Consider the following 455,796-nt stretch of genomic DNA (forward strand, 5'->3'; position numbering starts at 1 on the left):
GGCTCCAATGTACAAGCACCAGCTGCACGAAGGAATCAGCAATGGCGCATCCGCAAACGACGTTCTGCTAACACATGCAATATCTCGAATAATGCTAAACAACCACATCAACAACATCCAAATGTCGTGGGTAAAGGAAGGCCCCAAGATGGCTCAGGTGCTCCTGATGTGGGGCGCAAACGACTTTGGGGGCACGCTAATCAACGAGTCCATTTCCACGTCTGCTGGTGCATCGCATGGCCAGCTGTTGCGACCAAAGGAAATGAGAAGGCTGATTCGAGAAATCGGTCGAATACCTGCGCAGAGGAGCACATCATACGACATACTCAAAGTGTATGATTCCGAATCGGCAGAAGAAGAACTGGACCGAGTCGACGCATCCAAGTTTGGCTCTTACTTTGAGCTAGTCAAGCTGGACAAGTACAGGTACAAAAACCCAAGGGCAAGCTAGTTGTCCGTCTGTGATAAAGTAATTTCTCTTGCGCAAAAAATAAGCGTAGATGAATGTGAATCTGTGTTTTGCACCAAAAAAACAATCACAATACGGATCACGGATTCAGAGATTGCGGAAATCAAGGAAAACCATGACCGCTCAATTGGAATCAGACTAGTCAAGGACAAGAGAATTTCATCTGCGCAGTCCAATGCCTCAGAATATGACAAAATAATACAAGAGGCACTGCATGCAGGAAAAAACCTCAGCCCCCGTGAATTTTGGAAGTCGTTTCCTGTCGGATCTAAAGACACGCCAATAGAGAAAACAAACGACCCCAAGCTTTGGGAAATGGACTCTGCTAGAGCAACTGAGCTTGCACAGTCCATGATAGACCATACCATTCACCAAAAAATTACGCGAATATCTGGCTCCCTAAATATTGTATGTGATGATTTTGAAATCGCAAATACGTCTGGCCTGCACAAGTCGGAAAAATCCACGTACATTTCTGGCCTGATTAATGCGGATTCCGAGATAGGGACTCCGGTGTCCGGAATAGGCCAGGCAAACTCTAGGGTATTGGACTTGTTTGATGCTGCAAAAATAGGCGAAGACGCTAGCCAAATGTGCGTAAGTTCGATAAATCCAGACACCATACAAAACAAGACGGCTAGCATAATCCTTGAGCCGCAGGCGGTAGGGGAATTGCTGTACTTTGTCTTGGGCCCAAACTTTAATCTCAAGACATTTTCTGAGGGGAGGAGCTGCTTTTCTGAGATTGGCGCAAAAATCACAGTCGATGACTTTAGTCTGGTCGATGATCCGCATGCCCCAAATAGCCTTGGCGCAAAATCATTTGATGATGAGGGCGTGCCGACAAACCCAAGACACTACATCAGAGACGGGGCCTTTGAGGGAACATTTTCTGACACATATAACGCACTAAAAGAGAATACAATCTCAACTGGAAATGCATGTAGATTTGGCGTGCCGCTTGGACGATCCACAGACCCAATCCCAGTTTCTGCACCGCACAATCTCTCCATCATACCAGGCAGCCAGACTCGGGATGAAATTATACAAAACACACAGGACGGAATTGTAGTCGGCAGACTTTGGTATACATATCCGATAAATCCAATTAAGGGTGACTTTTCATGTACAGCCCGCAGTGGAATTTTTCAGATCAAAAACGGCCAAATAAAGCCAATCAAGTCAGTTAGAATAATCCATAATTTGCCCATATTATTACAAAACATTTCTGCAATTGGGAATAATTCCAAGGTAGTGTTACCATGGGCAGGCCTGCCAGTGACATGCCCCACAATAAAATGCGATGGAATTCCAGTCTCGTCAATCTAGGACAAGATTAATTATTGTATAATGTTGATTATATCCATGTGCGAAACTCTGGATGAAATACATGCGGCTCAGCTTGCAAATATCATTGCCAAAAGGCGCATGGCAAAGAACGCACAGAAAATCGCAACAGCGTAGTGTTTCTTTATATTGTTAAATGGAGTTTACTGAGGTTTTTTGGAAAAACGCCCTCATTTGCCTATATTCTAAAATGGAAAATAATGGTAAATTTTTGGGAAAAAACTAGACAGAACTAGGCAGTTTTATGCGTATTTTGGGGATGTCGTAATTTAACCTGGTGGTATCGGGGTTAAACTGGACTAGTGTTATCGCATGGTTTAACCACTAGCCTAGCTCAAAAAAATTTACTGTAAATCAAAAAAAACGCAAACTAACCTTAATTAAGGTAAAGTACGGTACCATACAGTACATGAAAGTACGCCTCACATACATACCGCTTGAAGTAGCCGATCAGCTTGGCGACTTTATCATATCGCGCGACGCACAGGTAATGGACGCAGTCAAGGCTCGCGCACGCGATTTTAGCACACTAACAGTGATAAAACTGCTGTACCAGCTGAGCTGCCGACCGCTTGCATTCTCGGAGCTGTACGAGTCATCAAAAATTAGAATGAAGAGGTCGTTTCTAAATTACCTGCACTTCTGCCTTGATTACAATTTCATAAAAAGAGAAACCGCCAATGATTCCGTGTACTATACCATAACGGAAAAGGGCAGAATAATGCTTGGGCTGTTTTTGCAGAAAAGTAATTAGAGACGCAAAAAACCCAAAAAACAATTGGCAAGAAAAATACTGGACGAGTCGGTCCATGAAATAAAAAAGACCCCGGTGAAAAGCCCGATAATATTTGCAGGCTTTGTAGGTCCTGGCCTTGCAGGCCCGCTTGCCATCGGACATATGATAGAAAAGCTGAAAATGTCAGAAATCGGATACTTGAGATCAAAGTATCTTCCGCCGTCAACCGTATTCATTCAGGGGAGACTGCGACACCCATTTCGGTTTTATTCCAACAAAAAGGGAAACATTTGCTGTGTAATATGCGAGGTCCCACTAAAGATGGACGGCCTGTACAATATCGCATCCATAATCTTGGACTGGGCCCAGGCAAAGGGATGCCGGGAACTAGTGATACTGGACGGCGTGGCCTCTGAAGAGCACGACTCCAAGACGTTTTGCGCAGCAGAGGAAGACTTGTGCAGAATAATGCAGGACAAGGAAATATCGATGATTTCTCAGGGCTTTATCTCCGGCATTCCAGGCAGCATCCTAAACGAATGCATTATCCGCAAAATTCGCGCAATCACTTTGCTAGTCAAGGCAAGCCATGCTCATCCTGACCCGCTTGCTGCCGCCACCCTGATTGATTCAATCAACAAAGTCTATTGTACTGTAATAGATACGTCCGAGCTTCGAAAGCAAAAGGAGAAAATAGGAACGGAATTTCGCGAGCTGTCTGAAAAATACAAGGAACACAGGCAGGCAGATTCCGGTATGTACATGTAATATCAGTGTGTTTGCGAGATTTTTACGTTCTTTAGTATTATTGTTGCCAATACTGCCGCACTCATTGTCAGTGCCACGCTGACCATAATAGAAATGTGCAGTCCGTGCAGAAACGACTGGTGAGCCGCATCAAGCAGTATGGTTCCAATTTCCGACGGGAGTGATTTTGATACCTGGACTGCGCCTGCCAGGGTGTCCATTGCCGTATAGCGCGCACCGTCTGGTATTCCGGCAGGAATTGACTCTGCCAGCTCTTTTCTGTACAATGCCGTTCCGACGCTTCCAAGTATTGCAATTCCCAGCGCCCCTCCAAGCTCGGCAGTAGTCTCCGATATTGCAGAGGCCGCCCCCGCCCGCTCTGGCGGAGCAGAGCCGACTACAAGATCAGTTGCAAGCGTAAAGACAGGTGCTAGGCCCAGTGAAGAGACCACCAGTGCAGTCATTATCAGCCAAAATGAGGTTTGTGTGTCGATTTGCATTAACAGTCCAAGGCCTGCCCCCGCAATCACCAATCCTACTGCAATTATTATTCCCGGTCTGATTCGATGCGCAAGCCTTGGTGTAATGGTAGAGCCTGCGACAAACGCAAGGGCCCAGGGCAATGTCCACAGTCCCGCCTGCAGCGGGGACAGCCCCAGTACCAGCTGCAAATATTGCGAGATGAACACAAAGGCGCCAAACGCCACAAAGACCCCAAGCAGAAAAGTAATCAATGAGCCGCTAAATGCGCGTATTTTGAATAATTCCAGGTCTACTAGGGGATCCGGGATTCTTTTCTGCCTGAGCAAAAATGCAAATCCGATTGCCAGGCCCAGGCCAAAAAAGACAACCGGTTCAAGCCCGAGGCCGTCCTGCGCAATTTGCTTTACTCCGTAAATGATTGCAAGAATTGCGCCAAGCGAGAGCGCTGCACTGACTGGGTCCAGTCTTCGCGCTTTTTTATCCCTAAATTCCGGCAGGATCATCGGTCCAAGAATCAAAAGTATTATCATAACAGGAATTGCAAGCAAAAAGACAGAGCCCCACCAGAAATATTCCAGCAATACTCCGCCCACCAGTGGGCCTATTGCAGCCCCTGCCGAAAAGCTGGAAACCCAAACACCTATTGCAATAGAGCGCTGCTTGTCGTCATGGAACATGTTTCTAATCAATGACAGGGTAGATGGTGCAAGTGTGGCACCGGATACTCCAAGCAGTGCACGAGATACGATTAGCATTTCTGCAGTGGTGGAAAATGCCGCAAGTGCGGATGTGATGGCAAACGTGATTGCGCCTATCAGTAATAGCTTGCGCCTTCCAATTCTGTCGCCGAGATTTCCCATGGTAATTAGCGAGCCTGCGACAAAAAATCCGTAAATGTCCATTATCCACAACAATTGCGAGCTGGTAGGATGCAGATCAGCGCTGATATGTGGAACTGCCAGGTGTAGTACGGTCAGATCCATTGCATACAGGACACATGCTAGTGATAGGACTCCAAGTCCAATCCATTGGCGAGATCCTGCCCTAACTATACTCATTTTAAAATCATTTTTCCTGCTGGATTGTGGATTGGCCCTTGGTTATAACTGATCTTGGATCAATGTCTGGTCGACACTGCTTTTGTTTGGAACGCCCGCTGGATAAGTGCAAGGGGTTGTGGGTCGACTCTCTTCAAACTTGACACCTAGTTTTTTTCTGGATCATAGTATTTTTTGTCAATAGTATAGGAAATGGTGTTGTTTGTAATGCTGCAAGTCACTGGCGCCCCCAATGCCCTAAATGCAGAGTCATAGTATGTCTGAAAGTAAATGGACCACTTGAGCCCCATGTCGTGCTTCATCACAAACTTGACAAAATCATCTTCGACTATTTCGCTAAAGTGAAACCCGGCTGCCTTTGCCCTGCTTCGAAGAACAGATATCCATTCTTCGGCGTCTGTCTTTCCGCGCATTGCTAATAGCATGTCCTTTGGGACGTGCTGGCCTGCAAGGTCCGCAACCTCCATTATTGTTTTGTCGTCAAGCCTCTCAAAATACGCCATCAGCACATCCTTTGGGATTGGAATCCATCCTGTTTTTGCTGCCACCACGTCCCAGTCCATTGCATGCGAGAGGAGCTGGTTTATTGCGGAATTTATGGTAATGTTCTCGGATTTTGCATATGATCTTAGCTTGTCAAGTGTTTTTTTGCTTATTCTAGCGGTGATTGTTTCGGTTTTTTCATTTTTTACATATGTTGACACGGGACATCAGATTTCTCTTGTCTTTATCATTAAAGAATTTTTGTGATCTGGAAAATAATTGCAGATGATTACAGTTGATTGAAAATAGGTCACTTATTTCAGCACATTTAACAATGATAAGCGAGCTTTGTTGGCAATGTCCGCAAGGTTGCAGGAATCAGCATGGTCGGAGTACGAATCCCCACGATACGTACCATATACCCTGTTCAATTTCAGAGAGATACCCCAGATTCACAATCTCCCTGAAGAAAAGCAGTTTGAAATTGAGGTGGTGGGAAATGTCCTACCTTTTAAGACCAACAATTATGTGGTGGACAATCTCATAGACTGGAATGAACCGCTCGTCGATCCGATGTTCATCCTTACCTTTCCCCAAAAAGGCATGCTCAAAAAGAGCCATTATGATGAGGTTGCGGCCGCAATAAAGAATGGGAGCGACAAAAAGACCATACAGTCAATTGCAAACAAAATTCGTTACCAGCTGAATCCGCACCCTGCAGGACAAATGGAACACAACATTCCGCAGCTAAAGGACGGCACAAAACTTTACGGAACGCAACACAAGTACAAAGAGACAATCCTGTTTTTCCCAAGCCAGGGCCAAACATGCCACGCATACTGCACATTCTGCTTTAGGTGGCCGCAGTTCGTAGGAATCGAGGAGCTAAAATTTGCAAGCAAGGAAATAGACCTGCTTGTGTCATACCTAAGAGAGCACCAAGAGGTCTCAGACGTGTTATTTACAGGGGGCGACCCGCTCATCATGAAGTCGCAGATACTCTCCAAGTATATTGACTCATTACTTGAAGCTGACCTGCCAAACCTCAAGACAATACGAATAGGCACAAAGTCACTGTCGTATTGGCCGTACCGATTCCTAACGGACGATGATGCAGGCCAGGTCTTGGCTCTATTTGAGAGGGTGGTCAAAAAGGGAATACACCTTGCATTTATGGCCCACTTTAACCACCCAGTGGAGCTTTCAACTAAGGCAGCAAAAAACGCCATTTACAGAGTACGAAAAACCGGAGCACAAATACGAACACAGTCGCCTGTCCTTGCCCACATAAATGACGACCCACAGGTCTGGGCCGATATGTGGCAAAGGCAGGTGAACCTAGGTTGCGTTCCATACTATATGTTCGTGCCAAGGGACACGGGTGCGCAGGAATACTTTGGCGTGCCGCTGGTAAGGGCGCAAGAGATTTTCAGGGATGCATACCAAAATGTGAGCGGACTTGCAAGGACGGTTCGCGGACCAAGCATGTCTGCAAACCCAGGCAAGATCCAGGTGCTAGGTACGGTAGAGATTGGAAAGAAAAAGGCAATGGTGATGAGGTTTTTGCAGGGAAGAAACCCAAAATGGGTTCAAAGTCCGTTCTTGGCAAAATATGACGAAAGTGCAATTTGGATTGACGAGCTTGAGCCGTTTTCTGGAAAAAAATTCTTTTTTGAGGACGAGCTGCATCAAACCCTTGGGATAAATGGTAAGAGCTCAAAGAAACGAAGAAAATCCCACATCATTACTTCGATAAACAACGTAAAGAGCAGCTTCGAGGACAGAATAGGTCCACGCCACTGGAATTTCAAGGGCAAGTTCCCATAGGTGTGTTCGATGGAGACAACAAACGTTTGTTCATTGTGCAACGGCCAAGTTGGAGTTTTTGCCACATGCGGCACCTGCAAGCAGATAACGCAACACATTTGCACAAAATGCCTAAACGAGGTGAAAAATCCATGCATTTGCTTTTCGGTTCAACACAAGCTCGACTTTCTGAGATGAAATGCCGACCATAAAATGAGGATGTTTTCATAAACAGAATAAAATGAAGCCAGAGATTTTCAGATCACATAATACGTTTTCTGGGTTTGGCCAGTACCAGATTGATAGCAGGGCAGATTTGAGCATGTCAAACAACGCCATAATACTGCAAGAAATAGGAGACGGCAAGTTTTCCTATTCCCGCACCTCCAATGATATCACCATTAAGAAAATAATCCAAGGCAGCCTGCAGACAGCCCAGATTGAAATTGTGCCGGTTTTGCCAATACATGTTCCTTCATACAAGACTGATTTTTTCTTTCTGAGATTTGACGAGACACTGTTTGTCGAGTCGGGCTCTACTATGCATCTTGATGTTTGCATCCCAATTGAGGTGGGCGTGTTTGTTCTCACCGAAGGTAAATCAAGCGGGTTTGATTTTTTCAGCTGCGACCCCCTCAATTCACGATTTGGCCTTTATGGAACCCCAGAAGACGGCAAGCTTTGCAAGTACGGCCTCGTTTCCGCAAATGGAGGCACCCCGCAGGAATTCACACATGCGCGATTTGGAATAGAAATCACAAATGAGCTGCATGAATCGACATCAGTTGGAAAAATAGTGTTTCCTGCAACAGACCATGATCTGCACTATCACAATAATGATGTCATCATGGACGGCCTGCACGCCACAATAAAGAACAGGGTAGGCCTGCACGTAATTGAAGCTGTGCAGAATCCCATGGCGACGCCCCGCGGATGGAGGCTTGCCACAAGGGACACCGAAAAAACAGACTACAAGTTTTCAATGGAGCGGGGATTTGACTAATGGTCTTTGATATTTTTTCAGACACATCCACAATCAATGTTCTTGGGACTCAGGTTTCTGTGGCATCCCTTGTAATCGGCGCAATAATTATGGTAGCTGGAGTGGTTGTTGCAAGAATAATCAGCACGCTCTTTAAGAGATATTTTGCCACGAATCTTCCGGGAAACGTAGCTACAAACCTGCACAAGCTGATCTATTACGGAATAATCATTGTAACGCTGCTTGCGGTAATCACAAGCCAGGGAATAGATTTGAGCGGTCTGATGGTGGCAGGCGGAATCTTCGGCATAGTGATCGGCTTTGCCGCACAGTCGGTGGTGTCCAATTTGTTTTCTGGGATATTTTTGATGTTTGATAGGCCTGCAAAGACAGGAGACCTAATCGAGATTCCCCAGAGCAACACCTATGGAAGACTGATGGACATTACTATTTTTTCGACAAGAATAAAGCTCTTTGACGGCTCTATAATGCGCGTTCCAAACGAGAAAATCTTCACATCTGAAATAAGAAACGTTTCTGGAAGCGAGGTAAGAAGGCTGGAGGTAACTTTGGGGATTGCGTACAAAGAGGACATTGACCACGCAATTGCGGTCATAAAAAAGGCAGTATCAAGACTGCCCTACGTCTTGCGCGAGCCAAAGCCCGAAGTCTGGACTGAACAGCTGGCCGACTCGGGCGTCAACCTAAAGGTGCTGACGTGGATCCCAAGGGATGAATGGGACAATGTGGGCCCAATTTTGCTAAAGGAAGTCAAAAAAGACATAGACGATGCGGGAATCGAGATTCCGTTTCCCCAGCGCGTCGTGCATTACGCAAACAATCAAGGAGAGACAAGATGAGCATTGCAAACAACTCCTCAAGGTCAAAGATCTTCATTCTAATCAACTGTGTTGATGGAAAAATCGACTCGGTGCTAGAGCAGATCAAAAAAATAGACATCGTAACCCAGGTTCAAAAAACAGACGGCGCATACGACCTAATAGCAATACTTGAGGCAGACACCAATGACGAGCTCAAAAAAACGCTGATGCATAAAATACGAACCATTGATGACGTAAAATACACACTAACGCTCCGATCAAGTCTGGATGATGAGGTTCTCGGCTAAGCCTTGTCGGAAGCACTAATTGACAAGACAATACTGCAGATTCAGCAGAAAAAATTTGAATATATTGAGCTGTGGTTTGTAGACATTTTTGGCGAGCTTCACGCACTCAACATTCCGTCGTATTCTTTGGGCGAGGAACATTTTCGATATGGGCTGCAAAAGCTTGATGCAAGCTCAATTAGGGGCTTCAAGTCAGTTGACGACTCGGACTTGTTGCTCATGCCGGACGCCTCTACACTGAGAGAGCTTCCCACGTATTATGACGAGAGCAGAAAAACCGCGCGCATTTTTGTCGACATTTACGACAAAAAGGGCTCAGAGGTCTGCAGGTTCAACAAGGATTCCAGAGGAATTGTTCGCAAGGCGCAATCAGAAATGGAAAAACTTGGGTTCACGCAGACCAGGTTCGGTCCCGAGATAGAGTTTTTTGTATTTGATTCCATACGGCTTTTTCCTGCGGCAAATTCCATGTGGTCATCTGGTACAGTTGGATATTCAATAAAATCAGTAGAGGCGCCATGGTCGCAGGAAAACACTTCGCTTGACCCAAAAGACGGCTATTACACAGCAAAGCCAAAGGACACGTTAGACACAATACGAAAGGACATCTGCGACGACATTCACAGGTATTTTGGCGTCAATGTAGAGGCCCACCACCACGAGGTAGCATCCTCTGGCCAGTGTGAAATCAACATACGGCACGACCAGATGCTGCCAATGGCAGACATGATAATCTCAATTAAGAATTTGATAAAGATGAAGGCAAGGCATTACGGCAAAGTCGCGACGTTTATGCCAAAACCGATTTACGGAGACAATGCATCTGCAATGCACATACACCATAGCGTCTTTGCGGATTCGCAAAATGTTTTCTATGATCAGAATGATACGGTTGCAGGCCTCAGTCAGACTGCAAGATACTACATCGGAGGCATACTGGATCATGCGCCTGCCCTGTCTGCAATAGCAAACCCGACTACAAACTCGTACAAGAGACTTGTTCCAGGATATGAGGCCCCAGTAGGCATTTGTTGGGGCCTAAGCAATAGAACCGCCGCAATAAGAATTCCAAAAACGTTCAATGAGAGCAGTGCCTCAAAACGCATTGAATATCGTGTCCCAGATCCCACCGCCAACATTTACCTATTAGAGTCGGCGATTTTGCTTGCGGGAATTGACGGAATAAAAAGAAAAATCGATCCCGGCAGCCCAGTGGAGGAAAGTGTCTATGCAATGACCCCGCAGAAACTAAGGGAACACAATGTCAGGTTTCTCCCATCGAGTCTCAAAGAGTCCCTTGACGCATTGTGCTCAGACAGTGGATTTTTGAGCCAGGTCTTTACGGACGAATTTCTGGATACGTATTGTTCTCTAAAATACAAGGAGTATTCCTTGTTTGCGCAAACGCCCACGGTGTGGGAGATTGCAAAATATTCTGACATGTGATTAGGTTGTATTTTGTATGTCTGGATCTTTTGGCATCTGTGATTTTGCCCTGCTCAGCGCGACAGTAGTAATTATGACTGAGCTTAGTATTACCACAAAAACAATCTGCGGGTAATATTCCGCGTTTTGTAGGCCCATCGTGAGTGGGATTGTTGCCATCACGGCAGCTGCAAGACCCCGTGGAATCATTGCTATTGTGACTAGATTGTCAAACTTGGGGAATTTTTTGCGAAGCGATATTGAGACTATTGGGATTCTTGTGGCATAGATGAGAATTGCGCCTATTACGCCAAATATGATGAATTCTATTCGGCCCAGCGTTGCAAGCAGGCCTACGAACACAAAGAAAAACGAGCGGACAAGAAAGGTCAGCTGGTTGTGGGTCGGATCGTCCAGAGAAATCTCTGGCAGCTTGAATTTGAGGCGTTTTGATAATACCTGCTTGTTGCCAAGCATCAGGCCAAAAATCAGGGGCGCCAGAGCACCGGTTCCGCCAAGGGATTTTTCTGCAAAAAATATCACAAACAATATTCCAATTGTGAGCATGTAGGAGTGTTGCGCATTTTTGAATTTGGTGGTGACATATGCCCATGGTATCCCTATTGCAAACCCAAGCAACAGTCCAACCCCGATTGATTTTGCAAATGACGATACTGCAACTGCCGGATCAAACACTCCTGAAACCAGCATCTCGATTAGGACAAACGCAGTAATGGTGACAAGAATGTCAGTCATTGCAGACTCTAAAGAGAGCATGGATCTTGTCTGATCAGAAATAGGAAACCTTCGCACCAGGCCGAACACAATAATCGAGCTGCTTCCCCCAACTATTACTCCAAGCAGGATGCTTTCGATTAATCCCCACTGCAACCCATAGAATGCAACAAGCGTCACTGAAAATATCGAGGCCAAAAAGCCAAGAATTGCAAGGACCAGCGCATAGTGCGCAGTTTTGACCACATTTCTAATATCCAGATTAAGGCCGCCATCAAACATTATGAGAATAAGTGCAACTGCAGCAAAATACGGCACAACATCAATTACGGTGCTTGTCGGGATTATGCCAAGCACTGGCCCTATGACCACCCCGAGGACCATCAAAAACGCAATGTCCGGAATCCCGGTTTTCCTAAAGAATGCTTCTCCTGCGACGCCCAAAAAAATGATTATTGCGCCTGCAAGCAACAACACCGGTGCAGACATGATTTCACCAATAAGAGGCTCAAACTTTGGCATGGAATCCTGAAATTTGAAGAGGTTTTCCAAAGCAGGCCCAAGATTATTTATGATTTGATCATGTTCCACAATTTTTTGTATCAGGCATCACTTAAAAATGTGAAACGCCCAAATGGCAGATTTGTAAAATCACAAATTAAGATCCGGATGAATCTGCGCAGTGTGAATTTGGAATGTATATGTAGAGAGTATAGAATTAGAAAACCATGATAACCTACAAGTCCGCAGGAGTCGACGTTTCTAAAATCAAAAAAAGCCAGTCTGCAATTGGAAAAATAATCGCGTCGACTCATTCTGGAATGGTCAAGTCTGGATTTGGACACTATGCTGGACTAGTCGGGATTCACGGAGGAAAATACTTGGCGACGCACACCGACGGTGTTGGGACCAAAGTACTGATTGCAAATCTGCTAAAAAAATACGACACAATAGGAATCGACTGTGTTGCAATGAATGTCAATGACATAATTTGCATTGGAGCCAAGCCCGTATCGTTTGTTGATTATATTGCCGCAAACCGAAACAACGAGTCCGTGTTTGTAGAAATCGCAAAGGGGTTGGCAGCTGGTGCAAAAAAATCTGGCGTGCCAATTGTTGGCGGAGAAACCGCAATCATGCCGGATTTGTTTGAGGAAAAGAAATTTGCGTTTGATCTGGCAGGAATGGTTGCAGGCCTAGTTGACAAGACCAAGCTAATCCTTGGAAACAAGATCAAGCCAGGCGATGCAATAATTGGAATTGCAAGCACCGGAATCCACTCCAATGGTTATTCACTGGCAAGAAAGGTCCTGCTAAAGAAATATTCAGTTTCAGATAATGTCAGAGGAGTGGGCAAAATCGGCCATGCAATGCTGACACCTACTGAGATCTATGTTAAGCCGGTCTTGGATGTAATATCGCAATGCGAGGTGCACGGCCTGGCAAACATCACGGGGGGCGCATTTACCAAGCTTTTGAGGCTAAAAAAGACTGGATTTGTGCTAGATATGATGCCAGAACCGCCAAAGATAATGCAGTTAATAGAAAATCTCGGAGTACCATACGAGGAAATGTACAAGACATTCAACATGGGCGTAGGATTCTGCACCATAGCGCCAAAAAGTCAGGTAAACAAGATAATGTCAATTTACAAAAAGCACAAACTAGTATCATATGAGATTGGCCACATTTCTGCAAAAGTCGGCGTCTTTTTGGACGACAAAAAGCTGGCGTAGCGTCACGCTCGTATCATTTTTAATCTATAACATTTTATCAAATTAAGGGAAAAATGGAATCGCATTTCGTTCAGGTTATTATTTCTGTCTGTGTTTTGCTTTTTGCCGCCAAGCTCATGGCGGAATTGTTTGTCAGGATACGACTGCCAATAGTGCTTGGCGAGCTGCTTGCAGGAATGATAGTTGGACCGTTTGCAATTGGCGCATTTTTGATGTTCCAGGGAGAACACCTAGTTGTACTCACAGAGGAGGTAAAGATTCTGGGCGAAATCGGTGCAATAGTAATTTTGTTCATGGCTGGCCTGGAGATGACCCCAAAGGAATTCATCCGAGGCGGCAAGGCGTCATTTACTGTCGGAACGCTAGGCGTTGTGGTCCCATTCTTTGTCGGGTTTTTGGTATTCCAGTTCTTTGGCTTTGACGCATTACAAGCAATGCTGGTAGCAACTGCACTCACCGCAACAAGCATTGCAATTTCTGTTCAGGTACTAAGCGAATTTGGCAAGCTAAAAACTCCGGAAGCTCGACTTATCATAGGAGCTGCAGTAATTGACGACATTTTGGCAATTGCGGTATTGTCTGTTGTGACATCAATTGGCGGAAGCGGAGCCGAAGTGGACATCACAGATGCGGTCTTTACAATATTCAAGGTTCTGGCGTTCTTTGCAGCCATGGCAATTGCTGCGATATTTCTAGTTCCTCGCATGGTCAACTCGAAAATGTGGAAGGCAAGCGGAAGCATTGAGGGAATTGTGACTGCGGCGTTCTTTGGTGCTGCGGGCCTAGCTGCATGGATTGGTTTGTCGCCGATTTTGGGCTCGTTTGTTGTCGGCATGGCACTATCTACTACAAAAGTCTTTGAACGTGTGGAGCACTATATCGGAAAATTGGGTCTGATTTTTGCGCCATTGTTCTTTGCAATAATCGGCGCCCAGGTTGATTTCCGTGGAATAAATGCAGAAGTGTTGTTAATTGGCGCAGTAATAATTGGTGTTGCAATAGCTACCAAGCTGATGGGATGTAGTCTGCCTGCAATGCTGTTTTTGAAAAACAAGGCCCAGTCAAGGCGGGTTGGAATTGCGATGATTTCCAGAGGCGAGGTAGGCCTCATTGTTGCAGGAGTCGGCTTGTCCAGCGGAGTATTGATGCCAAACATTTACACTACTATTGTAATCATGGTAGCAGTAACGTCACTGATTACACCGATTTGGTTAAAGCTGGAATATCGAAAAGACATGCAGCAAAATCCCGCCACTCAGAATTAGATCGCATCGTATCGATAAATATTAAATTAGAGCGACCAAGTCGCTCATTCATTGGCTGATGAAAACTTTGTAGACATGTGTGCCGTCTGCAAGCAAGGCGTTCCAAAAGAAACAATGGTCTACCAGAAAGGACGCGTCTTTCATCCGCAGTGCTTTGAATCTCAGGGAAGCACATTTCCAGCAATAGACCCAGACTTGGCGCAACTATCTGCCAAGACGCGAGTGGAGCTGGTGCAGATGAAAAACCTCAAGGCAAGAGCAGATGCTGGATTGTTATCGCCACCCAAACCAAAGGCTGCAAAGAAGAAATCTTCCAAAAAAGCCAAGAAAAAGACAAAGAATGTAAAGAAAACCAAATCAAAGAAATCCAAGCCAAAGGCAAAGCGCTCCAAGAAACGAGCCTCAAAGAGACGACAATAATTCTAAGAAATTTAAGGCCAGATTCACATTTTCAAGACAATGCCCAGCGCAACATTTTCACAAGCATGTGTAGAGATTTCACAAAACCTCCTCTCAATACAGGATGCCACAAAAGACCAGATCAAATCGCAGATAAAAAAAATCTGCACAAAATATGCCCTGGAGAGAATCCCAAAGAACCACGAGATACTGTCTACAGTTTCCGGAAATGATTACACTAGGCTGCAAAAAATATTGCTAAAAAAACCAGTCAAGACAGCATCTGGTGTTGCAGTGATTGCATTGATGCCAAAGCCATATGCATGCCCGCACGGCAGATGCACGTATTGTCCCGGCGGAATTGAATTTAATTCTCCAAATTCCTATACCGGTAATGAACCGTCAACGATTAACGCAATTGAAAACCAGTACGACCCAAAAAAACAGATCATAAACAAGCTTGACAAGCTTGTAGCATACGGCCACGACCCATCCAAGATGGAATTAGTTATTGTCGGCGGGACATTTCTTTTCATGCCAAAGGACTATCAGACAAATTTCATAAAATCATGTTATGATGCTCTAAATGGATTTGACTCTACCACTCTTGAAGAGGCAAAACAAGCAAACGAAACAGCACAAATCCGCAATGTCGGGTTCACTATAGAGACAAAGCCGGACTATTGCAAGGAAGAACATATCGATATGATGCTTGACTATGGAGTCACCAGAATTGAAATTGGCGTGCAGAGCCTGCAAGAATCGGTGTATAAAATTGTCAACCGCGGCCACACATACTCTGATGTAGTGGAATCGTTCCAGATTTCAAAGGATGCAGGCTACAAGATAGTAGCGCATATGATGCCAGGACTGCCCACAGTCACTCCTGAAACTGACATTTCGGATTTTAAGAAACTGTTCTCAGATGATTCGCTAAAACCAGACATGCTCAAGATTTACCCGTCGCTTGTATTACAGCACACACCAATGTACCAGGACTATCTACAGGGAAAATATACGCCATACTCCGATGATGACATGATCCATGTCCTAATGGAATTAAAGAAAAACATTCCAAGGTGGGTAAGAATAATGCGGGTCCAGAGAGAGATTGGCCCAAATGAAATCATTGCTGGGCCAAAATCAGGCAACCTGCGACAAATAGTGCTTGAGAGACTCAAAAAGCACGGCATGGCCTGCAAGTGCATTCGATGTCGTGAAGTTGGATTTACTACACAGCCACAGCAAGAGACCAGACTCCGCCGGGAAGACTATACCTCGTCTGGCGGAGAGGAAGTGTTTTTGTCATATGATGATTCGCTGGACAGAATATACGGATTTTTGAGATTGCGCAAGCCAAGCTCCAAGGCTCACAGAAAAGAAATAACGCAAGAGGCCTGCATTGTACGGGAGCTGCACGTATATGGAAAATCACTCAAAATTGGAGAGCGAGAAGATGGACAAATACAACACTCTGGTCTGGGCAAGAACCTAATGAGTGAGGCAGAGAAGATCTCGCGCGAAGAGTTTGATGCCAGAAAACTCTTGGTAATATCTGCAGTAGGCACCCGCGAATATTATAGAAAAATTGGATACACTTTAGATGGTCCATATATGGCAAAAAAACTAGAGTGAGTGACTTGTCAGAAGAAGAAAAAATAATCATAGGTAAGGGAACCTGGATTGACAAGCTTGCATCAGAGATGATAGAGCGAGAAGAGCGGTTGGGGCGAGACACAAAACTGCTCAAAGTAGAGTCAGGCCTTGGCGCATCCGGCATTCCGCATATTGGTTCACTTGGCGATGCGGTTCGAGCCTATGGAGTCAAGCTTGCACTGGAAAATCTAGGCTACAAGTCTGATTTGATAGCATATTCTGATGATCTGGATGGCCTCAGAAAGATTCCAGAGGGCCTGCCAGAGACACTATCAGAACATATTGCAAAGCCAGTGTCTCTAATTCCTGACCCGTTTGGGTGCCATGACTCCTATGGAATGCATATGAGCAGCATTCTACTTGACGGATTGGATAAGCTGGGAATAAAATACAATTTCATTCGGGCCCGAGACACTTACAAAAACGGCCTGCTTCGCGACCAAATCCATACAATTCTTATCAATTCTGAAAAAATTGGAAACAAGATCGCAGAACTGGTAGGTCAGGAAAAATACCAGAAATTTTTGCCTTACTATCCCGTTTGTGCAAAATGCAACAGGCTGTACACTGCGCAGTCATACGAGTATGACCAAGAAAGGCGAGTTGTAAAGTACCGATGCGTCGAAGCAGAGATTGGATCAAAAATGCTCAAGGGTTGCGGCCACGAAGGAGAGGCAGACATTTCAAAGGACTTAGGAAAACTTGCATGGAAGGTAGAATTTGCCGCAAGATGGCATGCATTTGACATTAGGTTTGAAGCATACGGCAAAGACATCATGGATTCAGTCAAGGTAAACGACTGGGTATCTGAGGAAGTATTAGGCCATCCGCCACCGCACCACGTAAAATATGAAATGTTTTTGGACAAGGGCGGCAAGAAAATCTCAAAATCTGCAGGAAATGTCGTTACATCACAGAAATGGTTCAGGTATGGAACGCCAAAGTCCATGTTACTATTACTATACAAAAGAATCACAGGTGCGCGCGAGCTAGGCTTTGAGGACATTCCGGCATTAATGGATGAATACAACGAGATAGAGGACGTCTATTTTGGAAAAATAAAGCTGGAAAATGAGGCAAAGCTGCTCAAGACCAGAGGATTGTACGAGTACACAAATTTGCTAAACCCGCCAAAGACCCCTCCGACGCACGTCAATTTCAGATTGCTAATAGAATTATGCAGAATCTTCAAGGAAGACAGGAAAAGTCTGGTGACAAAAAAGCTCATCGACTATGGCTCTATCAAAAACTCCGAGCCCCACATTGAGCAGCTAATCGAGCTAGCAGGAAATTATGCAGACGACTTTGAGGATGAGGAAGCTGCAAAAATAGAAATCAATTCTGAAACCAAAACGGCACTCTCCAAGCTTGTCACAATATTAGAATCAGACAGGGATCCAGAAGACTTGCAGAACACAATTTACAACATTGCCAAAGAGAACAATGTCCAGCCAAAGGACTTTTTCATGGTATTATACCAGATAATAATCAACGCAAGCCGCGGACCAAAAATCGGGCCGTTCATCATGGATATTGGAAGAAAAAAAGTGGCGCAAACAATATCAAAGCACATCTGACATGGCACACAGCGAACACAATAGACCAAGAAAGAGCGGCGGGTTTTTCCTGATAATACTTGGGGCGCTGTTGTTCTTTATCGCACCGACTTGGTTTTCAGGCGAGCCGCAAACAGGAATTGCACTAATTGTAGTTGGGTTCATAGTTGGCGGCCTTGGGTTCTACCTTCGATTCATTCGTAAATAGTAAAATTCATCTTTGCAATACATGGTGATATCACATGGGACTCTTTAGGCGAAAAAAGGAAGAAGAAACTACAACAGAAACACAAGAGATTACACCAGAGCCAGTACAAGTAAAGAGCCCAGAAGAAATCCAAAAGGAAAGAATTGCGGCCGAGCTTGAACAGCTAAACCTAGAATTGCAGTCAAAGACAGAGCACCTCAGGTCAGTGTCTGAAAAACTTGACAAGGTGAAAGCAGAATATGATGATATAGTCAGCACCGTGATGGCGTCAAAAAAAGAGGCAAACGAGAAAAAGTCAGAGATGGACGCCCACCGAGTCCAGTACCAGCAGCTACTCAAGCAAATAGATGCAGCCAAGCTTGAACTGGAATCGACAAAAAGGCAGGCGGAGGAAAACAAGGCCCTCCTATCAGAGGCAAACAGGACCAAGACCGACTTGGAAATAGCAAGAACTGAATACCAAAAGTACAAAACCGAAACAGACGAGATTAAGAAAAACCTGGATTCGGTTCAAAAATCATACGAATCCAGCAGAAAGGCCCAAGAGGCAGCAAACCAAGAGCTGCTTGAGACAAACCACCGCCTGGAATCTGCCAGAATAGAAATAGAACAGATGCGAGCGGAATCCGAGTCAAAGAAAAAAGAAATAGAAAATGCAAAGCGCGAGCTCAAATTCATTGAAAATCAGATGGCAAACGCAGGCGAGCGGGCAGACCAAAAAAGCGTAGTAGCTGCGGCCAGCTCTGTTGTATCATCGCTTAACGCAAAAATCCAGGCAATGCAAAAGGAAATGGAGATAATCAAGACCACACTGCAGCGAGAGCGAATAGAGCACAAGCAGGTAAAGGACCAGCTTGATGAAATACTAAAAAAGAAAAACCTAGCGTAGCTGCTTTAGAATCTCTTTTTTGATAAACAAAAACTCCTCATCGGATAGTGTTCCGGTGTCCTTGAGCACTGCAAGCTTTGCAAGCTGATCCACAATATTGTCCTTGCTTGGAGGAGATGGAACCGGTGTTGCAATCGGGTCTTCCTTTTTGACTGGGATGGATTGAGGGTGAAATTGCGGGGATTTTCCTACCTCTTCAAGATAGGTGTGTCCAGAGCAGCCAACTATTTGCATATGCTGGACTAGCTCCTCTCCTGCAAATTCGATTAGAGATCCGCTAGAGGATCTGTAACCACACATATCGCATACCACAAAGAACTGGCCTGAGGCAAGGTTGGGGATTGTGTCTGCGTCAGTTTTGCGCACATATTCTGCATATCGTGTCTTTCCGCACTGGTGATTCTCTGTTTTGATGTGCTCATCACAGAATTTGAATCCGCAGTAGCTGCACTTTGCCGGCACCTTGTGGGCGTCTCCGCAAAATATGCAGGTATTTGCTTTAGTCTTGGGTTGCGATAGGCTCAATCCTGGCCAAAAATCCAGCGGATTATTAAAAAGGAGTAGCTCGTCTGGGGCAAAATTCGGCTTTGTTTTTATGCAAAGACGGGCAAATACCAGTCATGTCGGCACTGGGCAAAATGGGCAAGGCCTTTGCGTTTGTTGTAATAGGAATCGTCACAATAATCGTAGGCGCATTTATGATTCGGGGAACAATGCACATGTGGGACAAGCCCAAGGACGACCCAAAGGACAAATAACACATTTTGGCTATGATATCATGGTAGGCCCGCGCGACGGAGGATTTGGCTTTGACCAGTCCAAAAAATACACCGAAGTTGAGAATCTTGAGCAGATCTGTGTCCAGTGCCAGGCAGGCCAGCACGCAAAATGCTTGGCAAAGGCAAAGCAGATTCCCAATTGCGAGTGCGAGCACTGTATCGTCTTTGGATAGTGTGTTCAGTTAGTACAACATCTCTTTGAAATAAAATCACACCATACACAGGATACGCTGAGCAAATAGAGCGGCCATCTGTGCTAGACTTTTTGGGTGGCAGCTCAGCTACTAATTTCTGCAGAGCCAAACAATACAGAGAACTGCTTGCACCAGATCAGTGCAGTGTTGTATTTTGTCAAATCAGTTCCCTCTGGAATCTCGTAGTTTTGGTTTCCAATGTTTGCTTTCAGCTCACCCAGGCTGACATAGTCTTGTGCTGTGTCATCAGTTGCCAAATACACATACAGGTCCGGACCGTTGGTCGACTTGAAATCTTCCAGTCGAAGCAGTTGCTGTCCGTCTGCCAGCTTGAGCACCTTTGCTTGTCCTTCCGCGTTGTGGATTCCGTCGTTTACTCCTATGAATTGTCCGGATGCAATTAGCACTGGTTCTTCAATAGTAGAGGTTGTCGTGCCATCGGTTGTAGTTATCGTGCTGGTAATTTCCGGAATTGGCTCATCCGTGGTAACGTCAAAGAACAATGGCGCACCAGTGTATGTGGCAACTGGAATTATTACGGCAATTATTATCCCTATGATTATTTTTTTGTTCAACGCTATCACTAATATCAGATTGTATTAAAGAAATGTTCCAAATTCATTCCAAATTTTGGGCTCCGATTCACTGAATCCGATCATCTTTGATCAAGTCTCTAACTCTTCGTCATCGCCCGATCATGTGTAGAAAATGCAAGTTAAGAGTCTGCTGGAATGAATTAAAAGCAAAGACAGAACAATCACACCCATGGAAAAAGAAGAGCTGCGACATCTAATAGTCCAAGAACTGGAAAAGATTCGCACCCACAAGACTCACCTAGGACAAGGATGTGCTGCATGCCACGTCATGTTTTCACTCAAAAACACACTGAACAGCTCAGAGCAGGACTGTGCAGATTTGGTTTCCCAGACATTATCAGAAGATTCCAAGCTAAACGAGGAGTTTATCGAAACTGTAGAGCAAATCCACATGATAGAGCGAGGCCTCGGTGGCGCATTTGCCATGCGAGAGCGTGAATCAAAGGACTCGTATTTGGATGCATATTTTGCAAATGTACTGGACGAGCTTGGGTCAGATCTTGCGCAATATTCATCAGAGATTTTGCTTCGCAAGATTCTCCTGGCATATCTGTCATTGTATATTGCCCAGACAATTGGCGTTGACTATCACGCAGCAACGGAAGAACTGTATTACATTTTGCGCAAAAACGAAAAGAAAAACATCCAGCTTGATGAGTTTATTGACAAACTACAAGACCGGATAAGGCGCTAGCCTTCAGGCTTGACAAACTTGGCATAGCCATAGTATAGATCAAACGGCTTGCTGTAAATGACCAGAGTATTGTATGTGTCGTGGTCTATTCCTGAAATGTCATAGTTTTGGTCCCCCTGTGATGCACGTAGTGGGCCGATTTCTATTCCCGTTTCTATTGTGCCATCTTTGGTCAGGTATAGTTTTTGATCAATTCCGCTTGCTATCCCAAAGTCCTGCAGTCTCAGAAACGTGGTTTTGCCAGAGACATAGACAGCTGCCTGCCCGCCTGCATCATACCCCTTTACACCGCTTACCGGGGTAAGCTTGATCATGCGAAGCTCAGATGATCCAGAGATTTCTGTCATGATGTCTTTGCTTTCTGCTGCAAAGCTTGGCCTCTCCCTTGCCTCTTCCAGTATGAGATTTCTTGTACTAGATGGCATTGTTTGTATCAGAAACGACTTTTCATCCTCGTCTAGCCCAATGAATTTTTCATATGTCAGATCTGGCCGTATGTCAGACAATGCCATACCAAGCTTGTTTTGTTGTTTTGGCTGCACATAGGACGCCGCCACAACATAATACGAGCCTATCAGAAACGTTCCAATTATTACAGATATGGTGACTGTCCTGAGCATTTTATGCCTCCCTAGATAGTGTGAATTTTGATTTTGATTCCACCTGGACTGCAATCGCAAAGAACGCACCCATCACAACCCCAAACACAATGTGCAGCTCAAGTGAGCTTATCATGATAAGACTAGAATTTGCAAGCAAGACGCCGGACTCGCCAACCATTACACTTGATTGTATGATTGGCATTATGACAAAAAGACTGATTGGCACAAAAAACACTCCAAAGACTACAAGCCCTGTTGTGATTCCTGCTACTGCGCCCTTTTTGATGGAATAAATGTACATCTTTTTGTGCATCCCAGAGCCCAGGCCAAAAACCGTACCCATTAGGCACGCAGTAAGCATGTGCGATACCATCCCTATTAGCGTGGCCTCAAGGCCTGATGAGCCGACTGCCAGACCCACAATTTTGTAAAAAGAGCCCTGGGCAGCACCCAGTGATAGATCGATTACGAAAATGCTCACAAAAATCGCAAATCCGCCGACAAGCCCCGCTACGCAGCCAATCTGTGCCCTCTTTCTCAGAGAGACGGCAGGATCAAAACTGATCATGTCGATGGCCAGTGTTCACTCTCTGTTTTTTCCCATTTTGATTTTTCTTCTTTCTTTGTTTTCCCTTTCATAGAATAATCCTCATAGAGCATAAACGATGCAAACAGGCCCATTATGCTTCCATACAGAACGTGCAAGATGAGCGCACCCCACATTATCTGGTCAGATGTTCCCATCAGAATTTGCGCAATTTGCAGTTGCTCTGATGTCACCATGGAATTTCCTATCACCTGATCAGACAGCATTGGGAACATCAAAAATAAAGACACCGGCATGAAAAATATTGCAAAGACCTGGATTCCTGTGACTCCGCCTGCGATTATTCCCTTTGCAACTCCGGTGATTTGCAGTAACCTATGCATCGTAGAGCAGATGCAGAAAATTGCCCCAATCAGTGCCGCAGTCAGCATGTGTGCAAAAAATCCAAATATTATTGCAGGCAGTCCATCTAGGCCTACAAGCATTCCAACAACCTTGTAGAACGTTCCAAACGGAACTCCCACGTCAACGTCAATCCAGAAAAACGAGCTGAAAAGCGCAAATCCACCTACTAGTCCAGCAATACATCCTGTTTTTGCCATTCGATAGATTTCTGCACCGCTAGTCAATCTCATCACCGAAAGGAACATGACAAACGCATGCGCTTTTCAACGGCATTATATTACATCAAACAAATATAATCATCATCATTTGAATTATGAAAATTTGTTTAATTCATATTCATCATGACTGAAAATTCATTTAGATAAAATTTCAGGATAGTATCGCAAGCAGTGCAATGAAACTTGGTTTCACGCCACAGACCCGGTACGAGCGCATCAGTGTTTGCCTGATACTACCCTTGTTAATGCAATCCCATCCAAGAACAATAAAGATGATCACGTCTGATCTAAACATTTGTCATATTACAAATCAAAAAACAAACAGGTGTTAAGGCTTGCCAAAGAGCGTCTTCTGCCTTTTGTCGGCAAATGACAGCCCCTCCATCCCCAACAACAGCCTAAGCTTGTTTGCAGTCACAGGGCCAAAGCCTTCGTATCGATTGTTTGCCATTATTACTGCATAGGAAATCTTGTCTTGGATCTGCTGTATTTTTTCAATCCAGGACTTCATTTGTGCTGTCCTGTCTTTTTGCAGCTTGCCAAAGTCTTTTTCCTGAATGGTTCTGTCACCAATTAATCTCAAATAGACAAAGTCAGACGTCAGTGGCGCCGTGTTTTGTATTCCTGCAACGTCACTCCAGACAAGGCAGATCTTCTTGTCAGTGAGATATCGTATTGCAGAGTCTGAAAACCAGGATTGGTGTCTTCCCTCTATGACATAATTATTCTCTGGAAAATACGACTGCAGCTGTTCCAGCTTTGGCCTTACCTCTTCAAATGACAACGATGGTGGAAGCTGCACCACGGACAGGAGAAATTTTGTGCCAAGGAATTTCATTGATTGTAAAAACTGCTCTAGATGCGGCGAGGGATTTGCCAGCCTGTTATCATGTGTTATAATTTGCGGGAGCTTGGCCGTGAACTTGAAGTGGTTTGGTGTCTCCGAGTTCCATTTTTTCACCATCATATCACTTGGTATTGCATAAAATGTCGAGTTTACCTCGGTTACATCAAAAATCGAAGAATAATGCCTCAGAAAATCCGACCTAGGCAGATTTTTTGGGTAAAACGGTCCCTGCCAACCATCATAGCCCCATCCAGTGCAGCCGACATTGACTAGCATTATTTTTTCTTGAACAGTCCAAAGCCGAACCTAGAGCCTGGCTGTTTTTCTTTTTTGCCGAGACTGTCAAGGGTTTCATATGTGATTTGCCTGCCGTTTCCCACCATGTTTGATGTCTTTAGCTCGCGGAACTTGAATCGCTTGCCGTTTTCCAAGACTATGGTTGCATCATCAGATAGCGCAAAGCCGGAACCCTCGTCATGAAATGTCATAGAGCCTCCTTGCAGTAGGGTAATTTCGCAGTTATAGTTCATTGTCGTTCCAAACATTATGAGGTGCTTTGCTCGGACCTTGACATTGTTTATCAGGTTATTTACCACTACGGTGTCTGCATCCAAGAATACGGTTTCCCTTGCGTTTGATATTACGACTTTGCCCCTTGGTGCGCGCAGCTCCGTGAAATGCTCTTTTGTTATGTATAGCCCGACTCTGCCCTGAGGGTCCTGCATTGTTTCCTTGATGCCGGTGACATTGCCCACCAGAATGTCGCCGTTTTCTGCAGTTATTTTGACTCCGTGCTCGATAATGAAATTATTTTTTAGAGGATCAACTAGGACAAAGTTTCCGTTTGTTATTGTTATTCTGGTTTTGTTCTCTTCGGCATATGCAAAATACGGGCTGGTTATACTACCAGACATGTTAATCGTTCCAGCATATGTGAGTGTGCCTGCCCAGATTTTTCCCTTGATTGATAGATCCCCTGTCTTTTCTCGCGCAAACTCTACTTCGCCCAATTCTTTTGAGCCAAACAACCTAGAGCCTGCCGCATTGTCGCGTTGCAGTAATGCAACCCAGTCCTGGGCTGCCTTCATCTCTCGCGCCACATCGCCTGATAAAACCAAGTTTCGCCTCTTTCTTTCCTCCTCGGAGTCACCCGTGTAGACCTTGGCTTTTTTGAGCCTTTCATCTTCCGTATCAGGATAGGCTTTTCCTGCCTTGAGGTCCTCGTATGCCTGGATGATTTTTTTGACAATCTCCTCGTCCCCGCCTCTGTCGGAGTGGTGGTCTAGGATAAGCTTGCGAAATGCATCCCGGATTTCTCTTTGAGTTGCGCTGGGCTTTAGCCCCAAGATATCATAATTGCTTTCAACCAAACTATTCTGTATCAATATACTATGATTATGTATTTTTTGAGCTAGCCCTTCATCCCATAGCCGACTAGAACAGAATAGCAGCCTAGGCCGCAGTCCTCACAGATTGGCTTCATAGAGTCGCTTTCTGCGCTGCCAATGCAACATGGTCGCTTTTCTCTTCCCATATGATCCACGGAAAGAATCGCCCAAGTGGGACAGTCAACTGGTACAGTTCCCCGGCCTCCCCAGTTCTTCTTCATTAGTTCCAGCTGGCTGGGCGGGTTTATGATATAGTCGCGGTATTTGTCCCGCATTGCAAGTATACCATCAATGACTTTAGTTCTCTCTGGGCCAAACGGCATCCACAGCGGATCGCCCTTTGCAAACGGGGTGTGGAACTGGAAGCCTATTTTATTTGAATATGGGCGCCACTCCTCTATGACATCTGGTATAGTATGATAGTTTTGCGAGTTTATCGTCATTGTAATCCAAATGTCCTTGTATGCCTTTGGCCCGTTTTGCTGGATGTAATCCAGGACATTCTTTTTTGTGGTTTGGTGCGCCATGTCACCTCTAATCTTGTTGTGTATGTCTTGCGTTCCGTCAATTGAAATCCAGTAAAAATAGATCTTGTCGTATTTTTTTAGCGGCCTAGTGCCGTTTGTGACAAGGCAGACTCGCTTTGGAAACTCGTTTATGAACAATTCCACTACGTCCGGCCGCAGTGTCGGCTCGCCTCCAACCAAGGTAATGATAAAGACGTGGTTTTTCTTGAATTTTTTTTCAATTATTTCTTTCCACTGGTCTAGCGTGAGCTCCTCGTTTTCCTTTCTGTTTAGCCACCAGTAGCAGTGCGTGCAGTGAAGGTTGCAGACGTTGATTATATCTGCCGAGCCGTAAAGCGGGCTTTTTTTGCCAAAGAGTCGGTATCCGGCAAACTTGGTCAGTATATGAAAATAGCACGGGGCCTCTTGTAGTATTTGTTTAGGTCCTCTTCCCATTATCTCCATGATATCCACCTATTTCCCATGGTATGGTTTAGGCGCTAATTCTAATAAATAATGAGTATCTAGGCACGAAGGGCGCTTTTTGTCAATGAGAATCAATGCATGAGTTCATATGCAACATCTCATACATGGATTTTGACGAAGGTCATAAGGAAAGTGGAGGTGTAAAGATGAGTTTTGACGATAATTCCGGACGACGTGATAACAGACGTTTCGGTGGCGGATACAGAGGCGGCGGAGGCGGCAGACGTTTTAACAACGACAGACAGTTTGACGACCGACCAAAACCAGTAGAAACTGGCAAAGAATACGATGTATCAATTACTGAAACATCCAGACAAGGCGACGGAATAGCAAGAGTAGATGGATTTGTCATATTTGTGAAAGGCGGACAGCCAGGCCAAGAGACCAAAATCAAGGTAACACAAGTAGGCAGACGATTTGCAACAGCTGAACTAGCACAATAAATTATTTCTACTTCGGTAGAAAAAATTTAGCGAACCGATTTTTTTAATATTTTTCTAATTTTCAAAACCAGTTTATACTGTGTATTTTTTTGATATAATACCATGATGTCATTGTTCCAGCTCAGCACCAGGAGTTATGATTCTGAGATTCCCCTGGTCAGAAAGGCAATGGCGGAACTAGAGGCAAAATGCAATGTCAAGGACAGCTACAAGATCGGGGCTCCGTTTAACCGTGCTGGCTGGACTTTTTTCGATCTGGAAATTAGCATGGATCTTGCACACATGATAGAGACAAGTGGAATGCTGGAAGGAGCTCTTGGGTTTAGGATTGGGGAGCAGCTCAAAAATTTCATCGGACATTATCTGGAATCATTTGGAAGCCAGGTCAGAATAAAGCAGATAGAATACGACTAGAATCCATCTGGTGGATTTTGGATAAAGACATTACAGAACAAGACGTCTGTTTTTTTGTCCCGGTATTGTACATTGCATGTGACGAACTTTCCCTTTAGTGCCTGCTCTAGGTCTTCGAGTGTCCTTTCTGTTTGCGGCGAGGTGTCGTTTTCTACCTTGACAATTTGGATTTTTTCTAATTTGCTGTATTCCTCGGAGTTATCCTTTCTAAAGTGTGTCACATACATTCGAAACATGTTACCAGAGAGGCAATCCATTACTGGTCCACCGATTCCGTCTCCCATGAAATGAGACTGAATTTACTTGTTATAATTGTAGATTCACTGGCATTCTATAATGTCGGCTCTGTTATAGTGCAATGTGTTATGTATTATTTTTATTATTGCACCGGATCTAAAGGACAAGACCATCATTGTGCCGTTATAGTTTTCAAGCTTGACTAGTGCACCATTGATTTGGTCAGGGGCTGCGGAATATAGATTGTCTTCATCTGGAAAAGATAGCCAATTCTTTCCTATGGTAAGCCTATCGCATTTAGTTTCAGATTCAAAGTCCATGTTGTTACTTTACTACATAATTTTATTTTCTTTGTGAAATAACAAGGCGGATCCGGGGGGACTCGAACCCACGACCTGACGCTCCGCAAGCGTCCGCACTATCCAAGCTGTGCAACGGACCCGCAAAAACAACTCAAATTAAATCCGTAAAAAATGTTCGTACTATGCAGTGCTAGTCTCTGCCTTTTTGACAAAGACATAGTGCATTATCAGGCCTGCAATGATTCCACCAATGATTGGACCTGCCCAATAAATCCAGTGGAAGTCCCAATAGCCAGATGCCAGTGCCGGGCCCAGAGTCCTTGCAGGATTCATTGATGCACCAGTCAGTGGAATTCCAACCAAGTGCAGCAAAAATATCATTCCGCCTATTACCAGACCATACATTCCAGCAGGCGCCTTTTTGTGCACGGCAGTCATGAAGATCACAGTAACCAAAAAGAACGTAAAGACCAGCTCCAATGCAAAGCCAGACATTGCAGAGTTTCCAAGCAGATCACTCGGTCCTCCTTGCGTTCCAAAGTTCACCTTGGCTCCAAGTACCGGAAATATCGCCTTTAGTGTAAATGCCGCAATTATGGCACCTATACACTGGAACACGATATACCCAATGCCGTTTACTATGCTGATTCTTTTAGTAATCATCATGGGTATAGTAACTGCTGGGTTGATGTGCGCACCAGAAACATGGCCAAACGCATAGACCATCAGGCCGATTGCGCCTCCGTGTGCCAGAGATATAATCAATAATCCTTCCAAATTCAGAGAATCGCCAAACATTGTAGATGACACTATGATAGAAAGCGGTCCAAAGAACACCAGTGCAAATGTGCACAGTGCTTCTGCAAACCAGGATCTTCCGGATATCATCTAATATCATGCCCTTTCCGATTTCAATATAAAATATGCGGCCGATCCATAACCCCAAAATAATTAATTGTAGCAAAATCAAAGCAGAGTGATGCTAGCAGAAGGTGACAAGATACCAAGTTTTGAATTAAAAGATGCAGACGGAAATACAGTCAAATCCTCAGAGTTCAAGGGAAAAAAATTCGTAGTCTATTTTTATCCAAGAGATTTCACACCGGGCTGCACAATAGAGGCAGACGAGTTCTCCAAGGAATACAAGAAATTCCAAAAAATAGGCGCAACCATAATAGGAATATCGACTGACAGCGTCGAGTCGCACAAAAAATTCGTAGAGAAAATGGGCATACCATACGTGTTATTATCAGATCCAGAATCCGAGGTATCAAAGAAATTCGGTGTCTGGGGCAAAAAACAGTTCATGGGAAAAGAATACATGGGAATCCAGAGGAGCACCTTCCTCATTGACGAAAAGGGAAAAATCTTCAAGGTCTATCCCAGTGTAAAGCCAAGGGGCCATGCAGAAGAAGTCCTAGCTGCCCTGAAATAATTAAAAAGATAAAAGAGAAAGTTTGGATTTTTAGAAGCCTTTTGGCAGCGTGCCTTTTGGTTTTGCCGGAGCCGGTGCTGGAGGTGGTGTTGTAGGTTTGAATCCCGCTGGCAGTGAACCCCTAGTTGAGCCACTTGGTTGTGGTGGCGGTGGTGGAGGTGCAGCCTTTGCCTGTTGTTGCATTCTTGCCAGGTATTCTTTTTCATATGCCTCTAGCTGTTCCTTTCTTGACGCATTTCCATTTCCACTAGAACCACTCGATTCTGCTGGTTTTGTTCCAGCTGGCAGTGTGCCTTTTGGCTTTGGTGGCGGTGGTGGAGCCGTCTGTGTTTGTGCAGAACCAGTTGCTGTTGATGTGATACCGTATCCTGCAAAGTATTTTGTCCTAGGATGGTATGCAAGCTTTTCTCGTGTTGCAAAGTACTTGTTGGATGGTTGAGTGTATCCTGTTACCTTTGCCTTTTGTAGGTTCCAGTCTGATGTTGGAACGCTTGCTTGTGCAACGTGCTTGCTTGCAAAGTATCGGTTTCCTGCTGGAGAGTATCCAGTTACCTTTGCTCTATAAGAGTGGAAATCCGATGTTGGTGCGCTTTTCCATTGCTCCCAAACTGGGACAACTGCCTCCTCTGGCTTTGGAGCCGGTGGTGGAGGTGTCTGAGCTTGTGGCTTTGGTGCTGGCGGCGGAGGTGTTGGCTTGGTTCCAGCCGGTAGCGTTCCCTGTGGTTTTGCAGGTGCCGGAGCTGGTGCCGGGGCCGGCTTGGGGGCCGGCGGTGGCGTAGTTACTTGCGGTTTTGATTCAAATTGACTAGATAATTTTGCAAGCTTTTCTTCTAATTCTGCAATCTTTGCTTCTAAATCCTTTTTAGTTGACTTAGTAGTTCCAGCCATGTGTTTTTTCTGACACCTCAATAGTTTATTTACATTTTGTTCCCGGTTGCCAAAACAATTAGATTATTTTTTGCCAAACCGCATAATTTTGCAACAATAAAGCCAAAAAACCGCAATTCCAGATTTGGAAGCCGATCTATACAACATAGAATTTATTCAAAAATATGTAAGAAAATATGGAATTTTTTAGAAGCCTTTTGGCAGCGAACCACGAGAAGGATTCTTCTTTGGTGGCGGTGGTGGAGCCGTCTGTGTTTGTGCAGAACCAGTTGCTGTTGATGTGATACCGTATCCTGCAAAGTATTTTGTCCTAGGATGGTATGCAAGCTTTTCTCGTGTTGCAAAGTACTTGTTGGATGGTTGAGTGTATCCTGTTACCTTTGCCTTTTGTAGGTTCCAGTCTGATGTTGGAACGCTTGCTTGTGCAACGTGCTTGCTTGCAAAGTATCGGTTTCCTGCTGGAGAGTATCCAGTTACCTTTGCTCTATAAGAGTGGAAATCCGATGTTGGTGCGCTTTTCCATTGCTCCCAAACTGGGACAACTGCCTCCTCTGGCTTTGGAGCCGGTGGTGGAGGTGTCTGAGCTTGTGGCTTTGGTGCTGGAGCTGGTGCTGGTTTCATTCCTGCTGGCAGAGTTCCTTGCGGTTTTGTTGTTGGTGCTGGTGCTGGTTTTGGTGCTGGTGGCGGTGTTTGAACTTGTGGCTTTGGAGCCGGTGGTGGTGTTTGCGTTGTTGGTTTTGGTGCTGATTCTATTTGATTAGCCAATTTTGCAAGCTTTTCTTCTAATTCTGCAATTTTTGCTTCCAAGTCTTTTTTAGTGGATTTAGCACTAGACATGTGACTTTGGTGCCCGTTGCGGGGTTTATTTACATTTGGGTAAATCTCAGACGGGCAAATCTGATGATAAAGTAGATCAAATTTAATACCACCATCAAGCTATAGACCCCATTGGACGATTTTGAAAAAGAGTTTCCAGACTTTGACTGGAAGAACACTCCGGCATACAAGCACCCGGGAGGAAAGGACTGTCCTTGTCCAAAGCACGAATACGTCAGAGAGCAGATCAACTTTGCAAAGACGGTAAACCAGACCAGCAAAGAGCCGACCAAGGTCACACTCAAGTTCTGCCCTGAACACTACAAGGTCTACATGGAAGAAGTCATACCATCAATGCCGTTCAAGTACAAGCTACTGACAAAAATCGCACTCAAAATCGGTGCAATCCAGCTGGAAAAGCTGACTCACATGCAGTCTGATCTTTGCTTTTACTGCAAGTTCGGCTCCGGCGGACACGGAAAGAAAAGCGAGCTTCCGCCAATAATCTAGACGGGTCCGACCATTATCTTTGGCTTGTTTGGAGTATCATGATGACATCTTTTTCCACATACGGGGCACGTCTTTCTGTCCAGAAATATGCACTGGCAGATGTGGGACTTGAGGTAGCTCTCAGCAGACTTTGTGTGCTCTCCTGAGCCGTTGCAAAACGGGCACTGGGTTCCAAGCAGTTCTATTGTTCCCTTGCCCTTGCAGACGGGACATTTTTGCTCACTCAATTTGATTCAATCCAATGATGCTGATTAAAATGCCTTTGTTGGGCCCAGTCAAGCTTTATACAACATTTGCACAAACCCAAACACATTGCCAATCGAAGACGTCGCAGAACTCATATCAGCACTTGAAAAAGCAGGCGAGTTAAAGCGAATAAAGACGCAGGTCGATTCCGATTTGGAGATTGCTGAAATCCTAAGGCGTGTAATGTATGCAAACGGCCCAGCAGTACTATTTGAGAACGTCAAGGGCTATGACATGCCGGTATTGGCAAATGCGTTTGGCTCGATAAAGCGACTGCAAATCGGATTGGAAATGGACGACTTTACCGAGATTGGCCAAAGAATAGTAGACATGACAAAGATGGAGGTGCCATCAGGATTTCTCAACAAGATCAAAAAGCTTCCAGAACTATCAAAAATGGGCGAAGTATTTCCCAAATTAGAAAAGTCCGGCCCGGTAACCGAAGTAATCGATGAAAACCCATCATTTAGCAAGATTCCAATTTTGAAAACCTGGCACAAGGATGCAGGAAGATTCATCACGCTAGGACTAGTCGCAACAAAGCACCCAGAGACAGGAGTTAGAAACCTTGGAGTGTACAGGATGCAAATCATAGATGATACCCATGCACTGATGCACTGGCAAAAGCACAAGCGCGGAGCACACCACGGAGACATTTCAAAGGAAAGAGGAGAAAAGATTCCAGCCGCAATCATAATTGGCGCAGAGCCCGCAACGGTGTTTTCTGCAATTGCTCCGGTGCCAGAGGGATTGGACAAGTATCTCTTTGCAGGTATAACTCGACAAAAGGGAATCAAGACCGTACAATGCAAGACACAGGATTTGGAAGTTCCTGCAAATGCGGAAATCGTCCTGGAAGGATATGTCGACCCATCCGACATTAGAGACGAGGGGCCGTTTGGTGATCACACTGGATACTACACGCCAGTTGAGCCATACCCCACATTTACCCTAACTGGAATAATGAGAAGGCAAAAGCCAGTCTATCTTACTACAATAGTTGGCAAGCCGATTTTAGAAGACGCCTATGTCGGCAAAGTAATTGAAAGATCATTTCTGCCGCTAATCCGCATGTTCCATCCTGAAGTGGTAGACTTTGCAATGCCGGCTGCAGGATGGTTCCAGGGAATGGCAATCATATCAATCAAAAAGCGCTATCCAGGCCAGGCAAAAAAAGTCATGATGGGATTGTGGGGTACAGGACAGCTGGCACTAACAAAAATGTTCATCGTAGTGGATGATGACATCAACGTCCATGATTTCAATGACGTAATCTGGGCCATTACAACCCGTGTAGATGCTGCGCGCGACTGTGTTATTATCAACAACACCCCAACTGACACGCTGGATCCTGCATCGCCATTGGTGAACTTTGGCTCCAAGCTGGGAATTGATGCAACACAAAAAACCTGTGAGGAAGGATTCACCAGGGAAATCCAGGAAAAGGTTGCAGTCGACGAGCCAACCAAGAATCTGGTTGATTCCAAGTGGTCTAGCTATGGATTATAGTTCCAAAAAACATTACCCACCGTTTTTATCAAAAATTAGATAATTTTTCTCAAAATCGGTGGGTAGTGCTCTAGTACATCTTGACTAGATTATAGAAATTATCCCGCTCTTCTACTGCATATCCTATTTGGTGGATTGCGTCGATAATTTTCTGGCCGGTCAGCTCTGTAGAGCGTGCGCCGGTGCAAGATACCACTTCTTCGCCAATCAGTGTTCCTCCAAAGTCGTCTGCACCATATTGCAGTGCGATTTGCGCCATTCCGACTCCGTTTGTGAGCCATGACGACTGGATGTGGTTAATCAAACCATCAAAGACAAGACGAGATATTGCAATCATCTTGAGCAGTTGCATTCCGCCGACGCCAAACGTGACCAGGTTTTCCCTTTGCATCAGTGTGTTGTTTGGCTCAAAGTTCCATGGAATGAATGCCATAAAGCCGCCAGTCTTTTGCTGGAGTTGTATGATTTTATCAAAATGATTCGCAATGTCTTCTTGCGATTCGACATGGCCGTACATCATGGTGGCAGATGCCGGCAGGCCGATTGTATGCGCTTCCTCCATTATTCTCAGCCAGTCCGCAGACGAGATTTTCTTTGGACTGATTACATCTTTAACGGTATCAACTAGGATTTCAGCGCCAGCTCCTGGAACCGACTGCAAGCCAGATTCTTTTAGTCTGGATAGCACCTCTTTTGTTGATGTCTTTTCTATTCTTGCAATCATGTCGATTTCAGATGCAGACAAGCCGTGAACTCCGACCTGCGGGAACTTGGACCTGATCATCCTAAACGCATCCTCATAGTATTCAATGCCAAGGTTCGGGTTGTGTCCTCCCTGGATCAGCACCTGACGTATTCCAAACATATCCCATGCAGTCTTTACTCGCGCCTCAATCTGGTCTAATGATAAAGTGTACGATTCCGCATCGCCTGGTGAGCGGTAAAATGCGCAAAACTTGCAGTCAGTAACACAGACATTGGTGTAGTTGAGAATGATATTATTTACAAACGAGGCCTTTTTGCCAAATCTTTTCTGAGTCAGGTTTCCTGCAACTAGGCCCATCAGGTGCACATCGTCAGATTTTAGCAGACGCAAAATATCTGACTTTGTGGGCCGAGCTCCGCGCAATGCATTTTCCAAAATGTCGCTTATCTGACTAGAATGAATCTGCTCTGTTATCTGGCTCAAGTGCCTTTGGTGGCCGGACAATGTTATTTAATCCTGACTAGGCTGAGCCGTAAATTATCACCACGCTATTTTTATTTAGGGCAGTCAGGCGAGATCCGCCATGGTCTCAGGCCTGCAAATAAGAATGGACAGAATTTTGCGAAAAGGCAAGATGCTTTGCATCCCAATGGACCACGGAATATCAAGCGGTCCAATTGAAGGCCTAGAAAGCCCCGCCAGAATAATATCGCAATGCGAGACCAAGGGCCTGACCAGCGTCATAATCAACAAGGGAATTCTCAAGACATTACCAAAGCCAGCAAGAATAGGAATTCTGGTACATTATTCATCCAGCACGTCACTATCCATGTCGCCAAACAGAAAGATGCTGTCCGGTACTGTAGAGGAAGCACTCAGACTAGGAGCAGACGGCGTATCGCTTCACATCAACGTGGGTGGAAAGGAAGAGCCTGAAATGCTGGAACAGCTAGGAATGACCGCATCTGAATGCCACAAGTGGAACATGCCATTATTAGCAATGATGTACCCAAGGGGCGAGAATATCAAAAACCCACACGACCCAGAGATTGTGGGCCACGTGGCAAGAATTGGCGCCGAGCTTGGCGCAGACATTGTAAAAACACTATACACAGGAGACATTGATTCGTTTGCAAAAATAGTCAAAAGCACGCCGGTGCCGGTAGTAATTGCTGGCGGACCAAAAGCCAAGACAGATGAGGATGTTCTACAAATGACAGAGGACGCAATGAAGGCAGGAGCCAAGGGAGTAACATACGGCCGTAACATTTTTGCACACAAAAACCCAGACAAGATAGTCGACGCACTGGCTGGAATCATTTTCAGAAAGGAAACTGCAAAAGAAGCAGCAAAAAGAATTGCAAAAAAATAGAGAACTAGTCATCTTGCCAAAGGTGGGCAAGGCGGCCTTGACCAAATTTCTATCAAGCCTAGAGTCAGAGGGAGTCAAAACAGTATATGCAGACCCAAAGGCAATCCCGCCAAAATCAAAGCTTGCCTCAATCTATCCGTCTCCTGCCGCAAAACTCGTAGTATTGGAAAAAGACGCGCTAAAGCCCAAGGGCAAAAAGGCAGGCAAAAAATTCAAGGTATTATCAAATAATGACATTGAAAAAATATTTTCCGAGGCAAAAAAGGGCCTGGACTTTGTAATTATTGAAGTAGCTGACTGGAAGATAATTCCGCTTGAAAACATTATCGCAAAGCTGCACAAAATCCACACAGAGATCTTTGCTCTTGCAAGAACACCGGAGGAAGTGCGCAAAATGTTTTCCATCTTGGAAATTGGAGTGGACGGAGTGATATTCGAGGCAGGTACAATATCCGAGGTAAAGGAAGCAATGGTGTACCTAGGCACCTCAACATTTGAGATGGTAGAGGCAAAGATAATCGACATCAAAGAGGTTGGTGATGGCGAGCGAGTCTGTGTAGACACTGCGTCAATGCTTCACAAAGGAGAGGGAATGCTAATTGGCTCTAGATCAAATTTCCTGTTTCTAGTACACAACGAGTCAGTCGGCTCTTCATTTACATCCCCGCGACCATTCCGAGTAAATGCCGGCGCAGTCCATTGTTATACAATATCGCCTGATGGCACCACAAAATATCTCTCAGAGCTAGAGACAGGTGCCGAGGTGTTGGTGATAAACTCTCATGGAAAGGCAAGGCGCGCAACAGTCGGCAGATCCAAGATAGAGCGACGTCCAATGCTAATGATAAAGGCCCAAGTAGGGGACGAAGTAGGCGGAATCATAGCCCAGGATGCAGAAACAATCCGATTTGTAAGACCAGGAGGACACCTAGTATCTGTCACTCACCTCAAAAAGGGCGACACTGTCCTAGTGCATGCAAAAGGAGCAACAGGCAGGCATTTTGGAATGGAAGTAGCTGACGAGTACATTTTAGAAAAATAAATGGCATACAAGACCTGTGTCAGCATTGCAGAGACTACGCCTGCCAAAGTATTATCCACGCTCAAAAAGGCGCTGCAAAAATCCGACTATGCCGAGATTAGATTTGATTTTCTTGCTCCCAAAGACATTCCCATGGCACTAGAGCTGACAAAAAAATACAACAAACAATGCGTCTTTACTCTGCGCCCAAAAAATCAAGGGGGGAAATTCCAGGGTACAGAAAAAGAGCGAATTTCAATTCTAAAGCTAATCGCAGAGTACAATCCATATTTTCTTGATTTGGAATTTTCCGCAGCTAACAAGGATCTAATAGAATACATCAAAAAAACAAAGACGCAGATTTTGGTGTCATGGCATGATTTTCATGGGACGCCATCTGTTGCAACGCTATCTCAAAAATATCAGAAAATGAAAAAGGTCTCTAAAAACATCAAGCTAGTCACCACTGCAAAGTCAATCAAGGATACTGCATCGGTGTTGTCGCTGTACAAAAAACAGGGTTCAGGCCTAATCGCATTTGCAATGGGTGACTATGGCAGAATATCAAGAATTTTGTGTCTGCATCTTGGCGCCCCGTACACCTATGTCTCACTTGGCAAGCCAGTGGCACCCGGCCAGTTCAGCTTAGATGAGATTAAATCGCTGCAATCCCTGCAGAAATAACAATGGTCAAAACCTTTGCAGTGATAGGAGACCCAATAGAGCATTCGTTGTCTCCTAGCATTCACAATGCCGCATTCAAGGCGCTAAACTTGGACTGCACCTATATCGCATACAGGATTCCAAGGGGCGAGCTAAAAGAGGGAATCGAGTCATTGCGCCAAATAAAAATCGCAGGATTCAATGTTACCATTCCGCACAAAATAGAGATGATGCAGTATCTGGATGATATAAGCCCGGAATGCAAGATGATTGGCGCAACAAACACAGTATCCAATGACAACGGAAAGTTCACAGGCTACAACACAGACATGGACGGATTCCTAGAACCAATCAAGAAAAGAAACATCGGGATTTCCGGCGAGTCTGTCTTGGTATTAGGTTCAGGCGGCGCAGCCCGGGCAATAGTTGCAGGCTTTGCAAAGGAAAAGGCAAAAAAAATCACCATATCAAACAGGACATTACAAAAGGCGCAAGCCCTATCAGAATTTGCATCCAGTCTCGGTGCGGAAGCTGATTACATCAAACTGCAAAATGTCGACGTCTCAAAATACAAGTTTGTCATAAACGCAACCTCTGTCGGACTAAAAAACGAGCCCAGCCCCATTCCCACAGGTGCAATAAACGCAAATCACGTCGTATATGATATCATATACATGCCAATGAACACCGACCTAATCCAGCAGTCAAAGAAAAATTCCGCCACGATAATCTACGGGTATGAAATGCTCCTAGGCCAAGCTGCCCTAGCATTTCAAATATGGCACAGAGTCCAGGCCCCATACGAGGCAATGAAAAAGGTCTTGCTTGGAGGATTCTAGATGAAGGTAAAGGCTACAGTAAACGGCGCAATCTCCTTGGTAAACGCAATTGCCACCTGGAAGGGCGCAACGCTTGGAATAACTGCCAAGGTAGAGGCAACAGTATCCACATCTGAAGGCAAAGGAATCCAGCTGGAGCTTGACAACCAAAACACCAGCTCACGCCTTGTAAACAAGGTGGTGGAATTTGCAGTGCCAAAAAAGGAGCTGGAAAAAAACAAGATAACAATCTCACTCCAGTCCGAAATCCCGACAGGGTACGGCCTCAAAAGCTCTAGCGCAATTTCATCTGTGATATCGCTTGCATGCCACAAAATATTCAAGCCAAATTACACGGATTCCCAGGTCCTAAACGCTGGAATTGACGCATCGCTTGCCACAAAGGTGAGCATGACTGGCGCATACGACGATGCATCTGCGTGCTATTTTGGTGGAATCCAGGTCACCGACAACAAGGCCCGCAAGACAATAAGATCAGACAAGACCCCAGCAAATCTTGTCGCAGTAGTGTTTGTCCCAAAGTCAAGAAAGCGAGGAAATGTAAAGCAGCTCAAAGTACTAGATACAGTATTTGAGCGGGCGTGGAATTTTGCAAAAAACGGCGACTATTGGAATGCAATGATTCTGAACGGGTACGCAACATCTGCCGTCCTAAACTCGGATCCAAAAATAATCTCATCACTGATTGAAAACGGCGCACTGGGGGCATCGGTGTCAGGAAACGGGCCTTCCATTGCAGCAATAGTAAAAAAAGACAATGCACCAAAAATAAAAAAGGTCTTCTCAGAGCATGAGGGAGCAACCATGCTAGCAGAAATCAACAACCGGCGGGCCGAAGTCCATGAAGTGTAAGGTGGAACAATCAAAGCTCAGCGGGACCCTGTCGTGTCCCCCAAACAAGAGCTACACGCACAGGGCAATCTTTCTGGCATCCCTAGTAAATGGAAAGAGCCTAGTCAAAAACGTCCTAAGATCAAGGGACACAAACGCAACAATTGAAATCTGCAGGCAGCTTGGGGCAGAAATCACAGAGGCTGGAAGCAACCTCAAGGTAAAAGGAATATCAAAATTTGAAAAAGAAGATCTGACACTTGATGCGTCAAATTCTGGAACCACCATACGCATAGCGTCCGCGATTTCCGCTCTGCGCGATGCCAAGACAATACTTACTGGCGATGAATCCCTGATAAAGAGACCAATGAAGCCGTTGCTTGATGCGCTGGAATCACTTGGCGCCAAGTGTAAATCAAACGACGGCAGGCCTCCACTAGAAATAACTGGCAGCATCAAGGGGGGCGAAGTATCCATACCAGGAAACGTGTCAAGCCAGTTCATCTCCGCATTATTCATTGCGGCACCACTGACAGAAAACGGAATTACAATTAACATTTCATCAGAGTTGGTCTCAAAGCCGTATCTGGATGCCACAATATCCACAATGAAAAAGTTCGACGTCAAAGTCGAGGTGATAACACCGTACAAAAAATACCACATTGCACCACAAGAATACAAGCACACCACCATCACAATCCCGTCTGACTTTTCCAGTGTCGCATTGTTATTGTCTGCTGCCGCCTTGGTAGGGGAAAAGCTCACAGTCAAGGTCTCAATTGGGGAATTGGCACAGGGCGACGAGGCAATAATTGACATTTTGGGCAAGATGGGCGCAGACGTCTCACTTAACAACAATGCAATCAAGGTGAAATACCCAGAAAGGCTAGCAGGCGGAAGGTTTGATCTATCCAACACGCCAGACCTGTTGCCGCCACTGGCAATTCTTGGGCTAAAGTGCGAAACACCCCTGGAATTATACAATGTAAAGCATGCAAGATTCAAGGAAACAGACAGAATAGCAATTCTGGTCCGGGAGCTAAAAAAACTAGGACTGGAAATAACGGAAAAAGAGGACGGCATGATAATCAACCCGCCAACAACACTTAGGGGGGCTGAGCTAAATTCAGAAGACGACCACAGGTTGTTCATGGCGTTTTGCATTGCTGGCATGTATGTTGGAGGGTGCACAGTATCCGACCCAGAATCAGTTGATGTGTCATATCCAAGCTTTGTTGCAGACATGAATCGAGTCGGCGCAAAAATTGCAACGATATAGGTTATAAGCATCAGGTGCTGATTTTTTACTAATGGCGGGCAGCTCTATTGGTCAGAGGCTAGTGCTCACTAGTTTTGGTGAAAGTCATGGTAGATGCATAGGAGCTGTCCTTGATGGATGCCCGGCAGGCCTAGAACTGGAAGAAAAAGACATTCAAAAAATGCTCGACCAGAGAAAGCCAGGCCAGTCCCTAGTATCTACACAAAGAAAGGAAGGCGACATTGTGGAAATTCTCTCTGGCGTATTCCGCGGTTATACTACCGGCGCGCCCATTGCAATGATAATTTGGAACAAGGACCAGCATTCTCGCGATTATGATAACTTGGTAACAAAGATGAGGCCGGGCCACTCTGACTATCCAGCTCTGGTAAAATATCACCAATATAATGACCATCGCGGTGGCGGACGATTCTCAGGAAGACTTACTGCCACACACGTGATGGGCGGGGCAATTGCAAGAAAGCTGCTCAAGGTAACACTAGGCATTGAAACCAATTCCTATACTGTAAAAATTGGAAAGATTTCCATGAGTGAAAAGTTTGACTCTAAAATGAAAAATGCAATTTACCAAAACGAGGTCCGGTGCCCAAACCCAAAGACCGCGGAAAAAATGCGGGCGGCAATTTTATCTGCAAGAAAAAGCGGCGACTCGCTAGGCGGAATAATAGAATCCACCACAACAAATCTCCCAGTGGGCCTTGGCGAGCCGATATTTAGCTCACTAGAATCAGACATTGCAAAGGCAATCTACTCAATCCCATCTGTGAAGGGAGTAGAGTTTGGATCAGGCTTTGCAGGATCAGAATTGTACGGCTCGCAAAACAACGACCCATACATTTCAAAAAAAGGCAAGGTCTACACCAAGACAAACAATGCCGGGGGAATCCTAGGTGGACTCTCCACCGGAATGCCAATCACAATGAGAATAGCATTCAAGCCAGCATCATCTATAGCAAAAAAACAATCAACAATAGACATCAAGACAAAAAAACAGGCAATACTGCAAGTGCAGGGAAGGCACGACCCGTGCGTTGTACCAAGGGCGCCCCCAGTGGTGGACTCGCTGGTGTCGTTGGTACTAGCTGATCATGCGCTCATCGGCGGATTCATCAAGCCGGTTTTGTAAAAAATGTCAAACATTGACCAGCTCCGAAACAAAATAGACGAAATCACAATACAGATGCTCAAGCTGCTCAAAGAGCGAACCGACATATCAAAGCAAATAGGCGAGCTCAAAAAAAGCAGCGGACTGTCAGTATTTGACGAAAAAAGAGAGGAACAGTTACGCACGGAGGTAGCCAATCTCTGCAAGCAAATTGGTCTGGACGAGTCCATTGGCAAAAAATTCCTAAATTTCCTCCTAAACGAGTCGGTAAAAGTCCAGTCAGACGGAAAACAAACGCACCTGACAATATTTCTCAAGGCAAAGACACTAGAGCAGCAAGGCAAGAAGATAATCCACATGGAGGTAGGCGAGCCGGACTTTATGCCATCGCCAATCATAAAATCCGCACTAGCCGAAGCATACGACAAGGGCCTAGTAAGGTATGGTCCGGCGCAAGGCATGCCAAAACTGCGCGAGGCACTTGCACAATATTGTACCAAGAAATTTGGCGCAAATATCAAGACAGAAAACATCCTGGTCTCACCCGGTGGAAGATTTTCCGTGTTTTTGGCAATCTCTACTTTGCTAAACCCAGGTGACGAAATCATAGTAATAGAGCCGGCATGGCCTGCATACCGAGACTGCGCAGCAAACGCCGGAGTAAAGGTCAGGACCATAGCAACCACACTGGAGAACAGCTGGGACCCATCAATTTCCGAAATAGAAAATACCATCAACTCTAACACAAAGATGATAGTGCTGAACTATCCAAACAACCCGACAGGTAAGGTACTCTCGCCAAAGTTGCAGGACCAGATCATAGAGCTGGCAAAAAGGCACGACCTGTATGTTTTGTCTGACGAGATTTATTCCGAGTATGCGTTTTCAGAATGGAAGTCGATTCTATCAAACAACTATCCAAAGTCGATTGTAATACAGTCATTTTCAAAATCGCACGCAATGACAGGCCTGAGAATCGGCTACACCATCACAGATCCAAAAATAATTGAAAAGATGGTCAAGCTCCAAGCATTATGCATCACAAATGTAGCAGAGCCAGTCCAGTATGCGGCACTCAAAGCACTAGAAGCAGATACTACACAAAACGCAAGAATGGTAAAATCAAAAATCAGTATACTAGTAGATGAGGCAAAGAAAATAGGACTAGAGTTTGCCAATCCAGACGGCGCAATGTATCTTTTTGCCAAAATAAACAAGCCGGGATTTGACGGCCTAGAGTTTACCAACAGGCTTTTAGACCATGGCGTTGCCGTAGCACCTGGGGACGGGTTTGGCAGCTACCGGGGATTCATCAGGATTTCAGCCTGCCAGGACGAGGGCAGCCTAAAGAAGGGAATGATGATATTACATGAGGTTCTGGAGGAACAATAGATGAAAAAAAGCATCACTGTTTTGGGCGCAGGCGGCAAGATGGGCCAGTGGTTTACCAAGTATTTTGCATCAATTGGCTACGAGGTAATTGGCTTTGATTCAGAGGCGCCAATCACGGACAAGTCAGTCAAAAAGGCAACATCGCTAGTCGGCGCAGTTCTCAACGCAGACTTGGTACTGTTGTGTACACCAACAAGACGCACACCGGAAATAATCAGACTAATTGCAAAGGAAATGAAGCGGGGATCATTTCTCATAGAGATAACATCGCAAAAGGCAAAGACTGCAGCTGCATTACTGAAAATTCCATCAAAGATAAACCCAGTTTGTATTCATCCAATGTTTGGCCCAGGCGCAAAAAAGATCAAGGGACAAAACATCATCTCAATTCCAATCAAGGATGCAAAAAAGGAACTTGCCCTTGTAAAATCACTGTTCGAGGGCGCAAACTTTGTCACAATAGACGCAATTGAACATGACAAAAAAATAGCAATCATACTTGGCTTAACACACCTGGTGAATCTGGCATTTGCGAATATTTTATCCAAGGATGACAAGATTTCCCTGACAGAGCGCATGTCCGGCACCACGTTCAAGATTCAAAAGATTCTCTCAGAGAGCATCATGACGGAATCAACTGAGCTGATTGAAACAATAATATCAAATCCAGAAATCAGAAGGGCCGCAGAGGAATTCTGGAAGGACGTAGGAAGACTGCTCACCGCTATCCAGGAGGGAAAATCAGAGGAAATAAACACCTATATCAGAACAGTTCAGGAAAACTTGGCAAAGAACTCGAACCTGGAAGAGTCCTACAAGAAACTAAATACAATGATCAACGCAATCGAAAAGTGATGCGTTCTACAAAAATAGTAACATCCTTTGTCGTATCCCAGGAAAAAATACTCATCCTAAAGCGAAGCAACCACGTAAAATCCATGAAAGGACTGTGGGGCGCAGTAAGCGGAATAATAGAGGGAAACGAGGATCCACTACATCGAGCCAAAATAGAGATTTTCGAGGAAATTGGCGCAAAACCAGAATCAATAAAGCTTCTCAAGGCGGGAAAGGACATGACTGTGTCATCTCCCCAGTATCCAGACCACCAGTGGCACATCTTTCCGTTCTTGTTTAAAATGGAGACTACGGAGGTCCTGCTAAACTGGGAAAACTCGTCCTACAGGTGGATTAGCCCCAACGAGATAAGCCAGTACGAGACGGTTCCAAACCTGGACGAAGTCCTACTCAACTTGCTGTAGGTTTTCGTTTTCTTTGACGTACTTTCTTTGCTGTGGCAGCATCAAGTAGACGCATGCCCCGCCACACATTGTACATGGGACGTTGTTGCCAGTGTGCTGGCCTGTCCTGTTGTGGATTCTAGCTGCCTCTTCCGGATCAATAGATAGTGCGATTTGTTTTTCCCAGTCCAGGGTTCGTCTTGCTTCTGTCATCTTTGTGTCCCAGATGATTGCCTTATCGCGCAGCTTTACCAGGTCTCCCGCATGTGCTGCAATTCTGTATGCAATCAATCCCTGTCGAACTTCGTGCGCATTTGGCAACGCCAGGTGTTCTGCAGGGGTCAGATAGCATAAGAGATCAACGCCCTCGCTTGCCGCAATTGCGGCACCTATTGCACTTGAGATATGGTCATAGCCAGATGCGACATCGGTAACCAATGGTCCCAGCACATAATACGGAACATCGCCAATCAAGGATTTTGCAAGCCTGACGTTTGCGGCAACCTCGTTTAGGGGAACATGCCCTGGGCCTTCAACCATTACCTGCACGTCTTGCTCGTGTGCTTGCTTTGTCAGCCTTGAGATGTTTATCATTTCCTGCACCTGTAGCTCGTCATGCGAATCCAAAATGGAACCCGGTCGCAGTGCGTCGCCAAGGCTAAACGTTATGTCGTATTTTTTGGCAAGTTCCATCAGATAATCATAATGAGTAATGTAGGGATTTTCCTTGTCGTATTTTAGCATCCAGGCGGCAGTGATCGTTCCGCCCTTGCTCACAACGCCCCCATATCGCTGAACCTTGAGGATTCTCTTGGCGATTTCTTTAGTTATGCCAGAGTGTATGGTGGTGTAATCTACGCCGTCTTTTGCATTGTTCTCAAATGCGTTTAGAAAATCATCCTCTGTGATATCTAGTGGATTTTTGTGCTTTTCAACCCCGTGGTTGTATGCCTCATAGATTGGCACAGTACCAAATGTGATTGGTGCGGCCTCTAGTAGTGCTCGCCTAATTGCGCCAACATCGCCGCCATCGGACAGATCCATGATAGTATCAGCATGGTGCTTTACTGCCACCTGCGCCTTTTCAATTTCCTCGTTTAGATCAACTTTGAGTGTAGATGTGCCAATGTTTACGTTGACCTTGGTCTTGAGTCCTTTTCCAATTCCGACCCGGTGTACTTTTTGTGGTCGAACATTGTTTGCAGGTATGATAATCGAGCCGGTTGCCATTCTAGAGCGCAGCCATTCGGGAGTTACTCCCTCGTCTTTTGCCACTTGCTTCATTTCGTCCGTTATAACACCACGACGTGCGGCAGCTAGCTGAGTTCCCATGGTATCATTAGGTCGAGTCTAGATTTAAACAGTAGGCAGAATAGAACTACAAATACTATAATTCAGAGAATCTGCAAGAAATCTCAATGAATATTTTGGCAATCGGCGGCTCTGATCCATCTTCTGGTGCAGGAATACAATCTGACATATTGGCAGCGCAGGCACTTGGTGCAAATTGTTTTTCTGTAATTACCGCAATCACTGCACAAAACTCCAAGCAGTTCAGCTACGCAGAGCCCGTCTCGGCAAAATCAATTGGAATGCAGATTGATTCTGTCTTGTCAGATTTTGATGTGGATGCAATCACAATAGGAATGGTGTACGATACTGCGGCAATCAAGGCAATTCATGCCAAACTAAAAAACGCCAAGATTCCAATAATACTGGATCCTGTGATAAAATCCACTACTGGCGGGGTTTTGCTAAAAAAAGACGCAATCTCTGCGCTAAAAAAACTCTTAATTCCCATTTGCAATACAATAACCCCAAATGTTGCAGAGGCAGAACTAATCTCAGGCGTAAGAATCAGAAAACCATCAGACTTGCTTCTGGCTGCAAAGGCACTAAGCAAGCTTGGCGCAAAAAACATCATAATAACAGGTCATTTCCTTGAGAGAGGTAAAATCAGTGATTTTGTCTTTGACGGAACAAGACACCAATCAATTCCTGGCAAAAAACTTTCTGGGCAAAACCACGGCAGCGGGTGCAATTTTGCTATTGCAGTATCATTATACATAGCAAGGAAAAAAAACATTTTTGATTCTGCCAAATTTGCAAAACAGTTCACGTATGATTCCATAAAATCTGCACAGCGACTTGGCCGCGGACTAAAAATTACAAGGCCTGGCCGGGACCAAATCCAGTCCGAGCTTGCAGAATCCATCAAGAAATTTGAAAACCTAAAGGAGATTCACGCCCACATTCCAGAATGCCAGACAAACTTTGTCTTTGCAAAACCAAAAGCAAAGACAACTGGTGATGTTTTGGGAGTCTCTGGCAGAATAGTAAAGGCAGGAACCCAGGCCATAACAGCCGGCAGCCTGGAATATGGAGGATCAAGACACGTGGCAACTGCTGTTCTTACAATGCAGAAAAAATTTCCCAAAATCAGGTCCGCCATCAACATAAGATACGACGAGTCCACAATCAAAAAGTTCGCAAAATCCAGGGCAAAAATAGCAAGCTACAACAGACTGCAGGAACCAAAATCCAGCAGGCAAAAAGAAAACTCGTCCATATCTTGGGGGGTCAGCCAGGCAATACAAAATCTCTCAACGCCGCCAGACATCATATACCACAAGGGGGATTTTGGAAAAGAGCCGATGATCATTGTCTTTGGCACCGCGCCATCTGAGGTATTGCAGAAACTGGCAAAAATTCTCTAGGGCCGGCGCAAAGATCTTTGTGTAATTGTGCATAAATACTTGGTATTTTGGTATAATTTTATGAAGGCAGTAATTCTGGCAGGCGGCCTCGGAACACGGCTCCAGCCATATACGACATTTTTGCCAAAGCCAATGCTGCCATTGGGCGAAAAACCACTGCTAGAGCACCTCATAGAATGGCTTCGACGCAACAAGGTAGAAGAAATTGTTCTGTGTGTTAGTTATCTGAGAAAGACAATCGAGGATTATTTTGAGGACGGGTCCAGATTTGGAGTCAAGGTAGAATACGCAATAGCAGACAAGCCACTTGCCACTGCAGGCCAGCTAAAGACTGCAGAATCCTTTGTTGACGATACCTTTGTGTGTGTTTATGGGGATTCCGTGTTTAACTTTGATCTTAAAAAAATGATTGCACAGCACAAGGCAAAAAAATCATTTATCACAATGAGCCTTCACCAGTACAAGACCAACCTAAAATATGGCGTAATAGAGACTGCCAAGTCCGGCAAGGTGACGGTATGGAATGAAAAGCCAGAAATCAAGGCAAACATCAACATCGGGTGTTATGTGATGGAGCCCGGGGTATTTTCCTACATACCGCAGGCAAAGCCATACGGAATGGACGACGTAATCAAAAAGGCACTTGCCAGAAAAAAGGACGTCGGCAGCTTTATCATCAAAAACGGCTTTATCGACATTGGAGACAAGGCATCCTACAAAAAGGCATACCAAGAATTCAGGGAAAAGCTTGGCAAGATTTAATGTCTGATATTTTAGTTCGCAAAATCATCGAGTCGGATCTTGACAACGGGTTCCTAGAGTCGCTGGATTCCCTCAGAGCGGCAAGCGACATTGACAGAAAAAAGGCAAGGCAGATCCTAGAGAAGATAAGCAAAAACCCAGACCACGTGATTTTTGTTGCAGAATACAATGACAAGATAATTGGCTCCACGACACTCCTAATAGAGCAAAAGTTCATCCACGACGGAGGCAAGGTAGGCCACATCGAAGATGTTGTGGTCTCAAAGGAATTCCAGTCAAAGGGAATAGGCGTCATAATAATTCGTGCTGTATTGGATTATGCAAAAAGCCAAGGCTGCTACAAGACCATTCTGGACTGTGATGATAGTGTCAAGCCATTCTATGAAAAGATGGGCTTTGCTAGGCATTCAAACGGAATGCGATACGACCACTAGAAGAATTCCTTGATTGGTCGCTTTTTTGTCTTGAACAGTACGGCGCCCGCTGCCATTACCGCAACAGAGATTCCCATGAACAATGGCGGGACCAGCTCAACAGTTGAGATCCTATAGTTTACGTCAATTCTTGGCACGATCGAGTTTGCAATTATCATTCCGACTAGCAATACTGCGCCGCCTGCAACAATCAACATTCCTATTTGTCGCGAGCCATATCTTTTTGACATGATAAACGCAGTTCCGGCCATCACAGATGCAGGTGCGACGCCAATTGACATGTACATTAGCAGCTTTGCCTCAGGTTCCGTCTCTACGTTTGGATGTGTCAGGTAATTGTAAAACACGTTAACTTCGCCTGCAAACATTGCAAAGAGTCCAAGTGATGCAATAGCAATGTATTTTTCAATTCCCGCCATGATTATGCAAAAACGATTTTAGATAAATAAACGGTTAGATTATCCCGACTAGGCCTGCAAGCTCTTTTCTGCATGCGGCACCCAATTGCTCCGCTGCCTTTTCCGGTGCAATCGAGTTGAGGAACACTCCATATCCTCGCTCCAGGCCAGACCATGCAGATGTCAGTGGATATACCTCAATATGCCAGTGGATCTGTCTGCTGTTTTTCTTTTCCGGCGACAGATGGAATGCCAAATTGTATGAGACATTTTTGAGCGAGTTTGAGAGTCCGCCAAGTGTTGCTCGCAAAATCAGAGAAAGATCATTGATTTCCTTTTGGGTTATCTTTGAGAAGCTAGTGGTGTGTTTTTTTGGGCAAATCCAGAATTCGTATGGGTGTGATGGGGCCCACGGACAGAAAGCCAAAAACCCTTCAGTCTGGAGCACCTGCCTTGGTCCGCCAGTCTCGGTGTTCACCGTCTGGCATAGCGGACATGCTCCCTTTTCGTTGAGGATCCTGTGCGAGGATTCCGCCTCGGATTCTATTAGTGGCGGAATTGTGGAAAACGTCACCATGTTGATGTGCGGATGTGCCGTTACACTTCCTGCCTCCTTGCCATGGTTTATGTAAATTGAAACATATGTGACACCGCGCTGGGTGTACAGCCATCGCAGTCTGTCCTGGATTACGACTAGGATGTTTGACCACTGCTCTACAGATATTGTGGCCAGTGATTCCTTGTGCTTTTCAGACGCCACAACAATATAGTGATAGCCGTATGCCGGCTCTGAGTACAATGGTCGCTCGCTGTACGAGTTTTCTGCCGCAACTGTGACTGCCGCATTTTTGCTCTCAAAGACACGAACCGTCCAGTCCTCGATGTAGTTGTCCTCAGAGTCCTGGAGTCGTTGCAGCATTCCGTCTTTGGCAACAAGAGACAACAACGATGGGTTTGTCATGGATTCGTTTCCAGGACAAAAGGGACATTTTTTTGAATCATCGACTTTGTCGTCATTTTGGGAGACAATCACAAATCGTTCAGAAATGTAGTCCTTTCGCATGCTCCCCATATTCGATACTATGAATACGTGTATGATAAAACCTTTTCAAAGATCGCAAATTGATTTTTGGTCAGCTCAAAGTTTAAAGTGATCTTGGATCAGATTTCAAAAAGGGGATTTAGTTGTCGGACAATTCCAAAGTCAAAATAGTTTACGTTTTGCTTGACGGAGTCGGCGACCTGCCACACCCGGATCTGAAAAACACCACCCCGCTTGATTATGCACAAACCCCCAATCTAGACAAAATGACAAGAAACGGCGCAATGGGTGAAGTCATATCAGTGGGAAAGGGAATTGCGCCAGAGTCCGACATTGCGGTGTTCAACATGCTTGGCTACAAGTTCCAGCACTCTGAATACGCAGGACGGGGAGTAATAGAGGCAATAGGAACTGGAATTGATTTTAAGGACGGAGACCTGGCTTTGCGCGGAAACTTTGCCACATTAGACGATTCTGATATCATAGTAGACAGGCGAGCAGGACGCAAAATCGAAAAAGAAGACGCACTGACAGTATCAAGGGAAATTGAAAATAAAATAAAATTCTCAGAGCCTGGCGCATCGGTAGTAGTTGCGCCCACAATTGGGCATCGAGTGGTGGTCAGGATTCGCTGCGAGGGAAAGCAGCTATCATCAGAGATAACAAACACAGACCCGGCATATTCACGGGTGGATGGCATGGGAATTGCCAAGGCAGTAGGCGACTATCTCAAAATAGAGCGATGCTTGCCTCTAAACCAGCTGCCAAATTCTGAATTGACTGCCAGGCTGGTAAACGAATTCACAGAGCAATCACTCAAAATCCTACGGGAAAGCCAGACAAACAAGAATAGAAAAGCACAGGGCAAAAAGCTCCTAAACGCTATTTTGCTTCGCGATGCAGGCAACCACTACCCAAAGGTAGTGCCAATCAACGACTTGTATTCAATGAGATTTTCCTGTATTGTTGACATGCCGGTAGAAATCGGCATATCCGAAGTACTCAAGATGCGCACATTTAGCGCAGGAGGCCTGACAGACTATGAGGAAAAGGCCCGCGTTGCGGCAAAGGCAATGGAGACAGAAAATGCCATCTATGTTCACCTAAAGGGGCCTGACGAGTTTGGCCACGACGGCGACGCAATCGGCAAAATGAAAAACATTGAGGAAATCGACAGAAGATTCTTTGGTACTTTGCTAGACAATATCAATACTGGCAAGGTTGCAATCGTGGTGTCTGCTGATCATTCCACACCATGTATCAACAAGGGCCACTCTGACGATCCTGTTCCTGTCTTGGTTTCAGGAGACATGGTCAAAAAGGACAACAGCACGCGATACACGGAAAACAATGCAAAAATAGGAAGCATAGGACTGCTTGAAGGCGCACAGGTAGTCAAGACGGCAATCCAGATGATCATATAGTAAATAGCGAAATTTTCCCAGAATCCCTAATTGCATCCAGCTTTTGTCTAATCAAGTCCACATTGATTCCATGGTATGATCCAGATGAATTGCTTAGCTTCTCACTTGCTCTGCCCAAAACAGAAAGACAAATCGAATTTTCGTCCTTTTGAAAATGGACCAAAGCCGCAGCAACCAGAATAATTCCCTGAACCAGGTCTTTTTCGCCCTCGTAGCATTTCTTCCAGACTCCTTCCAGAACTTCGTGCGCCTCCCAGAACCGCTCGTCATTAAAGTAAGAAACGCCCTGCTGGATTGCCTCTTCCTTTGGAATGTGTTCTTCTGTTACCAGCCTTGCGTGGTCCAGAGGCGCAATTGGCTTTAGCTTGCCAACCAGATCGTCCATTTTTGATTTGTCAACGGATACATCAAATTCGACGTATTTTGTAGAGACCCGACAGTCGCGTATTGTGCAGTCTTTTCCAAGGTTCCTAGCTTGCAGTAAAAGCTGGCTTGTATCGGATGGAGAAAATCCAGTGTTTCTTAGATGCAGCATGAATCTGTCCAACAATTGGCAAATGTTGAATTTTCTTAAATCTCTTCGCGAAATTCCGGTAATGGTTTATATGAAATAGAAAAACGAGGCAAGAATACATGTCAATGCAAGTAGTAAGCGATGTAAACAACACATTCCTCTCAAGAAGAGAGATAGTGTGCGAGTTTCCAGGCTTAGCAGGCAAGCTCAAAAAGCTAGATGCCGCAGACATGATTTCAAAGCAGTTCAAGCTTGACGGCAAGATAATCATTCCAATTTCGATGAAAAGCCACTCCGGCAGACCAACAGTCCGGGGAACTTTTTATGTTTATGACAATGAAGAGTTGGCAAAAAAACAGGTCAACCCAACCATTTTCAAGAGACTGGACAAGATCAAGGCAGCAATTGCGGCAGCCGCTCCAAAAGAGGAGGCTCCTGCAGAAACACCAGCAGAGGCTAGCTCATAATGGCAGGCAAAAAAGAGGCAGCCAAGGCAACCGGCGTTGCAGCATACTATAAAATTGCAGGCGACAAGGCAACCAAGATCAGAAAAATCTGCTCAAGATGCGGCAAGGGCGTGTTCATGTCAGAGCACAAAAACAGAAAGACCTGCGGCAAGTGCGGCCTGACTGAGTTTAATCAGTAGAGTTTCTTCTTTCGCAGCTTGGATTCCTTTTCTTCGTATTCCAGGATTTTCTGCAACAGCATTGGATCTATTGTAACCTTGGATAGAGATTCTGCAGAAAGTTTTACAGTGTTAGAATCAAGTGCCACGTTTGTGACTGGAAGCTGCTTTGCAATCCAGAGCTTTTCCGTCTTATCTTCCAGTTTATAGTCCTTAAACCCAGTTGGAAACTTCTTTGTAATGTGTGTAAGCAGGGTTTGGTCTGAGAATACTGCCCTTGGCTCAAACAATCTGGTGCTGTCGGCATATGTGTTCTCAAATAAATTCGATGATATCTCGTCTGATAGCAATTCCATTTTGGATATTTTGCGAATCAGTTCGATATAGTGCAAAAATTCATGCGCCAAAATGGCATGGATTGTTCCCTTGAGGCCAAACGCTACAAGTGGCGCAGAAATCTGGATCATCACCTGGAATTTTTCCTCAAAGAACACTGGAATCGTCCTTGCAAACAAAATTCCGTACTGAAACGACATGTCCGAGCTGCTAGTCAAAATTGCGGACGGCTCTACGTACGATATTGGATATTTTGCGCCAGATGCTTTTTCGATTCGCGCAATTCCCTCGGTTACAAGCTCAAATCTCTCGTTTATTGTATCATAGATGTTCTGAGGCAGAACCTCTTTTTGGTGTGCCTCTCTTACCTTTACTAGCTGATCCAACGGTATGACTCTAGCAGGACATGTAAAAAGCCTTAGCGTATCTGTATTTGGTCAAAATCAAATTTCTCTAGCGCACACTTGATTGAAATCAGATCAGAGACATTTGGAAAAATGTTATCCCCATACACAAAGTGCTTTAGCGGAACTCCCCCATCAAGTGTCATTTCCAGTGTAAAGGAATTTGGAGACGTCAATGCATGTTTTACAGAATGAATTTTCTTTTCCGATCGTTTGCCTGACTTTTCATAGATTGCAACTGTGTTGCCTGCAAGCCCGTCAAGCTTTGCAAGACTTTCCGGCGCGATTGGATTTTCTGCGGTGATGTAAAGCGTAACTTTGGATAGAAACTGGATTGGTCCCTGCGGAATCTTGGGTATTTGCTTGAGGTTGTGGATTTTGATCTTGCCAGAGGAAATTGTCTTTGGCAGTACTAGTTTTCTTTTCTTTGGGTTTAGGAGCTTGGCAAAAAACGGCCTGCCCTTGCCCAAGACAAGGCTTGTAGTGTCCTCGCCGCCAATCCAAGTTATCTTTGCCTGAGCTGCGCCGAACTTGTCAAAAAAATACTTGCAGATCATGCCCTCTACGCTGTCAAACTCGGTCATGCCGTGCCTGTGGCAGCTAACGCATCCCTTGCCGAGACAGTTTGAACACGGCTTTTGTTTTTGCGCAATGTCACGGGTTGGCTTGGTGTATCTTCCTGAGAAATAAAGCGATTTAGAGTGAGCCTCGCAGGACTCTGTCTTAAAATCAACTGTCAGAGTAAGGTCCGGCTCGGCCTGGTTTTGCCTTTTGTTGGTTTTGCGAGAAAATTGTTTTGCCAGCTCCCGCGTGATGCTTGTCTTGATTCCATCAATTCCCCTTAGCTTGAACTGGGATCTGATGTGGTCGTCCCTGTCCAGAACCGACGGCCTTAGCTTGGCGCCTACCAGAAACGTCTTGTATTGGTATTGCGATGAAGAGTCCTGCATCTTTTCAATGTAATAGTGTAGAGTATCAAAGACATTTTTGCAAATGTGGCATTTTTTGTTTTGAATGCCTAGTTTTTTGTGGATTTTTTTGCCAAGCAGTTTGTATGACGAGAGGCGCAGTTTTTTTGCAAACAGCCTGCCAAGGCAGTTATCGCACAGATCATATTCCGATAGGATTTTCTTTGATACCACCAATACTGATGCAAACTTGTCTTGCTCCAATGACAAAAATCTGATAATATGACTATTAGTGGTTTGCCTAACCCATTCCCATTTTGCGCAAAAATCCTTGCATCTGTCTGCCCTTGGCCGCCTTCATCATGCCCTTGGAGTTTTTGTAATTTTTGAGCAGCTCCTTTACCTCATGTTCCGGCCAGCCGGAGCCACGGGCAATTCTCTTTATCCTTGATGCATTTAGCAAGTCAGGGTCTGCTTTTTCTGCCTTTGACATGCTTTGGATGATGTAGCGCCAGCGCTGGATTCTAGTTTCCATTTGCTCTACCTGGTCTTCTTTTACCATGCCAGACATGCCCGGCATGTTGTCCAAAAATCCCTTGAGTGAGCCCACCTTGGATACTTCTTCCAGCTGGTAATAGAAATCATCCATGTTCATCTTTCCGCTAGAGATTCTCTTTAGTCTGACATCGTCTGCCTCGTTTTCTAGTCTTTTTGCCAGGTCCAGTACAGCCTGGATGTCACCCATTCCAAGTAACCTGCCAACAAATCTGGTAGGTGAGAACAATTCCAGATCATCGATTCGCTCGCCTGTTCCAATGTACATCACCTTGGCTCCGGTTGCCGCAGAGGCCGCCAGTGCTCCACCTCCCTTTGCAGACGAATCAAGTTTTGTAATTATGATGCCGCCAACTGGGACGGTCTTGTGAAATGATTCTGCCTGGTTGTAGCATTGCTGTCCTATTGTTCCATCTATAACAAGTAGTGCAAGATCCGGCTCTGCTACCTTGCCTATCTCTTTCATCTCATCTAGCAGGTCTTTTTCCTCCTTGTGTCTGCCCGCAGTATCAATTAGCATGATATCTAAAGCGTGATTCTCAAAGTGCTTTAGTCCGTTTTTGACTATACCCGGTGCATCCTTGTTGTTTTCTTCCCCATATACTTCGACTCCAGACTTTTCACAGTTTGTCTTTAGCTGGACTAGTGCACCAGGTCTGTAGGTATCAGCGCCAATTACTCCCACCTTGTAGCCTTGCTTTGTGAGGAATTTTGCCATCTTGCCAGTAACTGTAGTTTTTCCACTTCCCTGGATTCCAAGCATCAGTACCTTGTTTAGCTTGCCTGGCTTGAACTCGAAATTGTTTTCTTTGCCTAATAATCCTGCCAGCTCGTCATATAGAATTTTGATAATGTGATCTTTGCGCGACAATCCGGGCGGCGGAGTCTCATTAATGGAGCGTTGCTTTAGATTTTCTGCTATTCTCAGTGCGAGATCAATTTTGACATCAGCTGCAAGCAGTGACTTTAGAACGTCGTTTGCAAGCTGCTTGATTAGCTCCTCGTCCACCCCGGAAGAGCTGACTATTTTTTTGATTGCTGCTCGAAGGCCGGTCTTGAGATTATCTAGCATTATTTTTCATCTTTGCAGCCAGTATTTCAAATCTTCCTCTGTATCCATCCCAGAACTTTTCATATTGAGTGATTTCTATTGGGCTGGAAAAAATTGGACAGTTTGTCACAAACGTTTCTGCCTCGCCTCCCTCAAAGCTCAAATTGAATTTGGATTTTTCCGATTTTTGTATTAGCTTGTCGAGGTTTTGCGGTGTTATTTTTTTCCCAACCCATGATTCATCCAGTCCATCACAAGAGACTGCAGATATGACAAACTCAAAGCCAGAGTCAAGCAATTCTTTCATGTATTGTTTTTGATCCTTTTTCCAGATTGGTGCAATCACCTCAAGGCCTAGCTCTTGCGCTATTTTCTCAAATTTTGTCTTTTGAAATTCCGACAATATTCCGCCGTGTACCACACCCTCAATTGAATAATCCTTTTTTGCCCGAGTCAACCCTTGCTTTAGCAGCTCCAATTCGTCCTTAGTCTTGTCAGATTTTGACTCTAGCAAAATCTGCGGTATGTTCATTGATTGCGCCTGTACCTTTGTTGCCGAAATATTTGGATGGTGTAACAAATGGCTGTCTGCAGATTGCGCCATAATTGTAATCAGGCATTTTACAGCATATCCCATTTTTTGCGCCCGGTAAATTGCAAATGTGCTGTCCTTTCCGCCAGAGAACAGTGCTGCCAGATTCATGTCATGGTATAGTACATTGAATATTAGAGTCCTTCAATACTCATAATCGTCATCAACAATCAGATGGCTTTTCCGCCCTATCATCAGGACCCGATTTAAAATTTAATGTGTGGTATTAGTAACTAACTCTTTATTCTCATTACCTTGGTGCGTTCCATAACCTTCCAATATTCTACCATCTGGCCTTGTTCAAGCTTGCCTTGGACTTCCTCGTCAATCATTTGAACATCTATTGTCTCAAATGTCTCGCTGTCCATTAACTGGACTTGGTCGCCGGTAATTGAGATGATTTGGCCTGAGCGCTTGTCAATTAGCGGTATGTGCACCTGCATTGAAACCGGACTTACATGTGGTCTTTTTTGTCCATCAAAGATTCCAACCCCGACAATTCTTGCCTTTGCTGCACCGTGCTTTCCCGGCTTGCTGGTATCATATTCGATGATTCTGCACGGCTCGCCAGTTGGCTGATCAGCTACGGGTAATAGAATGTAAGAGCCGATTTTTAGTGAACCAAGATCTGCAGGCTTGCTCATAGTCTGACCAATTTATGCTTCAGTATTTAACATTTATGAAGATCACTTGAGCTTTTCTAAAATCGACAATCCTACCAGATTGTTCATTGTGATCCCTTTTCTGCAAACGTTTCGTCTTGTTTGCTCGCAGTACTTGTTTACACTTTGGTGGCTTTTTTGGCTGGACACCTCCAATACCACAATGTTGTCCTTGTATGGGAATGTAAATTTTGGCGGCTCGGATGAAAATGACGTCATGTTTCCTGTTGTTGCCTTGCTTACAAGATCGTTTTTGGATACTGCCATTGCAAGATCCGACATGTCTTCATCAGATTTAGAGTATTCCAGATAATACACAGACACAAAGTTCATCGTTCCCTCTACGTCGCGCTCAAAGAGCTCTGCGTTTGTGTTAAAGACAAAGGCGGTCTTTTGTTGCGGGTGTTTTTCAAGATCCTTGGTTATTTTGGAGTCATTGTTGAATTTGGCCAAAAGATAGTGGTTTGCGTATGAGGGAAAGTAAGGCTTGCTGTCATCAGAAAACGTGGCAGTCACAAAATACATGTTTTCTACGTTTTTTGACTGCTGCCAAGAATCCTTGATCTCTACAGATTGGTGGTCGTGCATGTACGGAATACACACATAGCCATCAGATGTTGCTTCTGACACTGGAAAAATTCCCTTTCGAGATTATTTAACAGTTTTTTGATCTATACAATTATAGAATCAAGAGTTTTGCGCAAAATTTTCTGATCGTCTAACAATACCTATTTAATAGAAACATTGGCGAATTTTTTTGTCCCAGCCTAGCTCAGCCTGGTAGAGCTTCCGGCTGTAGTGGTTGGCCATCGGCTAACTGAAAATCACAGCCTACTAGGCACACAGATACCGGAGTGTCGAAGGTTCAATTCCTTCGGCTGGGACTACATTCCTTTTTCCAATTATGGCAACGAATAGATCGCCGAAGGCCATATCACAAATTTGAGATTTAGATTGTCCTTCAAAGTTTAATAATATTATATTAGAAAAATAATTATGCTGTTTGGTGTCTTTGCAGTTCACAGTCCAGAATCTTGTCCGTTAAACAATGAGCAAAGCAAAGAGATCTTTTTGGGCATCGAAAAAAAGATTAAAGAAAGCATCAAAAAACACAACATAGAAAGGCTCATCGGCTTTTACATGTCGGTTTTAGAACACCAGTGGATAATAATTCTGGATGCAAAAAACGCACATGATGTAGAGACGATGTGCATAGATGTCGGCATATCTGCCACTAGCACCGTAAAAATTGTCCCACTCAATGAATTTTCCAAAGTAATCAAGAGAATAAGGGCCAGTCAATAGAACATAAGAATAAAACGAGAACGCATGAAGGAACAGGGGGTCGAATCTGAACAACCAAAGCTATTGCGTTCTCGTCTAAGTGTTAGATGTTATTTTTGCTATTATTGGATGCTTAACATTGTTAATCATTGGCTAAATACCAAATACACCGCCATTCTCTAGTTGTCAAAACAAAAGCGAAGTAGAAAGATAAGCGGAAAGGCAATTCTTGCCATAGTAGGAATCATCCTGATTGGCTCAACTGTTGGATATTCATGGATTAATTCAATGATTCCAGTAAATGGTAAAGTGCCTGTTTTAGGGTTTGCAGAAAACGTCGTGATAACCACAAAACACACTGACCAGGGATTTGTGTTTGCATCACAGTCAAGCGGCAAAAAATCAATCAGACCAATTCATATTTCGCCGACAATTCACCTCTCAAAGGGACAGATTGCAACTATTCGTATCATGAATGAAGACAACATATCCAAGCACAATTTTAACATCGATGAGTTCAACGTGCACAGTCGTGATCTTGGATATTTTGAGCCACAAGCAATAACGTTCATTGCTGACAAGACGGGAAAATTCCACTATCATTGCACGATACATCCAGAGATGAGCGGAGAGTTAATCATACAATGATTTTTTCAACTTTTATTAGATTGAGATAGCCATGTCAGGCATGGAGGACTCGGCCCGGCTCAGCATAGTTGAGGTAATTGAAGGATTTATCAACAAAATAAACCAGATACAAAGAACACTAGTAGGCATATCAATTTCCGCTTTGATTTTGGCACCAATGGCAATTGGATTATCCATCTATTTGATTACGCATCCACATTTCTTTTTCATAATGGAGGAATATGATGAGTTTGGCCTCTTTCTTGCCATCTCGCTTGGAGTGATAATTGCGGTTTCAGTCACGTGGCTTGCACTGGGAATACGTCAATACATCATGCTCAAATCTTGGAATACCAACTATTCCAACTATATTCAGAAAAAAGAACAAGTCGACAACAGAATTTCATCCGAATTCAAGCTAGACGAGGATCAAGAGCCGTAGCTTGTTTTGGTCAGAATTGGTCGATTTTCTAGGGAATAATTCCTCGTACGGCTCGATTATCGCTCTGCAAAACTCTAATCCTTTTGCAGTAGCTTTGTAAACTGTGATCGTACGTTTGCCGTCCTCGACGACAGACTTTGATATGAATCCTTTCTCCTCAAGGCTGTCTAGAATATGTTTGTGTTTTTTGAGATTCAATCCGCTATAGCTGACAAGTGCAGTCTGATTTAGTGCCCCATATTCAGCAAGCAAGCTTATGATGTCTTTTATGATGTAGATTTTATCTCGATAGCTTTTGCCTGCCAATGTTTTTTTGTGCAGATTTGAGCTAAATAACTTGTAAGATTCTTTTAGTTACCAATGTTAATCATTTTCTAAATATCATAACAGACATCATATTCCATGAATGATCCAACATTCGGATTAATTCGGCTTGAGAGACTCTCAAATGGGACAATATTTGTCAGATTCAAAAAAAACCATTTGTTCCCAGATACCAAGTTAACAAGGTTAACTAGACATTATAAGCAATGATGGAAAAGCTGCGTCATGCCAATCAAATTTATCTGTAAAGACTATGGCTTTGACTGTGATTTTGTAACCACATCAAAAGATGTGGCCGGAGCAATTGAGGAATACAGCAAGCACTCCAATCACGAGCACGGCATAGAATACTCTAAAGAAATCTTGATGCAGTTTATCATGCGAAAAGGCTGAATTTGTCCCACTGTACTACAAAATATTCAAAAACCACTTGTTTTGTTGGTAAAGTATGAGTGGAGAGGCTTGGTCGAACCTAGACAAAGTCGACCAAAAGATCATTGAAATCCTAAACAACAATGCCCGCACCCCCTCAAAGGACATTGCAGTGGAATTACGAAAGTCTGGGCATGACGTCTCGGATAGAACCATTCGAAAAAGAATAGAGCGACTGGAAAAATCCGGAATCATCAAGGGGTACAAGGCAGTATTGTCAGACGTGGCAGAGACAAACGAACATGAGGCATTGTTTCTCAAATTCAAAGTAACAAAATCACTAGAGAACCTAAAGGAATCAGTGCGCGAGCATGTGGTGTCATTGCCATATTATCTGATGGCAGCAAACATGGACGGAGAATGGAACATGCTTGTTATTTTACGTATGGAGCGGGGCCTCAAAAATCCGGCATCAAGGATCATAGAAAAATTCTCCGAAGACATCATAGACTATAGAATCACAAAGATTGACTTCAAAAACGTCAATATTGTCAATATGTCACTTTTGCTTCTTTGATAAGGAAAATTCAGACTCTGCAGTAGCTAGTGCGTCCTTTAGTTCCTTTATGGTAAACGGTTTTTGGATAAATGCCAAGACGCCTGAGCTGATTGTATCTTTGACTCGTTTTGTGGTTTTCTCATCTGCCGTAATCAATATTATTTGAGCGTCCGGCTTTTCTTCTAGGATTTTGGATGCAATGACGTCCCCGTTTGTGTCAGGCAGACTCATGTCTAGCAATATTATAGGATTTGACTTTAGTATCTTTTTGCATCCAGCCAGTCCTTCGTTTCCCGTGTAAAACTGGTGTGTGTTGGAATAGCCAAGGTTGTTTAGGTATCCCTGGATTTTGAGAACTATAGCCTTGCTGTCGTCTACTATTACGACAGGCCTTGAGGCCTCTTCTTGTGTTATGGTGAATTCTTTGGATTTTTCAAATGCGTCTTTTGCAGAGTCATATTGGCCTGCTTTTAGAAAACATTTTGCCGCACACAAAAACGCAGACTTTGCTGTAAAGCTTTTTTCTTTTTTTGCAAATGTAAAGAACAGTTTTCCTGCCTCCACTGCCTCGCTGGTCGAGTCCTTGTTTTGGCGGTTTTTGCACTCTGATGCCAAAATTAAAGACAGTGCGGCCTTGATCGGGTCGGATTTTTTAAGAGAGTCTGCAATTCCAGTCAGCATGTTGTATGCAGCCATGTTTTGGTGGTTTCGCAGATGTGTTAGTGCCAAATCAAAGTCGGGCTTTTTTGTTACCACAAAGAATCCAAGGTTGTGTTTTATTTTATACTAGTTGTTTAACGATTGAACACACAAGATGAAAATTATGCACCTACTATCCAGTGTATAATAATAGTAGACGCATATGCAATTGCGGCGCTTCCAGGTATTGTAATCAGCCAAGTTGCGACAATTTGTTTTCCCACCTTCCATCTAACTGCGTGTTTTCTCCTAGTAGCGCCGGCCCCCATAATTGAGCCAGTAATTGCGTGGGTAGTGCTTGCCGGAATTCCAAGCGATGCAAATACAGCCAATACAATTCCACCTCCTGTCTCTGCAGCAAAGCCTTGATACGGTCGCAGTCTAGCAATCTTCATACCAAGGGTCTTGATTACCTTAAAGCCGCCAATGAAAGTACCTAGGGCTATTGCAGATGCTGCCGCCAGAATAACCCATATAGGGACTTCAAAAGATGTGAGAATTCCCTCCGACATCAATATCAACACAATGATTCCCATTGTTTTCTGCCCGTCGTTTGCCCCGTGTGTTATTGCGAACCAGGCCGATGAGAGTAATTGCAATTTTCCAAAGACCTTGTTTACTGGTGCTGGTTTTCTTTTGGCAAAGATCGTAATTAGAACAGTCGTAAACAACATGCCAATCAAGAGACCGCCAATTGGAGACGCTACAATTCCGATTAGTACCTTATACAATCCATCAAAGAGTAGTTTTTCATATCCGACAGAAGCCAGTCCTGTACCAATCAGTCCTCCAATGAGAGAGTGACTCACAGATATCGGCATGCCAAAATATGTGCATATTGAAGCCCAAGATATTGCTCCCGCAAGTGCTCCAATTATCATGTAAATTGTGACATCTTCTGGATTTAGGATTCCTTTCGCTATAGTGGTTGCAACTGCGACACCAAACAAAAACGGCCCAACAAAGTTTGCAGCTGCTGCCATCAGCACAGCATGTATCGGCTTTAGGACTCGAGTCCCAATTACTGTTGCAACAGAGTTTGCAGCGTCGTTCCAACCATTGACAAAATCAAATACGAGTGCCGCAATTATAGCACCTATTGCAAGTTCGTACATGACTAAGTGTATTTGAGAACAATGTCCTCGATTACATCTGCAACATCAAGGCATCTGTCCGATGCGGATTCGATTGCTTCATAAATGTCTTTAAGCTTGATTATCGTTACTGCGTCGCTTGTTTCAAATAACTTTCCTACCGCTATTCTATACAGATCGTCAATGTTGTGCTCAATGTCGCTGATTTTTCTGCAGTGATCAATGAGGGACTTGTCTGCCTTTACTTCTTTTAGTCTTGATATGAGAAGCTCGACTTCTTTTATTGCATTTAGTAGTTCTTTAGCAATGTCTAGCATGTATGGAGGTGCGGTTTGCACGTGGTAGCTCTTGATTCTTCCCGCGATTCCTTCGATATAGTCAATTACATCATCGGTCTTGGAGGCAATTCTTTGAATGTCTTCTCTGTCCAGAGGCGTGATGAAGGTCTTGTTTAGTTCTGCAAAGATAGATCGCGTAAGCTCATCCGCCTCTCGCTCTAGTTTTTTGATTTCCTCTTGATATTGATCAGATTTATCCATATTAGCAAGCAGGTTTACCAGCTGTTCGGCAGTCTCTTTTGCCTTGATTGCCAGATTATCCAGAATTGTGAGGATCTCTTTTTCGTTTGACTTTACCCATGATAGCCATTGACCCATAAACGGACTCCGAGGCTCATGTCATTAAAGTGTGTTCTACATATTCTATAGTTCGCTATATAGATGCAGATCGACATGACAGCCCAGGCAAAACAATTTTGTATTATGTAAAAACCACAAAATTATGAAACGCATAGAGGCAGTCATTCCATCAAATAGACTAAACTTGGTAGTCTCTGCAATAGAAGAAAGCGGCGTTACCGGAATCACAACAATTGAGGCCAAGGGGAGGGGCAAGGGAGCAAGGCCTTCGCTTCGAAGCTCGCGTGGGACCAGCACACAAATAGCGGAATACAACAGCTTGGCCACAATAATCACAATTGTCGAGGACTCGAGAGTAGATCAAATAATCAGCGCAATACTGAATACGGCAAGCACGGGTTCTAGCGGAGACGGCAAGATCTTTGTCTCCACAATAGATGACGTAATTGACATTCAGACAAAAAAGAAAGGTCTTACCTAGAATCTGATTGAATTTAGATCATACACGGTCTTTTTGGTTTTTTGCTGCAATACCGGCAGATATTCCAAGATGCAGAAATTAACAAAGTCGCTAAACGATTTGATTTTGTAATTTTCCAACAATATTGTCTTGTTTTGCTCGTAAAACTCTTCAACCTTGGTCAGAGTATATTTTTGCAGTGGCACGAGTCTGCTTCGCTTGGTTGGAGTTGTGACTTCAAGCTCCTTTTCTCCTTCTAGTGTCTGCATGTCCACAATTTCAGTCATCTCCGAGACGAAGATTTTTCCGCCATCAGAGGATTTTATGCCGGATGATTCAGAGATAATTCCAATTACTTTTTTTGCATCAACGTCTGGAATTACCAGCTCAATTTTGAGCAGAGGTATGCTCTTGAGATTTGTGCTTCCTATTTTGGAGCCATGTTGCCTATCAAAGATGTCATTGTTGGATATTTCGTGCTTGGCTATCAGATATGTGCCTATTTTTGAGATCTTGTTTTTTAGCTCGACAAAATTTTGCGCGCGAATTATCGCTTCTATTTTCTTCATTTCTAAGGATTAATGATTGCCCTGCCCAGAATCTTGCGGGACTTGAGATCCTCTAGTGCTACATTTGCATCAGACAAAGAGTATCTTTTTGATATTATTGGGTTGATTACTCCGCGCTTTGCCAGATTCAGCAATTCCACCATGTCGTTATAGTTTCCAGTGTACGCGCCCTGAATGGTGATTGCCTTCAGAGGTATTGATACCAAAGACAAGTCAATTGCGCCGCCAAAGAGCCCTACCAAGGTCATTGTGCCTCGTTTACGAATTACTGCAAGGCCCATCTTTACCGTCGGCGGTGCATTTACAAAGTCAATTATACAGTCTGCACCTTTGCCTCCGCACAAGGTCATTATTTTCTGAACTGCATCCGGATCCTTTGAGTTCACTGCATGATCTGCGCCAAGCTCCTTTGCTGTCTGGAGTTTTGCGTCATCGATATCTACAATTATGATGTTTGCGTTTGTAATTGCCCTTGCAATTTGGACGCCCATCAAGCCTAGGCCGCCTGCGCCAAAGATCACCATGTTGCTTTGTGATGTGGCATTTGATTTTTTGATTGCAGTATAAGCCGTAAGGCCAGAACAGGCAAGAGAAGCCGCTGCATCAAGCTCAATTCCCGTTACTTTGGATAGGAATTTGAAATGTGGAATCAGTGCATATTCTGCATAGCCACCGTTTTGAAAAACACCCAAAGAACGTGGAGTATCGCAAACGTTGTCATTTCCCACTCGGCACGCGGCGCAGTTTCCGCATCCAATCCACGGATACACCAAGACATTATCACCTATTGCTATTCCCTGGACTGCATTTCCTATTTCAGTCACGGTGCCCACTATTTCGTGCCCCGGGATGACTGGGAATTTGACTCCTCTGTCGGTTACCTTCATGAAGCCATCGCCAGTATCATATCCGCCTTCCCATAGATGCAAGTCGCTGTGGCAAACGCCGACTGCTTTTACCTTGATTAGTACTTCGGTTCCTTGCGGTTTTGGAGTTGGCACTTCGGATATCTCTAGTGCCTTTTGCGGCTCCATTATTCTGGCTGCTTTCATCAGATCAGGGGAACTATGATTGCAATATAAGAGTTAGTTGACTGGGGACGGCAAAAAAGTAGAGCCTTCTAGTATTAGTAGACAAAAAGGCACATCTCTTCATTGAGTGAGAACCAAGTAGAAAACATATCACAGGCGCCAGTAAATGTTCTGTTTAATCCAAATACAGTCATAAAAAAAGACGTCTGGGAGATAAACATAATTCAGATCCTAGAGATCCTAATTAGAATTCTAAAAAAGGCGGACAAAAAGGACCTGCGCGTGGCAGGAATGGCTGCTCTGTCATCGTCACTAATTCACAGAATGAAGGTAGAGAGAATCTTTGCACTGCAAAAGGCTGCAATGGAAAAAAAGCCACTATCGCAGAGAACAGACGTTGATATTCAGCTGCTAAACATTCCGTATCGCCACGAGTCAACATATCCAGTCACACTGGAAGAATTAATGGACCTGCTTGAGAACCTGATTGGAACAATCGCAAACCCCCGATCAAGAAAAGGGGGGCAGCTAAAGTTTGAGCCAATAGAGGCACCTGACTTTAAGGAATATTTCGTATCACTTGAATCCCTAATTGGCAAATACGAAGAATTGATACTGCGCAAGCTTGGCCCAGACGGAGTTGGCTTTTTGCACGCAATAATTGCCGATCTAGATACAACTGATTCTATTCGATGCTTTTTTGCCATTTTGTTCCTTGCTAGAGACCAAAAAGTCGACCTAGAGCAAGCAGGCGATGACATCAAAATCACAATACTGCGTGAGGTAACACCATGAAAATAGAGGATGAAGGCGAGGCAACCTCAAGGCTAGAGGCAGCCCTGTATTCTGCCGGAAGGCCCCTGACAGTAGAAGAACTAATCAAGGCATCAGGCACAGAATCTAGAACCAAGACCCTGGCATTACTAGGAATGATAGAAAAAAAGACGAAGTCGGCGTTCAGGGCAATCGAGATAGCCACATTACCTGACGGCTCGTACGTAATGCAGCTAAAACCTGAGCTAAACGACACAGTACGCAAGTTTGCCTCGCGCCCAATTCTTGCAAAAGCCACACTCAAGACATTATCATATATCGCATACATGCAACCAATCTCATCCAAGCACCTAGTAGAAACAAGAGGTAGCGGCGTCTATTCCCACCTAAAAGAATTAGAACAGCTTGATTTCATATCGCACCAAAATGTGGGAAGACTCAAGATTTTCACCACAACTGCAAAATTCCAAAAATACTTTGGAATATCTGGAGACACCGACATCCTAAAGCAGATTCTATTCAAAAAACGAAAATCCACTCCAATATCGCAGCCAATCGCACAACAAGCCTAGATTTGCGCATAATTGTGGCGTTGTCTATAAATTAGACTTCTGTAGAGCAGACTCGTGAAACGATCAGTCGAAAATCTTGCGACAAGCAAAATCACTGGCGGAAGACGCGTCCCACTAAAGACTAGAAGAAAATATGACATGGATAGATTCCCAAATGAAGCAGTATTAGGCGAGCAAGTAACAGTGACACGCGAAGTCCGTGCAAACCACACAAAGACTGGACTCAAGACATCAAATGTTGTGAACTTGGCAATTGCTGGCGGCAAGGTAAAAAAGACAAAGATTCTCAAAGTTTTAGAAAATGCAACAAACAGCGACTATCAAAGACGCGGTGTAATTTCCAAGGGTGCAATTCTAGAAACAGAAGACGGCAAGTGTCGTGTTGTATCAAGACCAGGCCAACACGGACAAGTAAATGCAATTTTGATAAAGTGATTAAATGAAAGATTACGAACATGTCGTAATCTGGCTGGATTATTTTAACAAGAACCTGACAATTCGGGCTGGGCGAAGACTGCCAAAAGAAAAATGCATTTTCGATCCATCCCTCAAAGAACTTCAAGATGCTGCAACCGATGCAGGCCTAGTACTCAAAGAATCCAACGAAAAGGCAAGATTTCCAAGACGGGCGTTTGTCAGGTCTGGATACATCGTAGTACCAAAAACAACACCCAAGGGAAAAATTCTTGCCAAGATTTCCGAGAAGATGGTATCAAAACGCGCCAAACAGTCAAAATAAGATTGACCCTAGCTACAAGCTAAAGTAAAGTTGACAAAAGTCTATGATTAGCTGAGATTCATTTTGAAGAACAATTGCAGGAGATAGGGGAAATTATGCACTTAGCCAGTAGTGGCCGAGTCATCATCAAGTTGACTAGGCCTCTAGATGAAGGCGACTATGTTTGCGACGATTCCGGCAGAAAAATCGGCAAGGTCACAGAACTAATCGGTCCTGTGTCTGCGCCGTTTGCATCTGCCATATCGCTGACAAACAATATCAGAAAATACGTCGGGGCCAAAGTGTACTTCCTTGATGAGCCTGTGATTAAGCGAAATAAATCAAGGAGACACAGAAGATGAATATCACAGAACTAGAAACTTGCTGCCCAGAATGCAAATCATCTTTAGTAGATGATATTCACAATGGAGAGCGAATCTGTTCCATGTGCGGAATAGTCGTCATGGAACAGCTGGCCGATTATGGTCCAGAGTCAAAAAGCTCAAGCCTTGAAGAAAGAACAAAGCTCACGCGAGCAAGCGGACAAACAACTTTTTCGCAACACGACTTGGGGATTGCAACAGAGATTTCCATATCTACAAAAGACTTTTCTGGAAAGACAATCAATTATCAAGTCGCAAGCCAGATGCACAACCTTCGAAAATGGCAACAACGAGTTCGAGTCTCATCTCCAAGAGAGAGACGACTTGCAAACGTGCTGTCCATGATCGGCGGCACATGCCAATCCCTGACACTGTCAGGAAATGTTTTGGAGACCGCATCGATGATCTACAGGAACTTGGACTCCCACATGGAAGTCAAGGGAAAGTCTGTTGCATGTATTGCAGCTGCCGTAATTTACATGGCGTGCAAGCAGTGCAATGTAGTAAGATCACTAGAAGAAGTCTGTTCAGGAACCGGCTCCAACAAGGACCTCAAGATGAGGACCAAGTTGTCTGCCAAGTACTACCGCATGCTAGTCATGGAGCTAGGCTCAGTCACAGCACCAGTCATAACCATGGACAAGTACATCTCCAAAATCTCGAACCTGACAAATACGGATGTTCGAGTAGAGAGACTTGCCTTGGAGATAGCAGAAAAGACAAAGGACATGAACGTCTCAGATGGCAAGGCGCCAAACGGAATTGCCGCTGCCTATCTGTACATTGCCTCAATTCTTTTGGGACAAAACGTATTGCAACGCGACGTATCAAGCGTTGCAGGCGTAACCGAAGTCACGATTCGAAACAGGTGCAAAGAGATTCTTTCAGGCTACAAGCTGAACCTGACGCTAAGACCGAGTTTTGCCAAAAACTAACTCTTTTTCTTTTTGTTTTTTTAGATTAGGACTAGCTAAAATTCATCGAGATTATATACAGAAACGAAACTTTGCGAAAACATGGCAGTCCTAGAAATCAAAGACTTGCATGTGCAGCGAGAGGGAAAGCAAATCCTCAAGGGAGTCAACCTAAAGACCGGCCCAGGCGAGGTCCATGCTATCATGGGGCCAAATGGCTCTGGCAAGTCTACTTTGGCATACACCCTACTAGGACATCCAAAATACGAAGTAACGCAGGGAAAAATTATCTTTGATGGTGAAGACATAACAGAAGCATCAACTGATGAGCGGGCAAAGAAAGGATTGTTCCTTGGATTCCAGTATCCAACAGAGGTATCTGGTGTGGGTTATTCGCATTTTCTTAGAACATCATACAATGCATTATCAAAATCTCTGCAGAGTAGCAACAGAGAGGTATTCATCACAGTTAGAGAATTTCAGAATTATCTCAAGAAAAACTTGCAGACAGTAGGCCTGCGGGACGACTTTTTGGGTAGATACCTAAATGAGGGATTCTCTGGCGGAGAAAAGAAAAGATCTGAGGTACTCCAAATGGCAGTACTAAAACCAAAGGTATCCATACTAGATGAGCCAGACTCGGGTCTTGACATTGATGCAGTTCAGGCAGTGGCCAAGGCAATCAATGACGTCTCCACGCCAGATGCAACAATAATTGTAATTACTCATTATGCGAGAATTCTTAATTTTCTCAAAAAGCTGGACTATGTTCATGTGTTTGCCCAAGGCAAGGTTCTCAAGTCAGGCGATGCAAGCCTTGCGCAAGAATTAGAACAGAAAGGCTACGACTGGATAGTAAAAGCATAGTTGCGATATACTGTTTCAATAGTTTTCAGACAAGACTTTGTTGAGATTGTTGGAAATCACATCACCATAGGAGTTACTGCAAAGCCTGTTGGTGGTGCCGCCAATAAAGAAATCATCAAAAAACTTGCAAAGCATTTTGGTGTCTCTTCTGCAAATATTACAATAAAGTCAGGACACAAATCAAAGGAAAAGATTGTTGATATTGTATAAAAAAATGGCAATTGGCAAAAATGCAAACTGGTCAGAACTGGTCAGGTTTTTGTAATGCATGCGTAAAATCACACCATAACTGGTCAGGCAACGCAATTCAAGGATTTAATCCATGAAATGTAAACTGTCTGATTTTTGTCTAGTGTTAAACGCATGATAAGCTAGATTACCTAAATCTGGAGTCCAGTTTTTGCTGGTGTACCTGCTCTCATTTTTCCAAGGACTCGTATTCTACCATACAGTAATAATCAAAAATCCTCATCTTTTTTGCGCGTGCCTCTGCCACATATTTTTCAATGTCAGATACCAACAATCCTTGCGCTGCCAAGAACGCCTCGTCTTCTTTTCCTAGTTTTTGATAGGCATTAGATTTTGCCATCGCAGTCTTGGTTTGCTTTTCTTGTTGTTGCGCCAGATCATAATACGATACAGCATCAGCATATTTTCCCAAAAATGCAAGCGTGTTTGCCTTGTTTAGCAGAGCAGTTACGTTTGCGGGTTCTATTGCAAGTGCCATGTCATAGTATGATATTGCGTCAGTGTGTTGCCCTAGCTCGTTGCACGCCAGTCCCTTGCTGTTTAGCATCCATGGATTAGACGGATTTTTTGACAATGATTTGTTGCACAAAGCAATTACAGCATCATGCTTATCCAGTCTTTCTAATGCCAAAATCTTGTTTTTGATGGCATATTCATCAAACTCGTTTAGCTCAAGCACCCTATCACAAAAAGAAACTACCTCGTCGTATTTTCCCAGATTCAGTAATGCATTTGATATGTTTTGCAGCGCAACCAGATCCTTTTGGTCGGAGTCCAGCATTTTTTGGCAAAATAACACGATCTCATCCCATTGCTGGTTTGAGTATAGCTTTTTGATTACATCGATTGGGTTGCCAACATATGCCAAGACACCATCATACTAGTATAGACACACATTAAGATTTCAAGATAATTTTTCCCTTTTTGAGGCGCTCATGCAGTTCTATTATAAAATGAAAACCAATTACCTTGGCAAAGACAATGCCAGAAATCAAAGCAATTGTAGTTTGGCCCAAATACAGCAAGTATGCAGTAACACCAGTTGCAGTCATTAACTCCAAGGTAGTACAGGTACAAAACCAGAGCAGCCTGTCTTTTTTCACGGTACAATTATGACATTATTTCAATTAAAGATTCATCCAAATTTGGATCTTAAAGTGTCCAGCCATCATCAGATCTCGCATATGTCAAAATTATTGGCCAAACTCATTTCCAATACCAAGTAAACTTGTCAATATACAAGGCATTGAAGAAAATCCTGAATCAATTATCCATAATTCTTATTTTTCAAGTTTGGTACAAATTGTTATGGAAAAACTTCGTCTCAAACGATTCAGGTTTGGTGATGGTAGCCAATACAGAAAGAAGGGAGACAGGTGTTCTTGTGTATGCCACAGTCCAAAAAATAGCCTGCCTTGTTGTAAAAAATGTAAGGACGATCTTTGGCCGGGCGAGATTTGTGCAATAGAAAATTTCGATGAATCTGAAGTCTATCGATTTGACAATGCTGACGATGCGATAAAATCACCCCATTCTCAAAAGCAGACCTGAATTTGAGTTAAGATTCTAAATTATCGTTAAATATGGTGATATCAAAACCAGACTCATGTCAGAAAACAGAACATTCTTCAACTTTTCATTCTTCAAAATAGACCCAAAATGGCGATGGATGGCAGACCTGGCAAAAGAAGAATCTGCAAAGGAAATCGAGCAGGTGATTAGAAACTCCAAGATAAAGTGCAGGACTTATTCCACGCTAGGCTTGCGAGACGACGCAGAATTCTTGTTCTGGTTTGCATCCGAATCTGTAGAAGAAATACAGAGTGTGATGGCAAAAATCTACTCCACCGTCTTTGGAAAATACATTATTCCATCCCATGTGTATCTGTCATCCACTAGGCCGTCAATTTACGCAAAGATGGGCAGAACTATATCATTTGTTGCAGGAGACGAGCCAAAAAAATACGTAATTGTGTATCCTTTTGTCAAGACAAGGGAATGGTATCTACTACCTTTAGAGCAAAGAAAGAAAATGATGGATGAGCACATTGATGTAGGCCACAAGTACCCGCAGGTATTGCTAAACACGACTTATTCCTTTGGAATCCACGATGAGGACTTTATGCTAGCGTTTGAAACAGATGATCTACCTGCATTCCAAGATCTTATAATGGAGCTGCGAGAGACCCAGGTCTCCAGATACATCGAAAAAGACACGCCCATGATCGTGTGTGTCAAAAAAGACATTGTTCCGCTGATTTCAAGTCTTGGATAAACTCAGGGATGCAAATCTTGGATAAGCATAAATGTAAATTCAGAATCGAGAACTCCAGTATCAAGGTTATATTATGAAATATCGAACTCTGGGAAAAAGCGGAATCAAGGTATCTGAGATAGGATTTGGAGCTTGGACCATAGCTTTAGACTGGTGGGGCAAAAAAATCGAGGACGACGAAGCAAAAAGAATGCTAAGACGAGCATATGACCTTGGAATCAATTTCTTTGAAACAGGCGACATGTACGGAAAAGGCAAAAGCGAAAGGCTAATCGGCGAAGTATTCAAGGGAATGCGAAATGACATTGTAATTTCTACCAAATACGGCTATGAATTCGAAGGCGCTACACAAATAGGACATTCAGAGTTGCCGCAGAGATTTGACCCGTTATTCACAGAGCATGCCCTAAGAAACAGCCTTGCAAGGCTGCAAACTGACCATATCGACGTGTACGGTTTGCACAATCCAAAGATGCACCACATTGAGGACGATGTGATTTTCAACACTCTTGACAGAAAGATAAACGAGGGAGTAATTGGCACATACCAAGTAGCACTAGGTCCGGCAATTGGCTGGACAAAAGAAGGTATTGCTGCAATGAGTCGCAAAAACGTCTCTGCAGTGCAAACAGTTTACAATATTTTGGAGCAGACGCCGGGAAACGAGCTAATCGACGAGGCTGCAAGAAAAAACGTCGGGATTTTGGTACGAGTGCCGGACGCATCTGGAATACTCACAGGCAAAGTAAAGGCAGACACCAAGATAGATGAAAAAGACCATAGATCAGTTAGGCGCGGAGAATGGGTAAAGTCAGCACTAGACAAAGTGGAACAGTTACGACCGATTGCGGAGAGAAACGGCCTCAACATTACAGAGCTTGCAATCAAGTTTATTCTATCAAAGAATCCTGTGTCATCAGTATTTCCAACTGTCATTAGCATAGAGGAAATAGAGCAGTTTGCAGCAATGTCGGATGGGCGATACATTCCTTCTTCAGACATGGAACAAATTTCCAAAATGTACTCTACTTGGCCATCATATGAGCTCAAGGCAACAGTAGCATAACATACCATTTTGGAACCAAAAACACAGATCTGATTCCAATCTCATTATATCACATTACTACGCTCAAATTATTAGGAAGGCAAGATGAACTTTAGTGTGTATCCGGAAGAAAATGTGGACAAGGCGTTTTTGGCCTTTTGTATAGAGATAGTCTTGCTACGAATGGGCATGCCCCAATATGAAAAAGTAGTATCAAAGCTGGAAAAGGAATACCAAACATATCTTCCAGAATGCGACAAAAACCCACTGATCCTGAAGCGAGTCCTCCAGGACATCTTTGGCGACGCATATGACGACATACTAAAAGAGATCAGAACAGAGATTGGTGAGATTGTGTCCAAAAAATACTATACAGACTTTTTAACCGCAATGGTAAAGTAAGCCTGAAATAGAATGCAGCAGGTGCAGATTTCACAAAAGGGCGCATTGCTTGTGTGCCTTGGCATGATGGGCTTTGTTTACTTTCTTGCCAACATTTTCCAGCAGGAAAACTATCCAATAATTGAAAACAGCGTCTATCCTACAGATATTTTCTTTATTGTAGTGTCGCCGATTACAATCATCATAGCCGCAATATTGGTAGTGCGACACGGCACCACCGGGAATCACTCCATTGCATGGATTTTGTTTTTGGCAGGCGCTATAGTCTGGTATGCTGCAGATCTGACATATTATTACAATTCAGAATATGTCGCAGAGAACAACCAGTCGTATTTGGTGGATTACCTGTATTATTCCAGCTATTTTCTGTACTTTGGGTTTATGGTATTTTACCTAAGACCGCGAAAAAACAAGATTTCAAAAAAAATGATCATACTTGGAATAATAATTTCTGCTAGTTTTATTATGCCAAGCTTGTACTTTATTTCGCAAAAACCAATCACCGACAATGCAGAAACTGGCATAAACCTAGTCTATCCGTTTTTGGACTCGATGGTCTTTGTACCGGCGTTTGTTGCGGCGATTTTGTTTTTCAGGGGAGAGGTGAACTTTTTGTGGATCACAGTGACACTGGGAGTAATATGCATGGCAGTTGCAGACACTGTATTTTTGATAGAGCGGTGTCTTGAGATATTTTCTACAAGCAGCATGGCAAACCTGTTTTTTGCGTGGAAGTGGATACTCTTTGGGTTTGGCGCATACAGCCACGTCAAGATCTTTGGCGCAAAACCTAGGCAGTGATTGGCTCTTCTATTGTAAACTCGCTTTCCGTGAAATATTCGACACGCGTCTTTTTGAATTCGCGTGAGCTGAATAAAATTTTGTAGTCATCCACATTGATGTGCTTTTGGATGTCCTTTGCCATTTCCTCTGCCTCTGGAATGGATTTGCAGTGGACCATGGAAAACACATTGTACGGCCAGTCTTCATATACAGGCCTTTGGTAGCAGTGGCTGATTTGCGGAAACGCGCCAAGCTTTGCGCCAACTGGCTCTATTTGGTCTTCTGGAACGCGCCAGACAATCATGCCGTTTGCCACAAACCCCGCATCGCGGTGTCGCAATATTGCGGCATATCTTCTCATCACGCCAATTTCTTCGTAATATGCCAGTTTTTCAAAGACCTGCTCTTCTGTCATTCCAAGCGCATTTGCTGCCGGAAGAAACGGCCTGTCCACCACCGGCAGGTCTTTTTGGAGATGCCTGATGAATTCCTTGTCGTCCTCAGTTGGCGTGAACTTTGTCTCTGTTATCTTTTTCTTTTCTTCCGTTGGGGCGACCTCTTTTTTCTTGTCGTCGACCATGTCCAGTTTTACCCCTATCTTGAAGAGCTTTATTGTTGGAAGCAGCCGCACCTTTAGAATTCCAGGCAACTTGGAAAACTTGTCAACCTCTGTCTTTAGATCAGAGCCTGGCGGCGTTGCAAGTGTAAACCACAAATTGTACTCGTGGTTCCTCTCGTAATTATGCGACACACCGGGGTGTCGGTTAATCTGGTTTGCAACATAGTCCAGCTTGTCAGGGGCAATTGCCATTGCGACAAGGGAGCTCTTGTAGCCCAGTCGTCTTGTGTCAAAAATTGCCGATAGCTGTCGCAATACGCCTGCTGATTTTAGATCTGTGATTCTTTTTTTCATTTCTTCGTGCGTTATGTTGAATTTTTCTGCCAGTGTTCGGTATGGCTCTGAGACTAGCGGAAAGGACCACTGGATTTCATTTAGAATTTCTCTGTCTAGTGCATCCATTACACCATAAAATCCCGGTTTGAATTAAAAACGTAGCGAGATTTTCACAATCCTATAAATACAATTTCAAATCTGCCCTGATCGTGATTGTCGACCTGAACCTCAAGGGCAAGCTAGTCATTGTGGTCGGCGCGGGAGGCGAGGGCCTAAAAAAAGTAAATTCGCTTTTGACGCAAGACTGCCAAATTTTAGTAATATCGGATTCTGCAAACACGCAAATCACAAGTCTTGCAAGGCAGGGCAAAATTCAGTTCAAAAAGACAAAGCTCGAAGACGCAAATTTCCTCAAAGAATACGACCCGATTTTGGTAATGGCATCAACCGACAACAAGGAGCTAAACAGAAAGATTGTGCAAGAGGCAAAAAAGAAAAGGTGTTATGCATACGCATCTGACGATCCCGAGTTTTCAGACTTTGCGCATCCATCCGTCATAAACATTCAAGACACAATCCAGGTTGCGATTTCTACCGGCGGGCGCTCGCCTGCAATGGCAAGAAAACTCAAGCTAAGGGCGGAAAAAATATTCAATGAAATAATAGACAAGGAAGACATTTACCAAATAAAACTGCAAAAAATAGCGCGCGATGCCGCAAAGGCAAAGATCCCAACGGTTCTTGAGCGAAAAAAATTCCTGTACTGGGCTCTCAACGACAAACATATCAAACAGTTATTAAAAGACGACAATTTTTCAACTGCACAGAAAGAAGTAATGAGGAGACTTGGCGAGTGGAAATGAGCAATATCATCAATGCCCGTGTAACTTTTAGAAATTCCCCAATCCACATTCTGGAAAAATTCACGTTCAAGGACCTGGACTCGGCATACGAGTCTTTCAAAAAGCACTCGGGGCTCAAGGAACTGGTGATTTTGCAGACATGCAACAGAGTTGAAATATTTGGTTCAACTGACAAGCCAGACATTAGGAAAATAAAAAAGACTTGGGCATCCCTGTCAGGCCTAGAAGAAGTCGCGTTCAAGGAAAATTTCGAAGTATCAGACGACACTGCAGTCTGCGAGCACTTGCTTAGGCTAACATCAGGCCTTGATTCCATGGTAGTGGGAGAGGAGCAGATCCTAGGCCAGATCCGCGACGCAATAATAGATGCCAAAGAGCGCAAAATGTCTGGCGAATATCTCAATACCTTGTTTGATAAAGCAGTAAAGATAGGCACGCGCGTTCGCAACTCTACTGGAATAAACAAGGGAACAATATCTGTCGGCTCCATGGCAGTCAAACTGGCTGAAGAAAACATTGACGAGTTAAAATCAAAGAAAATCCTGCTGATTGGAACCGGCGAGGCGGCAACACTAGTTGCAAAATCATTGGAAAAGCGCGGCTATCCGTTTTTTGTCACAAGCCGAACAATGGAAAGGTCGCAGGCATTTGCAGAAACGGTTGGTGGAAAGCCAGTCAGCTTTGAAGAGATAATGAAGGGGTTTTCCAACTATGATGTTTTATTTGTGGCAACAGTAGCCCCGTATTTTTTGGTCACATACGACAGAATAAGCGAGGCAATGAAGAACAAAACAGGCATGATGATTCTGGACCTATCCAACCCAAGAACCGTAGACGAAAAGGTTGCAACCATCCACGGCATAAAGATGATGAATCTAGACCAGATAGCGGAAATGGTGGACAAGAACATGCGATACAGAACAAACCAGAAAGACAATGCAGAAAAAATAATTAGTGAAGAAATACAGGTACTAGAGGCCCAAATGAGACGACTCGAAGTAGAACCAGTGGTAAAAGAGATTTTCAAGGACATTGATACGAGGCGCACAAAAGAACTGGAAAAAGCACTGCGCATGCTTGGGGAAACGGACGCATCCAAGGTCAAAATCATAGAGGACCTCACAAAGGCAGTAGTCGAGGGAATAATCTCAGAGCCGATGAACAACCTAAGAAAGGCATCAGAGCAGGCAGACGAGGACCTGCTCAAGGCAGCGTCCAAGCTATTCGATTACAAGAAAAAAGAGTAATCTAGAATTATATTGTATTACAAGTGATTTTTTATATGTCTGCATCATTTCCTACAAAAAGACTGCGAAGACTGCGCAAAAGCGAAAAGATGCGAAATTTGGTCCAGGAAGTTTTGTTTTCGCCAAATGATTTGATTTGTCCTGTTTTTGTGCAAGAAGACCTCAAGGAGAAGAGTTTTGTCAAGTCCATGCCAGATATTGTAAGGCTGCCGTTATCCGATGTAACCAAAGAAGTCCAAGAAATAAGGGACCTAAAGATACCCGCAATAATGTTATTTGGAATTCCTGCACACAAGGATGATTCCGGAACCGGTGCATTTATCGACGACGGCATTGTACAAAAGGCAATCACCCAGGTGCGAGAAAACTTTGGCGAAGACATTGTGATAATGGCAGACGTATGTCTGTGCCAGTACACATCATCAGGCCATTGCGGGATTCTCAAGGGAAATAAAATCGACAACGACGCCAGCCTCAAGACGCTTGCAAGCATTGCATTATCTCAGGCAAAGGCAGGAGTCGATATTGTTTCTCCTTCTGCAATGATGGACGGCCAAGTAAAGGCAATCAGGCAAATTCTGGATGAAAATGGGTTTACGGATGTTGGAATAATGTCGCACTCTGCAAAGCACCGATCCTCATTTTACAATCCGTTCCGTGACGCAGCCGACTGTGCGCCACAATTTGGCGACAGAAAGACCTACCAAGTCCCATTTACCAATCCTAGAGAGGCAATGCGTGAAATCGAGCTCGACATAGCAGAAGGAGTAGATATTGTCATGGTAAAACCCGCATTGTCATATCTGGACCTGATTGCAGAGACAAAAAGAACTCACAACATTCCGGTTGCTGCCTATTCGGTCTCTGGCGAATATGCTCTGGTAAAAGGGGCTGCCCAGCTGGGCTGGATAAATGAAGCAGATATCATGTCAGAGATTTTGTATTCTATCAAAAGAGCTGGGGCAGACATGATAGTTACCTATTTTGCCAAGAAAATGGCGGCCCTGCTTAACAAATGAGAGACGACGAGCGATTCGAAATAGAGCGCGCATATGACTTGCTACCGCATGTGATTGGTGCAAGCTGGGCGTGTGTTTGGTTTAGGACAAATAACATCAAAAAGCCCACAATAGAGGAATTTCGAAGCAAGACTGTCGAATATTTTGAAATCATACAGAAGATGAGTGATGCATATCCTGCAGAGGACAAATTTTTGGACATCATATCATACATGAAAAAGCGTCATGAGCAAGAAGTGGAAAATATCATTTCTGGAAAGAATCCTGAAATTGAAAAAAGATACAAGAGATACGTCGATTACGGGTAATTCCGGATAACAAGTTATGATTTTTGAATAATTGGAACAAATGTTAGATTTCGCTTTTTAATGCAGACAGAAATTCTATCATCAGTCTAGTTCTTTTTTTGGCAAGCGCTTTTCCTGTCTTGGTATTCATTTTTTTCTCCAATAATAACAACTTCCTATAGAAGTGATCAACTGTCCAGGAATGATCATCTGGCTTTCTAGTGCAACAGAAAGGATCCGAATCATGATATATTGACCTGCCTTCAGAGCCACCAACAGAAAATGTCCTAGCTATTCCAATTGCTCCCAGCGCATCCAGTCTGTCTGCATCCTGTAGTATCTTGCCTTCTATGGTTTGAGGGATTTTTCCTCTAGAATAGCTGTGGTCGCGTATTGCATCAGAGATTATCTTGATTTCAGATTCTGCAAAATGATACTTTTTTAGGATTTTTTGTGCCAAAACAGCGCTCTTTACAGACGCAGTCTTGGAGCGAGGATCAGATTTTGGAAACTGGACTATATCGTGTAGTAGGACAGCCGCTAGGACTAACCTTGTGTTTGCTTTTTCGGTTTTGGCTATTTTTTGCGCATTCTTGTATACTCGCATTACATGAGAATAGTCATGTGCAGGGTCGTTTTGGATCCTTTTTTTGACCTCTAATTGTAATGGCTTTAGCGATTTCACTGCAAAAATTTTCCCAAATATACTACAAATAGATTTTTGTTCCCACCACACAAAGCCAGATCAGTGTTTGCCAAAAAATTCCAAATACTAGAAAAGACGCTTGTTTTGCGCTATCCAGTATCATCGGATGCCAGAAATTTGATGAATCTGATAAACTCGCTAGTAAAGGAAAGAGCCGACATTGCCAAAACCAAGCCAGTCACCATACAGCAGGAAAAAAATGGCTTGCAGATTCACTAAAATCTATTCAGGATAAAAACAAAATAATCATACTAGCTGAATTGGACGGAAAACTAGTTGGCAGCTGCGAAATAACGCGAGACAATTATGACGTATCAAGGCATGTCGGCACACTGGGAATTGGAATCAGTAAAGGGTATAGAGGAATTGGGATTGGCACCAAGCTAATCAAACAAACATTATCAGAAGCAAAAAAACTCGGAATAAAACTAGTCAAACTATACGTCTTTGATTCCAATAATGTGGGTAAAAGCATCTACGAAGAATTTGGATTTACAGAAACAGGAAGAATCCCAAAAGGAATCCACCACAACAAAAAATACAAAGACGACATCATCATGGTAAAACGCCTATAGCTTCCAAAACTTGGGCTTGACAAAGCGTATTTTCTTTTCAGATATCAAAACATTCCAGTTCACAGAGGCAAATAAAACCATCATGGCAATGCTTGCCAAGTCCACTACCAACACCCCTACATATCGCTCCTGGAACATTTGCAAAAATGGCGTCAACACCACATCACTTACCGATAGCATCACGTAATATGCCGCAAATCGCCCAAGCCAATATCCACAATAAATCTGGGCACTTTTTGCCCTCATCAGGCCATACGTAATAAACAAGATATTGTCAGGAAGTGGCGTTGCGGCAAAGACAAACGATGTGCCAAAGTATCCAAGTCTTTTTGATTGCAAAAAGTTTTGGATTTTATCAAGGCTTGACTTTCTCTCTGTGCTAAGAAATTTTGTAAAATAGCTGCTTGCCTTGAGCAGGACAAACCTTCCAAGCGTTGCCCCGCTTGCCCCAATTGCAGCCAACGCAATAGGGTTTAGTGTTGGGTCCAGCGCTCTGAATGAGACCAGCACAATCCAGGTTGGCGGCATCAAAATAGGCGCCAAATTCAGTACAAACATTAGCAAAAAGATTCCAAAGTACCACAACTGGTAGAAAATGGAGAAAATCTCTTCCATTGATTGATTTTTTGTGCCTATACTAAATTGGTTTGTGGTTTGCGGCTGCGAAATTGTGCAATTTCAGCTACAATCTTGCAATAATTTGCGATTCTGATCCCAATTTGCAAATTTGTGGACGAATGGTCCAATATATTTAAATTTTAAGCAGTGTATTATATCCCATGAGTGCCCGGGCTTGGAAGTGTTATAGGTGCAGCCTAATTTTCCGGGATGAAATGTCTGCACAAATCCATCGCGACTTGTCGGGCCACAAAACAACCTCCGCTGAGATTGTAGAAGTATAAGGTGCAGAGGGTGGGATTTGAACCCACGAACCCCTAAAGGAAGGGATGTCTTATTTTGATCTTGAGTCCCTCTCGGTTGGCCGGGCTTCGATACCTCTGCAAGAGCAATTTTCTATTCAGAGTATATAACTGCTCTAGCTGGGATCTGCGATGTTTTGGTATGATTTGCAAAAATGTAAATTAATTTTCAAAAACTTAATTATGGAATAATTTGGGATTTAGTTCGTGGTAACCACAGAACAAGCAAAAAACATGCGAAACAAAATCGACATTGAAGGAACCATAGAAAGAATGGGAGAACCACGAACAGTAAATCTCAAAGTTGGCGGAACAACCGAGGTATGCGATGCGTTTTTGGTTGATGAAGCAGGTGAAATCAAGCTAGCACTTTGGGGAGAAGACATCAAAAAAGTAAAGAACGGATCCAAAGTAGCAATCAAAAACGGCTACACAAACACCTTCAAAAACGAAGTATCGCTTGGCAAAGGCAAATACGGCGAGCTAATCGTCAAAGAATACTAGGTAAACCTAGAACTTTTCTTTCTATAATCAATTACTAGAATTATTACTCCAATTATTATTACGATAATTCCAATCATTAGCAAAATTCCAGATATTGCAAGTGGCACCAGCGTCTTGACAAGAGGCGAGTCAGGGTCTGAGAATTTCTCAGATGTTTCCGGATTTTTTGTAAACATCATCATGGTGTTGATTGGCCTAGGTCCGGTGTTTTTTACATGAAAACTGTAAATGTCTGGATTTTCTATTTTCATAGTCTCAAATAGTGCAGGCTGGTCTGACTGGAATGTTCCAAGATCATCGCCGTAAATGTTTGATATTGAAATTGATACAGAGTCACCACTCTGGAAATCCATTATCTGTATGCCCCAAAATACAGAATCAACACCACTGCTGGCATCAAATGAGAATGTTCCCGTCTCGCCAGGCTCGATTTGAGTTCTGTCTGTGACCTCATCGAACATTCCTTCCATCATGTCAGATATGGCAAACTCGGAATCCGGAAAGCCGGTGCTTGAAACAAGAGACATTGCAACTGCAAACGATATCACCACTAGCGATACTCCGCCAACTGAGATGTAGATTCCGCGCTTTTGCATGACTGACTAGAAATTTCGTGTTATAATGAGCTTATCGTCTGGATTTCTTTGGTTTGGCTTTCTTTGCTTTTTTGGCTGCTTTTCTTTTTGCGGCCTTTTTCTTGGCAGCTGCCTTTCTTTTTGCCGCTGCTTTTTTGGCCGCTGCCTTTCTTTTTTTGGCCATTTGTTCTTCTAGCTTGGCAGTAATCTTTGCCAGTGCTTTGGCTGCACTTTCCTCTCGCTTTTCTGCCGTTGCTAGCTTTTTCTTGAACTTTTCAGAATCAATTTTGCTTTCCTTTAGTTGTGTGACAAGAGTGGGCTTTGACTTTGCCTCCTTGTGGATTTTTTGAGTCGTAGCTGATTGGGATTTTTTGTAATCGACGATTTCTTTGTCAACCTTTTGCACTGCCTTTTCCCTTATCTGTAACTCTGATTCTAGCTCTTGGATCTTTTCTGTTGCTATGTCCAGTCGGTATTGGGCGTTTGATTTTGCCTCGTCGGTGTCGGCATTTGCCAGATCAATTTCTGCCTGGTCTTTTGCCTCGTTTTCTTTGATCAGCCTTTCCTGGGCGGATTTTGCCAGCCTCTCCAGGCTTTCCTTTCTTGCTAAAATCTGGTTAAACTCCATGTTAATGTCGGTTAGCTGCTCTTTGTCGTGTTCTAGGTGTCGCTCCAATCTTTTTAGTCCCGATGTTGAGCGCCTTCCAAGCGATTTTGCCTCATCTAGCGCACGCTCGCTTTGCCTTCGAATTTTGGCTGCTTCCATCTTTTGCTGTTTTAGTCTCTCAGCTAGCTTTTCTAATGATGCCAATACCAAAAACTCCTCAAATGATACGCATAAGCTTTGACTATTTTCAGTATTTGACTTGTGAGTTAAGAAATTTAACACTGGTACGAGTTTTTTGGTAGCGGTAAGGGGCGGATTTAGTTAAATTGATCCCATTATACCACCAAAGCATGGAATTTCACCCATCTCAGATCCCAATAATCAAAACATACAGCATCACCGACGAAAAGGCGGCATCCGAGTCTGCCCTAGAGATGGTCAATTTGGGGTTTGAGAACCAAAAGGGCGGATTCAAGGTTTTAATGCCAAAACAGGAAAAGATTGCAAAAAGAATCGGATTTACCATAACTACTGAGATCAATTACATGTTGCGCAAAAAAAACCAAGAGCGAAACCTAAGGTACTGGACCTATCACCATGACGAGAAAAGCTATGCAATCGTGCTGATCAGCGGCAATGTCTTTGACGAGCTAGGCCTCTGACTTTGCAAAGAATTTGTACAGCTTTAGCTTGTTGCCAATTATGGCTGCCAGAGTAGTGCCAAATATTGTTCCGCCGATTACATCCATCGGGTAGTGCTGCAACACATAGACTCGGCTCAGCGATTCCAGAACGGGAAATGCCCAGATCAGGTATCTGCCCCGAGGGAACCTATTAGATAACGCATAGCCAGCAAGCAAAGCAATCACTGCCGCCCTAGTAGCATGGCCTGACGGAAAAGAGCCGTTTGTTCCCAGAACAAATGTGTCCTGGGCTATCTCATATGGCAATTCACTTCCCAAAAATTCCAGTTCTGGCCTAGGATTGTCAATTACGTATCCCTTGAGATAGCCTGCACCAATTGTGCCTGCAACCAGGCTCAAGAGCATCACAAGTCCAATTCTTCTAGTTCTTCGAATAATCAGAATCACTATGCTAAATAGTACCAGCCAGCGCACATCGCCAATTTCTGTTATAATCCACATTGCAAGGTCCAAGTTGTGGTTTCCCCCAATTGACTGGAAGTACAAAACAGTGGAGCGGTCAAAGTCTTGCGTTACTTTGGTCTGCACCAAAACAGACAGCACTATGAATGATATCATCAAGACAAAGAACGGCCTAGATCGTAGGCCAAACAACCAGTTTTGCAATCACACAAAGGCCAGTGCTGTTGCTTTTAATTTTTCTGCAGAAATTGATCGGCTCAAAGATTTTAAGATGGCAAAAAAACACCACAGACGTGAAGATCCTAACGCTTGGAGATTTTGACCTAAAGGGAAAGACAGTTCTCCTTCGCGTTGACATGAATTGCCCAATAGATCCTGCAACCGGCGAGATTTCCGGAGTAAAGAGAATTGAAGAGGCAACCGAAACCATCACTGCACTATCAGAGGCCAAAGTGGTTGTAGTGTCACACCAGGGCAGAGTTGGCAACAAGGACTATATCGGAATGGAGCAGCACGCAAAAATTTTGGAAAAGATGCTCGGCAAAAAAGTCACATACGTGCAAGACGTAATTGGCTCACTTGCCCAAGATGCAATTAAGAAAATGCAAAACGGCGACATCATCCTGTTGGATAATTTGAGGTTTTGTGCAGAAGAAAATTACGAGTTTACACCAGAAGATGCATCGCAGACAATAATGGTGCAAAGACTGGGAAAATTATTTGACCTGTGTGTTCTGGATTCATTTCCGTCTGCACACAGGGCGCACCCTTCCTTGGTTGGGTTCTCCCATGTCATACCCACATGCGCAGGCAAGATAGTAGAGCGAGAGGTAAGAAAGCTGGAAGAGATCCTAACCGTGGCAAAGGCTCCGCACGTAATAGTGCTTGGGGGCTCCAAGGTGACTGACAGACTGGAAGCAATCAAGATGCTAATCAAGCGTGGGCGGGCAGACCAAATACTTCTGACGGGCCTAATAGGCAACGTTTTCATGCGTGCGCAGGCTCGAATCAAGTACCCATTAGGCATCAAGGGGGAAGAGGACGCAGTAGCCAAAGCCCATGCACTAATGGGAGAATACCCAGACGTCTTCTTTACACCAGTGGATGTCGCAATCAGTAATGAAGGAAAGCGAGTCGAGCTTGATGTACGATTATTAAACAAGGGCGACCAGATTTACGATCTTGGGCCAAAGACAATAGAGCACTATTCCAAGATAATATCTGGTGCAGGAACCGTATTCATTTCAGGCCCGCCAGGATTTTTTGAAAAAGAAGACTTTAGCTACGGAACCAAGGCAATGCTAGAAGCGGTTGCAAATTCCATGGCAACAACAATTGTTAGCGGCGGACACCTAACATCTGCTCTAAAAAAATATGGCCTAGCAGAGAAAATAACTCACATCAGTACGGCAGGCGGGGCACTGGTGTTATACCTGACTGGAGAAAAGCTTCCAATGATCCAGTCGTTGGAATCGGCAGCCGCCAGATTCAGATCTAAATAGCTGCATTACACAGGGGACAGTTTTTTTCTTCTGACTTGTTTACTGGGATTTCTGCCTTGCATGCGGGACAGGTTACTTTTTCCAGCGGATCGAATAGCTTGAACCATTGTGTGGTAAAGTTTTGCGCAATGTTTCTCATAATTCCTGCATCGCACAGATTGGCAAAGTACTGTTCCATGTCGTCTATTGTGAGTGATTTTTCTATCTTGTTTGTGTTTTGCAGTTCTGCAAATATTTGGTCGTTTGTGAATCTTTCATCTGTGTTGAATTTTGCAAAAATAGCGTTGCGAATCTCTAATGAAATGTCCGACATAATACCACTAGTATAGGCTTGAGGCTTCCTGTTTTAAGGCATCTGCATTTGCATCTTTTGCTGCCAAATACGAGTACAGGCCGTATTTTAGGACCTTGAGTGAGAGTAATGCGCATTTTATGCGCACGGCCTGGAGGTTTTCGAGGCCCAATTCCCCAAGGACATCATTTTTCTGGATCTTTCGCACGTCTTCGATGCTTTTGCCCTTGACTATTTCGGTCAAAACCGAGGTGCATGCAAGGCAGATTGCGCATCCGCGTCCGCTGAACTTGATGTCAGATACCTTATCGTTGTCAACATTCATGTAAATGTCGATGCTGTCCCCACAAAGAGGATTGCTGTCGTGGTAATGTACCGTCGGGTTTTCAATTTTGCCAAAATTGCTTGGGTGCCTAGAGTAATCCACGATCATTTCGTGGTAAATGTCTGCATTGTCACTCATAGCTTAAACAACCTCGCAGCTCTGGACAGTGAATTGATGAGTACGTCTACTTCTTCTTTTGTATTGTAAATGTAAAAGCTTGCACGAGAGGTTGCCGCAATGTCTAGCTTTTCCATTAGTACTTGGGCGCAGTGGTGGCCTGATCGTATTGCAACCCCGTCTTCATCTATTATTGTAGCTAGGTCATGCGGGTGAATGTCCGCAAAATTAAACGATATTACTCCTCCTCGCTTTGACATGTCCGATGTTCCGTATAGTTTGATTCCGTTTATTTGCGATAGCTTGTCCAGTGCGTATTTTGTGATTTCTATTTCATGTGCTCGCACATAGTCCATGCCAATGTTGTTTAGATAGTCAATTGCTGCGGCAAATCCGATTACGTCCGCAATGTTTGGAGTGCCTGCCTCGAATTTGTACGGCAGATCATTCCATGTTGTTTCGTACTTGTGGACCTCGCGAATCATGTCGCCTCCCCCGTGGAATGGCGCCATTTGCTCTAGGAGTTCTTTTTTTGCCCAAAGGACCCCAACGCCTGTAGGACCTAGCATTTTGTGCCCAGAGAAAGCAAAGAAATCGCATCCAAGCGCATCAATGTCCACTTTCATGTGCGGAACAGACTGGGCGCCGTCAATTAAAACCCGGACTCCTGCCTTTTTGCATTTTGCAATCACCGCCGCAACATCAGTAATGGTTCCCAGCACATTTGACATTTGGCTTACTGCTACTAGCTTGACTTTGCCTGTTGCCAGGTACTGGTCTAGCTGGTCTAGCATCAGCTCGCCATTGTCATCGATTGCAATGTATTCCAGCTTGCCCTTTTTTTCCTGGGTCAGGAGCTGCCATGGAACAATATTGGAATGGTGCTCGTATTCCGTGGTGACTATAATGTCGCCTTCCTTGATGTTTTGCCTGCCCCATGCATATGCTACCAGGTTGATTGCCTCTGTTGTTCCCCTAACAAAGACGATTTCTTGCCTGTCCTTGATGTTGAGGAACTTTGCAATCTTGTCTCGGGTCATCTCGTATGCTTCTGTTGCCTCTTCTGCCAATGCGTGTACTGCCCTGTGGATATTGGAATTGTGATTGGTATAGAAATCAGTAATTGCGTTGATTACCTGGATTGGCTTTTGTGTTGTTGCTGCATTGTCCAGGTATACTAGATTTTTTCCGTTTCGAACCTTTCTCTGTAGAATTGGAAAGTCTTTTCTGATTTGTTCAGTGGAAATTATAGTTTGCATGGCTAAACCTCAACGTAGATCTCGTTGTGATCTATTTTAACATTGTAAATTTTCAGAGCAACTTCGGCCGGCGGATTTTGCGGCTGCCCGTTCTCCAGATTAAAAACAGAAAGATGTAATGGGCATCGAACCCCATCATCTGACAAAAATCCAGTTGACAGGTCAGCCTCTGCGTGCGTGCATATTCTGTCGGTTGCGTAGATTTTGCCCCCTAGATTTGTGATTAGCAATTTTTTTTCTTCAATGTCAACAGAGCACATGTCGTTGTTTTTTAGCTGGTCTTGCGCACATGCCTTTACCCATCTTCCCAAGCTGATCACCTGTACTTGTAGTGGGTTTCTATTTGGTCTGCTTCCTTGTATCTTACTTCTTCCACTTCGACTATGGCTCGAAGATTTTCGTCTGATTTGAGTACGAGGTCGCGTCCTGCCCACTTTGATTCAATAAGATATGCAATCCATGCCCGCACTTGGTACGACATTGTTCTAGACATCGGCTCTAGGAATCCTTCTACGATGATTCTCTCTGCCTCTGCCCTGTCTAGACACCTGCAGCCAAGATAGAAAATCTGCTCTTCATCCACCTGTGCTACGGATGCAGAGTGTGTTGCCTTGACATCGTTGGTCAGGATTTCAAGGCCTGGAATTGCGTCGGATTTTGCGTCTTTATCCAATAGAATAGAACGCCCTGACAGAAATGATCTTGATTGTGAAGCGCCTTCCAGAATTTTGATCATTCCTTTGAATAATGATTTTGATTTGTTTCTTAGAACTGATCTTTGCACTACCTTGCCTTCGGTTGCCTGTTTTTTGTGAATCAGGTTTGCAGACAGGTCAAATGACTGCTCATTGTCGCCAAAGACAATTTCTGCGTCTTCTGCATATGCGCCGACACCGTCAAGGTAGTAGTTTGTCCTGTATCTGGACAGCATAGAGCCAAACAGCCCCAGATACCAAGTTATTTTTGCGTCCTGTGATATGGTACAGTTTCTAGTTGAGAAATTTACTGCTGACTGGTCCATTGCCTGAAATGTAGTCATTGCAAGCTGCGAGTTTGCCTGGGCGTCAACTGTTAGCAGTTCCAGGTATGCTTGCTGGCTTGTGCTTTTTGGCGCGTACAATTCCTGTACGATGCTTGCCTTGCTTGATTGTTCTGCCACTATGACATTTTTGGATATTGTGGATGTGCCGTCTGGCGATATGCAGGACACGATATGAATTGGTTTGTCCAAGATCAGGTTCTTTGGGATTTTGACAAATATCCCAGAGTTGAATGCTGCATTATTCAATGCCGTGTACTTGTCTTCTTTTGGATCCGATGATTCCAGTGCTTTTTTGACCAGCTCTGGATTGTTTTGAATTGCGTCATAAATCGATGATATTACAACTCCTTTTGCCTTGAGATCCTCTGGGAGGTTTATTCTGAAAATATTGGTGCCAGCTTGGATGATGTGGATTTCCTTTTCCAGTTCTGCCAGTCTTGGCTTTAGCGCATCAAAGATTGCGTTTTGCGATTCTGTTACTAGTGATACCTCGGATGGATTCATTCTTTTTGCGTCTGTGTACTTGTTGTATAGCGGCGACACCTCTGGCGGCAGTGACTCATAAATTGCAAACGAGTTTTTTCTGATTTGTTTTAGCCAGTCTGGCTCTTTTTTTGATGCAGAGATTTCATCCACATGAGTCGGATTGATTGTGGATAAAGCGAGTTTTTGCATGGTACAACAAAAAGAATGATAGGCTTTATCCTACCGAGTCGTCCATTTCCAGTTTTATGAGTCGGTTTAGCTCGACTGCATATTCCATTGGGAGCTCTTTGGTAAATGGCTCCATGAATCCGTTTACAATTAGTGTCAGTGCTTCTTCTTCTGAAAAGCCTCTGGTCATCAGGTAAAAGATTTGCTCGTCACCTATCTTGCCTACAGTTGCCTCGTGGGTAACGGTTGCGTCTTCTTGGTTGATTTCCATGTATGGGTAGGTGTCAGTTTTTGAAGTGTCATCTAATAGTAAGGCATCGCATCGTACTGAGGATTTTACGTTTGTAGCTCCCTTCGCCACATGCAACAAGCCTCTGTAGGTGGTTCTGCCGTTTAGTCTGCTTACTGATTTTGATGTGATTCGCGATGTTGTTTCTGGTGCCAGGTGTACCATTTTTGCTCCGGTGTCTTGGTGCTGGCCTTTTCCTGCAAATGCGATGGACAGTGTTTCGCCGTGCGCCTTTGGTTCTAGCAAGTAGATTCCAGGATACTTCATTGTTATTTTGCTGCCAATGTTGCCGTCAATCCATTCTACTTTTGCACCTTGGTATGCATATGCTCGTTTGGTGACAAGATTGTACACATCAGAGCTCCAGTTTTGGATTGTTGTGTATCGCAGCTTGGCGTCCTTGTGTGCAACCAATTCCACTACGGCAGAGTGCAATGACTCTGAGGAATATACTGGTGCAGTGCATCCTTCGATGTAGTGGACTTCGGATCCTTCGTCCGCAATGATTAGTGTTCTCTCGAACTGTCCAATGTTTTCTGCGTTGATTCTAAAGTATGCTTGTAGCGGCATGTCGACTTTGACTCCTGGTGGAATGTAGATGAACGATCCTCCGCTCCACACTGCAGAGTTTAATGCCGCAAACTTGTTGTCTTCTGGAGGAATTATTTTGCCAAAATACTTCTTGAAGATCTCCGGATGTTCTTTTAGTGCAGTGTCCGTGTCTAGGAATAGTACGCCTTGCTTTGCCAAGTCTTCACGCAGATTGTGATATACAACTTCGGATTCGTATTGTGCGCCTACGCCTGCTAGGAATTTCTTTTCTGCCTCTGGAATTCCCAGCTTGTCAAAGGTTCTTTTTACCTCTGGTGGGACATCATCCCAGTTTTTCTCTGTTTTTTCAGAAGCCTTTGCATAATAGTAGATATTTTGAAAGTCGATCATGCCCAAGTCTGGACCCCAGTTCGGCATTGGCTTTTTCATGAACACTTCGTATGCTCTTAGTCTGAAATCAAGCATCCATTGTGGTTCATTTTTTAATTTAGAAATTTCTTGAATTACTTCTTTTGATAATCCTTTTTTTGATAAATGCACATACATCTCGGTGGATTCTTTGAAATCATATTTTGAATAATCCATGTTGAGATTTTCTTGCGCCATGCAACACAGAACTTCGTTTTGTTATAAATAGATTCTACACTGATTACTAGTTGTGAGTCGGAGTAGGGAAAGCTAATGTAGCTCAAGCTAATGAAAAAATATTTTTCATTGCTTCAAAAGCTCCTGGAACAGTATGAACGCCTGCAACTTTTGGTTCGACGTTGAATTTTTTTAATTCCTCTGCAGTGAACGGGCCGATTGCTACGATCTGTATTTTCTCTAATTTTTTTAGCAACTCTTTATTTTCAAAATCAGACATTATCTCAAAGAATCCTCGAACTGAGGATGCTGACGTGAAAACAATTCCATCAATTTTATTTTGTGAAAATAATTCCTTGAAGTCTTTCCATTGGGCATGATCAGAGAACGCTTGCACGTCATACAGGTGGTTTTCTTTTACTATTAGTCCTATTTTTTCTAGAAGCTTTGCCAGAAATTCTGTTGATGCGCCGCTTCTTGGCACTATTACCTTTTTTCCTTCCGCATTTAGCCTCGTGAACTGCTCACCTACGCCAACGGAAGAAAATTTGCTTGGAACAAATGACACCTTGATTCCCTCGTCTTCTAGTGCCTGCTTTGTCTTTGGGCCTACCGCCATCACCATGGTGTTTGCTATAGCAAGCTGCAGTTTTTGGTATTTTCCTGTGTTTTTTGCCACATCAAATAGCAGTTTGACTGCCTTTGAGCTCATAAAAACGGAATAGTCCGGCTGGAATTCTTGTACGTCCTGCAAAAAGTCATCCACTATCTTGTCTCCCTTTGGCATCAGCTCTATTGTCGGTATGGGTAATGGTATTGCATTGTCTTTTGATGCCAGGTCAATGAATTCCTGCGCATCGTCCTTTGAGCGAGTAATGGCTATTGTTTTTCCTGAAATCATTTTCTCCACGCTATTGTTTTGTGTAGTTTGACTACGTTTCCTATTATTATAACTGACGGCGGCGTGAATTTGTTTTCCTTGATCTTTTGCGCAATGTTTGATAAATTTCCGACGAGTGTTTTCTGATCTTCGTTTGTTCCCTTGTATATCACTGCAACAGGCGTTGTCTTGGACATGCCCCCAGCAACCAACTGCTTTGATATTGTACCGATTCTGGATAGTCCCATCATTATCACTATGGTTTCAACTGATTTTGCAAGCTTTTTCCACTGCACCGGGGATTTTGTTTTACCAGGATCTTCGTGGCCTGTCACAAAAACTACAGATGACGAGTATTTCCTATGAGTCAATGGTATGCCAGAGTATATCGCAGAGCCGATGCCAGATGTTATGCCTGGAATTATTTCGAATTTTATTTTGTATTTTTTTAGATATTCTGCTTCTTCACCGCCTCGGCCAAAGATGAATGGGTCGCCTCCCTTTAGTCGTACAACATTTTTGTTTGATTTTGCAAATTTTACCATCTGCAGGTTGGTGTCGTCTTGGTGCTTGTAGTCATCGCCTACTTCTCTGCCAACATATAGCTTGGTCGTTCTTTTTGGAATCATTGCTATGATTTTCTTTGATACCAGTCTGTCATAGAGGACGACATCTGCGGATTTGATGAGCTCAGCTGCGCGTAGCGTGAGTAGTTTGTGGTCTCCAGGACCTGCCCCAACCAAATATACGGTTCCGCTCATTTGTTCCACTCGTCCAACTTTGCTCTCCAGTCTTTGGCAAGATCATTTACACCTTTTCGTTGCAATTCTTCTGCTGCCTCTTTTCCTATTTGGTATGGATTTGACTTGTTTCCGGATTTTTTTACAACTAGTGCTTGCTTGCCATCAATTGAATATGCGATTACTGTGAGGTCTAGTATGTCATCGTTTATTTGGGCAAATGCGCCAACAGGGAATCTGCACCCAGAGTCTACAAATTCGGATAGTGCACGCTCGGATTCCACTGCGATTCTGGAGTTATTGTCTTGGATTTTTTGTAGCATCGATATTGTTTGAGTGTCGTTTTTTCGGCAAACAATTCCCAGCGCTCCCTGTCCTGGGGAGGGTGGAAAGTCAACTATTGGCAGCGGGGTGTGCTTTACGTTTACTCCAAGCCTGTTGATTCCTGCTTGTGCCAGAACAATCCCATCAAATATTCCGTCTTGGACTTTATTTATTCTAGTTTCCACGTTTCCGCGAATTGTCTTTACTTGGAGGTCAGGCCTTTTTCTGGAAACTTGGACTGCGCGTCTCAGACTGCTTGTGCCAATTAGCGCACCTTTTTTGATGGTATCTAGTGTGTCGCCGTTTTTTGAAATGAAAATGTCGTTGAACGGCTCTCTTGGTGGAACACATCCAAGGATTAGATCATCTGGGAGAATTGATGGTACATCCTTGAGGCTGTGCACTGCAAAGTCTACTTGTTTTTCTGCGACTGCCTTGTCGATTTCTTTTTCAAAAATTCCCTTTTGGTTTATCGTAAATAACGGTCTTGCGTCGGTGTCGCCCTTGGTCGTTATTGTTTTGATTTCATAATCTGAATCTGGGTTTTTCTTTTTTAGCTCCGACACTACCCAGTTTGTCTGCGATATTGAAAGCTGGCTTCCCCTAGTGCCAATCAGATATTTCATTGTCTGACCTGCCTTAGTGCATAATCGTATGCATGTATTGTCTTGTCCAAGTCAGATTCTGTGTGTGCATATGATAAAAATCCGGTTTCAAACTGGGATGGTGCAACAAAGATTCCCTCATTTAGCAAACTATGGAATAGTTTGTGGAATTTTTTTCCGTCTGCTCTTTTGGATGATGCATAGTCTGTGACTGGCTTGTCTGTAAAGAAAATCTGAAACATGGACTCTATTGCATTTACTTGGTGCTGTATTCCGTATTTTGTGGCGGATTCGTGGATGGATTTTGCCAGAGTCAGGCATTGTTTTGCCAGTTTTGGATAGATTTTGCTTTTCAGCGTAGACATTGTGCGTATGGATGCTATGCCGGCCGCAACGGAAATTGGATTGCCTGCAAATGTGCTTGCCTCGTACACTTTGCCGCCAGGCGCTAGCTGGTCCATTATCTCTTTTTTTCCTCCAACTGCAGAGATTACAAATCCGTTTGACAGTGATTTTCCAAGTGTTGTGATATCAGGCGTAATTCCAAAGTGTTCCTGTGCGCCTCCCAGGCCCATCCTAAATCCCGTGATTATTTCATCGAAGATCAGTGGAATGCCCGCTTGCTTTGTCATTTTTCTCATGTCATGGAGGAAATTCTTTTCTGGCAAAATAAGGCCCATGTTGCCAAGGACTGGCTCTACTATAACGCCAGCAATGTCTTTGTTTTTTGAAATTACTTTGTCTAGTTGTTCTGAATTGTTGTACTGGACTACAATGGTGTTTTTTGTAAAATCATCAGGTATGCCATCAGATACTGAAATTCCTGCTAGTCCAGAGCCAGCTCGCACCAGCATTGATTCGTGTGCGCCATGGTAACAGCCTTCAAATTTTATTATCTTTTTTTTCTTGGTAAAGCCCCTTGCCAGTCTAATTGCGGTCATGGTGGCCTCAGATCCAGTGTTTACCAGTCGAATCTTTTGCATTGATGGATATGCTTTTTTGATTAAAGTTGCTAGTTCTACCTCAAGCGCGGTTGGCGCGCCATATAGTGTTCCAGTGTTTAGCTGTTTTTGTACTGCAGAAATCACTTGTGGGTGCCTGTGGCCCAAAATCATTGCGCCGTATCCTGTGCAGTAATCTACATACTCGCTTCCGTCTTCATCCCAAATTAGGCTGCCCTGCGCTTTTTTGACAAAAAACGGATATGGCTCAAAATAGCGTACAGGGCTGCTGACACCAGACGGGATTATTTTTTTTGCAGAATCAAATAGTTTTTTTGATTTAGGCAACGAATTGAGGTGGAATTTTTGTTATTATTAATTCTAGACTTACTCACATTTAATCAGAATGTCATCGTCATTTTCCGATACTATGCAAGAGTCTGAATCATCACCACCATCAATGATATCAACACCAGTCATCCCAATTAGGAAATCCTCGCCGGATTGGCCCTTGATTATATCGGCACCGTCTCCGCCGTTGATGTAGTCGTTTCCTTCGTTTCCATATACAATATCATCGCCGTCACCTGCCAAGATACAGTCGTTTCCTTTTTCCGCAGTTATGATGTCGTCTCCTCCAAGGCTGATTATTAGGTCAGCTAGGTTTGTGCCAACTAGAATGTCGTCATCTTCTTTGCCGATTATGACATTGTATGATGATTCCGGCTTGCCGCAGGCTTCCACAGTTACTGTCTGGGTTTTGCTAAGCGAGTTGCCGAACTTGTCCTCGACGGTCCAAGTTACTATAGTCTGTCCAAGTGGGAATGTTTCTGGTGCATCGCTAGTTATGTTTGGCGCATCGTCAGTAAGATCGGTTGCGGTTGCAACACCCACGGATACCGGCGTCTTGAGCGATACTGCATCAGTTACTATACTATCAGGAATGACCAGTGTTGGTGCGGAAGTATCTACCACAGTTACCTTTTGTGTTATGGTGGATGCGTTTCCTGCCTCGTCTGTTGCAGTCCAGGTTACAGTGGTGTCTCCTAGCGCAAAGACATATGGTGCATCGTTTTCAATGTGAACCTCGCTTACTGTATCTTGTGCAGACGGTAATGATAGTGAAATTGTGTTTTGCGTTGCAGATGTTGCCTCTACTGTCAAGCCTTCAGGTTGTATTATTTTTGGTGCAGTGGTGTCTACTATGGTGATTTTCTGGGTGGCAGACGCTACGTTTCCTGACAGATCGGTTGCAGTCCAAGTAACCAGAGTCTCACCTAATGAGAACACGGATGGTGCATCGTTTGTTACTGTAGATATTTCTACTAAATCAGACGCATCCGCCTTGCCAAGCGATACTATGTTTTCTCCAAATGATGTTGCCTCCATGGTAACGTCTGCTGGCGGCGTAATTGTTGGCGATGTAGTGTCTTGTATGGTGATTCGTTGTGTTGCAGTAGCCGAGTTTCCTGCTTCATCTGTTGCAGTCCAGGTAACTGTTGTTTCACCCAGCGAGAATTGTGCTGGAGCGTCATTGGTCAATGAAGTAATATCCAGAATATCAAAGACAGTTGGTACTGCTAGGCTCACAGAGTTGCCGTCCTTGCTTGTCGCTTCTACTGTAATATCAGGTATTTTAGCAAACTTTGGTGGAACCGTATCAACTATGGTAATCTTTTGAGATACAGACTCAGAGTTGCCTGTGCTGTCCTTGGCAGTCCAGGTTACAATTGTATCCCCTACTGGGAAGAATTCCGGTGCATCGCTAGTTATGGATTCAATTCCGACGTTATCCGATACTGATGGCGTCTCCAGGGTTACTGTGTTTTCCAGTTTCGATGTTGCCTCTTGGGTGATATCAGATGGTGCAGAAATTGTCGGTTTTGTGGTGTCCACTATTGTTATTTTTTGAGTGGCAGTGCTTGTGTTTCCAGCAGAGTCTGTTGCAGTCCAGGTGACAATGGTCTCGCCCAATTCAAATGAGTCTGGTGCATCGTTTTCAACTGATACCAGTGCAACGGCATCTTCTGCTTTTGCTTCACCAAGATCTACAACATTGTCAGATGGTGAGGTTGCCTCTTGGGTGATATCAGATGGTGCTGTGATGGTTGGCTTTGTATTATCAGATACTGTGACTTTTTGAGTAGCAGTAGCCGAGTTGCCCGATGAATCACTTACTGTCCAGGTGACTAGGGTTTCACCCAGTGGGAATGATTTTGGTGCATCGTTTGTAATTGTGACTTCGCTTACCGTATCAGATGCTACTGGCTCGCCAAGAGATACTGAATTATCAGTTGGCGATGTTGCCTCAAATGATACATCTGATGGTGCTGTGATAATTGGTAGTGTAGTGTCTTGTACGGTTATAGTCTGAGTTGCAGTGGCCGAGTTTCCAGCCTCGTCTGTCGCAGTCCAGGTAACTGTGGTTACTCCCAGCTTGAAATAATCTGGTGCATCGTTTGTTACTGATACCACCTCGACTAGGTCATTTGTCTTGATGTTTCCAAAATCAACTGCGTTCTTGTCCTCGCTTGTTGCTTCAACTGTGACATCAAATACGCGGATTTCTGGTTTTGTGGTGTCCACAATACTTACTTTTTGCTCTACAGTCGATACTAGTCCGGACGAATCTGTTGCAGTCCAGGTTACAATTGTATCCCCTACTGGGAAGAATTCCGGTGCATCGCTAGTTATGGATTCAATTCCGACGTTATCCGATACTGATGGCGTCTCCAGGGTTACTGTGTTTTCCAGTTTCGATGTTGCCTCTTGGGTGATATCAGATGGTGCAGAAATTGTCGGTTTTGTGGTGTCCACTATTGTTATTTTTTGAGTGGCAGTGCTTGTGTTTCCAGCAGAGTCTGTTGCAGTCCAGGTGACAATGGTCTCGCCTAGCGGGAATGACTCTGGTGCATCGCTAGTTATGGTAACTTCACTTACTGTGTCTGATGCAGTTGGCAATTGTAACGACACGGTATTCTCAGAAGCAGATGTTGCCTCTTGGGTGATATCAGACGGTGCCACAATGCTTGGCGCAGTAGTATCCATAATGGTAATTTTCTGATTTGCAGTCGAGATATTTCCTGATGAATCTGTTGCAGTCCAGGTGACAATGGTCTCGCCTAGCGGGAATGACTCTGGTGCATCGCTAGTAACGGATTCAACCTTGATTGCATCGCTTACTTGGGCATCTCCAATTGATACTTGTGTTCCATCCTTTCCTGTTGCCTCTTGGGTTACATCTGCTGGAACAGAGATTACTGGTGCTGTTGTATCTACGACAGAGATTAGCTGTGTGGCAGTGCTTGTGTTGCCCGAAGTATCAGTTGCAGTCCAGGTTACAGTGGTGTCTCCTAGCTGAAATGACTCTGGTGCATCGCTAGTAACAGATGCTACTTCGACTAGATCAGATGTCTTTGGAGTTCCCAGCTCGACAATATTTCCGGTTGTGCCTGTTGCCTCAAAGACAATATTTGGTGGAGCAGAAATTCCAGGAGCAGTAGTATCTATTATTGTGACATTTTGAGTCTTGGATACGGTATTTCCATAATTATCAGTTGCAGTCCAAGTTACTATAGTGGTTCCAAACGGATAATCCGAAGGACCGTTGTGGCTAATTGATGATACGCCTGTTGCGTCTGTTGCCACAGGCTCGCCAAGTGACACAGTGTTGCCTGCCTTGCCAGTTGCCTCTTGTATTACATCGGCTGGCACGGTTAATATTGGTGCCAAAGTATCAACTACAGAAATTGTCTGGGTTATGGTGGAGTTGTTTCCAGAAACATCCTTTGCCATCCATGTTACTGTGGTATCACCCAGTGGGAAAAATGTAGGTGCATCGTTTGTAATTGTGACAGCTTGAACATCGGTTGCATTTGGCGGAGTCAAAGAAACTACGTTTTGTTTTTCAGATGTAGCCTCTATTGTTAGGCCTGCAATTGGTGCAATGACTGGCTTTGTTGTATCTATTATGGTGACCTTTTGTGTCGCAGATCCGACGTTGCCAGCCAAGTCCACTGCAGCCCACGTTACTGTGGTCTCGCCCAGTGGAAAAGATTGTGGTGCATCGTTTGTAATTGAGGATATTTCGGAATTGTCAGTTATTGTTGGCTGGCCTAATTCCACAAAGTTCTGATCAAGGCTTGTTGCTTCATACGTTATTGCAGACGGTGCCTTTACCTTTGGCGGTTTAGTGTCAATTATTGTTACAGTCTGTGTTGCAGTCGCCTCGTTTTTTGCAACATCGATTGCAGTCCAGGTAACTATTGTCTCTCCAAGTGGGAATGTCTCTGGTGCATCGTTTTCTATTGATAATACTCCCACCAGATCATTTACTGTTGGGTTGCCAAGGTTTGCGGTGTTTTGCGCGCCATTTGCCTCTAGTGTGATATCTGTCAATCCAGAAATTACTGGCGGTGTGGAATCGCCAACGGTTATGGTCTGGGTTGCAATTCCCATGTTTCCGGCATTGTCTATTGCTGTCCAGATTACTGTGGTAATTCCTAGAGGGAATTCCTCTGGTGCGTTACTGCCAAGGGATTTGATGCCGGATTCGTCAGTCGCAATTGCTTGGCCTATCGATACACGGGTCAAGCCTCCTGTCGCTTCTACGTAAAGGTCCTTTGGAGGCGTGACTGTGGGCTTTTTGAGGTCGGTTCCTGTCGGTTTTGTGGTAGTTGTAGTTGTTGTTGTGGTGGTAGTTGTGCTCTCTGTTGCGGTATCTTTAGAGCCAAACTTTTGGATTCTGTGATTGCTAGAATCTACTACGAATAAATCGCCATCAGAGTCAGCCGCAACGTCCTTTGGCATCTTGAATTGAGAGTTACCTGTTCCTGTCTTGCCAAAGCTGATCACTGTCTTTCCATCTTTGTCCAATACCACTATTCTGTTGTTGCTAGAATCTGCAAGGATTAGGTTTGATCCCGAATCAATATCAATTCCATCTGGAGAAATAGCAAGGCCGCCAATTGATGAGTTGTAGCTGGTCACAAATGCCCCATTAGAGTTGAATTTGAGAATTTTTTTGTTTCCGGCATCAGCGACGAAAACATTTCCATCTGAATCCACCGCTATGCCGAGTGGTGTTAGAAATCCGCCATCGGATGTTCCGCTAGAGCCAATAATGGATACAAATTTTCCAGTAGAGTCAAATTTTTGGACTCGCGAGTTGCCCGTATCTACTACAAAAACAAAATTGTCTTTAGACACCGCAATACCGTTTGGAAGCTTTAGCTTGCCTGCCTCGGTCCCTGTTCCTCCCCATGAAGATACAAAGTTTCCATTGGTGTCAAATTTTTTTACAACGTTTAGTTCGTGGTCTGCCACATAGACGTAGCCACCGCCCACTGCAATTCCTGCAGGTGCGTGAAATTCAGACTTGCCAGTTCCCTTGGAGCCCCATGCATGCAAGAATTCGCCATCGTTGTCAAATTTCTGGACTCGCGCATTTCCAAGGTCTGTGACATAGATGTTGCCAGAATCGTCTAGTGCGGCATATTGAGGATAGGTAAATGCTCCGGTCTTGACTAGTCCTTGGGTTCCAAAGCTGGACACATACGGATAGTTCACGGCTGCCAGCGCAGGCTGGGATAATACCATAGTAAAAACAAAAAACGCTACTAGCGTAGCTATTTTTAGCTGCATTTACGCATTGTTGGCTTTTTTGGCAAAAGATCTGCCAAGTTAGGAATAGTTGAAGTTTAGGTCAATTTTTGACACTTAGAACGGTTTGTTGACTTCGCGCGTAAAGACATAGCTGGCAATGACTAGCATCGAGACCACAAATGCGCCAATTATGCCCAGGCTCACTACAGCAGATACTCCTTCCGTTACGCCCGTCATCATTTCCCGCACCAGAAGAACCGTATAGGTAACAGGGTTTAGCCTAGCAACTGTCGCAAGCCAGTCTGGGAGCAACTCCAGTGGGAACAAAGCTGGGCTGAGCATGAAAAGTGGCATTCCAAGAAAATTGATTATTCCCCAAAATGTCTCCTGTGATTTTGCAGTGGCCGCCACAATTACGGAAATTCCGGAAAACCCAAGAGAAAATAAAATCACAAGTGCCATTATTGGAATGATTACCAAGAGATTTGAAAATGTGACACCAATTAGAATAGCAATGCCAATTATCAAGGCAGACTGCATTGCAGAAATCAGCGATATTGCAAGCATCTTCCCAAGCGCTATTGATGATCTTGACGCCGGCGACACCAGTGCCTTGTTCATGAATCCATACCTTCTGTCCCATAACGTGTTTACGCCGCCAAAGATGCTGGTAAATATTGCAGTCAGAATTATGACGCCAGGTGCCATGAATTCCAGATAGCTTCCATCAAAGCCAACAGACTGGATTAGCGGCTTTGTTCCAGCAAAGGTATGGCCTATAACAATTATCCATATTGCGGGCTGGATCAGTCTTATTAGAACTCCGCTTCGAGACTTTCTGTATCTTTTCAGCTCGCGCCAAAACACAGTATAGGTGTCGTATAACATCATGTCTTCATCCTCTGCATTTTGCGGTATTCCTTTCTTCTATCGTATGATTTCTGAGTGCTGTCGTCTCTCAGGTCATGGCCGGTAAAAGACAAGAACACGTCATCCAGCGTTGGCTGCGTTATGGACACGGATTTTATTGCAATACCAAGACTAGAAGAAAGAGAAAATATCATCGGGGCAACCTCGGTTCCCTTTGCGGAAAAAACTGTAATGGTATCGTCCAGAATTGTGGCATCGCGCACAAACTCGATTTGTTTTATCTTGGAGACAAGCTCGGCTTTAGCAGGATTTTCCTCTATTGTAAGGGAAATGACTCCTCCGCCAAGCGCATTTTTGAGGCTGGAAGGCGCATCTATTGTCTGGATTTTGCCATGATCTATTATTCCGACTCGCCCGCAAAGCTTGTCGGCTTCTTCCATGTAATGGGTGGTAAGAAAAATAGTCATCTTGTACTCATTGTGGATTTTTTTGATATACTCCCAGATTTTCTGCCGGGTTTGTATGTCAAGGCCCACAGTCGGCTCATCTAGGAATAACACCTTGGGCCTGTGCAAGAGTCCTCCGGCAATTTCCAGCCTCTTTCTCATTCCGCCAGAATATGTGATTGCTGCATCGTTTGCCTTGTCGTCTAATTCCACTAGATTCAGTAGATCCTCGATTCTGGAATTTATTTGGTCTTTTGGTATGTGGTTTAGTCTTGCCTGCAGCAAGAGATTTTCCCTTCCTGTCAGATACTCATCAATTGTTATGTCTTGCTGTACATAACCGATACTTGCGCGGACATTTTTTTGCTGGGTTGCAACATTGTATCCTGCGACAAACGCCTCTCCACCTGACGGCTTGAGCAGTGTGGTCAGGATCATCATTGTTGTGCTTTTGCCTGCGCCGTTTGGCCCAAGAAATCCAAAGATCTCGCCTTCCTCTACGTCAATAGATATTCCATCGACTGCCACCGTTCCTGATTTGTAGATTTTTTTGAGATCCTTGGTTTGTATAGAATACACTGATACTGGCCCCAGATATTGCTATAAAATGCTAGGTTTTTGCACCACAGCAAAGCCCGCACAAAAAAATTAAAAATAACAAATTTGTTTTATCAAGTCATGAAAGGACTGTGTCATGTGTGTAATTCCTCAAACGTGGAGACAACACTGCAAAACGGCATGCCGGTTTGCGCCGCCTGCAAGTCTAAAACAAAATAAAAATTAATGTAGGTTCTTGAACTGATCTTTTGTCAGCTTCAGGATTACTTTTTCACCGACACCCCAAATGTCCGACTTGGTTACGATTCTTGTGTGGATCAGACCATCAGATACTTCGATAGAGTGCAGTTCATTTGTCTGCGGGTCCTTTACCAGTCGCTTTATCTTGCCTAGTTTGTGGCCGTCAATGTCGACTACCTGGACGTTGGTCCTGACTGGCGACCTTGAGAGCAAAAGTGTCTCTTCTGTGAAATGGTCAATGTATTCTGCCGGCAAATAATAGTCCTTGTGAAACCCTTGGTGTATTGTGACTCCAGATACCGCTAGGGTCTTGGAGTTGATGTGGATGTGCTTTACCTCGCCGTACTTGATGCCCTCTCGGTCAACTACGCGCTTGCCTGTGAATGTGTCTGCGGTGCAGTTGTTTTGTGGTATTTCTTCTAGTGCTGCCATGCGGTACGGTTTTGAAAATCCTTTATCCAAACCAAAAATCACAATTTTCAATCAATCGGATTAAATTACTTGACTTTGGGCACGCCTCATGCAAAAAAGCGCTTTTCGAGCCACGCTAACCACAAAAGGTAGAAAGACAGGCGAGCCACATTCCGTTCAGCTACGCGCTGTATGGTATGATAATATGGTGTATTTTTCTCGCAGAAATGAAAATGCGGACTGGCTAAAAAATGCCCTTGCCGACAATTCAGTATCAGTAGAGTTTGATGGAAAAACACATCACGGAATGGCATCGCTGGTAACGGATGAATCCCTTGCCAAGAAAATCTCAGAGCTGAAATACCCAGGAGAGGAGAGAGCCCAAGAAGTGCGCACAATATTGCAGATCAAACTAAGCTGAATCAGACTTTTATATTTACAAAACAAGATCAAACCAGTGAAGTACGTTTTAGTCATCTCTATAGTGGCAGTGTGTTTGGTTTTTGCAAATAATGATGTCTTTGCCCAAAAATCAAAAATCTGCGGAGACACCCTATGCTCAAAGGTGCAGGCATGTCCAATGGACCATGTATTGGACAGAATCACGCTAAAGTGCTATCCAGGCTCTGACGGCTGGAAGATAACAGGATATTACTTGCCACTAGAAAAAGAATTCTTCAAGGACAAATTTCAAACAATACTGGTACAGGGAAAAAAGAAGAACGGCTCTTTTGACTATATTGAGGGAAATTCCACGTATTACTACAAGCAGTTCAGATCAGGATTCCTATCTGATGTAATTGTACAGGGTTCTGGCAAGACAACAGAGTCAAAAATACTGCAAACATGGGCGGATGATTTCATCTATCCAAACGGGGAAAAGACCAGATTCTATCATTTTGGAAAATGCGCATACACTGCGTCTGGCGTTTGCCTTCCACTATCGGAATCCTCGCTCTCAGAACCACTGGTCCTAGTTGCAGTGACAAAGGGAAAAACAGACATGCAAAAAGGAGTAATATCTCATGGAACCCTGCTTAGGATTCCAGACATACCGTCGCCATGGAACGCCAGGACCTACTGGGCAACAGACATTGGAGAATGGAGCGACAAGCACATTGATGTTTTTACAGGATATGGTGCAAAGGCAAAGGCAGACGCATACCGAATAACCAAGCTTCCGCCACAGGAATCAAGCAAAGTCATGGCAGTCGGATTCAAAGACACTAAATGATATGAATAATAGTAGAGACTCCGCGCTTTTCTGTCTCGTAGCCGTTTTCCATTTCTGCAACCGTTATAGTAAATGATATCAAATCCCGTTGCTGTGCCGCAGTCGCATCTAGATACAGGTGCACATCCATCAGATCATATTCCCCCTGAGGAATTCTTGTCTCATCTATGAAGACCTTGGCAGTCGACTCTACTCGGAACTGCTGGCCCTTGTAGTGCTCTATGATCTTGGTCTTTCTTCCGTTTCTGCCTGCCGCCTTGACATTGATGTCTATTATTCCTGGCTTTGAGCTGGTGTATCCTGACTGTTTGTTTACAAATACGCCAAGCTGGAATGGCTGGCCTGCGGTGGACTCTGCCATTTTTTGTATTCCGTCATTCATTGCGACATCGACTCCCTTGATTGTCTGGGAGACCTTGGCAATCCACTCGTTGCTTTTTTGTATTACTGCAGCTATTCGCTCCCGCCTTTTTTTGTCCTCTTCTGGCTCTAGCTGGTATCTATCAACCCAGGCCAAATAGTCCTTGGAAATGTCCTCGATGAATTGGATGCATGTTACCTTGTAATCATCAATAGAATTTGCCCGCTCTGATGCATCATCTGTTCGCATTCCGTCATAATCAGCAGGCATCGCCATGATATCAAAACCAGTACGTCTGTAAAAAACCAATCTTGAAAAAATATAACCCAAATTATGCTGGAAGAATTGTTGAGCTTTACCAGTATCACAACACAGCTGCAGGCGCAGTTAAAATCAAATCTGCCCCAGATTATGATGTTATTGCGGAACAATCCCGCAATGGCGTACACGAAAATAACAGAGATAGGCCTAGATGTAGGCAAAAAATACAACATCCAGCTTTTGGTAAATTTCCCGCAGGAAAACAAGATTAACGAGTTTGACTTTTACGGCAAGCGTGACTTGTCCATTATAGTAGACAGGCAAAAAAGAAACTTTGCAATTCCGCGCCAGACAATCAAGGATGTCGCTGCCAAAATTTTTGGCCCTGCCAAAATAGATGACGCATATATGTATGAGGGAAAGGAAGGCGTTCGCGTGACATTTGATGGCGGTAGAATAGACATTTTGCCGCATTCCTTGCACATTTGGTGTTTCTTTGATGATAAGGTAAACGAGTTTTGCAACTGGCTGCTAGAGCATGTCTATGACAGGGCTCAGGGCTCTAGTGCTACCAGCTCATAAGAATAATCCAGTGCGCCGTCTATTGTATAGTATTGCGCTTTTGCAGGCAGTGGAATATTGTTTGCAATCCAGAGCTTGTTTTCAATGTCGCTTATTTTGTAAGACACCACAAATGTTTTGAGTGTGCCAAACTCAAACTCGGAGTCCACATATTCTGTTACCTTTAGCTTGGGAGTGAATTTGCCGACATAGGTTGTGCCCCATTCTGCGCCAACCACCAGATACTTTGAGCCGGTCAGTGTGTCCCTAACTGAAAAGACGGATCTGTCAAGTGCCAGAATGTACGGTTTTATCTCGTCACTTGGTCCGATAAAGACAAAGGCCTCGCCAATTTGCAGCTCCTGCTCTATGTGCTGGCCTGTCTTTTTGTCATCTATTGTGAGATGGATTTTTTCAGTGTCACCTGTCTTTTCCAAAAACGCAATCTTTGCCAAAAACTCCTTGCCCTGATAATTTACCAAATATTGCAGGACTGGCTGCTCTTCTACTCCTTTTCCCACATGCCACTGGCTTGCAAATCTAGGAATGATGTTCTGCTCGGACCCCGGAATACCAGTCAGGAAAGGAAATGAAAGTCCAATTGCTGCAGCTCCCAGCATTATTCCTAATGGTATGAAGAGTGCTTTGCGAACCAATTGTTCGGATTTTCTAGGACTTTAATTTGATGATTCCGTTTGTTATTAGATACTGCAGGCCGTTGACAAAGTCCTTGTCGGTTGTCTGTCCCTCTGACCAGAACTTGGCCGCATCTTTTACCCACGACGGTATGACGTCGCTTTTTGCGCCAGTAGATGTGCTGGTTGGAATCTTGATGATTTTTTGGTTAATCAAATATTGTATGCCAGAGACAAAGTCCTTGTCTGTGATGCTGCCGTCTGACCAGAACTTGGCGTTTGTCTTGATCCAAGAAGGAATTACTATTTCTCCTGGCTTTGGTGTTGTTGGCGGTGGAGTGGTCGTTCCGGTGCCTGCCTGAACATCTACATCAAATGTGATAAATCCTGCCTTTAGTGCATCTGGCGCAACCTCAGGACCCGTTCCCTTGACTAGTATTGCATAGGTAGTCTTGCCAGACTCTTTGATGTCAATTGTGGTTCGAACCTGGCCGCCGGTTGTAAAGAGGGCATTGCGCTTTGCCTCGCCTGCAATTGATCTTACCACTTCTGTTCCAGATGCGCCTGCTTTTACCACCAAAATATCATAGTGGACCTCGTTTTCAAATTCCTCCTGGTTTACCTTGCGCTTAAAATCAATAATCATGTCCATCGGGCATCCTTGCTTGGGGCTCTTTGGGGAATATTTTACGCTGATAATCATGGTGTTTGTGTTTGTGTTCTTGGTGACATATGCAAAGTCCTCAGTGATTACAGGACAGTTGCCTCCTGTAGTTACGGCGCCAGTGTCTACAATTTTCTCAAATGGGTTCTTGGTGATATCTCGCTGGAAACTCAACAATTCAAATCTGTACTCTTGTGGCGGAACGCCTTCTGCCACATGTGCATATGTGTCAGCCTTTACTGGGAATGGGAAATTGTCCACAATCCAGACATTGTTTACTTTGCCGCCCGTCTTCCATGTTATTCTGACTGTGTCAAATACACCTGCCGGGACCGGAATCTTTTCTTCGGCTGCAGGAATGATTTGCTCGCCTCCAATGTTTCCAATTTTGCCCCATGACGGCATGGAGAACTTCTTTGGTCCTTTGCCTGTCAAGTCTCCAGTGTCTGCTGTTGCATATGCAGAAAGCCAAGATAACGATGACTTGAAAGCTGCCGCGTGTGGGATTAGGTTCTTGGTGCTTCCAATTGGCTCAGCTGCTATTTTTCCCACATTGATGGTACCTTTGTGGATTTTGCCGCCATCATACACTACAACTTGGAGCTTCCACTGGTCTTCGCTGCCGACTTGTTGGCTGCCCTCTACCCAAAAGTCAATCTTGAATGGGGTGCAGTCCTTGTAGTAAACATGGCACAGGTTGTAGCTGAACTGATCTCCTTTTTTGAGGCCTTCGCCAACATACCAAGAGCCTTCCTTGTTTACTCCTCCCGCCTGGAGCTGGGCGCTGGCGCCATGTGATAATCCGGATGCTAAAAGTGATATGGCAAGTAATGCAACTAAAAACGTCTTCAACTATACATCATAGTTGATTTTGGTTAGTTAAATGTTGTTTATCTAAGCTAAGCAAATATAGAGGCAATTTGGTTTTCCAAATAGAAATGTGCGAATGCGCCAAAGTTCACATGTTTGAGATAGAATACAAACTGGCCGGAATGGTCGTGGTTCCAACCCACAAAAACTGTGGCAACGCACTAAACGAGACCCAACTGGAGAAATTCCAAAAAGAACTGGTAAAATCATGGGGCCTTGATCCTGAAGACGAGAAACTAATCTAGGTACAAAAAATAAAAACAAAAAGTAGGTTAAGTTTAGCTTAACTGTGATACTGCTTCTTTGCAAACAGAAGCCTTGCATTTACAGTCTGCGCTACACAGGCAGTGACCTTGCATTTCACAATCGCATTGAAATTCTGGGTCGCCTGTTTCTGTTTCGCATCCGCAAGCTTGATCTACCATAAACTAAGAACCGCTCGGAGGGTTTTAAAGGTTGTCTAGATTGTAATGAAAGAATAACCTTATGCGTAATTTTGCAGGTGAACTAGTTCGTTTGCTATTTTGTGCAGTAACATGGCTTGCTGCTCTAGCTTGATTGTGTCATGTTCCAAATCCATTGCTGTTTTTAGAATGTGTATCAGCTCTGGTTTTTTGTGGATGGAATCCCGTATTGATATGATGTTGTTTTTGTTGATGTAGCCTAGGTAAAAGTAGCAATCAGACAATAACGAGTTTGCTGTTAGGTATTCGTATTTTTTCTGGATTATGATACCATGTGAAGAATTCTCAGTCATGTCTGAGAATCCTATGGTGGATTTTGCCATTCTTTCCAATAGAGAAGGGGTTGCCCTTTCCAGTCCAAGAACTTCGGTTATATTAGAAAAGTATTGGTTTTTGTTGTTTTTTTGGAATTTGCGGATAAATTCCAGCATGTGTGTTGGACTGCGCTGCTTTGAGTTTAGCAAGACCAATCCATCGCAAATCAGGTAAGCTGCGCACTTTGTCCAGACTGCGGCAAACTCGTCGTCGATGTTTTGCTTTGCCCTTGTTGCAAAAAATGTCGCATCTATTAGCGAGTTTTTTGCCACGGAATTTCGAATCTTTTCCTGCTTTTCTTTTGTTTTTGATAGTAACGCCCGAAGCTCCCAGGACGGATCGGAGAGAATCTGCATGGAATCGTATTTTTGCAAAACATCGGGATTTGTTTCGTTTACTGTACCATGATGGACTTGTACGAGTGCGTCATCTATGGTTTTGAGTTCGGTTCCGGATTTTCCGTCAAATATTGTAATGTCGTATTCGCAACACTCGAGAGTTGTTCCGTGTGCCTTGCAACCGCCAAGGCCTACTATATCATTTGATAAGGAAAGCTTGTTTGCTATATCTTGTACCTGCAATGACAAAAATCGATTTTTAATTTTCTTAAATGTAGCAATGATTATTTTTTAACCAATCAATCGAATACCATTCCTTTAAATTGCTAGAATCCACGGCTTTTTTTGAAGCTCCTGTGGTGTAGTCCGGTTAAGCATACTGCCCTCTCAAGGCAGTGATCCCGGGTTCAAATCCCGGCGGGAGCATCTTTTCCTTACAACTAGACAGAACTAGACAGGTTTTGTATTACACCACAACTATGCAGAACTAGGCAGTTTTGTGCGTGTTTTGGTGGTATCAGAAATTAACTCCAGTAATGCTGGTGTTAAACTGGATTAGCATGGTCATGAAATAAGTGTGAAAAAAATAAGTCATTGAAGAAAGCTTGGAACCTTCTTCAGGCGAGATGCAATAGAGATTCTGCCAGCACCAGTCACTATTATGAACAGCGTCATCGCAACTAGTGCCAGGTCATAGTCCCAACCCCCTTGCGCTATGAAAAACCCGTTGTTCCACCGGATGTGAAATATCGCATCAACTAGGATTACGCTAAATATCGCGCCTGTGATTCGAGTCAACACTCCGATGATCAGTGCAATTCCGCCGATAGTTTCTGCAAGCGCAACTGGGATTTGCAGTTCAGGCGGCAGGCCGAATCCCATTAGGTGTTGCCTCCAGATTGGATCAAATTTTTGCAGGCCGTATGCAACAAAGATGACTCCAACCGAAGCCCTAATTCCCCAATAAGTTATCTCGTGTAACTTGTTGGTTTGGATTGTGTTTTTGCTTGTAAGCATACTATAATGTAATATCACATATAGTAAAACAGGCTACTTTACAATTGTAAAATCACACCAGATCATACATAACAATATATCTTTACAAATGTAAAATCAGTTGTCTTGGTTTTTCCTAAACGAGTCAATTCCTTCGGATGCCAAAAACTCGAGTGCTTTTGAAAAACTCCAAGACTTGTTTGTCTTTAGCATATACCAAGCCTGGACTTCCCTGATTTTCTGTATTACATCACTATTCATTGTTGCCGTGATTCGTTTTTTTCTGATCATGTCTATAAAAAAAGAAGAATGCTGAAGTCACATTCCGGCAAACTGGTAGCCTAAGAGTGATTCAAGCAGACTTGTTATCTCGGGGTTTTGTCCCACATGGAGGACTATTAGCTTGCCTTTTGTGTAAAAGTGAGGAGTATCCACCCATCGAATTATGCTAGTACCAATCTCAGTTCCATCCTCAGATACGGTGAGGCTTGATGCTACTGCATCCGATTCATCAGCAAATTCAAAGACTTGGATGTCGGATCCGCCAACAGAGATCACCTTGGTCGGCACGGAAAACAACGAGATTTCGGCTGCGAGGTCTTCTTTGTGTTGTACCAAGACTCCTCGCGACTCTATTGCATCAACCAGTGAGGCATAGTCTGTGACTGCTCCCTCAAATGGTATGACTGGCTTATCGTGGGACGGTAGTTTTGATTGTGGTTTTTTTAGCACGTATTGATGGTTTAGCTCATCCCAAGAATCATCAGTTACTGCGGAGATTACATTTCCTTCAGACACTATGATGTCCGTTTTGTGATGAGTAACGACTTGGGCCAGCATTTGTCCGGTCCTGTCTCCAAATCCAGCATTTGCAGAATCAAACGCGATTCGGATTCTGTATGATACGGGATCGGTTTCCAAGACAGCGATTTCCTCTACGTCGATTGTGTTTGGCAGTCCGTCAAACGCAAATGTTGGGCTGGTCACTATGTACCTTTGAGCAACGCCAAGGGCATCGGACTTTGCCTGCTCCTCAGGAGTCATCGGGATCATAGTCAGGGTGCTTTGTGCTGGAACAAAATATGCCCCAGCTGCGCCCGCAATGATTACTCCAATCACGGCCACAGTTATGGCAAGTTTTTTGTGTTTTAGATGTTGTGACATTTTCTTAACAGATATGGATATGGTTTGGTTATAACCTTTGATTAAATTTCATTTTAACTAAAACTGACCAGTCAGTCAGTTATATTTTTATATGGCAATGTTTGCTATCCAACAATGAATACTCAGGTGATCCACACATCCGAAATATGGATGAACAACCAATACTCAAAACCAGACCTTTTGAGATTCTACGGACCAAAGTATCCCCACTTTAGGTTTGCGTGTCCTGCATGTGGATCACTTGAGGTATTCGTCTCTTTGCGCAACGACAACACAGAAGGCAAGTGCCTTGACTGCAATCACGACTGGAATGAGCAAAGCCAATGATAGAAAATCAGCTGATCAGAGTAGCAAGTTGGAAGGACAGATTTCTGGCAGGACTAATTGACCATGCGATTCTGGCAGCAAGTGTTGCTATTCCATTGCACTTGGCAAACTATGATCCAATGATGGCTTGCCCAAGTTTGGCGCTCTATGGATATTATGTACTGGCAGAATTCAAGTACGGCCAGACACTTGGTAAAAAAATACTGCACATCAAGACTACGCGGCCAGACGGTGCAAAAATCAGTCTAAGGCAAAGCGCACTCAACAGCATTGGCAAGACGTTTTTGCTGCCAATCGACTTTGTAGTAGGCATCATATTAGTAAAGACCAGAAAACAACGCCTCTTCAACAAGCTAAGTGACACCATAGTCATAAAGACAGAAGATAAAGCATCCCAGAAACTGGACTGATATTATGCCCAAGGTCTCGCAAGAGCACAAGGACAAGATCAAACACCTCATCTTTGAGGCCGCGCTGAAGAATTTCTCAAAGTTCGGCTATTATCAGACAAAAATGGACGACATTGCAAAGTCGGCAAATGTAAGCAAGGGCACACTATACCTATATTTTCAAAGCAAAGAAGACCTTTTTTTGCACATGTGCAGGCAAAACAGACAAAACCTAATCCACGTCAGAACCGGTCTCTTCCAAGACAAGAAAAAACTCGCATCCGACCTGGGCAAGTTCTACGACGATCTGACGTCAATACAAAAAGACACAGAGCGAGCATGGCTTGAGGGAATCGCAGAATCCATAAGGAATCCAAAGCTAAAGCAGACTGTCATTTACCAGCGCGGCGAGCTTGAAGAAATTGTCACGGAATTTCTAAAACAAATGAAAAAGGATGGAGATTTTTTCAGAGACGATGTTGATTTAAAAACAATGGCAAGGGGAATAATCGCGTTGTATCACGGCCTTACCATAATGAGAATAACCAATCGCAACGATAATACCGTCAGGGATTCATGGGTAAAGACAATGCTTTCAATATTTGCAGGTGCCGAAAAATAGAGTGAATTCGATGGACATGCCCACACAAAACAAGGAACTAATCAAAAGATTTTACGAATTATTCAAAAATAGCGACCAGGCTTATCGAGACCTTTGCCACAAAGATATCGAGTGGACGACGTTGGACGGCATGCCGCATGGTGGGAGATACGTGGGAGTAAAAGCGGTTTTTGAAGGCTATTTTGTAAAAATGCTCTCGAATTTTAAAGAATTTCATGCCAATCCTGATGAGTTTGTCGGAGTTGAGGACAAGGTAATTGTTTTTGGAAGATATTATGGAGAATCAAAGTCGGGCAAAAAATTTGATGTGCCTTTTTGTCATGTCTATACAGTGCAAGATGATAAAATTTTACGATTCAAGCAGTTTACGGATACCAAAAAGATCCAAGAATCCCTCTAGGCTTTCCAGTGATGCGCACTGTCCAGCAAAACCTGGCCATACTGCTTTCCAATGTCCGATTCTGTTTCATAAGAGACTGCTCCACTAGCAAGCAATTCACTGACCTTAAAAAAGTAAAACTCTAGATCCGGAGGACTAATCACAAGAGCGTGTCCACCATTTTTGCCCACAACAAATCTGTGTGGAGCCCCTTGAGGAACAAAAATCACGTCACCTGACTTTCCCATTATAGACTTGGTATCCAGCACGAACTCATAATCTCCTTCAATAATATAGAAGATCTCTGGCCCTTTTGGATGCATGTGCAGCGCAGGTCCCAGATTAGGTGGATGAATCACATCAAGTACTGTATATCTGCCGTTTGTTTCAGATGTAAGAGCCTTGATAGTGAATTTTGCGCCGTGAAAATCAAATGGTTTGTCCTTCACAAAAGAAATTACAGATTTGACGATATATCCTTTCTAGTTTGCGGTATCTAAACCTGCAAATACAGACCTAGCTGCGCTTTAGTCCCTCATTGAGAACCTGGTTTACCAAGGCTGAAAAACTGATATGGTTGTGCTCTTTCATCATTTGGTATTGTTTTTCTTTTAGACGCTTGTTCAGATCAATATTCATTGCAATTGTGACTCGCGTCCAGTCTCGCGCACTCATCAAAAATCTACTCCATTTGAAAAATTAGAGAAAAATCGCAAATGCATAGCGGGAGATAGGGGGAGCGCTATGCATTTGCCACGCAGGCATACGGCATCGAAACGATGTTGTTTGTGCAATAGTGGTATACGTGACGGATTATGTTCTCGCAGCATTTGCAAACTCTCTCAATTGGGAATTTGCAGGATCTGCAGTTTGAGACTACTAGTTCTGCGCCACATTTCCTACAACTTTCTTCCCGCATTTTGCAACCACCTTACGCTTTGTTGGATTTTTGTTACCAGTTCCCAAGGTAGTTTTGATGCATTCATCATGTTTCACCTACTCGATCGTCACTGCTTTTCCCTTTGGTTTTTGCTCGACTAGTCTGAATGAGACTTCGAGTATTCCATTGGAGTATGTTGCTTTGGTGGAATTTTCATCGATTTTGTATTTGAGAGGCACTTGTGTTTGGTATTTTCTGTCTCCATGTTCTGCACTGATCTTTACGTGTTTGTCCTCTATCGTTACCTTGATGTCTTTTTTCTCAACTCCTGGCATTTCTGCTAGGAGTTTGAGGGTGTTGCTGTTCTTGTCGACGACTTCGTCGACAAATGGTTCTCTTACATCAGATATTGCCAAGCCTGGAATTTGTGTTCCATACTGCTTGACAAGTGGCCTCCCATCATTCCCCACTGTCACAGTGTAACCATAGAAGTATGGTTTGTTTGCAAATTTTGTTAGTCCAAAGTCGTCATCCATGTTAAAAAATCGGTCTGACAAACTTCGAAACATTTGGTCGAAATGTGTATCAAACCACATATTTGATCACTTGGTATATGTAATATACATGACATTATTTTAATTTTTCTTTGTTCAAGATAATTAAATTACATATAGAATATTTTCTTACAAAAATTTATAAATTATTTTGTTAAATTACATCCCGGTGCTTTTATGACAACACCACAAATAGTTCTTCTCAAGGAAGGAACTACACAAACAAAGGGTAATGATGCCCAAAAAAACAACATCAGCGCTGCAAAACTCATAGGCGAACTGGTTCGAACTAGCCTCGGTCCAAGAGGAATGGACAAGATGCTAGTCGACACGCTAGGAGACGTGACCATCACAAATGATGGCGCAACCATCCTCAAGGAAATCGACGTGCAGCACCCAGCTGCCAAGATGATGGTTGAGATAAGCAAAGCAACAGACACCGAGGTCGGTGACGGAACAACATCAACAGTCGTTCTTGCCGGGGCCCTGCTTGAAAAAGCAGAAGAGCTCATTGGCAAAAATGTACATCCGACCGTAGTTGTCGATGGCTTCAAAAAAGCATCCGAAAAAGCAATTGCAGAACTACAACAGATAGGCATCAAAGTCGATCCACTCGACAAGAAGCTTCTCAAAAAAATTGCAGTGACTACGCTGTCATCAAAGCTGGTCTCATCAAATTCCGATGAGCTTGCAGACATCATAGTCGATGCAGTCTTGTCTGTGGCAGAAAAAGTGGGCGACAAATACAAAGTTGACATTGACAATGTCAAACTTGAGAAAAAGGGCAGCTCCTCAATTAAGAACACAGAGCTTATCCACGGAATAGTGTTGGATAAGGAAGTAGTCCATGGTGGAATGCCAAAGAGAGTAGAGAATGCAAAAATAGCATTGCTCAACGCACCACTTGAAATAGAAAAGACAGAGTTTGATGCAAAAATAAACATCAACTCCCCAGATCAAATGCAGATCTATATCGACGAGGAAAACAAGATGCTCAAAAAGCTTGTAGACAAGATAGTAGCATCTGGTGCAAACATTGTCTTGTGCCAAAAAGGCATTGACGATATGGCCCAATACTATCTTGCAAAGGCAAACATCCTTGGTGTCAGAAGAATCAAGGAAAGCGACCTGACCAAGCTTGCAAAAGCAACAGGTGCAAGAATTGTCACCAACATCAACGAGCTGACAGACAAGGACCTCGGATCGGCAAAACTTGTCGAGGAAAGACAGGTTGAGGCTGACAAGTGGGTCTTCATCGAAGGATGCAAGAATCCAAAAGCCGTCTCTATTTTAGCACGGGGTGGCTCGCAGCGAGTTGTCGACGAAGTAGAGCGCTCCATCCATGATGCCCTCATGGCAGTAAAGGATGTGGTGGAATATCCAGTAATCCTAGTTGGTGGAGGAGCCCCAGAAGCCAGAGTTGCGGCAAAACTACGCGAATGGGCAAACTCGCTAGAAGGACGTCCACAGTTAGCAGCGCAAAAATTCGCAGAAGGTCTTGAGACAATACCTTTGGTTCTGGCAGAAAATGCCGGAATGGATCCGCTGGACACACAGGTTCAGCTCAGATCAAAGGCAACAACAGGAAAGGCAACATTTGGAATTGACGTAAGCAATGCCAGAGTTGCAGACCTAGAATCTCAAAACGTCATAGAGCCACTTGCGGTAAAAGAACAAGTGGTAAGTGCGGCTACAGAGGCCGCATGCATGATTTTGCGAATCGATGACGTCATTGCGGCATCAAAATCCTCAAGTCATGCTCCAAGTCCTGCCGGTCCACCTGGAATGGGTGGCATGGGCGGAATGGACATGTAAACCTCTTTTTTCATTTTTTTAATAAATAAAAATGAAGATTCCTAGAGAGTAGCTAGGAATGCTCCAATTCCTGCGCCAACGCCAATGCCCAGAGTGAAAAACAAAGTGTCCCAGGCAATGACCTTTTTGAATAGCGCCCTGACTTCGTAATTCCAGTGAGTTGTTTTTGTGTTCATATTTGTACAATTACAGAAAAAATTGATAAAAATCATTCAACAGGGATTATGAATTATCAGCTAAGATGTTGATTTTTACACTCATGCCAACTAGAAACTAGATAGAATTAATGCGTGTTTTTATTGGTAAAATTTTTAGCTTTTTTACTAATTTTGAATTTTAGTGTTTTGCAACATAGTAATAATTGATTGGGTCGTGATCTAGCTTCTTGACGGTAACATTTGCAAATCCAGCATCGTTGAGCATCTTAATTGCAAGCTCCTTGCCCCACATTGCCCCAAGCCCCTTTCCCCCCTGCGCAAGAGATACAGTCATGCAGTGAAGGCATGATGTAGTGTACAAAAACGGCGCAAGAGGATGATCCATGTTGTTCTCAAGCCTAGAAGAAGCCCCAATGTCCTGCATCAAAAATATGCCGTCAGTGTTTAGCGACATTCTGATGTTTTGCAGAACTTTGTCTGGGTCTGCCTGGTCATGTATTGCATCAAAGGCAGTTATGAGATCAAAGTGTTCTTTTTTGACAAAGGCAGCAACGTCTGATTTTTCAAAATGCGCATTGTGCAATCCTAGTTCTTGGGCTTCATTTTTTGCGTTTTGAATTGCCTCAGAAGAAAAATCACAGCCCAGAAACTGCTGTTTGAGAAGGTTTTTGCCATTAGATTGATGGCCCTTCCGCTACCGCAACCCACATCAAGTACGGCGATTCCTTTTTGCAGTTTTTCAATTAGTCCTGGAACTATGGGAAGAATCTTGTTTACTAGTCCGGCAAGAACAGTTTGACTGCTTTCTTCTGCCATCACAGCGTGGAATCTATTGTATGATTCGTAAGTAACGCCGCCGCCGTTTTTGAAACAATTAACAATACTATCTTCGACTTGAGCCAATGCTGGAATCCACTGCATCGATGAGGCAAAGTTGTAAAAACCAGAGTTGGTCAGAAAATCTGCTTTCTTTTTTGATAGAGAAAACAAGTTTGTTTGTGGATCATAGTCGATTATTTTAGATGTGACCATTGCCCCAAGCCATTCCCGCACGTATCTCTCATTGAGATTTGACTGTCTTGCTACATCATGGCTAGTGGACGGCGGGATTTTGGATAAAACATCAAAGAGTTTGGTTCTGTGGCCCACTGAGAGCATCAACGCCAGAGCAGACTTGTTCATCACATCCAGCATTTGGCTTTCAAACGAATCGCTTGACATTATTTTTGGCTAACATTTGGGTCTTAAAAAATAATTTCAGTATGAATGTAATTTGTAGTTCAGCTCAAGTCAAGCTTGAATGCTTTAGCATACTGGTCAAAGCCCAAATGAGAATAGAACTTGTGTGATTCCTTTCGTGCATGCCCAGATTCCAGCCGGATTCTAAAGCAGTTTTTCTTTTTTGCCACAGATATGGCGTGATTAATGAGGGCTTTGCCAATTCCCATTTTCTGATGGTTCCTAGACACTACCAGTTCTGGAACGTACATTTCCAACCTGGTTTGGTTTAGTCTTGGCATCAGAATCATGTCTATTACGCCAACCATATTAGAATCAACCGTGACTACTGTCAGCTGCTTTTTCTTGATGTATTGCAAAATTTGTTTTTCAAACATTGTTTTTTGAGATTTGGTTCTAGGTTTTGGCCTGCCAAGCTCGTACAATAACAGCAAAACATCGTCAATGTCGTTTTTTGTTGCAGCTCGAATTATCATTCTATAGTATTGTACTCTACAGTGGATAAATTTTGCACTTAAATAACATCAATGCCCAAAGAAATTGTGGCACTCAAGGATCTTTCACTGAAGCTGCAGTACCGAACTGATGTAGACAACCTAGTAACAGAGTTCTTCGTTCCGTGTCTTTCAAATGCCATAGAATACGACAGGGCAGTACAATATGTCACGCTAAAGAGCATCTCTACTTTATCATTGGGACTGCAAAACTTTGCAGACCATGACGGAAAGATACGAATCATCACAGGTCATCGTTATTCCACTACAGACTTGGACATTTTGGGTAAAATTTTCAACAAAAAAAACGGTACGTTCTCGCTTGGAGCAATACACAGTCACAAACTGGAAATTCTGCAAAGGCTAGTTCAAAAAAACAAGATTCAAATCAAAATAGCAATTCCAAGATCCGAGCATGTTGACGGTTCTTTTTCTGAGAGAATAGGAATATTTCGAGACGAACAGGGAGAAATGGTGGCATACACAGGCACATCCAATGAAACATTTAACACTGAAAACCGCAATTTTGAATCCATTGACGTCTACACATCATGGAATGATAGGCCGCGCGTAGACATCAAGATTAGCGACTTTGAGCGATTATGGAACAACGAGACAAAATACGTCCAGGTTCACGACTTTGCATATGCATACCAGAACAATCTTCTAAAATACGACTCGCACTGGGCAATAGAGACACTTAGCTAAACACAAAGCCAGACGAATCAATGTTTTTTGTGTTTTCCACAAACTTGACATTGGAAATTTTGTAGTATATCACCTCACCTCGCCTTTCAATCACGGCAAGTATTGGCTCTTTTCCCATCTTTGTGATTTCCTCGATGTTTTTTTGCAGCGTTCCCATTTTCTCCTGTTTTCCTTCGGCTAGGCCAAACACCAGATATTTTGCGCCCTTTTCCCCAAATTGTCCGCGCTCATAAACACGAAAGTCAGCCCCAAACCCAAATCCGTCTTTGACTGCATAACCACGAACCCGCAAATCGCGATAAATCAGAAATTTGGTCAGTGCGGCCTCGTCCTTTTCTGATGCAATTGATACCATCTGCTCAAAGTCGATTTTCTTTTTGCCCTTGGTCAGATCAAGTTTTTTGTAAAACAGAAAATACATTGCCTCAAACGGCTTTAGCAGGAATTTTCCCTGTCTTGTCTCGCCGTATCCCTTTGACTCTAGCTGGTTTTGCATTTCCTTGTTTTGTATAATGATGTGATCGTCAAGCAATACTCCGGCAATGTTTGGCTCCGCATCCGAACTCATTTGCAAAAAATCCCACAAATTTCCATATAAGCGTGATCAGAGGCGCAAAAGCTGCTCCATCGTTAAAATATGGGAACTTTGGGGTTTTATTGAGTCATAATGCACGGCGGATGTTACAGAATAGGAAACGGACAACCTTATGCTCGCAAAGAGTTCATCAAGGGTAAACCCCAGCCAAAAATCGCAAAATTCCAGGGCGGAAAGCGGGGCGAATACGACTTTATCGTGCAGTTGTGCTCAAACGAGAAAATGCAGATTCGCCACATGGCAATAGAATCTGCAAGACTTGCGGCAAACAAGACCCTAGAGCAGACTACCGGTGAAACAGGCTACTTTTCGGTTTTGAGAATTTATCCGCACATTCTACTTAGAGAAAACAAAATGATTGCAACTGCAGGAGCAGACAGACTTCAGGAAGGAATGAGACGCGCCTTTGGTAAAGCAGTAAGCCTTGCAGCCAGAGTTCGAGGTGGACAGTGCATAATGGAAATGCATGTCAAAAAGGACCACGTTGAGGCAGCAAAAAAAGCGCTAGTCGGCGCATGTGTAAAGCTGCCAATCACTCCAACAATCAAAGTCATGCCAGCAAAGAAAAGCTAGAGTTTTTCTAAAATTTCGTTTTTCCTACTAGACAAGATTTCTAAAAATTCCGCAAATTCTTGCGGCGTTGGATCACGCGCAAGAATTCTTCTGCTCTGATAGTAAAATGAGTTATACAGTCTGCCAATTATTATTCCGTATTTGAAATCGGTACCGGTCTTTTCTGCATCGATTGATTTTGCTATTGTGTTGATTTCAGAAGTGTTGCTTAGCGCATCAGTAATTTTCTGGTGGATTTTTTGCTCCAGCCTTTTGTCCATGCTACAATACAGTCCAAGTTGGATTAAAGGTTAAACAATTGATTTTAATAGACTCTGTTTAGTCTATTCGATCATGCGGCTGTAGTATAGCCTGGCCAGTACGCGGGATTGCCAATTCTGTGACCCGGGTTCAAATCCCGGCAGCCGCATTTGAAATTTCATCAACAATTCAAAACACATTCTACAAAAAATTACAACATCACAATTAAAAGCAGGCCTCATTTGAAGATCAGATGTAATATTTGAATAAATTAACAGTGTTTGCGGAGGCTCGCCGCGCGGCGTGGCTTTCTGTTTGGACATTATTTGGAATTGGAGTAGCCGAAGTATCCATATCGACATACACAGGAAGCCTGACGCTACTTGCAGACGGGCTTGATTCCATGGCAGATTCTCTGGTGTCGTTTATTGTGTGGTTTGGAATCAGAATGCTTCACAAGCCAAGAAGCAATCTGTTTCATTTTGGATACGCCAAGATAGAGAGCTTTGCCGCATTCATTGCAGCCATAATAATCGTAATACTTGGAATCTTTATTGTCTATCATGCATATGAAAACATACTACATCCAACAAGGGCAATAAATCCAGAAATCACGATGATCACACTGATAGCTGCCGGAAGCATTTCGCTGCATCGCGCATTTGTGGTCAGAAAAATTGCAAAAAAGCACAACCTTATTTCACTAAAGCTTGATGCAAAGAACTCCATCAAGGACGGATCCGCTTCATTTGTAGGGTTTGGAAGTGTTCTTGCGGGGTATTTCGGGGTACCCTACATGGATGCAATTGGAGGCATCATAATTGCAGGCTACATATTCTTCATGGCATATACTGCAATCAGAGAATCCACACTGGTTTTGCTTGATGCGGTCAAAAACCCAGAACTTCAAGAGACAATAACAAAATTTGTGGAAAAAGAGTTCAACGTAGAGGTGGAAGATGTACTAGTAAGGCCGCTCGGTCATGCCTTGTCAATACAGGTGCACATATTCCTGGACAGAAGCATGACTTTGGACAAGGTCAACAACATTGTCAACAAAATGCAGGATGCCGTAGGCAAGAAATTCGAGGCAGAAGAGACCCTCATAATCCCAGATCCAAGATAACACATTTGTAAAATACCAAATCAGAAAAAAGACGGTAGAAAAAACTTGCGATGAAATTTGGACATTGGTTTATTATTAATTAAAACAAATTAGGATCATGAAGGCGCACCTTGGCATTTTTGGCATGATGGTCCTTGTTATGGGCATTTTTGCCTCGCCATTATTGGCTAGCGCGCAGACCCACCAGCAAGTGGTATCAACCGACATAGGCACACTCAAGGTTGGCGTTTCCACAGAGCCTGCATCACCAAAACCAGGCGAAACATCAAAGATGAAAATCGACTTTCTAAATCCACAAAGCGGTAACATACAAGAGCACATTGACTATACTGTTCTAGTTACAAATGGTGGCAATGCTGTCTTTGGGCCAATTCCATTGACACATACATCTCTTGGCTCTGCCACAATTCCAGTCCAGTTCAAAGACGGTGAGAATAAAGTCGTAATTGAAGTACAGGGAATTTTGTTTAGACCAATTCCAACAGAAAAGGCCTCATTTTCAATCACACTGGGCGACAAATCAGCTGCTACAAAAGAATCACCGAAGGTAGCTGAAAAGTCTAAGCAAAAACAAGCAGACAAACCAAAACCAACAGAAACAAAAGACAAAAAATCAGACAAAAAAGATCTAAAGAAGGATTCCAAGAAAAAGACCGCCGATAAAGAGGAATTAAAGAAAAAAGAAACCAAGAAAGACCCTAAAAAAGACAAGAAAAAGGATACAGAAAAGAAAGCCGTGAAGAAACCAGTTAAGAAAGCAGAAATCTAGCCTTTTGCCTGCAAGCCCTTTTTGATTATGTCTAGGGCGTTTGCTATTTTTTCAGGCCTTGGAAGTTGGATCATAAACACATTGTCTTTTCCTACTTGTGAGTGAGGAGACGACAGTGCAAGCATCGACGTAGTTGCCAGCGACTCAAAAAAATCAAGCGACTCGTTTGCATATAGCAGAATTTTTTCGTCTATTCCGCCTTCAGAAAAGGTGAGTGCCATTTCCACAAAGACATTGCCTAGTCCGTTTTGCAAAATGTTGAGGTTTGTGTCAACAGACAGGGGCTTGCCAGCGACTTTGGCCATTATTTCATCAAATCTTTTTTCTGCTAGAATCACGCACGGTACTTTTGTTCCATTATAGTTAAACGAGGTAATTCCAACGTGAACCTTGTCCATTAGTTCTTTCATTTCATCGTCCATGATCATTCCTCCGCTGTCTTTGCAACAATTTTGTCACTAGCCCTAATTAAAAATGGTGAGATAAATGCCGAAATGATAGATATGATTCCTATTAGCGGGAACAAAAAGCTGCTAACCACACCAATATCTACGCCTGTTTTTACTATAACAATAGAAAATTCCCCTCGTGGGCCTGCAAGCGCAAATGCAGAACGTAGTGATTTTGCCTTGCCCTGCCGGAACAGGTATGTTCCTAGCATTGCGCCTCCAAACTTTACTATGATTGCCAAAGTAATTATTCCAAATGCCAAGAAAATGTAGTTTTGCAGCTCTGAAATGTTCATGAGTGCGCCAACAGAGACGAAAAATATTGCAACAAACATGTCCTTAATCGGACTGGACAAAATCTTGGAGACCTCGGCAGATTTTGATTCGGCAACCAATACGCCTGCCAAGAATGCGCCAATTGCGACAGAGAGTCCCACTATGTTTGCAAATAACGCATAGCCAAAACACAGACCAAGAACAGACAGCAACAGAATTTCCTTGTGCTCAGTAGCTGCCACTCTATCAATTAGTTTTGGAATTGTTCTTGTTCCAATGGTTAGTGTGCCACCAATTAGTGCGGCCGCAACTATAAGCACAGTGACTATACTCTCATAAGAGACGTTTCCTACCAGCGCAACAGATTCCAGCGTTGCAATTAGGATCACCGCTATAATGTCTTCTACAATCAGAATTCCCAACACCAGAATTGACGATTCCTTTTTTATTTTGCCAGCATCTTCTAGAATTTTGACAATTACTGCAGTACTGGTAATAGATAGAGCAGCCCCCAAAAAGAGCGAATCCATAAAATTTAGTCCAACCATTCCTGCAACATAAAAAACAATACCCAGCGTCAAGAACAACCCAATTGTTCCTGCACCGACTGCAACTTTGCCTATTGAGCGGATTTTAGAATATGGAAATTCTATTCCAATTACAAACAAAAGCAAAATCACTCCAAGTTCTGCAAAAATATTGAGCAGTCCAAGGTCTGACAACAGTCCCGCCTGCCCAAATCCCATAAAGTCCTGGCCCTCAGGCAAAAGCGAGGTCCAAATTGGAGAAAGCGGGCCAATTAGCATTCCAGCAAACAGGTATCCAATTATGAGAGGTTGTCGCATTTTGAAAAACGCCAGTGTCGCAACCGATGCCAAAATCATGATTATTGCCAAATCCGTGATAAACGAGGAATGTGGGATATCTGGCGTGACCTGTTCTATCATGGATTGGACGCCGGATTGCAGAAAATAATTTTGCATCAACTAGCCTAAAATAAAATCATTAAAATGATTTTGGGTTGAATTGTGCTAAAATCTAGTCATAACTCTAAAATGTCATTTTTGATCTTTAGAACAATCTGATCATAAAATTCATCAGTTGTTCTGGTTATTTTTTGACAATCACGTCTTGTCTAACAGTCACTATTCTTTTGCACATCACTTGTGATTTCTCTTTAAGAATATCCACAGTATCTTTAGAAGTTATTGGAAGCAAGTAGGGATCGTTTGTCTGATTGGTTGTGATACCAGTGCAAACAAAAAACCCAGTATACTGGTGGAACAACGATTTTGAGATGACCAATAGTGGTCGCCTCTTGTTTTCTGATTGATCTTGGTATTGAGGATCTGCTAAAACTATATCCTTGGGATGAATTTCAAATTTTGAAACCAAGCGCTAGATTTTCACAAAGCCTATTTCATAACTGTTTTTGCCAGAGAATCTAGATCATTTTCAGCTTGTTCAATTGGCTCATTTTCTGAGATTTCGAGAGAAACTATGCGTTTCTGAACTTTTGTAGTTGTGGCCATGGTTTACTTTTACCTTCATTAGTAATAAACACTTGTAGATATAAAACACATTCTGATGTTTGTGTCGTATGTTTTAGATTACCGAGATTGTTTTTGCCAGGATTTTGACTTTTTCTGATTCCGGCTCATCAAGCTTGCGCTCTGTGTACTTGTTGCTAAAGTAGAGCAAGTCAATTACCTTGGATTTGTCCACATTTACTATGGTAGCTAGGTTTGACTGTGGGATGCTGGTGTTTGTTATGATGATTAGCTTGTCCACAAATGCCGATGATTTTACCACATTGGAGATTATCTCAAAGTTCTTTGCATGATTGTCGTTCATGACTACGGCGATTCCTATTTTTGTGCCAAATGGATCGGAATACACCACGTCAAAGGAAGGGTTTTGCTTTGCCGATTTTGAGACGTTTCCTATTTCATGCGCATAGTTTACCAGGTTTGCGATTGCTTGCTTTACTTGGTCCTGGGTGGCTCCTGCAGTTCTTTTTATTTTGATAAACTCAGAGATTGGCACCTCCATAATGCTTCCTTTGATTTTTAGTCCCGGATAGGTGTGTTTGATGGTTTCATCAATTACTGCCTCTGTTATTTCAGATGCGCCTAGCTCCGAGCCTTGCTCTATTGCATGGTTCAGTATGTTTATGATAGAGCGGACGTTTCGGAATTCCGGGAATTCATCGCATAACACTCGAATCTTTGCTGCCAAGTCGTGCTGTTCTTTTTTGTTAAATCGCTCTGTTTTGTCAGCTTCCTTGATGTATTCAATTGCAATCTCGATTAGCTCGTCTACTGAGTTTGCGCCTGCAAGATCAATTTTGTAGTTTGCCTTTTCCAGCCTGTCAAAGACTGATGGGTTTGCCCTTTGTATGTCCAGGTATAATGATGGCGTTGTAATTAGTAACAAGACAGATGCCGGAATGTGAGCGTTTATGAGTGATTTTACAAATTCCAGTGAGCTTTCTTGCGCATCAAGCTCATCCAGCTCAAAAAGCGTTACTTTGCCCAATAGATTATGGAAGAACTTGCATACTGCTGCCAGTCGTCCGTGAAGATCGTCCAGATTTGTCACCTTGTCAAACGAGTTGGAAATTATATTTTGTATTACGGCCGATTCATGCTGTGAATAGTGAGCGCCCAGATAGATGCGCAGAATCTCTTGCGAGATGGTGTTCTTGTCATAAATGATGTCTTCAGCCTTTTGTTTTATGGTGATTCCCTTTAGTCTGTCCAGAAATCCATAGCCAAGTGCCTTTTTTGCCAGTGCGTCTCCCTTTTGTGCTCGCTCACAGATCTGCATCAGGAACTTTGCTCGCAGCTCTGAGAACATTTCACGACTAAATCCGCGTATTATGGCAGAATAGATGCTCTCGTTGGTCTTTGGCGATATTGTGGACAAGTCAACATATGCAGTGACAATGTCCTGTCTTGTCTTTAGCGTCTTGATGTGCAATGCAAGATGAGTCTTGCCAGAGCCCACATCCTGCACTACCGTGATTAGCCTAAAGTCATTTTCATCAGAATTTCTTCGCGATGTTTGCTTGTACAGATCAGAGATGCATTCTACTATCGAGTGTTTTGCCTCTTGGTGTTTTGTTCCACCCAAAATCTTGGCATCCTGCTCAGTAGGTGTTGGGCTGCTAGGATATGGGTTGGATTTTAGGCCGTATGGGTATGTCATAGTCGTCTAATGTATCCATGTAGCATTCCGCGCACATGGATTCCCTCCACACCACCTGTCGACATCTCATATTTTGTCGGGTTTTGTTCTATTATTGCAGATACCTCGGAATAGAATTTTTCCTGTGTAATGTCCAAGATTTGGCAAACTTTGGCCCGCACATCTGCCAGTGGAACCCATCCCAAGGATGATGAGATTTCTGATATGCGTTTATCAAAATGAATCTTAAAGTCGGCAGTATTTTCTGACTTTGCCGGGATTTGCGAGATTTTTGCCTCTAAATTGTTGACTAGTCTTGCTAGAATCTTGAATTTTGGGTCGTTTTGTGACACATGGGACAAATAATTATCCTTACTCCACACATAGTGCGCAACGCCCTTGTTGTCCACTATTACTTTATCCTCTTTTGCAAGCTCGCTTATTGTATTTTCACAGTCTGCGCCAAAAATCTTCTTTAGTTCCGCCTTTTTTATTCCGCAGATTCCTGATGATTCAACTTTCTCAAGAATCTGGGAATTCATGTGCTAGAATCCCTAAAATTTTTTTTAATGGGAAAGGTCGACTTGTATTACTATTTTGTGAATAATAATTACCTAGGCTGCACCAAGAATTATTAGGCATTATGTCACAACTTCGCTTGCAGGGTGATGATTAGGTCATCTGAATTTTATGTAGAATGAGACCTGGGGTATCTGACTGCTCTAAATCAGCTTAAGCCAAGCTCTTTTCGTATTTCGTCCACGCCGCGTATCCCAAAAATGTCGCGCACTTGATTGATGCGAATGTTTTCCTTGACTAGCTCTTTGCCAAGCTTGTTTATCAGAACATTAAACAAATCAGAGAATCTTATTTCCCACTTGTCAGCACAGTCAAGCATTTTTGATATTGCCCACTGGCGGACCTCTTGCGGCAGCGAGATTTTATCCTGAGACTCGATTGCCACCTTGTCAAATAGATTGACAATGTCTGATGTTTGCTCTGCCATTTTCTCAATGTCTTTTAGTTCGCCATATTTTGATTCTGACAAAATTCGAATGTTTGACTGGAACTCTGATAGTTTCAGTAATGCAATTACCTCCTTTGATGCAGTAGATGAGGACTTGGTTGTGGCGCTTTTGATGTGCTGTACTTCTTGGACTAGATGGTCTGCCTTTTTGTGGAACTCGGATGATGCGGCATCTGCTCTCTTTAGCAGCTCCGATATTGAAGAGATTTTTTGGTCAATTGTGTTTGTCTTGCCAAGGATGTGGTCCTTAAACGATGCAAGGTCAGACTGGACTGATTTTACTCCCTCGCCGACAAACGCAGTCGAGTCCGCCCTTTTGACTAGCGAGCCAATCTCTGATTCGATTTTGGCAATTTCCCCGCTAAGATGAGTGATGGATTCAGTCTTTGCCATGTTTGTCACAAGCTCGTTTTGCAGTGATACCAGGCTTGCCTTTAGTTGAGGAATCTCGGATTCTAGGCTGGATTTTGACGAGTTTTCAAACAATGCGTGTAGTTTTTCTTTGATTGCATCTAGTTCTGATTCAATGTTGGATGTCTTGTCTGCCTTGGACGATATATTGACTAGATCGTCTTTTATGGTATCTATTCTCTGGGCAATCTTGATTATCATGTGGGTGTTGTTTTGAATCGAGTTTTGGCTGTCCGATACTGCCTTCATTATTTCCTCTGGTGCAGGCGCATTCTTTTGGGTCTGGACTAGCTTGTTTACCTGTTCTTGAAGCTTGTTTGCATGCTCACCAACACTTGTTATCATACTTGCCTGTGCCCGCACCTGATTTAGTCCAGCATAGAGCCGCTGGTTGTCCTCTTCTATGAGGTTTAGCTGCTTTGATTGCTTTTGGATCTGCTCAAGTGTATCAATTAGGGTATCGATCATCCCCTTCATCGACAGGAGAACCTTTTGGTTGTCGGAGAAGACCTTTGCCATTGATTTGATTTCTTTGGATAATGATTTAGTAGAATCAGAGACTGCCGCCACTTTTTTTGCCAGATTAGCAGTATCTCTTTTTGTCAGTGATTTTTCTGCAGTTTTTGGAGTTTTCCTCGTAGACACTGATTTTATCAGGTCTCAAAGATACTAAAGTTTGGAGCTAAAATAAGGTGAACCACTTGAACACCCATTTTTGCGCCAATCAGAGATTTGCTGTTTCAAAAATATAAAAAAGAGCAGCTACTCGTTGACCAGTTCTGGGCCATGGAGTATCTCATGGAGTGTTTTTTCGGTCAGTCCAGTCATGGATTCGACGAACTGTTTTGTGCAATATTCGCATGCAATCATATAGTACGGTACCAGTACCGTACTAATAATACTGTGGTTATGTCATAATTACTCGTGCCTAGTACGCACAAAATCACGAACAAATCCCGCAAAATCATACGTTCATAGTAAACACACTTGAGCCTATAATCCAAAGTTGCAGACCAAGACTAGCATGTGGAATCGTATCTCGCTTAATTGGAAGTTACAGTTGTTGTTCAATGCGATCGCCATAGTTTCAGTATTGGTAATATCGCTAGGCAATTTCAACATCGCAAGCCAGCTTGTAGAAAATTCTGGTGACGAGAGTCTGAAGGGCCACCTCTCAGAGATGGCCACGCAGGCATTGATTTTAGGGATAACAGTAAACGCAGTCGTAGGCGTTTTTGCGTATTTTATGGCACGCAGAATAACAAAGCCAATCATCAAGGCAACAGAGATTGCCACGCAGATAAGCCAGGGGGATCTGTCAGTCACAGTACAAGAATCCAAGTCCAAAGACGAGATAGGCAAGCTGCTTTATGCAGAAAAACAAATGGTCTCCAATCTAAGAAACATAATATCCGAAGTAAACAATTCATCGCAGTCGGTTTTTGCAAGCGCACAGCAGATTGCAGCGTCCGGAACCGAGATGAACTCGTCAATCCAACAAATTGCGGCAACAGTTGACCAAGTGGCAAAGGGTTCAGAATCCCAAGCACAAGGACTCAACAAGTCAAAGCAAATCGTAGATGAGCTGTCAAAAACAATTAACGAATTATCAAAGGATGCAGTAGAATCAGTTGAAGAGGCAAATCGCGTAGGAATACTATCAGAAAAAGGATCAGAGGCAGCAAAGGAAGCAGGTGAGAGAATGAACAACATTATTCGAGTCACAAACAGTTCTGCAGAAAAAGTGCGACAGCTGGCGCAAAAAACAAGCGAAATCACCGCGGTTTTGACTGTAATTAGAGACATTGCAGACCAAACAAACCTTTTGGCACTAAATGCCGCAATAGAGGCAGCCCGTGCCGGAGAGTCCGGGCGTGGGTTTGCAGTAGTGGCTGACGAGGTAAGGCGCCTAGCAGAAAGCTCATCCAAATCTTCTGAAGAAATCGATTCAAAGCTAAAACAAATCCACGAGGACGCACAAATGGTAGTCGAGGATATTGAGGTCTCCTCAAACGAGGTAAATCAAGGCAAGATGGTAATTGAATCCTCACTAAAGTCGCTTGACGAGATAGCATCCCATGTTAAAAATGTCTCAGACAAGATCAAGCACCTATCAAACACAGCACAGCAAGAAGTAATCAAAGTAAACGAAGTGTCCGCTCATGCAATAGAAATCTCTGCAGTAGCAGAACAAAATGCATCGGCTACCGAAGAGACATCTGCTGCAGTAGAACAGCAAACTGCACATACCCAAGAAATCGCAGCTACGGCAAACCAAATGTCTGCCCTGGCAGAACAGCTTCAAGGTTTGATTTCTAAATTCAAGCTAAGCTCCGAGGAACAAAAAGAGATCTCGCCAGTACAGGCCTAGACGTCTTCTGACTTGTCGTATGCCTTGAGCTGGTCCTTCTTTCTTTTGAGTACTGCAAATATTCCAAGGATTGCAGCAATCCAAATTGAGCTAAACACAATATTTGAAAAACTAGCATACATGTACGGGGTTGCATCCATGATGTTTTGTCGTATCTGAATTGCTCTTAGGTGCAGATCAGACATGGCAGTGCTGTATTCAACTGAGCTCTTTGGCTGGTTTTGTATTGCTTCTACAGATTCTATTAGGGAATCAACGTCTTCTTGGATTCGTCCAAAGTCAGTAGTGTCTGTCGGGAAGATCCAGACAGGATTGCCTTCCTTTGGAAGTTGCGTCTTTATTGCGTTAAGATCCTGCAGCATTTGTTGTGGATTTCCTCCTGTTGCGATTCTGTCCAGATAGCCGCGTGACAAGTCCAAGGGATACACATCGCTTTGGTATCCCTGATATGCCATGTATGCGCCAAAGGTGATTATTGCAAACATGCCGACTAGTGCCATCTGGTAGTAATTGTCCGCCATTTTTTCTGCTTTTGATCTTGGCCTCTCTGATTTATTTCTTTTAAATCTGGAATGCGACAGGCTCTGATACGCAACATACGCAAAACCAATTGTTGGGATTGCAATTATTGGCGCAAAGATTGGGTTTTTGGAAAATATCGCAATCAGTATTCCCATTATACCATATACTGCAAAAAATATCTCAAGTAGCGTTGTCTTGGTAAATGGCAAATTGTATGCCTTGTCACGCCAGTCATCAGTGTTCTTTATGATTCCGTATTTTGGCGTGCGCAAAAACTCATTCTTTTTGCCAAGCAACCCGTCAAAGACTGCCACCGTATTATTCACAGACAAGCCTGCGGAATAGATGAGCAGAAATGGCATGACCTTTGCCTTTTGCTTCCAGTTTTGGCCCCACAAATTGTAAATCACGACCAGATATGCAAATGGCCCCATCGCAAGATATGCCGCAATGGTTAACGCCGGCACGAACTTGAGTACATGAAGGTTAAAGTTTGCAGCCAAAAGTATTGGTAGCGCCAAAAATTGTATCAACAACAATGGATAGCCAATGTGGCGAGTAAGCTGGACAAACGCCTGGATCTTTGCCTCTATTGGGATGTGCCGCTTTATGACAATGTCGCCAAGCAGTTTTACCGCACACTGGATTGCGCCCTTTGCCCACCGGAATTGCTGCCTTTTTGCAGCATTCATCTGGACGGGCAGCTCCGCATCAACTACAATGTCTTCGATGAAGACGCACTTCCATCCCTTCATCTGCGCCCTATAGCTCAGATCAAGGTCTTCAACCAGCGTGGCAGTGTGCCATCCCCCAGCATCCTCAATGCAGTCTCTCTTCCAGATTCCCGCAGTTCCATTGAAATTCATGTACATTGAAGAGTTGCTCTTTGCCTTTTGTTCGACTAGAAAATGAAAGTCAAGGCTTAGTGCCTGCGCCTGGGTCATTGCAGAATAGTTCTCATTTACATGCCCCCACCTGCACTGGACTAGGCCGATGTTGGGTTTGGCAAAATACGGCATTGCCTTTTTGAGGAACCATTCCGGCGGAATAAAGTCAGCATCAAAGATTGCGACATATTCCGTGTCGGTAAGGGTCATTGCATATTTGAGTGCCCCTGCCTTGTACCCCTTTCTTGTTCCGCGTCTAATGTGGACAATGTCATAGCCATCTCTTTTGTAGTTGTTTATCTGATCATACAAGAGATTTGTAGTGTCATCGTCAGAATCATCAAGGACCATTATCTTCATTTTGTCCTTTGGATAGTCCATTGCGCAAACTGCGTCTACCAGCCTTGCCGCAACATATTTTTCATTGTATAGTGGCAGTTGTATGGTAATCGATGGCGTGCCGATCTTTTTTATCTGGTACTTGTCCTTTCTTCGGATTGCCAGAATCGCAAGATAGTAAAAGTTGAACGTGTATGCAGTCAGCAAGATTGCTGAAATAATGAAAATATCAAAGACAAACACTGTAAACGGGTTTACTGCCATTACAAGTCACCCCAGTGCAGGGTATTTACAACTTAGGATTTTCTTTGGAAGATTTTGATTGCTTGTGGTGGGCATACTCCCTCACATGCTAGGCAAAAGATACAGTCCGGCTCGCGTGCCATCAGTGGTTTTTTCTCCGATGCGGGGTTACCAGGCGTGTCAAACCATTCGTATACTCCTACTGGGCATGCGTCAATGCATGCGCCGTCTGCTATACAAATATCAAAGTCAACTGAGACAAATTCTCCCCAAACGCCCATGACTCCGTTGTCCGTTCCCTGCCTTCCCCAGGTCTTGATGACATTTTTGTTTGCAGTAACCGTATATGGTGAGCTTGCCTGCATGTGAGATTTGTATTCAACATCAATTGGTCCTGGCTTGGCACCATCGCGGGCCTCTACTACTTGGGCAGCGGCCGCTGCTGGTGTTCCTTCCGGAATTTCGGCCTTTGGTTTTGGTTTTGCATTTGGAACTATTTTTGCAAGTGGTGTTAGTTCTTCTAGTCGTTTTGTTGCCGCCTCTTGGTCTATTTTTTCTGCCTTCATGAGGCTTTCAATCATTTTATCGGCCAGGATTGTGTTTCGAAGAATTGTGTCGATTATCATTTTTGCATAATAGTCCGCCTTTTTGCGATAGTCCTTTACCCATTGCGGGTCGCCGAACTTTTCAATTGGGAAAATTTGGTAAATGATATCGACTACTTCGCCAGAGACGATCTCTACTGTTATGGAGAGGTTTACCTTTTGGTATCCCTTGGCGTCTGGGTCTGGCATGTTTTCTTCGCTCCAGGTATAGGTGGCAAAGACTCGGTCTGCAAAAGTATCCATGGTAAAGGTCTTCTTTAGGCCTTCAGTAATGGATTTCATTTCTGCAGGATCCTCTAGCTTAATTGGCAAGCGATACAGACCAAGCTTGTATCCGTGTAACGGGTAGACTCCTCTTTTTGCCGTTGGAGACTCCATTGTGTAAACTCGATCTTTTAGTAAAAGTGACATGATGACTTTGCCTCCAGATTATTTTTAAATCTTATTCAATCCGAGTCGTCAGGACAGGTAAGTTCGCGCAGTTCCGTGTATTTTTTCTCCATCTTTTCCGCATGATCCACCACTTTGGCAAGATCATGGTCTTTTTTTGGGTAATACCATCTAATTGGAACCCAGTACCCAATTCCGTCCATGTCGTGAATCATGCCCTTGTCTGCCAGAACCCCATACGTTTCATCTGTGGTCTGCTCGCGCACAGTCAGCCCTCGCTTTGTCCTGTCTTCTAGGATGTGATCGGCCTGGCCATCCCGGATATAGTAAAATGCGCCCTTTTTGAGAATTGGTAGTTCCTGACTCATTATTTTTCTACTGGATTGCCAATCATGTTGCCCCATTCTGTCCAAGAGCCATCATAGTTTCTAACTTGTGGGTATCCAAGCAAGTACTTTAGGACAAACCAAGAATGTGATGAGCGTTCGCCGATCCTGCAATAACAAATGATCTCTTTGTCAGGTGTGATTCCCTTTGGGGCATAGTTTTGCTTTAGCTCATCTACTGTCTTGAATGTGCCATCAGCATCATTTACTGCAGTGGCCCACGGAATGTTTTGTGCTCCTGGCACATGTCCACCTCTTTGTGCATGCTCCATTGGATATTCTGGTGGTGCTGTGATTTCTCCGGTGAATTCTTTTGGAGATCTCACATCCACTAGGCCGATTTCTTTTCTGTTTAGCGCGCGCCTTACATCAAACAGATATGCGCGCAGTCCCTCGTCTGGCGGCTGTGCAGTATAGTTAGTCGGAGATATTTTTGGCTCTTCTGTTATGTATGGTTTTTTTTCTAGCTCCCATTTTTTGCGGCCGCCATTCATTATTTTGACGTTTTTGTGGCCGTAATACTTGAAAACCCAAAATGCAAATGCCGCAAACCAGTTGTTAAAATCGCCATACAAAATTACCTCGCTTTCCGGATTGATTCCGTTTTTGGACATTAATTCTTCAAATTGTTTTTTATCCACAATGTCTCGAGTTACCGGATCATTAATGTCGCGCTTCCACCAAATCAGAGTCGCCCCCGCAATGTGGCCCTTTCGGTAGCCATTTTCAGGATCATAGTCAACCTCTACGAGCTTCAGGTTTGCGTTTGGTGGATTTTTTGACACATAGTCAGTGTCTACTAGAACTTCGGGATGTGCGTAAGTCATTTTCAATTCTATGTCATTTTATGCATAATTAATTTTTTCCATCACATCAAAAAACTACATTTTTTAAACAAACAATACAAAAGCAAAGGGTTGAAGCTTAACCGAGTAGGCATAGTATCCAAGTTTGGCTCTGAAGAATCCGAAAATGCCGCAAAAAAGGTGGCAAAAAAATTCATCTCAAGCAAGGCCGAGGTATTCACAATAGCGCCAGTAACAGTAGAGGGAGCAAAAAAGGTAGAATCAGTAGAGGACCTCAACGACAAAAAGCTTGACCTAGTAGTTACAATGGGTGGAGACGGCACTACCCTTCGAGCATTCAGAAGCCTTGCCGGAGAGATTCCGCTTTTGACAATAAACGTTGGGGGAAACCGCGGAATCTTATCAGAGATAACATTGGACAAAATAGACACGGCGATTTCAGACATCAAATCAAACAAGATCTGGTTTGACAAGAGGACCCGCGTTGTGGCATCCGCTGGTGGAGAAGAGTTTCCGCCGGCACTAAATGAAATCTATATCAACAGGCAAAACATGACCAAGACTGCGGAATTTGAGATCAAATTCCAAAATGATATTGTCAAGCACAAAATGGACGGAGTCATGATCTCAACCCCAAGCGGCTCCACAGGCCACTCTTTCTCACTTGGCGGACCTGTACTGCACGAAAGCCTCGATATTTTGATAATTACCCCAGTTGCCCCGGTTCTCAGATTGTTGCCGTCAATTGTTGTGCCTGATGAAAAAATAGAAGTGATTTGCTCGCATGACACCAATATTGTGATGGATGCACAGGTGATCAAGGCGGCTGGATTTGAGGAGCCGATTGTAATCAAAAAGCACCCAAAGCGCGCAGTCTTTGTCAGACTCAAAAAGCGCGGCCTAAGACAGATGAGCAAGCTTGGCGTCTAGGGTTTACGATGCCAGTGCGTTCTATGCCGGAGTCCCCTTTGCGTCGCCAGAGTTGGGCCTGACAACAACGCTCGTCTTTGAGGAAATAAGACACATCAAAAAAAGCCATGGCGCACTAGAGATTCTGCTGGACACAAACAGGCTGCAGGTACAAGACCCAGATCCAGCAAGTGTGGAATTTGTTTCCAATGAAGCAAAAAAGACAGGTGATGTGCAAAAGCTGTCAAAGGCAGACATTTCTGCAGTCGCCCTGGCACGCCAGCTAAAAGCAACTCTGGTCACGGATGATTTTGCGATATCAAACCTTGCAAAAAACCTCAGGCTCCAAGTACAGCCAATAATGACAAAGGGTATACGCGATGTTGGAAAGTGGCGCCATTATTGTTCAGGCTGCAGAATAGAGTTCTCAGGATTAGAGTTTTGCCCAAACTGCGGCAACAAGCTAAACAGAAAGCTACTCAAGCGGTAGTTTTTTGAAATACCAGTCCACAAATGAGCCATCATAGAGCCTGACATTTTCAAATCCCGCCAGTCTTGCCTGATAGAAAAGGCTGGATGCGCGGTGCCCATGCATGCAGTAACATATTACTTGTTTGTCATGTGGAATTCCTCTTTGTGAGAACAGGTTTCTCAGAGATTCTCTAGAGTCAAGCAGCATTCCGTCCTGGCCAATCCCGTCAGTGAACGGAAACAGGACAGATCCCGGAATGTGCCCCCCAAAGAACTCTTGCGGAGTCCTTGCGTCCAATATTGTGGAATTGCCAAGCAACCCTTGCAGCTCACCAGATTCTATTCTGATATTATTTTGAATTTGCGGTACAAACTGCGTCGGTGCATGTTTCTTTGATGTTTTTGTTATTTCCAGGCCGAGGCTCTGCCAGGCTCCAATGCTTGCATCCAAGATTTTGGTGTTTTTTTGGCCCAGATACTGCAGAGTCCACGCTATTCTGAACACGGACGGATCCATCAGCTCACCTGTGACTATTACAGTTTTGTCATTATCTATTCCAAGATTGCCCAATAGATCCGATGCTTTTTGCGGGTCTGGCGCAAGATGCGCCCCAGCAGGACTGATCTGGATTAGCTGGTCCACCACCAGAGATATGGAATTTGGAATGTGGCCATACGAATACGCAATTTTCGGTCTTGTATCAATTATGACTGGATCATTGATGTGCTCTGCCAGCCACTGATGCGATACAAACATGTTAGAGGTCCAGTGTTTTCTGATTTGATTCTTTGTGTAGCTTGCTTTGCTGATCTAGCATTTGCTTTATTTTTTTGGCGCGCGCCTCGCCTAGCCCCTCCACCTTGGCAAGATCCGCAAGTGATGCGTTTAGCGTCTTGGAAGGTGAGCCAAACTTGGCAAGCATCCTAGTAGCCAGCTTTTCCCCAATTCCGGGCAGACTGCACAAAACAGATAGTTGCTGCCTTGATAGGTCGTCGGATTTTTTGATTTTTTTGAGGAATGGTCCGCGCAGTGATTCCTTTCTTGAGCACATTGATACTAGCATTTTGGCAGTGTGTGTAGCGCTTGGCGTCGGAATGATTGGAATCTTAAAGTCGATTGCAACTGTAGACATTGCTCCATAGAACACAAGTGGGTTTTCCACTATTTGCTCTATTTCCTCTACGTTTCCCTCCATCAGTATGACTGGATGTGCAAAGTGCTCCTTTAGTCGGCTGCACTGATCAAAAAGTCTTCCATCAAATATTGACGATATCAGATCAGATACGGATTTTCGCTCTACAATTGTCTCTGGCGCAACAATATAGTCCCCTACAGGAAGTGTCTTTATCTCCAGATTGATTCCGACTGCCCTAAGTAAATCAGGTATGCCGCTTTTTTTTTCGCGCTCATCCACTACGATTCGAAGATTTTCTATCTTCATGGTGTAGTGTGCTATTGTCTGTTATTTATTGAGATGGGGGTTTTTGTGAGCCATGAATCATTTCGTTGATTTTTGTTTCCTGTTCTTTGATGCTTTCCTTGATTCGCGTTTCCTGCTTTGCTAATACCGTGATTCGTGTGTTTGCAAGCTCTTTTTTCTCTTCTAGTTCTGCAATCAAAGCAGTCTTTGTAGATTTTATGAGAATTGTTCCTGCGTGCTTGTATACAGGATCAGTGTCTGCCGCCTTTTTTAGCTCCTCCAGAGCACGATCGGATTCGACTTGCTCCATGTCTAGCTGTTGCTTTTGCGCCATTATGGATTGCAGGTTTTGCTGAGATTGCTGCAGTTTCATTAATTGTTCCTGCAACCATGGAGGAATTTGCTGGCCTTGTGACATGTCTGTGATCACTTTGAATTTCTTATATCTTTAGCGATTCAAGCGAGTCCGAGCTTGCCTGTATCAATCGAAGTGTAGAGTTTAGGTTTGCCCTCAAGTGCGCAAGCTCATCAGCAGTTATTTCTATATGGATCGTGTCTTTTTTCAGAGTGATTTTTGTTTTTGTTGGGTTTTCCGGATAAAACCTATTGTCAGCAGACAGAGAATCAAAAATTGCTTGTGTTTTACCTTTGTCCCTGATGTACAACACAGCACTAAACTGCGACGTCATATGCGGTTCCAGTAACTTTGTATCCGCATTTTTTGCACGACCAAATTCCTACCGCCTCTCGTCCAAATCGGAGCGAGCCGCATTGTGGGCACTTTCTTTTTTGTTTTAGTACAGAATGTACCGCAGAGAATTTCTTTCTGTGCTTGATTCCGTATTTTTGTCTAAGACCTTTGAGTGATGCGCCTTTTTTGAGCATTTAATTACCTGCCTTTTTTAGGATGTCCCTTATTTTTGCTCCGGTCGCAATTGAGATTTTGCCGCATTGCACCAGTTCTTCTGGCGTGAATCCATCAGTACCACCCTTTTGGATTGCGCAAATGTTTCCTGCGGCGTTTGTCGTAATCGTTATTCTTGCGTCCATACATGCCCATTCGTCTGCATTGGGGTCAACTATGATGTTATTGCCAATTTTGCCCATTGTGACAGAGACAGGGATTGTTGTGATTGGCGGTGCTGTGAATTCGCCTTCTACTTTGGTCACAACCCCATCAGCATAGTTGTATTTTGGAATCTTACAGGAAAGAACGCTTGCAACAGATGCATAAGAGCATGCATCAAAGAGATTTCCATCATAGTCAGTAACAGAATTGTCAATGAATATGCCAACTACGGACTTGTCCTTTTCTAGGACTAGTTGCTTGAGGTCAACCATTCCGCTTTCTCTAATGCCCCTGTCTACCACACGTGCTAGTTCTATTACTTCTTCGCCTGGCGGGCCTGGCTCTGCAGTAGGATCTGCCAGTGGCAAGATTTCCGCAGTGCAGATAAAAATTCCCCTGTCTCCCAAATCCGGAAACGGCTTATCGGGCTGTACCTTGACACCACATACTACTTCGGTATCGCCCAGTCGTACTCGCGCAGAGCCTTCTGCCTTTGGAATGACGCCAGTGTCAATTATCAGCTGCCTTGGCTCATCCAGTGCACGGCCGTCAACTCGCTGTCCTTCTTTGAGTAAAGCATGAATTTTTTTCTTTTTTAGGTCATCTAGTATTGTAGTCGAGGTCATTGCGAATCACCAAAGAATTTTTCCTGTAATGCCTTTTTCTGAACTTCATAAACGATTTTGCATCCTTCCAGTGCTGTATTGACGCATTTTTCATATTCCTGTGGTGTCAATACCCCATCAAGCTGGATCAGTGTAATTTTGCCCAAGTTTGGCATGTATGCTACTGGCATGTCTGCCTGTCCTTCCTGGTCTTCCTCGTTGTTGATGTCAAGTACTATGGTATCAGCTACCTTGCCTGCGGCACATGCAGAAACCATGTCTCGCATTGGAATTCCAGCGTCTGCCAATGCAACGGCTGCAGCATCTAGTGCGGCACATCTAGAACCGCCGTCCGCCTGTAGAATCTCTATGAAGACGTCAACTACGGTTCTTGGGAAATTCTCCAACATTACTGCTGGCTCTAGTGCCTCTTTGATTACTTTGGAAATCTCAATTTCTCTTCTAGATGGCGCCGGATTCTTTCTCTCTCCTACTGAGAATGGCTGCATGTGGTATCTGCATCGCAAAATTCCGCGGTCGGTGTTTGCCAGGTGTTTTGGATGAACATCTCTTGGGCCAAATACTCCTGCCAAGATTTTGTTTTCGCCAAACTCGATATATGCAGAGCCGTTTGCGTTTTTGAGAACGCCAGCTTTAATCATGATTCTGCGAGGCTCGTTGATTTTTCTGCCGTCGCAGCGAATTCCTTTATCGTCTAGTAGTACTATGTCTGTTTTTTTTACACCCATTATTATTCACTATTTGATCCTAACATTTGTTGTATTCTTTCAGTCAGATTTGGAACGTGTGCTTGTTCTTCGACCGTTTTGATTGCTTCCATGGCCTTTAATAATCCCTCTGGCTCCTCGCACGACACCACAACAAATCCGTTTTGCCCTATTGTGATTATTGCTTTTGTTGCGCTCTCTATTGTTTGGATCATAGAGCCGCGCTTGCCAATCAGTCGCGGAACCTTGCTAGGAGAGATTTTGATTAGTTCGCCTTCTTCAATTTTGCCCAAGTCCCTGTCCGCTATTGTGATTAGTGGGTCGCGTGATCTGTCAGAGTTTGCAACGCGCGCCGCAATCAGATCACCTGTCTTTAGTCGTGAAGTAAGATCATCTACCTTTGGGTTAAAGTCTCGGCCAAAGACATCTTGCGCAGGCAATATACCCGCATAACACGAGTTGATGTTTAGCTCCCAAGAAAGAGACGTGTGAGATTTTACTATACCAATGATAAAGTCATCAATTCGCGGAATATACATTCCAGCCAAAGGAATTACTCGAACGCCGCTGTCAAAAATTTCAGAAATGCCAACGGTTGTCGCAATTATTTTGTCGCCATAAAGATGGACGTTTTCTTCTGCTCTATACGGACCGGTTGTTATGACATCGCCAGGTATGACGTATTTTCTTTTGATATCATCCATTACTTGACCATCTCCACTGTTGCAGAGCCTTTGGTAATGGAACCTAGTCTGTCGATCACGCTTGCCCTTGCCCCCGCAGGTATTTCTAGTATTGCTTTAAGTGATCCGTTATTTTGCCATTCTTCTTTTTTTAGCGTGCCGGTCGATTTGAGGACAGCATAGGACTGACCCGCATATTGCGCCGGAACCAAAATTTCCAGCAGCATGTTTTCTGATTTTAGCGGTATGATGCTTCTAAGAGACTCCACCACATCCTTGCACTGCTCTTCAGTGTTTTTGAAAGGATCAATTGAGATTCTTGCCTGCTCTAGCGCTTGCTCTATTCGAAGCGGCGGGTGTGGCAGGTGTGATCTGGGATCGACGTAGGTCTTTGCAATAAACTCGATTATCTGCTTTCTTTTTTCTGTAACCATTTTGCGCCTCTGATCAGTGGTAAGGTTAAGGTCGCCCTTTTTGAGTATGATTTCTATTATAGCATTGGTGTCCTGTGTCTTGAATGCCTTGAGCAGTTTCTCAGTGGATGCCCGGGTTCCCTTGTTGGAATCAGTATAGACCTCATCAGATACCAAAACAGTTGAGACGTCCTTTCTTTTGCCAAGCTTGTATTCCAGGGCAGGATCCGGCTTTACTAGAATCTCGAACTTTTCTCCCGCCACCGAATGCCGAATTACTGTTACGTCAGTCATGGGTTTGGTAATGAAATATTGGTATTTATCTCTGTCAAATTTGGCTCAAAACCCACGCTAGATTTTTATGTGGACTTGGAAAAATTTTTTCAAATTGCCTTCTTTGGAGATAATTTCACAAGACAAAAACCGTATTTCAGTCAAGATAAAGGGCGTAGCACTGCAATACGCAAACGCACTAAGACGAATCTGCCTAAACGGCGTTCCAGTCTTTGCTATTGATACCGTAGACGTAATTGACAATTCTTCCGTAATGTCAGATGAAGGAATTGCCCACAGATTGGGCCTCATACCACTAAAGACAGATCTTAAGAGATTCTCAGAGCCACACCTGTGTTCCTGCAAAAGCCAGGCAGGCTGCTCAAATTGCAGGGTAATGTTGGTAATTGATTCTGGCGATACCGACACCACAAGAACAATCACATCATCGGAATTAAGCTCTGAAGACCAAACAGTAAAGCCAGTTTCCGACAAAATCCCAATTGTCCAGATTGCACCAGGACAAAAGGTAAAGCTAGAGGCATATGCAAGACTAGGACGAGGAACAACCCACGCAAAATGGAATTCCGCCAATGTCTCAGTTCTAACACACACCGACAAGCCAGATGAATTCATCCTTACTGTAGAGAGCACCGGTGCACTTGGCCCAGAGCAAATAGTTACTGCCGGCGTTGACGAGCTTGCTCAAAGACTAGAAGACTTCAAGCAAGTCATTGCAGAGCTAAAAGCCTAATCATAACATTATATTTGGGTTCCAAAAGCGCAATATCTATGACCAATCAGCTAGTCCAAGGAATGGTAAAAGAGCTCAAGACAGCTTCTGCAAAGAACAAGGCTCCAATTTGGGCAGATCTTGCAGAAATGGCACTCAAGCCAAAGATAGCAAAAAGACTAGTCAATGTCACAAAGATAAACCGAGTAACCTCAGACAACGATATCATCATAGTTCCAGGCAAGGTACTAGGAACAGGCAATATTTCTCACAAGGTAACGCTGTGCTCATTTGCAATATCTGCTGCAGCTGCCAAAAAGATTAAGGCGGCAGGTGGCAAAATTGTATCATATTCTGACCTAATTTCCAAATTCCCAACAGGAAAGGGAGTGAAAATAATTGGCTGACCAAGCACAATCAGTCATAGTTGACGGAACAAATCTGCTGGCAGGAAGACTCAGCTCAAATGTGGCGAAACTTCTCCTGCAAGGAAACCATGTAACCATAATAAACTGTGAAAAGATTCTGATCAGCGGAAACAGACGAAATATTATTCAAAACTACAAGAACTTTCTTGGAATTTCCAGCATTTTACACCCAGAGCACGGGCCATACCACCCACGCAGACCAGACACAATCATCGCAAGAATGATTCGCGGAATGCTTCCAAGAAAAAAACCATCCGGAACTGCAGCACTGCGAAGACTGAGAACATATGTAGGAGTTCCAAGTGGAATGGGCACATCCAAGAAAACAAGCTTTGATTCAGCAAAAATAACAAGACCGATTGCAAACTATACCAGCATGTCCGATTTGGCACAAGAAGTAGGATGGAATCGATGACTCCAAAAACTGAAATCTATTTTGCAACAAGAAAGACGTCACGAGCCCATGTCTACATAACAAAGGGCTCTGGCCGAATTAGAATCAACAATGTCCCAGCAGAGATGATAAACCAAGAGTCAGCAAGAGAAGTAATTCTATCACCACTAGAAATTGCAGGAGACCTAAGATCCAAAGTAGACATTTCAGTTCGAGTAAAGGGCGGAGGATTCATGGGTCAGGCATATGCAGCAGCAACTGCAATATCACGAGCACTCACGGGCTGGACAAAATCCAAAAAAGAGCCAAAAGAGCACCCGTTCCCAAAGCAGACAAGAACCGATCTTAGGAAAAGACTAAACGATTTTGATAAACACCTCCTGAGTGGAGATGCCAGAAGAAAAGAGCCAAAGAAGTTTGGCGGACCTGGCGCAAGAAGAAGAAAGCAGAAATCATACAGGTAGATTGAAAGCAGTAATCTTGGCAGGCGGCAAAGGAACGCGTGCAAGACCTTTTACTGATTATTTTCCAAAGGCAATGATTCCAGTGTATGAAAAGCCGCTGATTTTTCACATCATAAAGCACCTTTCCTCATTTGATTTCATATCGGAGATAATCGTAGTTTGTGACTTGAGCGGCTTTGGAGGACAGATAAAGAACTATTTTGAGAAATCAAAGATACGATTCATCCAAGATTCTGCAAGTGGGACTGCAGGAGATCTGATGCACTTGGCAGGCCTAGTAAAAAAAGGGCCGTTCGTTTTATGGTTTGCAGACAATCTTTGCGCCCTTGATTTGAGAAAAATGTACAAGCATTATACCGACAAAAAAAGCATGGCATGCATTGCCACAAGGCAATTCCGCAAAGAGGAAACTGGTTTTGCCCAAGTCGATGACGGAATAATCACCCAATTCATTGAAAAGCCGACCATAAGGATGGAAGATTGTGAATGCACTGGGATCTACATATTGTCAGGCAAAATCATCGACATTATAAAATCAAAATCAAAGAAAAACATGAACCTATCCTATGACATTTTGCAGGAATTATCAAAAAAGGGACAAGTAAGCTCCTTTGATATTGGCAAAACTCCCTGGGTCGACGTAGAATCTCCTTCCATTCTGCAAAGAAAATCAGACGATATTAAAAAAATAATTAATTCAATAAATCACAATGCGTGACTTTTTTCAAATTGGGTAATTTTGTTTTCGTGCTGCAGAGTTACTGCAATGTCGTCTAGGCCTTCCAATAACGTCTTTTTTCGCGATTCGTCAATGTCAAAATGAATAGACTTTGAATTGTATTTTATTGTCTGCGACGCAAGATCCACTTGTACAACAGAGTCAGTCTTCATCAGATCATTTACAATTTCTTTTGGCAGAGATATTGGCAATATGCCGTTTTTGAAGCAATTATTGTAAAATATATCAGCAAACGAGGGCGCAATTACAACATCAAACCCATAGTCCTTAATAGCCCAGGCTGCGTGCTCACGGCTAGAGCCACACCCAAAGTTGTCACCGCTAACCAAAATGTGAGATCTTTCGTATTTTGGATCATTTAGGACAAATTCCTTTCTCAGAGAGTTGTTTTGATCAAAGCGCCAATCATAGAACAAAAACTGCCCAAAGCCTGTTCTTTGCACCAATTTGAGGAATTGTTTTGGCACAATTTGGTCGGTGTCCACGTTTGGCCTATCAAGAGGCGTTATTATGCTGGAAACTAGACCTAGTTTTTCCATCTAGACCCATTCCCGTACATCTACAAAGTGTCCTTCAATTGCGGCAGCTGCTGCCATAATAGGACTAACCAAATGAGTTCTGCCACCAGCCCCCTGCCTTCCCTCAAAGTTTCTATTTGATGTGCTTGCGCATCTCTCGCCGCGTGACAAGATATCAGGATTCATTCCAAGGCACATGCTGCATCCAGACTCGCGCCACTCAAAGTTAGCATCCTTGAAGATTTTGTCAAGGCCCATCTCTTCTGCCTTTTTCTTTACTTGCTGGGATCCTGGGACCACCATCACCCGAACATTTGGTGATGCCTTTCTTCCCTGGATTATGCTTGCGGCCTCTACTAGGTCTTGCAGTCGTGCGTTGGTGCAAGAGCCAATAAAGACACGGTCTATTTTGATATCAGTAATTGGTGTGCCAGATTTTAGGTCCATGTATTGTAAAGCATTTTTTGCAGCAGTCTCTTGACTGGAATCACCCTTGGCAAACTCGGCAGGCTCTGGCACAGATTCTGTGACGTCTGCAGTCATTGCAGGGTTTGTCCCCCAGCTTACCTGAGGTATGATTTGTGATGCGTCAATTGCAAAGGACTTGTCGAATTTTGCCCCGTCATCTGTTTTTAGTGTATTTTTCCATTTTTCCACTAGATCGTCATAGTTTTTTGGGGTATACTTTTTATTCCTAAGATAATCAAATGTTTTCTGGTCAGGTGCGACTAGGCCTGCACGTGCTCCTCCTTCTATCGACATGTTGCATATAGTCATGCGCTCATCCATGGATAGATCCGAGATTGCCTGTCCTCGATATTCCAGTACGGTGCCATTGCCTCCAGCAGTTCCGATTTTTTTGATTATAGACAGTATGATATCCTTGGCAGTAATTGCGTGTGTGTTTTTTCTTTTGCCATCAACTCTTATTTCAAATGTTTTTGGCTTGTCCAAAACAAGGCATTGGGTCGCTAATATATGTTCTACATCAGATGTACCAATTCCCAGAGCAAATGCTCCAAATGCACCATGTGTGGATGTATGTGAGTCACCGCATACTATTGTGGTGCCAGGCAAAGTGATTCCAAGCTCAGGCCCTATGACATGCACTATTCCCTGGTATGGCGAATCCAGGCCAAACAACGGAATCCCAAACTCTTGGCAGTTTTTTTCCAGGGTCTTGATTTGTGTTGCAGCGATTTGGTCAACTATAGGCAATGATCTGTTTGTTGTCGGCACGTTGTGATCCATGGTAGCAAATGTCAGGTCCGGCCTGCGCACCTTTCGTTTGTTCATTCGAAGGCCGTCAAATGCCTGAGGTGAGGTAACCTCGTGTACCATGTGCCTGTCAATATAGATTAGAGTGCGGCCGTCAATTTCGTCTACTTTGTGCGAGTCCCAGATTTTCTCAAACAAGGTCTTGGCCATACGTGTGATCAGCAATCTAGGTATAAAATTGTAAATTAGTCAGGCTTGTACTTGAAGAGGCCGCCCGCCTCAATTATTTTGGCCACAATTTCTGAGAATGGCTTCATGGAATAGGTCTGGTTTTTGGTCAGATTTTTGATCTGGTTTTTTGTTATATCCACTTCGATTTGGTCTCCGTCAGAGATTTTCTTGTAGGTATCCTCATCCACTTCAATTGGAAGCAAGAATCCTCCATCGACTGCATTTCTATAGAATATTCTGGCAAAGGTTACTGCGATTACGCCCTTTATTCCGCATTGGCTAAGGGCAATTGGTGCGTGCTCTCGCGATGAACCACATCCAAAGTTTCGGCCTGCCACCAAAAAATCCCCCTTTTGCACCTTGGAGTGAAAATCTGGGTCAATTCCTTCCATTGCGTGCTTTGCTATTTCGTCATAGTCGTGTAACTTGAGATACTGACCAGGCAAAATAACATCAGTGTCAATGTTGTCTTTTTCGTATTTGATTACTTTGCCCATTACAAATCACGCGGATCAGTTATTTTGCCAGTAACAGCAGACGCTGCAGCAACTAGTGGAGACGCCAGATATGTCTGTGATTCGACATGACCCATCCTGCCAGGGAAATTCCTGTTTGTGGTACTGATGCAGATTTCATCTTTTGCCAATACTCCCATGTGTGCACCACAGCATGCACCGCATGTCGGCGGACCAACTGTGACTCCGGCATCTAGAAATATTTTGAGCAAGCCATTTTCCATTGCTCTCTTGTATATTGATATTGCAGCTGGAAGAACTTCGGTTCTGATTTTTACTTGGCGGCCCTTTAGGATTTTGGCTGCCGCCTCGAGGTCTTCGTATTTTGCTCCAGTACAAGAGCCAATGTAGGATTTGTCCAGCTCAATTCCTGCAACGTCGCGCACTGTTGCAATGTTTTCAGGAGAATATGGTTTTGCTATTGTCGGCTCTAGTTCTGATGCCTCGTATTCGTATACCTTAGCATATTCTGCGTCCGCATCTCCATATACGGGAGTGTATTTTGCGGCGCCTCTTTGGGATAAATAATCAAAGACTTTTTGGTCCGGCTCGATTATTCCGTTTTTGGCACCTGCCTCGGTAGTCATGTTGCATAATGTCAATCTTGATTCTACGGACATTTCAGAAATTCCGCTACCGCCAAACTGCATTGCATAATACGCAGCACCTTCGGTGCCAATATCGCCAATTATTTTGAGTATCAAGTCTTTTGCCATCATGTGATCAGGTAATTTGCCATTCAGCTTAAAGTATAATGTCTCTGGGACCTTGAACCAAATTCTGCCGTTTAGCAAAACATATGCAACATCAGTATGGCCTAAGCCGCAGGCAAATGCGCCTAGTGCACCAGTGGTGTTAGTATGGGAGTCGCCTCCAACATAAACTTCTCCAGGCAAGACCATTGCCTCCTCATGAGACAAGGTATGGCAGATTCCATACTGCCCCATTCCATACTTGAAGTGTTTTTCAATTCCATATTGTTTTGTAAATTTTGTCAGCTTGACAATGTTTTCAGCAGAGATCTTTTCAGCGGACGGCACAAAGTGGTCTTCTGCAACCCAGACTTTGGATGAATTCCAGAGTCTGTCTGTTGGAATTCCTTGTTTTTGGAGCTTTTCAAATACCTTGATTACACCAGGTCCTGAAACATCGTGAATCATTGCCTTGTCCACATTTGCAAATATGATATCGTCTGGTGCAACGCTTGATTTGCCGGATGCACGTGCAAGAATCTTTTCTGTTATATTCACAGAACAAAGATCGAGTCATTTCAGATTAAAAGCTTTGGAGAAGGATAAAAAATGCGAAAACCGCAACAATACCATTGACCAGAATAATTCCAATCAAGACCTCAAGAAAACGATCCAGCTTTGAACTGTATGAGGATATTATAGAATCAGTAAAACCACATGTCTTGGAAACAGGCGACATTATTGTGATTTCAAGCAAATATGTGGCAAATTCCCAGGGGCGATTACTAGACATTACAAAGACTAGGCCGTCGTCGGAAGCATCAGAATTATCAAAAAAATACCAAATAGACTCAAAATTTGCCGAAGTCATCCTGCGTGAATCTGATAAAAGGTTAGGCGGAGTGACGGGATTTGTTCTCACATCAGCAGACCACATCTTGGCTCCAAATGCTGGAATTGACAAGTCCAACGTAGAAAAGGGCACCGCAATACTATACCCGGATTTGCCATATACAATAACAGAAAATATCCGGAAAAAAATTCTGCTAAATCTTGGAGTCCATGTAGGAGTAATTCTAGTAGACAGCAGGCTAATGCCCGCAAGGGCAGGAACCATAGGGGTTGCAATAGCAACATCTGGCTTTGAGCCAATACAAGATGTGCGTGGCCAAAAAGACCTAGATGGAAACCCCTTGCGAGTCACCATGAAAGCAACTGCAGACAATTTGGCAACAATTGCAAACCATACCATGGGGGAAGGCTCAGAATCCACACCGATTGTAATAATCAAAGAATCTGGAGTAAAACTCACATCACGCAAAATCAAGCCAGATGAAATGTCAATATCATCAGATCTCTGCGTGTACATGCGCGGCTTTGCTAACTAATTTAAATAAAGTAAATTCAAAGAATGGCCAATGCAGTATCTGACCAGATATCCAAGGACAGTATCGTTTGGCAGTGGAAAAAACCACTTTATCGACATTGATGCCAAAGGAGTAGAGCAGCTCACAGTTATTGTGAAAAAAAGCGCAGAGGAACTATACAACATAATGCTCAAAGAGGGATTCACCAAAGTAAAATTTGAGCACAAGCAAGAAGCCCAGATAGGGGACGGGCTGTCTCTGAAATTAAAAAAACCATGGGAGATGCATTTGCGATTATTTGATAGAAAAAACGGTGAGGTCGGAATTGAAGCCGAAGTCGAGGTATCACGTGATTACCTGCAACATTTGTTTTGCCAGCGAACCCCAGTCATTTATGAGATAGAAGCACTCTTAAAAAAACACCAAATAGAATACAAAATCTGGCACAACAAGGTAAAAAATCACATCCATGGCATACTTGACAATTACAAAATAACACTTGCCACACCAAACATCCCGGTCTTTGCCTGGAAGCCAATGATATTTTTTATCGGTACTGTAGGCGTGTTTTATCTATGGAAATATCTAGATACGATATTCTAGCTTGAAGACTTAATTACAATTTTTTACCAAACCAGTTCAATGAGTGATGGTTTTCTCTCTGTAGAATTAGGACATTATGGCGTGTCCCCATGGGAAATCGAAGTCATATACGGATTGTTGGCAGAGCGATTCAGAATTTCACAGGACGAGATCACAGAGCGAGATCCAGATTTTGTCAGTGTCGTAGAGATCAACATTCCGCTTGCATTCAATGAAGAATTTTTCAAATGGTTTGAATACCACAGATGGGACAAGATAAAATACATTTTCAAGGAAATGAGGCGACGACGAGGCAGAAAAAACTCGCTCAAGGTAGGCATCGGATTTACAGGTGCACCAAAAATAGCATTCATACTTGATGTTGAGGAAAAAGACACATTTGACAACGCACTTGAAAAACTTGATTTTGTAATAGAGTTGTTATCATATCATCTGAATTTTGAAAATATTGAGGACGTGTCCAAGGTCATTTACAAATTTGATACAGAAACTAGGAAATGGAAAATGCACACATTGTTTGCAAACAACAAGAGATTTGTTTTAGTGAACAACACATGGAAGATGATTATTTAATATCTTTTTCTAGCGGTTCTAGCATTGAGTGTAATTCTTTGTATTTGGAATCCAAAAATTCCAGTGATTCGACTAGCTTTTTTGACTTTCCATATTTGAAGCGGATCAGCTCGCGATGGTGCCAGAAATTTTTCCCATCACTTAGCGACAGTGTTGTAAAGTAATCAGGGCCCTTTACAGAATCTGGAATTTTGATATTGTATGGGAATAAAAATTCTGCAATGAACCATTCATCACCATCCGGATAATCAGAGCCAGTCTCAACATCAAAAAATATGTGCAACAAACTAGATTGCATCAGGCCATCATCAGGTATGGTAGGATGCTTGATGTTTGATTTGCTAAAATCAAGATTCAGCAAGTTTGGCTCAAAGTAACCTTTGATTATGGATTTTCTAAATATCTTGTTTGCTTCAGTCAGATTCAATTACAGAGGGAGTAGTTAGATCGAGGTTATTTTAATTTCCGTTAAGAATTAGTCAATTTATGACTGGTTTTGCAGCCAAAATCTTTGAGTTTCTATGCGTCAAACACAGAAGCAGAATAAATTAAAAACCGATTCTGAACCAACACGAGGTTTGGGGATTTTATTAATAATACAAGCAACACTCATGAATAGGTTTCATATCGTGTTAAATTATAGTTTAACACACGTGATTTAATATTTCTTTTACAAGCTAATTATACTGATAATGAATTCAAAATTTCCGAAAGATCAGTTGTAGGATGACCACTTGAAGAAATTATCTGGGATGCCGGTGGATTTTCCACATAATTTGGGATTTTGTCGGTTATTCTTTTATCATATTGACTAATTGTTTCGTTTTTGTAAAACACACCTATTGGAATTTTTGTGTCCCATTCCAAAGAACGAACCAGTGCTTGTGTGAGTTTTTCATTTAGCTCAATTTCTTCATCATAATGCACTACCGGATCATATCCTGTTTCTTCAAGCTTGTAGATTCTAGGCTTTGTCATTTTTGTGATCTCATCAAATCCAGCATACCAGTCCCTTGTGTTAATGTCATTATATGTAGGACATGGCTGGAGCACATCGATAAACGAGAGTCCCTTGTGTTTTACTGCCGCGGTTATGGTATCTTTGAGATGTCTTACATCATACGCATAGCTTCGCGCAACAAAGGTAAACCCACTTGTAATTGCAAGGCCTATCGGGTTTACGTTATAGTTGGTGTTTGGAGAGGGAAGTGATTTTGTCTTTTCACCAAGCTTCAGAGTAGGCGATGCCTGCCCTTTTGTCAGGCCGTAAACTCCATTGTTAAATATGATATATGTCATATCCAGATTTCTTCTACCTGCCGCAACAAAGTGTCCTGCACCAATTCCAAGACCGTCACCGTCTCCACCAACTGCAATTACAGTGAGATCAGGATTTGCAAGCTTGGCTCCTTGTGCAAATGTTAAGACTCTGCCATGCAATGTGTGGACTCCGTTTACATTGATGTAATGAGAAGTCTTGCCAGAACATCCAATGCCAGAAAATATTGCCGCCTTGTGACGAGGGATCTGCATTTCCGCCATGGACATTTGAATTGCATTTACTATGCCAAAGTCTCCGCATCCCGGGCACCAGTCATTGTGGACATCGGTTTTGTAATCGCCTAGCTTAAGCGCCATGAGTCAACACCTGTCTTGGCTTTGCCTTGTTATCTATTATGTTTTTTATAGAATTGTATATTTCCGTGCTAGTCATTGTGCGTCCAGTGTATTTTAGGATGTAATAGTCAGGCTTTTTTTGCATGTTTTGTTTTAGCATCTCGCCCAGCTGTCCTACGTGGTTTGCCTCTATGTCTATTATGGTTTTGACGTCTTTGAGCAAAAATCCCAGATAGTCCTTTGGAAACGGATGCAACAGTTTTAGCTGTACAAATCCAATTTTGATATTTTCCTTGTTTAACATTTGTATGGCATCAAGTATTGGTCCCTTTGGTGAGCCCCAGCTTATCACAGATATTTGTTCTATGCCAAACGACATTGCTTGCTCTTCGTCAGGCATTGTTTTGAGAACATAGTCCAGCTTTGACTGGCGTTTGTCCATCATTTTGATTCTCAATTCCGGGTCTTCAGTGATGTGGCCTGCCTCGTCACTTTCATCACCAGTGTTCCAGAAAATTCCGTTTTCAAGGCCTATCTTGGATCTAGGCGAGATGTTATCATCGGTAAATGCAAATCTCTTGTAATTCGCATCTGGCGCTAGTTTTTCCAATAGTTTTCCTCGGTTTATCTTTATTTTGTCAAGATCGAATTTTTTGCAGGTAATCACAGAGCTTGCCAAGAATTTATCCATCATGTGTATTACTGGCATCTGATACTGTTCTGAATAGTTAAAGCATCTGGCTGTATCGTAAAAGCTTTCTTCGACATCACCAGAGGCATAGACAATTCTTGGAAATTCCCCGTGTCCTGCATAAACCGCAGACAATAGATCATCTTGGCCGTGTCTTGTCGGCAGGCCGGTAGAAGGCCCGCTTCTTTGGTATAGCGTTACAACAATTGGCACTTCGTTTATTCCCGCCCATCCAAGTGCCTCCGACATTAATGAAAATCCTGGACCGGATGTGCATGTTGCGGATCTTGTTCCAGTCAGCGCACCACCTATTGTCATGCCTATTGCAGAGATTTCATCTTCTGTCTGCACTACCAGAGTAGAGCCTGGCCGATTGTCTTTGACATTTATTATTTCGTTTGATTCCAAAAATACGCTTTCATCTGATGCCGGAGTGATTGGATAGTATGGCTGGAATCTGCATCCGCAGGCCATCTTTCCCAATGCGGTTCCCTGATACCCCTGCACAAGTATGGTATCAGGTGTTTTGCTAGTCGGCTTTAGTGTGAATTTGAAATCAGGAAACTTTGCTGCAGCAAAATTGTACGAAAACGTGGCTGCGCCCTTGTTTAGATCTGCAATTGCCTTCTTTTTTGAAAATATTGCATCAATTGATTCGAGCAGTGTTTGAGGAGGCATCCTCAGTATCCCTAGGGAAAAAGAAACGCCAAGCACATTATACATCCTAATCATTGCCTTGAGCCGTGGATTGTTTGCCTCATCTGCCATCGTAGCAAGTACGGTCTTGAACGAAATTGGGCATAATTTTGCCCCGCGATTTTTGGCATGATCCAGTGCATCCTGTACTATAAGCGCGGGCTTTAGGCTCTTTTCCAGCCTTGACTTGTATTGGGAATCGATTGTGTGAACTTCATCTATTTTGGTTTGTGCAATATCAGAATCATAGATTATTGCCCCATCTGGAGCCATCTCGGAATAATGGCGAAAGATTGTCTCTGCATCAAATGCCACCATCAGGGTGATGTCATCTACATTGGAGCGAATTATTCCATCAGAGACGCGCACCATGAAATAGCTGTGCTCGCCTTTGATGTTGGAATAAAATTCCCTTTTGCCAAAGATATGATATCCCATGGAAGCGCATGCCCTGGAGAAAATGTTGGCAGCAGACTCTACACCACTGCCCTGCGGGCCTCCAATTAACCAGGAAATGTCAGTTGACACAAGGACTGTAGGTCTTATTTGCTTTTAAGAATATGGATGATTTTCCTAACCACCGGTTGCTGCCTCAAATAATGCACACTCGCACTTGTCGCGCTCGCCGCAATAAGGACACACACAGACACATTTTTCAATTGCATTGCCGCATTCTATGCACAAGGCAAATTCCTCCTCATCTTTTTTGTCAGCCAAGCTACCATTGTAACCACAACAAATCTTATAAAGATTTGATCAAGTTTTGCTTTGATGCAGATCCTCCTTACCAGAAGACTACACGACTTTGCAATGAAAGAACTTCAAAAAAGATACAAAATTGTCGTCCATGACGGCAAAATTCCAATGCCAAAAAAAATCCTAATTGAAAAAATAAAAAATGTCGACGGCCTCATCTGCTTTCCATATGATACTATAGATAGAAAAATAATAGATAGTGCAAAAAATCTCCAAGTAATCAGCACATATAGCGTCGGATACGACCACATTGACTTGGATGCTGCAAAGAGAAAAAACATCAAAATCGGCTACACGCCTGATGTCCTGACCGGTGCTACTGCGGATCTTACCATTGGGTTGATTTTGGACTTGATGCGCAGAATAACAGAGGGGGACAGACTAATTCGTGCTGGAGGATGGCGCCAGATATTTGGGCCCCATGACTATGTTGGAGTCGATCTGGAGGGGAAAACACTTGGGATTTTGGGCATGGGGCGAATAGGCCAGGCAGTCGTAAAAAGAGCCAAAGGTTTTGGCTTGAGCATACAATACCATACCAGGACACGGCTGCCAAAAAGCCAGGAAAGAAAACTTGGAATCAAATACGTCAGATTCAATGATTTACTAAAAAACAGCGACATTTTGTCAATCCACACTCCGTACAGAAAAGAAACTCACCACATCATGAATTTGAAGACCATGAAAAAAATGAAAAAGTCTGCTATTCTTATCAATACTGCGCGAGGCAAGATAATCAATGAAAAAGATTTGGTCAGAGCACTGGAGGCAAAAATCATTGCAGGTGCAGCCCTAGATGTATTTGAAAAAGAACCAATTGGGAAAAACCACAAGCTGACAAGAATGCAAAATGTGGTACTGGCACCACACATTGGCAGCTCTTCTGCAGAAACGCGCGCAAAGATGGCCCAAATAACCATACAGAATCTGATTTTGGGACTGGAGAAAAAGAAAATGATCTATTCGGTATAATTATAGCATCTCGCGTACTGATTTTAATTGAATCAGATCATCGGGATCTGCCTTGATGCAATCGGTACCAACTGGCTTTAGTGTTTCAAACTTTATTTGTCCCTGTGGAACAGAGCCGGCCTTTTGCAGGTCTCCAAGTTTTTGGTAAATTGTGTCCTTGTGTTTTGCGCATGTAACGCCTACCATGTATTCGTCTTTTTGTGCCAAAATAGATATGACAAATTCTGGAGGATTGACGCACTGTCGTCCTTGTTCTTTAATTGAGCACCTGTCTGGCAGCAACAAGAAAGATTCCGGGAAAATTCTATGTAAACGTACCCCCCCCCCCCCCATATTTTACACATGGAACTAGGCAGAATCTAGCTTGGAAAAATTCCAGGCGTGTGGCTTTTGGGCCTTGTCCAGTTTTATTATTCCTGAATCTGATAATTGTTGTACTAGATATGCCGAATATGCAGGCGCCCCAGTTGCGCCAGGCGAATTGTAATTAATAATATGCAGGGAATTACTAGACTGTAATTCCAGAGTTTCTGGCAGGAATGTTCCGTTTTTTGTAATTATTGGGGTGCGTATTCCCGCGGTTCCTCGTGAAGTAAAATACTGGGGCTTTATTTTTGGGATGAATTCCTTGACGTGTCTCACCATTGCATTTTTGGAAATAGAGCTCTTCCACTCTTTTGATACCAGAGATAAAAATTCTGAATTGAATAACAGCTTTTTTGAGCTGCCAGAAATTATCTGGCCTAATTTTGATGCTGTCTTTGACACACCGCCGATTCCAGAATATGCCTCTGGATCCGATACTGGTACGGCATTTGGTCCAATTTCTACTGTACCGTCTGCGCGCCTGATCCAGTGCGGATCTAAGAATGGAAAGCTGGCAAATTTTGCCACGGTGTAAATGTTTGTGCCAACCAGATCCGCATACTGTGGTGCTATTTTCCAGTATTCTCCCCTAAAGTGAAGATTCGAGTATTCCCTTGCCAGGCCTAGCTGTTTTGCTATGTCTAGTGAGTATCCGCCTGCGCAGTTTATCAGAAAATCAAATTCAATTGATTTTTTATTTGCAAAAAATATTGTGTTGTTTTTTATTTTTTGCACCATATGTGAGAAGAGAAATTGTGTTCCGTTTTGCTTGGATTCCAGAGATAGCTGTTCGGTGAGCATCCCATAACTAGTTGATGCATCTTTTTTGCAGTAAATCCCGGAATGGCATTTTACGTTTGGCTCCCTTTGTGTTATTTGTGTGTGATCTAATAATTGCAGATCAGATTCTGCAAGTCCATTTTGTGTGCCCCATTTTAGGTATTTTTCTAGCGTGTGGTGCTGGGATTCGTCCAGTGCAATTTCTATTGTGCCAGTGTCCTTCCATTGAATGTTGTGCTTTTTTGCAAAAGTTTGCCACAGATCATGTGACTGCAAGGCAGCCTTGGCAATTTTTTTCTTTTTTTGCGGGTCTAGGTAAAATGGCGAGTGTACAACTCCCGTGTTTCTGCTGCTGGCGTGAGCTGCCACCCTGTCTTCTTTTTCAATTACGCATACTTTGTGATTGGTAAGAGCAGAGAGCCAATAGGATATAGTGATGCCCAGGATCCCCCCGCCAATTATTGCGACATCAAACTTCAATGATACAATACAATACCACAATCATTAATTGATTATGAAAAAAGGCGCCGGGAGAGAGATTTGAACTCTCGAACCCTTGCGAGTACGCGCTTTATGGTTTGTGTAATTTCCAGGCGCGCGCCCTACCAGGCTAGGCGACCCCGGCACTAGTCTTGCGACAAAAATTCTAACAAATTATTCATTATATAATAGGTGATTATCCTTTAATGAAATCCTCAAGGGCTGCCTTTGCCTGGGGATCACTCATCTGTCTTGGAGGATGCTTCATCAAATATGCGCATGCCGGAATTATTGGCCCGCCCATTTTTCTCTCCAGTGCTATTTTGGCCAGTCTTGCTGCATCAATTACTATACCTGCCGAGTTTGCCTTGTCGTCTACCTCTAGTCGAACTTCCATGTTGTATGGTATGTTTGCCCACTGGCGTCCCTCTATTCTCATGAACATTAGTTTTGTATTTCCTAAAAATGGGATAAAGTCTGACGGCCCGACATAGATTTGGTCGTCTGCCAGTCTTTGCGATAATTGTGATTGGACACTTTCTGTTTTGGAGATTCTCTTGCTTACTAGTCGCTCTTGCTCTTTCATGTTCAGAAAATCGGTGTTGCCGCCGACGTTTATCTGGTATGTCTTTTCTATTTTGGTTCCTCGATCATCGCATAATTTTGCAAGTGTTCTGTGTACAATTGTTGCTCCAACCTGTCCTTTGATGTCGTCTCCCACCACCGGAAGCTTTTTTGCCGCAAACTTTGCGCCCCATTTTTTGTCAGACGCAATAAATGATGGAATGCAATTTACAAATGCGGTATTTGTGTCAAGGCACATCTGGGCCCAGAACTGGGTTGCCTTGTCTGATCCTACTGGCAAATACGATACAATGATTTCGGCGCCGGTTTTTTCTATTGTCTTTTTGATTTCTTTTTTCAGCTGGTCAGTTGACTTTTTGGATTTGATTGGCTTGACCCTGTTTTCAACCCAGATTCCAACGCCGTCCAGTGCCGGGCTTTCGTATACCTCTGCCTTTGTTTTTGGCATCTTGTTTTTTGGAACCCAGTTGACCATGTTTGGGTATTCGTAAATTGCCTCGTTGATTGTCTTGCCTATCTTGTTGTTTCCAACATCAAAGCCTGCTACAAAGTCTAAATCATGAATCGAATATTTGGTGATTTTTTCATGCATTATTCCAATTACCTTTTGCCTTGGATTTTGCCTATAGTATTCAATACCCTGAATTAGGCCGGAAAAACAGTTGCCTATCCCCACAAGACCTACTTTGATTTTTGCCAAACCTAGACTTGTTCTCGCTAAACGCGTTTTAAGTTTTCCTACTTGAGCAGATCCAGTGTAAAGCTGTCGGAGATGCGCTTGCCGGACTCGTCATGTGCAATTATTTCAATTACGTATCGTCCTTCTAGGATTTTGGAATTGTCGTTTTTTTGTTGGTTCCACTCAAAGGTGTGTTTTTGTGCAGGCTCTAGTTGTTCCGATAGTGTTGTTGTGAAAAATACGGTTCCATCCAACGCTCGCACTATTATTCCAGGCGAGTCGTCTGAGAATGCAATCTTTGTTGTTCCTGAATTAACTATATGAATTTGTATTGTGTCGCCAAGCTTGTAGCTGTTTTGTTCCACATGGCCTGAGACCGAAGGGCCCTGGACAAAGACAACATTTTTTGAGTTTAATTGTTGCAGGTATGCTCCAAGTATTGCGGCAGCTAATACCCCAGTTATCACACAGATGGCCAAGCTTTTTGGAATCATTGCTCTGGTTTTGGTTTTGTGCGCCAGCTTTTAGGATATGTGTTTGGCGCCATTATGATTCGCCTTGTCTGAAACGCATAGCCTTTTACTGCATCCTTGATTTCGTCCGTGCTCATCATTGATTCTGCCAGAGCCACCACCTCGCCTTTTTGCGTGTAAATGCCGACTAGGTCGCCCTTTTTGATATTTGGGGAAAGCTGCAAAATTCCTGGAATTGCCAGCTGGGCTCCATGGCACAGCGCATCGACTGCAGAATCCCGAATTACTACTGATTTTATTTCAGTCAGTGCATATTCTATTGGCAGAATTATTTTTTTGAGCTTGGAATCATCGTTTTTTTCCTCCCATGTTGCAAAGGCGTCTGCTACCTCGTGCAGTGTCACCAGCTGGGATTCGTGGAACTGGTGCACTCGGGATCGTCTCAACTCTACCATGGTGGCGCCTGGGCCAAGGATTTCTCCAATATCATAGTATAGCTTTCTGATGTAGGTTCCTGCCTCGCATAAGACCCGCAATAACAATAATCGCTCTTTTTGCTCTACTACTTCTAATTCATAGATTGTTCTTGTCCTTGTTTGGCGCAAGACTGCAGAGCGCTGCGGGGGCTTTTGGTAGATTTCTCCGATGAATAATTTTAGTACTGATGTGAGTTTTTCCTTGTTTGGTTCTGAGTGCAGTCGTCCTAGGCCATAGTATTCTTTGGGTCCCATAAGCAAAACTCCCAGTGCCTTTGTCGCCTCGCCTAGTCCCAGTGGTAGGACTCCTGAGACTTGCGGGTCTAGTGTTCCGCTGTGGCCAATCTTTGGTAGCTTGAGAATTCGCTTTGCCCAGGCAACTGTTTCATGGCTTGTGGGTCCAGGTGGTTTGTCCAGAAGAATCAGGCCGTAGTTTAGGAGGTCTTTGACTGATCTTTTGTCATATGGTATTCCATAGGCGTCATTTGTGATATCCTGGTCTATTTGGAGCAGGTTTTGGAGTTGCGGCAGGCTCAAGAAAGATCCCTTACCTTTTGTATTGCTGTATCCAGGACTGCATTGGCATCGAGGCCGTCAGTGTTGATTATGATATCAAAGACTGAGAGGTCTTCGCCAAAATCAAATCCGTAGAGTTTTTTGTATAATGCTCGGTTTTCCTCGTATCGTTTTTTTACAATGTCTAGTGCGTTTGATAATTCCATGTTGTCCCGGGCTTGCATTCTCTTTGCGCTGTTTTGCCTGCTTCCGCCAAGCCAGATTTTGATTCCGCCGGAGACAAGCCATGGTAGGGTGTAGCTTGTGATTACTGCGCCACCCTTTTGGAATATTTCCTTTAGCTTTTCATCTACCTTTTTGTCAAATTCGTAATTGTCTTTTCTTTGTGAGAGAAACTTCATTCCCTCGTCGGTATCCCACCAGTCATCGCCTTTTGTCTGGAATCCTTTTTCTTGGGCCATTTCCTTGAGGACGTCACCGCCGCTAAGATTTTTCATTCCAAATTCTTGTGCTAGGCCCTTTGCTACTGTAGTCTTGCCGATGGCAGGTGGTCCTGAGATAATAATTGATTTTTGCAAAGCTAGGTAAGATCCATCGAGGTCTTGGTGATCTTCATTATTATGCCGCTAAACGCAATTGAACCAAGAAAATACCAAGCCCAGAAATAAACATCATGTTCATTATGACAGATTTTTCCATCGATTTTATCTGCTGGACACGTCAGCGAAAAGAAGTCACCGGGAATGATATTCAAAGAGATAGGAGATAACGCTACAGTGTATGCAAACAGTGGCGGCAGGACAAAATAGAAGATCAGAATCAGTGGTACAAACGTAATCATCATTGGGCGCATGTTCATCTGCATCATTTCCTGGTTTAGTCGAGTCATGTAGGCTGACTTTTTGTTGAGCTCTGCCTGTTTTTCGGCATCCTTTGATCTAAAGGCAGCCATTCTTTCTTTTTGCCAGGCTCTGGTTTCCTTCATTATTCGCTGGAGTTTTTCTTGGTCGACTAGCTTGCGTCGTACTACTGCATTGAATAGATTCAACAGAATTGAGAATCCCAAGATTCCAAACATGGATGGAATTATTCCTTTGACTAGTGGGTCTGCGCTACCAAGTGGGCCTTGGTGCATCCCAAAGAGATCACCTTGCAAAAAGATCGATTCCAGAAATTGCAAAACTATGAATTCCATTTTAGAGACCTATTGCGTTTATTACCTCAAGAGCAGCTTCTTCAACCTTTCCTTCTGTGTTTAAGACTGATTTCATCGGTGAGCCGGTAAGAACTACGCAGCTAGAAAGCATTGCGTCTTGGACTGCAAGCTCTTTTTTGATGTTATCTATGGATATAATGTCTCGGTGTCTTGTGCTGTCCTTCATTCTTCGGTTGTAGATCTCCTCTGGCCTTGCAGAGACTGCGATGAAATTTGCCGGCCTTAGCAGTTCCAAGACTGGGTATGGCAATCCTGGGTAAAATCCCTCCTTTGTGGAGATGAATGCGTGGGTGTCAATTATGACCAGATCATCGGACATTGCTGCAATTTTTTTGGCAGCCATTGCCTGGAGTTGTTTTTGCTCGTCTACTGCTAGCTTTCGGAGTTCGTCTCGGTTTTCGATTCCAAGCTTTTTTGCCTCTTCAAACATTACTGTGCCAAAGCTATGAACGCTGACGCTTTTGTTTTTGCTTTTGAGAACCTCAACTATTTTTGATACAAGTGTTGTTTTGCCTGCGCCGGCAATGCCTACGATTACTACTTTTTTACTTTCTGCCAAGCAAAGCACCCAGACGAGGCATGACGACTTCGACTTGTTCTCGAACTAGCTGTTGATAGTAGTTGATCAGAATATCGACCATCAGGAGGATTCCAATACCTGTTCCAAATACTCCAAGCACGTCCGATGCACCTGCCAGGGCGCCCAATATTGCAGAGCCAATAATTGTAACAGATGGGATGTACTTGGCAAGTAGCGACTCTACTGGTTGGTTTGATCTTCTAAATCCTGGGACTTGGACATCTGCATCCAAGAGGTTCTTTGCCGCGCTCTTGGGTGACAATCCTCCAAGCTCAACCCACAGTCTTCCAAATACTACGACAATTCCAATCATAAACAGAACATAGGCCACTGCCCTTAGCGGATCCAATGCTGCCAAGTCTAGGCCTCTTGGTGGTGTGATATAGTATACTAGGCCGCCAATTGGAGTTGATGGGCTTTGCGGATCAAACTGGGCTAAAAAGTTGAACAATGCGTTGTTGTTTCTTGGGTTAAAGTTTGCCCACATCATCTGCCCGATGAATATGGCGTTTGCGGTAAGCGCTGAGGCCAAGATTACCGGGATGTTAGATACATACATGAGTTTGATTGGATAAGTAGCGGAGAATCCCCTATACTTTGTAGATACGATTGGGATTTCGACTTTGATTGCCTGCGTATATACCAGAATTAGCAAGATTCCTGCCGTAATTCCAAGGCCGAACAAGCTTGGTAATTGATTAGACCTAAAGAAAATACTGGAAATGTCGCCCTGTGCAAACGACTGGGCTACAAACGGCGCAATGCCAATTAGCCCACCGTCACCCGCAGGCAGTGGACTGAAAATACTCCACAGAATCTGCTGGGCTACGCCTGCCATGATAAACAGACTGATTCCGCTGCCAAGACCCCATCCTTTCTGGATTAGCTCGTCTAGGAACATGATGATAACAGATGCCGCAATTAGCTGTCCAATTATAACATACAATACGCTTGGGTTTGCAATACCTGGCCCATACACTGCTATGGCATACACTATTGATTCTACTACAATTACGATATAGGTGACTAGCTTTGTTGCTGTTTGGAACACTCCTCGCTCGTCTGGCTTGGTAAAGTCGAACTTGAGAATCTCAGATCCCTTTAGCAGCTGCATCAAGAGTCCTGCAGTGACTATGGGTCCGATTCCTAGTTCGACTAGCGTTCCTTGTTGGGATGCGAAAATTACTCTAGCAAATGCCAAAAAGTCAAACTGGGGTGCCGTTGCTCCAAAAAGAGGAGTCTGGCCCATAACTTGGTAAATCAGTAGTGCCATTCCGCACCAAATAAGTCTGGTTGGAAGCGATAGTTTCTTTTTTGGTTTTGGAACCTGAACCAGATATGGTTCTGTTTTTTCTACAATACGCTTGATGATTCCAGTTGTGGTGTTCTCAGTCAACAGCTAACACCTCGCCCCCGGCCTTTTTGATCTTTTCTGCTGCAGATTCAGTGTATCTTTCGATTTTGACAGAATAGGCATTCTTTGTTTGCCCACCGCCAAGAAGTTTATCGTACCCAAGGCTTGCAAGGTCAAGCAGTTTTTTGCCGCCCTCTTGTTTGCCGTGTTTTGCGAAAATGTCGTCTAGGTCTCTTACACTGGTCCATTTTTTGGTGATGATCGGGTGAGGTGGATGAGTAGAATCGTGACCAAAGTGATCAGGATCGTCTTTGAGTAAAGAGCTGAACAGGTGCTTGTGCATGCCAGACTGTCCAAGTCCTCCTTTGTGGCCGCTTGCTCTGTGTTGGCCGATTTGTCCCCAGCCGTGTGTTCTGGAGCCGCGGAACTTTCTTGTCTTGCGGAATCGTGTTGCCAACTCAGATCATGCTCCTTACAAGCTCGACTAGCTCTTTGTTTTGTCCTAGCACTCCACCTTCGCCGTATGTTTTTCTGGTGCTTCGCTTAAAGCCCTTCTTTGGTGGAGCAAGTGCAAACCAAGGTTTGATTGGTTTGATTTTATTCATAGATGTTTTACCTTCAGAAACAGATGATGCAAGATCGTCAATTGATTTGAAGCCCAGTGGTGTCAAGTCCTCGTTTGTAATTTTTTTGTATCCTGACTTTCTTCCCTTTTTGCTGAATAATTCTTTTGCAATGTCTGCGCTGACTTCTTGCCAAGAAACATAGTGCTTTACTCTGTTTAGCATTCCAAGTGTGTTGTCTTTGGCTGGAATGATTGTTGCTCTGAATTTTTTGTCTAGTTTTAGTAATGTCATGGTGTTTTTTGCCCAGTGTGGGACGTTGATTTGTCCAGTCATTCTAACAACGAGGTATGCCTTTGCCATTTTGCTCAACCTTGACTAAATGTCTGCCTTAGACATTCTAGGATTGCCTTTGACGTAGAGTTCATCGTTGCAGTAGAGCCCTTTGCTGTGGTCCATGCGTCCTTTAGTCCTGCTAGCTTGAGGAGGTTTCTGATTTTGCCTCCTGCTACAAGACCAAGGCCTCTTGGTGCCGGTACAATTTCGACTACGACGCTTCCGCCTTTGCCTCGCACTTTAAACGGTACAGAGTGGGATTGGTCGCATCTGCATTCCCAGCTTCCACAACCTAGTTTGATTGGGCTGACGTTAAGATAAGCATTAGTTGTTGCCTTTTCGATTGCAACTCTCATTTGTTTTGATTTTCCCTGTCCAATTCCTAGCCAGCCGTTTTCGTTTCCTGCTGCAACTAGCGCCTTGAACTTAGTTTGCTGGCCGTTTGGTGTCATTTTTTGCACCATGCCAACGTCGATTACCTCGCTTTTCAGATCCGGCAGTAGTTTTTTGATGATTCCTGCTTCTTGAATTCGTAGTCCTTGAGAGTAAATTTCATTCATGTCAGTAATTAGGCCTGCTGCCACCTTTTTGCCAAGCTCGGTTCGTGGTACCCATGGTGCCTCTTCTTCTTTTCTTGGGCCTCTTCCCTGTCTTGGTGGCCTGTCGCCTCGTGGTGGTCTGTCTCCGTGTGGCCTGTCTTGTCTTTGGTTTTGTGTGGTTTGGCTCATTTTACTTTGCTCCACTGTCAATTGCTGACTTTATTTTTGCAATGTCGTTTTTTACTTTGAGATGCTCTCCGTTGATTCGCTCGTTGGCTGGCAGAGTTTCCTCGCTTGCCGGAATTTCTAGTCCTGCATCGATTACTCCTTTGAGGGCGGCTGCCATTCTTTGTGTGTATTTTCTGGTGCCGCTGTACAAAATTGCGCTAGTTGTTCCGGAGGCAAGTGCCTTTTTTCCTGCCATGTAACCCGTAAGATAAGCTGCTGGGACGTTCTTTCTTGAGCCTTTCCAGCCTTGAGAAATTAGAAATCTTGAATGTGCTGATGCGACTACCTTGTCGCCTGTGAATTGTGGCTTGTGGATTTGGACCAGTGTGTTTTCATTTGAGATCTGAACTGTAACAAAGTCTGCGCGGCTCATGAGCATTAGCTTGCGCTTTTTATAGTTGGTCTTCTCCTCACGTAATCGTCGTAGTATTACTGAATAAGCCATTGCGATATTGGTGAACTCTTGAAGTTGCTCTTATAAACGATTAGATGCGCAACGACGCAAGTAACGCTTTTTGCGAATGCAGTCGATTCTCTGCTTCATCCCACACTACAGATTGCGGGCCGTCAATTACATCCGATGTTACTTCTTGATCCCTCTTTGCTGGAAGGCAGTGCATAAAGATGCAAGAGTCTTTTGCTTTTGCCATTAATGCAGAGTTGACTTGATACTTTGGAAGGAATTGCTTGAGTCGTTTTGGATTGTCGTGAATTGAGACAAATGTGTCTGTGACTATGATGTCTGCATTCTTTGCTGCCTTGTTTGGATCTTGGCCCAGATCAATGTCGACGTGTTTTTTGCATTGTTTTACCAAGGTTGAGTCTGGCGCAAACTCTTTGGGTGTTGCAATTGACATTGATATTCCAACCTTTGAGCAACCAATTATCATTGAATTGCAGACATTGTTTCCATCGCCGATCCATGCTAGGTGCAATCCGTCGATCTTTCCTTTCTTTTCCTTTATTGTCATAAGGTCGGCCAGAATCTGGCACGGGTGATAGGAATTTGATAGTCCATTGATTATTGGTATGGTTGCGTTTTCTGCCAATGACACTAATGTAGAGTGCTCATAAACTCGCGCCATTACGACATCGACGTATCGTGACAGAGTTTTTGCAGTGTCTTCGATTGTCTCGCCTCGCGAAATCTGCAGATCTTGAGCGGACAGGTTGATTGCGTGACCGCCCAGCTGGAACATTCCAGTTTCAAAGCTTATTCGCGTTCGAGTCGATGGCTTTTGAAATATCATTGCAAGTGTTTTGTTTTTGAGTAACGGCTTTGCAATTCCCTTTTTGCGATCTTTTTTTAGCTTGATTGCAAGATCGATTGTTTGAGTGATTTCTTTTTTGTCTAGCTCGCCTAGTGTCAAGACGTCTTTAGTTTTGATCATTTCTTTAACCAACCGAAAAGTCCTTTCTTCTTTGGCTTTTCATCCTTTTCTTTAATCTTGTCTTCTTTTTCTTCTTCCATGTCTTCTGGTTCTTCCTCTGGTTCCTCTTCTGGTTTCTCTACCTTCTTTTCTTGGCCTGGCTTTGGACGGCCGCTTGCAATCCATTTTTGGATTTTCTCAGCCATATCAAATGCATCATCATCAGTTTCTGGGGGCGGAACATCGTAGAGGTCTGCATATTTGGAAATGTCTGTGTCTGAGATTCCTTCGAAGGGATCGTCGCTTTTCTTCTTCTTTGGTTCTGGTTTTGGTTCTGGTTTTGGTTCTGGTTTTGGTTCTGGTTTTGGTTCTGGTTTTGGTTCTGGTTTTGGTTCTGGTTTTGGTTCTGGTTTTGGTTCTGGTATCACCGCAGTAAAACCTTCGCCAAAGACAGTCTCTAGGAATAGTTTCTTATCAAAAGGCCTCAGATCCGCATATTCTTGACCCATGCCCACATACATGACAGGCTTTGCAGTGATTTTGACAATGGATAATGCCGCACCGCCTCGTGCATCTGCATCGCTTTTTGTCAGAATAGCGCCATCAAATTTTGTGTGCTGGAAAAATTCGCGCGCTTGATTGACAGTGTCGTTTCCTGCAAGCGAATCACCCACGAAGATTTTCAAATCAGGATTTACAACTTTGGTGATTTTCTCGATTTGTTCCATCAGGTTTTTGCTTGTCTGCATTCGACCGGCAGTATCAATTAGAACACAGTCAATTTTGTGAGACTTTGCGTAAAGAACTGCATCACGTGCAACGGCAGCCGGGTCTGCACCATAGTTTTGTGCTACGGTTTTGATGTTGAGTCGATTTGCGTGCTCTGTTAGCTGCTCAATTGCGCCTGCTCGAAATGTATCAGCTGCCGCAATAACAACAGAAAACTTGTTTTGTTTTAGAAGATATGCAATCTTGGCAAGTGTTGTGGTTTTTCCAGTGCCGTTGATTCCAACAAACAAAACAATGCAAGGCTCATTTGTTGTCTTTTTGGAATTGATTTTGGCAAAAAGATCCACAGCTCCTGCTTCATCAAATAATGCAGAAATTGTTCCAATCAGATTTTCCTTGATGAATTTTTCAATTTGGCTTTTGTCGACCGATGTGCCGGTTAGTGTTTTTTTCAGGTCCGCCTTGATAGAGTCGATTACCTCTGTTGCAACATCTGATTCCATTAATGCGATTTCTAGCTGGAATAAAACATCATCAATGTCACTTGCCTTTAGCTCTTTTTCGCTAAACGATTTAGCAACTGACGAGAACGCATTTCGTAATTTGTCAAACATAATATCACTTATTGTTTAGGAGCTTCAGCCTGCATTAGCTGGTTCATCTGTTCTTTTAGGCCCTCTAGCTGCATCATTGCTTGGTGTTTTTGTGCAGAGGTTTCATTGAGTGCCACTTGGAGTTCTTTGATTCTGGATTCTAGATAATTCATGGCAGATGCATGGTCTCGCTCTACTGCGATTCCTGCCCCAATATCCACAATTACTTTGGAATTTGCCGGAATGTTTGCCTTGGCATATGCACCCAAGCCAAGAGGCACAAGCGATTCTACTTCCTTGTCGCCAGAAAGATTCCTAATTGACTCAACGGACGCCATTGCCTCTCGCAGAAAGTTCACAATTACTCCTTCTTTTTGATCCAAGCTTGTCACTATTGATTCTAGCATTTGCATCCTATAGAGAAATTGCTGGGCTTGCTCTTCACTCATGTACAAAAAACCTTCCAGTTGGCTAATAAATGCATTCATTAAAAATTTGGTTTGAGCATGGTTCAAAAATCTGGAAAGTTTGCCAGGCCAAAATCAAAATGGGTTTTTCCATACAAAAAAGAACATCCAACAGACCAGCTCAAAATCAAATTACTCCTAGATGAGAAAATCAAGGGAAATAGAATTGTTGGATTGGAAGCAAGAATAGAGCCAGGCCACTTGCATCAATTACACATACATGAAAATGAATACGTCTTGGTGTATTCACAAAGTGGAAAGTGTCTTGTTACAATAGGAAAAACAACGAGGACAATTTCACCAAAGACAATGATGTTCATTCCGCCCAAAGTACCGCATCGATTCTACAACAAGTTTTCTGCACCATGGGAAGGAATTGCATTTGCAATAGGTACCAACAAGAAAATTAATAACATCTGGATGGAAAATTAAAAAAGAAGAGTAAGATTATTTTGCTTTAGAGTAGCGCTGTTCTACTTCATCCCAGTTTACAACGTTCCACCAAGCACCAACATAGTCTGCTCTTTTGTTTTGGTATTTGAGATAGTATGCGTGTTCCCAAACATCAAGACCTAGCAGCGGTACAAGTCCCTCCGTTCTTGGGCTTGTTTGGTTTGGCATTGCCTTGTACTCAACGTTCTTTGTTTTTGGATTGAATACCAGCCAGCCCCAACCGCTTCCTTGGATTGCTGTGGTTTTTGTGGAAAACTGTTCTTTGAATGCGTTGAAGTCTCCAAATGCCTTGTTGATTGCGTCTGCAATCGAGCCGCCTGGTGCCCCTCCGCCGTTTGGTTTCATGTTGTTCCAGAACAATCTATGATTGTCGTATCCGCCTCCGTGGAAGTTGATTGCCCCACGTACTGCCTCTGGAACTGCAGATATGTTTGCCAAGACATCAAGTAGGTCTTTGCTTTGCATGTCTGCTGGAAGTTTTTCCCAGTTGTCGTTTAGGCCATTTGTGTATGCTTGGTGATGCTTTGAGTGGTGAATCTCCATTGTTTTTGCATCAACATGTGGCTCTAATGCGTCGTATGCATATGGTACTTCAGGAAGTGTGAATTTTCCCATAATGCCGCTGCTTCGTTTTCTAATTTAATGATTTGTCTCCTAGGACGTAAGTTTTTGCGGATTTTTGGACGACACCAAAAATAAAACAGACATCAATTCAGCAGTATCTGAAAACAAGATGAAAAAAACAAGGCTGCTGATGTTTTGCTTTTCTTTGGTTATAATCGGTGTGTTTCTTTTTTCTGCCAAAGTCCAGACAGATCCCGTATCGGAGGTTCTCTTGGACAAATCGGCAAAACATGTTGGAGTGCAATATCCACATAACTTGGGATTTTATGGCAAAGACATCAAAATTGCAGTAATTGATACAGGTGTTGATTCTGGCCATCCAGACTTGAGCGACAAAATAATTGGTGGCTATGATTTTATTGAAAACGACATCACTGCACAAGACACAAACGGACATGGAACCGAGGTTGCTGGAATAATTGCTGCAAACGGCAAGATGCGTGGCGTTGCACCGGAAGCAAAGATTTTGGCTTATCGCGTATCTGACACTGGAAACTCGGTATCATCGGATCTCATAGTAAAGGCAATTCAAAAAGCAATAGAGGACGATGTAGACATTATCAATCTCAGTCTTGGGGTAAATAGAACCAATGACAAGATAGAAGATGCAATAAATGATGCAGTAGAAAAAGGGATAGTCGTAGTAGCAGCTGCTGGAAACAGCGGCCCTGACCTTAGAACGATTGGAAGTCCTGGAAAAGATCCTCACGCAATCACAGTTGGTGCAACATACAACAACATTACTGCAAGTCTTGTTGCTACACTTGACATTGACGGAAAGCGATTCCAAGTTTTGCCAATGGTAGGAATCGTTCCTCTCTCGGAGTCATTGACTAGCGAGATTGTTTTTGGAAAATATGGCAAAGAATCTGACTTGGCAGGACTTGATGTCAAGGACAAGATCCTGCTAGTGGAGCGAGGAAGTGACATAAAAGATGAACTGTTGTACTTTTCCGTCAAGGAGAAAAACGCCGCAAATGCTGGTGCTCGAGCAATCATTGTGTACAATAACGAGCCTGGAATCTTTCTTGGAGACCTTAACAACAAACTTGAGGGTCCTGAATACAAGCCACGAATTCCGGCAGTATCAATGTCAAAAGAAGACGGGCATGCACTTTTGTCGATTCTTCAAAACAAGACAACTGGAACAATCAATACGTTCTATCACCCAGATTTTGTGTCGTTTTTTAGCTCCCGTGGGCCCGTATCACCGTTTTACATCAAGCCTGACCTTGTGGCACCCGGAGTCTTTGTAAACACGACATCCATCCAAGGAAGATACAATCTTACCAGCGGAACTAGCTTTGCAGCACCTCATGTTTCTGGAGCTGCTGCTATTTTGCTAGAAAAGAATCCAGGCCTTTCCCCAAGCCAGGTCAAGGCAATCATAATCAGCACTGCAGATCCTGTCTCAGATACATTTGGGACTCTGTTTCCACAAGAGATTAGCGGAGTTGGCAGACTAAACATTACGCGGGCATTTGATGCTAATTTGGCAATCAGTCCTTCTTTTGCCATTTTTGACTTGTCTCCATTTACAAAATCCCAGACACTCCAATTCAAACTGGAGACGATAAACGGTACAAGGGCCCAGCCGCAAATTGAGATCACGCCGGCTAGTTCTGCAGTAAAGTTTGATCATTGGATTGATGGTACTACTCTTTTTGTAAAGGCTGAGCTGACAGAGCAAAAAACAGGCCAATACCAGGGAAGTATTGTGATATCGGACAAGGTAGTACAGCGCATCCCGATTTTGCTTAGAATCTCCGACGGTGCAATCGAGGTTTTCGAAAATGATGGCATGCTTGATTTCAAAATAGACTCTGAGGAGAAATGGTCCTATGCAAAGATTTCACTATACAATGACGACGGAAGACTAGTCGATAGTATTTCTCTTACACCCACAAAAGACCAGTCAATCACAGTCGGCACTCCTGGAAAATATTGGGTCCAGGCTGAGCTCAAAACAGAAAACGGCACAGCATCAGTGTACAACACCATAACTGTACAGTCTGCAAATCGCCAGACACTTGACATCGGCATACCATACCAACCATTAATCATACTGGGCGGAATTGGAGCTATAATAGTTCTAGTCGGATTGCTGATTCGTAGAAAATAGATTATGCTTTTGGTCCTGCGTTTACTATAGCAGGATCGACTGTCTTGAATTTCTTGAAATTGTCCACAAACATCTGAGCTAGCTTCTTTGCTGAGAGATCATATGCATCACGGTCTTGCCAAGTAGATTTTGGATCCAATACCTCGGATGGGACTCCTGGGCATTCGGTTGGAACATCCAAGTTGAACAAGTCGTCGTGTCTGTATTTTACAATGTCTAGTGCTCCTGTGAGTGCAGCTGTTACCATTGCGCGGGAATGCTTGATAGAGACACGCTTGCCCACTCCGTATGGACCTCCGGACCAGCCGGTATTGATTAGATACACCACGGTATTGTGATTTCTGATTTTGTCGCCAAGCATCTTTGCATATACTGATGCAGGCCTTGGCATAAACGGCGAGCCAAAGCATTCTGAGAAGGTTGCCTTGGGCTCTTTGATGCCTCGTTCTGTGCCTGCTAGCTTGCTAGTATAGCCAGACATGAAATGGTACATTGCGCCTTCCTTTGTGAGCTTGGACACTGGCGGCAAAACACCAAGTGCGTCTGCTGTTAGGAATATGATTACTTTGGGGTTGCCTCCAACGCTTGGAAAGATTGCAGTTGGGATGTATTCCAGTGGATATGCGGCCCTTGTGTTTTCGGTCAGTGAGCCATCATCAAAGTTTGGCTTGAGTGTTTGCTTGTCAATTACTACGTTTTCTAGCACTGCACCTGATTTGATTGCGTTCCAGATTTGCGGTTCTGATTCTTGGTTTAGGTTGATGCATTTTGCATAGCATCCTCCCTCAAAGTTAAAGACACCCTTGTCGGACCAACCGTGCTCATCATCTCCAATTAGCATTCGGTCATTGTCTGCAGAAAGTGTTGTTTTTCCTGTGCCGGACAATCCAAAGAAGAGTGCGGTGTCTCCGTTTTTGCCAATGTTAGCAGAGCAGTGCATCGGGAATACTCCCTTTTTTGGCAAGAGATAGTTCATTACTCCAAACATGGATTTTTTCATCTCACCTGCATAGCTTGTTCCTCCAATGAGGACTAGCTTTTTTGTCAGATCAATTAGGATGAAGACGTTGGTTCCAGTTCCGTCTACTTCGGGAATTGCCTCAAATCCATTAATGCATAATATAGTAAAGTCCGGCTCGTGTTCGTCTAGCTCTGCCGCAGAAGGTCGAACAAACAGCTGTCTTGCAAAAAGGCTTTGCCAAGCATGGTCGTTTATGACTCGTATGGCTAATCGGTGGTCCTTGTCTGCCCCTACAAATCCGTCAAAGATGAATAGTTCCTTGCCTTCTACGAATTTCTTCATTTTTGCGAAAATCTTGTCAAATCTGTCAATTGGGAATGGGTGGTTTACTTTGCCCCAGTCTACATTGTCGTGGGTTTCATCGTCGTCTACTATGTATCTGTCGTCTGGCGATCTGCCGGTGTATTTGCCTGTCTTTACCGCAAGAGAGCCTGTCGATGTAACTACACCTTCGTTTCTTTGCACTGCCGCCTCGACCAGCTTCTCAGGTGTGAGGTTTCTGAACACCTGGGATGGCTTGATTCCAAAGGCCTCTAGCTGCGCGATAAATTTGGGCGTAAGTGTTGTTTTAGAGTCCATATTTTCACCACATCAATGAATCTGGGGTCATTGAATATCCACACCGACTCTGCATTATTATTATCTCTTCCTTTTTGCGGCTGATCTCAGGGCAACCTATTTATTGAAAAATCCAAAGAGTGCATCTATTGACCATCAATAAGGATCTGTTGGCATTAAGAGAAAAAGTCGACGAGAAAAGGCCAGACTTTATCAGACAGGAAAGCTGGCGTTATCGCAGACTAGCCAAGTGGTCTTGGAGAAAGCCAAAGGGAATCGACAACCACCAGCGAAAGCAAAAGTTTCGTGGCAGGCCAGGCCTAGTCAAAGTAGGATACGGCGGTCCAAAAGTAGCAAGAGGGCTGCATCCATCAGGATTTACAGATAATTTGATTCACAACGTAAATGATTTGCAAAAACTAAACCCAAAGACCGACGGGATAAGAATTGCCCACGGTGTTGGGACAAAGAAAAGAGTAAAGATAGTTGCAGCAGCAACACAAAAGAAATTCAAGATCTTCAACGCAAGAGTGAGAACAAGTGGTAGTAAATCTTAGAACCAAAAAGCGACTCGTATCGCGAGTCGTGGGAGTAGGTCTATCCAGAATCAAGTTTGACCCAGAAAGATCAGACGACATTGCAGATGCAATCACAAGACAAAACATCCGAAGCCTCATCACATCTGGCGCAATTACAATAAAGTCTTCAAAAGGCACTTCACGTGGAAGAGCTGAATACAAGAGAACCCAAAAGAAAAAGAGAGGAACCACGACAGGTTCTAAGAAAGGCCGCAAGGGTGCTCGCGTAGGCAAAAAAGAGGTCTATGTAGTAAAGGTCCGAGCACTGCGACACAGACTCAAGGTAGCAAAGGACAGAAAGGAAATCACAAATCCGGAATTCTGGACAATTTACAAAAAGATAGGCGGCAACACAGTCAGAAACATTGCTCACCTCCGAAGCCTAATTGAGGAAATCAAAGAGCACAGAAAGTCTAGAACCTAAAGACTGTTTTTTCCCAATCTTTTATCTTGCCATCTGAAATTTTTATGCCTTCATGAGACAGCATTTTTGTCTTGACTTTTTCGCCATAGTAATAGCCTCCAATTTTGCCGTCTGACTTTACAACTCGGTGACACGGAATTACAACAGGAAATGGATTGCGATTCATTATTTGCCCTATGACTCGCTGGCCGTTTTCTAGCCCTACTGCTTTTGCCAGCTCGCCATATGTCGTGACCTTGCCCTTTGGAACTGCGAGCAGCTTCCTGTAGACTTTTTGGTCCAGTTTGTTCAAAGTCTGATCACTTGGAGAGATGTGGTGCTCAGCAGGTCAAGTACTTTTTGTTTATGAGGACCCAAGCCTGCCCAATCAAGGAGTGCTGTTTTTGCTTCCTTGTTTTGCGACATTATATGTGAGAAGAGCTCGTCGTCTAGGAATTCCAATGCATGTTTTGGCATCACCGTTCCTAACGCATGGGCTCCGTGGATCATCTCCTCTGTGAATTTTTCTGGATAATGCGTGCTGCCAAAGCAGATAGCAACTGGGGATTTTTTGATTGGCTCGGACATTGTTTCTAGTACTAGCTTTGCCACAGAATTGCACAGGGACTCGTCTGCCCATTGCTTTTCTGTTGTGCCAATTTCGATGAAAATTGTCGGCTTCGATAGTGCGGTCGGTCCATGGTGCGTTGCCTCTATTATTACTTGAAAGTCGGAAAAAGAATTCTTGTTTTGGTGCAATTTTTGCATGTAGGCCTTTTGCAGGTGAGGATGAGGAATTGCCACTTGTCTTTCGTTTCCGCCAAACTGGGCAGTCGAGAAATTTCCTGTACTGTGACAGGTAAGTGCAAGCTCGCCTGACTGGGCGGCGTGTTTTGATAGAAAAACAAATCCGTCATAGTGATGTTTTTGCTCCAGCCAGTCTGCAGAAATCGCAGGGCTGGAAATTATGGCCAAGTCGAAATTTTTACCCCTGAAAACATCGCCGTCTTTTGTCATGTTTTTTGAGAGAAACTTTGCCATGTTGTGCCCTGCTGGGTCTTGCTCGTATGCAACCAGTAGTTCCATGTCCCAAAAAATATAAGGACACCATATTAAACTCCACCAATGGATCTGAATCAAACCATAAAGAACATGGTAAACACCATGAAGCTTGCCAAAAAGTCCGACAAGGAGGACTATATGCAGCACCTAAGGCTAGTTCTCTTGGGAATAGGCGGTATCGGGGCGATTGGATTTATAATTCAGTTTGTATTTTCGGTCTTCAGATTCGGATAGATGGAATTGTCTCAAGAAATCAAAACTCATCTTTTTGCAATAAGGACCACGGGAGGTCAGGAAAAGGTAGTCATGAACCTGCTCCAAAGCAAGATTAACAACGGCCAGATCAATCTGTATTCAGTTTTACTAGTGGATAATCTCAAAGGGTATATCGTAGTTGAGGCAAAGGATGCAAACTCGGCATTCAACTCCTTACAAGGAATAAGGCACATCCGCGGACAGCTCCGTGGCGAAATGGAATTCAAAGACATTGAAGGATACCTCGTTACAAAGAGCACCGCACCTACAATTGCAGTAGATAACGTAGTTGAGATCATCGGCGGTCCATTCAAGGGCATGAAGGCAACAGTAACTAGAGTAGACAATGACAAGCAAGAAGCAACAGTCATTTTGCTTGACGCGCCATACCAACTTCCGGTAACTGTAGACTCTAACTATCTGAAAATATCTACATCCGCTTAGGAAGGATTAAATCGTCATCTAAAAGAGCACAAATATGGCCGATACACAAACAGTTTCTGCACTAGTAACAGGTGGAGGCGCATCCGCAGGTCCACCATTAGGTCCAGCATTGGGTCCACTAGGTGTCAATATCATGGAAATCATCAAGGCCATCAACGACAAAACAGCAGACTTTGAGGGAATGAAGGTTCCAGTCACAGTATCAGTCGATACCAAGACCAAAAAATGGGAAGTGACTGTCGGAATTCCATCGGCATCTGCACTTCTTCTAAAGGAGGCAGGAATTCAAAAAGGCTCTGGAACCAGCGGCGCGACATGGGTTGGCGACATCAAGGTAGATTCCATTGTCAAAGTTGCCAAGGCAAAACTAGAATCATCATATGCTACTTCGATAAAGTCAGTTGCAAAAGAAGTTGCAGGAACCTGCGTATCTTTGGGAATCAAAATAGAAGGCAAAAACCCCAAGGAATTTGCTGCCGATGTAAACGCAGGAAAATACGACGATAAACTAAAGTAAATTATTTAGCTACTAGATACGACGGCTCTTTGTCCGTTTTTTGCAGTTCCACGAAGGTTTCCGTACTCTGTATTCCTTCTATTTTGCCGATTTTCTCAATTACTATGGTGTGGAGCTCTTCTAGATTTTCTGCGTGGACAGAGACCATGATGTCAAATCTGCCGGTTACTTCAGATATTGACACTATTTCTGGGGTTTGGAGTAGTTGCTTGTGAATTGCATCCTTTAGTTTTGGGTCCCGGTTGATGCCAATTGTTGCCTTGACGCCTATTCCCAACTGGGACTCATCCACCATGATTGTGAACTTTTTGATTAGTTTCTTTTTTGTGAGGCGCTTTATCCTGGAATACAGAACAGAGGCGTTTATCCCCATTTTCTTGGACAGATTTGGAACCGAGATGCTTCCATCGCGAGTAAGCTCGTATAGGAGCTTCATGTCCAGATCATCTAGTTTATGCAATGTTTTCAAAAGAGTCGGTTTGATGTTAATAAACGTAGGTTTAGGCGTGGAAAATTGCACATAATGTAATACGCTGCGTGGAAATTAGAAAATTTTACATTTTCCTGCAAAACCCGTGCCTGCCAACACTAACGATTTTAAAGAGGCCTTTTTGCAAGATTTTCGTTGATCAACGAAGCTGAGCTAGCTAAAATGATAAAGGATGCCAAGGACACTGACAAAGAACGCAAGTTCAAGCAGACCTTGGAAATGTACGTCATCCTAAAGGATATTGACGTAAAGAAAGGCTTTGCCATGAACGAGACAATTCAGCTTCCAAAGAAACTCTCCAAGCCAACAACGGTTTGTGTTATGGCGGGAGGAGACATGGGCCTCAAGGCAAAGAGCGCAAATGCCGACAGAGTAGTTTCTGGTGATGAGCTAAACACACTTGCGGCAAACAAGCGAGAGGCTCGCAAATTTATCAATAATTATGATTTCTTTTTGGCAGACACACAACTCATGACAACAGTCGGTAAGGTGCTAGGTCAGCTGTTGGGTCCAAGAGGAAAAATGCCAATCCCAGTTCCATTTAATGCACCAATAGAATCATTCCTTGACAGATTTAGATCATCGATTCGAGTAAAGGTAAAAAATTCCTTGTCCATGTCATGCAAAATTGGAGATGAGTCCATGGATGACGGCGACCTGGCAGCAAACGCTCATGCAGTACTAAACGCAATTGAGAAAAAACTTCCAAGCGGGGACAAGAACATTAGAAGAATTATTGTAAAGACGTCAATGGGCAAGCCAGTAAAACAAGTACAGCAGGCGAGAAAGTAAATGCACGAGAACAGAACAACTTATCCTGCAAAAAAGACAAGAATGTACCAGCAGCTGCAAGAACTTCCAGCAAAATACAAAGTAACTGCCCTTGTCAGAATGGAAAAGGTCCGCTCATCACAAATGTTGCCACTAAGAAAAAAATTCCTAGGCCAAGTCGAAATCATTAGCATCAAAGACAAGGTAGCACAAAAGGCACTCGAAAAGCTAAACATTCCTGGAATTGCAAAGATGGTAGAAGCCCTGACAGGTCAGTGTGTTTTGATGTTTACAAACATGTCACCATTCAAACTCAATGTGTTACTAGGCAAGAACAAAATCATGATGTTCGGTCGTGGTGGGGACATTGCAAGTGTAGATATCAACGTACCAGCAAAGAACACAGGCATTGCTCCAGGTCCAATGCTTACTGAATTCAAGGAAGCTGGCATTCCAACCAAAATCGACCAGGGAACAATTTGGATTCTAAAGGATTCTACTCCAGTCAAAAAGGGTCAGCCAATTCCTGACAAACTTGCAACATTACTGCAAAAGCTAGACATCAAGTCAGTAGAGGCAGGAGTCCTACTTGATGCGGCACTAGAAGAAGGAATCCAGTACAAGCGAGAAGAACTGATAATCGACCTAGAATCATACAGAGGCCTATTTGCACAAGCACACCAAGAAGCAGTATCACTGTCTATTGAGGCAGGATACATCACAAAGGACAACATCAAACAAGTCTTGGCAAAGGCTGCACATGGCTCACGATCCGTTGCGATCGAGGCAGGCTACATCACAGAAGATATCAAAGAAGCAGTCCTCCAAAAAGCAAATGCCCAAGCCCAGTCTGTTGCCTCAAAGGCAAAAGGCTACACTCCTGCTTAGAATTATTTTTCTCGCGCCCTAGGCAAATTCCAGTTGTACTTCATAGCTACCAGTCTTAGTATTGTAGTCACTATGATTCCAATGATTGACGTCAGGTATAGTGGGATTTCTGCCACAAGCAACCCATAGAATATTACAACTCCGACAAAGCTTGCGGTGACATATAGTTCTTTTATAAAAATGAACGGCACCTCATTTACAAAGACATCTCGCAGTATTCCACCGCCTACTGCTGTCAGAATGCCTGCAAATGCGATTGCCAAAAAGTTCAGGCCGAAAATATGGTACGCAAATGTCGCTCCAGTAATTGAAAATACTCCAAGACCAATTGCGTCAAATTTCAGAAACAGGTTCCAGTGCTTTTTGAGATACGGGTGCAAAAAGAACAGAGCAACGCCAGAGGCCACGCTGATTCCAACATATAGTGGATCTACTATGGAGTTTGGCGGAAATCTGCCGATTATCACATCACGGATTGTTCCGCCTGCCACACCCGTAATTATTGACAGAATCAAAATCCCGACAATGTCTGACTTGTGCTCGATTGCCTTGAACGCGCCAGTTACTGCAAAGGCCATTGTGCCAAAAAGATCAAAGACATAGATCAGAAACAGAAACGGTGTGTCTGCCACTATACCGTATGGTATATTGTGCTAGATAAAGGTAAAAATGAAAATTTTGAGGAATTAACCGAATAGTGAAGCGAGGCCTTCCATTGCTTGCTCTTCAGATTTACCTGCTGGAGCTTCTTCTTTCTTTGCCTCAGCTGCTGGAGCTGCGCCACCTGCACTTGCTGCTGGAGCTGCTGCAACGGCAACTGGAGCTGCCTTGATTGCTTCTTCAATGTTTACATCAGCTAGTGCAGAAACCAATGCCTTTACTTGGGCATCACTTACTTCTGCGCCTGCTGCTTTGATAACACTACTAACGTTAGCTTCGTTAATTTCCTTCTTTAGTTTGTGCAAAATTAATGCAGCGTAAACGTATTCCATTGTATCGTGACTTTTTTTGGGGATAATATAAAACTACGTCTAGTTTAGGATTTTGAGGCTTCTACATACAGAATAGAGATTCTGCTTTAGGTTCTTGTCGTATAGAGTATCCATTCTTTGCTTGAGTATTCTCTTTGCCTGGTCGCGCTCTGCTCCTTCTGGTAGTGATAATACATTGTTGATCAGCTCTGGCAGCGATTCGCGAATCCAGCCGTCCAGAACATAGAATGATTTTTCAGACATTTCCACCACATTGTTTTCCTTGACATTGAGGGTGTCATTGAATGTGTCATGCTCGGTTCTGTATACTAGTCCGAGAATGCAGCTTTCCGGTGTTGGGTTTTTGAGAATTTCTTCGGATCTTGGCCCTGCCTTTCCCTGTGAGACTTTATTTTTGAGGCCTGCCATGTTTATGATTAGGCCGCTAACGCCGATTTTGTCTCCGTCGATTCCAGTTACTGCGCCGACGATCACATTGGTGTATTGACCGTCTGGCTTTGTCGCAAAGACATAGCTGCCTTCTTGGAGCTGTTTTGGTTTTCGGCCGAACATTGATCAAATTGTAAAACTTGCGTATTTAATTGATCCTAAACGGAGTTCTGTTAATTACTTGGAGGTTGGGCTTCTGAAATCCTTCGTGTTAATTTTCGGAGATTTGAGTGATTAGTGAACCCTAATTTTTTGTGCCAAGTTTTAGAAGTTTAATCAAACGTTAACTCTTGAGGAAAAAATACATCATTTGCAATATTATATTCAATAGTTTCAAAATATTCAAAGCCCATTATGTCTTGATAACTGATTTTCATCGTTACTGGATCTTTACTTTTTTGTATGTTTGTTGCTTTGAATGCCATTCCTTGTTCCTTCTTTAGTCTTGGAATTGGAGTCTGATGGGCTGAGCCATTTTTATCTAACACTTCGATTTTTACATTTAATGCATCACCGATCCCAAAATTTTTTATTATAAACTGATAGTGATGATGCTCATCATCTTCACCTATCTTACTATGATGAATTGTTGTGGGTCGCGGTCTTATCATAGTTCGTGACATTTCTTTTGTAGCGTCACTAACTTGTTCAGTTGCCTTAACAACATTTCTAGTGGCTTTGTAGAGTGCGACTGTTGCTATGGCTACTAAAAACGAACTAAATGCAACACAGTTATCCACGATTCGTTTATTTCCAATAAGATTACTTCGCTGAAGGTTTCTAATAGAGGTTTTTGGTTAGTTTTTTTTAGATGCCAATTTGATCAAACTCTAAACGGTAATTCTTAATATTAGTCAGCCAGAGTTTTCTTCAGAATGAACAAGGATGAGATTCTTGCCAAGTTTTCGGCAGAGCCGGAGCGGTATTACAAAATCAGATTGTTCCAAGAGCAGGGCTTTGCAAGAAAATCATGCAGTGTTTGCAAGAGATTTTTTTGGACTTTGGATTCTGCCAGACACGCTTGCCCTGATCACTCTGATGACACTTATTCGTTCATTGGCAATCCGCCGACATCAAAACGATTTGACTATACCGAAGCCTGGAAGCAGGTAGAATCATTTTTTGTCAAAAATGGCCACACTTCAATTAGCCGCTATCCTGTTGTGTGTCGATGGCGAGACGACCTGTATTTTACTATAGCATCCATTGTTGATTTTCAAAGAGTCATGGGCTCCAAGGTCGTGTTCGAATTTCCTGCAAACCCCCTAGTTGTTCCGCAGACATGCCTTCGCTTCAAGGATATAGAAAATGTTGGAGTAACCGGTAGGCACTTTTCCAGCTTTTGCATGATTGGCCAGCACAGCATCCCAAACAACAAGGGCTACTGGAAGGACGAGTGTGTTGATCTTGACTTTAGGTTACTGACTGAATCATTTGGAATAAACAAAAACGAGATCACGTTTGTAGAAGATGTCTGGGCCGGCGGTGGCTCGTTTGGCTCTTCACTGGAATATTATGTCAGAGGATTAGAGCTTGGAAACGCAGTCTTTACTGAATTTCAGGGAGAGCTTGGAAACCACACAACACTAGACCAGAAAATCATAGACATGGGTGCAGGCCTGGAAAGATTCGCGTGGATTACAATGGGAACGCCGACTGCCTATGACTGCTGTTTTGGCCCAATCACGCAAAAACTATTCCAAAAAATAGGAATCGATACTGACTCGCAAATCCTGACAAAATACTTTACTGAAATTGCAAGAAATCTGGAGAAATTCCCAGATTTATCCCAAGTAAGAAAGGCCGCAATCAAGGCATCCAATTTGTCAGAGAATCACCTATCCAAGATGATTACACCACTTGAAGGCCTATACATGATTGCAGACCATCTGCGAACACTGATCTTTGCAATATCGGACGGCGCATTGCCAAGCAATGTAGGTGGCGGATACAATCTCAGAATCATCCTGCGAAGAATAATGGCTACAATAGACAGACTAGGACTAAAATTGGATCTGGACGAGCTGATTGATGCCCACATTGACTATCTCAAGCATACATATCCAGAACTGGAACAATACCGAGCCGAAGTCAAGACCATCATCAACATAGAAGTCGGCAGATACCACGAGTCAAAATCCAGAATGGAAAAAATTGCGCAAAACCTCAAGGCTCAGAAAAAAACACTAAACGTAGACGACATGATCCGCCTATACGAATCAGACGGAGTAACACCGGACTATCTCAAAGAATATGACGTGATATCAGAAATTCCTGACAGCTTTTACAGTAAACTGTCTGATCTGCACCAGTCTGAGAAGAAAAAAGCTACAGAGGAATTTGACCTAGCTGGAATTGCAGACACTGATCTGTTATTTTACAAAGACGATCCGCCAAAATTTGACGCCAAGGTACTCAAGGTAATCAAGGGAAAATTTGTCATCCTAGACAAGACGTCATTTTATGCAAGGGGTGGAGGACAGGAACCAGACCATGGAAAGATCAACGGCCAAGACGTTGTAGATGTAACAAAGCACGGCAATGTTGTGTTACATGAGATCAAGGGGACTGCGCCAAAGGAAGGCGATACTATACATTGTGAGATTGATGTTGCAAGGCGCACAAACATAACAAAACACCACACCAGCACCCACGTGGTAAACTCGTCTGCAAGAAATGTCTTGGGTTCTTGGGTCTGGCAGCATTCTGCATACAAAGAAAAAGACTATGGAAGACTGGACGTGACACATCATTCCAGTTTGTCAGACGATGAGGTCAAAAAAATTGAAAACTATGCAAACATGATAATTCAGAAAAACCTTCCAGTTACAATACAGGAATACGAGCGCGGCCAGGCAGAACAGACATTCGGATTTAGGATATACCAGGGGGGAGTTGTGCCTGTCAAGGCAGTTCGAATCGTCAAGATAGAAGACTTTGATGTTGAGGCTTGCGGTGGAACACATGTCAAAAGAACAGGCGATCTTGGATTAATCAAAATCACAAAGACAGAGAGAATTCAGGATGGAGTGATTCGAATGGAGTTTGTGTCAGGCCAAGCTGCAATTGACTTTGTGCAAAAGCAGGAAGGCGATGTAATGAACATAATAAAATCACTTGGAACAAACAGAGAAAAATTGCTAAAGTCGTTTGAGCATGCAATGACTGACTCGGAAGCCGCCAAGAAAAAGCTAAAGCAGCTAATCAAGCGAACAAGCACAACATCCGCAAAAGAGGCAATAGAGTCAGCCAAAGTTTTTGGTCCTGTAAAATTCTATAATATAATAGAAGAAGAACTGGATGATGAATTCCACATTGCAGTAGGCGATGAGGCAATCAAGGCAGACCCAACTCTGATTTATTGTGCATTGATTGTGAAAGGATCTGGAATTAGAATAATCGTGTTTGCCGGAGAAAAGGCAAGCTTCAAGGCAGGAGATCTAGTCAAAGAGATCTCGTCCAAGCTTGGCGGCTCTGGCGGAGGTGATGCAAGATTTGGCCAGGGCGGCGGAAAAGACACATCAAAGCTAAATGACGCATTGGACCACGCAGAATTTTTAATCAAAAAGACAGTGAACGCATGATTCCCTGGAATGACATTGAGACAAAATGGCGCGCCAAGTGGGCACAAGAAAAAGAATTTGAAATAGAACCAGACTCGAGACCAAAAAAATTCATCACAGTTGCATATCCGTATCCCAACTCCCCTCAACACATAGGCCACGGCAGAACGTACACTTTGGCAGATGTCCACGCACGATTTTTGCGCATGAAGGGCTACAACACTTTGTTTCCGATGGGATTCCACTATACCGGCACGCCCATACTAGGCATGGCAAAGCGGGTCCAAGAAGGCGACAAGGAACTAATCGAGAATTTTGAAAAACTGTACCATGTTCCGCCAGAGACCATCAAGGAATTTGTCGAGCCAGTAAAGATTGCAGATTATTTCCACGAGGAAATCAAGCAGGGGATGATAGAGATGGGTTATTCTATAGACTGGCGGCGTGAATTTACCACAATAGATCCAGTGTACAAAAAGTTCATCGAGTGGCAGTTTAGAAAACTAAAGTCGCTTAATTTTGTAGTGCAGGGGTCACATCCTGTTGGCTGGTGTCCCAAGGACCAAAACCCAGTATCACAGCACGACACGCTGGGCGATGTAGAGCCGGACTTTACCGAATACATTTTGGTAAAATTTCACCTAGATGATGTAATAATTCCAACTGCCACACTACGCCCGGAGACAATCTTCGGCGTGACAAACCTTTGGATAAACCCAAACATAAAATACAAAAAAATCAAAGTAGACAGCGAAACCTGGATTGTCAGCCCAGAATGCGCATACAAGCTGGAATTTTTGAACAAATCCATTACAGCGATTTCCGAAGTTTCCGGCTCTGATCTGGTAGGAAAAACCGTTTCAATACTGGACAAAAAGATTCCAATGTTTCCTGCAAGCTTTGTTGAATCACAGACAGGAACCGGCATAGTAATGTCAGTGCCTGCCCATGCTCCATTTGACTATCAGGCACTAGTTGACTATCAAAAACAGAATTCCAGTATTACAATACAGCCAATTCCAATCATCAAGACAGAGGGATTTGGTGAGATTCCTGCTAAAGAAATTGTCGAGAAAATGGGCATCACAAACCAGGACGACCCCAAGCTGGATGAGGCTACAAACGAGGTCTATTCCAAGGAATTTTACTCTGGAGTACTGCGCGAGAACACGGGCAAGTTTGCAGGACTCAAGGTCTCAGAAGCTAAAGAGACGATAAAGGCCTGGCTTGCAGAATCAAAAAATTCCGATATTTTGCTAGAGCTAAACAACGGACCCGTCAGATGCAGGTGTGGGGCAGAATGTGTTGTAAAACTATTGAACAACCAGTGGTTTCTCAATTATCTTGACCAGACTTGGAAGGACAAGACAAACCAGTGCTTTGAGAAAATGAGCATTCTGCCAAATGAAATCAGAACGGAATTCAATTATGTTGTCGGCTGGCTGCGACAAAGGGCGTGTGCAAGACAGCATGGCCTAGGAACCAATCTGCCGTGGGACCAAAATTGGATTGTTGAAAGCTTGTCGGATTCCGTAATCTACATGGCGTACTATATTTTGGCAAAATACGTCAATTCTGGAGAACTAAAGGCAGACTCGCTTTCTGATGAATTTTTCGAGTTTGTGTTTTATGGAAATGGTGATGCAAAACAGACAGCTGCAAAATGTGGCGTGCAGGAAAACATTTTGCAAAAGATACGGGCAGACTTTGCATATTTTTATCCAGTGGATGCAAGACATTCCGGGCGCGACCTAGTTCCAAATCATCTGACATTTTTTGTTCTAAATCATGTCGCAATATTTCCAGAAGCACTCTGGCCAAAACAGATCGTGGTAAACGGCTCTGTACTGATGGATGGTAAAAAAATGTCCAAGTCAATGGGAAACATCATCCCGCTAAGAAAAGCAATTCAAGATTATGGTGCAGACCCGATTCGACTGGCAATAATCATATCTGCCGAGCTGCTCCAGGATGCGGATTTCAATCTGGAATCTGTAAATACAATCAAGGGCAAGCTAGAGGCAATCTACGAAGACTGTGCCAGGCACAAGCCAGGCATGCCTGCAAAACTGCAATCAGAAGACAGTTGGATTCTTGGAAGACTTGACCACCTAATCACGCAGACAACTGGCGCAGTGGAAAAAATGAGATTACGAGAGGCCCTGCATCACATTTTGTTTTCGTTTGAATCTGACTTGCAGTGGTATCTCAAAAGAGCAGAAGCTAAAGGAAGGACTGATGTTTCCGGAATATTGCACAAGATATTAGCTGTTCGGGTCGCAATGCTGTCTCCGTTTGCACCACATCTGACAGAAGAAATGTGGGAGCGACTGGGCAATTCTGGCCTAGTATCTAGATCAGATTGGCCTGCACCAAACAACTCTACAGATTCCTCATCAGTGCAATCAGAGGAATTGTTGCAATCCACAATAGAAGACATCAAAAATGTCCTCAAGGTGACAAAGATCACTCCACAAAAAATCGTCCTGTACACTGCAGACCCCTGGAAGGTCAAGGCGTTTGGAAAAATCGCAGCAAGCGTGGTTGTCGGCCAGACAAACATTGGCGCAATCATAAAAGACCTCATTGCAAATCCAGAAACCGAGAACATCAAAAAAGACCCAGATTTTGTCAAAAAATCAGTCAATTCCATTCTAGCAGAGCCTGAGGAAATGAGAAAGATCAGAGCAGAGTTAAAACCAATCAACGAAACTGCAGTCTTGTCTTCAGAATTATCAGGGCTGGTCAAAAAGGAATTTGGAGTCGACATGCAGGTCTTTGCAGAATCGGATACTGCAAAATATGATCCAAAGAACAAGGCAAGGATGGCACGGCCGTTCAAGCCTGCACTATACATAGAATAGGCAACTACCGTAAACTTTTGTGCGTAAATTTTACGGTTTTTTGGGCATTTTGCATTTTTTGTAAGATGTGACTTCATTGTGTAATACGGTCTGCAAAATAAAACATGCTGGTTATTGTACAATAACGCCGACCACTGCTGCCAATCACACCAAAATACCTCACATTCTATTTATTAGACCAAGGAAAATTTCAACTTGATGAAAATAGCTGTAGTGGGGATTGGAGTCGCAGGCGGATATCTAGTATCCAGGCTCAAAAAAGACCACGAGGTAGTAGGCTATGAGCGCATGACAGAAGAAAACCACGATTCCATCTGTGCATGGGGCACATCTGCAAACGAAATGCGGGAGTTGTGCGCTAAATCTGGAATCAACTTTGATGATTTCATCATACACCATGGAAAAGACATGCACATTGATATGAACAATAATGAGCGATTTGATATCAAGCTAAAGGGCCTAGTCACTTTTGACAAAATTGGCCTTATCAAAAAAATGTCTGAAGGCGTAAAAATTCACTATGGTGTTTCTCCAAAACTTGCAGACTTGGAAAAAGAATACGACATGATTGTGGATTGCACGGGATTTTATCGCAGCTATTTGCCAAAAATTGAAAAAGACTTTTTCCTGCCGACATACCAGTACAAGATCCAGTATGACGATAAAGTTCCAATCGATGACTTTTTTGTAAAGCCATTTGCAAAAATGACCGGATATTTCTGGTATTTCCCATTAAATGACAATATGGCACACATTGGTGCCGGCGACTACAAGAAAAACCACGTAGAGGAAACTGACAAGTTTTTCAAAAAATACGGCGGCAAGATAACAAAGACGGTTGGCCGTCCAATCAGACTTGCTACGCCAAACATGTGCGAGCCGTTCTACCACGGAAAGGTAGTAGGCGTTGGCGAGTCAATCGGTACTGTCTATCCGTTGCTTGGAGAGGGAATCATACCAAGCATGATTTGCGCAGATATCTTTGTGAGAAACATCAACAATTTGCCAAAATACAGAGAAGAGGTCTTGGAATATTTTGCAATTTATGGCAAGGTCCTCAATTTTGTCCGGGCCAAAATGCACGGCAAGTTCTCAGCCATTCGTAGCATTGCGGATCTTATTTCCATATTCCGTTACATGAAGAAAAACGAGCAGCGCTTTGGGATGGAAATTCACATGCGCGACTTGATGAAAGTAGCTAAAGCCTAGTAATTTTTGGATTTATTTAGATTTGAAATTATTTTAAAACCAGATTTAATATTGCGCCGATCTATTCAATTTCCAGCATTGCAATCCGGCAGTCTTCCGTATTTTTCCTGAAATGCGTCCAGAATCATTTTTTTCTTTTCTGTCGGATTAGGGGTAAACATTCTCTGGTATGCATATGTTTTTTGCTTGCACGGCTCTCCCTCAAAATTACCATCCAGGTATTTTGCAAATTGGCTCTGCAGACTATTGGACTCTCCAACGTATATGGCATCAAGCTTTTTGTCATATAGAACATAGATCCCGGGCTTTGATTGTACGAACCTTGCGCTGTCTATCCAGATGTGGACTTTTTCGTCTAGTATTTCCATTATCTTTTAGAATGAGTTTTCTCATGCTCCATTACTTTGGAGAACTTGTCCATTGTACCTGTCCAACGGAAATTACAATATTTGCAGGTGTAGATCATTTTTCCCCGTCTGATTCTGCATATGTCGTGGATAGTTTCTGTTGTTTTGGTTTTGAGAATAGATTTTTTATCACACTAGATTATGTCATCACTACGATATAAGGGACAAATAGATCACAATTGATAGGTCACAATCTGAAAATTCGCAAAATTATTCCAAAATTTGCAAAATAAGCATGCTTAATAACACAAAAACAGCGTAACATGTATGGCAGCAAAAGCTAAAAAAGCATCCAAATCCAAGGGCAAGAAAAAATCAAAGTGACCTAACAGAGGTCTGTTTTCTTTTTTCAGCTTAGAATCTTTTTCTCTGAAATTTCGGTTTTTGGTGCATCGGCAGGCAGTTTTTGCAATAAGACTTGTTGTCTGGTCCGAATATCACAGTCAATCTTCCACAATCTAAACAGAATCTCTTATCGTGTGTCATGGTGTTGTAATGGTATCATTGGCATAATAACCGTGGTAATTTGCTTGCTCATTACCAAGGGTTAATAGTGACGCTATCGGTGCAGTGCGTTGACAAAAGGGCGACAAGACCACAAAACCCTGATCAAAAGTTTAATTGATCATTTTTCCTCGCTCGGCCTTGAAATCCAGTATGCAAATTATGACGGTTATCAAAAACCATTTGTCATCAGCAGGCACGCACCAGATGTCATAGCATTTGACCGTGCAAAGCATCTAGGCTACATAGGTGAGGCAAAAATGTGCACGGAGCTTGAAGAGCCAAGGACAAAAGAGCAATTTGATGACTTTTCCAAAAAGTTGATGCGCTCTGGCAACTCGGAGAAAGCAAGATTACCATTCTACATTGCAGTTCCGCACGAATGCAATTCCAAAGCCACGCAGACGCTAAAGGAAATGCATTTGGATTCTAGGGACAACATCCACGTACTTGATTTTTGATGGTAACTCATACGTTCAGCTCAGAGAAAACCTGCAGACGGTGCAAGGGAATGATGATAACTGATGGCGTCACAGGCGAGCGATTTTGTCATAATTGCGGACTGGTAATAGAAGAGCAGATCCAAGAGACTGGGCCTGAGCGCAACATATCAAAAGAAGAGCGTGACGATAAGACACGCGTTGGAATGCCAACCTCGCTTGCAATCCATGACATGGGTCTTGCCACAACGATTGGAGTCATGGACAGGGATGCTACAGGTAAGCCACTCTCAGCTCATGCAAAACACGAAATGAGGCGACTTCGCACGTGGGATAGTCGTAGCCAAATGAGTGAGCAAAGCGACAGAAACCTAAGGTATGCATTCACTCAGCTAGACAAGCTAAAGGACAAGCTGACGCTTTCTGGCGCAGTAGTTGAAAAGGCAGCTTATCTGTACAGAAAAGCCTTGCTAAAAAGCCTAGTTCGCGGAAGATCAATAGAGGGAGTTCTTGCGGCCTCGGTTTATGCCGCATGTAGGGATGTGGAAATGCCGCGAACCTTAGACGACGTCTCTAAAGCAATTAATATCAAAAGAAAAGATCTGACAAAAAATTACCGCATGCTCGTAAATGAACTAGAGCTCAAAATGCCAGTCATGAGCTCAGTTACTTGTTTATCAAAAATAGCAAACAAAATTGGTGCAAGTGAAAAAGTAAAACGCCATGCTCTTGAGATTCTAAAAAACGCAAATGATCAAAGACTCACCGCAGGAAAAGACCCGATGGGAATGGCCGCATCTGCACTTTACATTTCATGCGTAAAACATGACTTTGATGTTTCACAAAAAGACATTGCACTGGCCGCAGGCGTGACTGAGGTCACCATACGAAACAGGTACAAAGACATGAGAAAATCACTGCATTTGTAGTAATGTCCTAAATGGACAGAACTAGCTGATTTTTAATACGCAACCATCATCTTGGTTCCTTTCTTTATCAGGAACGGTGCAAATATCGTAGTCAATACTACAACCATGCCTACAATCGGGAAGAGGAACGAGCTTGTAGCGCCCAAGTCTTGGCCCACCATCAATACAATGAATGAAAACTCGCCCAGCTGTGCCATAGACAAGCCTATTCCCATGGCATTGTTTGGTCCAAGCTGGAACAGTCGCACACCCAAATACACAGATGCAGTCTTGCCCACAATGGTAACTAGCGTGATAATTATGATTGGAAGCCAGTATTCCGCGATAATATTGATATCCATTAGGGCGCCAATTGTGACAAAAAATATTGCAATGAATACTTCGCGAATCGGCGTAATCAGATTAATGATGTCTTCAGAGAATCTAGAACCTGCAAGGATCACACCCGCCAAGAATGCACCCGTTACTGCAGAAAAGCCAAGCTCGTGTGATAAAAACGACAAACCAAATGCAAGGCCTAGCGCCACAAGAATTGTAATTTCGTATCTAGGAATATTTGATAATAGTGAGAAGACCTTTGGCATCCCAAGGCACCCAAGTGCTACTGTTCCGCCAATGAACATGCTGATTTTTGCAACCTCCCAGATCATTTGATCAAAGCTAAATGCTCCCGACAAAACTGAAGAGTGTAGTGTGGAAATTAATACGGCCGCAATAATGTCCTCTATTACCAATACTCCAATTATCAGCATGGATGACGGTTCTTCAATTACATCCATTTCCTCCAGAACTTTCACTATGATTGCAGTTGAGCTAATCGACAGTGCAGCTGCCAAGAACATCGAGTCCATGGTAGACCAGCCGAACGCCCAACCGACTGCAAACCCGATTCCAAGCATCGCAAGTACCTCTATTATGGCAATTACTGCTCCAATCTTGCCAATGTTTCTAAGCTGAGTTATTGGAAATGCAAGGCCCACCCCAAACAGTAACAACACAATTGCAATCTCTGAGAAATTAGTCAGCATTGTGGTGTCCTTGATCAGACTAAATGGACCGAACGGACCAATCAAAATGCCGGCTACCAAAAATCCCAAAACTAGGGGTTGTTTTAGAACATATGCAATAATTCCAATTGCTGCTGAAAACAGTAACAGGTATCCCAGATCTCCGATTAATTCTATTCCCGCAGCCAAGTTCTGAATTGGTTTTTTCTTATAGATTATTCTAGGATATAGTCAAAATTACTTTGCAATGCGTGAGATTTTATTTAGTGTCTGATGAGCCTGTCCCTTTTGATTCTAGTCGACTTGCGAGCTTCCAGCCGTATTTTATCAGGTATGGCGAGATGAATGTGCTGATTATGGTCATTGCGCCAACCATCGGCAAGACAAACGAGCTGGTAGCACCAACGTCTGCACCTCCTTTGGCTGCAACTAGTGCGAGCTCACCCCCAGATGAGGACAGGCCAATTCCTGTCTTGAGTGACGTTGTCTTGCCAAGCCTTTGAGCTCGCGACGCTGCCCACACTGTGATGAACTTGGCGGAAAACGACACGATAATCAGAATCACCGCCGGTATGATGAATAGTGGAAGCTGCTTGATGTCCATTAGTGCGCCAACCGAGATAAAGAACAATGCGCCAAACATGTCACGAATGGGAGTTGCGATTATTTTTGTGGCAATTCTCATTTTTGATTCTGCTACCAGAACTCCTGCAAAGAACGCCCCGGTAGCAACCGAAATGTCCAGCTTGAATGCAATAAAGGAAAGACCAAATGCAACGCCCAAGACAGCAATGATTAATAGCTCGCTATGGTTTGTCTTACCCACAAGATCAACGCATCTTGGTACGATCTTGGAGCCAAGCACAATTACCCCAACGATAAACGCAATTACAAGTATTATTGACATTCCAACTTCATTTATGGTCAGATCCCCAGTAGATGCAACAGATTGGAGCACCGCAAGCAACGAAATTATGATTATATCCTCAATTACAGCAATGCCGACAATAAGATAGGTGGCCTCGTCTTTTATCATGCCAAGCTCTTCTAGTACCTTCATGATGATCACAGTGCTTGTAACAGAGATTGCCAAAGATACAAACAAGCTATCAAAGAATGTAAAGCCCATCGCTTGAGTTACAGCAAATCCTGCCATGAAGGTACCAGACGCCTCGGCAACTGCTATGAAGGTTGCTTTTTTACCAACATTTTTGAGCTTTTCAATTGGAAACTCCATCCCAATCACAAACAATAGTAGTATGATTCCAATTTCCGCAAAGACATGCAGTATTTCCACATGTGTAATCAGGCTAAATGGAGGTGTGTTTGGGCCTATAATCATTCCAGCTATAATGAATGCCATTATCATCGGCTGCTTGAGCTTGTACGATATGAGCGCCATAATTGATGCAACGATCATGATTACCGCAAAGTCCTGAATGATGAGCTCAGATGAGGACGGCGTTGAGGAAATTTTGTCTAGAATAGGGCGCACAAACTGCTGTGCAAACTCTAACTCCACAAAATTATCTAGGCTTCATCATAATTAAATGATCAGACTAGATGAAATTTTGAAAATGAGGTGAAAAAAATTTCCGCGTCAGACAAAGCTTGCCTGGCTGTATCCTTCTCGTGTGGTCCTAGTGTACTGCATGTTGTATTCGTATATGGATTTGGAATAGTCCGTTAGCACTTCTTTCATTGGTTCCAGTGAATCGGCTAGGTAAAATCCAGGGCAGTCGCCCGTAAATTGGTATGTCGAGTGCACCCGCGCCTTTCCGTTTTCGTTCTCAAGCCAGGTAGAGAACGGATACAAATAGCACACTCCGGGGCGATTCGGGTGCATAGAGCACGCACCCGCCTCATTTAGGAATCGACACTTGATGTGGGTGCCGTCGTCCGCTTCGGTTTCGTCTGCTTTTCTTTTGAGATTAATTGATGTCATCAGGACTCCGTTTCCTGACGGGCCTGCTTCCATCCACGTAGCAATTATTGTTTCATTTTTGACGAAGTCGGATATTTTCTGATATTTCAAACCTTTTCCTATTGTGATTAGATCATCTGATGTCAGAGGCAGTCTGCCCTGTCGCTCGCAACAATTGTGGCAGTCAGGCCAGTAGCATTTCCATAAAATGTATTTTTTTTCACCTGTCAGATATGGAATGTGAAATATTACTTGCTTTACCTTGATTGCATGGTCTGTCACATCTGTTCTTTTTCCAAGCATGAAGTCTTCTAGTATTGGATCAACGTCCCAGTTTTTCTTTAGTAATTCAAGTGATTCAGAAATGTGAGAGGACAAATGCAGTTATAACTAAATTATTTAGATTATTAATATTTGAGTGACAAAGGCAAGTACGCATCCGGAACGCAGAACAGAAGATTCGTCTGGAAGGAAATTGTCTGGCCCATTATACTGGAGCTAAACGATGTCTCATTTACTTTACAGCAATACCAAAAAAGGCGAGACATTGTCTGCAAACAACACAACCTGCCGCTTGCGGTATCATCAAGGGGCCTAGTCTCACTGATTCAAAAAAATATTTTATTCAAGGAAAACGATCTGTATTCCATTCACTATAGGCTAATCCCATACATGAGACTCAAAGCAGAATGCGACTATGCAACTGCAATCAAAGAAGTCCGAGTCAAGTAGAAATGTTATATTGCTAATGCTTGGGAGTTTTTTCAGTAGCCCGATAGTCTAGCGGCCAAATGAATTCTTCAGGTTAGGGATTCGGCGCTCTGGATCATTAGAGAGGATACGCCGAGACGGCAGTTCGAATCTGCCTCGGGCTACTTTTCTACTACAAAAAATCCCAGCAATGGTGTCAAAAAGCCGATTAGAAATAAAATCAAATCAGTATGGCATGCTGCCCAGAAATTCAGGAATACCTTTGCTCCACAGATGAAAAACAGCGAGATTACAATTGAGGATATTCGAATACTCGTAAAACTTGCAGCCGTAGACATAGATACTTTGTCTGATAGTGTTGCAAGAATTATGAATGAATTGGATTTTAGATTGCAGAATACGATTATCTAGATGCCTGGGCTACGCGCTCTAGCTCGTTTTTCTTTTTGACAGAAGGAGCTGCCGCGTCGTTCGCAGCTGCCGCAATTAGATGCTCTGCCAGGTATTCTTCCATGGATTTTGGATTTGAAAATGATGATTCCTTGACACCATCAGAGATGAATCGTAGTGCCAGATCAACTCTTCTTAGTGGTGAGACATCAACTGATACGTGGTATGCAGTACCACCATACACTATTCTTGTGGTGTCCTCGTTTGGTGACGAGTGTTCAATTGCTCGCACCAAAACCTCGATTGGGTTTTTGCCCGTCTTTAGGTGGATGATTTCAAATGCAGCTTTTACGGTGTTCATGGTTCGAGCCTTTTTGCCTCCCATTCTGCCGGTGTTCTTTGCATATTTTTTGCCAAAGTGCATAAGCTTGTTTGCAAGTCTTTCTACAATGTTGACATCGGCCTTGTTGAATTTCTTAAGAGCTGATGATCCAAATGTGTGTGGGTATACTACTTTGCGCAGAGAGATTACTGTCTTGAGGCCTGGGTCTTTGATTTCTACTCCAGTCAGGTCCCATTTTCTAAATAGCAAAAGATTCTGAGTCTCGGCCATGTCCCTATCTCCTTGGCTTTTCTTTTCTTCCGCGGACTAGCTCTCGCAGTGAAGTGCCATTAACCTTGAAAACCTTGAATCGTACACCTGGGATATCACCCATTGCACCGCCTTGTGTTGCACCCATTCCCTCTACGTGGACCTCGTCGTGTTCATCAATAAAGTTCATTGCGCCGTCTCGTGGCAAAAATGCAGTTACTGTCTTGCCGTTTTTGATCAATTGTACTCGGACACATTTTCTGACTGCAGAGTTTGGCTGCTTTGCCTCAACGCCAACTTTTTCCAAAACAATTCCTCTTGCCTGTGGAGAACCACCAAGTGGGTTTGCCTTTATGTTTAATCCTAATAGTCTGCGCTTGTAGGTGCCAATTTGCCAGCGTTGTCGCTTGCGCTTTGCCTTGAGTACGCGTCCTGCGAATAATCCTAGTGGTGACTTTGCCATATCTACTCCATCATCCTGTCCGGACTGTTAATTAAAACGCTTGTAATCTCAAAGTAGCGCTTTGCAAGCAGTCTTGCCTTTTCTGCGTTTCTGCCCTCTCTACCCACCACGATTCCCTTCTTTTTGGCATCAACTAATACAATAGCCTGAGTAGAGCCGTCAAGGCGCTTGTTCAGTTTTACATCGGTTACAAGTTTTGGATTTAGCATGTTTTTCAAAAATACAACTGGGTCATCTGAATATTCAACTAGTTCTACTGATTTTTTGACAATGTTTTGCAGGTTTCGAATATGGGTGCCGCCTTTTCCGATTGCTAGGCCCATTTTTCCCTCATTTACTACAAAAATTACTCGGTTTTGCTTTTCGTCTTCCACACAATCACGCGCAGATGCGCCGGTTACGTTTTGAAAAAGCGAGATCAAACGCATTTGATCAGTTGTTAGTTTGATTGTTTGTGGCATATCGACGGATTATCTCAGACCGAGATGGCTCTCATTTAAACTTTCAGTGGTCATTTGGATTCTTCTTTTAGAATTGCCTTGACATTAGAGTCGGCAATGGATGTTAGTGAAGCTGCTGAAACTCTATACTGTAATCCGCACAATTTTCCTAGTGCGATTGATGTTCCATCAAAGTTCAGTGTGGAAATTTTTCCGTCACTAGTCGAGTCTTGGATTTTTTTTAGTTCTTCTGGTGTTACTGAATTTGAAATTACGACTAGCTTTGCGCCCTTGATTGACTGTATTACTTGCTTTGAGCCCAGTACACACTTGTTATCGTTTAGTGCGTCCTTGAGTGCTTTTTCTAAGAGTTTTCCCAATTATATCACTGTGTAATGTCGATCCGAAATAGCTCCTTTATAGATTTACCCTTGGATGTTTTGATCAAATGTGAGGTTTTGCGATTTTAACTAAAAATAAGAAAAGAGATTACTGTGACGCTACAACAGTGTAGCTTACAGTGAATGGTTCGGTAGTTTTTGTGTGTACTGCAAGTGCGTTGCCTACAAAGCTCCATGTGCCGGATGCTGTTTGTGTGTCAACCAGTGTCAGCGCAAATTTTGTTTTGCCGTCCGGTGTCCAGATTGGCTGGCCCTTGTCTTCTCCTTCAGCAAGAGGTCCAGTCAATGCTACTAGCTGTACTGGCTCGGATGCTGAATATGTGAGAAGTCCGCTGTATGGTTTCTCAGATGGTGCTAGGATCACTGCTAGCTGGTGCGATTCGTGTCCAACTCCAGGATCTGTTGCAGACGTCAGAGTGCCGGTCTTGATGGTTTCTGCAGATTCCTTTTCCATATAGCTGACAGTATAGCTTACGGTAAATGGCTCTGCATTTCTTGTATGAATTGCAATTGCATTTCCTGCAAAGCTCCATGTGCCGGATGCTGTTTGTGTGTCAACCAGTGTCAGCGCAAATTTTGTTTTGCCGTCCGGTGTCCAGATTGGCTGGCCCTTGTCTTCTCCTTCAGCAAGAGGTCCAGTCAATGCTACTAGCTGTACTGGCTCGGATGCTGAATATGTAATCGTACCTTTGTAGATTGACTTGCTTGGCGGCAAGACCAACACTAGCTGGTGTGATTCGTGGCCAAGGCCCGGATCAGTTGCAGAGGTAGCAGTCTTTGATGTTATGGTTGATTTGTGCGCCATCGGTTTTTCTGCTGGCTTTTCTTGAGGCTTTGTTGGTGCCTTGCATTCTCCTTTGTATGCAAGTTCCATTCCTTCTGCCTTTAGCATGCATTCATTTCCATATGTGATGCCGTTTACTCCGCAAACCGGCATGTACTCTTTGGTGCATGCTACTGGTTTTGCTTTTTCAGACGGCATTTCCGGTTTTGTAGTAGATTTCTTTACGTCCTTGCATAGCTTGTCGCCGCAAATTTTGCTTGCAGTCTTTGAGCCAAAGGCCTTTGCGCCTTGGCTTTGTGGCGAGCCTTGTGCCTTTGCGGCATCGGCTGCTTGCACTGCAAACGATGTGAAAAATGCGGCAGACAACAATACACTTACTGTCAATATTGACAGCATTGTTTTTGCCATTATACTCAGAATGTAAGATCAGATATAATATTCTTGAGTGTTACTTTACTGAATTGTTACGGTTTGCACTTGGGCTTGTGCTAGTGGCGATGCGTCATCTAACGATTTCCACACAAACGCCTCTACTGTGTACTGGCCTTTGTGCTTTGGAGTCCAGGACTGGGATATCTCAAAGTTTTGGCCCGCGTTCAGGTTGCCGACAATCCAAGATAATGAGACGACTGCGCCGTTTTGGTCAGTGATTTGAATAATATTGGTAAAGTCTTGCTTGTGTGATTCTAAGTTTTGGATGTGCGTTATGATTTGGAACTGCTGATTTTGTTTTGGGTTTTGGATTTGTTTTCCTTGCGAGTCTGCCAGATAAATTTCATCAATTGCAATTTTTGATGCGCCAGGAGAGCCGGAACCAACTTGTGATTTTGCAATTATGTCCAGGTCATCTCGTATGGAATTTGGTGCAGGCAGTGTCCTGTCTTTGTATATTGCAGTGATGGTATCACCATCTAGTGCACGCAGTCTGTTACCGCTGGAATCGTCACTTTGCGTCAGAATTATTGTTGCCTCAAAGATTCCAGACTCGTCATCTGTTTCTGTTGCAATGACTTTGATTCCTGCAGAATCCGAATCAGACGATACGTCGATTTGCACATCATCCAGGGTTTCTGGATTTAGGTTCATGTCAGGATCAATTACTTGAATCAAAACTTGGTCATTCTCCAAATAATTTGGATTTGAAAATTCAGCTTCAGCAATATTCCATTGTATTTGGGCAGACTCTGTTAGGACAACCCCATCTGCAAATTCAAACGATATAGTCAATCCGTCATCACGGTCTGTTTCCAAAAATCCTCCAGTTGGACCACTGCCACTTGTTCGCGGCGTGGTATCATCATCGCCGTCTCCGTCTGCATCATGTGCAAATCCAGACAGAATTATCTCTCCGGTAAAGACTCCGCTGTTTGGACTAGTCTCTGTTAGCTTGTATTGATTCAAGGATGCAGATGATGTGGAGATTTTGATTGGATGATCGAAATCATCGCCAATTGAATCAATTCCGTATTGATTTGCGTTCCATGCAGGCGCTGCAATTGTGATTCGAACCTTGTCAGTCCAAGAATAGATATCTCTGTCAAAGTAGATTGGCGCATACGGTTTGTAATAGTCAGGGATTTGCTCTGCAAACGCGCCTGAAAAGAGTAACGGTACTAAAAATAACGCTAGCAATGTTTCGTAGAATGCGCTGCTGGCTTTTGAAGATAACTAATGATTAGTTCTTGGATACTTGCATGTAGAGATCTACTGTTCCAGAACCAACTGGAATGTTTGAACCAACGATTACGTTTTCTGTAACTCCTTTGAGCTCTTCGATTTCTCCGGTCAGTGCAGCCTCTGCAATTGTTGGGACTGTGATTTCAAATGCAGCCCTTGCCAATACGCTGTCTTTGGTTCCTGCGATTCCGTGTCGACCGATTTGTTGCAGGTATCCACGAGAGCACATCATGTCTGATACCAGCATGATGTATCTGGAATCGACTTCCAGTCCCTGGTCTTCCAGAGTTGTAGATAATTCGTTGATTAGTGCGTTTCTTGCAGCTTCGATTCCTAGTGTTGCCGCAATTTCAAAGACGTTGTTTGTTCTAACGTTTCTCTTGTCGATTCCGTCGATTTCCAGCACCTTTGCCAGATTAGAGCCGGTTGTCTGGATGACCCATTCGTCGTCTTTTTGTGCAACTGTTACACGAGTAATGTCTGGCACTCCCTTTACTATGGAGTTTAGTACCTTGTTTCTAATTGCAATTGCAGTTGGAGCATCAGATTCTTCTGCCAGTGTCAGGGTAATGGTGTTGCCGCTAGTCTCCATTTTGAATTTCTTGTTTGATGCAAGTGCTGCCTCGACTTCTTCTACTGTGCAACCTCTCTGGGAGAGTGCGGTTGGACTAAGCTCAATTGTGATTTGTGTTGCATAGTCGGTTTCTACGTTTTCTACCAGTGCGGATATCTTGGTCTGTAGTGTGTTTCTTGCAACCTCGATTGCCTTCTCTCTGGATTTTTTGTATTTTTCTTCCAGGTAGATGTCCATGGTCGGTGTTACTGGCTTTTTTCTTGCATCGACTAATTCGATTAGTCTTGGCAGACCTAGTGTTACGTTTCGTTCTCTGATTCCTGCAAAGTGGAATGTTCTCAGTGTCATCTGGGTTCCCGGCTCTCCGATAGATTGCGCAGTTACAATTCCTACCGCTTGTCCTGGCTCTGCCTTTGCCTTGTGGTACAAGTCAACTGCCTTTTTGAGTACTTTTTCTGTTCCCTCTTTGGATAATTTTGAATGTAGGATTGACTCTTCGACTAGGCGGGTGAGTCTTGGGTTGAATGACTTGGTGTATTTCTTTACCATGTCTTCTGCTTCTTCTTTTGTGATTTTCTTGCCAGTGTCTACGATTGTCTCTGATTCGATCAGTCTGTTTATGTTGAATGCCTCGCCGTGGTCGGACTTTGCAACATCGATTCCGTCTTCACCATACAGGAATTGGATGATGTGTCCGTGTGGGTCGCGCACTGTATTGTCGTATTCTAGCTTGATGTGCTCTAGCGCGTTGACTAGTCTTCTCTGCATGTAACCAGATTGTTGGGTTCTGACTGCAGTGTCGACTAGTCCTTCTCTTCCTCCCATTGCGTGGAAGAAGAACTCTATTGTGGATAATCCGTCTCTATAGTTTGATTTTACAAATCCATGTGCGTCTGGGTTGTCGTCATTTTCCTTAAAGTGTGGCAGTGCCCTGTTGTTGTAGCCCTTGTTTAGTCTATTACCACGAATTGACTGTTGTCCTAGTGCGCCTGCCATCTGGCCAATGTTTAGTGATGAGCCTCTGGCTCCTGTTGTTGCCATGATTCTTGCGGCATTGTTTTTGTCTAGCTGCTGGTCAGCTGTGTTTCCTGCCTTGTCTCTTGCCTTTGATAATTCGTTTACGATATAGGCTTCCAGTGCCTCGTCTGCAGAAAGTCCTCTAGTTAGCTTTAGTGTGCCTTTCTTTGCCTGTGAAATCAAATCATATACTGTGTTGTATGATTCGTCAGTTCCTGCGTGGATGTCGGATCGTACTTTTTCTGATAATTCCAGATCAGAGTAACCATAGCTGAATCCATAGTGAGTGATGAATTGTTTTGCCACAATCAATACAGAGTTGAGGAATTTCTTTGCAACCGCATTACCATAGTCTTTAGCAACTCTGTGCAAGACACTTTCCGGCTCTTCTGCGCCAATTGATGCCTTGTCGATTACTCCACTAATCAGCTGGCCATTCTTGATTACAACGTCTTTTTGTGTGCCTTTTGTTCCCTTGGACCACTTTGATGTGATTACATAGTTAAAGTCTGATGGCAAGAACAATGAGAAGAGTTGCTTTCCAGTGTACATTGGGCCGTCTTTTCCTTTTGCTGCTGGCTCTGGGAATGTTCCCTCGTATCCGCCAAGCATTGCATAGTTTGCAAATTCTTGCGGTGTGAGCATCGTGTCATCTTTGGTTAGAAGGTATGATCCAGTGATAAAGTCTCGAAGGCCTCCGATGATTGGACCGCCATATCTTGGTGAAATAAGTTGGTCTTGTACTCTCATCAGTAGAATTGCTTCTGCTCGGGCTTCCTCGCTTTGTGGTACGTGCAAGTTCATTTCGTCCCCATCAAAGTCTGCGTTGTATGGCGGACATACTGATGGGTGTAGTCTGAATGTTTTTCCTGGTAGTACCCGGACATAATGAGCCATAATCGACATTTGGTGAAGTGATGGTTGTCGGTTGAACATTACAATGTCGCCGTCTGCTAGGTGTCGCTCCACTAGATAACCAACTTCGATGTTTTGTGCAATGATAGAGCGGTCCTCTACGAAATCCAGTCTGATTTTGACGCCGTCTGGTCTTACAATATAATTGACACCTGGGAACTTGTCTGGTCCGTTGATTACCAGCTCTCGCATTCTCTCAATGTTCCATTCAGTTACAATCTCTGGGATTGTGAGCTTCTTTGCTACTGCTTCTGGCACACCAACTTCTGACAGATCAAGGCTTGGGTCTGGCGAGATGACGGTTCTGCTGGAAAAGTCTACTCTTTTGCCGGACAGTGATCCTCTGAATCTTCCTTCCTTTCCTTTGAGTCGCTGTGTTAGTGTCTTTAGTGGCCTGCCAGATCTGTGGTGAGCTTGCGGGATTCCAGAAACTTCGTTATCAAAGTATGTGGTTGTGTGGTATTGCAACAGGTCAACTAGGTCTTGGACGATTAGTGGTGGTGTACCTGCGTCCTTGCTTTCCTTTAGTCTTTGATTTACACGGATGATGTCGACCATTTTGTGGGTCAAGTCGTCTTCTGATCTGATACCTGTTTCCAGGATGATTGATGGTCTAACTGTTACTGGTGGCACCGGCAATACCTGCAAGATGAACCATTCCGGTCTTGCGGTGTTTGGATCATAGCCCAATAATCTTAGGTCCTCGTCTCGAATTTGTGTAAATCTCTCTCGTATTGTGATTGGTAATAGTCTGTGCTCGCCAATTTCGGTTTTTTCGATAAATATTGTTGGTTTTGTGAAAATCATGTCGTATTGTGGTTTTCCACAGTGCGGGCATTCCTTTGCTTTTTTGGCCTTGTCTAGGATTTCATCGGGAATTCTCTTTTGTGAAATTATTGTGTATGCTGCTTCCTTTTTGAGAACTTGGCCATAGTTGTCAAGATCTTCCTGTGGAAGCTTTAGTCTGGAGCAAGAACGACACGTTGCTAATAGTAATTTGTGAATATTGTCAATAAATGCAATGTGTAATACTGGCTCTGCCAATTCAATATGACCAAAGTGGCCAGGGCATCTTGCCGCGGTGTTTCCGCATGTGAGGCATTTTTGTCCAGGCTCTAGTGTTCCTAGTCTGCCATCCATGAGTCCACCTTGGACTGCCATTCCGTCTTCGTCGTATGTCTCCGGTGCCGTGATTTCAGCTACAGAGTATTTTCGAATTTCAGTTGGTGACCAAACTGAGAATTTGATTCCGTCAATTGATTTTACTGTTTGAACTGACAATTACACTCTCTCCTTGATCATTAGTCTTGGCGCTACGTTGAGGCTTTGCATTTCCTGGAGCAATAGCTTAAACGCATATGCCACGGAAACTGATGAGACCTTTGCCTTGTCTCCGCAGACTCGGCAAACGTATTTTCTTTGTTTAACATCATGATATGCAACTAGTCCGCATCGCTCACAGACATAGATCTCAGACTTGTCTGATTCATCCAATAGTCTGTCTTTGAGAATCATGGATGCGCCATATGCGATTAGGCAGTCTCGTTCCATTTCACCAAATCTGAGTCCTCCTCCTCTTGCACGACCTTCTGTTGGTTGCTTGGTCAGCATTTGGACTTGTCCTCTTGCTCTTGCGTGAATCTTGTCTGCCACCATGTGGTGCAGTTTTTGATAATACACAACTCCGATGAAGACTTCTACTGGGAATGGTTTTCCAGTTCTGCCGTCGTACATTATTTCTTTACCAGAATATTTCAGTCCAGAGCCTTCCAGTGCTGCCTTGATTTCCTCTACTTTTTCTCCAACAAATGCAGAGCCGTCAAATCTTGCACCTCTAACTGCAGCTGCCTTGCCAGACACAGACTCCATAAACATTCCAACTGTCATACGTGACGGGAATGCGTGTGGGTTGATCAATACGTCTGGAATAACTCCTTCTGCGGTATATGGTAGGTCCTCGTATCTTGCCAAAATTCCAACCACACCTTTCTGTCCGTGTCTTGATGCGAATTTGTCGCCAATTTCTGGAATTCTCATGTCTCTAACTCTAATCTTGTACATTTTGCCGCCCTCGTTGGATTGTGTCATGACTACTGTATCGACTACGCCAGTCTCTGATGGTCTAACGCCAATTGATGTGTCTCTTCTGTATGGTCCCTTGGACTCGAACTCTCTGTACTCTTCCATGAATCTCGGAGGACTGGTCTTGCCAATCAGAATGTCTCCGCCAACTGCGTTTGACTCTGTTGCAATAACTCCGTCTTCTTCTAGTAATCGATATGCCTTTTCTCCTTTGTATCCTCGGATGTTGTCCTCGGCGTTTGGAATCTCAAAGTTGTCTCTCATTCCGCCTGGGTATTGTTTTGCTTCAGCCTCATAGATTCTGTAGAAGAATGTTCTTCCAAGGCCCCTGTCCACTGCAGCTTTAGAAATTACAATTGCGTCCTCAATGTTGTATCCGTCAAATGGCAATACAGCAACTACACAGTTCTGTCCTGCTGGTCTGTCTTCCATTCCAAGCAGGTTTAGCGCTTTTGTGGTAACAATTGGTGTTTGTGGGTACCACATAAAGTGCTGTCTAACATAGGTGCTAGTGTTCATCATTGGTGTTGAAAATCCTAAGCTTTGCTTTGCCATTGCAGACTCGTATGTGTTTCTTGGGGACTGGTTGTGCTCTGGATATGGGATGATTGATGCGCCTGCTCCCAAGATTGCCGATGGGAATATTTCTAGGTGAGTGAATTTCTTGGTGTCCTTGTCATCTATTGTGATGTAACAGTTTTCTTCCTCGTTTGCATCGTTTAGCTCAATGATTCCCATTCTTAGAAGGTCATTCCAAGACATGAGCTTCTTTGATACTTTGTCAATTAGCTCTTGTGTGAGTAGTGGCTTGCCATCTTTAATCACAATTAGTGGCCTCAAGACACGGCCTGCATTGCAGTTAACGTAGAGTCGCTTTGTTGCGCCTTCCACGTTTGGCTTGAAAAATGAAATGCCTACGTGTGGGTGAATCTTGGAGTTTCTTCTCAGATCACGCAGTGACTCTACCAGCTTGTCGCCGTCCTTGTAGTAGCCAACCAGTCTTCCATCGACAAAGACACGGGTTCCGTCTCGTTTCAGATCTTCTTTGGCATCAGTAAAGTGTACCGAGCCCAAGTCGTAGAGTTTTTCGATTATTTCTTCTGGTGAAACATTTACTGATATTATAGCAGATAATGCCAAGTTCTTGACTAGACCACAGTTAGAGCCTTCTGGTGTTTCGCTTGGGCAGATTCTTCCAAAGTGAGTTGGGTGCAAGTCTCTTGCCTCAAAGTTTGGCTGTGTTCTGGATAATGGAGACTGGATTCTTCGAAGATGAGAAATTGTGGACAGATAGTTTGTTCTGTCTAGGAGTTGTGTTACGCCGACACGACCTCTGCCCCAGTTTCCTGTTGCAATTGCGTTGTTTAGTTTGTCTGATACTATACCTGGTCTAATGGCAGCTGCTACTGCATTGATTCCTCGTTTTTGTCCGGATCTTTCCAGTTGGTATTTCATGTCGCGGACCAAGTTTCTAAATGCAGTTCTGAACAGGTCAGCTAGCATTTGTCCTGCGAATTTGATTACTTTATTTCCATAATGGTCCTTGTCGTCTGGAGAAATCCAGCCCAACTTTAGCTCGATTAGCTTGCATGCTGCCTCGCCTAAGAACTGGGCCTTTTCTCTTCTGTTTTCTTGATGCTTTCCTAGGTGTGGCAATAGTCCCCAGTCAAGCAATGTTTCTGCTCGCTTGATCTGGAATTCTTCTAGCATACCTGGCGCAATTCTCTTTGAAATATACACAATGGAATCCTTTGATGTTTGGACTTCGGCTACTTTTTCAAATGATGCTTCTAATTCATTTTGGATGGATTCTACCAAAGAAACAGCTGCTGCAATTTCCCTGTCGGATTCTAGTCCGAGTGCCCTCATCAATGTAACTACTGGAATGTCTACTGGAGATCCTGGAATTCTTGCTACGATCAGTCCGTCGTTTTTCATTACTAGTTCTAGTTTTGCGCGATAACCAACAATCGAAGAATAGACTTTGGCCTTGTAGACATCGTTGCCGCCAACCTTTTCCTTGTCGACGATGATCTTGTTGTAGGACAGATCCTCTAGTCCTACTATAACTCGTTCAGAGCCGTTGATGATAAAGTATCCACCAGGATCGTTTGGATCCTCGCCGTGTTCAATTAATTTTTGAGTAGAGAAATTGTGCAGAATGCATGCATTGGATCGTACCATGACCGGAATGTCTCCAATGTGGACAAATCTTGATTCTAGGATTTTTCCGTCTTCTACTACGCTTGCCTCCATCATTATTGGCGCAGAATACGATACGTTTCGCAGTCTTGCCTCTGTTGGAGTAATATGAGTAATAGAGCCGTCAAGTTCCATCATTCTTGGCTGTTGCAGTTTTACTTTGCCAAGCTGAATCTTGTATGGATATTCTGCGTTTTCAATTTCAATTTGTGCCACTTCGTCAATGATGCTTTGCAATCCTCTCTCCAAGAATTCATCAAAGGAGTTTAGGTGTTGTCTTGCAATTCCCTCTCTTTTTAGGAGGTCTTGTATGATTGGCCAGCGCTTGTTAGATGGGTCTGTCATTTAGATCTCCACCACATATCTGTAATAGATGCTCTCACCCGCAGTTGGGCTCTTTCTTGTAATTCTTATCATGTCTCCCGGTTTTACGCCAAGTCCGATAATTGCTGGATCGTTTGCAAAAATCAATGGCATCTCAGTTGGTTTGCAGTTGAATTTTTTGAGGACTTCTTCTGCATCTTTTTTGGTCATGATTTCGTGTTTTGGCACGTAAATGTGATCAGGTACTAGAACGTGTGTTTTTTTAGTTGCCACTTTTCTCACCATGGATAGCATTAGCTAAATCTTGAAAATTACCAAACAAACTAAAAAAACTCTAAAAAGACTTTATATATAGTTAATCAAGATCCATGCAAAAATCCAATATTTTTCGTTATTAGTCAATGATTTTTTTCCTAAGCTTAAATAGTATTCGTTAGAACGAAAAAGCAAGATGAATACTCTGTACGCAACACTAGCGTTGTTTACAATTCTGGCTACAGGCTCAGTAGCAGTACCAGCTTTTGCTCAGGAATTTGTAGATGCAGTCACAGTTAGTACCGACAAAGAGGCATACGAAGATGGAGAAACAATCACAGTATCAGGTTCAGTCAGAGAAAGACTGTCTGGATATGATGTGACTTTGCAAGTCTTTGCAGCCAACGGAAACTTAGTTACTGCTCAACAACTGCCAGTTTCAGATGAGAATACATTTGGAATTGACCTGACTGCTGGCGGTCCTCTGTGGAGATCTGCTGGAGAATACACCATAAAGGTGCTATATGGAACAGCAACAAGAACCGCAGAGACAAGCTTTGAGTTTGGTGGCTCCGGAGACGTAATTCCAGGACCAAAAGTACCACAATTCTCGCTGGCTAACCCAGACGATGGATCAGTTGGATACAAGATAAAGGGCGGTAAAATACTCAGCATTACTCCAGACGTCCAAGCAAAGTCCCTAATCGTAGAGATAGAGACTACAAGTGACGGCGAAGTAACCCTGATTATTCCAAGAGGCATCCTTGATGCAAGACTTGGTCCAGACGGAATGAGCGGTGAAGATGACAGCTTTTTCGTCCTAGTAGATGGGGCAGAAGTGGACTTTGAGGAAACAACCACCTCCGAAGATCGCACTTTGACCATAGAATTTGAGGACGGAAACACTCAGATCGAGATCATCGGAACCTTCGTGATCCCAGAATTCGGCACAATCGCAGTAATCATTCTTGCAGTGGCAATTGTATCAATAGTTGCCATATCAAGAAGCAGACTAAGTATCCTGCCAAAATACTAGATCTTCAACTTTTTTCATTTTTTAAATATACATAAATAGTCAGCATTCTAATCGCCAATCAAGATGAATAGTTATGCACTATCCGTGCTAATTGCCATAATGGCTGCAGCAGGCACTTTAGCAATAGTACCAACTTATGCATCTACCTTCGACGAAGAGGCATGCCCAGATTGTGGCAGCAACGACATTTACACAAAAGCCAACTTGGCAGCTCAAAACGACTTGCCAATTGCGGTTTGGACAGACAGTCGAGTCTATGACCACGAGTCTGAAGTTGTAGTAAGCGGCACCGTTGCAAACATCAAACCTGGCTTTCCAGTAACAGTCACAGTGATTGGTCCACAGAACAACATTGTGAGCGTTCATCAAGTCGAAGTTTCAGAGGACAACACATTTGAAACAGTGTTTAGCACCTCAAGCGCTCTCTTTAAGGCAAATGGTATGTACACCGTTCGAGCACAATATGGCCCACAAGAAATCAACGACAAGGTCATGATTGAGCTCGTAGGTGAAGCACCAATGGGAGAGGTAGCATGTGGTGATGGTGAGCTTGCAGTAAAAGGCGGTGGAGAAGTCTACTGCGTTCCATTTGAAGCAGATGGAGTAGTAGTGACAGGATCCTCTGTCAGCAGTGCAACAAAATCACTCATTCTGAAAATCGAAACTGAAGGCGACGGATTCGTCTCACTTGCAATCCCAAGAGATGTCTTGGATGCAACAGAGGACGGCTCTGATGTGGACTTCATTGTCCTAGTTGATGATGAAGAAGCAGACTATGAGGAAGTTGATAGCGACGATTCAACAAGATGGGTCGAGATCATAGTTCCAGACGGCGCTTCACAGATTGAGATCATAGGTACTTATGCAGTTCCAGAATTTGGCACAATGGCAGCAATCATTCTCGCAGTAGCAATTGTATCTATAATTGCTGTTTCTGCAAGAACACGACTTAGCATCTCACCAAGATACTAAAGTCTCTATACTTTTTTCATTTTTTAGTACAAATTCCGAGAAAAAGAAATATACGATTATCATAAAGTTTTGGTGTGAAGTTTAACCACGTTTTGGTTTTGTTTCTAGTTGCATTTGCACCGCTGAGCTATGGCTTTGCATCTGCCCAGATAGAATGCAAGCAGGTCTGCGTAGCCAAGCCGTTTTACTCTGAAGGCGAGGCAGTCATAATATCAGGCAAGGTGGATGCCTTTTTGCCAAACACACCTCTGTTAATTCAGGTATTTCGTGATACAAACCGCGTACACATTGCTCAGGTCGAAGTTGCGCAAGACGGTACGTATAGCTATTCATTGATTGCAGACGGGCCATACTTTAAGCAGGACGGAAAATATCTAGTTCAGGCATCATACGGGGTCACTGGAAATGTCTTTGAGGCAAGCTTTGAATTTCAAACTACTGCGACAGGACAAAATCCATCGCAAATCTTTGAGGTAAGGGCAGGAGACCAAGGAACGTTTGATGTGCCATATACGATAAACGGTGGCACAGTAAAGAACATCATAGTAGACCCGGCAATCTTGGGCCTAATTGTTACAATACAGGCAGACAATGACGGCTCTATAACACTAGACTTGGGAAGACAGTGGATTGACGCAAAAACAGGTCCCAATGGTAGGACTGGTGATGATGACAAGTACATCATCTATATTGATGGATTGGAAGTTCCATACCAAGAGTCCTCAATAAGACCAGAGTCAAGACTCATCACAATACAATTCCAAGAGGGCGACTCGGACATTGAAATAATTGGAACTTTTGTAGTACCGGAATTTGGCCCAATTGCAATACTGATACTAGTAGTCGCAGTGTCATCCGTTTTGGTATTATCAAAGAAAAATACGTTTTTGCGATTTAGCTAGAACCCGTATTTTGCCTTAAACGGGGAAACCGAACGCAGTTCTGCAACTATGACTTTTAGAGAGTCAACTGTCTGATCAATTTCAGATTTTGTGTTTGATATGCCAAGGCTTAGCCGAAGCGAGCCGGTGATTTGCTCATGAGAAAAACCCATTGCCAGTAGAACGTGCGATGCCTTTTGCGTCTTGACAGAACATGCAGAGCCAGTTGATGCTGCAACACCATGTTCGTCCAGCTTTATTATGAGGTCCTCGCCGTTTACTCCAAGAAACGTAAAGTGTGCATTGTTTGGCAGCTTGTCCTTGTTGCCGTTTACTGTAACGTGTGATATTTCTGATGAGACTCGTTGCACCAAGTAATTGCGAAGGTTTTCCAGACTTTTGGAATTTTCATCCAGATTCTCTTTGGCAAGCTGGCATGCTTTTCCAAATCCCACAATGTTTGCCACATTTTCTGTGCCAGAGCGCATTCCGTTTTCCTGCCCACCGCCCAAGACGAACGGATCTAATGTGACGCCAGTTCTTATGTATAGTGCGCCTATCCCCTTTGGCCCGTTTATCTTATGAGAGGATATCGACATCAAGTCAACTCCAAGTTCCTTTACGTTGACTGGGATTTTTCCCACTGCCTGGACTGCATCTGTGTGTAAAAGCACGTGATGTTTTTTGCAGATTTTCGCAATTTCTACAATTGGCTGTATTGTTCCAACCTCGTTGTTTGCAAGCATTATGCTCACTAGAGCGGTTTTCTCAGAAATTGTCGATTCCAGCTTTTGCAGGTCAACTAGTCCAGTGGAATCAACTGGAAGATAGACAACATCAAATCCAAAAGATTCTAGCTTTTTGCACGGCTCTAGTATTGCGTCATGCTCAATTGATGTAGTGATAAGCTGCCTTGATTTGTTTTGGTTCATTATTCCATGTATGGCAGTATTGTTGGATTCTGTTCCGCCAGACGTAAAGAGAATCTCGCCAGGACTGGCACCTACTAGCTCTGCTACTCTTTTTCTTGCAGACTCGATTGCCTTGGTAGCTAGTCTGCCAAATCGATGAATCGAGGAGGGGTTGCCATAGTTTTCCTTTAGATATGGCATCATTTCCTGCAGTACAGAATCGGCAATGGGAGTAGATGCCGCATGATCGAGATATATCAATCAGCAATCACGTTGATTTTGCCCGGCCTGTATCCAGTTTCGTCTATTGATACAGATTCAAATCCAATTGACTTTAGCTTGGATGTTAATTCCTCAAGATTTGTGTTTTGGAGTAGGTATAATTCGTCTACACCTATTTCGATTTTTGCTGCACCATTTATGTCACGAACACGCACCTGGCGCGCGCCGACTGCTTGCTTGACAAATATCTCACCCATCTCAATTCTTGCCAGTCTTTCTGCTGTGACTCGCTGCCCCCATGGAATACGTGAGGCGAGGCAAGAGTTTGACGGCCTATCATATACAGAGAGCCCGACTGATTTTGCTGTATCTCGCACCTCTTTTTTTGTCAGGCCAGACTCTACAAGTGGGCTCCTAATGCCGTTGTTTTGTAGCGCAACTATGCCTGGCCTGTAATCACCAAGATCGTCCAGATTTGTCCCATCCACTATTGTCTCGATGTTTTTCTCTCTAGCTAGTCTGATGAGGTGGTCTGCAAGCTCGGATCTGCAATGAAAGCACCTATTCTGGTCGTTTTTGACAAAATCCGGATTTTGCAGCTCGTCATATGAAATGATTAGGTGTGCAATGCCAATTTCTTGGCAGATCTTTTTGGCAGATTCTAGTTCTTCTTGTGCCAGTGTTTTATAGTCAGCAGTAACTGCGATTGCAGATCTTCCAAGGGTGTAATATGCAGAATATGCAACCAGTGCGCTGTCCACTCCGCCAGACAGTGCCACAAGGACACTTTTCTTATCAGAAAACCAATTATTCAGAGAGTCGAGTTTCATTTTAGTTGCTTTCTTACTTCGGCTTTGATTAATTCTTCGGTTTGCTTGAATGTCAGGACTAGATTCTCAGAGATCTTTTCGATGTCGTCGTATTCTATTTTGAAGGATTTGCCTGCGGTTTTGCATCGCACCGTGAAATCCTTGTTTTGTATTTTTACTTTAATTGGAATGATTTTTCTTGGAACGATGAATCTCTCCGATGAGCGAATTCGTATTCCCAGCGTTCCAGTCTCTGAAATCAGGACATTTGCTAGCTTGTCCACATCTTTCGGAGAGCAAATAACAGAGATCATGTGGCTCGGCCTTCCCTTTTTGGTCATTGTTGGGACTATAGAAACGTCCTTTGCACCACTTGACATTGTCTTGTCAATTACGTGCGCAAGCACTTCGCCAGAGACATCATCGACGTTTGTCTCCAAGATGCTCACAGTATCAGATTCCAGATTGGATTGCTCACCTAGGACCAGCTTCAAGACATTGGAGAATCCTTCAAAGTTTTTCTGGCCTGCCCCATACCCTACCGAGTCTATCTTCATTAGTGGATAATGCTGGACACATCTGTCTACCATGCTTACAAGCATGCAGGCTCCAGTAGGCGTGGTAAGCTCGGATTTTGCATTGTTTCCAGAAATCAATATGCCTGATTTTGCAAATATTTCCAAAATTGCCCCTGCGGGATTTGAAACAATTCCATGTGAGAATGAGACCGTGCCGTTTCCCACAGCAACCGGCATTGTAATTATTTGGTGATCAAAACACTTGAGATCATCTAGCGCTATTGCGGTGCCAACAATGTCAAGCACAGTGTCAATGCTTGCCGCCTCGTGAAAATGAACGGAATTCTTTGGTACGCCGTGGATTTTTGACTCTGCAGAGATTAGTGTCTCTATGCTATCTTTGGCAAATTTTGCAGTCCTCTCAGATAATCCAATTTTTTGGACAGTCTTTACAATACAGTCTTGGATTTCGGTTCCCTTTCTTTCGTGGTGGTGCTCATCTAATTTCAAAACCAAAGAAGTAGCATTTACTCCGTGCTTGTCTGTTTTTTTAAAATCAATTTTTGTTATTTTGGAGCGATGTAGAAATTTTTCTGATGCTTTTACTCCGGAAATAATTTTGGATTTTTTTGCTCCAAGATCCACCAAACCGCACAGCAACATGTCTCCAGATATTCCAGCAATCTGTGGATCTATTACAAGAACCATATCATCAAGGCTTCAAAAATGCATATAAATTCTCGGTAGCAATCAAAAAAAATTTCCACACAATCACAATAGATTTAATTACAGAGCAAAAAAGTCGCAAAATGTAAATGATTACAATTATCGGCTCAGGCAAGGTTGGCGGAGATGCAGCATTGTTCTCTGCACTAAAAAAAGTCGACAAAGAAATTCTACTATTAGATGTAGTAAACGGACTGCCGCAAGGCGAGGCAATGGACATCAACCACATGCTATCAGAGCAGGGAATTGATGTTGCTGTCCGAGGCTCTAACGACTATTCCGAAATGAAGGGCTCCAAGGTAGTAGTAGTTGTGGCAGGCTCGGGAAGAAAGCCAGGCATGACTAGAATGGATCTGCTCAAAATCAACGCGGGAATCGTCAAAGGCGTAGTTGAGAACATCAAAAAATACGCAGACGACTCTATCATAGTTCCAGTTACAAACCCGCTGGACCCAATGGTTCACATTTCATTTCAGACATCAGGTTTTGAGAGAAGCAGAATAGTAGGAATGGGTGGAATGCTGGATTTATCAAGATTCATCCAGTTTATTCACGAGGCAACTGGCCACTCTAGAGAATCCATTCGTGCACTAGTCATAGGTGAGCACGGAGAAAACATGTTGCCATTGCCAAGATTTTCCACAGTTTCAGGAATTCCGCTAAATTCAATGCTTCCAAAAGAAAAGCTTGCCGAGCTGGTCCAGAACACAAAGCAGGTGGCAGCAAAAGTAATTGAGCTCAAGGGAGCAACGGTTCACGCCCCAGGAAACGCAATATCTACAATAGTTGACGCCATACTAAAAGACAGAAAGAAGGTAATCCCGGTTGCAACACCGCTAGACGGAGAATATGGCCAGTCCGGCGTATCAATTGGCGTTCCAGCAGTGATTGGCAGAAAAGGAGTAGAGAAAATAATCGAGCTGGACTTGGATGCGCAAGAAAAGGAAAACTTCCTCAAGGGAGTAGAAAGTGTCAAGTCTGCACTTGCAGGCATCTGATCAGTTTTTTAATTAAGTCAATCAAATCCAAAATAATGGAAGTAACAGATGTTTTAGAATCACTCAAAATCGGCAAGATTACTGTGTCAGAGGCAAAAAAACTCCTTTCACTATATTCAATAGAAAAAATAGAAGACTTTGCCCAAATCGACATGGGCAGAAAGCACCGCAAAGGCATTCCCGAGGTAATATTTGCGGAAAGAAAAACCTCGGATGAAATCAAAAAAATCATTGTACGGGTAATGGAAAAATCAAACTCTGTCCTAATATCTAGAATTCAGAAAAAGGACTATTCTGGAATAGTCAAATTTGCAAAGGCAAAAAGGCTCAAAATCAAGGACGGCAAGAACACCACCACCCTTTTGATCTACAAAAACACGCTCAAAAGCACCGGCGGCAAAGTGGGAATTGTCACTGCAGGCACATCAGACATTGGAGTTGCAGAAGAGGCCAGACTCACATGTGAGGCAATGCACTGCGATGCGATAACAGCACATGATGTTGGAATTGCTGGCATGCACCGAATATTTCCAATCATAAAAAAATTCATCGAGTTCGACGTTGACGTAATTATTGTGGCGGCAGGAATGGAGGGAGCACTGGCATCCGTAGTATCATCCCTGGTTAACGTGCCGGTAATAGGTCTGCCAACATCCGTAGGATATGGCTATGGGGAAAAAGGAGTAGCTGCTCTAGCATCAATGCTTCAGAGCTGCTCTCTAGGATTATCCGTAGTGAATATCGATAACGGCATTGGTGCTGGGGCAGTTGCATCAAACATTGCAAATCGGGCTAGACGTCGATAATTCCAAGATTTGCAAGCTCGGAACCAATTCCAAATCCAATTAGCGCAATTCCAGTTCCTAGGCCTGCCATTTCAAGGCCACCTTTGATGATGTTTGTTTGAGCAAGCCTTGACTTTACTGCACCGACTGCAAACGATGTGGACAAGCTGATTCCAATTGCTATCATCAATGGAATGTATCCTTGCGCAAAGAAAAACGGAATTATCGGCAATATTCCGCCGATTAAAAATGCACCAAACATTCTCAGTGCGCTCTTTAGTGGATTGCCAAGTACATCCACATTTAGCTTTAGCTCCTCTGTGAGCATTGTGTCCAACCAGACTTTTTTGTCTGATGTAATCTTGTTTACGATCATTTCCAGATCCTTTCCCTCAAAGCCTTTTGCCTTGTAGATTTCCTCTATTTCCTGGCGCTCTATTTCCGGCTTGTTCTCAATTTCCCATTCTTCGCGCGCAATTTCGGATTTGAGTAATTCCCTCTGGGCTTTGACTGCCAGATAATTCTGAACTGCCATTGCTTTTGCCCCAGTAAACATTCCTACCAAGGCAGCTAAAATGATAATATTTGATGAAACGTCGGCACCTCCCACTCCCGCAGCAATACCAAGTGATGTGTTGATTCCATCCCCAAACCCAAACACAAAATCTCTAACCCCGCTGGACTCTGACATGTGCGGCTCCATATGACGTGGCTCGGACACTTCTTTCATGGTATGTGTAGATTTGATTGCAATTTAAGTTTGAGAGCGGGAAAATAATTTATACCATATAGAAGGTCAGTGGTTAGTTGGCTGGCAAACGTATTGTTCTTACTGCTGACCGCAGTTTAATGACAAACTATCGCGGAAATTTCCTTTACGGGTTTATTGCTTGCGGTCCGTATGAGCTGCTCCCAGAATGGGTCTTTGACAAGGTTTTTTGTCCAGCGGTAGAGACAGACCCAAACACCGGTGAGGCAAAGGTAGCCCAAGTCGGATTAAGAAGAGTTGAATCCGCATTGCTCCAAGGATATAGGCGAGACGAAATCTTTGTTGCCAACCCAGATTACCTCTCCAAGGCAATTGGCCCAGACACCAAAGTAGTCGGCATCAATGTAATGGACCCACTTGGAATGGCTCCAGTCACCACAACCATGTCTCCTGAAAAATTATCCTATGTCGCAATGAAGTTCAAGCGCATGTGCGCAAATATTATCCAGTTAAAGAAAAAATATGATTTCAAGGTAGTAGTCGGCGGAAACGGCGCATGGGAGCTTGCAAAATCCGACAGAATGAAGATTCACGGAATTGACACAGTTGTGGTAGGCGAAGCAGACGAGCTTGCACTGGATTTATTCAAGGATCTGGAGGGCGGAGACGCACCAGAGCTAATGCACTGCTTTGTCAAAAACATACAAAACATTCCAGTAATTGAAGGCCCAACCGTCAACTCGCTAATAGAGGCAATGCGAGGATGCGGCCGTGGATGCGACTTTTGCGATGTGAACAAGCGCTCAAAGAAGGACTTGCCAATAGAGCGACTACAGCATGAGGCAAAGATAAACCTCGATTACGGATTTGATTCCATTTGGCTGCACTCTGATGAGATGCTGCTATACGGTTGCGACAACAAGGATTTCCAGCCAAACAGGGACGCAATCACTGATCTGTGGAAAAACCTCAAGGGCCTAGGAGCAAACTTTGTTGGAACAACACATATGACATTCTCAGCAATTGCGGCAGACCCAACACTACTAAAACAAATGTCAGAGATCAACGAAATGCACACAAACGGTAGATGGCTTGCAACAAACCTAGGAATAGAGACGGTTGCGCCAAGAATGGTCAAAAAGCACCTGGGTGTCAAAACAAAACCATTCTCAACTGACGAGTGGGGCTGGGTTGTGCGAGAAGGAGCAAGAATAATGAATGAAAACCATTGGTTCCCTGCAGCCACACTGATCATCGGCTGGCCAGACGAAACACCAGATGAGACTCAATACACTATAGACTTAATCGAGGATTTCAGAAAGACCAACTTTAGGGGACTGGTCGCACCATTGCTGTACCAGGACTTTTCAGAAAAGAACTCGATGCACTTTGGAAACCTCAACGAAGCCCAGTTCACATTATTTTGGAGATGTTGGGAGAACAACTTGCGCGTAATCAACGATATTGTTCCAATAATTCTGAGAAACAAGACCTACGGTCCGCCAATGAAGATCTTCATGTATGGTTTGATCAAGGCAGGAACCTGGGCCATTATGAGATATCTGCGAGGACTCTGCAAGGACCTATTCAATGGCAAGCTGCCAGAAGAGATTGTCGAAAAATACGCAAGAAGCAGATCAGTAGCTGCCCCAACATACACGAGATAATTATCTGATTTCGTAAGAGAATTTCTTTATTGCCTTTCCAAAATAGTTTATTGTGATTTCGTATTTGCCAGGTAGAGTCTTGTCTGTTATCTTGAATGTATAGTCCAGCTTGCCCTTGCTGTTTACTAGGACTTTTTGCGTGTCTGTCTTGCAATTGTGTAATAGTATGACATCCGCCTTTTGGCCTTTCTTGTACAGGTCCGGAGGGATTCGGACAGTTATTTTTTCAATGATTGCTTTGCCCTTTTTTATCAGAATTGTCTTTGAGGCCGATTTTTCCTTTTCTATTTCTGATTTTTTGCCCCAGCCATCGTCGCCATAGATTTCCTTTAGCTTGGCAATATCTACAGGCATTATCTCCATTAGTTCAGGATCCAGCGGAGTGTGGCTTGGGCTTGCCAATATATCCAAGATTGGCACCATTATCGAGGACGGATGTCCTAGGCCTCCGGTGTAGAGGAGTTCTTCAGAAATGTAATGCCCCAGGCCCATAGCATGGCCAAGCTCGTGTCGCAGAATTGCCTCCATTGCAACAATTAGTTTTGGCGAGTCCTGCTGGCACGTATACCAGTATGTCCACTGAGAATCCTTGGTCTCGCATATTCCGTATCCTTGGTAGTAGATTTCAACGTGGTTTATGTTGTCTTTGAAGTAGTGCCTTCCAAGGATTTCGACTCCTTCCAGTCCTTGCGGCGGGGTTTTCAGAAATGATATTATCACATTGCACTTGGCATAATCAAAGCTTGCCTGCTTGCTTCGCGGAATCTCGACATAGTTTATGTTCCATTTTGCGTCGCGCTGAGAGGATGATTTGAGTGGGCCTATCCAAGCATCTAGGTTTGCCTTGGTCTTTTTTAGAAGAATTGGAATGATGCTTTCTGGGACATTTGGATCCTGCGCGGGCTCTTTTGTGCAAAATGTCGGTGTTCCTTCAAATCTGTTCGGCAGTGGTTCATATTTTATCTCAAGTCTTTTTGCAGAGGCAGCACCTACACTTGATAAAAGCAGGATTGCAAAAATTACAGCGACTAGTTTTTTCAATGGTATAGTTTGACGTTGCTTTTTAAAAAAACTAGCCTAGCTTTTTGATTGCCTCATCGGCAATTGTGTTTCTCTTTGGAGAAATGACAATGAAATATGTCTTGTCTGCTCGCTCTATTGCGGCTACCTTTCTGTACGAGTTTGCGTTGATGTCAAATTCCAGGATTCTTCCGTCTAGTTCTGCCTTTGTGTATATCATCAGGTATACGTCGCCGCCATTGTGGGTCAGTGGAATAAACGCAAAGACATAGCCCTTGTAGTAGTTGATCGGCATTGTGTTTTTCATAGGTGGCATGACAGCTGCCATGTATGAGAAAATGTCAGTAATGGAAGAAAATTCCTCGTATTCTACGTGCATGAAGTTGATTTGATAAAAGGGGATATAATCCTAAAGGCGTCTTTTTTGAAGCAAGCCCTTAACTTTGACTATGACTAGCGCCGGTGCGACAAAGTACATGCCAATGTTTAGCAGTATCACACCAACACCATAGCCCAGCATTTCCTGCTCAGAGTCAATGTTGGCATAGTTCAGTATGGACATTGTCGACAGCATTGGAGTGATTGCAGTCTTTACTACTTCTTTGAATAGTGGACTTTGTCTTTCCAGGTCTGCCACTGCTGGACTGAATGCATAGTAGAATTCGTTGAATCCTGCCATGAATGTTGTTCCTGCGCCGGTGCTGTATAGAACGCCGTCTCTTACCTCTCTGAGTAGCTGTACTTGTGGTGCAAGTTCAGTTCCAAAGGCCGCGGTTGCAATCAAGCATCCATTCTTTTCACCTGTTTTTGCATCTGGAACACAAATTCCGTTTTCAGCATGAGTTCCTGGGCCGCAAACTGGTTGCTGTGGTTCTGGTCCACCAGTCTCAACACATTTACCATTAACTAGTTCCTCTCCCGGAGGACACTCTACTGTTTCTGGTGGAGGTGCCACTACACATGTGTTTGTTGCTGGATCAAGTACTGTTCCAGTACCACAAACAGGTGTTGTTGGTTTTTGATCTGGTGGAGTAACACATTGATTATTGACAATGACTTGTCCTGGTCCACATTGTGGTGGTGGAATTACTACTGGCAGATCCTCACCGCCATTATAGAAGAACATTGTTTCTGCCTTTTGAGGGCCATAATTTACTATGATTTTGTAGTCGCCTTTTTTGTTCCAAAGCGGGCCGCCTACGACGAAGTTATCTGCAAAAGTACCATCCAAGAGTGGCCTTACTTGTTTAACTGTGACAATATTTGTAGCACCTGTTCCGTTAACAATAGGTCCTACGATTCTGACTGTGACATCTATGAGATTATTGACATCAGGGCTCTTGATTACGCCGCTAAAGACTACTCTGTCACCAGATTCGTACAGTGGGAGTTCTGTTGAAACAGAAAGTGGCGGTATTTGTGAAGACTGTCCAAATGCCATAGATGCGGTTGATGTAAACAACATTACGGACAATAAAGCTACTACGAGTCTCCCAGCTCCTCTCATGTCTAGGCTGATACAAGAATTCAGGGTATTTATGTATTCTATGAAAGAAAAGTTGACTCGAATATGGTTTTGTTGAACCTTTTTTGACCCAGTCATCTTGATCTAGTTTTGCAAAAAAATTATTTTTTCTTTACCGTAAAGGTCACTTTGCCGATGTAATTTTTCAGATACTCAATGTCAATTGAATACTGACCCGTTGGCGAATTTGGTTTTAGCATGACGATTGTTTTGTAGCTGCCACTCTTTGTAGCAACTGCATAGAGAACAGAGGACTTTCCATCAGGAGTCTGCAGTGTGAACTTGATCTTGGTTCCCGGCTTGTAATCTTGGACTTTGCCTGTTAGTATAACGTCGGTTGTTTTTCCAGGACTAGGCAACACATATGACTTTGAATCAAGCTTTGCAGAGCTTGGAGCAGATAGCTTTGCCTTTGTTGGTGTCTTTGTTAGACTAGATATGCTTGCCTGGCCTGATGAATCTCTAAAGTCATGGTATTTCAGATCGACTGTTCCACCTGCTGGAGAAATCAGAGCAGTTCCTGCCTTGTTGCAGATTTTTGAGGGCATCTTGAATACTCCTTCGAATCGTCCAGTGTTTGATCCTGTTTCTATTAATGAAAATCCGCTTGCTGCAAGTCCGCCAGTTTCCACGCCGCCTATTGTGCAACGCTTGTACCTAATGTCCTTGATTAGCACCTCAAGTAGGATTCCTCCGCTTGAGCTGCCCACGGTATCGACGTTTGTCGATGCTGGGTCGTCTATTACAGAATAGATATCGATTGAGTCGTGCTTCATGTTCAAGTCCGGGTCCACCAAGACCACGGTTACTGGATGGCCAAATCTAAAGACGTTTGTAGTCAGCGATGCGCTTCCGGTGTGAGTCCTAATGTCGGTTTTTGATGACACTCCTGTTGTGGTGCCGGTTTGTGCAACATCAGAATATGCAATGTTGATTCCTTTTTCATCAATTAATCTTTGGTTGACAAAAAACTTGACATCGTCGTCTATTGTGCGAAGTGTCTTGATTGTGTTTGCGTCAAACTGGTTTAGCTGGTTTGCAATGGTATATTCCATGGTACCAGTGAATATTCCAGAGCTGGACGATGTCTCTTGTAGTTCAAATCTATAGATTCCATTGGTAATGTCGGCATTGTTTTTGCGGCCAAACGAAAACAGATCAAATACTATTGGCTGCGTGTCTGTTTCTGATGATACAGAGCCTTGCGCCGGTGAATTGTTTGACGAGTCAAAGTTTACTACCAAAAATGCAGTGCCAGACTTTGCTGCAATTGCATCAACTGCGGCATTTGGCAATTGCACAAATCCTCGTGCTCCAGTCATGTTTGCAGGGCTGACCAGTGTCACAGGTGTCGCATCGGTTAGGCCAAAGAAGAGTTGAATTGTGGCGTCTGCAAAGTCAGAGATGCCGAGCTGGTTTTGCAATGATCTGAAATCATAGTTTACCCAGTTTGTTCCTTGGTCGCCAGAGTTTAGTCTTATCAGGAGATTTTGCAGTGTTGTAGCGGAAAGTCCCGTGCTTGCAGACAGTTTCTCAAAGCTCTGGTTTGCAATACCGGTGGACGGTCTTGTATCTAGAACTAGTCTGTCAGAGGCAGCGTCCGGAACAGATGATGAAACAGATGTGCCTCCAGTCAGTGCGTCAGTAGACAGGGCATAGATCTTGACGCTTCCTGCTCCCTGCAGCGTGCCTGGATTTCCTATTGTGAGACTAGGAATCAAAGCAGTGCTTCTAAAGACGTCGAGCTTGTCCTTTGCGCCAGAGTTGACGTTTTGGTCTGGGTCGTTTACCGTAACTGGAACCTTTTGCCCAGAAACAGGCTGGTTTGTGCCAAGTGTAATGCTTGCGTCTCCTAGGCCAGACACTATAGAGTATGATTTTCGGTCGTACTCTATTGTAGCAGACTGTCCACGCGGGGCGTTTGACTTGATTTTAATGGTAGACACATCAGAAAAGTCAAAGTTCTCAAATGTGGCCGAGTTTGGCTGGGATTCTACAAAGGTTATGATTTGTGAAAATGTTGTGGTGCCATCGCTTGCGGTTGCGGTTTGGTGTCCGTTTGCCTGCAGTTCTGCAACGCTGCCAAGGCTCATTGCTATTTTGCCATTGTTGTCAAATCCAAGCGAAGATAATTGTGATGATAGGTTTACCAGTCCTGCACCGCCGGCTGCCGCATTTGCGCCATTTTCCGTAAATGCCGCATAAAAGACAGTTTGCGGCGAACCAATGTTAAATGTCCAGGAATCCCTAGATGTCGGGTCTTGGTTTAGCTGCATGTCCCGAATAGTTACAAAAACTTGGGAGTTTGGAGGATAGTTTGTCCTGTCTAGCGATGTTGCAATGTTTGGTATTTCGTCGTATTGTAGTGTGACAGATTGCGTTCCGCCTGCCGCATTGTATTGTATTGTAACATCATTGTTGAAAGAATATAGCTGAATTATTGGCCAGACTGCAGAGTTTAGGCTTATCTGTCCTGTCGGGATTGCCGAGTTTGTGTTAATTGATCGCGGACTGCGGACCACATTGTTCACGGTTGCACCTGCAGGAACACTAGTACATGTGGAAAACCCAGAGTTGCCGTTTGTTGCGCCGGCCGCACCTGTTTTTGGTATTGCTATACCGTCAGACTCTGAAAATGACGGGCCAAACACAACGGTATCCTTGCTGCAAAATTCGCCAAAGTCAAGGCCACGTCCCGCAAGACCGACTGTCTGGTCCGCTATCTTGGCTTTTTCCAGATTTGCAAAATAGCCATACCACTTTCCGTCGGTTGCCTGGACCATTCTGATATTCTTGCCGTTTAATGTGACATCCGGCTCGCCCTTGCCTACACTGGTATCAGAAAGGGACGGATCGTTGACTACTACTTCTATTACCATCGAGCCTGTAAAATGATTGTTATAGTACGAATTTTCTGCAGAAACATACAGGTTCGGGTTGGCGGCGTCTGCCTGTGCCAAAAACGGCACCAGTAAGAATCCCAACGCTCCCAGCAATGCCAGCTTGTTCAATTTATCTGGGTTTTGTGCCCATCAAAGATAACGTTTCCGTATGATTTATTCGTAAACCAATAGATACTGCTTTGATGGAAAATGTCTTTTTGAAAAGGACCGGAGCACTCAAGATATCGCTTGCGGCCATTTTGTCGGCATTTGTAGTAGAGTTCGTCTTTGGAGTGTTATCGAACAGTCTGGCATTACTCACAGACAGCATTCATGCATTATTGGACAGTGTTGTGACAGTTGTGTTGCTATTGGCAGCAAGATTTGCCATCAAGCCTCCAGATGCAGAGCACACCTATGGCCACGGAAAGGTAGAGTCTCTTGGGGGAATGATTGGTGGAATTGCGATATTTCTGATTGCCTGCTTTTTTATTTTTGAGGCGATAATGAAGATACAAAGTCCCACTCACATTACTGTTACCAGCACCTTGGCGCTTGCTGGTGCAGCCTATACAATTTGTGTGGATATTTTCAGAATTGTTCTTTTGAGACGTGCCATATCAAGGCTAGGAGGCACTACGCTCAAGGCCGACTTTTACCACGCGTTTTTGGATTTGGGATCAACGCTTGTCGTCATTGTAGGAATTGCACTGGTGTCATTTGGATTTGACCATGGTGACTTCTTTGCGGCAATAGTGCTTGGCGGACTGCTTTGCGTTCTTGCAATCAAGCTAGTATACAGAACAGCCCAGGATCTAACGGACATCATCTCGCCAGAGCTGGTAAACAAGGTCCAAAATATCGTATTGTCCACAGAGGGAGTGGTGAGCACAGGCCCGATTCTTATGAGAAGGTCAGGCGACTCGATATTTGCAGACGTCACAGTATCATTGCGGGCAGATGTCAGCTTTGAGAAGGCGCATGAAATATCGACTGCGGTTGAGAAAAACATCAAGGATCACATCTCAAACTCGGAAATCACGGTACACTTTGAGCCTAGCTGGAAGGGAGTTCCATCGGACTCGAAGATTTACGAAATCGCATCCAACGTCCCAGGTGTAAAGGGAATACACAACGTAAGCCAACACACGTCGGCTGAATCTACATTTGTTAGCCTTCATGCGATGGTGGACAGACAGATGAGTCTTGATGATGCGCACCGCATATCAGAGATAATTGAGGAAAAAATCCGAAAAGAGCTGCCAGAAATAGACCGCATCACAATACACCTAGAGCCATACATTACAATGCCAAAGGACCTAAAATCATATGACACCAACGATGAAAAAATAATTCAGCTTCTAAAGGAGCACGCCGAAGTCAAAAAGGTAGGCAGTATTGTTACCTTGAACTTTGAGGACTTGATCAAAATAGACATCGACTGCTCATTTGATAAGGACCTCTCAATTGAAAAGGTCCATGATGCGACATCAAAAATAGAGCAGAGCATTCGAAGTCATTTCAAGAATTCCGTCATAACAATACATCCAGAGCCCTACTAGATCAGAATGCTAGTCACGTACATGATTATCATTCCGACTGCAATTCCTGCGGCAGTCGGTGCAGACAAGAGCCCTTGCTCGTCTTGCCTTATCCATTTTAGAATGGCCACTATGACCTGAAATATTGCGCCAGCTCCTACCGACAAGAAGATAATTGCAGAAATTGGTGAATACTGGAATCCACCAATCCATGCGCCAAATATTGCCGGCGCCCCTGCTATTACTCCCATTGCTGCTAGTTTTGCAATCATTGGTTTTTGGCGAGCCATCGGGGCCGCTATTGCCAAGCCCTCAGTGGTATTATGGATTGTAAAGCCGACTATGAGAAATGTGCTCAGTGCTATTTCGCCTAGGCCGATTGCTGCACCTATTGCCAAGCCTTCACCCAAGTTGTGCAGTCCAATTCCTATTGAGACCATCAGGGCAATGGCTACTGACTTTGATGCGGATGAAACACGGCTGACTAGTTTCTCAGACACATAATACAATCCGACAAAAGAGCCGACAACCACAGTTGCAACAAGCAGCTGCCCGTTGAATGCGCCAGAGAGCCTTTCTGCAGAGATCTCCATTCCTTCTTCTATTGCATCTATTCCCAAGAACAAAAGTAGGCCTGCAGTCAGTGCCAAAAAGAACTTGTATTTTGCAGGACTCATCTTTGCAATGAACGGGAACCAAAGCAATCCGATCAATACTGGAATTATTCCAACATAGGTGCCAATCACTGCAAAGTACGACACAAGATCAATGCTTGGCTTGATTGCAGGAGCCGCCGCCTCTACTGAATGAGCAAAGCGAGTTCCGTCATTTATTGTGAGGCCAATTTCGTACGGCTCTGCCTCATTCCATGAATACGGAATTCTGACCAGAGCTGTTTCAAATCTTGCCAAATGCTTGTCTGGCTCTATTGCTGCCGGCTGGATTCTGTCGTTAACGTCGGCCTGTGCAATGGATACATCAATTGGCCCTGTGTTTCTTGCTGTGACTTGGATTTCAGATTCCACAAAGTCGACTCGCTCTATTGTGATGTTTGGGAGTGGAGTTCCAAAGTTTACAAGCTCGGCGCCCGGTCCAAAAAGATACACAATCATTGCGGAAAGCAATACTAATGGGATTATTCCAGCTGCTGCGATTTTTGCCTTGGATGTTTTTGTAGATTCCATTATTGTACGACCTCGTCTTGCACTAGGAACAGTCCGGTCCAGCCTTTTTCTGCAAACTCGGTCTTGTGTGCATGAAACATGAACTTGCCTGGAGTGTCATAGGTAAACTCCATTATTCCACGCTCGCCTTGCGACAAGGTAATCATGTCGGTAAATGCGCTAGGCACGCTGTACGTGCCTGTTGGGTAATAATGGTACAGATTCCCATGAAGGTGGAAATTGTTTATCTGGTCAAATTCCAGTATGTTTACCACATAGATTCTCACAAGTTCACCTTTTTTGATCTGGATTGGGTGGTGCTGATAGTAAAACGGAATGGTGTTTGCGCCATAGAAATTATTTTCTGCATCAAAGTCAGTGTCAAACCCATTTAGGACCATCACCATTTCATCTGCTGGGGGGCGCGGCTTTTTTGGATCTACAATGTACACTCCGTACAGTCCGTGCGAGATGTGCTCTTCTAGTGGCATCACATGACAATGATATGGATGAACGCCTGCTGGGCCTGCCTCAAACTCGTACGTGAATTGTCCCCCACCAGGGCCTACCGGCTCAAAGACTCCGTCCATTTCTGCCGCATGGAATCCATGAAAGTGAATCGTGTGGGTTTTAGATCCCATGTTGATGAATTTTACCTTGACCCAGTCCCCTTCGGTGGCACGTATTGTGGGGCCAGGCACCGTTCCATTAAAGGTCCAGACATTGTAAAAGACTCCCGGCGATATCTCCATTACCTTGTCGTCTTCTGCAATTATGGTGTATTCACGTACTGTCTTGCCGTCAACACTTGATGTTCTGCCATAGTTAAACTCGCGAAGATACTTGTCGGGATCGATTTCTACTGTTTGCGCAGTGTATATCGGATCCAACACATCGCCAGATGTTTTGATTACGCCGCCAGTATGTGTCACAAAGATCTTTTCCTCTTTTGCATCAGATGTAATTGGATAAACAAAGTAAAGCGCAGCTAGAGTAGCAGTTGCTGCTATGGCAAATAACATCTTTGAGAACGGCTTCAAGACAATCCTGGTTGGTTTTTTGTTTATTTAAATTTAGCCTAGGCTAAATTTCTTAACCAAGGCTAAATTTTGAGGCTGCAATACCAATATAGAGGCTCAAAAAGAGGCAAAGGCATGATAAAAAAGTCTCACCTGATCCTCTTTGTGGGCGGCGCACTAGTCGCAATCGGGATGGTGCTATCATACACTGGTGCATCAGTCATTTCTGGCCAAGTATCCATTAAAGAAGCGCTAGTCAACGGAACGATACCTGCAACACTTGAAAAAGAGCTAGACCCGTCAGTGACATCTCAGGGCGCATTTGTAGTACGGGCAGAAGGTGAAGAGCGAGTAAACCTTGTCGCCACTGTGTACGGTCCGTTTGGAGAAGAAATTGCATCAAAGAAGATAACCGACGTTTCAACTGAGGATTATTTTGACATTGAATCCAAGGGAACGTACAAGCTCGAAATTAAAAACAGTGGCCAGGAAACTCCAGTGGTATTAGGCCTGACTCACATGCCAGACAAGTCCATTGTTGCGCTAAACATGTTGGGACAATCCATGATCATAACAGGGTTTGTAGGAGTCGGAGTTGCCGCAATATATGCGCTGAAAACAAGAAAGTCTAGTTGAGATAGCTGTCTAGCTCCGTTAGACCGTCAACTACGCCCTTGTAGTTTTCGTCATTTTCCATGAATTTGGCCAGCTTTTCAGAGTCAACCGAATAGGTATTGCCAGACACAATGACAAATCCCGTCTCTGCAAGATACGCCAACCTGGTTTTGATTTCAGATTCTGTAATTCCAAGGCTTGAGGACAGGACTGTAGATTCTTTTGGTCCAGATTCCAGCTCTGCCATTATTATCGATACGTTCTGATCAAAGAGTGCTTCTGCTACTTTGGCCTTGTCATATGACATGGTTTTGGCTAGTTTTTTGAGCCTAATATCTTCTTGGTGTTGTATAGGTAATCAATCACCAGGACCTTGTCCATGTTGTTTTGGTTTATGTGGTAGGTTTTGCCTTGGAGTATTTTTTCCATCTGTTGCACGTATTCTAGCAGCTCCGATTCCTCGCTGACTACAATAGAATCAATCTGTATGTTTTCTCGCAGGCATTTTTTTGCCTCCGATACGGTTCGCTCATCTACTTTGGCATCGACTTTTTTGTATCTGTAACAAAGGTAGACCTGTGCTCCCTGAGACTGGTCGATTGCAAGGTTTCTTTCCGATTTTATTTTGGATAGTAATGGTTCGTTTGGCACGTAAAAGTTGGAATACGGCTTTTCTGAGAGAATCGCATTCTTTTGGGAATCATTGTCAACAAAGCAGGCACTGGGCTGGCCGTCGGTAATCATTACAATTCTTTTGTTTTTTGTACTTGTCTTTTGGAGGAGTTTTTTTGCCAGCCTAAATGCAGCCTGATAATTGGTATAGTGGAGGAATTCGTCGTTTGCGTCATATGTCTTCAAAAACGGAATGTCAAACGGATTGATTATTGATGCCATGGAGGCAAAGCCGATTATTTTGATGGAATCGTTTGGAAAGAACCTATTGTTCAGAACATAGAGGCTCCACAACGCTCGCTTTGCTGCCTCTATTCTGCTCATCCCAGAGCTAGTCAGAGATGATTTCATAGTAGAGCTCAGATCAATACAGTACACAATTGCGGCCCGGACATCTTCGGTTGTCTCAAATTCCTCAAAGTCATCAACATCCAAGTCCAAAGGAAAATCAAGTGTTTTTCCTTGCTTTGATAGCCTTTGTATTGTGTTTAAAATGCTGGCAGACACATTTAGCAGCTTGAGTTCTCCTCCAAGCTCGAATTTTTTTGTGGTATCAAGTATGGTGGTACCAGTACCCACGGATTTTGTCGCATGCAGCCCAAAGTCGCCGGTTTTTAGTTCTGCCATCAAGTCCCTGAGGATCTGGTTTCCTATTGCAAAGAATCCTTTTTTGGTGAGCCAGTTTTTTTCGTCCTTGAGATAGCCGTGCTCTAGAAGATACTTTGTGATGGGCTTTGTGTCGTCGCTTTTTGGGCTTTGGTCGGATTCTGTTTGGGTCTGATCGGAGTTGGCTTCATCGATGTTTCCCTGTAAAATAGATTCCAACTCCTCAAAGCTTGGCGCCTTTTCCCGCATCGATTGGTTTGCCAGGGATTGGAGTAGTTTTTCTATTGTCTGCTTGTCTAGGTCTTTTGATCCATCAGAGGGTTTTCTTTCTTCTGTGCTTGACTGGTAGACGAATTTTTTTAGATTATGCTGCAACATAGCCTGCGTCTTTTTTGTCTATTATCTTTGGAGTGGAATAATGCAAGCCGTCAAGGATTATTTCCAGTATTGCGGCTTTTAGCTCGGCTTCCGTATTTTGTGATATTGCAATGTTTTTGGCATCGATGTCTTTTGCAAGGCTTGACTGTTCTGGCATTATTTGCTCTAGCTTGGATTGAACCAATTTTGATAGATTTGCAAAATTTAGAAGCTGGTTAGAATAAGAGACTTGGCCGTTCTGCCAGACCATTCCCTGGGATACCTGGAAGGTTTTGCCAGAGAATTCCTGCTTTATTGCATCAAGTGTTTCTTGCTGTATACCCTGGATGTATTCTAGGCACGTTTCGCGAATGGAATCATCAAGAATAGAGTCGAATATTTTTCTGCGGTTTTCCATGGTGTCGTCAATTTCAGATAGTTCAAACTTGGCAATCTGTCCCAGGCAATACATATCAGAGTGTCTCGGAACAGGAATTGTCTTGTGAAATATTGCGCGAGTTCTTTCTGATTCTCCCACCAGCAGCTCCAGTCCGTGGATTCCAAATCTCACACTCACTCCCTTTGCCTGGTTTATTTCGGAATTTGCGCGAGCCTTGTGGACTAGTCTTGCCAGAGTTTTTAGTACAAAGACCGGAACTAGGCAGCTTGCAAGTTTTGCCTCTTGCAGAATAATTTGCATTTCATGCTCTATTGTTTTTGGATAGTGGGTGTGTATGTGGGATTTTAGTCTGTCATAGAGCGGCTCTATTATTTTGCCAGAGTGGGTATAGTCAATTGGGTTTGCAGTTGCAAAAAACACAGTCTTTGGCTCAAAAATAACCGGATACGATCCTGTGGTATATCTGCCCTCTTGCAATACCGACAATAATGCTACTTGCTTTCTTGGGTCCAGAACAGGCAGCTCATCAATGCAAAAGATTCCGTGCTTTGCCTGGAGCAGCTGCCCCGGGGAATACGAGTCTATTTTGTACATTTCGACTCCTTTTTTTGCAACCTTGATTGCGTCGATATAGCCAACCAAGTCCTTGACAGAAATGTCTGGTGTTGCCAAAACATATCGAAACCTCTGCGAGCCTTCAACCCAGTTTATCTTGGTGTCTAGCTTGTTGTCTTGGATTTTTTTTGCGCTCTCTGGGCTGATGTGAAATGTGGGCGATGCACCTGACGGCTCTTGGCCTTCTAATAATGACACAAGGTCGTCTTGCGGCAGATCCATCGGGGTATCATTTGTAATGGAGCCATCGATTACTGGTATTGGCGATAGGAGATTTTTTGCAATTACCTCGACTAGTCTTGTCTTTGCCTGGCCGATTTGCCCAATCAAAAATACGTCATGGCATGACAAAATAGCTCTGTCCAGTGCAGGAACCACATCATCGTCATAGCCTACAATTCCCGGATATTTGGTTCCGTTTTCATTCATTGTGCGAATTAGGTTTTGCCTGAGCTGCTCTTTAGCATCCAACAACCTATAATTGATTTCTAGTAGATCGCCAATTGTTTTTAGCGACTGATAGTCTTCTGGCAGTCCTGCCTTGATCTGCGTGTACTTTGGTTGTGAGCCATAACACTTTGAGACTAGCTGTGAGGCTTCCAAGTGATATTACTTGGTTTATTTTATCTAATAATATTGCGGAGATATCATAATTGCCAAGGCAGGGTTTTTATCGGGGTCGCTTGGATTCCCCAATTACTTGTCAGCACAAGACTATAGACACATTGTAAGAATTGTCGGAAAGGACATTCCGGGAGACAAAAAGCTCTCAGTAGGCCTAACCCACATCAAAGGTGTCGGATACAACTTTGCCAATGCTATAATCGGTGCACTGGGCTTGAACCCAAACAGCAATATTGGCTTTTTGACCGAGTCCCAAGTCGAGTCCATTGAAAAGACACTCAAGGACCCAACTACAGTGAAATTTCCATCTTGGTTACTAAACAGAAGAAAGGATGTTGAGACAGGCACAACCACACATCTTATCACATCAGACGTGGCATTTACAGTTAGAAACGATATTGAACGAGAAAAGCTCTCAAACAGTTGGAGAGGCTTTCGTCATACTTATGGATTAAAGGTTAGAGGACAGCGAACCCGAACCACTGGTCGTAAAGGAGCATCAGTTGGTGTAAAGAAGGGAGGCAAAGTACTACCTGCCGGAGCTGCACCAGCAGCTGCCCCAGGAGCTGAAGCGCCAGCTGCCCCAACTGCCGGAGCTGCACCAGCTGCCAAGCCAGCTGCAGGAGCTGCTCCAGCAAAACCAGCCGCGGCTCCAGCTGCAAAACCAGCTGCTCCAGCAAAGAAATAGAGGGAATGTGAATGGGAGATCCAAAATATCCAAGCCGAGTCTGGAGAAAACCAAAGCGTCCACTGAACTATGACTTCATGATGGAGGATCTCAACACACTTGGCAATTATGGTCTAAAGAACAAGCGGGAATTATGGAAGGCAAGAACCGAATTATCTAGGGTAAGACACCAGGCAAGATCACTGCTTGCACTCAGACAAGAAGTTCGTGCACAAAAAGAACCAATCCTGATGAAGTCACTTGCAAAGATCGGCCTAGTAAAGGACGATGCAACATTAGATGACGTTTTGAACTTGGCAGTGAACAATCTACTCGATAGGAGACTGCAAACAATAGTTCAGAGAAAGTTCACACTAAAGACACCATACCAGGCAAGACAGGCAATTGTCCACGGCCACATTACAATTGGCGACAGAGTCATCACAGTCCCATCATACACAGTAACGGTAAAAGAGGAAAACAGCATCCAATTATCACCAAGATTCAAGGTCCAGGCACCAGCCCCAGCAGCCGAGCCTGAAGTAAAAGAAGAAGCACCTGCAGAACAATCCTAAGACAAGCTTATCTTTAATACACCATTTTACTAGATCAGTACAGAAAATGTGTTCTATTATCGGCTATTATGGCGATTTGCCGGCAGCGCCAATTTTGGTCAAGGGCTTAAAGCGAATGGAGTATCGCGGATACGACAGCGTAGGCGTTGCCACAAAATCCGACAATGACATTGTGGTCAAAAAGGGAGTAGGCAAAGTAGAAGTAGTGAATAATGCGCTACACTTGGATAATTTGCCAGGCCATGTAGGAATAGGCCACACCAGATGGGCAACACATGGAAATGTTACCGATGTCAATGCGCACCCACACCCTAGCAGCTCTGGCAAAATAGCCATTGTACATAACGGTATAATAGAAAACTATGAGGAGCTAAAGGCAGACCTCGAAAATAGAGGCTATCGCTTCCAGAGTCAGACAGACAGCGAGGTGATTGCAAATCTGCTCCAGTTCAACTATGACCAAACCCACGACATAAAACAATCCATGATAAAGACAGTATCCAAGCTAAAGGGCCACTATGCGTTTGTCGCAATGTTTGAGAATGGAATTTTGTCAGCCGCAAGATACCACGAGCCACTAATAATTGGAATTGGCAAAAAGGGATTTTTCCTATCAAGCGATGTCTTGGGATTTATCGAAAAGACCGATGATGCCATCTATTTGGACAATGGCGAGCTGGTAATACTGGACAGAATTGGAATTCAGATTTACGATTTTGATGGAAATGCAGTAAAGCACCAGGTGACAAAAGTATCAAAGGAATTTGCAGACGCATACAAGGGAGACTATGCGCACTTTACATTAAAGGAAATATCAGAGCAGCCAGAAACTATAGTGTCAGCTGGTGAAAAATCTGCAGACGCAATCAATACCGCAACGGAATTCATTAGGCATGCGCGGAGCATCTATGTTACAGGAAGCGGTACAAGCTACAATGCAGCGCTGGTTGCAAAATATCTGTGGCAAAAATACGCAAAAATCAAAGTAGAGCCAATCATATCCAGCGAATTATCATTTACGCCAGAGACAATAGAGCCAAACTCTATTCTAATTGCAATATCCCAGAGCGGCGAGAGCGCAGACGTACTAGAGGCAGTCAAAATAGCCAAAAAGGCAAACGCCAAGATTCTATCTATAGTAAACATTTTGACATCATCCCTGGCGCAAGAGTCTGCAGTAGTAATTGGAATGGGTTGTGGTCCAGAAATAGGCGTGGCGGCAACGAAGAGCTTTACTGCGCAGCTTAGCATCATCTACAAAATTACCAAAAAACTCTGTGATGGATGCATCAACATTGATGGTGAAAAGATTTCATCGGCTGTTGCCAAGGCACTAGCTGATCACACCAAGATCAAGGAAATAGCAAAAGAGCTCAAGGACGTCCAAGATATTTACATTTTGGGCAGAGCAGTCCACTATCCTATCGCGACAGAATCTGCGCTAAAGCTAAAAGAGCTATCATACATTCATGCAGAAGGGATTCCAGGTGGTGAGCTAAAACACGGGCCGCTTGCCCTTATGGACTCTAGCGTCTATGTTGTGATAATAAATCCAAACGACTTTACCTATAACGACACCCTTACTAGTGCTCGAGAGATAAAGGCGCGCGGTGCCAAGATCATAGGAGTCTCTGACAAGCCAAGTGACGTCTATGATCACTGGATACAGATTCCAACCATAGATGATGCCCTATACCCTCTAATTGAGATAATTCCAATTCAGCTGCTATCGTATTATTCCGCAATAGAAAAGAACACAGACCCCGACTATCCAAGAAATCTGGCAAAATCTGTTACTGTGAAATAGTTTCCAAGTATTGTTTTTCGGTTAGCGCAAGTAATTGATCAGAGTCGATTCCAATTTTCAGCATTGCTGCAAGCGATGCCCCGCCTGCGCCGACTCCTTCCTTTACGAACCCATTTGCAAATGCACGCAGTCCTTGGATTTTGGATTTGCCCAGCGCTAGCCTGACTGAGAACACTGGGATTTGGTCTATTTGGGATATCATGTTTACAAGATTTGCCGTCTTGTCGTCTGTCACATATGATGTTGTGGCAATTGCGACATTGTCTCGATTATACCCGGTGATTCTGCCAAATGCCAGAACTGCTGCCATCTGTGTGCCACCTGCCAAAATAACCTTGGTTTGGGCAGATGCGGTACTGAGAATTCCTGCAACTGTAGGTATCATTGGGTCGCCTCCGTTTGAGACAACATCAAATTGATTTTTTGATTCGGTTCTTTTTGCGACATCGTTTGCAATTTTTTGTTTTAATGATAATGGATTTTCCTGCATGCTGCTACTGACTGATCCGTCTATTCCAAGAGACGTCAGGACTGCCTGTGCAGTGGTAGTGCCTCCAGGGATGCTCTCACCAATCACAAGACAGTCAGTAGTGGAACCAAGTGCTCTGCCAATCATCCTCCCGTATTCTACTGCATGGGTTACATCGTCAATTGACATGGCAGGCTCTACTGTGATGTTTTTTCCATGAGTCAGGCCGGTTTCAAAACACGGCATCTGTGGAGCAATTTTGCTTCCGGCATTTACTATGATATTTGGGATGCTTGCTGACTCTAGCGCAGTCTTTGTTAATAGTGCTGGCGTCGGCTTTCCATCAGGAGTCATCGGTATTGCATCAATGCATTTGCAGTATCCAAAGTTGAGAAATTCTGCATCTGCAGGAGAGGTATACGGAAGTACTTCGGGTGTTTTTCCAGCCACGGTGATTCCGGGAATTGTGCAGGTTTCAGTGTACGATATTACCAGAGAGAAGAGAAATTGCTTTTTTTCTAGTTGCTCTAGGAATTTTTCTCCATTTTTTTGTACAAAAACATCTACATCCTTGTGCAATTAGCCAATACCCATTATTTCCAAAAATTCAGCTTCTGTTCTTGGCTGCATTACAAAATTCATCTTTTTTTGTGTGCCCAGAGTCGAGGTCGGCGCAGAGCCATAGTTGTGCCCAGGATACATCACGAGATTATCGTCCATTTTGCGCAAAATATTGACTATACTATGATACAGCTCCCTTGCATCTCCCCCAGGCAGATCCACCCTTCCGCATGTTCCAACAAAGAGTGTGTCGCCGGAGAAAATCTTGCCATCACCTACAAGGCACATGCTGTCCTTGGAGTGGCCAGGGGTGTGAACTACGGTAAGCTCGGAGCTGCCAAATTTGATCTTGTCTCCATCAGAGACCTCCAGGTCGTGCTTTATTGTGGATGTCTTGTATTGTAGTATGGGTGCACCCGTTTCATTTTTTATTGTGTCATTTCCTATTGTGTGATCAAAATGATGGTGGGTGTTTACGATGTATTTTACTTTGATATTGTTTTTCTGGACAATTCTCATTATTTCATCCAGATCCCAAGACGGATCAATTATGATTCCCTCACTTGTTGACTCATCTTCCAAGACATAGGTAAAGTTCTGCATGCTGCCAACAGGAATCTGATGAACTATCATAGTACACCTATTTCGGCTTCTGGTGGGATGCCAATCTTTTCAACAAAGATTGTTCCGCACAGGTCCTTTCTTTTTGGCATGCCTCGCTTCATTTTGTGAAATGTCACAGTCATGTCTGCTGTTACGTACTTGTTGGCAGTGTTTCCTGTGTCTGGGTCAACGCCAGAAGGAACATCGACTGCTACTTTGAATGCTTTTGTTTTGTTGATAAGATCAATTGCCGACGCATGTGGCTCACGAATGTCTCCAGAGATTCCGGTGCCCAAGATTCCGTCAATTATGATGTCAACATCAAAGTTTGCAGCGTCGTTTGGGCCAAACCCAAGCTGAATCGAGTTCATCTTTTCTAGGACTTGCCAGTTTGTTCTGCATTCTATGGTCTTGATGTCCGACGGATTTCCCAGCAGTATTACGGTTACTTTGCTTCCGTATCCTGCCAGGTGTCGTGCAACCACTAGCGCGTCGCCGCCATTGTTGCCAAGGCCTGCAAAGACTAGGATTTTTTTTGATGATATGTCTGGAAATTTTTCCACTATTCTTTTTACCATCGAGGCGCCAGCGTTTTCCATCATTAGCTGCCTCGGAAAGCCCATCTGGTGGCCGTTTTCCTCGATTTGATACATTTGTTTGACTGTGATTTCCATAATACAGCTAAATTTCTGACATAAAATAAGTTATTTGAAAACGACTTTATCCTAGGTTTGCAGAACAAGACTATGGATTCAACAAAGAAATATCTGGACAAAATCTCAAAGGCACTAGAAAAAAACCTAGATGAACGAGAAAGTCTGATCAAAAACACAAGACAGATCATCACGTTGTGTAGCGAATCCATAATAGATTGCCACAAAAACGACACAAAGGCAGCTGCAAAAAAGATCTTGCAGGCAAAAAGACTTCTAGAGCAATACCGCAAAAACATCGACAAGGCACTATACAAGTATCTCATACCATCTGAGCAGGAATTCGTAGAGGCATCATCGTTTTTGGCACTAATCCAAGGCAAAGAGATCCCAAGCCCAGAATCACTCAAGGTAAAGGACGAGTCCTATGTTTTGGGATTGTTGGACTGCATCGGGGAGATGCGAAGAGACGTCTATGACAAGATCCGAGTCGGCAAGTCAGAGGACGCAAGAAAGATGTTTGAGAAAATGGATGAGCTGTATTTGATGCTGTATCCATTTGCGTATTTTGATAAGATCGTCAAAGAGGCAAGAAGAAAGCTTGATGTTGCAAGAATTCTAGTCGAAGAGACGCGAATTGCGATTACTGAAGAGATTAGACGCGCAGAATTAATCAAGTCAATGAAAAAGTGAGGAATGCGGGAAGTGGGATTTGAACCCACGAAATCCTAAGATACTAGCCCCTCAAGCTAGCGCCGTTGGCCAGGCTTGGCGACTCCCGCAGCAAAATTCCATGGATGGTTTTTATAACCTTACTTGATTTTTGTCGTTGTGTTAATCCCAGTCAGATGTTTCACTTGTGGAAATCTAATTGCTGATAAATACGATGATTATCAAAACAGGATCAAAGCTGGAGAAGAACCAGTCAAAGTTTTAGATTCACTTGGTTTGAAAAGATATTGCTGCAGAAGAATGATGTTGACAACCGTAGAGACGATGCAACAAGTCATTCCATTCTACGAGGCAATCCAAAGACGTTACTTGGAAGTTCAATCTGAGCTAGAGTAGCTTGCCAAAGATCACATCGGTAAGAGGCAGACTGCTTTACAACAGTCGCGGTAGCAAGACAATCGAAATAGATGTTATTTCAGACAAAAAACACCTTGGCCGAGCCTGCGCCCCATCTGGTGCAAGTGTTGGAAAATACGAAGCGCAAAGCTTTGCAGACAACAAGCCAGAAAAAAGCCTCCAAATTCTAAACAAGAATATCAAAAAATTTGTCGGCCTAGACTCGGACGACCTAAAGTCAATTCAAAGAGAGATAAGAAAAATAGACTCTACCAATAATTATTCAAAAATCGGCGGGGCAGTGGCATATGCACTTACCATAGCGTCAATTGACTCTGCTGCAAAGGCAAGAGACGAGCCATTCTTTAAGGTAATTTCGCAGACCAAAAAATGGAGATTCCCATTTCCGCTAGGAAACATTCTTGGGGGAGGAGCCCATGCAGGTCCCGGAACCCCTGACATTCAAGAGATTTTGATCTGCTCAATTGGGGCAAAGACACCAAGAGAATCAATAGAGATGAACTTGGCAGTCCACAAGGAGCTTGGCAAGGCGCTCCAAAAAGACAACCCTCGATTTACCAACGGCAGGGGCGATGAGGGTGGATGGGCGCCAGAGATGGACAACGAAAAAGCACTAGAGATCTCTGCCCAGGCAATAGAAAACCTTGGCTACACCCTAGGAAAAGAAGTAGCGTTGGGCGCTGACTTTGCATCATCTACGCAATGGGATGGGAAAAAGAAAAAGTACGTTTACGACAGGGCAGGCTTTGAGAACACCCCAGAAGAGCAAATCGACTTTGCCGCAGACATCATAAAAAAATACAAGCTAATCTATGCAGAAGACGCAGTACACGAGGAAGCATTTGATGACATGGCTATACTGGCAAAGAAATTCCCAAAGACGTTTGTCACAGGCGACGACCTAACAGTCACAAATCCAAAAATTCTACAAAAAGCTGTAAAGAAAAAATCATGCACCGGTGTCATTCTCAAGGTAAACCAGGCAGGAAGCCTCTACGATGCACTAGAATTTGCGCAGATTGCCTCCAAGAACAAAATAGGAATCATAACATCGCACAGATCAGGCGAGTCCACAGATTACCAGATTTCTCATATTGGAGTCGCCACTGGTTCTAAAATGCTAAAGGTGGGCGTAGTGGGCGGCGAGAGAATAGCAAAACTAAACGAATTGATTCGTCTCTCAGAGCATGGTTTAATATCGGGTATGGCAGAGGTTTAAAATCGTAAAATGAGTCAGCAGACAGAACCACAAGACATCAAGAAAAAGATCCTCTCTACAGGAATAAGAGTAGGAACTACTGTCAAGACAACCTTCATGCAGCCATTCATCACAAAGGCAAGCCCTGAAGGACTCTACATGATTGATCTGGACCAAACATTGGCAAGAATCAAGACTGCAGCTAAATTCATCAACAGAATAGAACCATCACAAATACTGGTTTGCTCTGGACGAGAATATGCAAGCACCCCAATTGAGAAGTTCTGCGAAATCACAGGTGCTAGAAAGATGCTAAGCAGATTCATGCCAGGAACACTGACCAACCCATCATTGCCATATTACACTGAACCAAAACTAGTCATTATTTCTGATCCTCAAGTTGACTCGCAGGCAATCACAGAGGCAACAAATGCAGGAATTCCAGTCATTGGCGTATCAAATACCGACAATGTCACATCAAAAATCGACGTAGTCATTCCAGCAAACAACAGAGGAAGAAAATCGCTTGCCACAGTATTTTGGCTGCTGGCAAGAGAAATACTAATCCAAAAGGGAAAGCTGGGCGAAAACGACCCAATGAAATACGAAATCGACGATTTCGAAACAAAGATTTCTGAAGAGGAACTAGAATAGATGCGAATTAGAACACCAGCAGTTGCTGGCATGTTCTATCCAAAAGAAAAATCAAAACTCGAGCAATCAATTACTAATTCCATATCAAGCGAGTTTGGAATAGGCCAGATTCATCAAAAAAAAGAAAAGATCTATGGAGCAATCTGCCCTCATGCAGGCTACATGTATTCAGGCCCTGTGGCCACTCATTCCTTTGAGAGTATTGCAAGCCAAGACTTTGACACTGCCGTAATTTTGGGCCCAAACCACTGGGGTATTGGATGCAACATTGCAACAATGAAGGACTGTTCTTGGGAGACCCCGCTAGGACCAGTGGAAGTCGATTCGGATGCAGCAAAACAAATCAACGAGATATCAAGAATAATTGAAATTGATTATTTTTCCCATACAAGAGAGCACAGCATCGAGGTTCAGGTACCAATGCTGATGCAGTTTTACAAAAAACCGTTCAAAATCTTGCCCATCATCCTAAATGATCAGGACTATGAATACATGCAGGAAGTGGGCAATGCCGTTGCCAAGCTTGCAAGGGAAAGAAAAACCATCATAATTGGCTCATCCGACTTTACGCATTATGAGCCAAACGATTTTGCATACAAGCAGGATAAGGCACTCATCGAACCGATACTGAAATTAGATGTTGAAAAATTCTATGAAATATTGAATGAAAGGAGGGTAAGTGCGTGCGGATACGGAGCAATTGCCTCAACGATGATTGCATGCAAGGAACTTGGAGCAACACAAGGAAAGCTGCTCAAGTATGCAACTAGTGGCGATATTGCCGGAGACAAGAGCTCCGTTGTCGGATACGCATCAATCGTGTTTAGTTGAAGTCAATAGCATCTGCTCCTGCCAAAGTGATCTTGTTTGGCGAGCATTTTATCGTGTATGGCGGAAAGGCAGTTTTATGCGCAATAGATAGGCGAATAACAGTAGAGTCCGAGCTTGTCGATTCCAGTACAATCCAGATAGACTCTGCGCTTGGAACTATTTCCATACCAAAAGACGAGCCAATCAAAAATGTCGATGCAAAATTTAGGCCAGTGGTATTTGTTGCCCAAAAAATTCTAAAGCAATTCAACTCTGAATCAGGACTTGGAATAACAATACGATCAGAGATCCCGCCCGGTGTCGGCCTTGGTTCATCGTCTGCTTGTTGCGTTGCCGCAGCAAGCTCAATTTCCGGCCTTTTTGCAAAATTTTCCAAAGAAAAAGTATCGAGCCTTGCACTGGAAGCAGAAAAAACCGTCTTTGAGAATGCGTCTGGGGCAGACACCGCAAGCTGTACCTTTGGCGGAATAATGGAATATACAAAACAAGGAACAAAAAACCTGAATCTTGCGCCCAAGTTTCAGCTAGTCATTGCCAATTCAAAGATGGTTCATTCAACCAGTGAGGTAGTATCGCGAGTAAAACAGTTCAAGGAGAAACATCCTGACGAGTTTTCCCTTCTTTGCCAGAACGAATCTGCGCTGATTGAAGAGTCCTTGGATGCCCTGAGGGCAAATGACCTTGAAAAAATTGGGGAGAAAATGATCGTAAACCAAGCACACCTGCAAAAAATAGGTGTATCAAACCAAACCCTGGATTCAATGGTGCAATCAGTCAAAGACATATCATATGGTGCAAAGCTGACTGGCGCAGGAGACGGCGGATGCGTCGTAGTACTAGTTGACGAGTCCAGTCTGAAAGACACACTTGATGCACTATCAGAATACGAATGTTTTGCAACAAAAATAGACACCGCCGGTGTTGAGCAAAAAGTATAGTACCACTCGATACTTTTTAACTGAGGCCATTTCTGAGGTCAATTATGATTCTCATCAAGCTTGGAGGCTCTATCATAACCAACAAGGAAAGACCTCTTTCTCCAAGAACAAAGACCATAGACAGCATTGCAAGACAGCTAAAAAAGATCTCAGAACCCTTCATCATAGTGCACGGCGGGGGATCATTTGGCCATTACTGGTCTGTCAAATATGACATGCACACAAAGCCCGCAAAATACGACTACCATGGCGTTGCAATAGTCAAAAACTCGATGATTCAGCTAAACAAGATAATTCTGGATTCTTTTGCAAAAAACAAGCTAAACCCGTACTGCCTTCCGCCAACTGACTTTATGGCAGGAAACACACCAATCATACCAAAGGTAAAGGAAGTCAAAAAAATTGCAGAATCCAATTTGGTTCCAGTAACATTTGGCGATGCGTTGTGGTACGGCCAGAAAAAATCCTACATCTTATCAGGAGACAAAATTATGAGCATTCTGGCAAAAACATTACGCCCAAGGCTCTCAATATTTGTCCTAAATGTGGACGGGCTGTATTCCGATTTTAAGACAAAACGGCTAATCCACGACATGAGGGACCAACAAGCATCAATACAGGACATACCAATGGATGTCACAGGCGGCATGAGGCGCAAAGTCGAAGAGGCAACCAAGATTTCCAAGATGGGCCTAAAGGTCTTTTTTGTAAACGGAAACAAGCCGCAAAGAATAGTCGATGCAATACAAAAAAACAAGTTTGAGGGAACAGTATTTCGATAGACATGGCAGAAGAATTTCTAATCCTAGTCGATAGCAACGACAACCCAATAGGCACAGAGGAAAAAGTAAAGTGCCACCTTCCAAACGGCAAGCTTCACCGCGCATTTACTGTATTGCTCTTTGACAAGGACCACAGGCTCTTACTTACAAGAAGGAGTGAAAGCAAGATGCTCTGGCCAGGAGACTGGGACGGCACGGTCGCAAGCCACCCAAGAAAGACAGAGACCTATGTGTCGTCTGCAGAGCGAAGACTACCAGAGGAAATCGGCGCCCAGTGCAAGCTGGATTATCTCTTCAAGTTCGAGTATCACGTCCCATACAAGGATGTGGGATCGGAAAATGAGATCTGCGGTACATTGATCGGCCTAGTCCCAGATGATTTTCAAATGAAACTAGTCAAAGACGAGATTAGTGAGATAAAGTGGGTAGACGAAAAGGAATTGCTCTCAGACATTGACAAAAATCCTCAGATTTATTGTCCGTGGATGCTAGTTGCCCTGTATTTTCTATATGCGTCAGATGAGGCAATGATTCAAAAACACAAACCAGTCTTTGACAAATGGATGAGGCCAGAGCACAAGCAGATACTGGAAAAATCACTCAAATACCACTTTCCAACAAACAACTGGAGGCTGCTAAACTAATGGTAAAGACACTCCCAAGCACTGCAAAAAAGATCAATTCCTATCTAAAGTCAAATCTGAACGGTAGACCGGATGTTTTGTACAAGGCAGGCGCTCACCTAATTGTCAACGGCGGCAAGCGACTTAGGCCATATTTGGTACTGAAAAGCTGCCAAATGCTTGGCGGCTCGACAAAAGACGCACTTCCGGCAGCTGCTGCAATAGAGATGGTTCACAACTTTACTTTGGTTCACGATGATATCATGGACAATGATGAGATGCGACACGGCGTTCCAACTGTACATACTAGATTTGGCATGCCGCTTGCAATACTTGCAGGGGACGTTTTGTTTTCAAAGGCATTTGAGATGGTTTCCACAGACAGGGTCAGAAATCCGCAGGTATCATCAGGCCTTGTTGCAAGGCTAGCCAAGGCGTGCGTAGACGTGTGTGAAGGCCAAGTCCTTGACATCAAGATGGCCGAGGGAAAAAAGATCCCTACCAAGGCAGAATACATCACCATGATAGAAAAAAAGACATCGGCCCTCTTTGAGGTATCGTGCGCAATGGGCGCAATTTGCGCCAAAAAACCGCAAGACGTTGCAAACTTGGCGTCATTTGGAAAAAACCTCGGCGTTTCATTTCAGATAACAGATGACTATATCGGAGTCTTGGGCGACCCCAAGATCACAAAAAAGCCAGTAGGAAACGACCTGCGAGAAGGAAAGAAATCCCTGCCAATACTGCTTGCAATACAAAAGGCAGACCCAAGATCCAAAAAAATAATCCTCAAAGTATTTGGAAATCCAAGGGCCGCAAAATCAGACATTGCAAAGGCAATAGAGGTGATGCGAGACCTGCACATAGAGCAAGAAGTAAGGAAAGCAGCTCTGGATTATGCGCAAAAGGCAAAGCGTTCTTTGGCAAAATATTCAGGTCCTGCAAAATCAGAAATGATTGCGCTTTTGGATTTTGTTGTAACTAGGAGCCTGTAGATTGAGTGAACAAGTAAGAAACAAGATACTAAGAGCAGCACTGCAAAACGCACTAGACCACGGCAAAACCCAGGACAAAATAGTCCTAGGCAAAATTCTCGGAACAGAGCCGTTACTTCGAACCCAGGTAAAGGAAATAATGCCGGCCATAATCGAGATAGTAAATTCCGTAAACCAAATGTCGCAGGACCAAATCAAAAGACAGATCCAAGACAAGTTCCCAGACCTGCTTGCAGAAAAGCCAAAAAAGCAAGAAGAGCGAGAAGGCTTGCCCCCACTTGAAGGAGCAGAGCACGGCAAAGTTGTCACAAGGTTCCCACCAGAACCAAACGGATATCCACACATTGGGCACGCAAAGGCAGCCATAATCGATGAGGAGTATGCCAAAATGTACGGCGGCAAGCTGATTTTGCGATTTGACGATACAAACCCAGAAGCTGAACGACTGGAATATTACGCGGCAATCAAGGTAGGCCTTGACTGGCTTGAGGTAAAGTACGATCGAGTAAAGAACACATCAGACGACATAGAACTACTCTACAAAAAATGCCAGGAAATGCTGGATGGCAACTATGCGTATGTCTGCACGTGCAAGCAAGAGACAATCTCTGCAAACAGGCGAGAGATGAAGCCATGCAAGTGCAGCATGGGCGAGCTTGAACAAAACAAGGACAGATGGGACAAAATGTTCTCAAAATTCGGACAGGGGGACGCCATAGTCCGATTCCGAGGAAACATGAGCTCAGAGAACACCGTGATGAGAGATCCAGTGATGTTTAGAATCATAGAAACAAAGCATCCATTGCTTGGCGACAAGTATAGAGTCTGGCCAAGCTACGACTTTGCGGTGGCAATTGAGGACAGCGTTGATGGAGTGACACATGCATTTAGGACCAAGGAGTACGAGCTGAGAAACGAGCTGTACTATACAATTTTGGATCTGCTAAAGATGAGAAAGCCAAAGGTCATCGAGTTCTCAAGACTTGGCTTTGAGGGAATGCCAGTATCCAAGAGAGTTTTGCGACCGTTAATTGAAGAGGGCAAGGTCTCCGGATATGACGACCCAAGGCTTCCAACGCTAGAGGCACTAAAAAGACGAGGAATACGACAGGACGCAATCAGAAAATTCGTATTGTCATTAGGATTTACAAAGGCAGACACACTGGCACCGTTTGAAACCCTAGAGTCGTTTAACCGCAAAATAGTCGACCCAGAAAGCATCCGGCTGCACATGGTCAAAAATCCAGCCTCAATTAAGATCAAGGATTTACCATCAAGTACAATCACCATGCCAAACCACCCAACCAAGGACATGGGCAAGCGCACAATAGAACATGATGGCGGATTTTACGTAGAGTCAGAAGACGTCGACAAGCTAAAGCCAGGCGATGCAATTCGCTTTATGGGCCTAGGCAATGTCAAAATAACAAGCCAGTCCCCACTAGAAGGCCAATACATCGGAGACGGGTTGGGAACAGATATTCCCAAAGTTCACTGGGTTGCACAAAAAAATGCGCAGAAAATCAAGGTCCTCATTCCAAGCCAGCTCTTCATCGGCGAGGAATTCAATGCATCAAGCCTGCAGGAGATCAACGTTTTTACAGAACCCCACTATAACGAGCTAAAAGAGGGAAAGGAAATACAATTCGTAAGATTCGGATACTGCAGAAAGGATTCTATGCTTCAAGCAATTTACACACACAAGTGAGAAAACAATGAAGATTGGCAGATTTTTGATTGGAGGCAAGGAGACTTATGGATTTGTCAAGGACGGACAAATTGCAACAAAAGAAGAAATCATATCAAAGACAGGAATCCCAATTCCGTTATCGATTAAGGAGTTTTTGTTTGACGGCTGGTACAAAGAAGTCGTATCGCAAAACCCCAAGCTTGACTATTCCGTAAAGTTATCCGATGCAAAGATCTTGGCTCCAATCCCAAATCCGCCCAAGGTGATCTGCCTTGCATTCAACTATGTGGATCACGCAAAAGAGCAGAACCTAACACCGCCAACAGAGCCTGCCATAGTAATAATTCCAAGGACTACACTGAACGGTACAAATTCCGAGATTGTCTGCCCTAGTTTTGTAAAACAGCTTGACTATGAAGTAGAGCTTGCAATTATCATATCCAAAGACTGCAAAAACATACAAGAAAAAGACACAATGGACTCTATCTTTGGATACATGGTCTTCAATGACGTATCGGCAAGGGACATTCAGGCACAAGACAAACAGTTTGGGCGCGCAAAGGGATTTGACACATTTGCGCCATGCGGACCATGGATTACAACTGCGGACGAAATCCCAGATCCCCAAAATCTCAAAATGACCACAAAGGTAAACGGAGTATTGCGCCAAAATTCAAACACCGCAAACATGTTCATAAAAATCCCATCAATTGTGGCAAAACTGAGCAGAGTGATGACACTAGAGCGCGGTGACATCATATCTACGGGAACTCCTGCAGGCGTGATGCTAAACAAGCCAGACGCAGTCTTCCTAAAGGACGGGGACAAAATAGAGATGGAAATAGAAAAGATAGGCAAGCTGGAAAACACAGTCCGATTCGTGCATTAGATTTTTAAGAAATACCAAAACATCATGGAATAATGGGCAAAATCATTGTAGGCAAGACATCAGAGATTCCGCCAGGAAAGATGACAAAGGTAACCGCGGATGGACGAGAGATCCTGGTTGCAAACATTGACGGAAATTATTTTGCCTGTGACGACACATGCACACATGCAGGAGCAAGTCTTTCAGGAGGAGTCTTGGAGGGTGGAATTGTCACGTGCGGATGGCATGGTGCCAAGTTCAACTGCATGAGCGGCAAGCTGGAAAAGTTCCCAGCCAAAATCAGGGACCTCAGGGCATATAGAACAATAGTAGAATCTGACAACGTTTTTGTGGAGTTCTAGGGTGTAGATTTTAAAACTAGTGTCAATATTACAAAATGAATTAGGCATGGCAGACAAAAAGGCTCAAAACCAAAAATCACTTGAAGTGGCAATCCAGACACTAACCCAGGTTGCCTCAAGTCCTACGACACCAAAGAACATCAAAAAGAATCTGACAGACTTGATTACCAATCTCAAGTCGGGCCAAGACCCAGTTTCGATTAGAGCCGCAAATGCAATATCCCAAATTGATGATGTGACGCAAGACCCGAACCTGCCATCATACGTGCGAGTTACACTATGGCAAGCAGTATCAACCCTAGAGAGTATTAGAGATTAAATTTCCCCAAGTCACATTTCCAGTGTGAAAATAGAGGAATACATTTCGTCATTGCCAGATTCTATAATTTCAGGCCAAGAAGTTCAGCTATTGGATGATTCATTGCGAGAGATTTTCAAGTTTGCAGGCCTTGGTGCAAACGATGTTTTCTATCACCTGGGATGCGGAACCGGAAACAGCCTGCAAATAGCTGCCAAAGAATTTGGAGCCCGAGCAGTCGGAATCGACAATGACCCGGAAAAAATCTCACAGATAAAAAAAGATCCAAAGATAATCGCATTACACCAAGACATAACGGATGCAGACCTATCAGATGCAACAATAGTCCTGTTTTGGTTTTCAGATGAGGCCATAATCGCAAAGATGCTTGAAAAATTCTCCAATTTGAGGCCGGGATGCAAGATTATCACCATTTTTGATCCATTACCTGGAGTAATCCCAAACAAGGTCAGATTTCCATATCTGTTGCACCAGACTCCATTTATCCTAGCAAAGAGTCTCAAGGACCAGATAATGGCAGTATTTGAGACAGAATGCATTGACTTTACCACCGCATGGGAGCATGCAGAGCGATACACCAAGGCAGTGGGCTCGCCAGACACAGGAAACGACAGGTTTCTGACCATACTGCAGACAGTAATGATCTGGATAAATGCAAAAAATCTCGGACTGGCCTGCACTCAGGAGATCCCAGCTCCTGTCAAAGCCTACATCGAAATACTGGATAATTTTTTTAACATAGAGGTAAGGCATCTCATAAAATAGCGAACCTTTTATTTTTCAGCCACATAAGCAAAGCATGCGACTCAACATCAACGTTTCTGCTACGGATTATGACAAGTCTAGCAAGGAGATAATCAGGACATTGTCAGGCCTAGAGGAAATGGTTCATGAGAAGGACGGCTTTACTATTACCGATTCGGAATTTGCGTTTGGCTGGCATTTTTACGTAGTTTCTGTGCGCTCTGATTTGGTGCAAAAATTAGCAGACCAGATGGGGGCTGATTTTTCCAAGCTAAAGGGCAAGGGAAGCGAAAAAAAGTTTCTCTCCTGGCTTGCCCAAAAAATGGAAAAGACCAGCCTTCGAGTAAAGTTTGCCATCAAAGAAGAAATGGAATCAAGCAAGTACGGAATCTTTTAGGGCCTAAGAAAAATTTTGAGTCGACCTGGACTTTTTGCTGCATCTAGCGCTTCATCTAGTTTGTCCAGCGGATAGACAGTGTCAATTAGATCATCAACATATACTGTGCTTGTTACCAGGGCTTGGATTGCAGGCCTGAACGGACCGCACCTAGAGCCGATAAAGGTTATTTCGTTTACTATGGCGGCAGTCAGGTCTATCTTGTTCTTTGATGACATGGTGGATTTTAGTACAACCGTGCCCCTTGGCTTTGCAAGTCGCATGGTATCTAAGAATCCGGATTCGCTTCCCGTTGCCTCCACTACGACATCGAATTTGTGTTCATCTTCTGCTGAAATGCCAATTTTTGTCTTTACTCCAAGCTTGGCCAATAATTGCAGTTTGTTTTGATGTCTTCCAAAGCAGGTAATGTTTTTGTGGTGTATTCCAAGCACTCGTGTGATCAGCTGAGCCAGTCTTCCGTCTCCAAGTATTGCGATTGCCGAGTCTTTGTCGATTTTCAGTTGCTCTTCAATTTCAAATGCAGCTGCCAGTGGCTCTACAAAGACGGCCTGCTCATCAGAAATAGAGTCAGGTATAACGTGTAGGTTTTTTTCAGGAAGTGATAGATATTGCGCAAATGCTCCGTCTCGCTTGTATATTCCAAGTACTGTTCTATTTGGACAGTGTCGTTCCAATCCGGTTGTGCACATGGAGCATTTTCCGCAGCCTGCATTAATTTCGCCTACAACGCGTTTGCCAATCAGATTTTTATTTTCAGAAGATATTACCTCGCCGACAAATTCGTGGCCTAAAACGCCGGTGTATGAGGCATAGCCCTGAATCATCTCAAGATCTGTGCCACAGATTCCGGCCAGCCTGACTTTGACTAGGGCTTCCCCGGGTTTGGGATTCGGATAGTCATTTTGCAGTGATATTTTGGAGCCATCAAAGTAAGCAGCCTTCATGTTTTTTGTAAATACAATTCTGAGGGAATTAAAGGTGTAGGCCCTCGAGGGGAATCGAACCCCTGTCCGGGGATCCACAGTCCCCTATACTAGCCACTGTACTACGAAGGCCGCAAAAACCAAAGCCGACAGATCCACTATTAACCTAACTACAGCTAAAAATCAAGGACAAATTTATTATTCCCTATAAAAAAGACCGATTATGCAAGGCAAGGGCTGGTTCATTGGAATGGCAATAACTGTAGCCGTAGTTTGGTGGGGCGTAAACTACCTATTTCCGTGGGTTCACTAGTCAGCAAGCCATTTCTTCTTGTAAAAATAGGCATACAATAGTCCAGATGGAATCATAGATAAAATCAGCATTATAATTAGTGCCGTATATTCCCCAAGAAACGTCCAGCTTCCTGTCTGGATTCCGCCTGGCAGGTTTATGTTCATGCCATAGATGGCGCCAACTACGGTCGGCGGAATTGTTAGCGTGAATATTATGGTAAGTGTTGCAAGTATTTTGTTTGATTTTTCAGTAGAGAGTAGAAAGTCAGTGTCCTTGTAGATCTCCATTGTTTCTTTTGCCTCGTCCAGTGTTTCTGCCACTTTGTCAATGTGATCAATTACGTCATCAAAATGAATCACCAGATCATCATCGGGATTTGAGAAGCGTTGCGTGTTCTTTGATGTTTCCAGTACGGTTTTTCGCAGCGGATGGACTATACGACGCAGTATTGTGATTTCACGCCTCAATAATGAAATCTTTTTTGGTGTGGACTTGTTTTCGTCAAAGACATCGTCTTCTATCTCATCCAGATTCTCCACAATTCTGCGCAATGTATGCAGTAGTTCGTCTACTAGAGCATCAACTATTTTGTATAGCAGAAATCCAGACGACTTGCCAAGCAGTTCATTTCTGTACTTGGAATCGTCTTTGCAGCGACTTACCATTTCCACTAGCGGTTTGAGCTCTCCATAGTGTATGGTAACCAGATAATCTTTTCCGATGAATACTGCAAGCTGGTTAAATCGCGACATGCCGCGCTTTAGTGCAAGTGGTGGAAAATGCAGGATGATAAAGGAATGATCGTCATAGTTGTCTATTTTTGCAAGCTGGATCTTTGAGATAGAGTCATCCAGGTTTAAGGAATTAAAATTGTACATTTGCCCCAGCTTTTCAATTTCTGCGCGGTCTGGGTTTTGAATGTCAGTCCAAGTAAAGCCATTTCCCTGGATGGTTTCCAGCTTGCTTTGGATTATCTCAGCAGGCTGAGGATGTCTTCGCAAATGTGGCAACCTGGAGATGAATAGTTCTTTTTTCAATTCAGCTAAACCTCTCTGAATTTTAATTTAAGTTTTCATTATGATATCGCAAACAAATTTTGCACAAACTGCATAATTTTTGTGAGATAATGTGCGGGCGTGGCCCCAAGCGTAGAACATGAGAGAATACCTCTCTGTACCATAACGCCTTAGCGTTCATGGTTCACTATATCGTTCTACTGAGCCACGCGCGGACTATTTGTTGGATTTTACATCCTTCCGCATTATTCTTTATAGGAATTTTTTGTATTTAACATTTTGTATGAATTTTTATAATAAAGATCTGAACATAATGAAATAATTTTTTACATTAAAACCAGGCTCAACTCCAAAAATGAAAAATTAAGTAAAACCAAAGCACAAAAAACATCATGAGTTGCTCAGGCGAGTTTGTAGAAAATGATATCATTCAGATCAAGTCATCCATCCAGCAACAGCTCAAAAAGGCCAAGTATGGAGTATCAGATCATTCCACTGTAGAACTGTGTCACTGGACAAAAAAATCCTTCAAAGGAGAAGAAAGCTGCTACAAGCACAAGTTCTATGGCATATCAACACACCAGTGCATGGAGTTTTCTCCTGCAGGAATGTACTGCGAGAACAGGTGCGTCTATTGCTGGCGCCCAATGGAGTTTTATGACTCACTTGAGATGAGCCCGCAAAACGTGGCAGAGCCAAAAGACATCATAACCAAGCTAATGGCAGAACGAGAAAATCTGATCATGGGCCATTATGGTGATCCAAAATCAATCCACAAAAAACTGGACGAGTCATTATTGCCGGCGCATTACGCAATATCGCTTTCTGGCGAGCCAACAATGTACCCCAAGCTTCCAGAACTGATAAAATACCTCAAGACACTGCCTGCAACAAAGTCAATATTTCTTGTAACAAACGGCCAAGAACCACAGATGCTCAGGCGCCTCCAAGACGAGGATGCACTGCCAACACAGATCTACCTATCCACAAACGCCGCAGACTGTGATTCATTTATGAGAATAAACAAGCCAAGATATTCGGATTCATGGGAGAGATGGAACCAGTCTCTAGAATTATTGCAAAACATGGACACACGAACGGTCCTTCGAATGACCATGATCAGAAACCATAACGATTTTGAGGAAATGATTCCGGCGTTTGCAGACATGATAAGGCGCGCAAATGTGCACTTTATTGAGATAAAATCCTATATGCACATTGGCCGCTCCACAAACAGGCTTGCCCGCTCCGACATGCTGGAATTTGAGGAGGTCAGCTACTTTGCAGGCAAGCTGGCAGAAAAAAGCCAGATCTATTCAATAGTTGACGAAAGTATCGCATCAAGGATAGTATTGTTGCAGAACCAGCAAAGAAAGATCAGCCCCCTTATCTCCGCGTACGCACAAACCAGCTAGCAAATTTTGCCAGCGCGCGATACCTATGGGATATGGCGTTCTTGTCAGGAATTTGCGCATATGTCTTGGTTTTCCCCCTTGGGACAAATATTGGGTCATATCCCCAGCCCTTGCCTGAGATCTTTTTTGCAATTTTGCCTGGAGTGATTCCCTCAAAAAGAATCGGTTTTCTCTTTTTGTCACAATACGATATTGTGGCATGGAATTTTGCCGACCTATTTCCCTTTACCAGATCAATTACCCCCTTGTTACCAATGGTGTCAAAGACATATGACGAATACGGCCCTGGAAAGCCGCCAAGCGACGAAATGACCAGAGCATCATCTTCTATTATTACGGGTTTTTTGCATTTTGAAAATGCATCCAGTGCCTTTGTCTTGGCAATCGCTGATAAAGAATCAGACTGGATTTCCAGCAAACTTGCCTGGAAGAATCCCAGCCTTATTCCAAATGAAGACATGATTTCCTTTGCTTCCAGATACTTGTGTTTGTTTGAGGATACAAAATACACATCATTCCATTCTTGCATATCTTCCCCTTCCCTCTATTATCGATAATTGAGTCAGTACCTTGTTGAATCGTTCTGTGCCTATAATTGACTTGTATCCTCTCAGAAACGCATCCCATAACTCTTGCATTATTTTTACATGAGCGCTGCCAAGAATCTCTTTGTATAGTCGCAAATCCACGGCGTGGTCTTCCACTCTGATTGATTTTTGTGCAAGGCCAAAATCAATTGCATAGATTTTGTCGTTTTTGGATATGAAATTTGACGTGGTAAGATCTCCGTGTATTATGCCGTTTTTGTGCAGTGTGGCAGTTATTCTGCCAATTTCTGCGCATGCAGATTTTAGCTTGGCGTCTTTTAGGTCCCTGACTATCACTCCATTGATTTGCTGCATCAGAATAGTACAATCGTTAGTGTTTACCTGATAGACCAGAGGCGTTCTGATCCCAAAGGATTTTGCCTCAGAAAGAATTGATGCTTCCCGTATGGTTCGCTGCTTTCTTATTTTATTGTCCAGTATCGGATGTCGGTATGGTTTTGTTTTTCGCGTCTTGAGAATTGCAGGCGTATTATCAAATTTAACAAGATAGATGTCGCCTTCGGCACCTTTTTTGATTAGCTTCACTATCAGTATAATTTTTCAATCAGATATTAGGATTAAAGAAAAGAGTTAGCGCCCTTGGCGGGATTTGAACACGCGTCTCAGCCGTGACAGGGCCGAATTCTAGACCGGGCTATACTACAAGGGCTTGAATTTTGATCAAAGAATTTCCTTTTTTAAAGTTATCATCTCAGAGAATTTCTTCATCCAAAGACTAAATTATACACGGTTTTGAGAATTTGCGAAGGGTTCGTAGCTCAGCCAGGTAGAGTACCGGACTTTTAATCCGGCTGTCCGGGGTCCGAATCCCCGCGAACCCGCTACCTACTCAACAGTCTAACTTTGGCAGACAGTTTTTCAATTGCAGAAGTTATTAGAGCACTGCGCCTTGCCATATTTTTCTGGTATTGCCGTATTGTGAACTTGCGCTTTGTAATTAGTCGCTTTTGTTCTGCTATTCCGGCAGATCCAAGAGAAGACCTGCTCTGAAGCGAAGATTGAGCATTAATTGAGGAGATGATTTTGCCTAGCCTTTTGGCGTCAAATTCCCGCTCTGAGACAGACCTTGCCACCTCAGATGCAGTAAGCTCGGATAGCGAGATTTTGGATTCGTGTGCAATTTGGACTAGCTTTCCTACAATTTTGTGTGCTGTTCTAAATGGCAGGCCTTCCTTTACCAAAGCCTCTGCAATGTCCAGTGCCGCCAGATATCCCGAGTCCGCTATCTGGTTCATCTTTTGCTTGTTTACCTTTAGTGTCGCAAACATGGAATTGAGTACCACAAGTGCAGATATTGCAGTACTCGAGCTCAAAAAGACAGACGGCTTGATCTCTTGCAGATCACGGCCATATCCAGAAGCCAGCCCCTTGAGATTAGACAGTATGGCAACCAGATTTCCAATTACTCGCGCTGTCTTGCCACGCGTCAGCTCCAAGATGTCTGGGTTTTTCTTTTGTGGCATGACACTAGACGGTGATGAAAACTGGTCAGACAGCTCCACAAACGAAAATTCCGACGTGGACCAGATTACCAGATCTTCTGCTATTCTAGACAGATTTGTCATAAGTATGGCAACATGTCCTACATATTCAGCAACAACGTCCCTGTTTGATGTGGCATCAATCGAGTTTTCCACTATTCCAGAAAATCCAAGCATCCTAGCAGTGCTGTTTCGGTTAATTGGCAACGATGTCCCGCCAACAGGTCCTGCACCTAGGGGAGAATGGTTGACTCGCCCAAATGTGTCATAGAATCGCTCAAAATCACGCAACAATGCATCGGCATAGGATATCAAAAAGTGCGAAAATGTGCCAATTTGCGCCTGTTGCAAGTGAGTGTATAGAGGCATTGCAGTGGCCGTGTGCTTTTCTGCCAATACAACCAGTGTCTCCACCATATCCAAAATGCAATTACAAATGGTGTTGATGTCGTCTCGTATTTTCATGCGTAAATCCAGCGCAACCTGATCGTTTCTAGAGCGTGCAGTGTGCATTTTCCCACCTGCCGCAAGGCCAGTCCTTTGTATGACCAGAGTTTCGATTAGCTCATGAATGTCTTCGGCAGAAGACTTGTCAGATAGGTTTTGTTTTTTCAGCTTTTCAAGCGCGACTAGAATTTTTTTTACTTCGGATTTGCTGAGAATTTTATTTTCATACAACATTATAGAGTGAGCTTGGCTGCCAATGATATCATAGATTGCAATTTCAGAATCATCAGAAATTGACGAGACATAATCTAATGTGTGCTTGTCCAGGTTCTTGTCCAGTCGAGACCGATACATTCCCAACTAGAGGGTTATAATGGTTATATATAGCATAGATGATTTGCCGTTTATGTCACAAGACCTACAAGAGCTCAGAAGAAAAATCTTTGACGAGTTATCCGGAATAGTTGATCCAGAAATAAACACGTCGATTACTGATCTAGAGCTCGTAGACAACGTCGACATTTCAGGTTCCGCAGTCAAAGTGGACTTGCACCTTACCAGCCCGTTTTGTCCAGCAGTCTTTGGATTCAAGATTTGCCAAGACATTCACGATCATCTGCTAAAGCTTGACGGGGTAGACGATGTCAAGGTAAATGTCTCAAATCATTTCATGGCAGAGGCAATCAACAACCAGGTAAACAACAGCCCAAACCCAAAAAAGGCAGCCTAGGTTATTTTCTAAATCCCAACAAATATCCACGCAACAGCTGAATTCCCATTGCAGGATCTACGCCCTTTGGACAGACTTGGCTGCAAGAGCCGGCAAAGTGGCATCTCCATATTCCATGGGATTCATCAATGATTTTGAGTCTAGAGTTCTTCCCTTTATCGCGATTGTCAGCAACGTATCGGTATGCCTGGCCTAGTGCCTGCGGACCCAAAAATGACGAGTCTGTTGCCATCGTAGGGCATGCGGAATTGCACAGACCACACTTGATGCAGTTTGCAAACTGGATGTATTCTTCTAGCTGCTCTGGCGTCTGGTTGAATTCCTTGGTCGGTGCAGTTATCTCTGAGTCTTCTCGTATTACATATGGCTGCATTTTTTTGTGGTTTGCAAACATTTTGTCCAGTTTTACCACCAAGTCCCTGACAATCGGATAGTTGTTCATCGGCTCTACAGTCACAATATCAGAGTTTAGCTCCGAGATTTTTGTAAAGCACGCAAGCCTTGGCCTGCCATTGATCTTCATTCCACAAGAACCGCATGATGCCTGCCTGCATGAATATCGCACCGCCACTGAGTGGTCCAGATGCTTTTTGACATCAAGTACTGCATCCAGAACTGTAGTCCATCTCTCATATGGAACTTTGAAATCAACATACTGCTGGCCGGAATCGCGTTCCGGATTGAATTTTGCAATGCGCAGTGTTACTATCTTGGATGAAGAGACCTCAGTCGATGATTGTTCTTCCGCTAGCGCTGTTTCGCTCATTTACGTAATCCCCATGCTTGCCATCAATATAGTCCTTGAACCATATGCTATTAGGCCTGCCATTCCAGCAATGCATCCGTACGTTACTGCTTTTTCGTATGATCGTCCCTGCTTTAGCTCCAGCAATATGACACGCAATCCATTGAATCCGTGTACCGACAGCAACACCAAGATCAGCTCCAGCATTATCGCATATGGAAGGTACTTGTAGTTTGCAAGGACGTTCTCATATGCCAGAGAATCCTCATAGTTCATCATTGTAACTCGAAACAAAACATGTACTGCGACTAGCACTACGGCAGCAAGGGCTGTCCCATAGTGGATTTTCATTATTGTACTTTCGCGCATTTTATTCACCAAACAATACTGACATGCCATACATCATTGCAAGTGCTGCAAGACCAATTGATGCGTAAATGCAAAGCTTGTGCATGTTGTTTTGTGACGCCGGAGTGTATGGATAGTCAGGTCGTGCAGGCTTGCCAACGCCGAACCCGCCGTGTCCTAGCATAACTCGAATTCCGTTTGCAGTATGAAATACACACATGCCAATTACCAGTGTCAGAACCACATGTCCCTCTGTGGTTTGGGTAAGGCTAAGGAAATTATCCCATGCCGTCTTACCGTTGACAATGTTGCTTGTCTCATAGACATGCCCAATCAGATATGCCAAGAGGCCAAGACCCGTGATTCTCATCAGCCAATAGGCAAAGCGCTCTATTCCGTATCGGCCTGGGTTTGCCATGCCTTTGATTCCCTCACGATTTTCGTTTCGTTTCATTAGTATTTTCTCTCCACTGGTTGGTATCTAGTTATGGTTACTGGGTGCTTTTTCATTATTGGCTCTTTTGGATCATAGTAAGCAAGTGTGTGGTGTAAAAAGTTTGCATCGTCTCTGCTTGGATAGTCCAGTCTTGCATGGGCCCCACGAGATTCGCGCCTATTGATTGCACCAATTAGCACTACTTCGGCCACTCTAAACATCGAATCAAGCTCCATCACATTGGAAAAGTTTGTGTTGTATTCCTTTGCCTTGTCATCCACATGCTTCCAGGTCCTTGCCTTTAGTTCGCGCAGTTTTTTGAGTCCTTCGACCAGATCGGATTCTGTTCTGTATACGTATGCCTTATCATTCATTGTATCGGTGAGCTCTTGTCGTATTTCGTATGGGTTGTATTCTCCTTGTCCGCGGAATATTCCGTCATAGATTCTTTTTTCTTCCAGTGTAACTAGTTGATGCGGGAATTGCGATGAGGTCTTTGCGTTTAGTGCATATTCTGCTGCATTTTTTCCCGTGATCTTGCCCCAAACAATACATTCAGACGTAGAGTTTGCCCCAAGTCTGTTTGCACCATGGACGGAATTGCATGCAGCTTCGCCTGCTGCCCAGACTCCTTTGAGTTCTGTTGCGCCATCGATGTTTGTGTGAATTCCACCCATCATGTAGTGACATACTGGTCTGATGTCAAGGGGCTCCTGCGCAGGGTCTATTCCAGAGAACTTGATTGATATTTCTCGGATTGCACCTAGTTTTTCCTTGATTGCTTCGTCGCCAATATGTCGCAGGTCTAGCTTCATGCAGTCAACCCCTGTTTCGTGTTTGAATCCACGTCCCTCACGGATTTCACTCATAATTGATCTTGATACTATATCACGAGGGGCAAGTTCCATCTTGCTTGGAGCGTACCGCTTCATGAATCTCTCACCATCCTTGTTAAGTAAGTAACCGCCTTCTCCTCGAGCTGCTTCTGTAATTAGAATTCCAGATGGCAAGATTCCAGTTGGATGAAACTGGACAAATTCCATGTCCTTTAATGCAAGGCCTGCCCTGTACGCCATATCCAAACCATCAGGTGTTGAAGACAGCGCATATGTAGAAAACGAGTAAATTCTTCCCGCTCCGCCTGTTGCAATTATCATTGCTTTTGCTCGAATTGTGTAAAATGTACCACTTGACAACTCTATTGCAGTAACTCCCATGAATTGCTGGCCATCATGAATTATTGCGGTAACAAACCATTCGTTGAGAAATGAAATGTTATCAAATTTCAGACAAGTATCATAGAGTGTCTGCATTTCAAAAAAACCAACCTTGTCTGAGGCAAATGTAGCGCGTGGGAAGCTGTAACCCCCAAAGTGTCTTTGCGCAATTCGTCCGTCCTTTCTTCTAGACCATGGCATCCCCCAGTGCTCTAGCTGATAGACCTCTCTTGGCATTTCCTTGCAGAGTCGCTCTGCAACATCTTGGTCTGCCAAAAAATCGCTTCCTTTAACGGTATCATAAATATGAGACTCTATACTGTCTCCTTCTTCTTCAAACAGTGCTGCAGCTGTTCCACCCTCGGCAGAAACAGAGTGAGAACGCATTACCTGAACTTTGGATATGACTCCTATCTTTAGATTCGAGCTTGTCTTTGCTGCCTCTATTGCCGCTCGAAGACCTGCAAGACCCGATCCAACAATAATCAGATCATATTCGATAGAATCAACCATCTGCTATTGGACCTCCAAAAATCGGATAAATATGTATTCAAAAGAAAAACGCCAGAATTTTCGCATAATCCTTATATTTATCGCTAGTGATATCGCTAGCGATGGTATCAGAGTGGTTTCAGCGAGTAGGAAGCTCAGTTCCTCGAGGATTCTCCAGGCATTACATTTTAGAATTATTGTCCACGAAACCGCACACAGGCAAAGAGATCATCGATTCAGCAGAAGCTCAAAGTGAGGGAATGTGGAAACCATCACCAGGATTGATCTATCCGCTTTTGGGAAGACTGCTGGACGAAGGACTAGTTGAGGAGACAAAGGATGGAAAATACCAGATAACAAAGAAGGGCAAGGCAACATCCGAAGACCTAGAAAAGATAAACCAAGTGATAAAAAATCAGCTGGACGTCCTAATGAGAGTCAAAAACGTGGGAAGATTTGTAGCAATGGACCTAATTGAGCGAATGAACATGATGGGCACCCTGCTATCATCTAATGTCTCCAAGATGACCAAAGACGAAATGTCAAAATACAGAAAGTTCCTCCAAAACGAGCTGCAAAAGATAGATGCTCAGGAATCAAAGCAGGGAAAAGAGATTAAAATCGACTAGGAAGCATGACCCATGCTTCTTAGCATGTCTGCAGTGTATGTAGATACGCATGCCACCGCACCATTATTTCGGGTGACCTTTTCATAGCCATCACGGCACTCTATATTTTGCAATGGGACCTTCTTTTGTAGTTGTTTTAGTGGTGGTGGCGGTGGTGTTTTTGCTGGTGGCGCTAGCTTTTCAGTAATGTCTTTGCCACCTACTTTGATTGCATCATACAATACATTATAGCCAGTGTGCCTTTTTGCATCCATTGTTTGGATTATGATATCAGAATTATCTAGTGATCGTAGTATCTTAAATGACATTTCAACTTTGGTCCTATACGAGTCAACCTCAGATGCAGTAATTGCGACATCCTTGAGCAGTCCCGTAGGATCATCGACTTTGGTGGTCTGCGATACATCAGAGTTCGAGGCAAGAGGCCTGTTCAACAATCCAGTAAAGGGTTGTTGAAATGATATTGTGGCAAGTATGTTTTTGTGTCTGTCATCCTCAAAGCTGCCTATTGATAGCGAGACATCTCTAAGATAGGTTGCGCCAGAATTTTCATATGTTATAATCTTGACATTTACTGGTTGCCCAGTTCTAAGTGCGGTTGTTGGCACTGTTTGTGTTCTTTCTGCAACATCAAATGACTTGTCGTTAATTGTAAAGCCTTTTTCGACTACTTTTTGTCCAGTGTATAACACACCAAGTGTTGGTGGTTCGCAGTCCCTTCGGCATCCAGTGTCTGCAAAACTAGTTGAGATTAATGATACGGAAAATAATGCAAGGACTGCAACAAAAACAATCTTTATCATCAGTTTTTGGGTAAGATGCCTGATAAATAAATTCTATGTAAATAGAATAATATCATATAATAAAAAAGCAAAAAGAAATGGTTGTAGAATTATTCAACCAATCCCCATGCTCTTAGTGTGTCTGCAGTGAATGGATAGACGCATGCTGGAGTGCCAGTTACGCGAATTACTAGTTCCAATCCTTGTCTGCATTCTACATCTTGTGGAGCAATTCCATCATTTACTTGCTGTAATGGTGGAGGAACATATGGTGATTGTACAGGAACATATTCGATTATCTCTTCACCGGTTGCTTTGACTGCGTTGAGAAATACGTTGCTTCTTGAGCTTCGCTCCTCATCCCACATTTCAACAACTAGAGCAGAGGTCTCAAATGGCTTTACTGGCTTGAATGAATATACTACCTCTGTACGCCATTGGTCAAGTTGTGTTGCCTTGACATTGACGTCCTTGACATAACCATTGGCATCCGTGACCTCAAATGACTGCACACCGTCAAAGGTCTGGTCAAACGAGATCAGGACTTTGTCGTTTTGGTTTTTGTCATCCATATAGTCAGTTATTGCTATTGAGGCGTGTCTGAATTCATCCACTCCATCATTTTCGTAAATCATGAGCTTTACCTTTGCAGTGTTGCCTGTGGTAAAGGTCATGGTTGGATTTGTCTGAATTTGGTGGTCTACCTCAAAGGTTCTGCCATTAATTGCCAACCCATAATCAATTACTCGCTGTCCACTGTCTGTGACGCCAAGGGTTGGTGCTTCACAGTCTCGGCTACAGTTTGCATTTTCTGATGCATAAACATTAGCTGTAAACAGTGAGATTGAAAGAATTCCTGCTGCAATCAATACTTGTAATAGCTTGGTCATTGATTTTGAGTCGAGTCCGGCGATAATTAAATCCTATGTAGAATAGGTAAGTGTTTTTGCAAATTATGGATCAAATGTAGCTATTCATAAATAACAAAGTCAACCATGTTTTTTGTTGAAGACCCTCAAGCAGCTTATCAATGATCCATCAAAACCGCTTGTGATTCCTGGCGTCTATGACGCAATTGGTGCAAAAATTGCGCAAAAGGTGGGCTTTGAGGCGATGTTCCAAACTGGATACGGTACATCTGCCACATTATTTGGAATGCCTGACTATGGATTCATAGGAGCTACAGAGACCACCGAAAACGCAAGGAGAATTTGCAGAGCAGTCTCAGTTCCGGTGATAGTTGATTCCGATACCGGCTATGGGAATGCATTGTCTGTATGGAAGCTTGTAAACGAACTACAGTCTGCAGGTGCTGCCGGAATATTCCTAGAAGACCAGAGATGGCCCAAGCGGTGTGGCCACATGGCGGGAAAAGAAGTAATTGAAAAAGAAGAGTATGCAGAAAAACTTCAAGCTGCAGTTGACGCCAAAAAAAGCAAGGACTTTATCATTGTTGCAAGAACGGATGCTCGGGCAACCAGGGGCCTAGATGAGGCAATAGAGCGCGCAAAATACTATAAAAAAATCGGTGCAGACGCAGTCTTTGTAGAGGCTCCAAGATCAATTGACGAGATGAAAAAAATCGGCAAAGAGATCAATGCGCCACTTGTTGCAAACATGATAGAGGGCGGAGCAACACCGGTCCTGTCTGCCAAGGAACTGCACAAAATGGGCTTTAAGATAATCCTGTATCCACTTTCGGTTCTTTATGCCAATACGTTTGCCTCACTTGCTATTCTCAAGGAGCTAAAAAAATCAGGCACGACAAAAAGACTGGCAAAAAATGTCGTTACCTTTGATCAATTCAACGATATTGTGGAACTATCAAAATTTCGAAACATGGAAAACCGCTACAAAAGTGGATAAATAAAAAAGTCCAAGTAAAGAAACGATTAAGATGCGTTTCTTTTTACTTCGATTTCTATTGTGGATACGTTTCGTGACTTGCCGTCTTTGGATTCTAGTTGTTCAGAGCCTATCTTGATTTGGCCAATGGAATATCCAGCATTTTCTGTTTTGCGTGAGATGATTTGTGCAACATCTACTGCGCGTCCAATGCTTAGTCCTCTAGCCTTGATATGCACTGATGGAAGATTAGCCAACTGAATAAGCGTAGATGTTACATACGCCATCAATGGCTTCTTGCCAATGAAAATTACGTCTCTGTTTTCGGACATGCACTAATCACAGACATCGATAATTTAAAGCTAAAAACAAAATTCTTGCTTGCAATTCAAAAATTTCTTATTTGCTTACATGTGCAATACACAAAGGATGGATTCTGAGCAATTCAAAAAAGTCCTGCAGTCTGGCTCAAAGGAAGACAAAATCATTGCGCTAGAATCATTATCAAATTCTACCAATGGTGAGATTTTGCAGTCCATAATTTCCATATTTGATGATGAAGACATTGAATTAAGGGGTGAAGCATTTAGTACTCTGCTTTTAAATGACAACGACATTTCCGAGGTTTTGCTTGCAAATCTGAAAAGCAAAAGCAAGAACATTCGTGGATATTGTGCGCTGGTATTGGCAAATAGAAACGATAGAGTGGCAGTATCAGAAATAATTCAGCTTACTGAAGACAGTAGTGCGATGGTACGCTCCTGTGCAGTAGGCGCATTAGGCTTTCTTAGGGCGGTAGAAGCCACATCTGCAATACAAAAATGCCTCGATGATCCGAACTTGGAAGTAAAAAAAAGCGCAATAAAATCAGCAATCGACATCGGCGACAAGTCTTTGCTGATGAGATTAGAGAATCTAACGCATGACGGAGATCCGGAGATTAGCAGTCTGCTAGTTATTGCCAGAAATAATTTGTAAGTGGACCGGGAGGGATTTGAACCCTCGATCTCACCCATGCCAAGGGCGTATCCTACCAGTCTAGACGACCGGCCCACAAAACCAAACTGGTTCGCCTTTGAAGTTTTCAGATCGATTATTAACGTTTAGCTGGAAAAAAGAAATTTGATTATCATTTAACATAAAATATTTAACCGTCAGCAGACAGGTCTTGATGTGGTAGTAGAAAACAAAGCAACCATCACTTATATTCAATTACTAAAAGAAGACTTGGCGATTTTCCGTCTTGTTCCAAATGACGGAGTGATTCCAGATTACAAGGCTGGTCAATTCCTGACAATTGGAATGAATGTTCCAAGTGAGGGTAAAGTAATCCGACGAGCATATTCCATTGCATCAAATCCGGAGAACAAAAAATACATCGAGCTTGTAATTAGATGGGTAAGAAAGCCACTTCCAGGACGACTAACTACGCAACTGTTCAATGCAAAGGAAGGCGACGAGGTGACTTGGATTAGGCCAACAGGCGCGGCATTACTAATTAACGACAAGCTTCCAAATGGACAAAAAGACGAGCGAAGAATTGTTTGCCTTGGAGGCGGAACAGGAGTTGCTCCATTTGTCAGCTTTGCACAACATTTGCACGCAGTAGGCGACAAACGCGAAGTTGTTGTTTTACACGGGGCAAGCTATGTGGATGAGCTAAGCTACAAGGAACTCTTTACCAATCTTGAAATGGAGAGCATCGACAAAGGCCGCGACAAGTGGAATTTTAGATATCGTGCAGCAGTCAGCAGACCACAGGAATGGTTTAACCGTTCTTGGAGTGGGCAAACAGGTAGGGTAGAAACATTCCTAAGATCAAAGGACGGCGAACCATCACCGCTAGAGCAGATGATTGGCGAGCGAGTGACTCCGCAAAACACAATGTTTTACATTTGCGGATGGCAGGGAACCATCGACGGCTGTATGGATTATCTTGGTGCCAAGGGATTTGTCACAGAGAGAAACAAGCGCCCAGATGGAAGCTTTGAAGTAAAGTACGAGTCTTACGGATAACTCAAAGGTAATATTGTTTAGTTTTGTCCCAAATTCGGGGACGTAGGTTAGCTTGGTATACTGCCAGCCTCGGGCGCTGGAGATCATGGGTTCAAGTCCCATCGTCCCCACATTAATTGAAATAGTACCAAAAAATACCAAATTCGCTTGACCGTTGTAATTTACCTTGCACACCTAAATCCACTGACCAACGCACATGTAGAAATCATAAATGACCTAAAAAAAGAAGACAAAGTAATAGTGATGCCCGTTGTATTTTTGGATGACGGCGTTGAGATAAACAGCAAGAGTTTTCCATTCAGCTATGAGATACGAAAAAAGATGCTGTTTTCGGTGTTTGGTGACTCTATTGGGGTATCCTCAAACTATACGTTTCATGCCCCGTTTTACCGATATTTTCCACCTGTCTTGTCCCCATACTCATGGAAGCTGCGTTCACAAATCCTGGACGGAGTAGGGAATGACTATTACACATACACTGGCGATAAAACCGAAGGCCTAATGCTCAAGGCATACAGGCTTAATCCACGGGTGGGCGCACGTAGGGCTCTGTCGGCATCCTCAGTCAAGGACAAACTGTACGAATCTGCAAATGGAAAAAAGACAGACTGGAGAAGCGATGTTCCAGAACAAGTAGCAAAAATAATTGAGGAAAACTGGGCCGTTGTTGAAAAATACGCAAATTCTGAAGACATGACTACCAGAGTTGCGGGAATGAAATTCCCAAAGGCCGGCCTCAAGACAAGATAGATTAATGCCATTGCAAAAATCACACTATGAAATTTGACATTTCCAAATTTGTCTGGTTTGACGGCAAATTTATTCCGCTAAACAAGGCAAACGTGCCAATCACAACACACGCCATACATTATGGCACATCAATCTTTGAGGGAATTCGCGCATATTGGAATTCAAAGAATTTGTACATTTTCAGACTAGAAGACCACATCAAGCGATTCAGACAGTCTGGAAGATTCTATTCTATTTCTCTGAAATTCTCAAATGAACAAATAATGGATGCGCTAATACAATTATGCAAGAAAAACAACATGAGAAGATCCTGCTATATCAGGCCTTTCTATTTCGTTGGCCAATATGGAATCAATTTGCACATAAATGAAAACGCCCCGACTCATGTTGCTGCATTCATGTTTCCGTTTGGTGACCTCTTTGACAAAAATGGAATCAGTGTCGGGATTTCTTCGTGGCGCAAGTTCAGCGACCAGTCAACGCCGCCCCTAGCAAAGATGGGTGGGAACTATCTGAACTCTATTTTGGCAACACAGGAATGCAAAAGAAATGGATATGATGAGGCAATCCTGCTTGATTTGAACGCAAATCTGAGTGAGGCGCCTGGCGAGAACGTTTTCATTGTGAAAAATAATACGCTCATTACACCGCCACTGGAGTCCTCCGCACTAGAGGGAATAACACGAGATTCTGTACTGAAAATTGCAAAAGATCTTGGCTATTCCACAAAAGAAAAGACAATCACGCGTGGGGAAGCATATTTGGCAGATGAAATGTTTCTCACCGGAACTGCCGCAGAGATAACGCCGGTGATCAGCATTGACGGTAAAAAAATCGGCACCGGAAAGCCTGGAAACATCACAAAAGAAATCGTTTCGACGTATTTGGATATAGTTGCTGCAAAAAACGACAAATATTCCAGCTGGCTAAGCCCTGTGTATTAGCTTGAAAGTAGCACAAATAGGAGTTGGAGGGTGGGGCAAAAACCATGCCCGCGTTTTATCCCAGCTTGGCGCCCTAGTTGCAGTGTGTGATGCAGACGAAGCCAGGGCAGGAGAAGCAGGTCAGAAATACAACGTAAACCACTATACCTCGCTAGATACAATGCTGGAGTCAGAGCAAATCGACGCAGTTTTTGTCTGCACGCCAACAGTTACGCATTTTGATATTGCGTCAAAACTGATTCAAAAGAAGAAATCAGTCTTTGTGGAAAAGCCAATGACATACAAGTCCGAAGAAGGCCTCAAGCTTGCAGAGCTTGCCAAAAAAAATGATGTCATCCTTACCTGCGGATACATTGAGCGATTCAACCCAGCAGTAGAAACAGTAAAGGAATTTGTCAAATCAAAAAAGTACGGCGAGCTGATCATGCTAGAGTTTCACAGAGAAAACAGAATGCCACTTCACATCAAGGATGTCGGCATCATATACGATACATCAGTGCATGACATTGACACTGCGATGTATCTATTCGATGATGTACCCCAGGTGGTATTTGCAAGATCCGGCAAGATACGACATGAGCATGAAGATTTTGCAACAATAATGCTTGGCTTCAAAGACAACAAAGTAGCTGTAATATCATCAAACTGGATAACACCGTCGCGTGTCAGGCACTTTAACGCAGTGTGCACTGAAGGAATAATCTCTGGCGATTTTATCACACAAGAAGTCAAGATAGAAAAAGATCAAGGCTCTGAGACTCCAAGAAAGGAAAAACAAGAACCACTTACCCTTGAGATAAAGAGCTTCTTGGATGCGCTAGAGTCAAAGAACACCCCACGAGTCAGAGCAGAAGAGGCAGTAAATGTGACCAAGATAGCAGAGGCAGCGTTATTATCCAGCCAGAAAGGAGTTCCAGTGTATATCGATTTAAAATGAACAAAAAAATGATGGACATGTTGGTATGTCCAATTGACAAACAATTTCCTCTGGAATTACACGAGACAAAATCAGAGCAAGAAGTCATTATAGAAGGCGCACTGTTTTGTTCAAAATGCGCCAGATTCTACCCAATAATAGAAGAAATACCAATAATGCTTCCTGATGAGCTCCGAGACAAAAAGCAGGACATTGACTTTTTGGAAAAAAACAAGCAGAGTCTACCTCAAAAAATAATTAAAGACGCAAATCCATGGCACCTATAGTTTGGTAACCAATTTTATTTCCGATAAGGCAAAGATAGGAAAAAACGTCAAGATTTGGCATTTTACATATGTTGGAGACAACACCATACTAGGCGATAATGTCAAAATTGGCTCACTTGCCCATGTCGACTATAATGTCATAATTGGCGATAACACCATGATCGAAGGCCAAGTATACATTCCGCCACTATCAAAAATAGGCAAAAATGTATTCATTGGTCCAGCAGCTGCGTTAACTAACGACCCGTACCCTCCAAGCCAGAAAATGATAGGAGTCACAATAAAGGATGGTGCAGTGATTGGATCTCGCGCAGTCATAAAGGCAGGAGTCACAATTGGAAAAAACAGCGTAGTTGCAATGGGCGCAGTAGTAACAAAAGACGTGCCAGATGACACCGTAGTCGCAGGTGTGCCAGCCAAGATAAAGTACAGCAGATCAGAATACGACAAAAAGCAGGCCCAGTGGAAGGCCTAGGCCTTGATCTGTTTTTGAAATATTTTGTTTTTCAGTTTTGATAGCACAATTACCCAGAACACAACCAAGACCAGAGCAATCGCCGCCTTGATTAGAGACGCAACAAAAAAGTCCATTTGTTCTCCATAACCAGAAATTGAGATTTTTGAAACTAGTGTAACAAGAATACCTCCGCCTGCCAGTATCAGAATCCACATTATGCCAATGAATGCAAAAATCAAGAGCTGGGCCAAACTACAACTCCTGATGCAAATGCAGTAATTATTGCCAAGATTCCCGAAAATATAGCCAGCCTAAAGATTGCAAAGCCAATTTCCTTTTCTGTCAAGGGTTTTGCCGCTACAATCAGCCTTACCAGTGTGACTGGCGCATCCAGTTCCTTTGTAGCAGTTATTTTGTGGTCTTCCGTGTGTGTAGTAGGTCCTTTGATCTGCCTGTGCTCCACAATTCTCTTTACGCTTGATAAAAACAAGAAAGAATTGATTATGGCAGGCAAAAGTGCAATTGCCGCAATCACCTCGACGCGGCCCACAATAGCAATTACTCCATATGCAGCACCAAGTGTCAGAGCCCCCGAATCTCCTGGAAATATTTTGGCTGGAAATCTGTGATACCTAAAGAATGCAAGTGATGCAAATGCAATGGGCAGTGTCATTATTGCAACGGAATAGTTTTGCATAACAAACAGTACAATTGCAAGTGAAAATGATGCAATCATCATAAATCCGCTTGCGATCCCGTTCATCACATCAATAGAGTTTATTGTGTTTCCAGTAATTGGGATCATGAATATAATCAGGCCTAGGTATAACGCTGGGATTTTTACCTCCCCAAAGAGCGGAAATGCCAGATTCGGCTCATATGCGCCAAGTGCAATAATCGGAATGGCGGCACCCGCCAGTGCAAGTGGTTTGAACCATCCCCCCATAACTCGCCTATCGTCAATAAATCCAATTACAAATGCCGCAGACGTTGTGATTAGAAGAGCAGTGATTCCTCTTGTGATGATTTTTTCCTGCGGCAATAGAAAATAAAGTGATATTTCAGCTGCGATTATTCCTGCAAGTATCGCAGGCCCACCAGGCCTTGGCACCATTGCGCCGCCAACCCTGTTTACATCCTTGACTGCCCAATTTTTCCTAGTCAGGGCTTTGATGAGTGGTGGAACCATACCAAAAACAACAAAAAACGCAATTGCCGATGTAACCACTGCTGCAATGATAAACTCTTGCAATTATCTCACTTTTTTGAGTTGAGATTTAATATTATCTGCAATGGTTGGGCCGATTTTATCAATTTCTGCCAGCTTGTTGACTGGAATTTGTTGTAGATCGGACACTGTTCTTATTCCGTGATCATACAGTTTTCGTGCGCGCACGCGCCCAATTCCACGTATTTGGACTAATTCTACCAGTTCTTGCTTTATTCCATAAGAGATCCTCTTTCGTAGAGTAGAGAGCTCCTCCAGCAGATCTGCACGTTCTGCCAGCTTGGCAAGCTCATACAGACAATACACGAGCCAGTCGGCAGTCTCCACCATCCTGTGCATGTCACCGGATTCAATCCCAAGATTGTCAGACAGGTGAATCTCTGATGATTCCGATATCCAGGAATGTAATGCCAAGAGACTTCGGTTGCAGTCATATTCTGATATTGGTTCTATGAGCTCAGATGACTTATTCTCAATTAGCGTGCTTAGTGTTTCGTAATCCTTGTTTCTTAGGGAAAACTTGGGAAAGAACTCTTCGCAGCTCGACACTAGGTGCAAGAACCCAAATGTGTGGGCATTGTTTTCCGATACGGCTTCCAATCCGCGCTTAAAGTAAATCGCAGTAATTGGGTCAATGTACAGCATTGACACCTTTTTGCCAAACTCTGTTGCGGCAAAACGCTCTGCTTTTTGTACGATGAGGTTTTCGCGAAGCAGGAATTTTTTTGCAATTTCTATTGAAAACGAAAGTGTGTTTTTTCTTATCTGCAGGCCTGCAAGAGTTTTTTGAAAAAATCCAAGTATTTCTTCTCCTTTGATTCCAGGATTTGACACAATATGGCTCAGAATGTGGATTCGAAGCGCCTTGTCGTCTGCCAATTGCGATTCTATTGGCTCGGGTGTGCCGTTGATGTAGTATTCAGTAAGATCAGACGAGTTTGCATTGCCCACAATTATTGCCTCGCCGAACTTGTCGTATTGTGGCCTGCCTGCCCTTCCGCACAATTGTTTGTATTCTAGAATGCTAATTGGCTTGTTTGCGCCCGCCTTGACGTCATATCTCACAATACTAGATATGATAACGCGCCTTGCAGGAAGGTTTACGCCTGCAGCAAGAGTAGGAGTTGATGCCAAGAGCTTGATCTTGCCATTTCTGAATTCCGTCTCTACTATTTCCCGGCAGTTTTGGTTGAGGCCCGCATGATGGAATCCAACTCCTTTCTTTAGTAGAGAGGAAAGCGTTTTGATTAGATCAGTGTGTTCGTTGTTATCTAGAATTTTTTGCGATATTTCTTCGAGATATTTTTTCTCTGAATCTGATAGAAATTTGAAGACTGCATCAGAGCCTTTTGCGGCAAGTGACGCAGAACGAGTTCGTGTCTCTGCAAACACCAAGGATTGGCCGCCTTTTTTTATGGTATCAAGGCAAAGATCTATTGGCGGACCCCTAATGCTGGATTCTATTTCGTCCGAGTCTCCATTGTTCCACAGTATTGTTCCGCCATCAAAGACTCCCTCGGCTAGTGGAACTGGACGCCAGTCACTAGACACTAGCTTGCACCCAAGCCACTCGGCTAGCTCATTAGAATTTGTTATGGTGGCAGAAAGGCCTACTATTTGCGGCTTTGCTGGAAGCTCCTTTAGTTTTGTGAGTACCACTTCAAGTGTTGGGCCCCTGTCCTTGTCACCGATCAGATGGACTTCGTCTGCTATTACAAGGCCAATTTTGTCAACCCATTCTGCTCCATGGCGGATTAGCGAGTCCATTTTTTCATTTGTAAGTACAACAATGTCGGCGTTTTCTGATTCCTTGTCCACCGAGTCAAAATCACCAGTAGATATTGCTGCCTTGATCCTGCGTCCAAAATCGAGTTTTTCCATTTTTTTAAATTCCGAGAATTTTTCTGAAGCCAGAGCCCTGAGCGGTGTCAAGTAGACTATTTTGCCTTGTTTTGTGCTCAAAAATTCCATCATTGCAAGCATCGCAATCAGGGTTTTTCCGCTTGCAGTAGGGGCTGCGACCAGTATGTTTTGGCCTTCAAGCAGGCCTGCTTTTACGGCATCTGCCTGCGGAGGATATAGTTTTGTTATGTTTTGCTCAGCTAGAAATTCTTGTGCGGAGTGGTTTATGCCAAGTGTCTCTATTCTCATACACGATTATAGTGGCCAGGCTTGGATTCATAAATTGATGCTTCTCGCAGCATTCTTCGAATAAAGTTCCTTGCCTCTTCTTCTGTGAATTTGCCTGTTTTTGTTAGCTCCTTGACGAAGAGCTTTTCCTCAACTGGGGTCTTGCTGTCGCCTTCAAGTGATTTTAGTACATCCATGAACAGCTGCAGTTTTGATACCTCGCTGTGTGGCCTTCCTTGCAGTACACCAAGGTCTACTTTGCCGGTGTTTACATCAACGCCTGCGTCTTCCAGCATGCTTTGGATTAGAAATATTGCTCGCTCTGCGTCTTCTGCCTCCACTTGGTCCTTCATTAACAGTCTTGCTCTTGCAGTTGCAAGTCTGATCAATCCACCAAGCTGTCTTGGTGTTACTGTGATCATTTCCTCAGATTCTACATTTCTCATCTTTAGGTAATAGTCAAGAATTTTTTCCTCTGCCTCTGGTGTTAACATTGGATCTGATCTTTTGCAATATGCCAGATATTTTGTGAAAATGTCTGCATCAATTAGCGATCTGGTGTCGGTTGCAGATTTTTTGTGCAGTCCTATGATGTGTTGTGCAATGTTTCGGTCTTTTTCCTTTGAAGGAATGTCTCGCACAACAAAGATCAAATCGAATCTGGTCAATAATGGAATTGGCAATGCGACATTTTCTGTGATATTTTTGAATGGGTCGTACTTGCCATACATTGGGTTTGCGGCAGCCAGAATCGAGGTTCGGGCGTTGAGCGTAGCCACGATTCCACCCTTTGCAATACTTGCGGACTGTTGTTCCATTACTTCGTGCAGTGCGCTTCGGTCTTCAGGCTTCATTTTATCAAATTCGTCAATGCAGACTAGGCCTTGGTCGCCCAACACAACAGCTCCTGCCTCCAGCATCATGATTCCAGTTTTGTCACGAACCACGGCTGCTGTGAGTCCGGCAGCTGTTGAACCTCTACCTGATGTGTAAAGTCCCCTTGGTGCAAGTCTTGCACAGAACTTGAGCATCTCTGATTTTGCTGTACCTGGATCGCCGACCAAAAATACGTTAATGTCGCCTCGTATTTTTGTGCCATCGCCCATCACTCTTTGGGTAGAGCCAACCATCAAAAGCAAAATTGACTCTTTGATTATTGCGTGGCCCTGAATGTGCGGAGCAAACGAGTTGATCAGTCTCTCGTAAATGTCGGCATTTTGGGCCAGGGATTTGATTATTTTTTCCTCTTCCGGTGATATCTCTTCCCTCTCTGAGCGCCTCGAGTTTTTGCCGCCCCTTCCTCCCAGAAATTCAATATTGTTTCCTTCAATTCGTAGTCGGTGCAGCCCGCTGTTTACTCTGGTTCCAGTGATTTGCTCTTGCTCTATTCTGACAATTCCAGTAAGGATGATTCTGTCGCCGGGGCGCGCATTGTCCACAAGGTCTTGCTTTATTGTAACATCAATGTAATGCGGTAGCTGTCCCGGAGGAAGATCTTCTGGAAGCTCTTGCAGCCTTACAATTTGAAAGTCGATGAACTTGCTGTTTTCTGGATCAATTCGAATATCTCGGTGTGCGCATTTTTCAGATGAACACTTGCTTGGCGTGTAAATGCTGAGGCCTCGCTCCAGCGGAACCTCTGTAATGTGTCCTTCCGGACACTTGTAGACTACATTTCTCGCAAGTGGTTTTACTTCTGATGAGCGAACGACCATGCCTGAGACGCTTGTCATCTTGCCGATTACTTCGGCATTGATCTGTCTGAGGCTGCGCTGAATTGGATAGTTTGCAATTCTTACTCTAATGTCATCAGAGATTTTTGCCGCATAATCTGGAAATCTTTCTTCTAGAATGTTTTTGATTGCCCGAGAAAAGGCATAGAGGATCTCGTCTGGTTCTAGGTTGAACTTTACCTCAATATCTTTGTGAGACACTATATCATTATAGTCGACTACGATGAACTTTGCCTGCTTTGCCATCATTTGGTCGATTTCTTCTACATAGTGGAATTGTCCTGACTTGTCCTTAAACGAGGAAAGAAAGTGCTGCACTTGGTCTATTGTTGCACTGCGAGACTGGGTTTCAAGCGTCAATGTTTTTCACCAAAGATTTGTTTTACGAAATCGGCACTGTTGTTGTGAATGGTATTGTATAAAGAGCGCTCCTCAATTGAGAGTTTTTTTGCCAGGTCTGCAGTGAGTTCCATAGAATTTGCCCTAGGAATTAGCTTGCCAAGTCTTTTTCTGATAAGTGTGTTTAACAGGGATTCCAGCTTGTCATATTCTTTTTCTGATTGCCTTGCCATGTAACCTCTAACTTTGATGTAAAAGTCGGGCTCTAGGTGTGATAGCTCTTCGCCTTGGAAATTTTCCTTGGAAATCGACTGGGTTAGCTCTATTCCCATGTCGGATTCTTGGATTTCCGCATGAGAGTCGGATTCCAAGGTTTGGGCAATCCAGCGCGGCATGTTGATTACTTCGCCTTGCTTGCCGGAAATTGTGACGCCAGAGACGTCGATCTTAAAGTCGTGATTAATGACTGTCTTTACGTCTTCTATTTGATAACCTATGGTGTACACTTGCAAAAGCTCGTTTATTTTCAATGGTTATCAAACTTGATTCAAGGATTTAATGGATACGATCGATCAAATGTGTTTACAAATAGCTTTGATCATTTGATCCTCAGGCGTGATTTATTAATAATGCAATCTAGGGTTTAACAATGTCGGATTCCATAATGTGGGTTGAAAAATACCGCCCGCAAAAAATCACGGATCTGGTAAACCAAAAAGAAATTGTTGGAAGTCTGACTGCATTGCTGAAAAATGTCACAGAGATTCCACACTTGTTGTTTTCCGGATCTGCAGGAGTAGGCAAGACAACACTTGCACTATGCTTGTGCAGGCAAATTCTAGGAGAAGGCTGGAAAGAATACACGCTGGAATTGAACGCATCTGATGAGCGTGGAATCAACATGGTTAGAGAGAGGGTAAAGAAATTCTCCAAATTTGCAGGCCTCGACACAAACATTCCATTTAAGATCATAATTTTGGATGAGGCGGACGAGATGACATCTGACGCTCAGACTGCCTTGCGCAGAATCATAGAGGATGCCTCAAAATTATGCAGATTCATCCTAATTGCAAACAACATCTCCAAGATAATAGAGCCAATCCAGAGCAGATGTGCTGTATTCAAGTTTACCAGAATCTCTGAAAAAGACGTGATTGCGCACATAAAGGACATTGCAAAAAAGGAAAAGGTCAAGGCAGACGAAGACGGCCTCAAGGCAATCTACGACTATACCGAAGGCGACCTCAGACACGCAATCAACCTGATGCAGGCAACTGCAAGCCTTGGCGCAATATCCGAGGAAAATGTCAAGGCATCGGCAGGCCTTACCAAGACCAAAGATGTAGACGAAGTACTCAAGATGGCAATTGCAGGTAAAATTACAGATGCAAGAAACAAGATGATTGAACTAATCAAGGTCTATGGTATGTCGGAATCGGATTTTCTAAAATACATCAATGAAGCAATATACAGAACAAAACAGGCAAACCTAGTTGAGATTTCAGGAGTAATCGCAAAATATGATTACAGAATTTTGTCTGGTGCAAACCCGGAAATTCAGCTTTCTGCGCTTTTAGCAGAGATGAGCAAATTTGGAAAATAAGCGCAGAGAGAGGGATTTGAACCCCCGGATGCTTGCGCACACAGGCTCTCAAGGCCCGCGCCCTACCGAGCTAGGCGACCTCTGCGAAGTTCGATGAAAAGAACTGGTTAAAATTTGTTTTAGTAATTTAGAAAATTAAAAGAAAAGAAAAAAGTTATTTTTCTTTAGTCGTGTGCGTGTGGATTTTCTCCACCTTCTAGCTTGACATATGTTCCTGCTGCTTTCTCGTGGTGCTCTAGGTTTGATTGATCAACCTTGATAGCTTGAGGTGGGCAGACTGAAACGCATGCCATGCACCAGATGCAATCATGTTCTCTGATTGGATCTGCTTTGTCGGTGTAGTCTTTGCGCTCTTCTTTTACGGAAGAACCGGTACCTGCGAATGTCTTTCCAACAACATCTTTTGCTGGAATGTCCATCTCAGTTCTGTACCATTGGAAAACTTGTACTGGGCAAGCTTCGATGCATGCACCGTCTGCTACACAAGAATCCCAATCGACTGCGACCATTGTGCCACTGACACCTAATGGAACTTGTGTTTCACCGCGGGCTTCGTAAGCTGCGATTACTTCATGGTTTGAGAAACATTCAGCATCGCTTCTTCCTGGACCCCATCTAAAGTGAAAGTGTTCGCCATCAGAGTGGAAAATTTTTCCAAGTGGCTGTAGTCCTTGTGGGAAATGCTCATCTATTGGCATGAGACTGCTCTGATGAAATGTTATTTAAATCTAAACAAAATTAGTGGAAACTAAACTTGGATTTTGCAAAAAATTATCGCATTATAACACCGTTTGAGTGTGATCGCACCTTTACGTTCATATCTTTTTGTTTGCAAAACTGGTAGTTGGATATTTACAAATATGATGTGTATCGGGGCCCAAATATCGGCATTTACACAAAGACAAATGATGAGTTTGTTTTTGTGCCAAACGGATTTGCTGATACCAAGGCAAAGACTCTGGCATCTTATCTGAAAGCAGAATACGTCTTTGCATCAGTAGCAAACACTAGGGTCTTGGGCACAATGATGGTAATGAACAACAACGGAATATTACTGCCTAGCCTGTGCTCGCAGTGGGAAATAGACCACATGAAAAAAACAACCAAGCTCAACATTGGAGTTTTGGATACAAAACACAATGCGCTTGGGAACCTAATCGCGGCAAATGACAGGGGCGGAGTCGTGTCTCCGAAAATTCCAAGCGAGGCAGTCAAGACAATCAAGGACACACTTGGGGTCGAGATAATTCAGAAAAAAATTGCAGGCTATCACCAGGCAGGCGTCATGGTTTGCGCAAACAACATCGGAGGAATAATCCATCCAGAAACGGACGAAGACGACATCAAGTCAATTTCTGATGTGCTAAAGGTAAAGCTGGAACCTGCTACAATAAACGGCGGAATTCCATACATTTCATCAGGGATATTGGCAAATAACAAGGCAATAGTTGTCGGAAACATGACCAACGGTCCTGAGATAATGATGCTCACCCGCGCATTTACAGAGTAAACAGAGAGTCTACATTAGAAAACAACGAGTCTACTTGTGTGATGGCTTCCTTGCCGTCAGACATGTTTTTGATTATAACCTGATTTTGAGAGTATTCCTTTGGCGCGATTATTACCGCAAATTTGGAGTTTGACGCATTCTCCATTTGTTTTTTGAATGGTCTTCCCAGCAGATCAATTTCTATTGCAAGACCTTTTTCTCGCAGTCTTGATGCAATGTTCATTGCCGGCCTTGCCATCTCTTCATTAACAAACAACACCGTAATTGGGATCGCAGATTCTATTGTTTGCAGTCCCTGTGCTTCTAGCGACAGAATTATTCTTTCCACCCCCCCTGCAACGCCGGTTGCACCAATGTCTTCTCTACCAAACGCCTTTGGCAGACTGTCGTATCGTCCGCCACCGACCAATGCCCCAAAGCTAGTCGAGCTGTCAAATGCCTCAAAGACCATTCCAGAGTAATAGTCAAGGCCGCGAACTATGCCAAAGTTGATGCGAATGTTTGCAACGCCCCTGTTTTTCAGAGAAGAAAACAGTTCTTTCAGCTCGGCCCAGGCTTGGATTCCAGAGACATCAAAGACAGACTCGACTTCGTCTGGCTGGCCCTTGATTTTGGAGAATTCTAGGACTTGTTCTAGCTTTTCTTTGGAATAGCCCCTTTGTGTGTATTCAGATATGATTTCGTCCTTTTTCTTTTTCTGGATTTTGTCTATTGCGCGGAAAATATCGCCAATCGTTTGCGAGTCTGCAGAGCCAAAAATTCTGCTTACGACAGACTCGACTAGTTTTCGGTGAGAAATATCAATTGTGATATTTTTGAGATTCAGCTTTGAGAAAAACTTTGATGTGAACTCGATTATCTCTGCATCTGACTCTAGACTGGGCTTGCCATAAACTTCCAGATCCCATTGATGAAAGTACCTATACCGGCCTTTTTGCGGCTCGTCATATCTCCAGACTCCACCAAACGCGGAAATCTTGGCAGGCATTTTCAATGACTTTTGTTCAACCACATATCGAGTCAGGCCAACTGTAAAGTCAAATCGCAGCGCGATTTCTCTATCACCCTTGTCCTTGAAAAAATAAATCTCGTCTCGTATTGCTGGGCCAGATTTAGCTTCTATGACGGAAACAAGTTCTAGTGGCGATGGGGCCATGAAATTAAACCCAAATGATTTTGATGTTTCTAGAAATTTTTGCCGAACAAATTCGATTTTTGACTGCTCAGCAGAATCAAAATCTTTCATTCCTCGTGGCAGATTCAACTTGGAAAAACTTTCATGCTAATGGATTTAGATGTTGTTGTTTTGTCTTACTTTTAATAACAGAAAACACAACCCGAACCAGTTGAGCTACAAGAGCCTAGAGCATGCAACGGACGCAATCTTTGAAGTAAATGCGGAAAACCTAGATGATGCGTTTGTTGCAGCGGCAAAATCGGTAATAGAGACAATTTTGGATATTACTACCATAGAGGAAAAAGAGGAAAAAACACTTGCAGTCTCTGGAAAAGATCTTCGGTACTTGCTGTACAACTGGCTTGAGGAGCTCATAATTTTGACCATAACAGACGGATTTGCGGCAAAAACAGTCACAGTAAAGGTAGAGAAAAACTCGGAATACCATATTTGTGCAAAACTTCGGGGCGAAAAAATAGACATCAAAAAGCACCACTTTAGAGTTGAGATAAAGGCCCCGACATTTCATGAGATGGAGATTAGGCAAAACGGCGCAGTATACATGCGATACTTGCTTGATCTGTAGAAATTAATATTTCAAATATAGAAAAAAACCATGGACGACCCGGAACTAGAAAAAATAAAGCAAAAAAAGCTTGCAGAAATGATTGCGCAACAGCAAGAGTCCATTGCACAAAGCCAAGTCCAGGTGGTTGAGCTAAATTCTGCAAACTTTGATGCAATTACATCGCAGGGATTGGTTCTAGTCGACTTTTGGGCAGAGTGGTGCGGTCCGTGCAAGATGATGCACCCAGTTTTTGAGAGAATGGCAAAAAAATACCAACACATCAAGTTTGCGCGAGTAAATGTGGATCAAAACCAAGATATTTCAATGAAATTTGGGGTTCAGGCGATTCCCACATTTATCATGTTCAAGGACGGCAAGCAGGTGGACAGAATGATGGGCGCAGTAGGCGAGCCGGGAATTCACATGATTGCCAAGAAATATCAGATATAGCCGTAAGAGGCGTCCTTTGCGCGCAATAACGCTACAATCTCATTGAAGACAGATTGCTGTTCTGGGCTGAGCTTGTGCATGAATTGCTCCAAGATGAGCTTTGCCTCGCGAGAATTCGGCATTGAATAAAACACGTCTTCTTCTGATATTTGGCGCCCTATGGTGACATCCTGAATGGAGCAGGCTACTTCTTGGCCTTGTGTTGCAGTGTCGATTGATTTTTTGCCGTCCTGGAGCTGGTGTATTCTGCCAACCTTTTTTCCGTCACTTTTCATGATTTGGATTTTTTGCTTTACTTTTCCGGCATCCACACGTATGCCAAACACTGCCGGGTTACTGTTCCTAAAGATAAAACCCTTGAGAAATGTAAACTTGCAAATAGGCGTGATCTCTGAAAAGACTGCATTTTCCTCGTTTGCCTTGTCGTCATCAACCCATAGCGTGTAATTGTCAATTAGGCTGTAGATTACTTGGTCGTTGAAAATTTTGATGTGGTGGTTGTCTGCTTCTTCTTGTGCGTCAGGCAATGTTTTCACATTAAACGCTAATATCACTCCGAGGTGCCTGTCGTTTTCTTTGATTGCCTTTGCCTCCATTACATCGCGCCTGTTTACGTGGCCAATGTCGGCCTTTGCTACTGGAATTTGCTGGCGCCTTAGCATCTCAGTTATTGCCTCCAATGAACCAATTGTATCACATTTGAGGATGACTCCGTTTGTCTGGGTATCGATAAAGACAGACTTCATTTCAGACTCGATTATCCTTTTGAATTCTTCAATCTGGGATTCCTTGTTGGTGACATAGAGAGTGCTTCCAGGTAGGACTCCTTCTAGATCGGGCGAGGCAATCTTGATTCCAGCTGCTGCAATGACTTCGTCTACGGGCTTGAATTTGTCTCGAGGATCGCGCATTTCATCAAGCGGCTTTGGCAGCAATAGCGCCTTTGGTTTTATCACAATCACGGAATCGCGCTTTGCCACAACTACAGAATCGCCTTTTTTTATCTGGCCGTCAATGAGTATCATGTTTGCCGTGGTCCCAAGGCCTACCTCATCGTTTACTTCGAGAATAATTCCGCGGTTTTGCTTTTCTTCTTGGGATAGTCTTTTTTGCATGTATTGTTGTGTTAGGCCTACCAGTACAGTTAGTAATTCTGGAATGCCGACGCCAGTTCGTGCACTCACTGGGACAATTGACACTTCTTTTCCAAAGTCCTTTACCCTATAGAATGCCTCTGACTGGAACCCAAGAATTGAAAGTGTGCCGACAACGTTGTAGATTTGCTCATCAAGCGTTGTCTGGATAAACTGGTCCTGCTTTTTTATTGCCAAAGAAATGTACGGAGTGTCTGCTGGGCGCCAGCCTGGAATCTGGTCTACTTTGTTTAGTGCTACAACAAACGGGACCTTTCTTGCTTGGAGGATTTTTAGTGACTCGTTTGTTTGCGGTTGGAATCCTCGATTTGTGTCAACTACTAGTATGGCAATGTCTGCTGCAGAACCGCCACGTGTCCTAAGATTTGTAAAGACTTCGTGGCCTGGCGTGTCAATTACCAAAAGGCCTGGCACGTCGTGTTCCGTTTTTGTGAGCTTTTCTGCGAGCTGGCCGCACATTTGCTTTATGGTATCAGATGGCAGAAAGCTTGCGCCAATGTGCTGTGTGATTCCGCCTGCCTCTCTTCCTTGGACGCCTGTTCCGCGGATTTTGTCTAATAACGAGGTCTTGCCAGAATCTACGTGGCCTAGAACTGCCACAATCGGCTGTCGAATTCGCAAGGTCCGCTCACTCGAACACTACCTTTGCTTCTTTTTCAAAATTTTCCTTAGAGTCAGATGCGTGAATGATATTGTCTGATATGCCAAGACCAAAATCGCCGCGAATGGAGCCCGGGGCTGCCTCGTACGATTTTGTGGCACCAACTAGAATTCTAGTCGTTGCAACTGCATTGTTTCCTTCGATTACTGCAACCACTACTGGGCCGGATGTGATAAAGTCGACTAGCTCGCCAAAGAACGGCTTGGTATTGTGCACTGAATAGAATTCCTGGGCTTGTGCTTTTGTAAAAGTGAACATTTTCAGTTTTAGAATTTTGAATCCTTTGGTCTCAAATCTTGCAATGATCTGTCCTACTAGCTTTCGAGCTACTGCGTCGGGTTTTACTATGAATAATGTTTGTTCGCTCAATTTGATTCAGAAATTATTTCTTGATAATTCCGCCCTTTTGGTATTTTTTGGTCCACTTTAGTGTTCTTGGATCTCGCTTCAATACCAACATGTTCTTTTTGCATTTTGGCGAGCAGAACCACAGCACTGTGCCATCGTTTTTGACTAGCATTGTACCTGAACCCTTGGCTACTGGTCTGTCACAAAAACTGCATGGTTTAACGATTAGACTCATTTAATCACCTAATTTTTTTGGCCTCGCGTTCTGTTTCTCGAAGCATCAAAGTATCAGACAGTCGTACTGAACCCTTGACATTTCTTGTCAAGACTCGACCCTTGTCGCGGCCTCCAAGAACCTTAACGCGCACTTGAGTGATTTCCCCTGCAATGCCAGTCTTGCCAACAATTTGTATTACTTCGGCTGGCACTACCTCATCAGTCTGGGGAGTACTCACTAATTGCCACCTTTAAGTTTCTTAATTGAAGCTACTACTTCTTCGACAATGTGGTTTGCGTCGCCGGCATCCAAAATTGCAGCTGCTGCAGAGGTCACATCAATGCCTAGTGCTTTGCCTAGTTCTTGCTTTGATGGTACAAACGCATATGCGGCATTTTGCTCTTCACAGATAATTGGAAGATGTGCTACCACCTCTGGTGGCTCTACATCTTCTGCAATAACGATGAGTTTGCTTATTCCGCGCTCAATTGCCTTTGTTGCCTCATTGGTGCCTTTTCGTACCTTTCCGCTGCTTGATGCAACTCTGACTGCTTCCAGAATTGGATTAACAAGATCAGCTGGTGTCTCGAATTTTACATAGTAAGCTTTACCCAATTAAATCACCCGTAGGGATCATCTCCATTCCTTCAGTCGATTAGAATCGCCTTATTAGTGTTATCAGCTGCCAAGCACGGACTTTACTTTTTTGAGATATCTTGACATGGTTTGCTCAAGTCTTGGTTCCGAGTCGGCCTCTGCATAAATTCTCGCTATTGGTTCGGTTCCGCTTGGCCTAATCATCACCCAGTTTTTCTCATCAAAGATTATTTTGATGCCGTCTGTTGTGTCATAGTTTTTGTGTTCTTTTTTTAGGGCGTTGATTATTTTTCTTGCTTGGTTCCGGGTGCAAGAAACCTTGTCCTTTGTGGTGTAGGTTTTTGGGATTTTTTGCATCTCTTTTGTAATTGTATGATTAGAGCTTGCAAGCAAGTCCAATGCAAGTGCCAGTGCCATGCATCCGTCACGGACTGCGTTGTGCTTGCCATACATGAATCCGCCGTTTTCCTCAAAGCCGATCAGTGCCTTTTGTGGGACCATTTTACGCGATACCTCAACGCTTCCCACCTTGGTGCGAATGACTTTGGATTTTGTTTTTGCCGCAAGCGTTTCAATTGCAGAGCTGGAATTAAGGCAGGTCACTATCTTGGATCGCGGATATTTTTTCAGAATGTGATTTGATAATAATAATGCGGATTTGTCACCTGTGAGAATTTTTCCCTGATCATCGCAAAAGATGCTCCTGTCTCCATCGCCATCAAATGCAATTCCAAGCGCCGCCTTGTTTTTGCTAACCGCTCTGGTTAGCTTTTGCAGATTTTGCGGGGTCGGCTCGGATCCTCTGCCCGGAAACTGCCCGTCTATTTTGTCATTAATCAGAAATGTTCTACATCCCAATTCCTTGCACAAGACTGGTGCCGCAACTGCTTGCGCTCCATTTCCAAGATCCAGGGCAACTTTGAATTTCTTTGATCTTATTTTTTTCCAGTTTACCTGCGACTTTATTCCGGAAATATAGGTCGGAATTATTCTTGATTCTGTTCCTGTTTTTCCTATTTTGGAGAATTTTGGCCATTTTTTGGCAAAATAGATTTTCTCTATTTTTGCCTCATCCTCTCGAGATATTTCCACGCCGTCCTTTGCCACGGGCTTGATGCCGTTGTACTGTGGTGGGTTGTGAGACGCAGTAATCATTATTCCGCCAGAATAGCCAAGCTTTTTTGTTGCATATTCTAGCGCAGGGGTTGGGACTAGGCCTCCCAGATTACAGTCTAGGCCGCAATAATTCAGAGCGGAGCATACTACTTTTGCAACCAAAACACTAGAGTCTCGCCCGTCGTATCCTACCAGAATTGGGCCTTTTTTGAAATAAACAGCAAACGATAGTGTCAGATCATGGACAAATTCCAGAGTAAAGTCTTTGCCAAAAACGCCTCTAACTCCGTTTGTGCCAAAAAGCTTGCCCATTGACTTTGGATTTGGGCGGTTAGATTTGTGCTTTGTTGACTGTCCTTTTTGCAAAAAAGGTGCCTGTTGCCACAATTATGATGGCTGCTATCAAAAACAACACCCAGTCATAGCCAATCAAAAACACAGTCTTGCCCAAAAACGGGATCAATAAAGGAAACGAGCTGCCAAGTGTACCTGAGAGCAACACATCAAATGAGACATGAGTCAGAACTGACGCAATCGATATCGCTCCAAGTCGATAGTCCTTTTTGCCCAAAAAATACATCATTAGCGGAACGGAGATAATTGCAAAGACAAACGAGTGGCCCAGTCTTGGGATTGCCTCTAGGTCCAAAAACTGAATTAGGTGATCCGCATCAAGCGCAATTGGAAACAGGCCTGCCAGTACAACATAACGAATGCTCAGAGATGCAACACCCACAATAAGACCAAATGCAATATGCCCCATTACGTGTTCTAGAGATATTCCGCTTACCTCTAGGGGATTGCCAATCACATATGGCTTTGGCATATAGTCGCCAAATATTGGAAACAGTCCAATTACTGAAAACGCTGCGGAAATGCCAGCATACAGACCGCTTGACTTTATGATAAATTTGAACAGACATAGACTTGATTGCGCTGTAATTTTTAGGAACCGATCTTTTGCACCAAATGGTAAGCAATAAGTTTGTGTGGAATTTGAGCAATGATGCGGGGGTCGCCAAGCCCGGTCAACGGCGTAAGGTTTAGGCCCTTATCTCTTAGGGGTTCGTGGGTTCAAATCCCACCTCCCGCACCATTTTGATTTTTCTCAGGCTCAAAACCTAACTTAATAAAGTGAAATTGCAAGACAACTCCATGAAAAAGATCCGAATAGGAATCACGGTTGTCGGCAAGGACCGCGAGGGAGTGGTTGCGGCATTTACAAATTTGATTTTCCAAAAACAAGGCAATATTGAAAAGATAAACCAAAATGTCATCAAGGGTCTTTTTGGCATGCACCTAGAGGCGTCATTTTCCAAGGAAATTGACGTAAAAAAGTTCGATAAAGAACTCCAAGACCTAGGAAAGCAGCTTGCAATGGGGGTAAGCGTATACCATGAAATCAATTCCAACAAAAACATTGCAGTCTTTGTGACAAAAGAACCGCACTGTCTAGAAGCACTGCTTGCTGCCAGGGGCCAGCTAAAGGGAAAAATCAGCGTCATAGTAGGTACAGAAAAAACACTAGAGCCAATTGCAAAAAAGGCAGGCATACCATTTGTGCTAGTTGATGAAAAAGACCAGCAAAAGGCAGAGGACCACCTAATCGAGGTTGCAAAAAAATACGACATTGACTTGGTGGTACTTGCAAGATACATGAGAATAATGACTCCAAACTTTGTGTGGCGCTATCCGCACAGAATAATCAACATACATCCGTCACTTCTTCCCGCATTCCCGGGAGCATTTGCATATGCGCAGGCCTTTGAGCGGGGCGCAAAAATAGTCGGAGTCACTGCTCACTATGTCACAGAGGAGCTGGACCAGGGACCAATCATTTTCCAGGACTCGTTTAAGGTTGATTCTTCCGATACTCTGGAGACGATTAAGAAAAAGGGCCAGGAACTAGAGGCGCAAACACTTCTCAAAGCAGTCAAGATGCACCTTGAGGGAAAACTAGAGGTCTCTTGGAGAAAAGTATACACAAAATGACAGAGATTAGGAACCTCTCCGATCCCGTAATCCGCAAAATCCGCTCAAAGTCGGCAATAATCCCAGTAGGCTCACTAGAACAGCACGGGCCGCACCTGCCAATTTCTACTGATTCCGATATAGTAACCGAGGTGGCAAAGAGCCTTGCCAAAAAATGCAAGATGCTTCTTTGCCCAACCATACAATATGGTGTGTCCTTTGAGCATGCGCCATTTGTCAATTTCAGCATCAGGGACAGGACTTTACAGAACTATTTGGTGGACCTTTGCGTGTCACTAGACCAAAACAACATACGCAAAATAATAATCCTGAATGGCCATCATGGAAACCAGAATGCGTTAAGGTCCATTTCTGGCAAAATAGCCAGGATCACCAATGGCAAGACAAAGGTGTTTGTTTTCTCTTATTGGCGATTCATGGACCGCGAATTTGATCATGCGGGATTTGCAGAGACATCCCTGATGCTTGCGCTAACAAACAAGGCAAAAATGAAGCTTGCGAGAAAAGGCCTCTCCACACAAAACATGACCATACCACAAAGACAGAAAATCTCCAAGCTTGCATCAAAGAAATTCATCAAGGCAACAAAAAACGGAATCTGGGGAGACCCCACAATAGCCAGCAAAAAAGCAGGACAGGAAATTTTTTGCGAAATCATACAGAATTTGTCAAAAACAGTGTCAAAGTTGATACACTGACTAAAACTCTATTGTTCACCACTGAAACTTTAATATATTAACGGCATAGGGGAGTCAATAAGTGAATTAAATGTCAGTTGACATGGCAGTAAAAGTACTGGACGAAAGCATAGACAAGGTAGTTCTAATCAAGCTCAAGGGCGGCAAAACCATTCGTGGCAACCTAAGAGGCTTTGATCAACACATGAATCTGCTACTCGACGGCTCAGAAGAGATCCCTTCTGATGGCGAGGCAAAAAGCATAGGAACCATAGTTGTGCGTGGAGATAACGTAGTAATGATATCTCCTCCACCGGCATAGTGGTGTCTGATTTATGGGTCGTGGAACTCCCTCGATGGGGCTTTTTACAAGAAAGAAACCCCACATTCGATGCAGAAGATGCGGAAAGAACTCTTATCACAAAAGACAACACAGATGCTCTAGCTGCGGTTTTCCAGATGCAAGAATTAGAAAATATTCTTGGATCAAATGGTACGCCTAAATGGAACTAGCGCTAGTTCTTAGTTCTCTAGCAGGCGCTGCAACTGCTGCAACAATTTCCAAGTTTCCTAAAGGAAAAAACAAGATACCGCTCATGGGAGCCAACTCTCAGATTCGATCACAAATAGATGCACTTCGAATTGAAAAAGAGATTCTGCAAAAGACAATTTCACGATTATACGGCGAACCAACTACGCTTACCAAAGTACAGGTTGACAAACTATTATCAAGATACCAATACCAGTTAGGGGTCATTTTAGCTAAAATTGAAAAACTAGAGGAGGCATCCAAGTATCCGGACCTTGGCCCGCTAGGCGACGGCCTGATGACTCTGATGGACCAAAAACTATCTGCACTAGACAAGAGACTGGCAGACATTTCATCCAAGATACAGGTAGCCCAGACAGTCCAGATCAAGCCCGAGATCAAAGAAATAAAGAAGGAAGAAGCCAAAATTGAAAAACCAATTGTAGAGACAAAGCCCGAAATTACCACCACGCAAAATATTGAGGAATTAATCAAGTCGTTTGCAAAGCCTGGCAAGAGAATTGAATTCACAACATTGACAGAGATTCCAGATGTGCCTGTTCCTCTAGTAGAAATCGAGACTAGAATAGAGCAGCCAGTAGATACGCCTGAAATCCACGTTCAGACAATGGCGGAAATTGTACATGCACCAGAGATAATACCGGTAATAGAGACAAAGCAGGAGATAATACAACAGGTTGCCGAAACAGTTCAGCCGGAAATAATCAAGCCAGTCTTAGCAGAGCCAATCGACATTGAGCAAAAAGTAAAGGCAGAGCCGCCAAAGCTCGAATTCAAAGAGCAGGAAAAGAAAAAGCCAAAGGTAAACCTGCCAGAGCCAGAAGAAGTAGAAGACGACGAAGACGATTTAGATTCCATCAAACGTGAAATAATGAAGACACTATCGAAGCTAGAGCAGGCCGAGGTAGAGTAATTGTCATATGATGATGCCATTGAGGCATTATCCAAGGACGCATTAAAATTTGTCAAAAACAATTCCGTTTTGGGCCTAGGCAGTGGCCGGGCAGCAACTGCATTTGTAAAACAGCTTGGCGGATACATCAAGCGAAAAAAACTAAACATCCGAGGCGTACCGACATCCCTGCAGATAAAGCTCATTGCAGAGCAGGCTGGAATTCACCTAATATCTGCAGACCAGGTCGAAAAAATCGATGTTGTCTTTGACGGCGCCGACCAGATTGACTCTAAAAAATATTTGATCAAGGGAGGCGGCGGGGCATTGCTTCGGGAAAACATTCTGATCTCATCAGCTGAAAAAATAGTGATAATGGCAGATGCATCCAAATTTGTCAAAAATTTCACCAGAACCGTACCAGTCGAGGTCCACCCCTTTGCAAGAAACACGGTTCAAAAATTCATCAAAAAACTTGGCGGAAAACCGCAAATCCGTACAATAGAGCGAGGTTATCCGTTCATCACAGAAAATGGCAACATCATCTATGACTGTGATTTTGGCACAATCAAAACCCCAGGCTCACTTGCGCTCAAAATAAAGCAAATCCCAGGCGTAGTGGAAGCCGGAATTTTTGTGCGAAAACCCGATGTGATTTACAAGGCAAAGGAAAACGGCAAATTCGAAATTATCTAGATCTGTCCACTAGTTTGCCATGCCCCAGCTTTCCGACCAGCTGCATGTCTTCTGTTACTGGTATTCCCCTGACCAGAGTAGTTATTGGCCAGCCCTTTAGCTTCCATCCCTCATACACAACATAATCTGAAAATGCACCAAAGAAATCAGAGCGGACCTGTTGCTCTTTTTTCAGATCTATTAGGACTATATCTGCATCAAATCCTAGTTGGAGTGAGCCCTTGTTTTTGAGGCCAAAGATTTTTGCGGCATTCCCACTGGTAAGATGTGCCAGCTGCTGGAGGTTGATCTTGTTTTGGTTTACTCCCTCTGATAGCAGAATAGGCAGTGAGGTTCCGATTCCTGGAAATCCTGCCAGAGACGACCAGACATCGGTTCCCACCTTGAGCTTTAGTCTGTTTGCCACATGGTCGGTTCCTATGGTATCTATTGCGCCAGAGGCCATTGCGGCCCAGATCTTTTCATTGTCTGATTTTGTTCTAATTGGCGGCATTACCTTTGCCAGATAGCCGCTTTGCTTTTCATACGATAATGTGAGATAATGCGGGCAGGTCTCGACAAAAATCTTGGTTCCTTTCTTTCTTTCTTGCTCTATTGTGTCTAGCGCTACTGCAGATCCAATGTGGACAAAATAGATGGTTGTTCCATATTGCCGGGCAATCTCGCATACATTTTTGATGCTCTTTGCTTCCGAGTCTGGCGGCCTGCTTTGCGACCAGGCAGCTAGTCCGTCCTTGTTGTCCTGCTTTGCCTTTTTGATTCCGCACTCGCACATTTGATAGTCTTCTGCATGTACTAAAACAGGACAGCCAAGTCTAGCTGCATTTTGGCAAACCTTTTGGAGGGTTGCATTTTCTAGCTGGACTTGGGCATCAAATAGGCTAGTGGAGCCTGGATCCATGTCCATGTAGACGTGGCCCACCTCGCCCCCAAGATTCATGTAAATTTTGAATGACGTGATGCCGCTTTCTGCGCAATACTGCATTTCGTCTGCCTGCTTTTCATCAAATATTGTGGCGTGAAGTGTATAGTCGACATAATGGTTTGAGCGCGATGCGACTAGCTGAGCTTGGAGGTATTTTTTGTAGGATCGGCCCAGTCGTAGCATCCGCATCATTGTGGTGACCCCGCCAAGGGCAGCTGCTCTTGATTCTGTTTTTGCGGCCTCTTCAATTGGGGAATATACCCCATAATGGACGTGCGTGTCAATCAGTCCAGGTATTGCAACTAGTCCCTTTGCGTTGATTTTTTTGTCACATGACGGAACGTCTGTTGTAAAATCTGAGATTTTTCCATCATCGATCACAATGTTTCGCTCTAGCATTCCCTTTGGTGTTATGGCCTTGGCATCCACAATAACGCAGTCTACTGTCAACTAGAATGATTCAAAATAATCTGGCTATTATTCTTTGATTACCAGATGGTTTGGTACTGGATTTGTTTTTTGGTCAGCCTTTCTAGTTTGATGTTTTGTGAGTCCAATGCGTCTTGCGCTATTTGGTTGTCAATTTCTTCGGGTACTGGATAAACTTGGTTTTTAAGATTTTTGTGATTTTTTAGAATATACAGAATAGAGTACAGCTGGTTTGAAAACGACAATGCCATGATTTCTGCTGGGTGACCTTCTGATGCAATCAGGTTTGCCACGCGCCCCTTGCTCACTAGATAGATTTTCTTTTTGTTTGGCAAAATACACTCGTCAAGATGTGGCCTGACCTGCCTGACTTTTTGCGATAGGAGGAATTTTGCGTCAATTTCCACATCAAAATGGCCCACATTGCCCAGTACTGCACCATCCTTCATGGACAAGATATGTTGCTTTGTTATGATATCGCGCATGCCAGTACATGTGATGAAAATGTCACCTAGTTTTGCTGCCTGACTCATCGGCATTACCTCAAATCCATCCATGTGTGCTTCTAAGGCTTTGATTGGGTCGACTTCGGTTATGATGCATTTTGCGTCCATCCCCTGACACCTTTTTGCGACTCCCCTTCCAAGCCAGCCGTATCCCGCAATTACAATTCTCTTTGATGCAAAAAGCAGATTCATTGCTTGTAGGAATCCGTCAATTGTGGATTGGCCTGTTCCGTATTGATTATCAAATAACATCTTTGTTCTTGCGTCATTTACTGCAATGATCGGGTATTGCAACCTACCTTTTTTTGCCAGGGATTGATAACGCGTTATGCCTGTCGTGGTTTCTTCTGTTGCGCCAAAAATTCGAAGCTTTGCCTTGTGGGCCTTTATGTTGAGGTCTCCGCCGTCATCAGTTAGGATGTCTGGTTTTTTCTGCAGCACCATATTTTGGCACCAGTCATATTCTGGCATGGTTTGATTTGACCAAGCAAAGATCTCTAATCCTTGTGAATCAAGATATGCCGCAATGTCATCCTGTGTGGTAAGCGGGTTTCCTCCACAACACACTATTTTTGCTCCAAGCTCCTGCAGTCCCATTAACAATACCGACGTCTCTTTTGTTATTTGCAGGCAAACCCCAAGTGTTGTGTTTTTGAGAGGTCTTGATTTTTTCAGCTTTGTTATGGCATGAGTCAGGATTTGCATGTGGTCCTTTGCCCATCGGTATTGGGTTTTTCCCATGTCTGCCAAAGATGGGTCTTTTATCTTGCTCAATTGTAGTGCATGATGCTCGGCACAAAATAACGATTTGTTAAAGACTAGAAATAGAAGTGCGGTTTTTTGTTAGTTAGGGCTGGTGGCTTAGTGGTATAGCGCTGCATTCGCAATGCAGAAGTCGAGAGTTCAATTCCCTCCCAGTCCACTATTTTAGTATAAAAATCCAAAATTTGGATTTGACCATAAAATCATAACTGGACAGCTTTTAGATAGGCCTGCGTAAAATCTGGCTCTAACTGGACAGCTTTTACAATTCAAGGATTTAATCCAAGAAATTAAACAATTCTGATTTTTGTCTAGTAGAAAACACATAGTATGGGTTAAACGCTTGATTTGTTCAGATACACTTTACAATTGTAAATTACTGTAATTAAATATCAAGCAACCCATCAAATATCATGCAATCCCTAGAGACAAAAAAGTTCCTAGTCGTGTCCTTGTTCGTGTTGTTTTCATTTGTGTTTGTAGGAATAATTTTCTCATTTACAATTGGTATTGTTGGCGCAAACAACACTGTATCATACAGCAGCTGGCTTGGAATTGCGTACGTTGCAGGCCTATCCATGATAATTCTTCCGTGTACCATGCCAGTCGTGTTTGTCATAGTCCCGCTCAGCATGGGGCACGGATACAAAAAGGGCCTCGGCATGTCGCTTCTCTTTGGAGCAGGCCTAGTAGCTACAATAACCTTGTACGGCCTTGGCGTTGCCATACTGGGCAATACTGCATCCTTGGACCAGATATCATTTACAATGTTTGTAATAGCTGGAATAATTGCATATGTGTTTGGCCTCTCGCAGCTAAGACTAGTTGATCTGAGAATTCCGACATATTCCGGGACTCCAAAATTCATACTAGAGTGCGGCGATTACACCAAGTCACTTTTCATGGGATTACTACTTGGAAACGCAGGAGTCGGCTGCCCAAACCCAATGTTTTACTGGCTTTTGATCTACATTGCAGGAACAGGAAGCGTAGAGATAGGCTCATCGCTTGGCTTGGTCCACGGGGTGGGCCGTGCAATACCGCTGATTCTGATTTCTGCACTGGCAATAATAGGAGTAAACACCACGAAGGGCCTTGTCGCAAACAGACTAAAAATTGAAAAGATGACCGGATGGATGCTCGTGTTTTTGGGCTCTTTTCTGATAATTAACGGAATGCCTGGAGGACACCAGTGGTACGAAGATACCTTTGTGCACATAATGTGGAACAATCTTGTTTCCATGACTGGAATTCCTCCGGAATTTCATGTGGGCCAGCACATGCATGATCCAATGCCAATTGAAATACCAAGAAATATGGTTCCGGCAATACTGGCCGCTCTTTTGGCAGCGCCAATCATGTGGAAGATTTACATAAACAAGAGGACGAAAATTACAACATGAAAGATCCTGTGTGCGGCATGGAAGTTGGCAAAAAAGGAGAGCCAGTCATTCGTGACGGAAAGGAATACTATTTTTGCTGCGCCACCTGCAAGTGGGCTTTTGAGCAAAACCCAGAGCAATTCACAAAATAGGACGCAGTTTGGACGTCCATGCGCATTTTGCGTACAATTGTAAATAAGCAATTCACATCCAATCAAGACATGACAGACAAGCAGGCAAAAGATGCCATAAAGTTACACCAAAAGCTAAAAGGCAAAATCACAATAGAAAGCAAAATTCGCAATCTAAAACTGAAAGATATTCAGTTGATTTACACACCTGGAGTCGCAGCCGTCTGTGAGAAAATACACAAAAACCCAGATCAGAAATATTACCTCACATCAAAGGCAAACAATGTAGCAATAGTTACCGACGGCACAAGAATACTTGGCCTAGGCAATATCGGCCCAGATGCAGCACTTCCTGTTATGGAAGGAAAGGCAGTGCTGTACAAAAAATATGGCAAGGTGGACGCATTCCCAATTTGTCTTAACACTACAAAAAAGCAGGAGATCATCACAGTCATCAAAGCAATAGAGCCAGTGTTTGGCGCAATTAACTTAGAAGATATCGAATCCCCCAAAGTTTTAGAAATAGCAGATGAGCTCCAAAAAGAATTATCAATTCCAGTATTTCATGATGACCAGCATGGTACTGCAGTAGTGGTACTTGCGGCACTCTTAAACTCGCTAAAGATTGTCAAAAAGAATACCAAATCAGTAAAAATTGTGATTGCAGGAGCTGGCTCTGCAGGATACGGAATTTGCAAGTTACTAAGTTTTGCTGGATGTAAGAACATCATTGTTGTGGACTCGTCTGGGGCAATATATCAAAACAGATTGGAAAACATGAATAACTACAAGAGCGAAATTGCAAGAATTACAAACCCAACAATGCAAAGGGGAACCCTGGAAGAGATCCTAAAAAATACAGATGTAATCGTAGGAGTTTCTGGAATGAGTGGAATTCTTTCTGGCAAGACAATTCAGAGCATGAATAAAGATCCGATCGTATTTGCACTAACAAACCCAGAACCAGAGGTAGACCCAAAAATAGCCAAAAAGGCAGGGGCCAAAATCATAGCAACTGGAAGCTACCTATACAAAAACAAGGTAAACAATGCCATTGTCTTTCCATATCTGATGAGAGTGGTTCTAGATAGGAAAATCAAAAAGATAACTTTGGAGATGTTGTATCGTACAGCAAGAGCAATAGCAGATTCAGTGCCAAAAAAAGATCTGACACATGATAACATCATTCCAGAGATTACAAATCCAAGACTATACAAAAACATCAGTTCCAGCCTGAAAAAATTAGAAATCAGCTAGTCAAACAACTAATGTTACGACCTAGTAAACATTATAGGTCTACAAAGCAAAATTCATTCCATGAAGGTCTTCAACGGCAAACAGTCAGCCCAAGACTACATGTCTGCACATACCCTGGCATTTTCCACGCCAGAACTCACACTAATGAGGTACGCGTTTTGGCTAGGAGACATAATTCCAGACCCAAAGGACAAAAACAACACCATCCCAAGGATAATGGCCTACGTTGAGGAAAAAGACTTTGCACCAGTCGAGATAATCGACGAAGAGCACTACGAGCCAACAGGCGCCGTGCGAATAACAGGCACATACGGCAATGTCAACAAGGTCTCAGGCGATGGCAAGTTTTGCTCAGAGTGCGGCTCCAAGATCTCTGCATCGGCCAAGTTCTGCACAGAGTGCGGCGCAACCCAGGATTAGAGAATCTTTATCTCAAGTTATTATTGTATAGTATCATGGCAAAGAAAAAGACACAGGCACCAAAGACAAAGAACTGGGATTCTCTATGGAATGAATACTCGAGTCTGCTCAAAAAATGGGCGCAAAACCTAGAGACCCTGCAAAAGACAAGCTCCGATGTCCAGGCAAAATACAACGAGGTAATGCTCAAGGCCGCAAACGAGTCCAGCGAAAAGACACTAAAAGAATTTCACAAAAACTGGCAAAAGGCAATGAATGACGCGGCACTGGAGGCATTCAAGCAATTTGACAAAAACTGGCAAAATATCACATCCGAATCAGGCATGGAACAGCTAAAGGCATATGGCGAGCTCATGGACAGCTTTGCAAAAACCTGGCAGAAAATGTGGCAAAAGTGAATTTGTGTCTAAAGCGGTACTGCTTTAGCAAATTCTCGATTTAGTTTTTTATTTCCCTGCGTGTCAATCCACGTAAGGGATCCGTCGTTGTTTATGACGATTTTATTCTGATATGCCAGATATGCGATAATCGTGTTCAGTATGGTGGATTTCATTGTTCCATCTAGTTTTCTGAGCAGCTGACTCCTAGAATCAAACTCGATATGCTTTTTGAACAAGCTTTCAATTTTCATTATGCTAAGTAAAGTGGGATTGTTTTTTTCTGCCAGATTATGAACAAATTCTTCTAGTTTCTTTTTTGCAATTAATTTTTGCAAGAAAACATCACCACTGGAACGAGTGTTTTTACTTGCTAGCACATGTATATTATCTACTTAATAGTATATAACTAAATCGTATACATCAATGAGATTTCTTTTTAAAATAGCCAAATTGCTTGTTGTATTCATCATGAGAAAGCAACTTTAGAAATAATGCTTCTTTGTCATCATTAGATCTAGATCTCCTCACAGTATACATCAACCTATGATGATTAGGCATCTCAAAGTGATAAAGCGTCTGAAGACTGAATCTTGCAACATAACAAGTTGGAATCGTATTCTTTTGGTGATGAATTCCTAGAGGTTGGTTTGATTGTTCTAGTTGTTGTTTGACGGTTTTTATTGCATCCAACATTGTCTTGTTTTGTTCCTCATAAGTAATGAGTTTGTGATACATTGGCATGAAACTTTCTTGATGTGCCATTACTTGCAAGATTGTTTTTTGATGAAATTCTGATTAATAAGATGCAGGTAATTATAATGTCAAAAATACAGATCTAAACTTTGGTTCCGCACTTGGTGCAGAACTTGGCGCCTGCTCGCAGCTCGGCACCACATGACTTGCATCCAGATCCTGAGGATTGCACGGATGATCTTGGCGCCAGTGCCGGATCCGGAGACGGTAATGTTCCTGGCGCAGAAAACGCTTGTTGTGCAGAAACAACAGATGGCGGCCTTCCCGGTGTTTGTGCAGGCATTACTGGGACTCGTCCCGGCATTCCCAGTCCCGGTGCGCCCATTCCAGGCATCAACCCTGGAGACTGTGTTCCGCCAAGATTTCCAGCGCCTGCCCTGTCGAGCGCTTTTTTGAGCTCAAAGATCACCTTGACTGCCAAAAACTCTAATGCTGAATATGCAACGGTATAGTCACCTAGCTTTTCAAAGAATTCCTTGTCTGATAGCTTGCCCTGCTTGTACATTGTGTTTGCATCCAAAAACGACTCATAGTATCCTTGCGAGTCCTTGAAGAGATTGTCTAGCTTTTCGGCTAAAAGATTGAGTGTGTCTACCTCGCCTAGCGACATGCAAAAAATCCGTTCAAACTGGTATTAATTACTTGGGATCAAAAAAAGAGTTTAGGCGTTTGCCAGCGCGCGCTCTATCATGTTTTTGTAAGATTCCTTGGAAGCTGCGCCTACTTGCTGTGCAACGACTTGGCCCTTGTTTAGCAACATTAGTGTCGGAATGGAAAAGATGTTGTATTTTGCTGCCAGTTCATTGGCCTCATCTACGTTTACCTTGACAAACTCAACTTTGCCTGCGTAATCCTTTGCTAGCTCCTCGACTACAGGTCCTACCATTCTGCATGGTCCGCACCATTCAGCCCAAAAGTCCACAAAGACAGGCTTGGCAGAGTCTACTACCTTGGTCTGCCAGTCTTTAGCGTTTGAAACGTGATCTAGTCCCATTTTAATCAAAATTGCTCCATTCTAAGAGACCTAAAAATCTTGAGGTCAAATCCGGAACAAACAACATATACTTTAATTGGATCTGGCCTCGATTTGGAATTATGAGCTCTGAGCTTCGCCTAAAAAAACTACGGGGATCCGGAGGATTCATCATGGCTCAAGTCACAGATGACCAGCAAAGAAAGGGAAACCTTGGTGGACCAGACTTGTTTTTGGCCCCCATTGGAAGACTGGACGTTCAGCTAATTTCAAAATATTTCTGCAACACTTGTGAAAAAGATTATGAGGGAGGCCCAAAAATCGAATTTGAAAACCCAAACGAGGAGGTAGCGCAAAACCTAATCCTAAAAGAGCGCGGGCAATACGTATGCACCACGTGCGGCAGTACAATTGCAGAATACAGGGAATTCCAAAAGGTTGGCGAAGTGGGTCTTGCAAAGCCAATAACTCCAGAACAACCACCCATGCCAACAGTAAGCTTTGAGCAGCCAGCTGCAATTCCAACACCTCCACCGGCAGTCAACACGACGCCAGTCCAATCGGCAGATTCCACATTTAGCTCAATTACCGGCATGACAGTGTACGATTCCAATGCAAAAAAGGTGGGAATTGCAAAGCAAGTTGGAATCAATTCTTCGCACCAAGTAGTTCTAGTTATCACCAAAAACGACGGCTCTGATCAAACAATAGAGTGGGCCAAAATCAAGAAAATAGGCGAAATCATTCTGCTTGGCGACGGATCGCAAGAATCAAGCGCACTGTGCAAGTGCGGCTTTGAGAACAAGCCCGGCTCCAAGTTTTGTGAAAGCTGCGGAACCAAGCTGTAACATGGCAAAGACAAAGAGCATCATCAAGGATGTCATAATTGTAACAGTAGGAGTTGCCGCAATCTGGATTGGCCTCCAAGTGGTCTTTGGAACGCAAAATCCGTTCTATGTCGTGTCTAGCGGAAGCATGATTCCCGTTTTGCAGGTATATGACGTTCTGGTAGTAAATGGAAACGAGCCTTTTGAGAACATACAAGTAGGCGACATCATTGTGTTTAATCGACCCAACGGACACGACAGGGTAATTGTGCACAGGGTAGAGACAATATTAGATGACAGGTCAGAGTCCAAGACAATACGCACAAAGGGAGACGCAAACCCAATCTCTATTCCTGGAACCGACTATCCAATCACAGAAGAAGAATACATCGGCAAAGTCTTCTATGTGGTGCCGCAAATCGGCTATGTCACAAGGATTTTGGCCCCGCCAATCAACTATGTCATAATTGCAGTCATCATAGGAATAATGATAGTAAAGCAATATTCGCAAAAATCAAAGGAGAAAAAAGAGCCGAAATTTGAGACAGACCCCGCAAAGGATCCAGTCCCGCCAAAAGAGGAATTTACAAAGCAAGACGACACGCCATACAACGATTCCAAAATGCCCGAAATTGATGAAGATTCAGAAAGAGACAAGACCCAAGTTTGATCTCATCTGTGAACATAAATGATCGTGGTTGAGACGTAGCGCTTAAAAGATATTTTTACAAAATATATGAGCATGTTTGAGTTTTTTCGTCATAAAACAGATTCCCAAGAGCCAGACAACGACAAGAAAAAGATCTTTGTTCTGCTAAACTGCTACAACGGAGGCATGGAATACACCATGGAACGGCTAAGGCAAATCGACGCAGTAACTGACACCATAAGAACCAAAGGCACCTACGACATAATTGCTGAGCTAGAATCAGATTCCAACCAAGAATTGCCGGATCTGGTGCTGGGCGACGTAAAGAAGATCAAGGTGGTCCAAAATGTCCTTGCACCGCAGATTGGAGTCCAGAAAACAAAGATATCAAATTAAAAAATAGAAGAAAGATAGGACTTAGAGTCCGTATTTCTTTTTGACGAGTTCTTGGGCTTTTTGTGCTTCCACCAGCTTTAGGTATGCCTTTTGCTGCTCAGCCTTGTACGATATTGGTTTTATGGGCTGGTCATCAAATGACTTGGCAGTGATTACTTTGGTGAATGTCTTTTGGCCATAGCTTTTTGGAGACAATATCTCTGATGTGTCTGCTTTTTTTGCCTCAGCTGAAGTAAAGCTAACAGAGACTAGTGCCACTGCCAAAAGCGCTGCAAGAGATACGATTTTGAGTGATTTCATAAGTTCACCTCCTTGCTTGGTGCTCTTTGGAAAGAGTTTTCGTTTGATTTTGTTTTCATGACTATGAAATAGTATAACAATATTAGTCAATACCCAACAAAATGCGGTATGCCTTTTGATACGGAACTGGCACTAAACCACAATAATTTCTTGTTCTATTAGGTATTGAATTCCCAATAAAAAGTCCTCAGTTGTTATTTGGTTTTTGCTGTACCAGCTTGCATTGTTTTTGAACCAAAACGGAATTGTCTTGTCTCCGTTGTTCTGTTTTATGATTTGACCATCTACTTTGATGACATCTTGTGCTATGAGATTTGATATTCTGTCAATAAACAAAACGTCATCTATTTGTCCAGCTGACCACAACTGCGCATATTGCTTTATCCAGTCTGGCACAGTTGCCATGTTTTCTTCGGTTACATTCACTACATCGTAAATTGATTTTTCTGGAAATTGGCGCTCAAACCACAATGCAAAAAGATCCTCGTTTTTGTACCTATCCATGTAATACTGCGGGGAATAGGCCTGATCTGGGAATCCAGCCACGTGTGTAGACTTGTATCCCACCACACTTTCTATTTTCCTTCCTGCAAACATAGAGTCGAACCAAGTTTTGAATTCTGCATTGTCCTTGTATCTGTCATAATAATATTGAGGGGATTTTGTCGGATCTGGGAATCCCTTAATTTCTACTTTGATTTTTGCCTTTTCTTGGGTAGGCGTTACTTTGGGTTTTTCTTGTATTTGCTTGCTTGGATGTGACTGGGCCGGTTTGGTTGGCTCGGAGATAGCTGAGAATTGGAATGTTTTTTGCGCAGTTTGCCCTGCATACGAGACCAATACAGTATATGTTCCGGATTCTTGCCATTTTGATCCTTCAGTGTTAAACGTGGTAGTGAATTTACCAGAAGGTGAAGGAAATTTTTGGTCAATGGCAACTATATCTGATGAGCTCCTCAGCTGAATTATAATTGGTAAGCCTTGTTGGTATTCCACGCTTCCAGAAAGAATAATTGTCTGACCAACATTGTATGATGATTTATCCAAATACATCGATATGTCAGCAAAAGCACTAGTTGGCAGGAATAATCCTGCAAAGATTGTCAAGACAATTGCAAATATGGTTCTGTAGATCAATTTGTAAGAATAATCTAGACTGCTATTTGATCATTACTAATGATTTACCCAACAAATGCCAAATGGATTGTCTTGTCATTTTTATCTAGTCCAGGATTTTGTAGTTAGCACTTCGAGCTGACAATAACAGAATTCGTGATTGTCATACATTATTTTTTGGCCGCATTGCATGCAGATTAGATCTATTGGATTTTTGCATTCTGTGCAATAGCTGTCTGCAATCATAATACCGTTGCAGATCTCACAATCGTGGAATTTTTTGTAGCCAAGTTTTTCTCCTTTTTTATCTGGAACACCTGAGACCAGACTTTTTTCTGGCAAAGGATGCCAGTTTTTTATTATTTGTTGTGACATGTAATGACAAAAGAGATATGTTATTTGTCAATAATTTTGATTATGCGGTATGCCAATATTTCCAGCAATATCTGATATATACAAATTTTAAATCAGCACAAAGATTGAGACTAGGTTCGAAGCGGTTCAGTTTTAACATCAGGCGCCTTTTCTCAGACACATTTCTTTGCAGGCATGTTGATCATTTTTTGTCTCTGCATAAACAGACTAAATTATCAGGTACAACACCCAACAGCGTGCAAGATAGTCCTAAAGATTTTGTTTGCTGTTCACACAAGTCTAGAAAAAACTCGGACACAGACCAATGGCAAATGGGGATTTGATGCACGAGTTAACTGGTCAATTTGAGTTTGACTGCTTGGAGGCCATTGTTTGTGTCCATGTAAGATTATTGTCGTAAAGTTATTAGTGCATAATTATCAATTTGCGGCGTGCCTTGCAATCTGAAAAAAGGCATACCGTATTGCGGTGTACATGTTGATATTATTAAATCACACACATACAGTCATGTCAACAATCCAAATCCAAGGGGAATGGGAACCTTCCCCGGCAAAAACTCTGGCAAGTTGCTGGCCAGTAAAAGAAGGCAAAACACAACAAGCAAACTTGTACAGATGCATAGTTTGCTCCAACTTGAAGACTCCTTGTACCTTCGATGAAAACGACAAGCCACTTGTTTTGAGATGCATAAAATGTGGCCACAAGTCTTGGGCCAATGGGTAACCAAGATTTGTGCATTTTCATTAGTTTGCATATATGATAGAGATTTTACGAAGAGACAAGATTCTTTGTGCAAAAAACGTAATAGAGTTTTTTGATAAAATAGAGATAGGTGCTCCTGCAGAAAAGATAATTGAGTATTCACATAGATGGCACTTTGTAATTACTATGGGATCAAAGCGGTCAGGCCTGAGAGCCAAGTATTATTTGAGAAGTGTCGCAAATGAAGTGCTGAAAAATTCGCCAGTTCCAGTTCTAATAGTAAAATAGTATTTTGTAGATCCACACCAAAGATAATATGCGCATATCAATGTAGAATCATTGCAGATTGGATGCCAAAAACGAGATTGTTTTTTGCCACGCATCCCTTGTTTCCTCAGGTGCATATCTCTGTCCTGACGGATTTGCAAACGCATGATCCACATCCGGATAGATGTGAATTTCATTTTGTATTCCCAGCTCGTCTAGTGCCTGCTCAAATTCATTAACAGACTCTACTGGAATTCCCTGATCAAGGCCGGCAAAAATTCCAAGGACTGGCCAGTTTATTGCAGATAGCTGGTCCTTGTCTGTTACTAGCCTTCCATAGTAAATGACGGTTGCATCCATGTCAGTGTTTAGCGCCAAGTTTAGGGATTGTGCTCCTCCAAAGCACCAGCCAATTGACGCAATTTTCTCAACTCCATGGTTTTCCTCCAAGTATTTTTTTGCGCCAATCATGTTGGCCGTTCCTTTTTGCTGGTCGTATGACGCAGTCAACTGTCTTGCCTCATCTGCCATTGTTACTGCTGGCTTGCCATAGAGATCAACTGCAAGTACAACATATCCGTGCGATGCCAAGTTTTCCGCCGTCTGCTTGATGTTGTCGTTTAGCCCCCACCATTCATGAATTATGATTATCCCGGGATAGCTCTGATCCTGATTTGCAGGTGCTGCCAGATATCCAACATAATCCTCAAAATAATTCACATCGTGCGCCTCAACTTTGAGGCCTCCCAAGCTTCCCTCGAAGAGCTCAGAGTTGTTGTCTGTATTAGTATAGTCAGGCAGGACATGTAATGCCCAGCCTCGATCGATTAGCAGAGTTGCAGTATGTGGCCTAACGCATGCAGGCGTGCCAGTGCTTTTTTTCATTACAAGGTCTAGTCCCTCTGGACACGAAACCATGTTTATGGAGCCAGACTTGAGAAACTGCATTCTTGGCGATTCAGATACCACAAAATGGATATGCGAGTCGTCGTTTGTCTGGACTGCTTTTGCTGGAATTACAAACACCGAGAAAAGCAATGCAGTCATTATACCAACTACAAATATTCCAGTACGGCGCATCATTGGATTAACTACATTATAGTTAATTAATTATGCTCACAATCTTTGCAAGAATTCAAAATCAGGGCAAAACAGACACAGATTTGACGCGCATTAATTTCATTATGAATTAGGTCTTTCTTAGTTCAGCAAACGAAGAATCTAAAACATGTTTTCGCACAACTCTGACGCACTGGTGCATTAGAGTTTTGATGTCTTCAGAAAGATCTCCCAGTATTTTTACGACTAGGCCGCAATCTTCTGGCAAAAACGAACAGCCACTTGTCAGATCAGAATTTTCCAAGACAGAATTGATCTCGTCTGAGATTTTTTGCAGTTGTTCCTTTTTTGTTATAATGTACATGGTTCCAAAAACGGACTTGGTTCCAAGAATTCCCATTCGGCTGAATTCATGCTTTGGATCAAGCTTGAGAGAATCCATGAACAAGGTCTTGCCATTTTTGTTTTTTGCAACCATCTTCAGATAGCATAAATCATAGTCAAATAACTCACCCATTGCCACACGTCCAGGCATTACTATCTCTGAATACACTATAGTAGAATCGGCTCCAGCCGTCATTTGCACCCGCTGAAAATACCTGGATTTTTTGTACGGAATTATCTGGTCTGGTAAAAACTCTAGATACGCATTATCGCCTACTGTGATGTCTATGAATTGGGCGGCATAGTTTGACTCCATTTTATAGATTCTTGTGGCTCCTTGCGTAGTCACGTTTGCAATTGCATTGTTTTGTACCGATATCTGGATGTGATGCCTGTCTCCCTGAAGAATTCCGCCAGACGAAGACATCAAGAACAAATAAGCCATGGCGGGATTTGCCACATCATAGTGCAGAGCCTTTTGCGTCAGAAGCGGCGCCTTGGAATATTGATGCACTATTATTGTCTTGTTTTTTGCCTCATCCATTGCAAGTGTGATTTGCAGGTTGCCGACTTTTTCAATGTCAGAATTATTTTGCAAATACTGGGCAAATTCTTCCGGTATCTTTTCTGAATTTATCTGAATCATTTCAGTTGCGCCTTTGGAGGCTCCTCAAAGAGCAGATCTTCAACGATATGGTCAGATACTTTTTCTATTCCGGTTTGGTCCATGCAGTTTACAAATACGTGCGGCCTGCCCTTGCGGATTGTTTTGGCGTCCCTGTCCATTACTGAGAGGTCTGCATTGACAAGCGGCGCAAGATCGATTTTGTTTATTACAAGAAGATCGCATGACTCTATCCCAAGGCCTCCCTTTCTTGGATACTTGTCGCCTCCAGAGACATCAACGATGTAAATGAAATAGTCCGCCAGTGCAGGACTAAACGTAGTCATCACGTTATCGCCCCCGCTTTCAAGAATTATCAGGTCTAGCTCAGGATGGTTTTGCTCAATTTCCTCAATTACTGCCAAATTCATCGACGGATCTTCGCGTATTGCTGTGTGAGGGCATCCCCCGGTGGCAATTCCAATGACCATGTTTTCAGGAAGCAATCCCTGTGTTGTTGCCAGATTTTTTCTTATTCTGTCGGCATCTTCCTTTGATATTACATCGTTTGATATGACGCAGATCCTATAGCCACGCCTTGCAAGCACTGGAACAATTTTCTCAATTAGCATGCTTTTGCCAGAGCCGACGGGGCCTCCAATTCCTATTCGCGGGATTCTTTTTGCCATGGTTTTCACGTTATGAACATTTTTGCTTCCATTTTTTCATGGTGCATCTGCAAAATGTCTGCTTGTGGCAAGAACTGCCAAATTCGGTCTGGGGACTTTGAGATGTATTTTCTTACTTGGTCACTGATGACTGGTTTGAGTGAGTTGATTATTTGCTGGCTTTGTATGTGCTGTATGATTCCAAGACGCAATGCAGCCCCGACCATACTTGTTGCAAACCCATAAAACAACATAAGACATGCGTCTTGTTTTGAGATCCCAAAAAGTTGGGCCGCAATGGAAAAGGCAACAGGATATGTGCCAGGGGTTTTTGACTGTAGAATCTTTTCATGATATTCCGTGGCAAATGAATCATCAACAAGGGATAAAACGCACTTGATTAGCTGTTTGCCAGATCGCACGGATGCCTCCCGTTGTTCTCTTACCAGCTTGGTTTTGTAGATTGTGTCATCAATCTGTATTATCTCATCTAGGCTTTTAGTGGCAGCAAAGTCATATGCATTTGCAAGCGCCACGCAGTCAGCAGGTCCTACTTGCTGTACATAATACATCTCGATTAGATTTTGCACATCAGTTGGGCCGGTTATCATTTTTTGTCGATGCATTGCCTCAAGCCCATTTGACATGGTGTAAAGGCCGGCCGGAAAAAACGAGTCCGACAGCTGCATTATACTAAGGCTTGAAAAATCAGTGTCCATGTACATCCATGGATTTGTGAGGCTGAAAAATTTTTTCTTCCTGTACTAGCTCGATTTTGTCTGCCAGATCCCGGAATGCTGAGCGAAACATGTCAATTTCTGCCTCAGAGTGAATTGGAATCGATATAGAGTCGTTTCCAAGCGAGACAGGCCTGTGCAGATTACCTATGATGTGCCCAAGTAAAATGAGGGATTTTGGCTCAAGGCCTGCAAATCTGACTGTGATCGTAGGCTCTGGGACCTGCCGTATCAGAACTTTGACGTCATCCCCATACAGGACATCCCCGTGTGTCATTTTTTTGTCATATTCGATGTTTATTCCGATTGCCGTGCCGTCGGATGCTTTTTGCTTTAGTCTTGTTTTTTCAAGATCATGGCGTAAAACATGTATGGTTTTGTAATTTTCATTATGTGTGTTGGACTCGAATTCTTTTGCAATAGCGGGATCATCAAAAATATTTCCAATTATTCTTTGAACTTTGAGCAACAGCAATTATAGAATTTTTATCAAGTTATACTTTCTCTTAATTATTAAATACAAGATCTGACAAAACAAAGCATGTTTTTGACTCCAAGAGAGATTGACAAGTTACACATTTTTTTGGCCGCAGAACTTGCGCGCAAAAGAAAAGCAAGAGGCCTCAAGCTTAATCACCCAGAAGCAGTGGCACTAATTACTGATCATATACTAGAGGGGGCAAGGGACGGCAAGTCAGTTGCAGACTTGATGAGCTCCGGAAAAAAAGTCCTAACAAGAAATGATGTTTTACCCGAAGTTCCCGAAATAATTCACACTATTCAAGTCGAGGCCACATTTGATGATGGAACGAAGCTAGTCACAGTTCACGACCCTATTGTGTAATGCCATGATACCAGGACAGTACTTTATCTCTGAGAAGCCAATAATTGCAAACCAGGGAAAAAAGACAGTAACAATATCGGTCAAAAATACAGGAGACAGGCCAATCCAAGTCGGCTCTCATACTCATTTTTTTGAGTCAAACAAGGCACTCGAGTTTGCGCGAGAGGAATCATATGGATTTCATCTCAACATTGCCGCAGGCACATCAGTTCGATTTGAGCCTGGCGAGACAAAAAAAGTCGAGCTGACCGAATATGGCGGAAAAAGAGTCGTCTTTGGGTTCAGCGGGCTGGTAAATGGGCCGCTATCGGAAAAAAAATCAGAGGCGATGCAAAAGGCCAAAAAGGCCGGGTTTAGAGGCGCATGACGCTAGAGATTCCGCGGAAAAAATACGTTGATCTTTTTGGTCCCACAACAGGAGACAAAGTCAGGCTTGGAGACACTGATCTAATCATAGAAATTGAAAAAGACTTGATTGGATATGGGGATGAGGCCGTCTTTGGCGGAGGAAAAAGCATCAGGGACGGTTCGGCACAAGCAAGTGGTGTGATTTACGACGACTCGGTGGATCTGGTCATTACAAACGCAATCATCATGGATCCAGTTCTTGGAATAATCAAGGCAGACATTGGAATCAAGGACGGAAAGATTTTCAAAATAGGTAAAGCCGGCAATCCAAACACCACAGACGGAGTTGATATCATCATATCGTCAAACACGGAGATAATTTCTGGCGAGCACTTGATCTGCACGCCGGGAGTAATAGACACGCATATCCATTTTATTTCTCCACAGCAGGCAATAGACGCAATTTGCGGAGGCACCACCACCATGATAGGAGGCGGGACGGGGCCTGCAGACGGAACCAATGCCACCACATGCACACCAGGAAAATGGAACATGCACAGGATGATACAGGCAACAGAAGAATTCCCAATCAATTTTGGCTTTCTTGGAAAGGGAAACGACTCTCAAGAAGAATCCCTAATTGATCAGATCAGAGAAGGCGCATGTGGCCTCAAGTTGCACGAAGACTGGGGTACTACGCCGGCAACAATAGATGCCGCGCTACGAGTAGCAGACAAGACTGATACCCAGATTGCCATACACACAGACACGCTAAACGAGTGCGGTTATGTGGATGATACCATTGCAGCAATTGCCGGAAGGGCAATCCATACATACCACACAGAGGGCGCCGGAGGAGGCCATGCCCCAGACATAATGAAAATAGCAAGCGAGCCAAACGTCCTGCCCTCATCTACAAACCCGACTAGGCCATATACGGTAAACACACTTGATGAGCACCTAGACATGATGATGGTTTGCCACCACCTCAACTCGTCTGTTCCAGAGGACGTCTCGTTTGCAGAGTCAAGAATTCGCGCAGAGACAATTGCCGCAGAAGACATCCTTCATGATGTTGGGGCAATAAGCATGATGTCATCAGACAGCCAGGCAATGGGAAGAGTTGGCGAGACGACCACCAGATGCTGGCAAAGCGCAGACAAGATGAAGAAAAGTTTTGGCAGACACAAGGACGAAACTGCAGAGAATGACAATTTCAGAGTAAAGCGCTACTTGGCAAAAATAACAATAAACCCGGCAATAACTCACGGAATCTCTCAACATGTCGGCTCGCTAGAGCCCGGCAAAATTGCGGACATTGTGGTGTGGTCGCCGCAGTTTTTTGGCGCAAAACCCAAAATGATAATCAAGGGAGGTATGATTGCGTATTCTTTGATGGGAGATCCAAACGCCTCAATTCCCACAACAGAGCCAATCTACTACAGGCCCATGTTTGGGTCCCTGGGACGGGCAAAGCAGGCAATCTCGTTTGTGTTTACGTCAAGACTTGCACTAGAAAACGGCATCGAGAGCAAGCTTGGGATAACAAAAAAGTTTCTTGTCGTAAAGAACTGCCGTAACATTGGGAAAAAAGACATGGTCCTCAATGACGCCACGCCAAAAATCGAGATCGACCCAGAGACATACCAAGTAAAAGTTGACGGCAATCTAGCAACAACAAAGCCTGCCACAAGCGTTTCGCTTGCAAGGCTATACAACTTGTTCTGAGTTATTTTGTGATTTTGAAGACTCGCTTGAAATAGTCCGAGTTTTCTTTTGCGTCTTCTGGATCGTCCTTTACGTTTGCCAGATTCTTTGCAAGAGTTTTCTTGTAGCTTAGCTGCATTTGTCTTGCGATTTGGATTCTCTGTGCCTGTGGCGAGCCTGCGCCGTGCATTGATTCTGTCAGATAGCCTACTGCGTTTCTGCCCAGAGTCATGTTTTCAATTAGTCTCAAGATCCTCATTCTGTTTTCTACGTCAGTTCCCTTTCTGCCCGCCAGGTATTTTTTGAGCAGTGGTCCTGTTGTTGGGTTTCTAAAGTCTTGCTCAGAGGGCAAAGTAACGACTAGACCCCCCGCGATGTCTTGCGCAAGTCTTGATATCTCATATGGGAAGCGGGTTACGTTGTGCTTGCATACGTTTGCCAGCATGTCGTCATTTAGCCAGACACCGGACTTCATTTCCTGTGCTTGGTATGACGAGGATATTCCTGCAGCATAGATTGATTCGTTAAGATGCGTCATCTCGACTAGCTTTTCTCGTATGTGGGATACGTCTGGAATACCGTTATAGTCAGAAATTGCAGCTGCTGCTCCAATTAGAACATCGCCTAGGCCTGTCTTGCAAACATAGCTTCGCCTGTGATAGCAGGTAAATCGCTCAACTAGCATTGCGGCAAACTCTACTTCGCCGTTCATGAAAATCAGATCATTTGGAATGAACACATTGTCCAGTATGACCATTGCCTCTTGGCCTGCAAATTGAGAATTGCCTGCATCAATGTCGCCTCCCTCCATGCTTCGCGTGTCGCAGGACTGTCTTCCGTAGATGTATGTGATGCCAGGTGCGTCAACTGGGATTGCGCCGACAATGCCCCAGTCCTTGTCTTTTTCTGTCAAGCGTATTGTGGGCATTATTATCATCCAGTGAGAGTTGATAACTCCTGTCTGGTGGGCCTTTGCTCCTGTTACGTACACTCCTTCCGGTGTTCGCTTAGTGACATGCACAAAGAGGTCAGGGTCTCCTTGTTCGGATGGTGCCTTGCTTCTGTCGCCCTTGACATCAGTCATTGCGCCTCCGATTACGTAGTTGTTTTCCTGCATTTTTTTGATAAATTCCAAGAGTCTTTTGTGATAATTGGTATGATACTTTTCATCGATTTCAAATGTAGTGGAGTGAAGCGAGTTTAGCGCATCCATTCCTACGCATCGCTGAAAACATGTTCCGGTCAGCTGGCCTAGCTTTCTTTGCATTTTGTTTTGGAGTACCAAATCATTTGCAGATTCCGCAATGTGCAAGAATCGGTTTACTCTTTTTCCCGCTATTTTGGACATGGGGGATGCAAGATCTTCTTCGCGCACCGCTAGATCGTATGTTTCTGCAACTGCGTTAATTGACGGCCGGATCATCGGATGTTCGACTGGATCTTGTATTTTTTCTCCAAAAAGATAGACAGTCAGATTTCTGCCCTTAAGACTATTGATGTAATCTTGGCCAGTCCTAATTGCCATGCAAATATCCCATCGAACTTGTATAAATATTGACCATCTGTTGACTGTTTTCGTTTTTTGTGTCGGTTTAAAAATGCGATAAAAAATTGCTAGTGCCTAAAGCAGTTTTTTGTATGGTCGTTTACAACACCGACTGCCTGCAAATATGCATAGATTATTGTGGTGCCAACAAAGCTAAAGTCGCGTTTTTTGAGATCGGAACTGATCTTATCAGAGAGTTCGGTTGATGCGGGAATGTCGGAGTGTTTTGTAAAATTGTTTTTGATAGGCTTGTTATTGACAAACCCTCAGAGATATTTGTCAAAGCTGCCAAACTCTTTTTGGATTTGCAGGAATTTTTGCGCATTGTTAATTGCGGATTTTATTTTTAGTCGGTTTCGGATTACTCCCTCATCGGATAGCAATCTTGTGATGTCTTTTTGCGTGTATTTGGATACTTTTTTGGGATCAAACCCATCAAATGCAGCCCGGTATGTCTTTCTGCGCTTTAGTATTGTGCTCCAAGACAAGCCTGCCTGTGCTCCTTCTAGTATGAGCATTTCAAAGAGATTTTTGTCGTTGTGAATTGGTATGCCCCATTCAGAATCATGGTACTGGATCATCTCGTCCCCCTGCGCCCAGTCACATCTTTGTTTCATCTATTTTACAAATTTCTTTTTGTATATTATTCCCACTATTGCAGCTCCGATGAATGGTGCAGTCCAATATAACCACAGATCTTTCGTTGCACCAGTAAATAGCGCAGGAAACAGCGATCGAATTGGATTCATTGATGCACCAGAGACGGCGCCTAAGAAAAACACATCTAGTGCAACAGTTCCAGCAATTATGGCGCTGATAAGAACAGTCTGCAGTCCCCTTATGTTCACTGCAATCAATATGCTTCCCATCAAAAATACAGTAGCTAAGACCTCTACGCCAAAGAACCCCCATGCCGGGTATTGATGGTTCGGTGAATTGAGCCCAAGTCTTGCAAAATCCCCAATTACATATTTTACAAACAGGCTTCCCAAGAACGCACCTATTGCCTGTGCCGTAACATAAACTAGGATTTGTTTTGCGCTGATGTATTTTGCAATAAAATATGCAATTGTGACTGCAGGATTAAAGTGAGCCATCGAGTATCTGCCAAACAAAAATATCATTGCCCCCAATCCAACAAAATGGATCATGGCAATAAAACCAATACCAAGTGCATTTCCCATCATTCCATCATATACAATAGAGCCAGTGGCTGCGACAAGCAGCCCAAATGTTCCGGCCAGTTCTGCCAAAAATATGACAAAATTGGACTTGTGCATCAGTTCTGGCCTTCTTCAAGTTTTTTTACCAGCTCCAGTACTTTGAGCTCGATTTGGTCGCGGATTTTACGCACTTCACTAATTGACTTTCCTTTTGGGTCAGAAATGTTCCAGTCAAGAACGTCCTTTACAAACAAGGCAGGGCATGACTCCTTATCCATACATCCCATGTTGACTGCTACAGAATCGCTCAGCATTTCATTTGTTAGGGATTTTGGAGTGTTGTCTTGAAGATTAATTCCGACCTCTTTCATTGCCTCCACGACCATGGGGTTGACTTTGGAGCTTGGTTTTGTGCCAGCGCTTGATGCGTAAAATTTGTCTGGAGCATATTTCCTAAAGAACGCTTCTGCCATCTGGCTTCGGCCTGCGTTTTCAACGCAAACAAAGAGAATTTTTTTCATTAGATCGATCGTTTTTCTGCCTTTATTACAAGGCTGACAATCTTTCGTCCGCCGACTTTTTCTCCTTCCATGTAGGTTCGCTCTTCCAACACCTGAATTCTCTCAAATCCAGCTTGCTCCATGCACAAGATGTAATTTTCCTTTGTCATGGCTCCATCTATGCATGCACACCATTGATCAGAGCTTATTTGCTCTTGTAAAATCTCGGCATCAGTGATAAGATCAGAAATCACCATTCTCCCCCCATGTTTTAAAATTCGATAAACTTCTCTGAATGCGCTAGTTTTGTTTGTTGTAAGATTGATGACGCAGTTGCTAATTACGGCATCAACTGTATTGTTATCCAAGGGAATGTTTTTCTCAATATCGCCTTTTTTGAATTCAACATTGGAATAATTTCCCTTTAGTGCGTTTGCTCTTGCTTTTTCTAACATTTGATCTGTCATGTCGATTCCTATTGCTTTGCCTGAACCAGATACTTTTTTTGCGGCCAGAAAGATGTCAATTCCGGCTCCAGAGCCCAAATCAACCACAATTTCGCCCTCCTTCAGATCAGCATGATTTAGTGGTGCACCGCAACCAACACCAAGGATCGATTCCTGTGGGATTGATTCAAGGTCTTTTTGATCATAACCTATCAGCTTCGTTGCGTCTATGGGTGAGTCTCCACTTTTACATTCGCCCGGCATGCAACAGCAATCAGAATTTCCAGATAACGCTATTTTGCCATATCTTTGTTTGATTTCTTTTTTGATTTGTTCACTCATGTGATTGTTTACTAGGTAAACCATTTAAGTTGTCAAGTATAAACTGGTATAGTTAGTGTAATTATGGAAACTAAAAGAAAACAGATTCCGATCATTTCTGATGCGTGTAGTTTTCAAGGCTATGATGCAGCTTCGCTCATGTTGGAAACATCAAAGCTGAGAAAAATAATCACAAGGAGGGGAACTCTTGAGATCTTGATTCCTCTTTGTTGCACGACGGAATCCGTACGATACAAACAATTCCGTCAAGCTTTACATGGCATAAGCAGTAAGACATTGGCAATCAGGCTCAAGGAGCTTGAAAAGAGTGGAATTTTGCAAAGACAGTCGTTCAATGAGATCCCGCCACGTGTAGAATACAGGCTGACAAACAAGGGTCAGGATCTAGTAGAATCCATAATAGCATTATTACAATGGATGAAAAAATGGTCCAGTACAAAAAAATAATCTCTCACATAATACTTAAATTTCATAAATTATCAAATAGTTTAGTGTTTACATTAAACGGTCTTACATAAAACAGATTTTCTAGACATGTTCGTACACTGCATTTTATCTCTCATTTTGTTGCTTAATGCAGTTATTTTCATGATAATGAAGAAAAAGAAAAACACCGCACGTATCGTGGACAATTCCAGTGTAAACTATACATTTACGAACAATGCTTTGATCCCAAATCAAACAAACGAACCGGTCAAAGAGAGATCATCGCAGAAACCCAACATTACAAAAATGACAAAAAAGGATCTCAAAAACCTGAATCGCTATAAAGCAAACAGCAAGACTGCAAAATCAATGCAGAATCACTCTCCCGTATACGAATAACTATGCTTATATGGATAACAAAAATTCCAATTAACTATATGCCGACAGTAAGACATTCTGTTTCATCTGCATCTGTTGTTAGCATGAATTCCGTAATCCCATAAAGCTTTTCGAGTTGATTTGATGGACATATTACAGTTAATCCAAGATAATATTCTAACACCCATAGTGTTGTTTTTCCTATTGGGAATAGTCGCAGCTAGGATCAAATCTGATTTGAAAATTCCAGAGGCAATATCGGAATTTTTGCCAATCTACCTCCTTGCAGCAATAGGACTGCATGGTGGAATTGAGATGAGAAAAACAGGATTTGAGACCATGCTGATTCCAATGCTTGTCGCAATCGTATTATCACTATTGATGACTCTAAATCACTATCAGATCCTAAGAAGGCTTGGAAAATTCAACATATTTGACTCGTATGCGCTTGCATCCACGTATGGTGCAGTGGGTGCAATAACCTTCTCTGTTGGACTGTCTTTTTTGAAAAACCAAGGAATAACATCAGAAGGATACATCACTGCAATACTGGCAGTCCTAGAGCCCCTGGCGTTCATCCTAGCCATATTTCTGACAAATATGGCTGTTGCAAAACAGATTCGTGCAAAAAAACAGACGTTTACGGAAGATGCTGACTCGGATAGTTTTGATGCTTCAAGTGGGCAGGCCAAGACTAGACTGTTTCAGGTATTACGTGAATCCATAACGGGTAAAGCAATTGTGATCTTAATTGGTAGTATCATAATCGGATACACCATAGGATATGGCGGATTTGCGCCAATTAAGATCCTCTTTGAAGATCTGTTTGTAGGTGCAATTGTGATATTCCTAATAGAAATGGGAATAATTGCAGGACAAAGACTAGACGACGTAAGAAAAGTCGGAGCATTTTTGATAGGATTCTCGCTGATAATTCCAACCATGAATGGGATAATCGGCGTCTTGGTGGCAACTTATCTAGGATTGAGTGTAGGCGGAGCGGTAATGTTTGGTTTGCTTTTGGCAAGCGCGTCCTTTATTGCAGCTCCGGCAGTACTAAGAACTGCAATACCGCAGGCAAAACCAAGCCTATACATCACATCGGCGCTTGGAATAACATTCCCATACAATATCATCATATTGCTTCCAGTGATGCTGACCATATCCACAATGGCCCACAGCAGCGAAACAATAAACTTATTCGATTATCTGAGGCAATATTCATAATGAAGCTCTACAACGTCAAGATGCTTACCATAGTATGTGAGATTCTTGCGCAAAAAAATATCATCGGTATTCTTGAAAAACATAATGTATCAGGATACACAACCTACGAAACAGACGGGAATGGAGCAAAAGGAATTCGCGGTAGAGGCTTCAAAAATGAAAAAAACGTAAAAATCGAAGTCATATTGAGAGAAACTACTGCAGAAAAAATAATTGAGGACATACTAAGCAAACTAATATCAGATTTTGCTATAATTTTCTACATGAGTGATGTCCAAGTTGCACGATCGGAAAAATTCACCTGAATTGTGATTTAGACTAGATGTGATTCGATGCCTTTTTGGCCTTGTAGAAGATTTTAAAGCCGCTCTTGGATGCCTTTAGAGTCTTTACCAGTTTGACTGAGAACTTGACTATTTTGAATGCAGTCAAAAACGGAATCAAGGCCAACATTACTATTTCATGCCAGTGTTTGTTCAAGAAAAGTCTCCAGTCGTTTAGCTTTTTGTATTTCAAGTATAGGTCCAGCACCAGCAATCCAAAGAAGACCCACAACAAAACCTCAAAATAAATTTCATATTCGTGTGGAATGTGATACGGCGCTTCCTTTAGCAGTAATGATTCGGGATGAAATGACACAAATCCGACAAAATACACAATTGCCATTGCAAGCAGTACAAAGTCTAATGATTTTGCCAGAGAGCCTCTTTCTACCATGTGCCTTTGGCCAGCTAGTTGCAAAATAAAGCATTCCTATTTTGGCAAGAATGCATGCCAAGGCTGTGCCCAAACTGAGGAATAGGGTGCTTGGGCACACTTGAGCATACGCGCACACTCATTGGCTGAAAAAACATGTGCGATATCACTAGTGGAATCTGATTCATAGGCATCTCTAAGCTAGTTTGATTACAAATCAGCTAAGTTGTTGATCCGATCTAATATCTGGCATATTGCTAGTCACAACATGCGAATAGATTTATGCAAAAAATGTGGAACAGAACTACGCGAATATGACGAGTCAGAGAGATGCCAGAGTTGCGGAAAAGAGTTCACACAATTTGTGTGTGTGCGATGCGACATAGTAACAGAGCCACAATACCACATACACAATACAGAAGACGCTCTAAGGATAGTGATTTGATGAATAATCTGCCAAGACACAGAATTGGTTTTTACTCGTTTGTCGGCGTTGCAATTGCCGCAGCGGTTTTTCTAACTATATTCTAAGACAGTCCGATTCGGACATCTAGGACTTTGCAGCCTTTTCCTTGTTCCATTACAAGTACTGGGTTCATGTCAAGCTCCTTGATTTCCGGAAAGTCAATTAACAACGCAGACAGTCTTTGTATTAGCTCTGATAGCTTTTTCTTGTCTGCTGGCTTTTCTCCGCGGACTCCCTCTAGTAATTTTTTAGTTCTGATTGAATCAATCATGTCGTCTGCTTCCTTGTTTGTTACTGGCGCCAGTCTGAATGTGACATCTTTTAGAACCTCTACGTAGATTCCTCCCATTCCAAGCATTATGACCTGGCCAAATCCAGGCTCTTGCTTTGAGCCAATGATGAGCTCTTTGCCGCCCTTGACCATTTCCTGGACGAGTACGCCCTTGATCTGCGCGTTCTTGTTGTATTTTTTGGCGTTTTTGATTATTACATCAAATGCATCTGTTACTGCCTGCTCGCTTGCAAGGCCTACCTTGACTCCTCCCGCATCGGACTTGTGGATTATTTGGGGCGATGCAATCTTCATTACAACTGGAAATCCAATTTTTTTGGCTGCCTTGACCGCCTCTGCCGGTGTTTTTGCCAGGATGCTTTGCGGTAGTGGGAATCCATACGCACGCAGTACTTCTTGGCCTTCCTCTTCTAGGAGGTTTGTTCTCTTTTGTTTTCGAACAGAGTCAAAGACCTTTTTTGCGGCTGCCTTTTTGGCTGCAAACTTGGTAATTGTTCCTTCGGTGGAGCTGACCCACTTTGAGAATCGAAGCATTGCCCGTAGTGCGCGAATTGCGCCCTCTGCATACGTATAGTATGGAACGCCGCCATCCGCCAGAATTTGCCTGTTTGTGATTCCCTCGTCTAGGCCCATCAAAGACGCAAGCATCGTCTTTTTGTATTTTTTAGACATTGATACTATGACTTCGGCCAGCTTGTCATAGTTTAGAGTGGCAGAAGGAGTACACATGGCAATAACAGAGCCGACGTTTTTGTGCGCCAAGACATTGTCCAAAACTCCGCTGAATCGGTTATAGTCAGCATCGCCCACTATGTCGACTGGATTGCGTGAGCTTCCCCACGGAGGAATCACTGCGTTGATTTTTGGCCTAATGTCCTCAATTGAGGCCATCTTGATTCCATATTTGGAGCAGGCATCAGTGGAGATGATTGCAGGACCTCCTGCGTTTGACACTATAACCAAATCGCCTTTTAGCGGCAGTGGTTGCTTTGAGAATGCCACTGCGTAATCGAATAGTTCTTCCATGGTGTCAACACGAATTGCGCCAGACTGGTTTAGAACAGCATCATAGATTTCATCAGAGCCCATCAGTGCACCAGTATGCGACATTGCTGCCTTTGCTCCCTCTGGGCTTCTGCCAGACTTTAGAATGATCACTGGCTTTTTGTGTTTTTTAGTGATAGTTTTGCAAACCTTGAGGAACTCTTGGCCGTTTCCCATGTCTTCTAGATACATGACAATTACCTTGGTCTGCTTGTGTTCTGCAAGCATCTTGAGAAGATCAATTTCGTTCAGATCAGCCTTGTTTCCAACGCTGATTACTGCAGAAAATCCGATTCCCTGCGCGCTTGCGTCCTCAACTAGTGCTGCGCATATTGCGCCGCTTTGCGAGACCAGCGCAATTTGGCCAGACTTTGGCGTAACTTTGAGAAAAGTGGAATTCATCATTGTATTTGGGTCCAAGTTCATGACTCCAAGGCAGTTGGGGCCAATCATGCGGATGCCGTATTTTTTTACTATTGTCTTTAGCTGTTCTTCTAGCTTTTTGCCTTCCTCGTTTACCTCCTTGAATCCAGCTGTGATGACTATGACTCCCTTAATTTTTTTCTTGCCGCATTCTTCCAGTACTGCTGGCACGACATCATTTTTTGTAACAACAATTGCAAGATCGATTGGGTCTTTCACATCAAGGACTGTCTTGTATGCCTTCATGTCAAATACAACGTCACGTGTTGGAGAAATTGGGTAAATCTTGCCCTTGTATCCTTTCATAATATTTGATGTTATAGTACGGCCGACACTTCCCTCCTTGTCGGATGCACCAATAATTGCAATAGACTTTGGCTCCAAAAGAGAAGTCATGTGTTTGGCTCAACGCTGATTCGTAAATAAAGTTATTCTTAGATCTCTAGCTGCCAAGCATTTTTCCGGCCAAGTTCTGAGCTCGCGGAATCCAGATTATTTTGAGATCGGGAATTTTGCCCATCAGGGACCACGCCTTTCTTGCAAGCTCGCGCAAGCTTTCCGAGTTTATCGCAAACTCGTGATTAAGCTGAGATACTGTATTTTTGGAATCAGAGTAAATCGTAATTGCGTTGCCCTGCCCCCCAAGTCTTTCCAGTGCAGATATTATTCCCAGGTATTCCGCCTGGTTGTTTGTGATTCCGGGCTTTTTTTCATAGAAGGATTCGCCTGTTTCCTTGACAAAATACCCATAGCCGGCATTGTCTCCCCCAGAGCCATCCACGTAGACGCTAAGTTCCATCTTTGTACAGCTTGGTAAGCTTGACTCCTAAATTAACAATGACCAGATAGACCATAGCAGATATGACGTGCGTAATTATCGAGGCCGCATACGGCTCATAGTTAATTGTGAGAAGATAATATTGCAAATACCACCTAATTGCAATGTACACTATCTCGCCTGACCCAACCGATGTGATTATTTTTAAGAGATCCTTTCTGAGTCTTGGCGAATCAATTTTGCCAGATTCTGTAAGGTATTTTTTTCTATTGTCTACATAGTACAACACACCAAAGGTAGAATAGAAAACAACAAGGTCCACTAGTAAAGTATAGCTGCTGTTCAGATAGTCTTCTTGTTCTGCCAAAAGTTGTGCAGACACAGCAGATACTATTACTGCCACAACAATTGACAAAAACAGGTTTTTGTTTAGCTTCAGATATTCCGCATATTTTTGTCTCATAAATTCTTGGAAAAAAAACTTGCAGATAAACTAGTCTTATATGATTCTTTTAAAATCTAGAGGAATTGCAGGTCAAGGCCAACAAAATTTCCGCTTGATATGACATCATACAAAATGTCAATTCCTATTACAACACTAATAGAGCCAACCACATAGCGTAAAATTTTGTTAATTTTACCAGAGTTGCGCGCCAGCGAAAACGGCAATCCTATTACACTACTCACCAACATCATCCCAACAATAGAGCCTGCGCCAAACATTATCACAAGTGACAGGATGTTTTCCAGATTATTCAGTGTCGAGAGCGCCAATACAACCAGGCTTCCGCTGCCGGCAAGGCCATGTATGCATCCAATGATGTATGATTTGTGCCCGTGTGTGTGGGAGTTGTCGTGCGAGTGAGGGTGCGTGTGCACCAGATTGTCATGGGCATGAGGATGGATGTGTTTTTGTCCAATCAAGGCTTTTTTGCGGTATGTAAAAACGCCAAGTGCCACAAGCATCAAGCCCACCCCAATCTCAAAGCTGCCAAAGACCTTTTCTGGAATGCTCATCGAGAACACAAAGATCAAAAGGCTCACTAGGACAAGTGCGGATGTGTGTCCTGCCCCCCACAGTGCCCCCAGGATAGAACTTTTTACGGCAGATGCGCCAATTTGATAAAATCTCGAAGGCGAGCCTTTCTGCAATAGCTTGGAGTTCTGCGTTGCCACTGCAACCACATGATCAGGCTCAAATGCATGAGATAGCCCTATCACAAATCCGGCAACAAGCGTAAAGAAGGGCGTTGCAGTTGGTAGTTGTTTGACTAGTTCTTCTATCATTTTTGCGCCTCAACTAGACTTTATGATATAGTCAGAAATGCGAATTGGCGTCTCCAAAACAACCATCCTTGTGATGCAGTCATCAAGTGTAACCTCAAAGGACATTTTTCTGAGTGTTTCAGGAACCCCTATCATAACTTGCTCTGGCCTTAGTAGACAAGACGCATCCCTTTGAATTTGCTCTATTGGCATATCATTGGATAGTCCAGATATTACAAACGCCGAATACAGGGCAATGCTTTCATTGATGTTGATTCTAAGATTTTTGTCAAGCTTGCTTTTGACCATGGCAACCAAGTTGGCAGCTATCTCCTCATCTGTTTTGCTAAGGTATGAGATATCACTAGTAAAGGGAGGAATGTCTTGCTCCCCTTTTACTGTTAGTTTGATGTGGATCAATCCCGCTTGGGTATCTTTGGTCGCGGAATATTTTTGTCAAAGTGATACGTGTTCCCTGTTCCGCGGTAGTTGTGTGGTCGTACAGGATCGCCGTTTTCCAGTCCTCTCTTTGTAAGTGATAGGCCAGCCAATAGCTCTATGATCAGTCGCTGGCCAAGACCGGAGGTAATGCCTCCGTTGTATGAACTACTATCACTTACGTCATATGCAGGAGCTACTTCGACTAGATCCATTGCAAATCTGTCGGGATCAAATGATTTTGATAACAATCTCACCATTCTCATTCCTTCTCTTGATGTTAGGCCGTTTGGTTCTGGTTCACCAGTTCCTGGCGCATATGCAGGATCAAAAGAGTCAATGTCCCAGCTTAGGTATACTGCATCGGTGCCATCATTGGCTCTGTCAGCTATTTCTTTTGCAATCATGTCAATTCCCAATTCCTCAACATCAAGCATTGTAAACCACTGGAAATCCTGGTCTGACATCCACTTGTACAGGTCACGTCCCGGCCAGTAGCCTCTTGGGCCAACCAATGTGTAGTTTTTTCCTTTGAGGCAGCCCATCTCCATTATTCTTCTAATGTGTGCACCGTGATCATACTTGTAGCCAGTGAGTCCTTGCGGTGCGCAGTCGGCGTGGGTATCAAAGTGAATCATGCCGATGTTTTTGTATTTTTTAGCAAAAGCGCGAACATTTGCAAATGTTATAGAGTGGTCTCCCCCAAGCATGACTGGGATTCCCTCTTGGTCTAGGACTTCCTTGACTTTTTGGGTCATCCTTTTGTGGGATTCTATTACGTCGCCCGGAGAAACCTGGACGTCCCCATAGTCAACGGTTTTGAAGGTTCCAAATGGGTCTGCGCCAGTCTCTATGTTAAATCTCTCATATGGTGGTGAAGGAATGGTAGAAGCAGCACGAATTGCACGTGGCCCATATCGAGCGCCTGGGCGAATTGTGGTTCCAAAATCAAACGGCTCGCCAATGATTGCAACATCGGGTTTTGCCTGGACTAGTTCCTGGTGTGTCCTAATCCAAGGCAGGTGCAAAAATGTGTTTATTCCAACAAATGGCGCAACATCAGGCCCGTTGTAATCATTACCGTAAAATTCCATTCCCATTTTTTATCAAAAATATTATCGTGGCCAAATAATTAAACATTCCAAGTAAACTACGTATTGCATTGTGTAATATGATATAATTTTGTCTGAAAAACAAATAAAGTTCAATCAAATATGTGTAAATTACTTTTTTTGAATTTCAAAAATTTACATCAAATGTAGTTACAATTGCAAATAACAAAATCAAATTATTTTGGAAAAAAAATTACAAAATTTTTATACATGTTAAGCATTCTACATAGACATGACCAGGGTCAGCACAAAAGAAGACATTGAAAGAGAATCAAAGCGAGTGATTTCTGCCCTATATGGAGATGTGGCCGGTTTTCGAGTCAATGAGACATTCCAAATTCCTGAGAAAGGACCCAGAGAGGCATGGGACGTTCAAGTAAATTTCATGCTAAACGGTCTAAAATACACAGTGGATCTTGAAATACAGGAAAAGGATGGTCAAGTAACCAATGCTAGGCTACTAGATACAATGACTCCACTTTAATTTTTTTTACTTGTAAAATCCAGATTGCTTGAAATGTTTGACAGAGTCAGAATTTCCCTTGCTGCCTTGATTTTATTGGACAGCTCATTAAGATACACATCGGCAAATTTCTCAAATGTCGGCACCGGGTATTTTCCCTTGTTGTTAGCCTTGAATTTCGCATATTCTTCCTGAAGCCAACCGAAATCAGCCTCTTTTAGCCGAATTACGTGATTTTGGGAGTCAAGTTTTGACTCAAAAAGATTGGCCAGAAAATAGCTGGTAAATCTGCTAAATCCCTTGACATTGTATTTTTTCTCATAGTCCTCGCTCATCTCTTTGTAATTCTCCCTCAGCCAATCTGAAACATCCAGTCGTATTGTAATGGAGTTGTATCGCCCAGACAGATCTAGTCGGAGGTTGTGCAAGTTTACAGAATAATATCCACGTTTAACTTCGTTCATCAGTATTATCAGCGTGCTTGGTAGAAACATTCCGGGATAATACACATTAGTTATGTTTTGCAGTCTTGTAAGAATGTCAGGCTTTAATCCAATTGTAGAATATCCTTGACTTGGCACACACAGTTTGGCACAGAAGTTATATTAATTTTGATGTTTTTTGGAGAAAAATTATTCCACTGCAATTGCCCGCAAAATTGTATGATTATGGAAAAAAATTATTTCTTTTTCAAATCCCTTATTATGAGAACCACTATCCACGCCGACGCCATTGCAATTGTGCCAACACCAAGTCCCACAGTAAAGGCATCGCCAGGTTTGAATTGAGTTAGGCCAACTCCCAACAAAATCAGTATCACGGCAACTATGTTTTGCTTGCTTACCACTGAAAATCAAGATTAGCCCAAATTAATAAAACTTCTATGTGTTATTATGTACCGGACCAAAATAGACAAAAAATAAATCCAAAACAAACCACAACAAAACTAGTGTTCAAATTTTTTCACAAGGGCTCAGACGATCCGCTCAGCAAGGGCATCTCATTGGCAGCAAAAAGCAACTTTGCTGAGGCAATACCGTATTTTGATCTGGTCCTAAAGGAAGACCCAAAAAACACGTCTGCTCTGTTGCAGAAAGGATTGGCGCTCAGCCGTCTTGGGAGGACAGAAGAGGCAATAGCAAGTTTTGACCAAGTTCTAGAGGTAGAGCCTGAGAATTCCTCTGCCCTATACAACAAGGGGCTTGCACTAGACATGCTTGGAAAAAGTGAAGAGGCCAAGTCGTATTTTGACGCATCTTTGAGCATACAATACAACGAATCGGCAAATTTGTATGATGAGGGAGGCAGGTTTCAAAGGCAGGGCAAATACCAAGAGGCACTTGCTTTTTACTCAAAGGCTTTGGAGAGCAACCCAGAAAACGTTCACGCGTTGATCTCCAAGGGGTTTTTGCTTGATCTGCTCGGCGTGCGCCCAAAGGACGCCATGTCTTTTTTTGACAAGGCATTGGAGATTCAACCAAACAACACAGAAGCATATCTCCATAAAGGATTCATGCAAAACAGAATGGGAAAATACCAAGAAGCAATATCATGTTTTGAAAAGGCTCTAGAGATAGAGCCAAACAATGTCCGCGCCCTCTACAGCAAGGGAGTCGCCCTTCATTTCCTAAAAAAATATGACGAGGCCATTTTGTATTGTAGCAAGGCCTTGCAGTCAAACCCAAATCACGTCAAGGCTTTGTCTACCATGGTTTGGCTTTTGGCTCACCAAAAAAAGTATGACAGCGCAATGATGTACTGCGACAGGGCAATTGAGATAGACCCAGGATACGTCTATGCGCTAAGCTACAAGGGATATCTGCTCTTTGAGCGCGGCAAGCTAGATGAGGCACTCAAATGGTACGACAGGGCACTAGAGCTTGATCCCAACAACCCCAGAGCCCTGCACTACAAAAGCAAAATACTGGACAGGCAAAAAAAGCGCCGTTTCACAAAGTGACTAGATTGCAGTAGATTTGGTACCGTCTCCGGCCAGCTTAAAGTGCTTGAGGTCTTCGCCAGATATCAAGTCTTCTTCTGGAGGCACATAGTCGTTGACATCGTGCCTTTCCTTGCCGGGCCATTTTTTCTGAGTTGCCAGCGCCACTATGATGAAGAGCGCAAACGATATTGGCGGAGGTATCATGGTATCTAGTCCTGCCCATTCCAGAGGAACAACAAAGAACATCAACATTCTTAGCGCAGAGCCGACAATAAGCGACGTTACGGCGGCAGGCATGTTTGCCTTTTTCCAGAACAGTCCAAGTGTGAGTGGGGCAAGTGCTCCGGCAAACACAATGTCAAATGCAAGAATAAGATAGATTCCAGGCTGGGGCATAATATAGCCAAGAGTGAGCGCAGATATCATGACTGGAATCACTGCTAGTCTGGTTATCCATAATAATTTAGAATCATTCCAAGCCTCCTTGCCTAGCCACCTTCGCCTGATTATTCTTTGGAGCAGGTTTCTAGATATCACACTAGATACTGCAAGTAGTCCGCCGTTTGCAGTAGACATGGATGCGCCAAGGACTCCCATCAAAAGCGCCGCACCTATTGCAAACGGCATGTGGTTGAGTGCCAAGCTCGGCAGTGCATGGTACGGATCCTCAAGTCCCGGCAAAAAGTGAATTGCCACTATACCAAGCATGCCGACAGGCAATACCGTAAAGAATGTCAGTCCTGCTCCCATGAACGCACCACGTCGAGCCGTCTTTGGATCTCTTGCCGCAAAGACTCTTTCCATAAAGTCCAGTGCAACAATGTCGCCCAGCCCCAAGGCAAGAATTCCTGCCCAATTGATCAGAGCGCCGTTTGCCACATCAAACAACCCAGATAGATCAAGATGTGACGGTGGAGAGCTAGCTAGTATTGTGTCAAATGGAACTCCAGAGAATCCTCCTGCAAAGAACAAAAATGCCGCCCAGAACGAGCCAATTGCAAGATATATCTGGAAAATATCAGTATATGCAGAGGCAAATAGCCCTCCCGCAATTGTATATGTCATTACTACTAGGGCCGCAATTATTATTCCCCACACAAATGGTATGCCCAGCGTAGTTTCCAAGATAAAGCCGCTTGCGGCAAAATTTCCTGCAACCAATATGGTGAAGCTGATTATCATCAATACGCCAGACATTCCTTCTGCGGCGTTTCCGTATCGTCTAAAATAATAGTCAGGCAATGTAAACATGGACATTTTGTTGAGCTTTTTTCCATAGACTAGGCCAGTCATCAAAAGACAGATTCCCAGCCCTATTGGAATTACTGCACCGCCCCAGAAACCAAACTGGAAGATTAGCGCCACGGATCCTAGTGACGAGTTTCCATCAACGGACTGCGCCACAAACATGGTTCCAACCATTAACAGCGGTAGGCTTTTTCCTGCAACGATCAGCCTTTTTCCACTTTTTTGAACTAGTCTGTACGTGAGGCTGCCAATAACCAGCGAAAATACAAGAAACGCAATTACGGCAATCCCATATCCCCCAAGCTCAACCATCGCAAAGTTATGATTGAAAAATTATATAAATATTGAAAAAATCAAGTATTATACGTATTACGATTCCAAAACAATATAAGAAATTCATATTTTTTGGGAAAAAAAATAATTATTTCCAAAAACTTACGTACTATACATTTTACCAGAACCATGCCAGCAAAATAATCGAATCGATCAGCTACAAGACATCAATGTTAGTCTGTTTTGCAAAAAGATCAGAAAATGATTTGTTAAGATCTGATCATATCGCGGTATAAGATTTAATAATTTAACGAGTTTTCTTTTGAGGATGAAGTATCCAGAACTGCTCAATCATGATGTAGCGCGAGTCGAAGAGTCTAGAAAATTGAATTTGGTTGTAGGCGGAATAATTCTGGACGTGATCAGAACCAGTTTTGGGCCTCGAGGCATGGACAAGGTCTACATCGATATTCTAGGCGACGACACATGCACAAGGCACGGCGGAGCCCTTCTAAGAAAGGTCGATCTCAAGCTTCCAGCTGCCAAAGCGATCATCGAGGGAGTCAATGCAGTAGACACCCATGTTGGCGATGGGACGATTTCTTCTGCTATCCTCATCGGAATGCTGCTAAGAAAATCCGAGGAACTGCTGAAAATGGGAATATCCCCCCCAACAATCATCCGCGGTTATGAAAAAGCCCTGGAATTTGCACTAGACACGCTAGATAAAATCAAGAAAAAAGAGGACAACCGTGACAAAAAAATCATGCACAGGCTTGTCACCTCGTGTCTTGCAGGAAAGGCAATTGCAGACCTAGTCCCCGAAGACATGCAGATTGTCGATTTGATTGTGGATGCGGTTTTTAGCATAACAAACTTTCAAAAAAACTCACTAGACGTAGACGACATAAAGATTGAGGAAAAGGCAGGAAACACAAACAAAATCCAGCTGGTCAGAGGAACAGTAATCGACAAGACAATTGATGATTCTGCCATGCCGCGCAGCATCGAAAATGCCAAAATTCTCCTGCTAAACGAGCCACTAGAAATGATGCGCACAAAAACAGATGAGCAAATTCAAATCGACTCCCCCGAGCAGATGGTGCTTTATTTGAATCAGGAAAAAATAGACATACTTGCCAAGGCAAAAAAAATTGTCAGTTCCGGCGCCAATGTAGTAATATCAAGAAAGGGAATCAATTCCATTGCGCAGGAATATTTCGCAAAGAACGGAGTGATCTCACTCCGCAGGGCAAAGATAAACGATCTTTTGTGGCTAGAAAGATCAACTGGGGCAAAGACGTGCAAGAGTGTGGAAGACATTTCACAGGATGAGCTTGGATTTGCAAAAAGGGTCTATGAGAAAAATGTCGGCGGCGACAAGATGTTGTTCATAGATGGATGCAACGATTCCAAATCCCTGACCATACTTTTGAGGTGCAGCTCCAAGCGTTATCTTGATGAATTCCACCGTGACACGCTAAACGCAATCTATGTTCTGCGAAATTTTATCGAAAATCCGTTTATTGTCAGGGGATGCGGCTCAACTGAAGCAATCATTGCAAACAATGTAAGGAAGCAGAGCGCAACAATAGAAGGGCGAGAGCAAATAGTAATTGAGAAATTCGCAGATGCAATAGAGGAGATTCCGATAACGCTTGCAAGAAACGTAGGGATGGATCCCATAGACACACTCACGCAGCTTAGATCAAAATACGCAAACTGCCAAGATGGATCGCTAAAATGGTACGGAATAGACTCTCAGAACAGAAAGGTCTCAGAAATACCCCCAGGCGAAATTATCGAGACGCTTGCGGTAAAGCAGCAGTTCATCAGAACGGGAGTCGAGATAGCCAACATGATACTCAACGTCAACGACATATTCATGAAGGACGAAATTGACAACACTCACTGCCACATTGATGGAACCGTCCATGCTCACCATGACGGAGGAAAGGCGCACAATCACTTTGAGCAGGAAGGACTAGAACAGCGCCAGATGCACCATTACTACTAAAATGATTTGCGTAATTTATTGGTAAAGTACGTCTAGTTTTTTGTACATGAGATTCGTACATTACGTAATTGGCAAAAACAAAAAACATCCACAAATGTGCAAACATTTTTACGTAAAACAAGCTTCTCTATTGCATGAAAACAATCAAGAAAATTCTTGTAGCAATAGGAAACGAATCTAGCTTAAACAGATGTTTGAATGTGGCATTACCAATAGCTAAAGGCGTCGGCGCCTCAATTACAGGCATTTACGTTCTTGCCCCACGACCCAGAAATCTCTACGTAGCATTAGAGCAAAGCTGGCGCAAATATGAAAAAGAAAACGCTCAGAAATTTTTAGAAATTGCAAAGGAAAAATGCAATAAAGAGGGAGTGGAATTTGACCAGATCATTGCAAAGGGACAACCAAGAGAAACACTCCTAGAACACGAAAAAGACTTTGATCTAATTGTGCTTGGCAGGGCCGATTGGGGTTCTAAGCTTCTTGGCAGTGTTTCGCATGGTGTCGTGTCCAGCTCAAAAAAAGAAGTCTTGCTTGTAAAATAGCCAGACTAGATATTCATTATTTGATTCTAGACAATAACGCCTGGTAAAGAAACGGCAGAATTGTAGTTACCTCGGCATGTATTGTGGTTTGCTTTGCGTTTTGTGTAACCTTGCCCCACGAGATTGCCTCTCGGACCAAAGCTCCACTCAGGCTTCCGTCAAACTCCTGGGCAGTGGTGATGTACACAGCATAATCTAGGCCATCCCTATACTGGTTCCACCACAGGGTGTGGTGTTTTGATATTCCACCGCCCAACATGAGCGAGCCGGATTTTTTTGCCTTAAAGACAAGCGAAGACAATAGTTCGCTGTCAGATACTACATTTAGCTTAAAGTCTCTGTGCTTTTGCGTAAATAACCAAATCTGGCTGCCCACGGCACCGTCTACAATTCCCGGCACTATTACTGGGATGTTGTTTTTGTACGCCCAATAAAGGAACGAGCCTTCGCCAAGATGCTCGCCAATCATTTTAGTAATGTCTGCAGTTGACATTTCTCTCTTGCCGGACTTGTAGGCTTCTTCTAGAAACATTTGCATTTTCTCTTCAATTATTGGCCCGTAGCTGTCCATTGGTACAAGCACGTTGCCCAGCCTGTGAATGTTTTCTTCCAATAATTTAGAGTCATCCAAGGTAAACGAGCCTTCCAGATAATGCGAAAAGTATCTAGCAATGTCGTGGTCCAGTGCGCCGCATGTAGTAATAACAACATCAAACATTTTTCTGCGAAGCATGTCAGTAATTATTCCCCGAAGGCCGGTGGACGTGATTGCGGCAACAAACGAGAGAAACTTGAGGCAGTCCTTGTCGTTTATCATAGTAGAGAGAATTTCAAGGCCGTCGGCAAGATTTCTTGATTCAAAGCCGCCCGATTCTGAGAGCTGCCTAAAGATGCTTTGAAGGTCATCATCTTTGTTAATTGAAATGTCCTTTACTTTGCGGTGCTCTTCCATCCATTACCAACTTTGTACACGGTATAAATTCTTTGAAAATTTGCCTTTTGCGGATTTTGCATGTCTCTGAGAATTATTTTTTGCTAAAATAAGTCTCGGACAGATCCTTGTAGTATTGGTCTAGTTTTTTGTACAGTCGTTTTGGCTTGCGGGTTTTCTGCGTGCTTAGTGCATAAAGGCACAGTACAGGAAACGCAATGGTGGCATCCGCATAGACTACAACTACGTCCTCATGCGAATCCTTTACTTTGCCCCAGCTCTTTCCCTCTTGTAGCGTGGCGCCGGACAGGCCTCCTGTGTCAGGCCTAGCATCAGTAATTTGAATAATGTAATTTTGTCCGCCATGTCCTAGGCCCAATATCTGATCCAAGAGCGGGCCTGTTTGTTGAGCGGTGTTTTTTGGAACACCGCCGCCAATTTCGACAATTCCAGCCTTTTTTGAATTGTACAGAATTGCCGCCTGCTCGATTATCTCTCGCACAAAATCCAGCTCAAATGGCTTGTTGGCAAGCCTAAGTGGTGCCAGATCAAGCGCAAGTGAGGAATCCTTGAGTGTCGAGATGTAAAGCGGCACATCATAATCATATGCAGACACGACGAAGCTTTTCTGCGGGCTCTTGGAATGTTCTTTAGAATATTTGCCCATCCAGTTTGCAAATTCCGCAGTGGTGAACGGCTTGTCAAAAAAGTTGTTATCAAACATTTTTTGCACGATTTTGTCTTGTTTTTTGAGCGTTTCTTCGCCTTTGATGTACACGTCCCTTATTCTGACAATGTCTTTTTCGTATAGAACCATGTCATCGACCTCAAAATGTCCCTGCTTTACGGGCAGGTTCCATGCAAAATGGTCCTCGTGGTACAGATTAGAGCCAGTCGATATTATCCAGTCAACAAAGCCTCTTTCGATTAGAGACTTGAAGAGCCCCCCAAACCCAACTGGCGTCATGGCACCAGCTATAGTAAGGCAGATTGTTGCGTCATCCTCAATCATTTTGCCAAAGAGCTTTGCAGCTTCGCCGAGCTGTCTTGCATTGTATCCAGAATTGGAATAAATTTCTACAAGATCTTCAATTTTCATGTTTGGGCTTATTTGTACATGAGGAATGTTTTTTCCATGAAAATGATGATGGCTCATCTATTCATAGCAAACTCCACTAGATAATATATTTAATGATGCAAATTTTTTCGATAAAAAATTTAGGAAAAAGATTACAGATCTGAAATGAAAAAATTATTGCGAAAAAAAAATTACAGACGATGATTTGATTTTTGCAATTTGATCCAGAATTTGGTAAATTACGTATACCAAAAGTATAGAGAATCCATTGCAGACTAGTCAAATTTGATTTCTTCTTGGTGTGCTGATGCATTGCAGTGCGCACATTTTTCTGATGCCGTCTTAAAGTACACCATATGACATTGTTTGCAGGCTCGCAGATCGCTTAGTCTAACCATTGTTAGTCTGGCCTCAGACACATACAAAAATCTTGTTTTACTCATGATTTGTGGCTTTTTTTGAAAAATCTGATCCCAAGCTAGTCCATTGTGATTTTAAGAAATATCAAAATTCCTGCAAGCTCGGCAATGTGCACCCCAAGCAAATATGGAAAGATCTCAGGTGCAAACAATGTCGACATGGAAAAGTACGCATATGCTCCAATGGTATTGTGCAAAAACAGCATTACAGAAAACAATATCATGCCAAGTGGAAGTTGCGCCTTGGTTCTGACATACATTCTTCCAAAGACAAACATCAGAACTCCAAGCACAATCATGTTTGCTATCGATACGCCAGATAGGATTGCTGATGTTTGTTCCATGTAGAGAAAACCACCTTTGCTATACTTATTTACTTTTTTCCAGTTTTTGCACTATTTCCAAAAACGAGTCCATGTTTGCCTCCAAAAACCCAGAGACAAAAAATGTGACATTGTATTTTTCCCCAATTCGTAAAATAATGTTATTTTTCTCCAAGACCTCCACATGGTGAATGATTGCCTTGTAATCCAAGCCCAGTTCTTTTGCAAGCTGGTTTGCATTTAGCGGCGTTTGCCTGATTGCCTGCACGAGCCTGAGCCTGTTCGCGCCTCCGCGAGATCCCGCAAACACAAACCAAAGTAGCCTCTTTGCATACGGATCATTTGCCAATGCCCTCAAAGGTTTCGAGAAGCTAGAAAAACATAGTGTACAAAAATAATATTACCAAATTCACCTAGTCATATCATGATGCTAAACTATGATTATCCACTGTATAGGCCGCCATCGGAGGCAGACTCGCTCATCTTCCAGGTTACCTTGGGCTGCTCATTTAACCAGTGCTCGTTTTGCGACATGTACCGATCCAAGGAATATTCAGAGCGACCATGGGAAGAGGTAAAAGCAGAAATCGACATGATGGCAAAAATGCTTCCAGACACAAGACGTATCTTTTTGGCAGATGGCGATGCACTAAATCTCTCAGTAGAATACATGCAAAAAATAGTAAGATACTTGCGGGAAAAATTCCAAAACTTGGAGCGAATCGCATGCTATGCAATGCCGATGAATGTTCTCAAAAAAACGCCAGAAGAGCTAAAACTATTACGAGAGTCAGGCCTAGACATGTTTTATCTTGGAATAGAGAGCGGCTCTGATCTAATACTAAAAAAAGTAACCAAGGGTGCAACATCTGCCACAATAATTCGCGCATGCAAAAAGGCAAAGGATGCAGGCTACATACTGTCATGCATGATAATTTTGGGCCTAGGAGGCAAGACCCACTCCAAGGAACACATTCGCGGAACAGCCCAGGTCATCAATGCCGCAACGCCTCACTATGTAGGCGCCCTGACTTTATACTTGGAAAATGGGATCAAGCAAGAGTTTTTGGACAAGTTCGGCGAGCCTTTCATTCCCGTTTCTGATGCCGAGGCGCGAGAAGAGCTGGAAGACCTAGTATCACAAATCAATGTTACAGATCAAATAATATTTCGAGCAAACCATGGCTCCAATGCCTATACTATCAAGGGAACCTTCCCCCAGGACAAACAGATGATGCTAGACAAAATAGCTTGGATGAAGCAGCACCCCGAAGTAGTCAGGCCTGTCGGTCTTCGCGGCTTTTAGAATTCAAAAATTCTCATCTATTGTTATTTGACTAGATTTTCAGACTACAAGCTGTCAATAATTGGCTTTAGATTTTCCGGCAGATCCGGCAGTTCGGTATGTGAGGTGTTGTTTTGCAAAATTTCTGGTCCTATTCTGCGCACCCGCTGGGTTCCAATCAAGGTATCGATGCTTCTTTGCGCATCTTTTTCAGATAGCACCGTCTTTAGCTTCTCAAGCAATACAGTCTCGTTTTCGTATTTTTGAATGGCATATTGCACTATGACTAGTCTGTCGTTGAATGAGAAATCTGCCAATTCATGGTTTGTTGCATGCTGCAGTAAAAATATTTTTGTGGCTCATCTGAGGTTTTTCTGATCATAGAATCGGTTTTCCTGATTTTTTGTCCTAAAGACCTTGAGATGATGATACACCCCAAATGCAAAAAACACGTACGCCCACAGATATACAATGTCAAATGGATGGCCGGTATAATACAGGTCATCCTGAGACAACACCTGATAGGCAGAGTCCGCCACGACAAAGCTGAACATGCCAATCAGCAAGAGCAGCCAAGTGAAATTGACTTGGCCTCTCAAGAACAGCATCAACCCTATTACGGTTGGGGCAAGGCATATTGCATCTCCTATTGGATATGTAGTCAAGAGTGCGGTCTCAAATTCAGGCAAATCTGATTTTGCAATTGCGCAATAAACCAGAAAAGCCATCAACGTAGCAGACACAGACGTGGCAAGTGCAATAGTTTTTGGAGTTATTGAATTTCTGAATGGCCGAATATACAATATGGCAAACGCAAAATATGCAGGATAGCCAAGCAGCCAGAAAAAGTCGGCCACAGACGGAAACGGATCCTTTTGGAACACTAGCTCGTCTGCTGCCCAGATTATCTCGCCAACTGACCAGCTAATGGCAAACACAGCAAAGCAGATCCAGGCTTTACCGAGGTTTCCCGCAGTTTTGTTGCGTCCAACCAAAATCAGGGAAAATACAACAAATGGAGCAATGATTCCAAGGTTTAGTGCATTTGAGGCGAGTATGAGATTGGCCTGGCCAAAAACATTCAATATTCCAATTACCGCAGCTATTACTCCCAGTGAAACAGCAAGAGGCCACTTGATTAGCCCAGTATTGGTTTGCAAGACTATTTTAAAATCACACCAAGAAAGTTTGATATTGGTTTTTGGTCTTGTAGCTCATCTAGTCTTTTTCGGATTTCAATCGTAATTGATTTGTAGCTGTCTCCAAACAATTCTTCCAGTACCTCTCGAAGATATTGCGGGTTTTGCAGACAGTCAGAAAAGTAACATCGGTGTTTTTCATATAATCTGTGGCCTACTTCATCCAGCGCAAGCTGGCCCACATTGAGAAGAACTCGCTCTATTACAAAACTTACCAACGCCTTTTGGGCGTCCTCATGTGAGTCACTTGCCATATGCACTATTCCAAAAATTCCCTTAAAAGCATTAAGCTTGCAAAACAAGAAATACCTCAGATCTCCAAGTTGAGTTCTTGGAGCAGAAAACCGTAAACGACTCCAAAGTCGAGGTAATAGCAAGAATGTTTCCCCATGACGCGAATCCGGCAGGAAATGTCTTTGGAGGAGAGATACTCAAACATATTGACATTGTCGCAGGAATTGTGGCCCACAGGCATTCCAGAAAAAACGCAGTAACTGCAAGCATAGACCGGGTGGACTTTCTCAAGCCAGTCTATGTTGGAAACGCATTGATTCTCAACGCAAGACTAAATGCGGTCAGAAAGTCTTCAATGGAAATCGAGGTGCGAGTGGAAGCAGAAGACCTGATCCGCGGGACCAAGACTCTGACTGGAACCGCACTGGTAACATCGGTAGCACTGGATGAAAACGGCAGGCCAACACAAGTTCCAGAACTAGTCCTCAAAACCAAGGAAGAAAGGCAGAGATTTGTCCAAGGCATAAAGCGAATGAATCAGAGAATCAAGGAAAAAAAGCGCAACAAGGCAAAAAACTAGTCGCCAGATCCCCATTCAGATTTTGTGTGACCAGAGTTTTGCTCCGATATTGTTCCCCACCTGAATTTTGGAGTCTTTGTTTGTATTTCCATGAGTAATTATGTTATTACAGTATAGTAAGGTGCTGTATGTTTAATGTGAAAATGGGCCCACTGGGATTCGAACCCAGGGTCTTCGCCGTGTAAGGGCGACGTCATAACCAACTGGACTATGAGCCCAGCAAAATTCCTTTTCAGAAACCATTTAAACTTTGAGAGATTCAACACAAAAATCATTGAACCAAAACATCGGGTTTTTCTGCAGCCCAATAGGACTAGGACATGCAACACGCGATGTCGCAATAGCGCAGTTTTTGCAAAAACCGCCAAAGTTTCTCACAGGAGCAGGTGCTGCCAAGCTGATCTCAGAGTACGGATTTTCGGTAAATGACGAGTATACCCCGCCAAACTTTGATGTGCAAAATGGAGTGCTACAGGGCTCGCTAGGCTGGCTTTGGAAATACTATCAGTACTACAAGGACTGCAAGAAAATATCAGACAGATTCATCAGTTCTGAGCGCCCCCAAATTATAGTAAGTGACGAGGATTTTGCTTCGCTGGCAATAGCGCAGCAAAAAAACATTCCAACCATACTGATCACAGACATTTTGGAGACCAGATTCACCAAGGGAATAGGCTCGATTATAGAAAAAAAGATGAACAAATCCATGAGGGAAATCATCCAAAAATGCGACATGGTAATACTCCCAGAGTCAGGCCAAGATCAAGACAACATTAGGCGAGTCGGCCCAATAGTAAGATCCACACAATACACCAGAGAGGAGCTACGAAAAAGGCTCGGATTTGAGAAAAAAACCATAGTTGCAAGCGTCGGTGGGACAGATGCAGGAAGATTCCTAATCCAGAAAACAATCGAGGCGGCCTCCAAGCTAAAGGATGTAGACTTGGTCCTCGTCAGCGGCCCAACACTGAAAATCCAAAATCAAAACGTCAGGAACTTGGGCTTTGTAAATAATTTGCATGAGATAATTTTTGCATCAGACCTGGTGATCTCACTTGCCGGCAAATCCACAATAGACGAATCAAAAGCGTATGGCACGCCGGGAATTTTCATTCCAATCAAGGGCCACTTTGAGCAGGAAGACAATGCAAAAGAGGAAGGCTATTTCTTTGATGACATTTACAAGCTAGATTCTCTGATTCCGCAAAAGCTAGAGTCAAGGCGTGCACAGGTGCAGACCGACGGCGCAAAAAAGGCAGCCGAGATTATTTTGCAATATTCATAGCGTACCCTTAAAAGTGGTTTTAATTGCAACCAATCTTACTTGGAAAGACTTGTAGTAGCAAAGTTTGGCGGAAGCGCAAGCGGAATTGACGGCGAGTTTGTATCAGATATTGTATTACGAATAAAGCAACTAAAGCAGGACTCTAAGGTAATTGCAGTTTTTTCAGCTCCGCTTACAATGCACGAGGGAAAAAGAAAATCACTCACAGACCTAGCATTATACATTGGCAGAAAGGCAGAGGAGGGTGCAATGCCAGACATTACACCAATCAAGCAATCATACCAGAAAATCCTATCATTAGTGTCGGATCAGTACAAATCCGAATGCCAAAAGACAATAGATTCATTTCTTGCAAGGGCAACCCAGACGTTTTCTGAGGCAAAAGACAAAAAATCATTTTCAAACGAGGTCCGCTCACGTGCACTTGCGTTCTCAGGCGAGATCCTCATGTCGTATGTGATGAGCTACATCCTCAAGAGTGCCGGCCTAAAGTCAGACGTTGCAAGCTATGACGCCTGGCCTATCATTACCGACAACAATATCGAGTCGACTAATTTCCTTGCATCAGAGTCTGCCGCAAGGCTAGGACCGCTAGAGGATCTAGTCAAAAACAATGAAGTGGTATCCATTGGAGGATTTATCGGAAAAACTGCGGACGGAGTCGAAACAACATACGAGCGTGGAGGCTCAGATAGAACAGCTGCAGATCTTGGAATTTTGTTCCACAAAAAATATGACACTAGAATCGACTTTGAAAAAGACAGTGCAGTGGTGTCAGCAGACCCAAGAATAGTATCAAAGGAGCTAGAAGACATTACACTGCTGTCATACAATGAGGCAAGAATTGCAGGCATGTTTGGCATGAAGATACTGGATCCAATTGCAATCAAGGAAATTCTGGAAAACGGAGTAGACATGCCAATCATAATTACAAACATGAAGGATCCCAGCAAAACCACGACAATACTGCGCAAATCAGACAACCAGAATGGCCACCCACTAAAGATAGTTACAGGCAAAAAAAACTGTGCAATTCTCAAAATAGAAAGCGTCGCCGCCGAAGCACTCCTAGAATCGCTGGAAAAAGAAAAGCGTTATTCCGAGTTTGTGATTTTGTCGCCATTTACCAAGGATGACATCGAGTTTACAAGAATTTTATTCCTGGATGCAGACTATGTCAAGCGAAACGAGCGATACTTTCTTGGGTTTGACTCGCTAGCTACCATACAGTATAATCGGGGCGTCATAACACTAATTGGCGACCAGATGTGGCGAGTCCACCAAATCGTGTCCAAGGCAAGCTCCAGAATAGGAGACGCTGGCCTCAACATCCTGAACATGGATGCGCAGGAAGAAACGTCACGAGTCATAATAGTAGTCGATGATTCTGCAGATAACATAGAGACAGCGATTCGTGCTGTTCATTCCGAAAGGTCAAAAATCACCTTCTCCTGAATAGTACAAATCGCATATGGAGCCCTTGGTCATCCAAGAGTTCCATGCTGGGTTTGTTCATGGGCCATAGTCTAGAATTAGCCCGGCGTTACCCAAAACACGCGCTGATAATACTATGCGATCGGAATATTTAGACCTGATCTATATAGTTCCTCTAGAACTTTTTGCGAGCTAGGCACGAATCCTAAAACTTGGTAAAGCTTAGAACCAGGCCTGCGGCAATCAGTGCGTACCACTTGAAGTTACGCCTATCTGTAAAGACATTCTTTGGGCTCATCTGCTCATCAGTCCTAATTGAGGCTCGAATCTTTTTCATCTCAAAGCCCTGCCCAATTAGGCCTGCGGCAACTAGGCCCATGGCTAGAATGGATGACGCTATTTCCATGGTATCATAATGCCAATCCCACTATTTAGTTGTGCATGGGCTTTTCGGATAATTTTTTAATTAGTGGCGCTTTTCCGACATTCTATGAAAGAGATAGGAAAAATCTGGATGAACGGCAAGCTGGTACCATTCAAGGATGCCAAAGTCCACGTACTGACTCATGCATTACATTATTCAACAGCAGTCTTTGAGGGAATTCGCTGCTACAACACCCCAAAGGGCTCTGCAATATTTCGACTGCCAGAACATGTTGATAGGTTCTTCAGGTCCGCAAAACTGTATTCGATGAAAATGGAATACACAAAAGAGCAGATAACAGACGCCATAGTAAAGACAGTAAAGGCAAGCACCCTAAAGGAGTGCTATATTCGACCACTGGCATATTACGGATATGGCACCATGGGCCTGACTCCCACTCCAAACAAGGTTGATGTCTCCATTGCATGCTGGGAGTGGAAGATGGGCGAATCAAAAGCAGGAAAGCAGACCGGTGCAAAATGCAAAATATCCAGCTGGCTGCGAATCGACTCCAGATCACAGCCAATGCAGGCAAAGGCAGCATCAAACTATGCAAATGCGGCTCTGGCAAGAGTAGAGGCACTCAAAAACGGATACGATGAAGCAATCATGCTAAACTATCATGGAAAAATAGCCGAAGGCAGTGCAGAAAACATTTTTGTTGTAAAGGATGGCCAAATTTACACGCCGCCGCTAACATCAGGATGCCTTGCAGGAATCACACGAGACTCTGTAATCCAGATAATAGAATCAAACGGCATGGACATTGCAGAACAAGAGCTAGAGCGAGACGATCTATATTCAGCAGACGAGATATTCATGACCGGAACTGCAGCCGAGGTCAAGTCGGTATCCCAAGTAGACGATGTAACCATAGCAGACGGCAAAATGGGCAATGTCACCAAATCCCTGCAAAAATCATTCATGGATGTAGCAATGGGCAAAGACGAGCGATTCATCCACTGGTTACAATACCTCTAAGGTTTTTTACATATTATATCAAATTACAATCATGGACTCGTGTTCAGTCGGTGGAAGCACAGACAGGATTTGCTGGTTTTGCAAAAAAGGAAGGCACTCTGAATGCATGAAAGAAATGGCAGTGGATGCCAGATCAGAAGGCCCGCACGACTGTACATTTGACACCAAGATGGTTCCCTGCCAATGCCAGCACTAGAATATTGGGATGATTACGCAAAGAATCATCTTGGCAACTTTAACTATGAGATGGCAAAATTCATCCCCGATTTGGCAATCTCACTGCGGGCACAAAGCATTCTAGAAGTAGGATGTAGCGCGGGAAATGACCTAAAGTTATTTCCAGACGAGTCAAACGTTAACGGAATCGATATTTCTGAGCTGGCCATTACGCAGGCAAATGAAAATCTGCCAAAGTTTAACTTTCAGACTGCAAACATTTGTACAATTCCATTTGAGGACAATTCCATTGATTTGGTATTTACAAGAAACGTAATGAATTACCTTGACTCTCAAGATATCAAAAAGGCAGTAGCCGAGTTGTTTCGCGTATCAAAAAAATACATTTTCAACATAGAGTTGTTTTCTGAAAATGAGGAAAAGATCAGCGACAGTCCAGTCACATATGGGCGAAACATGAAAAAACATTGGATGGATTATAAGGTGAAAGTAATCAGCAACGTAGACATGCATGAGGAGATCGAGCCTAAAAAGTCCAGATTTACGTTACTAAGAAAGCTTTGATTATTTTATTTTGGACTCTATTGCAGTTATGTATTTTGATAAAAATTCGTGAAACATCTCTATTTTGGACTGGTCCATGGCTTGGGCGCCAGAGAACTTGGTCATTTCCTGCTTTGCTTTCAAATGTTGTGACAAAATCTCTTGCAGTTCCGACTTGGATTTAGTATCAAGATTTTGTATCAGGGTGTTTGTTTCTTTTTCCAGCTTTTCCTGTAGTTTTTGGTCAGCTTGCGGCATCTCACCCAAAATGTCCTGTATGGTATAGTTCTCAAAGACGCGAATGTCAAGATTGACCATTAAAAAGACACTCTAGCCGATTTAATAAAAAACTATTTTTGAATTTCAGGTATAGTAGCGGGTCTGGTGGTTAGTCCGTATCCCAATACCACGCAGTATGCGCGGTTCATGCCTCGGTATGGGTATGATGTTCTGATGATTATACTTTTCTATTTTCTGTTATAATGATTTACAATGTAAAAATTTTGTCGATTACTGCGCAGATTAGATCTAGTTGTTTAGGTTCCCCATTATTTGGTAGAAAATCATAATATCCTTCATTTTTGTAATTCCGTTTCATACTTTTTAGATCGGTTTCTTCGCCAGTGCATCCAATAAGATGAATTTTATGATCAGTGCCGGCAAATGCGCGTTTCACATCTTGTGCAATATGTGCATAATGTGTTTCACCATTTAGATCATCATCTACAATAATTATTCGTGGCTTCTTCTCTTGTAAGAACTTGATGAATGTGTCAGAGTCATATTCATTCAAAAATTCTATTTCATATTTCCTCGATTTAAAATAATTATCAAGAGCTAATGTTATAGCTTGGTCATCATCAATGTAGATAATAAGACTTTGACTCATCTCAATATCTCAGATTTAGGAAATACAATCTTAAAGGTTGCTCCAGTAGCAAGTTCAGATTTTTCAATTGAAATATCACCTTTATAATCTCGAATTATTTCTTTGATTATTGGTAATCCTAACCCACTACCGCTTTTTACAGATTGATGAGATGCGGCTCTAGTCCAGAACAAGTCAAACACAAGACCTCTGTCGATGGTTGGAATGCCAATACCGTTATCACTTACAAACATTGTAATGTCGGTTTTTGTTGTGTAAGTTGAAATTCTTATAATTCCTTTTTTACCCAGTTCTCGTCTTTCGGATACCAGAATTTTTAATGACTTGATTGAGTTTGAAATCAGATTAAGCAGAATGGATTGAATATCTGCTTTGTACATGTACAATTTTGGTAATTGTGAAGGCACTTTATTTTCTAGTTCTATGTTCCATCTACTGAATATTCCAGATAATGATTGTTTTATTTCCTCTATTTCATTGTGTAAGTTAATTTCTTTCTTCATACGAAATTCTTTTTTGCGACTAGATAGATCAGAGGTAAAACCGCTAACCAAAGTCATAAAGCTTGAAAGATTTTCTACTGATGGTGCTATAATATCAAGACTTTGTTTTAATTTTTCTTGATCAATTGTTGTACCATCTATTGTTCGTTTTAGTACTCCGGTATGCAAGAGAATTTTCTTTAGATAGTCTTTAACTTCGTGAGATACAGCACCAGTGGTTATTCCTAATGATGCTAAGTTCCTATATGCTCCCAGTTCATCCATCAATGAGGTTTTAGTTGCGTATTCTGTTCTTTCTTCACCTACTAATTTTTCTTGAATTTCATTTAGTGATCCCAGTAACTTTTCTTTTGTGCTCTTGGTCATACTAGAATCCTCTTCAACAAATTTTGTGAGTTTGACTACTAATGAGGGGGTTTTTTTCCGAGTTTCTTTTTTGATTATTTCTTGACGTCGTTTTTCCGAGAAAACATAGTATCTGCGCATAGACTCTGTGACAAAATCTTTGAGATCATTGAATGCCTCATTTTCAATAATTTTTTCTCTTGTGGTAGTATCCAGAACATTAGAGTTTTTGTCTCTAGAGATCTCTACCCAACCAATGATATTTTTTGGTGGTAGTTTTCCAGCTGCTGCACGTGCACTAGAACCAGTTCCTAGCCAATCATTGTTTAGATCACCATACGGTCTTACACGAAATCCATCTCTGTAGATCTTGATTCCTGACGCATATTCAACATCTTGTTGTATTTGTTCCACTCTTGTTTTACCATACCAATCAGACCATCCCAAATCTCTGCCAGACGGATCAAAGGGATAGCCGTAAAATGTTAACTTTACTGGGCCGCATTTTGCAATTGCTGCTTCTCCTAATCTAGTACCATCAACATCATATCGCACAAATGGAAATACATCAAGTAACTCATTGTATTCTTTTTTACGCTTGTTTGGAATGATTTGCTCATCTTTATACCAAAATGAGGTGAATCTTATCATAGAATCTTCTGAGAGTATGGATTCAAACTTGTATGGTGCTATTTTGAATAGACTGCTTTCTACTTCAATATTTAGCTCTTTTCCGTTCATCTGATAAACGACTTTTACTTCAAAGTTAGAGCTAGCGTGTGATTTTGGTAGGATTAACATTGATAGTTGATTTAAAAAATTCTTAATTTTTTTCTCAGTCCACGCTTCTCGCAAATCTTCCAACAATATTGTTAACCCATGATCAGATGGATCTTTTTTCATGTACGTTATTGGAATTTTGACATCGGTAAGATTTTTTGCTCTCTCAAATTCACTCCAATCACACGTGAACATGATTGTTTGATTATAGTTACGTGGTCTAGATCGTAGAGTTACTTTGTTAGATAGTTTCTCTACGGCAAATCTTCCTACCCCCTTTTCACCTACTACTCGTCTTCCTTTTGATGTGAGTATCTCGTGTTGTTCCTTGCTTACACCTATTTTCATCCATTTGTTTTGTATTTGATCTATTGTCATGCCATTACCATTATCAGTGATCAAAATCTTTGTTTTTTTCATTAATTCATTGACGATGTGTTCTTGTTCGAGATATTTAGGATCGTTTTGAATTAGTCGTTCTATTTCATCTAATGAAAGACTGGTCTTGGAGGCTCTAAGTGCGGATAAGATTTCACTGTAAATTTTTTCTAGTTTTTTGTATTCTTTTTGAAAGGAATCAATATTTTCAAATTTTACAATTACCTTTGTTGCATCTGCATCATAGGAATTTTTTACTAATTCAAATAATGCTGCTTCATCAGTAGATACTGATTCTCTACCAAGTAATTTTGTTAATCTTCCAGATACAGAATACTTTAAGGAATCGGGCTTGTTCATTAAACGCTTGTATTATCGAATCTACCATTTTAAATTCTCTCTATTCATGTGGAGTTTGTCTAATATTCCCTCGAAAAAGTCTAATCTTTTTATCTAATTATGTTAAAGATCAACCGATAACACCAACAATCATGACAAATATTCTCATTCATTCAGATTCGTTATCCGTACTAAAAGATACAAGTTCAAAAAAAGCGAACCTCATTTATCTTGACCCGCCATTTTTTACAAATCGCTCATTTGAATCAGACAGCTATGATGGAAAAAGAATTACATTTGATGATGTTTGGAAGAATGGAATTTCCGAGTATCTGAATTTTATGAGAAATGTGTTACAAGAATCTTTGAGAATTTTGCATCCAACTGGTATGCTTTTTCTTCACTGTGATTGGCATGCGAGTCATTATCTCAAAGTTGAGTTGGATAAAATATTTGGATACCACAACTTTGTAAACGAGATAATTTGGAAAAGGCATAACTCACAGAACAACTCTAAGCAAGGTGCAAAAATTTTTGGACGAATGCATGATACAATTTTAGTTTATTCAAAGACTAAGGACTACACGTGGAATCAGATCTATGACAATTATTCTGATGAATACAAAAAAAGAGCATACAGAAACGTAGATGGAAAAACGGGGGAACGCTATGCATTAGGTGATTTGTCTGGCCCTGGTGGTGCATCCAAAGGCAATCCCAGATACGAATTCCTAGGATTCACCAAGTACTGGCGATACAGTAAGCAGAAGATGCTACGTCTTTACAAAGAAGGAAAAATAGTACAAACCAGACCCAACACAGTTCCAAAGCTAAAACGATATTTGAAAGACATGAAAGGCATACCACTGAGTGACATTTGGTCAGACATCAATAATCATCAAATAAAAAATCGTAAATCCATTTTGTATCCAACTCAGAAACCAATTGAACTACTAGATCGCATAATTAGATGCTCTACTAAAAAAGGCGACTTGGTGTTAGATCCATTTTGCGGTAGTGGAACAACTCTGATTTCTGCGCACAAATTACAGAGAAATTGGGTTGGAATTGACAAGAATCATGTTGCAATTGATATTGTAAAAAGGCGATTACAAGAGAGTGGAGTTCTTGAATCAGAATACAAATTACTTGAAGAACCATTAAAGATCAATGGCACAAAACGAAGAAAATTCATCGATAATTAGTGCTAAACCAAAAAATGATTGGGTATGAAATCATATGATTACTTTGCCATTCAAATCCAACCATTTCCTTCTTTGTTCATAGTCTGGCATGAATCTATGAACCAGATTCCAGAACTGATGTGAGTGTTCCTTTATTTTGATATGGCATAGTTCATGCAATACGACATAGTCAATTACTGGTTTTGGTGCTTTTAGCAAGTCCACACTTAGATTGATGGCATTATCTTTTGTAGTACTGCCCCACCGCCCCCTTAGTTTTTTGAATACTATCTTTTGTGGTGTGACTTGCAATTTGCCAGAATAATGTCGTATACGCCCTCGAATGAATGACTTTGAATATTTTTTTATTGATACTTTGTTAGGTTGCTTTGCAAATTCTAGTTGTTTTTTGTATATCCATTGCTTTTTGCACTCGATGGTCTTTTTGATTTCGGAATTGGTCTTTTTAGCTGGTACTCTGAACACCACACCGCCCTTATCAACTTGAATCTCTGATGTCTTTCTCCTATTGCTTTTGATTACGTGATACTGGATTACGCTGTTGCCGTACCTTATTTTGCCGATCATATTCGATGCTTTGCTATCTCTATTATTTTTGCAGCAAATCCGTCAAGTTTGTCTTCTGGAAATCCAATGTTGCCCAGCTCATCATAAATTATTTCCATTATCTTTTTCTCGCTGCTGGTTTTGTGTTTCCACCCCACAATCTGGGTTTCTTGGTATAATTTTGCAAAGATTGCCTTGGTAGCATCAATTGACTTGTCTCTGTTGTCCAGTATTTCTTGCAGCTCGCTGTATAATGCAAACTCGAATGGGTGTGCCTCATAATCACCAAAGACCATTTTGCGCTCCTTTTCCTCATGGACTGCCGACTCGTAGATCTCCTTGTATTTGCCAAAATAGTCAGCGTCTTCTTTGCGTCTGGATTTTTCCTCTTCAATTATTCTTTGTAGGCGCTCCCATAATTTTTCATAGTATGCGGGATTGTTGCCCTTTAGTTCTTGAATGACTTGAATTGCCTTGTTTTTGACAAGTGCGGTTCTTGCACGATTTGACTTGAATTTGTCAACAAAGGCTAGGAAATTCTCGTATGTAATTTCCATTGGGTTGATTAGTTCTTTGACGTTAAGTGATCTGATATGATCATCAATTAGTTGCTGTATCTTTTTGGCATACGGCTTGGTGCTGGGCTTTACTCCCTCATAGTATGTGCGTATGGTTTGCCTTGCCATGCTCAAAAACTTGAAGTCATCAATGTACGGGTCTGACTCTTTTGATGGCATTACCGCATCCAGTGCTTTTGAGAATGCCTTGAAATCATATTCGAATTGGTCTCGTATGTCGATTGGCTCAAACTTTACAATGATTTCATCCTTGGAGTTTTTGTCAACGCCCCTAAAATGCGACATTACTTGCAAGTGCCTTAGTCTTAGCTCTTGCAGTTCCAGATCAATTGGTTCCAGTGCACCTTGAATGTCCTGCTCTTCGAATATTTCCAGTGCCTTTTGCAGATCTTTTGTTATTCCGCAATAGTCCACAATCAGACCATAGGTCTTTGCCTCATCATATGGTCTGTTTACTCGAGCAATTGCTTGAAGCAAATTGTGTTCTTTTAGTGATTGATCCAAATACAACACTTGGACAATTGGTGCATCATAGCCAACCAACAACATGTCCACCACGATGAGAATCTTTGTTGGATCTTTGGGATCCTTGAATTTTTCTGCTTCTTGTTCTCGTTGCTCATTTGTTAGATAATACTGATCCCATAATTTGTCGTCTTTGCCCTTTTCACCCAAGTGTGAGGTCATTATGATTTTACATGATACATTGAGTTTGTCCAATTCTTGTTTGTATAGGACTGCCGCCTCCCGTGATGGGGCAACTAGCATTGCCTTGTAGCCATTTGGTTCTATGCGTTGGGAATAGTGATTGACCAAGTCCCATGCAATCTTTTTGATTCGTGATGGCGCCTCGGCAATTTTGCCCTTGGTGACGTATTGCTTTTTGAGCTTGTCCTTCATTTCTTGGTCAAGGTCGGAAAACACTCGCTCAAAGACTTGCTCTATTGTCTCCCCGCCCTCGACAAACAATTCTGGTAGCCTTCCCTCGTATCGGATTTGCAGTGTTGCGCCATCTGCCTTTGATTCCTCAAAGCCATACTTGTCTAGGAGTTGCCCGAATACTTTGTAGTTGTTTCTGTCCTTTTTGTCAATTGGTGTTCCAGTAAATGCAAAAAACACTGCATTTGGCATTGCCGCCCGCATTGATTCGGCAGTGATTTTGAATTGGGTTCTGTGTGCCTCATCAACTAGGACAATTGCCTTTTGGTCTGTATGGATTGGTGCATCCGTTGCAAATTTTTGGATTGTAGTCATTATGGTTTTGCCCTTTGGGTTTGCTAGCAATTCAGATAGGTGTTTTGCAGAATCTGCTTTTACTGGTGCTGGATAGCCACAACTCTCAAAGGTGTCATGGATTTGCTTGTCGAGTTGCTTTCTGTCTGTGACTATGATGATAGGTGGATTGTTTAGTTTGTTTACTAGTTGGGTTGCGAACCAGAGCATCGTATAGGATTTACCAGATCCTTGTGTATGCCAGATCACCCCGCCCTTGTCTGCTATGTCATCACTTGTTTGTAATCGGGCAATAGACTTGGTTACTGCTCGGTATTGCTGGTGTTTTGCAATTTTTTTGATCTTTTTGTTGTTTATCACATCATAAATGACATAATTTTCCAGTAGGTCTAGCAGATGTTTTTTTGAAAACATGCCAGCAATGAGGATCTCTTGCTCTCGGAGTGTTCGGTTGCAAATTCGCTCTAGTTCATTATCTTCAAACGGATAGGCTTTGCCCCATCTTGCATAATAATTCACATCAGAGAGTATGGTTCCATGTCTGGCTAGTGTTCCACATGTTGCCACTAAACAATGATTGTAAAAGAATAATCTTTCATATCCCAGTCCACGTGTCTGATAATGATCAAAGTTCTTTTCCACGGCTTGCTCTATTGGCTTTGGAATGCTGGGCGACTTGCATTCAATTACAACTAGCGGTATCCCGTTTACAAATAACACAATGTCTGGAAATATTGGATTTTTGAGACCCTCCAGTTGGAATTGATTTGTTACTAGGAAATCGTTGTTGTCTGGGTTTTCAAAGTCAAACAGTTTGACTGTTTTTGGTTCTGCACCATCACCATAGTTTTGGATTACTGTTATTGGTTCCAGTCCTTCCGAATTTGATAGCCCAACCAGTTTTGCCCGAATCTTTTCGTTTGTATCAACTGGATCTAGTGTTCTAGGATACGAGTCCTCTCGGATTTGTGCTAGTGCATCTTGGATTCCATCCTCGTCAAACTTTGGGTTTAATCGGCGGATTGCTTGTTCTAGTCTGTCATAAAGCAGAACTTGACGATAATCAGATCTGGTTTTGTTTAGTTCTAGTTGTGATTTGTATTCGTATCCTAGGTTGTGCAGTAATTCCAGTGCTGGAAGTTCGGATTCTTGTGCCTCATCACCATCACCCACTACAAATTTGACCATTAGACTTTGACCCGCATCTGTCCAGTGAGTAGTTTTTGCATTAATCCTTTTTTAAGATTTTTGAGATGGGATTCAAATTGTAGATTAGCAAGTAATTTCTTTTCGACTACGGTAATACTTCTTGTTATTCTTTTTTGTTCATCGATTGGAGGTAATGGCATTTTGAGATTTAACCACTCATCTAACAATAAAATGTATTTTTCTATGTGAACTCCATGTGTGGTAAGAACTATTGTTTTATGGAATAAATCGGTTTGTGAAAAATAATCAAAATAATTTATGTCAAGTTGACGAGTACCGCTAAATATTGAGTACTCATTTGAAACTACCGCACCATCAAACTGTTTTGGTACAAGTCCGCATGCATTATGAATAATTTGTCTCCTAGAAATAATGAATTCGCCTGCATTAATTCTAAATTGATTTTCAGTTAGAATTTGTTTTCCATACACTTCATCTCTTAAGACAATTCCGTCATGTCTTCGCTTAACAGTTATTCTGACGTATTTTTGAGAGTCCATCAGATCTATAGAATTCTGTTGAACAGAAAGAATTTTTTTAAATGGTTCAACTGTCCATGCTTTAGGAATTTTAACAGTTAAGAAGGGTTTCCCAAGATTAACTTTCTTAAACTCGGTATGTCCAATTCCTCTAGTCAGTAATTTCTGCATCAAACCTTTCTTGAGTCTTTGAGTTTGTTCGATAATTTTCTGAGTTTGACTGATCAATGAATCAATATTTGATAATATAGAAGCGATTTTTTGTTGCTCTTTGAGAATAGGGAAAATAATTTTCTTATTTTGTAGTACATTTACAACGATTTGGGGTTGCGCAGAACCGGTTATGTCTGCGTAAAATTTAGAGTTTTTTAAGAAATGATAGAAAAAATTTGGTTCTAGTTCATTTTTTTTCTTTGGTATTAGTGCTATTGAATTGTTACTTACCCAGCTAAACCTATCTGTAAAGTGAGTTGCTCCACAATATTCACCTCTGCAAGAAACAAGGACAGTTCTGTCTTCATGCATGTATTGATTAGAATATCCAATCACACCATTTGCACCATAAATTTTGAATTTTCCACTTGCGGTTTGAAAACTATCTAGGTATGTGCCTTGTTTTAAATCAAATACGTCTTTGAGTTTTTTTATTTCCCATTCATCTGGAATTTCAATTTCTTTTCCATAATTCCAGTTTACAAGCTTGTAACCATGTCTTGCTTTTTGCACTTGCATTATTCTAAACCTTCAGGCCTAGTTCTTTGAGGTCTTGTTGCACTTTACTTTCAATTTCTTGTCTTTCTTTTTCCAGTTTTTTTAACTCGTTAATTGTGCTTTGAATATCAATTTCCTCTTCTGGCTCCGAAATGTCTACATACCTTGGAACATTAAGGTTAAACTCGTTTTCTTTGAATTCGTCAAGTGCTGCAACGTGACAATATCTATCTACATCTTTGAAATCAGAAAATGCCTTTACAATATCATCAATGTCAGAGTCTCGTAGTCGGTTTCTGCTTTTGCCTTCTAGGTAATGCTCCTCTCCCGCAGCATAAATGAAAATTATCTTGTTCTTTCTTTTCTCTGGTTTTTTCTTGTTTAGTATCAAAACGCATGCTGGGATACCAGTTCCAAAGAACAAGCCTTCGGGTATTGCAATGATTCCTTCAATGACATCATCGTTAATCATGCCCTCCCGAATCCTTGATTCCTCACCACCCCGAAACAAAATTCCTTGAGAACAGACAATTGCCGCTTGACCCTTCTCGTTCAGACTTGCAAGCATGTGCTGGATAAACGCAAAGTCTGCCTTGTCTTTGGCTGGTGGAATTCCATACTTGAAGCGGTTGTATGGATCTTTTTCTGCTCCAGCATTATCCCAGTCCATTGAAAAGGGAAAATTAGCCAAGACCCTATCATACAGTTTTAGTTTTCCGCCCTCGACAAGTTTTGGATTTGATAGCACATCACCATATTCAATGTTAAAGTCAATGATTCCATGCAAGACCATATTCATCTTGCACATTGCCAAGTTACCATAGTTTGATTCCTGTCCGTCAAGTACCAGATTACGTGGATTACCGCCATGTTTTTCCACAAATCTCCTTGATACAATCAGCATGCCACCAGAACCACAAGTTGGATCACAAATTTTCATTCCTTCCTTTGGCTCTACTATGTTTACCAGCAGTTTGACTACTTCACGTGGCGTGAAAAATTCACCGCCCTTTTTCTTTATTTCATCTGCAAAGTGTTCCAGCAAATACTCGTATGCATCGCCAAAAATGTCCTCTTTTACTAAATCAGAATTGCGCAGTCTTGGCTGGTTAAAATGGGAAACTAGCGCCTTTAGCTTATCATCGGGATATTTTCTTTTGTCATTGTACTTTGTATTGGTTAAAACTCCGTCAAGTTGCGGATTTTCCTTTTCTATTATTTTGCATACTGCATCAATCTCCTCACCGATATTTTTTGAAGCATCAGATAAAACAGACCAGCGGGCGCTTTGTGGAATGAAAAAATCGTGCAAGAATTTTTGTGAATAGATCTGCTTTTCCGTCTTGCCTTTTTTTAATAATGATTCAACGTTTTCTTCAAATCTGTCGTTTAGTCGCTTTAGGAATAATAACGTCATTACTGGCTGTCTATATTCCGAAGCATCAAGGCTTCCACGTAGAATGTCTGCTGCCGCCCAAATGTGCGAGCTTAGAAACTCAAAGGTTACTTTTTGGTTCGACACAGTTTCTCTGTTATTTTGTAGTTTATAGAGGTTGATTGGCGAACAATTGAAAGATCATTTCAACAAGAATGACTCAAGGGAATAGTCCTTCTAATTTTTGGGCACGATTCAGTCCACTATTACAGTGTGGACATTTTAGTGGTCTAAATTGAATATGAAAAATGGTGCCACATTCCATGCAACCATAAACATTTTTCGTGTGAATCATACATCAACCCCCGAAATACCGCCAAGACTTGGCATGAGCGGTTGTGGGATTGTGTCTGTTGCGTATTTCTTTCTGAAAACCTCCAAACTCCATACCATTGGGGCTCGTAGTAGGTGTTTTAGGTGAGCTTCTCGTACTGTAGTAATTTGTTTTCTGATTTGTAGTACTAGTTCGGGGTTGCCCTTGACGTCTGGCTCTTCCAGCATGTCATGCAATCTTGCCAAGTCTTGCAACAGTCCATCAAGTGAGTCTTTGTAAATTCTGGTAAAATCTCGTTCCGCTAGGTCTGTCATCCATTGTTTGCTGGCTTCCCGCATACGTCTGCACTCACGATAAACTGAACTTATCGAGGTGTTGAGTCTTTTTGCCACCTCTTCTTGGGTTCTTCCTTGAAGAATTCCTTCTCTTATTGCTAGTTGTCTTTGGAGCTTTGCCTTCATTTTTTGTGTCTAAAAATGATTAGTTCATTCAAGTACTTTAGCATATTTTGTACGATGATGTAACCGAAAATTGTTACATGTTATCAATATGAGATGTACAAAATAGATTCTAATGTGTAGAAAAAGAATGTAAATACGGTTACACAGACACAAATGTAACCACAATTAATGATATTTCGGTTACAAATCAATAAAATAACAAACAAGGTCTGAATGTAATAAAATACGGTTACAAAACTAGAGTGTTTGGTCTACGCTGGACTTTCCCGCTAAATTCCATCCCAGATAGACCTTGACTGGTTTTCCATTCACTCTTTTTGACATACTTTTGATATCAAGCTCCCTTGCGAATTTTGCAGGAGAAAATTCTTTGTTAATGCCATTTTCCTTGCGGAACTTGTCAAATGCATCATAAACATCGGGTGGCATGCAGTATTCTCCATCATTTTGATACATGTAATTTTCTTTAAAGTGTCTGACTGGGTCTCCTAATATTTCATAGAGTATAGCTTTTTCATTGGTGTTCATATCCAATAACGGATTCTTGGCACCAGATTTGGCATAGTCAATAGCTGTGATAAGGAATCTGTCTAGATTGTCTTCGGTCAGAAGTGCTTTTTTCCATACGTCATTTTTCTCAAAGTGATTTCTGCAAGGTATTCGAACTATTCTTTTTGCAATACCCGCTTCACCCATAATGTCTGGAATGCCGTTTGCTCCACCAACATGAAGAACTTTGTTTGGATCATATGTAGCGAATTCCTTCTCGTACTTCCATGCTTCTTGCTGGACAGTTCCGTCAATGGTTTGTTTGAATCTGTCTGGATCACTGATGCAGTTTTCAGCCTCGTCAGTTACATTAAGTCGGCAAGTGCATTTTGCAAGCAATCTCGTCTCTTCTTGTAATTTTCTGATGTGAATCGATGTAAAAATGCCAACAAATGTTTGCAGTATTTCCAATAATGTAGTCTTGCCAGAATCTGGGGCTCCATCAAATATGGGCATTTTTTTGACATTGTTTTTGCCAGTCAACAAGATTACACATATGGCAAGAAACTTGTCGTATTGATCATCAAGTATCTGTTTTATTGCAGTTAGTATTTTGTCTTCCAAATTTCTTAATTCTGGTCTATACCGTCTAGGCAAGAATGAATTAACATACGCAGTAGTGGTAATTGGTTCAAATGTATTTGGATCAAGAACCACGTTTGATAATCCAATTAGATCATTATCAAACGGATTAGGTTCGCCCATTGGAATTTGTGATTGAATGCCAATGTTGAATTTCAAATCATTGTAATGTTGATTGCTAATTATTATTCTTCTAAGCTCATCCTTTAAAATTCCATCAATTCCAAGTTTGTGAATAACTCCATCTCGATAATAAATGTCATTTGTGTTGTGAGGTGTAACTATATCGTATCGTCTAATAAAATAGGTAATGAATTTCTGTATCTCGTCCTTAGTGTGTACTGGATTAATTACATCTTCTTGGTATCCCCATGTAGGCAACACTACATTTTGAAAATATTTTTCTGCATCTTTGAAATTATAATCCAGCTCGTCTTTGTCCAATGGCTCGTCTTGTGTATCATTGATTTGTGATATGATTTTTTTAATTTCACGGGGGGATTTTTTCATTCGTCTAAGTTTGCAGTAAAGCGATTTTTGTTTCCTCCTTCTTTCTCCCCTAATCCACGGTTCATGCATAAGTTCTTCAATAGTCCAAGTGTTGAAATCATTCTGAATCTCGTTATTCCATTCATTCGGTGATCTAAAACCAATTTTATTCAGATTTTCAAGGACTAATTGTAGATCAAGTCGTTTTATGGTTGTGGTGTTTGAAATTATTTCGTATGGATTACCGTTTTCATGAATAGATCCAGCCTCAACGCACTGTCCAGTTACTTTAAAATCAATCTGGTAGATGTTCTTTTCATCTTTGATGTAGATCAACTTGCTTGTTTTAGGCGGTATTTTTTCTAGTTTTACCAAAATGTGGACGTTCTGGGAACCAGTTTTAGTGGTAAATGTCTCATTTAGGCAATTGGGAATGATTCCATCAATGAATCCGTCTTCTAATGGAATGTGTTTTGGTTTTGGATTCTTGCTCCAATAGTCATCTGGATCTATTTTTTCAATATCAAATACTGTTAGATTGTCAGATGTTTTCCCGCATATGACGCCATAATTCTGCTCTGTTGTTATTTCATCATCATACAACTTTTCACCAGTAAGATACTTTTCAAAGTCAGGAACGTCTGGTTTTTTGCTATGCATTTTTACTGGGATTATTTTGACGCCTTGATCTTTGAGGGTTTTGATTGTTAATTGTTTGTCATTCATCTTCTAATTTCTCCTCTGATTCAAATTCCATTACATCAAATCCATCATCAAATGATTCATCCATCGGCGAATATTTTGAGATAGATTGATCTACGGATTCTTTTATCAATTTGATGATATCAAATGGATGATCACATTTCATTTCTTCACTCAAGTATTCCATAAATTCCCAAACAGCAAACTTTAGTTTCTGATCACATTCTTCAAGTTTCGCAAGTATCGGATCTTTGGTGTAACTTTCCCAGTTAAGCGAAATGGCAAAGGTAGGAGTCATGTCTTGACCTCCAATTCTAATGATAATTCCTTGATGTGTGTTGCAACTCTTTCAGTTTCCATGTAAAATTTCATTGCAAATATCCTCCAAAAACAACAGTCAGAATTTTGCGCAAACAAAATGCTTGTAGAGGTATTTTATTTGGCAATTCAATACCGTACGCAGGAATTTTTGCGATTCCTATTTTCTTTTTTATAATTTTTAATTTCAACAATAACCCTTAAACCCACTAGCTTGAATACAATTTTATGACTAGAATTAGATTCTATTCTAGGACATCACAGGTGGATGAGCCAATTTTATGGGATAACGAATTTCCTTATGGAACAGTCCCAATATTCATTGGAAAAAAGGCAAAAAACGCCATGGATTTGCTGGCATCATTGGAATTGTGTGGAGCATCTACTACTACAGACATTGCCCGCTACGCCATAGAATCACATTATTCAAAGGGTGAGATTGATGGGATGGGAATTCATTTTCTGAAAAGGCGTGAGCACTACTATTGGAATCACATTTGGGGGTATGTAAAAAACAGACGGGCAAAAAACGGAATGAAATATCATGGTTTGATAAAAGAAGAATATGTCAAAAAAGTAGATTCGTTAACAGAAAACGTTCATGTTTATGCTCCCACATTGAAGGGGCATTTGGCATCTTTGGGATACAAATTCAAGGATGATGAATTAATCAAGTTCATCAAAAATGCTTCAAGAAATTCTTTGTATTTTGCATTTCTCAATCACATAATGGAAAAAATATCATTGGATTTTATTAAAGAGATTTTTTTATTTCCAGTAAAACACATGATAAGATATCAAAGGATCCGTTTTGATGACGACTATAGACTAAATTTTGATTTGATTGCAAGTGCTACAGCCATAAGAATAGAGCGAGCAATTAGGTTGTCTTGGGACGAAATCTATAGGCACATGCCAGCATCAAGTAGAATCCGAATGAAAGCAAACCGAGTTCTTTTAAAACAGATAGATGTTTTGATGCAAAATACGTGGTTTGATTTGCATGCAAATTCCAAATGGTTAGGACATCTAATCGAGTTGTACTATCCAACAGAAGAGCAACGCGTATTTTATGAAAGACACAGTGATCCATCAGACAAAAACCTAATTTACAAAGTTATGAGAGAAATCCATCTAGCCTATTACAACGGATATGAGGAAAAAATACCCAACAAATACACACAGAAATTCCCATTACCAATTAGAAGAAACAGAAAAAAGACAAACAAGAGATCTGGTAAAAAGCATGCCCTTAAACTAAAGCTGACTAAGTATCATTTTGACTAAAACAAGTCACGCCGTTCTTTTTGTGTTGTGTCATGATCAGGCTTTGATATAACAAGGATCCCCATGTTTTTCAATTCTCTCGATCTTTGCCCTTAGTTGCTCTATCATTAGTAATGCGTTGTCCTTTTCCTTGATTGTACGCTCCAAGTGTCTGTTCTCATCTTGTACTAGTGCAAGTTTTCTTTTTGCCCGATATTCCTCAGAAATCATCAGCTCCGGCATTGCTTGTAGGTATTGCTGGATGGATTCTTCAATTTCGCTAAAGAAATAGGAATTGTCCAACTTTGTTACGCCAGTCTTGTGTCCAAAGAGTCGCTCTTTTCTAATCAGATTTGCGTGCGAGTCCTCGTTGATTTTTTGCTCGGACATTATCTTGTTCCATCTTTTTCTAAAGCCATGAGTCAGTGGAACCTCATAGTTGCGCTCATCTTTTTTCATGTGTTTTTGCACACCAGAGCGCAGAATTACTTTGTTGAGCTTGTTGCGCACGCCATTTCTTGTAAACGGCTTTTTGCTTCGATTCAGAATCAATTGGTCTTCTGGCGCTGGCTCTCGACCAAAGTGTTCAGTCCACTGCTTTTTTACTACTTGTAGTTTGTCCCACGCCTCGATTGAAATCAGCCCCACGTACTTGCTACTGGTCTTGTCATAGACTACCATGCTTGCACATATGATTCTGGAATCAGCATTTGCCTTGGCAATATCATGTGTGTAGACGCCGGCGCCAACCTCATAGATTGGTCTGATATTTCCCCACACTTGATCTTCCCATGCCCCGACCCTAATCCCAGATGAGGACTCTGCCAGTATCAAAAACTCGGTAATTGCATCAGTGGTATAGTCCAGTATGTGTCGGATTTCCTCGGTGGTATAGCCCCGAGTCTGCCTTGAGTTGTTGATTTCTGGAAAGGTTGATTCTATGATTGCCCACGCTATTGGGATTTCGTTCATTTTGAGGAATTTTTTGATTCCCTTGAACTTGTTGGGAACCGTGGTCGGGTTGAGGTATTGCGGGTTAGATGTAGGCAGTTGCACCCGCTCTTTGAGATATATGGCATAGGCTTGGAGTAGTTGCTTGGTTTTGTCTGGGTCTTTTTTTGCAAGTTTGGCAAACTGGACAGTTCTGTTTTCATATGTGCCAGTAAAGTCTTCAACCAAAAAAAGAAAGTCAGTCAGTGTCTTTCGGTATGCGTCCTTGGTGTCTTGTGCCTTGATACCAGAATAGAATTTTTCTAAAGGATCAGCTTGCTTTTCTGCTTGGATTTTTGCCAAGGACAATACTGGCTTTACAGATTTTTTTGGTATCACTGTATCTTAGAACCGCAAAATTGTGTTGCATCTTTTCCCAGAATGACGGGTTTCTCGCCTTTTTTCCCCAAGATGGTAGTATTGGAAGTAGCGGGTCTGGTGGGATGTTTTACTATATAATGCGATTTTAGGTTCCATACAATTTATTCAAATGTCTTTAAGGTAATAAGTACAAATACAAGATTATCAATTTTTGTCTTTTATAATATCCGCAATGTCTCTTTCAAATGCTCTCATTGAATTCTGTGAACTCGTCGACGCCCATACAGCATCCTCCTCATCCTTTATCTCAGATATTTCAAGAAGTCTTTTTTTGTATGATTTTTTCGCTTCAACATAAATCTTCATCACGCTATCTTTATTCATTTTTAGATACTCTGTAAGAAGTCGTTCAAGATTCAAAACATGTACTTTAAAATGTAGAATATCTTTGTGAAGACGAAAATCTGTTTCTAAAATGTCTAAAATTTTACCTAAGAGTATGTGTTGTTCTGTATTAAGTATGTCTCCACTAACTGTCAATAACGGATAAATCCTAGACTTCCAATCTCGTATTTGTTCCCATATCGATTGTAGTTTATCGTATTTTTCCAGTTCATATTCTGGTTTTTTAATTTCAATTTGATCAATAATAATATTATAGAATAATCTAATTTTTTTTCTTAATGGTATGATTGTGTCTCTAACTATTGTATTAGTGAGTAAATCGCCTCTTGATTTTTTTCTGTTTTTTTCTCGTTTAATAAAGATCCAAGTTATTGCAATACCTCCAATAGCGCCTACAATTAATTCAATTTGCATTGTCGCAATGTTTGTGAGATCTGTGCATGATGAAGTATAATTCAAAAAATGACAATCCATCGTTTGATTTAGGATGTTTTACTATATAATGCGATTTTAGGTTCTAGTTTCTGAATAACTCAATTCTCCATTTAAGATGATGCTCATTAATTTTGATAATGTCAAATAACCATATTTCACCAAGAATTGATCCCTATCATCTTCAGGATCCTTGTATGCATGAAAAAGGTTATTTCGAACACTATACCAAAATTCCACCATATTTTCCCAATCATCTAAAGAGTGAATAATGCCTTTCTGTTTCCTTGTATCTTTTTCAGTTTGATTATCCAGTTGATCATATTTACAATTCCACCATTTAATTTCCGAAGATTCGCCAGTTTCATTAGTTAATGGTTTTTCAGTTAACTCTTCCTGAATTCTCTTCCAACTATTTCGCAGATCTGAGTTTTGTTGAATATCTTGAAGGTATGTTGTTTTAAGTGTTTGATATTGTTTTAGTTTCTGTATTGCATTTCTGTCCATTTCAGTTGATGGAAAGAATTTAGTTTTAACTTGAGCAATAAAAGACAGATATTCAAATACAAATCTGGAAAAATCATCATTTTCATTTTGAGCTTTATTGTGCCATTTTATAATTAGTTGTTCATAATTCACAATAATATTTTAGTGATCTTTTAAAATAATTCTTTCGATAGCGATTAATTAGATAGCATTCACTTTGAGATTAAATTAAAACATTGAAAATACAAATTGATAATGAGATTTACTCCTGCACAACATATTATTAGAAATAATGAATAAAGTTATCTATGAACAGATACAAATTAAATCCCAATTGGATTGGATTTGCTGCTGTTTTAACTACCATTTATTTTGTTATCATGTTAGTGTTACCACAGATAACAGGTTATCCGAAATTGAGTAATGAGGATGTTCAAACAATTCTAGGTGGATCTGGTATAGTTTTAGGATTGGTGATTTTTATTATTCAGGCATATCAAAGTAAAGAAATTGAAATAATAAACAAAGAATTACGAGATCTTTTAGACGTAAAGCGTAGAGTATACGCAAATGCGATTTTAGGTTGGCTCTGGTTAGTTGTAGAGCAGAAAGATAGTTTGTTAAATGCACATAACGGTACAACGCCAATTAATTTTGTAAATGATCAGGCAAAAAAAAACTTCATAGTTTCTGAATACAAAAGATTACTACAAGATCTTAAACCAGCTAAATTACAGTTTGATGATTTAGTTGGAGTTTTCAAAGAGGATGTACTGGAACCGTATGGGAAATTAGAAAAAATGTGTAGAATATCAATAACTCAATTTCCATCTACAATTGATAATATTGTGAATGAATTTAACAAAGGATTTGAATTAGTGTTAGAAACTAAAAAAGCATTATTACCTTATGCGTCAGACGAAATTAGAAAGCTCTTTGACTGATTTTAGAAATGGCGATATCGTAGTTTTTATCTCAAATTTAGTTTTCTCTATAAAATTTACCACGTCTGAAAAATCAATAGAACGGACAAAAATTTGAGCATCTTTTTTGAATTTAGGATTCAACATGAATCCGTCTAAGATTTTAGAACCAAATTCTGGGATTAAAAGTATGGTTGGACATTCAAAGGTAATCGAATATGCAAGTGATTGATAGATGTCGCTTGTAGATACTTTTTCTTTGTATTTTGTATCTAATATTAGAATGGAGTCTTTTGATTGCTTATTTTTAATCACAATATCGGGCTTTAGAATCACTCTTTGAATTTGATTTGTTGTGTAATTGGGTTGTTGAATATGAATTAGCATATCGTCATTTTTTAATTCAGCATACACATCATAACCAATTAAGATTTCTTGAACAATCTTTGTCACAAATTTTTGATATAATGTATTCATGTTATACAAAAATCCGTAAATCGGTAGATTTTCTTCTCTGGTGAAATCATTATACCAGATTATTTTTAAAATAAATTCACAGAGCAGTAAAGCTTTTTCATAATGTTCATTGTGTTTCTGTAGTGAAATTGAGTCTAAATGATATGATTCTAGAAATGTAAGTGATACACCATGATTTTCAAAAAATTGTTGTATGTGATTTAGTTCGTTACCAACATCATCATTTCTAATAAAAATAGAAAGTAAATGTGTACAATACAATAAAACTTGATTTTCCATGATGTTTTCAGTTAATTCATCGTGTTCACACCAAAATTTTTCATGAGTTAGACGTGGATGTCGTATATTTTCAGATAACAATAATCTGCCTTTAACAGCTGGTATTTCATCTATAATTGGTACATAGTTTTTGTAAATTCCTTCTTCAATTATTGGTCTAATAGTATCGACAAATAATTTGCCCATAAAATAGACCAAATCCTTGCCTTCAGATGCATAAACAGGATCAAAAAACTGAATCCCATCATAATTTTCACAATAGGTTAACATTTTAAAGAAATTTAGATTGCCAACTTTTGGTTTTATTGTAATTGAATGCGATGTAGGAAGTTTTATTGTACCAATCCAACTTGTTGCTTTTAGATAATATTGATCATTTCCTTTTGTTAGGATTTCAATTTTTGAATTGGATTTTCCTTCATTGACTTTATCGTTTAAAAAATCAATTTCTTGTTTTGTAAGATTAACTAAATCAGATGATTCCCACTCATTAATTGTAATTGATTTTTGCATTATTTTTCAATAATTGATTCTAATAGATCATCTAATTTTTCTTCATCAAAATCAAGAATACCCTGTTGAACATCAATGATTTCTTCAGATAGAATATTTGTCAATTCATCAAATTTAGAACTATAGAATTCTTCCAATAGAGGCAGTATTTGATATTTCCAGACAGTTAGATATTGTTCTGCATCGTCAACAATTTTTAAAAGATAAGTATGGCCAATTTGTTTTTCTCGACCCATTCTTATATCAGAAATTATTCTCTCATTAATTTTTTTGATAGCCAGAATAGATAAGATAATTCTTCTTTTATGAGAATCAAAAGTAGATAATTTTTGTACTATGTTTTCATCTTCAATATCAATTGGGATTCCAGCACGGTTAAGTATGACATCAAAATCCGGCATCAGAGATACAAAAGTAAATCTTCGTCTTAATGCACTATCAAATAATGAAATACTTCTATCTGCAGTATTCATGGTTCCTATGATCAGCAAAGAATCAGGCACAGATAGCATGTCGTTATTCCTATCTTTATCGAATTCAGAGTATTGTAAACGAATTTTTTCATTTCTATACTCCAGTGCATAAATTAATTCTCCAAAGATTTTTGAGAGATTTCCTCGATTAATCTCATCAATTATCAATACTTTGGTTTGAGAAGGTGAACCAGTTCCCAGAAAGCCATCAATAATGCCACATGCGAATATGCCGCCCTTGGCATCATTATAATAAAAAAATGGCACTTTGCCTTTGTTTATTGCCGCAATAATCTGTCGTGATCCTGGAATTCCTTCTTTGAATTCGTATTGTTTACCAACTACATCGCCATATGGATTAACAGTTGATTCAACACTTCGCAAAATAAAACAATTTGTAGGAATTGTAATATTGTCAAAAATACTAATTCTCTGTCCATTTGATTCAACATGTGAAATAATTTTCGAAAATTGTTCTGAAGATATTTGGTTGATTCCATATCGTTGTAGTTTTATTCCAACAGTAGTATCGTAGATTGGTTTGTTGATGTCCTCATGTGATACAATATTTGCAGTTGGTTGTTTTGTGTCAGTTGTTTTTGTATAACATAATTTTTTAAATATTCCATCCCGTATTTCATACGAAATCATTCCATCCTTTGTAGTTGGTTTAATTCCTTGAACAAAATCCTCGTATGAATAGCTAGGATGGAATTGAACTAGTTCGGCTTTTCCTTCACTTTGTAATTTAGCAAATAGTTCTGGAACATTATCATCTGTGACATTTTCACTAGATAATAATGAAATAGCGACTTTTTTTGCAGTAAATGTCTTACTTGTTCCAGGCGGGCCATAAAGTACAATTTGTTTATTAGTAATTAATTTACCAACAATATTTTCAATTACTGGATCAGAGTCTTTCATCAAGTTTCCCTCCAAAATACGATTGTATTGGTCCTTTGTAACTGCTTCAACTGTAATGTACCATGTAGACTGTTTTGGAATGTCTCTTTCAGTAATATCAAACCAATCTACTGGATATGCATGCTTGAAAGTAAGATCATTTCGGTATTGGTATTTTCCGGAAACTCTTCCAATACCGACAATTTTACTCATGCCTTTATTTGCAATTATGATGTCTCCCTCCTTTATTTTCAGAAATAATTTGAATTGCCATAATGAATTAGAGTCTGGATGATACTGTCTAATAGAATCACGAATAGAATCAATCGTTCTTCCGGTAAGATCACCTACTTCATTCCATCCTATTGCAATTACTTTGTTTTTTAGTTGCTCATCCCAAAGTTTTGCTTTTTCTCCAGGAGATATTTTCCAATAATTAATTTGAGCTTGCGAAGTTTGCGTCTGTAGATATTTCCAGTCATCATTAAGCTCCTTTACATAGACTCGTTGTTGTATGATAATTGGGATTTTTTTATCAGGATCGTATAATTCAAGAATTGTGTGTGGAAATGGCCTACACCTCTTGATACTTTGCATGTGAATATAGAATTTGTAATCGTCTGAAGGATATCCTAGCTCTTTTGGTCTGAGTGTTAGATCTTCTTTTGTAGTAGATTCTGCTGAAGTAATATCGATAATTGTTGCAATTGCGATTATCTGTTGTTTATGGTACAGGTAACCCTTGATTGGATAATCTGATGTTTGAACTTGTGTAGCTCCCCAATTTACACCCCATAGAGCCTTGCCATTAGCTTGAATAACCTGAGAGAATTTTTCAATTTTTTCACCATCAATATCAGTTGGCCAACAAATAGCGATTTTTGATCTCTTTGAATTAAATTCATTAATTTTCTGTTCGCAGATTTTGATTAACTCTTGACGTTGAGATTCAGATGTGTTTTTATCGAGATTTAACAGATAGTCTGAGGTTTGACTATCTCTGAGAACCAGATTTCTGCCAAATTTACCAAGTACTTCTTTTTGTACATCATAAGCTATTTGGGCATAATCTTTGTCATCAAAATTGTTTGCTTCTTTTAGATTTTTTGTTATAATATCACGATGGGCTCGATAATCCGGAGAATTTAGTAGTGTTTTGATTATTACGGGTTGATAGTTTGCAAACATTGTCATTTGACTAGTAAGAAAGTTTTTCAGCTCAACAAATGATATTGTCTGCTTGTTAGATTTTGAGAACGTAACTTGATTACTTTGTAAATTGATGTTTGTTTTTGTCCAACCTGACTCTAATACTAAATTCATCAATGGGTGTGACGGGTTATTTGACCACCAAGCATCATATGAATAAGCAGAAGTCGGTAATGTTTCACCGATAATTTCTTCGATTTGTTTGAAACTACATGTAATAACACTACTTGGTTGGTTGTTAAGAAATTCAATGAATTTGTTATATTTTGACATAAACCAACATCTGGATTATTTTGTATTCTTCATGAGGTCTAGCTCTCGTCTCCACCATTCAATTACATCATGACAATCTCTACATACAGAAACTACTCTGTCATCTAGTTCTATGACATGATGTTTTGTTATGTTTTCTTTTGTTTTTCTACATACTATACAAATTCCTCTATTCCCAGACACGCTACATTACCAAATCACATAGGATTAGTTAAGAATTATTGTGGTACGATCATAAGAAAATAGGATCAAATATTTATTTTAGTAATCCAAAGTGTTCAAAAGCTTCTTTGAGTTGTGGTAATCTCTTTTTTGGGCATGGCCACGGTCGTTTTTCTCCAATAGCGTAAGAGGGGTTTCTAACAGGCAAGCCATAGATTTGTTTTGCATGTGAGATCCACGCATTTTTTGGTTCAAATCCATATTTAGTCTTGATATATTGCTTCAAATCGTCATTTGTTATCATCACACATCTCTTAATTTGATATGAGATTAGTCTTTTAAAATATACTGAAATGATTTTTAGGCATTCAATAATGGTTTAACAATTTTATTAATTTCAGAAATATCCGATTTTAATGATTCTCTAATTATTGATCTTATTTTTCCAGTTGATTTCTGTGTGATTGAGGCCAACATGTGTTCTACCTTATCATGACAATTTTTTGAGATTGTCGCTAATCTAATGTGATCCGAATTGGCTGAGTCATATTCTGGAATTGGGAATGTTAATGGAATTTTCATTATGTGACGTGGACCAAATGTACCTGCAGATTGCAATGGTTTTATCATTTGATCCAGTACTGTCGAATTTAATATTGAAGATAGATAATGAGCCTCTTCGGCAGAATTAGTATCATAATAAAGAATTGTAGAATCCGCTATGAGACCAGTTGTCGTTAATTTGTTATTATTGACTTCAAATGTGAATTCTTTTTGCGGCTCAATAACACAGCTTGTCAGATAAGTTGCAGATGCCACATACAGAACTTTGAATTTTGGATATGGATTCTGTACTGTGAGCTTGTTTCTATAATTTAACCATTCATATGCGGTAATAGTTTTAGCTTTTTCTTTATTATGTTGTAACCACAATGATTCAATTTCTTGTAAAATTTTTCTTGTACTTTGAAATTCTAATCCTATTTCATTAAAATTATTAATTAGTTTTATTTTTCCATTATTCATAAAAACTGGTAGAAACACCAAATGTCGTCTTAAACTACCAAACGGAATTAAATCAGTGCTCAAGATACTGTTAAACAAAAATTGTTTATCCAGGTTTCCAGTAATTTTTATTTTGTTCCATGGCACTTTTGCATTTTTATTGAATTCGCTTTCAACAAATGGACTCTGTGGATCAAAACCTAAAAATGAATTATTCTTTACTTCCATGAACCAAAAACATCTAGGTATTATGTCTGCACCTTTTGAGAATTTAGTATGATAGATACTATGATCTGTTGAACGCTTGGCAGGTTCAAAAGAAGATGTGTTCAACTTAATTATTTTTTCAGCATCCGATAGATGAGCATTAGTAGTTTGCAGAACCCCTGAAAACATTTCTTTTGTAACCGGATAGACCGTTAATTGAGATTTTTTAGCAAAAATTACGCATGATGGAATTCTAAATAATGGTTCAACTTGTTCAAGATCATATATTTTCTCAACTTTCATGTTTGGTTTTTTAAATTTAAGAAAATTTTCATGTTGCGAACCTATCAATATAGAACGTGGCATTACGAACCCAATACTGCCGTGATCGCGAAGATAGATGTCAGAACATTGACAAAAGAATAGAGTGGCAAGATCAAGATTAGGTATATTATGAATTTTTTTACTGTCAAATAATTCGTATGTTTTACTTCTTTCTTTCAGATAATTCTGATATGTTAAATTTTTCATCGCTTGTTGTGCAATCCATGGTGGATTTCCAAGAATTGCATCAACTTTTCTAAGCGAAACTGCAATGGGTTTATACATATTTCTTAAAATATACGGCCAAATGGAGTCAGATTCATCTTTTATCATTTCGAAAAGTGTTTCAACATTATGAAGCAATAATTGTTTCATGGCATCATTTTTTACGTTTGATATTGCTTTGTCAAAACTTCTGATTAGATTTTTTGCAGTTTCATTGATGTCAATTTTGTAAGAAGATTTTTTGATATCATCAATGTGTTCTTCTAACTCATGTCCATGTACCTTCATTTTCTCAATCACATCATCCATATTCACAATATTATCCACAATGTCCAAAGGAAATGCAAATTTTTTACCATCAATTTGAGTATCAAATTCGAAGGTAGTTATTGCATTAGTTACTTCCATTTTTTTTGTTGGTAATTTTAGAGAATCACTCAGATAAACAGGAATCGTGATTGGTCCTCTTCTATAATGCAGAATGTCACGCATGGCTAAAAGGTAATTTGTTTTTGCAATTAGTGCAGCTAATGGATGAATGTCAAAACCTATAACATTTTCAAGAATATGTGTCAAAACGTCTTCTTTTTTTAAGCCTACATCTACAAGTTTCTTAATTTTATATGATATAGTTTTGAATAGAAACGTTCCAGAACCACATGATGGATCTAAAACACTTTTTGATGGGTTTTCCTGAAGTATTTCATTCACAATTTTCTCTGCAAGCCAATCTGGCGTGTAAAACTCTCCAAGCTGTTTTCGTATGGTAGGATGTATTAGATCTTGATATAGTTCTTTTAGTACATCTTCATCAATTAGATCTAGATCATAGATCTCTAGATCACGCAATAATTTCTCAAATATCTCACTGGATTTTCGTTTAATTGATGGATACATGATCCAAGTAAATAGATCTTCTTCAACAAAATTTCTAATTCCATAATTTGCGAAAATATATCCTTGTAAAATTGGTGGAGCATCATAATTTCTAAACTGATTCTTGCTAGAAAGTTTCAGGTAGACAAGTAGTTTTGCAAAAGTTGAGAGATAGGTATGAGCTATGAATAGATTTATCTCGTTTGGTTTATCTCCATAAACAATTTCTAAATATCTTGTCCAATTATCATATTTTGTTTTTACTCTGCGTTCATCCTTAACTTTATCAAATAATTCTAACAGTTCTTGTCTTACCACCGCATATGTAGGACTGTTGTAACCAAAGCTTTGTTTCAAATGTTCTGACGTTGGGATAATTTTTTTTGATGTGAAGAAATACGAGTCAAACCAATTAAAAATTACTTTGACATCAGATGTCTCAAGATCAATATTGCCAATTTCTTCTATGTCGGTTACTATTCCGTTCTTCTTAATAGGTTGAAAAACTTTGAATTTGATTCCATCATTAGCTATTCCGATATATTTCGAAGTAGGGAATTTTTCAATTAATGACTGAAAATATTTTTTTAGTTCATCTTTTGCCTCTTCAAGACTCCTGGTTAAATCTCGTTTAAACTCAATCACTATATTTTCAAAAACTGCGTCAATTCTTCCCCTTAATTTCAGAAATTTACTTTCGGTAGGGACTTCAAAATCCATCTTTGAAATATCGATTTCAAAGACTTTTTGAATAAACGACGAAAATGCCACTGCTTTAGCATTTTCAGAGTGTTTATTTTTCACATCTTGAATGTATAGTGGTAGTTCTTTTTCTAAAATTTGAAGTGGATCTGCCAAACAACACAAATTCTATAAAACCAGAATTAAACTTTCTATTACAAATAACTGTAAAATTTTATTTAGTTTACTTATTCTCATGCAATATGGAAATCAATACTGAAAATGCCAAAAGAATTGATTCCTATATATCAGATTATCCTACCTGTAAGACAGACTTCACAGAAAAAGTAACAATACAGGACAAAATTACTCGCATTCCGGTCTATCGACTTCCTCTGAATATGCTTTTTTACAATGTTCAGAATGGAAGATTTGCTGCTGAGTACATTGAGCTAAAAAAGAAGTTAGGTCGAGAGCTTGATTCTCAAAATCCCAACGATGCAAAAGAAATAGAAAAAATGCTAAGAGATCAAAATGACTCTAAGACTAAATGGCTTAAAGAGGATATTCGCAATAATGGTCAACGGGATTCAGGCATAATTACACATGATGGTTTTGTTATAAACGGAAATAGACGTATGTCTGTTTTGAATCTTTTAGCTAAAGAAGATCCAAAATATGGATACATGGAAGTAGCTAGATTACCACCTCATGTCAGTGAATCTGATGTTTACAAAATAGAAATAGGAATACAACTTGCAAGAGAAGAACAACTAGACTATGGTCCAATAAACGAGCTACTCAAAATCAAACAGGGAGTCACATCAGGTTTAACAGAAGAGCAAATAGCAAAAACACTTAGCGGATTTACTGTTGATGACATTAAAGAACGATTAGAACGTCTAACACTAATTGAAGAGTATCTGGACTTTATTAAAAAGCCTGGACAATATTTGGCAGCTGACGGATTAAATGAGCATTTTATTGATTTTCAAAAATCTATACTATCTAAAAACAAAAATAAAAAATCTCCAATTTTTGGCCCATTGGATTTACTAAATATGAAACAAGTTGCATTTTCCGTAATAAATCAAGGTGCAACACATATGGAAATTAGAAAAATTCCAAATGTAGTTCTTAATCAAAAGATTAAGCCAATTTTTATTACTGCGGCTCAGAATGTGAGCGCTGATCCAAAAAGAACAAAAGAGATTTTTGAAACATGTCTTGAGAGAGTTAAAGCAGAGGAAAATCGTGATAGGCCATATCAGATCCTTAACACCATATTGGGAAATCTTGAAGCGTTAGATTATACAAATCCTGAGCTGAAAAAGGCAGAATACGATCAACTAATCAAAAAAATTCTTGGTTATCTACAAGAATTACAAAAATTACAATAGTTACATGCCCGCAATATTTTTAGATAATCAGAAAATTCGAATATCCTTTTCTGATATTAAAAGTTCCGAGATAGATAATCAAGTTAGTCTTTTTTTCAAAAGCATGGGATCTATATTTGATGAAGAGACAAATTCATTTACCTTTGATAGACCTTCAAATCTTTCATATTTACATACTGTTCTAAGTGATACAATACAATTTTTTGAAAGTAGAGGGTGGAAAATTGCATTAGATGAAAATTGTAAACAGCTAATTTCCAGACATTCTGAAGATGAATCTAGCTATGAAAAAGCGTTAGAGATAGGCAGATCAATAAAAACATCTGAGGAGACTTTTATTGAATTACCAGTTATTTTTAAAAGACAATTAAAGGAATATCAGAAAAAATCTGTCAAACATTTAACAGAAATTGGAAATGCAGCTAATTTTTCTGTTCCAGGTAGTGGCAAGACCACAATTGCATATGCTGCATATTCAATTCTAAAACACAAAGGAATTGTAAATAAGATTTTTGTGGTTTGTCCCAGAGCTGCTTTTGTTCCATGGGAGGAAGAATTTCAGGCATGTTTTGGATACAAACCATCTTCGATTAGATTAGAAGGAAACAGAGTCGATTCCCACATACTAACAGATACAAACAACAAAGATCTGATCCTTTCAACTTATCAGCTACCACCAAATCATTCTTACGCAATTAGCCAATTTTTAGAAAGAAACGACGTGTTAATGATCTTAGACGAGTCACATCAAATTAAAAACATTGAAGGAGTTAGATCAAATGTATTAATCGATCTTGCACCATATGCAAAAAGAAGATTCATTCTATCTGGAACTCCGATGCCAAATAGCTGGGAAGACATATGGACACAATTTAATTTTCTTTGGCCATTATCTAGCATTCTTGATAATCCTCAGATCTTCAGAGATTATACTAAATTAAAAAATGGATTAGGAAAATATAATGAACGAATAAATCCTTTATTTACAAGAATAGCTAAGAAAACACTTAATCTCAAAGAACCAAAATATGAGAAGATTTACTATCCACTTCAACCAATTCAAAAGAGAATTTACGATTCAATTGAGTTAAGAACATTCGAACAGATAGAAAAAATGCATGTAGAGTCAATTGTCGAAAGTGCTAGAATGCAGAAATGGAGACGTGCTAAAATGGTTAGACTGATTCAAGCAGCATCCAATCCCGCCTTACTAAATAGAACAGATACAGAATTTGAATTAGAACCAATTTCTGATGATGGAATTGATGTGGCTGAACTCATTGAAAATTATACAACATACGGAGAAACACCATCAAAACTACAAGAGGCGACAAGGAAAGCCAGAGAGTTATTAGAAAAAGGCGAAAAAGTTGTCATCTGGACAAATTTTGTGCACAATATCGACATGCTAAAAGATCAGCTTTTAGCTGATGTCAAACCGTTGTGGGTAGACGGTAGGGTATCAAAAGACGAATCTGAAGATATTGAACAAAATAGAGAAAAAATGATTCAAGAATTCAAATCAGATTCCAATCCACGAGTTTTAATTGCCACGCCTGCTTCATGTGCAGAATCTGTTTCTCTCCATAAATATCAAAACAAAACAGTTTGCTATAATGCCATTTACATAGATAGAACATACAATGCCGGCCAATATATGCAGTCTTTAGACAGAATACATAGAATCGGAATGGATTCCGATACCCAAGTGACATATTGGTTATGCATAGCAAAAGACACCTATGATGAATTAATTGATCAAAGATTAAATCATAAAATCCAAAATATGTATAATTTATTGAATGAAGATATCAATGTGTTTGATTTAGATGTTAATGAAACACAGGTATCAGAATCCGAAATTGAAGATAATTATAAAGAATTAATTGAATATCTTAGAAAAAAAGTGAAATAAATGTTAACCAACCTGAAGGAAATTAATCGACTCCTTCTTGCTATCAAACAAAGAGAATTGAATGAAGACGTAGCAAAGAAGCTAGATGTAATTGATGAATGCAAAAATATTGTATTAGGTGGAATCATACCAGATCATAATGAAACAATTTCGTTTTGTAATTCTATGAATATTATTAATGAAGATGCTGATCTATTGTTTCTTACAAATACTGGTAAGCAATTATTTTTGTTAAATAAGGAAAGACAATATGAATTAACATCAGATCAAAAAGAAGTTTTGATCAAACAATGTTTTCTTGAAAATGACCATAAAGAAAAAACATTACAAATCTTAAAACAATTTTATGTTGATCATAGACGCCAAACATTCACATATTCTTTAAAAAATGAAATTCCATTAATTGCAGATCCTGTCTTTTTATCATTACTCAAACAAACAGAATTAATTGTAGAACATGGATATTTGTTAATTGTAAATGAAAAATTTGCTGGATTAATTTCTGCATTACTTATGCCTAAACATCATATTACTGATGATGAATTAATGGAGATACTAAAAATTGAGAAAATTATAGGTAAAATTGCTGAAAAAATTGTTTTTGAGCACGAAAAGCGACGACTTTATAGCGACGAAAACGCAAAGGCTGAATCCGACTTGGTACAAAACATCAGTAGTACTTTTGTTAATGCTGGTTACGACATCAATTCATTTGATGGTAAAACAAGAGATTTGAAATTCAATAGGTTTATCGAAGTAAAAGGATCTACAGGAAAGAGAATTTCTTTTTTCTTGAGTAGTAATGAAATAGACAAAGCCAAAGAACTCGGCTCAAAATATTGGATTTATTTTGTATCTGAGATAGATATAAAATCAAAATCACATAACGGTGAAATAATTAAAATTCAAAATCCAGTCATCAATATTCTAAATAATGAGGAATATGAACAAGAATGTGTCAAGACGCGAATACATCTAAAATAGTGATTGGATCTAATACAATGATTTTCTGCTAATAATTTAATTTTAAAAGAATAATAACATGGAAAAAATTATTTCATAATAAGGTAGTATGAAGAAACTAAATCTCAATAATGTATATCATAAAGATTGTCTAGACATGTTAAAGAAACTAGATGATAATTCTATTGATTTCATAATAACATCTCCGCCATACGCAGATAATAGGAAAAAAACCTATGTCGGTGTTCCAATAAAGGAATATGTTCCGTGGTTTTTACCAATTTCTTTAGAACTAAAACGAGTACTCAAATCAGATGGCTCTTTTATTTTGAACATAAAAGAACGAACTGTTGATGGTGAACGTGGGACTTATGTGCTAGAGCTCATATTAGAAATGAGAAAACAGGGTTGGCTTTGGACTGAAGAATACATTTGGCATAAAAGGAATACGTTCCCAGGTAAATGGCCTAATAGATTTAGAGACGCCTGGGAAAGATGTCTGCATTTTACGAAACAAAAGAAATTCAAAATGTATCAAGATGAAGTCATGGTACCGATGGGCTCTTGGGCTGAAAAACGTCTGAAAAATCTATCAAAAACTGACAAAAAAAGAGACGAATCTAAAGTTTTAAGCGGTTTTGGTAAAAATGTATCAAATTGGCTGGATAGAAAAACAGCATATCCTACCAATGTCTTACATATGGCAACTGAATGTTCCAATGTAAACCATAGTGCGGCATTTCCAGTATCATTGCCAGAGTGGTTTATCAGATTATTCACAAAAGAAGGCGATATAGTACTTGATCCATTTATGGGAAGTGGTACGACAGCAATTGCAGCGATTAATCTTAACAGACAGTTTCTTGGCTCAGAAAAAAATACAAAATACTACAAACATGCTCTAGAAAGAATTAAAGAGATTGGAAGAGAATCATTAAAAAATAAAACGAAGAATATGCAAAATAAAAAACAATCTACAATGACATTATGGCAAGAATAGATGGTAACAAATTAGAATGTTTAATTGAAAAATGCCTAAATGATTTCTATGAGAGTAGACTTGCTAGGTTAGAGGAATTAAAATTAAAAATCATACTGCGACGAAAAAATCCATATCTTTTCAAAGCACTCAATACAGAAAAAGCATCTGATTTAGTTGAACAAATACTCATGGCGTACATTTCATCATCAGATGAGACAATGTTTGGCGATAAATTTTTTGAACCAATTGCCAAACAAGTATCGGGAGGAGTAGTATCTCCAAGCGAGGGTGTAGATATAGCAGTAGAAACCAATGATCGATACACAGCTTATGCTGTAAAATCTGGACCGAATCCATTCAACTCTTCTGCTAAAAAAAGACAGAATGATGAATTCAATGAATTACGTAATAGATTATATAAAATTAGAAAAGAATTTGATCCGGTACTTGCATATTCTTATGGAAAAAAAATAATCCCTCCAAAAAAGAACAAGAGTTATAGAGAAATTGCTGGTCAAGCATTTTGGGAAGAGTTAACCGGAGATTCTGATTTTTACATCAAATTGATTCGACTTATGGGAGATATCCCAAGAAAACACATGGAAAAATACAAACCACAATTAGAACATGCAGTGAATCGTTTTACGCTTGAGTTCACCAAGGATTTTTGCCAGAAAAATGGTCAAATTGATTGGGAAAAACTAGTTCAATTAGTAAGCGAAAAACCAAAAAAACTGTCTAAAAGCAGATAATCAAATAGATCAAGTTTTTCTATATCAAAAAGACGTTCATTTTATTGTCTACCAAAATCACATTCTATGGCGGAATTAATGAGATTGGTGGTAACAAATTTCTAATTGAGGATAAGGGAACGAGGATTTTTCTAGATTTTGGAATGCAGATGGGTAGAGCTAACGAATTTTTTGGTGATTTTATGCAGCCAAGAACACTCAATGGGATGGGAGATCTTTTTGAATTCGGACTTCTACCTAAGATTGAAGGGATTTACAGAAAAGATTACGCAAAGCACACAAACATGGCGGACCATGACAAGGAGACAAAATGCGATGCTGTGTTATTGACTCATGCTCATGTTGATCATGCAGCATACATCCATTATCTAAGGCCTGAAATTCCAATTTACTGTACAGAAGCAACAAAGCTGATTATGAAAACATTTCAAGATACGGGAAGTGGAGATGAGTACATCAAGTACAAAGAAAATTTTAGAATTTATGAAAATGATAAAGGCGAAATAAGTCGAGCTAAAAAAGACAAAAACCGAGACATCATAGAACGCGACATTAGAATAGTAACACCATACAAAGAATTCAGTATTGATTCAATTAAGGTAGAACCAATACCTGTAGATCATTCTTTACCAGGGGTTTGCGGTTATGTAATTCACACTTCAAAAGGGTCAATAGCATATACTGCAGATATTAGATTTCATGGTAGACGAAAAAATGAAAGTGAAAAATTTGTTGAGAAATGTGCTTCATCAGATCTAGATCACCTGTTGTGTGAGGGTACTAGAATCAACGAAGCTACATCCACAACGGAATTTGAAGTGGAAAAAGACATTGGAGATATAATTAATACAACTAAAGGATTGGTAACAGTTTCATATCCAACAAGAGATCTAGATAGGCTCCTTTCTTTCTATAATGCTGCAAAAAAAGCCAATCGATTTCTTGCAATTGATCTAAAGCAGGCATATTTGCTAAAATTATTTCAAGAATCCGAATCATACCGAGGAATTTATCCGAGATTAGATGATAATACGATCAAAATCTACATTCCCAGAAAAGATTGGGGACTTGTTGATAAAAATTCTGAATATTGGACTGAAAAACAAATTCAAGCTGATTACGATATGTGGGAACGGGAATTCTTAGATTACGAGAATTCAATTGATTATAGAAATATCCAGGAAAAACAAAGCGATTATGTTTTTTATTGTAGTGATTATAAGCTCCAAGAGCTAATTGATGTACGACCTGAAGATGGCTCTAGTTATGTGAGGTCTTCTACTGAGCCATTCAATGACGAAATGCACATAGATCATGCAAGAATAAAGCGATGGCTAGTACATTTTGGATTATTGAAAAGTGAAGATAATTGGAATGTTACTCATGTATCAGGACATGGCTCACGCGACCAAATCAGACACATTGTACAAGAAACAAAAACAAAGAAGATAATTCCAATACACACGGTTCATGAGGATTATTTCAAACAATGGCATAGTAATGTTGCAACCGTGCAACTAAATGCTTCATTGATGCTATAGCTCACTACACATAGAACGGACCTTCTTCATGGAAGTCGATTTTCACGTATTCTGCCAACCTAACTATATCATCTATTACTGTATCACTTAGCATATTTTCAGGTTGATGGAATACTAGCCAGTTTCTGATATCAGTTATGCTGTATGGCACTCCAGTTTGTAGCAGCTTACGGAAGTTGTTGATTAGCTTTTTCTGATCGCTAGGATAACTTAGTACACGGTTGTTTATTTCGGACCACTTTAGCGATTCAAGGAAAGTAATCAGCCGCTCATCCATCTTTTCCAGTGTCAGTTATTTTCACCTCCTTGTGGCATCGACGTCTTTACAGACGTTATCGTGAACCCACTTACTGCCAGTTTTCGTAATGTGTTTTCAACAACAGCAGGTGAACTTGGATCTACACTATCAGTCATGTCAAACGACATTGCAAGAGGCAATGGTTTTTCCATCTCTTGTTTCGCCACACGGCATGCCAGTGCAAGTGCCCATAGCAAATCATCATGGCCGCTTGCAGGATGTTTGAATTTCACATTTCCCGCATCTGTGATAGTTCTTTCTTGTTCCTCAAGCTGCTGGATTAGCTTCTCCGCACCCTTTGATGGTAGTATCAGTTTGCCTTGTTGTCGCAATAAGATTATGTGCTCAATCATCTCTTCCTTGGCCTTCTGCGTGAACACAATCCCTTCTGCATTCTCTGCAGCATATTCTTCTATGACAGAGTCTCCTATGCCGCCCCTGTCCACTCCGAGTTTTGTCCAGTAAAAGTATCTGAAGTATCTCTTGGTGTCTGCGATTACAGTTTTGTAATCAACATGATCCCACTCCTTCAGGAATACAAGTTTGAGGATCTCGTTGTTTATGCACTGCAATACAACCAGTGCAGAATAATCTCGGCGTTTAGCTAGATCTTGTCCTCCAAAAGTCTCTATCAGAGGTCCATCACTTGTTTTCCAAGATGTGATCATAGACTCACCAATTCATAGTCCTCAAGCGTCTTACTTGCAAACAGTCCTGCAGGGAATGCCGCATTCTGCGATGTCGTAAACTGGCAGTTGAACTCCTGCTCAAAGTCGATTCTCAGGTCGTTTTTCTTGGAATTTATGTATGATTCTGACAGTAAAAGTCCATACGATACAGTGTATGGTTGTGCAAGTTTGTAGTATTCATTTTCCTCAATCCACAAGTCGTAAAAGAAACCACGCCTGCCATTAGGCGTGGAAATGCAAATGAAATCTCCTTCAGTGTTTGCTATGTTTGGTTCCAGAGCATCATAGATTACTCTGTCATCAACTAGCTTGAAATGTGCCGCCTCATCCAGAAATACACATACAACATTCTCCGAGCCCCTGAGTGCCTCCGGTGCCGCAGGGAATGTGTGAATTGTAGTACCATTAAAGAACTCCAAAGTTGAGCTTGTCTTTTTTATTATGAGATCCGAGTATTTCCATTCGTTTCCATTCAAATCAACAAATCCATTCCAGAACAGCTTGTCAAATCTGTCCAACAATCTATCTGCCTGTCGTTGTCTATTACCTGCGACTATCATGATATCCCCTCCTGCATATCTATCAAAGCAGTTCTTTGCAATGGATCTGAGTCCCGTCTCTGTAGCACCAATCTTTCGGGACTTGTTGAGCATGACTCGATGGTACTGGTTGATTATTCTGTCAAGCTTGCTTTGGTAGTCAAAGATTTTTGTTGGCTGTTTTGTCTTTGGATGGATCGGCGGTCCTATCATTTCATTGAACTGCACAAAGTCTGCAGGCACCGACGGTGTGGATGACGACTTTTTGATCCTTGCCTCTAGCATCGATATCCGCTTTTGAAGGTTCATGCTAGTCATGCCTGTCTGCAACCTCCCTCGTCTTTCCACCACAACGACGGCAGTTGCCAAAGATCCACTGCAGCTTGCCGCATTTGAGGCACCGTACATTCTTGAGAACCATTCCGTTGGATGACACAGGCCTTGGCGTCGGAAACCTGTTCATTTGATGCCCAACCTCATTTCCAGCTCTTCCACACGCCCTTCCAGAAACGAGTTTTCCTCGTCCTTGATGAGGGAGGCCTGCACGCTGACCAAGTAGCCAATGGTTTTTGCCAAGGCCACACTTTTGCCAAGGTCCGACTCACCATCGAATCGCTGCTGCAGATTTTTGATGGTCTTGTGCATCATCTTTCCATAGGAACCCCTTGAACGCCAGCGTGGAGGGCTCAAATTTGTGCCTCCAGATGAGTGTCAAGTGTAGCTGTGTTAGGCACAACCGCCTCACGACCCCCACTCATCCCGTTTTTTTCTAAATTTTCCTGAGATAATTTAGAAAATCTTGGGTTGAGTATTGCCTTGAACTCGTGCCAGTATCCAAGAAACTCCGTGGACAGAAACCAGTCGAATTCCGGCTTTAGCTTTACCGCCATGATGGGCTTTGTTTCTCCCTCCACTTCCATCCTCTGTGCAAGTCCTATCTTGACTAGTCTCTCCATCTCCTTGCGTGCCGTTGCACGCGAGACGCCTGATGCTTCCATGTATTCATCTGTGTTTAGTTCTCCATCATGCTCAATCAAAAGCCGCAGCAGCTCAACACGTTCCCTTGCCGCACTTGACAGGGCAACCGGGACAACTACCCTGAGATCATCCGGTGCTACATGGTTTCTGCCATTGAGCACTGCATGGCCCCTGGCCAGGTTGTAGAGTGCACTGCTTGCTCTGGAAGGATTCTCTTCTATTGGGGTTTCAAAATTGTAGCTTGCACCGCCTGAATCGGATTCTGCCGTGTGCCATGTCGGCACTGATGCCCTCAGCTTTGCCAGGATCATTGCCATTTGGATTATTTTTTCCAGTGTGGCTTCATCGTCTTTTTCAGAGTCCCAGCAGACTTTGCGGTTTGACACAGACGCCAAAAACAATTGCCAAAATTCTTTGACATTTTCTTTGCAGGACTCGAGCTTTGCTGCATACGACTGGCCCTTTAGGATTTGTTTTATCTCGTTGATTTTTTCATTGCCGGATTTTTGGTCTGACGGAAGCCGCAGGAAGTAGATCTTTGGTCCCAGATTGCCCAACAACTTCCACACCCGATGGGGTATGTCAACAACTGCACCAAGCCAGGTAAACGAGTAGTCTCCCTGATAGCCCCTGCTTCCGTGGACGCCAGAATCAGACTTGAATCCACGTCCGTCCAGAATTCGTGTTAGCATGCCGAAATACTCTACGAGCTGGTCTGGATTGCCCGAGAAAAGCGGTGCCAGCTCCGGCGTGACCAGCGTTTTGTGCCTGATTCTGGGCAGGAGGTCCACTTTTTCTAGGTCCTTCTTTGAGGAGTTTGCGGAATGGCTCACAAACGACTTTGGGGTGAAGGAATCCGACACGTAACATTCAGGCAGTGCGGCCAGTATCTCAAGCACCGTCGACTTGTAGCTGGATGGATTACCCATCAATATCAGAGTGAATACCTGCGTCACCCCTTGAATGGACATTTGTGCCTTTATTGCAAGACACACAGTCACTGCAAAGATTATACTGGGAAAAGAGGATCGGATTGCTTCATTCATTCTGGACAAGGCGGTTGAAAGAGGTTCTATCGAAGTAACAATTGGTTTGGTTTCAACTGCAGTTGGGACTTTGTCGTCATCGCCTAAGAACGACATGATTTCGTGGCCTCGCGACCTACATTCAGAAAATACCGGACTGTCTTCCGATTCGGCCTCTTTGTCATCAAATCTGCATCTATAGAACAACACCGTCATCTCCATGTTTGTTGCAGACGCACCTTACTTCGAATTCAAGTCCAGTTGCACAATCTCTTTTGAGAATTTTGTCACAGTGGTTTGTACAGTTAGAGTCGATGCAACCGCTGCACAACATCTCAAGAATTAGCTTCAAAACAACTTCTCCTCTTGCTTGCAGTTCAAGTCAGATGTCTTGAAGCCGTTTTTTTCCAGAGACTCAGTTAATAGAATTCTCAGTGCTGCCGAAATGTTTATTCCATGCAACGTCGCAAATGCTTTTGTCTGGGACCAAACATTACGGTCGATTTCAATTAGAGTCCTAACATTTCTTATTTCCAATAATTATCTATAGTCAAACGTCTATCAAAGAATGACTTGGATTACATTGTGGGGGTCGCGGTTTGGCAAGAGGATTAGACAAGAGGCAGAAAAAAGCAGTTGGAAGATCAGAGCACAAAATCATCAAATATGTTAGCAAACATGAGCCAGTTCTGTTTAGACAAATAGTGTCAAACAGTGGATTGCAGGATCACAAGACAGTACGGAAGAGACTCTCAGAATTGATCGCTAAAAAACAGATAGGCACAACCAAATTGGTGTATACTACAAATAAGAACAAGGGAAGAGAGTTTTACTTTTCAATTCCACCCTCTAAAAAAATATCTGATTTATTGCTCAGAGAGGACATCTTTAGGAAAATTGGGACTGACAAGTATTATTACGGCATACGAGACGATGTTCCACTACCCGTACAGGCTGCTCATAAACTCAGATTGCTGATGTTAGAGTTTCAGAGATTGAAGCAGAAATTCGACAGTAAATCCAACTGCATTGTGGTAAAAATCAGAGATAGTGACGGTAAATCAATGTATGATTTTGAATCAAGTAATGCTCAGCTTTTAATAGATTTTGCAGCAATTGTAAAAAGCAGTACATCTGATTCTTATTTTGGTTTTAAAGAGTATTATGATAGTGTTCTACGAGATATTATTTCCAAAATGGATGATATGTTTCAGAATTATAAAATTCTCTACGGGAACGGAATTTTTGATGGTCCAATTAAGACAATCATAGCTAGATTGCTAATCGAAAATACGAAAAGCGGTGCGGCAAGCCAATTACCCAAGCTTTTGTTTGGTGATTCTAAGATAAAACTAAAGAAATCATTTTGTTTGAAAATTGCATCAGAGATTGAACGGGAATTATTCAACAAAGACGGCTCTCCCAACATAGACAGGATTAATCAAAATAACATCAACACGATTGGGGTGAAAGAATATCTTCCTCTTATCTTGTCTGGTGAGGCACTATACGAAATATGGAAAAATAACACTAAGGCCTAGTTTTCCAGCCATCTCTGTAGAGCTCATCCTTGATTCTAGCAACAGCGTCATTCACAAGGGAAGGTATTTGTTTCTCCAATTCAGATTTTTCATTTCTTAGTTTTTTGTTTTCTACTTTCATCCTTTCCTCATCCGAGATAGTCAAGTTTGGCACTGCATTCAGGTATTCCTCAATCAGCTCAAAGATGTGTGCCTGATAGTAGTTCCTGTCCAGCTTGACCAAGCCGGTGTGGTTCATCATGAATTCCTTTTTGATCAAGGCTGCCAAGTGGGAGTCCTTTGATATTGTCTCCTTGTTGACTTTGTTGAAAAATCTCCTAAAGCCGTTCATTGCCGGAATTTCATGTCTTCTCTTTCCCTTTACCAACGGAGTCCTGAGTTGTGCCCTTTTGAGTATGTCGTCAATCCTGGCCCTGACAGCATTTGGTGGAAGCTTTCTTGCAAAGACTCCATCTTTTTTGAAAAGAGGATCTTGCAGTTTTGGTTCTTTTCCGGTTTGTTGGACCCATTCTTTTTTGTAATCTTGTATTGCATTGTATGCTTCAGGAGTGATGAACCCAGGATACTCGTCAGGTGTGTTCTTGTATATTGTTAGTATTGCACAGACGACTTGTGCATGGGTTTGTTCGGATTCTGTTATGTCAAAAGCTAGCTTGTCACCTATTCTGTAGACTGGTCTCATGTCTCCCCATGTGAGATCAAATCCTCCCACGCGTATGCCGGAACTTGCAGCAACTAGCACTATTGCCCTGTCGATTGCACCGTTGCCAAACCTGAGCATGTCTGCAATCTCTTTTCTGGTGTAGGCCCTGCCTTTGTCGTTGTTATCCAGTTCCGGAAAGGTCGCCATCACCCTTCTCCATACCAATGGAACATTGTTCATCTCAAACAGCTTTCTCACAGGCTTGAAGTAGTTTGGAATAGTGGATGGATTGAGGTAGTTTGGGTCATTCTTTGGAAGCTCTGATCTTTCCTTCAGCTTCTTTGATAGTGCAAGTACCACAGACATTCCCCAGTCAGGGTCTTTCTTGGTCTTGTTGACAAGCTGCGAAGCCCTTTCCTCAAAGCTTCCCTCCAATACATTTTCCAAGATATCATTGAGTATTCTTCGCAAAGTCCTAGTGTACTTGTCCTTGGTTTCCTTGGACTTTATTCCATGATAGAATAACTCTAAAGCACTATGGTTTGTGATCTGCAAATCCTTGTTCTCTATCTTCATAATACTATCATGTGGTCTGGAACCATAAAAAGCACTTTATGATAGCGGGTCTGGTGGGATTCGAACCCACGACATAAGGATGTCTCCAAGTAATTTTAAGAGTCCTTCGCTCTACCTGGCTGAGCCACAGACCCCCACCAAGCAAAAAACAATGGTACGGTTATTTAATTGAGATGAAAAATTTAGTTTGAAGTTTTTGCTTCGATTTCGCTGTATTTGTCCAGAATAGCAGTCAAAACTGTCGAAACTGGGATGTTGTTCATCTTTTTCTTTTCTGCCAATAGTTTTTGGTATGCATCCAGTGTGATGTATACTGGTATGGAGCCGTTTCCTTCTAGCAGTCCTCGGACTCTGAAGAGTGCGCTTTCCATTCCTTTTTCAGCAGTCTTGGCGAATTTTACCTTGTTTAGGATTCCGCCCAGTGGACCAAACGGCATCTCATAGTTTACCGTCATTGTGACAGTGGTTAGTCGCTCTGTCTTTGGCGTAAATTCCGTGGTAATATCCCATTTCTTGAATGGTCCTGAGATCATTTTTGCAGAGATCTTTCTTTCCCTGACAAATTCCGTTGTCTCGCAATCCCATTCTAGTCTTTTTCCGCTAAAGTCGCCTACGATTCGAAATGTTGTTCCAACACCCATTCCCTCTTTGATATCCATTGGAATGACTGTCATTCCTACACCCTTGTCAGACATTTGGTCAGAGACGTGCTCTGGTCTTGCAAAGTATGTAAAAACGGTGTCAACGGGAGCTTTGATGTCGATTGATTTGCTAACTGTGGTCAACGTTGGGCCTTTTTCAAAGTCTGCATTTAAAGCTTTTGTCAGTTTCCGAATAAATTCAAGTTGCATTATATTGATCGCAGCGATCAGAAAATGATGCGCCAAGTCGCATTTTTAGCACTAATAGTTTTGGTGTTATGTCCCATTTATGACGCCCATGGCCACGCCTTGTTCAATTCCGCAGAATCCACCATAGGAAACAATCGGGTCCAAATAGCAACAGATCCTGAATTCCCAAGTGCAGGCCAAAAGGCAAAGATCCTAATGCATGTAACCGATCTGGAGCTAAACGACGTCAAAGAGTTTGTCGTAGGAATCAGGATTTTTTATGACGATGTCCAAGTGGATGGAATCCCGCCACAAACAGTTGACGGTGGCTATTGGAGCTTTGACTATACATTTGGCGAGCCCGGCAACCATGTCTTTCGGGTGGACTTGTACGGTGACGACGGCAAGGTAATCACTCACACGTTTAATATGAGCACTCAGAGTCCCTTTGGCTATATCTTCATCTATGTAATAGCATCAGGTGCGATAGGTGCCGCAATCATTTTTGGCTATATCTATTTGCCAAAGAGACTAAAGCGCTAGGCCTGCGTGGATACTGCCTGCCTTGCCATCCTAAACGCAAATATCGCAGTAAGCAGAGTCATTGCAAAAAGCAAGATCCCAATTCCAAGGTGTACAGCAACCAGTACAGCATGCAGTTTTGCCTCTATTACCAGTGCGCCCAATGTTATCTGGGTTATGACAAATATTGTTGCCAGGGTAGATGTCATCTTGATTTTTCCATCGGATTTTTTGTTGAGCCAGACTCCAACGGTTGTCGCAATTATCAAGCTGCCTGTTGTTGCCGCAACGAATCTGTGTACCCACTCTATGAAGAATTCATCATCAGGCAATATTCCATTAGGGCATAGCGGCCAGTCAGGACATGACAATCCAAGGCCAGATGCGGAAACATATCCGCCAATGAACATTAGCGAATACAAGACTATCAGGGATGCTAGGGCTAGGTATTGAAGACGCAAAATTATTCTACTATAAAGTTGCCTTGCATTCCAAGTGCCGCATGTCCTGGAACGGTACAAATGTAGCTATATGATCCTGGGGCTCCCGCAGTAAATGTTACTTCTTTTGCCTCTTTGGGCTTGATTGGATTGTTCATAGAGCCGATTGCAGAGTTGAAGACAATGCTGTTCACATCATCAGGATTTGAGACAACACCAAATGAGTGGAATGATATGCCGTTGTTTGCTGATTTTATGGTAACAGTGTCGCCAGACTTGACCTTTATTTCCGGATTGTGGCCTTCCTCGCCAGGCAGTGCGTTAAACGCTAAGGTCTTGAAATCAGCAGACTCTACGAAATTGAGGTCAAACGTGTGACTAATGCCCGTAGGAGCTGCTGCCTTTGGGGCTTCGCCTTTTGGCCCTACCACAATTTCACCTACCATTCCCATTTCTCTGTGTCCTGGAACTGTACAAATGTAGTAGAATGTACCCTCGCTTGTCGGTATGAATGATGAGGTTCCACTTTCTCCTGGTTTTAATGGGTTGTTCATGCTTGCAACCTCAGTTCCTGCAAGTATGTCGCTAAATCCTTCCTTTGCCGGAGTGACGCCAAATGCATGGAATGATACGCCCTTGTTTACTATGGTGAATTCGACCTTGTCGCCAACGTTTGCCTGAATGGTTGGATTGTGTCCTTCTTCGTTTGGAAGTGCATTGAATGCCAATTGCTTAAAGTCAGATGATTCTACGAAATTCAGTGTAACTGGGATTGTCTTGCCGGAAGCAACTGCCGGACCTGGGGCATGATCTCCTGTCATTGCCTGTACTCCTGGCGGCATTGATATCCAATAATCCCAAAATGCAAAGAATAAAGCGCCACCTGCGATGCAGACACCGCACATGATTGCCATCATTTTTGCGGTTCTTGCAGGAGTTGTCCTATAGATTGGTGTTTCGTGCGACATTTGTATCTCCTAGTGGTGTGGGGTCTTTGCCTGGTGCGGGAAGTAGTATTTGCCTCCAAGGTTCCACGGATCGTCCATGTTTGCTTCCTTGCCTCTGGCAGAGCTGTAAATCATGTTAAATATCCATAGTCCCATGCTGACGCCAATTATCATTGCGCCAACAGATGCTATTTGGTTCATTACTATTATTTCCGGTTGCGGTATGTAATCAAAGACTCTTCTTGGCATGCCGTACAGTCCAAGCACGTGTTGTGTAAAGAAGACCATTACTGTTCCTGCCATTGACATGATAAAGTGAATCTTGCCCATTGTCTCATTGTACATTCTTCCAGTAATGAACGGGAACATGTAGTATAGGAACCCAATAGAGCCAAACGCTATTGTTCCCATCACAAATAGGTGGAAGTGTCCTACCACCCAGTACGAGTCATGCGTGATAAAGTCAAATGGCATTGCGGCATTTGCCACACCGCCTGCTCCTGCAGAGAAGAACAATGCGATTCCTCCGACTGCCCACATCATTGGCGTGGCAAATCGAATTCTTGCACCCCACATTGTTGCAATAAAGTTAAAGACGTGCATTGCAGATGCCGGGACTGCTGCCAATGTTCCTATCATAAATACGGTCTTTTCTGTAAACGACATGCCAGTTGCATACATGTGGTGAGCCCACGATGAGAACCCGACTATTGACAACATTACAAATGCAAAGATTCCAGAGCTCTGGCTGAAAATAGGCCTCCTTGAGAATCTAGGTATTATTTCATACATCATTCCGATTGCAGGAATTACCAGCACATACACCTCAGGGTGGAACGTAAACCAGAACAAGTGCTGGTACGCAATTGGGTCTCCGCCCTTGGCAGGATCAAAGAATCCAGAAACGCCCAGTCTGTCTGTTAGCAACATTACAAGGGCAGCTGCAAATGTTGGGACTGCAACTATGATGATCAACGATGAGCTCAAAAATGACCAGGCAAGCAACGGTACTTTGCTCAGGGGCAAGTCAGGATGCTTGCATTTTAGTATTGTAACTATGAAATTAATTGCGCCTAGAATCGATGACACGCCAAGGATTTTCTGGGCAAAAATCCACATGTCTGCTGCAGGACCCGGAGAACGAATTGCAGAGTATGGAGGTGTTGCATACCAAGTAAAGTCTGCAAAGCCAAGCCAGATTAGTGCGCCTGCCGGCGGAATCATCCAGAATGCGACTGCATTTAGCTTTGGGTATGCCATGTCTTTGTATCTAACCATTATAGGAACGAAATAGTTTCCAACTGCAGATGCAAATGGCAAGAGGAATAAGAAGATCAGAGTTGTTCCATGGACTGTAAACATTCGGTTAAATGTCATCGAATCTGCAATTATCTGACTTCCAGGAAGGAATAGTTCTGCCCTGATTCCTAGCGCCAGTGCGCCACCTAGGAAGAAGAATGTCAGCGACGTGATTGTGTATAATAATCCGACATCGGTGTGGTGAGTCGAAAACATTATCTGCCAAATTGGGCGCGGCTTGGATAGCTCTAGTACCATTTAGTTTTCCACCTGATTTTGTTTTATTAAGTTACTGTGCAATTTTATTCCTCCACATAGAGGGTTGCCCTCATGTTATAGTGTAATAGCCCGCAGTATTCCCTGCATTGAATCATGTATTCGCCTGCCTTGTCGGGGGCAAACCAAACTGTGTTGACACGTCCTACAATGGCATCCTGTAACACGACATAATCATGAATGTTAAATGCGTGGTTGACGTCCTTGGCCGTTATTTCAAATTTGTACGGTTTTCCTTTCTTGACGTGCAGCTCGCCTACTTCTTTGGTTCCATCTGCGTGCTCAAAGGTCCAAAACCACTGCTGCCCTACAACCTTGATTACCTCGGCTTCGGCAGGAGTGTGCTCTACGATTCTTTCGACATTCCATGCCTCTGCGCCCACATATGCCAATAACACTATAACAACGCCAATGTAAATCCATTCAGGCCAGTTAGAGTGTCCGCTCATTTACCACTCACCCTTTTCTTCATATTTAGTTGGCTTGGCTTTGGGGTGAGACTCTCTGAATCTCCATACAACCCAGATAAGTGTGCCAGATACTACTGCGCCAACTGTAAACGCTATTGTCATCATTTTGAAAAATAAATTCCAGATCTCTGCCTTGCGGTTGATGTATTGGCCTGCCTCTGTTGGCTCGGCAAACACAAGCTGTATCACAGGTAAAACTAGTAAAACAGTCAAAACTGACATTAATACAATTGCTCTTGCCATGACCGATTACAGCTCGTGGTCTGCAAATTCTATTTAAGGCTTTTGTAGATTATTAGAAAGGTCCTTGGTTGTATCGATCAGGATTCATTGCATTAATTGCAGACAAAGAAAACTTGCCCTGTTCCTCTCTAAGTATTGTCAACGATGCGTTTGCAATTATTAGCTCAAATAGTGATTGGGCATTCAAGTTCAAAACATTTGAGATCATTGCTTTTATCGGATCCATGTGTGTCACAAGTAGAACATTTTTTCCAGAGTGTTCCCTTCTGACGTGATCCACAATGCTCAGAACCCTGTTTTTGACCTGTGCAAATGTTTCCACCCCGTTTTCCTCAATTGTTGGATCGCCCTGATAAAATTTCAAAAATACATTTCCGTGTTTTGCAAACAAATCATCGTATGCCATGCCAGAAAACCTGCCCATCTCCAGCTCATAGAGACGTTCATCCACTGTTGTTGGCAGTCCAACATGATCGCCTACAATTTGGGCAGTCTTGTGCGCCCGCTCTATTGGGCTTGCATAGATATGAGAAATGTCAAGTGATTTTAGGAATCTGCCAATATCATTGGCTTGTGTGACTCCTTTTGGTGTGAGTGCAACTCCAGGCGCACGCCCTGCCAAAACTCGAGAGGTGTTGTTCTGCGCTTGTCCATGACGCAAAAATATTATCAATCCCATGGATTTTCAAATTTCTCCATAAAGATAATAATAACATTGCCTGCCGTGGTTTAGTTGAAAATAGGAATTATTGGCGGAACTGGCGGCATGGGAAAAGGCTTTGCACTGCGCTGGTGCAAAAAGCACGATATTCTAATTGGCTCGCGAGATGCGCAAAGGGCATCTGATGCCGCAAAAGAATATTTGCAAACAGCAAAGCAAGCATTTGGAAACATCAACGGGACAATTTCCGGTACAGACAACAATTCAGTTGCAGCTCAAAGCGATGTTTTGATTTTATCAATACCATATGAGAACATTGATTCTGTGTGTTCTGGCCTGCTTGGAAACATCAAGGACAGCTGTACTGTCATATCACCTATAGTTCCAATGACAAAGACCGACATTGGTTTTGAGTTCATACCGCTAAAGGAAAACAAGCCATTCTCACACCAAATGGTGCAAAAACACATGAAAAACAAAAACAAGCTTGTATCAGCATTTCATGTCATATCGGAAAAAAAACTTGTCGACCCAAACTTTACACTGGACTATGACATTTTTGTTTGCGGTGACGACAAGGAATCTATTGATGTGGTAAATGGCCTAATTGGAGAGATTAGCGGCCTGCGACCAATATTTCTGGGCTCTGGCGCACTGGCATATCAGGCAGAGATTGCAACTCCACTGCTACTTAATGCCATGATCAAAAACAAAATGAAAAACCCTGGAATCAAAATCCTCTAAATGAGTCAACATTATCCGCGCAGGGGCAGAAACTGGTATTCCGCAATGGGGGTGTTGTTTGTAGTGGTTGGTGCAATTGTATTGGTGCAGAATTTGATAATCTGGAGTCCGGAATTTGTAGTTGATTTTATGTTCAATGGTGAAATAACAAACGAAAAGGTCTCACTAGGCATGTTTGCATTTGGTGGATTTTTGATTCTGTGGGGATTTAGGAAAAAATATGCGTAAAGAGACTCTGCTAAAAAAACAAAAGGTCATGCATCTTGCGACGATTGATTCCAGGGGAAGCCCGCATCTGGTTCCTGTTTGGTATAAAAAAATTGGAAAAAAATTCTACATCGGCACAAACACAAGGACTGCCAAGGCAAAAAATATCTCAAAGAACAACAAAGTCTGCTTTTGCATAGATATTGGCGTTTGGCATCCAATTGATGGAATGATGATAACAGGCAAGGCGAAACTTCTCAGAGAAGAAAACAAGGTAAAAAAAATCGCAGGGCAAGTCCTGCTTCGTTATTTCAAAACATTACAGGAAAAATCTGCAAAGCAACTATTAGACCAGACTGATTGTGTAATAGAAATCACGCCGCTAAAAACAACTAGTTGGCATTACTGACAGAACTTTTCTATTTCGTTTAGCGCAAAGTCAAGTGTATTGATATCTGGCAAAAATACGATTCGAAAATGTCCGCTGCCATATTTAGTTCCAAATCCAGAGCCATGAACTGTTAGCACGCCAGTTTTTCTCAATAATTCCATTACAAACTCTTGATCAGATTTGTATGGGTTTTTTTCAATTTTCGGGAATGCATAAAATGCTCCTTTTGGATTAGAGCACGACAGTCCAGGAATTGAGTTTAATCGCTTTACTACAAAGTCACGTCGTTTTTTGAGCTCTGATACAAATTCAGAGACATATCCTTGCGGTCCGCGCAGTGATTCCAGTGCTGCATACTGGACTGGTAAATTGGTTGAAATTCTTACACGTGCAAGCTTGGGCAGATTTTCTCGAATTGGAGCAAGTTTTGGTGAATGGTTAAATGCAATATAACCAATTCTCCAGCCCGACATTAGATGAACCTTGGAAAATCCGTTTAGCAGTATGATTGGAGAATCTCCAGAAACCTTGCCAATTCCTGTGAATTTTTCATCAAATACAATTTGGTCATAGATCTCATCACATATTATGTACAAGTCATGTTCGTTTGCAATGTCCACTAGCTGTTTTAGCGATTTTTCTGAAAATACAGCGCCTGTTGGATTGTTTGGCGAAATTAAACAAATTGCGACTGTTTTTGGCGTTATCTTTGATTTGATATCGTCAATGTCTGGTGTTGAATTCTTCAAATCCACTGCAAATTCTACTGGCTTGCCTCCATGCAGTCTGACATAGGATGCATATGGAGGATAATATGGTCCTGGTAAGAGTACTTCGTCGCCTTCTTCCACAATTGAAGACATTACCATGTCTAGTGCTTCCGATACTCCGTTTGTAACCAAAATATCGTCCGCAGATACAGACAGGCCTTTTGCTTTTTCCTTTAGTGCAATTTCCTCTCGTAGTTCTGGCAGTCCTTCGGATTGTGCATAATAGTTGTGGCCTTCATTGATTGATCTTATCATTGCCTCTTTGACATTTGTTGGAGGCTGAAACCCATATTGGATTGGATCACCAATATTCAGGTATGTTATTTTTTTTCCCTGTTTTTCGACTTGACGTGCGGCAATTACAATATCACGAATTGCATATTCTACTCCTGCTACTTTTTTTGATATTTTCAAGGGCAGCTAGACAGATATTTAGCCCCGTTAAAGTGCTTTTGGACTCGTAGCACAGTCTGGATAGTGCGGGCGGCTTCGGACCGCCAGGTCGAGGGATCGAAGCCCTCCGAGCCCTTGAATTATTAAGAGTTATCAGAAGATCATGACAATAAAAAACTCAGTTTTCGATTCAGCAGTTCTTGCGGAGTTAATTCTGACAATACATGTTTTAAAATAAATTCATTAATCGTTATATCTCCATAGAATCCATTGAAGGACATTGTCACTCAGTTTATCAGATTTGGATAGATTTGATTCTCACAAAATGCATGAGATCTATGATAAATGGCCAGATATAGCGGAGAAAAACTACCGCACAGAACTCGGACAGGTCAATTTTGATAACATAAAACATTTGGTCTTTGCTGGAATGGGAGGATCAGGCGCACTGCATGATATATTTGCAGCAATTCTATCAAAAACCGACGTTCACGTAAGCATCGTAAAAGGATATCATCTTCCAAGCACCATAAATTCCGATACCTTAGTCGTAACAACTAGCGTGTCTGGAAATACTACTGAAACTTTGACGGTTTTGGATTCATCTAGGCGATCCAAATGCAAAATAATTGCATTTTCAAGTGGTGGAAAAATGCAAGATTATTGTTCGCGATACAAAATAGAACATAGAAATATTCCAATGTATCTGAATCCACGTTCATCATTTACATCCTATTTGTTCTCAATGATCAGAGTTTTAGAACCAATAATACCAATAAAAAAACAAGATGTATTAGAATCAATTAATGAATTAAAAAAACATAAGAAAAAAATATCATCCGATAATCTTTCTAAAGATAATCCGGCATTGGATTTAGCAAATTGGATTAAAGATATACCAATAATTTATTATCCATGGGGGCTACAAGCAGCTGCAGTTAGATTCAAGAACTCGCTACAGGAAAATGCGAAAATGCATGCAATGATAGAAGACATCATAGAAGCTTCACATAATGGAATTGTAGCATGGGAAAAAGAATCAAGAATAAAACCAATTTTGATTAGAGGACACGACGATTACATAAAAACAAAGGAAAGATGGAACATAATTAAAGAGTATTTTGATCATAAAGCGATTGAGTATAAGGAAATTTGTTCAATTGAGGGTGGAATATTGGCAAAGATAGTAAGCTTGATCTATTTGTTAGATTATTCTAGTATTTATCTTTCTGTAATTTCTGGCATTGATCCAAACCCTGTAACTGCAATAGATTTTATAAAAAACAGAACATCTAATGCCAATCATGGGTAGCAATTTGAATAAAGAATTAAGACTGGCAAGAGCTCAAAAAAAAGATACACGATTTATTTATCAAGTTGTAAAAGAGTGGTTAGAGCATCACGCAGATCATTCAGTCATTACGCTCAAAATGCCGAGTTTTGCAAAGTTTTCAAAGACAAAGACCACAAAATACATTATCAAAAAAGGAGACATGCCCATAGGATTTGTACATATTTTGGCAAATAATGAAATCGGATATTATGTGATTCCTGAATTTCAAGGGATGGGACTTGGGACTTGGGCGGTTATACAATTAATGAAAAAACACCCAAGAGAACGATACTATGCTACAGTAAATAATAAGAACATTGCATCCGTGAAACTAATAACTAGTCTTGGTTTCAAATCAAAAGCAACCATTTATGAGAAAATAGGAATTAGTCGTAAAAAAATTAAACGATAGATCCTAAATTTTCTGAAAGAATTTGGACAAATTATAAGATAAGAATATGTATTATTCATTTTTGTAAGATATTTCTAATATTACAAATAATAAGATGAAAGATATAGATTCCATCTAATCATAAATACAGATATTTTAAAAAAAGTTTTACATAACAGTTGTTTTTATTTATTTAGTGACCATTGATGTTTGATCCTATAAAAATCCAACGCAATTTAATGAATAACAAAATTTTGAGACGTTTAGTTCCCAAACATTCACTTGAAGAAGTTCAGGATTATTGGAAAAATCAGAACATTGGAGACAAGAACGCATTCACAGATTACCTCAATAATGTTGAAGGAAGTGAAATTTTTGTGTCTGTAGTGAAGAAGTATCTTCCAGATAACAATGATGCAAGGGTTTTAGAGATCGGTTCTAACGTAGGACGTAATCTTAATGCGATGCTGAAAAATGGATATATGGATTTGTCCGGAATTGAAATCAATTCAAATGCAGTCGAGGCAATGAGAACATATTATCCAGAACTTGCTAAAAAAGTCAAAATATACAATACCACTGTTGAAGAAAAAATTTGCGAATTTGCAGATAACGAATTTGATCTAGTTTTTACAGTTGCGGTTTTAATGCATATTCACTCGGAGAGTGAATGGATATTTTCCGAGATGGTAAGAATTGCAAAAAAATTCATTATTATTTTTGAGGATGAAACCGGTAATGCTACAAAAAACTTTCCAAGAGATTACAAGAAAATCTTTGAAAATCTAGGTATGAAACAAATTCAATACATAGATAGTTTACCACATTGGAGACCAATATACAAAACCCGAATCTTCAAGAAATCTTCCAGTCTATAATAATACTGTGAACATTTTTGATTTATGTTCAATCACATTAGGTGTACATTAGTACAGGTAATCAGTTTATTATAGAAGGAGCTCCTTTTGTTGATCATGCCAGGAATCGGCCTTATGAAAAGAAGACTGGAAACAGAAAAACAAGCTGTGGCTCTGGCGATTTCCGGAGTCATAAAACAATACAATGTTGATCAAAATAATATCAAAATACTAGAAACACAATATGACGCTGATGTAGGTGACTGGTATGTTGCGTTAGGCTTTGCAGACAAGCATACAGTCGTAAGGATGGATTCTATTCACGCGACCATTTTGGAAATTAAAGAAGTGTGATTATTTTTTGAATTGGACGTTTGGTGTTTCTGCTTGTGGTATTATAATCAGTCCTCCGTCACGAAGTTGGCCAATTAATTGGATGACTTCTTTTTCCACTTGAGAACGTCGTAGGCCGGTTTTTTGAGCAAATATTTCTACAAGTTCTGTTATTTTTCGTTGCCCATTACATGATCTCCAAAAGTCAATAATTGCTTGATTTACCATAAACCCCTGATTATGTTCATTTGCCAAAACCATTCCTCCATCTTCTTGTTGTATCACAGATCCAACACCTTGCGGCATGGCAGTTTCGTAATCAATTGGTGCGGGCGTACTTGAAGACGACAAATCCTTGAGTTTTGCCTTGGCAGTTTCTGACATCCTATCCATTGTCCATGGAGGATTCCAAACAATGTCAACTTTGACATCATTTACTCCGGGTACTTTTTTGACATATCTTGTTACATCTTGAACTAAGGTTTGATGTAGTGGACAACCTTGAGTTGTAAGTGTCATTTTGATACTGACATCGTTTGACGGCGTAATATCAATTCCATAGATTAGACCCATTTCCACAATATTTAGTGGAACTTCTGGATCCATACATTTGGTAAGAGATTCCCTCACTTGGTCTACACTTACAGTCGACATATTTTGTGTGTAATTCTAAAAATGAATAAAAACTTTCTATTTCTTAGCTTCAAATAATTTTGGAATAGTTTCATCAAATGGTGGTTTTGCGACTCCGGCTTCGGTTATTATGCCTGAGATTAATTCAGGCGGAGTCATATCAAATGCTGGATTTATTACATGGATACCATCTGGAGCTGTTTTTCTATCACCAATTTGTGTTACTTCGGTTCCCTTTCTTTGTTCAATTATGACATCATCTGGAGTACTTTTCATATCAAAGGTGGATAATGGTGCTGCCACATAGAATGGTATTCCGTGTTGTTTTGCCATCAATGCTACTTGATATGTTCCGATTTTATTGTAGACATGTCCTGTTCGTAGTACTCTGTCTGCTCCCACTACTACTTTGTTTACTAGCTTATTTGCCATTGAATAACCAACAGCAGTGTCTGGAATCAAACTGACATCAAACCCGTCATGTTTTAGCTCAAATGCAGTTAAGCGTGATCCTTGTTGTACCGGCCTTGTCTCTGTTGCAATAACTTTGATGTTTTTACCACTTTCTTTAGTGGCACGAATTACTCCCAATGCAGTTCCATATGCCACAGTGGCTAGAGAACCTGCGTTACAATGCGTCATTATTGTATCGTTGTTACTAAATAATTCAGAGCCATTTTTTCCCATGGTCATGTTAATTTTGATATCATCTTCTGCCATTTGTTTTGCGGTAGTGACTATCAGATCTTTAATTTCTTGTACCGTATTACCTTTGTTTGCAACATTCATTATCTGTTCTAGTCCCCAAGATAGATTTACTGCAGTAGGTCTTGTATCATGGAGTATTTTTCTTGCCTTTTCTAGATCAGCAAGTAATTGTTCTTTTGTTGTTGCATTACTTTGCAATGCTGCTAACGCCAAACCAAAAGCTCCAGAAACACCTATTGCAGGTGCGCCACGCACTATCAAATTCTTAATTGCATAAGCAACATCATTGTAATCAGTATATTTTACGTACAATAGTTCAGTGGGAAGCTTAGTCTGATCTATCATAACAACTGAATTATTCTTCCATTCCACAGTTCTCAGCAAGGTTTGTTTTGATTGTTCCAAGTTTGATTCTTGTCTTTCCTTATCACAATTAATAGATTATGACTTAAGGTCTAGACTGTTGGTGCGTCAACATTTCTATGATCAACATATTTTGAATTAATTAATAATAGATCAGGTTGATTTTTTAAGAGATCAAGTATGTCGGTCATGTAAGGGATCGGTAGTTTATTAGCCAAATTTTGGTAGATTTTTTTTATAAGATCATAATCTTCAGGATAATCCAAAGTGAGTCTGATTCTAGACAAATCCTGTTCATTTTTTATGTTTAAAATTTTAAATTTTTGTTTATTTTTTGTAATATAAAGTGGAAACCATTCTCTAAGATCTGGCTCCTTTATCTCATCATTAAGTCGTCGTAGTACATCATGTGAATATACTTCAATATCCAATCCATGTGGGAATGAGTGGATTTCACAGTTTGTTACCAAGTCACAGATATCCTTATTTTTTACATATATTCCCACAAGTTCATCTACCAGTTTTGGATCAACTAATGGGCAATCAGATGTGATTCGTACAAGAGCATCTGCATCGAATTTCAAAACAGTTTGATAGAGTCTTTGTATAAGATCCATCTCGCTTCCAGAATAATACTTAATTTGATTTTTTTCTGCAAAATCACAAATTTCTTTGTTCTGATCATACTCTCCGGTTGATATAACAACTGCAGAAAGATGCTTGCAATGAGTAAGTCGATTGTATATGTGCCAGATAACAGGTTTGCCAAGAATATCCAGCATGACTTTTCTAGGAAGACGCTTAGAGCTGAGTCTTGCTTGAATTACTGCTATTACTCTCAAGTAAGGATTCTAACCATCAGTCAATATTAAACGTAAGAAATGATTTGCATAATAAAACAAAGCATTGTTAAATAGAATTAGAAAAAATAAACATCATGAAATATCGTTGTGCAGTAATTGGGCTTGGTAGAATTGGTTGCGGTTTTGATGATAGTCCAAATGCTACATTAATCAGCACCCATGCAGGTGCGTATTTTCGCAATGAAAAAACTAACTTAGTGGCTTTTTGTGATGTTGACGAAGATAAGCTAAAAAAATACGGTCCGAAATATGGCGTCACTAAATTGTACACTGATTACAAAGAGATGTTTAGAAATGAGAGTTTAGATTGTGTTTCAATTTGTACTCATGCTAATTCTCATCTAGACATTGTAAAGGCCGCATGCAGATTTAACATAAGAGGAATTTATTTAGAAAAACCAATTAGTGAATCTCTCAAGAATGCTAAAACAATAATTGATATTTGTAAAAAAAATAATGTCAAATTACAGGTAAACCATCAACGGAGATTTGATCCCTTTTATATCAAATTAAAAAAACTTGTTATTGAAAAACAATTTGGGAGAATTCAACAATGTAGCATCTATTATGGTTCCGGAATTGCAAATACAGGCTCCCATATTTGTGATTTGATACGATATCTTTTCGGTAATATTAAATGGGTACAAGCTATAAAAAGTCAAAATCCATCCAATAACGAAAACGACCCAAATTTAGATGGAGTGATAATGTGTGATAATGGAATCAAATGCAGTCTTTTGAGTTTTGATTACAGTAATTATGGAATATTGGAGTTTGATATAATTTCAACTAAAAAAAGGATAAAACTGAATCTCACCACAGGAAAAATTGAGATATTCAAATCTACTTTGCCAAAAATTGGGCTTTATTACAAAGAATTAGTACCACAGACAGTGACGTTTCCTCCTAGAACAAGTGCAATCTTTAATGGAGTGGAAACTCTTTTGCAGTCAATTCAGACAAACAAAGAACCATTATGCACAGGGGAAGACGGTTATCTTTCACTTGAAGCAGTAACTGCATTGATTAAATCGTCGTCATTAAATGGTAAACGAATAGCAATACCATTGAAAAACACTAATTACAAGATTCATTCCAAGTGACACATAGTGAAAAAATTAGCTGTTTTTGGTGGAAGTAAAACAAGGGAGAACCCGTTTCCAAAATATCCAATCATAACACAAGATGAGAAAAATGCAGTGCTGGAAGTTCTTGAAAGCGGAAATCTTTCCACATTTATCGCTTCACCAGGAGAACAATTTTTGGGTGGTAAAAAGATTAGAGAGTTCGAGAATAAATTTGCCAAGTATATCGGCACTAAATTTGCAGTAGCGTTCAATTCTGCAACTTCCGCGCTTCATGCAGCTGTGGTTGCGGTAGGAGTACGACCGGGTGAAGAAGTCATTGTTCCTCCATATACATTTACATCAACTGCGACTTGTGTTCTGATGCACAATGCTATTCCAGTTTTTTCAGACATTAAAAATGATATTTACTGTCTTGATCCAAAAAAGCTTGAAAATGTAAGAACTAACTTAACACGTGCTGTTATCCCAGTACATCTTTTTGGTCATCCTTGTGATATGGACGAGATTATAGAATTTGCATCAAAACACGATTTAAAAATAATAGAAGATTGTGCACAAGCACCTGGTGCCGAATACAAAGGGAAAAAAGTTGGGACCATTGGAGACTGTGGAATATTTTCATTTCAAGAAACCAAGAACATGATGACCGGAGAAGGCGGAATGTTAGTTACTAATGATGAAGGCATAGCAAAAGCTGCCCAAATGGTAAGAAATCATGGTGAAATGATAAACCTTGCAGAGAAGATAAGATCTTACAGGTCTGAGATTTTGGGTTGGGGATATAGAATGACTGAACTTGAAGCTGCCATAGGCATAGCTCAATTATCAAAACTTGATTCATATAATGAACATCGTATCAAGCTTACAAGCTATCTGACTGAGAAACTAAAATCTGTAGACGGTATTAAACATACCAAATATGATTTTGTTAAACATGTCTACTATGTATACTCTTTTTCATATGATGTGAAAAAAATAGGCATTACAAGAGAAAAATTCTGTGAAGCAGTAAGAGCTGAGGGAATTCCAATTTATGGCGGATATGTTAAACCACTCTATCTTAATCCTCTCTATCTTGAAAAAAGAGCATTTGCGTATAAGCATCACAGTGGAACAGTGAAATACGAAAAAGGCATATGCCCAGTAGCTGAATCACTGCACGAAAATGAACTTATTATGATCCCAATATGCAGACCGCCGGCTACAATTGACGATATGGAAGATATTGTTAACGCAATTCGCAAAGTGATAGAAAATAAAGATGAGCTTTTACATGAGTAATAAAAAAATTAATGAGACATTGAGAAAATTGAATGATTATGCGAATTTGTAAGAGATGTATCCAACCAGATACTAGACCTGGGATTTATTTCACGGAGGACGGAATATGTGGAGCTTGTTTATGGGAAGACGAAAAGAAGGTAATTGATTGGGTAAAACGAGAAAAAGAATTACAAGAGATTGTAGATTGGGCTAAAAAGACTACAAAAAGTGCTTACGATTGTGTAATTGGAGTAAGTGGCGGCAAGGACAGCACGAAGCAAGCACTCACTGCACGAGACAGATTAGGACTGCGATGTTTACTTGTAAACAGTGAACCAGAGGGGATTACAGAAATAGGAAAACATAACATTGAGAATTTGAAAAATCTTGGTTTCGATGTGTTATCATTGAGACCAAATCCGAAAATTATGAAAAAACTAGTAAAGCGAGATTTTTACAAATATCTAAATCCTGTCAAGATCACTGAATACTCTTTGTGGTCATCAGCGTACATCATAGCTGATCAGTTTAACATTCCATTAATTGTTCAGGGTGAGAATGGAGGCCTTACGCTAGGTACTCGCCTTACAGGGCTTGGAACAGATTCAGATGCTTTAAAGGCCAATGAAATGAACACAATGTCATCAGGATTAGAAGAATACTTGGAGATTGAAGGCATAACTGAAAAAGATCTTTTCATGTTTCAATACGACCGAAAAAGATTGCAAGAAAAAGGAATTCGTGGAATATGGCTACAATATTATCTGAAGGAATGGTCATTTCGTGGAAATGCAGAATTTTCAAAAAAGCATGGTCTAATGTGGCGTCCAGATGATTTTGATCCGGACTCTATTGGTACCTATGTGCCATTTTCTCAGTTAGACTCTGATCTGGTACAAGTAAATCAGATGCTAAAATGTATTAAATTTGGTTTCGGTCAGTGCATGGATCATGTCTGTTATGATTTACGTGATGGAATAATTACTAGGGAGGAGGCCATAAAATTAGTTCGTCAGTATGATGGAAAATGCTCTGATTACTACATAAAACAATTTTGTGATTACATAGAAATTTCATTAGAAGAATTTTGGCGGGTTGCAGATCAATTTAGAGGTAAGATGTGGTTCAAGGATGAGAACTCTGTTTGGCAAAACGCTTATTGGAAAGCATTAGCAGAGCAAGGCAAAATTCCTTAGCATGATTAGAACCAATACAAAAAGACAAGGTTTTTTATTACAATTTTGAAATCTGAATTAATCTTGTTTGATGGTAAAAAAGTACTGATCACTGGCGGTACCGGCTCACTTGGCACATCTCTGACAGAAAAACTACTTAGAACAGATGTCGATACGATTCGGATCTTTAGTAGGGATGAATGGAAGCAAGTACAAATGAAATCAAAGTTTACCGACAAAAGATTACGATTCTTTATTGGTGATGTTAGAGATAAAGAAAGATTATCACGTGCTCTTGAAGGAGTTGACATAGTTATTCACGCTGCAGCGCTCAAACATGTACCAGTTGCAGAATATAATCCATTCGAGGCAGTAAAGACCAATGTACAAGGAACGCAGAATCTCATAGATGCTTGTCTAGAGAATAATGTGCAAACAGCATTAGCTGTAGGTACTGACAAGGCAGTTTCACCATTGAATACTTATGGAGCTACAAAATTGCTGATGGAGAGATTATTTGTTTCAGCAAACTACTACAAAGGAAATCATAAAATCAAATTCATTTGTGTGAGATACGGCAATGTACTAGGTAGTAGAGGTTCACTTGTACCCACATTGGTTGGACAAATACAATCAGGGAAAAATATCACTATCACTGATCCAGAAATGACAAGATTTAACATAACCATGGATGAAGCTTTGGCGCTAATTTTAAGGGCAATTAAAAAAGGACGAGGAGGAGAAATTTTTGTTCCTAAATTAAAGGCATACAAAGTTAAGGATATGAGAGATGCGATTATTGAACTGCTAAAGAGCAAAAGTAAAACCGAAATCATATCAATTAGACCCGGTGAAAAGTACCACGAATCTTTGATCATTAAAGATGAAATTCGAAATACATATGAGAATAAAGAAGACTATGTTATTTTTGAGAAGGAAACGCAAGAACATGAATTGTTACCAGAATTTAAAAAATCCACTCTAAAAGACCAATACTCATCTGATAGAGTAAGTCTATTATCAATAAATGAATTAAAACAAATTCTAGTTAGAGAGGAACTGGCAGTTATTTAGTATCATTTTGTATTTTTTATTTTTTTAATAAATTCAGATGCCAAAAATTCGAATTTTTGTTTTTCTAACTCTAGAAAAGTATTCATTTTTGTTTCAGGTATTTCTACATCAACCAAAGATCCTCCATAGTAGAAATAATCAGAATGAATTTGTACAAATCCATCAAGATCAAAGTTGAATGATATTTCATCTATGTAGCTGACATATTCATTTAGATCTGAGACATTCACAGTGATCTTAAGTGATTCTTTAATTACGCTAGGTAGATCTTCTAATGAACGTACTCTCCGAACAGATGGAAGTGTGGAAAATGCAGTGTCTGACAGTATTATTGACGGTTTTTGATAAAACGCAGCATCAAAGCCATTTGTTCCAGATATTGTAATAACAAGAGAACAATTTGTTATAAGATCATTTGGCTTGAATTCAGGATGGATTAATTCTACATTTGGCAGATTCATTATTTGCTTATAATTCGAAATTGATCTCCATCCACGTGAAAACATAGTCGGATGTTCTTTTACATATAATTTGTATCCGATCGGTAATGATTGTACAATATTGGCAATCATTTCCACTTGATTTGTATAATATGGTGCGAGTATGAGTAATGAACGCTCCTGTTCAATATGTAATGGAAAATAGATAAACTGTTTATTCAGATCAGGATCTTTGACAAGATTTCTATCTATGTAGTATTTCCTATATTTTGTTTTAAGCGAATAAATTATTGATTTTATTAGAACTTTGAATTTAGTTCTTCCATAATACGTATAGTGAGTTTTTGCATTACTGTTATTTGATACAAATAAAAACTGAAACACAGACTTGAGAAAGCCAGATTTAGATTTCTGAAACTTTTCTTCAAACTCGGTAGCTTGTTTGTATATGCTAAAACTTGCAAGATATTGTTGTAGCTCTTCAAAAGTTCTATTAGTCACAGTGAATGATTTTTGTTTGTAATTCAACAGTTCGTCTTCATCTGTAATTATACACTTGTAGCCAACTCGAGTTGTCTTGAGAAGTAAAACATTGACATTACGTGCCTTACAGATCTTATAAAACAGATAGTTATGATGAAATGCTGGTTGATTTAAAATTACAAAGTCTGGTTTTATTTCATCTAGGACTTTTTCATATAATCTACATTCTTGTTCTAGTATAGACAGTACTTCATCTTCAGTAAATTTGCAATAATCATTAAACCTGTAGAAAATTCTCTCATTATACGCAAATTGCCATAAATTAATCGAATACTTTTCTTCTATCTTTTTTAAATATGAAACATCAGGATTAATTTTTTTGATCTGATCGTGATAGAACCAAGTTTGTTTGAAGGGCACTAATTTTTGAATTTCAAAAAAAGTTTTTGTTCTGTCTGCGACATCAATTATAGCAAATAAATCACATTCGTGTTTGTCATATAGAAATTTGGCAATTCCAAATTGTATAAGGGTTTGATCTAACCAGAAAAGTATTTTGTTCTTCATGTTACTAACTAGGATTTTGATTGTTTTTTATCATTTTCTAATGATTTTTGATACCCTTCAAGAGAATTAGTATTTTTGTTAATTTCTAAAATCTCAGGTTTGTTTTTTAAGACATGTAGAATGTCAGAAAGTAAAATGGGCGTTTTTTTAATATTTTTGTAGATTTCTCTAACAAAATCCAAATCTTCTTTTCTGTCAACTGTCCAATGTAAATTTGAAACATTTTCAATATTTGCCACATTACCAATGCAGAATTTTGTTGGGTTGGTATAGATATATGGGGTTACGTGTTCTCTTTCAGACGGTTTCTTTGCATTTTCCCATGTTTTTTTTAATGTTTCAAAAGAAAAGACTTCAACCTCAGTACCAGCAGGAAATGTTTTTTTGAAAAAATTACTGACATAATCAAATTTATTGTTTTTGTAGAATAATACAACTTTGTCTATTATTTGGGGATCAATGAACGGTGCATCTCCATTTATTCTCACAATGTGTTCCATAGAGTAATGTTTTGCACAATTATAATATCGATCAAGTACGTCTTCTTCATTTCCTCGAAACAAATTCACTCCTAGAGATTTTGTCAATTCTTCTAAGACATCATCATTTTTGTTTATCGTTGTAGCTACAACAATACTGTCAAGTAGTTTTGAATGTCGGAGTTGGTTCATTTGGAATTCAAATAACGACACTCCATTCAGCTTCAGCAACACTTTTCCTGGTAACCTTGTGGATCCAACACGTGTTTGGACTATAGCATGAATCTTCATATCAATAATTGGATCATTATTGTTTTAAAACTATTAACCATAGAACAAGTTATAAAGTTCAAAATATCACAAAAACAAGATTTATTGAAAAAAATACCAGAGATTAATGTTAGGATAAAACCTGTGTCTAAAGCAGATTATGTTTTTTTGTATCAGTTATTAGCAGAGCGAGAGTCTAATACGAACATAAATCACAGAAGAATGCCGACTTTTGCCGAACATGCTAATTTTGTATCATCAAAACCATATTCAAAGTGGTATACGATCATGGTTGATGATACAAAAGTTGGTACAACATACCTCACAAACAAAGATGAAGTAGGTATTTTTATAAAAAAGGAATTTCACGGTATGAAAATAGGACATAAGGCTTTGAAATTATTAATTCAAAAAAATTCACGTAAGGCATACTATGCTAACATAAATCCAAGAAATAAAAAATCAATTAGATTTTTCAAAAATAACGGATTTCAATTAATACAACATACGTATGAATTAAGTAAATAGTAATGGTGACGGATTTGATAAAATTATTCGATCCTGTAATAGGTAAAGAAGAAGAAAAAGCAATTAGAGATACTCTTTATAGTAAATTTTGGGCCTCAGGCGCAGGTACAGGAAATGTCTCCAAATTCGAAACAAAATTCAAAGAATATACACAATCAAGGACTTGTGTTGCTGTAAACAACGGTACTTCAGCTCTTCATTTAGCTCTATCATTAATTGATATTAGTGGTAAGGAAGTAATTTTACCATCTCTGTCTTTTGTATCAACTGCTCATGCTGTTTTGTATAATGGTGGAATTCCAGTTTTTGTTGATGTTGAGCCAGATTCTTTATGTATAGATCCAAATGCGGTAGAAAAATCCATAACAGAAAAGACAAAAATTATACTCCCAGTTCATTTTGCTGGTATGCCGGCTGCACTTGCAAAGATAAAGAGATTATGTAAAGATCATAATTTGACTTTGATTGAGGATGCTGCACATGCAGCTGGTTCCACATACAAAAATAAGATGATTGGTAGCCATGGCGACATTGTATGTTTTAGTTTCCATCCTGTAAAGAATTTAGCAATGCCTACAGGTGGCGCAATAACTTTGAATGATGGTAATTGGAAGAATACCGAAGAAATTTTGAAGAGTAAACGTTGGTGTGGCATAGCAAATAGAAAAGGAGTCACATATGACGTGCCAAGAATTGGATGGAATTTTTACATGAATGAATTTTCTGCGGCAATTGGGCTAGTACAATTAAAGAAATTAGATTTATTGAACTCAAAAAGAAGAAAAATAGCGAAACGATACAATGATGAAATGAAAATAGAAAAGAAAATGCCATACAGCAAAGACTGTTCTTATCATTTCTATTGGATTAGGGTAAAACATAGAGAACAATTTATGAAAAAAATGAAAGAAAACGGTATTGAAACAGGCATACATTACAAACCAATTCATCAGATGAAGTATTACAATAAAAAAATAAAATTAACTAATACTGATATAGTTGGAAATGAAATTGTATCTCTTCCTACACATCCAAATTTATCAGAAAGTGAGATATCTAAAGTAATAAAATGTGTAAACTTGTTTGCATGAGTCTCTATTCGTAGTCAATTATACCTTGACCAATGGAAATACTTCGTTTTGCTTTTTTTCCTTCTACTTCAGATAGAAGTCTTGCATCTAGTCCGCGTGATTGTTTTCCGGGTCGAAGAATGGCAAAGTTGACTCCTTCCTTTAATACATCACCTTTTGAAATATTTTTTATGGCTTGAAGAGAACGTGTTGCAAACTGTCTCAACTCCTTTTCATCTTCAAGAATTTCTTTATTTCCACTGCCTTTAGCTTTGTCAGCATTTCGAATTGACTGAATCATAAGTTCTAGTTCAGACGGCATTAAAGCAAATTTATGATCTGGACCTGGAAGGTTTTTGTCAATAGTGAAATGTTTTTCAATTATTGTTGCACCATACCCTATTGCCAATACTGGCGCCAGTAACGGCTCAGTACTATGATCCGAAAGGCCAACTGGAACTCCATATCTAGACTTTATTGTTGGTATTACACTAAGATTTAGTGATTCTATAGGGGATGGGTATTTTGAAGTGCACTGTAGTAATGCGATCTTTGAATTGTTATTTTGTTTGATCAGATTTACTGCAAAATCGATTTCAGTAAATGTACTAGCTCCTGTTGAGACTATAATTGGTTTTTCTGTTCTTGCTAGGTGCTCAACTAATCTTACATGATTTATTTCATACGAAGCAATCTTATGAACATCAACGTAGGGTTCAATCGCTATTGCATCATCAACAGAAAAGGGCGTAGACATGAAAAGTATGTTTTCTTGTTTGCATGTCTTCGCTAGTTCTGGGATCATTTCATTTGGCATCGTAAGATAATCAAACATATCATTTACAGTTTGATCTATTCCATTTTTTGAAAGATAGTCACTTTTTCCAGCATCATATGCATAAAGCGAATTGGACTTGAATGTTTGAAATTTTACTGCATCGGCTTTTGCTTTTGAAGCTATTTTTATCAGTTTTTTAGCCTGTGCCAGATCTTCTTCAAAAGTTCCACATTTCCAGTTAGAACCAGCCTCGGCTATTACAAAAGTATGTTCCTTATTGCTTAATCGTTCATAATTAAAATTCAAAGCGAATCAATTAGGTTGCGTGAAAAATTGTATAATAGGTTTGTTATATTTTAAAATGAGTAATAATTCAAGCAACATATGGGAAAAAGTGTCTCCATTCTAATTAGAACATCTGGTGGACTAGCTCCAAAAAAACAATTGGGGTTTGGCCATATTTATCGCTCAATTAATTTAGCTGATCAATTAAAACCAAACAAAATTCACTTTCTTGTAGAGGACTTTGGTGGAGCCAAAGAGATCATAAGATCAAGAGGCTTCAAGAGAATTATTTCATTAAAAAAAGAAATTTCTTTGAAAGAAGATATTGAGAATACACTCAATGTTGTGAAAAAGAATCAGATCGACATTTTAATTATTGATAGATATAAACTGAAGAATCAATATGTAAGAGCATTAACAAGAGTAGTAAAAACTGTGGTAATATCTGATCTTCGAATCATAGACTTTCCAGCACATCTTGTAATCAATGGTTTCATCGGATTTACAAATCACAGAAAATATAATAGATTTGGAACTAAGTGTGTTCTAGGTCCGAAATATCAAATTCTCAATAAAAACTTTCAGACAAAACTAAAAAATGTAAAAACAATTACTTTATTGGCCACATTTGGAGGTTTTGACGAGAGTAACATAACAAACATGCTACTGGATTCTGTAAAGCCATATCTTGATTCTATGAAATTGAAGATTATTTTGGGGCCTGCCACCAAACGCAGTAAGAAAATCGTTACTTTAAAAAATAGATACAGAAAAAACCTCACAATAGTTCAAAAAACAAACTTTATGCATAAAGAAATTGCACGGGCCAAATTTGGCATATGTTCGGGTGGAATTACATCATATGAGTTTGCCAGATATAATATTCCATTTGCAATTGTATCACAGGTCAAACATCAGCTCATTACATCAAAAGAATGGCAAAAGAGAAAACAGGCATATGATTTAGGAATTGCTAATAAATCAACAAAGAAGAAGATTACTATATTCATCAATAGGATTATGAAAAATAGAGTTAGGACAAAAAATCACATTATTGTTGATGGGCTAGGTGCAAAAAGAGCCTCAGATGAAATTTTGAAACTATTGTAACTACTTTATGTTTATAACCGTCTAGAAAAAATTATTTTTAATTCAAATGAAGATCACTATAACTGGCGGTTCTGGATTCATAGGCAGTAGCTTAGTGAAATCATTGTTGAAAGAACAAATTACTATTTTTGATACAAAAAAACCGAAATTTGATGTGAATTTTGTTGAGGGGGACATCAATAACATAGACAATGTGATTGTTGCCACAAAAGATGCAGATGTAGTTATACATCTGGCTGCTGCCCTGGGTGTTATAAATACCGAAAGAAACCCAGTTAAAACTTTAGACACCAATATTGTTGGAACTAGAAATGTTCTGGAGTCATGTAGACTAAATGATGTGAAGAAAATAATTTTCTCATCATCATCCGAAGTTTATGGCGAACCAATAAAAGTTCCAATTAGTGAATCTGACAAACCTATTCCAATTACTACTTATGGGATAAGCAAACTAGCAGCTGAAGAATATATTAAATCATATTCAAAGAGCTATGGAATCAGATACACGATTCTAAGATTGTTTAATGTATACGGCGATGAACAAGGTACACAATGGGTAGTTCCTGAATTTGTTAGTAAGGCAGTAAATAATGATGATATCATAATACATGGGACTGGTTCTCAGATACGAGCATTTTGCTATGTGACAGATGTTGCAGATGCATTTAGGATAACCCTAGAGAAAGGAGATGGTGAGACCTTTAACATAGGCAATGATAAAGAACCAATTTCAATTAAAAATCTAGCAGAAAGAGTCATCTCTTTAGCTGACTCTAAGAGTTCCATTCGTTCAATACCGTTTGAGAAATCAGATAGAAATAGAAGCGAGATAATGAATAGGGCTCCAAATATTGAAAAAGCTGACAAATTGTTGGGATATCATCCAGTTGTGTCTCTTGATGAAGGCATTCTTCAGATCATCAGAAATAAAAAACCTAATTAAAAATAATGTAGCTCACATTTGTTCCAGATGCGACAGTATTTCTTTTGATGCATGTCCTTGATTTACAAGATAATCTTTTACAAATCTCCTGCCATTCTCTACAAGTTGTGTTTTAGATTCTCTATTGGAAATGATTTGTTGTAAAGTACTCTCAAGTTCGTTAATTTGTATTTGAAGACATGATTGTGATCTAAAAATGGAAGGTTTACCAAAATCATAATTTTTGACAGAAATTGAGATGGTTGGTTTATCCATCATCTGAGCTTCAAGTATAGTAGTAGAGACATCTATTGACAAGAGTATCTCGCAGGATTTGATTAATGATAAACTACTACCGCTTTTCAGCACTTCAATATTTGGGTTAATTGACTTAACTAGATGCGTTATATCGAGTTCATCCTGAAATGGATGAAGCTTAATGATTAGTTTTTTATTTAATTTGGAAACTGTTTCACATATTGTTTTTATTGCATTTTCATAATTAAACATGCCTTCTACAGTAAGATCATTGATTTGATTTTGTCCAGGGGATGTTGTGGTTAGTAAAATGTAATCACCATCATAGGAATCTGTTACAGATACTGGCTTATCATAGAATTGACTTCCAACGGCGTATGTTTTTTGTCCAAAATTATTTTGTTCTGCATATTGACGCATAATATTACCCCAAACCAGAAACTTGTCTGATTTTTCAGGAAAAATTCCAACAAATTGATTGTATTCTTTTGCTTCCTGAGTATCATAGTATAATCCATGTTGAATAAGAACTACTTTGATGCCAGCTTGTTTTGCTAGATTAAGTATGATTTGTTCGTTGAAGCCACACTCTGACCACAGTAATACTGATGACAGGTTGTATTTTTTGAATAATCTCTTGGCTAATTCGATTTCATGAATTGCCTCTCTAATTCTTTTTTCGCATAAATTAATGAATCGTGATTTAATTATTGGCCAGAATTTTATTGCATTTATTACAAAAAAATCATTAAAGAAAGATTCTTCCTCTAAGAGAATGGAGACCTTATTTTTGATTTCATTCTCATAAGATATATTTTTTGTATTTTGGGAAGATAATTCACGATGGGTGATAATTGAACAATCAGAATTCCTCAGAATTGAGAGAGATTTGTTGTTCCATACATATGGCCTACGCCTATTGTAAAGAAGTAGATTAGAATATCTTGTGGATTTATTTGTTAATAGCTGTTCATATCTTAATGTATCAAGCTCAACCAGCAGGCATGATTTTTTATGTTTATCAATTTTATTGTTTAATCCAAAAATTATACTAACTATTTTTTCAGATAGATTTTTTAATTTTACAAATGTTGATTTCGTGAGTGTAATATTTATTGATATATTACCAAATTTTATTGGGATTTTGACTTTATCATAGAGAAATTGTTCTTGTTGTTTTGTGGTATCAAATCTTGAAACGGTGGTAGTAAAAAAATTAGCTATTTCGTATAACGAGTTTGAAACAATAAAAGTAGAGTTCTGATTTTTTTGTACTATTTTTTCAATCTCAGTTATTTTCTTTAAAAGTGGCAGAAGCATGTAATGGAATTCAATATAGAATAGATTCCCAACGTTGATGTTTTCATAAGTTAGTTTTGTTGATATTTGTTGTTGTTGAGCCCACATGGCAAGACGATAACTTATTTTTTGTAATGTTGTATGGTCACTTTTTTCAAGTAAATTATCGGATATTTCGTGGCTAATTTTTTTGTCTGATAAAAGTATGTGAGATTTATAATCAAAAGTGTATATTTTTGATTCTTTAGTAACAATTTTGAGAAGATCCTCTATGTCACTTGATGAATCAAAAAGAATTATTTGCATACTTAGATGGATCTAAATTTTTTCCATTTACTCCAATCATAATCGTCAAAGGTTAGATTTTGCATTTCGTTATCATTTGGTTTCCAAGCTGGACTAGCTAATGTTAACACGCTTGCAATTTTGTTACCAATATTAATGTGTGCGGAAGGATGGTTTTTTGGAATCTGGACTAGAGTTGGATTATTTTCTCCGGATTCAATTTCGTGATATTTACCTTGTAAATCTTTTGCAATGAACACTACTGTGCCCGTTATACAAATAAAATAACTGTCTCTTTTAGTGTGTAGATGAGGTCCTTTTATCTCTCCTGGATTAACTGAGGAGACATAGACCATTTGTGGAGTAACTTCCAAAATATTATCCCAGTCTCTCCAAACAACAGTCAGTGAGCCATTAACATGTCCATCATTGATGTCTTTTGTTTGATGAGTCTCTAATTTCATACTCCTAATAGTATCATTTTTCATTACATCATGCTCCATATTGTAACAATAAAAATATTGAGTAGTAAATATTCAACTAATCATTTTATGTTTATTATGTGCAAATTAATCATACACAATAAATACTAAGAATCAGTTTGGATGTTAATTTGTATAGAATATTTTCACAGGGGGAATAAAATTGAGAGCATTAGTAACAGGAGGTTTAGGATTCATTGGAAGTAATTTCATCTTGGAGTTGATACGAAAGTATCCCTCTATCAAAATTACAAATTTGGATGCAAAATTGTCGGGATCTAATGTCAAAAACTTGCACGAGGTGGAGAAAAATAAAAGATACAGCTTCGTACATGGCAACATCACAAATCAAAAACTAGTGGATAAGCTTGTTTCGACATCAGATGTTGTTTTTAACTTTGCAGCAGAATCACATGTAGATCGAAGCATTTCCAATCCAAAACCGTTTATTGAATCCAATATTGTTGGAGTATACACCATTCTAGAAGCCATCAGAAAATACCAGAAAAAACTAATTCAGATTTCAACTGATGAGGTTTTTGGTAGTTTGAAAAAAGGAAGTGCTGATGAAGATCACAATCTAAATCCGTCAAGTCCTTATTCATCATCCAAGGCATCTGCTGAATTATTGGTGCACTCATATCATGTCACGTATGGAGCAGATGTTTTAATAACAAGATGCACGAACAACTACGGACCCAGACAACATCAAGAGAAGCTTATTCCCAAAGTTATAATGTTAGCAAAGAACAATAAAAAAATCCCAATATATGGAAGCGGAAAACAAGTTCGAGATTGGATTTTTGTTACTGATCATTGTGAAGCTATAATGAGAGTTTATGAAAAGGGCAAATCTGGCCTATCATACAACATTGCGGGCCACAATGAATTAGACAATAACACCATAGTTAGAAAAATTTTGAAGATGATGAACAGGCCATTTGATTTGATTGATCATGTACAGGATAGGCCTGGACATGATTTTAGATACAGTATGAATTCATCTAAAATAGAAAGAGAATTGAAGTGGAAGCCGCGGTACGATTTTGAGAGAGGATTAAGAGATACAATCTCATGGTACATGAAAAATGAAAAATAATTACAGTCATTTACAATTAGGTGTAGGAACTATATAGACTGATTTTTGTGATGTAGTTAATGAAAGGAATTCTTCTTCATGGAGGTCATGGAACAAGATTACGCCCTCTTACACATACAGGTCCAAAACAACTTTTACCAATAGCAAACAAACCAATGTCACAATACTGTCTTGAGTCAATACGAGATGCTGGTGCAACCGAAATTGCCATAATAATAGGCGGTATTGGTTCCAACAAAGTAAAAGAGTATTATGCAGACGGAAAAAAATTCGGAGTAAAGATTACCTATGTAGAGCAAGAGTATCCAAAAGGTATTGCTCACGCGATTAGATTGTGTAAAGATTTTATTGGAAGCGAGAAATTTCTCGTGTTTTTAGGCGACAATATTATTCAGAAAAGCATTTTAGATTATGCTAAAGATTTTGAAAAATCAGATGCCGAAGCTTCAATATTATTGTGCGAAGTAGATGAGCCTTCCAGATTCGGCATAGCCGATATGAGAGATGGAAAGATTACAAAAATAATGGAAAAACCACAGAAACCGCCAACAAATTTGGCAGTGACTGGGATTTATTTTCTCACACCAAAAATATTTGAAATCATAGATAGACTAAAACCGTCCTGGAGAAACGAGTTAGAGATAACAGATGCACTTCAGATGCTATTGGAGGAAGGCAACAAGATCACATATCATACAATAACAGATTATTGGAAAGACACTGGAACACCGGATGATATCATTCATGCAAATAAGGCCATACTGCAAAGCATGAAGCCATACTTTCATGGAAAAAAAGATGACGCCCATGTTACTGGTAACGTCATGGTCGGAATGAATACTCAGATTCACAACTCTAAGATAGGCGGCCCTGTGATCATAGGCAATAACTGTGTAATTGATGGAGTTAACATAGGACCAAATACCAGTATTGGTGATAATACAAAACTATCATATTGCAACATATCTGATTCTATAATTATGTCAAATTGCATATTAAGTGGAAATCTGAAAATTAGAAAGAGCATTATTGCCGCAAATTCAAATATAATTTTAGAAGATGACAGTGATGAAAAAGTGTTCCTACTCGGAGAGGGAACAAGAATAACACTATAAACCATCTAGAAATGATAAATCTGGATAGACCACTAATCAGCATCATCATACTAAATTACAATGCAGGTAAACTTTTGCTGAATTGCGTTGAATCAATACTTCATTCCAATTACAACAATTTTGAGATCATAGTAGTAGATAATATTTCAAATGATGAGAGTCATAAACATTGTAAGGAAAAATTTGAACAGATTAATCTAATAGAGAATCATGAAAATCTAGGCTATTGTGAAGGAAATAATGTAGGGATAAGAAATGCCAAAGGGGATTTTGTCATAATATTGAATCCAGATACTGAAGTTGATCCTTTGTGGTTAGATGAGCTTTTAAGTGCATATAGAGAATTTGGTGAAGGGATCTATCAGCCAAAGATTTTATCGGTAGATGAGAAAAATGTTCTGCAAAGCACAGGCAATAAGATTCACCTGTTTGGATTTGGTTACTCAAGAGATCTTGGTATTATTGATACAAATCAACATAACAAAATCGAACATATAGGTTATGCAGCTGGTACGTGTTTGTTCACAAGTGTTGGAATTTTACAGAGGTTGGATATGTTTGATCCATTCATTTTCTTGTATCATGATGATCTAGATCTTGGATGGCGAGCTTGGCAACAAGGCATAAAATCGTATTATGTACCAAAATCTGTTATCTATCATGTGAAAAGCTATAATCTGAAATGGAGTGCACAAAAATTCTTTTGGTTGGAAAGAAATCGAAAGTATTGTCTTTTAACTCATTATTCAAAAGAAACATACAAGAAGATGGCCTTCTGGCTTGCATTAGCAGATATTTTGATATGGTTTGTGTATCTTACGAAGGGATTTGTGAAGGCAAAGATCAGAGCGGAACAAGAAATTAAAAAGAATAAGGACAAAATTGCAAAAAAATACATTGAGTTAGAGAACAAAAAAATAGTTTCAGATAAAGAGGTAATCAAAAATTTCTCTGACACCATTTTTGTGTCAGATAATATTTCCAGAGGATTATTGAGCTCAATTTTTAATTCATTACTTGGGTTCATGAGCAGACGTGCAAGAAAATCTATTTTATCTGGCTAGACTTAGATCTTTTCTGAAATTACTACAGCTACCGCAAATTCTTTTTCATGACTAATTGAAACCAGAAATCTATACTTCCCAAGTTTAGTGTTATGCAATCGGATAACTGGTCTTGAATTATGATGAGAAGTTTCAACATCAAGAAATGAAATTTGTTTTTTTATTGATTTTTTTAGTGCTTCCTTACATGCAAATTTTCCAGCAAAATGTTGGGCGGGATTTTTGTATTTTAGGCAATATTTTATTTCAGATTGACAAAATAATTTCTTATAAAATGTTGGTTTATCTTGAAATTTTATTTTCTCAAATCTTTGTACGTCAACTATATCAATTCCTATACCAAAATTCTCAAGCATAGTTTTCTTTGTTATTGTCTTACTAGAACTTTTGCCAAACCATCTATCAAACACTTGCCGGTTTGATTTGCTATAGTAGTTTTTAGCGTAATGATTTTAGTAGTTTCATGTTTTTCTATGACCTCTCCTTTAATCACTATTTGATCATCAATAAAGCACGGCAATCTAAAATTCAGTGTTTGTGAAAAATACAATGCGTTTTTACCAGGAAGATGCATTCCTACCAATCTAGATAAGTAAGAAGCCAACAACATTCCATGACAAACTCTTTTCTCAAATTTGGTTGATTTTGCATAATCATCATCCATGTGTAATGGATTGTAATCTCCAGAAAGCTTGGCAAAATCATTAAGCGTTATTTCATCAATTTTTATTTCAAATTGTACTGTTTGGCCTAGTTTTATGCTCTCAAATGTCATTGATGAGACGTCAGTCATCTAGTGCCACACCATGAATTTTCAAATAGTATTTTATGTCTGCGACATTTTTCGTACTTACTACCTCATCGATAGTAAATTGGGTCTTGAATTCTGACTCTAGCTCATCCAATAAAACATACGAATTAAATGAATCCCAGCTTGGTATTGTTTCTGGACTAGAGTTATCATCAATTATAGAAATGTCTACTCCCATTACTTTTGCAATCAAAGAATATAGTTTTTTAGACATTATTTTTCATCAATGGTAAGGAATCCAGGTGCTTTGAAATCGGGTTTTGAATAATACCAGTAATCACCCTCTTTAACGAATCCACAGTCAGGGAGAAAACTCTCAACTGGTTTATTTTTTTGAGTCGGGATATATTGTGCTCTTATTCTTTCAACGCCATTTTCTTTTGCTTTTTTTATAATATGACTGATAATTGCCTTTTCGACCTCTCTTCCCATCACACGACAGCTGAGCAGAAACGTATCAAGTGTCCATTGTTTTGGTGTATCTTTCTTTACGATAAAAACTCCAGTTATTCCATTATCGCCAAATTTATCTTCTACCTGTGCACATCCAACCAGAAATTGGTTATTTTGTACAAATTCACGTATTTCTTCTTCTTGATACCTATGTGTGGTCAGATTAAACTGGTTTGTCTTCAGCGTTAGTTGAGAGATTCTAGGTATGGTAAATTGATCAGCTGGAAGAATTGACACTTTAAGATTTAGTTCTTTTAGAAAATCCTCCAAGTTTGTAGCAAAGCTTTCAAATTGTTTTCTTTGTTGTTGTTCTAGATACATCTTTCCTCTTTTGGTGTCTTCCTCAGTTATTGACAGGGTATTGAATTCGCTCATATTTTGTAGTATCTTTGAGTATTGTGAGGGATCTTTTGGTAGATCCACTGTAAGTACCTGCGGCAGTCTTGTTTTCACAAACTCCCTATTTACCGGATCATCATCAAAAAAAACCATATAATCAAGTCCAAAATTGAGATCTTCTGCTATTTCTTTCATATTGGTTACTTTGTCATCCCAATTTATTTTGAGACAGGCAAAGTGCTCTTTTTTCAAGATCATGTCAGGATGTTCATTGATTACTTTGAGCGCATCTTCAGGGTTGTTTTTACTGTTTATTGCCAACAAGACACCTCTCTGATATAATGACAATAATACACGTTGAAATTCCTGATATGCATTTCCAGGAGGTGTATTTCCTAGTTTTATTCCATCAAATCCATCTTCACCTACAATTCCACCCCACAGTGTATTATCCAGATCCAAGACAATGCATCTCTTACCCAATCCTAATGAAGCAATCACATAGGCCATGAGATCATTGACTAGATGAGGGATGTAATCAAGACAGACTTTTATGTCGCCAAAGAAATATTGCTTAAAATCAAACATGTTATTTTCTCCAAATTTAGCGACAAAGCTGTTAAAGTCATAAATGTAAACAGAGTCATTTTGCATAAATTCTGATTCCAGTTTATTATTTAGATCAATAATCATACTTTTGAGTCCATATTCTTGTTTTGTTTCAGATATTCCATAAGGTGAAAAAGACGGTATAGAAAAATTTGTTACTATTAGTTTTGAGTTTGTTTTCTTTGTAAATGTGTTTATGAGATTTGATAGTTCTTTGAATTTTGTTTCTATAAAAGTAGTTCTTTCTGATGACGAAATTGAATATGGGAAATGGAATAGATTACCCAATATACTTCTGGTGTCCAATAATAGGAACGTTAGATCAGGAGAGAATTTGTACAAATCACTTTGATCATCCAGTATGTTTTGAAAGTATTGGTTGTATCCTGCCAAATATGTTTGACATTCAATATTTCTTTCAGCGCATTTGACTCTGAATGTTTCTTCAATTCCGTTTATCGTGAAGCTGCTCAGAAGCGCAATTCGAATTTTTTTATCATTATCATTAATTTTTAATTCTTTAGCCTTTGTAATGTAATAAGATAATTTTTGTTCCATATTATACAATGATATCCACTTTGATATCTATTTGTAATTTTGTTCGCCATCTTTAACCTAACCGTAGATTTTATCAGATAGGTTTAGATTTAAAACAATTTTTTAGACCAGCTATATGCAGAGCGAGGATCCTACAGATGTTAATGAACGCGAGTTAATGGAGTATTATGGATACAAAGGAAAAATAGGAAATACAAAGATGAAGATGAAATTTTTTCGTTCTTGGGTTCTCCACTGCATTGCATATTCATGTCCACTATCTAGTCTAACTTCAAGAATTCAACGTATGCGTGGGGTAGAAATTGGGAAACATTGTCATTTCTCACCATACGTACAACTGGATCTCATCTACCCTCATTTACTGCACATAGGCGATAATGTCACGTTTGGATCAAACGTGATGATTTTTGCTCACAACAATCCTGCTGCCAACTTGTTTTTAAAACGAGGGGAGTATCCAAGAAAAGTAGCAGAAGTGACTATAAAATCTGGTGCAGTGTTGTTTCCTGGCGTAATAGTAACAGCAGGAGTTACAATTGGGGAAAATTCTATTATTTCGGTGGGAAGTGTGGTAACGCAAGATATACCAGATTATTGTGTGGTTGTAGGGAATCCGGCAAGAGTTATTAAAAAAATTGATCATTAAAGTTGGATTTAATAATAAATTTGACATAATTGAGCTAAATTGAATCTTTTAGGCATAGATTTCGAAGAATGGTATCATCCTAAACTAATTCAAAAATATTTGACGAATCAGAAAAAAAATTTATTGATAACTAATGGAATCGATAAAATTCTTGACTGGTTAAGAAAAAATGAAACATATGCTACGTTTTTCATTGTTGGTGAAATTATTGAATCAAAACCAGAAATTCTTGACAAAATTCTTTCTGATGGACATGAAGTCGGATTTCACACTATGCATCATGATGGATTAGAATCTTTATCCTATGACAAATTTGATAATGAGCTCAAGACTTTCAATAAGTTAACATCCGGGAAATCTGTTGGTTTTAGAGCCCCAACATTCTCTCTTAACCACACTACATCTTGGGCCATAGACGCATTAGAGGTAAACAACTACTCATACGACAGTAGTCTAATTCCAGTAAAATCGTACATGTATGGGGTTTCAAGCAATGAGCTTGGGCCATACAGAATAAAGAGTCAGAATATAGAAAGAAATCATGAGGACGGCAAAATTCTTGAGTTTCCACTGCTTACATCAGATTTTTTCATAAGGCGCATACCCATTGCAGGTGGTTTTTACCTAAGAGCATTACCTACAAGACTATTATTTGATGCAATTGAGAAATATGAAAAAAATGAAATTCCGGCCACTATGTACATACACTCTTGGGAACTTGTGCCAGAGCTTATGCCCAAAATCGACTTACCTTTCAAGGAGGAATTCATAACATATCACAATATCAAAAAAGCATTCCCACGTATGGACTCAATTCTTAAGAAATTCAAATTTACTTCTTTTACAAGATATATTGCAAAAACAGATTAGGTTAATGATGAAAAATAATCCAGAGTCTTTTTAATTCCGTCTTTTACAGATATTTTTGGTTTCCAACCGAGCCCTTTTAGATTAGAATTATCTACAACAAAGTTTCCAACATCAACTTTTTTTGTATATTGTGGAGAATCGATGTACTGCACTTTGGTGTCTGTGAGATCCTCAAGCCACTTACCTATCTGATAGAACCATGTTTTTTTATTAGAAGAGATCCAGTAAAGATTACCACTCTTGCCTTTTTTCATTATTGATTCAATACCACTTATCACATCAGAGATGTAGATTACATCACGGTAGAACTTACCTTTGTTATAGATTGTAATTTTTTCTCCTTTGAATGCCTCATGTATTAGATAATTAATTGCGTTTTTGGTAGGGATAACTTGCTCTTTTGGGCCAAACGAGTTCGTAATGCGAAAAATTATCGAGTCTAGACCATATACATTATTGTAGATTTTGCAATAGTGCTCACTTGTTAACCTATTTGCACCATAAATTGTTGTAGGATTACAGATAGTTTGTTCGTTTACAGGTAGTTTATTGGGTTTTCCTACCACAACAAATGTACTGCCAAGTATGAATCTGCATGACAGTTTCATTTTTCTGATTTTTTCTAAGATGAATAAAGTTGACCGTGTATTTGCATCTACATCGTACATTGGATCTTCAAACGATTTAGAATGTGAGGTTTGGCCAGCCAAATGAATTAGAGCATTTGGTTTGTATTTTTCTATAATTGAGCCAAATTTTGGAAGATTCGTAATGTCTACTTTCTCTAGTATTACGTCTTTAGCAATTTCAGAAATATTTTGTTTTTTTGCATAATTTCTAGTCAATAGTATGAGTTCGTGATCTTTTTTGACAAGACTGTGTGAAAGGGAGCTACCAACAAACCCTAATCCACCGGTGATCAGTATTTTCACGATTTTTTTGTGTTAATAGTTCGTTATAAAATTGAGGGGAATACAATACTGCAAAATGGTGGAGAGATTTGCAAACCTTTAGATTTAATTGATTGAATGTGATATAACTGTGAAGAAGAGGTCACCTAGTAAATTTTCAATTTTATTGAAATGTATAAAATTAGTTAGTAATTGGCACGTAATACCTTTAACACATTATGGATTAATGAAAGATGAGTTCGTCATTGTAAAATTAAGAAATGGATTAAAAATAAAACTGCGAACAGATTCTACCGATTTACAGGCATTCTTTAACGTATGGATATTACAAGAATATCAAAGAGAGCACGGTTTTAAGATAAACGCCGATGATGTTATCATCGACATAGGAGGCCACATTGGTCTGTTTACATTATATTGTTCCCAATTCTGTAAAAACGGTAAAATTTTTTCCTTTGAACCAATTAGAGAAAATTATGAAATACTGTTAGAAAATATTAAACAAAACGATATTAGAAATGTAAAACCATCTAATATTGCAATATCTAGCAAAAATGGTAAAATTCGTATTTACCTGAGTGATGATCAGGCAGCACATAGTTTTTACAAAGTAGGCGAAAAATCGGTCGAGATAGAAACCACTACCTTGGAGAACGTAATCCAGTCTGAAGATATAGAAAAATGTAATTTATTGAAATTAGATTGCGAGGGAGCAGAATATGAGATAATAGATTCTCTTACTGACGACATAACTAAAAAAATAGAAAAAATTTCTCTAGAATATCACCATGCAGATACTAAATCATCCCTCTTAATTGATTTAAAAAATAAACTGAAGACAGAATATCTAATGAATGATCACCCATCTAATAATGGCATGGGAATTTTATTTGCAAAACATATGTGATGTATACGTAGCAAAGACTTGAAAGGAGATAATAATTAGAAAAAAATAGCAGATTCAATGAAAATCGCATTAACTTGCCCTGCATCATTGCCAGCAACACAATTTGGTGGTATCTTATTTTTGGCTGTGGACATAGCAAGAGAGTTATCAAATGTAGGACATGATGTGAAGATCTATACAACTGATCTAGATTTTGCAAATAATCCAAAAACGTTTAACAAAAATCTACCAAGAATTGAAAAGATTGACAAATTCACAATAATTAGGACACATGTATGGTTTGCAGTTAACTTATTTTTTATTAATCCTGGAATGTACTTTCAGATGTTAAAAGACAAACCGGATGTGATTCATTCTATTGGTGCACGAAGTTTTCAGGCAGTTATAGCGGCACTTGTGTCTAAAAAGAAGAAAATTCCTTTAGTTTTGTCTGATCAAGGAGGTCTGACTACCCATCCAGATTTAACAAAAGTAGGAATTGTAAAAAAAACACTGTATAAGATGCAGATGCCTTTAGTGAGGTTTGTTATTAACCAAGCAACAAAGATCAGTGTGGGTAACGAATACGAAAAGGATATTTTTTCAGAATTTTGCTCTCAGGACAAAATAGTAATTGTTAGAAATGGAATTAACCTAGACAATCTATATGCTTCCAAAGTAGATTTTAAGAAAAAATACAACATAGAGAATGATTTTTTCTTATTCGTTGGCAGATTCAATAAAGTGAAAGGAGTAGATATTCTACTTAACGCAATCAATTTAATAAAAAATTCGCAGGAAATGAAAGAAAAAATCTTGGTGATAATGGGAGTTGACTTTGGTTTTGAATCTGAGATGTTTGAGATGATAGATAATCTAAAACTTCAAGACAAAATTTTGGTAATTAAAAACCCTCCACGCGAAGATGTCATATCTGCCTATAACTATTGTAAATTCTTGGTTTTACCTTCGAGATGGGAGCTCTCTCCTTTGACTCCCTTGGAAGGCTTTGCCTTCAAAAAAGCAGTCATAAGTACCAACGCTCATGGTATCCCATACATCGTAAGAGATAAAGAAAATGGCTTGTTAATAGAGCCAGAAGATTACAAGTCACTTGCTTCTGCAATTATTGAATTATTAAAAAATGAAGCAATGTGTAATGAGTATGGTCTAGCTGGATATAATTTAGTTCAGAACATTTGTAATTCTACAAAGATGGCTAATAGCACTTTAGAAATATACAAACAAATTATCAATAGATAAATTACAGCATTTTTCAATTAATCCAGTGAAAATCAAAGACGCTTTTAATGATAAATCAATTAAGGTCCCATTTTTTGCCCCTGAAATAACTTCTGAAGATAAAAAAGCAGTATTATCAGCATTAAATTCCACACTTCTTACAGATGGTCCAAAATTAAGAGAGTTTGAGAACAAATTTGCCAGTTTTACTGGAGCAAAATATGCAGTAGGCGTATCCAATGCAACATCTGCACTTCATTTATCACTCAAGGCATGTGGTATAGGGAAAGGAGATGAAGTGATTATTCCAGATATGACGTTTGTTGCTACTGCAAGCGCTGTTGTTTTGGCTGGAGCAACACCAGTTCTGGCAGACATAGAAAGAAAAAATTTCAATATTTCTTCTGAATCTATTGAAGAAAATATAAGTTCTAGAACTAAAGCAATTTTACCAGTACATTTTGCTGGCAAGGTATGTGATATTGACAAGATTAGAAAGATAGCAAAAAAACACAACTTGAAATTAATTGAAGACTCTGCTCACGCCATAGGAACCAAGTTTGGGGATGACCATGTCGGAACATTTGGAGATGCTGGCTGCTTTAGTTTCTATCCTACTAAAAATATCACTACCATTGAAGGCGGAATGGTAATTACTAATTCAAAAGATATAGCGACTTATGTTAGAACGTTAAGAAACCACGGCATATTGAAATCACTGTCAGAAAGATATTCCAAGGGAAGACCATGGGAATATAACGTCTTAGAACCCGGATATAATTATAGATTAGATGAGATAAGATCTGCGTTGGGCATTAGCCAGTTAAAAAGAATCAATGCTTTGAATTCTAAAAGAAAAGAAGCCTTTGCTTATTATAATAATAAGCTGGAATCCAGCAAAGGGATCATAACCCCGTCAATACCCAATGACAACTCACATTCTTTCCATCTTTACATAATTAGAGTATTAAAAGAACAACACGGATCATCGAGGGACGCGGTATTCAAGAAACTTGTCAAAAGTGGTGTGAGAGTATCGGTCCATTACAAACCAATACATCAATTCACCACATTCAAAAAAATAGTCAAGATAAGAGGAAGTTTAGAAAACACAATGCAGGTCTATAAAGAAATACTAACTCTACCTCTATATCCACAGATATCTAGAAGATTACAAGACATAGTGATCAAAAGCATATTGAGTTAGTGTGTATTTTTTGAATTATTTAATAGGAGATTTTATTATAGTCAGGATGAGTTTCTTTGGTGAACACTGATTGAATATTGTAATTGGCATACCAGCATATAACGAAGAAAGAAAAATAGGAAAACTTGTATCGGAGTTAAAAAGAAGATTCGATAACATAGTAATTTGTAATGACGGTTCAACAGATGCTACATCTAAGATTGTTCATGATCTAGGTGTAGTTGTAATTGATCATGAGAAGAACTTAGGCTATGGTGCTGCAATAAAGAGTATTTTTTTAAAAGCTAGAGATCTGAACGCAGATGCGCTAATAACATTTGATGCAGACGGCCAACATAGAATAGAAGATATCAACAAAGTTCTTGATCCAATATTACATGAGGATGCAGACATTGTAATTGGTTCAAGATTCATGAATGAAAAAAGCCAGAATATTCCAGAATATCGAAAAATAGGCATTAAGGCATTGACAAAAGTTGCAAATGTCTCATTGAGCGAAAAACTCACAGATTCACAAAGCGGTTTTAGAGCATACAATAGAAAAGTTCTCTCTGAGATAACACCGACAGATTCTGGTATGGGTGTATCAACAGAGATTTTAATCAAGGCAAATAAAAATAAATTCAAGATAATAGAAGTACCAATAACAGTTCTTTATGACGGTGATACTTCAACTCATAATCCAGTATCGCATGGGACCTCTGTTTTGTTGAGCACATTAAAGTATACAGCAATAGAACACCCCCTGAAATTTTATGGTATTCCAGGAATGATTCTTTTAGGCATAGGATTATTCTTTGTTTTATGGACTATTCAATATTATGGGGAATTTCGCGTTTTTCATTTGACTTTAGCTGCAATAGCCACTGGGACAATGATTTTTGGATTGGTGGCATTGACTACGGCGGTATTGTTATTTTCTTTAATCAATGTGATAAGAGAAAACAAGAATTGAACAAGTTAAGATATGGATGATGTTGTAGATAATATTAAAAATAAACTAGTTGGCCTAAAAGGACTGGCCTCAATTGGATTGGCAGATATAATAGGAAACGCAATTACTGTTTTGTTTTGGTTTTACATAGCATCGAGATTAGATCCGCATGATTATGGCCAGATTCAATATTTTCTTGGAATTGCTGGAACTGCATCTTACATTTCTTTGATTGGTACACAGAATACAATTACAGTATATACTGCAAAAAATATCAACGTTCAATCTACATTATACTTAATATCACTACTAGTAGGATTAGTTTCTTCCATCGCAATAATGATAATTTTTTACAGAATCGATGTAGTTTTGCTACTTTTTGGATATATAATAAACACATTAGCCATAGGAGAACTACTAGGGAGAAAAGATTACACGATTTATGCTAGATACACCCTGATACAAAAAGGACTTACTTTAGCACTTGGGATCGGATTTTATTTTGCTTTTGGAGCAAATGGGATAATTTTTGCATTAGCACTTTCATACATAGGATTTTCCATTAGAATCTATAAAAGACTTAGAAGTAATAAGATAAATTTTTCATTGGTAAAACAACGATCTAGATTTATTGCAAATAACTATTTCCTGATTTTAGCTGGTGGACTTGCAGGTCAAGCTGACAAATTAGTTATAGCACCATTACTAGGGTTTGCTATTTTGGGTAATTATTCACTAGCAGTACAATTTTTTGGTGGACTCATGATATTTTCAAATATTATTTACAAATACATAGTTCCAGAAGATTCCTCAGGAAATTTAAACAGAAAATTAAAGATCTACACAGTTGTGATTTCTGTAATAATCACAACGCTGGGGATAACACTGCTTCCGTATCTGATACCAGCATTTTTCCCCAAATTTACATCAGCAGTAGAAGCAATACAGATTATGAGTTTGGCCATAATTCCCACTACTATGAACATGATATACGTTTCAAAGTTTTTAGCTTCTGAGAATAGTAGAATTCTATTAATAGCATCAGTTGTTGCTTTGAGCGCAACAGTTTCAGGTACAATAGCATTTGGTCACATGTTTGGGACGCGTGGAGTGGCTTCTGCCTTTGTTCTTTCTGCCTCGTTAGAAGTGATATTTTTGATTTTTGCAAACCACAGACAAGGCAAATTGCAACAAATGCAATGATCTACATGTAAATACTTAAAAGATGGATCATAAGATTTTAAAATAAAATTGTCATTTTCCAAAAATTTAGGGTTATTGTATTATTTGTTTCCGTTCATTTTTGTGACTAAAAATAAAATCTCATTAATTTTATCAATACTTCGTGGAGCAAAATACCATAAGATAAAACTGTTAGACGGCACAGTTGTAAAATTCCATTATTTGCAATTTAATACAATGCTTGCATTTCTTGGCATTTTGACATTTGCTAATTCTTATTCAGTAAAGCAAGACAGAAAATTAGAAGTGGTGTTTGGTAAGAGGAGTAAATTCACTATTCCGTTAGACAACATGACATTTGAAGATAGTAATCTAATATTGACGTTATTTGGTTGCCTAAGACATGGTGCAGATTTTGTTACTAATGAAGAAGACTTTAGATATCGAAGAGATAAGACAATTAAGATAACAGAAGAAAATGGAAAGAAAATTCTTGAGCTTGCTAATGGAATAAAATTCTACATCGATTCCATTCATCCCGGAAATACGATCACCGCAACATTTACCCAAGACATCCACACCATGAATAGAGAAAAAAATTGGTCTGGAAAAACAGTAATTGATGTTGGGCCGGAATGTGGAGATACTCCTTTGTATTACGCCAATTTGGGAGCTAGAGTATATGCATTTGAACCAATAAAGGCACATTATGATGCTATGATCAAAAACATTGAGTTGAATCCTCATTTAGCGGAACGAATAACTCCAATCAATGCAGCTATTGGAAAAGATGGTATGCTAACATTCTATCAAAATGCTAAAGCAAACATTGCGGAAATGGCATCATATGTGTACAATGTTCACGGGAAGGATGTTAAGACTACTCAAGTCAAAGGGTATAGTTTTAGATCATTATTTACGGAATTTAAAATTAGTCATGTAGATTTGTTCAAAATAGATTGCAAGGGATGTGAGTTTGAGCTTACCCCTGATGTTTTAGAAAATGTTGACGCAGTGAAGATCTCTAACACATATGATGAAAATCCAGAACGCAGGCAAGAAAAACTTATTGATATGTTAGAGAGCGCAGGATTTAGATGTGTAGCATATAGAGTAAACCCCAATAGAGATCGTCAATCCACTAGCAAGACAGCGCAAATTTATGGCATTAAAGTACCAAAATGAATCTAAATATCTAGATTGACAAGTTAAAAGGCACCTAACAAAAAACAAAGATATGAATGCGTCGTATGCAGTCCGAATTATAGAAAAAACATCACTGTTACTTTTACTTGCCATTGTTTGTGGATTAATTATTAGATTACTGTATTTTCCGTATAATATTCCAATAATTTTGGATGGTTCATTGTATTTTTGGTATGCAATAGATACAAGTTTACTCGGTCAACTCCCTACAGGTTATGATTTTCCAAATAATGGCTGGCCTTCATTTTTGGCCATATTTTTTTCATTTCTCAAATCACAGAATTTTTTGGATTTTATGCACTTGCAAAGAATTTTAACAGTTGTAATTTCATCACTTACCGCAATACCAATTTATTTACTTGGTACGAGATTTTTTGAAAAAAAATATGCAATAATTGGAGCTTTTATCTTCATTATCGATCCAAGAATAATCATCAATTCATTGTTAGGTATCACCGATACCAGTTTTATTTTATTAGCAGTTTTATCATTGTTCTTCATTTTAGGTAAAGATACGAGATATTCCTTCATTGCATTTGGTTTAGCTGCCCTTGGAGCATTAACAAGATATGAGGGCATTCTTCTTCTTGTGCCACTTTCAATATCGTATTTTTTGAGATTTAGAAAAGAGAATAAACTTATTTTAAAATACTTTATTGCGATTGGAATTTTTGCAATTGTCTTACTACCAATGACATATGAGAGAGTTCAAACAATGGGCAAAGACGGTTTCATCAGCCATATTTCAGCTGCAACAAAAGCTCACCAATACATATCAGAGTATCCCGAGAGTGGTTCAGATTACTACAAAAAAACTATCATACAGACGATTAAGATTTTTTTTAGTTATTTAGGATGGATAATGATACCTACTTTTGCATTTCTTGTTCCTGTAGGGATCATAATATTTTTCAGAAAAAAATTACAAAAGATAACAGATCTGAGAATTGTAACGATAATTCTATTTTGTATTGTAATGCTATTGCCTGCATTATACGCATATTCAAGAGGATATCATGAAACCAGATATCTGTACATAATTTTTCCAGTTTTATGCTTGTTATCCACAATTACATTAAGAGAATTAATTCATAAATTTACTAATCAAAAATTAATTGCCATAGTCATATGTAGCGGAATTATTGGTGCATCTATTGCATATTTGGATATTAGAGGGCCAAATACAGATCATGAGCGTGAGTCTTTTGAAATTGCACAAAAAATTTCAAAAGTATCAAGAGGAATAAATCAATTTTCTGAAATTGAATATGTCAAATCCACATATATTTTGAATCAGAATTTCCCAACTATTAAAAAATCAGTTTTGGAATCACCAAAAATAATTACATATAGTGATGAAGAAACCGTTTTAGAGTTTATTAAGAAAAATCAGAATAACGGATTAACACATATTGTTTCTGATGATTTGTTTGGAATTAATTCAAAAATAGAAAGATCATTAAATGATGTTTTCTTGCATGAAGAAAAATATCCATATTTGAAGAAAATTTATGACTCAGATCAAGAAGGATACCACTACAGAATCAAAGTTTTTGAAATAGACTACAATGCACTTTCTTAATTTTTATTATTCCCAAGCTAGGGCAACAGCTTGTCTTTTGACATCTTTTACAATATACCGTGTACCATGCCATGATTTTGGTGTAGATGGTGGGAAACACACTACAGAATTATCAAGATTATATGGCTCAAAGAGTATTGTGGATTCGTCTTCTTTTGAAGAGATGTAGGTTCCTCCTGGATCGCCTTTTTGCCAACCTTTGCTGAAATAAAGCAACATATTCAGTTTGACAGTTTTGTCTCCATCTATGTGAGGTAGTTGAAAATCTCCTTTACGCAGGAGAATAAAGCTAAAGTATTTTATTCTTTTAATCGGAATTCCACAGTATTTTTTTACATTGGCAGTAAATTCATCAGATATAAAATACCTCTTGATTTTGTTCCATTCCTTGCTCAATGTTGGATCATCTACTTGGTGTTCTGGCCCTACATAGAACGTATCATTAAAGCGTCTTCCGGCAGCAGAACGAGCAGGCTCATTGTTAACATACCAGTTTTTATCAAATTCCGGATATGTTTTGTATAATTTTTCATAAAACTTGCGCTCAAAAAACTCTTCCACAAATCCATATTTTATCGGTTTATTTTTTTTAAAAGTGGCAGAATTACTGTATAGAGTTTCCCAATTTACAAGATTGCTGAAATCTTCCATCGTCAGATCACCTTTGTTTTGTTATTTGAAATTATCGTAATTTTCATTTTTATTGTGCAAGTGCTTCTGTGTTCATTTTGTACAAGAGTCCAGTCAGAAATTGCCTATAGCTATTTTTTATAGGACTACTAAGAATTCTATACTTTAATGCAATTTTAAGATCAGCTGTTACTACAACTTTAGTTCCAGATTCCATTTTGTCATATAATATATACAGTATACTTCCTTTAAACGGTCCTTCAATAATTTTTGTTTCAAGTCGGTTTGGTTCAATGACTTTATGTATAGATTTTTGTTTTATTTCATGTTTGATAAAGCTGGTAAATGTGAATATTTCTTGTGTTGTTGTTGTGGATTCATTTTTTTCAGAAATAGTTATTGACTTGATCAAATGGGGAAAATATTTTCTGAAATTTTCAAAATCAGTAGCTAATTTGAACAATTTAGTTGATTCTGCTGGAAGATTAATCGTAAACTCTAGTTTTGCCATTTATTCGACTGAATTTTGATTATTATATAAAGTTAGTATAGAAAACCAATCGTATAACAATCATGGAATTCCTATTGTCAAAAGCTTTGAGTTGTTAAAATTATTTTTGTTAAGAATATTTCTTCCGTCAAAGATAAGTAATGGTTTGTTTGCCTTTGAAAACGAAGATTCATCTAGTTTTGAATATTGTTTATGATCAGTAGATATGAAAATCAAATCGGCCTTGTGAATAGTCTTTCCAAGATCAGATGACAGTTCCACATTAGACGGTAGATCATCATCTTGGAGAATATATGGATCATGTACAGATACTCTTAGCTTCTTTTTTCTGAACTCATTAATCACTGCATATGATGGAGATAGTCTAGAATCAGTTACATCTCCCCTAAATCCCAATCCTAACACAGCAATTTTGAGATTTTTGGTTTTTTTGTTATTTTTTAAGAGTCGAATTGCATCTTTCACACATTGTATTGGCATATCATCATTAATTTTTCTTGCAAATTCTGTTATCTTCATATTTTTACCTAGTTTTGCAGCCTGTTCAATTACAAATCTTGGATATACTGGTATACAGAGACCACCAACTCCGGTTCCAGGATAATGTAAATGACAGTATGGTTGGGAGTTTGCTGCTTTTCTTGCTTCCCAATAGTTTATTCCAACATCTTTACAGAAATCCACTAGCTCATTTGCAAGAGCAATATTGACATCACGGTAAACTCCTTCAAACAATTTTTCTGCTTCTGCTGTTGCAAGTGATGACATTGTCAAGACTCCTTTTTTTGAAATTAAACTTAGCAAATTTTGGGCAAGATCAGTGCTTTTTTTGCCAAGCCCAGATACAATCGCAGGATAATTTTCTTCAATGTCCTGTAAAGCTCTTCCCTCATAGATTCTCTCAGGATTGTAGATCAGACAGAAGTCTTTCTCTCCCTTTAGTTTACTTTTTTCCAATATCGGCAGGATTATTTTTTCTGTAGTGCCTGGAGGTAAAGATGGACAAATTATCACCGTATCATTTTTCTTCAGTCCCCGCGTAATGTTTTGTGCAACGGTAATAATGATACTAAGATCTATCTTGTTGTTTTTTAGTGCGACTGGTACCGCTACGATCTTTATTTGAGAATCTTTTGATGCTTGAATTCCATCAGATGTTAAGGAAAGTTTGTTGTTTTTTAATGCAGTTGAAAAAATCTCTGATATGAATGGCTCTTTTTTGTGAGATTCTCCATTTCTTATTTCAGTAAGTAGTTTAGTAGATACATCAACGCCAATTACGTTAGCTCCCGCCCTTAGCCAAGCAGCTGCTAACGGCCCACCAACATTTCCCAGTCCATACACCGCAATTTTTTTGTTTGTTATTATTGATGCAGGTTTTTTTTTAGTCAAAATCACAATCTTTCCTCCATTATCGATGATTATTCTTTAACCAAGAAATAGTTTTGTTTAATCCATCTTCAAGAGATGTACTTGGAGTCTTTCCAAAGGTTTTTTGTAATAATGTCGTGTCGGATACAAAATTACCAATTTCACCAGGACGTGAAGGTTGGAATTCTATGTTAGGTGATACTTGTAGGATTCTAGATATTGTATTAATAACATCCAATATAGTAGAGCCAACACCGGTTCCAAGATTGAACACTGAATTGTCTGCGTTGTTTTGCGACACAGCATAATCAAAGAAAGGAACAATGTCTTTTATGTATACATAGTCTCTGATTTGATCTCCTTTGCCAAATACAGTCAGAGGCTCATTTTTGGTAATTTTTCCATATAACGAAGGAATGAGTCCGTTTTTTTGGTAGTCACCATAAATATTGAAAAATCTAAAAACTACGAAAGGCAGTCCATAGAGTTCATAATATAATCGCAGATAGTGTTCTGAGGTAAGTTTTGTTATTCCATATGCAGTCTTTGGTTTTGTTACATGGGTTTCCGATACTTTGTAGGTTTGCGGCTCACCTACAAGTGATGATGCGGATGTAAAGATTATTTTCTTTACTTTGTTTTGTCTACAGGCTTCTAAAACATTGAGTAGTCCGATTATGTTCACTTGTGCGTTCTGGATTGTCTGATCAATTGATGATACAAGAGAATGTGCAACCAGATCAATTACGACATCAACATCTTTGACGGTATTTTGGACACTTTTGTAGTCAGTAATGTTAAACTTGACATAGTTTTGATTTCGCGTGCTGTCAATTTGATCTGCAGCTGTAACGTCATATGATTTTCCCAGGTCTTGAACCAGATTGTTACCGACAAATCCTTCTGAACCCAAGATTAAAACTTTCAATGCCACGAGTGAATACTGATACTCTAAAAATGTTCGTGTCTTATAGTATTAATATGAATAATCTAATAAAAAAATCAGATGGCAAAAAAATTGATTCCACTTGCTGTACCAGATGTAGGCGAGGAAGAACTTGAAGAAATTCGCAAAGTTTTGGCAACTGGATTTCTGACTGAGGGTGTAACAACCCAAGAATTTGAAAAGAAAGTCGCTGAATATGTTGGAGTCAAACATGCAATAGCAATGACATCATGTACTACGGCCCTACATACGGTTTTGGAATGTCTAAATATCAAGGGTCAAGAGGTAATAGTTCCTGATTATACATACCCTGCTACTGCTGAAGCAGTCATTTTGGCTGGCGGAAAACCTGTTTTGGTAGATGTTGATTCAGAAAGCATGAACATGACAACTGAGACACTAGAGCAGGCCTATGATAGTTCCATGACGGTCTTCATTCCGGTATCTTGGGCAGGAGTTCCACTAGAATCAAAATTATATAAGAAATCAAAAGAGCTTGGCCTCAAATGTTTGGAAGATGCTGCTTGTAGTTTAGGTGCTAAGATTGGTTCAGAATTTGTTGGAAAGATTGCGGATTATTCCTGTTTTAGTTTTCATCCAAGAAAGGTAATCACAACAGGAGAAGGCGGAATGATAACTACTGATGATGATTCAATGGCCGAAAAATTTCATTCATACAAACATTTTGGCGCAAAAGGAACTACGTTTGAAACTATTGGGACAAATTACAAGCTTTCAAACATTTTAAGTGCGCTTGGAATAGTGCAGATGAGAAAAATTGAAAAGATAATACAGGTAAGAATAGAAAAAGCCAAAATCTACAATGAGTTATTGTCAAAGATTAATGGAATAAGACCAGCATATGTAGGAAGTGACACAAGACAGACATTTCAGACATATGCATGTTATGTTGAAAAAGACGACTACAGAGATAAGATAAGAAAATCACTTGCAGATGAGAACATTCAGAGTCAAATTGGTACATACGCATTACATCTAGAACCAGCATATAGGAATTACAAGAGAATAGGTAAATTGAAAAACTCGGAGCTATTGTTTAGAAATGCTTTGTCTCTTCCACTACATAGGAGCTTGGAATTGGAAGATCAGAATCGCATATGCAAGATCATCAGTCAAACACTTAGTGAATGAGATAATAACAAAGTTTTTTTCAATAACAATCACTTACATTATGAGTGCAATGGGACAAGTAGAATCATTTTCCAAGGCAGTGATTGAGAGTTCTGAGGCCTTATCAATAAAATACAATACCATTGTTTACGAAAAACAAAGAAATGGGGAAGACATAATAATTTTATCATTAGGAGAGGCTTTCTTCGATATACCGCTGTTCTCTTTTGAGCCCCTACCGCATTCCAAGATCTATCATTATTCCCATTCAAGAGGCATTCCTGAATTAAGAAGAAAATTATCAGAATATTATTTTCAGAATTATAACGTTAGTTCAGATTATGAATCTGAGATTTTAGTTACTGCAGGATCAAAAATTGGCATTCATATGTCACTTATGTGTATGTTAAATCCAAATGATGAAGTTTTGATTTACGAGCCTGCATGGGTTAGCTATACTGAGCAAGTAAAATTATGTCACGGCATTCCTGTCCACATACCATACGACAAATCTGTTTTTGATTTTGAAAAATATATTACAAAAAGGACTAAGATCATAATAATAAACAATCCCAATAATCCAACTGGGAAAACTTATGAAAAAGAAGAGATGCTGCACTTGTATAATTTAGCAATAAAACATAATTTGATGATTTTATCAGATGAAGCATATAGTGATTTTACATCAAAGGACAAGTTTTTTTCCATAGGCAATTTTGATGTGGGAAAAAACCACAGCATAATTATCAATTCAATGTCTAAGAATTATGGAATGTCGGGTTGGCGTATTGGGTATGTAATCTCAAATCACAAATTCATATCACAGTTGTTGAAGGTCAATCAACATTTGATTACCTGTCCTGCTACAATTTTGGAATACTATCTGTCACACTACTTTAATGCCATAATTGACATAACTATTCCACAGATCAACAAATTACTTGAAATTAGAACACAAGTAAAAGATTACATGGATTCAATTTCTCTTGAACATTTACCAGGTAATGCAACGTTTTATTTTTTTATTTCAATTAGTGGCTCAAAATTATCATCTGATGAATTTGCTATGAGATTATTAAATGAGTATAATGTCAGCGTTGTTCCAGGCATCGGTTATGGGAAAAGCTGTGATCAATTCATCAGAATATCAATAGGAACTGAGAGTTTAGAACGAATTAAGAGAGGGTTGAACACAATTAAAGAGTTAATTGTAAAAACATCGTAGGAGGAATTTCGAGTCACAATTAACGCCATGGACCATAACAGAGAAACAATAGATAGATACAATAGACGTTTGATAAAATTTGGATATAATCCAAAAACATTAGGATGGATCAAAGGTAGACAGGGAATCAGATTCTCCGCCTTGATTTCTATTGGTAACATTAACAATTCCAGTGTTTTAGATATAGGATGCGGATTTGGAGATCTTTATGGATTTTTAAAGTACAAAAAACTTAGATTCAGTTATTTGGGTTTAGAACTGAATCCAAATCTCATAAAATATGGAACAGAGCAATATCCAAAAGCGGATTTTAGAGTTTTTGATATTGTAAAAGATGACATAGATAAAAAATACGATTGGGTAATTATCTCTGGATTATTTAATTTTAAAAGAAAATCACCATATCAGTTTATAGAATTAGTATTAAGAAAAGCATTCAATTGTTGTAGAAGAGGAGTTGCTACAGATTTTATGACAACCTATGTTGATTTTAAAAATAAAGATGCCAATTATGTAAATCCAGAGAAAATAATGAAAGTTTGTAAGCAAATTACTACAAGGATAACACTGAGACAAGATTACATGCCATATGAATTTTGCATTTATCTTTACAAGAACAATATAAAAACTCAAAATGGAGTGTATAGTGAACATTACTCATCATTAGATCCAGAAATTAGAACAAACAAGTGGCTCAATATGAAATCTGGATAAATATTTACAATTCTTTATGGCGTATGTGTTATAAATTGAAAAATGAAATTCTTTTGGTTTTATCAGCAGATGTTTATTTTGACCAAGCGAACTCTCATTTCAAAGATGAGCATTCATTAGAAAATCTTGAACTTTTGCCCGATATTGCCAATACCGTCAGTCATGTACTAAATTCACACTGCAAACCAAAGATATGCTGGTTGGTGTCAAATAATGACATAATATTAAAAAATTTTATACAAAAAAAGGACGATGTTATGTTAAATAATGACGAAATTGGATTGCATTGTCTAATATCAAAAATGTTTGATATAAGCTCAAAATCCAAATTAGAAATTGAAAGATACATTGAGAATGCAGTAAGAATGATGAATAATTATGGACTGATACCACTTTCGGCTAGAATGGCAGGTTGTTCAATGAACAATAATTTGTTAGCGGCACTTCAGAAATATGGAATAAAAGTGGATTCTTCAGCATTACCAAAGCGTAAAAGAGATGAAACAATCAGTTTTGATTGGTCAGTAACAGAGTCCACACCATATTTTCCATCTGTTACAGATTATCGAATTACAGATTCAGATAAAACAAAATGTCATTCCATATTAGAAGTTCCATTGACTACAATTTCTACTAAAGCACCTTATGACAAAGAATCAATCTTCAGATATCTAGATTTATGCTTTAAACCAAAAGTCATTGCAGATGAAATTACTAACATTGTAAAAGAAAAAGAAATTATTGTAACAATTATTCACCCTATGCAATTATTAAAGCAGGAAAATAAAAATGAGCTATTTGGAACCGGTATTGACGATTTTAAAACTAATTTAATTCATCTTCGAGATAGTTGTGAAAAATTTGGTAGAAAAATAAAATGTGTTAGTTTCATGGATTTGTATAAATTATTTACAAATTAAATCTTAACATAGTAATATATTGTGATGATTTCCCTGTTCTTCATTGCAAAAAAAGCTCTTGATTTTGGGTGGAGGGGTATCACACTTGGCAATAATCAATATTGCAAACAACATGGGCTTACATACTGTTGTAATGGATAAGAATCCAGCTGCAAAAGGACTCAAAATAGCTAAAAAAGCAATTAATCTTGATGGAGGAAACAAAGAACAAGTTCTAAGCGTTGCCAAAGCTGAAAATATAGATGGGATTTTATCTACAGGTGATTATTCTGTGATTCCAGCTGCATATGCAGCAGAGAAAATTAACCTAGTTTCTTTAGGAAGTAAAACTGCAAATTTGGTAACAAACAAAGGCGAATTATTTTCTCGTTTTGCAAAACATGGTGTACCAATACCGCCAAGGAAAGTAGTAACTAATTTTAAAGACGCATTAGGAGTTGTAAATAAAATAGGCTTACCTGTAATACTAAAACCTGAGTACAGTTATGGTGCAAGTCGTGGGGTGATAAGAGTCAACTCCATAGAAGAGTTTGAAAAGAAATTTAAATTCACACAGGGGTTTTGCCTAAAGAAAGGGATCATAATAGAGAAGTTTATCGATGGTTTAGAGCACACAATTGAAAGTATTACCATAAACGGAAAAACTTCAGTATTAGCAATTTCAGATAAAATTCGAACAAGTAATCCATATTGTGTGGCCACAAGTTTGGATTATCCATCAAAACAAAAAAAGGACATAGTAAGAAAATTGAAACTAGCTGCAAAAAAAGCAATAGCTGCATCAGGCATACGAAATGGAGCATCGCATATAGAAGCAATTTCTTTAAGCGGACAAGTATATGTTATCGATTTTGGCGGCAGAGGAGGTGCAGGTGGTTTCATACCTTCTGTCGTGGTTCCAAGGATAAACGGTGTGAACATGATGGAAGCTATGATCAAAATCGCTTTAGGAGAGAAAGTTGGATCATTGAAACCACAATTCTGGAATAGTGTGATTTATCGATTTTTTGTTGCTGAACCAGGAATTGTCAAAAGTATCAATGGAATTAGAAAAGCACAAAAAATTTCATGGGTAGTAGATCTAAAAATTCACGTCAAGAAGGGAGATCGTATTGAAGTACTGTCAAATCAGTTACTACGTCCAGGTTATTTTGTAGTGGTAGGTAAGAATAATCAAGAAGCGGAAAAGAGAGCAAAATTAATCCAAGAACTAGTGAAAATCAAAACAAAATGAAGATTCACGATTATAGAATTGTCTTTGGACTAATTTGTTTTGTGATGAATAACTGATAGTATATTTCCAATGCTAAAATCGATACAATTTTACTCAAATATCTGATATCACCATCACTATCAACTCGGTCGAACGCGTTTAGTATCCAACCATAATTGATGATATTATTTCCATACACATAGCTCTTCTTATCAAGAAGGATACGCTCAGCAATTTGTTTCCCATTTCTATTCCAATCCAGCAATAGATCTGGGCTGAATCCTTTTTTCTCATCGATATGTTCTACATTAAGTCGATTAGTTATTTTCCTCAACGTTAGCTTGCCTTTGTTGGAAACAGCATTGTATTTTTGGTCTAATCGTAAATGAAGTCCAAAATTAACTACATTACTATCTAAAAATGGAGATATGCCAAGCAGGCCATAATGTTGTAGAATTTTTTGTCCAGTTGGAATAAAGTCATAGATTAGCTTTCCATTAAAATCTGCCAAAAATACTTGTTGAATTGGTTTTAATGAATTTCTAAAATAAGGTTTAAGATAATTATAGATCACATTCCAGTCAAACTTGATTTTTTTTCCAAAAATATTTTTTTGATCAGGAACCCAATCTCGATTATGACACTCCAGATAATGGATTACTTTAGTTTTCCAATCATCAGTTAATTTTGATAGATTAAGGAATTTATGATATCTGAATGTATAACCGGCAAAAACTTCGTCTGCACCATCACCATTTACAAGAATGTTGCTATATTTTTTAGCCTCTTTTGCAACATAGTGTTGATATGTGTTCCATCTTGGCTTTTTTGCAATTGATATCAATTCAGGCATATTTTTGAATATAGAATCCACAGTCACAATTTTAAATGTAGAATTAAATTTTTTAGCTATTAATCTTGCTTGTTTTGATTCATCATAAGCATCTTTGAATACCACACATATTGAGATTAATTTTCTGGATGGAAAAATATGGCGTAATAATCCTAAAGTTAGACTTGAATCAATTCCACTACTAAGAGATAGGGCAAGCGGTTCATCGTTGTCAGGTATTGATTTCTTAATTGCTTTTTTTAACAATAGTTCAGTTTTATGACCTCCAGGATCAGAATTTGTATTTAATAAATCAGATGATGGGATTTTTTTATGAATGTTAATTTCTTCCGGATTATATCGTAATGTCAAATAATTGTGGATTAATTTAGATGTAATTTTATAATTCAACATGATAAAATAATTTTGAAGATTAATAACCTTTAATTTTTATAAAGATGATTGTTGGGCAAGACAAAAGTTTTAGCAATAGGTGACACTGCCGACAATATCTTTACTCTCAAAAAGTTTGTAAAAAATGTAGATATTCATTTGATTAATTTTCCCCGAAAACAAAATGCGTTATTAACATATTCAGAAGAGGGAGTAGAGTTTTTTGATTCATTATTAATCTCTAAACAAGTTAAAATGATCAAAGAAATATGCACTAAATTTGATTTATGCTTGGCCATGTCTTGGGCAGGAGCAAGAGTAGCATATCTGGCAGGATTAAATTACATAATGTATTTTGTTGGTGGTGATATAGCAACTCCTCCCTTTCTAAAAAAGTCTAGAGATCCTTTTACAAACACCATAGTTTATGATTTGAATTTTATCGAGCGCTCATTCTATAAAAGAGTCTTCGATACCGCATTAACATGTATTGGAGGACAAATCGAATACAATTATTTGATAAAGTATAGGAAAGACGCAATAAGATTGGACAGGGTAATTGTTGATACAACACTATTTAATCACGAGATAAAACCTGTAAATCTTAAAAAAGAGAAATTCACATTTTTGTCGGCCCAGCGTTTTGGTCTTGCAAAAGGATTCGACATAATTTTGGAGGCATTAAGACTATGCAAGACAGACTTTAAGGTCTTACAAGTAAAATGGTTTATTGAGAATTCCGAGGAAGAGAAAAGAATCAATAGAGAATTAATAGATAAATGCCCAAAACAAGTTGAGTTCATTCCACTAATAAAGCGCAAAGAATTAGGTAGTTATTTCACGTTCGCTGATGCAATACTAGGTCAGATGCGTATCGGTGCACAAGGAGCGATAGAGCGAGATGCTGCATTTTGTAAAAAACCAGTAATTTGTTTTACCGATCAAAATAAACCCATGATAATAGATGGTAAGGAAGTTGTGCCACCGTTTTTACCCAAAACACAAGATTCTCATGATCTTGCAAATCTAATTGATTCCATAGTACAATCAAAAGAATTTAGAGATAAATTAGTAGAAGAACAATATTCTTATATCAAAAAACTTTCGGATCCTGATGAGGTTGTAAAAGAATGGGAAAGAATTTTTGAGGCCATGACTAGAAAAAATAAAACAATAAAACGAAAGTCAAAAACAATAATATTTGAAAATTTGTTAGCAGTGTTATCGGAAAGACTGATTTATTTACGAAAAATGAGAATGAGGAATATTAAATCATGGGGAAAAGAAGAATATGAAAGGCTTACTAAATGATCATTTTACTTTGTCGGTCTTTTCTCTGTGACTTCCTACATATCCACCTTTTACCAATAAATTAATTTTTTCTTCAATGGATTTGATTATAGAAAGCTCTTCATCAGTGATTTTTTCATTTTTTGAGATTTTTACAAGTAATTGTGCTATGATCCCATATAACGGGAAGACAACTTCTCGTGTCCATCCTGGCTGTAGCTTGTAAAAATATGGATATGATTCTACATTAATGTCAGCTTCAGCAGAATATGCTGAGCTTCGTTTGTAATGCACATATCCTACGAAGACAAGAAATGGTATACCAAGCCCAGCAATCACACTCACATATATGAAAAAGCTTGGAAATACAGTTTTTAATGCAGGGATATTTTCTATTGCCAAATAATATGTTGTAACCATAGTATTTACTGCCGCGAAGATGAAAGCAAAATACGTAGTCCAGCCTTGTCTGAAATAAAACCAAGCACGAAATCCTAATTTTCTTCTAGCAATCAACAGATAGATCTAAAATAGTATAAAGGTAAATGTGATTGTGAAGACAGGTTAATTAATTAATCAAAATTATGTTTGTTTTTGATGTATTTGTTTCATTCCTAGTTTTTTGAAAGTAATTTTCACGTTTTATTACTAATTACAAATGAATTCATGTGATAAAATCATAGGAGAAATTCATAACCATAACACGTTTAATATAATCAGTTGAATATTAAAATTCAAAATTGAGATTGCTTATTGGTGGAGCTAGTAGTAAGTTTTTTCATCTTAAGGAATTTAATGATTCTTTAGAGAGACTTGGTGTAGAAACAAAACTAGTTTTAGATTCAGAAATTTACGATGGTTTTCCAAGCAGAAATCTCAATAACTGGTTTCAGACTAGAAGAAAATTTAAAAAACTAATTGGTGATTTTAAACCCGAGTTAATTTTTGTAGATAGACAAAGGCATTTTTCTGTTGCTGCTGTTGAGTCAAAAATACCTACACTAGTACACCTACGGGGAGATTTTTGGAGTGAAATACAATGGGCAAGAGAAACAACATACAAGTCATTTGTAAAAGGTATTGTTCTTTCCGAATGGGAAAAAATGGGAAAGAAATGCTTTGAGTCATCAAGTGCAATTTTGCCAATATGTGAGTACCTTGCAGACATTACCAAAAAACATTATCCTTCAAAGAATATACATGTTTTACGACAGGGAATAACACCATCAAGGTGGTTTCAAACAGACAAGCTCAAGCTCAAACATCCCTGTGTCGGATTCTTACAAAGTGCAATTATTTGGGGAAAGGCAAAAGAGATGCTAATTTTACCCCGGATATTAAAATCAATGCCAAACATTATGTTTTATTGGGTAGGTGATGGCCCTTACAGAGAACAAATTCTAAAACCTCTAAGAAAATTTGAAAATTTCAAGTGGTTGGGCCCAATGAAATATCCAGACGAAGTAAGAGACTATCTTTCAGAGATAGATATCTATGGACTAATGAGTGGGATTGATATGTCCCCGTTAACATTACAGGAAGCTCAGCTTATGAAAAAACCAGTCATAGCAACAGATGTGGGAGGAATACCAGAAGTGATGGTAGACGGTAAGACTGGATTTTTAGTAGAAAAGGAAAACCCTACAGACTGGATTGATCGAATTAACCTCATACTTGAAGATAACGACAAAGCAAAGAAAATTGGAATGGAAGGAAGAGGGTTCATCGAATCCAACTTTAATATGGATAAAATAGCTAAAGATTTTTTATCAATTGCAAATAATTATATTTAAAATTTTAAACAAGTCTTGTTGAATGTTTCAATTCTTTAGTGATAAACAATTTATACCAGATTTCAAATGCTAACAGTCCATATAATTTGTTAACAGTTCTTGCATCAGTATCTTTTATTTTCAATTTTTTTCTTATCCATTCTCTATTGATCCAGCCATCTTGTATAATTCTAGCATCATAAAGATAATAGTCGCAGATTTCTTTACCATATGACTTCCATAGATTTACAGTATCTATAGAGAATCCTTGTTTTCCTTGTGAAACAAATCTTTCCAAGTTTTCTTTCTTAATTATTTGTCGTAATATGATCTTGCCAGTTTTGCTCTGTTTATCGTATTTCATATTTGATGGAATATGGGTAGCATATGAGATCATTTCTTCTGACAGCAATGGTGTTAATGTTTTAATCCCAAAATGTTTGTTAATTGCTGTGTTTACTACTGAGAAATTATGTCTTAATTTACCGTTAAAATCAGCTAGGAATACTTGATTTAGTGGATTTAATGGATTGCCAAAGTATGGTTCTATGACATTATAGATTTCTTTCCATGAGAAGTTCGAGTTTTTACCAAAAACTCTTGGCTGATCCGTAACCCAATCACGTTCATGACATTTTAAATAGGATAGAATTTTGTTCTGTTTAGTTGTATTTTTTTTAATCAATGAGAGGAATTTTTTGTAACGGAATGTGTAGCCTCCAAATAGTTCATCTCCACCATCTCCAGACACTATGAATTTGGAAATAGAGCTTGCTTTTTTTGCCACATGATACCAATGTAAATCCCATATGGGAAGTTTTACTATACTTATTGCTGCTGGCAAGTTTTTAAGATAATTCGATACGAAAATAATTTGATTATCAACGCCTAATCTTTCTGCAAGTTTAGAGGATTGTTTTGTCTCATCAAAACTTTCAGCAAATTTTACAGACAGGGTCTTTATTTTCACATTTGGTACAGCCCTGATTAAAGAGCTTAAAACTAATGTTGAATCTATTCCACCACTCAACGCCAATGCGATTTTATTTCTAGCAGAATTTTCGATGTTATCTTTTACATAACTAATGATTATTTTTTCTACCTGATCAGCAGATATGTTCTGCTCTTTTTCAACGAAATCTTTCCAAGATAACTTCGGAATTTTTGATTTGATTTCAGTCGAGTATCGTAATGTCAGAATATGTTTGATTAATTTCGGGTTTACTCTAGATCTTACCACGGCCTAATCCTCTAAATATCAGATTTGCTTTTTTTGCTGCATGTCTATCCACTACACCCCTAGAGTCAACAAGTATAGGAGTTCTCATTCTTGTAGCTAAAAATATTGGTTCCAAATCATGAAATTCTTTATGTGCAGTCACTATAACTATAGCATCAGTATTTTTTAATGCATCAACAAAATTACTTTCTGTGTGTATTCCATATACGTTTGTAGATTTGTAATACGGATCATAGATTTTTACTTTGGCCTCACCCGCAAGCAATTTTTCTACGATATGTTTCGCAGGGCTTAGCTGGATATCTTTTACATCCGGTTTGTACGATATGCCAAGGATTAGTATTTCTGAACCTTTGATGCTCTTATTGGCCTCTAAAAATCCATCATTTAGTAGGCCTATTACATGATCAGGCATCGATTCGTTAGCAATACGACCAGCTTTAACAATATTTAGATTTCCATTAACACGTTTTGCAAGATTAAGCATTTGGTAAGAATTAACTGGAAGACATGGCCCACCTACTCCCGCTCCAGGATAATGAACTTGAAAATTGTATTTTGTTTTTGCAGCTTCGAGTACTTTCATAATATCGACGCCTATTTTTTCAAACAATATCGCGAGCTCATTTACAAAAGCAATGTTAATGTCACGAAAAACATTCGTGGTAAGCTTTACTGCATTAGCAGTCTTACAATCAGGCATCGGAATTAGATCAACAGTGAACACATGCCTATAGATCTTTGTAATGATGTTGGCAATTCTATCATCAATTGCACCTACAAGTCTTGGCAATCTTTCAAAATCATTAAGAATTTGTCCTGGGTTTGCAGTTTCAGGACATACTCCTATTCCAAAGTTCTTTCCTGCTTTCAGTCTGGTTCCATCCCCTTCTATTATAGAGATCAGTTCATCTTCCACAAATCCCGGTTCTATTGTACTTTCTACAATAACAAGTGATCCGGGAGTAAGCAGTTCATGTAGTTGTTTGCCTACAGATTTCAATGCAGAATAATTAGGAATGTTGTTTTCATCCATTGGGGTTGGAAGTGATAATAGTATCACGTCAGATTTTGGAACACCTTCCTCGATCTTCGTAGTTGCAGAAAAATTTTTTTCTTTCATTACATTTTCAAATATTATGTCATAACCAGGCTCATCTTTAAGGGGAAATTCACCCGAGTTAATGGAGGCAACTAGGTCTGAATTGATATCCACTCCAATTGTTGAGAGGCCAGAATTTGCAAAGGATAGTGCAGTAGGCAATCCAATTCTCCCCACACCAATAACACAAACCTTGAGATTGTTGCTCTGAATCGCTTGAATAAGCTCCTGTGAACTCATCTCCATTATTGAATTGGTCATCAATGCATCAACTAGTTTGATTTTCGATGATCATTCTTTATTTAGTTTTGTCTAGTTTTGCTCAAGACTTAAAGATATGACAAATTTATCACGTCATGTGAAATTTGCTGTAACCGGTGGGGCTGGTTTTGTTGGAAGCTATTTGGTAAAAAGATTAATCAAAGAAAATCACGATGTGATTGTAATAGATAACCTTTATCGAGGTAAGCTAGAAAATCTAAAAGAAGTTTTTGATAAAATACAATTTCAAAAAATCGATATCAGAGATTTTGATTCTATGAGAAATATCATAAAAAATACAGACGGTGTGTTTCATGAGGCAGCACTTACAGACGTACAAGAGTCATTTACAAAACAAGACGAATATGTAGATGTAAACGTCAAAGGTACTGAAAATGTATTCAAAATAGCAAGGGAATTCGGGACCAAGATAATTTATGCTAGCAGCTCTAGCGTTTATGGTAATCCAGAAAAAACTCCAATCGCCGAAGATAGTAAACGTACCCCGATCAATCCGTATGGTAACACGAAACTAGAGGACGAATTTTTGGCCGAAAAATATGTTGAAAATGGTGTTTCAATAATTGGCCTCAGATACTTTAACATCTATGGAAAAGGCCAGACTGGATCTTATGCAGGAGTAATAACCAAATTCATCAACAATCTAAAAGAAAAAAGGCAGCCAGTGATTTTTGGTAACGGTGAACAAAAAAGGGATTTTATTTTTGTAGAAGACGTTGCAAGAGCAAACATTGCAGCCATGAAGAGTAATGTCAAAAACGGATTTTTCAATGTAGGAACCGGTATGGTCACTTCCATAAAACAGCTGGCAGATCAGATGATTGAGCTTTCTGGATTAGAACTAGAACCAAAATATGAGAAACCATTAGTTGGAGATGTATTCACTAGTCAAGCCGACACAACTCTAACAAAAAAACTACTCAATTGGGAGTATCAAACCGAACTAAGCGATGGCTTGAAAATATTTTTCTCATTGTGATTATTTTAAGAGTTTTTTATAAAATTCAATATATTTTGGAAGCCAGATAGTCCATGTCATGTTTTTGTTTACAAAGTCAAATGCAGCATCAGTCAGTTTTTTTATTTGCTCTGAATCGTCTAATAACGAGTTGATTTCAGACAATAATGTTTGAGGTTCTTCTGGTGGAACTAGAATGCCTGTTTTTTTGTTAGTGACTAGTTCTGGTATTCCACCAACATTTGTTGCAATGACAGGGATTTTCAGATAAAATGCCTCTTTGATTACAGTAGGTAAACTTTCCATTCTTGACGGTACAACCAATACTCTTGAGGATTTGAGTGTGGACATTGCCTTTTGCCAAGGAAAGTCTATACAATAAACGACATTGCCTTTGATTTGTGATTCTATTCTGCGAAGAATATCAATTCCTTTCTCGTAACTATCTCTGCCAGCATAGATAACTTGGTTGTCTTTTTTTTCTGTGTCTGGAATATCATCTAGTTTTTCCGTATCAATTGGGCTTGGTAGATACTCGAAATCCAGTCCTAGTTTTTCTTTGTAGGCTTTTTGTGTGATTTTTGAGTCAGTTGTTAGCATGTTTGCCCATCTGAGAGCGCTTTCTTCGGTGGTTTTGGCAACTTTTCCCAGAGCACTTGAATGTAGAATGTTTACCTGATCACTGAAAACACCATGAATTGAGAGTACTCTTTTTTTTGCACATGCTGTCCGCATCGCAAAAGCAGACGGCACATTGAACGCATGCACTATATCATAACTACCCTTAAAGAAACTCGAGATGGAGCTGGTAACTACAAAGCTTGGATTTTTAAAATTTTTAATTGGAATTTTTGGAGGATCAAGAAAATCAACATGAAATCCATGTTTTCGTAGTTGGTCTGCAAGCATAGCTGCATGGCCACCTATACCACCAGAATACCTTGGAGAAATGAAAAGTAGTTTCAATGAATCAAAATTAAATTTATGATTTTAAAAGGTCTTGGATTAATTTACACTAATGCTTGAGATGCTGCATGCATCATCTGGCTTTTTGCACAACCAGCTGCGAGCTCGTCTCCTTTTCCTCTTCTCATTAGGCCTCTATACAAGCCGTCTTCTAGTTTGACACCTTCTCTTTGCTCCCATTCTTCCACTGTAATGGAATATTTCTTTTGGATTCTGTCCCTGTACCATTCTGGAATGACATTGAATGCGCAGAATGGAATGATTCTAAGATCTGGAGTCAAATAGTGTATATCACATCTTTGTAGTCTTTCTAGGTCTTCATTGTACTTGTCTTGAAAGTGCATCATGCCCAAGAATAATCCCTTGACGTGCCAAGAGCCTACTGCATCAAATGATCTCTTCATTAGAATATTGCCAAACATCTTTGCCAAGTCTAGGCCTGCTGGTTGCTTCTTTTTGTCAACGAAACTAGAAAGCTTTCTTACAACCTCTAGCATGGTAAAGTACTTGTTTTTACCAGAACGGATTTCTTCTGCTTTGTCTTCGAATAATTCCAACATTCCTTGAATGTCTGCAAATCTTGGCAGTGGGACGAATTTCTTTGTCTCTGCGTCTTCGAAGACATAGGTGCCTGCACCACATGCAAAATGAATTGATAATTCGTATTTTGGTTTGCTAGAGAATGCCTCAATTACGTTAGTCAACGGCATGCAGCTTGGAACTGGGAACCAGTCATCAACTGTAACCTCGCCATTTGTCTGCTCTTCGATTCTTTGGATGCAATCAGGAATGGTGATTCTGTATTTTTCACGTTCTGCTTTACCCATTCTACCAGTTAGTGATACTGGTTGGAAGTTTACTGCGTGAACTACGTCCATGTTCTTTTGGGCATATCGAATGATACCGCCTAGTTCATGGTCGTTGATTGATTTGATAACTGTCGGAACAAAAACTACTGTTGTGCCTGTCTTTCTGCAGCTATCCAGAGCATATGGGATCTCCCAGTGGTTCTTTGGATTTGTTCTTGCAGTGACACCGTCAAAGCTCAGGTACAGGTTATTGCAGCCTGCCAGTCTTACCTCTCTTGCCGCTTCTGGGTCCATTGCATGTCTGATGCCGTTTGTATTCATCTGGACATGGTCAACACCTTCTTGTTTCATTATTTTGATAATATCGGTAATGTCATCTCGCAGCATTGGCTCACCGCCAGTGATTTGGATAGAGTTGCCCGGAATTGGTCGCTCTGCCTTTAGGGTCTTCATCATTGCACGAACTTGGTCGTGTGACGGCTCGTACATGTATGCTCCTTCAAGGCCCTTCTTTACGTAAAAGAAGCAGTACCAGCATGTCAGGTCACACCTGTTGGTTACGATCATGTTTGCAAGACCGCTGTGTGATAGGTGATTTGAACATAAACCGCAGTTATTCGGGCAAGAACATTTCTCGATCATTACGTTTGGTGCATGTGCGCCCTTGCCGTCAGCCCAATAGGTGCTGAATTTTTTGTACATTTCATAGGAACCAAAGTACAATTCTTCACATTCGCCATGTGTTGGGCATGTTTTGCTCATAAAGACGCGTCCGTCTCGCTCAAAGACCTCTGCATCCAGAATCATGTTACAGTCAGGGCAGATGCTCTGGGTGAATCTGATTGTGGATTTCTTTCCAAGCGTCTTTGTCGAGTTTCTTGAGAGCTGAATTAGCGACATGTACTAGTTGCAGTTTTTCAAATTGATATTTAATGTATTTCCCACTCTGCCCCGTTGTATTCAGTAGATTGATCGGTTCTGTGTTTAAATACTGAAAAACCACGCATAAGATCGGATGAGTATTTCTGATAATACGCGCAAGTCGCTTGAAAAGATTGGCCTGACAAGCTATGAGATCAGGACGTATTCTTCTTTGCTAAAAGGAGGCGAGCTTACCGCGTCTGATCTGAGTCAAAAGTCGGGCGTGCCATATTCCAAGATTTATGAGGTGCTCGGATCGCTTGAGGAAAAAGGCTGGATCGGCTCTGATGATTCCAGGCCCACAAAATATTTTGCAAAATCCCCAGCAACTGCGCTAGAGGCAACAAAGCAAAAGATAGAATCCGATTTTAAGGAAAATGAAAATGTTGTTTTGCGGGAACTGGTGCCATTATACGAGAAAAGTGGTGTAAGTGAGAGGCCAGACATTTGGGTTTTGTCCGGCATAATGAATATTGCATCAAAAATCCTAGAAATGGTTGATTCGTGCAGAAACGAGGTTCTGATCGCCCTGCCAAAGGCAAACGAGATGCTCGTAAAGCAGGCATTGCCGAAATTGCGCCAGCTGCATGACAAGGGTGTTGTAATTACCATATTGATGTCAGATGAGATGGACCGAGAATCGCTCAAGGCTTTGGCCAGAGTATCCACAGTCAAGGTCAAAAAAGGACTGTTTGGAGGAGGAATAATTTCGGACAAGCGCTATGTAGTGATTTTGCTTGGTCCAATTAATGATGCCTCGGAAGGAGAGGCAGTTGCAATTTGGGCAGACCATGCAGGTTTGGCTGTCTTTGCAAGAGAATACTTTGAATATTTGCTCAAAGATGCAAAGGATGTATCATAATGGATTCGATAAATGATGAGATACTGTTCGTTGGAACTGCCGAAGCAGAACATGTGGAGATGTACCTAAAAGCAATCTGGCACATCAAGGAGAGAAACGAGCCAGTCAAGATTAGTACAATTGCCAAGATGCTAAATGTCAGACAGCCAAGCGTAGTCCAGATGTTAAAAAAGCTAAATGAGCAGAATCTGGTAAATTACAGCAAGGCAGGTGTATCTCTGACAGAGGGCGGAGAAAAGGTAGGTTCTAGCATGATGCGAAACAGTAGACTGCTTGAGGTCCTTATGGATAGCGCGCTAAAGGTCGAAATCGATGAGGAAATGGTCTGTGGAATAGAACACCACATGAGCAAGCAATTCACAGACGCATTATGCACAATGCTAAAGCATCCACGCAAGTGCCCACACGGACATGCTATTCCACCAGGCTCTTGCTGCTCTGCGTAAAGTTATATCATAGAATGTAAAACTTCTAGCATGGCATGCTTTTGCGGATGCAAGACATTTGTCAAAGATGAATATGGATTCAAGGTAGGTTGTGTCAACTGTACACATGGTCCGCAAAACCATGATGATGAATTTCGATTGGCCTCTCGCAAAAACGAAAGCGCCAGTCAGAAGCGAGACGCAGATTTCGGATAATTATTCTCCGATGATTTTGACTAGAACTCGCTTTGGTCGCATCCCATCAAATTCTCCATAAAAAATTTGTTCCCAAGGCCCAAAGTCCAGATCGCCATTAGTTATTGCTATTACGACTTCGCGCCCCATGATCTGTCGCTTTAGGTGTGCATCTGCATTGTCTTCTCCTGTGTCATTGTGTTGGTATTGGTTTACTGGATCATGTGGTGCTAGTTTTTCCAGCCATTTTGCATAGTCTTTGTGAAGACCGGATTCGTTGTCGTTGATGAAAACACTTGCGGAAATATGCATTGCATTGACAAGACATAGGCCTTCTTTGATTCCGCTTTTTTTGACTAGTTGACGCACCTGTGGTGTAATATGTACAAATTCTAGTCTCTTTTTTGTGTTAAATGTCAGATATTCGGTTAGGGATTTCATTATTCTTAGAAAACAAATTTTGGATTAAATCTTTTAGCAAAAATGCAGGCTCAGAACTCAAGATCTATATCATTTTAGAATCAATGGGATAAGGTCATCAACGCCTACTATACAATATAGCAATGAGGGATTTTTAAAAGAAGCTTGATAAGGCGCAATGCCAGTGCTAAAGAAAATGGTTGCAATTGACGCTCCAGCCTCACTTGAAAGCTTTAGACGATTCATCATAGCAAGCACATGCAGCTCATACATGCCCCGAAGCTATCTTGAAGACCCGGAGGTATTTCCAGAGCGAGAAGAATCGCTGGGTTCCATCTACGTAGAGGCAGCAGACAAGGTAACGCTAAAGAAAATTCGCGACATTACGTTTGTAAATGCGCGCGATGTCTTGGGCATAATTTACAATTCAAAGAGCGGCAATACAACACTCAAGTGGAGGCAGCTTAGAAGAAGGGGCGGCAAAGTGACTGGCGAGGCATCATCGAATTCGCTTGTCAATTTGGCAGAAGGCGGGGTAATCACGCCAGACTGGGTTGATAATTATCTGAAAAAGAAAAACATGGAAAGCACCAGTACTGTATAATATCGCTCTACACAATACCACTCCATGATTACAAAGATTATCGATGACAGTACTGTGTCGTTTTTAGTCGAAGAACCAGATGATTTGCTGGTATTGCGCAGAATTATAAAAAATCAGGATACCATAATCTCAGACACTACACGCGTAATAAAACAGGACAAGGATTATTCTAGGCCCGACAGAGGTGAGCGAATCAAGATTCGCATAGCACTGGAGGTTGAGAAAATAGCGCTGGATGCAGTTTTTGACAAACTGCGAATCCATGGCACCATTACAGAATCAACAAATGAGGCAGTATCAAAAGGACTTCATCATTCAATTCTGGTAAGAATTGGGGATTCGTTTAACGTTGTAAAAAAGAAATGGCAGCCGCTTGAGCTAAAACTGATAAAGACGAAGGACGAAAGTCTTGGGTTTGTCTTGGTTGCAATAGACAGGGGAGACTGCGGAATAGGCAAGCTAAAAGGGACTCACTTGGAGCTGATGCAAAACATGTATTCTGGCTCCAGTGGAAAACAATACAAGACTAGCTTCAACATTCAGACATTTTTTGAAAGTGTCGCAAAGGCGCTAAACACAACACTCAGAGAAAACGACAGTCTAGTGATTTTTGGCCCTGGTGAAACAAAAAGACAGTTTGCCAACTTTTTGGCAAAAAGCCCCATCTCAAAGGCCCACAAAATAGAGATAGTTGACGGAATCGATTCTGGAGGAGAAGATGGGATTTACACGTTTATCAAGTCAAAGGTAATGCAACAAATACTGAGCCAGAGCAAGCTTGCCAAGGTCTCATCCATACTAGAAGAAATAATGATCAGGGCAAACAACAAGAGTAGAAAATTCACAATGGGTTTTGAGGAGACAAAAAAGGCAAACGACCTTGGCGCAGTAGAATCGCTGGTTTTCTCAGAGAAAATAATCCAGACTCATGATGAAAACCAAATAATACAGTTCCTAAACGATGTTGAGTCCAAGGGAGTCAAAGTCTACGCATTGGATGCGTCAACAGACATAGGCCTCCAAGTATCCGGCCTTGGTGGAATTGTATCCCTTCTTAGATTTGCAGTGGATGTCTAGCCAGTAGAGTCAATCAGCCATTGTAGATATGGCTTGTTTAGATCAGCTAGTGTTATTTCTGCAATTTCTGGGACTTTGTACGGGTGCGTGAGCTTGATCTGTGCTTTTAGCTTTGATTTGTTTTTTTGTGTAGTTTTGAATACTGCCAAGATTTCATCTGTGTTTTCTATTTTGCCTTGCCAGGAATATACCGAAGATATCCTAGTCATGTTTACGCATGCTGCAAGTCTTGATCGTACAAGCTTGTTTGCTATTTTTTGAATTGACTTTTTGTTCGGATATGTGGATAATATCACTACCCCTTTCATAGCAAACGATAAATGGGCGTCATTAAAAAAAGTAGCAATTAATTTGAACTTGGATTTTTTATCACAGAACGCCATAATCTATGTTTTAATGGCTTGGGGAATCATACTTGGATTAACCAAAGCACTCAAGCTGGAAAAGCACGGATTTGAGGTAAAACCGTACAGCCTGACATACAAGAACACTCAGGTTCAGGTAGCACTTACCAAGATGCTCGGCAGAACTAGGCGAGGCATACGTGTGTTTGCCGATGTAAGTGTGGTTGCAGGTTTTATCATGATGGGTTTTGGATTTTGGTTTTTGATAGACAATGTAACTAAATTCTTTGACAAGCCGGAAGAATTCTCAGAGCTTACAGTGCTGATCCCAGGTGTCACACTGACATCGTCTTCTGCAATTTTGTATTTTCTGTTGTCAATTCCAATTGTACTGGTGATACATGAGGGGGCCCACGGCATAGTTGCAACTCTGGAAAAGATCCGAATCAAGACGGGTGGATTTGCCATATTCATTGCAATGTTTGCCGGATTCGTAGAACCAGACGATGAAGAATTCAACAAGGCAAAAAAGATCTCAAAGCTTCGAGTAATTGGTGCAGGAGCTACTTCAAATGTGATATTTGCACTGGTGCTTGGCGCCATTTTACTGACAAACCCGTTCTTTGCAATTGTTGTGCCAGAGCCAATACGAAGTACGTTCTATGAGACCCCGCAAGGAGTAAACATACTGGGCATAATGCCTGGCGGAGGTGCAGAAAAGGCAGGACTACAAATCAATGATGTCATAACATCAATTAACGGCATTTCGGTGGTAACGCCTCTTGATTTTACCAAGGTAAAGCTTGTACCGGGAGAGATTGCCAAGGTCACAGTACTTCGAGACGGAGTCAGCATCGATCACCAAGTAGAGGTAATGCCTTCTCCTGATGATCCCACCAAGGGTTTGATAGGGATAACACGCGACAATTCCATATCATACAAGCCAATCTACAACTTCATAGAATGGAAGAGTCCTGAGCTGTCAATGTTTTTGCTGTGGCTTTGGATGATCTCATTTTTCATAGGAATAATCAACATGCTTCCATTGCCAATCCTTGATGGCGGCAAGTTCATCCACAGCATAATTGACAAAAAGCTTTCAGATTCAATGGTAAATCGCACAATGTGGGCAATCTACGGCTTTACCTTTGCCTTGTTTGGCCTAAACATCGCGCTATCATATCTAAAATCAGGCTGGTTTACAATCTAGAGTAATTATCGTTAAATTTGGGCTACTGGCACCAAAGCCATGAAATGCGACAGATGTCAAAACACCGCAGCCTATTCTAGGAAATATTCCGGTGAGAGCCTATGTTCTGAATGCTTTTCAAATTCCATATTGCGCAAAACTGCAAGGACCATTTCAAAATACAACATGATCCAAAACGGTGAATTGGTTTGTGTGGCAGTCTCTGGAGGAAAAGACTCACTTGCATTGTTACACGTATTATCAAAGATGGCAAAAAATCACAATTTCAGAATTCACGCAGTGACAATAGATGAGGGGATTCCCGGATATCGCGATGAAGCATTGGACATAGTAAGGGATTTTTGTGTAAGGCTTGGAGTAGAACACACCATATATCCATACAAGGACTTGTTTGGTTTAACATTGGATGAATCTCTAAAACAAAACGAAGATGACAGATTGTCATCGTGCTCCATTTGTGGCACATTTAGAAGGCGTGCAATGGATCATGCAGCAATGCAAATTGGGGCAGACATTATTGCGACAGGTCACAACCTAGATGACACACTACAGACATTTGTCATAAACACGTTATCTGGAGACACCAACAAAATTGGTTGGATGGATCCAGACACCTCCAATAACACCCTGCGAAAGATAAAGCCGTTTTGCGAAATTTACGAGTCAGAAATCGTCTTTTATGCATTCACAAATAATTTGCCATTCCAGACTGAACCATGTCCCCACACGAATGAAGGAATTCGGACAGAGATTCGCGAGTTTTTGAACAAATTAGAAAACAGCCATTCAGGAATAAAGAATAACATGTACCGATCTGTTCTAAAAATATCACAAACCATGAAGGATGCCAACCATAAAGAAAAGATCAAGTGTGCAAATTGCGGCGCAGAGTGCACAGGCAAGGTTTGTTCTGTGTGTAAGATGATTGTAGATCTGCGTGACTAAACCTTAATGCACATATAACATTGTATCGTAACCATATTTGGTAGTAGGTAGGATCGGGGCGCTAGCCGTGCCCTTTTCTGAAACCGGCTCTATGCAGAGGTCAGTAACTGCTGGATAAACTTCCAGATGGATAATTCCCGCTTGATGTACTGAAATGAAATCACGCCGAAGCGGGTGGATACAGGCACGTGATTGCTCGAAGGAGTAATCTTAGTGTCGAATTGCCGAAATGGATGAGGTCCGGGAGGGAGCAATCCTAAGGCAAAGTATTCACGCTACTTCGTCAACGTGGCGGATCTTGTGCATCTTGAGATGGGGTTACTTGTCGGGATCGGAACTAGCAGATCTACTACCACTTGAATTATTTAGTATTATACCAGCTCACAAACATGGACGGATTGTCTTTGGGGCCAAAAAGAAACTATGAGGACTTCAAAAAACAGATACCAAAATCACTATTTTTCATGTTTGACTCACTAAGGGAGTATTGTCTTTCACTTGGAAGCAATGTTGTAGAAGATGTTCGTGCACATAGAATAGTGTTTGGCAAGTCGCTTTCATTTAGGTGGTTTGTGGACCTCGAGCCAGAGGGAAACTCCATAATTGTCAAGATACAACGAGACAGAAAGGAGTCGTTCCAGACCAAAACAATAACAAACGAACAGGAATTGGATGCGCTCAAGGCTACAATTTCTGATGCCTATAACACCATACACTAGTACAATACTTCAAACTTGGCAAACTCACCTTTGAATTTTTCATTTCGTATTTCTACGTCTTCTACTCGTGCATTTGCAGGGCCTGCGTGGCACCACTCCACCACATTACTGACATCAAGATCTTCGCCTTCGATTATTGCCTCGACTCGGCCGTCCTTTAGGTTTCTAACCCAGCCTGTTGCGTGATTCTTTTTTGCAGTCACCTTCATTGCCTGGCGAAAAAAAACGCCCTGCACTTTGCCCTTTATGAAAAGATGAACACGCTGTTTTGCCATTTAGGAATTGATCTTGTCTTGGTCTTAATCAATTTTAGGGTGCAGAAAAATTGGATTATGCTCTTTCTTTGACTCGAGATCGTCCAGTCTTTCTTGCCGCAATGCTTCCTACCTTTGCTCCTGGTGGTGCATCTCTTGCGACTGTTCCTCCACCACCCATGTGTTGGTGTCGTCCTCCTCCGTGTGGATGGACATATGCTGCTTGGGCTACACCCCTGACTATTGGATATTTGTGGCCCTTTGATCTGTATCTTCTCCATTTGTTTCCTGCATTAAGGAATGGTCTGTCTCCAGCTCCTCCTCCTGCCAGTACTCCAATCATGGCGCGATTCTTTGGGTTTAGTGTAGTAAATGCTCCAGATGGTAGTTTTATGATAACACCGTCTGTACCATGCGAGAATACGGTTGCAGAGCCGCCTGCGCTCTTTGCAATTGCTCCACCGTCGCCAAAGTGCTTTTCAACGTTGCACACGACGGTTCCGTCTGGAATGTTTTGAATGCTAATTACGTTTCCTTGCTTGAGATCTGCGTTTAATCCAAATTTGATAGTACTGCCAATGGATGTTCCAAGAACCGCTGGAATCATGGAAATGGATCCGTTTTCAAAGCGGACTCGTGCAAGCGGTGTGTCCCGGCCGCTCTCATGGACAAGATCGACTACTGTGCCGGTGTGATCTTCTGCCAAGTCAAAATACGGGTATTTTGCTGGTGAGATCTTGCTAGTTGCGGCTGCTCTGAATTGCATGCCTCCCCGGCCACGTCTTCTAACTAATGGTCGCTTACCCATTTTTGGTGATGGTTGGGACTTTGGATTTTAAGCTTTGTTTTATGTGGATCAAAAAGGCCAAAGATATAAAAAATACGCTGAGATGTTAAACCTATGAGCCAGAGCGCCCTTTCTCTCAAAGTTCTTGAAGCATACACCCGAGATGTTGGGCGCGGGGTGGCAAGAATTGACTATGATTCTATGGATACGCTAAATGCCTCAACTGGTGATGTTATCGAGATTAAGGGAAAAAGAAGGACAGTTGCAAAATGCCTTCCGTTATACCCATCAGATGAGGGAAAGGGAATCATACGAATTGATGGCTTGGGTAGAAACAATGCTGGCATTGCGATTGGCGATACCATTACTGTTAGAAAGATAAAGGCGGTGGCTGCCGAAAAAGTAGTAGTTGCGCCACTAGAGGCAATTCCTCCAATTGATGAGAGGTATTTGGCTGATGCTCTAGAAAGCGTTCCACTAATCAAAGGTGACAATGTAATGGTGCCGTATTTTGGCGGACGATTGACATTTCAAGTAATTGGTGTTACTCCAGCAGCTGATGCAGTACTGGTGACACAGAAAACAGTTTTCCATATTGCAGAAAAAGGAGAAACACTAAGAGGAGTACCACAGGTAACATACGAAGACATTGGCGGGCTCACTGATGAAATCAAAAAGGTTCGCGAAATGATCGAGTTGCCACTACGACACCCAGAGATATTTGAAAAACTCGGAGTCGAAGCGCCAAAAGGCGTGCTTTTGTATGGTCCACCAGGAACTGGAAAGACATTGCTAGCAAAGGCAGTAGCAAATGAAAGCAATGCTCACTTTATCAGCATTTCAGGTCCGGAGATAATGAGCAAGTTTTACGGTGAAAGCGAAGCAAGACTCAGAGAAATATTCAAGGAGGCCAGAGAAAAGGCACCATCAATAATTTTCGTAGATGAAATAGATTCTATTGCGCCAAAAAGAGAAGAAGTAACTGGCGAAGTAGAACGACGCGTCGTATCACAAATGCTATCATTAATGGACGGACTGGAAGCAAGAGGTAAGGTAATTGTAATTGCCGCAACAAACAGACCAAATGCAATCGATCCAGCGTTAAGAAGACCTGGACGATTTGATCGAGAAATCGAAATCAAAGTACCAGACAAGAAAGGCCGAAAAGACATTCTCAACATTCACACAAGAAACATGCCGCTTGTAACAGAGGAAAATGACGCAAACTATGTCAATATTGACAAAATTGCCTCAGTTAGTCACGGCTATGTGGGCGCAGACTTGGAATATCTCTGCAAGGAAGCAGCAATGAAGTGCCTTCGAAGACTATTACCAGAGCTAAACCTAGAGGATGAAAAGCTACCACCGGAAACACTAGACAAGCTTATTGTGAACAATGATGATTTCCAAAAAGCACTCATCGAAGTAACCCCATCTGGAATGCGAGAGGTATTCATTGAAAACCCAGACGTAAAATGGGACGACATTGGCGGACTAAAGGAAGTAAAGCAGCAACTCCAAGAGGCAGTAGAGTGGCCAATGAAATATCCAGCACTATACGACAAGCTTGGCCATCGAATGCCAAGAGGAATTCTATTGCACGGAGCAAGTGGTGTTGGAAAGACATTGCTAGCAAAGGCAGTAGCAACTGAGAGTGAGGCAAACTTTGTCTCAGTAAGAGGACCAGAATTGTTATCAAAATGGGTTGGAGAATCAGAGCGAGGGATCAGAGAGATATTCCGACGTGCAAGACAGGCATCACCATGTGTTGTGTTTTTCGATGAAATTGATTCTATTGCACCAATTAGAGGAGCAGGTGCAGAAACGGCAGTAACTGAACGAGTAGTAAGTCAGCTTTTAACAGAACTGGACGGAATGGAAAACATGCATGGAGTAATTGTTCTTGCCGCAACAAACAGGGCAGATATGATAGATCCAGCATTGCTAAGACCAGGACGATTTGACAAGATTATACAGATTCCAATGCCAGACAAGGACAGCAGGCGACAAATTCTGGAAATCACCGCAAAGAGCATTCCTGCAGTATCTGACAAAAACCAACTTGACTATGTCAACTTGGACAAGATAGCAGAAATCACGGACGGAATGAGTGGAGCAGATGTGGCTGCAATTGCAAACACTGCAGTATCCATTGTAATTCACGAGTATCTAGACAAGCACCCAACAAAGGAAGAGCTTGAAAAGGCGTCGACTGATGCCAAAGTAACCATGAGACACTTTGAGGAAGCAGTCAAAAAGGTAAAGACCCAAAAAGACCTCAAGATTGGTCAAAAGATAGCAGTGCCGTACTATAGATAACTAAAATAACAACAAAACTTAGTTTTTCGTAAATGTCAGAATATAGAGGCTACAATGGCAGAGCCCTAGAATTCCTAAAACAAAACAAGGTCAAAGTAGGAGACACTGTCAAAATTATAACGGATTTTGAGCAGACGGCCACAATAATGCCAAGATATGAACACAGCGATGATTCGCATATTGTTGTAAAATTCAAGAGTGGTTACAATGTTGGCTTGGGACTAGACAAGATAAAAAAAATCGAGTGTCTATCCAATGCTTCGTCTACTTTAGAAAGTAACAATATCATAAAACACAATCCGGCATTGCCAAAAATTTTGTTGCTGTCCACGGGTGGAACAATTGCAAGTAGAATTGACTATAGAACAGGCAGTGTCACACCAGCACTAACTGCGCAAGAGCTAAATGCATCCGTGCCAGAACTGGCGGAAATTGCAAATATTGATGCTGAGGTGTTGTTTTCTGAATATTCAGAAAACATTACACCAGAACACTGGATAAAAATTACGCAAAAACTAGACTCGCTTGCAAAATCCGACTATAAGGGAATTCTGGTTGCGCATGGAACTGACACTATGCAATACACTGCAGCATTTTTGTCGTTTGCACTGGCTGGCTTTCCAAAGCCCATAGTTCTAGTTGGCTCGCAGAGATCATCAGACAGGCCGTCATCCGATGCCGCACTAAACCTAATTGGTGCTACAAAATTCATTGTAAAATCAGGCGCCAATGGGGTCTTTGTTGCAATGCACAATTCTGAGAATGATGACGATATTGCATGTCATCTTGGAACGCGTGTGCGAAAAAACCACACTAGCAGGAGAAATGCCTTTGAGACAGTTGGTGCAAAACCTGCATTTGTTGTATCTGGTGATTCAGTAATTCAGAACTTTGCTAGACCATATTATAACCAAAAAGACTATACCCCAAAGATAGGCCTAGATTCCAAAGTGGCGCTGGTAAAGTATCATCCTGGATATGATTCAAAACTAGTCGAAAATCTTCTAGACAGTGGATACAAGGCAATAATCTTTGAAGGAACAGGCCTTGGACATGTCGGCAGAACAATGTATGATGTTATAAAAAAAGCAAAACAGCGAGACGTTTTTTTGGGAATGACATCGCAATGCTTGGATGGCCAGGTAAACATGGCAATCTATGAGAGTGGAAGGGATCTGATGCATTTTGGCGTGGTTCCTTTGTCTGATATGATTTCTGAGATTGCACTTGTGAAAGCAATGTGGTCACTAGGCACAAATGCCAAAAACATCAAAGATATTATGCTAAAAAATATCGCATCTGAATTTAGGGAATAAGATTTAAGGCAATCGCAGTTAGGTTTTGTGTGGAGCCTCAAATAGACAAAATCGGCCTAAAGATAGGCCTTGAGATACACCAGCAACTGGCAACCAACAAAAAACTATTTTGTGGCTGCAGGCAACTAGAACTAGAAGAATATCCACTCCGATTTACAAGAAAATTGAGGCTGGCAAAAAGCGAGCTTGGCAAATACGACCCAGCCGCGCTCTTTGAATCATCAAAGTCAAAGCAAATCCAGTATTTTGCAAATCCACAAAGTAGTTGCCTTGTGGAATATGATGATGAACCCCCCCACAAGCTGGACCAAGACGCAAAAGACACTGCGTTGATCATTGCTTCTGCATTAAAATCGGATATTTTTGATGAAAGTTATGTTATGAGAAAAATAGTAATCGATGGCTCCAATACATCCGGATTTCAGAGAACCATGCTAGTATCACAAGGCGGACACATCAGAGTAGACGGCCAAGATGTTGGTGTCCAGACAATTTGCCTTGAAGAGGATGCTGCAAAACTGCTCAAAGATACAGATAGTACTAGAGAATATGCACTTGACAGACTTGGAGTACCGCTTGTAGAAATCGCACTAGAGCCAGTTGAAGGCAATCCAGTATTTGTGAAAAAAATCGCACTGACCCTTGGGAGACTGCTCAGAGTGACTCGTAGAGTGACTCGTGGAATAGGATCAATCAGGCAGGACGTAAATGTCTCAGTGTCTGGTGGTGGAATTGTAGAGGTAAAAGGAGTCCAGCAGCTAGACCAGCTTGAAAAAGTGATTTTGTATGAGGCAAAACGACAGCATGGATTACAGATAATAGCACAGAAGCTGGAAAAAATAGATCTTGACTCTATATCAAGGGAGCAGAGTGTTGATGTTACGTCATTTTTTGCAGATTGTAAATCAAAGATAATTCAGAAATCAATCAAGGACGGCTATACCATCAAGTCGCTGGGAATCAAAAATTTTGCGGGCATGTTTGGATATGAGCCGTATGAAGGAATACGATTAGGAAAAGAGCTTGGGCAACAAGTGCGATTTTTTGGAATTGGGGGAATTTTCCATTCTGATGAGCTGCCAAACTATGGCATAGAGCAAGACTATGTTAACAAATTGCGTGCACTACTAAAGTTAGAAAAAAATGACGGATTTTTCATAATTGCAGGTCCAAAAGACAAGCTAGAGTTTGCGTTAGATGCAGTAATTAACAGAATTAAAGCTGCAAAAAACGGAGTTCCTGCAGAAACCCGCGCTGCAACAAATACCGGTGAGACGGTATTTTTGAGGCCGAGGCCTGGCTCATCACGAATGTATCCAGAAACAGACATTCCTCCAATACTAGTAAGCAAGCAAGAACTTGAATTTGCACAAAGAAACGTTCCAAAATCTTGGGATGAAACAATAGCAGATCTACAAAAAAAATACGGACTAAACTTGCAGTTAGCAGAACAAATCTTTGATTCTGATTATTTAGAATTGTTCGAGTCAGTTTGCACAAAATACAAGAACCCAAATTTTGTGGCATCCGTCTTGTGTTCTACTATAACTAATCTGCAAAGACAGGGGCTAGATCAGATGTTGCTCAAGCCAGAACACATTACAAGAACATTTGAGTTATTATCAGATAATAAAATTGCAAAAGAGTCAGTCGAAATTATCTTTGAGAACATAATGTCTGGCAAAATAAAGTCGCCGGACGAATTTGCACAGAACCAATCTTCCTTTGACGATCTGGAACTAGAAAAATTCCTAGACAATCTGGTTCAGAACAACATCGGCATAATACAAAAACAAGGCACTCATTCTACAGGCATGCTCATGGGAATGGCAATGAAATCGCTTCGCGGCAAGGTTTCAGGCGAAAAAATAAGCAAATCCCTAGAGTCAAAAATTGCAAAAATATTAGAAAAATAAGAAAAATTAGTTTATTCTAACTTTCTTCTTCCTGTTCCTCTACCCATTGAAACGTAGCGACCCTTTGCAGAAGGTTTCTCAGTTTCTGGAGTATCACCAAGTTTTCTTTTGCCTGTACCACGGCCAGACACAACATATTCGTCCGCTGCTTTTTCCTTCATTTTTTTCTGGTATTCTCTGAACTTTTCGCCAGCCCATTTTTCATCGTCGGATTCTGCTTCTCTTCGTGATGTGCCCCTGCCGCCAACTTTAATGATTTTTCCCATTGGGAAACATTAGAACTAACTATGGTTTAAAGTTGTTCATAGTTTTGGTTTAGTTTTATGATTTATGCGGGAGGTGGGATTTGAACCCACGAACTCCTAGGAGATAAGGATCTGAACCTTACGCCGTTGACCGGGCTTGGCGACTCCCGCAAACAATGGTCTTTGCATCCAAAATAAAAGTCATTTATTAGCAGCACATCTGGACAGGTACAATTGGAATTCAAGGAGATATACTGCAATAACTGCAAAAAAACACTAGGGCGCTATAACATCAGGTATTTTTCTGACGCCAAGATTGCCGAGCTGATAAAATCAACACATACAACCCATTATAGAAACGGCCACCAAATATCAATAAGAAAGATCAGCAAATAGATTATTCGAAGGTTTTACCGAGTTTTTCTAGCAATTCCTTTTGCTGCTTGTTCAGTTTTGTCGGTATGTCTATTACCAGTCTGACATACTGATCACCTCTTCCCCTAGAATTCATGTATGGAAGGCCTTTGCCCTTTAGCTTTGTAATTGTATTTGGCTGTGTTCCTTCCTCGACTTTGACTTTTTCTGGCTTTTCTAGCGTGGGCACTTCGATTGTTTTGCCAAGACATGCATCGACTATAGAGATCTTGGCATCATAGAAAATGTCTGCGCCATCCCTCTTGAAATATGGGTGTGGTTGAACTCTGACTCGAATTACAAGATCGCCATTTTGGCCGTGTGGTATTGATTCACCCTCGCCAGAGATCACATAATCGCCGTTGTCAATTCCTGGCGGGAGATCAAATGAAATATGTTTGGTACCGCGAGTTTTTCCAGATCCCTTGCATCCAGAGCAAGGCTTTGAGATGAATTTTCCTTCGCCATGACACTTTGAGCACGGCTGAACAGTAACAAATGTGGAGAATCCCATGTTACGTGTAATTCTTACTTGGCCTTGACCCCTACAAGTAGAACAAGTTTCCGGTCGTGTACCTGGTGAACAGCCAGATCCGTTGCAGTCCTTGCAGTCAACATTCTTTTTGATGTCGATTTCTAGCTTTCTGCCCCTAAATACATCATCAAGCGATACTGATATTTCGTGCAAAAGGTCTTGGCCGCGTTGTCTTGAAAATCCGCCAAATCCTCCGCCACGTCCAAACAATGACTCAAAGATGGAATCAAAGCCGCCTGCACCGAAATTAGAAAATACTTCGTCAAAGTTTCCTCGCGCCCCAGAGAAAATATCCTCTGTAGAGTATTTGCCGTCAACTCCGGCATGGCCATATTGGTCATAGAGCTTTTTCTTTTCAGGATCAGAAAGCACTGCATAGGCTTCCGAGATTTCCTTAAAGTGTTCTGCAGCCTCAGGGGACTTGTTTCTGTCAGGATGGAATTTTAGTGCCAGCTTGCGGTATTGCGATTTTATGGTATCTGTGGAATCAGATTTGGATACTCCCAATACCTCGTAATAGTCTCGTTTTGCAGACATTTCTTATTGTAATGGATTGATTAGTAATTAGTTTGTAGGGCCTTTATTCTGCGTGTTTTGTTCAGATGGGCCTGACTGTTGTTCTTGTTGTGGTGGCTGTTGGACATTTTTGTATAATTCGGTTGTGATTTGGTTTACCAGAGTTTTTAGTGTCTCAAGTTTTGGTTTGATTTCATCTGGGGTTTTATCCAAGACTTCTTTGAGCTCCTTGATAGACTCGGAGATTTTGATTCCTTGTTCTTGCGTCAGCTTGTCTTTGAGGTCTTGGGTCAGAAGCTTTTCAGTAGTATAGACAAAGCTTTCTGCCTCGTTTTTGATGTCGACTGATTCTTTTTTCTTTTTGTCTTCTTCGGCAAACTTTTCCGCATCTTGTTTTAGCTTATCAATTTCTTCCTTGGATAGTTTGGTGCCTGCCTGGATTGTTATTTTTGCTTCCTTTGATGTGCCTAGATCTTTTGCTGTGACATTTATGATTCCGTTTGCATCAATGTCGAACTTGACCTCGATTTGAGGAATTCCTCTTGGTGCGGGCGGGATTCCGGCAAGATTGAAGCTGCCAAGCGATACATTGTCCGCTGCCATAGGTCGCTCGCCTTGAACTACATGAATGGTAACTGCCGTTTGATTGTCTGCTGCTGTTGTAAAGACTTTGGTTTTTGAGGTAGGAATTGTTGTGTTCCTTTCAATTAGTGGCTCTCGCAGGCCGCCTAGTGTTTCAACTCCTAAGGTTAACGGGGTTACATCCAACAATACAATATCGCTGGTAACATCACCTGCGATTATTCCTGCCTGTATTGCGGCACCCATTGCAACTGCCTCCATCGGATCCACGCCAGACTCTGGGCTCTTGCCAATGACGTCACCTACGAATTTTTTGACCATTGGGATTCGTGTAGGACCGCCAACCAGTACAATCTTTGAGACATCTGTTGCAGAAAGCTTTGCATCGCGCAATGCGTTATCAATTGAGGTTCTGCATCGCTCTACAATTGGTCTGATTAGTTCTTCAAATTTTGCTCTAGTGAGTTTTAGCTCTAGATTTTTTGGACCTGATGACTGATCATATGAGATAAACGGCAAGTTAATGTCAGTTTCCATTACTGTGGAGAGTTCTATCTTTGCTTTTTCCGATGCCTCTCGAATTCTTGTCATTGCAGTACTGTCTTTGGTCAGATCAATTCCGGTCGTTTTGCGAAATTCGTTTACGACATGATCAATTAGGACTTTGTCCATGTCTGTTCCGCCCAATTGTGTGTCTCCTGATGTGCTCAGTACTTCAAAGACGCCACCGCCCATTTCCATTATTGTGACATCTAATGTTCCTCCTCCAAGATCAAACACAAGAATCTTCATGTCTTGGCCTGCCTTGTCTAGGCCAAATGCCAATGATGCCGCTGTTGGTTCATTGATGATCCTTACAACATCAAGGCCTGCAATTGTTCCTGCATCCTTTGTTGCCTGTCTTTGGTTGTCATCAAAATATGCAGGAACTGTAATTACTGCTTTGGTTACCGGTTCGCCTAGGAATGCCTCGGCGTCTTTTTTGATTTTTTGTAAAATAAATGCAGAGATTTGTTGTGGTTTGTAGTCTTTGCCCTGTACTTTGAAGATATGATCAGATCCCATCTTTCTTTTTGCCGCAATTATGGTATTGTCTGGATTTGTGACTGCCTGTCTTCGTGCTGGCTCGCCTACCAGTAGTTGGCCTTCCTTTGTAAAGGCGACAACAGATGGGAATGCTTTTCCACCTATTGAGGTGCCTTCGGCAGCTGGAATCAAGGCTGGCTTGCCTCCCATCATTACAGCTGCCGCAGAGTTACTCGTTCCAAGATCTATTCCAATTATTTTTGCCATTTTTTCACCATTTGATTATTTTATTGCGATTTTTTTGATATTTCGACTAGTGTCGGTCTAAGCGTCCTATTATGAGAAATATATCCTTTCCTTAATTCTTTTGTAATTGTGTTGTCATCCAGAGAATTATCGTTTATGACAGCAATTGCCTCATGCAGATTTGGATCAAATATCTCTCCTAGTGCATTAATTGGCGTGACGCCATAGCTTTCCAAGAGCGAATCAATGTTTTTTAGAATTCCATCTAGGCCTTGCGCTTCTGGGTTTTCCTTTTTTAGGACTTCCTTTGCACGCACTAGATCATCATATATTGTTAGGAATTGTATCATGAATTTGTCTAGTTTTTCTGCAATACCGTTTTGTATGTCAGACTTGGTCTTGCGCTCTAAATTGATATAATCAGCAAGCGATCGCTTAAGTTTGTCTTCGCAGTTGGTCAGGCTTTGTTTTAGCTGCTCAATTTCATTGTTTAGGGTTTGCTCTACAGAAGAAGCAATTTGATCTTCATTTTGTTCTGACACGACAAATGATTTTTTGTATTCTAGTTTTATTCTTTGTGCGATATTTCACACAGCGGATTTCCTTTTATTATTATGAGATCGTTGTCTTTCTTTTTGCGCAAATGCTCATAGTCCGCTTTTGAACATATGACAAGAATTGTTGTTTTATCATTATGGAATAGATCCAGATTTGGATCCTCATATGCTTCCACATCTCCGATATAGTCGCGCAGTTTAGTGATCAGACTTTGTAGCATCTCTATTTTGTCTCCTCGCATTTCATGTTGGTCCAATGACCACGACAGTGCAATCTTTGTTCTGCTTGCCTTCAGATCGTTTTTCTTCAGAGTTGCACGGATTTCATCTATCAATCTTTTTATGTAGCCATCGATTCCCTTTAGGCTTCCATTAATTAGATACATCAGCGTGTTTGCGCCTTCAAATGAAGTGCCAAGTGAGCGCAGATCATAGAGTCCATTTACCATGTCGTCTAAGAACAGGTTTTGAAAATCGTCTGATTGTAGGTCTGTCTTTGTGATATCGTCTTGTGCGAACTTGCATACCTCAAGAACGCTACAAAGAGTGGAAAATCTTGAGAGCACGTTTATTGCATGGAAATGTTCTGATGATGAAATTCCTACAAACGACAGTTCTTTTTTGGAATTGGTAAGAAGATTTGCAAGGACAGGATCTGATTTGTTGTTAAATGAGCCTATTACCTTGGGTGGTTGATTTCCCCCTCCAAGTGGATAATAATAATACGAAATTGATTTTCCTACTTCAAGCCCAGTTACGTGTTCTAGTAATGAAATGTTTTCACCATTACCACCAATTCCAGTCGGTAGAGTATAGACGACAGAGCTGCCCTTTTTGAGCGACGATGTAGCGTCTTTGAATTTGGAGTGAACTTCGGTTTTTGTTTCCTGGCCTGTCTTTCTTATTCTTGGTGCAAAAAATAGGTATTGCGCCTTGGATATTGCAATGTCAATTGGCTCCATTGCAAGCAATGGCTCGTCTTCTTTTAGCGCAGAAACATTAGGATAGGTCTTGGCAATCTCTGCCTTGAGCGAAATTGCAGACTGGGAAGACTCGTCAATGATAAAGACATTAGCTCCATTTATTGCCATTTGACATGCAATAGAGTAGCCTTCTGTACTCAAACCATAAACTACTACTCTATCAGATGCCAATTCAATGGGACTAGGCACAAGACTAAGAAAAACTTATTGTATCAAAACTCAGCAGATTTGATGTCTTGAAGATTTGGTTTGACATTTTGACACCAAAGCAAATCTTGTTTTTTGATCCAATGATCAAACAATTGAGGAAGAACAATCCTATCTTGTGTACAACTAGAAACTATCGTGAAGTAAACGAGCTTTCAAAACTAAAGAAAATGAAGTTGACAGTAGTAGGAAAACACGGTGGAACTACAAAGCCCGGCAAACTAGATGCCTCACTAAAAAGATGTATCAGTCTTGGTGCGATCATAGAAAGATTCAAGCCAGATCTTACCATAAGCTTTTGTTCCCCAGAAGCCTCACGTGTGGCATTTGGCCTTGGAATCAGGCATGTTGCCTTTTGCGATTCACCGCATGCAGAAGCAGTAATGAAACTATCAATACCTTTTGTCGATAAGCTGCTAATTCCATGGATAATACCAAAAAAAGAATTTACAAGATATGGGATTGCGCAAAAAGACATCATTCCATACAAGGCAATTGATGCAGCGATTATTGTTAAAAATGCAATAAGAACAAAGATAAGAAAAGACAAGGAAAAAACGATCCTAATCAGAGTAGAAGAAGAACAAGCTGCATACGTACAAAAAAACAATCACACAATCCAGATGATTCAAAAAATCTCTAATAATCTTCCACAGTACAAGATATCGGTGCTTCCAAGATACAGATCCCAAATTGTTAAACTCAAAAAAACACTAGAGAATAGAGTTCAAATTCTAAATAAAACCATGATCGGCAGCGAATTATTGCAAAATGTGGATGTCTTTGTTGGATCCGGAGGAACTATGACTGCGGAATCTGCTCTGATTGGAATTCCAACAATATCATACAATGCGGCACCAAACTTGGTCCAAGACTATCTTGTGAGAAAAAAACTCGTCGTGCTTGAATCAAATCCAGACAAAATAATTTTGCAAATTGAAAAATTCCTGTCATCAGATAACAAATCTTTGCAAAAAAATGCGCAAAAAACTTTGGCATCAATGGAAGATCCTTACAAAAAACTGATCCAAACAATCAGAAAGCAATAGAAAATATCAATAATAGGGGTTTTTGAGGAGTCATTACAGGAAGCCCGGTAGTGTAGCGGTCAAGCATAGGGGCCTTTGGAGCCCTTGACCCCAGTTCGAGTCTGGGCCGGGCTACTTGGTTTTACAAATCTAATTTTGTGAGAAGCTTTATTGCAACTATGAACAAAATTGTTGCAACACTGACTAGTACTGCCATCTCAAGCATGACAAATTCGTCAAATGTCCCAAAGATTCCCGCACGAATGATATCAACTAGATACGTCAGTGGGTTTAGGTAAAAGCCGGTTGCCAGAGGCTCTGGCGCTCCTTGTGCTGGATAAAATGCGGTGCTCACAAAGGCAAAAAACAGAAAAACCGTGTTGATTATTACGTTGAATCCCTCACTTGATCGAAGCCTAGTTGAAATTATTGATGCAATGGAGCCAAACAGAATAGAGCCAACAATAGAAGCAAAAACAAGAAATGGAATGGTAAACAAGTTGAACTGGACTGATTTGAAAAATAATGGAAAACCAATTGACGTGATCAGAGCAGCACTGATCAACCCAACAATAGCTATTGTGCAGACATTGCTCAAAATGTAATGGCTGCGCTTGAATGGCCCAACCAAAATTTGCTCAAACATTCCATGTTTTCTGTCATTCCAGATTATGATTCCAGAAACCAATGTACTGTTCATTATGTTAAAGCCAATCATGCCAGACGCGATGAACGCTGGATAATCCAGTGACATTTCCCCAAATTGGACAGAATCGATTAATGCGGTATAGGCAAATCCTGCCACAAAGATATACACAATAGGGAATATTACCTGCCACACTAGGAATCCAGGATTCAGAGATATTGTCAGGTTTCTGTTTACTAGCCTAATTGTTGGATTCATTTGTATCCCTGACCATTTTAAGAAAGATCTCCTCAAGCGTAGTCGGCATTGCAGAAAGGTCCTCTATTGCAATATTGTTTTCAATTAGAATCGATAATACTTGCGACAGTACAATTTCCGCCTTGCTTGACTGTATTATGATGTCCGTTCCGGTGTTAAAGTCAATGGTGCACCCAGAGATTCCCGATAATAGATATGATAGCCTGTCGTGTCTGTCCAGAAGATGGATTTTGATAGTTTTTTCCTGTCCAAACGTTGCTTTGAGTTGGTCTGGTGTGTCTACTGCCAGAATTTTGCCCTTGTTAATTACTGCAATTTCATCGCAGAGATACTCTGCCTCGGTTAAAACATGCGTAGTATAAAATATGGTCAAGCCTGCATTTGCTTTTTCTTTTAGATAGTTCAAGAGCCTACGTCGCGCGCTAGGGTCCAAGCCTACTGTTGGCTCGTCCAAAAACAACAGTTCCATTTCGTGCATGAATTCACGAGCTACCTGAACGCGCCTGCGCTGTCCAATTGAGAGATCTTCATTCTTTTTCTTTCTTATTTCTCCCAAGTCAAACACATCGATTAGCTCCTCTGTTCTTTGTTTTCGGGTTTTTTTATCCACGTCCCACATCATGCCATATTTTTCCAGAGACTTTTCCACGGACAAGTTTGGCTCATAGCTAGGTTGTTGCAGTACAACTCCTATCTTTTTTCTTACGTCAAGAGGATTTTTGATCGCATCTACTCCCAAAATTTCAATTGTTCCACTTGTTGGCGGAATCAAAGTTGTGAGCATTTTGATCGTAGTTGACTTTCCTGCTCCGTTTGGTCCCAAAAATCCAAACACCGCACCTGGTTTGATGTCAAGATCTATTCTATCCACTGCCACTAGATCTCCATATGATTTGAAAAGCGATCTGGTTGTAACGGACACTGATCTGATGTGATCTCATCTCTTAATTTACATTAGTGAAATTCTTATTAGTACATCAAACTATGGTAGATCAAATTGTCTGAATTTGATGCACTACTTTCCAAATTGCTGGAGCTAAAACCAGATCTCTCAAAATCTGATGTGGAGGCCCTGATCGCAAAGAAAAAAGAAAAGATCGGTGCTGGCTACCTTACAGACCAGGGCGCATTATTTCTGGTAGCATCCGATCTAGGCATTACAATCTCAGAACCACCAAAAAGTGAGATTGCAATTAAGGACCTGCATGCAGGGGCAAAAGAAGTAACACTGCAGACGCGCGTACTCAACGTATCACCAAAAAAACAGTTCTCAAGAAAGGACGGGTCTCAGTTTTACCTTCGAAACATGACTGTATATGACAAGGACTCGGCAGTAGTTGTAAAGCTCTGGGATGAAAAGGCAAACCTGCCAGAGATGACAAATCTAAGTCCAGGCGACCTAATAAAGATAATCAAGGCATATATCAAGTCCGATCTCAACGGTCAGCTTACAGTCAACATTGGCTCTGGTTCTAGTATAGAAAGAACAGAGACAGAAAGCGCAATTCCATCCATTGATTCCATTACTAAGGATGTTTCTGAGCTAAAAGAGGGAGACAACAATGTAGTAGTGTCTGGAATGCTAGATGGACCAATTACATTTTCAGAATTTACAAACTTTAAAGGAATGCCTGGAACTGCCTTGCGCCTAAGACTAAAGGGAAAAGACGGTCGCTCCATACGAGCAGTACTGTGGGGCAAGACAGATTCAGAGATGCCAAAAGTCATCCCATCGGGAACCAAGGCACGACTCATTGGTGTCAAGGCAAAGACAAACCAGCAGGAACTTGAGATTCATGGAAACGAATCAACAACGTTAGACATTCAGGCAGAAAAACAAGTAGAACCGCTAGTAATCAGGATTCTTTCTTCAAATAAAAATGAAAATGGGCAAAAAATGATTCTGGGCGTAGACAAACAAAAACAACTATACAACATTGTCGACACTGCAAACATAACAGAGTCGTTTTCACAGGAGGATGTACTAGAATGCATGCCATCCAAGCTTTATGGAAACAATGTTACAATAGACTCTGAATCATTTGTTAGAAAAATTGACGAGGACTTGCCAAAGCTTGCGGATCTTCGAACCAAGATTACCGATATCAAGGCGGACAACAACACATACTGCATAGAAGCAATTATTCTAAAGGCACCAGAGAGAAGAAACGTACAAACAAAGACAGGAGAAACAATAACGCTTTCTGAAATGTATGTAGAGGACGACACTGCACAAATTTGGCTCAAAGGGTGGAGAAACCAAGCACGATTACTGGATGAGTGCACCATAGGCGAGATAATCTCAGTTACAGGAGTTACCGCAAAGCAAGGCTTGGAGGGAAGAACTGAGCTGTTCTTGACTCCATACTCAAGCATAAAGAAGAAAAACTAGTCCCAAAACCCTCGCGTAGTCACATACTGGCGTTCTGCCTCATAGATTTGCCGATATAGTGTTTCCTCATCAACCATATTTCTTAGGATTCTTGATGCAGTGTCAACCCCCACTCCATATCCAGACAGAACTATGAGTGCAGTTTTTCCAAAATTTTCCAAAAGCGACGCCGCCTTCCATGCACGGGAAAATCTGCGATTCTCATCTTGGGTGATCTTTTTTCCTGCGGACTTTTTTTGTATGATTTTTGCTAGATCATAGTCAGAATAAAACGTCACAGCTACCTGTCTTGCTTTGCAATATGGGCAGATTGGAATGTTTTCTATTTCATTTGTTTTCATTACTCGTTCCCATTTCCCACATCTGGCACAGATGAACCTGTGTGAGGTTTTGAAGAGGCGTGCTTTTACCAAATCAAGTATTCCTTTGTCAATACTAGTGGGCGATGAGTAGTACTTTGCAGTATGATCCAGAATTGGTTCGGCAAGCTTGGAGAATTTGTTTTGCTCAAGCCAATGGATTTGAATATTTTGGGATTTAATGTCAGTCAGAATCTGTGTTGTCTTTTCCAGATCATATTTGTCATGGAATAATTCTCGCAAGGCTTCCTTGACAAGAGGAGTTTTGATGTATCTCTCAAAGAGAAATCTTGCCGATTTTTTTTCATATACGGCGCCTCGCCCAACAACTCCGAATTTTTTTGCCACATTCCAGGTTCGCCAGCTTACATTATGTGTTCCACCTAATGACGCAGTGACTATTTCGTATAGATCGTATGTGTCTGCAAGAATTTGCTTTACGTGATTTTCCAGAATTCTCCCCTTGGATGACAAGACAATTCTATACGCATCTGATCGTGCATCTACCTGTAGTCCTGTCTTGGAAGAAAGCATTGATGAGAGTAGTGTGGCCAAAGTAGAGTTTGTCTTTGTGCCAAAGCAGCTATGAATCACTATCATTCCCTGGCCGCGCACAGATTCGACTACAATTGTTT

General features: G+C 41.5%; 527 protein-coding genes, 21 tRNA genes, 1 other RNA gene and 1 pseudogene (2 of these 550 cut by a window edge). 254 read left to right on the forward strand and 296 right to left on the reverse strand.

The window, feature by feature from the left end; genetic code table 11:
- From cofH to NAQ_RS04000, 4 genes are all read left to right on the forward strand, one after another.
- A protein-coding gene (gene cofH / locus NAQ_RS03985) for a 5-amino-6-(D-ribitylamino)uracil--L-tyrosine 4-hydroxyphenyl transferase CofH (protein WP_420887500.1) crosses the window boundary here: on the forward strand, positions 1-451 show its end. It extends 797 nt beyond the left edge of the window; the window shows 451 of its 1,248 coding nt (coding positions 798-1,248); the start codon falls outside the window, past its left edge; its stop codon occupies positions 449-451.
- Positions 452-1,798, forward strand: coding sequence for a TldD/PmbA family protein (locus NAQ_RS03990; RefSeq protein WP_100182348.1), 1,347 nt, complete (start codon positions 452-454; stop codon positions 1,796-1,798).
- A 427-nt stretch (positions 1,799-2,225) separates the two neighbouring features.
- Complete coding sequence (locus NAQ_RS03995) at positions 2,226-2,570, forward strand: helix-turn-helix domain-containing protein (RefSeq protein WP_100182349.1); 345 nt, start codon at positions 2,226-2,228, stop codon at positions 2,568-2,570.
- Positions 2,571-2,594: 24 nt separating this feature from the next.
- Positions 2,595-3,320: a proteasome assembly chaperone family protein gene (locus NAQ_RS04000; RefSeq protein WP_100182350.1), complete on the forward strand. Its 726-nt coding sequence runs from the start codon at positions 2,595-2,597 to the stop codon at positions 3,318-3,320.
- A gap of 2 nt (positions 3,321-3,322) precedes the next feature.
- Here the strand turns inward: NAQ_RS04000 and NAQ_RS04005 are convergent, their stop codons facing one another.
- Complete coding sequence (locus NAQ_RS04005) at positions 3,323-4,840, reverse strand: MFS transporter (protein ID WP_100182351.1); 1,518 nt, start codon at positions 4,838-4,840, stop codon at positions 3,323-3,325.
- Positions 4,841-4,986: 146 nt separating this feature from the next.
- Positions 4,987-5,544 (reverse strand): hypothetical protein, encoded by a 558-nt coding sequence (locus NAQ_RS04010; RefSeq protein ID WP_100182352.1) that lies wholly within the window; start codon positions 5,542-5,544, stop codon positions 4,987-4,989.
- Between the two features lie 136 nt (positions 5,545-5,680).
- Here NAQ_RS04010 and NAQ_RS04015 point away from each other — a divergent pair, with 136 nt between their 5' ends.
- The 6 genes from NAQ_RS04015 to glnA are packed head-to-tail and all read left to right on the forward strand — an operon-like array spanning position 5,681 to position 10,686.
- Positions 5,681-7,150 carry a KamA family radical SAM protein gene (locus NAQ_RS04015; RefSeq protein ID WP_245871726.1) on the forward strand — a complete coding sequence of 490 codons (1,470 nt, stop codon included), beginning with the start codon at positions 5,681-5,683 and terminating at the stop codon, positions 7,148-7,150.
- A gap of 9 nt (positions 7,151-7,159) precedes the next feature.
- The gene (locus NAQ_RS10080) at positions 7,160-7,327 is read left to right on the forward strand and encodes a hypothetical protein (protein WP_162858638.1); all 168 of its coding nucleotides are present in this window, start codon (positions 7,160-7,162) and stop codon (positions 7,325-7,327) included.
- A gap of 43 nt (positions 7,328-7,370) precedes the next feature.
- A complete protein-coding gene (locus NAQ_RS04020) occupies positions 7,371-8,132 on the forward strand; it encodes a DUF432 domain-containing protein (protein WP_100182353.1) in 762 nt (253 codons plus the stop codon).
- Positions 8,132-8,971, forward strand: a complete 840-nt coding sequence (locus NAQ_RS04025) for a mechanosensitive ion channel family protein (protein ID WP_100182354.1) — start codon at positions 8,132-8,134, stop codon at positions 8,969-8,971. Before NAQ_RS04020 ends, NAQ_RS04025 begins: the two co-directional genes overlap by 1 nt.
- Positions 8,968-9,240 (forward strand): Lrp/AsnC ligand binding domain-containing protein, encoded by a 273-nt coding sequence (locus tag NAQ_RS04030; RefSeq protein ID WP_162858639.1) that lies wholly within the window; start codon positions 8,968-8,970, stop codon positions 9,238-9,240. The genes NAQ_RS04025 and NAQ_RS04030 overlap by 4 nt, the downstream gene beginning before the upstream one ends.
- Before the next feature lie 3 nt (positions 9,241-9,243).
- Complete coding sequence (gene glnA / locus NAQ_RS04035) at positions 9,244-10,686, forward strand: type I glutamate--ammonia ligase (protein ID WP_245871728.1); 1,443 nt, start codon at positions 9,244-9,246, stop codon at positions 10,684-10,686.
- Here the strand turns inward: glnA and NAQ_RS04040 are convergent, their stop codons facing one another.
- Complete coding sequence (locus NAQ_RS04040) at positions 10,687-11,991, reverse strand: cation:proton antiporter (protein WP_245871730.1); 1,305 nt, start codon at positions 11,989-11,991, stop codon at positions 10,687-10,689.
- A gap of 137 nt (positions 11,992-12,128) precedes the next feature.
- On the opposite strand from NAQ_RS04040, the gene purM reads away from it, so the two are divergent.
- The 7 genes from purM to NAQ_RS04075 are packed head-to-tail and all read left to right on the forward strand — an operon-like array spanning position 12,129 to position 19,109.
- On the forward strand, positions 12,129-13,136 hold the full coding sequence (purM, locus tag NAQ_RS04045; protein WP_100182356.1) for a phosphoribosylformylglycinamidine cyclo-ligase: 1,008 nt from the start codon (positions 12,129-12,131) through the stop codon (positions 13,134-13,136).
- Between the two features lie 53 nt (positions 13,137-13,189).
- Positions 13,190-14,401, forward strand: a complete 1,212-nt coding sequence (locus NAQ_RS04050) for a cation:proton antiporter (protein ID WP_100182357.1) — start codon at positions 13,190-13,192, stop codon at positions 14,399-14,401.
- Positions 14,402-14,452: 51 nt separating this feature from the next.
- Positions 14,453-14,821 carry an LIM domain-containing protein gene (locus NAQ_RS04055; RefSeq protein WP_100182358.1) on the forward strand — a complete coding sequence of 123 codons (369 nt, stop codon included), beginning with the start codon at positions 14,453-14,455 and terminating at the stop codon, positions 14,819-14,821.
- A gap of 39 nt (positions 14,822-14,860) precedes the next feature.
- Entirely contained in the window at positions 14,861-16,435 is a 1,575-nt protein-coding gene (locus tag NAQ_RS04060) for an elongator complex protein 3 (protein WP_100182359.1), read from the forward strand.
- Between the two features lie 5 nt (positions 16,436-16,440).
- Positions 16,441-18,033 (forward strand): lysine--tRNA ligase, encoded by a 1,593-nt coding sequence (gene lysS, locus NAQ_RS04065; protein WP_100182360.1) that lies wholly within the window; start codon positions 16,441-16,443, stop codon positions 18,031-18,033.
- Between the two features lies 1 nt (position 18,034).
- The gene (locus tag NAQ_RS04070; protein WP_100182361.1) at positions 18,035-18,220 is read left to right on the forward strand and encodes a hypothetical protein; all 186 of its coding nucleotides are present in this window, start codon (positions 18,035-18,037) and stop codon (positions 18,218-18,220) included.
- A 34-nt stretch (positions 18,221-18,254) separates the two neighbouring features.
- Positions 18,255-19,109, forward strand: coding sequence for a coiled-coil domain-containing protein (locus tag NAQ_RS04075; RefSeq protein ID WP_100182362.1), 855 nt, complete (start codon positions 18,255-18,257; stop codon positions 19,107-19,109).
- Here NAQ_RS04075 and NAQ_RS04080 read toward each other — a convergent pair.
- Positions 19,101-19,634 carry an SHOCT domain-containing protein gene (locus NAQ_RS04080; protein ID WP_162858640.1) on the reverse strand — a complete coding sequence of 178 codons (534 nt, stop codon included), beginning with the start codon at positions 19,632-19,634 and terminating at the stop codon, positions 19,101-19,103. The two genes, NAQ_RS04075 and NAQ_RS04080, sit on opposite strands and share 9 nt — an antisense overlap.
- Positions 19,635-19,729: 95 nt before the next feature.
- On the opposite strand from NAQ_RS04080, the gene NAQ_RS10085 reads away from it, so the two are divergent.
- Together NAQ_RS10085 and NAQ_RS10090 are read left to right on the forward strand one after the other, a co-directional pair.
- Positions 19,730-19,867 carry a hypothetical protein gene (locus tag NAQ_RS10085; protein ID WP_162858641.1) on the forward strand — a complete coding sequence of 46 codons (138 nt, stop codon included), beginning with the start codon at positions 19,730-19,732 and terminating at the stop codon, positions 19,865-19,867.
- Positions 19,868-19,887: 20 nt separating this feature from the next.
- On the forward strand, positions 19,888-20,061 hold the full coding sequence (locus tag NAQ_RS10090; protein WP_162858642.1) for a hypothetical protein: 174 nt from the start codon (positions 19,888-19,890) through the stop codon (positions 20,059-20,061).
- A gap of 104 nt (positions 20,062-20,165) precedes the next feature.
- Here NAQ_RS10090 and NAQ_RS04085 read toward each other — a convergent pair whose 3' ends face one another.
- Entirely contained in the window at positions 20,166-20,657 is a 492-nt protein-coding gene (locus NAQ_RS04085; RefSeq protein WP_100182364.1) for a DM13 domain-containing protein, read from the reverse strand.
- 190 nt (positions 20,658-20,847) lie between these two features.
- Here NAQ_RS04085 and NAQ_RS04090 point away from each other — a divergent pair, with 190 nt between their 5' ends.
- Positions 20,848-21,372: a hypothetical protein gene (locus NAQ_RS04090; protein WP_100182365.1), complete on the forward strand. Its 525-nt coding sequence runs from the start codon at positions 20,848-20,850 to the stop codon at positions 21,370-21,372.
- Here NAQ_RS04090 and NAQ_RS04095 read toward each other — a convergent pair.
- The 6 genes from NAQ_RS04095 to NAQ_RS04120 all read right to left on the reverse strand — a co-directional run bounded on the left by NAQ_RS04095 (position 21,369) and on the right by NAQ_RS04120 (position 26,350).
- Positions 21,369-21,992 (reverse strand): DM13 domain-containing protein, encoded by a 624-nt coding sequence (locus NAQ_RS04095; RefSeq protein ID WP_100182366.1) that lies wholly within the window; start codon positions 21,990-21,992, stop codon positions 21,369-21,371. The genes NAQ_RS04090 and NAQ_RS04095 overlap by 4 nt on opposite strands.
- 1 nt (position 21,993) lies before the next feature.
- Entirely contained in the window at positions 21,994-22,542 is a 549-nt protein-coding gene (locus NAQ_RS04100; protein WP_100182367.1) for a hypothetical protein, read from the reverse strand.
- Positions 22,539-23,150 carry a hypothetical protein gene (locus NAQ_RS04105; RefSeq protein ID WP_162858643.1) on the reverse strand — a complete coding sequence of 204 codons (612 nt, stop codon included), beginning with the start codon at positions 23,148-23,150 and terminating at the stop codon, positions 22,539-22,541. The genes NAQ_RS04100 and NAQ_RS04105 overlap by 4 nt, the downstream gene beginning before the upstream one ends.
- A 322-nt stretch (positions 23,151-23,472) precedes the next feature.
- Entirely contained in the window at positions 23,473-24,267 is a 795-nt protein-coding gene (locus NAQ_RS04110; protein WP_100182369.1) for a DUF72 domain-containing protein, read from the reverse strand.
- Positions 24,267-25,361 (reverse strand): J domain-containing protein, encoded by a 1,095-nt coding sequence (locus tag NAQ_RS04115; protein WP_100182370.1) that lies wholly within the window; start codon positions 25,359-25,361, stop codon positions 24,267-24,269. The genes NAQ_RS04110 and NAQ_RS04115 overlap by 1 nt, the downstream gene beginning before the upstream one ends.
- Before the next feature lie 41 nt (positions 25,362-25,402).
- Positions 25,403-26,350, reverse strand: a complete 948-nt coding sequence (locus NAQ_RS04120; RefSeq protein ID WP_100182371.1) for a radical SAM protein — start codon at positions 26,348-26,350, stop codon at positions 25,403-25,405.
- 95 nt (positions 26,351-26,445) lie between these two features.
- Between NAQ_RS04120 and NAQ_RS04125 the strand changes: the two genes are divergently transcribed.
- Both NAQ_RS04125 and NAQ_RS04130 read left to right on the forward strand, forming a co-directional pair.
- Positions 26,446-26,814: a TRAM domain-containing RNA chaperone gene (locus NAQ_RS04125; RefSeq protein ID WP_245871732.1), complete on the forward strand. Its 369-nt coding sequence runs from the start codon at positions 26,446-26,448 to the stop codon at positions 26,812-26,814.
- A gap of 102 nt (positions 26,815-26,916) precedes the next feature.
- Entirely contained in the window at positions 26,917-27,228 is a 312-nt protein-coding gene (locus NAQ_RS04130; protein ID WP_100182372.1) for a hypothetical protein, read from the forward strand.
- Here the strand turns inward: NAQ_RS04130 and NAQ_RS04135 are convergent.
- The 4 genes from NAQ_RS04135 to NAQ_RS04150 all read right to left on the reverse strand — a co-directional run bounded on the left by NAQ_RS04135 (position 27,225) and on the right by NAQ_RS04150 (position 28,655).
- Positions 27,225-27,512 carry an immunoglobulin domain-containing protein gene (locus NAQ_RS04135; RefSeq protein ID WP_100182373.1) on the reverse strand — a complete coding sequence of 96 codons (288 nt, stop codon included), beginning with the start codon at positions 27,510-27,512 and terminating at the stop codon, positions 27,225-27,227. The two genes, NAQ_RS04130 and NAQ_RS04135, sit on opposite strands and share 4 nt — an antisense overlap.
- 36 nt (positions 27,513-27,548) lie before the next feature.
- Positions 27,549-27,785: a hypothetical protein gene (locus tag NAQ_RS04140; protein ID WP_100182374.1), complete on the reverse strand. Its 237-nt coding sequence runs from the start codon at positions 27,783-27,785 to the stop codon at positions 27,549-27,551.
- Between the two features lie 47 nt (positions 27,786-27,832).
- Positions 27,833-27,907 (reverse strand) — tRNA-Arg (locus NAQ_RS04145).
- 40 nt (positions 27,908-27,947) lie between these two features.
- Positions 27,948-28,655: an MIP/aquaporin family protein gene (locus tag NAQ_RS04150; protein WP_100182375.1), complete on the reverse strand. Its 708-nt coding sequence runs from the start codon at positions 28,653-28,655 to the stop codon at positions 27,948-27,950.
- Between the two features lie 91 nt (positions 28,656-28,746).
- Between NAQ_RS04150 and bcp the strand changes: the two genes are divergently transcribed.
- On the forward strand, positions 28,747-29,202 hold the full coding sequence (gene bcp, locus NAQ_RS04155) for a thioredoxin-dependent thiol peroxidase (RefSeq protein ID WP_100182376.1): 456 nt from the start codon (positions 28,747-28,749) through the stop codon (positions 29,200-29,202).
- 30 nt (positions 29,203-29,232) lie between these two features.
- Here bcp and NAQ_RS04160 read toward each other — a convergent pair whose 3' ends face one another.
- Together NAQ_RS04160 and NAQ_RS04165 are read right to left on the reverse strand one after the other, a co-directional pair.
- On the reverse strand, positions 29,233-30,090 hold the full coding sequence (locus tag NAQ_RS04160; protein WP_100182377.1) for a trans-sialidase: 858 nt from the start codon (positions 30,088-30,090) through the stop codon (positions 29,233-29,235).
- A 186-nt stretch (positions 30,091-30,276) separates the two neighbouring features.
- Positions 30,277-30,927, reverse strand: coding sequence for a trans-sialidase (locus tag NAQ_RS04165; RefSeq protein ID WP_100182378.1), 651 nt, complete (start codon positions 30,925-30,927; stop codon positions 30,277-30,279).
- A gap of 111 nt (positions 30,928-31,038) precedes the next feature.
- Here NAQ_RS04165 and NAQ_RS04170 point away from each other — a divergent pair, with 111 nt between their 5' ends.
- Positions 31,039-31,416 (forward strand): hypothetical protein, encoded by a 378-nt coding sequence (locus NAQ_RS04170; RefSeq protein WP_100182379.1) that lies wholly within the window; start codon positions 31,039-31,041, stop codon positions 31,414-31,416.
- Here the strand turns inward: NAQ_RS04170 and NAQ_RS04175 are convergent.
- Entirely contained in the window at positions 31,413-31,643 is a 231-nt protein-coding gene (locus NAQ_RS04175) for a hypothetical protein (RefSeq protein WP_100182380.1), read from the reverse strand. The two genes, NAQ_RS04170 and NAQ_RS04175, sit on opposite strands and share 4 nt — an antisense overlap.
- Before the next feature lie 85 nt (positions 31,644-31,728).
- Here NAQ_RS04175 and NAQ_RS04180 point away from each other — a divergent pair, with 85 nt between their 5' ends.
- Positions 31,729-33,171 (forward strand): menaquinone biosynthesis decarboxylase, encoded by a 1,443-nt coding sequence (locus tag NAQ_RS04180; protein ID WP_100182381.1) that lies wholly within the window; start codon positions 31,729-31,731, stop codon positions 33,169-33,171.
- Between the two features lie 70 nt (positions 33,172-33,241).
- Here NAQ_RS04180 and mqnC read toward each other — a convergent pair whose 3' ends face one another.
- Positions 33,242-34,360, reverse strand: a complete 1,119-nt coding sequence (gene mqnC / locus NAQ_RS04185) for a cyclic dehypoxanthinyl futalosine synthase (protein WP_100182382.1) — start codon at positions 34,358-34,360, stop codon at positions 33,242-33,244.
- Between the two features lie 100 nt (positions 34,361-34,460).
- Here mqnC and NAQ_RS04190 point away from each other — a divergent pair, with 100 nt between their 5' ends.
- From NAQ_RS04190 to NAQ_RS04235, 10 genes are read left to right on the forward strand one after another with little or no spacing between them, the layout of a single operon-like run.
- On the forward strand, positions 34,461-35,249 hold the full coding sequence (locus NAQ_RS04190; RefSeq protein ID WP_100182383.1) for a 2-amino-3,7-dideoxy-D-threo-hept-6-ulosonate synthase: 789 nt from the start codon (positions 34,461-34,463) through the stop codon (positions 35,247-35,249).
- Positions 35,236-36,291 (forward strand): 3-dehydroquinate synthase II domain-containing protein, encoded by a 1,056-nt coding sequence (locus NAQ_RS04195; protein ID WP_100182384.1) that lies wholly within the window; start codon positions 35,236-35,238, stop codon positions 36,289-36,291. Before NAQ_RS04190 ends, NAQ_RS04195 begins: the two co-directional genes overlap by 14 nt.
- Positions 36,292-36,954, forward strand: coding sequence for a type I 3-dehydroquinate dehydratase (gene aroD / locus NAQ_RS04200; protein ID WP_100182385.1), 663 nt, complete (start codon positions 36,292-36,294; stop codon positions 36,952-36,954). It begins immediately after the preceding gene.
- A gap of 2 nt (positions 36,955-36,956) precedes the next feature.
- Positions 36,957-37,772, forward strand: coding sequence for a shikimate dehydrogenase (gene aroE, locus NAQ_RS04205; RefSeq protein ID WP_100182386.1), 816 nt, complete (start codon positions 36,957-36,959; stop codon positions 37,770-37,772).
- On the forward strand, positions 37,773-38,624 hold the full coding sequence (locus tag NAQ_RS04210) for a shikimate kinase (protein WP_100182387.1): 852 nt from the start codon (positions 37,773-37,775) through the stop codon (positions 38,622-38,624).
- Positions 38,614-39,882: a 3-phosphoshikimate 1-carboxyvinyltransferase gene (aroA, locus tag NAQ_RS04215; protein WP_100182388.1), complete on the forward strand. Its 1,269-nt coding sequence runs from the start codon at positions 38,614-38,616 to the stop codon at positions 39,880-39,882. Before NAQ_RS04210 ends, aroA begins: the two co-directional genes overlap by 11 nt.
- Positions 39,883-39,913: 31 nt before the next feature.
- Entirely contained in the window at positions 39,914-41,008 is a 1,095-nt protein-coding gene (gene aroC, locus NAQ_RS04220) for a chorismate synthase (protein WP_100182389.1), read from the forward strand.
- A 3-nt stretch (positions 41,009-41,011) separates the two neighbouring features.
- The gene (locus NAQ_RS04225; RefSeq protein ID WP_177585558.1) at positions 41,012-42,379 is read left to right on the forward strand and encodes an aminotransferase class I/II-fold pyridoxal phosphate-dependent enzyme; all 1,368 of its coding nucleotides are present in this window, start codon (positions 41,012-41,014) and stop codon (positions 42,377-42,379) included.
- Positions 42,380-43,234, forward strand: a complete 855-nt coding sequence (locus NAQ_RS04230; RefSeq protein WP_100182390.1) for a prephenate dehydrogenase/arogenate dehydrogenase family protein — start codon at positions 42,380-42,382, stop codon at positions 43,232-43,234. It abuts the gene before it with no gap.
- A complete protein-coding gene (locus NAQ_RS04235; protein ID WP_100182391.1) occupies positions 43,234-43,638 on the forward strand; it encodes an NUDIX domain-containing protein in 405 nt (134 codons plus the stop codon). The genes NAQ_RS04230 and NAQ_RS04235 overlap by 1 nt, the downstream gene beginning before the upstream one ends.
- On the opposite strand, the gene thiC is transcribed toward NAQ_RS04235, so the two are convergent.
- Positions 43,621-44,949, reverse strand: coding sequence for a phosphomethylpyrimidine synthase ThiC (gene thiC / locus NAQ_RS04240; RefSeq protein WP_100182392.1), 1,329 nt, complete (start codon positions 44,947-44,949; stop codon positions 43,621-43,623). The two genes, NAQ_RS04235 and thiC, sit on opposite strands and share 18 nt — an antisense overlap.
- 86 nt (positions 44,950-45,035) lie before the next feature.
- On the opposite strand from thiC, the gene thiD reads away from it, so the two are divergent.
- From thiD to NAQ_RS04255, 3 genes are read left to right on the forward strand one after another with little or no spacing between them, the layout of a single operon-like run.
- Complete coding sequence (gene thiD, locus NAQ_RS04245; protein ID WP_100182393.1) at positions 45,036-46,334, forward strand: bifunctional hydroxymethylpyrimidine kinase/phosphomethylpyrimidine kinase; 1,299 nt, start codon at positions 45,036-45,038, stop codon at positions 46,332-46,334.
- A gap of 60 nt (positions 46,335-46,394) precedes the next feature.
- Entirely contained in the window at positions 46,395-47,096 is a 702-nt protein-coding gene (locus tag NAQ_RS04250; protein WP_100182394.1) for a nucleotidyltransferase family protein, read from the forward strand.
- Positions 47,096-47,530, forward strand: a complete 435-nt coding sequence (locus NAQ_RS04255) for a GNAT family N-acetyltransferase (RefSeq protein ID WP_100182395.1) — start codon at positions 47,096-47,098, stop codon at positions 47,528-47,530. Before NAQ_RS04250 ends, NAQ_RS04255 begins: the two co-directional genes overlap by 1 nt.
- Here the strand turns inward: NAQ_RS04255 and NAQ_RS04260 are convergent.
- Positions 47,527-47,949 (reverse strand): hypothetical protein, encoded by a 423-nt coding sequence (locus NAQ_RS04260; RefSeq protein WP_100182396.1) that lies wholly within the window; start codon positions 47,947-47,949, stop codon positions 47,527-47,529. The genes NAQ_RS04255 and NAQ_RS04260 overlap by 4 nt on opposite strands.
- A gap of 34 nt (positions 47,950-47,983) precedes the next feature.
- A complete protein-coding gene (locus tag NAQ_RS04265) occupies positions 47,984-49,000 on the reverse strand; it encodes a galactose-1-phosphate uridylyltransferase (RefSeq protein ID WP_100182397.1) in 1,017 nt (338 codons plus the stop codon).
- Positions 49,001-49,113: 113 nt separating this feature from the next.
- Between NAQ_RS04265 and NAQ_RS04270 the strand changes: the two genes are divergently transcribed.
- Positions 49,114-50,394, forward strand: coding sequence for a BPG-independent phosphoglycerate mutase family protein (locus tag NAQ_RS04270; protein WP_245871734.1), 1,281 nt, complete (start codon positions 49,114-49,116; stop codon positions 50,392-50,394).
- On the opposite strand, the gene NAQ_RS04275 is transcribed toward NAQ_RS04270, so the two are convergent.
- Positions 50,387-50,929: a DUF309 domain-containing protein gene (locus tag NAQ_RS04275; protein WP_162858644.1), complete on the reverse strand. Its 543-nt coding sequence runs from the start codon at positions 50,927-50,929 to the stop codon at positions 50,387-50,389. The genes NAQ_RS04270 and NAQ_RS04275 overlap by 8 nt on opposite strands.
- 98 nt (positions 50,930-51,027) lie before the next feature.
- Here NAQ_RS04275 and NAQ_RS04280 point away from each other — a divergent pair, with 98 nt between their 5' ends.
- Positions 51,028-51,375 carry a 30S ribosomal protein S24e gene (locus tag NAQ_RS04280; RefSeq protein WP_100182398.1) on the forward strand — a complete coding sequence of 116 codons (348 nt, stop codon included), beginning with the start codon at positions 51,028-51,030 and terminating at the stop codon, positions 51,373-51,375.
- Entirely contained in the window at positions 51,375-51,554 is a 180-nt protein-coding gene (locus tag NAQ_RS04285) for a 30S ribosomal protein S27ae (protein WP_100182399.1), read from the forward strand. The genes NAQ_RS04280 and NAQ_RS04285 overlap by 1 nt, the downstream gene beginning before the upstream one ends.
- Here NAQ_RS04285 and NAQ_RS04290 read toward each other — a convergent pair.
- From NAQ_RS04290 to NAQ_RS04315, 6 genes are all read right to left on the reverse strand, one after another.
- Complete coding sequence (locus tag NAQ_RS04290; protein WP_100182400.1) at positions 51,548-52,255, reverse strand: hypothetical protein; 708 nt, start codon at positions 52,253-52,255, stop codon at positions 51,548-51,550. The genes NAQ_RS04285 and NAQ_RS04290 overlap by 7 nt on opposite strands.
- A 32-nt stretch (positions 52,256-52,287) precedes the next feature.
- Positions 52,288-53,445, reverse strand: a complete 1,158-nt coding sequence (locus NAQ_RS04295; protein WP_100182401.1) for a tRNA pseudouridine(54/55) synthase Pus10 — start codon at positions 53,443-53,445, stop codon at positions 52,288-52,290.
- Between the two features lie 37 nt (positions 53,446-53,482).
- Entirely contained in the window at positions 53,483-54,808 is a 1,326-nt protein-coding gene (locus NAQ_RS04300; RefSeq protein WP_100182402.1) for a signal recognition particle receptor subunit alpha, read from the reverse strand.
- Entirely contained in the window at positions 54,798-55,490 is a 693-nt protein-coding gene (locus NAQ_RS04305; RefSeq protein WP_100182403.1) for a diphthine--ammonia ligase, read from the reverse strand. The genes NAQ_RS04300 and NAQ_RS04305 overlap by 11 nt, the downstream gene beginning before the upstream one ends.
- 122 nt (positions 55,491-55,612) lie before the next feature.
- Positions 55,613-56,023: a translation initiation factor IF-5A gene (locus tag NAQ_RS04310; protein WP_100182404.1), complete on the reverse strand. Its 411-nt coding sequence runs from the start codon at positions 56,021-56,023 to the stop codon at positions 55,613-55,615.
- Positions 56,024-56,065: 42 nt separating this feature from the next.
- Complete coding sequence (locus NAQ_RS04315) at positions 56,066-56,671, reverse strand: hypothetical protein (RefSeq protein WP_320410634.1); 606 nt, start codon at positions 56,669-56,671, stop codon at positions 56,066-56,068.
- Positions 56,672-56,802: 131 nt separating this feature from the next.
- On the opposite strand from NAQ_RS04315, the gene NAQ_RS04320 reads away from it, so the two are divergent.
- The 4 genes from NAQ_RS04320 (at position 56,803) to NAQ_RS04335 (ending at position 58,394) form a co-directional block, all read left to right on the forward strand.
- Positions 56,803-56,925, forward strand: a tRNA-Tyr gene (locus tag NAQ_RS04320).
- A 112-nt stretch (positions 56,926-57,037) separates the two neighbouring features.
- Positions 57,038-57,346 (forward strand): hypothetical protein, encoded by a 309-nt coding sequence (locus NAQ_RS04325; protein WP_100182405.1) that lies wholly within the window; start codon positions 57,038-57,040, stop codon positions 57,344-57,346.
- 162 nt (positions 57,347-57,508) lie between these two features.
- On the forward strand, positions 57,509-57,973 hold the full coding sequence (locus NAQ_RS04330; RefSeq protein WP_245871736.1) for a cupredoxin domain-containing protein: 465 nt from the start codon (positions 57,509-57,511) through the stop codon (positions 57,971-57,973).
- Between the two features lie 31 nt (positions 57,974-58,004).
- On the forward strand, positions 58,005-58,394 hold the full coding sequence (locus tag NAQ_RS04335) for a hypothetical protein (protein ID WP_100182406.1): 390 nt from the start codon (positions 58,005-58,007) through the stop codon (positions 58,392-58,394).
- On the opposite strand, the gene NAQ_RS04340 is transcribed toward NAQ_RS04335, so the two are convergent.
- Positions 58,371-58,700: a winged helix-turn-helix domain-containing protein gene (locus tag NAQ_RS04340; RefSeq protein ID WP_100182407.1), complete on the reverse strand. Its 330-nt coding sequence runs from the start codon at positions 58,698-58,700 to the stop codon at positions 58,371-58,373. The two genes, NAQ_RS04335 and NAQ_RS04340, sit on opposite strands and share 24 nt — an antisense overlap.
- 243 nt (positions 58,701-58,943) lie before the next feature.
- Between NAQ_RS04340 and NAQ_RS04345 the strand changes: the two genes are divergently transcribed.
- Both NAQ_RS04345 and NAQ_RS04350 read left to right on the forward strand, forming a co-directional pair.
- Positions 58,944-59,111, forward strand: coding sequence for a DUF1059 domain-containing protein (locus tag NAQ_RS04345; RefSeq protein WP_100182408.1), 168 nt, complete (start codon positions 58,944-58,946; stop codon positions 59,109-59,111).
- A gap of 55 nt (positions 59,112-59,166) precedes the next feature.
- Complete coding sequence (locus NAQ_RS04350) at positions 59,167-59,667, forward strand: Lrp/AsnC family transcriptional regulator (RefSeq protein WP_100182409.1); 501 nt, start codon at positions 59,167-59,169, stop codon at positions 59,665-59,667.
- Here the strand turns inward: NAQ_RS04350 and NAQ_RS04355 are convergent.
- From NAQ_RS04355 to NAQ_RS04365, 3 genes are all read right to left on the reverse strand, one after another.
- Positions 59,650-60,405, reverse strand: a complete 756-nt coding sequence (locus NAQ_RS04355; protein ID WP_245871737.1) for a response regulator — start codon at positions 60,403-60,405, stop codon at positions 59,650-59,652. The genes NAQ_RS04350 and NAQ_RS04355 overlap by 18 nt on opposite strands.
- A gap of 65 nt (positions 60,406-60,470) precedes the next feature.
- The gene (locus NAQ_RS04360) at positions 60,471-61,463 is read right to left on the reverse strand and encodes an inorganic phosphate transporter (RefSeq protein ID WP_100182410.1); all 993 of its coding nucleotides are present in this window, start codon (positions 61,461-61,463) and stop codon (positions 60,471-60,473) included.
- A gap of 2 nt (positions 61,464-61,465) precedes the next feature.
- Entirely contained in the window at positions 61,466-62,098 is a 633-nt protein-coding gene (locus tag NAQ_RS04365; RefSeq protein ID WP_100182411.1) for a DUF47 domain-containing protein, read from the reverse strand.
- Between the two features lie 124 nt (positions 62,099-62,222).
- Between NAQ_RS04365 and NAQ_RS04370 the strand changes: the two genes are divergently transcribed.
- Entirely contained in the window at positions 62,223-62,561 is a 339-nt protein-coding gene (locus NAQ_RS04370) for a P-II family nitrogen regulator (RefSeq protein WP_100182412.1), read from the forward strand.
- On the opposite strand, the gene NAQ_RS04375 is transcribed toward NAQ_RS04370, so the two are convergent.
- Together NAQ_RS04375 and NAQ_RS04380 are read right to left on the reverse strand one after the other, a co-directional pair.
- A complete protein-coding gene (locus NAQ_RS04375) occupies positions 62,558-63,109 on the reverse strand; it encodes a P-II family nitrogen regulator (protein ID WP_100182413.1) in 552 nt (183 codons plus the stop codon). The two genes, NAQ_RS04370 and NAQ_RS04375, sit on opposite strands and share 4 nt — an antisense overlap.
- Before the next feature lie 2 nt (positions 63,110-63,111).
- Entirely contained in the window at positions 63,112-64,161 is a 1,050-nt protein-coding gene (locus NAQ_RS04380; protein WP_100182414.1) for an alcohol dehydrogenase, read from the reverse strand.
- Positions 64,162-64,263: 102 nt separating this feature from the next.
- On the opposite strand from NAQ_RS04380, the gene NAQ_RS04385 reads away from it, so the two are divergent.
- The 8 genes from NAQ_RS04385 (at position 64,264) to NAQ_RS04420 (ending at position 68,578) form a co-directional block, all read left to right on the forward strand.
- Positions 64,264-64,935: a segregation/condensation protein A gene (locus NAQ_RS04385; RefSeq protein ID WP_100182415.1), complete on the forward strand. Its 672-nt coding sequence runs from the start codon at positions 64,264-64,266 to the stop codon at positions 64,933-64,935.
- Positions 64,932-65,486: an SMC-Scp complex subunit ScpB gene (gene scpB / locus NAQ_RS04390; RefSeq protein WP_100182416.1), complete on the forward strand. Its 555-nt coding sequence runs from the start codon at positions 64,932-64,934 to the stop codon at positions 65,484-65,486. The genes NAQ_RS04385 and scpB overlap by 4 nt, the downstream gene beginning before the upstream one ends.
- A 54-nt stretch (positions 65,487-65,540) precedes the next feature.
- Positions 65,541-65,921: a 30S ribosomal protein S8e gene (locus NAQ_RS04395; RefSeq protein WP_100182417.1), complete on the forward strand. Its 381-nt coding sequence runs from the start codon at positions 65,541-65,543 to the stop codon at positions 65,919-65,921.
- 4 nt (positions 65,922-65,925) lie between these two features.
- On the forward strand, positions 65,926-66,225 hold the full coding sequence (locus NAQ_RS04400; RefSeq protein WP_100182418.1) for a signal recognition particle subunit SRP19/SEC65 family protein: 300 nt from the start codon (positions 65,926-65,928) through the stop codon (positions 66,223-66,225).
- A 74-nt stretch (positions 66,226-66,299) separates the two neighbouring features.
- Positions 66,300-66,566, forward strand: a complete 267-nt coding sequence (locus NAQ_RS04405; protein ID WP_100182419.1) for an H/ACA ribonucleoprotein complex subunit GAR1 — start codon at positions 66,300-66,302, stop codon at positions 66,564-66,566.
- The gene (locus tag NAQ_RS04410) at positions 66,563-67,522 is read left to right on the forward strand and encodes a transcription initiation factor IIB (protein WP_100182420.1); all 960 of its coding nucleotides are present in this window, start codon (positions 66,563-66,565) and stop codon (positions 67,520-67,522) included. The genes NAQ_RS04405 and NAQ_RS04410 overlap by 4 nt, the downstream gene beginning before the upstream one ends.
- A gap of 81 nt (positions 67,523-67,603) precedes the next feature.
- The gene (gene sufC, locus NAQ_RS04415; protein ID WP_100182421.1) at positions 67,604-68,368 is read left to right on the forward strand and encodes a Fe-S cluster assembly ATPase SufC; all 765 of its coding nucleotides are present in this window, start codon (positions 67,604-67,606) and stop codon (positions 68,366-68,368) included.
- Positions 68,369-68,578, forward strand: a complete 210-nt coding sequence (locus NAQ_RS04420; RefSeq protein ID WP_100182422.1) for a DUF167 domain-containing protein — start codon at positions 68,369-68,371, stop codon at positions 68,576-68,578. It abuts the gene before it with no gap.
- 208 nt (positions 68,579-68,786) lie between these two features.
- Here the strand turns inward: NAQ_RS04420 and NAQ_RS04425 are convergent, their stop codons facing one another.
- Both NAQ_RS04425 and NAQ_RS10095 read right to left on the reverse strand, forming a co-directional pair.
- Complete coding sequence (locus NAQ_RS04425) at positions 68,787-69,485, reverse strand: tetratricopeptide repeat protein (protein WP_100182423.1); 699 nt, start codon at positions 69,483-69,485, stop codon at positions 68,787-68,789.
- Positions 69,486-69,513: 28 nt separating this feature from the next.
- The gene (locus NAQ_RS10095; protein ID WP_162858534.1) at positions 69,514-69,720 is read right to left on the reverse strand and encodes a hypothetical protein; all 207 of its coding nucleotides are present in this window, start codon (positions 69,718-69,720) and stop codon (positions 69,514-69,516) included.
- A 503-nt stretch (positions 69,721-70,223) separates the two neighbouring features.
- Between NAQ_RS10095 and NAQ_RS04435 the strand changes: the two genes are divergently transcribed.
- From NAQ_RS04435 to NAQ_RS04450, 4 genes are all read left to right on the forward strand, one after another.
- Complete coding sequence (locus NAQ_RS04435; protein WP_100182425.1) at positions 70,224-70,892, forward strand: chlorite dismutase family protein; 669 nt, start codon at positions 70,224-70,226, stop codon at positions 70,890-70,892.
- A gap of 73 nt (positions 70,893-70,965) precedes the next feature.
- Positions 70,966-71,958, forward strand: a complete 993-nt coding sequence (locus NAQ_RS04440) for an aldo/keto reductase (RefSeq protein WP_100182426.1) — start codon at positions 70,966-70,968, stop codon at positions 71,956-71,958.
- Between the two features lie 84 nt (positions 71,959-72,042).
- Positions 72,043-72,339, forward strand: coding sequence for a hypothetical protein (locus NAQ_RS04445; protein WP_162858645.1), 297 nt, complete (start codon positions 72,043-72,045; stop codon positions 72,337-72,339).
- Positions 72,340-72,360: 21 nt separating this feature from the next.
- A complete protein-coding gene (locus NAQ_RS04450; protein ID WP_162858646.1) occupies positions 72,361-73,140 on the forward strand; it encodes a hypothetical protein in 780 nt (259 codons plus the stop codon).
- Here the strand turns inward: NAQ_RS04450 and ahbA are convergent.
- On the reverse strand, positions 73,130-74,143 hold the full coding sequence (gene ahbA / locus NAQ_RS04455; protein WP_100182429.1) for a siroheme decarboxylase subunit alpha: 1,014 nt from the start codon (positions 74,141-74,143) through the stop codon (positions 73,130-73,132). The two genes, NAQ_RS04450 and ahbA, sit on opposite strands and share 11 nt — an antisense overlap.
- An 83-nt stretch (positions 74,144-74,226) precedes the next feature.
- On the opposite strand from ahbA, the gene NAQ_RS04460 reads away from it, so the two are divergent.
- Genes NAQ_RS04460 through NAQ_RS04475 form a run of 4 tightly spaced genes read left to right on the forward strand, consistent with a single transcriptional unit; the run spans position 74,227 to position 77,454 of the window.
- A complete protein-coding gene (locus NAQ_RS04460) occupies positions 74,227-74,880 on the forward strand; it encodes a precorrin-2 dehydrogenase/sirohydrochlorin ferrochelatase family protein (protein WP_100182430.1) in 654 nt (217 codons plus the stop codon).
- Positions 74,877-76,127 carry a glutamyl-tRNA reductase gene (gene hemA / locus NAQ_RS04465; RefSeq protein ID WP_177585560.1) on the forward strand — a complete coding sequence of 417 codons (1,251 nt, stop codon included), beginning with the start codon at positions 74,877-74,879 and terminating at the stop codon, positions 76,125-76,127. Before NAQ_RS04460 ends, hemA begins: the two co-directional genes overlap by 4 nt.
- Before the next feature lie 35 nt (positions 76,128-76,162).
- Positions 76,163-77,146 carry a porphobilinogen synthase gene (gene hemB, locus NAQ_RS04470; protein ID WP_100182432.1) on the forward strand — a complete coding sequence of 328 codons (984 nt, stop codon included), beginning with the start codon at positions 76,163-76,165 and terminating at the stop codon, positions 77,144-77,146.
- Positions 77,143-77,454, forward strand: a complete 312-nt coding sequence (locus tag NAQ_RS04475; RefSeq protein WP_100182433.1) for a hypothetical protein — start codon at positions 77,143-77,145, stop codon at positions 77,452-77,454. Before hemB ends, NAQ_RS04475 begins: the two co-directional genes overlap by 4 nt.
- A gap of 43 nt (positions 77,455-77,497) precedes the next feature.
- Here NAQ_RS04475 and NAQ_RS04480 read toward each other — a convergent pair whose 3' ends face one another.
- Complete coding sequence (locus tag NAQ_RS04480; protein ID WP_100182434.1) at positions 77,498-78,118, reverse strand: HD domain-containing protein; 621 nt, start codon at positions 78,116-78,118, stop codon at positions 77,498-77,500.
- A gap of 63 nt (positions 78,119-78,181) precedes the next feature.
- Here NAQ_RS04480 and NAQ_RS10330 point away from each other — a divergent pair, with 63 nt between their 5' ends.
- Both NAQ_RS10330 and NAQ_RS10335 read left to right on the forward strand, forming a co-directional pair.
- A complete protein-coding gene (locus NAQ_RS10330) occupies positions 78,182-78,358 on the forward strand; it encodes a hypothetical protein (RefSeq protein WP_245871740.1) in 177 nt (58 codons plus the stop codon).
- Positions 78,359-78,363: 5 nt separating this feature from the next.
- On the forward strand, positions 78,364-78,714 hold the full coding sequence (locus NAQ_RS10335; protein WP_256387171.1) for a GNAT family N-acetyltransferase: 351 nt from the start codon (positions 78,364-78,366) through the stop codon (positions 78,712-78,714).
- Here the strand turns inward: NAQ_RS10335 and NAQ_RS04490 are convergent.
- Entirely contained in the window at positions 78,709-79,329 is a 621-nt protein-coding gene (locus NAQ_RS04490; protein WP_100182436.1) for a hypothetical protein, read from the reverse strand. The genes NAQ_RS10335 and NAQ_RS04490 overlap by 6 nt on opposite strands.
- 289 nt (positions 79,330-79,618) lie before the next feature.
- Positions 79,619-79,716 (reverse strand) — tRNA-Leu (locus NAQ_RS04495).
- A 125-nt stretch (positions 79,717-79,841) separates the two neighbouring features.
- Between NAQ_RS04495 and NAQ_RS04500 the strand changes: the two genes are divergently transcribed.
- Positions 79,842-80,138, forward strand: a complete 297-nt coding sequence (locus tag NAQ_RS04500) for a single stranded DNA-binding domain-containing protein (protein WP_245871743.1) — start codon at positions 79,842-79,844, stop codon at positions 80,136-80,138.
- On the opposite strand, the gene NAQ_RS04505 is transcribed toward NAQ_RS04500, so the two are convergent.
- Complete coding sequence (locus NAQ_RS04505; protein WP_100182437.1) at positions 80,135-80,734, reverse strand: hypothetical protein; 600 nt, start codon at positions 80,732-80,734, stop codon at positions 80,135-80,137. The two genes, NAQ_RS04500 and NAQ_RS04505, sit on opposite strands and share 4 nt — an antisense overlap.
- Before the next feature lie 31 nt (positions 80,735-80,765).
- Positions 80,766-81,524, reverse strand: coding sequence for a coiled-coil domain-containing protein (locus NAQ_RS04510; RefSeq protein ID WP_100182438.1), 759 nt, complete (start codon positions 81,522-81,524; stop codon positions 80,766-80,768).
- A gap of 146 nt (positions 81,525-81,670) precedes the next feature.
- On the opposite strand from NAQ_RS04510, the gene NAQ_RS04515 reads away from it, so the two are divergent.
- Entirely contained in the window at positions 81,671-81,982 is a 312-nt protein-coding gene (locus NAQ_RS04515; protein ID WP_100182439.1) for a hypothetical protein, read from the forward strand.
- Here the strand turns inward: NAQ_RS04515 and NAQ_RS04520 are convergent.
- A complete protein-coding gene (locus NAQ_RS04520) occupies positions 81,971-82,630 on the reverse strand; it encodes a phosphatase PAP2 family protein (RefSeq protein WP_100182440.1) in 660 nt (219 codons plus the stop codon). The genes NAQ_RS04515 and NAQ_RS04520 overlap by 12 nt on opposite strands.
- Positions 82,631-82,719: 89 nt before the next feature.
- Here NAQ_RS04520 and NAQ_RS04525 point away from each other — a divergent pair, with 89 nt between their 5' ends.
- Entirely contained in the window at positions 82,720-83,928 is a 1,209-nt protein-coding gene (locus NAQ_RS04525) for a phosphoglycerate kinase (RefSeq protein ID WP_100183450.1), read from the forward strand.
- Here NAQ_RS04525 and NAQ_RS04530 read toward each other — a convergent pair.
- From NAQ_RS04530 to NAQ_RS04595, 14 genes are all read right to left on the reverse strand, one after another.
- Entirely contained in the window at positions 83,921-84,241 is a 321-nt protein-coding gene (locus tag NAQ_RS04530) for a hypothetical protein (RefSeq protein WP_100182441.1), read from the reverse strand. The genes NAQ_RS04525 and NAQ_RS04530 overlap by 8 nt on opposite strands.
- 7 nt (positions 84,242-84,248) lie before the next feature.
- On the reverse strand, positions 84,249-84,683 hold the full coding sequence (locus NAQ_RS04535; RefSeq protein ID WP_100182442.1) for an iron-sulfur cluster assembly scaffold protein: 435 nt from the start codon (positions 84,681-84,683) through the stop codon (positions 84,249-84,251).
- A complete protein-coding gene (locus tag NAQ_RS04540) occupies positions 84,680-85,921 on the reverse strand; it encodes an aminotransferase class V-fold PLP-dependent enzyme (protein WP_100182443.1) in 1,242 nt (413 codons plus the stop codon). The genes NAQ_RS04535 and NAQ_RS04540 overlap by 4 nt, the downstream gene beginning before the upstream one ends.
- Before the next feature lie 2 nt (positions 85,922-85,923).
- Positions 85,924-86,232: a Rieske (2Fe-2S) protein gene (locus NAQ_RS04545; RefSeq protein WP_100182444.1), complete on the reverse strand. Its 309-nt coding sequence runs from the start codon at positions 86,230-86,232 to the stop codon at positions 85,924-85,926.
- A 5-nt stretch (positions 86,233-86,237) separates the two neighbouring features.
- Positions 86,238-87,638 carry a SufB/SufD family protein gene (locus NAQ_RS04550; protein ID WP_100182445.1) on the reverse strand — a complete coding sequence of 467 codons (1,401 nt, stop codon included), beginning with the start codon at positions 87,636-87,638 and terminating at the stop codon, positions 86,238-86,240.
- A gap of 25 nt (positions 87,639-87,663) precedes the next feature.
- Positions 87,664-89,064, reverse strand: a complete 1,401-nt coding sequence (gene sufB / locus NAQ_RS04555) for a Fe-S cluster assembly protein SufB (protein ID WP_100182446.1) — start codon at positions 89,062-89,064, stop codon at positions 87,664-87,666.
- 82 nt (positions 89,065-89,146) lie between these two features.
- Positions 89,147-89,944, reverse strand: a complete 798-nt coding sequence (locus NAQ_RS04560; RefSeq protein WP_100182447.1) for a uroporphyrinogen-III synthase — start codon at positions 89,942-89,944, stop codon at positions 89,147-89,149.
- Entirely contained in the window at positions 89,941-90,684 is a 744-nt protein-coding gene (gene cobA / locus NAQ_RS04565; protein WP_100182448.1) for a uroporphyrinogen-III C-methyltransferase, read from the reverse strand. The genes NAQ_RS04560 and cobA overlap by 4 nt, the downstream gene beginning before the upstream one ends.
- Positions 90,681-91,613: a hydroxymethylbilane synthase gene (gene hemC / locus NAQ_RS04570; RefSeq protein WP_100182449.1), complete on the reverse strand. Its 933-nt coding sequence runs from the start codon at positions 91,611-91,613 to the stop codon at positions 90,681-90,683. The genes cobA and hemC overlap by 4 nt, the downstream gene beginning before the upstream one ends.
- On the reverse strand, positions 91,610-92,881 hold the full coding sequence (gene hemL, locus NAQ_RS04575) for a glutamate-1-semialdehyde 2,1-aminomutase (protein ID WP_100182450.1): 1,272 nt from the start codon (positions 92,879-92,881) through the stop codon (positions 91,610-91,612). The genes hemC and hemL overlap by 4 nt, the downstream gene beginning before the upstream one ends.
- Before the next feature lie 39 nt (positions 92,882-92,920).
- Positions 92,921-98,176: an HYR domain-containing protein gene (locus tag NAQ_RS04580; protein ID WP_100182451.1), complete on the reverse strand. Its 5,256-nt coding sequence runs from the start codon at positions 98,174-98,176 to the stop codon at positions 92,921-92,923.
- Between the two features lie 75 nt (positions 98,177-98,251).
- A complete protein-coding gene (locus tag NAQ_RS04585) occupies positions 98,252-99,028 on the reverse strand; it encodes an ABC transporter permease (RefSeq protein WP_100182452.1) in 777 nt (258 codons plus the stop codon).
- Positions 99,025-100,032: an ATP-binding cassette domain-containing protein gene (locus tag NAQ_RS04590; protein WP_100182453.1), complete on the reverse strand. Its 1,008-nt coding sequence runs from the start codon at positions 100,030-100,032 to the stop codon at positions 99,025-99,027. The genes NAQ_RS04585 and NAQ_RS04590 overlap by 4 nt, the downstream gene beginning before the upstream one ends.
- Before the next feature lie 201 nt (positions 100,033-100,233).
- On the reverse strand, positions 100,234-100,713 hold the full coding sequence (locus NAQ_RS04595) for a PRC-barrel domain-containing protein (protein WP_245871744.1): 480 nt from the start codon (positions 100,711-100,713) through the stop codon (positions 100,234-100,236).
- Between the two features lie 58 nt (positions 100,714-100,771).
- Here NAQ_RS04595 and NAQ_RS04600 point away from each other — a divergent pair, with 58 nt between their 5' ends.
- Both NAQ_RS04600 and NAQ_RS04605 read left to right on the forward strand, forming a co-directional pair.
- Complete coding sequence (locus tag NAQ_RS04600) at positions 100,772-101,083, forward strand: nitroreductase/quinone reductase family protein (RefSeq protein WP_100182454.1); 312 nt, start codon at positions 100,772-100,774, stop codon at positions 101,081-101,083.
- Positions 101,084-101,119: 36 nt separating this feature from the next.
- Complete coding sequence (locus NAQ_RS04605) at positions 101,120-101,896, forward strand: hypothetical protein (RefSeq protein WP_162858647.1); 777 nt, start codon at positions 101,120-101,122, stop codon at positions 101,894-101,896.
- Here NAQ_RS04605 and NAQ_RS04610 read toward each other — a convergent pair.
- Positions 101,889-102,533: a hypothetical protein gene (locus NAQ_RS04610; protein ID WP_100182456.1), complete on the reverse strand. Its 645-nt coding sequence runs from the start codon at positions 102,531-102,533 to the stop codon at positions 101,889-101,891. The genes NAQ_RS04605 and NAQ_RS04610 overlap by 8 nt on opposite strands.
- A 72-nt stretch (positions 102,534-102,605) precedes the next feature.
- On the opposite strand from NAQ_RS04610, the gene NAQ_RS04615 reads away from it, so the two are divergent.
- Positions 102,606-103,100, forward strand: a complete 495-nt coding sequence (locus tag NAQ_RS04615; protein ID WP_100183452.1) for a hypothetical protein — start codon at positions 102,606-102,608, stop codon at positions 103,098-103,100.
- Here the strand turns inward: NAQ_RS04615 and NAQ_RS04620 are convergent.
- Entirely contained in the window at positions 103,073-103,735 is a 663-nt protein-coding gene (locus tag NAQ_RS04620; RefSeq protein WP_162858648.1) for a hypothetical protein, read from the reverse strand. The two genes, NAQ_RS04615 and NAQ_RS04620, sit on opposite strands and share 28 nt — an antisense overlap.
- A gap of 13 nt (positions 103,736-103,748) precedes the next feature.
- Entirely contained in the window at positions 103,749-105,230 is a 1,482-nt protein-coding gene (locus tag NAQ_RS04625; RefSeq protein WP_100182458.1) for a peptidase, read from the reverse strand.
- A gap of 110 nt (positions 105,231-105,340) precedes the next feature.
- On the opposite strand from NAQ_RS04625, the gene NAQ_RS04630 reads away from it, so the two are divergent.
- Positions 105,341-105,493 carry a hypothetical protein gene (locus NAQ_RS04630; protein ID WP_162858535.1) on the forward strand — a complete coding sequence of 51 codons (153 nt, stop codon included), beginning with the start codon at positions 105,341-105,343 and terminating at the stop codon, positions 105,491-105,493.
- A gap of 239 nt (positions 105,494-105,732) precedes the next feature.
- Here the strand turns inward: NAQ_RS04630 and NAQ_RS04635 are convergent, their stop codons facing one another.
- On the reverse strand, positions 105,733-106,608 hold the full coding sequence (locus NAQ_RS04635; protein ID WP_245871745.1) for a hypothetical protein: 876 nt from the start codon (positions 106,606-106,608) through the stop codon (positions 105,733-105,735).
- 107 nt (positions 106,609-106,715) lie between these two features.
- On the opposite strand from NAQ_RS04635, the gene NAQ_RS04640 reads away from it, so the two are divergent.
- Positions 106,716-106,791, forward strand: a tRNA-Glu gene (locus NAQ_RS04640).
- 165 nt (positions 106,792-106,956) lie between these two features.
- Here NAQ_RS04640 and NAQ_RS04645 read toward each other — a convergent pair.
- The 3 genes from NAQ_RS04645 to NAQ_RS04650 form a co-directional block, all read right to left on the reverse strand.
- Positions 106,957-107,382: a DoxX family protein gene (locus NAQ_RS04645; protein WP_100182461.1), complete on the reverse strand. Its 426-nt coding sequence runs from the start codon at positions 107,380-107,382 to the stop codon at positions 106,957-106,959.
- A gap of 96 nt (positions 107,383-107,478) precedes the next feature.
- A complete protein-coding gene (locus NAQ_RS10100) occupies positions 107,479-107,622 on the reverse strand; it encodes a hypothetical protein (RefSeq protein ID WP_162858649.1) in 144 nt (47 codons plus the stop codon).
- Between the two features lie 57 nt (positions 107,623-107,679).
- Positions 107,680-108,525: a hypothetical protein gene (locus tag NAQ_RS04650; RefSeq protein ID WP_100182462.1), complete on the reverse strand. Its 846-nt coding sequence runs from the start codon at positions 108,523-108,525 to the stop codon at positions 107,680-107,682.
- 114 nt (positions 108,526-108,639) lie between these two features.
- On the opposite strand from NAQ_RS04650, the gene NAQ_RS04655 reads away from it, so the two are divergent.
- Genes NAQ_RS04655 through NAQ_RS04670 form a run of 4 tightly spaced genes read left to right on the forward strand, consistent with a single transcriptional unit; the run spans position 108,640 to position 110,263 of the window.
- Positions 108,640-108,852, forward strand: coding sequence for a hypothetical protein (locus NAQ_RS04655; protein ID WP_100182463.1), 213 nt, complete (start codon positions 108,640-108,642; stop codon positions 108,850-108,852).
- On the forward strand, positions 108,849-109,262 hold the full coding sequence (locus tag NAQ_RS04660; RefSeq protein WP_100182464.1) for an RDD family protein: 414 nt from the start codon (positions 108,849-108,851) through the stop codon (positions 109,260-109,262). The genes NAQ_RS04655 and NAQ_RS04660 overlap by 4 nt, the downstream gene beginning before the upstream one ends.
- A 4-nt stretch (positions 109,263-109,266) precedes the next feature.
- Complete coding sequence (locus tag NAQ_RS04665) at positions 109,267-109,863, forward strand: TetR/AcrR family transcriptional regulator (RefSeq protein ID WP_100182465.1); 597 nt, start codon at positions 109,267-109,269, stop codon at positions 109,861-109,863.
- A 10-nt stretch (positions 109,864-109,873) separates the two neighbouring features.
- Positions 109,874-110,263: a nuclear transport factor 2 family protein gene (locus NAQ_RS04670; protein ID WP_245871768.1), complete on the forward strand. Its 390-nt coding sequence runs from the start codon at positions 109,874-109,876 to the stop codon at positions 110,261-110,263.
- Here NAQ_RS04670 and NAQ_RS04675 read toward each other — a convergent pair.
- The 3 genes from NAQ_RS04675 to hsp20 form a co-directional block, all read right to left on the reverse strand.
- On the reverse strand, positions 110,260-110,691 hold the full coding sequence (locus tag NAQ_RS04675) for a cupin domain-containing protein (protein WP_100182466.1): 432 nt from the start codon (positions 110,689-110,691) through the stop codon (positions 110,260-110,262). The two genes, NAQ_RS04670 and NAQ_RS04675, sit on opposite strands and share 4 nt — an antisense overlap.
- Positions 110,692-110,758: 67 nt before the next feature.
- Positions 110,759-110,917, reverse strand: a complete 159-nt coding sequence (locus NAQ_RS10105; protein WP_162858650.1) for a hypothetical protein — start codon at positions 110,915-110,917, stop codon at positions 110,759-110,761.
- A 321-nt stretch (positions 110,918-111,238) separates the two neighbouring features.
- A complete protein-coding gene (gene hsp20, locus NAQ_RS04680) occupies positions 111,239-111,718 on the reverse strand; it encodes an archaeal heat shock protein Hsp20 (RefSeq protein ID WP_100182467.1) in 480 nt (159 codons plus the stop codon).
- Between the two features lie 135 nt (positions 111,719-111,853).
- Between hsp20 and thsB the strand changes: the two genes are divergently transcribed.
- Complete coding sequence (gene thsB / locus NAQ_RS04685) at positions 111,854-113,491, forward strand: thermosome subunit beta (RefSeq protein ID WP_100182468.1); 1,638 nt, start codon at positions 111,854-111,856, stop codon at positions 113,489-113,491.
- 41 nt (positions 113,492-113,532) lie between these two features.
- Here thsB and NAQ_RS10420 read toward each other — a convergent pair whose 3' ends face one another.
- The 4 genes from NAQ_RS10420 to NAQ_RS04695 all read right to left on the reverse strand — a co-directional run bounded on the left by NAQ_RS10420 (position 113,533) and on the right by NAQ_RS04695 (position 115,364).
- A complete protein-coding gene (locus NAQ_RS10420; RefSeq protein WP_256387167.1) occupies positions 113,533-113,667 on the reverse strand; it encodes a hypothetical protein in 135 nt (44 codons plus the stop codon).
- A 160-nt stretch (positions 113,668-113,827) separates the two neighbouring features.
- On the reverse strand, positions 113,828-114,295 hold the full coding sequence (locus NAQ_RS10460; protein WP_320410638.1) for a class I SAM-dependent methyltransferase: 468 nt from the start codon (positions 114,293-114,295) through the stop codon (positions 113,828-113,830).
- Complete coding sequence (locus NAQ_RS10465; RefSeq protein WP_320410636.1) at positions 114,235-114,870, reverse strand: class I SAM-dependent methyltransferase; 636 nt, start codon at positions 114,868-114,870, stop codon at positions 114,235-114,237. Before NAQ_RS10465 ends, NAQ_RS10460 begins: the two co-directional genes overlap by 61 nt.
- 59 nt (positions 114,871-114,929) lie before the next feature.
- The gene (locus tag NAQ_RS04695) at positions 114,930-115,364 is read right to left on the reverse strand and encodes a GNAT family N-acetyltransferase (RefSeq protein ID WP_100182469.1); all 435 of its coding nucleotides are present in this window, start codon (positions 115,362-115,364) and stop codon (positions 114,930-114,932) included.
- Positions 115,365-115,415: 51 nt separating this feature from the next.
- Between NAQ_RS04695 and NAQ_RS04700 the strand changes: the two genes are divergently transcribed.
- Positions 115,416-116,090: a phospholipase D-like domain-containing protein gene (locus tag NAQ_RS04700; protein ID WP_245871747.1), complete on the forward strand. Its 675-nt coding sequence runs from the start codon at positions 115,416-115,418 to the stop codon at positions 116,088-116,090.
- Here the strand turns inward: NAQ_RS04700 and endA are convergent.
- Positions 116,083-116,658: a tRNA-intron lyase gene (endA, locus tag NAQ_RS04705; protein WP_100182470.1), complete on the reverse strand. Its 576-nt coding sequence runs from the start codon at positions 116,656-116,658 to the stop codon at positions 116,083-116,085. The genes NAQ_RS04700 and endA overlap by 8 nt on opposite strands.
- Before the next feature lie 99 nt (positions 116,659-116,757).
- Between endA and NAQ_RS04710 the strand changes: the two genes are divergently transcribed.
- Positions 116,758-117,258: a 50S ribosomal protein L16 gene (locus NAQ_RS04710; RefSeq protein WP_100182471.1), complete on the forward strand. Its 501-nt coding sequence runs from the start codon at positions 116,758-116,760 to the stop codon at positions 117,256-117,258.
- On the opposite strand, the gene NAQ_RS04715 is transcribed toward NAQ_RS04710, so the two are convergent.
- Complete coding sequence (locus tag NAQ_RS04715) at positions 117,255-117,518, reverse strand: hypothetical protein (protein WP_100182472.1); 264 nt, start codon at positions 117,516-117,518, stop codon at positions 117,255-117,257. The genes NAQ_RS04710 and NAQ_RS04715 overlap by 4 nt on opposite strands.
- A gap of 75 nt (positions 117,519-117,593) precedes the next feature.
- Between NAQ_RS04715 and NAQ_RS04720 the strand changes: the two genes are divergently transcribed.
- From NAQ_RS04720 to NAQ_RS04730, 3 genes are all read left to right on the forward strand, one after another.
- Positions 117,594-117,667, forward strand: a tRNA-Gly gene (locus NAQ_RS04720).
- A 93-nt stretch (positions 117,668-117,760) separates the two neighbouring features.
- Positions 117,761-118,624, forward strand: a complete 864-nt coding sequence (locus tag NAQ_RS04725; RefSeq protein ID WP_100182473.1) for a cation diffusion facilitator family transporter — start codon at positions 117,761-117,763, stop codon at positions 118,622-118,624.
- A gap of 97 nt (positions 118,625-118,721) precedes the next feature.
- Positions 118,722-119,393, forward strand: coding sequence for a carbohydrate-binding protein (locus NAQ_RS04730; RefSeq protein ID WP_100182474.1), 672 nt, complete (start codon positions 118,722-118,724; stop codon positions 119,391-119,393).
- On the opposite strand, the gene NAQ_RS04735 is transcribed toward NAQ_RS04730, so the two are convergent.
- The 6 genes from NAQ_RS04735 to NAQ_RS04760 form a co-directional block, all read right to left on the reverse strand.
- The gene (locus NAQ_RS04735; RefSeq protein WP_100183455.1) at positions 119,390-119,815 is read right to left on the reverse strand and encodes a hypothetical protein; all 426 of its coding nucleotides are present in this window, start codon (positions 119,813-119,815) and stop codon (positions 119,390-119,392) included. The two genes, NAQ_RS04730 and NAQ_RS04735, sit on opposite strands and share 4 nt — an antisense overlap.
- A 2-nt stretch (positions 119,816-119,817) precedes the next feature.
- Positions 119,818-121,101: a cation:proton antiporter gene (locus NAQ_RS04740; RefSeq protein WP_100182475.1), complete on the reverse strand. Its 1,284-nt coding sequence runs from the start codon at positions 121,099-121,101 to the stop codon at positions 119,818-119,820.
- A gap of 127 nt (positions 121,102-121,228) precedes the next feature.
- Positions 121,229-121,513 carry a type II toxin-antitoxin system PemK/MazF family toxin gene (locus NAQ_RS10475; RefSeq protein WP_100182476.1) on the reverse strand — a complete coding sequence of 95 codons (285 nt, stop codon included), beginning with the start codon at positions 121,511-121,513 and terminating at the stop codon, positions 121,229-121,231.
- 210 nt (positions 121,514-121,723) lie between these two features.
- Complete coding sequence (locus tag NAQ_RS04750; protein ID WP_100182477.1) at positions 121,724-123,328, reverse strand: ATP-binding protein; 1,605 nt, start codon at positions 123,326-123,328, stop codon at positions 121,724-121,726.
- Positions 123,325-123,849, reverse strand: coding sequence for a hypothetical protein (locus NAQ_RS04755; RefSeq protein ID WP_100182478.1), 525 nt, complete (start codon positions 123,847-123,849; stop codon positions 123,325-123,327). The genes NAQ_RS04750 and NAQ_RS04755 overlap by 4 nt, the downstream gene beginning before the upstream one ends.
- A gap of 185 nt (positions 123,850-124,034) precedes the next feature.
- On the reverse strand, positions 124,035-125,390 hold the full coding sequence (locus NAQ_RS04760; protein ID WP_245871749.1) for a chemotaxis protein: 1,356 nt from the start codon (positions 125,388-125,390) through the stop codon (positions 124,035-124,037).
- Between the two features lie 418 nt (positions 125,391-125,808).
- Here NAQ_RS04760 and NAQ_RS04765 point away from each other — a divergent pair, with 418 nt between their 5' ends.
- Entirely contained in the window at positions 125,809-127,116 is a 1,308-nt protein-coding gene (locus NAQ_RS04765) for a methyl-accepting chemotaxis protein (protein ID WP_218192572.1), read from the forward strand.
- On the opposite strand, the gene NAQ_RS04770 is transcribed toward NAQ_RS04765, so the two are convergent.
- The 4 genes from NAQ_RS04770 to NAQ_RS04785 are packed head-to-tail and all read right to left on the reverse strand — an operon-like array spanning position 127,113 to position 131,315.
- Positions 127,113-129,128, reverse strand: a complete 2,016-nt coding sequence (locus tag NAQ_RS04770) for a cellulose synthase family protein (RefSeq protein ID WP_100182481.1) — start codon at positions 129,126-129,128, stop codon at positions 127,113-127,115. The two genes, NAQ_RS04765 and NAQ_RS04770, sit on opposite strands and share 4 nt — an antisense overlap.
- A gap of 32 nt (positions 129,129-129,160) precedes the next feature.
- Positions 129,161-130,123 carry a 4Fe-4S dicluster domain-containing protein gene (locus tag NAQ_RS04775; RefSeq protein WP_100182482.1) on the reverse strand — a complete coding sequence of 321 codons (963 nt, stop codon included), beginning with the start codon at positions 130,121-130,123 and terminating at the stop codon, positions 129,161-129,163.
- Positions 130,124-130,158: 35 nt separating this feature from the next.
- The gene (locus tag NAQ_RS04780; RefSeq protein ID WP_100182483.1) at positions 130,159-130,470 is read right to left on the reverse strand and encodes a hypothetical protein; all 312 of its coding nucleotides are present in this window, start codon (positions 130,468-130,470) and stop codon (positions 130,159-130,161) included.
- Positions 130,470-131,315, reverse strand: coding sequence for a sulfurtransferase (locus tag NAQ_RS04785; protein ID WP_100182484.1), 846 nt, complete (start codon positions 131,313-131,315; stop codon positions 130,470-130,472). Before NAQ_RS04785 ends, NAQ_RS04780 begins: the two co-directional genes overlap by 1 nt.
- Positions 131,316-131,405: 90 nt before the next feature.
- On the opposite strand from NAQ_RS04785, the gene NAQ_RS04790 reads away from it, so the two are divergent.
- Entirely contained in the window at positions 131,406-132,224 is an 819-nt protein-coding gene (locus NAQ_RS04790) for an NAD(+)/NADH kinase (RefSeq protein WP_100182485.1), read from the forward strand.
- A complete protein-coding gene (locus NAQ_RS04795; protein ID WP_100182486.1) occupies positions 132,214-132,693 on the forward strand; it encodes an NOB1 family endonuclease in 480 nt (159 codons plus the stop codon). Before NAQ_RS04790 ends, NAQ_RS04795 begins: the two co-directional genes overlap by 11 nt.
- Here NAQ_RS04795 and NAQ_RS04800 read toward each other — a convergent pair.
- The 9 genes from NAQ_RS04800 to NAQ_RS04840 are packed head-to-tail and all read right to left on the reverse strand — an operon-like array spanning position 132,679 to position 137,887.
- Entirely contained in the window at positions 132,679-133,431 is a 753-nt protein-coding gene (locus tag NAQ_RS04800) for a sulfurtransferase (protein WP_100182487.1), read from the reverse strand. The genes NAQ_RS04795 and NAQ_RS04800 overlap by 15 nt on opposite strands.
- A 1-nt stretch (position 133,432) precedes the next feature.
- The gene (locus NAQ_RS04805; RefSeq protein WP_100182488.1) at positions 133,433-134,116 is read right to left on the reverse strand and encodes an ERCC4 domain-containing protein; all 684 of its coding nucleotides are present in this window, start codon (positions 134,114-134,116) and stop codon (positions 133,433-133,435) included.
- 25 nt (positions 134,117-134,141) lie between these two features.
- Complete coding sequence (locus NAQ_RS04810) at positions 134,142-134,513, reverse strand: prefoldin subunit beta (protein WP_100183456.1); 372 nt, start codon at positions 134,511-134,513, stop codon at positions 134,142-134,144.
- A 22-nt stretch (positions 134,514-134,535) separates the two neighbouring features.
- Positions 134,536-134,784 carry a KEOPS complex subunit Pcc1 gene (locus NAQ_RS04815; RefSeq protein ID WP_100182489.1) on the reverse strand — a complete coding sequence of 83 codons (249 nt, stop codon included), beginning with the start codon at positions 134,782-134,784 and terminating at the stop codon, positions 134,536-134,538.
- The gene (locus NAQ_RS04820) at positions 134,768-134,980 is read right to left on the reverse strand and encodes an eL43 family ribosomal protein (protein WP_100182490.1); all 213 of its coding nucleotides are present in this window, start codon (positions 134,978-134,980) and stop codon (positions 134,768-134,770) included. The genes NAQ_RS04815 and NAQ_RS04820 overlap by 17 nt, the downstream gene beginning before the upstream one ends.
- The gene (gene rrp42 / locus NAQ_RS04825) at positions 134,981-135,790 is read right to left on the reverse strand and encodes an exosome complex protein Rrp42 (protein ID WP_100182491.1); all 810 of its coding nucleotides are present in this window, start codon (positions 135,788-135,790) and stop codon (positions 134,981-134,983) included. It abuts the gene before it with no gap.
- Positions 135,787-136,518, reverse strand: a complete 732-nt coding sequence (gene rrp41, locus NAQ_RS04830) for an exosome complex exonuclease Rrp41 (protein ID WP_100182492.1) — start codon at positions 136,516-136,518, stop codon at positions 135,787-135,789. Before rrp41 ends, rrp42 begins: the two co-directional genes overlap by 4 nt.
- 2 nt (positions 136,519-136,520) lie before the next feature.
- The gene (gene rrp4 / locus NAQ_RS04835; protein ID WP_100182493.1) at positions 136,521-137,201 is read right to left on the reverse strand and encodes an exosome complex RNA-binding protein Rrp4; all 681 of its coding nucleotides are present in this window, start codon (positions 137,199-137,201) and stop codon (positions 136,521-136,523) included.
- Positions 137,201-137,887, reverse strand: a complete 687-nt coding sequence (locus NAQ_RS04840) for a ribosome assembly factor SBDS (protein ID WP_100182494.1) — start codon at positions 137,885-137,887, stop codon at positions 137,201-137,203. The genes rrp4 and NAQ_RS04840 overlap by 1 nt, the downstream gene beginning before the upstream one ends.
- A 94-nt stretch (positions 137,888-137,981) precedes the next feature.
- Here NAQ_RS04840 and NAQ_RS04845 point away from each other — a divergent pair, with 94 nt between their 5' ends.
- The 5 genes from NAQ_RS04845 to NAQ_RS04865 are packed head-to-tail and all read left to right on the forward strand — an operon-like array spanning position 137,982 to position 140,603.
- Positions 137,982-138,620 (forward strand): DNA-directed RNA polymerase subunit D, encoded by a 639-nt coding sequence (locus tag NAQ_RS04845; RefSeq protein ID WP_100183457.1) that lies wholly within the window; start codon positions 137,982-137,984, stop codon positions 138,618-138,620.
- A gap of 38 nt (positions 138,621-138,658) precedes the next feature.
- Entirely contained in the window at positions 138,659-139,006 is a 348-nt protein-coding gene (locus tag NAQ_RS04850) for a 50S ribosomal protein L18e (RefSeq protein WP_100182495.1), read from the forward strand.
- On the forward strand, positions 138,999-139,442 hold the full coding sequence (locus NAQ_RS04855; RefSeq protein WP_245871751.1) for a 50S ribosomal protein L13: 444 nt from the start codon (positions 138,999-139,001) through the stop codon (positions 139,440-139,442). The genes NAQ_RS04850 and NAQ_RS04855 overlap by 8 nt, the downstream gene beginning before the upstream one ends.
- Positions 139,439-139,885 (forward strand): 30S ribosomal protein S9, encoded by a 447-nt coding sequence (gene rpsI / locus NAQ_RS04860; RefSeq protein ID WP_100182496.1) that lies wholly within the window; start codon positions 139,439-139,441, stop codon positions 139,883-139,885. Before NAQ_RS04855 ends, rpsI begins: the two co-directional genes overlap by 4 nt.
- Position 139,886: 1 nt before the next feature.
- The gene (locus NAQ_RS04865; RefSeq protein WP_100182497.1) at positions 139,887-140,603 is read left to right on the forward strand and encodes a nucleotidyltransferase family protein; all 717 of its coding nucleotides are present in this window, start codon (positions 139,887-139,889) and stop codon (positions 140,601-140,603) included.
- Here NAQ_RS04865 and leuD read toward each other — a convergent pair.
- From leuD to NAQ_RS04885, 4 genes are read right to left on the reverse strand one after another with little or no spacing between them, the layout of a single operon-like run.
- Positions 140,591-141,163: a 3-isopropylmalate dehydratase small subunit gene (leuD, locus tag NAQ_RS04870; RefSeq protein WP_100182498.1), complete on the reverse strand. Its 573-nt coding sequence runs from the start codon at positions 141,161-141,163 to the stop codon at positions 140,591-140,593. The genes NAQ_RS04865 and leuD overlap by 13 nt on opposite strands.
- Positions 141,164-142,570 (reverse strand): 3-isopropylmalate dehydratase large subunit, encoded by a 1,407-nt coding sequence (gene leuC, locus NAQ_RS04875; protein WP_100182499.1) that lies wholly within the window; start codon positions 142,568-142,570, stop codon positions 141,164-141,166.
- A gap of 35 nt (positions 142,571-142,605) precedes the next feature.
- A complete protein-coding gene (locus NAQ_RS04880) occupies positions 142,606-143,088 on the reverse strand; it encodes a 3-isopropylmalate dehydratase small subunit (RefSeq protein WP_100182500.1) in 483 nt (160 codons plus the stop codon).
- Positions 143,088-144,356, reverse strand: a complete 1,269-nt coding sequence (locus NAQ_RS04885) for a 3-isopropylmalate dehydratase large subunit (RefSeq protein WP_100182501.1) — start codon at positions 144,354-144,356, stop codon at positions 143,088-143,090. Before NAQ_RS04885 ends, NAQ_RS04880 begins: the two co-directional genes overlap by 1 nt.
- Positions 144,357-144,430: 74 nt before the next feature.
- Here NAQ_RS04885 and NAQ_RS04890 point away from each other — a divergent pair, with 74 nt between their 5' ends.
- The 3 genes from NAQ_RS04890 to NAQ_RS04900 are packed head-to-tail and all read left to right on the forward strand — an operon-like array spanning position 144,431 to position 146,341.
- Positions 144,431-145,186 (forward strand): coenzyme F420-0:L-glutamate ligase, encoded by a 756-nt coding sequence (locus NAQ_RS04890; RefSeq protein ID WP_245871753.1) that lies wholly within the window; start codon positions 144,431-144,433, stop codon positions 145,184-145,186.
- A 30-nt stretch (positions 145,187-145,216) separates the two neighbouring features.
- On the forward strand, positions 145,217-145,768 hold the full coding sequence (locus tag NAQ_RS04895) for a hypothetical protein (RefSeq protein WP_100182503.1): 552 nt from the start codon (positions 145,217-145,219) through the stop codon (positions 145,766-145,768).
- A gap of 39 nt (positions 145,769-145,807) precedes the next feature.
- The gene (locus NAQ_RS04900) at positions 145,808-146,341 is read left to right on the forward strand and encodes a hypothetical protein (RefSeq protein WP_100182504.1); all 534 of its coding nucleotides are present in this window, start codon (positions 145,808-145,810) and stop codon (positions 146,339-146,341) included.
- Here the strand turns inward: NAQ_RS04900 and NAQ_RS04905 are convergent.
- From NAQ_RS04905 to NAQ_RS10110, 4 genes are all read right to left on the reverse strand, one after another.
- A complete protein-coding gene (locus NAQ_RS04905; RefSeq protein ID WP_100182505.1) occupies positions 146,334-146,768 on the reverse strand; it encodes a hypothetical protein in 435 nt (144 codons plus the stop codon). The two genes, NAQ_RS04900 and NAQ_RS04905, sit on opposite strands and share 8 nt — an antisense overlap.
- Before the next feature lie 254 nt (positions 146,769-147,022).
- Entirely contained in the window at positions 147,023-147,979 is a 957-nt protein-coding gene (locus NAQ_RS04910; RefSeq protein ID WP_100182506.1) for a 2-oxoacid:ferredoxin oxidoreductase subunit beta, read from the reverse strand.
- Positions 147,969-149,873 carry a 2-oxoacid:ferredoxin oxidoreductase subunit alpha gene (locus NAQ_RS04915; protein WP_100182507.1) on the reverse strand — a complete coding sequence of 635 codons (1,905 nt, stop codon included), beginning with the start codon at positions 149,871-149,873 and terminating at the stop codon, positions 147,969-147,971. Before NAQ_RS04915 ends, NAQ_RS04910 begins: the two co-directional genes overlap by 11 nt.
- Positions 149,874-149,918: 45 nt before the next feature.
- On the reverse strand, positions 149,919-150,062 hold the full coding sequence (locus NAQ_RS10110; RefSeq protein ID WP_162858652.1) for a hypothetical protein: 144 nt from the start codon (positions 150,060-150,062) through the stop codon (positions 149,919-149,921).
- A gap of 54 nt (positions 150,063-150,116) precedes the next feature.
- On the opposite strand from NAQ_RS10110, the gene NAQ_RS04920 reads away from it, so the two are divergent.
- On the forward strand, positions 150,117-151,073 hold the full coding sequence (locus tag NAQ_RS04920; RefSeq protein WP_100182508.1) for a 2-hydroxyacid dehydrogenase: 957 nt from the start codon (positions 150,117-150,119) through the stop codon (positions 151,071-151,073).
- Here the strand turns inward: NAQ_RS04920 and NAQ_RS04925 are convergent, their stop codons facing one another.
- The 17 genes from NAQ_RS04925 to pfdA form a co-directional block, all read right to left on the reverse strand.
- Positions 151,074-151,355: a hypothetical protein gene (locus NAQ_RS04925; RefSeq protein ID WP_100183459.1), complete on the reverse strand. Its 282-nt coding sequence runs from the start codon at positions 151,353-151,355 to the stop codon at positions 151,074-151,076. It lies immediately after the preceding gene.
- 66 nt (positions 151,356-151,421) lie between these two features.
- Positions 151,422-152,699 carry an NAD(P)/FAD-dependent oxidoreductase gene (locus NAQ_RS04930; protein ID WP_245871755.1) on the reverse strand — a complete coding sequence of 426 codons (1,278 nt, stop codon included), beginning with the start codon at positions 152,697-152,699 and terminating at the stop codon, positions 151,422-151,424.
- A 45-nt stretch (positions 152,700-152,744) separates the two neighbouring features.
- Positions 152,745-152,844: transfer RNA gene (locus tag NAQ_RS04935), tRNA-Ser, on the reverse strand.
- A gap of 51 nt (positions 152,845-152,895) precedes the next feature.
- Positions 152,896-153,984, reverse strand: a complete 1,089-nt coding sequence (locus tag NAQ_RS04940) for an inositol-3-phosphate synthase (RefSeq protein WP_100182509.1) — start codon at positions 153,982-153,984, stop codon at positions 152,896-152,898.
- A gap of 38 nt (positions 153,985-154,022) precedes the next feature.
- Entirely contained in the window at positions 154,023-154,442 is a 420-nt protein-coding gene (locus NAQ_RS04945) for a hypothetical protein (RefSeq protein WP_162858653.1), read from the reverse strand.
- A gap of 11 nt (positions 154,443-154,453) precedes the next feature.
- A complete protein-coding gene (locus tag NAQ_RS04950; RefSeq protein ID WP_100182511.1) occupies positions 154,454-155,449 on the reverse strand; it encodes an RNA-guided pseudouridylation complex pseudouridine synthase subunit Cbf5 in 996 nt (331 codons plus the stop codon).
- Complete coding sequence (locus NAQ_RS04955; protein ID WP_100182512.1) at positions 155,446-156,006, reverse strand: cytidylate kinase-like family protein; 561 nt, start codon at positions 156,004-156,006, stop codon at positions 155,446-155,448. Before NAQ_RS04955 ends, NAQ_RS04950 begins: the two co-directional genes overlap by 4 nt.
- A 2-nt stretch (positions 156,007-156,008) precedes the next feature.
- Positions 156,009-156,623: an EMC3/TMCO1 family protein gene (locus NAQ_RS04960; protein WP_100182513.1), complete on the reverse strand. Its 615-nt coding sequence runs from the start codon at positions 156,621-156,623 to the stop codon at positions 156,009-156,011.
- 1 nt (position 156,624) lies between these two features.
- Positions 156,625-157,203, reverse strand: coding sequence for an adenylate kinase (locus tag NAQ_RS04965; protein WP_100182514.1), 579 nt, complete (start codon positions 157,201-157,203; stop codon positions 156,625-156,627).
- Entirely contained in the window at positions 157,190-158,620 is a 1,431-nt protein-coding gene (gene secY / locus NAQ_RS04970; protein ID WP_100182515.1) for a preprotein translocase subunit SecY, read from the reverse strand. The genes NAQ_RS04965 and secY overlap by 14 nt, the downstream gene beginning before the upstream one ends.
- Positions 158,613-159,035 carry an uL15 family ribosomal protein gene (locus tag NAQ_RS04975; protein WP_100182516.1) on the reverse strand — a complete coding sequence of 141 codons (423 nt, stop codon included), beginning with the start codon at positions 159,033-159,035 and terminating at the stop codon, positions 158,613-158,615. The genes secY and NAQ_RS04975 overlap by 8 nt, the downstream gene beginning before the upstream one ends.
- A 1-nt stretch (position 159,036) precedes the next feature.
- Complete coding sequence (locus NAQ_RS04980) at positions 159,037-159,504, reverse strand: 50S ribosomal protein L30 (protein ID WP_100183461.1); 468 nt, start codon at positions 159,502-159,504, stop codon at positions 159,037-159,039.
- A 5-nt stretch (positions 159,505-159,509) separates the two neighbouring features.
- The gene (locus tag NAQ_RS04985; protein WP_100182517.1) at positions 159,510-160,205 is read right to left on the reverse strand and encodes a 30S ribosomal protein S5; all 696 of its coding nucleotides are present in this window, start codon (positions 160,203-160,205) and stop codon (positions 159,510-159,512) included.
- Position 160,206: 1 nt separating this feature from the next.
- Entirely contained in the window at positions 160,207-160,689 is a 483-nt protein-coding gene (locus tag NAQ_RS04990; protein ID WP_100182518.1) for a 50S ribosomal protein L18, read from the reverse strand.
- 40 nt (positions 160,690-160,729) lie between these two features.
- Positions 160,730-161,635 carry an ornithine carbamoyltransferase gene (argF, locus tag NAQ_RS04995; protein ID WP_100182519.1) on the reverse strand — a complete coding sequence of 302 codons (906 nt, stop codon included), beginning with the start codon at positions 161,633-161,635 and terminating at the stop codon, positions 160,730-160,732.
- The gene (gene ftsY, locus NAQ_RS05000; protein WP_100182520.1) at positions 161,632-162,957 is read right to left on the reverse strand and encodes a signal recognition particle-docking protein FtsY; all 1,326 of its coding nucleotides are present in this window, start codon (positions 162,955-162,957) and stop codon (positions 161,632-161,634) included. Before ftsY ends, argF begins: the two co-directional genes overlap by 4 nt.
- 8 nt (positions 162,958-162,965) lie before the next feature.
- Positions 162,966-163,385, reverse strand: a complete 420-nt coding sequence (gene pfdA / locus NAQ_RS05005) for a prefoldin subunit alpha (protein WP_100183462.1) — start codon at positions 163,383-163,385, stop codon at positions 162,966-162,968.
- A 57-nt stretch (positions 163,386-163,442) separates the two neighbouring features.
- Between pfdA and NAQ_RS05010 the strand changes: the two genes are divergently transcribed.
- Positions 163,443-163,835 (forward strand): AraC family ligand binding domain-containing protein, encoded by a 393-nt coding sequence (locus NAQ_RS05010; protein ID WP_100182521.1) that lies wholly within the window; start codon positions 163,443-163,445, stop codon positions 163,833-163,835.
- A 15-nt stretch (positions 163,836-163,850) separates the two neighbouring features.
- Here the strand turns inward: NAQ_RS05010 and NAQ_RS05015 are convergent, their stop codons facing one another.
- A complete protein-coding gene (locus tag NAQ_RS05015; RefSeq protein WP_100182522.1) occupies positions 163,851-164,471 on the reverse strand; it encodes a superoxide dismutase in 621 nt (206 codons plus the stop codon).
- 64 nt (positions 164,472-164,535) lie between these two features.
- Between NAQ_RS05015 and NAQ_RS05020 the strand changes: the two genes are divergently transcribed.
- Positions 164,536-166,602, forward strand: a complete 2,067-nt coding sequence (locus NAQ_RS05020; RefSeq protein ID WP_245871757.1) for a S8 family serine peptidase — start codon at positions 164,536-164,538, stop codon at positions 166,600-166,602.
- 1 nt (position 166,603) lies between these two features.
- Here NAQ_RS05020 and pckA read toward each other — a convergent pair whose 3' ends face one another.
- Positions 166,604-168,202 carry a phosphoenolpyruvate carboxykinase (ATP) gene (gene pckA / locus NAQ_RS05025; protein WP_100182523.1) on the reverse strand — a complete coding sequence of 533 codons (1,599 nt, stop codon included), beginning with the start codon at positions 168,200-168,202 and terminating at the stop codon, positions 166,604-166,606.
- A 128-nt stretch (positions 168,203-168,330) separates the two neighbouring features.
- On the opposite strand from pckA, the gene NAQ_RS05030 reads away from it, so the two are divergent.
- Positions 168,331-168,738 carry a 50S ribosomal protein L32e gene (locus tag NAQ_RS05030; RefSeq protein ID WP_100182524.1) on the forward strand — a complete coding sequence of 136 codons (408 nt, stop codon included), beginning with the start codon at positions 168,331-168,333 and terminating at the stop codon, positions 168,736-168,738.
- Positions 168,722-169,183: a 50S ribosomal protein L19e gene (locus NAQ_RS05035; protein WP_100182525.1), complete on the forward strand. Its 462-nt coding sequence runs from the start codon at positions 168,722-168,724 to the stop codon at positions 169,181-169,183. Before NAQ_RS05030 ends, NAQ_RS05035 begins: the two co-directional genes overlap by 17 nt.
- Here NAQ_RS05035 and NAQ_RS05040 read toward each other — a convergent pair.
- Entirely contained in the window at positions 169,173-169,466 is a 294-nt protein-coding gene (locus tag NAQ_RS05040) for a methylated-DNA--[protein]-cysteine S-methyltransferase (RefSeq protein ID WP_100183464.1), read from the reverse strand. The two genes, NAQ_RS05035 and NAQ_RS05040, sit on opposite strands and share 11 nt — an antisense overlap.
- 5 nt (positions 169,467-169,471) lie before the next feature.
- Positions 169,472-170,248, reverse strand: coding sequence for a D-aminoacyl-tRNA deacylase (locus tag NAQ_RS05045; protein ID WP_100182526.1), 777 nt, complete (start codon positions 170,246-170,248; stop codon positions 169,472-169,474).
- A 39-nt stretch (positions 170,249-170,287) separates the two neighbouring features.
- On the opposite strand from NAQ_RS05045, the gene NAQ_RS05050 reads away from it, so the two are divergent.
- From NAQ_RS05050 to NAQ_RS05060, 3 genes are read left to right on the forward strand one after another with little or no spacing between them, the layout of a single operon-like run.
- Positions 170,288-170,458 carry a protein translocase SEC61 complex subunit gamma gene (locus NAQ_RS05050; RefSeq protein WP_100182527.1) on the forward strand — a complete coding sequence of 57 codons (171 nt, stop codon included), beginning with the start codon at positions 170,288-170,290 and terminating at the stop codon, positions 170,456-170,458.
- 6 nt (positions 170,459-170,464) lie between these two features.
- Positions 170,465-170,923, forward strand: a complete 459-nt coding sequence (locus NAQ_RS05055) for a transcription elongation factor Spt5 (protein WP_100183465.1) — start codon at positions 170,465-170,467, stop codon at positions 170,921-170,923.
- 34 nt (positions 170,924-170,957) lie between these two features.
- A complete protein-coding gene (locus NAQ_RS05060; RefSeq protein WP_100182528.1) occupies positions 170,958-171,440 on the forward strand; it encodes a 50S ribosomal protein L11 in 483 nt (160 codons plus the stop codon).
- Position 171,441: 1 nt separating this feature from the next.
- Here the strand turns inward: NAQ_RS05060 and NAQ_RS05065 are convergent, their stop codons facing one another.
- Entirely contained in the window at positions 171,442-171,900 is a 459-nt protein-coding gene (locus tag NAQ_RS05065; RefSeq protein WP_100183466.1) for an Lrp/AsnC family transcriptional regulator, read from the reverse strand.
- Between the two features lie 165 nt (positions 171,901-172,065).
- On the opposite strand from NAQ_RS05065, the gene NAQ_RS05070 reads away from it, so the two are divergent.
- Together NAQ_RS05070 and NAQ_RS05075 are read left to right on the forward strand one after the other, a co-directional pair.
- Entirely contained in the window at positions 172,066-172,722 is a 657-nt protein-coding gene (locus NAQ_RS05070; RefSeq protein WP_100182529.1) for a 50S ribosomal protein L1, read from the forward strand.
- A complete protein-coding gene (locus NAQ_RS05075) occupies positions 172,723-173,589 on the forward strand; it encodes a 50S ribosomal protein L10 (protein WP_100182530.1) in 867 nt (288 codons plus the stop codon).
- A 2-nt stretch (positions 173,590-173,591) separates the two neighbouring features.
- Here NAQ_RS05075 and NAQ_RS05080 read toward each other — a convergent pair whose 3' ends face one another.
- The 4 genes from NAQ_RS05080 to NAQ_RS05095 all read right to left on the reverse strand — a co-directional run bounded on the left by NAQ_RS05080 (position 173,592) and on the right by NAQ_RS05095 (position 175,750).
- Positions 173,592-174,221 carry a trimeric intracellular cation channel family protein gene (locus NAQ_RS05080; RefSeq protein ID WP_256387168.1) on the reverse strand — a complete coding sequence of 210 codons (630 nt, stop codon included), beginning with the start codon at positions 174,219-174,221 and terminating at the stop codon, positions 173,592-173,594.
- A 54-nt stretch (positions 174,222-174,275) separates the two neighbouring features.
- Positions 174,276-174,581 (reverse strand): 50S ribosomal protein P1, encoded by a 306-nt coding sequence (rpl12p, locus tag NAQ_RS05085; protein ID WP_100182531.1) that lies wholly within the window; start codon positions 174,579-174,581, stop codon positions 174,276-174,278.
- A 39-nt stretch (positions 174,582-174,620) separates the two neighbouring features.
- A complete protein-coding gene (locus NAQ_RS05090) occupies positions 174,621-175,133 on the reverse strand; it encodes a hypothetical protein (RefSeq protein ID WP_100182532.1) in 513 nt (170 codons plus the stop codon).
- 149 nt (positions 175,134-175,282) lie between these two features.
- Positions 175,283-175,750 (reverse strand): hypothetical protein, encoded by a 468-nt coding sequence (locus NAQ_RS05095; protein WP_100182533.1) that lies wholly within the window; start codon positions 175,748-175,750, stop codon positions 175,283-175,285.
- A 135-nt stretch (positions 175,751-175,885) separates the two neighbouring features.
- Here NAQ_RS05095 and alaS point away from each other — a divergent pair, with 135 nt between their 5' ends.
- From alaS to NAQ_RS05110, 3 genes are all read left to right on the forward strand, one after another.
- Positions 175,886-178,594 carry an alanine--tRNA ligase gene (alaS, locus tag NAQ_RS05100; RefSeq protein ID WP_100182534.1) on the forward strand — a complete coding sequence of 903 codons (2,709 nt, stop codon included), beginning with the start codon at positions 175,886-175,888 and terminating at the stop codon, positions 178,592-178,594.
- On the forward strand, positions 178,591-181,437 hold the full coding sequence (gene leuS / locus NAQ_RS05105; protein ID WP_100182535.1) for a leucine--tRNA ligase: 2,847 nt from the start codon (positions 178,591-178,593) through the stop codon (positions 181,435-181,437). The genes alaS and leuS overlap by 4 nt, the downstream gene beginning before the upstream one ends.
- A gap of 198 nt (positions 181,438-181,635) precedes the next feature.
- Positions 181,636-182,646 carry an NAD(P)/FAD-dependent oxidoreductase gene (locus tag NAQ_RS05110; RefSeq protein WP_100182536.1) on the forward strand — a complete coding sequence of 337 codons (1,011 nt, stop codon included), beginning with the start codon at positions 181,636-181,638 and terminating at the stop codon, positions 182,644-182,646.
- A gap of 65 nt (positions 182,647-182,711) precedes the next feature.
- On the opposite strand, the gene NAQ_RS05115 is transcribed toward NAQ_RS05110, so the two are convergent.
- Positions 182,712-183,014: a GIY-YIG nuclease family protein gene (locus NAQ_RS05115; RefSeq protein ID WP_100182537.1), complete on the reverse strand. Its 303-nt coding sequence runs from the start codon at positions 183,012-183,014 to the stop codon at positions 182,712-182,714.
- A gap of 614 nt (positions 183,015-183,628) precedes the next feature.
- Between NAQ_RS05115 and NAQ_RS05120 the strand changes: the two genes are divergently transcribed.
- Together NAQ_RS05120 and NAQ_RS05125 are read left to right on the forward strand one after the other, a co-directional pair.
- Complete coding sequence (locus NAQ_RS05120; RefSeq protein ID WP_100182538.1) at positions 183,629-184,018, forward strand: hypothetical protein; 390 nt, start codon at positions 183,629-183,631, stop codon at positions 184,016-184,018.
- Between the two features lie 53 nt (positions 184,019-184,071).
- On the forward strand, positions 184,072-184,926 hold the full coding sequence (locus NAQ_RS05125) for a transcription initiation factor IIB (protein ID WP_420887501.1): 855 nt from the start codon (positions 184,072-184,074) through the stop codon (positions 184,924-184,926).
- 32 nt (positions 184,927-184,958) lie between these two features.
- On the opposite strand, the gene NAQ_RS05130 is transcribed toward NAQ_RS05125, so the two are convergent.
- The 3 genes from NAQ_RS05130 to NAQ_RS05140 form a co-directional block, all read right to left on the reverse strand.
- On the reverse strand, positions 184,959-186,122 hold the full coding sequence (locus NAQ_RS05130) for a cation:proton antiporter (RefSeq protein ID WP_100182540.1): 1,164 nt from the start codon (positions 186,120-186,122) through the stop codon (positions 184,959-184,961).
- Between the two features lie 70 nt (positions 186,123-186,192).
- The gene (locus NAQ_RS05135; RefSeq protein WP_245871548.1) at positions 186,193-187,455 is read right to left on the reverse strand and encodes a cation:proton antiporter; all 1,263 of its coding nucleotides are present in this window, start codon (positions 187,453-187,455) and stop codon (positions 186,193-186,195) included.
- A 78-nt stretch (positions 187,456-187,533) separates the two neighbouring features.
- Positions 187,534-188,241, reverse strand: coding sequence for a YkgJ family cysteine cluster protein (locus tag NAQ_RS05140; protein ID WP_245871770.1), 708 nt, complete (start codon positions 188,239-188,241; stop codon positions 187,534-187,536).
- Positions 188,242-188,271: 30 nt separating this feature from the next.
- On the opposite strand from NAQ_RS05140, the gene NAQ_RS05145 reads away from it, so the two are divergent.
- Both NAQ_RS05145 and NAQ_RS05150 read left to right on the forward strand, forming a co-directional pair.
- Entirely contained in the window at positions 188,272-188,589 is a 318-nt protein-coding gene (locus NAQ_RS05145) for a hypothetical protein (protein WP_100182541.1), read from the forward strand.
- A gap of 37 nt (positions 188,590-188,626) precedes the next feature.
- Positions 188,627-188,732, forward strand: a tRNA-Gln gene (locus NAQ_RS05150).
- Positions 188,733-188,971: 239 nt separating this feature from the next.
- Here NAQ_RS05150 and NAQ_RS05155 read toward each other — a convergent pair.
- The 9 genes from NAQ_RS05155 to NAQ_RS05195 form a co-directional block, all read right to left on the reverse strand.
- Entirely contained in the window at positions 188,972-189,571 is a 600-nt protein-coding gene (locus NAQ_RS05155) for a 30S ribosomal protein S7 (protein ID WP_100182542.1), read from the reverse strand.
- Between the two features lie 4 nt (positions 189,572-189,575).
- Complete coding sequence (locus tag NAQ_RS05160) at positions 189,576-190,013, reverse strand: 30S ribosomal protein S12 (protein ID WP_100182543.1); 438 nt, start codon at positions 190,011-190,013, stop codon at positions 189,576-189,578.
- 2 nt (positions 190,014-190,015) lie between these two features.
- A complete protein-coding gene (locus tag NAQ_RS05165) occupies positions 190,016-190,474 on the reverse strand; it encodes a NusA-like transcription termination signal-binding factor (RefSeq protein ID WP_100182544.1) in 459 nt (152 codons plus the stop codon).
- A 50-nt stretch (positions 190,475-190,524) separates the two neighbouring features.
- Entirely contained in the window at positions 190,525-190,833 is a 309-nt protein-coding gene (locus tag NAQ_RS05170; RefSeq protein ID WP_100182545.1) for a ribosomal L7Ae/L30e/S12e/Gadd45 family protein, read from the reverse strand.
- A gap of 109 nt (positions 190,834-190,942) precedes the next feature.
- Positions 190,943-192,046, reverse strand: a complete 1,104-nt coding sequence (locus NAQ_RS05175) for a Kazal-type serine protease inhibitor family protein (protein WP_100182546.1) — start codon at positions 192,044-192,046, stop codon at positions 190,943-190,945.
- A 45-nt stretch (positions 192,047-192,091) separates the two neighbouring features.
- On the reverse strand, positions 192,092-193,270 hold the full coding sequence (locus NAQ_RS05180; RefSeq protein ID WP_100182547.1) for a hypothetical protein: 1,179 nt from the start codon (positions 193,268-193,270) through the stop codon (positions 192,092-192,094).
- A gap of 43 nt (positions 193,271-193,313) precedes the next feature.
- Complete coding sequence (locus tag NAQ_RS05185) at positions 193,314-197,102, reverse strand: DNA-directed RNA polymerase subunit A' (protein ID WP_100182548.1); 3,789 nt, start codon at positions 197,100-197,102, stop codon at positions 193,314-193,316.
- Positions 197,103-200,450, reverse strand: coding sequence for a DNA-directed RNA polymerase subunit B (locus NAQ_RS05190; RefSeq protein ID WP_100182549.1), 3,348 nt, complete (start codon positions 200,448-200,450; stop codon positions 197,103-197,105).
- Positions 200,451-200,702: a DNA-directed RNA polymerase subunit H gene (locus tag NAQ_RS05195; RefSeq protein WP_100183470.1), complete on the reverse strand. Its 252-nt coding sequence runs from the start codon at positions 200,700-200,702 to the stop codon at positions 200,451-200,453.
- Positions 200,703-200,880: 178 nt separating this feature from the next.
- On the opposite strand from NAQ_RS05195, the gene NAQ_RS05200 reads away from it, so the two are divergent.
- From NAQ_RS05200 to NAQ_RS05210, 3 genes are all read left to right on the forward strand, one after another.
- Entirely contained in the window at positions 200,881-201,720 is an 840-nt protein-coding gene (locus tag NAQ_RS05200) for a PEFG-CTERM sorting domain-containing protein (RefSeq protein WP_100182550.1), read from the forward strand.
- 63 nt (positions 201,721-201,783) lie between these two features.
- Positions 201,784-202,692, forward strand: coding sequence for a PEFG-CTERM sorting domain-containing protein (locus NAQ_RS05205; RefSeq protein WP_100182551.1), 909 nt, complete (start codon positions 201,784-201,786; stop codon positions 202,690-202,692).
- A 74-nt stretch (positions 202,693-202,766) separates the two neighbouring features.
- The gene (locus tag NAQ_RS05210) at positions 202,767-203,594 is read left to right on the forward strand and encodes a PEFG-CTERM sorting domain-containing protein (RefSeq protein WP_100182552.1); all 828 of its coding nucleotides are present in this window, start codon (positions 202,767-202,769) and stop codon (positions 203,592-203,594) included.
- On the opposite strand, the gene NAQ_RS05215 is transcribed toward NAQ_RS05210, so the two are convergent.
- The 3 genes from NAQ_RS05215 to larC are packed head-to-tail and all read right to left on the reverse strand — an operon-like array spanning position 203,591 to position 206,741.
- Positions 203,591-204,745: a cysteine desulfurase family protein gene (locus NAQ_RS05215; protein WP_100182553.1), complete on the reverse strand. Its 1,155-nt coding sequence runs from the start codon at positions 204,743-204,745 to the stop codon at positions 203,591-203,593. The genes NAQ_RS05210 and NAQ_RS05215 overlap by 4 nt on opposite strands.
- The gene (larE, locus tag NAQ_RS05220; protein WP_100182554.1) at positions 204,742-205,536 is read right to left on the reverse strand and encodes an ATP-dependent sacrificial sulfur transferase LarE; all 795 of its coding nucleotides are present in this window, start codon (positions 205,534-205,536) and stop codon (positions 204,742-204,744) included. The genes NAQ_RS05215 and larE overlap by 4 nt, the downstream gene beginning before the upstream one ends.
- Positions 205,533-206,741, reverse strand: a complete 1,209-nt coding sequence (gene larC, locus NAQ_RS05225; protein ID WP_100182555.1) for a nickel pincer cofactor biosynthesis protein LarC — start codon at positions 206,739-206,741, stop codon at positions 205,533-205,535. Before larC ends, larE begins: the two co-directional genes overlap by 4 nt.
- 107 nt (positions 206,742-206,848) lie before the next feature.
- Here larC and NAQ_RS05230 point away from each other — a divergent pair, with 107 nt between their 5' ends.
- Together NAQ_RS05230 and larB are read left to right on the forward strand one after the other, a co-directional pair.
- The gene (locus NAQ_RS05230; RefSeq protein ID WP_100182556.1) at positions 206,849-207,757 is read left to right on the forward strand and encodes a malate dehydrogenase; all 909 of its coding nucleotides are present in this window, start codon (positions 206,849-206,851) and stop codon (positions 207,755-207,757) included.
- 35 nt (positions 207,758-207,792) lie between these two features.
- The gene (gene larB / locus NAQ_RS05235) at positions 207,793-208,563 is read left to right on the forward strand and encodes a nickel pincer cofactor biosynthesis protein LarB (RefSeq protein WP_100182557.1); all 771 of its coding nucleotides are present in this window, start codon (positions 207,793-207,795) and stop codon (positions 208,561-208,563) included.
- On the opposite strand, the gene NAQ_RS05240 is transcribed toward larB, so the two are convergent.
- Positions 208,550-209,272 carry a VIT1/CCC1 transporter family protein gene (locus NAQ_RS05240; RefSeq protein WP_100182558.1) on the reverse strand — a complete coding sequence of 241 codons (723 nt, stop codon included), beginning with the start codon at positions 209,270-209,272 and terminating at the stop codon, positions 208,550-208,552. The two genes, larB and NAQ_RS05240, sit on opposite strands and share 14 nt — an antisense overlap.
- A 119-nt stretch (positions 209,273-209,391) precedes the next feature.
- Here NAQ_RS05240 and NAQ_RS05245 point away from each other — a divergent pair, with 119 nt between their 5' ends.
- Positions 209,392-210,918 carry a radical SAM protein gene (locus tag NAQ_RS05245; protein ID WP_100182559.1) on the forward strand — a complete coding sequence of 509 codons (1,527 nt, stop codon included), beginning with the start codon at positions 209,392-209,394 and terminating at the stop codon, positions 210,916-210,918.
- Here the strand turns inward: NAQ_RS05245 and NAQ_RS05250 are convergent, their stop codons facing one another.
- The 4 genes from NAQ_RS05250 to NAQ_RS05265 all read right to left on the reverse strand — a co-directional run bounded on the left by NAQ_RS05250 (position 210,919) and on the right by NAQ_RS05265 (position 216,474).
- The gene (locus NAQ_RS05250; protein WP_100182560.1) at positions 210,919-211,959 is read right to left on the reverse strand and encodes a zinc metalloprotease; all 1,041 of its coding nucleotides are present in this window, start codon (positions 211,957-211,959) and stop codon (positions 210,919-210,921) included.
- Between the two features lie 31 nt (positions 211,960-211,990).
- Positions 211,991-212,317 carry a hypothetical protein gene (locus NAQ_RS05255; RefSeq protein ID WP_100182561.1) on the reverse strand — a complete coding sequence of 109 codons (327 nt, stop codon included), beginning with the start codon at positions 212,315-212,317 and terminating at the stop codon, positions 211,991-211,993.
- A 30-nt stretch (positions 212,318-212,347) separates the two neighbouring features.
- On the reverse strand, positions 212,348-213,445 hold the full coding sequence (locus tag NAQ_RS05260) for a CFI-box-CTERM domain-containing protein (protein WP_162858654.1): 1,098 nt from the start codon (positions 213,443-213,445) through the stop codon (positions 212,348-212,350).
- A 119-nt stretch (positions 213,446-213,564) separates the two neighbouring features.
- Entirely contained in the window at positions 213,565-216,474 is a 2,910-nt protein-coding gene (locus tag NAQ_RS05265; protein ID WP_100182563.1) for a peptidase, read from the reverse strand.
- Between the two features lie 74 nt (positions 216,475-216,548).
- On the opposite strand from NAQ_RS05265, the gene NAQ_RS05270 reads away from it, so the two are divergent.
- On the forward strand, positions 216,549-217,907 hold the full coding sequence (locus tag NAQ_RS05270) for a cation diffusion facilitator family transporter (protein WP_100182564.1): 1,359 nt from the start codon (positions 216,549-216,551) through the stop codon (positions 217,905-217,907).
- Here NAQ_RS05270 and NAQ_RS05275 read toward each other — a convergent pair.
- Entirely contained in the window at positions 217,904-219,070 is a 1,167-nt protein-coding gene (locus NAQ_RS05275) for a ZIP family metal transporter (RefSeq protein ID WP_100182565.1), read from the reverse strand. The genes NAQ_RS05270 and NAQ_RS05275 overlap by 4 nt on opposite strands.
- The gene (locus NAQ_RS05280; protein WP_100183471.1) at positions 219,070-220,071 is read right to left on the reverse strand and encodes a multicopper oxidase domain-containing protein; all 1,002 of its coding nucleotides are present in this window, start codon (positions 220,069-220,071) and stop codon (positions 219,070-219,072) included. Before NAQ_RS05280 ends, NAQ_RS05275 begins: the two co-directional genes overlap by 1 nt.
- A 132-nt stretch (positions 220,072-220,203) precedes the next feature.
- Here NAQ_RS05280 and NAQ_RS05285 point away from each other — a divergent pair, with 132 nt between their 5' ends.
- Entirely contained in the window at positions 220,204-220,704 is a 501-nt protein-coding gene (locus NAQ_RS05285; protein WP_162858655.1) for a hypothetical protein, read from the forward strand.
- On the opposite strand, the gene NAQ_RS05290 is transcribed toward NAQ_RS05285, so the two are convergent.
- From NAQ_RS05290 to NAQ_RS05300, 3 genes are read right to left on the reverse strand one after another with little or no spacing between them, the layout of a single operon-like run.
- Complete coding sequence (locus NAQ_RS05290; RefSeq protein WP_100182567.1) at positions 220,697-220,990, reverse strand: hypothetical protein; 294 nt, start codon at positions 220,988-220,990, stop codon at positions 220,697-220,699. The two genes, NAQ_RS05285 and NAQ_RS05290, sit on opposite strands and share 8 nt — an antisense overlap.
- A gap of 8 nt (positions 220,991-220,998) precedes the next feature.
- Positions 220,999-222,336: a VWA domain-containing protein gene (locus NAQ_RS05295; RefSeq protein ID WP_162858656.1), complete on the reverse strand. Its 1,338-nt coding sequence runs from the start codon at positions 222,334-222,336 to the stop codon at positions 220,999-221,001.
- On the reverse strand, positions 222,326-223,936 hold the full coding sequence (locus NAQ_RS05300; RefSeq protein WP_100182569.1) for an AAA family ATPase: 1,611 nt from the start codon (positions 223,934-223,936) through the stop codon (positions 222,326-222,328). The genes NAQ_RS05295 and NAQ_RS05300 overlap by 11 nt, the downstream gene beginning before the upstream one ends.
- A gap of 97 nt (positions 223,937-224,033) precedes the next feature.
- Here NAQ_RS05300 and NAQ_RS05305 point away from each other — a divergent pair, with 97 nt between their 5' ends.
- Genes NAQ_RS05305 through glmS form a run of 3 tightly spaced genes read left to right on the forward strand, consistent with a single transcriptional unit; the run spans position 224,034 to position 227,006 of the window.
- Positions 224,034-224,645, forward strand: a complete 612-nt coding sequence (locus NAQ_RS05305) for a 30S ribosomal protein S13 (RefSeq protein WP_100182570.1) — start codon at positions 224,034-224,036, stop codon at positions 224,643-224,645.
- Between the two features lie 11 nt (positions 224,646-224,656).
- Complete coding sequence (locus NAQ_RS05310; protein ID WP_100182571.1) at positions 224,657-225,199, forward strand: 30S ribosomal protein S4; 543 nt, start codon at positions 224,657-224,659, stop codon at positions 225,197-225,199.
- A gap of 46 nt (positions 225,200-225,245) precedes the next feature.
- Positions 225,246-227,006 carry a glutamine--fructose-6-phosphate transaminase (isomerizing) gene (gene glmS, locus NAQ_RS05315; RefSeq protein WP_100182572.1) on the forward strand — a complete coding sequence of 587 codons (1,761 nt, stop codon included), beginning with the start codon at positions 225,246-225,248 and terminating at the stop codon, positions 227,004-227,006.
- Here glmS and cobT read toward each other — a convergent pair.
- From cobT to NAQ_RS05330, 3 genes are read right to left on the reverse strand one after another with little or no spacing between them, the layout of a single operon-like run.
- On the reverse strand, positions 226,993-228,054 hold the full coding sequence (gene cobT / locus NAQ_RS05320) for a nicotinate mononucleotide-dependent phosphoribosyltransferase CobT (RefSeq protein WP_100182573.1): 1,062 nt from the start codon (positions 228,052-228,054) through the stop codon (positions 226,993-226,995). The two genes, glmS and cobT, sit on opposite strands and share 14 nt — an antisense overlap.
- Positions 228,055-228,669 (reverse strand): hydroxyacylglutathione hydrolase family protein, encoded by a 615-nt coding sequence (locus NAQ_RS05325; RefSeq protein ID WP_100182574.1) that lies wholly within the window; start codon positions 228,667-228,669, stop codon positions 228,055-228,057.
- The gene (locus NAQ_RS05330; RefSeq protein WP_100182575.1) at positions 228,666-229,313 is read right to left on the reverse strand and encodes an NAD(P)H-hydrate epimerase; all 648 of its coding nucleotides are present in this window, start codon (positions 229,311-229,313) and stop codon (positions 228,666-228,668) included. Before NAQ_RS05330 ends, NAQ_RS05325 begins: the two co-directional genes overlap by 4 nt.
- Before the next feature lie 72 nt (positions 229,314-229,385).
- Between NAQ_RS05330 and NAQ_RS05335 the strand changes: the two genes are divergently transcribed.
- Positions 229,386-229,985: a translin family protein gene (locus NAQ_RS05335; protein WP_100182576.1), complete on the forward strand. Its 600-nt coding sequence runs from the start codon at positions 229,386-229,388 to the stop codon at positions 229,983-229,985.
- A gap of 4 nt (positions 229,986-229,989) precedes the next feature.
- Here NAQ_RS05335 and NAQ_RS05340 read toward each other — a convergent pair.
- Positions 229,990-230,074 (reverse strand) — tRNA-Leu (locus tag NAQ_RS05340).
- A 49-nt stretch (positions 230,075-230,123) separates the two neighbouring features.
- On the opposite strand from NAQ_RS05340, the gene NAQ_RS05345 reads away from it, so the two are divergent.
- The 14 genes from NAQ_RS05345 to NAQ_RS05410 are packed head-to-tail and all read left to right on the forward strand — an operon-like array spanning position 230,124 to position 240,782.
- Positions 230,124-230,360, forward strand: coding sequence for a DNA-directed RNA polymerase subunit N (locus NAQ_RS05345; RefSeq protein ID WP_100183472.1), 237 nt, complete (start codon positions 230,124-230,126; stop codon positions 230,358-230,360).
- Position 230,361: 1 nt separating this feature from the next.
- Positions 230,362-231,600 carry a phosphopyruvate hydratase gene (eno, locus tag NAQ_RS05350; protein ID WP_100182577.1) on the forward strand — a complete coding sequence of 413 codons (1,239 nt, stop codon included), beginning with the start codon at positions 230,362-230,364 and terminating at the stop codon, positions 231,598-231,600.
- A 9-nt stretch (positions 231,601-231,609) separates the two neighbouring features.
- Positions 231,610-232,233, forward strand: coding sequence for a 30S ribosomal protein S2 (gene rpsB / locus NAQ_RS05355; protein WP_100182578.1), 624 nt, complete (start codon positions 231,610-231,612; stop codon positions 232,231-232,233).
- Positions 232,234-233,064 carry an MEMO1 family protein gene (locus NAQ_RS05360; RefSeq protein ID WP_100182579.1) on the forward strand — a complete coding sequence of 277 codons (831 nt, stop codon included), beginning with the start codon at positions 232,234-232,236 and terminating at the stop codon, positions 233,062-233,064.
- Positions 233,061-234,002 carry a mevalonate kinase gene (mvk, locus tag NAQ_RS05365; RefSeq protein WP_100182580.1) on the forward strand — a complete coding sequence of 314 codons (942 nt, stop codon included), beginning with the start codon at positions 233,061-233,063 and terminating at the stop codon, positions 234,000-234,002. Before NAQ_RS05360 ends, mvk begins: the two co-directional genes overlap by 4 nt.
- 44 nt (positions 234,003-234,046) lie before the next feature.
- Positions 234,047-234,784 carry an isopentenyl phosphate kinase gene (locus NAQ_RS05370; protein WP_100182581.1) on the forward strand — a complete coding sequence of 246 codons (738 nt, stop codon included), beginning with the start codon at positions 234,047-234,049 and terminating at the stop codon, positions 234,782-234,784.
- Positions 234,785-234,786: 2 nt separating this feature from the next.
- On the forward strand, positions 234,787-235,428 hold the full coding sequence (idi, locus tag NAQ_RS05375; protein WP_100182582.1) for an isopentenyl-diphosphate Delta-isomerase: 642 nt from the start codon (positions 234,787-234,789) through the stop codon (positions 235,426-235,428).
- Positions 235,428-236,402 carry a polyprenyl synthetase family protein gene (locus NAQ_RS05380; protein WP_100182583.1) on the forward strand — a complete coding sequence of 325 codons (975 nt, stop codon included), beginning with the start codon at positions 235,428-235,430 and terminating at the stop codon, positions 236,400-236,402. Before idi ends, NAQ_RS05380 begins: the two co-directional genes overlap by 1 nt.
- A gap of 1 nt (position 236,403) precedes the next feature.
- Positions 236,404-238,110, forward strand: a complete 1,707-nt coding sequence (locus NAQ_RS05385; protein WP_100182584.1) for a glutamate--tRNA ligase — start codon at positions 236,404-236,406, stop codon at positions 238,108-238,110.
- A gap of 7 nt (positions 238,111-238,117) precedes the next feature.
- Positions 238,118-238,981, forward strand: coding sequence for a fumarylacetoacetate hydrolase family protein (locus NAQ_RS05390; RefSeq protein WP_100182585.1), 864 nt, complete (start codon positions 238,118-238,120; stop codon positions 238,979-238,981).
- A gap of 32 nt (positions 238,982-239,013) precedes the next feature.
- Positions 239,014-239,322, forward strand: coding sequence for a Rieske (2Fe-2S) protein (locus NAQ_RS05395; RefSeq protein ID WP_100182586.1), 309 nt, complete (start codon positions 239,014-239,016; stop codon positions 239,320-239,322).
- 46 nt (positions 239,323-239,368) lie between these two features.
- Positions 239,369-239,641: a stationary phase-response protein gene (locus tag NAQ_RS05400; protein WP_100182587.1), complete on the forward strand. Its 273-nt coding sequence runs from the start codon at positions 239,369-239,371 to the stop codon at positions 239,639-239,641.
- A 24-nt stretch (positions 239,642-239,665) separates the two neighbouring features.
- Positions 239,666-240,406 carry a class I SAM-dependent methyltransferase gene (locus tag NAQ_RS05405; RefSeq protein ID WP_100182588.1) on the forward strand — a complete coding sequence of 247 codons (741 nt, stop codon included), beginning with the start codon at positions 239,666-239,668 and terminating at the stop codon, positions 240,404-240,406.
- A 34-nt stretch (positions 240,407-240,440) separates the two neighbouring features.
- On the forward strand, positions 240,441-240,782 hold the full coding sequence (locus NAQ_RS05410) for a hypothetical protein (RefSeq protein ID WP_100182589.1): 342 nt from the start codon (positions 240,441-240,443) through the stop codon (positions 240,780-240,782).
- Here NAQ_RS05410 and NAQ_RS05415 read toward each other — a convergent pair.
- From NAQ_RS05415 to NAQ_RS05425, 3 genes are all read right to left on the reverse strand, one after another.
- Positions 240,779-241,729: an MDR/zinc-dependent alcohol dehydrogenase-like family protein gene (locus tag NAQ_RS05415; RefSeq protein WP_100182590.1), complete on the reverse strand. Its 951-nt coding sequence runs from the start codon at positions 241,727-241,729 to the stop codon at positions 240,779-240,781. The genes NAQ_RS05410 and NAQ_RS05415 overlap by 4 nt on opposite strands.
- Before the next feature lie 39 nt (positions 241,730-241,768).
- Positions 241,769-241,840: transfer RNA gene (locus NAQ_RS05420), tRNA-His, on the reverse strand.
- A gap of 177 nt (positions 241,841-242,017) precedes the next feature.
- A complete protein-coding gene (locus tag NAQ_RS05425; protein ID WP_320410605.1) occupies positions 242,018-243,040 on the reverse strand; it encodes a magnesium transporter CorA family protein in 1,023 nt (340 codons plus the stop codon).
- Positions 243,041-243,411: 371 nt separating this feature from the next.
- On the opposite strand from NAQ_RS05425, the gene twy1 reads away from it, so the two are divergent.
- Positions 243,412-244,434: a 4-demethylwyosine synthase TYW1 gene (gene twy1 / locus NAQ_RS05430; RefSeq protein ID WP_100182591.1), complete on the forward strand. Its 1,023-nt coding sequence runs from the start codon at positions 243,412-243,414 to the stop codon at positions 244,432-244,434.
- Here the strand turns inward: twy1 and rdgB are convergent.
- From rdgB to NAQ_RS05445, 3 genes are all read right to left on the reverse strand, one after another.
- On the reverse strand, positions 244,406-244,963 hold the full coding sequence (rdgB, locus tag NAQ_RS05435) for an RdgB/HAM1 family non-canonical purine NTP pyrophosphatase (RefSeq protein WP_100182592.1): 558 nt from the start codon (positions 244,961-244,963) through the stop codon (positions 244,406-244,408). The two genes, twy1 and rdgB, sit on opposite strands and share 29 nt — an antisense overlap.
- The gene (locus tag NAQ_RS05440) at positions 244,947-245,567 is read right to left on the reverse strand and encodes a KEOPS complex kinase/ATPase Bud32 (RefSeq protein ID WP_100182593.1); all 621 of its coding nucleotides are present in this window, start codon (positions 245,565-245,567) and stop codon (positions 244,947-244,949) included. The genes rdgB and NAQ_RS05440 overlap by 17 nt, the downstream gene beginning before the upstream one ends.
- 49 nt (positions 245,568-245,616) lie before the next feature.
- Positions 245,617-245,691, reverse strand: a tRNA-Asp gene (locus NAQ_RS05445).
- 98 nt (positions 245,692-245,789) lie between these two features.
- On the opposite strand from NAQ_RS05445, the gene NAQ_RS05450 reads away from it, so the two are divergent.
- Positions 245,790-245,863 (forward strand) — tRNA-Lys (locus NAQ_RS05450).
- Here the strand turns inward: NAQ_RS05450 and argH are convergent.
- On the reverse strand, positions 245,864-247,324 hold the full coding sequence (gene argH / locus NAQ_RS05455) for an argininosuccinate lyase (protein WP_100183474.1): 1,461 nt from the start codon (positions 247,322-247,324) through the stop codon (positions 245,864-245,866).
- A gap of 52 nt (positions 247,325-247,376) precedes the next feature.
- On the opposite strand from argH, the gene NAQ_RS05460 reads away from it, so the two are divergent.
- The gene (locus NAQ_RS05460; protein WP_100182594.1) at positions 247,377-247,700 is read left to right on the forward strand and encodes a metal-sulfur cluster assembly factor; all 324 of its coding nucleotides are present in this window, start codon (positions 247,377-247,379) and stop codon (positions 247,698-247,700) included.
- 1 nt (position 247,701) lies between these two features.
- Here the strand turns inward: NAQ_RS05460 and NAQ_RS05465 are convergent, their stop codons facing one another.
- The 4 genes from NAQ_RS05465 to NAQ_RS05480 are packed head-to-tail and all read right to left on the reverse strand — an operon-like array spanning position 247,702 to position 250,959.
- Positions 247,702-248,466 (reverse strand): succinate dehydrogenase/fumarate reductase iron-sulfur subunit, encoded by a 765-nt coding sequence (locus NAQ_RS05465; protein ID WP_100182595.1) that lies wholly within the window; start codon positions 248,464-248,466, stop codon positions 247,702-247,704.
- On the reverse strand, positions 248,467-248,814 hold the full coding sequence (locus NAQ_RS05470; RefSeq protein WP_100182596.1) for a succinate dehydrogenase/fumarate reductase transmembrane subunit: 348 nt from the start codon (positions 248,812-248,814) through the stop codon (positions 248,467-248,469). It abuts the gene before it with no gap.
- 1 nt (position 248,815) lies between these two features.
- Positions 248,816-249,247 carry a succinate dehydrogenase/fumarate reductase transmembrane subunit gene (locus NAQ_RS05475; protein WP_100182597.1) on the reverse strand — a complete coding sequence of 144 codons (432 nt, stop codon included), beginning with the start codon at positions 249,245-249,247 and terminating at the stop codon, positions 248,816-248,818.
- A complete protein-coding gene (locus tag NAQ_RS05480; RefSeq protein WP_100182598.1) occupies positions 249,247-250,959 on the reverse strand; it encodes a succinate dehydrogenase/fumarate reductase flavoprotein subunit in 1,713 nt (570 codons plus the stop codon). The genes NAQ_RS05475 and NAQ_RS05480 overlap by 1 nt, the downstream gene beginning before the upstream one ends.
- Before the next feature lie 101 nt (positions 250,960-251,060).
- Between NAQ_RS05480 and NAQ_RS05485 the strand changes: the two genes are divergently transcribed.
- Positions 251,061-251,567, forward strand: coding sequence for a PadR family transcriptional regulator (locus NAQ_RS05485; protein ID WP_100182599.1), 507 nt, complete (start codon positions 251,061-251,063; stop codon positions 251,565-251,567).
- Here the strand turns inward: NAQ_RS05485 and NAQ_RS05490 are convergent.
- Together NAQ_RS05490 and NAQ_RS05495 are read right to left on the reverse strand one after the other, a co-directional pair.
- Positions 251,564-252,370: a hypothetical protein gene (locus NAQ_RS05490; RefSeq protein ID WP_100182600.1), complete on the reverse strand. Its 807-nt coding sequence runs from the start codon at positions 252,368-252,370 to the stop codon at positions 251,564-251,566. The two genes, NAQ_RS05485 and NAQ_RS05490, sit on opposite strands and share 4 nt — an antisense overlap.
- An 89-nt stretch (positions 252,371-252,459) precedes the next feature.
- Complete coding sequence (locus NAQ_RS05495) at positions 252,460-253,239, reverse strand: hypothetical protein (protein WP_100182601.1); 780 nt, start codon at positions 253,237-253,239, stop codon at positions 252,460-252,462.
- 115 nt (positions 253,240-253,354) lie between these two features.
- On the opposite strand from NAQ_RS05495, the gene NAQ_RS05500 reads away from it, so the two are divergent.
- On the forward strand, positions 253,355-254,215 hold the full coding sequence (locus NAQ_RS05500) for an isocitrate lyase/PEP mutase family protein (RefSeq protein ID WP_420887477.1): 861 nt from the start codon (positions 253,355-253,357) through the stop codon (positions 254,213-254,215).
- Between the two features lie 26 nt (positions 254,216-254,241).
- Here NAQ_RS05500 and NAQ_RS05505 read toward each other — a convergent pair whose 3' ends face one another.
- Positions 254,242-254,526 carry an AlbA family DNA/RNA-binding protein gene (locus NAQ_RS05505; protein WP_100182602.1) on the reverse strand — a complete coding sequence of 95 codons (285 nt, stop codon included), beginning with the start codon at positions 254,524-254,526 and terminating at the stop codon, positions 254,242-254,244.
- Positions 254,527-254,623: 97 nt separating this feature from the next.
- Here NAQ_RS05505 and NAQ_RS05510 point away from each other — a divergent pair, with 97 nt between their 5' ends.
- Complete coding sequence (locus NAQ_RS05510) at positions 254,624-255,172, forward strand: HEAT repeat domain-containing protein (protein WP_100183476.1); 549 nt, start codon at positions 254,624-254,626, stop codon at positions 255,170-255,172.
- A 1-nt stretch (position 255,173) separates the two neighbouring features.
- Here NAQ_RS05510 and NAQ_RS05515 read toward each other — a convergent pair.
- Positions 255,174-255,247, reverse strand: a tRNA-Ala gene (locus NAQ_RS05515).
- 120 nt (positions 255,248-255,367) lie between these two features.
- On the opposite strand from NAQ_RS05515, the gene NAQ_RS05520 reads away from it, so the two are divergent.
- The 7 genes from NAQ_RS05520 (at position 255,368) to NAQ_RS05550 (ending at position 259,582) form a co-directional block, all read left to right on the forward strand.
- Entirely contained in the window at positions 255,368-256,210 is an 843-nt protein-coding gene (locus NAQ_RS05520; RefSeq protein ID WP_100182603.1) for a ferredoxin--NADP reductase, read from the forward strand.
- A 36-nt stretch (positions 256,211-256,246) separates the two neighbouring features.
- Positions 256,247-256,320: transfer RNA gene (locus NAQ_RS05525), tRNA-Pro, on the forward strand.
- 37 nt (positions 256,321-256,357) lie between these two features.
- Positions 256,358-256,960 (forward strand): nucleotidyl transferase family protein, encoded by a 603-nt coding sequence (locus tag NAQ_RS05530; RefSeq protein WP_100182604.1) that lies wholly within the window; start codon positions 256,358-256,360, stop codon positions 256,958-256,960.
- A gap of 26 nt (positions 256,961-256,986) precedes the next feature.
- Entirely contained in the window at positions 256,987-257,904 is a 918-nt protein-coding gene (locus NAQ_RS05535; RefSeq protein ID WP_100182605.1) for a branched-chain amino acid transaminase, read from the forward strand.
- A gap of 1 nt (position 257,905) precedes the next feature.
- Entirely contained in the window at positions 257,906-258,841 is a 936-nt protein-coding gene (locus tag NAQ_RS05540; protein ID WP_100182606.1) for a Gfo/Idh/MocA family protein, read from the forward strand.
- Positions 258,838-259,107: a Trm112 family protein gene (locus NAQ_RS05545; protein ID WP_100182607.1), complete on the forward strand. Its 270-nt coding sequence runs from the start codon at positions 258,838-258,840 to the stop codon at positions 259,105-259,107. The genes NAQ_RS05540 and NAQ_RS05545 overlap by 4 nt, the downstream gene beginning before the upstream one ends.
- A gap of 1 nt (position 259,108) precedes the next feature.
- Positions 259,109-259,582, forward strand: coding sequence for an acyltransferase (locus NAQ_RS05550; RefSeq protein ID WP_100182608.1), 474 nt, complete (start codon positions 259,109-259,111; stop codon positions 259,580-259,582).
- On the opposite strand, the gene NAQ_RS05555 is transcribed toward NAQ_RS05550, so the two are convergent.
- Genes NAQ_RS05555 through NAQ_RS05575 form a run of 5 tightly spaced genes read right to left on the reverse strand, consistent with a single transcriptional unit; the run spans position 259,579 to position 265,524 of the window.
- The gene (locus tag NAQ_RS05555) at positions 259,579-259,815 is read right to left on the reverse strand and encodes a hypothetical protein (RefSeq protein ID WP_320410606.1); all 237 of its coding nucleotides are present in this window, start codon (positions 259,813-259,815) and stop codon (positions 259,579-259,581) included. The genes NAQ_RS05550 and NAQ_RS05555 overlap by 4 nt on opposite strands.
- On the reverse strand, positions 259,800-260,816 hold the full coding sequence (locus tag NAQ_RS05560; RefSeq protein WP_100182609.1) for an MraY family glycosyltransferase: 1,017 nt from the start codon (positions 260,814-260,816) through the stop codon (positions 259,800-259,802). The genes NAQ_RS05555 and NAQ_RS05560 overlap by 16 nt, the downstream gene beginning before the upstream one ends.
- Positions 260,817-262,943, reverse strand: coding sequence for a DEAD/DEAH box helicase (locus tag NAQ_RS05565; protein WP_100182610.1), 2,127 nt, complete (start codon positions 262,941-262,943; stop codon positions 260,817-260,819). It abuts the gene before it with no gap.
- Positions 262,940-265,015 carry a minichromosome maintenance protein MCM gene (locus tag NAQ_RS05570; protein WP_100182611.1) on the reverse strand — a complete coding sequence of 692 codons (2,076 nt, stop codon included), beginning with the start codon at positions 265,013-265,015 and terminating at the stop codon, positions 262,940-262,942. The genes NAQ_RS05565 and NAQ_RS05570 overlap by 4 nt, the downstream gene beginning before the upstream one ends.
- Positions 265,012-265,524 carry a DNA replication complex GINS family protein gene (locus tag NAQ_RS05575; protein ID WP_100182612.1) on the reverse strand — a complete coding sequence of 171 codons (513 nt, stop codon included), beginning with the start codon at positions 265,522-265,524 and terminating at the stop codon, positions 265,012-265,014. Before NAQ_RS05575 ends, NAQ_RS05570 begins: the two co-directional genes overlap by 4 nt.
- Positions 265,525-265,643: 119 nt before the next feature.
- Here NAQ_RS05575 and NAQ_RS05580 point away from each other — a divergent pair, with 119 nt between their 5' ends.
- Positions 265,644-266,597 (forward strand): replication factor C small subunit, encoded by a 954-nt coding sequence (locus NAQ_RS05580; protein ID WP_100182613.1) that lies wholly within the window; start codon positions 265,644-265,646, stop codon positions 266,595-266,597.
- A gap of 1 nt (position 266,598) precedes the next feature.
- On the opposite strand, the gene NAQ_RS05585 is transcribed toward NAQ_RS05580, so the two are convergent.
- Both NAQ_RS05585 and NAQ_RS05590 read right to left on the reverse strand, forming a co-directional pair.
- Positions 266,599-266,682: transfer RNA gene (locus NAQ_RS05585), tRNA-Ser, on the reverse strand.
- 79 nt (positions 266,683-266,761) lie between these two features.
- A complete protein-coding gene (locus NAQ_RS05590) occupies positions 266,762-267,295 on the reverse strand; it encodes a 4Fe-4S dicluster domain-containing protein (RefSeq protein WP_100182614.1) in 534 nt (177 codons plus the stop codon).
- 146 nt (positions 267,296-267,441) lie between these two features.
- Here NAQ_RS05590 and NAQ_RS05595 point away from each other — a divergent pair, with 146 nt between their 5' ends.
- Entirely contained in the window at positions 267,442-268,107 is a 666-nt protein-coding gene (locus NAQ_RS05595) for a translation initiation factor IF-6 (RefSeq protein WP_100182615.1), read from the forward strand.
- Here the strand turns inward: NAQ_RS05595 and hisS are convergent.
- On the reverse strand, positions 268,097-269,371 hold the full coding sequence (gene hisS / locus NAQ_RS05600) for a histidine--tRNA ligase (RefSeq protein ID WP_100182616.1): 1,275 nt from the start codon (positions 269,369-269,371) through the stop codon (positions 268,097-268,099). The two genes, NAQ_RS05595 and hisS, sit on opposite strands and share 11 nt — an antisense overlap.
- Positions 269,372-269,453: 82 nt before the next feature.
- Here hisS and NAQ_RS05605 point away from each other — a divergent pair, with 82 nt between their 5' ends.
- Both NAQ_RS05605 and trxA (NAQ_RS05610) read left to right on the forward strand, forming a co-directional pair.
- Entirely contained in the window at positions 269,454-269,870 is a 417-nt protein-coding gene (locus NAQ_RS05605; protein ID WP_100182617.1) for an archease, read from the forward strand.
- 30 nt (positions 269,871-269,900) lie between these two features.
- Positions 269,901-270,302: a thioredoxin gene (gene trxA, locus NAQ_RS05610; protein ID WP_119571105.1), complete on the forward strand. Its 402-nt coding sequence runs from the start codon at positions 269,901-269,903 to the stop codon at positions 270,300-270,302.
- On the opposite strand, the gene infB is transcribed toward trxA (NAQ_RS05610), so the two are convergent.
- The 7 genes from infB to NAQ_RS05645 all read right to left on the reverse strand — a co-directional run bounded on the left by infB (position 270,293) and on the right by NAQ_RS05645 (position 275,221).
- A complete protein-coding gene (gene infB, locus NAQ_RS05615) occupies positions 270,293-272,077 on the reverse strand; it encodes a translation initiation factor IF-2 (RefSeq protein ID WP_100182618.1) in 1,785 nt (594 codons plus the stop codon). The two genes, trxA (NAQ_RS05610) and infB, sit on opposite strands and share 10 nt — an antisense overlap.
- A gap of 7 nt (positions 272,078-272,084) precedes the next feature.
- Positions 272,085-272,486 (reverse strand): nucleoside-diphosphate kinase, encoded by a 402-nt coding sequence (gene ndk / locus NAQ_RS05620; RefSeq protein ID WP_100182619.1) that lies wholly within the window; start codon positions 272,484-272,486, stop codon positions 272,085-272,087.
- Between the two features lie 13 nt (positions 272,487-272,499).
- Entirely contained in the window at positions 272,500-272,700 is a 201-nt protein-coding gene (locus NAQ_RS05625) for a 50S ribosomal protein L24e (protein ID WP_048186972.1), read from the reverse strand.
- A gap of 4 nt (positions 272,701-272,704) precedes the next feature.
- The gene (locus NAQ_RS05630) at positions 272,705-272,920 is read right to left on the reverse strand and encodes a 30S ribosomal protein S28e (RefSeq protein WP_100182620.1); all 216 of its coding nucleotides are present in this window, start codon (positions 272,918-272,920) and stop codon (positions 272,705-272,707) included.
- Complete coding sequence (gene rpl7ae, locus NAQ_RS05635; RefSeq protein ID WP_048186970.1) at positions 272,920-273,297, reverse strand: 50S ribosomal protein L7Ae; 378 nt, start codon at positions 273,295-273,297, stop codon at positions 272,920-272,922. The genes NAQ_RS05630 and rpl7ae overlap by 1 nt, the downstream gene beginning before the upstream one ends.
- 63 nt (positions 273,298-273,360) lie before the next feature.
- On the reverse strand, positions 273,361-274,707 hold the full coding sequence (glmM, locus tag NAQ_RS05640; RefSeq protein ID WP_100183479.1) for a phosphoglucosamine mutase: 1,347 nt from the start codon (positions 274,705-274,707) through the stop codon (positions 273,361-273,363).
- Positions 274,708-274,726: 19 nt separating this feature from the next.
- Entirely contained in the window at positions 274,727-275,221 is a 495-nt protein-coding gene (locus NAQ_RS05645) for a hypothetical protein (protein ID WP_100182621.1), read from the reverse strand.
- 182 nt (positions 275,222-275,403) lie between these two features.
- On the opposite strand from NAQ_RS05645, the gene NAQ_RS05650 reads away from it, so the two are divergent.
- From NAQ_RS05650 to rpiA, 7 genes are all read left to right on the forward strand, one after another.
- Positions 275,404-275,491, forward strand: a tRNA-Leu gene (locus NAQ_RS05650).
- A gap of 59 nt (positions 275,492-275,550) precedes the next feature.
- Positions 275,551-276,387, forward strand: coding sequence for a formyltetrahydrofolate deformylase (locus NAQ_RS05655; protein ID WP_100183480.1), 837 nt, complete (start codon positions 275,551-275,553; stop codon positions 276,385-276,387).
- On the forward strand, positions 276,384-277,085 hold the full coding sequence (locus tag NAQ_RS05660) for a creatininase family protein (protein WP_100182622.1): 702 nt from the start codon (positions 276,384-276,386) through the stop codon (positions 277,083-277,085). Before NAQ_RS05655 ends, NAQ_RS05660 begins: the two co-directional genes overlap by 4 nt.
- Before the next feature lie 70 nt (positions 277,086-277,155).
- Complete coding sequence (locus NAQ_RS05665; protein WP_100182623.1) at positions 277,156-277,386, forward strand: LSm family protein; 231 nt, start codon at positions 277,156-277,158, stop codon at positions 277,384-277,386.
- Positions 277,387-277,399: 13 nt separating this feature from the next.
- Positions 277,400-277,567: a 50S ribosomal protein L37e gene (locus NAQ_RS05670; protein WP_100182624.1), complete on the forward strand. Its 168-nt coding sequence runs from the start codon at positions 277,400-277,402 to the stop codon at positions 277,565-277,567.
- Complete coding sequence (locus tag NAQ_RS05675; RefSeq protein ID WP_100182625.1) at positions 277,568-278,527, forward strand: hypothetical protein; 960 nt, start codon at positions 277,568-277,570, stop codon at positions 278,525-278,527.
- The gene (gene rpiA, locus NAQ_RS05680; RefSeq protein ID WP_100182626.1) at positions 278,528-279,202 is read left to right on the forward strand and encodes a ribose 5-phosphate isomerase A; all 675 of its coding nucleotides are present in this window, start codon (positions 278,528-278,530) and stop codon (positions 279,200-279,202) included.
- Here the strand turns inward: rpiA and NAQ_RS05685 are convergent.
- Both NAQ_RS05685 and NAQ_RS05690 read right to left on the reverse strand, forming a co-directional pair.
- Entirely contained in the window at positions 279,195-280,577 is a 1,383-nt protein-coding gene (locus NAQ_RS05685) for a dihydroorotase (protein WP_100182627.1), read from the reverse strand. The two genes, rpiA and NAQ_RS05685, sit on opposite strands and share 8 nt — an antisense overlap.
- A 38-nt stretch (positions 280,578-280,615) precedes the next feature.
- A complete protein-coding gene (locus NAQ_RS05690) occupies positions 280,616-281,836 on the reverse strand; it encodes an adenosylhomocysteinase (protein ID WP_100182628.1) in 1,221 nt (406 codons plus the stop codon).
- Positions 281,837-281,912: 76 nt separating this feature from the next.
- On the opposite strand from NAQ_RS05690, the gene NAQ_RS05695 reads away from it, so the two are divergent.
- From NAQ_RS05695 to NAQ_RS05720, 6 genes are all read left to right on the forward strand, one after another.
- Positions 281,913-281,984, forward strand: a tRNA-Ala gene (locus tag NAQ_RS05695).
- Between the two features lie 253 nt (positions 281,985-282,237).
- The gene (locus NAQ_RS05700) at positions 282,238-283,227 is read left to right on the forward strand and encodes a cytochrome c biogenesis CcdA family protein (protein ID WP_100182629.1); all 990 of its coding nucleotides are present in this window, start codon (positions 282,238-282,240) and stop codon (positions 283,225-283,227) included.
- On the forward strand, positions 283,224-283,358 hold the full coding sequence (locus NAQ_RS05705) for a YHS domain-containing protein (RefSeq protein WP_100182630.1): 135 nt from the start codon (positions 283,224-283,226) through the stop codon (positions 283,356-283,358). The genes NAQ_RS05700 and NAQ_RS05705 overlap by 4 nt, the downstream gene beginning before the upstream one ends.
- 69 nt (positions 283,359-283,427) lie before the next feature.
- Entirely contained in the window at positions 283,428-284,594 is a 1,167-nt protein-coding gene (locus NAQ_RS05710) for an NAD(P)-dependent malic enzyme (protein ID WP_100183481.1), read from the forward strand.
- A 60-nt stretch (positions 284,595-284,654) separates the two neighbouring features.
- On the forward strand, positions 284,655-285,014 hold the full coding sequence (locus NAQ_RS05715; protein ID WP_100182631.1) for a zinc ribbon domain-containing protein: 360 nt from the start codon (positions 284,655-284,657) through the stop codon (positions 285,012-285,014).
- Between the two features lie 35 nt (positions 285,015-285,049).
- The gene (locus NAQ_RS05720; protein WP_100182632.1) at positions 285,050-285,412 is read left to right on the forward strand and encodes a hypothetical protein; all 363 of its coding nucleotides are present in this window, start codon (positions 285,050-285,052) and stop codon (positions 285,410-285,412) included.
- A gap of 8 nt (positions 285,413-285,420) precedes the next feature.
- Here NAQ_RS05720 and NAQ_RS05725 read toward each other — a convergent pair whose 3' ends face one another.
- From NAQ_RS05725 to trxA (NAQ_RS05740), 4 genes are all read right to left on the reverse strand, one after another.
- On the reverse strand, positions 285,421-285,729 hold the full coding sequence (locus tag NAQ_RS05725; protein WP_100182633.1) for a hypothetical protein: 309 nt from the start codon (positions 285,727-285,729) through the stop codon (positions 285,421-285,423).
- Positions 285,730-285,814: 85 nt separating this feature from the next.
- Positions 285,815-286,165, reverse strand: a complete 351-nt coding sequence (locus NAQ_RS05730; protein WP_162858657.1) for a hypothetical protein — start codon at positions 286,163-286,165, stop codon at positions 285,815-285,817.
- 64 nt (positions 286,166-286,229) lie between these two features.
- Positions 286,230-286,757 (reverse strand): zinc ribbon domain-containing protein, encoded by a 528-nt coding sequence (locus tag NAQ_RS05735; RefSeq protein WP_100182635.1) that lies wholly within the window; start codon positions 286,755-286,757, stop codon positions 286,230-286,232.
- Positions 286,758-286,808: 51 nt separating this feature from the next.
- Positions 286,809-287,141 (reverse strand): thioredoxin, encoded by a 333-nt coding sequence (gene trxA / locus NAQ_RS05740; protein ID WP_100183482.1) that lies wholly within the window; start codon positions 287,139-287,141, stop codon positions 286,809-286,811.
- A gap of 101 nt (positions 287,142-287,242) precedes the next feature.
- Here trxA (NAQ_RS05740) and NAQ_RS05745 point away from each other — a divergent pair, with 101 nt between their 5' ends.
- From NAQ_RS05745 to NAQ_RS05755, 3 genes are all read left to right on the forward strand, one after another.
- Positions 287,243-287,968, forward strand: coding sequence for a hypothetical protein (locus tag NAQ_RS05745; protein WP_100183483.1), 726 nt, complete (start codon positions 287,243-287,245; stop codon positions 287,966-287,968).
- 1 nt (position 287,969) lies between these two features.
- Positions 287,970-288,617 (forward strand): signal peptidase I, encoded by a 648-nt coding sequence (locus NAQ_RS05750; RefSeq protein ID WP_100182636.1) that lies wholly within the window; start codon positions 287,970-287,972, stop codon positions 288,615-288,617.
- Between the two features lie 72 nt (positions 288,618-288,689).
- Complete coding sequence (locus NAQ_RS05755; RefSeq protein ID WP_162858658.1) at positions 288,690-288,992, forward strand: hypothetical protein; 303 nt, start codon at positions 288,690-288,692, stop codon at positions 288,990-288,992.
- A gap of 21 nt (positions 288,993-289,013) precedes the next feature.
- On the opposite strand, the gene NAQ_RS05760 is transcribed toward NAQ_RS05755, so the two are convergent.
- From NAQ_RS05760 to NAQ_RS05770, 3 genes are all read right to left on the reverse strand, one after another.
- Positions 289,014-289,292: a hypothetical protein gene (locus tag NAQ_RS05760; protein WP_100182638.1), complete on the reverse strand. Its 279-nt coding sequence runs from the start codon at positions 289,290-289,292 to the stop codon at positions 289,014-289,016.
- Between the two features lie 132 nt (positions 289,293-289,424).
- On the reverse strand, positions 289,425-290,429 hold the full coding sequence (locus NAQ_RS05765; protein WP_100182639.1) for a hypothetical protein: 1,005 nt from the start codon (positions 290,427-290,429) through the stop codon (positions 289,425-289,427).
- A gap of 81 nt (positions 290,430-290,510) precedes the next feature.
- Entirely contained in the window at positions 290,511-290,783 is a 273-nt protein-coding gene (locus tag NAQ_RS05770; protein WP_100182640.1) for a hypothetical protein, read from the reverse strand.
- A gap of 507 nt (positions 290,784-291,290) precedes the next feature.
- On the opposite strand from NAQ_RS05770, the gene NAQ_RS10115 reads away from it, so the two are divergent.
- On the forward strand, positions 291,291-291,506 hold the full coding sequence (locus tag NAQ_RS10115; protein ID WP_162858659.1) for a hypothetical protein: 216 nt from the start codon (positions 291,291-291,293) through the stop codon (positions 291,504-291,506).
- A gap of 33 nt (positions 291,507-291,539) precedes the next feature.
- A complete protein-coding gene (locus NAQ_RS05780; RefSeq protein ID WP_100182642.1) occupies positions 291,540-291,773 on the forward strand; it encodes a universal stress protein in 234 nt (77 codons plus the stop codon).
- A gap of 48 nt (positions 291,774-291,821) precedes the next feature.
- On the opposite strand, the gene NAQ_RS05785 is transcribed toward NAQ_RS05780, so the two are convergent.
- The 5 genes from NAQ_RS05785 to NAQ_RS05805 form a co-directional block, all read right to left on the reverse strand.
- The gene (locus tag NAQ_RS05785) at positions 291,822-292,835 is read right to left on the reverse strand and encodes a dienelactone hydrolase family protein (RefSeq protein ID WP_245871550.1); all 1,014 of its coding nucleotides are present in this window, start codon (positions 292,833-292,835) and stop codon (positions 291,822-291,824) included.
- A 106-nt stretch (positions 292,836-292,941) separates the two neighbouring features.
- The gene (locus tag NAQ_RS05790) at positions 292,942-293,841 is read right to left on the reverse strand and encodes an urease accessory protein UreD (protein ID WP_100182644.1); all 900 of its coding nucleotides are present in this window, start codon (positions 293,839-293,841) and stop codon (positions 292,942-292,944) included.
- Positions 293,838-294,488 (reverse strand): urease accessory protein UreG, encoded by a 651-nt coding sequence (ureG, locus tag NAQ_RS05795; RefSeq protein WP_100183484.1) that lies wholly within the window; start codon positions 294,486-294,488, stop codon positions 293,838-293,840. The genes NAQ_RS05790 and ureG overlap by 4 nt, the downstream gene beginning before the upstream one ends.
- Positions 294,489-294,493: 5 nt before the next feature.
- A complete protein-coding gene (locus tag NAQ_RS05800) occupies positions 294,494-295,186 on the reverse strand; it encodes an urease accessory protein UreF (RefSeq protein ID WP_100182645.1) in 693 nt (230 codons plus the stop codon).
- Positions 295,176-295,673, reverse strand: coding sequence for an urease accessory protein UreE (locus tag NAQ_RS05805; RefSeq protein WP_162858660.1), 498 nt, complete (start codon positions 295,671-295,673; stop codon positions 295,176-295,178). The genes NAQ_RS05800 and NAQ_RS05805 overlap by 11 nt, the downstream gene beginning before the upstream one ends.
- A 72-nt stretch (positions 295,674-295,745) precedes the next feature.
- On the opposite strand from NAQ_RS05805, the gene NAQ_RS05810 reads away from it, so the two are divergent.
- Genes NAQ_RS05810 through ureC form a run of 3 tightly spaced genes read left to right on the forward strand, consistent with a single transcriptional unit; the run spans position 295,746 to position 298,124 of the window.
- Positions 295,746-296,048: an urease subunit gamma gene (locus NAQ_RS05810; protein WP_100182647.1), complete on the forward strand. Its 303-nt coding sequence runs from the start codon at positions 295,746-295,748 to the stop codon at positions 296,046-296,048.
- Positions 296,049-296,052: 4 nt separating this feature from the next.
- Positions 296,053-296,415, forward strand: a complete 363-nt coding sequence (locus NAQ_RS05815) for an urease subunit beta (protein WP_100182648.1) — start codon at positions 296,053-296,055, stop codon at positions 296,413-296,415.
- A complete protein-coding gene (gene ureC / locus NAQ_RS05820; RefSeq protein ID WP_100182649.1) occupies positions 296,412-298,124 on the forward strand; it encodes an urease subunit alpha in 1,713 nt (570 codons plus the stop codon). The genes NAQ_RS05815 and ureC overlap by 4 nt, the downstream gene beginning before the upstream one ends.
- A 1-nt stretch (position 298,125) precedes the next feature.
- Here ureC and NAQ_RS05825 read toward each other — a convergent pair whose 3' ends face one another.
- From NAQ_RS05825 to arsM, 5 genes and pseudogenes are all read right to left on the reverse strand, one after another.
- Entirely contained in the window at positions 298,126-299,628 is a 1,503-nt protein-coding gene (locus NAQ_RS05825; RefSeq protein WP_100182650.1) for a 4-hydroxyphenylacetate 3-hydroxylase family protein, read from the reverse strand.
- Between the two features lie 89 nt (positions 299,629-299,717).
- A pseudogene (locus NAQ_RS10285) lies at positions 299,718-300,266 on the reverse strand (DNA-3-methyladenine glycosylase I).
- Positions 300,267-300,929 (reverse strand): MIP/aquaporin family protein, encoded by a 663-nt coding sequence (locus NAQ_RS10290; RefSeq protein ID WP_177585564.1) that lies wholly within the window; start codon positions 300,927-300,929, stop codon positions 300,267-300,269.
- On the reverse strand, positions 300,929-301,333 hold the full coding sequence (locus tag NAQ_RS05835; protein ID WP_100182651.1) for an arsenate reductase ArsC: 405 nt from the start codon (positions 301,331-301,333) through the stop codon (positions 300,929-300,931). Before NAQ_RS05835 ends, NAQ_RS10290 begins: the two co-directional genes overlap by 1 nt.
- Positions 301,333-302,100, reverse strand: coding sequence for an arsenite methyltransferase (gene arsM, locus NAQ_RS05840; protein ID WP_100182652.1), 768 nt, complete (start codon positions 302,098-302,100; stop codon positions 301,333-301,335). Before arsM ends, NAQ_RS05835 begins: the two co-directional genes overlap by 1 nt.
- Before the next feature lie 63 nt (positions 302,101-302,163).
- Here arsM and NAQ_RS05845 point away from each other — a divergent pair, with 63 nt between their 5' ends.
- The 4 genes from NAQ_RS05845 (at position 302,164) to NAQ_RS05860 (ending at position 304,436) form a co-directional block, all read left to right on the forward strand.
- Positions 302,164-302,547: a winged helix-turn-helix transcriptional regulator gene (locus tag NAQ_RS05845; RefSeq protein WP_100182653.1), complete on the forward strand. Its 384-nt coding sequence runs from the start codon at positions 302,164-302,166 to the stop codon at positions 302,545-302,547.
- Positions 302,548-302,688: 141 nt separating this feature from the next.
- Positions 302,689-302,925, forward strand: a complete 237-nt coding sequence (locus tag NAQ_RS05850; protein WP_162858661.1) for a hypothetical protein — start codon at positions 302,689-302,691, stop codon at positions 302,923-302,925.
- 123 nt (positions 302,926-303,048) lie between these two features.
- Positions 303,049-304,131 carry a sodium-dependent bicarbonate transport family permease gene (locus NAQ_RS05855; protein ID WP_100182655.1) on the forward strand — a complete coding sequence of 361 codons (1,083 nt, stop codon included), beginning with the start codon at positions 303,049-303,051 and terminating at the stop codon, positions 304,129-304,131.
- Complete coding sequence (locus NAQ_RS05860; protein WP_100182656.1) at positions 304,131-304,436, forward strand: P-II family nitrogen regulator; 306 nt, start codon at positions 304,131-304,133, stop codon at positions 304,434-304,436. The genes NAQ_RS05855 and NAQ_RS05860 overlap by 1 nt, the downstream gene beginning before the upstream one ends.
- A 13-nt stretch (positions 304,437-304,449) precedes the next feature.
- Here the strand turns inward: NAQ_RS05860 and NAQ_RS05865 are convergent, their stop codons facing one another.
- Complete coding sequence (locus NAQ_RS05865) at positions 304,450-304,848, reverse strand: hypothetical protein (RefSeq protein WP_162858662.1); 399 nt, start codon at positions 304,846-304,848, stop codon at positions 304,450-304,452.
- A gap of 247 nt (positions 304,849-305,095) precedes the next feature.
- Between NAQ_RS05865 and NAQ_RS10120 the strand changes: the two genes are divergently transcribed.
- Entirely contained in the window at positions 305,096-305,272 is a 177-nt protein-coding gene (locus NAQ_RS10120) for a hypothetical protein (RefSeq protein ID WP_162858663.1), read from the forward strand.
- An 82-nt stretch (positions 305,273-305,354) separates the two neighbouring features.
- On the opposite strand, the gene NAQ_RS05870 is transcribed toward NAQ_RS10120, so the two are convergent.
- From NAQ_RS05870 to NAQ_RS05895, 6 genes are read right to left on the reverse strand one after another with little or no spacing between them, the layout of a single operon-like run.
- The gene (locus tag NAQ_RS05870; RefSeq protein WP_100182658.1) at positions 305,355-307,448 is read right to left on the reverse strand and encodes a 4-hydroxybutyrate--CoA ligase; all 2,094 of its coding nucleotides are present in this window, start codon (positions 307,446-307,448) and stop codon (positions 305,355-305,357) included.
- 46 nt (positions 307,449-307,494) lie between these two features.
- A complete protein-coding gene (locus tag NAQ_RS05875; protein ID WP_100182659.1) occupies positions 307,495-307,851 on the reverse strand; it encodes a reverse transcriptase-like protein in 357 nt (118 codons plus the stop codon).
- Complete coding sequence (locus tag NAQ_RS05880) at positions 307,841-308,293, reverse strand: hypothetical protein (protein ID WP_100182660.1); 453 nt, start codon at positions 308,291-308,293, stop codon at positions 307,841-307,843. Before NAQ_RS05880 ends, NAQ_RS05875 begins: the two co-directional genes overlap by 11 nt.
- Positions 308,294-308,349: 56 nt before the next feature.
- A complete protein-coding gene (locus NAQ_RS05885; protein WP_100182661.1) occupies positions 308,350-309,117 on the reverse strand; it encodes a sulfite exporter TauE/SafE family protein in 768 nt (255 codons plus the stop codon).
- Between the two features lie 9 nt (positions 309,118-309,126).
- Positions 309,127-309,516: an urease subunit gamma gene (locus NAQ_RS05890; RefSeq protein ID WP_100182662.1), complete on the reverse strand. Its 390-nt coding sequence runs from the start codon at positions 309,514-309,516 to the stop codon at positions 309,127-309,129.
- The gene (locus NAQ_RS05895; protein ID WP_100182663.1) at positions 309,513-310,634 is read right to left on the reverse strand and encodes an agmatinase family protein; all 1,122 of its coding nucleotides are present in this window, start codon (positions 310,632-310,634) and stop codon (positions 309,513-309,515) included. The genes NAQ_RS05890 and NAQ_RS05895 overlap by 4 nt, the downstream gene beginning before the upstream one ends.
- Positions 310,635-310,878: 244 nt before the next feature.
- On the opposite strand from NAQ_RS05895, the gene NAQ_RS05900 reads away from it, so the two are divergent.
- Positions 310,879-311,130 (forward strand): hypothetical protein, encoded by a 252-nt coding sequence (locus NAQ_RS05900; RefSeq protein WP_100182664.1) that lies wholly within the window; start codon positions 310,879-310,881, stop codon positions 311,128-311,130.
- Here NAQ_RS05900 and NAQ_RS05905 read toward each other — a convergent pair.
- Entirely contained in the window at positions 311,127-311,690 is a 564-nt protein-coding gene (locus NAQ_RS05905; RefSeq protein WP_100182665.1) for a hypothetical protein, read from the reverse strand. The genes NAQ_RS05900 and NAQ_RS05905 overlap by 4 nt on opposite strands.
- A gap of 98 nt (positions 311,691-311,788) precedes the next feature.
- Positions 311,789-311,956 carry a hypothetical protein gene (locus NAQ_RS10125; protein WP_162858664.1) on the reverse strand — a complete coding sequence of 56 codons (168 nt, stop codon included), beginning with the start codon at positions 311,954-311,956 and terminating at the stop codon, positions 311,789-311,791.
- Between the two features lie 102 nt (positions 311,957-312,058).
- On the opposite strand from NAQ_RS10125, the gene NAQ_RS05910 reads away from it, so the two are divergent.
- Positions 312,059-313,069: a tetratricopeptide repeat protein gene (locus tag NAQ_RS05910; RefSeq protein ID WP_162858665.1), complete on the forward strand. Its 1,011-nt coding sequence runs from the start codon at positions 312,059-312,061 to the stop codon at positions 313,067-313,069.
- Here NAQ_RS05910 and NAQ_RS05915 read toward each other — a convergent pair whose 3' ends face one another.
- Positions 313,070-314,611, reverse strand: coding sequence for a high affinity choline transporter 1 (locus NAQ_RS05915; protein WP_100182667.1), 1,542 nt, complete (start codon positions 314,609-314,611; stop codon positions 313,070-313,072). It lies immediately after the preceding gene.
- A gap of 289 nt (positions 314,612-314,900) precedes the next feature.
- Between NAQ_RS05915 and thsA the strand changes: the two genes are divergently transcribed.
- Together thsA and NAQ_RS05925 are read left to right on the forward strand one after the other, a co-directional pair.
- Entirely contained in the window at positions 314,901-316,589 is a 1,689-nt protein-coding gene (gene thsA, locus NAQ_RS05920) for a thermosome subunit alpha (protein WP_100182668.1), read from the forward strand.
- 134 nt (positions 316,590-316,723) lie between these two features.
- Entirely contained in the window at positions 316,724-317,134 is a 411-nt protein-coding gene (locus tag NAQ_RS05925; RefSeq protein WP_100182669.1) for a universal stress protein, read from the forward strand.
- Positions 317,135-317,150: 16 nt separating this feature from the next.
- Here the strand turns inward: NAQ_RS05925 and NAQ_RS05930 are convergent, their stop codons facing one another.
- The 5 genes from NAQ_RS05930 to NAQ_RS05945 form a co-directional block, all read right to left on the reverse strand.
- Positions 317,151-318,086 carry a deoxyhypusine synthase gene (locus tag NAQ_RS05930; RefSeq protein ID WP_100182670.1) on the reverse strand — a complete coding sequence of 312 codons (936 nt, stop codon included), beginning with the start codon at positions 318,084-318,086 and terminating at the stop codon, positions 317,151-317,153.
- A gap of 73 nt (positions 318,087-318,159) precedes the next feature.
- A complete protein-coding gene (locus NAQ_RS05935; protein WP_100182671.1) occupies positions 318,160-319,221 on the reverse strand; it encodes a homospermidine biosynthesis protein in 1,062 nt (353 codons plus the stop codon).
- A 197-nt stretch (positions 319,222-319,418) separates the two neighbouring features.
- Entirely contained in the window at positions 319,419-319,541 is a 123-nt protein-coding gene (locus tag NAQ_RS10425; protein WP_256387146.1) for a hypothetical protein, read from the reverse strand.
- An 80-nt stretch (positions 319,542-319,621) separates the two neighbouring features.
- Complete coding sequence (locus tag NAQ_RS05940; RefSeq protein WP_100182672.1) at positions 319,622-319,906, reverse strand: DUF8036 family membrane protein; 285 nt, start codon at positions 319,904-319,906, stop codon at positions 319,622-319,624.
- Positions 319,907-319,931: 25 nt separating this feature from the next.
- Complete coding sequence (locus tag NAQ_RS05945) at positions 319,932-320,234, reverse strand: ArsR/SmtB family transcription factor (RefSeq protein WP_100183485.1); 303 nt, start codon at positions 320,232-320,234, stop codon at positions 319,932-319,934.
- A 75-nt stretch (positions 320,235-320,309) separates the two neighbouring features.
- Here NAQ_RS05945 and NAQ_RS05950 point away from each other — a divergent pair, with 75 nt between their 5' ends.
- Positions 320,310-321,191 carry a radical SAM protein gene (locus NAQ_RS05950; RefSeq protein WP_100182673.1) on the forward strand — a complete coding sequence of 294 codons (882 nt, stop codon included), beginning with the start codon at positions 320,310-320,312 and terminating at the stop codon, positions 321,189-321,191.
- Positions 321,192-321,235: 44 nt separating this feature from the next.
- Here NAQ_RS05950 and NAQ_RS05955 read toward each other — a convergent pair whose 3' ends face one another.
- The 3 genes from NAQ_RS05955 to NAQ_RS05965 are packed head-to-tail and all read right to left on the reverse strand — an operon-like array spanning position 321,236 to position 322,623.
- A complete protein-coding gene (locus NAQ_RS05955) occupies positions 321,236-321,487 on the reverse strand; it encodes a hypothetical protein (protein ID WP_100182674.1) in 252 nt (83 codons plus the stop codon).
- 42 nt (positions 321,488-321,529) lie between these two features.
- Complete coding sequence (locus NAQ_RS05960) at positions 321,530-322,330, reverse strand: hypothetical protein (protein ID WP_100182675.1); 801 nt, start codon at positions 322,328-322,330, stop codon at positions 321,530-321,532.
- 2 nt (positions 322,331-322,332) lie between these two features.
- Positions 322,333-322,623, reverse strand: a complete 291-nt coding sequence (locus tag NAQ_RS05965) for a hypothetical protein (protein ID WP_162858666.1) — start codon at positions 322,621-322,623, stop codon at positions 322,333-322,335.
- A 125-nt stretch (positions 322,624-322,748) separates the two neighbouring features.
- Here NAQ_RS05965 and NAQ_RS05970 point away from each other — a divergent pair, with 125 nt between their 5' ends.
- Complete coding sequence (locus NAQ_RS05970) at positions 322,749-323,183, forward strand: acyl-CoA thioesterase (protein ID WP_100183486.1); 435 nt, start codon at positions 322,749-322,751, stop codon at positions 323,181-323,183.
- 144 nt (positions 323,184-323,327) lie between these two features.
- On the opposite strand, the gene NAQ_RS05975 is transcribed toward NAQ_RS05970, so the two are convergent.
- Positions 323,328-323,401 (reverse strand) — tRNA-Val (locus NAQ_RS05975).
- Positions 323,402-323,457: 56 nt separating this feature from the next.
- On the opposite strand from NAQ_RS05975, the gene NAQ_RS05980 reads away from it, so the two are divergent.
- Positions 323,458-324,468: a glycosyltransferase gene (locus NAQ_RS05980; RefSeq protein WP_100183487.1), complete on the forward strand. Its 1,011-nt coding sequence runs from the start codon at positions 323,458-323,460 to the stop codon at positions 324,466-324,468.
- 39 nt (positions 324,469-324,507) lie between these two features.
- A complete protein-coding gene (locus NAQ_RS05985; protein WP_100182677.1) occupies positions 324,508-325,923 on the forward strand; it encodes an amino acid kinase family protein in 1,416 nt (471 codons plus the stop codon).
- Between the two features lie 184 nt (positions 325,924-326,107).
- Here NAQ_RS05985 and NAQ_RS05990 read toward each other — a convergent pair whose 3' ends face one another.
- Positions 326,108-326,308, reverse strand: a complete 201-nt coding sequence (locus NAQ_RS05990) for a hypothetical protein (RefSeq protein WP_100182678.1) — start codon at positions 326,306-326,308, stop codon at positions 326,108-326,110.
- Positions 326,309-326,392: 84 nt separating this feature from the next.
- Between NAQ_RS05990 and NAQ_RS05995 the strand changes: the two genes are divergently transcribed.
- Genes NAQ_RS05995 through NAQ_RS06000 form a run of 3 tightly spaced genes read left to right on the forward strand, consistent with a single transcriptional unit; the run spans position 326,393 to position 328,048 of the window.
- Positions 326,393-327,307, forward strand: a complete 915-nt coding sequence (locus NAQ_RS05995; protein WP_100182679.1) for a branched-chain amino acid transaminase — start codon at positions 326,393-326,395, stop codon at positions 327,305-327,307.
- 31 nt (positions 327,308-327,338) lie between these two features.
- On the forward strand, positions 327,339-327,503 hold the full coding sequence (locus tag NAQ_RS10130; protein WP_162858667.1) for a hypothetical protein: 165 nt from the start codon (positions 327,339-327,341) through the stop codon (positions 327,501-327,503).
- A complete protein-coding gene (locus tag NAQ_RS06000) occupies positions 327,491-328,048 on the forward strand; it encodes a class I SAM-dependent methyltransferase (RefSeq protein WP_100182680.1) in 558 nt (185 codons plus the stop codon). The genes NAQ_RS10130 and NAQ_RS06000 overlap by 13 nt, the downstream gene beginning before the upstream one ends.
- Here the strand turns inward: NAQ_RS06000 and NAQ_RS06005 are convergent, their stop codons facing one another.
- The 3 genes from NAQ_RS06005 to NAQ_RS06015 form a co-directional block, all read right to left on the reverse strand.
- A complete protein-coding gene (locus NAQ_RS06005) occupies positions 328,049-328,345 on the reverse strand; it encodes a hypothetical protein (RefSeq protein ID WP_100182681.1) in 297 nt (98 codons plus the stop codon).
- A gap of 169 nt (positions 328,346-328,514) precedes the next feature.
- A complete protein-coding gene (locus tag NAQ_RS06010; protein ID WP_100182682.1) occupies positions 328,515-328,916 on the reverse strand; it encodes a DNA-binding transcriptional response regulator in 402 nt (133 codons plus the stop codon).
- Complete coding sequence (locus tag NAQ_RS06015; RefSeq protein WP_100182683.1) at positions 328,913-331,282, reverse strand: sensor histidine kinase; 2,370 nt, start codon at positions 331,280-331,282, stop codon at positions 328,913-328,915. The genes NAQ_RS06010 and NAQ_RS06015 overlap by 4 nt, the downstream gene beginning before the upstream one ends.
- A 131-nt stretch (positions 331,283-331,413) precedes the next feature.
- Between NAQ_RS06015 and NAQ_RS06020 the strand changes: the two genes are divergently transcribed.
- Positions 331,414-332,466: a site-specific DNA-methyltransferase gene (locus tag NAQ_RS06020; protein ID WP_100182684.1), complete on the forward strand. Its 1,053-nt coding sequence runs from the start codon at positions 331,414-331,416 to the stop codon at positions 332,464-332,466.
- 30 nt (positions 332,467-332,496) lie between these two features.
- Here the strand turns inward: NAQ_RS06020 and NAQ_RS06025 are convergent, their stop codons facing one another.
- The 7 genes from NAQ_RS06025 to NAQ_RS06055 all read right to left on the reverse strand — a co-directional run bounded on the left by NAQ_RS06025 (position 332,497) and on the right by NAQ_RS06055 (position 342,012).
- Entirely contained in the window at positions 332,497-333,033 is a 537-nt protein-coding gene (locus NAQ_RS06025; RefSeq protein ID WP_100182685.1) for a M48 family metallopeptidase, read from the reverse strand.
- Positions 333,030-336,011 carry a type I restriction endonuclease subunit R gene (locus NAQ_RS06030; RefSeq protein WP_100182686.1) on the reverse strand — a complete coding sequence of 994 codons (2,982 nt, stop codon included), beginning with the start codon at positions 336,009-336,011 and terminating at the stop codon, positions 333,030-333,032. The genes NAQ_RS06025 and NAQ_RS06030 overlap by 4 nt, the downstream gene beginning before the upstream one ends.
- Positions 336,011-337,237 (reverse strand): restriction endonuclease subunit S, encoded by a 1,227-nt coding sequence (locus NAQ_RS06035; protein ID WP_162858668.1) that lies wholly within the window; start codon positions 337,235-337,237, stop codon positions 336,011-336,013. Before NAQ_RS06035 ends, NAQ_RS06030 begins: the two co-directional genes overlap by 1 nt.
- A gap of 10 nt (positions 337,238-337,247) precedes the next feature.
- The gene (locus tag NAQ_RS06040; RefSeq protein ID WP_100182688.1) at positions 337,248-338,744 is read right to left on the reverse strand and encodes a type I restriction-modification system subunit M; all 1,497 of its coding nucleotides are present in this window, start codon (positions 338,742-338,744) and stop codon (positions 337,248-337,250) included.
- 204 nt (positions 338,745-338,948) lie between these two features.
- Positions 338,949-339,392: a helix-turn-helix domain-containing protein gene (locus NAQ_RS06045; protein ID WP_100182689.1), complete on the reverse strand. Its 444-nt coding sequence runs from the start codon at positions 339,390-339,392 to the stop codon at positions 338,949-338,951.
- A 237-nt stretch (positions 339,393-339,629) separates the two neighbouring features.
- Complete coding sequence (locus NAQ_RS06050; RefSeq protein ID WP_100182690.1) at positions 339,630-341,738, reverse strand: bifunctional DNA primase/polymerase; 2,109 nt, start codon at positions 341,736-341,738, stop codon at positions 339,630-339,632.
- The gene (locus NAQ_RS06055; protein ID WP_100182691.1) at positions 341,731-342,012 is read right to left on the reverse strand and encodes a hypothetical protein; all 282 of its coding nucleotides are present in this window, start codon (positions 342,010-342,012) and stop codon (positions 341,731-341,733) included. Before NAQ_RS06055 ends, NAQ_RS06050 begins: the two co-directional genes overlap by 8 nt.
- 248 nt (positions 342,013-342,260) lie before the next feature.
- On the opposite strand from NAQ_RS06055, the gene NAQ_RS06060 reads away from it, so the two are divergent.
- A complete protein-coding gene (locus NAQ_RS06060; RefSeq protein ID WP_100182692.1) occupies positions 342,261-343,319 on the forward strand; it encodes a hypothetical protein in 1,059 nt (352 codons plus the stop codon).
- A gap of 36 nt (positions 343,320-343,355) precedes the next feature.
- On the opposite strand, the gene NAQ_RS06065 is transcribed toward NAQ_RS06060, so the two are convergent.
- The 3 genes from NAQ_RS06065 to NAQ_RS06075 form a co-directional block, all read right to left on the reverse strand.
- On the reverse strand, positions 343,356-344,627 hold the full coding sequence (locus tag NAQ_RS06065) for a hypothetical protein (RefSeq protein WP_100182693.1): 1,272 nt from the start codon (positions 344,625-344,627) through the stop codon (positions 343,356-343,358).
- A 186-nt stretch (positions 344,628-344,813) separates the two neighbouring features.
- Positions 344,814-345,428 carry a hypothetical protein gene (locus NAQ_RS06070; RefSeq protein WP_100182694.1) on the reverse strand — a complete coding sequence of 205 codons (615 nt, stop codon included), beginning with the start codon at positions 345,426-345,428 and terminating at the stop codon, positions 344,814-344,816.
- Positions 345,429-345,524: 96 nt separating this feature from the next.
- Positions 345,525-346,085 (reverse strand): hypothetical protein, encoded by a 561-nt coding sequence (locus tag NAQ_RS06075; RefSeq protein WP_100182695.1) that lies wholly within the window; start codon positions 346,083-346,085, stop codon positions 345,525-345,527.
- Between the two features lie 155 nt (positions 346,086-346,240).
- Here NAQ_RS06075 and NAQ_RS06080 point away from each other — a divergent pair, with 155 nt between their 5' ends.
- Positions 346,241-346,876, forward strand: a complete 636-nt coding sequence (locus tag NAQ_RS06080) for a hypothetical protein (protein ID WP_100182696.1) — start codon at positions 346,241-346,243, stop codon at positions 346,874-346,876.
- On the opposite strand, the gene NAQ_RS06085 is transcribed toward NAQ_RS06080, so the two are convergent.
- The 5 genes from NAQ_RS06085 to NAQ_RS06100 form a co-directional block, all read right to left on the reverse strand.
- Positions 346,847-348,124, reverse strand: coding sequence for an McrC family protein (locus NAQ_RS06085; RefSeq protein ID WP_100182697.1), 1,278 nt, complete (start codon positions 348,122-348,124; stop codon positions 346,847-346,849). The genes NAQ_RS06080 and NAQ_RS06085 overlap by 30 nt on opposite strands.
- Complete coding sequence (locus NAQ_RS06090) at positions 348,124-350,982, reverse strand: McrB family protein (RefSeq protein ID WP_245871552.1); 2,859 nt, start codon at positions 350,980-350,982, stop codon at positions 348,124-348,126. Before NAQ_RS06090 ends, NAQ_RS06085 begins: the two co-directional genes overlap by 1 nt.
- Positions 350,983-350,997: 15 nt before the next feature.
- Positions 350,998-351,165 (reverse strand): hypothetical protein, encoded by a 168-nt coding sequence (locus NAQ_RS10135; protein WP_162858669.1) that lies wholly within the window; start codon positions 351,163-351,165, stop codon positions 350,998-351,000.
- Positions 351,166-351,238: 73 nt separating this feature from the next.
- A complete protein-coding gene (locus NAQ_RS06095; protein ID WP_100182698.1) occupies positions 351,239-351,448 on the reverse strand; it encodes a hypothetical protein in 210 nt (69 codons plus the stop codon).
- Positions 351,449-351,504: 56 nt separating this feature from the next.
- Positions 351,505-354,639, reverse strand: a complete 3,135-nt coding sequence (locus tag NAQ_RS06100; protein WP_100182699.1) for an N-6 DNA methylase — start codon at positions 354,637-354,639, stop codon at positions 351,505-351,507.
- Between the two features lie 86 nt (positions 354,640-354,725).
- Between NAQ_RS06100 and NAQ_RS06105 the strand changes: the two genes are divergently transcribed.
- The 6 genes from NAQ_RS06105 to NAQ_RS06130 all read left to right on the forward strand — a co-directional run bounded on the left by NAQ_RS06105 (position 354,726) and on the right by NAQ_RS06130 (position 362,015).
- Entirely contained in the window at positions 354,726-355,862 is a 1,137-nt protein-coding gene (locus NAQ_RS06105) for a ParB N-terminal domain-containing protein (protein WP_162858670.1), read from the forward strand.
- The gene (locus tag NAQ_RS06110) at positions 355,828-357,777 is read left to right on the forward strand and encodes a DEAD/DEAH box helicase (RefSeq protein WP_100182701.1); all 1,950 of its coding nucleotides are present in this window, start codon (positions 355,828-355,830) and stop codon (positions 357,775-357,777) included. Before NAQ_RS06105 ends, NAQ_RS06110 begins: the two co-directional genes overlap by 35 nt.
- Positions 357,778-358,761 carry a protein NO VEIN domain-containing protein gene (locus NAQ_RS06115; protein ID WP_100182702.1) on the forward strand — a complete coding sequence of 328 codons (984 nt, stop codon included), beginning with the start codon at positions 357,778-357,780 and terminating at the stop codon, positions 358,759-358,761.
- Positions 358,762-358,897: 136 nt separating this feature from the next.
- On the forward strand, positions 358,898-359,740 hold the full coding sequence (locus NAQ_RS06120; protein WP_420887478.1) for a DNA-methyltransferase: 843 nt from the start codon (positions 358,898-358,900) through the stop codon (positions 359,738-359,740).
- Entirely contained in the window at positions 359,728-360,474 is a 747-nt protein-coding gene (locus NAQ_RS06125; protein WP_100182704.1) for a PmeII family type II restriction endonuclease, read from the forward strand. The genes NAQ_RS06120 and NAQ_RS06125 overlap by 13 nt, the downstream gene beginning before the upstream one ends.
- Before the next feature lie 44 nt (positions 360,475-360,518).
- Positions 360,519-362,015, forward strand: coding sequence for an MBL fold metallo-hydrolase (locus NAQ_RS06130; RefSeq protein ID WP_245871553.1), 1,497 nt, complete (start codon positions 360,519-360,521; stop codon positions 362,013-362,015).
- A gap of 288 nt (positions 362,016-362,303) precedes the next feature.
- Here NAQ_RS06130 and NAQ_RS06140 read toward each other — a convergent pair whose 3' ends face one another.
- From NAQ_RS06140 to NAQ_RS06160, 6 genes are all read right to left on the reverse strand, one after another.
- Positions 362,304-362,981, reverse strand: coding sequence for a phage terminase large subunit family protein (locus NAQ_RS06140; RefSeq protein WP_100182707.1), 678 nt, complete (start codon positions 362,979-362,981; stop codon positions 362,304-362,306).
- Complete coding sequence (locus tag NAQ_RS06145; protein ID WP_162858671.1) at positions 362,978-363,910, reverse strand: terminase large subunit domain-containing protein; 933 nt, start codon at positions 363,908-363,910, stop codon at positions 362,978-362,980. The genes NAQ_RS06140 and NAQ_RS06145 overlap by 4 nt, the downstream gene beginning before the upstream one ends.
- 90 nt (positions 363,911-364,000) lie before the next feature.
- Positions 364,001-364,231, reverse strand: a complete 231-nt coding sequence (locus tag NAQ_RS06150; RefSeq protein WP_162858672.1) for a hypothetical protein — start codon at positions 364,229-364,231, stop codon at positions 364,001-364,003.
- On the reverse strand, positions 364,228-365,751 hold the full coding sequence (locus NAQ_RS06155; protein ID WP_100182710.1) for a hypothetical protein: 1,524 nt from the start codon (positions 365,749-365,751) through the stop codon (positions 364,228-364,230). Before NAQ_RS06155 ends, NAQ_RS06150 begins: the two co-directional genes overlap by 4 nt.
- Positions 365,741-365,896 carry a hypothetical protein gene (locus tag NAQ_RS10140; RefSeq protein WP_162858673.1) on the reverse strand — a complete coding sequence of 52 codons (156 nt, stop codon included), beginning with the start codon at positions 365,894-365,896 and terminating at the stop codon, positions 365,741-365,743. Before NAQ_RS10140 ends, NAQ_RS06155 begins: the two co-directional genes overlap by 11 nt.
- Positions 365,893-366,081, reverse strand: coding sequence for a hypothetical protein (locus NAQ_RS06160; RefSeq protein WP_100182711.1), 189 nt, complete (start codon positions 366,079-366,081; stop codon positions 365,893-365,895). Before NAQ_RS06160 ends, NAQ_RS10140 begins: the two co-directional genes overlap by 4 nt.
- A 62-nt stretch (positions 366,082-366,143) precedes the next feature.
- Between NAQ_RS06160 and NAQ_RS06165 the strand changes: the two genes are divergently transcribed.
- Entirely contained in the window at positions 366,144-367,085 is a 942-nt protein-coding gene (locus NAQ_RS06165) for a hypothetical protein (RefSeq protein WP_100182712.1), read from the forward strand.
- Here NAQ_RS06165 and NAQ_RS06170 read toward each other — a convergent pair.
- The 3 genes from NAQ_RS06170 to NAQ_RS06180 form a co-directional block, all read right to left on the reverse strand.
- Positions 367,075-368,304, reverse strand: a complete 1,230-nt coding sequence (locus tag NAQ_RS06170; protein ID WP_100182713.1) for an integrase — start codon at positions 368,302-368,304, stop codon at positions 367,075-367,077. The genes NAQ_RS06165 and NAQ_RS06170 overlap by 11 nt on opposite strands.
- A gap of 45 nt (positions 368,305-368,349) precedes the next feature.
- Positions 368,350-368,438, reverse strand: a tRNA-Lys gene (locus NAQ_RS06175).
- A gap of 48 nt (positions 368,439-368,486) precedes the next feature.
- Positions 368,487-369,089 (reverse strand): SRPBCC family protein, encoded by a 603-nt coding sequence (locus NAQ_RS06180; RefSeq protein WP_100183489.1) that lies wholly within the window; start codon positions 369,087-369,089, stop codon positions 368,487-368,489.
- 90 nt (positions 369,090-369,179) lie between these two features.
- Here NAQ_RS06180 and NAQ_RS06185 point away from each other — a divergent pair, with 90 nt between their 5' ends.
- Positions 369,180-369,677, forward strand: coding sequence for a hypothetical protein (locus tag NAQ_RS06185; protein ID WP_100182714.1), 498 nt, complete (start codon positions 369,180-369,182; stop codon positions 369,675-369,677).
- Here the strand turns inward: NAQ_RS06185 and NAQ_RS06190 are convergent.
- Genes NAQ_RS06190 through NAQ_RS06215 form a run of 6 tightly spaced genes read right to left on the reverse strand, consistent with a single transcriptional unit; the run spans position 369,674 to position 374,010 of the window.
- A complete protein-coding gene (locus tag NAQ_RS06190; protein ID WP_100182715.1) occupies positions 369,674-370,117 on the reverse strand; it encodes a COX15/CtaA family protein in 444 nt (147 codons plus the stop codon). The genes NAQ_RS06185 and NAQ_RS06190 overlap by 4 nt on opposite strands.
- Positions 370,118-370,119: 2 nt before the next feature.
- Positions 370,120-371,064, reverse strand: a complete 945-nt coding sequence (locus tag NAQ_RS06195; protein ID WP_100182716.1) for a plastocyanin/azurin family copper-binding protein — start codon at positions 371,062-371,064, stop codon at positions 370,120-370,122.
- Positions 371,065-371,073: 9 nt separating this feature from the next.
- Entirely contained in the window at positions 371,074-372,600 is a 1,527-nt protein-coding gene (locus NAQ_RS06200; protein ID WP_100182717.1) for a cytochrome c oxidase subunit I, read from the reverse strand.
- A 44-nt stretch (positions 372,601-372,644) separates the two neighbouring features.
- Positions 372,645-373,067, reverse strand: a complete 423-nt coding sequence (locus NAQ_RS06205) for a cupredoxin domain-containing protein (RefSeq protein ID WP_100182718.1) — start codon at positions 373,065-373,067, stop codon at positions 372,645-372,647.
- Positions 373,068-373,331: a cytochrome c oxidase subunit II gene (locus NAQ_RS06210; protein ID WP_100182719.1), complete on the reverse strand. Its 264-nt coding sequence runs from the start codon at positions 373,329-373,331 to the stop codon at positions 373,068-373,070.
- 52 nt (positions 373,332-373,383) lie between these two features.
- Positions 373,384-374,010 (reverse strand): histidine phosphatase family protein, encoded by a 627-nt coding sequence (locus NAQ_RS06215; protein WP_100182720.1) that lies wholly within the window; start codon positions 374,008-374,010, stop codon positions 373,384-373,386.
- A gap of 54 nt (positions 374,011-374,064) precedes the next feature.
- On the opposite strand from NAQ_RS06215, the gene npdG reads away from it, so the two are divergent.
- From npdG to NAQ_RS06230, 3 genes are read left to right on the forward strand one after another with little or no spacing between them, the layout of a single operon-like run.
- The gene (gene npdG, locus NAQ_RS06220) at positions 374,065-374,736 is read left to right on the forward strand and encodes an NADPH-dependent F420 reductase (protein ID WP_100182721.1); all 672 of its coding nucleotides are present in this window, start codon (positions 374,065-374,067) and stop codon (positions 374,734-374,736) included.
- Positions 374,737-374,964: a hypothetical protein gene (locus tag NAQ_RS06225; RefSeq protein ID WP_100182722.1), complete on the forward strand. Its 228-nt coding sequence runs from the start codon at positions 374,737-374,739 to the stop codon at positions 374,962-374,964.
- A complete protein-coding gene (locus NAQ_RS06230) occupies positions 374,957-375,352 on the forward strand; it encodes a pyridoxamine 5'-phosphate oxidase family protein (protein WP_100182723.1) in 396 nt (131 codons plus the stop codon). The genes NAQ_RS06225 and NAQ_RS06230 overlap by 8 nt, the downstream gene beginning before the upstream one ends.
- Here the strand turns inward: NAQ_RS06230 and NAQ_RS06235 are convergent.
- Positions 375,346-376,518, reverse strand: a complete 1,173-nt coding sequence (locus tag NAQ_RS06235; RefSeq protein WP_100182724.1) for an aminotransferase class I/II-fold pyridoxal phosphate-dependent enzyme — start codon at positions 376,516-376,518, stop codon at positions 375,346-375,348. The genes NAQ_RS06230 and NAQ_RS06235 overlap by 7 nt on opposite strands.
- Before the next feature lie 40 nt (positions 376,519-376,558).
- Between NAQ_RS06235 and NAQ_RS06240 the strand changes: the two genes are divergently transcribed.
- From NAQ_RS06240 to NAQ_RS06260, 5 genes are all read left to right on the forward strand, one after another.
- Positions 376,559-376,633 (forward strand) — tRNA-Arg (locus tag NAQ_RS06240).
- Positions 376,634-376,777: 144 nt separating this feature from the next.
- The gene (locus NAQ_RS06245; protein ID WP_320410610.1) at positions 376,778-377,809 is read left to right on the forward strand and encodes an SIS domain-containing protein; all 1,032 of its coding nucleotides are present in this window, start codon (positions 376,778-376,780) and stop codon (positions 377,807-377,809) included.
- Positions 377,793-378,242 (forward strand): GNAT family N-acetyltransferase, encoded by a 450-nt coding sequence (locus NAQ_RS06250; RefSeq protein ID WP_100182725.1) that lies wholly within the window; start codon positions 377,793-377,795, stop codon positions 378,240-378,242. The genes NAQ_RS06245 and NAQ_RS06250 overlap by 17 nt, the downstream gene beginning before the upstream one ends.
- 185 nt (positions 378,243-378,427) lie before the next feature.
- Positions 378,428-379,099, forward strand: coding sequence for a class I SAM-dependent methyltransferase (locus NAQ_RS06255; protein ID WP_100182726.1), 672 nt, complete (start codon positions 378,428-378,430; stop codon positions 379,097-379,099).
- A gap of 96 nt (positions 379,100-379,195) precedes the next feature.
- Complete coding sequence (locus NAQ_RS06260) at positions 379,196-379,432, forward strand: hypothetical protein (protein WP_245871554.1); 237 nt, start codon at positions 379,196-379,198, stop codon at positions 379,430-379,432.
- Here the strand turns inward: NAQ_RS06260 and NAQ_RS06265 are convergent, their stop codons facing one another.
- From NAQ_RS06265 to NAQ_RS06275, 3 genes are all read right to left on the reverse strand, one after another.
- Complete coding sequence (locus tag NAQ_RS06265) at positions 379,433-380,065, reverse strand: PqqD family peptide modification chaperone (protein ID WP_100182727.1); 633 nt, start codon at positions 380,063-380,065, stop codon at positions 379,433-379,435.
- A 36-nt stretch (positions 380,066-380,101) separates the two neighbouring features.
- Entirely contained in the window at positions 380,102-381,097 is a 996-nt protein-coding gene (gene mtnA / locus NAQ_RS06270) for an S-methyl-5-thioribose-1-phosphate isomerase (protein WP_100182728.1), read from the reverse strand.
- Positions 381,098-381,207: 110 nt separating this feature from the next.
- Entirely contained in the window at positions 381,208-381,957 is a 750-nt protein-coding gene (locus NAQ_RS06275) for a cytidylyltransferase domain-containing protein (protein ID WP_100182729.1), read from the reverse strand.
- A gap of 95 nt (positions 381,958-382,052) precedes the next feature.
- Here NAQ_RS06275 and NAQ_RS06280 point away from each other — a divergent pair, with 95 nt between their 5' ends.
- The 4 genes from NAQ_RS06280 to NAQ_RS06295 all read left to right on the forward strand — a co-directional run bounded on the left by NAQ_RS06280 (position 382,053) and on the right by NAQ_RS06295 (position 386,578).
- Positions 382,053-383,081 (forward strand): Gfo/Idh/MocA family protein, encoded by a 1,029-nt coding sequence (locus tag NAQ_RS06280; RefSeq protein WP_100182730.1) that lies wholly within the window; start codon positions 382,053-382,055, stop codon positions 383,079-383,081.
- A 6-nt stretch (positions 383,082-383,087) separates the two neighbouring features.
- Positions 383,088-384,347 (forward strand): DegT/DnrJ/EryC1/StrS family aminotransferase, encoded by a 1,260-nt coding sequence (locus tag NAQ_RS06285; protein WP_162858675.1) that lies wholly within the window; start codon positions 383,088-383,090, stop codon positions 384,345-384,347.
- Between the two features lie 32 nt (positions 384,348-384,379).
- The gene (locus tag NAQ_RS06290; RefSeq protein WP_245871555.1) at positions 384,380-385,525 is read left to right on the forward strand and encodes an N-acetyl sugar amidotransferase; all 1,146 of its coding nucleotides are present in this window, start codon (positions 384,380-384,382) and stop codon (positions 385,523-385,525) included.
- A 63-nt stretch (positions 385,526-385,588) separates the two neighbouring features.
- Positions 385,589-386,578: an SDR family NAD(P)-dependent oxidoreductase gene (locus NAQ_RS06295; RefSeq protein ID WP_100183493.1), complete on the forward strand. Its 990-nt coding sequence runs from the start codon at positions 385,589-385,591 to the stop codon at positions 386,576-386,578.
- 2 nt (positions 386,579-386,580) lie between these two features.
- Here NAQ_RS06295 and NAQ_RS06300 read toward each other — a convergent pair whose 3' ends face one another.
- Positions 386,581-388,068, reverse strand: coding sequence for a capsular polysaccharide export protein, LipB/KpsS family (locus NAQ_RS06300; RefSeq protein WP_100182732.1), 1,488 nt, complete (start codon positions 388,066-388,068; stop codon positions 386,581-386,583).
- Between the two features lie 8 nt (positions 388,069-388,076).
- Positions 388,077-388,838, reverse strand: a complete 762-nt coding sequence (locus NAQ_RS06305; protein WP_100182733.1) for a cytidylyltransferase domain-containing protein — start codon at positions 388,836-388,838, stop codon at positions 388,077-388,079.
- On the opposite strand from NAQ_RS06305, the gene NAQ_RS06310 reads away from it, so the two are divergent.
- Together NAQ_RS06310 and NAQ_RS06315 are read left to right on the forward strand one after the other, a co-directional pair.
- On the forward strand, positions 388,827-389,345 hold the full coding sequence (locus NAQ_RS06310) for a GNAT family N-acetyltransferase (protein ID WP_100182734.1): 519 nt from the start codon (positions 388,827-388,829) through the stop codon (positions 389,343-389,345). The genes NAQ_RS06305 and NAQ_RS06310 overlap by 12 nt on opposite strands.
- A gap of 5 nt (positions 389,346-389,350) precedes the next feature.
- A complete protein-coding gene (locus NAQ_RS06315; RefSeq protein WP_100183494.1) occupies positions 389,351-390,436 on the forward strand; it encodes a DegT/DnrJ/EryC1/StrS family aminotransferase in 1,086 nt (361 codons plus the stop codon).
- A gap of 4 nt (positions 390,437-390,440) precedes the next feature.
- Here NAQ_RS06315 and NAQ_RS06320 read toward each other — a convergent pair whose 3' ends face one another.
- Entirely contained in the window at positions 390,441-391,499 is a 1,059-nt protein-coding gene (locus NAQ_RS06320) for an N-acetylneuraminate synthase family protein (protein ID WP_100182735.1), read from the reverse strand.
- Between the two features lie 78 nt (positions 391,500-391,577).
- On the opposite strand from NAQ_RS06320, the gene NAQ_RS06325 reads away from it, so the two are divergent.
- Entirely contained in the window at positions 391,578-392,588 is a 1,011-nt protein-coding gene (locus tag NAQ_RS06325; protein WP_100182736.1) for a hypothetical protein, read from the forward strand.
- Positions 392,589-392,634: 46 nt separating this feature from the next.
- Positions 392,635-393,531 carry an NAD-dependent epimerase/dehydratase family protein gene (locus tag NAQ_RS06330; protein WP_100182737.1) on the forward strand — a complete coding sequence of 299 codons (897 nt, stop codon included), beginning with the start codon at positions 392,635-392,637 and terminating at the stop codon, positions 393,529-393,531.
- Positions 393,532-393,543: 12 nt separating this feature from the next.
- Here the strand turns inward: NAQ_RS06330 and NAQ_RS06335 are convergent, their stop codons facing one another.
- Both NAQ_RS06335 and NAQ_RS06340 read right to left on the reverse strand, forming a co-directional pair.
- A complete protein-coding gene (locus NAQ_RS06335; protein WP_100182738.1) occupies positions 393,544-395,373 on the reverse strand; it encodes a glycosyltransferase family protein in 1,830 nt (609 codons plus the stop codon).
- 2 nt (positions 395,374-395,375) lie between these two features.
- Positions 395,376-395,840, reverse strand: coding sequence for a WxcM-like domain-containing protein (locus NAQ_RS06340; protein WP_100183495.1), 465 nt, complete (start codon positions 395,838-395,840; stop codon positions 395,376-395,378).
- Between the two features lie 157 nt (positions 395,841-395,997).
- On the opposite strand from NAQ_RS06340, the gene rfbB reads away from it, so the two are divergent.
- Genes rfbB through NAQ_RS06355 form a run of 3 tightly spaced genes read left to right on the forward strand, consistent with a single transcriptional unit; the run spans position 395,998 to position 399,112 of the window.
- A complete protein-coding gene (rfbB, locus tag NAQ_RS06345; protein WP_100182739.1) occupies positions 395,998-396,933 on the forward strand; it encodes a dTDP-glucose 4,6-dehydratase in 936 nt (311 codons plus the stop codon).
- Between the two features lie 59 nt (positions 396,934-396,992).
- Positions 396,993-398,048: a glucose-1-phosphate thymidylyltransferase gene (locus tag NAQ_RS06350; RefSeq protein WP_100182740.1), complete on the forward strand. Its 1,056-nt coding sequence runs from the start codon at positions 396,993-396,995 to the stop codon at positions 398,046-398,048.
- Between the two features lie 11 nt (positions 398,049-398,059).
- Positions 398,060-399,112, forward strand: coding sequence for a glycosyltransferase family 2 protein (locus tag NAQ_RS06355; RefSeq protein WP_100182741.1), 1,053 nt, complete (start codon positions 398,060-398,062; stop codon positions 399,110-399,112).
- Positions 399,113-399,114: 2 nt separating this feature from the next.
- Here NAQ_RS06355 and acpS read toward each other — a convergent pair whose 3' ends face one another.
- Genes acpS through NAQ_RS06375 form a run of 4 tightly spaced genes read right to left on the reverse strand, consistent with a single transcriptional unit; the run spans position 399,115 to position 401,882 of the window.
- Complete coding sequence (gene acpS / locus NAQ_RS06360; RefSeq protein ID WP_245871556.1) at positions 399,115-399,522, reverse strand: holo-ACP synthase; 408 nt, start codon at positions 399,520-399,522, stop codon at positions 399,115-399,117.
- Entirely contained in the window at positions 399,480-399,887 is a 408-nt protein-coding gene (locus tag NAQ_RS06365; RefSeq protein WP_100183496.1) for a MaoC family dehydratase, read from the reverse strand. Before NAQ_RS06365 ends, acpS begins: the two co-directional genes overlap by 43 nt.
- A 10-nt stretch (positions 399,888-399,897) precedes the next feature.
- Positions 399,898-400,137 carry an acyl carrier protein gene (locus NAQ_RS06370; protein WP_100182743.1) on the reverse strand — a complete coding sequence of 80 codons (240 nt, stop codon included), beginning with the start codon at positions 400,135-400,137 and terminating at the stop codon, positions 399,898-399,900.
- Positions 400,137-401,882, reverse strand: a complete 1,746-nt coding sequence (locus NAQ_RS06375; RefSeq protein WP_100182744.1) for an HAD-IIIC family phosphatase — start codon at positions 401,880-401,882, stop codon at positions 400,137-400,139. The genes NAQ_RS06370 and NAQ_RS06375 overlap by 1 nt, the downstream gene beginning before the upstream one ends.
- Positions 401,883-401,997: 115 nt before the next feature.
- Here NAQ_RS06375 and NAQ_RS06380 point away from each other — a divergent pair, with 115 nt between their 5' ends.
- The gene (locus tag NAQ_RS06380) at positions 401,998-402,528 is read left to right on the forward strand and encodes an acyltransferase (RefSeq protein WP_100182745.1); all 531 of its coding nucleotides are present in this window, start codon (positions 401,998-402,000) and stop codon (positions 402,526-402,528) included.
- A 39-nt stretch (positions 402,529-402,567) separates the two neighbouring features.
- Positions 402,568-403,398, forward strand: a complete 831-nt coding sequence (locus NAQ_RS06385) for a polysaccharide deacetylase family protein (RefSeq protein ID WP_100182746.1) — start codon at positions 402,568-402,570, stop codon at positions 403,396-403,398.
- Here NAQ_RS06385 and NAQ_RS06390 read toward each other — a convergent pair.
- Positions 403,395-404,330, reverse strand: a complete 936-nt coding sequence (locus NAQ_RS06390) for an NAD-dependent epimerase/dehydratase family protein (protein WP_100182747.1) — start codon at positions 404,328-404,330, stop codon at positions 403,395-403,397. The two genes, NAQ_RS06385 and NAQ_RS06390, sit on opposite strands and share 4 nt — an antisense overlap.
- Positions 404,331-404,535: 205 nt before the next feature.
- Here NAQ_RS06390 and NAQ_RS06395 point away from each other — a divergent pair, with 205 nt between their 5' ends.
- The 7 genes from NAQ_RS06395 (at position 404,536) to NAQ_RS06425 (ending at position 412,548) form a co-directional block, all read left to right on the forward strand.
- Positions 404,536-405,216, forward strand: a complete 681-nt coding sequence (locus tag NAQ_RS06395) for an FkbM family methyltransferase (protein WP_162858676.1) — start codon at positions 404,536-404,538, stop codon at positions 405,214-405,216.
- 57 nt (positions 405,217-405,273) lie between these two features.
- Positions 405,274-406,458, forward strand: coding sequence for a glycosyltransferase family 4 protein (locus NAQ_RS06400; protein WP_100182749.1), 1,185 nt, complete (start codon positions 405,274-405,276; stop codon positions 406,456-406,458).
- A 25-nt stretch (positions 406,459-406,483) separates the two neighbouring features.
- Positions 406,484-407,644, forward strand: a complete 1,161-nt coding sequence (locus NAQ_RS06405; protein WP_162858677.1) for a DegT/DnrJ/EryC1/StrS family aminotransferase — start codon at positions 406,484-406,486, stop codon at positions 407,642-407,644.
- Between the two features lie 70 nt (positions 407,645-407,714).
- Complete coding sequence (locus NAQ_RS06410; RefSeq protein WP_100182751.1) at positions 407,715-408,599, forward strand: glycosyltransferase family 2 protein; 885 nt, start codon at positions 407,715-407,717, stop codon at positions 408,597-408,599.
- A 12-nt stretch (positions 408,600-408,611) separates the two neighbouring features.
- Positions 408,612-409,781 carry a lipopolysaccharide biosynthesis protein gene (locus NAQ_RS06415; protein ID WP_100182752.1) on the forward strand — a complete coding sequence of 390 codons (1,170 nt, stop codon included), beginning with the start codon at positions 408,612-408,614 and terminating at the stop codon, positions 409,779-409,781.
- A gap of 48 nt (positions 409,782-409,829) precedes the next feature.
- The gene (locus NAQ_RS06420) at positions 409,830-410,945 is read left to right on the forward strand and encodes an FkbM family methyltransferase (protein WP_162858678.1); all 1,116 of its coding nucleotides are present in this window, start codon (positions 409,830-409,832) and stop codon (positions 410,943-410,945) included.
- Positions 410,946-410,997: 52 nt separating this feature from the next.
- Complete coding sequence (locus NAQ_RS06425; RefSeq protein ID WP_100182754.1) at positions 410,998-412,548, forward strand: ArnT family glycosyltransferase; 1,551 nt, start codon at positions 410,998-411,000, stop codon at positions 412,546-412,548.
- Positions 412,549-412,554: 6 nt separating this feature from the next.
- Here the strand turns inward: NAQ_RS06425 and NAQ_RS06430 are convergent, their stop codons facing one another.
- Genes NAQ_RS06430 through NAQ_RS06445 form a run of 4 tightly spaced genes read right to left on the reverse strand, consistent with a single transcriptional unit; the run spans position 412,555 to position 415,988 of the window.
- Positions 412,555-413,199: a 2OG-Fe(II) oxygenase gene (locus NAQ_RS06430; RefSeq protein ID WP_100182755.1), complete on the reverse strand. Its 645-nt coding sequence runs from the start codon at positions 413,197-413,199 to the stop codon at positions 412,555-412,557.
- A gap of 49 nt (positions 413,200-413,248) precedes the next feature.
- Positions 413,249-413,689, reverse strand: a complete 441-nt coding sequence (locus NAQ_RS06435; RefSeq protein ID WP_100182756.1) for an SRPBCC family protein — start codon at positions 413,687-413,689, stop codon at positions 413,249-413,251.
- Positions 413,690-413,749: 60 nt separating this feature from the next.
- A complete protein-coding gene (locus NAQ_RS06440) occupies positions 413,750-415,081 on the reverse strand; it encodes a nucleotide sugar dehydrogenase (protein ID WP_245871557.1) in 1,332 nt (443 codons plus the stop codon).
- Positions 415,082-415,100: 19 nt separating this feature from the next.
- Positions 415,101-415,988: an NAD-dependent epimerase/dehydratase family protein gene (locus NAQ_RS06445; protein WP_218192564.1), complete on the reverse strand. Its 888-nt coding sequence runs from the start codon at positions 415,986-415,988 to the stop codon at positions 415,101-415,103.
- Between the two features lie 78 nt (positions 415,989-416,066).
- On the opposite strand from NAQ_RS06445, the gene NAQ_RS06450 reads away from it, so the two are divergent.
- Genes NAQ_RS06450 through NAQ_RS06470 form a run of 5 tightly spaced genes read left to right on the forward strand, consistent with a single transcriptional unit; the run spans position 416,067 to position 421,230 of the window.
- Complete coding sequence (locus tag NAQ_RS06450; protein ID WP_100182758.1) at positions 416,067-417,158, forward strand: DegT/DnrJ/EryC1/StrS family aminotransferase; 1,092 nt, start codon at positions 416,067-416,069, stop codon at positions 417,156-417,158.
- Between the two features lie 40 nt (positions 417,159-417,198).
- A complete protein-coding gene (locus tag NAQ_RS06455; protein WP_218192565.1) occupies positions 417,199-418,362 on the forward strand; it encodes a pyridoxal phosphate-dependent aminotransferase in 1,164 nt (387 codons plus the stop codon).
- A 27-nt stretch (positions 418,363-418,389) separates the two neighbouring features.
- Positions 418,390-419,076, forward strand: a complete 687-nt coding sequence (locus NAQ_RS06460) for a class I SAM-dependent methyltransferase (protein WP_119571107.1) — start codon at positions 418,390-418,392, stop codon at positions 419,074-419,076.
- A gap of 35 nt (positions 419,077-419,111) precedes the next feature.
- Positions 419,112-419,996 carry a polysaccharide deacetylase family protein gene (locus NAQ_RS06465; protein WP_162858681.1) on the forward strand — a complete coding sequence of 295 codons (885 nt, stop codon included), beginning with the start codon at positions 419,112-419,114 and terminating at the stop codon, positions 419,994-419,996.
- A gap of 43 nt (positions 419,997-420,039) precedes the next feature.
- On the forward strand, positions 420,040-421,230 hold the full coding sequence (locus NAQ_RS06470) for an ATP-grasp domain-containing protein (protein WP_162858682.1): 1,191 nt from the start codon (positions 420,040-420,042) through the stop codon (positions 421,228-421,230).
- Positions 421,231-421,240: 10 nt separating this feature from the next.
- On the opposite strand, the gene NAQ_RS06475 is transcribed toward NAQ_RS06470, so the two are convergent.
- Positions 421,241-422,452 carry an asparagine synthase-related protein gene (locus tag NAQ_RS06475; RefSeq protein ID WP_162858683.1) on the reverse strand — a complete coding sequence of 404 codons (1,212 nt, stop codon included), beginning with the start codon at positions 422,450-422,452 and terminating at the stop codon, positions 421,241-421,243.
- A gap of 54 nt (positions 422,453-422,506) precedes the next feature.
- Here NAQ_RS06475 and NAQ_RS06480 point away from each other — a divergent pair, with 54 nt between their 5' ends.
- A complete protein-coding gene (locus NAQ_RS06480) occupies positions 422,507-423,745 on the forward strand; it encodes a glycosyltransferase (RefSeq protein ID WP_162858684.1) in 1,239 nt (412 codons plus the stop codon).
- Here NAQ_RS06480 and NAQ_RS06485 read toward each other — a convergent pair whose 3' ends face one another.
- Positions 423,746-424,144: a hypothetical protein gene (locus NAQ_RS06485; protein ID WP_177585566.1), complete on the reverse strand. Its 399-nt coding sequence runs from the start codon at positions 424,142-424,144 to the stop codon at positions 423,746-423,748.
- 326 nt (positions 424,145-424,470) lie between these two features.
- Here NAQ_RS06485 and NAQ_RS06490 point away from each other — a divergent pair, with 326 nt between their 5' ends.
- Positions 424,471-425,517 (forward strand): glycosyltransferase family 4 protein, encoded by a 1,047-nt coding sequence (locus NAQ_RS06490; protein WP_245871558.1) that lies wholly within the window; start codon positions 424,471-424,473, stop codon positions 425,515-425,517.
- Between the two features lie 4 nt (positions 425,518-425,521).
- Here the strand turns inward: NAQ_RS06490 and NAQ_RS06495 are convergent, their stop codons facing one another.
- Together NAQ_RS06495 and NAQ_RS06500 are read right to left on the reverse strand one after the other, a co-directional pair.
- The gene (locus NAQ_RS06495) at positions 425,522-426,736 is read right to left on the reverse strand and encodes an asparagine synthase-related protein (RefSeq protein ID WP_100182766.1); all 1,215 of its coding nucleotides are present in this window, start codon (positions 426,734-426,736) and stop codon (positions 425,522-425,524) included.
- Complete coding sequence (locus tag NAQ_RS06500; RefSeq protein WP_100182767.1) at positions 426,723-428,099, reverse strand: nucleotide sugar dehydrogenase; 1,377 nt, start codon at positions 428,097-428,099, stop codon at positions 426,723-426,725. The genes NAQ_RS06495 and NAQ_RS06500 overlap by 14 nt, the downstream gene beginning before the upstream one ends.
- 97 nt (positions 428,100-428,196) lie before the next feature.
- Between NAQ_RS06500 and NAQ_RS06505 the strand changes: the two genes are divergently transcribed.
- Positions 428,197-429,099 carry an NAD-dependent epimerase/dehydratase family protein gene (locus NAQ_RS06505; RefSeq protein ID WP_100182768.1) on the forward strand — a complete coding sequence of 301 codons (903 nt, stop codon included), beginning with the start codon at positions 428,197-428,199 and terminating at the stop codon, positions 429,097-429,099.
- On the opposite strand, the gene NAQ_RS06510 is transcribed toward NAQ_RS06505, so the two are convergent.
- Together NAQ_RS06510 and tes are read right to left on the reverse strand one after the other, a co-directional pair.
- Positions 429,100-430,044, reverse strand: coding sequence for a glycosyltransferase family 4 protein (locus tag NAQ_RS06510; RefSeq protein WP_100182769.1), 945 nt, complete (start codon positions 430,042-430,044; stop codon positions 429,100-429,102).
- A gap of 44 nt (positions 430,045-430,088) precedes the next feature.
- Complete coding sequence (tes, locus tag NAQ_RS06515; RefSeq protein WP_177585568.1) at positions 430,089-431,753, reverse strand: tetraether lipid synthase Tes; 1,665 nt, start codon at positions 431,751-431,753, stop codon at positions 430,089-430,091.
- Between the two features lie 115 nt (positions 431,754-431,868).
- Here tes and NAQ_RS06520 point away from each other — a divergent pair, with 115 nt between their 5' ends.
- The 3 genes from NAQ_RS06520 to NAQ_RS10145 are packed head-to-tail and all read left to right on the forward strand — an operon-like array spanning position 431,869 to position 433,277.
- Positions 431,869-432,636, forward strand: a complete 768-nt coding sequence (locus NAQ_RS06520; protein ID WP_100182770.1) for a TrmB family transcriptional regulator — start codon at positions 431,869-431,871, stop codon at positions 432,634-432,636.
- Positions 432,636-433,082 (forward strand): metal-dependent transcriptional regulator, encoded by a 447-nt coding sequence (locus tag NAQ_RS06525; protein ID WP_100182771.1) that lies wholly within the window; start codon positions 432,636-432,638, stop codon positions 433,080-433,082. Before NAQ_RS06520 ends, NAQ_RS06525 begins: the two co-directional genes overlap by 1 nt.
- A 30-nt stretch (positions 433,083-433,112) precedes the next feature.
- Positions 433,113-433,277 (forward strand): hypothetical protein, encoded by a 165-nt coding sequence (locus NAQ_RS10145; RefSeq protein ID WP_162858685.1) that lies wholly within the window; start codon positions 433,113-433,115, stop codon positions 433,275-433,277.
- On the opposite strand, the gene NAQ_RS06530 is transcribed toward NAQ_RS10145, so the two are convergent.
- A complete protein-coding gene (locus tag NAQ_RS06530; RefSeq protein ID WP_100182772.1) occupies positions 433,278-433,697 on the reverse strand; it encodes a secondary thiamine-phosphate synthase enzyme YjbQ in 420 nt (139 codons plus the stop codon).
- 175 nt (positions 433,698-433,872) lie between these two features.
- Between NAQ_RS06530 and NAQ_RS06535 the strand changes: the two genes are divergently transcribed.
- Positions 433,873-434,280, forward strand: coding sequence for a hypothetical protein (locus tag NAQ_RS06535; protein ID WP_100183499.1), 408 nt, complete (start codon positions 433,873-433,875; stop codon positions 434,278-434,280).
- A gap of 24 nt (positions 434,281-434,304) precedes the next feature.
- Complete coding sequence (locus NAQ_RS06540; RefSeq protein WP_100182773.1) at positions 434,305-435,357, forward strand: pelota family protein; 1,053 nt, start codon at positions 434,305-434,307, stop codon at positions 435,355-435,357.
- Here the strand turns inward: NAQ_RS06540 and cutA are convergent.
- On the reverse strand, positions 435,354-435,665 hold the full coding sequence (cutA, locus tag NAQ_RS06545) for a divalent-cation tolerance protein CutA (RefSeq protein WP_100183500.1): 312 nt from the start codon (positions 435,663-435,665) through the stop codon (positions 435,354-435,356). The genes NAQ_RS06540 and cutA overlap by 4 nt on opposite strands.
- 88 nt (positions 435,666-435,753) lie before the next feature.
- On the opposite strand from cutA, the gene NAQ_RS06550 reads away from it, so the two are divergent.
- From NAQ_RS06550 to NAQ_RS06565, 4 genes are all read left to right on the forward strand, one after another.
- Entirely contained in the window at positions 435,754-436,911 is a 1,158-nt protein-coding gene (locus NAQ_RS06550) for a site-2 protease family protein (RefSeq protein ID WP_100182774.1), read from the forward strand.
- 39 nt (positions 436,912-436,950) lie between these two features.
- A complete protein-coding gene (locus NAQ_RS06555; RefSeq protein ID WP_100182775.1) occupies positions 436,951-437,856 on the forward strand; it encodes a TIGR00269 family protein in 906 nt (301 codons plus the stop codon).
- Positions 437,857-437,897: 41 nt separating this feature from the next.
- Positions 437,898-438,208, forward strand: an RNA gene (gene ffs, locus NAQ_RS06560) — signal recognition particle sRNA.
- Positions 438,209-438,212: 4 nt separating this feature from the next.
- The gene (locus NAQ_RS06565) at positions 438,213-438,575 is read left to right on the forward strand and encodes a hypothetical protein (RefSeq protein WP_245871559.1); all 363 of its coding nucleotides are present in this window, start codon (positions 438,213-438,215) and stop codon (positions 438,573-438,575) included.
- Here the strand turns inward: NAQ_RS06565 and NAQ_RS06570 are convergent.
- Both NAQ_RS06570 and NAQ_RS06575 read right to left on the reverse strand, forming a co-directional pair.
- A complete protein-coding gene (locus NAQ_RS06570) occupies positions 438,572-438,850 on the reverse strand; it encodes an acylphosphatase (RefSeq protein ID WP_100182777.1) in 279 nt (92 codons plus the stop codon). The two genes, NAQ_RS06565 and NAQ_RS06570, sit on opposite strands and share 4 nt — an antisense overlap.
- A 55-nt stretch (positions 438,851-438,905) precedes the next feature.
- Positions 438,906-439,637 carry a 50S ribosomal protein L2 gene (locus NAQ_RS06575; RefSeq protein ID WP_100182778.1) on the reverse strand — a complete coding sequence of 244 codons (732 nt, stop codon included), beginning with the start codon at positions 439,635-439,637 and terminating at the stop codon, positions 438,906-438,908.
- A gap of 93 nt (positions 439,638-439,730) precedes the next feature.
- On the opposite strand from NAQ_RS06575, the gene NAQ_RS06580 reads away from it, so the two are divergent.
- From NAQ_RS06580 to gatE, 3 genes are read left to right on the forward strand one after another with little or no spacing between them, the layout of a single operon-like run.
- Positions 439,731-441,935: a CDC48 family AAA ATPase gene (locus tag NAQ_RS06580; protein ID WP_100182779.1), complete on the forward strand. Its 2,205-nt coding sequence runs from the start codon at positions 439,731-439,733 to the stop codon at positions 441,933-441,935.
- Between the two features lie 32 nt (positions 441,936-441,967).
- A complete protein-coding gene (gene gatD / locus NAQ_RS06585; RefSeq protein ID WP_100182780.1) occupies positions 441,968-443,251 on the forward strand; it encodes a Glu-tRNA(Gln) amidotransferase subunit GatD in 1,284 nt (427 codons plus the stop codon).
- A 29-nt stretch (positions 443,252-443,280) separates the two neighbouring features.
- Positions 443,281-445,167 carry a Glu-tRNA(Gln) amidotransferase subunit GatE gene (gene gatE / locus NAQ_RS06590; protein WP_100182781.1) on the forward strand — a complete coding sequence of 629 codons (1,887 nt, stop codon included), beginning with the start codon at positions 443,281-443,283 and terminating at the stop codon, positions 445,165-445,167.
- An 11-nt stretch (positions 445,168-445,178) separates the two neighbouring features.
- Here gatE and NAQ_RS06595 read toward each other — a convergent pair whose 3' ends face one another.
- From NAQ_RS06595 to NAQ_RS06620, 6 genes are all read right to left on the reverse strand, one after another.
- Positions 445,179-445,433: a hypothetical protein gene (locus NAQ_RS06595; protein WP_100182782.1), complete on the reverse strand. Its 255-nt coding sequence runs from the start codon at positions 445,431-445,433 to the stop codon at positions 445,179-445,181.
- Between the two features lie 65 nt (positions 445,434-445,498).
- Positions 445,499-445,583, reverse strand: a tRNA-Leu gene (locus tag NAQ_RS06600).
- A gap of 226 nt (positions 445,584-445,809) precedes the next feature.
- Positions 445,810-446,898 (reverse strand): molecular chaperone DnaJ, encoded by a 1,089-nt coding sequence (dnaJ, locus tag NAQ_RS06605; protein ID WP_100182783.1) that lies wholly within the window; start codon positions 446,896-446,898, stop codon positions 445,810-445,812.
- Between the two features lie 27 nt (positions 446,899-446,925).
- Positions 446,926-448,752, reverse strand: a complete 1,827-nt coding sequence (gene dnaK / locus NAQ_RS06610) for a molecular chaperone DnaK (protein WP_100182784.1) — start codon at positions 448,750-448,752, stop codon at positions 446,926-446,928.
- A gap of 20 nt (positions 448,753-448,772) precedes the next feature.
- Positions 448,773-449,273, reverse strand: coding sequence for a nucleotide exchange factor GrpE (locus tag NAQ_RS06615; RefSeq protein ID WP_245871560.1), 501 nt, complete (start codon positions 449,271-449,273; stop codon positions 448,773-448,775).
- A gap of 26 nt (positions 449,274-449,299) precedes the next feature.
- Positions 449,300-450,442 (reverse strand): hypothetical protein, encoded by a 1,143-nt coding sequence (locus NAQ_RS06620; protein WP_100182786.1) that lies wholly within the window; start codon positions 450,440-450,442, stop codon positions 449,300-449,302.
- A gap of 65 nt (positions 450,443-450,507) precedes the next feature.
- Between NAQ_RS06620 and NAQ_RS06625 the strand changes: the two genes are divergently transcribed.
- Positions 450,508-451,527, forward strand: coding sequence for a DUF354 domain-containing protein (locus NAQ_RS06625; protein ID WP_100182787.1), 1,020 nt, complete (start codon positions 450,508-450,510; stop codon positions 451,525-451,527).
- Between the two features lie 41 nt (positions 451,528-451,568).
- Positions 451,569-451,641 (forward strand) — tRNA-Gln (locus NAQ_RS06630).
- 7 nt (positions 451,642-451,648) lie between these two features.
- Here the strand turns inward: NAQ_RS06630 and NAQ_RS06635 are convergent.
- On the reverse strand, positions 451,649-452,410 hold the full coding sequence (locus tag NAQ_RS06635) for an ABC transporter permease (RefSeq protein ID WP_100182788.1): 762 nt from the start codon (positions 452,408-452,410) through the stop codon (positions 451,649-451,651).
- A complete protein-coding gene (locus NAQ_RS06640) occupies positions 452,394-453,332 on the reverse strand; it encodes an ABC transporter ATP-binding protein (protein ID WP_100182789.1) in 939 nt (312 codons plus the stop codon). The genes NAQ_RS06635 and NAQ_RS06640 overlap by 17 nt, the downstream gene beginning before the upstream one ends.
- Positions 453,333-453,407: 75 nt before the next feature.
- Between NAQ_RS06640 and NAQ_RS06645 the strand changes: the two genes are divergently transcribed.
- Positions 453,408-454,802, forward strand: a complete 1,395-nt coding sequence (locus NAQ_RS06645; RefSeq protein ID WP_100182790.1) for a single-stranded DNA-binding protein — start codon at positions 453,408-453,410, stop codon at positions 454,800-454,802.
- On the opposite strand, the gene NAQ_RS06650 is transcribed toward NAQ_RS06645, so the two are convergent.
- Positions 454,799-455,796 carry the final stretch of a DEAD/DEAH box helicase gene (locus NAQ_RS06650; RefSeq protein WP_100182791.1) on the reverse strand. Its footprint extends 1,750 nt past the window's final position, so the window shows 998 of its 2,748 coding nt (coding positions 1,751-2,748); the start codon falls outside the window, past its right edge; the stop codon is at positions 454,799-454,801. The genes NAQ_RS06645 and NAQ_RS06650 overlap by 4 nt on opposite strands.

It is taken from the genome of Candidatus Nitrosotenuis aquarius (genome assembly GCF_002787055.1).
In the GTDB taxonomy this organism is placed as follows: Archaea; Thermoproteota; Nitrososphaeria; order Nitrososphaerales; family Nitrosopumilaceae; genus Nitrosotenuis; species Nitrosotenuis aquarius.

Bases quoted from the DNA above. Each gene is read 5' to 3' on its own strand.
- NAQ_RS03995 (WP_100182349.1), top strand. From the start codon at position 2,226: ATGAAAGTACGCCTCACATACATACCGCTTGAAGTAGCCGATCAGCTT.
- NAQ_RS04005 (WP_100182351.1), bottom strand. From the start codon at position 4,840: ATGAGTATAGTTAGGGCAGGATCTCGCCAATGGATTGGACTTGGAGTC.
- NAQ_RS04015 (WP_245871726.1), top strand. From the start codon at position 5,681: ATGTCCGCAAGGTTGCAGGAATCAGCATGGTCGGAGTACGAATCCCCA.
- NAQ_RS10080 (WP_162858638.1), top strand. From the start codon at position 7,160: ATGGAGACAACAAACGTTTGTTCATTGTGCAACGGCCAAGTTGGAGTT.
- NAQ_RS04020 (WP_100182353.1), top strand. From the start codon at position 7,371: ATGAAGCCAGAGATTTTCAGATCACATAATACGTTTTCTGGGTTTGGC.
- NAQ_RS04025 (WP_100182354.1), top strand. From the start codon at position 8,132: ATGGTCTTTGATATTTTTTCAGACACATCCACAATCAATGTTCTTGGG.
- NAQ_RS04030 (WP_162858639.1), top strand. From the start codon at position 8,968: ATGAGCATTGCAAACAACTCCTCAAGGTCAAAGATCTTCATTCTAATC.
- purM (WP_100182356.1), top strand. From the start codon at position 12,129: ATGATAACCTACAAGTCCGCAGGAGTCGACGTTTCTAAAATCAAAAAA.
- NAQ_RS04050 (WP_100182357.1), top strand. From the start codon at position 13,190: ATGGAATCGCATTTCGTTCAGGTTATTATTTCTGTCTGTGTTTTGCTT.
- NAQ_RS04060 (WP_100182359.1), top strand. From the start codon at position 14,861: ATGCCCAGCGCAACATTTTCACAAGCATGTGTAGAGATTTCACAAAAC.
- NAQ_RS04070 (WP_100182361.1), top strand. From the start codon at position 18,035: ATGGCACACAGCGAACACAATAGACCAAGAAAGAGCGGCGGGTTTTTC.
- NAQ_RS04075 (WP_100182362.1), top strand. From the start codon at position 18,255: ATGGGACTCTTTAGGCGAAAAAAGGAAGAAGAAACTACAACAGAAACA.
- NAQ_RS10085 (WP_162858641.1), top strand. From the start codon at position 19,730: ATGTCGGCACTGGGCAAAATGGGCAAGGCCTTTGCGTTTGTTGTAATA.
- NAQ_RS10090 (WP_162858642.1), top strand. From the start codon at position 19,888: ATGGTAGGCCCGCGCGACGGAGGATTTGGCTTTGACCAGTCCAAAAAA.
- NAQ_RS04090 (WP_100182365.1), top strand. From the start codon at position 20,848: ATGGAAAAAGAAGAGCTGCGACATCTAATAGTCCAAGAACTGGAAAAG.
- NAQ_RS04095 (WP_100182366.1), bottom strand. From the start codon at position 21,992: ATGCTCAGGACAGTCACCATATCTGTAATAATTGGAACGTTTCTGATA.
- NAQ_RS04100 (WP_100182367.1), bottom strand. From the start codon at position 22,542: ATGATCAGTTTTGATCCTGCCGTCTCTCTGAGAAAGAGGGCACAGATT.
- NAQ_RS04110 (WP_100182369.1), bottom strand. From the start codon at position 24,267: ATGCTAGTCAATGTCGGCTGCACTGGATGGGGCTATGATGGTTGGCAG.
- NAQ_RS04120 (WP_100182371.1), bottom strand. From the start codon at position 26,350: ATGGAGATAATGGGAAGAGGACCTAAACAAATACTACAAGAGGCCCCG.
- NAQ_RS04125 (WP_245871732.1), top strand. From the start codon at position 26,446: ATGCATGAGTTCATATGCAACATCTCATACATGGATTTTGACGAAGGT.
- NAQ_RS04130 (WP_100182372.1), top strand. From the start codon at position 26,917: ATGATGTCATTGTTCCAGCTCAGCACCAGGAGTTATGATTCTGAGATT.
- NAQ_RS04135 (WP_100182373.1), bottom strand. From the start codon at position 27,512: ATGGGAGACGGAATCGGTGGACCAGTAATGGATTGCCTCTCTGGTAAC.
- NAQ_RS04140 (WP_100182374.1), bottom strand. From the start codon at position 27,785: ATGGACTTTGAATCTGAAACTAAATGCGATAGGCTTACCATAGGAAAG.
- NAQ_RS04150 (WP_100182375.1), bottom strand. From the start codon at position 28,655: ATGATATCCGGAAGATCCTGGTTTGCAGAAGCACTGTGCACATTTGCA.
- bcp (WP_100182376.1), top strand. From the start codon at position 28,747: ATGCTAGCAGAAGGTGACAAGATACCAAGTTTTGAATTAAAAGATGCA.
- NAQ_RS04160 (WP_100182377.1), bottom strand. From the start codon at position 30,090: ATGGCTGGAACTACTAAGTCAACTAAAAAGGATTTAGAAGCAAAGATT.
- NAQ_RS04165 (WP_100182378.1), bottom strand. From the start codon at position 30,927: ATGTCTAGTGCTAAATCCACTAAAAAAGACTTGGAAGCAAAAATTGCA.
- NAQ_RS04190 (WP_100182383.1), top strand. From the start codon at position 34,461: ATGGTCTCAGGCCTGCAAATAAGAATGGACAGAATTTTGCGAAAAGGC.
- aroD (WP_100182385.1), top strand. From the start codon at position 36,292: ATGGCATACAAGACCTGTGTCAGCATTGCAGAGACTACGCCTGCCAAA.
- aroE (WP_100182386.1), top strand. From the start codon at position 36,957: ATGGTCAAAACCTTTGCAGTGATAGGAGACCCAATAGAGCATTCGTTG.
- NAQ_RS04210 (WP_100182387.1), top strand. From the start codon at position 37,773: ATGAAGGTAAAGGCTACAGTAAACGGCGCAATCTCCTTGGTAAACGCA.
- aroA (WP_100182388.1), top strand. From the start codon at position 38,614: ATGAAGTGTAAGGTGGAACAATCAAAGCTCAGCGGGACCCTGTCGTGT.
- aroC (WP_100182389.1), top strand. From the start codon at position 39,914: ATGGCGGGCAGCTCTATTGGTCAGAGGCTAGTGCTCACTAGTTTTGGT.
- NAQ_RS04225 (WP_177585558.1), top strand. From the start codon at position 41,012: ATGTCAAACATTGACCAGCTCCGAAACAAAATAGACGAAATCACAATA.
- NAQ_RS04230 (WP_100182390.1), top strand. From the start codon at position 42,380: ATGAAAAAAAGCATCACTGTTTTGGGCGCAGGCGGCAAGATGGGCCAG.
- NAQ_RS04235 (WP_100182391.1), top strand. From the start codon at position 43,234: ATGCGTTCTACAAAAATAGTAACATCCTTTGTCGTATCCCAGGAAAAA.
- thiC (WP_100182392.1), bottom strand. From the start codon at position 44,949: ATGGGAACTCAGCTAGCTGCCGCACGTCGTGGTGTTATAACGGACGAA.
- thiD (WP_100182393.1), top strand. From the start codon at position 45,036: ATGAATATTTTGGCAATCGGCGGCTCTGATCCATCTTCTGGTGCAGGA.
- NAQ_RS04250 (WP_100182394.1), top strand. From the start codon at position 46,395: ATGAAGGCAGTAATTCTGGCAGGCGGCCTCGGAACACGGCTCCAGCCA.
- NAQ_RS04255 (WP_100182395.1), top strand. From the start codon at position 47,096: ATGTCTGATATTTTAGTTCGCAAAATCATCGAGTCGGATCTTGACAAC.
- NAQ_RS04260 (WP_100182396.1), bottom strand. From the start codon at position 47,949: ATGGCGGGAATTGAAAAATACATTGCTATTGCATCACTTGGACTCTTT.
- NAQ_RS04265 (WP_100182397.1), bottom strand. From the start codon at position 49,000: ATGGGGAGCATGCGAAAGGACTACATTTCTGAACGATTTGTGATTGTC.
- NAQ_RS04275 (WP_162858644.1), bottom strand. From the start codon at position 50,929: ATGCTGCATCTAAGAAACACTGGATTTTCTCCATCCGATACAAGCCAG.
- NAQ_RS04280 (WP_100182398.1), top strand. From the start codon at position 51,028: ATGTCAATGCAAGTAGTAAGCGATGTAAACAACACATTCCTCTCAAGA.
- NAQ_RS04285 (WP_100182399.1), top strand. From the start codon at position 51,375: ATGGCAGGCAAAAAAGAGGCAGCCAAGGCAACCGGCGTTGCAGCATAC.
- NAQ_RS04300 (WP_100182402.1), bottom strand. From the start codon at position 54,808: ATGCTAGATAATCTCAAGACCGGCCTTCGAGCAGCAATCAAAAAAATA.
- NAQ_RS04305 (WP_100182403.1), bottom strand. From the start codon at position 55,490: ATGAATCTGGCAGCACTGTTCTCTGGCGGAAAGGACAGCACATTTGCA.
- NAQ_RS04310 (WP_100182404.1), bottom strand. From the start codon at position 56,023: ATGAGCAAGCCTGCAGATCTTGGTTCACTAAAAATCGGCTCTTACATT.
- NAQ_RS04325 (WP_100182405.1), top strand. From the start codon at position 57,038: ATGCTGTTTGGTGTCTTTGCAGTTCACAGTCCAGAATCTTGTCCGTTA.
- NAQ_RS04335 (WP_100182406.1), top strand. From the start codon at position 58,005: ATGTCAGGCATGGAGGACTCGGCCCGGCTCAGCATAGTTGAGGTAATT.
- NAQ_RS04345 (WP_100182408.1), top strand. From the start codon at position 58,944: ATGCCAATCAAATTTATCTGTAAAGACTATGGCTTTGACTGTGATTTT.
- NAQ_RS04350 (WP_100182409.1), top strand. From the start codon at position 59,167: ATGAGTGGAGAGGCTTGGTCGAACCTAGACAAAGTCGACCAAAAGATC.
- NAQ_RS04360 (WP_100182410.1), bottom strand. From the start codon at position 61,463: ATGTACGAACTTGCAATAGGTGCTATAATTGCGGCACTCGTATTTGAT.
- NAQ_RS04365 (WP_100182411.1), bottom strand. From the start codon at position 62,098: ATGGGTCAATGGCTATCATGGGTAAAGTCAAACGAAAAAGAGATCCTC.
- NAQ_RS04370 (WP_100182412.1), top strand. From the start codon at position 62,223: ATGAAACGCATAGAGGCAGTCATTCCATCAAATAGACTAAACTTGGTA.
- NAQ_RS04375 (WP_100182413.1), bottom strand. From the start codon at position 63,109: ATGAAGAAAATAGAAGCGATAATTCGCGCGCAAAATTTTGTCGAGCTA.
- NAQ_RS04380 (WP_100182414.1), bottom strand. From the start codon at position 64,161: ATGAAAGCAGCCAGAATAATGGAGCCGCAAAAGGCACTAGAGATATCC.
- scpB (WP_100182416.1), top strand. From the start codon at position 64,932: ATGAAAATAGAGGATGAAGGCGAGGCAACCTCAAGGCTAGAGGCAGCC.
- NAQ_RS04400 (WP_100182418.1), top strand. From the start codon at position 65,926: ATGAAAGATTACGAACATGTCGTAATCTGGCTGGATTATTTTAACAAG.
- NAQ_RS04410 (WP_100182420.1), top strand. From the start codon at position 66,563: ATGAATATCACAGAACTAGAAACTTGCTGCCCAGAATGCAAATCATCT.
- sufC (WP_100182421.1), top strand. From the start codon at position 67,604: ATGGCAGTCCTAGAAATCAAAGACTTGCATGTGCAGCGAGAGGGAAAG.
- NAQ_RS04435 (WP_100182425.1), top strand. From the start codon at position 70,224: ATGTCAGAAAACAGAACATTCTTCAACTTTTCATTCTTCAAAATAGAC.
- NAQ_RS04440 (WP_100182426.1), top strand. From the start codon at position 70,966: ATGAAATATCGAACTCTGGGAAAAAGCGGAATCAAGGTATCTGAGATA.
- NAQ_RS04445 (WP_162858645.1), top strand. From the start codon at position 72,043: ATGAACTTTAGTGTGTATCCGGAAGAAAATGTGGACAAGGCGTTTTTG.
- ahbA (WP_100182429.1), bottom strand. From the start codon at position 74,143: ATGGATGCACTAGACAGAGAAATTCTAAATGAAATCCAGTGGTCCTTT.
- hemA (WP_177585560.1), top strand. From the start codon at position 74,877: ATGAGCAATATCATCAATGCCCGTGTAACTTTTAGAAATTCCCCAATC.
- hemB (WP_100182432.1), top strand. From the start codon at position 76,163: ATGTCTGCATCATTTCCTACAAAAAGACTGCGAAGACTGCGCAAAAGC.
- NAQ_RS04475 (WP_100182433.1), top strand. From the start codon at position 77,143: ATGAGAGACGACGAGCGATTCGAAATAGAGCGCGCATATGACTTGCTA.
- NAQ_RS04490 (WP_100182436.1), bottom strand. From the start codon at position 79,329: ATGGAAGAGATTTTCTCCATTTTCTACCAGTTGTGGTACTTTGGAATC.
- NAQ_RS04505 (WP_100182437.1), bottom strand. From the start codon at position 80,734: ATGCAAAAGCGCGGAATCTACATCTCAGTTGGCGGAGTATCGCTAGTG.
- NAQ_RS04515 (WP_100182439.1), top strand. From the start codon at position 81,671: ATGGAATTTCACCCATCTCAGATCCCAATAATCAAAACATACAGCATC.
- NAQ_RS04530 (WP_100182441.1), bottom strand. From the start codon at position 84,241: ATGTCGGACATTTCATTAGAGATTCGCAACGCTATTTTTGCAAAATTC.
- NAQ_RS04535 (WP_100182442.1), bottom strand. From the start codon at position 84,683: ATGAGTGACAATGCAGACATTTACCACGAAATGATCGTGGATTACTCT.
- NAQ_RS04540 (WP_100182443.1), bottom strand. From the start codon at position 85,921: ATGCAAACTATAATTTCCACTGAACAAATCAGAAAAGACTTTCCAATT.
- NAQ_RS04550 (WP_100182445.1), bottom strand. From the start codon at position 87,638: ATGCAAAAACTCGCTTTATCCACAATCAATCCGACTCATGTGGATGAA.
- sufB (WP_100182446.1), bottom strand. From the start codon at position 89,064: ATGGCGCAAGAAAATCTCAACATGGATTATTCAAAATATGATTTCAAA.
- NAQ_RS04560 (WP_100182447.1), bottom strand. From the start codon at position 89,944: ATGATTTCAGGAAAAACAATAGCCATTACTCGCTCAAAGGACGATGCG.
- cobA (WP_100182448.1), bottom strand. From the start codon at position 90,684: ATGAGCGGAACCGTATATTTGGTTGGGGCAGGTCCTGGAGACCACAAA.
- hemC (WP_100182449.1), bottom strand. From the start codon at position 91,613: ATGAAATATCTGATTGGCACTAGGGGAAGCCAGCTTTCAATATCGCAG.
- NAQ_RS04580 (WP_100182451.1), bottom strand. From the start codon at position 98,176: ATGCAGCTAAAAATAGCTACGCTAGTAGCGTTTTTTGTTTTTACTATG.
- NAQ_RS04585 (WP_100182452.1), bottom strand. From the start codon at position 99,028: ATGATGTTATACGACACCTATACTGTGTTTTGGCGCGAGCTGAAAAGA.
- NAQ_RS04600 (WP_100182454.1), top strand. From the start codon at position 100,772: ATGCAAAAAAGCGCTTTTCGAGCCACGCTAACCACAAAAGGTAGAAAG.
- NAQ_RS04610 (WP_100182456.1), bottom strand. From the start codon at position 102,533: ATGGCGATGCCTGCTGATTATGACGGAATGCGAACAGATGATGCATCA.
- NAQ_RS04630 (WP_162858535.1), top strand. From the start codon at position 105,341: ATGTTTGAGATAGAATACAAACTGGCCGGAATGGTCGTGGTTCCAACC.
- NAQ_RS04645 (WP_100182461.1), bottom strand. From the start codon at position 107,382: ATGCTTACAAGCAAAAACACAATCCAAACCAACAAGTTACACGAGATA.
- NAQ_RS10100 (WP_162858649.1), bottom strand. From the start codon at position 107,622: ATGAATAGTGATGTAATACAGAAAATCAGGGAAGTCCAGGCTTGGTAT.
- NAQ_RS04650 (WP_100182462.1), bottom strand. From the start codon at position 108,525: ATGTCACAACATCTAAAACACAAAAAACTTGCCATAACTGTGGCCGTG.
- NAQ_RS04655 (WP_100182463.1), top strand. From the start codon at position 108,640: ATGAATACTCAGGTGATCCACACATCCGAAATATGGATGAACAACCAA.
- NAQ_RS04660 (WP_100182464.1), top strand. From the start codon at position 108,849: ATGATAGAAAATCAGCTGATCAGAGTAGCAAGTTGGAAGGACAGATTT.
- NAQ_RS04665 (WP_100182465.1), top strand. From the start codon at position 109,267: ATGCCCAAGGTCTCGCAAGAGCACAAGGACAAGATCAAACACCTCATC.
- NAQ_RS04670 (WP_245871768.1), top strand. From the start codon at position 109,874: ATGGACATGCCCACACAAAACAAGGAACTAATCAAAAGATTTTACGAA.
- NAQ_RS10105 (WP_162858650.1), bottom strand. From the start codon at position 110,917: ATGAGTGCGCGAGACTGGACGCGAGTCACAATTGCAATGAATATTGAT.
- hsp20 (WP_100182467.1), bottom strand. From the start codon at position 111,718: ATGTGGTTTGATACACATTTCGACCAAATGTTTCGAAGTTTGTCAGAC.
- thsB (WP_100182468.1), top strand. From the start codon at position 111,854: ATGACAACACCACAAATAGTTCTTCTCAAGGAAGGAACTACACAAACA.
- NAQ_RS10420 (WP_256387167.1), bottom strand. From the start codon at position 113,667: ATGAACACAAAAACAACTCACTGGAATTACGAAGTCAGGGCGCTATTC.
- NAQ_RS10465 (WP_320410636.1), bottom strand. From the start codon at position 114,870: ATGTCAAGCGATTCGTTTGAAAGCCAAATGCTGGATGTGATGAACAAG.
- NAQ_RS04695 (WP_100182469.1), bottom strand. From the start codon at position 115,364: ATGATAATTCGAGCTGCAACAAAAAACGACATTGACGATGTTTTGCTG.
- NAQ_RS04700 (WP_245871747.1), top strand. From the start codon at position 115,416: ATGCCCAAAGAAATTGTGGCACTCAAGGATCTTTCACTGAAGCTGCAG.
- endA (WP_100182470.1), bottom strand. From the start codon at position 116,658: ATGAGTTCGGATGCGGAGCCAAACATTGCCGGAGTATTGCTTGACGAT.
- NAQ_RS04710 (WP_100182471.1), top strand. From the start codon at position 116,758: ATGCACGGCGGATGTTACAGAATAGGAAACGGACAACCTTATGCTCGC.
- NAQ_RS04715 (WP_100182472.1), bottom strand. From the start codon at position 117,518: ATGGACAAAAGGCTGGAGCAAAAAATCCACCAGAAAATTACTGATGCG.
- NAQ_RS04730 (WP_100182474.1), top strand. From the start codon at position 118,722: ATGAAGGCGCACCTTGGCATTTTTGGCATGATGGTCCTTGTTATGGGC.
- NAQ_RS04735 (WP_100183455.1), bottom strand. From the start codon at position 119,815: ATGGACGATGAAATGAAAGAACTAATGGACAAGGTTCACGTTGGAATT.
- NAQ_RS04740 (WP_100182475.1), bottom strand. From the start codon at position 121,101: ATGCAAAATTATTTTCTGCAATCCGGCGTCCAATCCATGATAGAACAG.
- NAQ_RS04750 (WP_100182477.1), bottom strand. From the start codon at position 123,328: ATGACATACCCATACGGCCTAAAATCCAACCCATATCCTAGCAGCCCA.
- NAQ_RS04755 (WP_100182478.1), bottom strand. From the start codon at position 123,849: ATGAATTCCCAGATTCTTGAGAAAGTTGAATCATCAGGAATCTGCGGA.
- NAQ_RS04770 (WP_100182481.1), bottom strand. From the start codon at position 129,128: ATGGCAGTAAACCCGTTTACAGTGTTTGTCTTTGATATTTTCATTATT.
- NAQ_RS04775 (WP_100182482.1), bottom strand. From the start codon at position 130,123: ATGTCACTTTTACTAAAAGATCGAGTTTACACAATGGAGTCTCCAACG.
- NAQ_RS04780 (WP_100182483.1), bottom strand. From the start codon at position 130,470: ATGAGTCAGGAACTACCAATTCTCAAAAAGGGCGCATTTTACTATATC.
- NAQ_RS04785 (WP_100182484.1), bottom strand. From the start codon at position 131,315: ATGACTTACGCACATCCCGAAGTTCTAGTAGACACTGACTATGTGTCA.
- NAQ_RS04800 (WP_100182487.1), bottom strand. From the start codon at position 133,431: ATGTTTGTATCGCATCAGTGGCTGGCAGAGCACATCAATGATCCAGTC.
- NAQ_RS04805 (WP_100182488.1), bottom strand. From the start codon at position 134,116: ATGAAGATAGAAAATCTTCGAATCGTAGTGGATGAGCGCGAAAAAAAA.
- NAQ_RS04810 (WP_100183456.1), bottom strand. From the start codon at position 134,513: ATGTCACAAGGCCAGCAAATTCCTCCATGGTTGCAGGAACAATTAATG.
- NAQ_RS04815 (WP_100182489.1), bottom strand. From the start codon at position 134,784: ATGACGTCGCAGTTTAGTGCTGTGTTGTACATCAGGGACAAAGGTAAA.
- NAQ_RS04820 (WP_100182490.1), bottom strand. From the start codon at position 134,980: ATGCTCAAAAAAGGCGCATCACTCAAAGGTCTTAGACAAAAATACGGA.
- rrp42 (WP_100182491.1), bottom strand. From the start codon at position 135,790: ATGACCTCGACTACAATACTAGATGACCTAAAAAAGAAAAAAATTCAT.
- rrp41 (WP_100182492.1), bottom strand. From the start codon at position 136,518: ATGGGTGTAAAAAAAACAGACATAGTACTACTAGACGATAAAGGAATT.
- rrp4 (WP_100182493.1), bottom strand. From the start codon at position 137,201: ATGGATGATATCAAAAGAAAATACGTCATACCTGGCGATGTCATAACA.
- NAQ_RS04840 (WP_100182494.1), bottom strand. From the start codon at position 137,887: ATGACTGACGTAACAGTAATTCGGCATTCGGTGGCGGGAGAAAAGTTC.
- NAQ_RS04850 (WP_100182495.1), top strand. From the start codon at position 138,659: ATGACCAATCAGCTAGTCCAAGGAATGGTAAAAGAGCTCAAGACAGCT.
- rpsI (WP_100182496.1), top strand. From the start codon at position 139,439: ATGACTCCAAAAACTGAAATCTATTTTGCAACAAGAAAGACGTCACGA.
- leuD (WP_100182498.1), bottom strand. From the start codon at position 141,163: ATGGAAAAACTAGGTCTAGTTTCCAGCATAATAACGCCTCTTGATAGG.
- leuC (WP_100182499.1), bottom strand. From the start codon at position 142,570: ATGGCCAAGACCTTGTTTGAGAAAATCTGGGACTCGCACAAAGTAGAC.
- NAQ_RS04880 (WP_100182500.1), bottom strand. From the start codon at position 143,088: ATGGGCAAAGTAATCAAATACGAAAAAGACAACATTGACACTGATGTT.
- NAQ_RS04895 (WP_100182503.1), top strand. From the start codon at position 145,217: ATGCAGTATCTGACCAGATATCCAAGGACAGTATCGTTTGGCAGTGGA.
- NAQ_RS04900 (WP_100182504.1), top strand. From the start codon at position 145,808: ATGAGTGATGGTTTTCTCTCTGTAGAATTAGGACATTATGGCGTGTCC.
- NAQ_RS04910 (WP_100182506.1), bottom strand. From the start codon at position 147,979: ATGGCGCTTAAGCTAGGCGATTACAAAACCGATGTCCACAATGACTGG.
- NAQ_RS04920 (WP_100182508.1), top strand. From the start codon at position 150,117: ATGCAGATCCTCCTTACCAGAAGACTACACGACTTTGCAATGAAAGAA.
- NAQ_RS04960 (WP_100182513.1), bottom strand. From the start codon at position 156,623: ATGGAATTCATAGTTTTGCAATTTCTGGAATCGATCTTTTTGCAAGGT.
- NAQ_RS04980 (WP_100183461.1), bottom strand. From the start codon at position 159,504: ATGGCAAAGGCATACCTCGTTGTTAGAATGACTGGACAAATCAACGTC.
- NAQ_RS04985 (WP_100182517.1), bottom strand. From the start codon at position 160,205: ATGAGCCAAACCACACAAAACCAAAGACAAGACAGGCCACACGGAGAC.
- NAQ_RS04990 (WP_100182518.1), bottom strand. From the start codon at position 160,689: ATGGCTTATTCAGTAATACTACGACGATTACGTGAGGAGAAGACCAAC.
- argF (WP_100182519.1), bottom strand. From the start codon at position 161,635: ATGATCAAAACTAAAGACGTCTTGACACTAGGCGAGCTAGACAAAAAA.
- ftsY (WP_100182520.1), bottom strand. From the start codon at position 162,957: ATGTTTGACAAATTACGAAATGCGTTCTCGTCAGTTGCTAAATCGTTT.
- pfdA (WP_100183462.1), bottom strand. From the start codon at position 163,385: ATGAGTGAAGAGCAAGCCCAGCAATTTCTCTATAGGATGCAAATGCTA.
- NAQ_RS05010 (WP_100182521.1), top strand. From the start codon at position 163,443: ATGGTTCAAAAATCTGGAAAGTTTGCCAGGCCAAAATCAAAATGGGTT.
- NAQ_RS05015 (WP_100182522.1), bottom strand. From the start codon at position 164,471: ATGGGAAAATTCACACTTCCTGAAGTACCATATGCATACGACGCATTA.
- pckA (WP_100182523.1), bottom strand. From the start codon at position 168,202: ATGGACTCTAAAACAACACTTACGCCCAAATTTATCGCGCAGCTAGAG.
- NAQ_RS05045 (WP_100182526.1), bottom strand. From the start codon at position 170,248: ATGGAACTACTGGTTGCATACGAGCAAGACCCAGCAGGGCACAACATG.
- NAQ_RS05050 (WP_100182527.1), top strand. From the start codon at position 170,288: ATGGATCTGAATCAAACCATAAAGAACATGGTAAACACCATGAAGCTT.
- NAQ_RS05060 (WP_100182528.1), top strand. From the start codon at position 170,958: ATGGCCGATACACAAACAGTTTCTGCACTAGTAACAGGTGGAGGCGCA.
- NAQ_RS05075 (WP_100182530.1), top strand. From the start codon at position 172,723: ATGCACGAGAACAGAACAACTTATCCTGCAAAAAAGACAAGAATGTAC.
- rpl12p (WP_100182531.1), bottom strand. From the start codon at position 174,581: ATGGAATACGTTTACGCTGCATTAATTTTGCACAAACTAAAGAAGGAA.
- NAQ_RS05090 (WP_100182532.1), bottom strand. From the start codon at position 175,133: ATGTTCGGCCGAAAACCAAAACAGCTCCAAGAAGGCAGCTATGTCTTT.
- alaS (WP_100182534.1), top strand. From the start codon at position 175,886: ATGAACAAGGATGAGATTCTTGCCAAGTTTTCGGCAGAGCCGGAGCGG.
- leuS (WP_100182535.1), top strand. From the start codon at position 178,591: ATGATTCCCTGGAATGACATTGAGACAAAATGGCGCGCCAAGTGGGCA.
- NAQ_RS05110 (WP_100182536.1), top strand. From the start codon at position 181,636: ATGAAAATAGCTGTAGTGGGGATTGGAGTCGCAGGCGGATATCTAGTA.
- NAQ_RS05115 (WP_100182537.1), bottom strand. From the start codon at position 183,014: ATGGAAATACTAGACGAAAAAGTCCACATCTGGATAGACAGCGCAAGG.
- NAQ_RS05125 (WP_420887501.1), top strand. From the start codon at position 184,072: ATGATAACTGATGGCGTCACAGGCGAGCGATTTTGTCATAATTGCGGA.
- NAQ_RS05155 (WP_100182542.1), bottom strand. From the start codon at position 189,571: ATGGCCGAGACTCAGAATCTTTTGCTATTTAGAAAATGGGACCTGACT.
- NAQ_RS05160 (WP_100182543.1), bottom strand. From the start codon at position 190,013: ATGGCAAAGTCACCACTAGGATTATTCGCAGGACGCGTACTCAAGGCA.
- NAQ_RS05165 (WP_100182544.1), bottom strand. From the start codon at position 190,474: ATGCCACAAACAATCAAACTAACAACTGATCAAATGCGTTTGATCTCG.
- NAQ_RS05175 (WP_100182546.1), bottom strand. From the start codon at position 192,046: ATGGCAAAAACAATGCTGTCAATATTGACAGTAAGTGTATTGTTGTCT.
- NAQ_RS05190 (WP_100182549.1), bottom strand. From the start codon at position 200,450: ATGACAGACCCATCTAACAAGCGCTGGCCAATCATACAAGACCTCCTA.
- NAQ_RS05200 (WP_100182550.1), top strand. From the start codon at position 200,881: ATGAATACTCTGTACGCAACACTAGCGTTGTTTACAATTCTGGCTACA.
- NAQ_RS05205 (WP_100182551.1), top strand. From the start codon at position 201,784: ATGAATAGTTATGCACTATCCGTGCTAATTGCCATAATGGCTGCAGCA.
- larE (WP_100182554.1), bottom strand. From the start codon at position 205,536: ATGAAACTCGACTCTCTGAATAATTGGTTTTCTGATAAGAAAAGTGTC.
- larC (WP_100182555.1), bottom strand. From the start codon at position 206,741: ATGGTTCTTGTAATAGATCCACAGATTGCTGGAATATCTGGAGACATG.
- NAQ_RS05230 (WP_100182556.1), top strand. From the start codon at position 206,849: ATGATTACAATTATCGGCTCAGGCAAGGTTGGCGGAGATGCAGCATTG.
- larB (WP_100182557.1), top strand. From the start codon at position 207,793: ATGGAAGTAACAGATGTTTTAGAATCACTCAAAATCGGCAAGATTACT.
- NAQ_RS05240 (WP_100182558.1), bottom strand. From the start codon at position 209,272: ATGAAAGAAGTGTCCGAGCCACGTCATATGGAGCCGCACATGTCAGAG.
- NAQ_RS05245 (WP_100182559.1), top strand. From the start codon at position 209,392: ATGACAAACTATCGCGGAAATTTCCTTTACGGGTTTATTGCTTGCGGT.
- NAQ_RS05255 (WP_100182561.1), bottom strand. From the start codon at position 212,317: ATGCACGTAGAATACGAGGAATTTTCTTCCATTACTGACATTTTCTCA.
- NAQ_RS05260 (WP_162858654.1), bottom strand. From the start codon at position 213,445: ATGAGAGGAGCTGGGAGACTCGTAGTAGCTTTATTGTCCGTAATGTTG.
- NAQ_RS05270 (WP_100182564.1), top strand. From the start codon at position 216,549: ATGGAAAATGTCTTTTTGAAAAGGACCGGAGCACTCAAGATATCGCTT.
- NAQ_RS05275 (WP_100182565.1), bottom strand. From the start codon at position 219,070: ATGGAATCTACAAAAACATCCAAGGCAAAAATCGCAGCAGCTGGAATA.
- NAQ_RS05280 (WP_100183471.1), bottom strand. From the start codon at position 220,071: ATGTTATTTGCCATAGCAGCAACTGCTACTCTAGCTGCGCTTTACTTT.
- NAQ_RS05285 (WP_162858655.1), top strand. From the start codon at position 220,204: ATGATAAAAAAGTCTCACCTGATCCTCTTTGTGGGCGGCGCACTAGTC.
- NAQ_RS05290 (WP_100182567.1), bottom strand. From the start codon at position 220,990: ATGTCATATGACAAGGCCAAAGTAGCAGAAGCACTCTTTGATCAGAAC.
- NAQ_RS05310 (WP_100182571.1), top strand. From the start codon at position 224,657: ATGGGAGATCCAAAATATCCAAGCCGAGTCTGGAGAAAACCAAAGCGT.
- glmS (WP_100182572.1), top strand. From the start codon at position 225,246: ATGTGTTCTATTATCGGCTATTATGGCGATTTGCCGGCAGCGCCAATT.
- NAQ_RS05325 (WP_100182574.1), bottom strand. From the start codon at position 228,669: ATGATAGTTCATCAGATTCCTGTTGGCAGCATGCAGAACTTTACCTAT.
- NAQ_RS05330 (WP_100182575.1), bottom strand. From the start codon at position 229,313: ATGGAAATCACAGTCAAACAAATGTATCAAATCGAGGAAAACGGCCAC.
- NAQ_RS05335 (WP_100182576.1), top strand. From the start codon at position 229,386: ATGGATTCAACAAAGAAATATCTGGACAAAATCTCAAAGGCACTAGAA.
- rpsB (WP_100182578.1), top strand. From the start codon at position 231,610: ATGAGTCAGCAGACAGAACCACAAGACATCAAGAAAAAGATCCTCTCT.
- NAQ_RS05360 (WP_100182579.1), top strand. From the start codon at position 232,234: ATGCGAATTAGAACACCAGCAGTTGCTGGCATGTTCTATCCAAAAGAA.
- NAQ_RS05370 (WP_100182581.1), top strand. From the start codon at position 234,047: ATGATTCTCATCAAGCTTGGAGGCTCTATCATAACCAACAAGGAAAGA.
- idi (WP_100182582.1), top strand. From the start codon at position 234,787: ATGGCAGAAGAATTTCTAATCCTAGTCGATAGCAACGACAACCCAATA.
- NAQ_RS05380 (WP_100182583.1), top strand. From the start codon at position 235,428: ATGGTAAAGACACTCCCAAGCACTGCAAAAAAGATCAATTCCTATCTA.
- NAQ_RS05390 (WP_100182585.1), top strand. From the start codon at position 238,118: ATGAAGATTGGCAGATTTTTGATTGGAGGCAAGGAGACTTATGGATTT.
- NAQ_RS05395 (WP_100182586.1), top strand. From the start codon at position 239,014: ATGGGCAAAATCATTGTAGGCAAGACATCAGAGATTCCGCCAGGAAAG.
- NAQ_RS05400 (WP_100182587.1), top strand. From the start codon at position 239,369: ATGGCAGACAAAAAGGCTCAAAACCAAAAATCACTTGAAGTGGCAATC.
- NAQ_RS05410 (WP_100182589.1), top strand. From the start codon at position 240,441: ATGCGACTCAACATCAACGTTTCTGCTACGGATTATGACAAGTCTAGC.
- NAQ_RS05415 (WP_100182590.1), bottom strand. From the start codon at position 241,729: ATGAAGGCTGCTTACTTTGATGGCTCCAAAATATCACTGCAAAATGAC.
- twy1 (WP_100182591.1), top strand. From the start codon at position 243,412: ATGAGTTGCTCAGGCGAGTTTGTAGAAAATGATATCATTCAGATCAAG.
- rdgB (WP_100182592.1), bottom strand. From the start codon at position 244,963: ATGCAAGAATGGAATGATGTGTATTTTGTATCCTCAAACAAACACAAG.
- argH (WP_100183474.1), bottom strand. From the start codon at position 247,324: ATGTATCGGTCTCGACTGGACAAGAACCTGGACAAGCACACATTAGAT.
- NAQ_RS05460 (WP_100182594.1), top strand. From the start codon at position 247,377: ATGTCACAAGACCTACAAGAGCTCAGAAGAAAAATCTTTGACGAGTTA.
- NAQ_RS05465 (WP_100182595.1), bottom strand. From the start codon at position 248,466: ATGAGCGAAACAGCGCTAGCGGAAGAACAATCATCGACTGAGGTCTCT.
- NAQ_RS05470 (WP_100182596.1), bottom strand. From the start codon at position 248,814: ATGCGCGAAAGTACAATAATGAAAATCCACTATGGGACAGCCCTTGCT.
- NAQ_RS05475 (WP_100182597.1), bottom strand. From the start codon at position 249,247: ATGAAACGAAACGAAAATCGTGAGGGAATCAAAGGCATGGCAAACCCA.
- NAQ_RS05480 (WP_100182598.1), bottom strand. From the start codon at position 250,959: ATGGTTGATTCTATCGAATATGATCTGATTATTGTTGGATCGGGTCTT.
- NAQ_RS05485 (WP_100182599.1), top strand. From the start codon at position 251,061: ATGGTATCAGAGTGGTTTCAGCGAGTAGGAAGCTCAGTTCCTCGAGGA.
- NAQ_RS05490 (WP_100182600.1), bottom strand. From the start codon at position 252,370: ATGATAAAGATTGTTTTTGTTGCAGTCCTTGCATTATTTTCCGTATCA.
- NAQ_RS05495 (WP_100182601.1), bottom strand. From the start codon at position 253,239: ATGACCAAGCTATTACAAGTATTGATTGCAGCAGGAATTCTTTCAATC.
- NAQ_RS05505 (WP_100182602.1), bottom strand. From the start codon at position 254,526: ATGTCCGAAAACAGAGACGTAATTTTCATTGGCAAGAAGCCATTGATG.
- NAQ_RS05510 (WP_100183476.1), top strand. From the start codon at position 254,624: ATGGATTCTGAGCAATTCAAAAAAGTCCTGCAGTCTGGCTCAAAGGAA.
- NAQ_RS05535 (WP_100182605.1), top strand. From the start codon at position 256,987: ATGAAATTTGACATTTCCAAATTTGTCTGGTTTGACGGCAAATTTATT.
- NAQ_RS05545 (WP_100182607.1), top strand. From the start codon at position 258,838: ATGAACAAAAAAATGATGGACATGTTGGTATGTCCAATTGACAAACAA.
- NAQ_RS05565 (WP_100182610.1), bottom strand. From the start codon at position 262,943: ATGAGAATAGAGACACTTGGCATAAACCACTCCGCACAAGAATTTCTA.
- NAQ_RS05580 (WP_100182613.1), top strand. From the start codon at position 265,644: ATGTCGGATTCCATAATGTGGGTTGAAAAATACCGCCCGCAAAAAATC.
- NAQ_RS05590 (WP_100182614.1), bottom strand. From the start codon at position 267,295: ATGCCAATAGATGAGCATTTCCCACAAGGACTACAGCCACTTGGAAAA.
- trxA (WP_119571105.1), top strand. From the start codon at position 269,901: ATGGACGACCCGGAACTAGAAAAAATAAAGCAAAAAAAGCTTGCAGAA.
- NAQ_RS05625 (WP_048186972.1), bottom strand. From the start codon at position 272,700: ATGAGTCTAATCGTTAAACCATGCAGTTTTTGTGACAGACCAGTAGCC.
- glmM (WP_100183479.1), bottom strand. From the start codon at position 274,707: ATGGGCAAGCTTTTTGGCACAAACGGAGTTAGAGGCGTTTTTGGCAAA.
- NAQ_RS05645 (WP_100182621.1), bottom strand. From the start codon at position 275,221: ATGCCAAAGCCATATGTGATTGGCAATCCCCTAGAGGTAAGCGGAATA.
- NAQ_RS05655 (WP_100183480.1), top strand. From the start codon at position 275,551: ATGAAAAAGATCCGAATAGGAATCACGGTTGTCGGCAAGGACCGCGAG.
- NAQ_RS05660 (WP_100182622.1), top strand. From the start codon at position 276,384: ATGACAGAGATTAGGAACCTCTCCGATCCCGTAATCCGCAAAATCCGC.
- NAQ_RS05665 (WP_100182623.1), top strand. From the start codon at position 277,156: ATGTCAGTTGACATGGCAGTAAAAGTACTGGACGAAAGCATAGACAAG.
- NAQ_RS05670 (WP_100182624.1), top strand. From the start codon at position 277,400: ATGGGTCGTGGAACTCCCTCGATGGGGCTTTTTACAAGAAAGAAACCC.
- NAQ_RS05675 (WP_100182625.1), top strand. From the start codon at position 277,568: ATGGAACTAGCGCTAGTTCTTAGTTCTCTAGCAGGCGCTGCAACTGCT.
- NAQ_RS05700 (WP_100182629.1), top strand. From the start codon at position 282,238: ATGCAATCCCTAGAGACAAAAAAGTTCCTAGTCGTGTCCTTGTTCGTG.
- NAQ_RS05705 (WP_100182630.1), top strand. From the start codon at position 283,224: ATGAAAGATCCTGTGTGCGGCATGGAAGTTGGCAAAAAAGGAGAGCCA.
- NAQ_RS05710 (WP_100183481.1), top strand. From the start codon at position 283,428: ATGACAGACAAGCAGGCAAAAGATGCCATAAAGTTACACCAAAAGCTA.
- NAQ_RS05715 (WP_100182631.1), top strand. From the start codon at position 284,655: ATGAAGGTCTTCAACGGCAAACAGTCAGCCCAAGACTACATGTCTGCA.
- NAQ_RS05720 (WP_100182632.1), top strand. From the start codon at position 285,050: ATGGCAAAGAAAAAGACACAGGCACCAAAGACAAAGAACTGGGATTCT.
- NAQ_RS05735 (WP_100182635.1), bottom strand. From the start codon at position 286,757: ATGTCGCTAGGCGAGGTAGACACACTCAATCTTTTAGCCGAAAAGCTA.
- trxA (WP_100183482.1), bottom strand. From the start codon at position 287,141: ATGGGACTAGATCACGTTTCAAACGCTAAAGACTGGCAGACCAAGGTA.
- NAQ_RS05745 (WP_100183483.1), top strand. From the start codon at position 287,243: ATGAGCTCTGAGCTTCGCCTAAAAAAACTACGGGGATCCGGAGGATTC.
- NAQ_RS05750 (WP_100182636.1), top strand. From the start codon at position 287,970: ATGGCAAAGACAAAGAGCATCATCAAGGATGTCATAATTGTAACAGTA.
- NAQ_RS05755 (WP_162858658.1), top strand. From the start codon at position 288,690: ATGTTTGAGTTTTTTCGTCATAAAACAGATTCCCAAGAGCCAGACAAC.
- NAQ_RS05760 (WP_100182638.1), bottom strand. From the start codon at position 289,292: ATGAAATCACTCAAAATCGTATCTCTTGCAGCGCTTTTGGCAGTGGCA.
- NAQ_RS05770 (WP_100182640.1), bottom strand. From the start codon at position 290,783: ATGTCACAACAAATAATAAAAAACTGGCATCCTTTGCCAGAAAAAAGT.
- NAQ_RS10115 (WP_162858659.1), top strand. From the start codon at position 291,291: ATGTCAACAATCCAAATCCAAGGGGAATGGGAACCTTCCCCGGCAAAA.
- NAQ_RS05780 (WP_100182642.1), top strand. From the start codon at position 291,540: ATGATAGAGATTTTACGAAGAGACAAGATTCTTTGTGCAAAAAACGTA.
- NAQ_RS05785 (WP_245871550.1), bottom strand. From the start codon at position 292,835: ATGATGCGCCGTACTGGAATATTTGTAGTTGGTATAATGACTGCATTG.
- NAQ_RS05790 (WP_100182644.1), bottom strand. From the start codon at position 293,841: ATGATTCAGATAAATTCAGAAAAGATACCGGAAGAATTTGCCCAGTAT.
- ureG (WP_100183484.1), bottom strand. From the start codon at position 294,488: ATGGCAAAAAGAATCCCGCGAATAGGAATTGGAGGCCCCGTCGGCTCT.
- NAQ_RS05800 (WP_100182645.1), bottom strand. From the start codon at position 295,186: ATGGACACTGATTTTTCAAGCCTTAGTATAATGCAGCTGTCGGACTCG.
- NAQ_RS05810 (WP_100182647.1), top strand. From the start codon at position 295,746: ATGTTTTTGACTCCAAGAGAGATTGACAAGTTACACATTTTTTTGGCC.
- NAQ_RS05815 (WP_100182648.1), top strand. From the start codon at position 296,053: ATGATACCAGGACAGTACTTTATCTCTGAGAAGCCAATAATTGCAAAC.
- ureC (WP_100182649.1), top strand. From the start codon at position 296,412: ATGACGCTAGAGATTCCGCGGAAAAAATACGTTGATCTTTTTGGTCCC.
- NAQ_RS05825 (WP_100182650.1), bottom strand. From the start codon at position 299,628: ATGGCAATTAGGACTGGCCAAGATTACATCAATAGTCTTAAGGGCAGA.
- NAQ_RS10290 (WP_177585564.1), bottom strand. From the start codon at position 300,929: ATGCACAAGTCCAATTTTGTCATATTTTTGGCAGAACTGGCCGGAACA.
- NAQ_RS05835 (WP_100182651.1), bottom strand. From the start codon at position 301,333: ATGAAAAAAATTCTCTTTGTTTGCGTTGAAAACGCAGGCCGAAGCCAG.
- arsM (WP_100182652.1), bottom strand. From the start codon at position 302,100: ATGAGTGAACAAATCAAAAAAGAAATCAAACAAAGATATGGCAAAATA.
- NAQ_RS05845 (WP_100182653.1), top strand. From the start codon at position 302,164: ATGGAAACTAAAAGAAAACAGATTCCGATCATTTCTGATGCGTGTAGT.
- NAQ_RS05850 (WP_162858661.1), top strand. From the start codon at position 302,689: ATGATAATGAAGAAAAAGAAAAACACCGCACGTATCGTGGACAATTCC.
- NAQ_RS05855 (WP_100182655.1), top strand. From the start codon at position 303,049: ATGGACATATTACAGTTAATCCAAGATAATATTCTAACACCCATAGTG.
- NAQ_RS05860 (WP_100182656.1), top strand. From the start codon at position 304,131: ATGAAGCTCTACAACGTCAAGATGCTTACCATAGTATGTGAGATTCTT.
- NAQ_RS05865 (WP_162858662.1), bottom strand. From the start codon at position 304,848: ATGGTAGAAAGAGGCTCTCTGGCAAAATCATTAGACTTTGTACTGCTT.
- NAQ_RS10120 (WP_162858663.1), top strand. From the start codon at position 305,096: ATGCGAATAGATTTATGCAAAAAATGTGGAACAGAACTACGCGAATAT.
- NAQ_RS05870 (WP_100182658.1), bottom strand. From the start codon at position 307,448: ATGACTTCTCTTTTGGAGCCAAAGTCTATTGCAATTATTGGTGCATCC.
- NAQ_RS05875 (WP_100182659.1), bottom strand. From the start codon at position 307,851: ATGGAACTTAGCGTCTACGTGGATGGCTCTGGGGGAGACAATGCCGGC.
- NAQ_RS05880 (WP_100182660.1), bottom strand. From the start codon at position 308,293: ATGAGACAAAAATATGCGGAATATCTGAAGCTAAACAAAAACCTGTTT.
- NAQ_RS05885 (WP_100182661.1), bottom strand. From the start codon at position 309,117: ATGATAGAAGAACTAGTCAAACAACTACCAACTGCAACGCCCTTCTTT.
- NAQ_RS05895 (WP_100182663.1), bottom strand. From the start codon at position 310,634: ATGGGAATGGAATTTTACGGTAATGATTACAACGGGCCTGATGTTGCG.
- NAQ_RS05900 (WP_100182664.1), top strand. From the start codon at position 310,879: ATGACCAGGGTCAGCACAAAAGAAGACATTGAAAGAGAATCAAAGCGA.
- NAQ_RS05915 (WP_100182667.1), bottom strand. From the start codon at position 314,611: ATGGTTGAGCTTGGGGGATATGGGATTGCCGTAATTGCGTTTCTTGTA.
- thsA (WP_100182668.1), top strand. From the start codon at position 314,901: ATGAAGTATCCAGAACTGCTCAATCATGATGTAGCGCGAGTCGAAGAG.
- NAQ_RS05925 (WP_100182669.1), top strand. From the start codon at position 316,724: ATGAAAACAATCAAGAAAATTCTTGTAGCAATAGGAAACGAATCTAGC.
- NAQ_RS05930 (WP_100182670.1), bottom strand. From the start codon at position 318,086: ATGGAAGAGCACCGCAAAGTAAAGGACATTTCAATTAACAAAGATGAT.
- NAQ_RS05935 (WP_100182671.1), bottom strand. From the start codon at position 319,221: ATGAGCCATCATCATTTTCATGGAAAAAACATTCCTCATGTACAAATA.
- NAQ_RS10425 (WP_256387146.1), bottom strand. From the start codon at position 319,541: ATGGTTAGACTAAGCGATCTGCGAGCCTGCAAACAATGTCATATGGTG.
- NAQ_RS05940 (WP_100182672.1), bottom strand. From the start codon at position 319,906: ATGGAACAAACATCAGCAATCCTATCTGGCGTATCGATAGCAAACATG.
- NAQ_RS05950 (WP_100182673.1), top strand. From the start codon at position 320,310: ATGATGCTAAACTATGATTATCCACTGTATAGGCCGCCATCGGAGGCA.
- NAQ_RS05965 (WP_162858666.1), bottom strand. From the start codon at position 322,623: ATGGCAAGTGACTCACATGAGGACGCCCAAAAGGCGTTGGTAAGTTTT.
- NAQ_RS05970 (WP_100183486.1), top strand. From the start codon at position 322,749: ATGTTTCCCCATGACGCGAATCCGGCAGGAAATGTCTTTGGAGGAGAG.
- NAQ_RS05990 (WP_100182678.1), bottom strand. From the start codon at position 326,308: ATGGAAATAGCGTCATCCATTCTAGCCATGGGCCTAGTTGCCGCAGGC.
- NAQ_RS05995 (WP_100182679.1), top strand. From the start codon at position 326,393: ATGAAAGAGATAGGAAAAATCTGGATGAACGGCAAGCTGGTACCATTC.
- NAQ_RS10130 (WP_162858667.1), top strand. From the start codon at position 327,339: ATGGACTCGTGTTCAGTCGGTGGAAGCACAGACAGGATTTGCTGGTTT.
- NAQ_RS06000 (WP_100182680.1), top strand. From the start codon at position 327,491: ATGCCAGCACTAGAATATTGGGATGATTACGCAAAGAATCATCTTGGC.
- NAQ_RS06005 (WP_100182681.1), bottom strand. From the start codon at position 328,345: ATGGTCAATCTTGACATTCGCGTCTTTGAGAACTATACCATACAGGAC.
- NAQ_RS06010 (WP_100182682.1), bottom strand. From the start codon at position 328,916: ATGAGTCAAAGTCTTATTATCTACATTGATGATGACCAAGCTATAACA.
- NAQ_RS06015 (WP_100182683.1), bottom strand. From the start codon at position 331,282: ATGAACAAGCCCGATTCCTTAAAGTATTCTGTATCTGGAAGATTAACA.
- NAQ_RS06020 (WP_100182684.1), top strand. From the start codon at position 331,414: ATGACAAATATTCTCATTCATTCAGATTCGTTATCCGTACTAAAAGAT.
- NAQ_RS06025 (WP_100182685.1), bottom strand. From the start codon at position 333,033: ATGATCGGCAAAATAAGGTACGGCAACAGCGTAATCCAGTATCACGTA.
- NAQ_RS06030 (WP_100182686.1), bottom strand. From the start codon at position 336,011: ATGGTCAAATTTGTAGTGGGTGATGGTGATGAGGCACAAGAATCCGAA.
- NAQ_RS06045 (WP_100182689.1), bottom strand. From the start codon at position 339,392: ATGAAGGCAAAGCTCCAAAGACAACTAGCAATAAGAGAAGGAATTCTT.
- NAQ_RS06050 (WP_100182690.1), bottom strand. From the start codon at position 341,738: ATGAATGACAAACAATTAACAATCAAAACCCTCAAAGATCAAGGCGTC.
- NAQ_RS06055 (WP_100182691.1), bottom strand. From the start codon at position 342,012: ATGACTCCTACCTTTGCCATTTCGCTTAACTGGGAAAGTTACACCAAA.
- NAQ_RS06060 (WP_100182692.1), top strand. From the start codon at position 342,261: ATGACTAGAATTAGATTCTATTCTAGGACATCACAGGTGGATGAGCCA.
- NAQ_RS06070 (WP_100182694.1), bottom strand. From the start codon at position 345,428: ATGCAAATTGAATTAATTGTAGGCGCTATTGGAGGTATTGCAATAACT.
- NAQ_RS06080 (WP_100182696.1), top strand. From the start codon at position 346,241: ATGAACAGATACAAATTAAATCCCAATTGGATTGGATTTGCTGCTGTT.
- NAQ_RS06085 (WP_100182697.1), bottom strand. From the start codon at position 348,124: ATGCAAAAATCAATTACAATTAATGAGTGGGAATCATCTGATTTAGTT.
- NAQ_RS06090 (WP_245871552.1), bottom strand. From the start codon at position 350,982: ATGTCAAAATATAACAAATTCATTGAATTTCTTAACAACCAACCAAGT.
- NAQ_RS06095 (WP_100182698.1), bottom strand. From the start codon at position 351,448: ATGATAACAAATGACGATTTGAAGCAATATATCAAGACTAAATATGGA.
- NAQ_RS06105 (WP_162858670.1), top strand. From the start codon at position 354,726: ATGGAAATCAATACTGAAAATGCCAAAAGAATTGATTCCTATATATCA.
- NAQ_RS06115 (WP_100182702.1), top strand. From the start codon at position 357,778: ATGTTAACCAACCTGAAGGAAATTAATCGACTCCTTCTTGCTATCAAA.
- NAQ_RS06120 (WP_420887478.1), top strand. From the start codon at position 358,898: ATGTTAAAGAAACTAGATGATAATTCTATTGATTTCATAATAACATCT.
- NAQ_RS06125 (WP_100182704.1), top strand. From the start codon at position 359,728: ATGGCAAGAATAGATGGTAACAAATTAGAATGTTTAATTGAAAAATGC.
- NAQ_RS06140 (WP_100182707.1), bottom strand. From the start codon at position 362,981: ATGATCACATCTTGGAAAACAAGTGATGGACCTCTGATAGAGACTTTT.
- NAQ_RS06170 (WP_100182713.1), bottom strand. From the start codon at position 368,304: ATGAAGATAGAGAACAAGGATTTGCAGATCACAAACCATAGTGCTTTA.
- NAQ_RS06185 (WP_100182714.1), top strand. From the start codon at position 369,180: ATGATGCGCCAAGTCGCATTTTTAGCACTAATAGTTTTGGTGTTATGT.
- NAQ_RS06195 (WP_100182716.1), bottom strand. From the start codon at position 371,064: ATGTCGCACGAAACACCAATCTATAGGACAACTCCTGCAAGAACCGCA.
- NAQ_RS06200 (WP_100182717.1), bottom strand. From the start codon at position 372,600: ATGGTACTAGAGCTATCCAAGCCGCGCCCAATTTGGCAGATAATGTTT.
- NAQ_RS06205 (WP_100182718.1), bottom strand. From the start codon at position 373,067: ATGAGCGGACACTCTAACTGGCCTGAATGGATTTACATTGGCGTTGTT.
- NAQ_RS06210 (WP_100182719.1), bottom strand. From the start codon at position 373,331: ATGGCAAGAGCAATTGTATTAATGTCAGTTTTGACTGTTTTACTAGTT.
- NAQ_RS06215 (WP_100182720.1), bottom strand. From the start codon at position 374,010: ATGGGATTGATAATATTTTTGCGTCATGGACAAGCGCAGAACAACACC.
- NAQ_RS06225 (WP_100182722.1), top strand. From the start codon at position 374,737: ATGAGTCAACATTATCCGCGCAGGGGCAGAAACTGGTATTCCGCAATG.
- NAQ_RS06230 (WP_100182723.1), top strand. From the start codon at position 374,957: ATGCGTAAAGAGACTCTGCTAAAAAAACAAAAGGTCATGCATCTTGCG.
- NAQ_RS06250 (WP_100182725.1), top strand. From the start codon at position 377,793: ATGCCAATCATGGGTAGCAATTTGAATAAAGAATTAAGACTGGCAAGA.
- NAQ_RS06255 (WP_100182726.1), top strand. From the start codon at position 378,428: ATGTTTGATCCTATAAAAATCCAACGCAATTTAATGAATAACAAAATT.
- NAQ_RS06260 (WP_245871554.1), top strand. From the start codon at position 379,196: ATGCCAGGAATCGGCCTTATGAAAAGAAGACTGGAAACAGAAAAACAA.
- NAQ_RS06265 (WP_100182727.1), bottom strand. From the start codon at position 380,065: ATGTCGACTGTAAGTGTAGACCAAGTGAGGGAATCTCTTACCAAATGT.
- mtnA (WP_100182728.1), bottom strand. From the start codon at position 381,097: ATGATAGATCAGACTAAGCTTCCCACTGAACTATTGTACGTAAAATAT.
- NAQ_RS06280 (WP_100182730.1), top strand. From the start codon at position 382,053: ATGAAATATCGTTGTGCAGTAATTGGGCTTGGTAGAATTGGTTGCGGT.
- NAQ_RS06290 (WP_245871555.1), top strand. From the start codon at position 384,380: ATGATTATGCGAATTTGTAAGAGATGTATCCAACCAGATACTAGACCT.
- NAQ_RS06300 (WP_100182732.1), bottom strand. From the start codon at position 388,068: ATGAAGAACAAAATACTTTTCTGGTTAGATCAAACCCTTATACAATTT.
- NAQ_RS06310 (WP_100182734.1), top strand. From the start codon at position 388,827: ATGAATCTTCATATCAATAATTGGATCATTATTGTTTTAAAACTATTA.
- NAQ_RS06305 (WP_100182733.1), bottom strand. From the start codon at position 388,838: ATGAAGATTCATGCTATAGTCCAAACACGTGTTGGATCCACAAGGTTA.
- NAQ_RS06325 (WP_100182736.1), top strand. From the start codon at position 391,578: ATGGGAAAAAGTGTCTCCATTCTAATTAGAACATCTGGTGGACTAGCT.
- NAQ_RS06330 (WP_100182737.1), top strand. From the start codon at position 392,635: ATGAAGATCACTATAACTGGCGGTTCTGGATTCATAGGCAGTAGCTTA.
- NAQ_RS06335 (WP_100182738.1), bottom strand. From the start codon at position 395,373: ATGCAAATAATTCTTTTTGATTCATCAAGTGACATAGAGGATCTTCTC.
- NAQ_RS06340 (WP_100183495.1), bottom strand. From the start codon at position 395,840: ATGAAAAATGATACTATTAGGAGTATGAAATTAGAGACTCATCAAACA.
- NAQ_RS06350 (WP_100182740.1), top strand. From the start codon at position 396,993: ATGAAAGGAATTCTTCTTCATGGAGGTCATGGAACAAGATTACGCCCT.
- NAQ_RS06355 (WP_100182741.1), top strand. From the start codon at position 398,060: ATGATAAATCTGGATAGACCACTAATCAGCATCATCATACTAAATTAC.
- NAQ_RS06365 (WP_100183496.1), bottom strand. From the start codon at position 399,887: ATGACATTTGAGAGCATAAAACTAGGCCAAACAGTACAATTTGAAATA.
- NAQ_RS06370 (WP_100182743.1), bottom strand. From the start codon at position 400,137: ATGTCTAAAAAACTATATTCTTTGATTGCAAAAGTAATGGGAGTAGAC.
- NAQ_RS06375 (WP_100182744.1), bottom strand. From the start codon at position 401,882: ATGGAACAAAAATTATCTTATTACATTACAAAGGCTAAAGAATTAAAA.
- NAQ_RS06380 (WP_100182745.1), top strand. From the start codon at position 401,998: ATGCAGAGCGAGGATCCTACAGATGTTAATGAACGCGAGTTAATGGAG.
- NAQ_RS06395 (WP_162858676.1), top strand. From the start codon at position 404,536: ATGAAAGATGAGTTCGTCATTGTAAAATTAAGAAATGGATTAAAAATA.
- NAQ_RS06400 (WP_100182749.1), top strand. From the start codon at position 405,274: ATGAAAATCGCATTAACTTGCCCTGCATCATTGCCAGCAACACAATTT.
- NAQ_RS06415 (WP_100182752.1), top strand. From the start codon at position 408,612: ATGGATGATGTTGTAGATAATATTAAAAATAAACTAGTTGGCCTAAAA.
- NAQ_RS06425 (WP_100182754.1), top strand. From the start codon at position 410,998: ATGAATGCGTCGTATGCAGTCCGAATTATAGAAAAAACATCACTGTTA.
- NAQ_RS06430 (WP_100182755.1), bottom strand. From the start codon at position 413,199: ATGGAAGATTTCAGCAATCTTGTAAATTGGGAAACTCTATACAGTAAT.
- NAQ_RS06435 (WP_100182756.1), bottom strand. From the start codon at position 413,689: ATGGCAAAACTAGAGTTTACGATTAATCTTCCAGCAGAATCAACTAAA.
- NAQ_RS06450 (WP_100182758.1), top strand. From the start codon at position 416,067: ATGGCAAAAAAATTGATTCCACTTGCTGTACCAGATGTAGGCGAGGAA.
- NAQ_RS06455 (WP_218192565.1), top strand. From the start codon at position 417,199: ATGAGTGCAATGGGACAAGTAGAATCATTTTCCAAGGCAGTGATTGAG.
- NAQ_RS06460 (WP_119571107.1), top strand. From the start codon at position 418,390: ATGGACCATAACAGAGAAACAATAGATAGATACAATAGACGTTTGATA.
- NAQ_RS06485 (WP_177585566.1), bottom strand. From the start codon at position 424,144: ATGGTTACAACATATTATTTGGCAATAGAAAATATCCCTGCATTAAAA.
- NAQ_RS06500 (WP_100182767.1), bottom strand. From the start codon at position 428,099: ATGACCAATTCAATAATGGAGATGAGTTCACAGGAGCTTATTCAAGCG.
- tes (WP_177585568.1), bottom strand. From the start codon at position 431,753: ATGTCGCTAATTCAGCTCTCAAGAAACTCGACAAAGACGCTTGGAAAG.
- NAQ_RS06520 (WP_100182770.1), top strand. From the start codon at position 431,869: ATGAGTATTTCTGATAATACGCGCAAGTCGCTTGAAAAGATTGGCCTG.
- NAQ_RS06525 (WP_100182771.1), top strand. From the start codon at position 432,636: ATGGATTCGATAAATGATGAGATACTGTTCGTTGGAACTGCCGAAGCA.
- NAQ_RS10145 (WP_162858685.1), top strand. From the start codon at position 433,113: ATGGCATGCTTTTGCGGATGCAAGACATTTGTCAAAGATGAATATGGA.
- NAQ_RS06530 (WP_100182772.1), bottom strand. From the start codon at position 433,697: ATGAAATCCCTAACCGAATATCTGACATTTAACACAAAAAAGAGACTA.
- NAQ_RS06535 (WP_100183499.1), top strand. From the start codon at position 433,873: ATGGTTGCAATTGACGCTCCAGCCTCACTTGAAAGCTTTAGACGATTC.
- NAQ_RS06540 (WP_100182773.1), top strand. From the start codon at position 434,305: ATGATTACAAAGATTATCGATGACAGTACTGTGTCGTTTTTAGTCGAA.
- cutA (WP_100183500.1), bottom strand. From the start codon at position 435,665: ATGAAAGGGGTAGTGATATTATCCACATATCCGAACAAAAAGTCAATT.
- NAQ_RS06550 (WP_100182774.1), top strand. From the start codon at position 435,754: ATGGCTTGGGGAATCATACTTGGATTAACCAAAGCACTCAAGCTGGAA.
- NAQ_RS06555 (WP_100182775.1), top strand. From the start codon at position 436,951: ATGAAATGCGACAGATGTCAAAACACCGCAGCCTATTCTAGGAAATAT.
- NAQ_RS06570 (WP_100182777.1), bottom strand. From the start codon at position 438,850: ATGGCAAAACAGCGTGTTCATCTTTTCATAAAGGGCAAAGTGCAGGGC.
- NAQ_RS06575 (WP_100182778.1), bottom strand. From the start codon at position 439,637: ATGGGTAAGCGACCATTAGTTAGAAGACGTGGCCGGGGAGGCATGCAA.
- NAQ_RS06580 (WP_100182779.1), top strand. From the start codon at position 439,731: ATGAGCCAGAGCGCCCTTTCTCTCAAAGTTCTTGAAGCATACACCCGA.
- gatD (WP_100182780.1), top strand. From the start codon at position 441,968: ATGTCAGAATATAGAGGCTACAATGGCAGAGCCCTAGAATTCCTAAAA.
- NAQ_RS06595 (WP_100182782.1), bottom strand. From the start codon at position 445,433: ATGGGAAAAATCATTAAAGTTGGCGGCAGGGGCACATCACGAAGAGAA.
- dnaJ (WP_100182783.1), bottom strand. From the start codon at position 446,898: ATGTCTGCAAAACGAGACTATTACGAGGTATTGGGAGTATCCAAATCT.
- dnaK (WP_100182784.1), bottom strand. From the start codon at position 448,752: ATGGCAAAAATAATTGGAATAGATCTTGGAACGAGTAACTCTGCGGCA.
- NAQ_RS06635 (WP_100182788.1), bottom strand. From the start codon at position 452,410: ATGAATCCAACAATTAGGCTAGTAAACAGAAACCTGACAATATCTCTG.